The following is a 461,373-nucleotide window of genomic DNA, read 5'->3' as shown; positions in this document are numbered from 1 at the left end:
CGGAGATAAGCCGGACCCCGTTCCGGGCCGCTGTTCCGGTGAAGCAATAGCCGGCGGAGCGGGTGTATCCGGTCTTAAAGCCGTCGCTGCCGTCATAGGCATACGGCTCGCCGGGAAGCATCAGATTGGTCGTGTGCAGCGAGATTCCCTTCTGCGGGATCGAAAGGTCGCGCTTGCTCGTCACCTCCACCACATCGGGATAGTTCTGAAGCAGCCACCTGGCGAGCATGGCTGCATCCCTTGCCGTCATGACCGTCTCGCCTTCGGAGGCCGCTTCGGGAAAGCCGCTCAAATCTTTGGCGGTAAGACCGGATGCATTGGCAAATACCGTCCGTCCTGACAGGCCGATCTCCCTAGCGCGGCGGTTCATGCTATCGACGAATTCGCGCTCGCTTCCGGCTAGATGCTCGGCGATGGCGATGGCGGCATCATTAGCCGAATGAATAATCAGCGCTTCTAACATTTCTCTAAGCGTATAGGTCTCCCCGGACTTCATGCCGACTTGGGAGCCGGGAGCTTTTTCGGCATAACGGCTGACGGCTACCGTCTCGTTCCAATCATGCCGTCCTGAAGAGACGGCATCCATGACCATGAGCTCGGTCATCATCTTGGCCATGCTTGCAGGTGGAAGCGGAAGATCGGCCCGCTGGGCATACAGCACCCTTCCGGTCTCGGCATGGATGAGAATGGCCGAACGGGCCTCGATCGCAGGCGGAATGAAGACTTTTACAATGTAAAAGAAGAGCAGGCTGACGCAAAGACCCAGGAACCACAGAGCCATGCCGGCTTGTCCCTTACGTCTTTCCGCCGGCTTCGACCGACGCGGGGAACGATACGGCAAAGAGTTATCAGCGCTCTGCCTTGAAGAAGAGAAACGCGACTTGGATACCGTTGCCATGACGGATGGATCGTCTCCTTTTTAGCGGATATGTACCGAAAATTGATATAAACCAGTGTAACCGCGCGAGCTAAAGGAATTGTAAATGGATTCTTAAGAAAACATAAAGATTACCAGCAATTGAGTATCTCGATAAGGTTGACCCTGACCAAAATAAGATTTATACTTGATCTAAAAATAAATTAAAAGGGTGAATACCTTGAAATCATTAAATCTAACCACACAGCGCCAAGCGGTATATGATGTGCTGCGGGAGTCGCATGACCATCCGACGGCTGCGGAGATCATGAACCGCCTGGTGGAGAAAGGATATAATCTTGCGTATGGGACGGTCTATAACTCCTTGCGCTATTTGACGGATAAGCAGCTGATCCGGGAGCTGAAGCTTGGCGAAAGCGCAAGCCGGTACGATGCCCGGACGGATGAGCATCAGCATATCATTTGCGAAGTGTGCGGCAAAGTCGACGAGGTCATGACGGAGGTGCCTAAGGATTGGGCGGACACCGTAGCAAGCGAAACCAGCTACGTCATCCATCATGCTCACGTTGTATTCGGGGGGGTGTGTCCAGAATGTCAAACCAAACGGAAGAAATAATGGAGATGGCGACCGTATATTCGTTTCCGGACTGGAAGACGACCAGCCTGTACCAGCATCCGGGAGCGGGTATGGCGATCGGCGATGCTTGTCCTACGACGATGCGCGCGGCGCTGTTAAGCCGGTCACCTGGACGGGTTCATGAAATGTTCATGACGCTGACGGAGAACTGCTTCGAGGTGATGATGTTCCGGAAGTGGGAGCCGCGTCTCCAGACGGCTCTGAACACCGGATTGATCATTGCGGACATGACCGGCTGCAGGGACATGGCTGCCTTCAGCAAAGAACGGGAGCTGCTGCTGCCGGAGCATCCTTCGATCCCGGTCCTCTATCTTGTTGGCGAGGAGCTTATGAGCAATGCCGGCGCTAGTCTGATGAACGAGGAGCTGATGGTCTGGCCGGCTCGCTCCAAGGATACGATGATGTACCAAGTGCAGCGGACGATCCGCCTGTTCGCCCCCGTCTCCGCTCCTGCCGGTGATGAGGAAGCTAAAGGTCTCGTATTTAAGGATCTGACCATTGATCGGGATAAAATGACGGTACATCGCGGGCAAGCTCCGATTCATCTCACCAAGACGGAGTACATGCTGCTTCTGCTGCTAATGGATAGCAAGGGGGCCGTCTGCACCCGCGAGGAGCTGATGAGCAAGATTTGGGACACGGATTTTATGGGCGGCAGCAATGTAGTTGACGTGCATATCAAGAGCTTGCGCAAGAAGCTGAGCGATAATGCGGGAGCACCACGCTATATCGCGACGGTACGTGGAGTAGGTTACCGCTTGGCGGACTAACCTCCTCCTTTTTTTCTGCTCACGGATCATTCATAAGAACTTCATCGAATGAACATGAATGCTCATTGGTCAATCACGCAACGCTCATCGAAGGTTCATGCGACACTCATGACCGGACAAATTCCGGGATGATACAATCATTTCATAGATTTAGATTCAGTCTAAAATCAATTATAGAAATGATGGAGGTTTTCCGCATGGATAGATTGACAACGAACCAAGGAGCTCCCGTAGGAGACAATCAGAATTCGAAGACCGCAGGCCGCCGCGGTCCTACGCTGCTGGAGGATTATCATCTGATTGAAAAGATCGCGCATTTTGACCGTGAACGGATTCCGGAGCGCGTCGTTCACGCCCGCGGAGCCGGGGCGCATGGCATCTTCGTCGTGGAGAATGACATGAAGCCGTACACCAAAGCGGCCTTCCTGCAGGAGATCGGGCAGGAGACGCCGGTCTTCGTTCGATTCTCTACCGTCATTCATGGAACAGGTTCCCCGGAAACGGCACGAGACCCGCGCGGCTTTGCCGTGAAGTTCTATACGGAGGAAGGCAACTACGATATCGTTGGTAATCATATCCCTGTCTTCTTTATCCGGGATGCCATCAAATTCCCTGATATGGTCCATTCCTTGAAGCCGGCTCCGGACAGCAACATTCAAGAGCCCGGACGGTATTGGGATTTCATGACGCTGTCCCCGGAATCCACGCATATGATGACCTGGGTGTTCTCCGATCATGGAACGCCGGCCAACTACCGTGAGCTGGACGGATTCAGCGTGCATGCATTCAAATGGGTCAACAGCGAAGGCAAAGTGACTTATGTGAAATATAAGTGGGAATCGCAGCAAGGGGTACGAACCCTGGATGCGGATGAGCTGGTTGAAGTGCAGGGCAAGGATTTCAACCATGCTACGCGGGATCTGCGCGAGCATATCGAGCAAGGCGACTTTCCGAAATGGCGTCTGGTGGTGCAATTGATGTCGCCGGAGGAGATGGACGATTTGCCTTTTGATCCCCTGGATCCAACGAAGGTATGGCCGGAGGACCGCTTCCCGTTCATTACGGTAGGCACCATGACCTTGAACCGCAATCCGCAAAATTTCTTCGCGGAAGTTGAACAGGCCGCTTTCTCGCCAAGCGCGCTGGTTCCCGGCATTGAGCCGTCGGAGGATAAGCTCCTTCAAGGACGTCTGTTCTCCTATCCGGATACGCAGCGTCACCGGCTTGGCGCCAACTACTTGCAAATTCCGATCAACTGTCCGTATGCACCGGTGCGCAACCATCAGCGCGACGGCCTGATGAACGTCAAGCAGGATCCGTCTCCGGTCAACTACGAGCCGAACAGCTATACGACCGGACCGGTCGAGGATCCATCCGTTCAGGAGAGCGAAGCGCCGCTTAGCGGTCATGTCGTTCGCCAGCGTATCGAGAAGACGGACGATTTCACCCAAGCCGGAGAGCTGTACCGCTCCTTCACCGAGCAGCAGAAAGACAATCTGCTCCGCAACCTGATTGCCGATCTGAGCCAGGTGAAGCAGGACATCCAACTGCGGGCCGTATGCAACTTCTACCGGGCGGATGCCGAATACGGAGCCAGACTGGCCGAGGGACTCGGCGTAGATCTGAGCGGCTTCATTCCGGCAGCAAATAAGCCGGAGTCTGTATAAACCGCGTCTTTAACGAAGGAAGGCATTACGGAATAACTTCTTGGTCGATTGTCCGCCAAAGAGCCAGAGCCTAACGGTCTGCTTCTTCCGCTGTGCAGGCCGTGAAGCCATCATATATAAAGAGGTGCCGATAAGATCATGAGATCTTTGGGGCGCCTCTTTTTTAGTTAAGGGGCGCTAGCGTATCGTTTCGGATCTTGCCGGGAGGATGGCTCCTTCCTTGGGAGGAGAACGCTCTAGCATGAATCGTTTCTCATCTTGCCGTTATCCCAATTTCTTGAGGTCAACCGTGAGCCGCTTCAAACAGGGTGTTTCAAGGACCGCTTCGCTTGTCCGTAACCCGCCGCTCGCACGGAGGACCATGGTCCAACTCAAGTCTCCCAATCTTAATTGTAAATAATTACCACATGTAGGATGTAACGATTCCTTTACCGGATGCCGATAAGTTGAAGGGAAGATTTTAGTTACGAGGGAGCGTTCTCCCTGCGGATTGAAAGGACAGGAACCATATGAAGACAAAGAGAACCAACCGGCTGCGGCGAAACATGATCATCACGTTTCTTGTGGTGCTGCTCGTTCCAAGCTTTGCGATCGGTTATATTACTTATCGCGATGCAAGTCATACCGTGGAGGAGGAAATTTTGCGCAGCGCATCGCGCAGCGTGGAGACGGCGAATGATGTCATCAACCAGACGATCGAAAATAAGATTCATGACCTGAGCTATTTCAGCGGGAAGATCAAAGGGGCCGCGGTCGATCAGGAGCTGGCATCGGGCAGCGAAACAGGACTCGCTGCGGTGCTGCGGCAATATTTGGGGCTGCACCCCGAAACGGTCGATATTTTTGCCGGGACAGCCCGGGGCGGCATTTTGAGAGCCTCTACAGAGGAGCTTCCTGAAGGATTTGACCCGAGACAGAGCGAGTGGTACAAGCTGGCCATCACCGCCAAGGGCGAACCGATTATTACGACGCCGTATGCATCACAGGCCGGATCGATGATCGTTGTGACGATTGCGCAGATGCTTCCAGACGGATCCGGCGTGGTCGGCATTGATTTGAACCTTACCCAGATCCGTGATCTGGTTGAAGTCAAGGTTGCACGCGAAGGCTATACCATGGTGCTGGATCAGGAGCAGCACTATTTATTTCACCCGGAATACGCGGCAGGGACGGATGCATTGGCGCAAGAGGCTTGGATCTCCCGCTTGTATGAGGAGCCGGAAGGGCACTTCCATTATGAGCATAACGGCGAGGACAAGCAATTGAATTACATTACCAATGAACGGACCGGATGGAAGATTGCCGGTACGATGTATTTCTCGGAGGTGGAAGATTCCGTCCGCGGCATCCGGAATACGATGGTATTGGTGATGGCGGTGTCTCTTCTTGGCGCGTTTGCGCTGGCCTTATGGAATATCCGCTCGGTGCTGAAGCCGATCCGCAAGCTGAGCAAGGCGACCGAAGTGATCAGCGACGGAGATTTGACTTATCGTATGAGCGGATTCAAGCGGGACGAAATCGGGGAATTGGCCGATCACTTCCAGGTTATGGTGGATAATCTGCGTGAAATGGTGCATGGCGTTATGGGGATGTCGGAGAATGTGTCCGCCTCGTCGGAGGAGCTGTCGGCTAATGCGATGCAAAACACAGCGGCCGTCCAGCATGTGACCTCCTCGATTCAGGAGGTGGCGGCAGGCAGCGAGAGCCAGCTCTTCGCCGTCGAGGAAATCGTAAAGCGGATGAATCAAGTATCGCAGCATGCCGATTCCATTGCCTCTCTCCTCGAGGTTATGAGAGGGGCCATGAATCAGACGGAAGAGCTGGCCCAGGAAGGGAATACGGCCGTGATCACGGCCGCGGCTACGATGCAGGACATCAACCATTCGATGGAAGAGCTCGGCGGCGTCATCAGCCAGCTGTCCGAGCGGTCGGAGCAGATTCGAGGCATCGTCGGGACGATTGGAGAGATTGCCAAGCAGACAAGCCTGCTTGCGCTTAATGCCTCGATTGAAGCATCGAGAGCGGGAGAACACGGCAGAGGCTTTGCTGTCGTGGCTGCGGAAATTCGCAGTCTGGCGCATCGCTCCGAGGCATCGGCACAGCATATCGCCGAGCTCATCGCCGCCATTTTGCAAGAGGTGAAGCGGACGAATGCGGTAATGGCATCGGCTCAGGAGAACGTTTCCGAAGGCGTCGGCGCGGCTGACCTGACCGGACGCTCCTTCTCCCGCATTAAGAAGGCGGTTCACAAGGTGACCGGGCAAGTAAGCGAAACCGCCGAGGCTGCGCGTCAGCTGGCGGGCGATGCGAATCAAGCGAGAACGGCTATTGATGCGATTCGGAATATCTCGGAGCAGACGTCGGGACGGACGCAATCCATATCAGCCGCTTCCGAGGAGCAGCTTGCCTCGATGGAAGAGGTAAGCGCGTCGGCGACGGATTTGAGCCGGCAGGCGGAGGAGCTTCAGGAGCTGGTCCGGCGTTTCAAGGTTTAGCAGCTATAGGAGGAGCGGGGCGTCTTGCAGCGCTTCGAGCTGAACGTTCAAGCAGCGAAGGGGATGCATTCCCTTCGCTGCTTTTTTATAAGGCTTGCTGCCGAAGTTTAAGACCAAAGTGACTTTCGCTCTGCGGATCGGGCCAGTATACTGGAGTCAAATGGCAGAACCTGCACACTCTAGGAGAGCGAGGCAAAATAATGGCACAGCATATGAAAGATCGGGTTGTGGCCCTGGCCGGCCCCCGCAAAGCGGAGGAAATGGCAAAGCTGGTGGAGAAGATGGGGGGAACCCCGCTGATTCGTCCGGCACAGGGAACGGTTTTTTTGGATGATGAGGTACTGCGTGAATCGATTGAGGATTGGCTTAAAGAGCCCGCACCGCCATGGGCGATATTTACGACGGGCATTGGCCTTGAGGCCATCTATGATATGGCGGAGCAGATGGGCGCTTTGGACCGGTTGAATGCAACGCTTACGCAAACAACCATTGCCGCGCGCGGTTACAAAACGGTGAACGCGTTGAAAAAAAGAGGGCTTACGCCCATCGTAAGAGATGATGACGGCAGCACATCCGGCCTCATTCGGGCGCTTGCGCCGTTTGATCTGGCAGGCCAGCGCGTCATCCTCCAGCTGCATGGCGAATCCGCGCCTAAGCTTGTGGAATGGCTGGAGAGCCGGGGCGCTCAGGTGGAGCCGATCTTGCCGTATAAGCATATACCGCCGCGGGAGGAAGACATCTCGTTGCTGGTGGACGAAATTATCCAGGGCAAGGTGGATGCCGTTGCGTTCACCAGTGCGCCGCAATTCCGGTTTCTGGCTGATTTCGCCAAGGATCACGGCAAGCTCGAAGCGGTGCTGGAGGCATTCCGCGGGCCAGTGATCGCCGTTGCCGTCGGCAAGGTAACGGCGCAGGGGCTGCGCGAGGAAGGGATCACGCGCCTGCTTGTCCCCGAAGATGAGCGCATGGGCAGCATGATGGTCGAGCTCGGTCGATATTTTGCCCAATCAGCGAATTAATGGCATGATAGGGGAGGGAGACGGGCGTGTCTTCCGGATTGATTCTTAGGCTCGTGCATGTAATGGACCATCGCGTGTAATATTGTAAGTAGTAAATAGGAGGATGCCCCATGGATAAAAGAAAAGCACTGCTGCTAGGCAGCTATACCCACCCCAAGTTTCACCCGCTCCAAGGGATCGATAAACAAGTAACACATCTTTTAAACGACATGTTCACGGTGCAATGCACCGAAAATCATAAAATGCTCCACGAGAGCAATCTGTATCCCTATGAGCTGTGCATTGCCTACAGCGACTTGTGGGATGAACGCGTATCTCCCCGGCAGACGGCGGGCCTGCTGTCCTATGTCAGCGGCGGCGGCGGCCTGCTTGTCATTCATAACGGCATTACGCTGGCTAACCGGTATGAGCTGGCCCAGCTCATCGGAGCGCGGTTTGACGGCCATCCGCCGATGGATAAGCTGTATTTCGTTCCCGCCGAGAACGATCTTGATATTACGGAAGGCGTGGAGCCGTTTGTATTGGATGAGGAACCGTATCGCTTCACCTTTAGCCCGTTTACGGAAAAAACGGTGCTGCTGCACTACGAGTATGAAGGTCAGCAGTGGCCGGCCGCTTGGTGCCATACGTACGGAATCGGCCGGGTGGTCTTTGTTATGCCGGGCCATCATGAGCCGAGCTTCCTTCAGCCGCAGCTTCGGAGGCTCATCACGCAGGCCGCCAAATGGGCGGCGCGCGTTCCGGGCTAAATCATACGGAGCATGCCTGTAGGAGGGATTGGATGAACAACGGGAAGATTTTAATCGTCGAAGATGAAGCTAAAATATCCCGTCTGCTGGAAATTGAGCTGGAGAGCGAGGGCTATGAGGTTGCCAAAGCGGATAACGGACTGGATGCGCTGAGCGTATATCGAAGCGGGTCCTTCGATCTGATTCTGTTAGACGTCATGCTGCCGGGCATGAGCGGCATCGAGCTGCTGAGGCGCATCCGGAGCCAGGATACGCACACGGCGGTGCTGCTGCTCACCGCCAAGAGCTCGGTTGAGGATAAGGTGTCGGGTCTTGATCTGGGGGCTAACGATTATATCACGAAGCCGTTTCAGATCGAGGAGCTCCTCGCCAGAATCCGGGCAGCGCTTCGCCTTCAGGGGACGCGCCAGAACGACAATGAGCCGGGAGGAGAATGGCTTTCCGCCGGTGACCTTAAGCTCCATGAAGGAACGCGCGAGGTCGTCAGGGCCGGAACGAAGATCGAGCTGACGCCCCGAGAATTCGATCTGCTCGTTTACCTGCTCAAAAATCAACGGCAGGTGCTGAACCGCGAGCAAATTCTGGCGGCGGTATGGGGATACGATTATTACGGCGATACGAATGTCGTCGATGTGTACATACGTTATGTGCGGAAGAAAATCGATCTTGACGGCCTGCCCGATCTGATTCATACCGTCCGCGGCGTCGGCTATGTGCTGAAGGACAGCCCATGAAGCTGAGCAGCCGAATTCATCTGTATTCATCGGTACTTATGGCGGTCATTCTGATCGTCATGAATATTTTGGTTTACTTTGTATTCAGCCGGATGACGGTGGATAGCCAGCTTAAGCAGACGAAGGCCGAAGCCGTGCAGATCGCCGGTAATATGGTGGAGGCCGCGAAATCCGTCCCGCTCGCCGACTTGCAGCGCAGCTATGTTCCGGCTGGCGCAGGGATCAAGGTGGTCATGCCCGATAACAGCAGCCCCCAGCGGTTGACGACGGCGCCAGGCGTGGAGCTGGACGGCCTTGATGAGCCGTATGATACAAGGGAGCAGGTGCGGCTGATCACGATCCAAGGGGAAACGTACGCATTCGCCTCGATCCCGGTCATTTGGCCGGACGGCTCGGTTAACAATATTCAGCTTGCACGCACGCTTGCTCCAACGATGGATATTCTGAAGGCGCTTCGTGTCGTGCTCGTGGCCGTCACGGCCATCGGCCTGATTCCGATCGTCGTGTCGACCCGCGTGCTGGGCCGCTTGATTATGCAGCCGATAACGGCGCTCACCCGCACGATGAAGGATATCCGCGAGAGCGGACGGTTCCGCCGGATCGAGCTTAAGGAGCAGCCGAAAAACGAGCTGACGGAGATGGGAGCGGCATTCAATGATATGATCACGCTGCTCGAGAGCAATCATGAGAAGCAGGAGCAGTTCGTATCCAACGCCTCGCACGAGCTGAAGACCCCGCTTACGATTATCGAGAGCTATGCCAGTCTGCTGAAGCGCAGAGGACTTGAGCGGCCGGAGCTGTTTCAGGAGTCGGTGGAAGCGATCCATTCGGAAGCGATCCGAATGAAGGAGATGACCGAGCAGCTGCTGCTGCTGGCGAGGAATCAGGATTCATGGAAGATCGAGATGGAATCCGTGGAGCTCTCCGAGCTGGCAAACGGATCGGCGCGTGCGATCCGGGATGCCTACAGTCGGAAGGTTGACGTCCGCGCTGAAGGCGAGGTGCACGCCTGGACGGACAGCCGCAGGCTGAAGCAGCTGCTGTTCATCCTCCTTGATAATGCCCGCAAGTACAGCGATGAGTCGATCGTCATCGAAGTCGGAAGGAAGCCGCCCGGGGTATATATTCGGGTCATTGACCGGGGAATCGGCATATCGAAGGAAGATTTGGAGCATGTGTTTGACCGTTTCTACCGTGTCGATGAAGCTCGCGGCAGGAAGACCGGCGGAGCAGGCCTCGGCTTGTCGCTGGCGAAGGAGATTGCAGAGGCCGTCGGGGCAGAACTGGAGCTCGAAAGCCTGCCGGGAGTCGGCACCACCGCCACGATCCGGCTGCAGCCTTCCGGGACCCGAGGTCAAGGTTAAACGCCCTTTTGTTTCTCATCGATTTCTAACCTTGCTGCGGTATACTTGCGTTAATGAACAGAATCTACCCGAGGTGATTGGGATGCGAAAACAAATGGGGATGCTGACGGGCGGTCTTCTGCTGGTCGTCGTCGTGGTGGCCGGTACGCTGCTGTGGAAGCCGTTCAGTGTTTCGTCCGAGCGTATGAGCGAGGATGAAATTATAGGTAAAGTGGAAACTCTCTACCCAAATGGGACGATAACGGATACAGCGCTGGACGGCGATGTGTACCGGGTTCAGCTGGTGTCCGATCAAGGCAAATATGATTTGGCTGTGGATGCTCGCGAAGGCAGCATTGTGTCGATCGAACAGCTGGAGAAGGGAAAGGGCGGGTCTGGCAATCAGGATCCGACCGGACAGCAGCCCGAGCCTCCTGATCCGGATAACCGCGGGACGGGTCAGAGCGAGGGTCAGGGACAAGGCCAGGGGAGTAAACCACCTTCGGAGCCGAATGGGGAGGGGTCAGGCGGAACCCCGGAGGACTCTGACGATGGCGAAGGCACCGAACCAGAGAATCCGCCGATGCGGATGATCACGAGGGAGCACGCCGAGAAGGTATCGCTTGCTAAGGTTCCCGGGACGATCGAGGATATCGAATACCGCGAGGATGACGGCGTTCGTTATTATCTGGTCGAAATTGAGAAGAGCGATGGGCGGGAAGCCACGATCCAGGTTCATGCCATTACCGGCAAGATTATGACCGTAACGTGGGATGATTAGGGAATGGATCAGACGAGTTACTTCTTGATTTCACTTCGTGATCAAAAGACGATCTTTTGAACAACCTCTTTTATCATTTATCATCGTTTTCTAATCTTTCTCTCTGAATGCTCTCATATTGGAGCGTTATAATGAAATTGTAAAGAGAACGATCGATAAGACATGAGGAGGTTATTACGATGGGAAAGAACAAGATGAAGAAAAAAATACTGTGGGCCGGCGCGCTGTCCGTGGCTATAGCGGCAAGCGGCGTATACGGATATAATGCCGTGCAGGCTGCGGGCTCGAACGGAAGTGCAAGCACCGGTACGACGACTGCAGCGCAAACGGGCAAGCAGCTGATCAGTGTCGAGAAGGCGGAGCAGCTTGCACTGGCTGTCGCCAAAGGAACGGTAAAAGATATCGATCTGGTACACTATAAAGGACAGCTCGCTTATAAGGTGTACATCCAACAAAGTGATCGGGGCACCAAGCTATGGATTGACGCATCAACCGGCAAAACGCTCGGGAAGCGGACTTTCGAATATCACCACCACTATGATGGAGATGATGATTTTGATGATGACCGCGATCGTTATCCCAGCGGCTTGATCGGCGCAGGACAGGCCGCTGCAGCTGCATTGAAGCATGCGGGAGGCGGCACGGTGACTGACGTCGATCTGGATGAGGACGATAACCGCTGGATCTATGACGTTGAAGTGAAGACCTCCAAAGGCAGCATGGAAGTCGAGGTCAACGCCCTGAGCGGGAAAATCGTAAAGTCCGAGTACGATCACGACGATGATGATCATGATGACGATCATGACGATGATCAAGACGACCGTTACGATAATGATCATGACGATAATGATCATGACGACGATGACGATGATCGTTATAACGATTAAGATTGAGTGATCTTATGAAAAGCGTGCAGACCGTGGGGCAATGCCCTGTCGGTCTGTTTTCTTTTCCTCGACTAGGCGTTAACAGATCGGTATCCATGCTCTCATATTTACGGCCGGATCCGGGTAATTCTAAGTATATGAGATTTTGCAACATCCAAAGATCGACTTCCCATCAGCACAGTTATAGAGCGAAACGGCTTTGTTCGTCTCTAGATTTGACCCGGGGAGCGGCTGGAATCTAAATTTTCACAATGCCGGCCTATAAACCGGGAGCGCTCACAGGACATGGGTGCTGAAGCTTTGCGGATAGATGTTTTTACCAGCGCGAACGGTTATAATGGAACCAGACAAGATCGGGAGGGATAAAATCATGAGTGATCTTTTTAAGAAAGCAATCTCGTTAGGATTGGGCCTTACCGTTGTCAGCAAAGAAAAAGTCGAGAAAATCGTGGACGATCTGGTTAAGCGCGGGGAGCTGGCGCCCACAGAATCCAAAGCGCTGGTGAATCGCCTCATCGAACGCGGCGAGGAAGAGCAGTCCCAGATCAAGACGTATATTTATGAACAGGTGCAGCGCGTACTGTCCGAACTGGACGTGCCGAAAGGAACCGATGTCGCGAGCCTGGAACAGCGCATCGCTGTCCTTGAGAGGAAAATCGTGGAATTGGAAGGGCCGCAGCAGGATTAGATGGCGGTCCGAATGAGGCATGCCGGACGCTACCGGGAAATCGCCATGGCGCTAATGCGCCATGGCTTTGGCTATATGGTGGAGGAGATGGGACTGTTCCATGTCCTGTCGATGCCCGTCCGCTGGAGCTCCAGGGAGCAGCCGGAGACCGTTACGCTCGGGGAACGGATTCGGAGGGTGCTGGAGGATCTTGGACCGGCATTCGTGAAGCTGGGCCAATTAGCGAGCACAAGATCGGATCTGCTGCCTGACCATATTATCCAGGAATTGGTCAAGCTGCAGGAGCGGGTTCCTCCGTTCTCTTCCGCCAGCGCGCGGGAGCTGATCGAGCAGGAATGGGGCATGCCGATACATGATGTACTGCAGGAATTTGAAGAGAAGCCGCTTGCCGCCGCTTCAATCGGACAGGTGCATGCCGGCCTGCTGAAGAGCGGTGAGCGTGTAGCGATCAAGGTACAGCGGCCGGGTGTGGCCAGGATGATCGGCCGCGATCTGGAAATCCTGCGGGACATGATCTCGATCGCCGAGCGCCACTGGGATTGGGTGAAGCAGTACCGGGTCGACCGGATTGTGGATGAATTTGCCAGAGCGATGATGGCGGAGCTGGATTACAGTCACGAGGCACGTAACGCTGAGAAGATTTCATCCCGGCTGGATGACCATGAGTATATCCGTATTCCCCGGATATATTGGGAATATACATCCTCGAAAGTGCTGATGATGGAGTTCGCGGAGGGCATTACGCTTAGCCGCCGGCAGGAGCTGGCCGCAAAGAACTATGACCTGAAGGAGATTGCGGAGCATCTTATAGACGGCATGCTTCAACAGATTTTTATCGAAGGCTTTTTCCATGCCGATCCCCATCCGGGCAATTTGCTTGTCGCCGAGGATGGAAAGCTCGTCTTCCTGGACTTTGGACTTGTCGGGCAGTTGAGCGAGGACATGAGGGATCATCTTTCGGGGCTGATCATTGCTTTGATGCGCCGAAATTCGGAAGGGATGATCCGCGCGATCTCCAAGATGGGACTCATACCCGATGATTGCGATATGGACGCCTTGCGGTCGGATATGGATCGGCTGCGGAGCGAATATTATGACGTGCCGTTCTCTCAAGTGCGCTTGGGGAAGGCGCTTACCGACCTGTTCACCGTTGCCCAGCGGCACCGGATTATGCTCCCGCCGGATTTGACGCTGCTCGGCAAATCGCTGCTGACGCTGGAAGGAGTCATCGAAATGCTGGATCCGGAAATCAGCATCATCGACATGGCGGAGCCTTTCGGACGGAAGCTGCTGAAGGAGCGCTATAATTCGCGCAGGATTGGAAGGAAGGTGCTGGACGGATTGGCGGGGCTTGCAGAAAGTCTGCTGGATTTGCCCGGACAGGCCAGGCAGCTGTCGGCCTTGATCAGCAAAGGAAAGCTCCGGGTGGAAATCAGCGTGCCGGAGCTGCAGCAGCTGATGCGGAAGCTGGACCAGATCAGCAACCGGCTCTCATTCAGCATCGTGTTGCTGGCCTTCAGCATCATTATGGTTGGACTTATCATCGGTTCCTCCTTGAGCCGGGAGCCCATGATGCTATGGAATTTCCCGGTGATCGAGGTCGGGTTCATCGTGGCGCTGCTCATGGTGGCATGGCTGCTGTATTCGATCTTTAAATCGGGCCGTTTCTAGCCGTGGGCTTATCAAGGCTGTTTAGCCAGGGGCCGCGGCTTTGGCCCGTTTACGCTGCTGGATCCAAGCCTGAATGCCGATCAGGACCCATTCTATGAGATGATAGAATACGGCGATGATGAGCGCATGGAGCCAGCTGCCGACCGGAACGGCAGGGATCACCGACGCGAGTGCGTAAATCAGGATCGAATCGGTGATCACGGTGACGGTCTGCTTGACGTATACGGAAGCGTCCCGCCGCAGCCATAGGCGCAGCAGGGTGATCATGATCGGGTGCACGAGGCCTTCAAAGATCAGGAACCCGATCAAGAGCAGCAGGGGCAGGCTTAGCAGCACGCCGCCGCTGTTATAGGCAAGCATCTGTCCCGCAGAATCGGTCACCCGGAACAGGAGTGCATACAGGATGGAGAACAGCTCGATCGGCACAATGATAAAGGCTGCGAGAAGCGGAACAAGCCACAGCTTTCTCTTAAGGGGGACGGGCGGCTCCCCGTCCCGTCTTGAAACATAATTCATCATCATGTTAATCAAGGTGAGCAGGATCAGCAGAACGAGTACAGTGACTATGAGCTGGAGCGGATTCATTCGGGACACCTCCTTGCCGTGGTGGGATGAATCTTCTAATATTGACATTACCAAAGACAGGGTCGTTTGTCAGTTTCTTAATACGATTCAATAGCGAAAAATACTTAAATGAGGTGGAACGTTTGCCGAACTTTCAACAGCTGGGCATTGACGAGCAGAGAGTGAGAAAATTGAAGGAGCAGGGAATCGCGGTACCGACGCCGGTGCAGCAGGAGACGATTCCGCTGCTGCTTGAAGGGAAGGATGTCATTGCCCGGGCGCGGACCGGAACCGGCAAAACGCTGGCCTTTATGCTCCCGATTTTGCAGCATATCGATCCGAATCGTCCTTTCCCGCAAGCGCTCATCATCGCGCCAACCCGGGAATTGGCCCTCCAAATCACGGAGGAAGCCCGGAAGCTGACCGCAGGGGAAACGGACGGGATTAAAATATTGGCCGTGTACGGCGGCCAGGATGTCGAGAAGCAACTGCGCAAGCTGGAGGGCGGCCGGCATTTGATTATCGGCACGCCGGGAAGGCTGCTGGATCATCTGCGACGCGGCACACTGGAGCTCGGCGGGGTTAAAATGCTCGTGCTCGATGAAGCGGATCAAATGCTGCATATGGGCTTTTTGGCCGAAGTGGAGGCGCTGATCGATGCCCTTCCATACCGACGCCAGACGATGCTCTTCTCGGCTACGATGCCTGCAGGGGTGAAGCAGCTTGCGGCTCGTTACATGAATAAACCTGAAGATATTGTTATAAAAGGGGCATCCCCCATTCCGTTGGAGCAGATCAAGCAGGTGGTTGTCGAGTGCACCGACCGGTCCAAGCAGGACGCCCTTCGGGCCATGATCGAGCGCTACCGGCCGTTTCTTGCCATCATCTTCTGCCGTACCAAGCGGCGGGCATCGGCTCTAAACGAAGCCCTGCTTGCTGCCGGATACGAATCGGACGAGCTTCACGGTGATCTGTCCCAAGCCAAGCGTGAAGCGGTCATGAAACGGTTTCGGGAAGCCAAGCTTCAGCTCTTGGTCGCCACGGACGTGGCAGCCCGGGGGCTGGATGTGGAAGGGGTTACCCATGTTTTTAACTACGATATGCCCCATGATGTTGAAAGTTACATCCACCGGATCGGCCGGACGGGGCGCGCGGGAGGCAGCGGAATGGCAGTGACCTTTATGGCTGCCAAGGACCGTTCGGACCTGGCGCGGATCGAGGAGGGCATCTCGCTTCGCTTGAAGCGGGTGCGCTATGACGCACACGAGGGGAACGTCCAGGAGGAGCGCGCGAACAATGCGGGTATGGAGTCCGGCCGTCCGAGAAAAGCTAGACATGTCTCTTCGCTTGAGTCTGACCGTGAGCGGGGGCAAGGCGGCGGGCGAAGAGAAGGCGGAACGGGCTCGGCACGCCGCGGCCAGTCGGACCGCAGCTCCCGGGGAGGCGGCGGCAGCGCCGATGGCCGGGGAGGCCGCTCCCAAGCCAAGGGGAGAGCGGAGCAGCCACGCAGGGAAGAGAGCGGCGGGCCCGGGAGACGTGCAGGCGCGGAAGAGCGCAGCCGTGGGCAGAGCAAGAGCCAAGGCGGTGCCGGCCGTGGATCGGCAAGATCCGGCGGCCGCAGCGGCAGCCCCGCCCGTGGCCAGGCCAACCAGGGCGGCAGCCGCGGCTCCGGCAGCCGGGGAGGACGCGGCCGGAGCGGTGGACGGCGCGGCCGTTAACGCCATCCGGTGGTTCATTTGCAGGCCTTGCGGTTAATAACTGATCGTTATCTAATCCAATCACAAGGAGGCGTTATCATGTCTGAACATAATCATGTCGTGAACAAGAACGGTGAGCTCGATGTAAGTAAGGTCGATGACGCGATAGATCGGATTGACGATAAGGAGAAGGAGCGGATCCTGGCTGATTTCGACTCGTTTCAGGCCTATTTGAACAAGCGAATTCAGCTGGCCGAGAGCATCGGATTGAATGAGGAGCAGCTTGCCCAGGCGGCGGAAAAGGTGGCCGGCTATCTGGCTGCAAACGAAGAGCCTAGAAATTCGGAGGAGAAGCTTCTTCAGGAATTGTGGAAGGTGGGCACACCAGAGGAGCAGCACAAGCTGGCTCATCTCCTCGTCAAGCTGGCCCAGAAACGCTAGGCTTAGGCATTTTCAAAGAGCGTCATAGGTCTTCTCCGGCAGGTGATGCCGGGGAAGGCTTTTTTTGATTTACCGCCATCTTTGTCCGATAGATATACATGGAGCTTCCTAAAATAGGGCCTAAATTCATCTCCTCTTGGAAAGGATTTTGCCGTATTATAAAGGTTAGAGCATTTATACATAAAGGATGATATTCAATCGTTGAAGACAAAGGAGTTGCCTGCATGTCGCTGTTGATTCATGAGCAGAAAAAGCCCAAGATGCAGCCCTTTTACTGGGTGCTGACGTTTGAGGCGTATACGATCGGCATACTGATCGGCCTTGGGCTGATCGTCGGCCCGGTAATTCTTCTGCTTCGCTGGCCTTCCGTCTGGACCTGGCTTAGCTTGCTGGCCGTGCCTGTCGGAATGATCATGTTGGTCAAATTGTTGAAAAGCCTGAGAAATCAGGTGTGGGCCAATACGCATCTGGACCGATTCGCGCTGTATGAGGATCGCGTTGAATACGAGCTGTGGGATTCGGCTACGGGAGAATCGGAGCAAGGGAGCGTCTTCCTGACCGATGTGGTGGAGATGTACTATGGCCGTTACGTGCTCCAATACAGCTATGCTTATAAGAAAACCAAAATGATGGAAAAAAGCGCGATGTTCGAATTGATGCCGGTCCTGTACCTGATTGCCCGAAGCGGAATGGGGGAGCGGGCCATCGCCGTTCCGTTCCTGGATCCGATGGACGCGAACCGCTGGCTGGAGGCCATGGGCCGAAGAAATATACCGTTATACCTTACCTCGCTCGTCATCCATGATTTCCGTGATGCATCGGTGCCGCAGCAGCTGCGGAGCGATGAGGATTTGAAGGCAGCGGAATTTGACGGGAATATCGAGCGTGACTTCCGTCCGTACATGGAACAGCTAATCGAAGAGGAGCAGCATCGCGAGTATACGGAAGCCGAATTGGAAGAGCTTGAGCATGAGATGAAGCGTCTGGAATACGAGGAGGAGCTGAGAAAAAGGAAATCCGCCTTTCGCGGGGTCGGCAAGCTGGCTTGGCTCGTATTCCCGGTTCAATTCGCCATCGGCTTTTGGCTGGTAAGATTGGCCGAGAACGGCTCGATTGACCCGAATAATTACGGGTACACGACTGTATTATTCGGGTGCTCGTGCATATTGTTCTTTACCTTAGTGAAATGGATGCGCTGGCTGCAGATGATTATTTTTTCCTTGGCTTCACTTGTTTCATTCTTTTTTGTGGACTTTTCGGATGTCGAAACCGATCCGTCCTACATGATGTCCGGGAATCTCATAGCCATGTCCTTCATGCTTCTGCCCCTATATGGTCTGATCTATCTTGGGGTTCGCCGATTGCGGAAGAACCGCGATGCCAAGAATTTGCCACCGGCGCCTGAACCGTACAGACCAGCCCGGCACACCCCGGAATCGGAGATCGATTTGTCAAAGGGTCAGTAGCTGTAATGCTGAGCGGAAGCAGCTATTCTGTTCCCGTACGCTTCACCAATTGACGGATGGATGATCGCGCAAAATAAACTTCTTTAGTGAGTAGTGAGCATAAAGCTTGTCGGTTGCATGTGTGGTGTTTGACATGATCGCACGTGTCGAGAATACCTGTCGTCGCTGCGCCCCATATGAGATCACAGAAGCGCAGCCCTAGGGCTGCGCTTCGTATTGGATGTAGTAGGTATCCATCGGCTGACTTGTATATGTCGTGTCGAGCTCCTTCTTCTCCCCGGGTGCGAGCGTCACGTGCTCGTAAGTTTTAGCAAATACGTCTTCTTTGTCCTTATCGTAAACGGAAACTTTTATATTGCCGGTGAATGTTTCGCTGCTGTGGTAATTGCCGGCATAGACGAGAATATCGGCACCATCATCATTTTTGTAAGCTCCGACATAAACCATGATATGATCCTGGACGCTCATCAAACTGGATTTCTCCTTCTGTTCCGCGAAACTCTGGTCCAGCTCGGCCAGCATCGTTTCTTGCTTATACAAGGAGTCTTGGGTGATCAGACCCACGGGAATCGTCACGATAAAATAAAATACCAAAGCCGTGAGGCCGGTACTGCGCAGTATGGTTTTCCGGTCGTAACGGCCAATCATAAGTCCTACCCATGCAATTAGGACAAAGAGGAGGACAATGAGATGCCAAGGGGATAAAAACATTTCTGGGTACAATTTCATGCTTCTTCCTCGCTTACATGTGAAATGGCAGCTCCATGCTGCAGCAGGGTACGCCCATCCAATCCCATTCCCGGGAAGGGATAGGACGAAACTGAAGACCTGCACGGACGGCAAAACAGGCTGTGAATGTTCCTCGCCTGCCCATATAAAATTATCATAATACAAATGTTTTCATTTGGGTATCAGTCCGAGGTATGGAAATTTGGTTCACCCCATGATTTCAGGTATGATGAGGAATAGATGGTGCACGCCGGATCAGCGTAATCCAAACAGGGTCGCACTATAGAGGAGGGAATGAATGATGTCAATCTATGATTATCAAGCCGTCGATACACAAGGCAAAGCCATTTCGCTTGAGGATTATAAGGGCAATGTGCTGCTTATTGCGAACACGGCCAGCCAATGCGGGCTGACTCCGCAGTACGGGGAGCTTCAGGAGTTATATGAGCAGTACAAGTCCAGAGGTCTGGAGGTGCTAGGCTTTCCTTGCAACCAGTTCGGAGGACAGGAGCCGGGTTCAAGCGAGGAAGCGGAATCGTTCTGCCAATTGAATTACGGCGTAACGTTCAAGATTTTCGGGAAGATTGATGTAAACGGGGAAGAAGCCCATCCGCTCTTTCAATATTTGAAGTCTCAGCAGCCAGGTCCTGAAGGAAACGGAGAGATTGCCTGGAACTTCACCAAGTTTCTTGTAGATCGGGAGGGTCAAGTCGTGCAGCGGTTTGAGCCGCGGGAGAGCCCTGAATCGATGAGAAGCGCAATTGAATCGCTGCTGGATTAAAGATTTCGAGAGTTTTGCGAATGCGAAGAGCAGGGCTGTAAGTGCCGGGATCTAGCTGGACGATCCGGTCACTGCAGTCCTGTTTTTTGCTGTGCAGCCCCTTTCAAAACATCTGGCTTCGGTGTCAAACGTACCTGGCGGAAACGACCGAATTAGTATGCTCTGAAGCCAGCTCGTTCATTCCCTTTTATCCAGTCTCAAAATCGGAATAACAGTCTGCCGTTTGCGCAATCATAAGAATCAATGGAATGAGTCACAACAAGATTGTGAATTTGTGAACAAAGTGTGGCTATTTCAAAAGCCTATTGAAATGTGAATAAAATCACATTATAATGAAACCATAGTCCAAGTGAATTAATTCACAAACGAGCTTGGGCATCGGATCAAAATGGCATCAACGGTTACCAAGCATGATTCCATGCCAAACAGATCATCTTAAACAAATACAAGCTTTACTTTGGAGGAGGAAAAACCATGAAAGTTGCCGTTATTGGTTGTACCCATGCAGGAACGTCTGCCATTGTAAATACCGCCAAGCTGTATCCAGATGCACAGATTACCGTTTATGAACGCAATGACAATATTTCCTTTTTATCGTGCGGCATTGCACTGTATGTCGGAGGCGTCGTGAAGGATCCGGATGGATTATTCTATTCCTCGCCGGAAAAGCTCGAAGAGCTGGGCGTCGACACCAAGATGCGCCACGAGATCGTATCGGTTGATACCGACCGCAAAACCCTTAAGGTGCGCAATCTGGTCACGTCCGAAACCTTTGACGATACGTACGACAAGCTGATCATTACGACCGGCTCTTGGCCGATCGTTCCGAAACTTGAGGGCATTGACCTGGACAATATCCTGCTCTCGAAGAATTACCGCCATTCCAATACGATTATCGAAAAAGCGCGTCATGCGAAGCATATCACCGTCGTAGGTGCCGGGTATATCGGCGTCGAGCTGGTCGAGGCCTTTCAGCAAAACGGCAAGCAGGTTACGCTGATCGACAGCGCTGACCGCATTCTGAACAAATATTTGGACCGTGAATTCAGTGATCAGATCGAGAATTCTTTCCGGGAAAAAGGAATTGAGCTGGCACTCGGTCAGACGGTAACCTCCTTCCAGGGAGAGGAGGGCAAAGTAAACAAGGTGATTACCGACAAGGGAGAAATCCAAACGGATCTGGTCATCCTCTGCATCGGCTTCCGTCCGAACACAGGGCTGTTTAAAGGACAGGTCGACATGCTCGACAACGGAGCCATCGTTGTGAACTCGTACATGCAGACCAATAAGCCAGATGTCTATGCAGCGGGCGATTGCTGCTCGGTGCTCTATAACCCGACAGGCAAGATGATGTACATTCCGCTGGCGACGAACGCCGTGCGGATGGGGACGCTGGTTGCCCGCAATTTGGTGAAGCACACCACCCCTTATATGGGGACGCAAGGCACCTCGGGCCTCAAAATTTATGAGCATAACATCGCGTCCACTGGGCTGACGGAAGGAGCCGCTAAGGATGAAGGACTTCAGGTCGAAGCCGTAACGATCACCGATCATTACCGTCCGGAATTTATGCCGACGTCTGAATCGGTAACATTGAAGGTCGTATATGAGACGGAAACCCGCCGCGTAATCGGTGCCCAAGTGATTTCCAAGGCAGACTTGACCCAGTCGATCAACACGCTGTCGGTATGCATCCAGAACCGGATGACGATTGACCAGCTGGCCTTTATCGATTTCTTCTTCCAGCCGCATTACAACAAGCCGTGGAACTTCCTGAATACGGCGGGATTGCAGGCGCTGCCTGAAATCCAAACCGAGACACCTGTGCACGTATAACTCATCCCTTCGAAGCCCCCCTTTCCAGGGGGCTTTTTCGTGTTTATGCAGGATTTTGCGAATGCATGGCGAAACTATTTAAGTTCAGGATTAAGGAAAGATTCTAATCAAGCCATGACTGCGATAGGAGGTAATATGAATGAGGATGAATCCGATGATGATAAAAATTTCGGCTGCAATACTGACGATGCTGCTTATTGGAGCCTGCTCGAATGATCAGGCTGCTCCGCCGGCGGAACAGCCCCCTGCCGTAAGCGGAGGCGGCGATTCAGGCAATGCCTCAGGGTCCGCTGAAGACCCTTCAGCCAAGCCCCAAGAGGATCAGACCGCTACGCCGGACGGTGGCAAGAAGCTGAGTGCCGGCGAGACAGGCGTTGTCGGCGATAGGATCGACTATTACGGAATCGTGATTACGCTGAACGGATTGCGGGAATCGGAAGGGGACGATTATAAAAAGCCCCAGGATGGCAATATGTTCAAGGTTGTCGATCTAACCGTTAAAAATAACGGAACCGAGCCGGTGGTCATTTCGTCCGCCTTATCGTTTGCGCTGACAGATGACCAGGAGGTGCACTATACGCCGGCGATCTCCTCGGATGTGCAGACCCTCGATGGAACCATAGCACCCGGGGAGGAGCTGAAGGGTGAAATTTCCTATGAGGTAGCTAAAGATGCCAAAGGTCTGCAGCTGAGCTTCGGGGATCCGATGAAGATGGACAGAGCTGTCTGGAATTTGGAATAAGACGAATCATAGCTAAGAATGTAGGCAGCACGATGACAGGAGGGTTTTCGATAAAACGAAAGCCCTCCTGTTCTAGTTATTCAGGCCTTTCCTTTACATTGCGGGAGGGTTGGGGTATGATGGATGAAATTAAACCGCATAGTCGGTTTTTTTCTGAAATCAACGAATTGGTTTGAACAATGGCGATAAATCGGGCTCTGGTTCCACCCAAGAAGGGCTGCAGGACCTTGTCCGTAACGGCAATTCATTGTAGCAAGGAGTGCTTTTCGATGGCAACAGAGAAAGCTCAACGGAAGCGGGACCTTATTCTGGAGAAAGCGAAGATGCTCTTCATCCAGCGCGGATATGCGGCAACGTCCATGGACGAATTGGTCAAGTTTACCGGTGCCAGCAAGGGCAGCATCTATTACCATTTTGACAGCAAGGAGGATCTCTTTATCCAGCTACTTGCCAAACAGAATCAGGAATGGATGGAAGCATGGCACGAGAAGAAGGCGAAGTACGGAAGCTTTGAAGAGAAGCTGTATGGGATCGCTGATCATATGGTCGATGATTTTCAAAACCCGCTCACGAAGGTTGCAGAGGAATTTTACATCAACCAGCCGAATGACAATACGCTGCTGAATAAATTGCTGGCGATCCTGCAGGGGCCGCGGGCCCTGTACCTGGAAATCCTGGAGGAGGGTGCCGATCAAGGAATCATTTCTCCGGAGGATATCGAGGAAGTATCCGTTATATTCGGATCCCTTCTCGACGGCTTGTCGACCACGTTCTATGAACGGTCACAAGAGGAATTGCGCATGCTGTACCGGAAGGGCGTCAGCATTTTTCTGCAAGGGGTGATGACTGGGCGAGCCGAGGACTGACCGGATGACCAAGCTTCTTTTGATAAAGCATAGGAACATGCGAAGGCATGCTCCGTGCTTTTATGAATATAAATAAACCGACTAGTCGGTTTCAACTAAGGGGGCATGAACAATGAAGCATCTGTTTCGCAACAAAGCATTTGTACTGCTCACGATTTCGGATGTCCTGCAGAACATCGGCATCTGGATCCGCAACATGGCGCTGCTCTACTTCATTATGGAGAAAAGCCATCATAACCCGGTAGCCATATCGCTTCTGACCGTTATTGAATATGCGCCGATCTTTCTGGTTTCGATTATCGGCGGCGTACTAGCCGACCGCTGGCGGCCGAAGCGCACGATGATTTGGGGGGACATCCTGAGTTTCTTATCCGTGCTGCTCATCCTGTTCGTCGTATTTGCAGGATATTGGCAGGCGGCCTTCGCCGTGACGCTGATCTCGGCCGTTGTCTCCCAATTCTCCCAGCCGTCCTCGTTCAAGATCATCAAGCGCTGCTTGCCGGATGAGCATGTCTCGTCGGCGACGGCATTGTCCCAGACGCTCATGTCGCTGTTCATTATTCTAGGGCCGATGATCGGGACGACGATCTATCAAGCCTTCGGCCTCGAAGCGTCACTGATTGGTCTGCTTGTCATATTTGCCGGCTCTGCCGCCGTATTGGCATTCCTCCCCTCGCATGTGGATGAAGCAGCGGATAGGGCCGAATCTGCAAGCTCTTTTACAGAAGAACTGAAGGAGGGCTTCCGCTACATCGGCCGTACCGGATGGCTGAAGGTGCTGTTGGTGGTTTATGTTCTTCTGGCGCTCGGGGCGGGACTTGTCCAGCCGCTCGATATCTTTGTCATCACCGAGCGGTTGATGCTGGATATGACCAGCGTGCAGTGGTTTACCGCGCTTGAGGGTGCAGGGATGCTGATCGGGGGGATTATTGCTGCCGTCATCGCCGGGAGGGTGAAAGGCTCGTATCTTCTGTTTGCTGGCCTTGCCTTCCTGGGGGTGTCCACATGCATCGAAGTACTGTCGAAGTGGCCGCTCCTGACCGGTGCCATGCGTTTTGTTACGGGCGTGCTGATGGCGCTGGCGCAAACCGTCTTGATGGCGCTGATGATGCGGCAGGTTGATGAACAATATATCGGGCGTCTCAATGGCGTCATGACGCCGGTCTTTACCGGCATGCTGCTGATCGGCTCCGGACTGACGGGATGGTATATGGCGGCATCGTCGATCGTTGCGGTATATTTCACGGCAGGAGCCATATTCCTGGTATCCTCGTTCGTCAGCATAAAGCTTCCCGCCGCCAAGGTGCCGGTTGAAGGCATGCCTGCCGGGCCGACGGCTGCCCCTAAAGGCGTGATGGAATCCTAGAGCGCTCAGCTCAACAACTTACTTATAAGAAAAGAGAAGGGACTGTCCCAGGTCAATGGACCTTACGGGAGAGTCCCTTCTTCTCTTCGTTAATGATGAGGTCAAGGCTGGTTTAATCTATGGTAGCGCGCAAGACGTTCACTCGAAGTCAGGATTCGTCTGGTGCTGCGTCTTGGCGCAGCGAGCTGTGCCTGTAACCATACACGGCGTAGATAATGATGCCGAGCCCGATCCAGACGATGAACCCGATCCAGGTGATCCGCTGCAGCGTCGTGAGCAGGTACAAGCAGCTGAGCGTGGCGATTAAAGGCAGCCATGGAACCAGCGGCACGCGAAAGGTCCGCTTCAGGTTAGGGTGCGTCTTGCGCAGGACAATGATGCCTAGCGAAACGGTAATAAAGGCGAACAGCGTGCCGATGCTGGCCAGGTCCGCCAGGTTTCCAAGCGGAACGAAGCCCGACAGCGCCGCGATGCAGATGCCGGATACCCAAGTGCTGAATACGGGCGACTTCGTCTTCGGATTGACCGAGCTCATCCGTTTCGGGAGCAAGCCGTCCCGACCGAGTGCGTACAGCAGCCGGGATTGACCGAACAATACCCCCATGAGGACGGTGGTCAGGCCGGCGAGGGCTCCGAGCGAGATGAAGTAGGACATCCAGTCCTGCTCAATATACAGCAGCGCGAAGGCGACAGGGTCTTTCACGTTCAAGAGATGATACGGTACAAGGCCGGTTAATACCGCCGTAACGGCAATGTATAGGATGGCAACGATAAGCAGAGAGCCTAATATGGCGACTGGCAGGCTTTTCTGAGGCTGCTTCACTTCCTCCGCAGCTGTGGCGATGACGTCGAAGCCGATATATGCGAGGAAGGCGATGGCCGCCCCCGTCATGACCCCTTCGATGCCGAACGGAAGGAACGGCGTCCAGTTGTCCGGCTTCACGTAGAAAACTCCGACACCGATGAACAGAACGATGACGGCTATCTTCAGATATACCATGATGGTGTTGAGCCGGGTCGATTCCTTCGCACCCCGGGATACGATCCATGTAATCAACAGCGCGATGACGATCGCCGGCACATCCACGTATGTGCCCTTCGCAGGATTGAAGGCACTTGTAATGGCAACAGGAAGATGAATATTGAACCCGGACAGAATGCTCTGCACATACCCCGACCAGCTGCTGGATACGAGGGCGCTTGCAAAGCCGTATTCCAGGAGCAAATCCCAGCCCATCAGCCAAGCGAGGCCTTCCCCAAAGGCGGAGTAGCTGTACGTATACGCGCTGCCGGCTACCGGCACGGTGGAGGCGAATTCGGCATAGCATAGTGCGCAGAAGGCGCATACCAGCCCTGCCAGGAGGAATGACAAGATCAGTCCCGGACCGGCATGGGTGGCGGCCGTCACGCCGGTTAATACGAAAATTCCCGTTCCCACGATAGAACCGACGCCAAGGACGATCAAGTCCATGACGCCGAGCTGTTTCTTCAATGCGGAACGCACTTCTCCGCCTGTCAAAGGCGGAATCGGCTTCTTGCGAAGCAGATTGTGTTTCAAGCTCATAAATGGAGTCTCCTAGATGTTTATTTAGATAGATTTCCCCGATGCATGACCCATCCATTCCGACATTATAAAGAAAAATAAGACGCTTTGAAAGCCTAAGGCTGCCTGTCCCCAGAAAAAAGCCTATGTCGAAGGTGTTGGCGGCCATGCGCGTACGCTTTCCTTCGGTAAATTACCAGTCTCTTCCCAATCCATCTCAGAAGAATCAGCATCAGCCGCTTGGGAGCGGATGTGGGAAGCGAACCGGATGCAAAGGCAGAAAAAAGCCCGTCCCCGCCATGGGTCCGGGCTGCAGCTATTTCTTCAAATGATAAGGAACCGTTGTAAGAATAACATCCCGCCGGTAAAGCAGATGAGCGCGAATGAGCAAGCTCGACTGATTGTGCAGGAAGTTGTGCCACCCCTTCTTTGGAATGAACTGTGGAATGACGACCGTCACCTGGTAGTCGGACTCGCTGGCCTTGCGCTGTACCGTGTCGATGAATTTAGTGAGCGGCGAGATGATGCTTCGGTATGGCGAATGCAGCGTCACCAGCCGGACGTCCGGCTGCCACTTCTTCCATTTTTCCTCGAAAGCAATCTGGTCTTCCCGTTCAAAATTCACGTAAACGGCGATGATTTGGTCAGCGGACAGCGATTTGGCATAATTGAGCGAGTTCTCCACCACATGCGTAATGCCGGCTACCGGCACGATAATAATGTTGCCTTCGATCGGCTTTGCCGGCTCGCAGGTCGTAATCCGCAGCTGATCGGCGACCGCTTCATAGTGACTCCGAATCCGGGTGAAAATCCAGATGATAAGCGGCAGAAACAGAAGCACCGACCACACCTGGGCAAATTTCGTGAAGAAAAAGATCAACGTTACCGCAAAGCTGATAACAGCCCCCGTCGTGTTAATGACCAGCTTGGGGATCCAGCCTTGAGGCTTCTCGCGAATCCACTTCACCATCATTCCCGTCTGCGACAAAGTAAACGGAATGAATACGCCGACGGCGTACAACGGGATCAGATGCTCGGTTTTGCCCTCGAAGGCCACGATCAGCACGATGGACAGAAGGCCAAGGATGATGATGCCGTTGGAATACCCCAAGCGGTCCCCCCGGACCGTGAACATTCGCGGGATGAACTTATCCTTTGCCAGGTTGACGGCCAGCAGAGGAAATGCCGAATACCCCGTGTTGGCGGCCAGGATCAGGATTAACGCAGTAGTCCCCTGAATGAAATAATACAGCGCGTTCCGGCCGAAGGTATGCTCGGCGATTTGGGAGACAACCGTCACCTCTTCGCTGGGGCTGACCCCGTAATAATAGGCCAGGAATACGATCCCTGAAAATAACAGGGCGAGCAGGGAGCCCATCGCGGCCAGGGTTTTGGCGGCGTTGTTCGGCGCGGGCTCCTTGAAGTTCGGGATGGCGTTGGATATGGCTTCGACCCCGGTCAGCGCGGAGCTGCCTGAAGCGAACGCCCGCAGGAGCAGAAACAGGCTCAGTCCGGCGACGGGCGTGCCGATCTTGGTGTGCAGGTCCGGCGAAGCGTGGCCGGTTGCAATATCGTAGAGACCGACGCCGATCAGAATAAACAAGGCCAGCACGAACAGGTAGACCGGATAGGCCAGGATCGAGGCGGATTCCGTCACGCCCCGCAAGTTCAGCACAGTAAGAAACAGGACGAACAGCACGGCGATCCCGACGTTATAGGGACGAAGCTCGGGAAAAGCCGACGTAATCGCATCCGTCCCGGCCGATACGCTGACCGCAACGGTTAGGATATAGTCGACGAGCAAGGAGCCTCCGGCAACGAGGCCTGGATACATGCCCAGATTCCGTTTCGACACGACATAGGCTCCACCGCCCTGCGGATAAGAGAAGATGATCTGTCTGTACGATAGGATCAGCGCCAGCAATAAGACGAGAACGCCGATGGCGATCGGGATGGAATACCAATAGGCAGCCGCGCCGACAGTCATCAGCACCAGCAGGATTTGCTCGGGGCCGTAGGCGACGGATGACAGGGCATCGGATGACAAAATCGCCAGGGCCTTGGTTTTATTCAATTTTTGATCGCCTAATTCATTGGATTTGAGCGGTCTTCCGATGAGGAAGCGCTTGATGGAAGATAGCATCGTGTTTCACCACCGATTCGATTTGGATTTTGGGTCGTTCTCCCCAAAAAAGCATAAAGCTATGTGGCTTGGGTGAATGGTCAAGGGCCGGGCATGGGATGCATCTCCATTTCGATTTTTCGATTTTTGGCATAGAAAAAACACAGGTTAGAGCCTGTGTTTTTTGCACAAGTTCACAACCCTCCCATTAACGCCTACGAGGTTAGCTGTCGGATTCGGGCGCGAGAGTCGCCCTACCTGATGCCGCGCGGGACCGGCCGCGGTTATTCAGGATTCACCCCATAGTATGGCTGCCGCATCGGCAGGCATACGCTTCGGTTCCCCCATTTTCCTCTCTGGAAATTCGGCGAATCAACTGTGAGATTATATTGGATTTGAAATCTGAATAGTATATTACGCCTGCGGCATTCGATTGTAAAACGGCCTTTTGCCGCTATTTTCGGCAGTAAGGAACCGAATGATCCATAAGTAAGCGATTACATAGGATACGGACTTTCGCGGGATCATTATTTTGCAGATTTACGCAATAAATCGCTGAATGCGAAGATTTGGAAACTGAAAGCGCGGTAGGGAAAGCAGAAAACGCGGTGAGGGGAAAAGGTAGGCGTGCAGATAAAAGAGGATGCTCCTATCGAAGAAGCAAGCCGAAGAGAGCATTCGCGGCCGCTTCTTGAGCCGGCCGTAATGTAAATTCGCCATGCCGTATCTCGGGGGAGGAGATACATGCATGGCGAATTTTTGGGAGTGGTCCATGATATGGCGAGGAGGAGAAAGGGTCTGGGTTTCTCATCCTTGCTCTTGATAGAAATATACCCGGGAGTTCGAGGGGTGAATCACATCTTTAGAAAAAAATGTATGACTTTACGATAAGGCTGATTTTTTTTAAGATAAGGGGATACGAAAGAGGCTGGAGGACAAGGGGGAGAGGACAAATTGATTCATCAGAAACACGGCGTATTTCCGGCGGTTTGCCCGCTGGATTGTCCGGATACTTGCAGCCTGCTGCTGCATAAAGAGAACGGGAAAATCGTAAAGGTTACAGGCAACCCCGACCATCCGATCACGCAAGGCGCGATCTGCAATAAAGTCCGCAATATGGCTCACCGGGTATACCATCCGGAGCGTGTCCTGTATCCGCTGCGCCGGACCGGCCCGAAAGGGGCCGGCTCATTTGAGCGGATCAGCTGGGACGAGGCGATCCGGGAAATCGCGGACCGGTACAAGGCGCTGATTGCATCGGATGGTCCGGAAAGCATCCTGCCTTACAGCTTCTACGGGAACATGGGCATCTTGAGCGTAGACGGCATGGACCGCCGCTTCTTCAACAGGCTGGGCGCCAGCAAGCTGAAGCAGTCCATTTGCAATTCGGCCGGAAACGAAGGCTGGAAATCGGTCATGGGCTTCAACGGGGGGACGGTCCCTGAAGACACGGTGAACGCCGATGTGATCATCGTCTGGGGCGGCAATATCGTCAGCACGAACATGCATCAGGTGGTGCTCGCCGAAAAAGCCCGCAAGCGGGGTGCGAAGGTCGTCGTCATCGATGTTCATAAAAATCAGACCGGCCAATGGGCGGATTGGTTCATTCCGCTGTATCCCGGTACGGATGCCGCGCTTGCCGTCGGGATCATGCACGTCCTGTTCCGGGACGGGCTGGTGGATGAGGCGTTCATGGAACGTTATACGATCGGCCATGAGGAGCTGAGGGAGCATGTGAAGACGTACACGCCGGAATACGTGTCTTCCGTAACGGGCATTCCGGCCGACGATGTGGCGAAGCTGGCCGAGCTGTACGGCCGTGCCGGCGTGTCTTACATTCACATCGGCAACGGTCTGCAGCATCATGATAACGGCGGCATGACGGTGCGGAGCATTGCGGCCCTGCCGGCGCTGACCGGGCAGTGGCTCAAGCGGGGCGGCGGGGCCGCCAAATCAAACGGGGGTTACAACAGCATGAACAGCGAGGCTTTGGAACGGCCGGATCTGCGGCCGAACCCGGGTGCGCGCACGATTAATATGAACCGGATCGGGGAAGCGCTGGCCATGACCGAGAAGCCGATCCGCTCGGTATTCGTCTATTGCAGCAACCCGCTGGTGGTTGCTCCGGATACGGAGCGCGTGAAAGAGGGTTTTGCACGGGAGGATCTGTTCACGGTCGTTCACGATTTATTCATGACGGACACGGCCAAGTATGCGGATATCGTATTGCCGGCCACCTCCTCCTTTGAAAGCACGGACCTGTACGCCTCGTACTGGCACCAATACGTTCAGCTTCAGGAGCCGGTTATTCCGGCGCAGGGGGAAAGCAAGAGCAATGTTGAGCTGTTCTCCCTGCTCGGCCGGGCAATGGGATTTGAGGAAGAAGCCTTCCGGGAATCGGAAGAAGAGATGATTGCCCGTGCGCTTGATAATCCCGATAATCCGTATTTAAACGGAGTGACCCTGGACAGGCTGAAGGCAGAGCGCCATGTCAAGCTGGACATGACGCCTCTCGAGAGCTTCCTGGACCGGCTTCCGACCCCTTCGGGACGGATCGAGCTGTATTCGGCCAGACTGGCGGAAGCCAAGCTTCCGCCGCTGCCGACCTATGTGCCGCTGAAGGAAGGCTATGACGGGGTGCGGCGCGGACGGGGGAACCGGTATCCGCTGATGTTCATTTCCCCGCCGAACCACAATTTCTTGAACTCGACCTTTGCCAATGTCGAGAAGCATCAGAAGATGGAGAAGGAGCCGACGCTCCAGATCCATCCCGAGGATGCGGAGCAGCGCGGGATTGCCGACGGCGATCCGGTCGTTGTGTTCAACGATCGCGGAACCTACGAGGCTCGCGCCAAAGTGGTGGATAAGATGCTGCCGGGCACCGTGGTCAGCCAAGGCCTCTGGTGGGAAGGCGAGGGCCGGAAGCAGCGGGCCAATGCCCTTACGCCGGACAGGCTGGCAGACATGGGTGAGGGGGCAACCTTCTTCTCGACCGTTGTCGAGATCAAGCGCACATAAGCCGAAGGGGAGGCCTCTCCCCGATATCGGAATATGCGCGAATGCCGTAAGCGGTACGGAGCTAAATGAATGCGCGGGGTGCAGTGCTTCAAATGCGATGGGCAATGCCCTGAAACGATCCATTTAACCGATACAAAAAAAGTAATTGATAAGATCAAGATGCCGTCTATCATTAGGCGGCATCTTTTTTTATGCCGTGGGCAGGCAGACTTTATACTTTTTCAAGCTGTGTCCGTACCGATCATCCGTCAGAAGTATAAAAAATCGCGGGTTTGTTATATAGTTTCACCCCATCGCCAAGGTTAGAATGTCCTTAAGTCCGAAAGACCGCAGCCCTTAGGCTGGCGTTAACGTGTGTCACAAGGATGTTCGCATGCGCCTTGACTATATTTTTCAAGCGGGAGGAACAACATGTCCCAATCTGCACCGAAACAGCGGCCGGCAACGGTTACCCCGGGGCCCCGAATCCACAGCTCCAGCATCTTGCTCCGCTTCATGAAACAATGGGATGTCCAGCTTATGGTCATTCCCGGAGTCATCCTCGTCTTCATATTCTCGTATTTGCCGATGTACGGGGTGATTACCGGATTTATGGATTACAACCTGTTTACGGGCTCGAGAATTTGGGAGAATCCATGGGTCGGTTTCAAGCATTTCGAAGCCTTCTTCAACGCGCCGGAGTTTGAGCGGCTGATCCGCAATACCCTCGTCATCAGTTTGCTAAAGTTCTTTATCGGCTTCCCGGCACCGATTTTGCTGGCGCTTATGCTGAACGAAGTCCGCCATATGTTCTTTAAACGGACGGTCCAGACGCTTACCTATTTGCCTCATTTTCTATCTTGGGTCATCGTGGCCGGTCTGACGATGTCGATGCTGTCCACAGAGAATGGAAGCGTCAACATGCTTCTGAAAAGCGTAGGTTTGATCAACGAGCCGGTTAACTTCCTCGGCATGAAGGAATATTTCTGGTCGATTCTAATCTCGGCGAATGTGTGGAAGGAAATCGGGTTCAACTCCATTGTGTTTATGGCTGCCATCGCAGGGATCGACCCGGCACTGTATGAAGCAGCCGATATCGACGGCGCAAGCAAATTCAAGCAGATTTTCAACATTACGCTGCCTTCCATCATGCCGGTTGTCATTATTTTCATGATTCTTGCCATTGGCAACCTGGTCAATGCGGGATTTGAGGATATCCTGCTTCTCGCAACGAATCCGGTGCTGAGGCCGGTGTCCGATGTTATCGATACGTACGTCTACCGCGTGGGGCTAGGCACACACCGCTATTCCTATGCTGTCGCCATCGGGCTATTCAAAGCCATCGTCAGCGTCACGCTCTTGACGATTGCCAACTACATGGCCCGCCGATCCGGCAACAGTCTGTGGTAAGATTCGCAAGCTTAGGAGGTACAGCATGTTAAAAAGAATCAGCTTCGGAGACAAGGTCATGCTTGCCGTCATATACGTTCTGCTTGGTTTATTGGCCTTCTCAGCGCTCTATCCATTCTGGAACGCGGTGGCGATCTCCTTCAACGTCGGCGTGGATACCTCCAAAGGAGGCATCACGTTCTGGCCGCGTCAATTCACGCTGGAGAATTACCAGGTGATCCTGCAGGATGATCGTCTGATCAACGGGTTTATGATCTCGATCGCCCGGACGGTCGTCGGAACCGCCACCTCGATTCTGATGACGGCTATCGTGGCATACGGAATGACCCGCTCTTATTTGTATGGTAGGAGCTTCTACATGACCTTCTTTATATTCACCCTGTACTTTAGCGGAGGCTTGATCCCGACATACCTCCTGATCCGGTCCCTCGGCCTGATGGATACGTTCCTGGTGTTTATCATTCCTTCTATGGTTAGCGTCTGGAATATGATCATCTTCCGCACGTTCTTTAAAGGGCTGCCGGTCGGCCTGGAAGAGTCTGCGCATATTGACGGGTGCAGCAATTGGGGGACCTTTTTCAGGATCGTTCTTCCGCTCTCGGGACCGGTCATCGCGACCTTGGCGCTGCTCACGGCGGTCGGTCACTGGAACGACTGGTTCCTGCCAAGCATCTATATCACCAACGAGGATTTGCTGCCGATCCAGACGATATTGCGGGAGACCCTGAACGCTAATATCAAAACAGCGCAAAGCTCCGCTATTGACAGCAGCGCGCTTGCGTTGATCGAAAGCTCCAAGAACACCAGCTCGAAATCGCTGACGATGGCGATGATGATCGTGGTCACCGCTCCGATTATCCTCGTGTACCCTTTCGTACAGAAGTATTTTGTCAAGGGCGTGCTCGTAGGCTCGCTGAAAGAGTAATCCTGGCATCGGTTTAAGGCGAACAGCTTTGAACATATATAATTCGAGAATGAGAGGGGTTAAGAGAATGAGCAAGATGAAAAAGCCGCTCCTGGTCATGGCATCGGCGCTGCTGGTGCTCGTTACCGTCATGACGGGATGCACCAAGTCCAACGAAGGCTCGCCGCCGCCAACAAACAATCCACCGAAGACCAATGAACAGCCGAATGAACCGCCTAAAGAAAATACAGAAGATAAGTGGGTGCTGGGAGAGAAGCCGCTCCAGTTCAGCGCATACGCCCATTACCAGGATACCGACTTCCCTAAATGGGAAAGCACGCCGATCGGTAAATATCTCAGCGAGGAGAAGCAGGTCAAGATTGATATGATCAAAGCTGCCGGAGCCCATACGCAAAAGCTGAGCGCCATGATGGCCTCCGATGATCTGCCTGACATGATCTGGACGGACCGGGACCACCCGGATATGGACCGGCTGGAGAAGGCCGGCAAGCTAGTTCCTTATGATGATTATCTGGATAAGTACACGAATCTGAAGACCTGGATGGGAGATGATTTGAACCTGCTCCGTTCGGCAGACGGCAAGCTGTACCGCTTTCCGAACTGGTACTCCTCCCGTCCTTTCGGAAATGCGGGATATGCCGTGAACAAGAAAATCTATGAGGAGCTTGGTTCACCCAAACTGGAAACAACCGACGATCTCTACAACTACCTGGTCAAGGTAAAAGAAAAGTACGGAGACCAAGTGGTTCCGTTCGAGCCGCATCGGGCCCAGGAAAGACAAGGCTTGGGCGTGCTGTACACTGCGTTTGGAGAAGGAGCAAGCTACACGAACCTGAACGCGAATCTGCTGGCGGTTCCGAAAGACGGCAAGCTGACATCGCTGCTAACCGATCCGGTATTCCGCGAAGCCCAGAAATATATTTCCAAGCTGTACCGGGAAAAGCTGATCTCCCAGGATGCGTTCAACCAGACGGAGGATCAGGTTAAGGAGAAGGTCATGACCGGAAGAGTAGCCGTCTATGCTTCGGCGAACCCTACGCTCTTCGCCAGCGAGGCGCACAAGGAATTAACCAAGACGGATCCGAATGCCGGCTACTTCATGATTTGGCCGATCCGGAAGGAAGGCTTGGATAAGAACAAAATTTACCCGGGAACGTATACCAGCTTCGGCTGGAATGCCGCTTATATCACGACGGCTGCCGAAGACCCTGAAGCCATTTTTGCATTCCTTGATTGGTATACCGGACCTGAAGGCATGAATGTCCAGTTCTTCGGTCCGGAAGGGAAGAACTGGAAAGGATTTGATGAAGAAGGCAAGCCGAACTTCACGGAGAACTATGATCCGAAAGAAGTGGCGGAGATTCAAACCAAGAATGATAAAGTGATGTTCGTGGGCAATACCAGCTATATCGACCCTGCCAAATGGAAGTACATGGAGAGCCTTCCGGTTGAGGAGCAGGACTGGGTCGCACGTTATCAGCAGACCATCACCTGGCCGACTCAATTGAATGTGACCGAGTTTACCGGACTGAATCCGCCAACCGATTCCGAGGAAGGCATTATCCGGACTTCGGTGGATGAATTGTTCCTTGAGATCTATGCCAAGTCGTCCATGGCTGCAAGCGACGAGGAAGTCGACAAAATCCTCGACCAGGGCAATAAAGACTTGATGGATCTGGGTTATGACAGGCTCCTGGAATGGCGTACGGTCAAATGGCAAGAAAACCTCGCCAAAATGCAGAAATAATCTAGTTTCTCTTGCTGGACATATTATCCATTCTTATCCCAACGTCCCAAAGAATCCGCGGGTGGATTCTTTGGGATATCTCCGTTTTGATGGAGGATGCTTCAAAAGACAGGGCTTTGTGGTTAGACGTAACTGCCGGTTTCGGCAAGAGAGCGTCACACATCACGGAATTTACAGGCAGAGAGAGATGAGGGAAGAGGGAAGAGCGAGGAGCAGGCGCAGGCAGGAAAGCACAGCGGCTTTCGAAGAAGCGCCGCGGCCTCCTTTTGTGATCGATTTCGAACAGGGGGGATGGCATGTATAAGGTTCTATTGGTCGATGATGAGGAGCTTGATTTGGAGGGAATGAGGAGGTTTATCCCTTGGTCCGACCTGAATATGGTGGTGAGGGGGAGCGTGAACAACGCCTTGTCGGCATGCGACATCATTGAGAAGGAAGACATCGACATCTTTGTCAGTGACGTAAATATGCCTTATATGTCGGGGCTTGAGCTGGCCCGAATCGCGCTTGAACGCAAGCCGAGCATCCGGATCATATTCGTCAGCGGCTATCAGGAGTTCAGTTATGTTCAGCAGGCGTTATCCCTCAAGGCATACAGCTATGTTCTGAAGCCAATGAACGATAGCGAGCTTGTATCCTCTTTATTGAAAGCAAAGCGGGATTTGGATGAAGAGATCAAGCAGCGCGAAGTGGAAACGGCCTATCAGGAAATGATCCCGATTGTCAAAAGCGACATTCTGATAAGGCTGCTGGAACGGGAGGACAGTGATGACAGCGAAGCACTGGCCAAACAGATGGTATCGTACGGGCTTGACCGGATGCATTGGCCGGTGCGGGTAGCGGTCATCGAGCTGGACAATTTGCCGTGGGAGCAGGCGGGAGGGATGTCCTCGCAGCGGGAGACGACCCGCAAGTTTTTGCAGCATGTGCAGGACAGCGTATTGGCCCTCGGGATCGTCACTTGGTGCAAGCTGTCCTCCCAGCGGATCGCGCTGCTGTTGGAGGAAGCCGAGTCCGACGCTATGGTACGGGACTTGGTTGACCGGATCCGGCGGCAATTGCCTGCAACCGTCACCGCTGGAATCGGCGGAACCGCTAAAGGGCCGGATGATCTTCAAGCATCGCACAGGCAGGCCGTGGAGGCGGTGGAGGGCAAAATGTTTTTGGGCAAGGGCACTGTGATCAAGTACGAGGATGTACGGGCCGAGCCGGCCATGCTGGATGCCCGGATGCTGGATGAACGGATGAAGAGCCTGCTTGCTGCTATGGAGGATTACGAGCTGGTCCGGATTTGCGATGAGCTCGATAAATGGTTTGATTCGGTCAAGAGACTGCGTTCCCGATTTACCGTACACAATATGTCCAGCTATATTATCTGGAAGCTTGATCAATATCTAAGCAGCAAAGATGAGGATTTGTTCGAATTGCTCGGCATGGAGATGCAGCACTTGGATATTCTGATGCAGTTTGAGACGGTGAACGATATCCGGGGCTGGCTGGTCCGGCGCATGTTCGAAATATCGGAGAAGCTGTATGAGAAGGCAAACAGCAAGGACAGCAAGTTCATCCGGAGCGTGATCAGCTTTATCAAGGAGCATATGAGCGAAAATATCACCATTCGGGATATCGCCCAGCATTTTTCCTTTTCACCGAGCCATATCGGGTATTTAATCAAGGAAAAATCGGGCCATACGTTCAATGAGCTGCTGGTGCAGCTTCGGATGGAGAAGGCCTGCGAGCTGTTAAAGCAGCCCGGCATGAAAATCTATGAAGTGGCCGATCAGGTGGGGTACCGGTATCTTCCTTATTTCAGCAGGCAGTTTAAGGAAAAATTCGGCATCACACCGCTGGAATACCGAAAGAGAGAAAGCGAATGATCCGCCGATTCCTTCAACCCGGACAACGCAAAGGCAGCGGGACGGGATACATACCGATCGGTTACAAGCTGATGCTGTCGTATCTGGCGTTTATTATCCTTTTGGTTTCCGCGAACTTTTATATATCCCAGACCATGTACGACGAGAGCATGCGGAGGCAGACCCGGAAGAATATTCAGGGGACGCTGGCACAGATCCGGGATAATGTGGCTTACAAGGTCGATGATATCGTTCAAACCTCCGCGACTTTATACAATGACTCGAGCCTGATCCAAAGCGTGAAGCGGATGGACGAGCGGATGGACAATTATAACCGGATGAATAAGGTCATCATCCCGAAATTGGAAAGCGCCTCCAAAGCAATCGGACTGAATCTAAGGCTGTCCGTATACTTCCATAATAAGAGCTTGGACGAAATATACCGGCTGTGGGGAGGACGCGAAGATTACAGTGAACAAACCTACAATGTCTATCATATGGATCGCATTTATAATAAGCGCTGGTATGAAGAGCTTCCTGAAGAGAGCTACAACAAAACCATGCTGTGGCGGCAGGTCGAGGAGGATCAAACGGACGGCAGAATTTCGCTGATCCGGCGGATCGTGGATATGGGGAACCTGCTCGAGATCAAGGAAGTGGGAATCATGCGGTTCAGCGTCCGCCTGTCCGAGTTGTTCGAAAGCGTAGATTACAAGAAGCTGGGAGAAGGCAGCACGCTGACGGTGGTCGATGCCTCCGGGAACGTCCTTTATTCCTCCGGGAGACCGGGCGGGGGCGTTCAAGCCCATGGTCTTAAAACCGGTATGGACCCGCTACCGGCGGCAGACGCCAAGAACAATGCTTTGGTCTTGGAGGAACAGCTTCCCCAGCAGTCCTGGAGGCTCGTTGCGGAGGTCCCGCTTCACATTATCGAGCAGGAGGCCAAGCGCGTACGCACCGTCTTTATTCTTATCTGTTTGGTGTGCGTCATTCTATTCGTCCTGACGGGATTTCTCATGTCCCGGTATCTGTCCATTCGAATTACGAAGATCGTATCCGTGCTGAACGCCTTTCGGGAAGGAAACCTGAACAAGCGGATCAAATACCGGGGACGGGGAGAATTTCCGCAGATCGCCGATGCGCTCAACGCCATGGGGGAAGATATCGAAGCGCTTATCAATAAGGTGTATCTTACCCAGCTTCAGAAGAAGGAGGCGGAGCTGGAGATGCTGCAGGCGCAGATCAATCCGCATTTCTTGTATAACACGCTGTCGTCCATCAATCAGCTGGCCAAGTTCGGCGAGACGGAGAAGCTTCAGCAGATGGTGGTCCAGCTGGCGCAGTTTTACCGGCTGACGCTGAATTCCGGCCGAACGATGATCCCGATCGCCGCGGAGATCGAACAGGCTTCGGCTTATCTGGATATCCAGAAGGTGAAATACGGTAGGCGCATGGAGGTTGCCTTCGACATCGATCCGGACATCTGGCCCTACGAGACCGTCAAGCTGATTTTGCAGCCATTCATCGAAAATACGCTGAAGCATGCTTGGAGCGGAGACCGGATTCATATCCGGGTGCTGGTGAAGAAGGAGGGGGACACGATCCTCTACCGGGTCATCGACGATGGTCTGGGCATGAAGCCGGAACGCATCTGCGGATCCGGGGGATCACAGCCATGTCGGTTTCGCTGCTCGATTAAAGCGTCACTAAATGTGCTTGCGAAATTACATCGCTTTCGGCGATACTAGAGATTGGGCAAGCACAAAGTTACAGGTTATGTAAGCTGCAGCAGAAGCGGGAGTGGCATCCTGCCCATTGCCCTGCGAGTGATACCTATTCAAGCCCGCCAAGGGCTTTTTTATTTGGATAATGATCATGGCATTAACTGCTGAATACTGCTTGCGAGGCTGCTGGGAGATTGAGACGATGAAATGGTTGGAGCAGTACCCTAAGGAAGTAAAAGGTTTTCTTGTGGCAAGTCTCGTGGCCTCGGCCGGCGGCTCGCTCATGTGGCCGCTCACCACGATGTACGTGTTCGACGAATTGGGACGGAGCATGCAGGATGCAGGCTTCGTCATCCTGATTCAATCGCTTGGAGGAATCGCCGGTCAGCTGGTGGGCGGGGGCTTGTATCACAGGGTCGGCGTGAAACGGCTTATCGTGGGCTCTCTCCTCTTGAATGCGCTGGGTTTGTTCACCCTGCCGTTCATTAACGGCTTATGGGGCTTGTTCGTGGCGATGATGGGCTTCATCGGCTTTTGCAATGCCGTATCGATGCCGGCGATCCAGGCGTTTATCGGATTCCGGTTTGCCGATCGGCGCGGGGAGCTCTTTAATGTGATCTATGTAGCGAATAATATCGGCGTTGCCCTGGGCACCGCCATGAGCGGATTTCTGGCGGAAATTTCGTATCACTTGAGCTTTGTGCTGAACGGCGTGACCTCGCTCGGCTTCGCAATCTTCTTCTTGTCCTATCTGACCAAGCTGGATGGCGGCGCCGTGCAGCAGGAAGACCGGCACCCGAAGCTGAGGGCGCCCCTCGCAGCAGGGCCAGGGACATGGGCACTTCTCGGGCACACGCGCATTTACCTCTATATGGGGCTTGGCTCGCTGTTTCTCTGGTTCGGCAACTCCATCTGGAACACGGGCGTGTCGCCCTTCATCATTTCGGAAGGGATGTCCAAGACTGCTTACGGCTATCTGTGGACGCTTAACGGCATTCTGATCTTTGCGGCACAGCCCGTAACCAAGCTGATCAAGCGCTGGTTCGCCCGGACGGAGAGCAGCCAGATGGCCGTCAGCGCCTTATTCTATTTGTCCGCCTACCTTGTCATCGTCGCCATGCACAGCTATCCGGGCATGGTGCTGGCGATGGTGCTGGCGACCCTTGGCGAAATGCTGATCTCGCCGGCGATTCCGGCGTTCATATCGGAGCGGGCCGGCCGGGCGGCTCCGTTCTACATCGGCGTAGCCGGAGGAATGGGGGCAGCCGGGCGGGTGCTTGGCCCGTACGCGATGGGCACGATGTATGACGGCGGCGGATTGACGCCGGTGGCTTGGCTGGCCGCAGCCACGGCGGTGCTGTCATTCGCCTCGTTTGTTGTCCATGCCCGGATCAGCCGCAGCGTCATCCTGGGTGATGACGGCCGTTTACAGGTGGACGGGCAGCGAGGCGTTTCGAAGGAAACCCTGCCGCTATAGGGGATTGCTTCAAGCAAGCCGAATGCTAATAAGGTTGGATAGAGAGAAGGCCGGGTGACCTGCTGAATTTCAAGTCGTCAATGCCTCCGTCGACGCCAAAAGACAAGGAGCTAAGCGAGAATAAATCGCTTAGCTCCTTAATTTCTTTCGAATACCATCCTACTTTATTGCTGTGGGGGTTCCAAATTTTCTTTTGGGACACCCCTCTTTAGATATTTATATCAGTACTGTTAAATTATTTGACGGCGTATCCAACCGATTCGCCTTCGACCAGGGTGACGTAGATGCGTTCATTCTCAACGGTATCCCCAGCGATCAACTTGATCAGCTGCTCGGCTGCAAGGGCCCCCCACTTGCGTTTGGAGTAATCGATGGTTGCCAAGCGCGGCTGCATATAGCGGGTCAGCTCAATATTATCAAAGCCGATTAAATGAATCTGCTCGCCAATGACCAGAGAAGAATTTTCGGTTATCTGGTTGCAAAGCCCGATGGCCATCTCATCATTTAGGCAGAATACGGCTACCGGATCCTTATAGTCCGCTATGATTTGTTTAGCCGCTTTTTCACCGCCGCTTTTCTTGAAATCTCCCTCGATTTCGATCCACTCGATGTGATCTACACGGTCCAGGGCCTGTTTAACGGCCTTCATTCTCTGCATGGAGTCGAAGGATCCCGGCGGACCGGTAACGATATACATCTTCTGGTGCCCGCGTTCGATCAAATATTCCATAGCGAGCGTAGCGCCTGCTTTATTGTCTAGAAGCACCTGATTGATGTTTTTGTGATCGAGCTCGCGGTCTAAAACAACGATTTTGTGATTGCGATCCGCATATTCCAGCAGCTCTTCGCTTTCGAAGGCCTGATCAAGAATAATGGCACCGTCAATCATCCGCTCGGGAAGCATTCGGTGGGACTGCTTGCCGCTGCATACAATCAGATCATAGCCTTGCGTGTTGGCGACTTCCTTCATGCCATCCAGCAGATCTCCGTACACTTCTCCTTTGAAATCCGTCAGAAAGACGCCTATGATTTTGGACTCTCGCTTTTTAAGCGTTCTGGCTGCCGCATTCGGTATATAGTTCAGTTCCTGAGCGATGGCCAAAATTCGAGAGCTCGTCTCATCCGTCACTTTACTGCTGCCGTTGAGGGCATAAGATACGGTCGATATCGAAACACCGGCTTTTTTTGCGATATCCTTAATACTTACCAATTTTGCTCGCTCCTTCGTTCATAAACCAATCCCTGGCGGGATTGCAGACTACATGAAGATTTCAATCCTGTTCCGTCCCTGAGTCATCTGTTCGAATTGCTGTCTGGAAACGCGTAGACCGCCTTCTCGGTAAGGGTTAGTGATACGCTCAGCTGTCAGCTCGGTCCCGTTCATCACAACGCGGCTGATGCTGTTGCCCGTAACGTGGTAGATAAAGGTTACCTTGGTACCGGCGAATTCATAGTCAAAATGAAGTCCGTCCATGCTGACGGGTATAACCGGATCCAATACCAGGTCGCCGCGATCCTGACGGATGCCGAGGGCGTTTGAAATTAACTGGTTCATGTAGATCCCCGGTCCACTGGAATAAATTCGCCAGCCGCCCTTGACCTCCACTTTTCCGCTGCGCAAGTCATCAAAATGCTCTTGAGCCTCGTAGCGGGTATTGAACTTGCCGTCAGAGCTGCTGAAATAAGCATTGCTCTGGCGAATTGCCGCATTCGGTACCACCTCTTGGATACCGACAGGGTTAATCGTTTCAAGCCCTTTCCATACATCCTCTCCATGTCCAAGCTTCGCCATCGCTTCGATGTAACGGATATGGGCATGGACATATTGTAAGCCTACTTCGCGCCCGAAATTGGAAGCCTGTTCCGCCCGCTTAAAATGTGTGCTAACGCCGCCTTTATAAGAGGCTGGACGGTTCATCAGACGCACGCCGTCCGGGAACAGCAATGTGCTCTGAATAAGCTCGTAATGGGAACGGGCTTGCTCCGGTTCGAGGAGTTCGGCAATCATGCTGCGGGTCATGGGGAGCAGCCGGTACTGTATACCGGTGTCCTGGTCCTCAGGGTGTAACATAAGCTTAGGTTGTTCCGGATCCTCGAGGTAGAGGAATCCAGGTATAACATCATTGTTCAGCATGTACCTCTTGAAATCCTGCCCGATATTTGCTGCAATATCAGATATTGTGCCTGCCAGTTCTTGATCAAACGATTGCAGAGCTGCAGAGAGCTGCTTCATCGTTTGATAAGTCAAGGCTACTGTCCAGCTGCTGACCATAAACTGCTTAAGCTGCGCATTGGCAGGCTGGAGGGTATCGTCCCAGTCACCGTCTCCGTAGGAGGATAGATGGGTATCATGCAGAAAATGACTGCGTATATATTCGATTTCTTTTTTGGCATGCTCCAGAATCGACGCTTTATTCTCCGTGAACTGGAAAGAATGCTTCAAAGTATAAGGAACTTGTTCATCCAGGATGCTGAAATCCTGCGTGACCGTTAAATAGTCGCTTAGTACTTTCAGCGGCCATACAATGATGTCGCCGTGGCTCTCTTCCTGCTGTATGGCGAAATACCGGTCAAACATAAACCATTGCGGCCAGTTTCCGCCATCCTCGTATTGATGACAGTATACCATTTTGAGAATATCTCTCACCTGTTCATATTTTTGTGTAGCCATAAAATATTCGACAGGTCCCTGACAGACATCACGTGTTCCCCAGGCTGCGCCTCCGTATTGCTCCAAGCCGTGAGGAGACGAGTAATGGACGAACATATTATGCGTATACCACCAGGCTAGTGCGTTTACTTTGAATAATGAATTTGCATCATCTCCGGGACGCGAGAGATGGAAGCCGTTCATGACGCGGCGATAGTATTCGCGGTAACGAATGATTTCTTCGGATGCGCTGCGCGGCCGGTCTGGAATGGTCTTGCCCTCCAGCAGGCCTTGGATCGTAAGCGTCCAATCGCTTGTGCGATCCAGACGGAGGGTTACCAGGGAAGAGGAGCCCGGTGCCACACCGTCAGCCATCGTCGTTTCATCTCCAACCGTTACCTTTGCACCGTCAACCCAAAGGCGGTATTGCAATTCCGGATAAGCTTTGGCCGATACAGGATTCGTATCGGAGTGGAACGTCAGCACTCCGGCTTCTTCTGTCATGTGTACCGGAGTTTCGTACTCATTAACGTTCATCGTCACATGATTCGTGACTAGATAATTGTACGGGATTCCATTCTCCGATCGGACATGCAGCCGCACTTCGGGGGCATCCAGCACCGTATAGTTCGTAATGATCAGCATGTCGTCTTCCGTTTTATAGTACCAGCGAGCATAGTTAAAGCCGATTTCGAACATAGACGGCATCGTCAGCAGATGATACGTTCCGTCCTTTTCTACATAAATCCGCTGGCCCGACGTTTTTGGCACATTGAGTGCGCTGCGGGAATTGCTCATCATTTTATTCATATTCGTGTTGCCAACCACGACATGGGAGTTGAAGATGCCGTACATGAAAGAGGTAGTTGCCATCACTTCAGCACCGAGCTTCAGGTTGTCGCCGCTCAACAGAATATGCCCATGCGGGCGTTCAACGAGCATTTCTTTTTGCTTCAGAACGATATGTTCATAGGTATCTGTGAAGAAAGCCAGCAGGTTACCCTGATTTCGCTCCTCCTGATGTCTGCTGCCTACTGGAAAACGCGCACTGATTTCTTCTTCGGACAACTCGAGCGCTTGCAGCGGTTCGCCGATGTACGGTTTAAGACGAGTGGCGGGGAGGGGCTCGAGCTTATGCTTGGAAGTCTGATTCTCATAGGACTGCCAAGCTTGCTGAACCTCCGTTAAGTATTCAAGCTCCTCAACAGCAGCCGGGTGATCTCCTTTAAAGAGGCCATAAAATACAAAACGCTCTTCACCGTTCAAGGTCTTCTGTTCAGACTGGAGTCCGGTATAGGCAAATTCATATTGGTACACTTCACAGGCCAGTTTCTCCTGATTCAGGCAGACCGGCGTGTTCGTTTCCTTGTACGAAAGTCCGAAGAATTGAAAGCCGTCCGTTGAATATGCTGAAGCTCCCGAAAGTGAACCTTGCTGGAGATAAGGGAAGGCACCGCCTTGGGGTTGGTTTTGGCGGGAACATACCACATAACCCTGTTCACTGTGCTCAAAGACGCGGTAATCAATATATTGGGACAGATAAGCTTCATTGCTGCGAACCGCTCCAATGTCAGCAATTCCTACATCCTGTCCGTAGATGATGTCAATGACTTGGCCTTGTCCACGGGTCTGAACATCCCAGAACCAGATGCCCTCCGGCTGGAGTACGAACGAAACCTTGTATTCCACGTCTTCCGCTGTACCCTCCCAGACGATCATTCCTTTTCCCGTGCTTACTTTACTGGAGGAATGAATACCGAGCAGGGGATAACTGGTTATGCCCGCTTCATTGTGAATTCGCAAATAGATATTGTTCATGGAGCCGTCCAGCGGACTGGAGATCAGCTGATTGATCATTGTATTTCCGCTTACGGCTTTATATAAGTCACCGCTTTGCCAGAAACTAAAGCAAAGATCGCCCGCCTGAATGTGAATCAGATCCTGTGTAATGGTTGTCATAAAGTAGGTCACTCCTCCTATCCTGGCAGTAACCGCCAAGTCCGGCGGCTATGCCAAGGCAGTTGTGATGTAGTTTAAAAAATCGATATTGTAATAGATTTATACAAGCTTAAAGGAAGCCTGCAGGCAATCCCGGCTGTTAGGACCGACAAACAGTTGGAAGCGGCCCGGATCACTAGTAAAGCTGAGATCACTGTGATGGTAACGGAGCATATCTTCGCTAATGGTGAATTCGGCGATTTTGCTCTCGCCCGGTTGAAGCTTCAGCTGTTGGAACCCTTTCAGCTCGCGCAGTGGCCGAACGACTTCGCCTGTCATATCCCGTATATACAGCTGAACGGTTTCAACACCCGTTCTTGCACCCGTATTGGTCACCCGAATCCGCGCCGTAAGGTGCTGATCTGCTGTGATCTCGCTTCTGGACAATTGAAGCTCACCGAATTCAAAGGTGGTATAAGACAGGCCGTAGCCGAACGGGAGCAGAGGCTCATTAGGACTGTCGATATATTTAGATACATAGCGTTCGCCGGTTTTGGAAGGGTCCATAGGACGGCCTGTGTTAAAGACGTTGTAATAAACCGGAACCTGACCGACGGACTGCGGGAAGGACATGGTGAGCCTTCCGGACGGATTCATGCGGCCGATCAGCAGATCGGCAATGGCTGCACCGCCTTCGCTGCCCGGGAACCAAGCTTCAAGCACGGCATCCGCTTCATCGAAAATACCTTGCAGATCCAGTGGACGACCGTTAAAGATGACAGCAGCAATAGGCTTGTTTAACTGCTTCAGATGTTGAACCAGCTCAAGCTGCGCTTTCGGCAGCGTAATATCCGTGCGTGAACCGCCTTCACCGCTCATTTCGGATTCTTCGCCGAGTGCCAGAACGATGACATCTGCTTCACGGGCAGCGTCCAGTGCCAATTCCAGCTGGTTTGCGTCCATCGAGTCAAAATTGCATCCGGCGGTGATGGTCAGCTTGCCGCTGATGCGTTCTTTCATGGCCGTGCCCAGCTTTACGGCATCTTCTTTGGCGCCGACACAGGACCACCATCCGAGGATGTCCTCCTGGTCTGCAAAAGGGCCGATCAAAGCGACATTGGAATCAGGTTGAAGAGGAAGAACACCGTTATTTTTTAGCAGGACGCTGGACTTCACCGCCAGATCGTAAGCTGTCTGGCGATGCTCGTCACAGAAGAGCAGCTCGCGCTCCCGTTCCGGATCCGCTCCCCGGAACGGATTTTCGAACAATCCCAGCTTGTTTTTCAGTTGCAGAATACGCATGACGGCCTCATCAATCAGCGATTCATCGATGAGCCCGCTCTTGATCAAATTCGGAAGATGATGGACGTAGCAAGGGGTCATCATTTCGATATCGACGCCTGCGCGCATCGCCCGGTAGGCAGCTTCACGGTCATCCTCTGCGGCCCCGTGGGCGATCATTTCCCGAATGGATGCCCAGTCGGATATGAGAATCCCGTCAAATCCCCACTCATCACGCAAAATACCGCGCATCAGCTTCTCATTGCCGGAAGCAGGAATGCCATCAACGGTATTGAAAGAGGCCATTACCATTTCGCAGCCTTCATCCAGCGCGGCCTTATAAGCAGGGAGATAATATTCGCGCAGTTGTCTCTCCGACATGTCCACCGTGTTGTAATCACGGCCGCCCTCCGCAGCCCCGTACGCGGCAAAGTGCTTGACGCAGGCGGCCAGGCGTTCGTTATCCTCCGCCAGCGCGCTTCCCTGGTACCCGCGCACAAAGGCTCTGGCGAACAAGCTGTTCAAATACGGGTCTTCGCCCGTTGTTTCCATGACTCGTCCCCAGCGCGGATCGCGTACCAGGTCAACCATTGGAGCGAACGTGACATGGATGCCGGAGACGGCGGATTCCCGTGCGGCAATTTCTGCACTTTTCTCGGCAAGCTCGAGATCCCAGGAACAGCCGATGGCAAGCGGGATCGGAAAGATGGTCTTAAACCCGTGCACCACATCTGCCATAAACAAGAGCGGAATCCCGAGACGGCTGTTCTTCATATAATTCTGTTGTAATGCTATGATCGAAGCGGCTCCTGACAGACCGAGAACCGAACCGCTGGCACGGACCATGTCTGTGGTGAGCCCCATTTCCTCTATGGGCCCTGTAATTTGACCCTGATCTTCCGTGCCTTCATGGAGATTAGATGTAAGCTGCAGCAACTGTGCTATCTTTTCTTCTAGCGTCATCTTTGTTAAAAGGTCGGTTAACTGCTTCTGGTCCATGTATTTCCCTCCACTTCTTTATATCTACGAGAATAAATAGAATGAGAACGGGTTGACTAATGTCTCTATCTCCTTTCTCAGGAGCATGCACAAAACATGGATAGGCATGTAGTTGTGCAAACTCCTCATTCAGAAGAATGAGCAGGGCAGAAGTCAAGAACCCGGCTGCATTCGAAATCCTGCACACCGGGTTCAAAGGACTTGTACCGCTGGCGAATGCCTCAGGCCAACTCTAGTTTGAAGCTGTTTGTTTTACTTTTTTAAGTTATTGAGTTCATCCAAGACGGGTTGTACAAGAGATTGCTTGCTCTCAACCCATTTCTTCCAATTCGTTTCCAAATCTCCATCTTGGAGAATCAGGTTGGTGTATTCTTCAGCGTAATTGAAGGTTGCCTGGTTTTTAGCCTTGGAATCATACAGCTGGACATCCCAATCGTACAGAGCGAGCGCGCCGCCTTCCTTGCCGAACTTCGCTTTGTTCTGGTAATGCTTGACTGCCGTATCACGGTATTCTTGCTTGATTGCAGGGTTGATCATGCTGAAATCGTCGCCAAGCAGGTAAAGACCTTCAAAGCGTCCAGGATATTTGTCGCCGACGCTCGTTCCTTCGGGAAGGAGGCTGATCAATTCTTTGTTCTCACCGTATTTCCAGTCGGTTCCTTCAAAGCCCATGTTCAGAATCATTTGTCCTTCTTCAGTGACGGAGAAATCAACAAGGTCCATAACACGCTCGAATTTCTCTTTGCTGATATCCGGCGAGAAGATCAGGGCGGACCAGAAGTTAACCTGCTCCAGATTGCGGTACTTGCCGTCTTCGCCAAGGACGATAGCGGTATGAACAACATCATCGCTGTTCAGATTCAGGTTCTTCTTCATGTCTTTGTCCACGTCTTGACGGTAGGAAGCCAGTCCGCCGAGACTCATGACAGCAGCCGTGCCGTTCACACGGAAGTTGTTGCTGGCTTCACTGCTCTTCCAGGTATAGAATTCAGGATTCAGAAGGCCTTCCTTGTATGCTTCCTGAACCAGCTTCAGGCCGGTAAGTGTCTCCGGATCTGCCGGACCCCACTTGTATTTTCCGTCTTCACCTTTATAGAACGCCGATTCCACACGGGAATGTGCGCTGTTCGGCATCATGATGTTCGTCAGGACATCATCAGGCTTGTAGGAAATCGGAACGAGCTTCGATCCCACCTTGCCCGGATCCTTCTCTTTCACCAGACGGGCGTATTCCATGAGTTCGCTCGTTGTGTAAGCATCCTTGAGTTCAAAATTGACTGCTTCTGCCCAGTCCTTGCGAATAGCGATAACGCCAATCTGGTTCGTGAGCTGATCAGCTGGCTTGTTCTCGAAGTATACCGGTCTTGGCAGAATGTAAGTTCCACCAGTCAGCTCTTCCAGCTTATCGCCAAGTCCAGTCAGGCTGTAAGCCTTCGCAACGTTCGGCCAGCGTTCCTTCCAGTCATCAGGGAATTTGTACAAGAGACCCTGATCAATGTAGTTCATCGCATCGCCGTGAACATAATCCCAGACAGCCACATCAGGCAAATCGCCCGAGTTGATCCATAGACGGAGCTTCTCGCCCCAGGAATCCCACTCGACAAAGTTGTAATCCCACTCGATGTTGTACTTGTCCATCCAGTACTTGTGGAACTCGTTGTCCATATCGCCGTCCTTGACCGTAACGGTGCTTGCTACGGAAATTTTCAGCTTATCTTTGTAGTTCCCGTTCTCGTCTTTCCCGCTTTCTCCGCTGCTTGAGGAATCTCCCTTCGAGCATGCGGTCACAAGCACAAGGCTCATGCTCAGCAGCAGCAACAGAATGGATTTAGCCGACAGCCGTTTGTTCGTTTTCATGTTCTACCCCCATGAATGATTAGATTTTTTTGGCTGAAATCTATGCATTAATCAGGTCTTGATAGCCCCTGTTAATACCCCTTTGGCAAAATGCTTTTGAAGCATCGGGAAGAAGCACATAATCGGTACCATACTGACGAATACCGCCGCCATTTTCATACCGGTCGAGAAGTTGGACTTCCCGGCAGCATCCACGCTTGAAGCGTTGGAGGCGTTGGTCTGCGATTCGACGATGATCGTTCGCAGCACGTTCTGGAGCGGGAGCTGATCCGCCTTACGCAGGAAGATCATGGCGTCATACCAGCTGTTCCAAATGGCTACGCCGTAGAACAGCGTAATGGTTGCAATAATCGGGGCGGCCAGCGGCAGGACGACGGAGAAGAGGATTTTCCATTCTCCGGCCCCATCAAGCCGGGCGGATTCCATCAAGGATTCCGGGAGCCCCTGGAAGTAGTTCATCATCAGAATCATGTTGAAGGCGCTGAAGCTGCCTGCGAGAATAACGGACCAGAGCGTTCCGGTCAGGTGCAGAGCCTTCATGATGAGATAGAGCGGAACAATCCCGCCGTTGAAGATCATGGTGAACAGGACCAGCATAAAGATCAGCTTTTTGCCCGGAAACTTGTTCCGGCTGAGCGCATAAGCCATCGTAATGGTTAAGAACAGGCTGAGCGGCAAACCGATAATCAGGAGCTTGAAGGTGTTCCAGTAGCCGGTCAAGATGCTTCCGTCGGCGAACAGCGCTTTATAATTCTCCAGCGTTGGATTAGCAGGCAGCATCATGAGCGGGTTATCGGCGTATTCTTTTGGCGTGGAGAACGAGATCATAATGACATTCCAGAACGGAATCACGATCAGCAGAGCCAGTACGACAAGCACGGCCAGCAAAATATAATCGAGAAGAGTCATCTTCATCTTGTTCTTGCGAATCTTCGTCCTCTTGGGACTTGAAGTAATGGTGCTCATTTCTTTTCGACTCCTTTCTTAACGGAATAAACCGTCTCCGCCCATTTTTTTGGCTACTCTGTCCGCAATAAGCAGAAGCGCCATGTTGACGAGAGACCGGAACAAGCTGACCGCCGTAGAGAACGAGAAGTCCGTTGACGACTGGAACGTAATCCGGTAAATGTAGACGTCCAGCACTTCCGATACGTTCTTGGTCGCGGCATTCGCCAGGTTAAATATTTGATCGAAGCCGGAGGACATCAGTCCGCCTACCGAAAGGATGAACATGATCGTCACGGTTGGCATAATATTAGGCAGCGTAATGCGGAACATCTGCTGCATACGTGTAGCTCCGTCGATTTGAGCCGATTCATACTGGTCTTGATCGATACCGGATATGGCGGCGAGGTAGACGATCGCTCCCCAGCCGGCGGATTTCCAGATATCCGTGAGCAGGATCATCGGAATGAAGTTGCTTTCCGAACCGAGGAAGTTGATGGTCGGCAGACCGAGTATCGCAAGGGTGCTGTTCACCAGGCCGTCATAAGCGAGCACGTTGATGACAATACCGGAGACGATAATCCAGGACAGGAAGTGCGGGAAGGTCAGCACCGTCTGGAAGGCCTTTTTCATCCGGCTCATCCGCAGCTCGTTCAGGATCAGTGCGAGAATGATCGGAACCGGAAACGTGACCGCCAGCTTGATAATGTTAATGTAGAGCGTACGCCAGACGGCATCGATAAAGGTCGGATCCCGGAATACATACTTAAAGTTTTCGAATCCGACCCAAGGGCTCCCCAGGATCCCGAGATTGGCCTTGTAGTCCTTGAATGCGAGGGACAGGCCGCCCATCGGCATGTAGGCGAAGATGATCAGCCAGACAAGCCCCGGAATCAGCAGGGTGTAGGTCATTCGGTTTTTTTTGATTTCAGACGCAAGCTTCTTGAATTTTGAGCGTCCGTGCGGTTTCTTGGTGGGCCCTAAGGCTGCAGGTTTCAAGTGGCATCTCCTCACTCTTCTTGAGTCTTGTCGTTAAAAAGAAAATCAAATGCCGTTTCCAGATGCTGCTCCCAGAATCGCCATTCATGCGCTCCGGGTCCTTCCACGTAGTGGAAGTCGGAACCGCTTTGTCTCAGGTACGCGGCAAATTCGCGGTTCATCTCGATAAAGGGATCTTCCGTTCCGCAGCAGCAGAGGATCGGGGGCAGCTTTCCGGTCTGCGCAAGTGCCGCTTCCGCGAGCTTGTACAGATCCTGATCCGGCTTGATGTCGAGCTCCGGACCGAATACGGCCTGCATTTCCTTGACCATACCGGCAGGCATGTCCATATCGTGAATCCTCTTCCGAATATCGGTTACACCGGATAACGAAACGGCTTTTGCGTATTGTCCGGGATAAGTTAACGCACATTTAAGTGCTCCGTATCCGCCCATGGACAAGCCGGCGATAAAGGTACGGGCCCGGTCCTCATTCAGTTGGAACAATCGGCTGCAAAACTTCGGGAGCTCCTGGGTAATGTAATAAAAATAGTTAAGCCCATACGTCATGTCTGTATAGTAGCTTCGGTTTGCCTCCGGCATAATGACGGTGCAGTTGTATTGATGTGCGTATTGCTCAACGGTAGTCAGGCGCTGCCAAGTACTTGCGTTATCGCCTGCTCCATGAAGAAGATAGAGTGTGTAATCCGGCGGTTTGCCTGATTCCACGGGCGACACGACATGGATGCTTGTCGTCATGCATAAAGTGGGGGAGCCGGTCTCTATCGTAATATGCGCCATAAGTAACCCCTTTCAAGTGTGAACGATCTAGGCAAATAGGCGGAGGGATCTAAGCATCCCCCGATATCCGCAATATCCAAGCGGGACTGCTGAAGATACCTGTCAGTTCCGTTACCGATGTGATGCAAGATATGATCGTTATTTTATGAAAGCGATTTATCGAATCGTTTCGATAACATCATAATTGCACATCAAATCTTTGTCAATATCGTTTTTAAAAATTATAATTTTTCATGAGAAATGATCCAGTTAAGGACTGAAATCTATATTTTTCCCTAAATAGAGTGTATTTTCGCCATAGAAAACGCTTTTATTTTATTGGGGATACAAGGGATTTCTGTAATCGTGTATTGGCAAAAAAATCATCGTTTGTTGAAACGTTTCTATTGGGATTGAAACATGTTATTCTGAGATGAGAGCATGAATCTTGCTGAAGACCCTTTCAGGGGCTGCGGTCTTACGAGACAGAAGCGAATATGCCTAATCGGATAGGAGGTAAATCCATGTCTAATCATTCATTAACCGGCTTTATTGATTACATCGCAGACAGAGGATTGCAGGTTCACTCAGCGCGGGTTCGTCAAAACGGCCGGCTGTGGGGGAAGTACGATTTGACGGAGGACAAACGGCGTGTTCAGCATTCCATTAGCAAATCTTTTACTTGTATGGCCGTCGGCCTGGCCATTGAGGAAGGCAAGCTCGCGCTGAACAGCCGGCTGGGTGAATTTTTTAATAGTAACTCTTCGATAGTTGACAATCTGGAGCCGTCTCTCGATCCCGGCAACATCACACTATACAATTTGCTTCGAATGTCTTCGGGCCATGATTCGCCGCCCTTATGGGCAAACGAAAGAGCATCCTTGAAAGAGAAGGATTGGGCTAAGTACTATATGTCGCTACCGCTTGACCGGACGCCGGGCGACATGTTTACATACAGCAGTGGAGATACGTTTATGATCTCGGCTATGCTCCAGGCGGCGACAGGCGAGACGGTAAGGGACTATCTGACTCCGCGCCTGTTTGAGCCCTTGGGTATAGAAAATGTTCATTGGGAGTCATCCCCGCTGGGTGTGACGCTGGGATGTGCGGGCTTATCTATCAGCAATGAGGAACTCAGCATTTTTGGCCAGCTTCTGCTGCAGCGCGGATTGTGGGAAGGACAACAGATTGTGCCTGAAGCGTGGATACGATTCGCATCCTCCAAACAGATCGATACGCAGGGCAGCCCCGATTGGGCTCAGGGGTATGGCTGCCAATTTTGGATGTGCACTCACGATGCCTATCGTGCAGATGGGGCATCCGGCCAGCTATGCATCATTCTCCCCGGCAAAGATGCGGTCATCGCGGTGAATAGCCGGGAAGATCGAATGCAGGAGATCATGGATGCGATTTGGACAGAAATTTACCCGTTGTTATAGATGAGTACAATGAGATACCGTGTGTAGGGGATTCCGGTTCTGCTTGGACATAGGGTCCCCGCTGCCATTGTTCTCTCGGCCGGATCGAACGATATAGGATAGGCTGTTGCATACCGAGCTTACCCTGCAGCGGTTGCCCCCACCTGTTATAATAAAGAGGTACGCGCTGTTTAAAGTGAGGGGATGCTAGGGTGAAAGCCAGTCAGGAAATCGTCACCATCCGCTTGTCGGAGATGAAGGACGCCGCCCAGCTGATGGAGCTGGACCATCTGGTGTGGAACAGGAATACGGCCCCCGAGCCGCTGCATTGGACCTCGAGGGAGCAGTTTCTGCTGCATTGCCCTCCCGGAAGCCAGCTGGTAGCGGCTTGCGAAGATATATTATGCGGTTATGTCGGCTTTCGCTCTCCCAGCGGGCTGGCAAGCCATCGCCATGTGATGGAGCTGAATATTGCGGTCCATCCGTCCTATCAGCGCCAAGGCATCGGCCTGCAGCTGATCGAGGCGGCCAAGGAGCTGGCGAGTGGAGAGGGTATTGCCAAGCTGAGGCTCCGGGTGCTGTCCTCGAATCTTGCGGCCTTATCCTTCTACCGCGCTTGCGGTTTCCGGGAAGAGGGAAGGCTGGTCCGGGAGTTTTATGTGGATGGCCGGTATGTGGATGATATATGGATGTGCTGCTTTTTATAAAAATATCAGGAATGCTCAGCATCCGGCCCGGCGATGGGCGCGGTTTGGGATGAACGGTCCGGCGCTTGCTGCCGGGCCGTTTGCTGTATCCGGCCGGCCTTATGCAATGTCATATCCGGTATGCGTACAGGCCTTATGCAACGTCATAACCGGTATGCGTGTCGGACTCTGGAGGTTGAGCAAGCGCCGATGTGAATATGCTTCTTAGATTTGCCCCGTGATCAAATGATGACTTTTTGAACAACCTCATATAGTATGATGAAAAGATCAGATAGACGGAGGTAAAGTTGCCATGACGTTGGGAATCGTTTCGCTGAATGTAGGGAAGCCGGTCACGGTGGATTATGAGGGCAAGGCTCTGACAACCGGAATCTATAAGCAGCCTGTGCAAGGACCGGTATTTTTAAGCAATGTGAATTTCGAAGGGGACGGTCAGGCCGATCTCGTGAATCATGGAGGTCCGGACAAGGCGGTGTGCGCTTATCCATACGAGCACTATCCATATTGGCGAAGATCCCTAGGCAAGGATATGCCGTATGCCTCTTTCGGGGAAAATTTAACGCTGCAAGGCCTCCTGGAGGACCAGGTATGCATCGGCGATGTGTTTCGGATTGGCGAAGCAGTCCTGCAGGTCAGCCAGCCCAGATATCCGTGCTTCAAGCTGTCGCACAAGCACGGCGTGAAGGATATGCCGGCCAGGGTGCTGAACACGGGCTACAGCGGGTTTTATTTCCGCGTCCTGGAGGAAGGCGAGGTCAGCGCGGATTCCCCTGTGACCCGTCTGGATCGCCGCAGCTCCGGTGTAACGGTGCGGGAAGTGCTTCGCGTGATGAAGGAAGGCCGCAAGGATGAGGAGGCGCTAAGCCGGATGCTGGAGCTGGAGGAGCTGGCTGCAAGCTTGAAGGGGCAGTTCGCAAAGTCGCTGGAGAAATTAAGGGAATCCTAATTCAGCGAAAGCTTGATCGGCGTTGCACCCTGCAGCTTGCCGACCGCACTCTCAAGCTAGAAGCGGTCCGCGAAGTTTCACTGGATAGGTTTCCAGGCTATGACTTAGGCAGTAAAAGGGGACAGGCGCCTCCATCCATGACCTTGGCGATTCGCCGGATGTCTGGATGCTGCGTCCTGCCCCCGTTCGATAATAAAATAAAATTCCAATCTAGCCTAGCCGCTTCCATTCGCTCTGAATCATGCCGTAGACGGCATGGTTGACGTAGCCCTGGGGCAGCTTCTCCGCCTCGCGGATAACGCCCTCCAGGACGAATCCCAGCCGCTCCGGGATTGCCCGGCTGCGGTGGTTGGCGGTTGCGCAGCGAATCTCCACCCGGTTCAGCCCCATCCGCATGAGCGCATGGTCCGTGAAAGCCCGGCAAGCGCTCGTCATCAGCCCTTGTCCGGTGAATTGCTGATCAAGCCAGTAGCCGAGGCCGACGGAGCGGTTGTTCCAATCGATCTCATGGAAGGAGATCGTTCCCGCCAGCTCTTCCCTCACCCAGATGCCGGCGGAGAAGCCGCCGTTTTCCGCAGCCTGCTTCATGGCTCCTTTTATATAGTTGACGGTATCGTTAACCTCCTGTACGGAATCCACCCAGGGAAGCCACTTCCGCAGCCGGTCCCGTGAACGGTCCGTGATTTCGAACAGCGCCCGCGCATGCTCGATCGCAAGCGGACGCAGCTCGACGTGCTCGTCAAGCGCATATCCAAACATCTCGCATCTCCCTCTTTTGTGTTGATCCTAGTCCGCAGCTTTAGCGGGTTCGCTTCGTGTTCGTGTTTTTTTCCAGCGCGTAAATGTCTTCTTCCAGCGTAATCATCCGCTCATTTACGACTTGCCTGCAATCGCTGAGTGCCTGATTGTAAATGTAAGGTCCCAGGGTTGCCGCAAAATAGTCCAAGATGCCTTCCGCAGCTAGATGGCCGATCATTTCGCCGCGCTCGGTTTCGAAATAATGGCGGACTTCTTCGATCAGCAGATCGCGCTGTTCCTTGGCAAGCTTGATCGGTCTCATGAAGGAATGCCTCCTGTCGGCTGTTTTTGTATCCATGCTACCTCATTCCACAGCACCCCGTCAAAGCATATGTAGTGCCGCGGCAGAAGCTTTGGCTTACTCGCGGATTGCCCGCTTTTTGCTGGCTTGCCCAGCGAAGCTTCACATCCACTGGGCAGCAGGGGCTATAAGGGCTCCCAGCGGATATATCCGGTTTATTTGAAAGGACTGCCTTATCCCTTGGAAGCGCCCGCGTTCCTTGAACAATCGGGATATTACAGGTATATTTAAGGGAAACACGTTTATACAGGAGATAGACGGAAATTACAGGACGAAAGGTTGATCAACGTGGAGAACCACCGGGGCACCCCCTCCAACTTCATAAAAAATATCATCGCCGAAGATCTGAAGTCCGGCAAGGTGAAGGAGATCGTCACCCGCTTCCCGCCGGAGCCGAACGGTTACCTGCATATCGGACATGCCAAGGCGATCTGGATTAATTTTACGCTGGCCGACGAGTTCGGCGGACGGACCCATCTTCGATTCGACGACACGAATCCGGTGAAGGAAGACATCGAGTACGTAAACTCCATTAAGGAGGATGTAAAGTGGCTCGGCTTCGATTGGGAAGAGCTGCGCTTTGCGTCGGACTATTTCGAGGAAATGTACAATCGCGCGGTGCTGCTCATTAAGAAAGGGAAGGCATACGTGGACGATCAAACCGCCGACCAAATTCGGCAGACCCGCGGCACGCTGACGGAGCCGGGTCAAAACAGTCCTTACCGCGACCGCAGCGTGGAAGAGAATCTGGAGCTGTTCGAACGGATGCGCCGGGGCGAATTCGGCAACGGCGAGCGGGTGCTGCGCGCCAAGATCGACATGGCATCGCCGAACATCAATCTGCGCGACCCGGTTATTTACCGCATATCCCACGCGCATCATCACAATACGGGCGACAAGTGGTGCATCTACCCGATGTATGCATTCGCCCATCCGATCGAGGATGCGATTGAAGGAGTTACCCATTCCCTCTGCTCGCTGGAATTTGAGGATCAGCGCCCGTTCTATGATTGGGTGGTCGCCGAATGCGAGATGGAATGCACGCCGCGCCAATATGAGTTCGGACGGCTGAACGTTGCCCAGACCGTAACGAGCAAGCGCAAGCTGAAGCAGCTGGTGGACGAGCAGTATGTGGACGGCTGGGACGATCCGCGCATGCCAACCATTTCCGGCCTTCGCCGGCTTGGCTACACGCCGGAGGCGATTCGGAGCTTCGTCTATGAGACCGGGATCTCCAAGGCTTACGGCACGGTGGACCGTCAAATGCTGGAGCACTTCATCCGGGAGGATCTGAAGCTGAAGGCGCCGCGGACGATGGCGGTGCTGGATCCGCTCAAGGTCGTGATCACCAATTACCCGGAAGGTCAGGTAGAATGGCTGGAGGCGGAGAACAACTCGGAAAATCCGGAAATGGGCTCCCGCCAAATTCCGTTCTCCCGTGAAATATACATCGAACAGGAGGACTTCATGGAGAATCCTCCGAGCAAGTATTTCCGTCTGTTCCCGGGCAACGAGGTCCGTCTGAAGCATGCTTACTTCATCAAGTGCAACGATGTCATCAAGGACGAGAACGGGAAGGTCATCGAAATACACTGCACCTATGATCCGGAGACGAAGAGCGGCACCGGCTTTACCGGCCGTAAAGTCAAAGGGACGATCCATTGGGTCGAAGCGAGCCAGGCCGTGCCTGCCGAATTCCGCCTGTATGAGCCGCTGTTCAAGGACGAGGAGGCTGAAGCCGAGCCGGAACTGACGCAGGAGGCCATCGGTGAAACGGAGGAGAGCACGGAAGCTGCTGCGGAGAAATCCTTCCTTGACGATATTAACCCGAATTCGCTTCAGATCGTGCACGGGTTCGTGGAGCCGAATATGAAGGATGCCAAGCCGCAGGATAAATTTCAGTTCTTCCGTCATGGCTACTTCAATGTCGATACGAAATATTCGCAGCCTGGGCGTCCAGTATTTAACCGGGTCGTCTCGCTGAAGAGCTCGTTCCAGCTCCCGAAAAGCTAAGCACTTCAGGGCACTGTGATGCAGAACGGTTACCACAGCCCCCCTTAACCAACAAGACTCGAAGATTCCGCTGGGCGGCGTCTTCGAGTCTTGTCATATACTGCGGATATTCCAGGGTACATCCCGTGCCAAGGTCAAGCCTTGAGATGAAAGTACACGTGTGAGGATCAGACGGTGGAGTATTCCTCCTCCGCGTCGTCCGGCAGTTCATCGGGCTGCCGCGGCTGGTACCCGTGCTTGTGCAGATTGTACCACATCCAGCCGAAGCCGATGACGCCGATGATCGCGAGCATCATCCCGGTGCGGTACATCGTCTGGGCGCCGAAGTTTTGAAACATCCAGCCGCCGGCGAGACCGCCGACGACGCCGGAAATCCCGCTCCAGCTTAAGGTATAAATCGCTTGTCCGGATGCGCGGTACGGCTTCGGGACGAACAGCATCGTAAGCTGCACGCCGACATAGAAGTAGCCGCCGAAGGTAACGCAGTGAAGCAGCTGGATCAAGGCTACATGAACCGGGCTGCTCGCTTCAGCCATCAGAAGCCAGCGAAGGGCAAAGAGCAGGCTCACGACCGCCAGGCAGCCGACCAGCACATGGATCTTCCGTTTCAAGAACCGGTCCAGGACAAGGAAAATGACAACTTCAAACACCGAAGAAAAGAAGATGGCCAGCCCCACCGTCTGCGTCGTGCCGCCAAGCTCCAAAATATACAGCGACATGAACGTATTGTTGGCCGTATTCGGGATGGATACCAAAATGCCCAAAACGATAAACCAGACAAAATACGAATTCAAAAACAGCTGGCTTAATCCCTTCAGCGTTACGGTAGCTGACCCGGTCGTCTTCTGCACGCCGGGAAGCGTGAAGATGAAGATGGCCGCCACGAACAGCATGATCGAGAAGACGATGGAAATACGTCCGGAGCCAAGCTGATCAATGACAGGGCCGGCTGCGATCGCGGTCAGGGCCCAGCCGAGCGAGCCCCATAGCCGGAAAGAGCCGAATTTGTGCCGGGTTCCGTCGATATAGGTCAATATTAGCGAATTGGTCTGCGAGAACATCGGGGTCTGAAAAAAATAAAACAGAATCATGGCCATATAAATCATGGCATACGTATTCGCTTGGAAGACAAAATGAACCAGGAGCAGCGTGCCGGTCATCATCATCAGAAGCACGCGCTTGATATTCGCTGTCCGGTCGCCCCAGTAACCCCAGAAGGGGTTGGCGAAGATCGACACGAAGGGAGCTATGGCCATCAGACTGCCGATCTCGATTTTGCTCATGCCGATATCTTGCAAATACAGCTGAAAGAAACCGGTGAATATGACCATCGTTCCGTAAATGAAGAAGTTGAACAGCTTGAGCGATGTAAGAGAAGGTTGATCTTTATCCATATTCCGCAAGCAGGTCATTCCTTTCAAACCGAATGCATTATGTTTGCGGCATAACCACACCGCTTACCTTCTCCAATGTATCACGCATTGAAAAGGGATACAAACCATCTTTTGTTAGTTTAACCTTAATTAACTTAATTACCAATTGGAGGATTCTGTAGTCAACTTGTATATCAGAAAGGGGTCAAAACATGATGGAGGTTGGGGAGTGGAGACGCAGCAGTCCGTCCGAGCGGGTGGCAGGCATTATTCTTGCAGGCGGGGCTTCCCGTAGAATGGGGGCAAACAAAGCGCTTTTGTCCTTGAACGGAGAAAGCCTGATTGAGCGAACCGTTCGGTGCCTGGAACAAGTCTGCGGGCGAATCCTCCTATCGGCCAATGATCCGGATTCGTTTCGGCATCTCGGAGTGGAATGCGTGCCGGACGTTTATCCCGGCCAAGGGCCGATGGCAGGGATTCATGCTGCCCTGATGGCGTCCGATCGCCCATGGAATATGGTCGCAGCATGTGACATGCCGTTCATCAGTCCGGCATTGTTAGGTGCGCTGCTCGGTCTCGCTGAAGCTGGGCAAGGCCAAGGGGATCCGGCAGCAGCCGGGCCGGGAGCGGTTATTCCGGTGATCCAAGGGAGAATTCATCCGCTGCTGGCCTTGTACCGGAAGGAAACGGCGGCTGGTCTCGAGCGAAGACTGCAGGAGGGGGAGCTGCGCATGACCGATTGGGTCGAAGAGCTGGATGCCCTGCTCGTGCCGGAGGACCAGCTGGAAGCCTTGATGGGATGCTCCCCACGCAAAGCGGTATTCAACATGAACCGCCCGGAGGATTACGAGGAAGCTTGTCGTATGGATGCAGAGGATTAAAAGCTGCGATGAGCCGCTGAAAGTTCAGGTTCTGGGAAAAGGAAGGGGAAAAGGAAAAGAGGGAAAATGTTCTGGTGCCGGATCAACGAAAAGTCCGTACATGGATCCGAAGGCGGCAGCGCAGATCAGGGGAATCAAAGAAAGCCCGGCTGATTGGATATCAGCCGGGCTTTTTGCAAATGTTGAAAGCTTTGACGTGTCATTGGCTTGCCGTCCAAACGTCGATGCTGAGCATCGTGCGGCAGCCATCGTTGATAAATTTATCGTTCGATATTATCCCCCGATTTGCGACATGCGCCGTACGGTCGGGGTATGGCTTTGCGTTTTTTTCTCGAGCGCGAGCGCCATCTCGTGGTTGAGGGGCTTGGCGCCCAGGGCCTTGCGGAACAGGTCCGCCACCGCGACCGGATCATCGATGACCCGGCGGACGTTGAATTCGTCGGACCAATACAGGCAGGCCTTAATGTTGCCGTCCGCCGTCAGCCTGAGCCGGTTGCATGAATCGCAGAAATGGTCGCTGACGGGATGAATCAGGCCGAAGGTGCCGACGGCGCCGGCCACCTTCATATTGCGGGACGGGCCGTTGCCGGAAGGACCCTTCTCCTCCCGAACCTCCCAGCCCGCCTCGCCGCACACCTCCTTGACCCGGCTAAGCGGCAGGTAGGAGTCCCGCCATTCCTCGGAGGCATGGCCGATCGGCATGTATTCAATAAACCGGACATGCAGCGGGCGATCCAGCGTCATGGCGATAAAGTCGCGGATTTCATCCTCGTTGAAGCCCTTCATCAGCACCATGTTCAATTTGATCGGGTCGAGTCCGGCTTCATAAGCGGCTTCGATGCCTTTCAGCACCTTATGCACACTACCGCCGCGAGTGATTCGGGCGTAGCGCTCCTCCTGAAGCGAATCCAGGCTAATGTTGATGCGGGTCAGTCCCGCTTCCTTCAGAAGCTTGGCTTTGGAGGGCAGTAGCAACCCGTTTGTGGTAAGAGATATATCTTTAATTCCATCAATGCTCGCAATCATATGGACTAAGGCTTCAAGATCTTTCCGCACCAGCGGCTCGCCGCCGGTCAAGCGAACCTTAGATACACCCATGGGGGCTAGCACGCGCAAGACAGCTGCAATTTCTTCATAACTCATAATCTGATCGTGGGGCTGGAATTCCATTCCTTCCTCCGGCATACAATAGACACAACGCAGGTTGCATCGATCGGTGACCGAGATGCGGATATAATCATGGATCCGACCGAAGGAGTCTGTCAGCGGCTCAATCATTGAAATCCCCCTTTAGTTGCATGACATGGTCACATTGTAGCCATTCCCCGAACAGGAGTCAATGAGGGTAAGCCCTGTTTTTAATAGGACAAGCCGGGATCAGATTTCATGAGCCTGTGATCGGTCTCACAGAAAGCGTTTACCATTGCCTGTTATAATGAAGCTGCAGATAACCGCTTTCTCCCCTTGGAAGCAGGAAGTCGCGGCATTCTCATTTTCCGAAAGTTTCCTTAATTTTCCGAAACTTTCGGAAATCATTTCAAATCACTTTCAATAGACAATCATCTAAGCTATACTGTCATGGATATCACATCCAACAAGAGAGGTTACCATTAGGAGGTTCGAAATGGCGATATCACCTGTTCAAACATTGGAGGTACCTGACGTCTGTCACCGGTGGCTGGAAAACCGAGGGACGGTTTATGAGCTTTTGATCGATTTTATGGGCAACTCGCCCAGCTTGTCTATGATTGCGGAATGGAGCCGCGGAAGCGGGATCGGCAAAGCAGCGGAAGGCACCCAAGGGGGAGCCGACCTGGTGAATTATTTATGCGGCCGGTCACCCGAGGAGCTGGTTAAGATCTGCGAGTACGAAGGGGTGGAATACCGCCGTTTGCTCGAGCGGAACAAGCAGCGCCCGCTGTCCGAATCGCAGTATACGAAGAGCGGCTGCGTTCGGGATGTTGCCGAGTGTTATGAGACGGTCGGCGTCGCGTTTAACAAACTGCACGGAGAGGCCGACGATCATTTGGCGATCGAGTTGGAATTCATGACGGTGCTCCACGACCGGATGCTGAATAATTGCTATGGCGAAGACGGCTTGCTGAAGCTGATGGCCGCACAGGAACAATTTTTGGAGGAGCATTTGCTGGCGTGGGTGCCCTCGCTCTGTGAGGATATGAAGGCCTCGACGGATAGCCCGCTTTATCGGGCATTGTTCCGCTTGCTGGAAGAGTTTCTTATGCAGGATTTGCGGATGCTGAAGGTATGGAGGCAATCCCGTGAGGCGGAGCTTGTACATTAACCAAGCGGATAAAATGGAGCGAATGTGAAAGTCTGGATGGCTGCGCTCGGTCCGAAAGCATGCTATAGAATGAACAAAAGGGCATCATTCGAGTCTTAGCAGACCTGAATGGTGCCCTTTTTGTTATAGACGAGCCGTTTTATTCGGCAACTTGTTTCTTGCGGAATTTCATCAAGAACTCATACACGATCGGTACGACGACAAGCGTCAGCAGCGTGGAGCTGATCAAGCCGCCGATTACCGTGATGCCGAGTCCACGCGAGATAATTCCTGCGCTGTTCTCCCATCCGAATACGAGCGGGAGCAGAGCGCCGATGGTCGCGAGTGCGGTCATCAGGATTGGACGAAGACGGGTGACCCCTGCCTCGAGCAGCGCTTCGCGAGTGCTGAGGCCTTCGCGCTCTTTGTGAATCACGCGGTCAATCAGAACGATCGCGTTGGTGACGACAATACCGATCAGCATCAGCACGCCCATCAGCGAGGAAACGTTAAGCGTTTCGCCGGTCACCAGCAAACCGATAATCGCCCCGATGACGATGAACGGCAGCGAGAACAGAATCGCGAACGGAGCGAGCGCGCCCCCGAACGTGACAACGAGAACGAAATACACGATGGCGATCGCGGCCAGCATGGCGAGACCCAGCTGCCCGAACGTTTCATTAATCTGTTCCGTAACTCCGCCGAATTGTACGGAGACGCCGTCCGGAATTTCCAGCTTATCGACTTCAGCTTCCAAGTTGCTGGATGCTGTTCCAACGTCATTGGTCAAAATGTCGGCAGTTACCGTCACAACCATTTTACCGTCGATGCGTGTGATTGTATCAGGAGTCGTTCCTTCCTCGACTTCGGCAACGTCCTTGATCGGCACCTCGATGCCAAGCGGGGATGTTACGGTTTCGTTCTCAATCTCCTTGATGCTCTTGTAAGTGGTCGTATCGGCTTCGATGTAGACATTATAGGTTTTGTCCTCAATGTTTACCTCTGTCAGCACCGGACGTTCGCGTACCGGGCTAAGCTTCATGGCGAGCTGTCCGGCGGTGAGACCGAGCGAGCTCAGCTTCTCTTGATCAGCGACCAGCGTGTACTGCTCAAACGCCTCGGACAAGCTTGTTTCGGCGTTATCGAATGTCGCGGTGTCCTTATTGGCGAGCTCCACAATCTGATCGGCTACCGGCTTGATCTGATCCAGAGAATCGCCGAACACGTTCACCGTCAGCTGGTTGCCGCCAAAGCCGCCGGCCATGTCCATGTTGGCCCAGGTTCCTTCCGGAACGGCCTTCGTCAGGTCTTCAATCAGGGCTGTTTTGACATCCTCAAAGTTCTTGGTGTCCGATTCATACATAATATAGAACAATCCCGAATTAGCAGAGCCCATGCCAAGCGGATTGCTGCCCCCGATGGAATACTGCATTTTCTCTACGCCCGGCTGATCCATGATCAGCTTCTCGGCTTTCAGCGCACGCTGCTCAACATCCTCGAGCAGGACGCCCGGCTCAGGGGAATACGTCACCATTACGTATTTGTCTTCCTGCTCCGGAATGAAGCTGACGCCCAGGAATTTCGTAAGGAACAGGCTGCCGACCAGCAGAGCTACCGCCATCAGGAAGGTAATGGCCTTATGATTCAAGGACCATTTCAGGATGGAGCGATAGCCTTTGGCGATTGCGCCCGGCTTCTCCGCATGGTCATGCTTGTTCTTCAGTCCCTTGCGGAAGAGACTGTGTGCCATGGCCGGCACGAGCGTGATCGCAACGACGAGAGAAGCCAGCAGCGCGAATACCATCGTCAATGCGAATGGCATGAACAGTTCGCCTACCATGCCGCTGACCAGGGTGAGCGGCAGGAATACCGCGATCGTTACGATGGTCGAGGACATAATCGGCACGAACATTTCGCGGGTGGCGGCGCTGATGAGCTCCCTGCCTGAAAGCTTCTCGGTGGAAAGCGACATGCGCCGGTATATGTTTTCAATAACAACGATCGAGTCGTCCACAACCCGTCCGATGGCAACGGTCATCGCGCCGAGGGACATCATATTCAGGGTGATATCCATCTGCTGCAAGCACAGAATCGCAATCAGCAGGGACAGCGGGATCGAGATGATCGAAATAATCGTCGAACGGATATTGCGAAGGAAGATCATAATGATCAGGACCGCGAACAACGCCCCGTACAACGCTTTGAAAAGCATCGTATGCACAGAGTCTTCGATCGGCTTGCCTTGGTCGAGCATAATGGTCAGATCCATGTCCGGATACAATTTGCCGAGTTCTTCGGCCTTATCCTTCACGAGGTTGACCACGTCAACGGTGTTGGCATCATTGGACTTGACGATCTGAATGCCGATCGATTCCTTCCCGTTGGTGCGGGAGATCGATTCCGAGGTGCCGATGACGTTAATATCGGCAATTTCGCTCAGCTTCACGGTAGGGATGCCGGCAGGAGCGCCGGTTTGTCCGCCTGGAGCGCCTTGTCCCTGAGCGCCTGCGGCACCCTGGCTCTGACCTTGGGCACCTGCGGCGCCTTGTCCCTGACCTTGAGCGCCTGCGCCTGTCTGCGTTGCTGCCTGGGCACCCGTGCCGTTCTGTGGAGCTCCTTGGTCGCCTGCCCCTGCTCCGGCCCCTTGACCGGCAGCAGCTCCCGGCTGACCAGCGCCGCCTGCGTTCGGAGCCCCTGCTCCTGCACCGGCTTGCGCGCCTGCACCGCCTGGAATAACGGGGATCGCCAAGTTCTTCAGATCATCAATGGTAATGATCCCGCCGTCGATCGCAACGGCCTTTTGCGATTTATCCATCTCGAACATGCCGAGCGGAACGTACAGCGAGGAAGCTTGGACGATCTGCTTCACGGTATCTTCCGTGAGGCCAAGCTTATCCATTTCGTCCTGCTTGAATTTCAGCTGGACTTCATTGACGTATTGGCCGGCAACCTGGATGGAAGCTACGCCGTCCAGATCCTCGAGAGCAGGCACGATGTCATTCTCGGTAATGCGGGTCAATTCGTCGAGCTTCATGTTATTGCTGTTCGAAATACTCAGCGAGACCACCGGCATCGAGCTCATGCTGAATTTCGAGATGGTCGGCTTCTGGGCCTCATCCGGCAGCTGAACCTCTTGGATGGCTTCGCGAACGGCCGCTGTCGCATTGTCGAGGTCGGTTCCGTAATCGAATTCGACCATGACATTTGCCGCATTCTCCATTGAGGTGGAAGTGACGGTCTTTACGCCATCGATATTCCGGAGACGCGTCTCCAGCGGCTTGGTAACTTCCTCCACAACGCCTTCGGGTGCGGCGCCCGGATAAACAGCGGTTACGCTAAGGAACGGCACGTTAATATCCGGGATTGTTTCCTGTTTCATCGTCACCCCGCTGTATAGTCCGGCGAAGGTTACGATGATGGTTAGCAGCCAGATGGCAAATTTGTTCCGCAGCGAAAAATTAATAATTCCTTTCATGCGTCGGGTTTCTCCCCTCTCCATAACTTATGTCTCTAGCTTTGAACAAATCTTCCTATGTCATTCCGCCAGGTGCTAAGTAGGTTTCCAGTACGGTCGTGATGGTATTCTTCAGCTCTTCATATAAGTCTTCCAGACCTTCGATTCCTTCAAGGTTTCTGAGCATTCCCTTCAGTACCGCCCGGCTCGGCTGGAGGGTGATCAGTTCCTTCTCCATAATCCCGAGGGACTCCAGGGTGTCTTGCCGGAGCTCGTGATCAAGCTTCAGCTGCTTTAGTTCATTCTTCATTGCCTTAATCACGATAAGCGGGTGACGCGGCGACCGCAGGTCGACCTGACACAGATCCTTCTGCCCCAGAACGACCTCCAGCGGAATAAGCGGCTTCGGCCGCCGGCGAAGCATGCTTGCCATCACGTCGTCCATCAGCTGAATAAGGTGTTCGGCTGTTTGTCCCACATTCAGGTGGAAGTCCGGCATGAACAGGAACCGGATGTAGGTGCCCAATATACCGCCCATGAGCATGGCGATCTCCATCGTGTAGGGAGCGGCTTCAGGCCCGTAGATGACTTGAAGTTTATGGTTAAACCACTGCAATGCCTGCACAATTTCCTGCTGGGCGTTATCCTTGTCAAACGGCGGCTTTCCCGGCACTGTCTGATCGTGAAACTGCTTCAGCAGAAATTCGCGAATCTCCATGAAATGGATAAGTAGCACCTCGGCCTGCTTGCGAAGCTGTTCCCTCGGTTCTAGGAGCGGATCGTTATCCACCCGCAAAATCTCATCCTTGATCCGGCCTATGATATGCTCGTAGATGCTCTTTTCCAATTCCTCTTTGGATTTGAAATGTAAATATAGGCTGCCTTTCGACATCCCGCATACTTCGGCGATCTCCTGCATGGAGGTTTCCGAGGCGCCCTTCGCGGAAAACAGCTGCATCGCAGTGATGAGAATTTGCTGCCTTTTATCTGCCGTTTTATCAGCCAAGCCTGATTTCACCTCACTCGGGAACTTGAGAGTTCCGTTATTGACCTCGCGGTCATTTCCGATTATAAAGGAAAAAGAACGGCCGTTTCAACTTTCGTGAAAGGCCGTTCTTTTTAAAGATCTTATACTAGTTATGAATAAGGGCTTACTTCCGCCATACAGGTATCCAAAAGGGACTTGTTTCCGCTGTATAGGGCTATATCGGTCTCACAAGTACTCAAAAGGTACTTGTTTGCGTCGTATGAGGTTATATTTGCCACACAGGTACTCAAAAGGGACTTGTTTCAGTCACATGGGGCTATACTCGCCTCACAAGTCCCGAATAGGGACTTGTTTCCGCTGCATGGGGCTATATCCGCATCACAAGTACTCAAAAGGGACTTGCTTCCGCCACATGGGGCTATATTCGCCACACAAGTACCCATAAGGGACCTGCTTCCGCCGTATGGGGCTATATTCGCATCATAAGTACCCAAAAGGGACTTGTTTCCGCTACATGAGGCTATAATCGCCACACAAGTACTCAAAAGGGACTTATTTTGCAACAATGGAGCTATATTCGCCTCACAAGTACTCAAAAGGGACTTGTTTCCGCTACATGAGGCTATATTCGCCTCACAAGTCCCTAAAAGGGACTTGCTTCCGCCGCATGGGGCTATATTCGCCTCACAAGTCCCTAAAAGGCATGAGCGTTGCATAAAACCTATCACAACTTTTGCTGAAGTTACTATTTCTGTAACTACCTGTATCTTTTTCATGGACAAAACAAAAAAAGGCTCCTAATTTAGAAGACGTAGCACGTTGTCCACGACCTCTAAAAAGGAGTCCAACCATGGATAACGTAACCCAAAACACTGTCGTTCGTCAACTGCTTTCTTTACTGCCTTTGGATGTACACGATCGACTCCTTCATGCCGATCGCTACGCCAAGAAGCTCACCATCAACAAAAGCATTCTCATTTTCATTCTGGCTCAGTTCAACCATTGGCAAAGCTATATCGAGATGGAAGAACAAATTTATGCACACTCTGAAATTCGGTCCATCCTTGATCTGCCCAGCATCAGCGCAGCCCAATTGTCACGGAAACTCAGCGAAATCCCGACGGAAATCTTGCACATGCTTTTTCTCCATAGCGTTGCCCGTGTCCAGAAGCTGACGGCTCACCAGCAGGGCATTTCTTCAACCATTGGACCTCTGGCACTCATTGATTCGTCGAAAATCACACTCCCCTTGGTACTTGGGGATTGGGCCAGAGTTTCGCATACCTCCAGTGGGGTAAAGCTGCATGTGCGGCTCGTAGCCGCTTCACCCGAAGTGGTATATCCGGACGCTGTCATCCCATCGACTTTAAACGTAGGCGACCGAGCCGGGGCGGTCGAACTGGTCACCGAGCAGGCGGCAACTTATGTCATGGACCGTGGTTATGATAGCTACAAAAACATGGATAACTGGATGGAGCGCGGCATTCAATTTGTCATGCGAATGAGAGATCGCACCTCAATCCATGTTGTGGAGGAACGAGAAATCCCTCCGGGAAGTCCGATCACACGAGATGCTCTTGTGAACGTAGGTAGCGGTTGGCGCAAGATGAAGGAACGGGTCCGGCTCGTAGAGTTTTATGATGAGCAGAGGCGCTTTTATCGCCTACTTACCTCTCGACAGGACATAAAGGCCGAAGAAGTAGCTCATATCTACAAATGCCGATGGCTTATTGAACTTTTCTTTAAATGGATAAAGCAGCATCTGCGCCTGAAAAAACTGCACAGCTATAAGCCGCAAGCGATATGGAACCAGATTTACCTTGCGCTGATCGCTTACGTGCTGGCACAGTATATGCAGCTACGTCTAGAAACCAAGAAAAGCGTTTGGCGTGTCCTTGAATTGTTTCGAATTCACATGTATCATCCGTGGTCCCAGTTCTTGAACGCTCTGTTTCGAGCACCTACGCGAACAACTTCTGGAAAGCCACGCGGTGCACCAAGGAAGGTACCTGAATTACGAACGAGCATTGGCATTTTTAAAACAAGCAAAGTGACTTAGGAAACGAAAATCTCGCACAAAATACATTTTATGGGAAAACGTAGCTACATTTAAGAAGTGTTGGATCTTTTAGTGTAATTCTCGAAAAAACAACTGTAAATTAATTGTTCTTATTCAGATTTCATCCAAGTGCTTGCAGATGTAAAGATTTATGCAACGCTCATGCCTAAAAGGGACTTGCTTCCGCCGCATGAGGCTATATTCGCCTCACAAGTCCCGAAAAGTCCGCTGCATGGGGCTATATCCGCCTCATAAGTCCCTAAAAGGGACTAGTTTCCGCCGTATGAGGCTATACTCGCCTCACAAGTCCCTAAAAGGGACTTACTTCCGTCACATGAGGCTATACTCGCCACACAAGAACCCAAAAGGGACTTGTTACCGTCGCATGGGGCTATATCCGCATCATAAGTACCCATAAGGGACTTGCTTCCGCCGCATAAAAGCTACATCCGCTCGCATGCATCAATGAGCTAACCCATGCAACCTCCGCATATTTACAATAAGCAAAGCCGGTCAAGTGATCAGCTTCAATCCGACGGCAGAGCACAGAATCATGGCGATGAACAGGATGCGCCGCCATTCCTTCGGCTCGCCGAACAGGACCATGCCCGTGACGGTGCTGCCGACCGTCCCGATTCCGGTCCAGATGGCATAGGCCGTACCCATGGGGATGCTCTCCATGGCAAACGACAGCAGGGAGAAGCTGATTGCAAACGAAGCGAACATCAGCAGCAGATAGATCCAGCCCTTACGCTGAGACACTCCTTTAATGCCGATCACCCCGCCGATTTCAAGCAATCCTGCACAAATAAGCGCGATCCAGGCCATTATCGGCTCACCTCCCCGTTTTGCTCGGCATTGTCAGCGGTGACCAGCTTTAGTCCGATGACTCCGGCCAGCAGCACCTTAATCAGCTTAAAGGGTTCGCCGAACAGCAGCATTTCAGTGCCGACCGTTCCAGCCGTGCCGATCCCGGTAAAAACCGCATATACCGTCCCCACAGGGAGCCGTTTAGCCGACTCAATGATCAAAAAGAAACTGGCGACAATCGCCAGAGCGGTTCCTAGCCACTCCCACGTATTTGAAGCGTGTTTTAAGCCGATGACCCACAATATTTCGACCAAGCCGGCCAAAAGTACAAAAACCCAATTCCGATTCATGATGATTCCTCTCCTTTTCTTGACTAACACGAAGTGCTCCTTTTGCGCAAATTTTATGGATTGTGCCATTTCGCGCTGGAGCGTCAGGCCGATGTTTGATCGGGAAGTATCGTTATCTTTCTCTCGACACGCCGGACCAATACACGGGCCATGCGGCTTCAAGCCGCCGAGTGGTGCGGGCTTCCCCGCCGTACAGCATCTCGACGGCAATGCCGTCGAGCAAGGTAAGGTAGGCAATGGCGGCCTGCCTAGGGTGCCGAATGATCCCTCCTTGTACCGGACAGCCTGCGGCTAGAAGCCTCGACAGCTTCTGTTCCTGCTCATCCAGGAACGGATAGACGAGATTCATGACATCGTCATACAGAGCGCTTGGCGGGAAAAAAACCATTCTCAGGAAAAACTTTCTCTCCGCATCCCGTTCGTAAATCTGCTGCCAATCCACCACAAATCCTTTCAGCTGCGCTTCAAGCGGAAGGGAGGCGTGCTCCTCGAAATAGTCTTCGATCCGCTGCTTCTGCCGCTCGAATACATCGGCCAGCACCTGCAGGAACAGGTCCTCTTTACTGGAAAAATGAGCATAGATCGATGGCTTCTTTATTCCGCAATCATCGGCAATATGTTTAAGCGAGGCTCCTTCATAGCCGTCTTGGGCGAAGCGGGCCAGAGCGGACTGTTTTATCTCAGCGGCACTCATCGCAATCCTCCTAACTAACGGTCGTTAGTCATATTTTTAGCAAACGGAGCTGCTTCTGTCAATAGTCTTTTTATTGGGCCTAACGAGGATCGGGGCTTTTTAGTTCATGCTTTAGTTCCCGAGACTTATCATGTAGAATATGGGTTGACCAGCATCGTACATACAAAAGAGAGATGAAGCGATGAAGCAAGGGGTAGAAGGATATGAGAAAGGGAATACAGGCCGTACTGATTACCGCGTTATTATTCGCGTTTTATTATTTTGGCATCGATTATTTCGGCAAGACGACAGGAACTATCATCGGGATATTTTCGACCCTGACCGTCGTCTCGATCGGGTTCATGATTTTCATGGAGAACCGGCATCCGACCAGTACAATGGCCTGGATTCTACTGCTTGCACTAGTACCGATCGTAGGGCTAGTTTTTTATTTTCTGTTCGGACAGAACTATTTTAAACGCAGAAAATATGACAAGAAGGCGCAAAAGGACGGCTTGGCCTATACCAGCGAAGTGCTTCGGCGCAGCAACCAAGATATCTCCCGTTTTAAAAGGGAGCACCAGCAGCTCCTGCAGCTGTCCACCCGCCTCGGGCGTGCGCCGGTTTCGTTCTCTTCGGATACCAAGGTGCTCACGAACGGAGAGGAGACGTTCGCGGCACTGCTTCGCGAGCTGGAGCTGGCCAAGCATCATATTCATATGGAATATTACATTTATCGTCCTGACGATATCGGGACCCAAATTCGGGACATTCTGGTGCGAAAGGCCAGGGAAGGGGTTGCCGTCCGGTTCATGGTCGATGCGGTAGGCAGCCTGCAGCTGCCGCCCGCTTTCCTGGAGGAGATGAAAGCCGCGGGGATTAAGGTAGCCGTATTCGGCAGCCCGAAGGCGATATTCTTCACGAGCCGGGTCAATTACCGCAATCACCGGAAAATCGTTGTCATCGACGGTACCGTCGGCTTCATCGGCGGCTTGAATGTCGGGGACGAGTATTTGAGCCGCAGCAAGGTTTTCGGGTTTTGGCGGGACACGCATATGCTGGTCCGGGGCGAGGCCGTCAGGACGCTGCAAATTGTGTTCCTGCAGGACTGGGAATATATGACCGGAGAGCAGCCTACAGACCAGGTGTATTTCTCCCCGGATCTCGTCGATCACTCCTCCGGAGCCGTGCAGATTATTGCCAGCGGACCGGATAATGAGCGCCGGGCGCTCAAGCATATCTTCTTCTCCATGATCGCATCGGCACGTCATTCCGTATGGCTTGCGACGCCTTATTTTATCCCGGATGAAGATATTTTGACGGCGCTGAGGGTCGCGGCTTTGTCCGGCCTTGACGTCCGGATCCTGTTTCCGTCGAAACCGGACAAGTGGCTGCCGTTTCTGGCCTCGCATTCCTATTTCCCGGCTTTGCTGGATGCGGGGGTGCGGGTATTCGAATACGAGAAGGGCTTTATGCATTCCAAGCTGCTCATTGTGGATGGAGAGGTTGCCACGATCGGAACGGCGAATATGGACATGCGCAGCTTTCACCTGAATTTTGAAGTGAACGCTCTTCTCGTTCATACGGACAGCGTCAATCAGCTGGTAGCCGATTTTGAGCAGGATCTGGAGCACGCGGTGCTGTATGACCGAAGCCGCACGAGGAAGAAGCGCATCATGACCCGGCTGCTCGAATCCGCGGCGCGGCTGATGTCGCCGCTGCTGTAGCGTTGCCCGGGTGCAAGGGAATATTTGGGCTGATGTGTAACAGCCGTTTAAGAGAAATATATGGATAACAACATGGGCGGAGCTCGTTAATATGTGATGATTCACGAATAAGCCGGACAGATGCGGCGCAGTATGGACAGGCATTTCGTTCGGTCCGGATTTATCGTTCTGGCTGAGCACCCATCGGTTCGACAAGCCTACAAGCCGCCATAATATCGATCACAAAAATTTTTAAACAGGAGGTGCTATGGAAATGAATGCATGGAAAAAAATAAGGGCCGGAACGATGGAGCCTGCCGCAATTTGTAATCGGGCAGACGGCTTGGAGTCATCCGGCGGCAGGCTGCTTCCGGATGTCCCCACCGGCGAGCGGAAGATTGAGCATGTGCGGCTGTGCCTGGAGGAAGAGGTCGGCTCCGTAGGCATTACTTCAGGCTTTGAGCGCTACCGCTTCCGGCATTGCGCGCTGCCTGAGGTGAGCTTCGAGGACATCAGGCTCGACACCTCCTTTCTTGGCATTCCAACACGGACGCCGTTTCTCATCAGCTCCATGACGGGGGGGAGCCGGACAACCGGGGAAATTAATATGCGGCTTGCGGAAGCGGCGGAGCGCCGGGGCTGGGCGCTTGGCGTCGGCTCCATCCGGGCAGCGGTGGAGAAGGAAGAGCTTGCCCCGACCTTTCGCGTGAGAGAGCGGGCGCCAAGCGTACCGATCATCGCGAACCTTGGGGCGGTTCAGCTCAATTACGGCTTCGGAACGGATGATTGCCGCCGGGCGGTCGACATTGCGGGTGCCGATATGCTGGTGCTGCATCTCAACGCCCTGCAGGAAGTGTTCCAGCCGGAAGGGAATACGCGATTTGGCGGACTTGCCTCCAGGATTGAAGAGCTGTGCAGCAGCCTTGAGGTTCCTGTCGGGGTTAAAGAAGTCGGCTGGGGCATTGACGGGGAAACGGCCCGGACGCTGCAGGAGCTGGGCGTTGCTTTCATCGATGTGGCGGGAGCGGGAGGCACCTCCTGGAGCCAGGTCGAGAAATTCCGGGCGAATGATCCGGTACGTCGCGCCGCAGCGGAGGCCTTTGCCGACTGGGGCAATCCGACGGCGGAATGTATCGTCGAGGTGCGGGAAGCTGTTCCGGATTTTCCGATGATCGGCAGCGGCGGGCTCAACAGCGGCGTGGATGCCGCCAAAGCGATTGCACTGGGCGCTGATCTGGCGGGCTTTGGGCGGGGATTGCTCGGGCCTGCCGTCGATTCCGAGGAAGCGCTGGACCGGCGCCTCGCTCAGACGGAGCTGGAGCTTCGAACCGCGATGCTGGGGATCGGGGCTCCAGATATCGAGTCGTTAAGGTCAACGACTCGCCTGATCCGCAAGCAAGGGTTGTAACGACAAGCAAGGTGGTCTGTACTGAAAGCTCTAACGACCGCAAAGCAAGGTCGATAACGACAGGACTGATCGCCATGCAGGAAACGTTATGGAACACGCGGGAGTATCTGCAGCAATACGTGTTGAACTCTATCGGGTATCTGCTATAATTAATAAGATTGTTTTGGACCTGAGGTTTAAGGGAGCACAAACCCCCACAGCCTCTGAAAGAAAATGCATATAAGTGATAGAGTAACCTGATAAGGAGTTGTCATATAAATGGCTTTAAAAGCAGGGATCGTCGGTTTGCCGAACGTCGGCAAATCCACATTGTTTAATGCGATAACGCAGGCGGGCGCCGAATCGGCGAACTACCCGTTCTGTACGATTGACCCGAACGTCGGCGTCGTTGAGGTGCCGGATGAGCGCCTTGATAAGCTGACCGAGCTGGTGCAGCCGAATAAAACCGTTCCGACCGCTTTCGAATTCGTTGATATCGCGGGACTGGTTCGCGGTGCGAGCAAAGGGGAGGGGCTCGGAAATAAGTTCCTGGCCCATATTCGCGAGGTCGATGCGATCGTGCACGTCGTACGATGCTTTGAGGATGAGAATATCACCCACGTAGACGGCAAGGTCAACCCGGTGAGCGACATCCAGACCATCAACCTGGAGCTGATCCTGGCGGATCTGGACAGCGTCGAGAAGCGGATCGAGCGTACGAAGAAGAACATGAAGGGCGGCAACAAGCAGTACGCCCAGGAAGTAGAGCTGCTGGAGCGTCTGAAGGAAGCCCTGTACAATGATCAGCCGGCACGCAGCGTCGAGCTGTCCGATGAGGAGAAGCTGATCGTCCGCGATCTGCATCTGCTGACGCTCAAGCCGGTGCTGTATGCGGCCAACGTAAGCGAGGATGGCGTGACTGACGCGGACAGCAATCCGTACGTGCAGCAGGTCCGCGAGTTCGCGGCTGCCGAGAATGCTGCCGTCGTTCCGATCAGCGCCAAGGTGGAAGCCGAAATCGCCGAGCTTGAAGGTGAAGACAAGGCCATGTTCCTCGAAGAGCTGGGCCTGGAGGAATCCGGCCTGAACCGCCTCATTAAAGCGGCATACAGCCTGCTCGGCCTGTACACCTACTTTACCGCAGGCGTGCAGGAGGTACGCGCATGGACGATCCGCAAAGGCACGAAGGCTCCTCAGGCGGCCGGCGTCATCCACAGCGATTTCGAGCGCGGCTTTATCCGGGCCGAGGTGGTGTCCTACGATGATCTTGTTGCCGCGGGATCGATGAACGGCGCGAAGGAGCGCGGACAGCTCCGCCTTGAAGGGAAGGACTATGTCGTCAATGACGGCGATGTCATGCACTTCCGCTTCAACGTGTAGCATATTATGATACAAAGACCATGGCTCCATGCCAGATGATGCATGGGATCATGGTCTTTTTGCCAAGCGGATGTTTCATGCAGGGCAGGGAACGCTTCCTGCGTTTCCCGCGCCTATGCCCTTCTAGTCAAATAGGACGTTTCATGCTATAATAAACAGTCGTTTACGCTTCGCATATTCGAGGGAGCGATAGGCGCTAGAATCAGGAATATTACGTAAGAGAGGTGAATTCCTTGTTAGACCGATTGCAATCCCTGGCGGACCGTTACGAGAAGCTGAGCGAGCTGCTGTGCGATCCGGATGTCGCGAATGACTCCAAGAAGCTAAGGGATTATTCCAAAGAACAATCCGATCTGCAGCCTGCTTATGAGGCTTATGTTGAATATAAAAATGTAATGGAAGAGCTTGAAGCTGCAAAAACAATGCAGGGTGAGAAGCTCGATGACGAAATGCGCGAAATGGTGAAAATGGAAATCGAGGAGCTCTCCGCCCGCCAACAGGAGCTGGAGGAGAAAATCCGGATTCTGCTGCTGCCGAAGGACCCGAACGATGACAAGAACGTTATCGTCGAGATTCGCGGTGCAGCCGGCGGAGACGAGGCGGCGCTCTTCGCGTCCGATCTGTACCGGATGTACACCCGTTATGCCGATTCCCAGGGCTGGAAGGTTGAGCTGATGGACGTGAACATGAACGACCTCGGCGGTTTTAAAGAGGTTATCTTCATGATCAATGGCCGCGGTGCTTACAGCAAAATGAAATTCGAGAGCGGCGCGCACCGGGTGCAGCGTATTCCGGCAACGGAATCCGGCGGTCGTATCCATACCTCCACTTCAACAGTGGCGGTCATGCCGGAAGCCGAGGAAGTCGATATCGAGATTTTGGATAAGGATATCCGCGTGGATACGTTCTGCTCCAGCGGTGCGGGCGGTCAGTCCGTTAACACCACGAAGTCGGCGGTTCGCGTAACGCATATCCCGACCGGCATTGTGGCTACGTGCCAGGACGGCAAGTCCCAGAACTCCAATAAGGAGAAGGCGCTGCAGGTGCTTCGCGCGCGCATCTACGACATGATGCGCCAGGAAGAGGAAGCGAAGTACGCCGGCGAGCGCAAGAGCAAGGTCGGCACCGGAGATCGAAGCGAGCGGATCCGCACGTACAATTTCCCGCAAAGCCGGGTGACCGACCATCGGATCGGGCTTACCGTGCATAAGCTGGATCAGGTGATGAACGGCGAAATCGAGGAGATCATTTCCGCCCTGACCATCGCAGAGCAAGCGGAAATGATGGATAAAGGAGTATAACGCTTTGGAGCGAAACAAATTTGCATTGACGCCGGAGCGCAGCATACGGGAAGCCTTTCTGGAGGCTTCTTCTTTTTTAGACGGGGTCGGGGTCCTGGAGCCGCAGCGAAATGCGCAGCTGCTGCTGGAGCATGTGCTGGGGCTGACCGGCACGGCGTATTACGTGGCCCTCGGCGACGGTTTTCCCGAGGACCGGCGCAGCGATTTCGAGGACGTCATCAACCGGAAGGCCGACGGCGTCCCGGCGCAATACATCATCGGGGAGCAGGAGTTCTACGGGCGATCGTTCGAGGTGACGCCGGCCGTTCTGATTCCGCGTCCTGAAACGGAGCTGCTCGTCGAGGCCGTGCTGAAGTACGGAAACCAGCTGGCACCGCAGCCTGGCGAAAGACTGACCGCCGTCGACATCGGCACCGGCAGCGGTGCCATCGCCGTAACGCTGGCGCTGGAGGCGAAAGGGCTGCGCATGCTGGCGAGCGACATTTCGCCGCAGGCGCTGGATGTTGCGCGGCGTAATGCGTCCCGGCTCGGAGCCGACGTGGAGTTCAGGCAGGGCAATCTGCTCGAGCCGTTCGCCGGCTTGGCGCCGGATATGATTGTCTCCAATCCGCCGTATATTCCGGCCAGCGACATTGAAGAGCTTCAGCCCGAGGTGCGGGATCATGAGCCGCGAACCGCGCTGGACGGCGGGCCCGACGGCCTCTATCCGTACCGTGTGATGATGGATCAGCTCCCGCTGCTTGCGACGCCGCCGAGACTGATCGCCTTCGAGCTGGGCATGGGCCAGGCGCAGGATGTAGCGGATATGCTGCGGGCTGCCGGTCATTGGGACGAGATCGTTACGATCCCGGATTTGGCGGGAATCGACAGGCATGTTTTGGGAATTGCCCGTTAAATTGTGTTCGGAGGGAAATTCTTTTACAATATATGATGATCATGGGTTTACTTGCGGAAATCCGCTGCTTCCCGTGCAGGCTTCTCATGCTCATGATCCGTTCGTGCTCATAAGGTTCGTATTCTGTCTTATCGTCCGCCCGCATCCTTGAAAGGCTGTTGGGGCGATGGCTAATGCGCCAGGTATGGGCCGGGAGAGCCCAAACTTTTTATCCGGGCAGATCGTTATATGGCCGGTAAGGCACATCGGAGCGATAAGCTCCGGCACAGGGGGATCAAAGGCATGCTTCAGAAATTTAAAAAAATAGACTTTGTTGTCGTAACCGTCCTTGTCATGCTGATGATCATCAGCATAACTTCCTTGTACAGTGTAACCATCGGATCGGCTGATTGGAACGGGTACCATATTAAGATGCTCATCTTTTACGTTGCGGGCTTTATCGCTTTCTTCGGCATGAGCCTATTGGATTACCGCGTTCTCATTAAACACGCGACCTACATTTATATCGGCGGCCTGCTGCTGCTTGTGTACGTTATGTTTTTCGGGTCAACGCTTAACGGCTCGAAGGGCTGGATTAATCTCGGGTTTACGAGCCTGCAGCCGGCGGAAATGTTTAAGTTGGTCTTGATTATCTTCCTGACTTTTATACTGGTGAAGAAAAATAAATCGCAGCTTTCCTTTATCCGCGATGTCATTCCGGTCGGCTTCCTGGCGTTTATTCCCTTCGTGCTCGTCATGGGCATCAACGACTTGGGGAATGCGCTAAGCTACGTCATCATTTTGATGGGGCTGCTGTGGATTGGTAATGTCAAATTATCGCATGCGCTGATCGGTCTGGTGCTCGTTGCGGGCACCGCTTTCGGCGGAATCCAGGCTTACATTCATTACCATGACGAGATTACAGCCTTCATGAAGGAAGGGAGCCGCTCGCACTGGCTGGACCGGATCGACCCGTGGCTGATGCCCGAGACGACGGACAACGCCGGTGCCGGCTATCACACCCACAATGCCAAGCTGGCGATCGCTTCCGGCGGCATGACCGGGGAAGGCTTTATGCAGGGGACCTCGGTGCAATCGGGACGGGTACCGTATACCTATTCCGACTCCATCTTCGTGCAGATTGCGGAGGAATACGGGTTTATCGGCTCTTCCGTGCTGCTCCTGCTCTATTTCATTCTGATCCATCGGATGATTCTGATATCGCTCGAATCGCGTGAACGTGCCGGTCCGTTTCTCATCATAGGGATCGTGTCCATGTTCTTATACCAAATCTTTGAGAATATCGGGATGTTTATCGGCCTCATGCCGCTGACGGGGATTACATTGCCGTTTATCAGTTACGGGGGAACGTCGCTCGTAATCAGCATGGCGAGCCTCGGGGTAGCCATGAGCGTGAAGCTGCACGGCCGGGAAATCGAGGAGGATATGCCGGATCCGCATGCCCACCGGTCGACGGTGGCGAAGCAGGCCTAAGCCGTAGCCATCGTGCACTGGTGGGGGCTATCCTATTCGAAATGGCCTGTCTTGAACCAGGATACCCGAAATTTCCAAATACATTTATGAAGAGATGTTGTCCATACGGGGCAGCATCTTTTATTTTTTGTAAGGACAAGAAATGAGCCTGTGATTAGCCCTAGGCAAGGAAGTAACCTATTGGAGGGCTGACAGGGTAACGGGGGATATGGTTTGAAAGACCTTGCGACAGGTGTCTCTATCATCTTTTTAAACAAATTGCTAGATTCACGTTTAGATCTTCGGCGGCCGGACATACTGATAGCATCATAGATTATCGGTTGATAGAGAGGCGGTTGTCCAAGATGAACCATTATAGCGAAACCCTCCGTATTATCGTGAAAAAAATGATTTTGCTCTTATCCTGTATGTTTATGGTCATTACCGTGTGGGAAGGTCAGCGAATTGATGCTTCTGTTGTGGGGGGGCCGATTCCTCAGGAATCGATCCGGCTGCGCATCTTGGCCAATTCCGACAGTCCCTCCGATCAGCTTGTGAAGCGGGAAATCCGCGATGCGGTCGTGGAGCAAATGCAGCTATGGGTTCAGCAGCTGGATAACCCGCAGAGCCTCGAGGAAGCTAAGGCGCTGACGAGCCGGCATCTGCCGGAAATTCGCCAGCTGGTCGGTGAAGAGCTGAGAAAACGGGGAATCACCTACAGCTACAATGTGGAACTCGGCGTCGTACCGTTCCCGACAAAGCTGTACGGCGGCACGGTCTATCCGGCAGGCGATTATGATGCGGTGCGCATCACGCTTGGCGAGGGACAGGGACAGAACTGGTGGTGCGTGTTGTTCCCGCCGCTGTGCTTCATCGACGGGGGCAGCGGAGACGCGGCGGCGCAGCCGGCGGATGCCGGCGTCCAGACCGTCTCGGCGCAAGCCGATAAGAGCCAGGCGGATGAGCCAGTCAATGCGGGCGATACCGAGCCTGAAGTCCGGTTTTTCTTATGGGATATGTTTATCGGGATCTGGAATTGGGTGGCAGGATTGTTTGGATAATCTAGCGGATGCATAGGATGATATTCGGAAAGATTGATAGGAAGACATGCAGGCCGTTTGATTTTCAATTCGAGTCGAGTGTGATACACTTTCATTTAGAAGAGTGCTTTCTCTTTAGCGCGACCGGCTGCCCGGGTGGGGACCCGGGACGGGACTGAAGAATCGAAGCGCTTTTTTAAATGTCAAAAAGTATCAACTCTAAAGCCATTGGGATTAGCTCCAGCAAGGCGCGTGCTTGATGGTTAATATACTTCATAAACAGAAAGCTTGGGATAGGGAATGGAACATACTGCAAGCGGCCGCGAGGACAGCCGCCAATTGGAACATAACGAACAGCCTGTTGACCCGAAGTCACAACCGACGAAGGTGTGGCGTATCGGTATTGAATCGATGGAATCCGGCAGCCGAACTCCGGAAGAGGAGCAGGCTCTGCTTGAAGCGGGCCGGGTGCTTGCAGGCGGCGGGCTTGTCGCCTTCCCGACGGAGACGGTCTACGGGTTGGGCGCCGATGCGGGAAGCACGGAAGCGGTTGAACGTATATTTGCGGCGAAGGGAAGGCCTTCGGACAACCCGCTGATCGTGCATATATCGGATTTGTCCCAGCTGGATGACCTGGCGCTTCGGGTAAACGATACCGAGCGTGCGCTGATGAAGGCGTTCTGGCCGGGACCGCTGTCGCTGGTGCTGCCCGTGAAGCCGGGTGCCGTGTCGTCCCGTGTGACGGCGGGGCTGGACACGGTCGCGGTGCGCATGCCTGACCACCCGGCTGCGCTCGCGCTGATTCGCGCGGCCGGCTGCCCGCTGGCCGCGCCGAGCGCGAACCGCTCCGGCCGGCCGAGCCCTACGCTTGCGGGCCATGTGCTGGAGGATTTGGCCGGCGCGATCGACGGCGTGCTTGACGGCGGCCCTGCCGGGGTCGGCGTCGAGTCGACGGTCGTGCAAGCCGGCGAGGACGGTGCCGTGACGGTGCTCCGCCCCGGCGGCGTCACGGCCGAGCAGCTTGCCGCGGTGGCGGCAAGCGTGCGCCTCGACCCGGCGCTAACAAGCGCCGCCGGGGAGGCGGAGAGCCCGGCGCCCCGCTCGCCGGGCATGAAATACACGCACTACGCGCCGAAGGGCGCGATGTGCGTGGTGCAGGGCCGCGACGCCGAAGCGGTAGCGGCCCGCATCGCGGCCGAGCTTGCGGCCGCCGCCCGCCGCGGCGAGGTGACCGGTGTGCTGTCGTTCGACGAGCACATCGGTCGCTACCGCGCGGACGTGGCCGTCCCGCTCGGCCGCCAGGCCGCGCCGGAGGAAGCGGCCCGCCGGCTGTACGCCGGCCTGCGCCGGTTCGATGAGGCCGGCGCCACCTTCATTCTTGCGGAAGCCTGCCCTGAAGAGGGCCTCGGCGCCGCGGTGATGAACCGGCTGCTGAAGGCGGCAGGACATCGCGTTATCGACGTGGATCATTAACCGCAGCCTTTTTTTCCAAAGCCGATCAGGAATCATTTATCCCTTGTCCGCATATGGTGTACAAGACCATGAGACTTGGGGGAATGGGCATGTTGGAGGCGTCTGTCCAATCGGGACAGCTTGCGGCGATTCTGCTCATGGCGGTTGCACTTGGGCTAGACGCGTTTTCGCTTGGCATCGGAGTCGGTTTGCGAGGCGGGCTGCGCCACCGTCATATGCTGGGCATGAGCTTTCTGATCGGCCTGTTTCATATGCTGATGCCCCTGCTGGGGCTGGCTGCCGGCCGTTATGTCGGATTGCTGCTGGGACAGGTTACCGGGCTTGCCGCCGGCGGATTGCTGGTTCTGCTCGGGGGCCATATGATCCATAACGCTTTTCGCGGAGGCGAGGGCAAGCTCGTTCATCCATCCGCACTGCTGGGTATGCTGTTGTTCTCGCTTAGCGTCAGCATCGATTCGTTCTCGGTCGGATTATCGCTGGGCATGTTCGTGCATGATGTAACGCTGATCGTTGTAACCTTCGGGGTTGTCGGCGGCTTGATGTCGATTCTCGGTTTGATGCTGGGCCGTCAGGTCAGCAGCAAGCTGGGCGAGTACGGCGAGATGCTGGGAGGACTTATTTTGGTTGTGTTCGGCGTGATGTTTATTGTCTGATACGGGCGGTAAGGCACACCGGATATGAAATGAGGATGAATGCGGGAATTCGTTGACCGGCAGAGTAGTAACTTTTATGGAATCATTTGTCCGAGTAATATAGAAGTTGCGAAATTTGTGATGAGATTTGATACAATATCCCTAGTGACCTAATACTGACGGGAGGGAGCCTTAAGACTGTGAAAAAGATACTATTTGTCTGCACCGGAAATACCTGCCGCAGTCCGATGGCCGAAGGGATGCTGCGCAAGCTGGCGAAGCAGCGGGGCATTCCGCTGGAGGTGCGATCCGCCGGCGTATCGGCGATAGATGGCATGCCGGTGTCCCATCATGCGGAATCCGTACTGCGGGATCAGGATATCCGGGACGAGCTCGTATCCAAGCCGCTCACCTCAGAGCTGGTGGAATGGGCTGATCTCGTTCTGACTCTAACCCAATCGCATAAGCAATATGCCATTCGGCAGTTTCCTCACGCGGCCGATAAAATGCATACCTTAAAGGAATATGTTGAGAATGACAGCAAGGTGCTTGCAGATTTGCAGGAGCAAGACAGTCTGTACGCATCGATTGAGCTGGCCCGAGCGCTTGGTCAAAATGTCAGCGATAAGGATCGCGAACGGTTGATTGAGCTTCGCCAGCGCATTCCGAGCTTTGATATCTCGGACCCGTTCGGCGGCACGAAGGAAGAGTATGAAGCGACCGCAGCCGAGATTCGGACGGCGCTCTTTCGTTTGTTGGACAAGCTGAATGCGGGCGGGCAGGCGTAATCGCTTGCTGCGGGCGGATGAATTATGACTCTGGCATCAGAGCACGTGAGTGGAAAAGGCACAGCTGCAGGCGTGGCTAAAAAAGCCGCTTGCCTTTCCCGGACGATTGATTTAAGATGTAGGGGAAACAACAATAGATCCGGTGTAACTGGCGACGAAGTGGATGAAACCACGGTGGAGCACCGGAGTATACGGCCGGTCGCCTGGGCAAAGAGCATTGGAGCACTACGTGTGCGCCGACTGCTCTTTTTTCGTCTTTTGCGGGATATTTGGGTTATAATGAAACAAGCTAATCACGCGAAAGCGAACATATGAGGGGGTTTCATCGATGAAAATTGCACTAGGCACGGATCATGCGGGCATTCGCCTGAAAGAGGAGATTATGGAGGTTATTCGAAGCCTTGGACATGAGGTGGAGGATCTCGGCTGCGGCTGCTCCGATTCCGTCGACTATCCGGACTATGCGCTGCCGGTATGCGAGAAGGTCATGTCCGGCGAAGCCGATCGCGGCATTCTGATCTGCGGAACCGGCATCGGCATGAGCATCGCGGCGAACAAGGTGCCGGGAATCCGGTGCGCCCTGACGCATGATGTGTTCTCGGCCAAAGCGACGCGCGAGCATAACGACAGCAATGTGATCGCGCTCGGCGAACGCGTAGTCGGCCCTGGTCTTGCTGCGGAAATCGTCAGCGCCTGGCTGACAACCGAGTTCAGTCACGGCGAGCGTCATGTCGGCCGCGTCAACAAGATCAAGGCGATCGAGGAACGCTACCTAAAGAACGGATAGGACGTTTCTCTCCGAAAAGGTGTTGGGGCTGCATTCAGAGAGTTCCCTTCATGTGAGGGACTTAGGGCATGAAGCGACGTAGAGACTATTAAGGGAGGACTGTGGCATGAGCGATGCTTCCAACATTTCCTTAAACGGGCAGACCGCCCGAATCGTCCGCGAGCTCGCCGAGACGGCGAAGCTTGGACCGGGCAAGGTGCTGGTCGTCGGCGCGAGCACGAGCGAGGTTGCGGGCAAGCGGATCGGGACAGGCGGCGCGTTGGAGACGGCGCAGCAGCTGCTTGACGGCATTGCCGAGGTTCAGGCGGAGTACGGATTCTCGCTTGCCTTCCAATGCTGCGAGCATCTGAACCGAGCGCTGGTCGTTGAGCGCGAGCTGCTCGAGCGGCTTGGCTTGACGGAAGTGGCGGCTGTGCCGATTCCGGGAGCCGGCGGCTCCATGGCAGCCAGCGCCTACCGCAGCATGAAGCAGCCTTGCCTGGCGGAATCCATTCAGGCGCATGCGGGTATCGACATCGGCGAGACGCTGATCGGCATGCATCTGCGCAGCGTGGCGGTTCCCTTTAGGCCGAGTGAGCGGTATATCGGCGAGGCTCGGGTTACGGCCGCCTATACCCGGCCGAAGCTGATCGGCGGAGAGCGGGCCGTTTATCGCCAGGTGCCGGATGCGGATTCCGGATCATGCAATTGATTCGATTGGAACGGCTTGGACATCCTGTTTTGCTTGTTTGTAGGGAGCAACAGCGATTGTAGAAACATTTCACGTACTGCCCCACATCCCATTTGGTAGTTGGCCCTGTGTAATACGGAAACAGAATATTTATAGTAAGATTTTGGATCATAGGAGGATATAAAAATGATGGAACATTTGCGTAAGAACGATCCTGCTGTACTTGAAGCGATGGAGCTGGAGCTGAAGCGCCAGCGCAGCAATATCGAACTGATTGCATCGGAGAATATTGTCAGCGAAGCGGTCATGGAAGCGATGGGCACCGTCCTCACCAATAAATATGCGGAAGGCTACCCTGGCAAACGCTACTACGGCGGATGCGAGCGTGTCGACATTGTCGAGGATATCGCTCGTGACCGTGCGAAGGAACTGTTTGGAGCCGATCATGCCAACGTGCAGCCGCACTCCGGCGCGCAGGCGAATATGGCGGTATACCTTGCAGCGCTCAAGCCTGGCGATACCGTACTTGGCATGAACCTTGCCCATGGCGGTCACCTGACGCACGGAAGCCCGGTCAATGCCTCCGGTCTGCTGTACAATTTCGTGGCTTACGGCGTTCAAGAGGACACGTTCCTCATTGATTATGATGAAGTCCGCAAAGCGGCGTTCAAGCATCGCCCTCGTCTGATCGTTGCCGGTGCCAGCGCCTATCCGCGCATCATTGATTTCGAGAAGCTGGCCGCGATCGCGAGTGATGTCGGCGCGCTGTTTATGGTCGATATGGCTCATATCGCAGGTCTTGTTGCGGCTGGTCTTCACCCGAATCCGGTTCCGCACGCGCATTTCGTGACCACAACGACGCATAAGACGCTCCGCGGGCCGCGCGGCGGCATGATTCTGTGCAAAAAAGCTTGGGCGCAAGCGATCGACAAGGCCGTATTCCCGGGATCGCAGGGCGGACCGCTGATGCATGTCATCGCATCGAAGGCTGTTGCTCTTGGCGAAGCGCTGGATCCGTCCTTCAAGACCTATGCTCAAAATGTCGTGAACAATGCGAAGGTACTGGCCGACACGCTGATTGAGGAAGGCCTGAACATCGTTTCCGGCGGAACGGATAACCATTTGATGCTGGTGGATACGCGCAATCTGGATATCACCGGCAAGGATGCGGAGAAGGTGCTGGATTCGATCGGCATCACCGTCAACAAAAATGCGATTCCGTTCGACCCGACCAGCCCGTTCGTTACCAGCGGCATTCGGATCGGTACGCCGGCGGTTACGTCGCGCGGCATGGATGAGCAGGCCATGGTGACCATCGCGAAGATCATCGCGATGACGCTGAAGGCTCCGAAGGATGAGGCGACGCTCGAGAAAGCAGGCCGTATGGTTGCCGAGCTGACGGATCAGTATCCGCTGTATCCGGACCTCAAGTACTAATCGGGATCGACGGGGTGGGTATTCCTCAGGGTTATGAACCTGCAGGAATACCCTTTTTTTGCATATGGAGGGTTTCGGCTGCGAGAGGCAGGTCGTTTGAATCCTGGAAGGAGCATCTTTGTTGGAAAAAATGGGAACCGTATATAGGGTGGGTGGCGAGGAGCTTTAACGTGCCCTTCGAGTCGAAAGAAACATGACCTATGCGGGTGTCAAATGGCCGGAGGGAATGATATAATAGACAGGATTTATGGAGCTTACCATATTATACGCCCATATTGAAAACATATTTGTATCCAACCGGAGGGACCTGACATGGGAAAATTGGTGATTTGTGATCACCCGTTGATTCAACACAAACTAACATTTATTCGCGATATGCGGACTAACACAAAAGACTTTCGCGAGCTTGTAGATGAGGTCGCGACATTAATGGCTTATGAAATCACGCGGGAGGTTCCGCTTGAAACGATTTCCGTCCAAACCCCGGTCGCCGAAACCGAAGGCAAGGTTATCTCGGGCCGCATGCTCGGGCTGGTGCCGATTCTCCGTGCCGGTTTAGGCATGCTGGACGGGGTGGTCAAGCTTCTGCCGGCAGCAAAGGTCGGGCACGTCGGCTTGTTCCGTGATCCGGAAACGCTGCAGCCCGTGGAATACTACACGAAGCTGCCGACTGATGTGACCGAAAGAGAATTGATCGTAATCGACCCGATGCTCGCAACAGGAGGCTCCGCGATTGCTGCGATCGACGTCTTGAAGAAGCGGGGCTGCACCCAGATTAAAATGATGAATCTCGTAGCCGCGCCGGAAGGCGTTAAGGCGGTCCAGGAAGCGCACCCGGATGTGGACATCTATGTTGCTGCATTGGACGAGGGTCTCAACGACCATGGATACATCGTACCTGGTTTAGGCGATGCGGGAGACCGGCTCTACGGGACGAAATAATAGAATCCGCTGACTGTCCGCTAACCGGCTTGCCTGACCAGGGAGGCCGGCGGGATCGGAAGCAAGGATGATAAGGAGAGGTAATATCAGCCATGTCTAAAGTGAAAGTGATGACCATATTCGGGGTGCGCCCTGAAGCGATCAAGATGGCGCCGCTCATTTTGGAGCTGCAGCGTCACCCAGAGCATATTGAATCCGTGGTGTGCGTTACGGCCCAGCACCGACAGATGCTGGATCAGGTGCTTGAGGTGTTCAAGATTGTTCCTGACTATGATCTGGACGTCATGAAGGAACGCCAGACATTAAATGAAATCACCGTTCGCGTTCTGGAAGGTCTTGAGCCGGTGCTGCGCGAGGCTAAGCCGGATATCGTGCTCGTGCACGGCGACACGCTGACGACGTTCCTGGCGAGCTATGCGGCCTTCCTGCAGCAGATCCAGGTCGGCCACGTCGAAGCCGGCCTTCGGACATGGAACAAGCTGTCTCCGTATCCGGAGGAGATGAATCGGCAGCTGACCGGCGTATTGGCGGATGTCCATTTCGCGCCGACCGAATGGTCCGCGGACAATCTCCGCAGAGAGAACAAGCCGGAGTCGCGCATTTATGTAACGGGCAATACGGCTACGGACGTATTCCAATATACGGTACGTGACGACTATACGCATCCGGTGCTGGATTGGGCCGAGGGCAAACGACTGATCCTGATGACGGCGCACCGCCGGGAATCCCACGGGGAGCCGCATCGTCAAATTTTCGAGGCTGTGAAGCGCATTGCCAATGAGTTCGAGGATATTGCGATCGTCTATCCGGTTCACCCGAGTCCTGCGGTGAAGGAGCCGGCTCACCGGATTCTGGGCGACCATCCGCGCATCAAGCTGATTGATCCGCTGGATGTGGTGGATATGAACAATTTCTACCCGCATACGCACCTCATCATTACCGATTCCGGCGGCATGCAGGAGGAGGCGCCTTCCTTCGGCGTACCGACGCTGGTGCTCCGGGATACGACCGAGCGTCCGGAGGGCATTGAGGCCGGAACGCTGGAGCTGGTAGGGACGGAAGAAGAGAAGGTATATAGTCGGATTAAGGCTCTTCTGACGGATGATGCGCTGTATGAGAAGATGAGCAAGGCAGCGAATCCATATGGCGATGGACAAGCTTCCCAGCGGATTGTCAATGCGATTTTGCACCATTTTGGCATCCTCAAAGAACGCCCTGAAGAATTTCACAGAATGTTCACAAAGGCATAGTTTGCCGCATTCTGATTCGCAAGGGGACAGCATACAGTTGAACTGTACGGTTACCGCGGCGTTTTGCGCAGTTTAGGGAGCCCAAAACGCCCGATTTTACACGGAAAATCAAAAAATCGATTCATTGACAAAGTCTTGTCATATTCAGTAAAATGAGTTGGGATTAGAGGTTTATATGAAAAATCCGAATAGTCAAGACAACCCTTGGTTGATAGCGCTGTATATCAGCGGGGCCGGTGGATTACTGGCCGTGTATATCGTAATCGGTTTTTTGACAGGCAAGTGGCTGGCCGAATGGCTGGACGGGCCCAGATACTGGTTGGCGATTGGAACCGTTTTAGGGCTCTTTATAGGGATTTTGAATATTGCTCTTCTCATTAAAAAGTTTCTGGGGGCACAAAGTGAATGATCTGACTTCCATTGTGAACGCTGTATTTAGAGTATCATTGCTCTTATTGTCTGCCTTGTTTCTGGGATGGGCTCTTTACCCGGAATATCGCCCCGTCATCGTGGGGATGATCATGGGCATGGCGGCGGGATTGTTTAATGTTCGCTTCCTTTCCATGAAAGTGCAGCAGCTGGCACAATTGGCTGTCAATCCTGAACCGAAGAGATACAACTTCGGCTTCATCACGAGACTATGCATCGGCTTTCTGATCGTCGTCTTCGCGGCGAAGCTCGAACAGGTGTCGCTCGGCGGCGCTATCGCCGGTCTGTTCATCCCCCAATTGTTGACCATTCCTGTCAGCATTGTATTCAGTTTGAGAAACAATCATTGATCAGCGCTAACTTGGAAAGGGGTGAAAATAATTCTATGCATGAATCACCGATTATTGATTTAGGTGGATTCCGTCTGGATCTATCCGCTGTCATGATGCTGCTGGTTACAGGGATCATTGTCTTTGTGCTTGTGCGTCTGGCTGTTCGGAATCTATCTGTCGAAAACCCTTCCAAACTGCAGAACTTCATGGAATGGGTAGTGGAATTTGTGCAGGGTGTCGTAGCAAGCGCTATGGATCTGAAGAAGGGGAAGGCGTACATATCGCTGGGCCTGACTCTGATTCTATTCATCTTCGTAGCGAACCTGCTCGGCTTGCCGTTCTCGGTTATCACCGACTTGCCGGCAGATTTCAAAGTCTTCGGTAAGACAATTGAGGCTACGGTTGGTCTCGAGCCGGGACACTACGCTCACGTCTTGTGGTGGAAATCACCAACAGCGGACATTTCCGTTACTGCGGGGCTGGCGCTTGTCGTATTTGTGCTCATGAACTACCTGGGCCTGAAGCTGAACCGCAAGCATTACCTGAAGCACTATATCGAACCATTCCCGATCTTCCTGCCGCTTAACATCATTGAGAACCTGGCGAAGCCAATCGCTCTGGCGATCCGGCTATATGCGAACATTTTCGCAGGGGAAGTTCTGATCACGGTCATTCTGAAAACCGGATTCTTCGGTATTCCGTTCATGGCCGCATGGCAAGGCTTCAGTATCTTCATCGGAGCACTGCAAGCGTTTATCTTTACAATCTTAACCATGGTGTACATTTCGCAAACAACGATTCATGAAGAGCATTGATTCACTCGGACGAATCCGCCGTGACAGCGGTGTTTTTCGAAAGAGATATATTTATAGCACTACCACTCTATTATGAACCAATTTTAAGGAGGATATTTAACAATGGAATTTTTGGCAGCAGCTATTGCAGTAGGTCTTGGCGCTCTTGGCGCAGGTTTGGGTAACGGTATGATCGTAAGCAGAACAGTTGAGTCTATCGCTCGTCAGCCGGAAGCACGCGGTCAATTGCAAACGACGATGTTTATCGGTGTTGGTATCGTCGAGGTTATTCCTTTGGCGGCTACCGTAATCGCGTTCTTGATCATGTTTTCTTAATAACAATACAACGGTTTGGCGGGGAGGGCCGATGCCATCCGCGCCTTCGTTTTGTTAGGCACCGCACTTCGTGTTGATGGAAAGGAGTGACCTCAATGAACATTCTATGGGAAAATATCGTAATCACGATCATTTCGTTTATTGTTCTTTATTTTTTGCTTCAAAAATTTGCGTTCAGCAAATTGTTCGGCATCATGGAGCAGCGTCGTGAGCTGGTTATGAGCCAGATGAACGAAGCGGCACAGACCCGCCAGCAGGCGGCTGCTTACGTAGAAGAGCAGAAGAAGGCACTGGAGCAAGCGCGTCAAGACGCTCACGATATTATCGAGCGTTCCAGACAAACGAGCAACAAGCAGGCTGAGCAAATTCTGGAGCAAGCCAAGGAAGAGGCGGTTCGTCTCAAATCCGAAGCGGTCCGGGATATCGAGAACGAGAAGAAGAAGGCAGTCGAAGAGCTCCGCAGCGAGCTGGGCAGCGTTTCCGTCAAGATTGCATCCAAGCTGATTGAACGGGAAGTTAAGAATGATAAAGCACAGGAAGAACTGGTTGACCAATACCTTAAAGAGGTAGGAGGCAGACCATGAGCCAAAATACAGTAGCAGCCAAGCGGTATGCGCGGGCGCTGTTCGACGTGGCGGCTCAGCAGCAGAAGGGTCTGGAAGTGGAAGCGGAATTGCGCGCCGTCGTATCGGCGATCGAAGGAGACGCGGACATTCAGAAGTTCATCTCCACGCCGAATATTCCGCTGTCCGTAAAAATGGACGTTTTGAAAAGGGCGTTAGCAGGAAAGGTTTCGCAGCCTGTGCTGAATACCATCGAGCTGCTTCTTGAAAGAGGGCGTACGGAAATGTTTGCCGAGCTTCTGAACAGTTACGTGAAGATTCAGGGTGCCAGCCTGGGAATGGCGGATGCCACAGTCTATTCTACCTACCCGCTTAGCGATCAGGAAAAAGAACAAGTAGCCACGGAATTCGGACAGCTGGCTCAGCAGAATATCCGGGTGACCAATGTGGTAGACGAAAGCCTGCTCGGCGGCTTGAAAGTCGTGATCGGCGACAAGCTGTATGACGGAAGCCTTGCCGGCAAGCTGGAGCGTCTCGAAAAGTCTTTTAATAGACGAGCATAGTAGATAGGGGTGAAAACGTTGAGTATCAGACCTGAAGAAATTAGTACTTTAATTAAAAGTCAAATCGAAGAATACAAATCCGATATCACGGTCTCCGAAGTAGGTACGGTTATTCAAGTTAGTGACGGTATTGCTCGCGTATATGGCCTGGAGAATGCAATGTCCGGGGAGCTGCTCGAGTTCCAAAACGGCGTATCCGGTCTTGCACTCAACCTCGAGGAGAGCAACGTCGGTGTCGTTATCCTTGGACCTTACTCCGAGATCAAGGAAGGCGATCAGGTTAAGCGTACAGGACGGATCATGGAGGTTCCTGTCGGTGAAGCGCTGCTTGGACGCGTTGTAAACCCGCTCGGCCAGCCGCTTGACGGCAAAGGACCGATTGAAGCTGCAGCGTTCCGTCCGGTAGAAAGCAACGCGCCGGGCGTTATCGACCGGAAATCGGTACATGAACCGCTTCAAACCGGTATTAAAGCGATTGACGCGATGGTACCGATCGGCCGCGGACAGCGCGAGCTGATCATCGGTGACCGTCAAACAGGTAAAACAACCGTTGCGATCGATACGATCCTGAACCAAAAAGGCAGCGGCGTTAAATGTATTTACGTTGCGATCGGTCAAAAGCAATCGACCGTTGCACAGGTTGTGGAAACGCTCCGCCGCCACGGCGCGCTGGAATACACGATTATCGTGACCGCGTCCGCATCCGAGCCTGCTCCGCTGCAGTATATCGCTCCTTATGCGGGCTGCGCGATGGGCGAATATTTCATGTTCAAAGGCGAGCATGCCCTTATCATCTATGATGACTTGTCGAAACAAGCAGCAGCTTATCGTGAGCTGTCCTTGCTTCTCCGTCGTCCTCCGGGCCGCGAGGCGTATCCGGGTGACGTATTCTATCTGCACTCCCGCTTGCTGGAGCGCGCTGCGAAGCTGAACGACGAGCTCGGAGGCGGTTCTTTGACCGCACTGCCGTTCATCGAGACGCAGGCTTCCGACGTATCCGCATATATCCCAACCAACGTGATTTCGATTACCGACGGACAGATCTTCCTGGAGTCCGACCTGTTCTACGCGGGTCAGCGTCCGGCGATCAACGTAGGTATCTCCGTATCCCGGGTTGGTAGCTCCGCACAAATTAAAGCGATGAAGAAGGTTGCGGGCGGTATGAAACTCGACCTTGCCCAATACCGTGAGCTTCAAGCGTTCTCCCAGTTCGGATCCGATCTGGACAAATCGACGCTCGCTCGTCTGAACCGCGGTTCCAAGCTGATGGAAATCCTGAAGCAGGGCGTCAACCAGCCGCTGTCCGTTGAGCAGCAGGTTGTCAGCCTGTACACCGCTGTTAAAGGATATCTGGATGACATCGAAGTAGCGGATGTCCGCCGTTTCGAGAAGGAATTCCTGGCGTTTATCGAGAGCAACAAGCCGGAAATCCTGAAGTCCATCACGGATACAAAAGACCTGACAGCAGACAACGAGAACGCGCTGAAAGCAGCCATCGATCAATTCAAGAAGGGCTTTGCCGCTTCGGTTTAAGCTCCTGGGTTTGGCATAAGGAGGGGAACCGGGCGGCAATGTCCGGTATCCTCTTTCATCATATGGAATGTAACTTTGGCTAAAGCCAAAGCGAGCTGGATTAACAAGCAACTTTGGTTTCAGCCAAAGTTAAGTTTACGCTTACGAAGTAACTTTGGCTCCTCCAAAGTTAGGTCTACGCTTACGAAGTTAGCTTTGGCTTCGCCAAAGCTAGGTTTATGCTTACGAAGTAACTTTGGCTCTGCCAAAGTTAAGCTTATGCTTTCGAAGTTAGCTTTGGCTTCGCCAAAGCTTGGCTCATGCTTACGAAGTAACTTTGGCTCCGCCAAAGTTTTGAGGTGGTGAAATCATGGCAAGAGGATTACGTGATATTAAACGGCAAATCAAGAGTATCCAAAACACGAAGCAGATCACCAAAGCGATGGAGATGGTTGCCGCCGCCAAGCTCAGAAGAGCCCAGGAGAAAGCAACCGCTGCACTTCCATACTCGGATAAGCTGAAAGAAGTGGTTGGCAGCATTGCCGCCGGCACCCAAGGAATCAGCCACCCGATGCTGGAGAAACGCGAGGTGAAGAAGACCGGTTACCTCGTTATTACGTCCGACCGCGGTCTTGCCGGTGCGTCGAACTCCAACATTTTGCGTAAAGTGTCTAATTTCATTGCGGAGCGTCACCAATCCAAGGACGAATACTGCATTTTCGTCATCGGACGCAAAGGTCGCGACTACTTCCGCCGCAGAGAAATGCCGGTTGTGGAAGAGCTGACCGAATTGTCGGACAGCCCGACCTTCGGCGATATCAAGGCGATTGCGAATGCGGCTGTCGGCCAATACGAGAACGGCAAGATCGATGAGCTGTTCGTATGCTATAACCGCTTCGTTAATGCGTTGACGCAGGATCCGCAGGTCGATCAGCTTCTCCCGATGGAGAACATCGGCGGCGGCGTCTCGGTAGCGAGCTATGAATACGAGCCTTCACCGGAGCGCGTGCTTGAAGTGCTTCTTCCGAAATACGCCGAAACCCTCATTTTCAGCGCGATGTTAAATGCCAAAGCAAGTGAGCTTGGCGCGAAAATGACGGCAATGGGTGCGGCTACGAAGAATGCAAGCAAGCTGATCTCGGAGCTTACCCTGACGTACAACCGTGCCCGCCAGGCAGCGATTACGCAGGAAATCTCGGAGATTGTCGCTGGTGCAAACGCGCAGCAGTAATATCATTGATATTTTATCGGAATCTATCGATCATGAAATATGCGGTTTAAGAAGAGCACTTGCCATAGTGAGTGTGTAGGAGGGAAAATCAAACAATGAAAAAAGGACGCGTTGTCAGCATTCAAGGTGCTGTTGTTGACATTGAATTCGAACGCGGTCATCTTCCCGAGATCTTTAACGCCATCAAAATTGAAGGCGCATTGGAAGGCGGCCGTTCTATAAACCTGACTCTGGAAGTAGCTAACCATCTGGGCGACAATCTGGTACGTTGTATCGCAATGTCCTCCACAGACGGACTGGTACGCGGAATCGAAGCAGTCGACCTGGGTGCTCCGATCACGGTACCTGTTGGTGCCCCAACGCTTGGCCGTGTATTTAACGTACTTGGCGAGCCTATCGACAATGCGGGAGACGTTGTTTCCGAGGTTAACAATCCAATCCACCGCGAAGCTCCTGCTTACGACGAGCTTTCGACGCAAGCGGAGATGCTGGAAACCGGTATTAAAGTTATCGACCTGCTGGCTCCATACCAAAAGGGTGGTAAAATCGGTCTGTTCGGTGGTGCGGGTGTAGGTAAAACGGTTGCCATCCAGGAACTGATCAACAACATCGCGCAGGAGCACGGCGGTATCTCCGTATTCGCAGGTGTTGGTGAACGTACCCGTGAAGGTAACGACCTGTATCATGAAATGAGCGATTCCGGCGTTATCAGCAAAACTGCCATGGTATTCGGACAGATGAACGAGCCGCCGGGCGCACGTCTTCGCGTAGCCTTGACCGGTCTGACGATGGCGGAATATTTCCGTGATCAAGAAGGTAAGGACGTGCTTCTGTTTATCGATAACATCTTCCGCTTCACGCAAGCGGGTTCCGAAGTATCCGCCCTCCTTGGACGGATGCCGTCCGCGGTAGGTTACCAGCCAACGCTGGCAACCGAAATGGGACGTCTGCAAGAGCGGATCACATCAACGAAAAAAGGATCGGTAACGTCCATCCAGGCGATTTACGTACCTGCGGATGACTACACGGACCCGGCTCCTGCAACAACGTTTGCTCACTTGGATGCTACGACAAACCTGGAGCGTAAGATCTCCGAGATGGGTATCTATCCAGCGGTAGATCCGCTCGCTTCCAGCTCCCGGATTCTGACTCCGGAAGTCGTAGGCGAAGAGCATTACAATGTCGCTCAAGGCGTTAAGCAAATTCTTGCCCGCTACAACGAGCTTCAAGATATCATTGCCATCCTCGGTATGGATGAGCTGAGCGAGGAAGACAAGGCGATCGTTGCTCGTGCACGTCGCGTTCAGCGCTTCCTGTCCCAGCCATTCCACGTTGCGGAGCAGTTCAACGGCATGCCGGGTAAATACGTGCCGGTTAAAGAAACGATTCGCAGCTTCAAAGAAATTCTGGAAGGCAAGCACGATCACCTTCCTGAAGCTGCCTTCCTGTTCGTAGGCACGATTGAAGAGGCAGTTGAAAAAGCGAAAACACTGTAAGCCGGACACCTTCGCGGGTGTATCTGACCATATCGGGCTGCAGCCATGCAGCCTGGTATGCGAGTGATTCGCGGATAACGGTGAGGAGGGATGGAAGTGAGCACCTTTTTGTTGGAAATCGTAACACCGGACCGCGTCGTTTATTCCGAGCAAGTGAACAGTGTTACGGTGCGCGGGGTGGAAGGGGAGCTGGGCATTTTGCCTGGGCATATTCCTTTCGTGACGCCTCTTCAGATAGCTCCTGTCTATGTGAAGATCGGTAATGAACGTACCCCGTTTGCGGTACAAGGCGGGTTCGTCGAAGTCCGCAAAGATAAGGTTGTCATCCTGGCTGAAAGCGCCGAGCGAGCGAACGAAATCGATCGGGAGCGTGCAGAAGCCGCGAAAGAGCGCGCGCAAGCCCGCTTGAACGCGAAAGGAAGACAGGACGAAATCGACCATCGCCGTGCAGAGCTCGCTCTGCAAAGAGCGATGAACCGGATTAAGGTAACCCAAGGTTAATCGTACAGACAGCTTGGCTGCAATGCTATTGCGGCGGGCTGTCTTTTTTATTTTGCGCGAAAAACGGAGAAGCTACAGAACGATTAGACCCAAGCTACAATATATCAGCCAACGGATAGGGGGAAATTATGAATCTATGAAAATATGCCGGTATAAGGCACCAAATATCCATAACTTTTGCTAGATTCGTAGCATAAACTGTAGCATTCAATAGGAGAGGAGGTAACTCCAATGGCTATATTGCTTCCGGAACAAATATTTGATTTGGCGCCGCAAGTCGGTAAATCCTATTACGAGAACCTGACAGGAGGCGATCCTGCCACCATAATCGTCAACAACTTTTCTGAAGGAGCGGTGGGGCTCGTCCTAACCCGCGTCAATGAACCGGTAACCACTTATGTTATTCCTGGATTTAACAGTCTTAGTCTCACAGTCGACAACTTGTTGGTGGCCGCGCTTCTGACGGGAACAGTGCCTGCTTTCGGAACGATTCATATTGCCACGGCAGTATAATTGAAAGAAATAAATAGCCGAAATTTCAATGGGAACCTCGAAATGAGGTTCTTTTTAATAAATGAAATCATGTGACCAAAGAATCAAAACAAGGCTTTTTTCATAAAAAAAGAGCTTAAGACAGATTCAATAGAACGCATAGGAGAAGATGAACTGCAGGCATGGGAGAGCAAAACACTTCCAGGAGCTACAGGCAATTTGAGGGAATGCTGCAATGGGAGCTTAAGCATACGGCATCTTTTGTGACGGATAATTACTGTTGCATAGGGAAGAACTTAAAACAATTTTTACTAGTATTTGGAAATCGAATTAATCAGAAAAGGATTATAGTTCCATGATCAAAAGATCAAACAATGGTATATTCTAGGCGAATAGTTGATGTTACAGGCTAAATTGTGAGGAAATACGCATAATATGAATGTTCATAATAGAAACGCCAATACCGGGATTAGACTTCTGCTAATTGCGTTGGACCGAACATTTGATCATCTTGTCGACAATCTTTATTATTTCCGAGGAAATGTCGGATAGAAAGTGCTGGATTCTTCGGTCCGGGCAAAGTATTATAGAATAGTCGAGCCTTATGGGCAGATAATTGAAGAATGGAGGAGGGAACATGAATCAGGATTTATCCAATTCAATTTCCGGTGCTGTAGGGGTTAACGGACTAATGTCCATTATCGTTTCCCTGGCTTGTATTGCGTTGGCATGGTGGGCGTTACAACATCTGAAACTGGATTTGGTCGTCCGACATCCGAAGGGACCGCAGGGGAAGCTTCTGCATCTGCTGCTAGCCATCGTATTAGGACGTTTTGTTGCTGAATTTCTAATTGACTATATTACATGGAGTCAAATGATCCGATATATGCTTTAAAGCAAGAGTGAGCCGCGTATCATCATCAAGCTTAGGGAAAGAAATTTTGAACCGTACATAAGGTTAGGTATTTGTAAATATCTCCCCTGTTTGAATGATTGTGCGAATGGTTATATCTCTGTTAGGTTGCTTGAAGAAGATGTCGAATAAACACATTTTATTATGTGAACACTGAGGTTAAGGATTCGATCGGGCGGACGATATGACTTCCGGACTATCTTGTTCTCCCGGTAATGGTTACACATTGACAATTGCATGTCAGTCGTGGTACCTTTCGATAGGTCCATACTGTGGATAACAGATGCGTCTTGGAAGTGCATCATGAGTTTTTCAGTTCCTGGACTAAACGCCGTATCAGATGTCATAAATAGTTCAAAGATCGCTTGTTTAGCGGAAAATAACAATGATAAGATGAAATTTAGGGAATTAGCAAGGAAATGCACTACAACTATGCTTGAGGAATATTATGGACGCGGAGGGAAACCATGATGAGCAAATTTATCGTCCGCGGTGGCAAAAGACTGACCGGAAGCGTCAAAGTCAGCGGAGCAAAAAATTCAGTTCTTCCGATCATCGCTGCCTCTCTACTAGGGGAAGTTGGGGAAAGTGTTATTATTGACGCTCCTCCTCTTGACGATGTAATTACAATCAGTAAAGTATTGGAGTCGCTTGGTGCAGGCATTACATATCAGGATGAAGTCATTCGTGTGAATGCAGAGCACATAACGACATGTGAAGCACCTTATGAGTGGGTGCGGAAGATGCGGGCGTCTTTTTTGGTCATGGGACCTTTGCTTGCACGCTGCGGACAAACCCGGATCTCTCTTCCGGGGGGCTGCGCGATTGGCACAAGACCGATCGATCAGCATTTAAAAGGATTTGAAGCACTCGGGGCTGAGATCAGCCTCGGACAAGGATATATCGAAGCAAAGAGCAATGGTAAGCTTCGCGGCGCGAAGATATATCTGGACGTCGCAAGCGTAGGCGCAACGGAAAATATTATGATGGCCGCAACCTTGGCTGAAGGTGTCACGGTTATCGAAAATGCGGCGAAAGAGCCGGAAATTGTCGATTTGGCGAATTACTTGAATGCCATGGGCGCTAAAGTTCGCGGTGCCGGAACAGGGATTATCCGGATCGAGGGAGTTGAGCAGCTGCACGGCGTGAAGCATCATGTCATACCGGATCGGATTGAGGCAGGCACATTTATGGCTGCCGCCGCGATTACCGGGGGCGATGTGTACGTCGAGGGTGCAATTGCGGATCATTTGGGGCCAGTGATCTCCAAAATGGAGGAGATGGGCGTTACGATCCTGCCGGATGAGAACGGCATTCGCGTTATTGCGGACAAACCGCTGAAATCGGTAGACGTTAAGACGCTGCCTTATCCTGGCTTCCCGACGGATATGCAGTCTCAGATGATGGCGCTTCTGTTGGTGTCGGAAGGTACAAGTGTCGTGACGGAAACCGTATTTGAGAACCGCTTTATGCATGTGGATGAGTTCCAACTGATGAATGCGGAAATCAAGGTTGAGGGACGTTCTGCCATCGTTACCGGTGGAGCCAAGCTGAAGGGAGCCAAAGTGACCGCTACCGATTTGCGTGCGGGAGCTGCTCTGATCCTGGCCGGTTTGGTATCGGAAGGCACGACGGAGGTTGGCGGCGTTCAGCATATCGACCGCGGCTATGTCAATTTGGCCGAGAAGCTGTCGGGTCTTGGCGCAGACATTTGGAGAATTTCCACGGAGGAGCCGGGCACCGAGAAGGCTTCGAAGAAGCCTGCGGACGACGCGGAAGACAGCAAACTGTTTAATGTTCAGCCTACCTGGGCTTAATGACCTCGTTTTTTGAAGACTCTCTAATTCAAGATTCATGAATTTAATACGGAGTAGCAAATGGCTTTGCCTGAGGGCAAGGCCATTTGTCGTTTATATATCAAAAAATGCGCAAATCGGCAAAGGCACTTGCCCAGGCAGTGATCGCAGCTGCAGGGAAACGCGCAGGGATCTTTCTTTCCGGATGGTTTATGGATCGGAGCTTATGCTCGATTAATCCGGAATCGCGTGGGTCTAGCGGAAACGTTACTGAAGTTCTAGGAGAATTGTTATGTCCAGCGAGCTTTCGTATTCTCCGTCGATCCAGCAAGAACTCTCATCACTGGTAAGGCGTTATGTTTTAGTAATAAAAAAGATAACTGAAGCAAGCGTATGGAGGCCTATGCCATCTAATTTTTCAAGCAGCGTCAATAATGGGGCTCACAAGTAGGAATGGAGCTTCTTATATGACATTGGTTGTTCTTATTTATTGATGGCCCCGTACAAGAATGTGATCTCAGATAGAGGATCTCTCCCCGTTTCTCATACCGACAGCTTTCTCCCCATTTGATTCCCTTTCTTTTCTCTCAGAACAGTTCTAGCAATTCCCTTCGCTTCATACAGATAAAGTAGAGCGTACGAAAGGTAGAAACGAAAGTGCTGGAAGAGCGAAGTCAGGAGGGAAACGCAAATGAAAGATTCCAAGTATCGGATGAATGTCCATCTTTCAGATAAGGAACAAGTTTTGGGTCCGGCGGTGCAAGCGAATGAGGATGATGTTAAGGCGTATCATGAATTCACGGAGGGCGCGGCCGCACCGGTATTGAAGTGGGCGTTCCCGGAAGCCCCTGAGCCGCAGGCCCAGGGGGGCCGCCCTTCGCCCGGCCGGCTCGAGGAGGAACAATACGAGCCGGCACAGGGGCAGCGCGGGCACCGAGGCCCCGGCGGGCCGGACGCCTCCGGCAAGTCCGGCCGGCCCCTTCGGGCGGCGCAGACGCCGCCGCCCGGCAGCCCCGCTGGCGCACGCGCACCGCACGGCGCTGCGCCGGACCCTGGCGGGCCGGCGGCCATGCCGCATGGCCCGCAGCCCGCGGCCGGACCGCCGCGCACTGCGGCGGCGGACGGCCGCGCCCCCGCGGGGGCCGCACGTTCCGTGCGCGGCCCCGGGGGCTGTGGCGCCGCGGCTTTGCCGCGCGGCGCCGCCCGGCGGCCGGAAGACGGCGGGTGCGGGTGCACCCTGCCGTCTGGGCCATAGCCGGGCTCCTGGCCCTGGCGCTTGCGCTGCCGCTGCTGGTCGTTGCCCCCGGCAACGGCCAGCCAGAGCCGCTCCCGCCGGGCCCGGCGCCCGTACCTTCCGCCGAGCCGCAGGCGGCGGAGGAGCCCACGGTGTCCGTCTATCTAACGCGGACGGACACCGTGGAGGAGCTCCCGCTGGAAACCTACCTGGTCGGCGTACTCGCCGCCGAAATGCCGGCGGAATTCCAGCCGGAGGCACTTAAGGCACAGGCAATCGCTGCACGGACCTATATCGTGCAGCGGCTGTTGTCCGGCGACCGCAGCGGTGTACCGGACCCCAAGGCCGTGGTGACGGATACGATTAGCCACCAGGCCTATCTGTCTAAGGATCAGCTGGAGAAGGAATGGAAGCAAGCAGGGAAGGAAGCGGAGCTGGCGAAGCTCAAACGGGCCGTGGACGAGACGAGGGGAATGGTCATGACCTACCAGGGAGAGCCGATTACGGCTTCTTTTTTCTCGACAAGCAACGGCTTTACGGAAAATTCAGAGGATTATTGGAAGAATGAGATTCCCTATCTGCGAAGCGTGGAGAGCCCGTGGGATGTCAAGATTTCACCAAAGTATAAAACGACCGTGACAATGTCCCGAGCGGAGTTCATAGACAAGCTAGGGCTTACGGATGGCGCAGTTCCGGTATCGGCAGGCGGGCAGGGGAGCGGTTCGCCGATCGTGAAGATTCTTTCATATACGGAAGGTCATCGGATCGAGAGACTGAAGGTTGGAGGCAAGACGTTTACAGGGCGTGAAGTGAGAGAGAAGCTTGGGCTGAAATCCAGCCAATTCAGCTTTAAGATGATAGACGGGAAAATCGAGATTACGACCTACGGCAACGGGCATGGGGTTGGCATGAGCCAGTACGGGGCTGAAGGGATGGCCCGGGAAGGCTACAAGGCCCAGGACATCCTGAAGCACTACTATACGGATATTTCGTTTGACCAAACTTCCAATCTTCTGTCTTTAAAAGAGAGTTCAAAAAGTCGGATTTTCAGCACCGAGAAGGTTGAATGAAGCCAGGGACTGAGGAGCAGAGCGTACGTTTTAGGTACGTGAGCACCGGAAGGCCCGGCTGAATTCAAGATTCGATGCCGAGTTACTTCTTGATTCACTTCGTGATCAAAGGACGACTTTTTGAACAACCTCTTAAAAAAATAATAGTGAGATAACGTATAAAAGATTTCCCCCCGGTAACAATAGGTTACTGAGGTGATTGCAAATGAATGAACAAAACAAAAATACTAAACCCCACGAAGAAGCTCCTAAAACTGTGCAGGGAGATTCGTCGGCAACGTCGTCTTCGTGGAAGAAAGCATTATCCAAACGGTGGGTGTTCCCGGCAGCATACTTAGCAGCAGCGGCAATTATACTAACCCTCGTGTGGGTCTACCAGGACGCCAGCCAAAAAACGCTGAAGCCACAAGAGGAAAACAGTACGGTATCCGGATCGGTAGTAGGTTCGGAGACGCCGGCTGCGGAAGGCAAAGACGGAGAAGCTGTTGAAGTGACCGCGAATGCGCAATCGATGATTTGGCCTGTAGCAGATGACGTTGCGGTAAGTGTGGTTAAGCCTTACTTCGATGAGGAGTCCCCGGAAACGCATCAAGAGGCGATGGTGCAATATAACGACACCTTCAGCCCGAACCTGGGGATTGATCTGGCGACCGCCGACGATCAAGCATTTGAAGTCAGAGCCGCGCTTTCCGGTAAAGTGACACGCGTGGAGAATCATCCGCTGAACGGCAACGTGGTGGAAGTTACATCGGGTGACACGAGAACCGTGTACCAGAGCTTGAATGAGGTGAAGGTTTCCGAGGGTGCTGAAGTGAAGCAGGGCGATGCGATTGCTACCGCCGGCCGCAATGAGCTTGAGAAGGACCTCGGTAATCATCTGCACTTCGAGGTGTATGAAGGCGATAAGCTGGTGAACCCGGAGAAGCTGCTCCCGCAAAAATAATTTGAATATTATGCTAACGGCGCCCACCGCGCTCGACACCGGACAGGATTCAGATCCTGTCCTTTTTTTATCTGCTTGAAATGAACCAAGACATATTGAAAGGCAGCAGCAGCTGATGGACAAAGATTCGCCTTCATACCCTGTAGGATCGGTTGATTTTTTACGAATAAGTCCCGAAGGAAAAGCATATGGGGCCGTGGATATCCGGTGAAACATAACGGGGGATCCGGCTGCCCCTCCTAGCGTGCTGTGAAGGCAAGTCCAACCCTTGCTGCGCCTTGCGTTTTCGTGCTTTTGGTCCGGCCTCGTCCCGGCATGTCCAGAAAATAAATGGGTCTGCTTAAGCTTGTCAGCCCGTGAAACCGCGAATATCCCGTCATGCCCCTCATATAATGTACCAAACTATCCACACAGTAGGGAGGCGGGAGCGTGCACGATTACATCAAAGAGCGGACCATTAAAATCGGACGCTGTATCGTGGAAACGAGGCATACGGTTCGAACCATAGCCAAAGAATTTGGCGTGTCCAAAAGCACGGTGCATAAGGACTTAACCGAACGTCTGCCGGAAATTAACCCGGATCTGGCGGATCAGGTGAAGCACATTCTCGAATACCACAAATCCATCCGCCATCTAAGAGGCGGGGAAGCCACGAAGATCAAGTACAAAAAATCCGGCAGCAATCGTGAACCGGTGGCCACGGCAAAATCCTGAGAAATAGTGCTTAGGTCGCTAGAATGACGTTGAATCCCTCCCCTAAAGTATGATATGTTAAATGCTGGTATAGGATCGAATCATGGGACCTGCCTTGCCGTAAATTATCATGGATTGCTGGAAATTGTCGATTGAATATCGGGGCAGTGAATGAGGACTCTTTACCATAAAATAACACTTTGGGGGCTTTTCATGATGTTGAGCAAGGATATAGGAATCGATCTAGGGACGGCAAACGTGCTAATTCACGTTAAGGGGAAGGGGGTAGTGTTAGACGAACCTTCCGTAGTCACGATTGAGACCGACATGAAGAGGGTCCTTGCGGTCGGTGAGGAAGCTCGGCGTATGGTCGGACGCACTCCCGGCAACATTACGGCGATCCGCCCGCTGAGGGACGGGGTCATCGCCGACTTCGACATAACGGAAATGATGCTGAAGTATTTTATTGATCGCGTGGGGGCGCGCAGCTGGCACAGCCGGCCCCGTATCCTGATCTGCGCGCCGACGAATATTACGTCGGTGGAGCAGAAGGCGATTCGGGAAGCGGCTGAGCGCAGCGGCGCCAGAGATGTGTTCCTGGAAGAAGAGCCGAAGGCAGCGGCCATCGGCGCTGGCATGGATATTTTTCAGCCTAGCGGTAACATGGTTGTGGACATTGGGGGCGGCACGACAGATGTGGCCGTCCTGTCCATGGGCGATGTTGTCACCGCTTCTTCGATTAAAGTCGCGGGGGACAAGTTCGACGAAGCGATCACGAAGTACATTAAGCATAAATATAAATTATTGATCGGTGAACGTACGGCGGAAGATCTCAAGGTTGCGATCGGCACCGTTCGTCCGGGGGGACGGCAAGCGGAAATGGACATCCGGGGGCGGGATATGGTATCGGGACTCCCGTTAACCGTAACGGTATCCTCCGAAGAGGTACAGGAGGCGCTATGGGATCCGGTATCCTCGATCGTGCTGGCCGCCAAGTCCGTATTGGAACGCACACCGCCGGAGCTGTCGGCTGACATTATCGACCGCGGCGTCATTTTGACAGGCGGGGGCGCACTGCTTCACGGATTGGACGAGCTGCTTACAGAGGAGCTCCGGGTACCGGTTCTCGTTGCGGAGGATCCGATGCACTGTGTGGTTAAGGGAACGGGCATTATGCTGGATAATTTGGACAAGGTCGTTAAGAAAAAATTCTAACCTTCCGATATAAATATAGGATGTACTAAAGAATGAGATACAGGCAAGGGAGAAAAATGATGATTCCGAAGAAACGGTAGTGGTCGCCTTTGTGACCGGATTTCTACCTTGTTGAATTGATAAGAACAAGAAATCCGGAAGCAACAGCGATTGTAGGAACATTTTACGTGCTTGCCCGATATCCAATTCGTTTGTTCATCTATATTGATGATAGGATGACTGGATCTGGATAAGGACCGGTGTACAAGCAGCGAAGAATATGCCAACTCCATGGCTGGACATCCGGGTTCTTAACATTCGTTAATATGGAAGGAAGTGTCTTCATTGTTAAGAGGACTTTATACCGCAGCTTCAGGGATGATGACCCAGGAGCAGCGCCACAATACCGTGACCCAAAACATTGCGAACCTGAACACGACCGGTTATAAGGCGGTCAATAGCGTACAGCGCTCATTCCCGGAAGTGCTCGTCTCCATGATCGGCGGAAACGATCCCTCCAATTCGAACCGGAAGCTCGGCAAGTTTAACACCGGTGTCTATGCGGAGGAGAGCATCTCCTTATATACCGAGGGAGCGCTACGCGAGACCGGGAAAAGCACGGATTTTGCGCTGGTATCATCCTTCAACGTCCAGAATCCGGCCACGGGGGAGAATTATGAATTCGACGCCTCGGGTCGATATGTGGACGAGAATGGGGACGTTATTTACCGGCCGGAAGGCTTTTTCACCGTTCGGAACGAGAATGGGGATATCCGTTATACCCGTAACGGGAGCTTCCGTGTTGACCCGGATGGCAGCCTGCTGAGCGAGGCCGGTTATCAAGTGCTGGATAACAATAACACTCCGATTGTATTGACAGGCTCGGCCCGTAACTTTACAGTGGATGAGCAAGGGCAAATCATAGACGCGGACGGCAATGGGACAGGCACCTACCTCGGCATTAGCATTGTAAGCGAGCCTCATGGCCTGATCCGGGAAGGAAACGGCGTGTTTCGCATGGCCGATCCTGACGGCGAGGTTCGTTTCATGACGGCTGCGGATAACGGAGAGATCCGCCAAGGCTTCATCGAGGGTTCCAATGTGGATCCGACGCAATCGATGGTGGAATTGAATGCTGCGCTGCGGGCGTATGAAACGAATCAGCGGATCGTGCAATATTACGATAAGACGCTGGAGAAGGCCGTAAATGAGATTGGCCGAGTCTAGTATGGGCTGCAGCTCCAACTGGTCTGACGGCAGATTTCGTTTTAGGATTAGGTAAGCCTACAGGAGGTAAGGAATGAACAACTCCATGATTAGTGCCATGGTCTCGATGAATGCGCTCCAGCAGCGGCTGGATGTAATTGCAGACAATGTGGCGAACGTGAATACAGTCGGATATAAGAAGCGAGAGGCGTCCTTTGAGGATGTCCTGACTCAGGTGCAGCGGCATCATCAGGATTTTGACCGGCCCGGGCGCGCAACGCCGCTAGGCTATACGCTTGGCTACGGGATGAGGTTATCCTCCCTCGGGATGAATATGGATCAAGGGGCTCCGCGGGAAACCGGCAACCCGCTCGATCTGATGATTGAGGGACAAGCCATGTTTGCCGTTCAGGCAGGCGGAACGATCGTCTATACCCGGGAAGGCGCTTTTGATGTTTCGCCGGATCCGAACAACGCCGAGAATGTGCTGCTGGTGAATTCCCAGGGCTATCCGGTGCTGGACGTTAATAATCGTCCGATTTCGCTGCCGGCTAATGGCAAGGTTGCGGTCGATGAGAACGGGCAGATCATCCTGGATACGCCTGCTGGTCGGAGACCTGGGGCTACATTGAAACTGGTCGAGCTGAATCGTCCGGAGGGGCTTGTATCCGTAGGGGATAATCAGTTCGTGCTCGGCAACGGGCTCGCCGAAGGGGATGTGTTCGACCTGACGCCGCGAAATCCGGTTGATCCGGCAAAATCCAAGGTCCTGTCCGGCTATGTAGAGCAATCCAACGTCAACCTGACGGAGGAAATGACCAAAATGATGGAAGTTCAGCGGGCTTATCAGCTGGCTTCGCGGGCACTCAGCTCGAGCGACACTATGATGAACCTTGCCAACACTATGCGAGGGTAGGTGGGCATCATGAGCGAACCGAAAAGCGGGGCGAAACGTGAAACCAAGGCGGAATCCAAGAGTAAGGAAGCAGCGAAGCCGCGCTCCAAAACTTCCGGGTGGAAAATTGCCGTACGGATCATGATCCCGATTTTGCTCATATTGGCATTGTTTGGCGGCATGACGTTCGGTTATGTCGTGCTGGGCAAGCAGGAGCTTAGCGAAGTGTTTAAATGGGACACTTGGAGGCATGTTTTTGACCTGATTTTCGCACCTTAGCCGGTGCAGTACGTGATGGAAATAATGTGTTAATATAAGCTGAAACTCCCAATCCGGGAGTTTTCTTTTTTTAGGGTAAAACGGTATAATGGGATGGGACTTGCACATCGGTTCTTTGATGAGGAAATCACATATGCGTAAAAAGGGCCTTCTCCGCAACGACAAAGCTGTCCTGCGAAAAAAGCCCCTTATGTGAAACCTTCACTTCTGCAGTGGTGAAGGATATCATCATTTTTTCCGCATGCCCGTTTTTTTATGCATACTTGAAAAGAAAAGCTCAACTTAGAGATGAACAATGAAGGTTACCCTAATGCTCGCTGGCAAGAGCATAGCACGAAAGACAGCCGTCAGTTCGAGGCCCGCGTTTTCAAATGCTGTGCTTGGCGGGTACGTACATAAGGAGGATTTTGAAGAATGTTGAATATTAAACAGATTCAAGAGATTATTCCGCATCGCCCCCCGTTTCTGCTTGTTGATAAAATTGTGGAGATCGAGGACGGCAAGCGCGCGGTCGGTATCAAAAACGTAACGATCAACGAGCCGTTCTTTGTCGGCCATTTTCCCGAATATGCCGTGATGCCGGGCGTGCTTATTGTGGAGGCCTTGGCACAAGTCGGTGCGGTCGCTATTCTCAATGTGGAGAGCAACCGCGGAAAGCTGGGATTTCTGGCAGGGATCGACGGCTTCCGGTTCCGCGGTCAAGTCGTGCCGGGGGATACGCTCCGATTGGAAGTTGAAATCATTCGCCTGAAGGGCATGATCGGAAAAGGAAAAGCGACAGCAACGGTCGACGGACGCGTGGTTGCCGAGGGGGAAATTATGTTCGCGCTTGCGGACAAGGAATAGCCCATGCAGTGCGAGTTCAAAAAGTCGGTTTTATCAGTATTACGTCTTCATGTTCACTCCCGTGTGATCAAAAGACGGCTTTTTGAACAGCCTCTTGCAGACAATTCTTGCTTGAAGGGAGACTTTTTTCATGTCAGAGATGAGTCAGAGAACGAAGGATACGGTTCAGCGCTGGTTAAACGACCCTTATGTCGATGAGGAGACAAAACGGGAGCTTCGCGCACTGGAGAATGATACCCGTGAGCTGGAGGAGCGGTTCTACCGCGATCTGGAGTTCGGTACAGGCGGACTTCGCGGCGTGATCGGCGCCGGCAGCAATCGGATGAATAAATATACCGTAGGACGGGCTACGCAAGGCTTCGCCCAATATATTCTCGATACCCATGGTCAAAAGGAAGGGAAGCCTTCGGTGGTCATCGCTCATGATTCGAGGCATTTCTCGCCGGAGTTTGCGCTTGAGGCCGCTCTGGTGCTTGCCGGTAATGGCATTGTAGCCAAGCTGTATCCGTCTTTGCGCTCCACGCCGCAATTATCGTTCAGCGTCCGCCATCTGGGTGCCTCGGCGGGAGTTGTAATCACGGCCAGCCATAATCCTCCGGAGTATAACGGCTACAAGGTATACAATCAGGAGGGAGGCCAGTTGGTGCCGCATGAAGCGGAGAAGGTCATCGCCCTGATCCAGCAGGTGGATTCCTTTGCCGCCGTGAAGAAGCTTTCGAGGGAGGAAGCGGAAGCGCAGGGTCTGCTCGTATGGCTTGGCGAAGCTGAAGATCAAGCCTTTATCGATACGGTTGCCGCTGTTTCCGTGAATCGGGAGGCGATTGCATCCCGGCTTGCCGATGATTTCAAAATCGTGTTTACCCCGCTGCATGGCACGGGTCATGAGCCGGTTAAGCGCGTCCTCGAAACGATCGGATTCAAGCATATTTATGTGGTGCCGGAGCAGCAGCAGCCGGATGCCGATTTCTCCACGGTGAAGTCTCCGAACCCGGAAGAGCGCGAGGCGTTTACGCTGGCCATGAAGCTTGGCGAGGAAGTGGGCGCTGATATTCTGATCGGTACCGATCCCGATGCCGACCGCATGGGGGCCGTCGTTAAGAACCGTCAGGGAGAATATGTCGTGCTGACCGGCAATCAGTCCGGTGCGATCATGATTCATTATCTGATGAGCCAGCTGAAGGATGCGGGCAAGCTGCCGAACAATGGAGCGGTTATCAAGACGATTGTAACCAGCGAAATGGGCGCGGCCATTGCCGAGCATTACGGAGCAGCAGTGCTGAATACGTTGACGGGCTTTAAGTATATCGGCGAGAAAATGACTCAGTTTGAGCAGTCCGGCAGCCACACCTTCTTGTTCGGCTATGAGGAAAGCTACGGCTACCTCGCAGGCAATTATGCCCGCGATAAAGATGCGGTGCTGGCTTCCATGCTGATTTGCGAAGCGGCCGCTTACTATAAAGGACAAGGAAAGACCTTGTATGATGTACTCCAGGAGCTGTACGAGCAGTTCGGTTATTTCCTGGAAAGGCTCGAGTCCCGAACCTTGAAAGGGAAGGATGGCGTAGCGCAAATCGCGGCAAAAATGTCAGATTGGCGCAACGATCCTCCGCAGGAAATCGGCGGCATACGGGTCGAGCAGGTGCTTGATTACGCGAACGGTCTCGACGGCTTGCCGAAAGAAAATGTACTGAAGTATCTGCTCGAGGACGGCTCCTGGTTCTGCTTGAGACCATCGGGCACCGAGCCGAAGATTAAGGTATATTTCGCCGTTCGCGGAGCTTCCATTGCAGATGCGCAGGAGAAAATTCAACAGCTGGTTGAGCGTGTAATGGCTCGCGTCGATGCCTGACGGATTGAAGGAATAGAAACGAATTTAGAGATGGACAAACTTAGGCTAACAGCGAAGCGAGTTGCAGCGTATGCCGATAGACTGTAGGCATCGCTTTTCGCTTCGCTAACCCTGTAGGTTCAATGAGGAGGTACTTTCGTGGTTCAGAAATGGAAACGCTGGAACACGGCAGCCCGGAAGTGGCTGTGGATTCTGGTTGTTCTGGGCGTTGCAGCGTCTCTGCCGGTGGGCTATGACCGGCTGCAGACAGAATCAACATCCAAGAATGTAGAACTGGTATTTGATTACCGTGATTTATTGGATGTGTCGGTATACCAAGCCAAGCCGGAGGATTTCATATCCGAGCAGCTGGATCGCTTGAAGGAAAATGGCGTTATGAGCATGGCGCTCTACGAGAGCACGCTCGACGAGCTGGTGAAATCCCGCCGAATTACCGTCTATGACGCGCAGCAAGCAGCGGATTTAACCGGAACGACGATTTCGCCGAATGAGAACTTTACGTATATTGCGTTTAATAGCGAGGAAAGCGCAGTTCTGATTAAGCCGATCATTGAGGAGACCTATTCGAGACTGGGGATTCCGGTGAGAGCATGGAACTATGAAAAGGCTGTGGACGGTCTTGTTCTTGAAACGCCTCGTTCCAATGCCGTCATTAAACCGATGACGCCGGATCCGATAACGATTGCGATGCTGCGGGACAAGGGCTTTACCATAGTGCCGCGTCTATCCGACAGTCTGCCGTATGACGAGGCTTACGTCGAGCAGCTGATGGCGTATTTCTCCGATATCGGCGTCAAGCGGATTTTGTTTGAAGGTGATGCAGCCAAGGGCTTCAATGATAATGCCGATAAGAAGAGTTTGAACGCCTTCGGTAAACTCCTGAATCAGTACAATATCGGCCTTGTGGCTATCGAAAACATTAAGCGTCCGCAAAAAGGATTTACCCAGCTTGCTTATATGACGGATTATAACGTCACCCGTATTTATTCCCTCAGTGAGCGGGATGCTAATCTTGACCCGGAAACCATCGGGGACCGGTTTGCGCTCGCATCAAAGGACCGGAATATCCGCATGTTTTATTTGAATGCCGAGCCGAGCCGGGACATGACCAAAGCATCGATCACCCATCCGTTGGATAATCTGATCGACGCATTGACGGGTACGGGACAAGCGATTCAGAAGATGGAAGACAACGGATTTACGATGGGGCTTGCAGAGCCGTTTAAAGTCACCGACTCCTCCATGCAGCGTTACTTCAAGCTTGGAGCGGTTATAGGCGCAATCGCCTTGATCACGCTGATGATTTCGTATTACATCCCATTCCTGACGGTACCGGCTTTCTTGCTTGGCTTGGTTGGCAGCGCAGGTCTGTACGTTCTCAAGCCTACCTTGCTCGAGCAGGCACTCGCTTTGTTTGCCGCCATCAGTGCGCCGACCGTTGCCGTCATACTGGCCATTCGGAAGGTCAACGATACGCAGAAGATCATTCCGGACATGAGCGCAGGCCGAAGAGTGTCGCATTCCATTGTTTTGCTGGTGAAAACAACGATCATATCGCTCGCTGCAGTTCCGGTCGTGGTTGCGCTGCTGAACAATGTGACCTATATGCTCGTACTGGATCAGTTCCGCGGCGTAAGCCTTCTGGCGGCGGCACCGATCGCCTTGATTGCCGTTTATGTCGTGTTGTACCGGGGCGGATCTACGTACAGCTCGATTCAGAAGCTGCTTAAGGCACCGATTACGCTCACATGGGTGATCGCGGCCGGCATCGTTGGAATCGTCGGCATGTACTACTTAAGCCGGACCGGCAACGCAGGCGCTGTTTCTCCGATCGAGATGGCCTTCCGCTCGTTCCTGGAGAACACCTTTGGGGTTCGTCCGCGGAACAAGGAATTTTTGCTGGCCCATCCCATGATGGTGCTTGGCGTCTTCCTATCCTTTAAATACCGCCATGCGGTCTACCTGCTTATTATTGGCGTCATGGGGCAGTTGTCGATGGTCGGAACGTTTACGCATATTCATACGCCAATCTATATTTCGGCGATTCGCGTGGTGCTCGGCCTTGGACTCGGCCTGATCATCGGTTTGATTGCGATTGCGGCGTGGCAGATATTAGAAAGGATCTGGAAACGATGGTCACCACTACTTCTAAGACGATAGTCATTTCCGGATATTACGGATTTAAAAACAGCGGCGACGAGGCCGTGCTTAAGTCGATTTTGACCGCGCTCGAGCAGGAAGGTCAGGCTGCCGGCGTGAACATCAACCCGGTCGTCCTTTCAATCGATCCGGAATGGACGGAGGCGATGTACGGCGTGAAATCCGTGCATCGGATGAGGCTGGGCGAGGTCAGGCAAGCGATCAAGGAGAGCGATGGTTTGATCAGCGGGGGAGGCAGCCTTCTGCAGGATGCGACCAGTCCGAAGACGATTCCATATTACCTTGGCATTTTGAAGATTGCCCAGTGGCTGGGCAAGCCGACGTTTATTTACGCACAGGGCGTCGGACCGGTAAACCGAAAGCTTTTCCATCCAATGATCCGCTCGGTGTTCCGAAAATGTTCGTATATCTCTGTTCGCGATACCCAATCGGGCGAGCTCCTTCAGACGATGGGAATTTCGGCAGATGCGATTCAGGTTGTTCCCGATCCGGTCATGGGCCTTCCGCTCCCCGATGACAAGCAGGAGCATAGCCATGGAGTTCTGGATGGAGCGGCTCTGGAAGATACTCAAGGTGAACGACGGATCGCAGCGGATGAAGGACAAGCTGCTCCGCTCGAGGCTCATCCGTCGGCGTCCGGTGCAGGAGCATCCGCTGGTCAGATTGATCAGGGTGACGGCCATCTTCCGACGATTGGAATTTCGGTTCGCCGTTGGCACCCTGAGCTCAAGGAGCTTCAGAGCATCGCGGATGGGCTGAAGGAATTGGCAGCAAGCCGAAGAGTGCATCTCCGCTTCCTTCCGTTCCACAAGCCGGATGATCTGGAAGCCTCCCGGTATATAGCCGAGCTGATCGGCGATGTTAGGTCGAACGGCTCCGAGATCAGCTACTATGTAGAGGAGCAGCAGCCCCAGGATATGCTGAGGGAGGTCAGCCGATGCGATGTGGTGCTCGGTATGCGCCTCCACAGCTTGATCTATGCGGCGAATCGGCGTGTGCCGCTGCTCGGCATCTCCTATGATCCGAAGATTGACCATTTCTTGAAGCGGCTGGGCTGCGAACCTGTCGGAAGCAGCGAGGCTCTGGATCCGGACAGGTTGAAGAGCGAGATTGTGAAGCTGCTTGACGGCGGGCAAGCATGGGTGACGGAGCATGAAGCACCCATCGCTGAGCTGAAGCGGGAGGCTGCTTTGCCGGCCCGCCGCATCGTCGAATATTTACGCCACAGAGGATGATTAGATCATGAACCAGACAAAACCTTTTCCAACCGTTTCCGTGTTCGGGGTTCCATTTTCCAAGATGGACATGAAGGATACCGTGAAATATCTGACGGAGGCCGTAAAGTCCGGGAAACCGCATCAGGTCATTACAGCCAATCCGATTATGGTCATGACCGCAGAGAATAATCCCGAGTATAAAGCCATGATGCAAAGCGCCGAGATCATCGTACCGGATGGAACCGGAATCGTATGGGCTGCCGGAGTAGGGGGCGATCCGCTGGAGGGACGTGTTACGGGTTTCGATCTGTTACATGAATTGCTCCGGGTCGGGGAAACCTACAGATGGAAGTTTTACTTGCTCGGAACCACGGCAGAAGTGATTCAGGAAGCCGCCAATCGGTTACAAATGCAATATCCGGCTGCAATTATATGCGGGTATCGGGACGGATTTTTCGGACCTGAGGAAGATGCCGCCGTCATCGAGGAGATCCGGGCCGCTTCGCCGGACATATTGTTTGTCGCTCGCGGTGCGGACAATCAGGAGCCTTGGATCGCCAAGCATAAGCAGGCGCTGCAGGTTCCTGTCGTTATGGGCGTCGGCGGATCCTTCGATATTATTTCCGGCAAGCTCAAGCGCGCTCCGAAGGTATTTCAGAAGCTGCGCATTGAGTGGTTCTACCGGCTTCTGAAGGAGCCCTCCCGTTACAAAAGAATGCTTGCGCTGCCGAAATTCGTAGTGAAAGTGCTGCGCGAGAGAGAAAACGTAACGAAAACAAGCTAAATCGCTTATTTCTATGGCGAATATCCGGGATTTCACCGGAAATTGGTATTGGATTTCGGACCCGAAGGGAGTATAATTCAACCGGTAGACAATATTGGGGGTCGAATGATTACATGTTAATGATATACATCATCGGGTTTATCGTGGCGCTTGCTTTGGCTCTGGTTCTTACGCCGCTGGTGAAAAAATTCGCGGTCAAGATCGGTGCCGTCGACGTGCCGAATGCCCGTAAAGTTCATACTCGAATCATGCCCCGTCTCGGCGGGCTTGGCATTTATCTGGCTTTTGTGCTCGGACTCATTGCAGTGCTTCCTTTCTTGCCGGATAGCCTTTCGCCGCGGGATGCCAACTTTATGAAGGCTTTTCTGATCGGCGGTTCCATGATCGTACTGATCGGAGCCCTGGATGACCGATTTGAGCTGTCGGCCAAAGTCAAGTTCTTGGCACAGATTGCAGCGGCCTGCGTTGTCGTGTTCGGATTTAATATTACTGTGGATTTTGTAAATATACCGTTTCAGGACCGGTACTCGGCGCTCGAGAGCTGGGTGTCGATTCCGCTCACCATCTTCTGGATTGTCGGGGTGACCAATGCCATCAACCTGATTGACGGCCTCGACGGTCTTGCTGCGGGCGTGTCCGGTATTGCGATCGGGACGATTTCCGTCATGGCGTTCCTGATGGGAAATACGACCGTTGCCCTGCTCTGCCTGCTGCTCTTGGGCGGAATTATCGGATTCCTGTTCTTTAACTTCCATCCCGCCAAGATTTTCATGGGGGATACCGGCTCACTGTTCCTTGGGTTCAGTTTGGCCATGCTGTCCTTGCTCGGCTTCAAGCAGATTGCGATCGTATCGTTCATTACGCCGCTGATTATTATCGGGGTGCCGCTGTCGGATACGTTCTTCGCGATCGTGCGCCGCAAAATTCAGAAGAAGCCGATCTTCGCGCCGGACAAAGGTCATTTGCATCATTGCCTGCGCGAGCTTGGATTCAGCCACCGCCAGACGGTGCTGATCATTTATGTGATTGCCGCTTTCTTCGGCGTTCTGGCCGTCATTCAATCCTCGGCGGCGATGTATGAGGCGAACTGGGTAACCTTCGTCGTCATCTGCGTCATGATGTGCTTCATGCAGATCGGCGCAGAGGTTATCGGGCTTGTAGGCAAGACCAAACGGCCGATCCTGGGCCTGATCAACCGCATGCGGATGAAGGCGAATCCCGAAAGCCGTTCCAAATAAGAACTTATTCTAATTCTTTTTGCATACGATTGGACATGCAGGGCCTCACCCAAAAAGGGGTGAGGCTTTTTTGTGTTTTTTTCTAAAAAATTGAATGTATGGGACCGATATATGAACTATGCGCTAATACCAACTGTCAGAGGGAAAGAGAGGGGAGCAAGTGAAAGATCGAACACCCAAAGCGGACCCGCAGGTCCGAACGAACAAGGAGGAAAAACCGTTGAGACGTCCATTCCATACTATGGCTAGCTTGCTTTTGGCTGTAGCGATGTTTTTTTCATTGATACCGGCACTACCGGCTTCCGCCGCAAACGGGGCTTTATTTTTCCATTTTTCTAATCTGAGCACAGATCCAAATTCGCCAACGCCCGAAAACCGCAGCTCCATCAAGGTGTCGGGTACGTATAACGGCGTTAACCCTAATACGATTTCCTATGAAATTAAGCGTTTTGATGATACGACGACGGGCGGAACGGGTGTTAAGCCGATTCTGGACGAAGCGGCCAACACATTCGAGTTCTTGAACGTTCAGTTGAATCAGGGCGTGAACAAAATTATTGTCTCCGGCATGAGCACGCAAGGGCAGCAAGTAAGCGCAACAGCCTATGTCAAGTTTTCGGATGTTCCGGCTGTTTATGAAGTCGCGCTGAGCGACGGCCGGGTTCTTGAGGAAAACAGCTCGAGACCTGTTGTCGTTACAACCGAAACGATCAGCATCTCCGTTAAGGCTACAAACGGATCCAAAGGCGTGACCGTAAACGGACAGTCGATGTATCCAGGCGGCGATATGTTCTATTCCGCAGGTATTCAATTGAAGAAAGGCGTCAACGATCTGGTCATCGTGGTTAACTCCGAATCCCGAACCCAGACAATCCATCGTCAGGTCGTATATCATCCGACAGGATCCTTGACGGCCAATGACCTAAGAATCGGCGGCACCAGCATTGACGGACAGGCTGTTGTTACAGGAAATGTCAATGGCACAATTACCGGTTATGTCGTTGTGGACGCTCCCACTGCAGGTGCTACTCCGGTTCCGCCGGTGCTTGAAGTAGGGGTATTCCCGGTTGGGTCCACCGTACCGATTGCGAATTTGACAGCTACCGTGGGCCAAGCTTCCATTCTTAACAATACATTGATGTATCCTTTTACGACAAACGGAACAGTAAGCATTACGCAAAGCGGGGAGTACCTGGTCTACATTAAGGACACCGCAACCGGATATGATGTACAAAAGACATTCACGTATCGCGATGCCAATGCGCCGACGATCAAACAGGTCCACCAATTATATGGCGTAACCGAGAGCGGCAGTACGGTGTCTTTTAGCTCGCAATCGATTTTTCCAAGCAGCAACGACACGGTTCTGAATGAACTGCCTCTCTATTTAATGGTGGAACAAGTAAACGCTGGAACCGCCACGATTGAATCCAGTAAAGGCGCAAACATAGCTTCAACCTTTACGTATAACGGAAACACCGTATTTAAAATTACGAATTTGCCTTCCGGACAGCAAAATCTGATCATTAAGGTCAGCAACGGATCCGGCGTATCGGATACGAAGGTCATTCCGGTAACGTTCCTGTCTTCTTCTTATATTGATGTTTATAATCTGTACAACAACCAATTGTTCAAAAACAGCACCGATTTCACTCAAGTGTCCGGCCGTATCGTGAATTACACCGGTACCCAAGGGCTAACTTTGTCCTTGAACGGCAACACGATTGATCTGCCGGTTAGCAGCAATGGCGAATTCAATTACGTTGAGTCCCCTCAAGCTGCAAATCGATTCTTACAACTGATTCCTGGGCCGAACACCCTGGTGGTAGCCGATAAAAGCGGTAAAATCTCGACCAAGCTGACACTGTTGTATTTCAGCGACAACCGCTCTGTTATTAAAAACATGATTCCATTCCCAGTTGGCTCTCCAACTTACTCCGATCCGGATAAATTGTTCATGGAAACCGATAAAAATGCTTTTACCACTTACGAGAAAGAAATGGGTCTTCGGTTCGAAGTCGATAATACGGATGAAGTGACCGTAACGCTAAGTCATCCTTCATCAACGATTTTTGCCGTGTTTACGCCAATTGGTGCTGGACAGTGGGATCTGACCGGCGGATCACTAAAAACACAGCTTGATGCAATTAACCCGTCGGATCGAGATATGTACTTCACCATTGAACAAGGCACGAGCTCTAATAACTTGCGTATTGTACTCAAAGAATTGTCTCTGCCTGAGGTAGGCTTGCAGGCCATTTCAATCGGGTCCCGCATTCAGTCCGTGACGACGACGGATACGATTGAAATCACGCGTGAACGTGCACCATATCAAGTCTTGTCACCGAAGCTGCCGAATGAAGGCGTCTTGAAGCAGAACTTCGTAGAAGTCAGCATTAAGGCAGAAGGAGCTGACTCTGTTACGATTGGCAAAGAGCAAATGGTGAAATCCGAGATCAGCGATATCTTCCGTTTGGAAGTTAAAAACCTGAAGAACGGCAAAAACACCATTAAGTTTACGATCGAACAAGGCAGCAAGAAGACGAATGGCCAAATTGTCGTGCAATATGTGGATGATGCAACAGAAGGCTCCCAATACAAAGCAAATATTTCGAAATCCGGCAAAATAAACGTTTTTAAAGGTGGACTGTCCTTGTCTGTTCCAAAGGGAACGGTTCTCCAACAAGCGAATTCCAACCCGAAAGCCGAAGTGCCGACCATTAACCTACTTGGCGAGCATGACATTTTATTCGGAATTGCGAACCAGATTGATGGACGTACAATCAAGGCATACAATCGCATTGGAGAAATCGAAAACGGAGTAGAGATGGATGGACGTCTATCGTTGATCCCTGGTGACAGCGGCAATGCGTTCCGCTTCACGCCGGCTCCTCATTTCGGATATGCTTCGCCGCTGTACTGGCTGGATGCGGGCTCGCTGAACGCTTACAGCAGCAATGTTGAAGATTTCAACGTGAAGCAAGCTACGCATCCATACGCGAAGGGCCATGAATTCCATCAGCGCCTGATTCCGCAAAACTGGATGGAGCTTTCCCAGAAAGGCACTATTACTCTAAAATATGATTCCGCGTTGGTTAATGCAGCTTCCGGCAACCTGGGTATCTGGTGGTACAACCCGTCCCAGGGTACTTGGACCAACATCGGCGGAAAGGTTGATTCTAAGAAAAAGACAGTCACCGCAACGTTTAAAGGTTTTGGTTACTATGCCGTCAAGTCGCTTCGCTACAGTTATTCCGATGCGATTTCACATAAAACGGCCCGGAACGATATCGAGCTGATGCTGGCAAGAGGATTTATGAAGGCGGCCAAGCAGGACGCATTCGGTGTATATGACCCGATGACCCGCGGTGAGTTTGCAACCATCGTTGTGAAGCTGCTCGATATTCCGCTCGATTATGATGTGCCGGTTAACAACAGCTCGAATAAGCTCACCTTCGATGACATTTACCAGGAGACAATCCCGGCAAATGCCTTGTGGGATTACCGTTATATCGAAACAGCTGCACGGAAAGGGATCATCCGGGGCATTGCTCCTCGAAGCTTTGCGCCAAATATGGAGCTGTCACGGGAAGAAGCGGCGAACATAATTGCCCGTGCGCTCAACCTGAAAATGGGCGAGATCGAGAAAGACAAGGCAACTCTACAGAAGCAGTTTGAGGATGTGGGCAAAATTAAGTCCAACTATTCTTACCCAGCCATTCTTGCCGTTTCAAAAGCAGGCATTTTGACTGGGATTGCCAATAGCCTAAAAGAGGGCGAGAAGAAACCTACGTACAACTTTAACCCGGATGCGGTCATGAATAGAGCAGATACCGCAACAGTGGTGAAACGCATGATGAGCAAATTGAAGCTGTTATAAGCAAGATTTTGCTGATTGAGTTGAACGAGAGCATGCGCCTGAATTTTCCAGGTGCTGCTCTCGTTTTTCATGAACAGCTGTACGCCGTTGAAGTGGACTATGCTAGGACAGACATAAGCATTGAGCCTTCCGATAAGCGGTAAATAGAAGCGGTTACCAAAATCTATTTTTTGTAATTTCGCATGGAATACGCTACAATAGCGAAAGCACATACTATTTTTAGAGGGTGAAGATGAATTTATGAAGCCGATTTTATCCAAAGCGCAGCTCGACTACATGAAGGCGAAGACGAAATTCGAAGATAAAGCCAAAGTAATGGAGAAGAAAATTGAGCTGGCACGTGCCGCTCATAATGAGATAACACAAGAGATTATGGAGGGGCTCGTTCTAGAGACTGGTTTTCATGATTCCTTCAATGAACTTACCGTCGCCGAGAATGCGCTGATCGAATGGTCCCATACAACCATTAAACACGACAAGACATATCGTTCGAATAAAGCGGAGATCGATTTAATGTACAGCAGATTGAACCAGGATCCCGAGATGCGCGCAAAAATTATCCAGCTTGCCATGAAGATTCGATAGAGTTCAACAAGAGACGCCTTAAGGGCGTCTTTTTTTGCTGTCGTAATATGGAAAACTCTTGTTGTTAGAGGAAGTGTAGAAACTTCGAAAAAAAAAATTAAAAAAACTTTGCAACCCCCGCAACTTTTCGGGAAATTAAACGTTTATAATGTAGAACCCAATGAGGCAACCAAGTTTAACCTAAAGAAGAAACTTGTCTATAAATTAGAAAATTGTTCTTTACGGTACTGGGGACTCGTTGTATAATACCTAGGTAGGATTAGGAATCTATTCTAGTATGTAGTGTTCTCTCGCTAACAAGATTCTGTGATCATGTCACAGACATCATTTATGATTCATGCTCAACTCGGGAAAGGAGGTGCACGACATATGAGTGACAAGAGCTATCAAATTAAAGACAACAATCAAGTGATGATTCAAGGAGGAGAAAAAAAGGTTATGAAGAAAATTTTATCCGTAGCACTGTCTACAGCAATGGCATTCTCCATGTTTGCTTCTGTTGCATTCGGTGACGACGCACTTAACACGCAACAAAAGTATGACGTACTTAAAGAAGCTAAGATCTTCTCGGGCTATCCAGACGGAACTGCTGGTCTTGACAAAGAAATGACCCGCGCTGAGTTCGCGAAAGTTCTGGTTGGCATCATGGGTCTTGAGCCAATCCAAGGCAAAGCTTCCTTCAAAGATAAGAACTACAAAGCCAGCAAATGGCCAGCTCCTTATGTAGAAGCAGTTTACGCTGCGGGCATCATGCAAGGCAAGAACACAACGAAAATGATCTTCGACTTCAACGGTAAAATCACCGTTCAAGAAATGGCGAAGGTTCTCGTTGTTGCTCAAAAACTTGAAATCCCAACAGAAACAAACAACAACGCTTCTGACTGGGCTAAAGGTTATGTTCAAGCAGCTATCAACGCTGGTCTGGTAGACGCTAACACTAATCCAAAGGCTAACGCAACCCGTGCTCAACTGGTTGAAGTTGCTTACGACATCTACCTGTCCCAACAAAAGCCTAAAGTAGTTTCCTACGAAGTTACTGAGAGCGGTAAAGTTGTTACCTTCAAACTGGCTAACAACGAAAGTGTGAAGGTTGAGCTGGAAACTCCACTTAAAGCTAACACAGCTACTGAAGTGAAGTTCAAGCACAACAACTACGAGTACACTGAAAGTGTAACTTGGGTTGTGACTTCCGCAACTAAAGTTGAATCCGCGAGCTCCGTTAACCTGAAAGAGGTTGATGTAGTATTTGACGGTAAAGTTGATAAAGTTACCGCTACTGACAAGAACAACTACGTTGTAGATAACAACTCAAAAGGAATCAAATCGATTTCCTTGTTGGCAGATGGTAAAACTGCTCGCATCTTGCTGAACGAATCCAGCAAATTCACGCAAGGAACAACTTACAAAGTGGTTGTTAAAAACGTGAAAAACGATAGTGGCTCTGTATTGCCACAAGGAGAGGTTTCCTTCACTTCTTCCGACAACACGCTGCCTACAGTAACTGAAGTTAAAGCTTTGGGCACGAAGGTTATTAAAGTGACTTTCTCTGAGCCAGTTATTGCTCCATCCAGCAGCAACTTCCAACTGGATGACAAAGCGTTCGCTGGTTCTGTAACTCAAGGTGCAAACCAAAGAGAAGTTATCCTGAGAGACTACACAGGTGGAATTTCTGTCGGTGCTCACAAGTTGACGACTTCCCTTGTTGAAGACTATGCAGGCTTGAAATCTTTGGCTGACACCAAAGAATTTACAGTTGCCGTTGATACAGAAGGTCCGAAGGTTACTGAAATTTCCGCTACTCTTGAAAAAGTAACTGTAACATTCGACGAAGAAATCGATCCTGCTTCTGTAACAGAAGACAGCTTCTACTGGAAGTCTGGTGACAGCAAGAAAAAAGGTAAAGCGACTCAAATCGCCGCAAACGTATATGAAGTGGACTTCACTGCTAACCGTCTGCCAGGATATGAAACTACCCTGTTTGTTGAAGTTAAAGACTATTCCGGCAACGCAAATGCTGTGAAAGAGCATAAAGTTACGGCAAGTGTTGATTTGGTTCAACCTCGTGTAGTTGAAACTACATTTGGTGATGACAGAACAAACACGTTGACTGTTCGTTTTGACAAAGCGGTAGATGCTGCTGACAAAAAGTACTTCACTGTTAAAAAAGGTAACGACACGATTCCTGTGAAAGATGTTGTCGTAGCTGACGCTTCCAACAAAGTCTTCTATGTTAGCTTCTTCAGTACTCTTGAAGGCACTTATGATCTGAAGATTAAAGATGTAAAAGACAGAACAGCGTTGCAGAACACTATGGTTGAGTACAACGGCACATTTGTAGCTGCTGATCTTGCTAACCCAAGTGCTTCTTATGTGGATTACAACAATTCAACTCGTAAAGTTGCATTGCACTTTGGAAGAGAAATGGATATCTCGACTCTTCAAAGCAAAGCTAACTACTACATTGATTTCCAAAAGAACGGTGCTAACACCCAGAGAATTGCAATTCCGAGTGAAGTAAATGTGAATGTAGTTAATGGGGCTAAATCCGTAGTACTTCAGTTCCCAGAGTTCATTGATGGAACTAAAGTTTCGTTTGGAACAAACGGATCTGTTAAAGAAGTTCATGCAATTGGACTTAAATCTAAAACAGGTCAAGCGGTTTCCTGGACTAGCAAACCACTTACAGATGCGAACCAAAGTAAACTCGAATGGACAAAAGCAGTTCAAAAGGATGCTAAAACTTTTGAGCTTGAGTTCAATCAAGTAATTGCTTATGCAAGCATCAGTGATTTCACTGTTAATGGTTCTTACCCATCCGAAGTGAAAGTTGATGGAACCAACAAAGTAACGTTGAAAACAAGCAGTGAGTATCTGAATGGTGCAACAATCACTTTGTTTGCTAACAACTCCATTGAAACTTATTCCAATAACAAGCTGAACCTGAACGGTAATGCTGTGATGACTACTCAAAACACTGTAGCTCCTAAAGCAACTGGTGTTACTAAGAGAGAAGGCGCATCGTTTACTGTTACATTCTCTACTTATGTAGATGCTAAAAACGGTAACGTTGCTGATGTGAGAAATGACCTGATTCTAAGAGATCTTTCGAAGGATAATACTCCTATTATCTCTGCGACTGACTACACCACTTCCTTCTCTAGTAATCCAGAGGGTAACATTGTAGTTACGATTACTAACCCTGAATTGCTTAAAGCAAACCCTCCGATTTCGGTTAAGGTTCGTAAGGATGCTCAGTATATTGTAGCAAGAGGTTCAGATGTTAAAGCCGTGGAATCTGATGAGTTCACAGTTGCTGCTCCAACATCACCAGCTGTTGAGCCAGTTAAGGTAACAACAACAACATATGATGCGGCAACTTCTACATTGACTGTTAACGTGGATAAGACTCTGAAAAACATCGTTAATGGTAAAGTTTCGATTGCTACAAACAAAGGAACAACTTCTTATGATGCAGTATTGGCTGATAATGGAAATTCCTTCAAAGTAGTAGTTGGTAAAGAAGATACCATCAATGGTGGAGTGTTGACTGCTAGTGTTATTCTGGCAGATGGTACAACAGTTGATTTGAAAGGTAATATTAATTACTAAAATCGACTCATTAAAATAAAGCTTAGCTACTAAGCTTTGACACACCGGAGAACATACCGTTCCCCGGTGTGTTTTTTCTATTTACTCGTACACATGATCCTTAGTTTACAGTAAGGCTGTTCAGTACTTTTTTTTTCATTATAGTTATGTAGTATAGAAAACTTTAGGAGGAACAGAGGACATGAAACCTTATACGAAGGTTACCTTAGCTACACTGGCAATTGGGGCAGGGATATTGATTGGTGCCGTTTATAGCAATACGGCTACTGGCGCCAGCACCACGCCCGGCACAGCCGACGACCCTGTCGTAACTAAGAGCTACGTGGATCAACAAATCCAAAAAGCGCTAGGCGGAGGAGGGACAACGACTCCAACAAACCCTACTACCCCAACGAGCCCAACCACTCCAACACAACCTTCCCAAGGCTCGGATGAAGTGAAGAACGTTGCCTTGAAGCCTGGCAAAATTCTGATTGCTGATGCTGGTGCAGAATTTATTGTGCGTTCGGGTAACGCCGTTATCTACACCGAGGATTCCAACGGTGTTGCAGACCTGACCGATGGTAAGGACCTGCTCAATGGACAAGCTGCGCCGAAGAACCATCTGCTCTCCTTCCCGCGTGAAGGTCGTGGCATTCAGGTGAAGGAAGGGCAGAAGAATGGTCTCATTGTCATGGTACGAGGCGGTTATACCATAAAATAAAGCAATCAAGGGATGAAATATCTTGTTCAATTTCATCATGCCAACGTTAAATGTGATAAACCGTCTTCCTATAATTATTGCCAGCAGTGACAAGCTTTAATACGTGTGCGTAACATATATTAAACAAATAATACTTCTGTAATCACATTTACAGGAGGTGTTTCATTATGCCACGCAGCAATCGTAATCGTCAGGTTGTACCGGAAAGCCGTCATATGCTGAATCAGATGAAATATGAAATTGCCGCTGAGTTTGGTTTGAATGTGGGATATGGCAGTTCGAATGGAGCCGATACCGAATTTGGATCAGAACTTGGAGCAATTGGAGGCAGCTCATCAAACCGCCGTCCAGGATGGGGTCATCTCACTTCCCGTGAGAACGGATCCGTTGGCGGAGAAATTACCAAGCGCCTTGTACGAAATGCAGAGCAGAGTCTGTTCGGCAGATTGTAATGGCCTCATAACTTTTAGCTGATGTTTTGAAGGGACCAAGAAACAAATGCAAGCAAGGGAGTAAAATACTTCCGTAAAAGATTTCTAAAAGAAGCTTCATCTGGAACATAAGCCTGTGATCGTTCTTGAACTGTATTAAGATAAGTTGAGCAAAAGAAATACGAGGGTAAAGCAAGAGTGTGAAATGATTCTGAAGAAAAACGACAGTGTTCGCCTTTGTGAGAGGATTTCTACCACAATCGAGTTCAGTTAAATTAAAGAAATCTGCGAACAACAGGGATCGTAAGAACATTTCACACAGCTGCTCTACCTCGTTAAGTTCAACTTATTTATTCTGAGTAAGAAATTTAGGAGCAACAGCGATTGTAGGAACATTTACGGACTTGCCTCGTCTTGAAAACATCCAAGAAAATCCTTGAAAACTGCCGGATAACTGGATTGACACCTGGTAACAAATACGTTAATATGCATGTTGAGGATTGTACATTTCAAACCTTTTCCTGTCGGAAAAGGTTCATTTTTTGTGTAGGACCTCTTGAATATTCACATACTATTTATATGGGAGGTTGATCTCATGTCTTTAACAGGGCGACGTTTATTTACATCAGAGTCCGTAACTGAAGGACATCCGGATAAAATTTGTGACCAGATTTCCGATGCGGTACTCGATGCATTTTTGGCTAACGACCCGAATGCGCGCGTGGCTTGCGAAGTCTCCGTTGCTACAGGTCTGGTACTGGTCATTGGTGAAATTAGTACAAGTTCAGAATACGTGGACATCCCATCCATCGTTCGTAACACCGTGAAGGAAATTGGGTACACGCGTGCAAAATACGGTTTTGATTCCAATACATGCGCGGTGCTGACATCGCTGAATGAGCAATCGGCCGATATTGCACAGGGAGTAAACGCTGCACTGGAGAGTCGTGATCCTTCCCAAGTGGATAAGGAAACCGAAAACATCGGTGCCGGCGACCAAGGCCTTATGTTTGGTTTTGCTACCAACGAGACGCCTGAGCTTATGCCGCTGCCGATCGCATTGTCTCACCGCATCGCTCGTCGCTTGTCCGAGGTACGTAAAGACGGTACGCTTAGCTACCTGCGTCCGGACGGCAAGACGCAAGTTACGATTGAATATGACGGCGATAAGCCGGTTCGTGTAGACACGATTGTCGTATCGACGCAGCATGCAGAGGAAGTTACGCTGGAGCAAATTCAGAAGGATATCAAAGAGCACGTCATTCTTCCGGTCGTTCCAGCTGAACTGCTGGATGCGGAAACCAAATATTTCATTAACCCAACGGGACGTTTTGTAATCGGTGGCCCGCAAGGGGATGCCGGTCTGACCGGACGTAAAATCATCGTCGACACCTACGGCGGCTACGCTCGTCATGGCGGCGGTGCATTCTCCGGCAAGGATCCTACAAAAGTCGACCGTTCCGCGGCTTACGCGGCCCGCTACGTGGCTAAAAACCTCGTTGCTGCCGGCCTGGCCGACAAATGCGAAATCCAGCTTGCTTACGCGATTGGTGTCGCAAATCCGGTATCGATCAGCGTGGATACCTATGGTACCGGTAAAGTCAGCGAAGAGAAGCTCGTTGAGCTTGTCCGCAATAACTTTGACCTGCGTCCGGCTGGCATTATCCGCATGCTGGATCTTCGCCGCCCAATCTACAAGCAAACAGCGGCTTACGGACACTTTGGCCGTACCGATATCGACCTGCCATGGGAGCGCGTAGACAAGGCTGAGGCCCTCAAAGAGCAAGCCCAAGCAAACTAATCTTAATCATTTGTAACGATAGTCATTACAAAAAAGTAACATTTTAAAAAGCTGATGCCTGCTAAGGGTATCAGCTTTTTTGGCTTAATTTATGGTAAAATAGGAAAGGGTTATATGACAAAACTGTCATTTTTACACGAATATATTGTAGAATAGGATAGAGACACCAAGCCTACCAAAAAATCCACCTGTGAAATCAGAAAGAGTTGGTGTAGAATACGCCCAAGCGTTTTTTTATAACAAAATCGTAACTTTTCCTCAAAAATGAAGTCTATTAATTAGAGACTTTACATGTTCGGCATATGTGTTGAACAAAGAGATGGGAGAGTTACGATTACATGGCAAGACAGGGGAAAGCACTGAAGTCAAACCAAACGACAGTAGGTAAAAAATGGTTAATCGTTACGTTGGCAGGGGTCATCTGGGTGAGCCCCGTACTTAGCGGCAGTTTGCCTGTGATAGACAAGCTGTCACCAGCCTCCGTCGCCTATGCGGCAACGACGTCGGTCAAGAAGCTTGGAGAAGAGATTATCACCTCTGGTGCTGTATTGATGAAGTATCAATATACGAGCAGCACCGGCGCGAAATCGCTTGCCAATGTCGTCCGTGTCGACTTAAACAACCCGTATGTGAAGCTGGATGTGATGGCAGGCAAGGGGAACCAGTTTACAACAAGACAGAGCACAGGCGGTATGGCCAAGGAGCATGGGGCGGTTGCCGCGATTAACGGCGACTTCTTCATTACGAATCGCGAAGGGGCTCCAATGGGTCCTCAAGTGTCCAATGGCGATCTCATGTCCTCTCCATCCGCGCTGAAGGGAATGTATGCATTTGCCGTCACAAAGGATGGCAAGCCGATCTTGGATGAGTTTGCTTTTTCAGGAAGCATCACGGCTGAGAATGGAGCAACGTTCCCGCTCGCAGGCATTAACAAAACAGCTTACAACCCGGAGGGTACCGGATCGACCTTCAGTCATGTGAACGCAGCGTATTTGTACACTAGCGCCTGGAAGGCCATTGACCGTCCATTAAATAGCTCGACGACACCAACAGAGGTTATGGTAACGGACGGCGTCATTACGGACATATCTGTTATGGCAGGCTTGCCGACAGCAGTCCCGGAAGGCAGCTATGTTCTTCGTACTCACGGAGCAGCTGCCGAATTCGTGAAAAATAACCTGGAGGTCGGTCAGAAGCTGACGGCGGATTACACCCTAGTATCTAAAAAATCAGGTCAGAAGCTGGATCCTTCCTCACTCCAAATGATGATCGGCGGTCATACGATTCTGGTGGATAACGGCAAAGCCGCTTCGTTCTCCCGCAACGTCAACGACCTCGGCGGCACGCGCGCCCGGACGGCTGTAGGCTACTCGAAGGATGGCCGTTATGCGTATCTGATTGCAACCGAGCGCAATGACGGCAGCACGGGTATGACCCTGCAGCAGCTGCAGGATTTCATGAGCAAAATCGGGGTATGGAAGGGCATGAATCTGGATGGCGGCGGATCCACCACGATGGTCAATCGTCCGCTGGCCGAGATGAGTACGGAGCTGACTTTCCCTACAGAATATGGCACTACACAGCGGAGCGTCGTAAACGCGCTCGGCGTGTTCTCTACAGCTCCCAAGGGCAACTTAAAGGGCTTAAAGGTTAGCGGCAGCAGCACGCTCCTGATCGGCCAGACAGGGTCGTATGAACTGAAGGGCTACGACACCTATTACAACCCGATTGATGCGGGATCCATCAAACCGACCTGGAAATCCAGCAACGGTAATCTGGCGATCAACGGCCAAAGCATTAAGGCAGTGAAGCCGGGCACATCCACACTGACTGCGGTTAGCGGCAGCACGAAGGCAACGATGCAGGTGAACGTACTGGGAGCCGATGATCTGGCAGCGCTGACGACGGCGGTATCCAGTGCGCCGCTTCAGGCAGGAACGAGCGTGTCCGTTCCAGTAACGGCTGTAACGAGATCAGGGCAAAGCCTGGAGGTTCCAAGCAGTGCGCTGAAGTGGGAATTCATCGGGTTTAAGGGCAGCGTCAAAGACGGCCGCCTGACCGTTACATCCGTAAACAGCAACACCAAGGTAGGATATGCGATCGCTAGATATGACGGCTTTAGCACGGTTGTCATTTTGTCCGCGGCCGGTGAGAGCACTTGGGAGAACTTTGAAAATGTAAGCTATCCGATCAAATTCACAACAAATGTGCCTGCCGTAACCGGTACGGCATCCATCGTGAAGGGAAGCGGAAGCCACGCCAACTCCAAGGTGCTGAAGCTGACCTATGATATGACCGGCGGGCTTGGACAGAAGATGTATGCATACGCCGAGTTCAACGGTACAACCGGTAAAACAATTCCGGCACAGGCAACGTCCATGGCGATCGACGTGGAAGGCGACAGCAGCCTGAACTGGCTCCGGGCTGAGCTGAAGGACAACAACGGCAAGACCGTCTATGTTGATTTGGCCAAGGCGATCGACTGGACCGGCTGGAAAACGCTGAATATCGACCTGACCGGTTACAATATTGCATTCCCAGCTCAATTGAAGCGCATGTACGTCGTGAACGTGGATGAGGGACAGGATGAGCGCGCTTTGACAGGCTCGGTATCCTTTGATGATATACGGTTTACGATGCCGGCTGTGGCGGGCAGCGAAGGCCTTCCGACAGGCAAGGCAGTCATGACGATCGGGCAAAAATCACTCGTGCTTAACGGCTCCAAGGTAGCGATTGATTCAGCGCCGATCCTGAAGAACGGAACGACGTATGTACCGATCAAGCATGTGCTGGACGCCTTTGGCGGACAAGCCACCTGGAATCAATCCGCACAGCGGGTAGGCGTATTGAGAGGCGGCATGATGCTGGAGCTGACCGTCGGCAAGAAGGAATTTATTTTGAACGGCAAGCGTCATTCGGCTGCTGTAGCTCCTATGGTTCAAGGGGGGAGGACTTTGGTCCCTCTCCGCCTCGTTTCCGAGCAATTAGGCCTTAAAGTAAAATGGGACAAGAACACGAAGACCGTTACGATCGAATCATGATATGGTATGATATGTATATGAAACGTTAGAAATGGAGTAGAGTGCGTGGATTATCAAGCCGATGCCATCGACCGTGTCATAAAGAATGCCATCAAAGTGATGGAGGACAGCAAATACCAGATGTTCGAAATTTTGGAGGCGTCTCGGCAGGAGCTGGTGTCTCTGAATCAGGAACTAAAGCGGACTTTGAAGGAAACGACGGAAACCTTGGAGAAAGTGGACCAGCTCGAACTGAATTATCGCCGTTCCCGGATCCGGCTGACGGAAGTCAGCCGGGATTTCGTCCGGTATAAGGAAGAGGATATCAAGCAGGCGTACGAGAAGGCGACACAGCTGCAGCTGGATCTCATGATCTACCGGGAGAAGGAAATGTATTTGAAGGCAAGACGGGATGAGTTGCAAAAGCGTGTCCGCAACGTGGAGAACTCCGTCGAGCGAGCCGAATCGATCGGATCCCAGATGGGCGTGGTGCTGGAGTACTTGTCCGGTGAGCTGGGGCAGGTGTCCCGCATTATCGAATCTGCGAAGAACCGGCAGGTCATCGGTCTGAAAATTATCCTGGCCCAGGAAGAAGAACGCAAACGGATATCCCGGGAAATTCACGATGGTCCTGCACAGTTGCTTGCCAATCTGGTTCTTAGGACGGAAATTGTAGAAAGAATGCTAGCTAAGCAGGAATTTAAGATGGTGCAGGACGAAATAGTAGATTTGAAGGGGCAGGTTCGCTCAAGCCTGGAGGAAATGCGAAAGGTAATTTTCAATCTGCGTCCAATGGCACTCGATGATCTAGGATTAATTCCCACGCTGCGTAAATATGTGCATGATTTTGAAGAAAAATCCAAAATCCGCACGATCTTCGAAACACGGGGGAAAGAGCATCGTCTCTCTTCTGCGATGGAGGCGGCCATCTACCGTTTGGTGCAGGAAGCACTTACGAATGCTGCAAAACATGCTTACCCGACTTATGTATTGGTGGAAATTACGTACCAGGCCCAATTGGTCAAGATTGTCGTACAGGACAACGGCCTGGGATTCAATGTCAACTTGCTGGAACAGAAGAGCAAGGACCACTTTGGGTTAATTGGCATGCGGGAGAGGGTAGAGCTGCTCGAAGGGAGAATGGAGATCGAATCTGCCGAGAATCAAGGGACGAAGATCATCATTCATATCCCGACGAACGTAGAAAAGGGAAAGGAGTAATGGGATGGAACACTTAGAAAACGAAAATACACTGATTAAAGTATTATTAGCGGATGACCACCAGTTATTTAGGGAGGGTCTCAAGCGCATTTTAAATATGGAGGATGACATCGACGTCATCGGCGAATGCGGAGACGGCATCCAGGTGCTGGAGTTCTGCAACGAAGTGAAACCCGATATCGTATTGATGGACATCAATATGCCGACCGAGAACGGGGTTCAAGCAACCGAGAAGCTGCGTGAAATGTTCCCGGAGATCAAGGTCATCATTCTTTCCATTCATGACGACGAGAGCTACGTGTTCGAGACGCTTCGCAAAGGAGCTAATGGGTATCTCTTGAAGGATATGGAGGCGGAATCGCTGATCAACGCCATTCGTTCCGTGCATGAAGGGTATGCGTTTATCCATCCGAAGGTGACAGGCAAACTGATTCACCAGCTCCGCCGCATGACCTACGTGAACGAGGCAGGCGCCATGGCTGAGGGCGGTGCGCGCGAGGCCGGCGTTAAGTTTGTGGCAGGGGAGAACAACCCGCTGACACGCCGCGAAGCCGAAGTGCTGAGACTGATGGCCGAGGGCAAGAGCAACAAGATGATTGGTGAATATCTGTTCATTAGCGAAAAAACGGTTAAAAACCACGTCAGCAGCATTTTGCAGAAGATGGAGGTTGACGACCGTACGCAAGCGGTTATCAACTCCATTAAATACGGCTGGGTAACGCTGTAATTTTTCGCTCATTTGGAGCGCATGGACGAGTATAACTTAGGAGGGCTGCCTGGGCGGATTCCTTTCTTATGGAAAGCGAACGCCTTTTGAGTCGCCACGGCAGGTTTCGGTGTGGGCTGTTCGTTACATAACTGTCACCGTCCCTTCCATATCGGCATATAGTGTGGATATGAGAAGGAGGTGAGCCTCATGGTTGCCCATTTGCTGTGGATCCTTGCGGTGTACGGCATCGCTGCCCTTCTGGTTCATGTTATTCACGCTCGCCATCTACGCAGAAACGGAAAAGTCACCAAGCGGCGCATGCATTACGTGCTGATCACGTCCAACCATGAGCGGCAGGTGGAATGGTACTTGAGAGCCCTTTCATTATATGCTCTGATGAGCGGGACGCGGATTCGCGTCACCGTCCTAGATGACCAGTCGCATGACGATACGTTGCGGATTGTGGAACGGTTAACGCCTTTGTCCGGCATTGAGCTGGTGTACGGAACTTGGCGCTCCGGCAATTCGTCCTTACATGACACCAATGGGGAGGCGGAGGACCCCCCGATCATGACGATCGATCTGCGCAACCCGCTCGAGGCGATCCGGATTCCTTATGTCCAAGGATGAACGATGAAGATGCCGACTCGTCCCAAGATGCTTTGGAATAGAATAGGAACAAAAGAGGCGTGAAGCACACTCCGATTCCAGATGGGAAGGAGGGTGCTTTTTTGCGTTGGGGAGAAAATCAGGATGCTGATGCTCTATCCACGCGCCTGCGAACGTGTATCCAATCCACCGGGCGGCAAAGCCAAGCATCATGCACTGCGTGCCTCGCTCGGTACAGCGAAGAACGTGAGAGGCAATTTCCATCCGGTGGAGTAGGCGTGGAATGAAATTGATGACCTCTCATATTGAATCGGTTTTTTTGTTTGCATGGATGATTCCTCGTTGTGGTTTGGATGTATCAGATTCCAACTTTAACCGTGGTAAATGGAGGGTTTGTGGATATGCAGATGATCGTATATGCTGTCCGGACATCGGATGCATGGCGATGCTATCTCTCACTGGATATGCAGGTGGATTTGCATTGGTGGTATGGAGACGGCGAGGGGCAGAAAGGGATCAGCGGCCGTTCGCCTCGCATGGTTATCCTTGCTTCTTCGATCCCGCTGGGGTGGGCAGCCTCAATCCGGGATACGTTCAGACTGCTTCAAGAAATGGATCAGTGGGGTGTCGAGGAGTGGCAGGGCTATGTGGATAAGCAGATCGGAAGCTTTATCAGTGAGGAGCCCGAGCGGAGTCAAGCGAGATGGAGGAACGTCACGCAGGATGTCCGCATGCTCGACGAGCGTGCGGTGCTGTCCGGCTGGACGCCAAGCGGCAGCAAGGAATGGACGGTGCTGATGAGGCAGGCTGAGCAGCTCATCAGCGCCATCGAGGGCCGAGCCTTGCTCGCCGGCGAGGTCGAGGCTCTTCTTGCGGAAGCCGCCGGGGGCACCGGCGGCTGGCGCTCCGCGGCCCAGCTCGGCGTCCTGCTGGGCCGCCTGCGCATGGAAGCGGGGCTGGCGCAGCCCGCCCCGCGGGTGCCGCCCGGCCGGCTGCGCCGCGGCCGGGCCATGGCCCCCGCTGCCGGCGATGCGGCAGCGAGGCCCGAAGCCGCACGGCATGCGCCGCGTGCGGCTCGGCGGCTTGCGCCTATTGCGAGGCCTGCCTCGCGATGGGGCGCAGCCGCGCTTGCACCCTGCTGCTGCATGGCGCAGCAGGGCCGGCCGTGCGGGGCACGGCCGGGGGCCCCCACCGCGGCCCTGGGCCGGTGGGGGCTGAGCGCAGCGCAGAGCGCCGCCGCCGGCGCTGCGCTGCGGTTCTTGGCGGAGCCGCCCGCAGGGGGCTCCGCGGGGCCCGCCCGGTTTCTCATCTGGGCGGTCACCGGAGCCGGAAAGACCGAGATGATCTTTCCGCTCCTACAAGCCGTATTGGACGCGGGTGGCCGCGTCCTGGTGGCGGCCCCTAGACGTGATGTCGTGCTCGAGCTGGCCCCGCGGTTGTCCAAGGCTTTTCCGGACGAGCAGGTCATTACGCTGTATGGCGGCAGCCCCGAGCGATGGAAACGGGGAAGCATCACTCTGGCTACAACGCATCAGCTGTTACGGTTTCGGGAGGCGTTCGATCTCGTGGTTATTGATGAGATCGATGCCTTTCCCTACCATAACGATCCGATGCTGGCTTATGCAGCCCGCAATGCTTGCAAGAAAGAGGGCAAATACATTTACTTGTCGGCGACTCCTCCTGCTCCTCTCCAACGGGAGGCTGCCAGGGGACGATTGCCCCATGCCAAGGTTCCGGCCCGTTTCCACGGACACCCGCTGCCGGTTCCTCGCAAGCTGAAGATCTTTCCGGTGCACCGCTGTTTGCAGCAGCGCCGGCTGCCGGTCCCCTTGGTGCGGAGCTTGAGAGCTTCGTTGTCGCGCGGGGCTCAGGTGTTCCTGTTCGTCTCCCGGATCCGCCATATTGCCCCCTTCCTTGAGCTGCTGCAGCAATCGATGCCGGATATGCCGATGGAAGGAACGTCTTCCGTCGATCCCGCACGTGCGGACAAGGTCATGGCTTTTCGCAACCGGGAGATTCGGCTGCTAGTCACGACGACGATTCTCGAGCGGGGCGTAACGGTACCGAAGAGCGACGTCTATATCATGGATGCGAACAGCGATCTGTTTGACGAGGCCGCGCTCATCCAAATGGCAGGACGGGCAGGGCGATCGAAGGATGATCCGGCAGGGCGGGTGGTTTTCGCGGCACCGCAATGGACCCGGAGCCAGAGCCTGGCCGTACGTCAGATTAAGCAGATGAACCGGATTGCGGGCAAGGGGGGCTACCTGCGGATAGAGCATACATAGGGATTTACAGGGGAGCATTGGTATTTATGTGACGCTTTTGAGTTTTGATTCCATTAATGCCTATAGTTTATGAGATTACCGAAGTAAGACGTGAACGATGTACGAAACAGAGACTTTACAGCGGAAAGCCTTGATAGAACGAAACCATCACGTGCCATCACGTGCAGTCAAGTCTGCGACAAAGATGAAGCGATGAACGAATGCATGGAGTCTTGATTTTATACGGAAGGAGGCCGTTCTTTATGGTTACGCATTACTTGAAACAGATGCTGGACAAGGCCCACAGCTTATTAGGAGCAGCCAGGGAGAACTGTTTTGCCTGCGGGAAAAGCGCTCCATTAAACCGGGAGTTCGCTGGCATATGTGATGCTTGTGCAAGAGTGATTCCATGGATCGTACACCCTCGCTGCCTGGCCTGCGGGAGGGCGATCGGGTGTCCGGATTGCAGCCGCACAGGGCTGAACGAACGGGCTTTTGTCATGAATCGGAGCGCGGTTATGTATAACGGGCTGATGCGCGAATGGCTGGCCCAATACAAATATCGGGGAAATGAACGGTATGCCGGTTTGTTGGCGGGGATGCTGGCTAGGGCTTACGCGCTGATGGAGCGGGAGCTTAGCCCTGAGGGGCGTGCTCGTCATCTACGGGGCGGGCAGGTGAGCGGCTGGCTGTTCCATGCCGTAACTTCGGTTCCGGTTAGTGAAGTCCGGCTTCAGGAACGGGGATTTAATCAGGCAGAGGCAATGGCAACGGGACTCGCCCGGAAGATAAAGGTACCGTATCTTCGCCTGCTTCAGCGGAAAAGGCATACCGATAAACAGAGCTTTAAAACCCGAATGGACCGAATGAGGGATATGCAGGACGCATTCGTTTCGGGCCCGCACGCAATCGAGCTGATGTTCCGGATTTCCGCGGCAGCGGAGAAGCGGATGAACATGGTCCTGGACAGGAGCAATGCGCTGCTTCCGCTTCGCCTTTTATTAATCGATGATATTTATACTACCGGGAGCACGGTCCACGCCTGCGCGGAGGCGCTGCGAAAACATGAAAAAGCCCTAGGTCAACCGATAGAAGTTTATTGCTTAACTTGGGCCCGATCTTAAGAGAATAAGATCAAGCGCCTGGGGAAATCTCGCGATTTCTATATGCGGAAGATAGACGTAAGGCCTGATATCATGTAATCTAGGGGTATTAAAGGTTCTAGATAAGCATGGAGGTCGTTTAGCATGAATCTGGGGAATTGCCCTCGGTGCGGCAGATTGTATGCATTGAATTTTCGGGATATGTGTTCGGAATGCTTGAAAGAGATTGAGAAGGAATATGAGAAATGCGCTACTTACTTGCGGGAGCAGAAAGGCGCGACGATCCATGAAGTATCGGAAGCGACAGAGGTTTCGATCCGCCAGATTACCCGGTTTATCAGGGAAGGCCGGATATCGATTGCCAATGCGCCCAACATGGCTTATCCGTGCGAGGTATGCGGCACGCTGATCCGTGAGAGCAATATGTGCGAGTCTTGTAGGACAAGACTTACACGGGAGCTTCGGCAAGCGGCTGCGGCCGACCAGGAACATCAGCATGGGTCCGGTAAAGAAAAAGAGACTTATCGCGCAGTCGATAAACTGCGTAAATACTAACTTTTGAACTATTAACTATGCTCCATTTCGGACCGATAAACTTAGTAAAGCTTATCGGTTTTTTATTTTAAGTGAGGTGATTGAACGTGAAGATTAACGAATCAGGACGCGTGAACGGCGTCAATTCGTATCAACGGAATATAGAATCTCGGGAGTTGCAGCATATCGATAAGAACAAACGTAAGAAGGATGAAGTATCGATTTCACCGGAGGCGATGGAACTGAGCGCACAAAGCAAGGTACAGGATCCGGAGCGCGCAGAGAAAATCCAGCGCTTGAAGGAAGCCGTCTCTAACGGCACCTATGAAGTGCCGGCAGACCGTCTTGTAGATAAATTGCTCCCATATTTTCAAACCTACAATAAATCGGGTGAATCCAAGTGAGTGCAAGATCGATTATCGATTATATGAAGCGTCAGGACGAGCTGCACCGGCAGCTGATCGAGGCGGGGAATGATAAGAAGCAAGCCATTATAGCGAACGATGTGGAACGCCTGGCAGCAGTCATGAACAGGGAGAACCGCCTGCTGAAGCAGGTGGCGGAAACGGAAGCGCTGCGACAAGGCGCAGCAGAGGATTTTTTGCGCGAGAAGGGCATCCGCTCCCAGCTTCAGCTGACGGTTACTGAAATGACTCGTCTTGTATTTAACCCGGATGAGAAGACGGAGCTGCTGGATGTACAGCGTCAATTAATGGACAGGCTGACGGAGCTTAAGGAATTGAATCAGATCAACCGGGAACTGATTGAACAGTCCCTTGCATTTATAGATTACAGCCTGAATCTGCTGGTCAGCCGTCCGGAAGATGACATGCTGTATCAGAATCCGAACCAGCCAAGTCCGGCAGGTAAAGGCCGAAGCATGTTTGATACCAGGGCATAAGAAGAAAGGAATAGGTACGATGAGATCTACATTTCATTTGCTCGAAATCGGAAAACGGGGCTTGATTGCCCAGCAGGCTGCAATTAACACGGCCGGCCATAACGTAACGAATGCGAATACCCCTGGTTATTCCCGGCAGACTACACGTCTGGTTGCATCTAACCCGATTGCCTTTCCGGGAATGCAGCGCTCGCAGGCAGCCGGCCAGCTCGGCATGGGCGTGGAAGCTGAGAGTATCCGGCGGGTACGCGATTATCTACTGGATATTGAATATCGGAATCAGAACACAAATTTGTCAACATGGAACGTCCAGCAGGAGACGCTTTCGAATATCGAGGGGATTTTCAACGAACCGTCTGAGAGCAGTTTAAGCGCAAGTGTTGCGGAGTTCTGGACAGCATGGCAGACGCTGAGCAAAAATCCGAGCGATACGGATTTATCGGCCCGCATGGCCGTTCAGCAGAAAGCGATCGCGCTGACGGAGACGTTTAACCACATTTACTCCCAGCTGGATACGCTTCGCAACAATTTGACGTCCCGGATCGATACCAAGGTGGAGGAAGCCAACAACTACATCGATCAGATTGCAGAGCTGACGCGAAGCATTAAGCGGATCGAGGGGCTTGGCGACAACGCGAACGATCTAAGGGATAAGCGGGATCTGCTTGTCGACCAGCTCTCCGTCCTCGGTAATGTCAACGTGACCGAAACAGGCGATGTGTATCAGGTGACGTTCGGAAACCAAGTCGTCGTTGATGATATGGCGTCTACCCCGGTTACCGCAGCCATTGCTACTGCGTTAACGGGCGGTGAGATTGCCGGTTACGTGACGTCCCGCGACGTTCATGTGGAATCGTATATCAACCAGCTTAACATTATGGCAAATACGCTCGCGACCGGAAAAGTGGAAGTAACGCTTCCGGCAGGCACGATTCTGCCTCAAGGTGTCTCGATCCCGAATGCGGTGATGGATCCAACCAATCCGCGCAAGCTGGCCCAAGACACGAAGCATACGGTGGATGGCCTCAACGGACTGCATAAGCTGGGTTATACATTGAATGAACCGGCAACCGCCGGGACGGATTTCTTCGTGTCGGCAGACGGCGGACCGATTACAGCGGGGAACATGAGATTAAGCGCCACCATTCAGGCGGATTTGAAGAACATCGCAGCGTCCCTTCGGACCGAGATGAAAACGAACCCGGACGGCAGTACGGCTGAAGTCGTTCTAAAAGGGAATGGCGGCATGGCCTTATTGATTGCCGGGTTGTCGGAACGTACATTCAGCTTTAACCCGAACAACAGTAACGGCGGCGTAACGGATGTTACAAGTTTTGAAGGGTATTTGCAGTCGGTCATTTCCAAATTAGGCACGGACAGCAGTAACGCCAAGAAAATGGTGGAGAACGGGGCGTTGCTGGTGGAGCACGCCGACACGCTCCGCATGTCGATCAGCAGCGTCTCGCTTGATGAAGAAATGTCCGATCTTATTCGCTTCCAGCATGCTTATAGCGCGTCCGCGCGCGTTGTTACGACAATCGACGAGATGCTGGATAAATTAATCAACAGCACCGGCATCGTCGGCAGATAGGAGGAATGAACGATGCGGATAACGCAATCCATGATGACTAGCACCATGATGAGCGGCCTGCAAGGTAACTACAAACGCCTGGATAAATACCAGGAGCAGATGATGACCCAGCGCCGGATCAATCGTCCTTCCGACGATCCGGTCGGCGTTGCCAGCGCTCTGCAATACCGCAGCCAAATTACGGCGACGACGCAGTTTGAGCAAAACGCGGAGGATGCGGACTCGTGGCTGAAATACGGGGACACGGTCATGACCGAGGTTACGCAAATCATTCAGCGTTTATCGGAGTTGGCCGTTCAAGGTGGGACGGACACGGTTCCAAAGGATGCTCGTTTGAATATTGCGGCTGAGGTTGATCAGTTATTTGAACAACTCGTTTCTCTTGGGAACTCTCAGTTTAAAGGGAAATATATCTTTAATGGCGAGAGAACGGATGAGCGGCCGTTTCCTGATAATCCCGTTTTGACGCAGTACAAGCTTGATGATGGGGAAGTAAGGTATCAGGTGGGTGCGGGAATTACCGTTGCTGTTAACACGCTTGGAGAGAAGGTTTTTGGATCTTTCGGGGATGCTTCTAGTATCTTTGCTGTTGTTGATAATTTAAGGCAAGCTTTGCTTACGGATAATACTGTAGGTATACAAAATGCCGTGCCAGCTCTCCAGAAAAATCTAGAAACAACCATTACCGCTCAAGCTGAAATGGGGGGCAAACAGAACCGTTTGGAATTCACGCTCAGCCGGCTTGGCGACTTGAACATTAACTATATGGACCTTCAATCTAAGGTCGAGGACGCTGATATCTCAAAGGTCATTATCGACCTAAAAACGTCGGAGAGCATTTATCAAGCTTCGTTGGATACAATGGCCCGAATTATTCGTCCGAGCTTGATGGACTTTCTAAGATAAGGGGGTGTATGAATGAATATCCCCCGTATTCAGATTCAACAAGGATATTCACAAATTGGGATTGAAACAGTGAGGGCTCAACAAAGCATAGAACAACCCAGACCCTCAATAAATATGGATAAACAGTACGGTTTGCTCGAGATGGAACAGACGATAGCTGGTCTTGAAATTGATTCTAGAAAAGCATGGTCAGCACTTGGTAAAGCACGATTCGAGGAGATTACAGACCGTATCGCGCAGTCTTCTCTTCAGATCTCCATGCATAATATCGCAGAAATTGCCCGTAATGGAGATCGCATGATGGCTGTTCAAGAAGGTGGAAACGTATTTGCGGAAGTTGCGCGGGACAATATATTTAATGACCGACCAAGAGTAGAGTTAGCCGGAGAACCGGGTTACGATAATGTCGACATTATCTTTATTCCGGGGCAAGTGCATACGAATTACAAGCCGGGAGGCGTCACGTTTAACCCGGAAACCTTTAACCCGGTTATAGATTACTATCCAGGCAAGATCAATCCGTATCTGGTTCATCAAAATTTTATATTTATGTCTGCGACGGGCAAACAGCTGGATGCAGTTGTCTGACGACAGGTATACAATAGCTATAATGGACAGATGTCATTATAGCTATTGTTGTTAGAATGGGAGGTTATTAAAAATGATCATTAATACTAAGAGATTCGGACCTATTGAATTCGACGAAAAACAAGTGATTACGTTTGTAGGCCCAATATTAGGGTTCAAAGATTTAGAGAAGTATACATTGATCCAATCTGAGGGAAATCGACATCCTTTTGAATTTTTGCAGTCAGTTGAGGATGAGGATTTAACGTTTATCGTAACAAGTCCATTCGTTTTTTTCAAAGATTATGAGTTTCAATTGGATTCTTATTGGATAGATGCTTTAGAGGTTCAGAGTGATAGGGATCTGACTGTGATGGTGATCGTTACAGTTCGCTCTAAAGAAGAAATAAGCTGCAATTTGAAAGCTCCGATTGTAATGAATCAAACCAAGAATATTGCAGCTCAAATTGTCCTAGAGCAAAGGCGCTATACAACGAAACATCCGCTACTTGGAGGGGTGAAAGGAGAGGGTTCCGATGTTAATCCTGTCTCGAAATAAAGGGCAAAAAATCATGATCAATGATAATATCGTCCTCTCCATTATTGAGATCAATGGTGATCAAGTTCGGATAGGTATCGAAGCGCCTTCGAATGTCGCGATTTATAGAGAAGAAATCTATGAGGCAATTAAACAACAGAATCAATATGCAGTTAAGTTCAATGAAGATGTTCAAGAGATTCTTTATCAGGTTGCGGCTCAGAAAGAGAAATAAAATGTATAAAAAAATTTTCAGACAGCTATAAACAATATGGTTAAAACGCCGATATATATTATAGTCATCGAAAATCATAGCAGTGACGGCCGGATGCTATGTGTTCGATTACAAATGGGTGAAGCATGGATGCGAATCACCAACACATTCCAAGGAGGAATTTTATCATGCGTATTAACCACAATATCAGTTCTTACAACACACAACGTCAATTGTCTATCAATAATGGCGCTCAAAACAAATCTCTGGAGAAGCTTTCCTCCGGATACCGCATTAACAGAGCGGCTGACGATGCAGCTGGCCTTGCGATTTCCGAGAAAATGCGCAACCAAATCCGCGGTTTGGAACAGGCCTCCAAGAATGCCCTTGATGGTATTTCCCTGATTCAAACAGCTGAAGGTGCTTTGAATGAAACTCATGCAATGCTCCAGCGTATGGCTGAGTTGTATACTCAGGCTGCGAACGAAGTGTTGACTACTACTGACACCGCGAAAATCGATTCTGAAATTTCTCAATTGAAGTCTCAAATTAACGATATCGCTAGCCAAACTAAATTTAACACTAAAGATTTGATTAGCAGTAGTGTGAATGGCAATGCACTCGTATTCCAAGTGGGTGCTAACCAAGGTGATACGATTACGTTGACTTTGGCAGCTGCTGACTCTACTTCTTTGGGAATTCAAACTTTGTCATCTCTGACAGATGCGAAAAACACAACTGCCGCCTCTAACCTTAAGGCTGTACAAGCTGCGATCGACTCTGTTTCTGAAATTCGCTCCGATTTGGGTGCTGTTCAGAACCGTCTCGAACATACTATTAACAACTTGGGCACTACTTCGGAAAATCTTCAAGCAGCTGAATCTCGCATCCGTGATGTAGATATGGCTAAAGAAATGAGCGAATTTACGAAGAACAATATTCTGCAGCAGGCTGCAACAGCAATGCTAGCACAAGCGAATCAGCAGCCACAAGGTGTGCTTCAACTCCTTCGTTAATTTTCATGACATGATCAGACGGAGGCCGGCCGGATTATCCGGCCGGCCTTTTTATAAATAATAGGTTTGGGGTGCAGGTGGATGCGAATTGAAACTCATTCACAAAAGTTTTCACCATCCCATGACATAAATTTGTTGACCGAGGGCCCTGAAGCAATCGAACAACATGAGAATTTAATATCCGAAAATGTGCCTTCAATAGGTGAAAAATACTTCACTGAACTAATTGAACGGACAAATAAGTCTTTAAGTAATGCAGACACACATTTGAAACTGTCTGTTCATGGTGAGAGTCGACAAATTATCGTCAAGGTGATCAATACGGAAACGGACGAGATCATTAGGGAAATTCCGCCAGAGAAGTTTATCGACCTGGTATATAATTTATGTAAACAAGTTGGTTTGATCGTTGATGAACGAAGATAAGGAAATGGAGGTGGAATAAATGACAACACCAATTCGATTTGGAGGCATTGCTTCTGGTTTGGACACGGACGCAATTATTAGCAAACTAATGCAAGTTGAGCGCGCTCCTGTTAATAAATTGAGTCAACAGAAACAATTGTTAATGTGGAAGCGTGATGCCTACAGAGAAGTGAATACAATGTTGACATCGTTTAGAATCGTTACTGATAAGCTCAGGTTCAGTGCAGCTTATAGTAAGCAATTGGCATCCAGCAGCAATACTAGTGTTGTGAATACAACCGCTACATCCTCGGCAACTTCGGGGAGTTATACTGTAAGGGTAGAATCATTGGCAACCACTGCTCTTGTGGTTGGAGAAAAAAAAGATGTTAACACTGCCGTTGACAAAATTTCTATAGCCGCAGATGTTAATATTTCGATTAATGGTACCCCTCTTACTATCTCCGCAGGATCAACTTACGATACAGTCATGAAGCAAATCAATTCGTCTGGTGCTGGCGTCAATATTAGCTATGATAGTATTAATAAAAGGTTTATGTTGAGTTCTAAAGCTACCGGATCGGGAGCATCTATCAGCATAAATGACTCAAGTGTCAGCGCAATGACAGAAATATTTAATATTAAGCCTAATAATGCGAATGAAATTACTGATAGCGGCAGTAAGGCAATCGTAACAGTCAATGGGACACAGTTGGAAATGGACAACAACTCTTTTGAGTTTAACGGAGTGAAGTTTGAGTTAAAAGGGGTGTCTACTTCGGATGTATCGGTAACTGTTTCCCGCGATACACAAAATATTGCTTCACAAATTAAAGAGTTTGTAAATCAATATAATAATTTGGTGGACAAAATTAATGCATCCACAACAGCCAAACCTGAGAGATCATATTTACCTCTTACAGATGAGGAAAAGAAAGAAATGACCGAGAAGCAAATTGAGTTATGGGAAGGCAAGGCAAAGACAGGGCTTCTTTATAGAGATACAATTCTTAAAGATGTGCTTTTTACTACTCATAATTCACTCATTGGAAAGGTTAAAGGTCTTCCCGATGAATTAAACACTTTATCTGATATTGGCTTGAACTTTAAGAAGTACTCTAATGGGAATCTATCAGATTTAGGGAAGATTGAAATAGACGAGCAAAAGCTGTTGGATGCCATTAATAATAATCCAGATGGAGTAATGAATCTGTTCACAAAGACTAGTCAACTTGATCCTCAAGCTAAGGGTTACAAAGAAGAAATTGGATTTGCAGAGCGTTTGTATAACGATTTAGATACCCAAATCAAAAAGATTATTAAAAAAATTGGATCCGGTATGATATCGGATGTGATGGATAATAGTCAATTTGGCGAACAGTTAAGAATAATGAATGACAAGATGGATACGTATGAGAGACGAATGCTATTGGTGGAAAATCGTTATTATAAACAATTTAGTGCTATGGAGAAAGCAATTCAGAAGTTAAACAGCCAAGGATCATGGTTGTCTCAACAGTTGGGGACAGGTTCATACTAAGCAACAAATAGAACTTTCGAAATAAGGAGATGTGTTTATGGTTGGATCAAATTATCATCAATACTATCAAAAAACGAAAGTAGGGACAGCTAGCCCAGGTGATCTAACACTCCTATTGTACGAAGAGTTCTGCAAAAAATTAAATATGGCGAGAGTCTGTTTTTTGAAACAAGAAACTGATCAAATGCTCGAAAGAATTCATGGAGCCCGTGCAATTATTTATGAATTTATTGCTACTTTGAATTTCAAGTATGATTTAGCAAATCAATTAAATCAACTGTATCAGTATTATTTAAGCAGGTTAAATGATTTTATTTTGTACAAGCAAATTGAAATTTTGGATGAAGTTATCGAATTTGGGAAGGGATTCACAGAAACTTGGAGGCAAGCTTTGTTAATTGTAAAAAAGGATGCCACCGTATGAGTCGACTTGAAATAATAGGCGAATTGATTTGTCTTTACGAAGAGTGCATTCATTCCAAAATCCCAGATTTGTTTTTTAGCAAGGAAACAGAAATTGACGAACTGTATAACCAGTTGCAAATGCTAGAGGACCAAATTTATTCAGACCAAGAAAGAATACTACTAGGTAGAGCTCTCGAGCTTAATAAAATTTTAACTGACGCCATAAGCAATAAAATGCAAATTATGCAACAGGCCCAACAATTGACCCAAAAGTTTTCGGAGCCTATTCCTTATAATGAATCTTATTTTATTGATAAGAAATTTTAAATGGAGGCGGTAATTAATGAAAAGGTTTAATCCTTTTCTGTTGGTTATATCAATAATTGTTTCCAGCTTCGGATTATCATTTTGTACAACATCTGCAGCCAGTCCAGATTATGTGACCGCTAATAAATCTGTTTCCCCTAGTAGTATTCTCACGGGTGAAGAAGTTGAAGTCACAATAAATATTCAAGGTACTCCCCCGGTGAGTGTAGTTAAGCCTAATGATGTAATTCTAGTAATTGATAAGTCGGGAAGTATGGGCATCGAAAAAATGGAAAATGCTAAGGATGCCGCAAAAGGATTTATAGATCTGATGGATTTTACAAAACATCGAGTAGGAATCGTTGATTACAGCACAACTACTAGTACTTTTGATCTGACGACTGATAAGGCCCAGGCCAAGGACTATATCGGCAGACTTAAAGCTAATGGAAATACAGCAACGGGCGATGCTATCGATAAAGCGAGGGAATTATTGGCCTCTAGTAGATTGGATGCACAGCCTGTCATTGTATTATTGACTGATGGAGAGGCGACAGTAGGCGGTCAAATAGACGGTGTGAATTATAACGCGTATGATTATGCTCTTAAAAAAGCTGAAGAGGCGAAAAATCAAGGGATTGTATTCTATACAATTGCCCTTTTAAATGCAAATGATGATCCAAACCAAAGTGCACCGAACGTATTGTTGAAGAATATGGCTACTACAGCCCACCACCACCATTTCGTGTTAGGATCTCATGGATTGGCCGAAATTTACGCCCGAATTGTTCAGGAAATTGGTCTGGCTAGTGCATACGATATAACGATAACGGATGTAATTAGCAAAGAGTTTGAGATTGTCCCGGGGTCTTATGAACAAAATATCCCGAAACCTGTTGTAAATGGTAACACCCTTGTTTGGAATTTTCTAGAGTTGAAAAACGACACATTAACCTTTAAGTATAAAATCAAACATAAAACGGATGGTAAAGTTGGGAAGCTTCCTGCTTCCACAAATTCTATCATCGATTATAAGGATTATAGCGGGGCGTTGAAATCGTATGTAATTCCAGCTCCGAATATATCAGTTAGTTACCCTGCTCCACTAATTACTTCTCTATCTCCAGAGAAAGGATTGGTTAGTGGGAAAGAGGAGGTAACTATCCTTGGAGAAAATTTTAGAGAAAATGCATTGGTTTCCTTTGGTAATAAATATGCTACTAATGTAACCTTTGTAAGTCCAAATGAACTTAAAGTTATGAATCCTTCAGGTACACAAGGATCTGCATCGGTCAAAGTCGTGAATGATGATGGTCAATATGCAACTGCATCCTTCCAATATTATGCGGACCCAAGTATTACTAGCATAGAGCCCGTGAAAGGCCCATTATCAGGCGGAACCACTGTGTTAATGTATGGGGAATATTTTATGAAAGGCGCAAAAGTGAAATTTGGGGATATTGAGGCGCCAGTAACAACGGTTAATAATAGCGGATATATATTTACCGAAACTCCAGCCGGAATTAATCCTGGACCAGTAGACGTGACTATTGAGAACCCTGATGGTACATCAGCTATTCTGTCTAATGGTTTTACATACAATGAACCTCCTAAAATGGAACTGCTGTCTCTGTCTCCAAACAGTGGGAAAACAACTGGCGGTGAAAATGTCACATTGACTGGCAATTTATTTTCCAAAGGTGCAACCGTATATTTTGGCGATGTTCAAGTTAGTGATATGACTTATGTATCAGGTACAACATTGATAGTTAAATCTCCTGCTTGGGCAAGTGAGGATATAGTTGATGTAAAAGTAGTTAATCCTGATGGTTCTGAGTCAGTACTTGATCAGGCCTATTCGTACATCTTACCTCCACCGCCTCCTGCACCGAAAATTGATCTGATCTCACCAAATAGTGGTCCACAAAAAGGAGGGACCCTTGTTTATATTGATGGAGCTAATTTTGTTCAAGGAGTCAAGGTCATTTTGGGCGAATCTCAAGAAGTTAATGCGGAATTTTTAAGCTCTAAACGACTGAGATTTGTAACACCATCATGGTCTGATCCAACCTTTGTTAAAATTACTGTAATCAATCCGGATAATCAAATGGCGGAAGTAGATCAAGCATTCACGTATCTTGCTCCACCGCCAAAACCTGACCCAAAAGTGAAATCTGTTACGCCTGGGAACGGACCTCTTAAAGGTGGTACATTAATTTACATTGATGGGACTGGATTTGAAAGTGGTGCAAAAGTTTATTTTGTGGCTAATGGAACCGAAACAGAGATTAGCCCTGTGGAGTTTATTAATTCAACTAGACTTAGACTTCTCACGCCTAGGTGGGATCAAGCAGGGCCTGTCGATGTTAAAGTAGTCAATAGTGATAGTAAATCAAGCACTTTGGATGGTGGATTTAGTTATGACGCACCGCCGGTCTATCCGGAACCCATCATAACATCGGTAGCCCCTAATACGGGAAATAAAAGAGGTGGCAACACGGTAGAAATCATCGGACAGAACTTTAGGAAAGGCGCAACAGTTACTTTCGGATCTATAGATACAGCAGCCACCTTTATTGATTCCACCAGGTTGTCAGTCATCGCTCCTGCCTCGGACTCGGCTGTGAGTGTTAATGTGACAGTTACAAATACTGATTCCAAATTCGACACATTATTTAATGCGTATAGTTATGTTGAGGCTAAACCTGAAATTTCTTCTGTCTCTCCTGGTAATGGGCCATTAAGTGGAGGAACGTTAGTATATGTAGATGGGAAGTATTTCGAAAGGGATTTGGTATTTACTTTTAATGGACAGCCATTGAATTATGAGTTTGTAAGTAGTACTCGATTAAGGTTCATTACACCAATGGGGCAAACGGCGGGAGTTGTAACCTTGACTATTACAAATCCTAGCGGTAATAGTGCCACGGGGACGTTCACTTATGACGCACCGCCTGTAGCTCAGCCTCCGGTTATAACTACAATCACGCCAGGAAGCGGACCTATAAAGGGTGGAACACTTATTTATATTGATGGGAATAATTTTAGAAAGAATCCAAAGGTTTTATTTAATGGAGTCTTATATGACGTAGAGTATATTAACTCAAAACGACTTAGAATGATAACTCCTAAAGTCAGTGCTACAGGGCAGGTAGAGGTAAAGGTTATAAATAGTGATAATATGGAGAGTAACGTAATGACTTTTGAGTACAAATAAGTAGTTGAGGTGCCTATATTATTAGGCACCTCTATTACTTGGAAAGAGGAGAGAAATGAAATTCCCCATTTCAGTATGCTTTCTCGTCAAGAATGAGGAAAATTTTATTGTTGAGGCCATACAATCAGTAAGTAATATGGTGGAAGAGATAGTATTAATGGATACAGGCTCAACTGATTCGACAATAAGGTTGGCGCTACAACATAATGCGAAGGTGTTTCACTTCGAGTGGATGGACGACTTTGCAGCAGCTCGGAACGAACTAATTAAATGTGCAACTATGCCATATGTCCTTATGATGGATGCTGATGAAAGATTAAATTCTTCTGAAAAAGATATTGAATCTTATATAATACAGAATGCCGGCTCGGCAGGAAGAGTGAGTTTGGTAAATATAATTAATGAAAATGAGAATGGAATTTCAAGTATAGCAAGGATATTCCCAAATAACGGTAGCTATAAATACAAGGGTAAAATTCATGAGCAATTAACGAATATGAATAGTCCCATGAAAGTAATCGATACTCAAATAATTATTAAACACCTTGGATATCAATCTACAGTTATTAAACAAAGAAATAAAGTAGACAGAAATATCCGATTGCTTAAAAGTCAACTTTTTGAGTCTGGGAATGATCCCTACGTATTATTTCAATTAGGCAGAACTTATCTTCTGGCCGATGACTATAGAAATTCTGAGAAGTATTTGTTGAAGGCGAAGGAATATTGCAATTCTGTCAAAAAGCCTGCTTATTATTCGTCGATAATCTACTATACAGCATTAATGTATTTGAAAAATCGGAATTGGAAAAGTTGTTTAGAAAATTTAGTCGAAGGTATTGGATTATACCCCGATTTTACCGATTTATATTTTATGTATGGTTCGCTATTAATTGAGTCTAGAGACGTTAGTAATTTTGCATTAATTCCGGAGGTTTTCAATACTTGTATTGAATTAGGTGAAGCAGACAGTACAAAGTATGAGACAGTGAGAGGGGTTGGAAGTTTTAAGGCATACAAAAATTTAGGACTTTTCTATGAAATAGTGGGTGATCAAGTTAAATCTAGTACTTATTATCAGAAAAGTGCTGAATGTTTGGAAACAGAGTAGTGAGAATTAGGCAGAGGGAGACTGTGACATGAAGAAACAAACTATTTCACTTTGTATGATTGTGAAAAATGAAGAACGCTGCATTGAAAGGTGTCTAACCAGCGTGAAAGATATCGTGGATGAGATCATAATTGTTGATACAGGATCAAATGATAATACCATTGAAATTGCTAAAAAATTCACAGATCAAATATTTAGTATAGAATGGAACGGTGACTTTGCTGAAGCAAGAAACCATGCTTTAAAATACGCAACGGGGGACTATATATTGTCACTTGATGCAGATGAATGGTTGGATCAAGACTCCCAAACAAAGGCAAGGAATATACAACTAAATGAGGATTATTATTACGTTCGAATTCGAAATATAATTCGGCGGGGAGTTCAAGAGAGTCATTCGTACATTCGATTATTTAGGAATATTGGGTTGGAGTATACAGGTAAAATCCACGAACAAATAGAGTACTGGAATTTTCCTGAATTAAAATCAGGAGAAGCCGACTTTTATATTAATCACGATGGATATAAGGAGGAGGTTGTTGCTTCACAGAATAAGAGTCAAAGAAATCTAGCAATTATACTGAAAGAAATTGAGGAGAAACCGAGTGCGTTCGGATATTTCAATTTAGGAACTCAATATAAATTAATGGGTGAATTAGAGAAGGCTATTGAGGCATACAAGAAATCCTTCTCTATGGGAAGTGACTACGTATTCACACATAAGTTGATTATTTATTTGGTCCAGTGCTTACTTGAACAAAAGAGGTATGTAGAGTCACTGGACATACTAAATGATGTTATTTTAATGTACCCGTTATATACAGATTATCATTTCTATCGTGGTTTGACTTATATGCAGCTAAATTATTATAAGGATGCAGAGAAATCGTTCCTTAAATGTATTAGCTTAGGGGAAGTCACACATTTCGAATGGACTTCCATGCATGGTGTAGGGTCTTTTATTTCGTATACTTCTCTCGCAGAGCTTCAATTTTGTATGGGGAATTTCAACTCGGCGCTTCAATATATTGATAAAGCTATTGCATTGAATCATGTGTATGAGCCAGCAATTAAGATCTTCTTAGATATAATATCTTTGGAATCTGTAGAGCAACAGTTTGAATTAGTAAGACAAAGATGGGATTTCAAAAATTCGGAGGAAGTAAAAGTTCTCCTTGCCGTAATCTATAAAGTTAGAAGTCCATTGATAAAATTATTTTTCAGAACTTTTGATATTAAAGTTACTGATGAGGAAGTTGAGGTGTACCTATTACTTATTGGAGAGGAGTATGAAAAAGCAAAATTAAAAATTAAATCCTTTAAAACGAATCAATGGAGGGATATTGTATATCTTTCCTTTATAACTTCAGATGAACACTTTATAAGTAAACTTGAATTAAATTTTGATAAAACGGATTACAGTCTATTCAGAAAATTGATTGTAAAAGAACAAATATCCGAGGATAGTGAAGTAGGTCAATTCCCTCTTTGGCTAAAGGCATTAACAGAGGATTTGATCATTAATAGACAATTTAATCAATTGGAACTACTTACTAAGTTATGTACAACATCTCTTGGTCGTCTTCAGATTGCAGAAGCCTTGCTTAAATACGGTTACTATGAAGTGGCTTTAGAAATTCTTATAGAACCAACACAAAAAGACATAGTTGCTAGGGATATTTATATGGTAGCAGGGCAAGCATTGTCTCGTTTGGGAAATCATGTTGACAGCCTATTCTATTACTCATTAGCCGATGAGATCATGTCGGATTATAAGTCATTATTTAACTGCTACAGTGAGGCAGTTCAGGTGCGTGATCATGTAGCTACAAAATCAGCTGTACAGAAACTCTTGAAATTAGTGCCACTCTCTAATTGGGCTCTCGAAGAGAGTAGAAAAATCCTGAATTAGGCGTGATGCGAAATGATTGATAACATACGGGATAAACATATTCAAAAAAGATTGCAAAGATTACCTTTCGCGTATGGGCAGATACTACAAGAACGTAAGACTTTAAGAAATTCCAAAAGCCATATTGTATATGTGTTAAACCATGTTGGGGTTTGTGGGGGAGTAAAGATTATATTGGAACAAGCTAATAGACTAGTGGAAAAAGGGTGGCATGTAACTTTGGTCTCCCATGCTGCTCCTCCTACGTGGTTTAAATCATTAGCCGATTATATAAGAGTGCCGTTGACAATTGATCTCGATTCATGCATCCCTACATGTGATGTTATTATTGCAACAGCATGGGATCACATTCAGATTTGTATCGATACAGGGATAGCGCCGGTTATTTACTTTGAACAGGGGGACAAGCATTTATTCGAGCCACAAACTCTTTCTTCGGAGCTATATGAGACTATAAAGAGACAAATCAGTTTACCGGCTAAAATAATGACTGTTTCTATGAACGCTAAAAAGGCATTGGCTGAAAACTATAACAGGCTAGATGCAGAAATTATAAATAATGCAATAGATAATGAATTGTTTAATAACCTAACTAATCAGCGGCAAATCTCAGAAGATAGATATATTCTTATGATGGGTAGCGATCAAATCGCATTTAAAGATATAGATACAATCTTCACTGCCTATAAAATAATCAGAGATAAATATAAGGACATATATTTGTATTGGATTACTCCAATACAGCCCAAAGAAGAAAATATTCATAAGGCAGATCGGATATTTATTAATCCTACCCAATCTGAGATTGCTCACTTATTTAAAGGTGCATTAATGTTTATCTCTGCTTCCAGGTATGAGTCATTCTCTTTACCTGTCTTAGAGGCGATGAGTACGGGGTGCCCTGTGATTTCTACACCTAATGCAGGCGTTCTGGAATATTCTATTGATAATGTAAATATTATTCACACCCCTTTCGGAGACGGTGAAAAAATGGCATATCATATCGAGCGTCTGCTAAATGATCCAGTTCTGAGAGAAAACATTCGGTCAAATGCAGAAGTAACCTCGAAAAGGTATCATTGGAAAGATGTAATGACTAGATTAATAGATGTAATATCCGCTGTTTCCAAACATGAACCTTGTCACAATATTAGCCTAGATGATTGGGAAATATTCATCCATGAACGTTGTTTTCTTTCTTCTGAAGATTATGGGAAATTTATCAAATGTATATGTAGTACTTCTGCAAATGAAATCTATGTACCCGTAAAACGAATATTAATTGATGAACATAAGAGTTGTTTATGGATCTTGGCAGCTAAAAGAAAAGACGGAGTAAAAACATATTCGCAATCTATACTGACTTATGTTAACAATAACGATGGGATCCATCTTGGGCTGGAACTTGTTCGTATTGGGGAATATCAGAAGGCTTATGATGGATTTAAATCAGAATATCTAAGTTCAGAACTTTTGGATAAATCCTTGCATATCAAATGGATGATTATCTGTTTGATTGAGCTTAATCGGGATCAGGAAGCATTGGAGCTTATTCATCTTGGTATTCGACAGTATCCAGATTACACCGATTTATACTACTTATATGTTTTATTTCTTAGTTTGTCAGGGTATTCAAAGTCGGTAGACGATATACTTCCGATTATACAAATATTAGGAGATGCTTGTGGATACCCTGAGTTTTTTACGAATATCTGTACCCTAACATCGGAAAGAATAGGGTCGCTTACAAAAGTCAACGAGGGAGATTATCATGGAAACCACAATGAAGTTTAGAGAACTTAGGGAGCGGATTGATCAATTAATTGAGGAGTATCGATTAGAAGAAGCTCAAAAATATATAGAGAAGTGTAAGATCCTTTTTCCTAACGAAGCACAACTTTACATGCTTGAATCCAAAGTATTGATCTATAAAAAGGAAACCATCAAAGCATTAGATTTGTTATTAGAAGCGGTAGAATCCCACCCTACCAGTTTTCCTATTCTGTTTAATATTGCCCAGCTCTATGACAACTTAAAATTACAAACAAAGGCATTAAGATACTATAAACTCTCCAGGAAATACTGCGTTGATCAAACTTTACTAAAAGATTTAAATCATAAAATAATACAAATTGAGTCAAATGTAGACAAACCTATTATCGAGATTATCACAAGGGGCTACTCAGGTGATAATGCACGTGCTCTCTATAATGCTGTGCCTGAATTTGCAAAAAGAAAATACGACATTCGATTAACAGAAGAAATGCAATTTGATGAATATGAAAACATTTACGAGACGGATGTCGTGATTTGTACTCATACAAACTATCCATTCAATCGATATCAATTTACAGTAGAACTATGGCATGGGTTTCCCTTAAAGGGGATATTCCTTATGACCAACAGTTACACTAGATACATGGAAGAAAAACAAAATATATGGAACAGAGTTAGTATTGTGACTTCATACTCACCAATGTTTAATACAGTTTTTAATGCATGCAGGGGACTGTCAATAAGGAAATATAGAATTACTGGTGCACCTAGGAACGATCTGTTGTTTTTAGATGGTGCAAGAGAAAAATTGCAAAGTGTTCTAAATGTAAACTTACTAAATAAAAAGGTAGTTATTTACATGCCGACATTTAGAAAAGTTTACTATAGTAGCGAATATTCAGATGGTACAAAAAGCTGGGCCAATTTATTTGGGTTTGAGCGTTTCAATGAAGAATCATTTAATCAATTTCTTCATGATGAGAACATAATATTAATTCTTAAGCTGCACCCTTACGAAGAAGAAGTGATCATGCCATCTATCAGTAATTTACCGGATGAAAGGATTCATATATTAAGTAGTCAATTACTTGAAGAGAACAACTGCGATCTATATGAACTCCTTGGTGCGAGTGACATTTTGATGACAGACTATTCTTCCGTATATTTCGATTATCTATTGTTAGATAAACCATTGATTTTTATAAATACTGATCATAAAGAATACGAGGATGCAAGAGGTTTTCTGCTAACACCATATGATGATTGGACACCAGGTCCAAAGGTTACTAGTCAAGGCCAATTGGAGGTAGCACTAAAGGAAGCGATAATGAATCCAGGATTATACAAAAGCGAAAGAGATAAAATAAAAAGAATGGCGCATACTTATACGGATCCTGGCTCTTCATTACGAGTATGGGAACTGATTGATAATGAGATGGGAGGGACAGATGAAATTAGGGCATTATTCAACGAAATTGAAAATGCTGCAAATAAAAACACCTATGTTCCTGATCATATATATAAGTCGTTCAGTACATTATTAGAGGGCGGCTATGTTGAGGAAGTCAAACTAGCAGTAAATTATTTAGAGGAGGTCAAAGGAAGAAATTCCCGGACTGCATCGATAACCGGTATCATCCACTTTATGTTAAATGAACTGCAGGATGCAGAAAAATCTTTGGCAGAAGCCATGAAGCTAGACCCGCAAAATGCCGATATAATTTATAACCTTTCATGTGTTTATAGAAAGATGAACAACCTAGATAAATGTGAGCAGTACTTAAAGTTGGCGAAACAAGTAACATCGGATATCGAGTTGTCCAGTATGATTGATCAAGAATTGATCGCGCTTCAAATGAATTAAAGAGTATAGTGAAAAGTAGGGGGAAAAATGATCGCTGTTATATTAGCTGCCGGGGTTGGTTCAAGATTGCAACCAATTACTTATGATAAACCTAAATGTCTCACAAAAATTGGTGGAATATCTTTATTGGAAAGACAACTTAAGGCTTTTGAGAATAATGGATTTTCAGAAGTTTTCATAGTTATGGGATACCGAAATGATCAAATCAATAGGCATTATTTAAGGAACAAATATAAATATATTAAATTGAATTTTGTGGAAAATCATGATTTTGAGATAACTAACAATATGTATTCTCTATACATATTAAAGGAATTCATCAAAGGGAAATCTTTTATACTTTGTAATGGAGATATTATCTTTGAAGAGCAAATCTTAACTCAAATGATCAATTCTAAAATATCGGATTTGATCGCAGTAGATGAAGGGACTTATAGTCAAGAATCTATGAAAGTTGAGGTTAAAGATACTGTTGTTGATATTTCAAAAGAACTGGAGCGTGATAAAACATATGGTTGTTCTATAGATATTTACAAAATATCTGTAGAGGGTTCATATAAACTGTTTGACGAAATTGAACAAATCATTGAAAAAGAGAAAAGCGTAAAGGAATGGACGGAAGTTGCTCTTCAAAGGCTAATTAAGAAGAACTTGCTCCCAGTTTATCCTCTTAACATCCATGGATTAAAGTGGATGGAGATTGACAACCTTGAAGACTTACAGTTGGCTGATTTAAAGTTCAGTGATTTAACAATCAATTTGGAGGAACTCGTTTTATTTATCGACATTGATGGAACCCTCTTTACTGGAAATGAGCCAATAGAAGGCACAAAAGAGTTTATCACATTTCTTGAAACAAGCGATATACCGTACTATTTATTGACAAACAACTCTTCGTATTCAAAGAGATCACTTAGTGAGAAGTTTGAAGGAATGGGGATTCACATTTCTGATAGCCACATTATTCAATCAACCGACGGGTTATTAGCTCATTTGAAGAAAAATGATATAGTAAATACGTTTGTGTTAGGCACAGAGGCTATGAAATCCGTGTTTGAAGAATCCAGCATCAATCCAAACTCTGAAATCCCTCAGTGTGTTGTTTTGGGGTATGACACAGAGATTACCTACAATGAGATCGTGAAGGCAAGTAAGTATTTGAACCAAGGATTGCCTTTTTATGCAACGCATTGCGATACTAGTTGTCCAACTCCAGAGGGACCTGTCCCAGACATTGGTTCATTTATCAAAATGTTTGAGGTTTCTTTGAACAGATCACCTGATCAGATATTCGGGAAGCCAAATAAAGATATGATAGACTACAAAATTATTGAACATATTAGTGAAGGTAAAAAACAAGTCGTTGTTATTGGTGATAGACTGTACACTGATATGAAAATGGCCAGAAATGTAAATGGACATTTTGTTTGCGTATTGAGCGGAGAAACAGATAGAAAGTCAATTGAAGAGGCAGATGATTTTCCTGACCTGATTATCCACCGCGCATCTGATCTTTTAGGTTACTGGGCCAAATAGCACGAGTAATCTATACTACTGGAGCATTTCGGCTAAATTCAGGGACTTATGTTTCATATTAAATAATTTAGGTTAGATACCTGTTTCACCCCTCTCCCTGCTGGGTAATTATCGATAAAGCATTTTTCCGCAGTACCCACCAGCTCAGTGTTTAAGCCATGTCGACAAGATTAGACGTTTTCTTCAGCAGAAAACCGTCTCCAGGGCGATTGACACTAGTAAGGCCGGGTGCTATAGTCGGAAATGTGGACAATTAGTGTCACACTTTATTTGACAATGAAGGGAATGTTAGGGCATGCAAGGTAAAGTTAAATGGTTCAACGCAGAGAAAGGTTATGGCTTCATTGAGACTGAAGAAGGCGGCGACGTTTTCGTACACTTCTCCGCGATTCAATCCGAAGGCTTTAAGACGCTGGAAGAAGGACAATCCGTTGAATTCGAAATCGTTGAAGGTGCACGTGGCCCGCAAGCAGCTAACGTAATCAAATTATAATCATCCCGGCATAGCCGACCTACATAAACGGTATAGATGGTTAAGAATTGAATTCGCTAGCGAGGAGACCCCGGTTAATCCGGGGTCTTTTTCTGTTTTGCGATTAGCTGCTTGTTCTTCGATGGCTTTAGCAGCGGCTATCCTTTTTGAACCTCGTAACCTAACGTATGGGCCGGTGTTCCATGGTGGTGGTCACCTCGATGTCCCTCTGTTTAAATTACGATGAGAGGATGAGGATATCGTTCCCTAAAGGTCATTGAAACGGTCTTTCTTATCCCAGCAATGGTCTTCACCCGCTACGAGCGAACACTTGTGACGAAATTCACATATTTGTCTTTTTACACAGCGTTAACAAAATGGTATACTAAAGGTGCAAAGGAGGAGTGCCCTATGCAATTCAGTATTCGAGGTCAACAAATTGAAGTGACCGATGCTTTGAAGGACTATGTTGACAAGAAACTCAGCAGGCTTGATAAGTATTTTGAAGCACCCCCCACCTCTGAAGGATACGTTACATTAAGTGTCGTTCGAGGATTGCACACGGTGGAAGTGACCATTCCGCTCACGGGCGTGGTTCTGCGTGCGGAAGACCGAAGCGATGATATGTACGCTTCCATTGACGCTGTTGTGGACAAGTTGGAACGCCAGATTCGCAAGCACAAGACCAAGCTGAACCGGAAGATTAAGCAAGAGGGCGGCTTGAAGACGCTCGTTGCCGGGAACGGCGCAGCTACGGCGACTCAGACGGAAGTCGAGCAGGACGAGTATGAGGATCATTATGAAGTGGTCCGCACGAAGCGCTTCACGATGAAGCCGATGGACGTTGAGGAAGCGATTCTGCAGATGAACATGGTTGGTCATAATTTCTTCGTATTTTCCAACATTGACACACAGGAAGTAAATGTCGTCTACAAGCGAAATGACGGCAAGTACGGATTGATCGAGCGCGAGTAAGGCGACGGCGCGGGTCCCTGGGGCCAGCGGATGTTATCTTACAGCGACCGGAACGAATCTCACTGGAAATGAATGAAACTTTTAAGTTGAAATGAACATGTGCAAGATGAGCCTTCACCCGCGGGTGGGGCTCTTTATTTGGTTGGAGGCCGTTCAGTACTAAATAGGAACTCTCTTTTGTCGATAATATGGGATGACTCTATAATGAAATCCAGCCGCGTTTAACGAATATAATTGTGGTTTAGATACTAAATGGGCAAATGGATGGGTGCGTGGCCTTAAGTATGCTTGGATATAGCTGCAATGCAGGTTCTTTGCCTGTCACTTCGAATTTTCATAATATCCAGAATTCCTGGTTCGTAGGGTCAACGCTAACGCATTACGGATCAAGCGGTACCGGGTCGAGGCCATCTGCCGGGGGCAAAAGGCACTGGGTAAATGCTCCACGCAACTTTTATGCGTGCTGTTTCGTCTTATATAGTAGGGAATCGCGCCGGACGAATGCGGGCAGCAGAAGCAGCAACTTGTTGCGGCATCCCTTACAAACTGTTACAATTTAGGCAAACCCTCATTCTTTGGGACAGGCCGTGAACCCTGCCAGGAATGGGACCATCATAAGGAATCAATGAATCGATTTCATCATTTAACCCTTTGGCATTTAATGAAGTTGATTCTATCACTTGTTTTGCACGAAAGGGGTTAACCATGCTAGGACTTGTCAAAAAGATTTTCGGCGACACCAATGAACGTGATGTCAAACGTCTCATGAAGACGGTCGATGTAATCAACAAAATGGAACCGGAATTTGAGGCGCTCTCAGATGAGCAGCTTAAAGCGAAAACCGAAGAGTTCCGTGCGCGGATCGAGAAAGGTGAGACGCCTGAGGAGTTGCTTCCTGAAGCGTTTGCGACAGTCCGCGAGGCTTCCAAACGGGTGCTCGGCAAGCGTCATTACGACGTGCAGCTGGTCGGCGGGATGGCCCTCCACGAAGGTAAAATTGCAGAAATGAAGACCGGTGAAGGTAAGACCCTTGTAGGTACCTTGCCGGTATACTTGAATGCCCTGCTTGGCAAAGGAGTTCACGTGGTTACCGTCAACGATTATTTGGCCCAGCGTGACAGCGAAGAGATGGGGCAAATATATAATTTCCTGGGCATGACGGTCGGGCTCAACCTGAGCGGCATGGAGCATCCGGAGAAACAGCATGCTTACGCCTGCGACATTACCTACGGAACGAACAATGAGTTCGGTTTCGACTATTTGCGGGACAACATGGTGCTGTATAAGGAACAGATGGTTCAGCGTCCGCTGTACTTCTGTATCATTGACGAAGTGGACTCCATCCTGATCGACGAAGCGCGTACGCCGCTGATCATTTCGGGTCAGGCGCAGAAATCCACCGAGCTGTACTATGCAGCTGACCGGTTCGTGAAGCGTCTCGTTCCGGAAGAGGACTACACCGTGGACATTAAGGTCAAATCCGTATCCCTTACGGAAAAAGGCGTTGCTACCGCAGAGCGTATCTTCGGTATTGACAACCTGTATGACCACAACCATGTTACGTTGAACCATCATATTGTGCAGGCACTGAAGGCCAATGTTATCATGCGTCGTGACGTTGACTACGTCGTGACGGACGATGAAGTGGTTATCGTCGACGAATTTACGGGCCGCCTGATGGCCGGACGCCGTTATAGCGACGGTCTGCATCAGGCGATCGAAGCGAAGGAAGGCATCGAGGTACAGAACGAGAGCATGACCCTCGCGACCATCACCTTCCAGAACTACTTCCGGATGTACCGCAAGCTGGCGGGCATGACCGGTACGGCGAAGACAGAGGAAGAGGAATTCAAGAAGATTTACGGTCTTGAAGTGCTTCAAATTCCGACGAACCGGCCGAACCAGCGGATTGATATGCCGGACGTGGTCTACAAGAGCGAGGAAGGCAAGTTCAGAGCAGTCGTCAACGAGATCGTTGAGCGCCATAAGAAAAATCAGCCGGTGCTAGTGGGTACCGTTTCGATCGAAAACTCCGAGCGTCTGTCTGAAATGCTGAAGCGCAAAGGCGTTCAGCATAAAGTGCTAAACGCGAAATACCATGCGGAGGAAGCCGAGATTATCTCGCGCGCAGGCCAGCCGGGGGCCGTTACGATCGCCACAAACATGGCGGGTCGCGGTACGGATATTTTGCTGGGTGACGGCGTGCAAGAGATCGGCGGTCTGCATATTATCGGTACCGAGCGCCATGAATCGCGCCGGATCGATAACCAGCTGCGCGGTCGTGCCGGCCGTCAGGGCGACCCGGGTTCTACGCAGTTCTATCTGTCCCTGGGCGATGAGCTGATGAAGCGTTTCGGTACGGACAACGTGCTGAACATGATGGAACGCCTTGGCTTTGAAGAAGATCAGCCGATCGAGAGCAAAATGATCACCCGTGCGGTGGAATCCGCGCAGAAGCGGGTAGAAGGCAATAACTTCGACATGCGTAAGGTTGTACTCCAGTATGACGACGTGATGAACCAACAGCGCGAAATCATTTACAAGCAGCGCCGGGAGATTCTGGAGTCCGAGGATATCAAACAGATCGTCGTTGATATGATCAAGCCGGTCATCGAGCGGGTAGTAGAGGCTCACTGCAGCGATGATATTCCGGAGAACTGGGATCTGCAGGACGTTGCCGATTACATCAACAGCAAGCTGCTGGACGAAGGCGCGGTTACCCGCGAAGATCTCTGGGGCAAGGAAGCCCAAGAGATTACCGATTACCTCTTCGAGCGTGTCATGCAGAAGTATGACGAGCGCGAGCAGGCGATCGGTCCGGAAATGGTACGCGAGTTCGAGAAGGTTATCGTGCTCCGCGCGGTAGACAGCAAGTGGATGGATCATATCGACGCGATGGATCAATTGCGTCAGGGTATCCACCTCCGTGCTTACGGCGGTACCGATCCGCTTCGCGAATACCAGTTCGAGGGCTTTGAGATGTTTAACGCCATGATTGCGACGATCCAAGAGGAAGTCGCCACGTATATCATGAAAGCTCAAATCGCCACGAACCAGGAGCGCCAAGCGGTAGTGGACGAGAACAAGGTGTCCACGAACAGCAGCAGCGAGCCTGCCGAGAAGCGTCCGGTTCAGGTCGGTGAACAGATCGGCCGCAACGATCCTTGTCCATGCGGCAGCGGCAAGAAATTCAAGCACTGCCATGGGCAGAACGCGTAACATTCGATATAGGACGAATTAAAGAGCGGGTAGCAGGACAAGGGAGTAAAATGATTTCGAAGAAGCGGCAGCGGTCGCCTTTGTGATCGGATTTCAACCTATGAATTCATTTGATCAAGAAATCCGAGAGCAACAGTGATCGTAGGAACATTTTACGTACTTGTCCCACATCCCGGTATAGTCAATCTTAAAGAATGGTAACCGCATATCATGCCGGTCTTGTCGATGGACCGGCAATCATTGAACTCCCTTAAGAGCTGCTTGGGCAGTCGGGGTGGTGGCTAAGGCCATGACTCCAAAGTCCCGGCAGCGATTAAGGGAGTTTATCTGAACATATCGACATGCCGATTGAGGGCACGGCCATGCTCCCATAACGAGACGGCACATGTTTCCGTAACGAGATAGCTGCTGAACGATTCGAGTGAAAAAGCTTTTGCCTTGTCGTGAAGTTGAGCAAGTGACAGCTAAATTATCCTCCGAATGGAACGATTTCCAAGGCGGAGAGGGTATACTAGAAGAAGATAAGATGCAAAGACAGAAAGGACGAGGATTTATGATCGATCCAAGCGTTAAGCAGGACCTGCGTGAAATCAGCAAGAAACTAACCAATCTTAGGGGGTCTCTTTGACTTAGATCTCAAGCAGGAGTTAATTGAGAATTTTGAGGAGAAGATGGCGGCTCCGGATTTTTGGGACGACAATGAGAAGGCTCAGGGCATTATCTCCGAGATGAATGCGGTCAAATCCGCGGTGGACTCTTATCAGAAGCTGCAGCAGGACTATGACGATGCTGTCGTGATGATTGAGCTGGCGGATGAAGAGGGAGACGATTCCCTGGCCGGCGAGATCGGGGATACCATTAAGGAACTGGTCGGACGCGTGGAGGCGTTTGAGCTCCAGCTGCTGCTGAATCAGCCTTATGACAAAATGAATGCCATCCTCGAGCTGCATCCTGGCGCGGGTGGTACCGAGTCGCAGGACTGGGGACAAATGCTGCACCGGATGTACACCCGGTGGGCCGAGAAACGCGGCTTCAAGGTGGAGACGCTGGACTACCAGCCGGGGGATGAGGCGGGCATCAAGAGCGTAACGCTATTGATTAAAGGCTTTAATGCTTACGGCTATCTAAAGGCGGAAAAAGGCGTGCACCGACTCGTTCGCATCTCGCCATTCGATTCATCGGGACGCCGGCATACGTCATTCGTATCCTGCGATGTCGTACCGGAAATTACCGATGACGTAGAGGTGGAAATCCGGACCGAGGATTTGAAGATCGATACGTACCGCGCAAGCGGCGCGGGCGGTCAGCACATCAACACGACCGATTCGGCCGTGCGGATTACGCATCTTCCGACTGGCGTCGTCGTAACATGCCAGAACGAACGCTCTCAGATCAAAAACCGCGAGCGCGCGATGACGATGCTCCGCTCCAAGCTCTATGAGCGCAAAATCGAGGAGCAGCAAAAGGAGCTGGCTGAAATCCGCGGTGAGCAGTCCGAAATCGCATGGGGCAGCCAGATCCGCTCGTACGTGTTCCATCCATACAGCATGGTGAAGGACCATCGCACCCAGGTGGAGACCGGGAACGTGGGCGCCGTGATGGATGGCGACCTGGATGCTTTTATCGACGGATATTTGCGCAGTCAAATCAAACAGGAAGTCGAATAGGCCGCGAGGAGAGATTTGAAGAACATGGCGCAGTCCGTTCGTAAACCATCCGCCAGCAAGAGAAGGCGGGAACCTATCATTCCGATCAACGGTCCGCTCCGGCAGACCGTCGATACGATCTTTATTATCGCCGGCTCCTTCATTATGGCGCTGGCGTTTAATCTGTTTTTCCTGCCGAACCACATTGCCTCCGGGGGCGTGTCCGGGTTATCCGTCCTTGTCCAAGCTTGGCTTGGCATTGAACCGGCTTTCACGCAGTGGGCGCTCAATATCCCGCTGCTGTTTCTTGCCTTCGGGCTGATCGGCCGCGAATATGGGGTCCGCTCTCTGCTGGGAAGCATGGTGCTGCCGCTATTCGTGTTTTTGACCAAGGATTGGGTGATTCCTCTCTCTAATCCGCTGCTCGCCTCCATCTATGGAGGGATCGGCGTCGGCATCGGCATGGGGCTCGTCTACCGCGGCCGTGGCTCGACAGGGGGGCTCAGCATTGTTGCACAGCTGCTGCATAAATACAGCGGCCTTGCATTTTCCTTATGCATCGTCATTTTGGATGCGATCGTCATTTCTTCGGCAGCCATGGTGCTGTCATTGGAGCAAGCGCTGTATGCCTTAATCGGACTGTATGTGACGGGCAAGGTGATTGATACGATTGAACTCGGCTTCAGTTTCACCAAAGTCGCTTACATTATCTCCGATCATACGGAGCCGATTACGAAGGCGATTTTGGAGGATCTCGACCGGGGCTTGACCAAGCTGACGGCACAAGGCGGCTACACCGGAGAAAACCGGACCGTCCTTATGGTCGTCGTCGGCCAGAGCGAGATTCCCCGGCTGAAGACGGTGGTCCAATCGGTGGACCCGGACGCGTTTGTCATTATCCATAATGCACACGAGGTGCTGGGTGAAGGCTTTCGGAATATTCGGACATAAAGCATATAATCTTACGTAAAGAACGGTGCATAGGCGCCGTTCTTTTTTTATGGACATCGCTTGTTTCCTAGAGCCGGCACGTGTTAGCTGCAGGTTCGATTTATGGTCGTTGCAGGCTAACAATGGCTTGGCTTAACGACAGGGAATTTTTTCTTTCTTTTTCCGGGGAAGCGCCTATAATGGAAACTAATATCTTGGAGGAGGCTACGAAAAATGGGGATGGAACGGATCTATGCAAGCCTGCCCGAACTGGAAACCGATCGTCTGCGCTTGCGGAGAATATCGATGCGGGATGCGGAGGATATGTTCGCCTATGCCTCAAATGATGAGGTGGCTCAATACGTAACATGGGAAACTCATCGCTCGATTGAGGACAGCAAGCGATTTATTCAATACATATTAGCCCAATATGCCAAGCACGACATCGCACCCTGGGGAATAGAACTGAAGGAGAACGGCAGGCTGATTGGCACGGTCGACTTTGTGTGGTGGAGACCTGAGCACCAAAGCGCGGAAATCGGCTATGTGCTTGCTCGGGAATATTGGGGCAGGGGGATCATGACCGAAGCGGCTTCCGCGCTCTTGAAGCTTGGTTTTGGCGAAATGGATCTGATTCGTGTCCAAGCCCGCTGCTTCGAGGAAAATACCGGCTCCCAGCGTGTCATGGAGAAGATCGGCATGCGTTATGAGGGGACACTGCGCAAAGCGATGAAGGTGAAGGACCGGCATTGGAACCTCAAAGTATTTTCAATATTAAAAGAAGAATATGAACGGACGTCCGACTCATAGGGGAGAGATTGACCCATTTCCAGCCAATTTATGAGAATCCATTGTATTTATATGAATACAGTCGTATAATAATACATATTTATGAGACGGATAATGGATTTGGAATCATGGAACCGTGCATAAGACCGCTCGATCAGGACGCTTACGAACAAGCAGGCGCCTAATCCACTTGCGGTCTATCGGATGTTCCGTGGGAGAGGGATGAGGATATGACAGACAACAAGCTGAGAGTTGCCATTGTAGGATCCACCGGTTATGGAGGCGTGGAGCTGATCCGATTGCTGCAGGCGCATCCTTACATCGAGATTACTTCGGTGATTTCATCATCGAGCAGCGGGGTCCCGATATCGGACGGATTCCCGCATTTGACGAATATTGTTGCGAAGAACCTGGATGGCGTTGATCCTGGAGAGATTGCGCAGGCTGCGGATCTTGTGTTCACGGCGACCCCTTCCGGCGTAAGCGCGAAGCTCGTTCCGGAGCTGCTTGCGGCAGGGCTGAAGGTTATCGACCTCTCGGGCGATTTCAGGCTGAAGGACGGTGCAACCTACGAGCAGTGGTATAAGCATCCGGCCCCTTCGTCCGAGCTTCTTGAAAAAGCCGTATACGGCTTGTGCGAGGTATTCGGAGAGGAAGTGAAAGGCGTCGATTTCATTTCGAATCCAGGCTGCTACCCGACCGCTACGCTCCTCGGACTGATTCCGGCAATCAGCGCCGGCTGGATTGATCCGGCCACCTTGATCATCGATGCAAAATCCGGCGTATCCGGGGCGGGACGGGGAACGAGCCTTATGACGCATTTTGCGGAAATCAATGAAAACTTCAAGGCCTACAAGGTCAACAAGCATCAGCATATCCCGGAGATCGAGCAGGTGCTCAGCCAAGTATCGGGCGAGCCCGTTACCGTCACCTTTACGACTCATCTCGTACCGATGACGCGCGGCATTATGAGCACGATGTATGCAACGCTCAAAGGGCCGCATACCGAAGAGGACTTCATCGGTTTGTATCGAGAGTACTATAAAGATCGCTCTTTTGTCCGCATTCGGGATAACGGCGTATGGCCGGCGACCAAAGAAGTTAGCGGCTCCAATTATTGCGACATCGGCTTTGCGGTGGATGCCCGAACGAACCGGTTGACCGTCATAGCGGTCATCGACAATGTCGTGAAAGGCGCTGCCGGGCAGGCAATCCAGAATTTGAACCTGATGATGGGATGGGAGGAAAGCCTCGGTCTTACGTTTACGCCAGTGTATCCGTAACAGACGGGGGAGACGGACATGGGAGATAACTTATTTGCGATTTTGGAGGAAGGCACCATCGTGACGCCGAAAGGCTTCAAGGCTGCCGGTCTCCACTGCGGATTGAAGAAGACCGACCGCCACGATCTGGGCGCCATCGTATGCGAGGTGCCGGCAGTTGCGGCCGCTGTCTATACGACGAATGTATTTCAAGCGGCTCCGTTGAAGGTGACGCGGGAAAGCCTTGAAGACGGCAAGCTCCGCGCAATCGTGGTCAACAGCGGGAATGCCAATGCGTGCACAGGCAAGCAAGGAGAAGAGGATGCATACACGATGCGTGCCCGGGCTGCTTCTGAGTTTGGCGTTAAGGAGAGCGACGTTGCGGTGGCGTCCACAGGCGTCATCGGCGAGCTGCTCAAGATGGACCGCGTGATTGCGGGCATCGAGGGCCTGCCGGGTCGTCTGAGCGGCGCTCGCGAAGGAGCGGAAGCCTTTAACCAAGCGATACTGACAACGGATTTGGTGAAAAAAGAAGCCTGCGTAACCGTTTCGGTCGGCGGGGTGAACGTAACGATAGCCGGTTCGGCGAAAGGCTCCGGCATGATTCATCCGAACATGGCAACCATGCTCGGCTTCGTCACCACCGATGCGGTCATCGGGCAGGAGGCGCTGCAGCAGCTGCTCCGCCAGACGACCGATTTGACCTTTAATATGATTACCGTTGATGGGGACACGAGCACGAACGATATGCTGATTGCCATGTCCAGCGGTCTGGCCGGGCATGATGAGCTGTCGCCGGCGCACCCGGATTGGGAAGCTTTTGCTTCCGGTTTCCATTATGTTTGCCGGATGCTCGCGATGGCGATTGCGCGGGACGGCGAAGGGGCAACGCATTTGATCGAGGTCCATGTTGACGGAGCCGAGACCGACGAGGACGCCCAGGCCATTGCGAAGACGATTATCGGCTCCAGCCTGGTCAAATCGGCGGTGTTCGGCGCCGATGCCAACTGGGGACGTATCATTGCAGCCGTAGGCCGAGCCGGCCGGCCGGTTAATCCCGAGACGGTCGATATTAAGATCGGGCCGATATCAGTGCTGGAGCAGTCGAGGCCGGTGGCTTTTGACGAGGATGCCGCGCTGGCCTATCTTCAGGGAGATACGGTGAATATTGAAGTGAAGCTCCATACTGGCAGTGGATCGGCCACCGCCTGGGGCTGCGACTTAACCTATGACTATGTACGGATCAATGCGGCTTACCGCACATAATATTTCAAGCAGTGACGGGAGGAGACGGATGTGAACAGCACGTTGAACCAGGAGGAGACCATGCCCGGCAATAAGGCGGGCGGGGACATGTTTGTGATGAAGTGCGGCGGAAGTACGCTGGCCGCCTTGCCGGACAGCTTCTTTGAGGATTTGAAGGGACTGCAGGAGAAGGGAGTCCAGCCGGTGATCGTGCATGGCGGCGGGCCTGCGATCTCCGGGAACCTGGAGAAGTTGGGGATCGAGACCGAGTTCGTGAACGGTCTGCGCAAGACGACGGAGGACGTGCTGGATGTGGTGGAAATGGTGCTGGCCGGCACGATCAACAAACAGATTGTCCGCCGGATTCAGAGCGTCGGCGGCTCGGCCCTCGGCCTGTCCGGCTCCGACGGCGGCTTGATTGAGGCCCGGCCGGTTGCGAACAGCGCAGAGGTCGGCTGGGTAGGCGATGTCACGCATGTGAAGTCCTCCATCCTTAACGGCGTGATGGAGATGGGCTATATGCCCGTTGTAGCGCCGATCGGTGTCGATGCGGCAGGGCAGCGCTACAACATTAACGCGGATACGGCGGCGGGCGCTGTCGCCTCTCATCTCGGCGTAGCCCGGATGATCGTCGTAACCGACGTGCCCGGCATCATGAAGAGTGCGGGCGGCGAGAAGCGGGTGCTGCCGACCGTTACGGTGCAGGAGATCGAGGATATGATCGGAACGGGTGAAATCTACGGCGGCATGATTCCGAAGGTCAGGGCAGCCATCGCCTGCATTCACGGCAAAGTGCGCGAGGTTGTCATTGTGGACGGCAGTGAGCCAAATGTACTGAGCCGCGTAGTCGCGGGCGAAGTGCTCGGGACGCGCATTGTTCGGATGTAGCTGGCAAGCAAAGCCATAAGTAAAGGAGTGTAACAGGTCATGGGGAAAGATGCACAAGGAAGCGGAAGTGCAGCGGCTAATGCGGCAGCGGGGGGCCATGAGAGCTCATTGTTTCAGACGTACGCGAGATACCCGCTCAGCCTCGTTAAAGGGGAAGGCAGCTGGTTGTGGGACGATCAAGGCAATAAATATTTGGACTTTATGGCCGGGCTCGCGGTAACCAATCTCGGGCATGCCCCGGTTAAGGTGAAGGAGAAGCTGAAGGCCCAGCTGGATGAGCTGTGGCACGTCTCGAATCTGTTTCATATTTCGGGACAGGAAAAAGCAGCGGCGCTGCTGACCGCAAACACCTGCGCGGATGCCGTCTTCTTCTGCAACAGCGGTGCGGAGGCGAACGAAGCCGCGATCAAGCTGGCTCGCCGCTATCACCAGAAGGTGAAGGGCACCGGCCGTTATGAGATCATTACCTTTACGCAGTCTTTCCACGGCCGGACGCTGGCCACGCTGACCGCTACGGGACAAGACAAGGTGAAGGAAGGCTTCCTTCCGCTCCCTGCCGGCTTCCTGAGCGTTCCGCTGCATGACCTGCCGGCACTGGAAGCGGCGATTAACGACAACACCGCGGCCATCATGATCGAGATGGTGCAGGCCGAAGGCGGCGTGCATCCGGTCGAGCCGGAATTCTTACAGGCCGTCACGGAGCTTTGCAAGCAGCACGGGCTGCTGCTCATCGTTGACGAGGTGCAGACCGGCATGGGCCGGACCGGCAAGCTGTTCGCGCATGAGCATTACGGCATCGAGCCGGATATTTTCACGGTAGCCAAGGGGCTTGGCTCCGGCTTCCCGGTCGGCGCGATGCTCGGGAAGGGCTATCTGCGCGATGCCTTTACGGCAGGCAGCCATGGATCGACCTTTGGCGGGACGCCGCTGGCAAGCGCGGTGGTAGCCGCTACGATCGAGGCGATGCTGGAGGACAACGTGCCTCAGCGCGCAGCGGAAGCGGGCGAATACTTGACAGCCCAGCTGCAAGAGAAGCTTGCGGGAATTCCTTTTGTGAAAAGCATTCGCGGAAAAGGCCTTCTGATCGGCATTGAATGCGCGGAGCCGGTCGGCGAGCTGGTGCTGGAGGGGCAGCGCCGCGGACTGCTGTTCGTAACCGCAGGCCCGAATGTGATCCGCCTCCTTCCGAATTTGCTTGTCACACGGGAGGAAATCGATCAGGCGGTGTCGATCCTTACGGATATCATTCATGCCCATACGGCGGTTAACCAAGCATAGAAAGTCATGATACAATAGAAAAATACAGCAAACAGCAAGGAGGACAAGGGGATGACCGCAAGTGGACAACTACAGGGAATCAGCTTGAAAGGCCGGGATATGATCGAATTGGACGAGTATTCCACCGAGGAGATCCAGTTTTTGCTGGACTCGGCGATCGAGCTAAAGCGTAAGCAGAAGAACGGAGAGGTGTACCAGCCGTTAAAGGGGAAGACGCTCGGACTTATTTTTGAGAAATCCTCGACACGGACCCGGGTCTCCTTCGAGGTCGGCATGTTCCAATTGGGCGGCCATGCGCTCTTCTTGAGCAAGAACGATATTCAGCTCGGACGCGGGGAGCCGATCAGCGATATGGCACAGGTCATGTCCCGTTATCTGGACGGCATCATGATCCGTACCTTCGGGCACGACAATGTCATCAACCTCGCGAAGCATGCATCCATTCCGGTGATCAACGGCTTGAGCGACATGGCGCATCCTTGCCAGGTGCTGGCTGACCTGCAGACGGTGCTGGAGCATAAGGGCAAGCTGAAGGGGCTGAAAATGGCCTTTATCGGGGACGGAAACAATATGGCGCATTCCCTGCTGATCGGCGGAGCAAAGATGGGCATGCATGTGGCGGTAGCGAGCCCTGAGGGTTATATGCCGGATGAAGGCATTGTGAAGCTGAGCGAAGAGATTGCAGCGCAATCCGGTGGGAAAATCACGATCACGCATGATCCGATCGAAGCTGCCAAGGATGCCGATGTCATCTATACCGATGTATGGGCGAGTATGGGCTTTGAAGAGGAGCAAGCCGAACGGGAGGCTGCTTTTGCGGATTTTCAGGTGAACGAGGAGCTGGTCAAGGCGGCGAAGCCGGATTACTTGTTCCTGCACTGTTTGCCGGCGCATCGGGGCGAGGAGGTTTCCGAAGGCGTGATCGACGGCGAGAACTCCGTCATTTTTGATCAGGCCGAGAACCGGCTGCATGCACAAAAAGCGTTAATGGTTGCATTAATGGCATAATAAAGGCTATTCAAAAAGTTATCCTTGGGTCATGAAGTGAGTCAAGGAGCAATTCGGCATCGAATCTTGAAATACGAAGATTGGACCGCTTGTTGGTCTGGCTTTTTAATATCGCAAGAATAGGATTTGTTAGTTACAAGGAGAGGGAGTTTAACCATGGCAAAGCAAAAAATCGTATTGGCGTATTCCGGCGGTCTGGATACGTCCGTTATCCTCAAATGGCTCAAGGAAACGTATGACGCTGAAATCATTGCGTTCACGGCGGACATCGGCCAAAAAGAAGAGCTGGACGGCCTGGAGGAAAAAGCGCTCGCTACCGGCGCCTCCAAAGTATACATCGACGATCTGCGCGACGAGTTCGCTAAAGATTTCATCTTCCCGATGTTCCAAGCAGGAGCGATGTATGAAGGGCAATACCTGCTCGGCACAAGCATCGCGCGTCCGCTTATCGCCAAGCGCATGGTGGAGATTGCACGCGCGGAAGGCGCTACGGCGATCGCTCACGGGGCAACGGGCAAGGGCAATGACCAGGTGCGCTTCGAGCTCGGCGTAGCCGGACTCGCTCCTGACATTGATGTAATTGCGCCATGGCGCCTTGAGGAGTTCCGCAACTCCTTCCCGGGACGCGCCGAGATGATCGCATATGCGGAAGCGCACGGCATTCCGGTCACGGCTTCTGCGGCGAAATCGTATTCGATGGACCGCAACCTGCTTCATATCAGCTACGAGAGCGGCGTGCTGGAAGATCCTTGGTTTGACGCAAGCGCGGAGGCAAGCAAGGACATGTATCTGCTCAGCGTTTCGCCTGAGGATGCGCCGGATGAGGCGGAATATCTGGAGCTGGAATTCAAGCAGGGCAATGTCGTTGCCCTCAACGGTGAGGCGATGAGCCCGCTGCAGGTGATGGAGAAGCTCAACGAGCTTGGCGGCAAGCACGGCATCGGCCGCGTCGACATGGTGGAGAACCGCTTCGTCGGCATGAAGAGCCGCGGCGTTTATGAGACGCCAGGCGGAACGATTCTGTTCACCGCCCATCGCAAAATGGAGTCCATCACCATGGACCGCGAAGTAATGAACCTGCGCGACAGCCTGATCACCCGATACAGCACGCTCGTGTACAACGGCTTCTGGTTTGCGCCGGAGCGTTTGGCGCTGCAGGCGCTGGTAACGGAAAGCCAGAAGAACGTCACCGGCACGGTGCGCGTGAAGCTGTACAAGGGCAATGTGATCGGCGCCGGCGTGAAGAGCCCGGTCAGCTTGTACAATCCGGATATCGCCACGATGGAGGCCGACCCAACGCAAGCCTATGATCAAGGCGATGCTACCGGCTTTATCCGCCTGAACGCGCTGCGGCTGAAAGTGGCGGCAGGTGTAAACCAGAATAAGTAAGCCATCCAGTTCAAAAGTTCATTTTATAAAATGCAAACAAGATAAGCATTGTAAGCCACGCAAAGCTATGCAAGTAATGAAGGGGCTGAAGGCCGTTTTCATGCTTGGGATTCGCGGACAGGAGCAGCCTTTAAGCAGGTGCTCTTGCTGCCATCCCCGGCGGGAAGCGGCCCTCTGCCTTCAAACAGAGAGGGGCAAGTGTTGTGAGCAAGTTATGGGGCGGACGTTTTACGAAGCAGACCAACGCGCTGGTGGAGGAGTACACGGCTTCCATCGGTTTTGACAAGCAGCTGGCGGAGGAGGACATCCAGGGCAGTCTGGCGCATGTATCCATGCTGGGCAAGTGCGGCATCGTGCCGGCCGAGGATGTGGAGACGATCAAAGCGGGCTTGAATAAAGTGCTTGAGCGCATCCGCGAAGGAAGCATCGAGTTCTCGGTTTCGGACGAGGACATTCATATGAATATCGAGAAAAATCTCATTGAGGAAGTCGGGCCGGTCGGGGGGAAACTCCATACCGGACGAAGCCGGAACGACCAGGTAGCGACCGATATGCATCTGTACCTGCGCAACCGTGTCGTTGCGCTGACCGGCATGCTGCATGAGCTGCAGACGGCGCTGATCGGACAGGCCAAGGACAATCTGGATACGATCATTCCGGGATATACGCATCTGCAGCGGGCGCAGCCGATTCTGTTCGCCCATCATCTGATGGCGTACGTGTCGATGTTCCAGCGCGATATCGACCGGTTGATCGACAGCTACAAACGGATCAATATCTTGCCGCTGGGCGCCGGAGCGCTTGCCGGTACGACGTTCCCGATCGACCGCCACTATGTCGCCGAGCAGCTCGGCTTCGACGGCGTGTACGAGAACAGCTTGGATGCGGTCAGCGATCGCGACTTCATTCTCGAATTTTTGGCGGACGCCTCGATCATCATGATGCATCTGTCCCGCCTAAGCGAAGAGCTGGTGCTGTGGAGCAGCACGGAGTTCAATTTCATTGAGCTTGACGATGCATTCTGCACCGGCAGCAGCATCATGCCGCAGAAGAAAAATCCGGACGTGCCGGAGCTGGTTCGCGGCAAAACCGGACGCGTATACGGCAATCTGATGGGCCTGCTTACCGTGCTGAAGTCGCTTCCGCTTGCTTACAACAAGGACATGCAGGAGGACAAGGAAGGCATGTTCGATACGGTAGCCACGCTGGAAGGAGCGCTGCAGCTGTTCGCGCCGATGATTGCCACGATGAAGGTCAACAAGGGGCGCATGCGCGAAGCGGTGAATACGGACTTCTCGAATGCAACGGATATTGCGGATTTCTTGGTCGGCAAGGGACTGCCGTTCCGGCAGGCGCATGAGGTTATCGGCAAAACGGTGCTGTACTGCATCCAGAATAACAAATATTTGCTGGACTTGACGCTGGAGGAATTCCGTCAGTTCTCGGAGCTGTTCGATGACAGCATTTACGGCGTTCTGCAGCCGGAGACGGTGGTTAACGCCCGGAACGTATACGGCGGCACGGCAACCGCTCAGGTGAAGGATGCGATCGAGCGCAGCGTGAAGCTGCTGCAGGCGACCGAGGAGTGGCTTGCCCTTCGGCAAGGCAATGTGGAGTAATCCCATCAGCTGAATACATGCAATAATGAAAAAATGCACTCATGGAGCGAAAGCGCCGGCTGCAGCCGCAGGGGCCCTCGCTTAAGAGTGCATTTTTTTACTTGGGTTTACTTTTTCAGAGGGAGCCACTTTAACACATCTTGAATATGGGTGTCCCAGTAGCCCCAATCATGACCGCCCGGTCCTTCCTGATAGGTGTAGTCCAACGAGGTCTGCTCGCAGACCTGGCGGAAGGACTGGTTATCCTCATACAGGAAGTCCTCGGTTCCGCAGCACTGGTACAGCATCGGCTTCGGTCCATCGCTGGCGTCCACCTTGCGCACCAAATGCAGCAAGTCGTCGTCCGTTCCGGAAATGTCGCGGTCCCCGTAGATGAGCCTGTTGTCATAATGCCGGTCTTCGGCAGGGCCGATCCGGCTCACCATATCAAGCGCACCGGACAGGCTTGCAGCCGCCGCGAACGTTTGCGGGCAGCGCAGTCCGAGCTTGAACGCACCGTAACCGCCCATCGACAGGCCGGCGACAAAATTATCCTCCCTGGCATGGGAGAGCGGGAAGAAGGAGCGGGCGAGAGCCGGCAGCTCCTCGCTGATGAAGGTCCAGTATTTGCCGCCGTGCTCCATGTCGGTATAGAAGCTGCGGTGTACCTGCGGCATGACGACCGCTAATCCCATGGAGGCCACATAGCGCTCAATAGAGGTGCGGCGGAGCCAGATCGAATCGTCATCGGACAAGCCGTGCAGAAGGTACAGCGTTGGATGCAGGCCGCTGCCTGCCGTATTGGTCATGCCGATCTGTGCGGAGGTCTGCTGCGGCAAGATGACGGTCATGGACGTGCTGAGCCCAAGCACTTCGGAGAAGAAATGACATTGAATCAAAGCCATGGTATGTATCCCCTTTCATCATCAGGATCAGAAATAGCTAATGCGTTTACATATGGGATCATATCATAATTTAGCAGGCTGCAGCTGTAAAATTTCCCGACCATTCTTTTTAACGCCTCGGTCTCAAGACCGAGGAAAGATTCAGCCATCAGGCGGTTTAGCGAGGGATGCTGTTGTGATAATCTACTAAGAGAACGGAGCTCACCAGCGTAGAGCTGATGCTCCTTTAGTGATCCGGCAGAGGATTCCGCCGACAAGGGTGGAATTCTTAATGTAACGATAGAATGAGGATACGATTCGACGACTTATAATAACCGACTATAACGACTATATAAGGTGATTTCACCCTATGTAATATATTGGAGGAGGACTACCATGATACCCTATGAAGAGAAGCTGTCCGATCTGAAAATTGCCGGTACCGGGAATGCAACGGGCGGCCGGTACGGCAAAGTTCGCATCGACGGCTCGGGCCAAATCAACGGCGATATCGAATGCGTCGACTTGGTTGCGAACGGGAATATGAGCGTGAACGGATCCTTGATGACGCAGAAGCTTCGCGTGAACGGATCCGGCACCGTCCATGGGGCCGTTGAGGCGGAAAGCCTAAATGTGGCCGGCAACTTGAACCTGAAGGATCAGCTGCGCAGCCGTTTCATCGAGATCGGGGGGCACTGCAGCATTCATGGCGATTCGGAATCCGAACGGCTCACGTTAAGCGGCAATCTCCGCGGACATGGCGATGTTCGGAGCGAATGGGCGGAGCTTAGAGGAAGCTTTAACATCAGCGGCCGGCTGCATCTTGGTAACGGAGATATCCGTCTATTCGGACGCTGCAAGGCCCTGGAGGTCATCGGCGACCGGATAACGGTGCGCCGGAAGGGCAAGCGGCTGTGGGAGATGCTGTCGTTCTCCTTAAGCGGGCCAAGGCTGGAGGCCCGGGTAATTGAGGGAGACGTTCTGGATTTGGAATACGTTGAAGCCGATATGGTTCGCGGTAACCGGGTTATTCTCGGCAAGGGATGCAAGGTGCGGCAGGTCGAGTTCCGGGATGAGCTGAGCCGGGATCCCGAGGCGGAGATCGGGACGGCGCACAGATTTTAAGCCGGCAAGACGGGCATGCTGAAATCATACGCGCTAGGGAACTGCCCCTTAGTAGATTTTTCTACTATGGGCAGTTCTTTTTTCATGTCCATAATCCCCCGCATGTACAGAAGAGTCCCGCATATCGCATGAAGTTAGTCCAGCACGTTAAGGCGCGGCCGTAATTCCGTCCTCCACCACCTCTTCCTTAGGCGTTTCGTTAGGTATAGGCATCCCGCCGTCATGGGTCGGATTGATGGCAACGATGCTGTCTTGCGCTCGGTACGTATCCGTGGATATTTTAACGCGTTCCACAAGCTTGCCGTTCACCTTTTTGGTCCGGTATGTTTCGACCACATAACCGGGCTTGCCCTGCTGAATGACCTGCTTGAAGCCTGGCGGCAGCGCTTTGTTGTGAATGATCTTTTCCGGCGATGGCAGCGTTTCGATCGTGGAGGATTCCAGTTCATAAACGGTATCTTCGGGAAAGGTTCCGAACATTTTGACCGTCAGCGCATCGTCCGATACTTCCGAGAGAATGAGCAGATGCTTCCCGGTGTTATTGCGGAAGCGGAAGTTAATCGCCCCTTCGGCAAAAGTGGCATCCTGCCCCTTAGGCATATAGCTGACCGGCAGAGAGTGATTCCGGCGCTCGGTGATGTCAAGCCCGATCATGAGGGCGGCGTGATACACCGTGCTTGATACTTGGCAGATGCCGCCGCCGATTCCCGGCACGAGCTTGCCGTTTACGATAACAGGCGCTTCCTTGAAGCCGAATTCCTTCTTGGCGGTATCGATGACGTGCGCATAATTGAATTCATCGCCCGGCTTCAAGATCATGCCGTCTACCGCCTTGGCCGCCGCCGTTACGTTATGGACCCTTCCGGGCCCGCTGGCTCCAAGGCTTGTTGAGAACTCGACGATCTTGCGCGCTATGCCTTCCGCCTGAAGCGACTCTAGCGTCACGGGGGGCTTCTCAAGGTTTAAAGGCAATTCCAGGACCAGCTCGGTGCCCGCCTGCTTCCCGGCCGCCGACAGGTCGCTGGGCAGCGCTGCCCCCAGCCGATCATACAACATGGCCCAATCGATGCGGTAAGCCGTCTTCTCCGGCATGTATCTGACGATGTCATCCTCGGAGATGCTCCGCACGGCATTGACGGGCTCTCCGAATCGCTCCTTCTCCCATTCCTCATTAAGCCGCTTCTTCAGCAGGTCCCGGTTCCACGCGGCGGAAATTTCCCATTCTGACGGAAAGTTTCGCCTGAACCACATCTGTTCCCATAAGGTGCCGGAGTTGTCCTGGAGCTTGCTTACAGCCTCCCGGAACGATTCCGCATCATATCGAACTCCAGCCTCCTTCAGCGTAAACGTCTCCGTCTTCCCCTTCAGCATGGCCGCCTGCAGCTTGACCTTCGTGCCGGCCAGGGCAGCCAGCCGCTGATCGAGCTCGGCCAGCACCTCATCGGCGGGCCTGCCGCCGACATCCCATCCGGACACGACAACCCCTTCAGGAAGCTCCTTCTGATTGACGTACAGGGTCAGCATGCCGAATCCTACGGAGAGGACCAGCACCAAACTGCTGACAATGATGAGACCAAGATGAATTTTTTTCATGCAAAACCACCCTCTTAACTTCGTATTGGCCGACGTTCATGCGCTTGTTCATGTATATGTCACGATGGGGATAAACTTTCGGGTACTCAAAAGGTAACAAATTTGTTACAATAGGTGGTGTTGTGAGGATTTTTCAGGAATTTTAAAGGAATTCAATGGAAGCTGTCGAAATTATAAAGGCTAATTATGGATTGGGAAGTGATTCTTAGTGATTGAAATGCAAGACGTTTGGAAGACTTACCCGAACGGCGCTCATGCGCTGCAAGGCGTGTCGGTTAAGATCAACCGGAATGAATTTGTCTATGTCGTCGGACCGTCCGGTGCGGGAAAGTCGACGTTTATGAAGCTTATTTATAGAGAAGAAGTGCCTACCAAGGGGCAAATTTCCGTGAACGGATTCAATATCGGGAAGCTGAAGCAGCGCAAAATCCCCTATGTTCGGCGCAATATCGGGGTGGTTTTCCAGGACTACCGCCTGCTGCCAAAGCTGACAGCTTACGAAAATGTAGCTTTTGCCATGGAAGTCATCGAGGCGCCGCAGCGAATCATCAAGAAACGGGTGATGGAAGTGCTGGAGCTTGTCGGGCTGAAGGCCAAGGCGAACCGCGAGCCTTCCCAGCTATCCGGCGGCGAGCAGCAGCGGATTGCAATCGCGCGGGCGATCGTGAACAATCCGTCGGTCATTATTGCGGACGAGCCTACCGGGAACCTGGATCCGGAGACATCTTGGGAAATCATGCAGCTGCTGGACGAGATCAATTTTCGCGGCACAACGATTGTCATGGCCACCCATAACAAGGAAATCGTCAACACCATGCGCAAACGCGTACTAGCCATCGAGCGCGGACAGATCGTGCGCGACCAGCTGAGAGGAGAATACGGGTATGAGTTTTAGAACCTTCTTGCGGCACCTGCGGGAAGGGGCGAAGAGTATATTTCGCAACGGCTGGATGTCTGTCGCATCGGTAACTTCCATCGTGGTGTCGTTATTTATATTGGGTGTGTTCATGCTGCTTGTAATGAACGTAAACGCGTTAGCCGATAAAGCAGATAGTAATGTGCAGATCAACACCTACTTGAATCTGAATGTCGACGAGGCGCTTCGGGAGAAGATCCGCAGCGAGATCGAGACGATGCCGGAGGTCAGCTCGATTAAATTCGTATCCAAGGAAGACGGGATGAAGGAGCTGGAGGAGAGCCTCGGCTCGGAATGGCTGGAGGGCTTCAGCGAAGAGGACCAGAACCCGCTGCCGGATGCGTTTGAGGTATCCGTCATCGAGCCTACGACCGTCGGCTTCGTCGCCGACAAGATTAGCGCTTTGAACGAGAAGTACGCGGAGGAGCCGATCATGCGCGTCAAGTACGGCGAAGGAACGGTGGAAACGCTGTTCAAAATCACGCGGACGGTCCGGAATATCGGCTTCATATTCGTCGCCGGACTGGGACTGATGTCGATGTTCCTGATTTCGAATACGATCCGTGTTACCATTCTGGCCCGCAGACGTGAGATCGGCATTATGAAGCTGGTCGGTGCGACCAACAGCTTCATTCGCTGGCCGTTTTTCGTCGAGGGGGCATTGATCGGCCTCGTCGGCTCGATTGTCACGGTGACCCTGTTGTTTGTCGGATACGGACGCTTGTATGCGGCCGCTCAGACCGATATGACGCTTGCCAAGAGCCTGATCCCGCTTGGAGACCTGTGGTTGTGGCTCGGCGGAATCATCATTGTGCTCGGCGTTGCGATCGGAGTCTGGGGCAGCACCATGTCGATCCGTAAGTTTTTGAAAGTCTAAACCAGGTAAAGGATGGGGAGCGAACGTTGAAGAAAATCGCCGCTGGAGTAGCAGCCTTATTATTGGCCTCTGTTATGATCCAACCCTCTGACGGACAAGCTGAGAAGAAGACCGCAGCCGACGTCGACCGTGAGCTGAAAGTGCTGCAGGAGCAGGTCCGCGAGGCCAGAGCCCAGAAGAGCAAGGCTGCCGAGGAGAAGAAGGAAGCGCAGCATTATAAGAAAAAGACGACCAAAAACCTGAAATATGTCATGGAACAAATCAGCATCGTCAGCAACGAGCTGATGAAGATATCGATGAAGATCGAGGAAACCGAGGATAATCTGAGAACGACGACGAAGGAGCTTGAAGCGGCCGAGGAGCGCATCGCTTCCCGCGAGAAGCTGCTGGAATCCCGCATTCGTCTGATCTATATGGACGGGCAGCCTTCCTATCTTGATGTGCTGCTCTCCTCCACAAGCTTCAGCGATTTCCTGGAGCGGGCGGATTCTTTAAAGACGATCGTCAATCAGGACCAGGATTTGCTCGTGCAGCATAAACAGGACAAGCTCCTTGTCATCGAGAAGAAGAAACAGCTCGAGACCCAGTATGCGACGGCGAAAGATCTGTACGCACAGATGGAAGACCGCAAGAGCCTCCTGAATGAGAAGGAAAAGGAGAAGCGCGTGCTTCTCGCCCAATATGATCAAGAGATCGAGGACGCGGAGATTTTGACCAAGGAGCAGGACCAGATGCTGGTGGCCTTGGCCAGCAAACGCTCGGATCTGCAGAAAGAGAAGAACAAGCTCGCGGCTGAAGAGGCTGCTCGCAGAGCAGCTGCTGCGAAAGCGGCAGCCGCCGCGGCGGCGAAACGGGCGAAGGCGACCAAGCTTGGCGGAAGCAAGGGAGGCGGATTTACCGGCAACGGAGGTCCGTTTGCGCTTCCGGTATCGGGGGCAAGACTCTCATCGGGCTATGGTCCGCGGGTGCATCCGGTAACGGGCGAGGTCGGCAAAATGCATACCGGCCAAGATTTTGCTGCTCCGCAAGGAACGGAGATCCGGGCAGCCGAGAGCGGCACCGTCATTCTGGCCGAATGGTGGAGCGGTTACGGAAACTGTGTTATTGTTGATCATGGGGGCGGCGTATGGACCTTGTACGGACATATCCGCAACGGCGGCATCATGGTGAGTGAGGGCGACAAGGTGTCCAGAGGCCAGAAGATTGCCGAGGTCGGTTCGACCGGTCAAAGTACCGGACCGCATCTTCACTTCGAAGTACGGGTTAACGGATCGCCTGTTAATCCTGGGCCTTACCTGTAACGGCAGGGCGCATCTGCGCCACACATGCTTCGTACCGCTGTATAAATATTCCCGGTAAGCCTATCATATACTAGGTGGACGGGATTCCCGAAAGAGCAGTTGAAATGTACAAAGGCGGTGAAGTACATGCTGAAAAAACGAACGGTTGTCTTTCTAATGGTTGCCGCTATGCTGTGCGGTGTACTCATAACCATGGCATTGACCCAGCTGCCGGCTGCGCAGCAGGCCGGAAACGGTGAAGGTCTTCTGGCGAGCATTTCGAACCGCAGCGGGCTTGATGACACGGAGGCCAGGAAGCTCGGCACGGCGCTGGACCTGATCGAAGACAATTATTATAAGGACGTCGACCGGTCGAAGCTGGTTGACGGGGCGATTAACGGAATGATGGAAGCCCTTGGCGATCCGTATTCCAACTATATGGGCGAGGAATCCGCGAAGCAATTCACGGAGAGCATCGCAGGATCCTTTAGCGGGATCGGCGCTGAAGTATCCTCGCAGGACGGCAATGTCGTCGTCGTATCGCCGATCAAGGGATCCCCGGCAGATAAAGCAGGCATTCGGGCGAAGGACACCATATTGTCCGTGAACGGCGAATCGCTGCAGGGCCTCGACCTGAACGCGGCGGTAGCCAAAATCCGCGGTCCGAAAGGCTCCAAAGCCGTACTGAAGATTAAGCGCGCAGGCTCCGATGAGCCGATCGAGCTTGTCATTGTTCGGGATGATGTTAGCCTGGAGACGGTGACCGCACGGATGGAGAAGGACGGCATCGGCATTATCGAGATTACCCAATTCTCATCAAATACCGGTGAACGCTTTACGGAGGAGCTTGAGAAGCTGGAGAAGCAGGGCATGAAGGGCCTCGTGATCGATGTGCGGAACAATCCGGGCGGCGTTCTGTCCGAGGTCATCGGGATCACCGAGAATTTTGTGCCGAAAGGCAAGCTGATCGTCCAAGTTGAAGACAAAGACAAGAAACGGGAAAAGCATGTGTCGAACGGGCAGGCGAAGCCTTATCCGATCACCGTTCTGATGAACAAGGGCAGCGCAAGTGCATCTGAAATTTTGGCCGGAGCGCTTCAGGAATCGGCAGGTGCGACCTTGGTCGGCGAGCATTCCTTCGGCAAAGGGACCGTTCAGACCAGCTTCGAGAAGCAGCTTGGCGACGGCAGCCTGTTGAAGGTCACCATTGCGAAGTGGCTCACGCCGAACGGCACCTGGATTCATGAGAAGGGGATTGAACCGGATATTAAAGTAGACCAGCCGGAATACTTTACGGTCGCCCCGATTGACAAGAAGAAGACCTACAAGTATGACGCGAACAGCAGCGACGTCAAGAATGCCCAAATTATGCTGGAGGCGCTCGGCTTTGATCCGGGTCGCACCGACGGATATTTCGACCGGGCGACAGAGAAGGCGGTCAAGAGCTTCCAGAGCAAGCATAAGCTGAAATCCGACGGCGTCCTTAACAGTGCGACGGCGGAAAGCCTGGAGGCAGCACTGATCGAGAAGATTCAGGATCCGAAAGTGGATAATCAACTGAATCGCGGACTTTCCGAAGTTCGGAAGGAAATCGCGGCAAGAGCGTCGAAACCATAAGAAGGCTGCAACTTAGCCTTCTTTTTTCTTTGATTCGAGAAAGGAGCGTGGCTGGCTGTTGGAAACGCTGGTACAACTGCTGATGCGTGGGATGGATGCAGGCTTGCAACTTCTGACGCAGCCCTTTTATTATATTTCGATCCTATTCGTAATGCTGCTCTACCGGAGGCAGGTACTCCTGGAGCGTAAGCTGTTTCATGTACGCTTGCATTCCTGGGGATTGCAAACCTGGCGGACATTTCTCGGCGGATTGCTGGCAGGGCTTGCGGTGTCTGTCGCAGTCGCTTTCCTGGGGGTAAGCCTAAGCCTGGGGGCGATTATCTGCATCTGGGTCACCTCATTGATCTTGATGCTGTTTCATATCCGGTATTTGTGCTTTGCTTATTCCATCGGACTGCTTGGCATCCTCCAGTTCGTGTTGAGCTGGTTTCCGAATCTGGCAGCGGAGGGATGGGGCCATACGGTGCTGTCCACCATCCGCAGCCTGGATATTCCGGCCCTGCTGGCGCTGGCTGCCGTGCTGCATTTCGCCGAAGCCGTTCTGGTCAAGCTGCAGGGGTCAAGCTTTGCGACGCCGCTGTTCCTGGAAGGGAAGCGGGGCAAGCTGGTCGGCGGCTATCATATGCAGAGCTTCTGGCCGCTACCGTTGTTCATGATTGTACCTGCCGCCGGCGGAGGGGCCGTGCTTCCGTGGACGCCGTTCTTTGGCGGGGATGCGTGGAGCGGCGGATTTATGATGATGGCGCTGCCGGTCGTCATCGGCTTCGGCGAGATGACGCAGAGCATGCTGCCCAAGGAGAAGGCGGCGATCACCTCCAAGCGGCTGATCATTTACGCCGCGGTCGTGCTCGCACTGAGCATGCTTGCCGAATGGTGGTCGCCGTTGACCCTGATTGCGGCATTGGCCGCTCTGCTGCTGCATGAAGGCTTGGTATGGTACAGCCGGTATGAAGAGCAGCAGCGCAGTCCCGTATTTGTGCATCCCGTTCGCGGATTACGGGTGCTGGCTGTTCTGCCGGATAGCCCGGCCCATGAGCTCGGCATTCAGCCGGGCGAGACGATTCTGAAGGTGAACGGTACCCTTGTCCACAGCAAGGAGCAGCTTCACGGCGCTCTCCGGCAAAACCCGGCTTTTTGCAAGCTGGAGGTTCAGAACCATCAGGGCGAAAGCAAGTTTTTGCAGCGCGCCATTTATGCCGGGGACCATCATCAGCTGGGAGCGATCGTAGCCCCGGATCCGCGCGATGGCATTGCCGCCCGATTGAAGCCGGTAAGTCTTATTACGCTGCTGGCGAACAAGCTGCATGTCCAAAAGTTTCGCAAGGATCCGGCGGGCGAGAAGGCTCTCCGATCGGAAGAAGCGGGATTTGATTCATAAATGCAAATGACGGTGCTTGTCGAAGAGACAAGCATCGTTTTTTTATTTCATTTCAGGCTGTCCTTCAATTCACTTGCAACCTAATGGAAGTCATGTACGTCTGTATCCACAAATAGCCAGTGATGGCGTAGAGGGGGGAATGAAGTGGCTTCATTATCTAAGGCAGCTGTGATCTGAACCGTTGTCGTCGCAGGGGTGTTATCGATCATTGGATGCGAGTCGGGAGGATCATCTTCCCAGCCGAAGCCGGCGCACGAAGCCCCACAGGGTCCGGCAACGGGGGTTGCCGCGAGCCATGCAGACACGAGAGATTCCGAAACTGCGGCAGGGCCCGAGGAAGCGGTCGTGTATGAAGGGCTGGTAGCCGGAAAAAGTACGATCTTGGGCACGAATAAGATCAAATACCGAGTTCTGATCCTTCGTGAGGTCAATGAACAGACGGCAGTGAACGGCAGGCAGCGCGATCTGGAGCGGCTGGCGGTAGCTTCAAATGGAGCGTGGTATGAGGTAAGCCGGGAGCAGTTTGATCTCATCCGGCGCGGTCAGCGCGTAAAGGCGGTATCGACGAACGAGCAGCTGGATATGCGTCCCCCCGTTCGCCTGGCACAAACCGTGGATATTGTACAGGAACCGGAAGGACGGTTCCATTTTAATTTTCTGGATGATGTCATAACGGGTACGGTGCGTTCACTGGACGTCAATGCAAGGCGGATCGAGCTGGACGTTTCGGCTTGGGTGAACCGGGATAAGAAGGGTGCTATTGATGACATCGGGCACGTGATAGGGATGAGCATTGATGAGGAGACAGAGCTTCTTGACGAGCAGGAGAGAAAGCTGGAGCTGTCCTCCATCAAGACTGGAGATAAACTGAATGTTGTGCCGGCGGGAGGAAGCTACCGGTATGACCGAGATGGCAGCCAACAGCCTTTACGGGCAGATAAGATCACAAGGCTGGAGCAGGCTAGGAAGGAAAAGCTCAGGAGGTTGATTGCCCAAGGGCCGGGCGGAATCCATACGGTTCTGATGGATCAAGCGGGAAGTGACGCAAGCCAGCAATGGGATGAGCTTGCGGCACAAGTGCCTGGAGCTTTATTTGGCGGTTATTCCGCCATCGAATACCGTGAGGGAGATGCTGTCGATTATAAGCTGGAGCTCGGGCTGGATAGATTGCCGGCCTATCTCGTGTTCGACCGTGATGACCTGCTCTTTCGTACCGAATCGGTGAAGGAGCTGCAGCGCTGGTTCAATCTGAGAGCTTCCGAGCAGCGCTGAAGCATAGAGTCGCGTAACCAAACCGTAAATGGAACCCGTAACCCGTAATCGTAACCTCTAACCGTAGCCTGTAACTGTAATCCGCTAACCGCAAACCGTAAACCGTCCGTAAACCCAACCGTATCATAACCAAGGCCTGCAAAGCGCGGCTCTCCATGTGGGGGGACTCCGCTTTGCAGGCCTTATTGACGGTTAAATCGATTATTTGTTAACTCTGAACTTTCTTCAAATAAAAGATCGCAATCTGCGTCCGGTCGCGCAGACTCAGCTTCCCCAAAATATCGGTCACGTAATTCTTGACGGTGCCCTCGCTAAGGAAGAGCCGGCCGGCAATTTCTTTGTTGGACAGGCCATCAGCAATGAGGGTGACGATGTTGCACTCCGCCGGCGTCAGACCGAACGCCTCCAGCTTGGCCGGCGTCTGCGGATCGGGCTGCGCGGCAGGGCGGAGCATGCCGGTCAGCTTGCGGGCGATATCGGGATGAATCAGCATATTGCCGTCATGGACGGTTTTGATGCCCTGGATGATCCGGTCCGGCGGGATGTTCTTGAGCAGATAGCCGCTTGCCCCATTCCGCAAAGCCTCCGCAATATAATCCTCATCATCGAACGTGGTCAGCATCAGCACCCGGATGTCGGGATATTTCTCCCTAATGCGCAAGGTACCTTCCACGCCGTCACATACCGGCATGCGGATGTCCATCAGCACGACGTCGGCCGCAAGCCCGCCTTCCAGCAAGTCGAGCGCTTCCCCGCCGTGAGCCGCCGCCCCGGTTATTTCGATATCCGGATCCATCCCCACGAGCAGCTTCAAGCTCTCCCGAATGAACGGGTCATCATCGACAATCAGTACGGAAATCATGGTAAGCACTACCTTTTCTTTTAATTGGACGCTTGTTCCTTCAGCGATCGATTTATACGATCTCACGCTTTCGGTAAACCGGCAGCCGGGTGATCACGGTAAACGGAGCGCTTTGCTGCACCGTAAGCGTTCCGCCAACGACCTTGGTCCGCTCCAGCATGCCGCTGAAGCCGATGCCCTGCTTGCCTTGGCCCGGGTCCGGCCCATCGGCCGGCTCCGGCACTTTGCCGTTGTTGCTGACCTCCATGCGAACCTCATCTTCCCCATAGTGCAGAAAAATTCGGACATGCGTGGCGCCTCCGTGACGGAGGGCATTCGTGATCGCCTCGCGGGCGTTCTTATATAATACCACCTGCTGGCTCGGATAGAGCGGATAGGGCATTCCTTGCAGCTCAAGGTCGGTTTCGATGCCGGTTTCCTTTCCGGTCTCCGCAAGGAGCCGGTCCAGGGAATAATCATCGGCCATGCGCCGGTGCGGGCTCATCTGCTTAACGGCCGAACGCAGCTGCTCCATGCTGTCGCCCAGCTGGTCCCGGATCTGGTGCAGCAGCTCCATGCCGCGAGCGGAATCGCGGGGGACGGTATGGACGGCCGCCTCCATCATCATTTTGATGCGGATCAGCCGGTGGCCGATATCGTCATGCAGCTGGCGGGAGATCCGGTTCCGTTCCTCGGCTTGCGCCGCCCGTTCCACCTGGTGCGCGAATTGCAGCAGCTGTCTGCCCGCTTCATCCTGCTGGAAATGCAGCCGCTTGAGCTCATCGTACAGCTTGATGTGATCGGCTTGTTTTTCAAACAGTTGATGGATTTGGCCGAAAGCCGCCGCGAAGAACAAAAATACCAAATTGGCCGTTGTCGTCAAGAGCGGATCCCAGCCGGCAATGGCGATGTTCAGCAGCCCGAGGTGAGCGAACGCAAACCACCACCGCCAGGAACGCTCCAGCAGGGGCAGATAGACGCACATCGTCGACACGGACAAGAACACCATCATAAATCCGTATTGATGGCACAGCCAAAAGGATAACGCGATTTCAACCACCGCAGCCGCCTTGGCCGCGGACGGGGTGGGCAGGAAACGGCTCAGCACCGTCACCGCGAGAAACAGGAGGACGAACACCATATATTCCCCGTAGTCATCCAGCTGCTGAAGGAACATATCAGCCGCGGCCGGAAGGAGAATCAAGCCGTAACGAAGATAAGCGAGAGGAGAAGACATGCGCGATCAGCAACCTTTTTTATAAACTTATAGCTCCCGGTCCATCAGTGGCTTCATTATATCACAGGACATTCGAGCGATAGGAGATGACTTTGGTCACCCCATAAGGTGACTTCTTCTACCTGAAAGAAACGACGAACTTGTATACAATGAATGTCAGAAAGCTGAATTAAGGAAACGGGGATGGTACGTATGGCGGTCTTTCTGGAAATGAAGGATGTCGTGAAACGATATGGTAGCAAGCTGTCGGTGGATCACCTGAATCTCGAGGTGCAAGAGGGGGAAATCTTCGGACTGCTCGGCCCGAACGGGGCTGGCAAAAGCACGTCAATCAGCATGATCTGCGGCCTGCTGCCGAAGGATCAAGGGAGCATCAAGGTCGATGGCATATCGATTGAAGATCAGCCGCTTGAGGTGAAGCGAAGAATCGGATTGGTTCCGCAGGATCTCGCCTTGTACGAGCAAATGTCCGCGATGGACAACGTCGCTTTTTTTGCAAAATTGTACGGACTCCGGGGACAGCAGCTGAAGGAACGGGTGGAGGAGGCATTGACGTTCGTCGGACTGCAGGATCGGGCCAAGGACCGGCCGTCGACCTTTTCCGGCGGGATGAAGCGACGGCTGAACATCGCCTGCTCGATTACCCATCGCCCGAAGCTCATCATCATGGATGAACCGACGGTCGGCATCGATCCGCAGTCGCGCAACCATATCCTTGAATCTGTCCGGACGTTGAATGAGATGGGCTCGACGGTCATTTATACCAGCCATTATATGGAGGAGGTTGCCGCGATCAGCGATCGGGTGGCCATTATGGACCAAGGCCATGTCATCGCCTGCGGTACGCAGCAGGAGCTGCGGGCCCGGGTGGCTCAAGAGGAGCGCATTATCCTCACGGCAGATGGGATCACGGAGGAGCTTATCCAGGAGATGAAGCTTCATCCGCGCGTCGGGCGCGTTACGCAACATGATCATCGGCTCGAGATTTATGTTCCATCGGCGCAAGAGGAGCTGCAGGATATTCTGTTCATTTGCGGCAAGCACGGCACGACGCTCCGATCGCTGCAGTGCGAGGAGCCTGACTTGGAGACGCTGTTTCTCAGCCTGACTGGACGGAAGCTGCGGGACTAAACAGGCCGGAGGTCTCCGGATACATGAAGGGAGAAAACAAACCATGAACACTGCGATTATCGCCTGGTTTGAGCTCAAGCGGATGGCTACGAGCCGGACGGTGCTGATCAATCAATTTTTGCTGCCGCTTATACTGATCTTTATATTAGGTAACGCGCTATCCGGCTGGTTCGGAAACGAAAAGGAATTTGAGCAGCCGCCGGTGAATGTGGGCTTCATATTGCCCGAAGCGCAGGGGGAGCTTCCTGCAAGCATGCAGGAACTCGTGAATGCGCCGGAAATTCAGGATATTGTTATCCAGCACATCCTATCGAATCGCGAGGAGGGTGTAGGAAAGCTCCGCCGGGGAGAGCTGGATTATGCGGTGGTGATCCCGGAAGCGTTCGACGAGCGGATGGGACGGGGAGAAGCGGTGAAGCTGGAGCTGCTTCCCGGCAGAGACCATAATCTGAATCTCGTGGCGGATACCGTCTTTACAACGTTTATGGCGGACGCGAATCATAAACAGGCGGAGGCGATCGTGTTCGGCGGCGTGCAGGCGCTGGCAGTACCAGCATCGGCTTCCGATGGGAAACCAGGCGGAGCTAGCGTGGAGGTTGGACAATTGAGCGAAAAGGGCGGGTCTTATTCTGCCGCTCAATACTATGCGGCTTCCATGCTGGTCATGTTTCTGCTGTATTCAGGCCTGATGGCAAGCAGCAGCCTGCTGGGCGAGCGGGAGAGCCGGACCCTGTACCGGCTGCAAAGTGCACCGGTATCCCCCGGCACGATCTTTGCCGGCAAAATCATTGGATGCAGTCTGATCACGTTTGTGAAAGCTGCTGTCATTGTGCTTGGATCGATGTGGCTTTATGGCGTGAAGTGGGGAGGGCATCCGCTCCTGCTGATCACGGTCTGCGTCCTGCTCACCTTGTCCTCCATGACGATTGCGGCGCTCAATACGTTCGTGTCCCGCACGGCGGCCGGAGCCAGGGGCTTGATGCAGGCTCTTATCATCGCCATGACGTTTGTCAGCGGAGGCTTTATGCCGCTGCCGGTGGAGTTTTTTCAGAAGATCGCAGCCTTTACGGTCAACCACTGGGCGATGCAGAGCATGCTGCGGATGATGCTGGACAGCGAGACCGGCCTCGTCCTCTCCTGCATCGGGATGCTGGCGATCATAACGGCCGTGCTGTCGGCCTTTGCCATGATCACGTACCGAAAGGTGGGATACCATGCCTAGCTTGATTATCGCCTGGAATATGGTGAAACGGACGCTTGGGCGGAGACGGGGCTGGATTGTCTTTGTCCTGGTGCCCTGCGTCGTCGTCACGCTGACGGTGTTTCTGCTGGGCAGGACGACGGCAGCCGGTATCATTGTCTCCTATGTGAATGAGGACGAAGGTCCTGCAGGGCAATACTTGATGGAGCAGCTGGAGCACAGCGGACAATATGTGCTGAAGGAGTCGGCTTCCGAGGATGTGCTGCGCGAGGAGCTGCTTCAGAATAAAAGCACGGTCGGCGTTTATGTTCCCCGAAGCTTCAGCGACGGAATCATGGAAGGGGGATCGCCGAGCGTCAAGGTGTATGAAGTATCAACGTCGGAAGCATCGGTCATGATCCGCATGACCGCCGACTCTACGGTTAAGCGCCTGAACGGATCGGTCTCGGCAACCCGGGAAATGTCTGACTCGGGTGAGGGCCGCATGCAAGCGCTGAGCCGGGTGCTGGAGCAATCCGCCAAGAAGCGGGTGGATACGAAGGTGACGGATCTGAATCTGTACGCCAAGCCGGGCTTGTCGAATGTGACGGGATTTACGCTTATGTTCATGATGACCCTGATCTCGAGCGTCGTGGCGATGATCTTGGACGACCGGAGGCAGCGCACGCTGTCGCGGATGTATACGGCACCGGTCCGGGCATACGAGATCGCGCTCGGCAACTTTCTGGGGAGCCTTGTCGTCGGTTCGCTGCAGGTAATCATCGTGCTTCTGCTCAGCCGGTATGTGCTGCGTTACGAGTACGGCATTCCGTTCATGCTGCACTTTCTCATCCTGATGGCCTTCATGCTGGTGTCGCTGGGGCTTGCCAGCACGATCGCGGGACTCATCCGCAACGATCAAAATGCCGCGATGATCAATTCCATGATCGTCACGCCGAGCTGCATGCTGGGCGGCTGCTTCTGGCCCCTGGCCATCATGCCGGAGTTCATGCAGAAGCTCGCCAACTTTATTCCGCAAAAGTGGGCGATTGAAGCGGTGGAGATCGCCGCGACCGGCGGAACGCTCGCTGATATCAGCCTGCCGCTCGCGGTCCTCGGCTTGATGGCCGTCATTTTGCTCGCCGTCGGCTCTGCCGTTCTGCGGCCAAGCGAGAGCGGGACAGGAACCGCCGCTTAGAGCCGGTTAATTGTAATGATTCGTCTGTCGAGCTTCGTTGACGAGTACCGATCGTGATAGCTAAGAAATTCAAAGGCCAGACCGCAACCTGCGGCCTGGCCTTTGATGATGATGTGAAAGGGAGTGCTTTATCGGCAACTCGCAAGATTTGAATGCCGCGCTCACGTTGAGAGTCGGTGCCTGCTACTGGCGAAGCTGTCGCAGCACGGTGATCTCGACCCGGCGGTTTTTCTGTCGGCCTTCAGGAGTGGTATTGTCCGCGGCCGGTCTTGTATCCGCATATCCTGCATACTGGAAGTCCGCTGGATTCAGCCCTTCCTTTTCTAAGAAGAAGCGAAGCACCGACATGGCGCGTGCGCCGGAAAGCTCCCAATTATCCTTGTAGATGGAGCCGCGTCCGATCGGCACATCGTCCGTATGGCCTTCGATGCTGACGGTGGAATCCAAATTTTTGAACAGGCTCGCCAGCTTGCCGAGCACGGGAGCTGCACCCGGCTTCAATTCCGCCCGGCCGACATCGAACAGGAAGCGGTCGCTTAACGTAATGGCGATTCCTTGGGGCTCGTCCGAGATGAAAATATCGTCCTCGAGCTGGTTATCCTTCACATATTGCTGAATGAGTCCCATGAAGCTCGCCAGCTCCTCTTCCTGGGCGCGGAAGGCGAGCTCACGCTCGCTTAACGGCCCGGCGTCTTCGGCATCATCGGCGCTGTCTTCCTCAGCCTTGGAAGGAGGGTTCTTGTGGTTCTCCGTATCGGCCGTGCCGGTTATGCCGGAGCCCATCTCCAGAATACTGTCCCCGCTCTGAAAGGTGGCCTGCAGCGACTCGGTGACCAATTGATATTTTTCCGGATCCAAACGGCTCATCCCATACATGACGACAAAAAATATCAGCAGCAAAGTAATCAGATCCGCATAGGTGATCATCCAGCGGTCGCGCTGATCGCCGCCAGCCTGCGGACGGGAGCGCCGCCTCCGTCTATTCGGTCCACTCATGGGCGAACCCCCTTGATGCCGGTCCATCTAACCTGCCCGCCGATGCGAAGGAGGCCAGCTTCTTGCGGACGATAAGCGGGTGCTCTCCGTTCTGAATGGCTAGAATGCCTTCCAGCAGGAGCTCCATATTTACAATTTCTTCTTCGGAACGTGCTTTAATCTTCGTTGCAATGGGCAAAAAGATAATATTGGCGCTCGCAACACCGTATAAGGTAGCTGTGAACGCGACGGCAATCGAAGGGCCGAGATTCGTGGGCTCCTGCAAACTGCCGAGCACATGGATCAATCCCATGACGGTTCCGATAATCCCCATTGTGGGCGCGTAGCCTCCGGCAGATTCGAAAATTTTAGCGTAGCCTTCGTGCTTCTGCTCGGCGGCCTGGATTTCAAGCTCAAGGATTTGGCGGACCATTTCGGGATCGGTGCCGTCGACGACCATCTGCATCCCTTCTCTCAGAAAAGGATCGGCATGCTCGTCCGAGACGCGCTCCAAGGCCAGAACGCCGTCTCTTCGCGCAATGACCGACATATCGACCAGCGAATCGATAAGCTCGCCCGGTGAACGGACGCTGCGGCCGAAGGCCAGCCGGAGGGCGGCGGGGATGGTTCGGAGACGGGAGAGCGGGAAGCTGATGAGGACAGCGGCCACGGTTCCGCCGAACACGATCAGCGCTGCCGCGCCCTGCATCAGCCCTCCGATATGTCCGCCTTCCCAGAGGAAGCCTCCGATGAGGGCCGCGAGTCCGGCCAGGATGCCGATAATGATTGTTATATCCATAATGCTGTAATCATCTCCTTTATTTATAGTTGAACCATGATTGAACTCACTAGAAACCGTTTAAGGCAATTTAAAACGGACCGAAAAGCGCACGTTTGCCCGCGCTAAATTTACCGGATCGCGGGCTGCTGAATATTCCATGAAATTGTTTGCATCAAAAAAACGTAAAGGGTATAATGAGACGGGAACAGATATTCTTATTCCTGTTAACCGACACCACTAATTTCCCAATATCTATATCATCGGGAAATTTCGACATATCTTTTAGTATGATTTACATTTTAGAGCATAAGGGTGATGATGGACAATGAGCGATTTAGTTGTCAGTACCAAATCCTTTGAGATTGAGTCCGAGTTCCAGCCGCAAGGCGACCAGCCGGCTGCGATCGAGCAGCTGGTTGAAGGGCTGCGCCAGGGGAAGAAGCACCAGACCCTGCTCGGTGCAACAGGAACCGGCAAGACGTTTACGATCGCGCAGACCATCGCCAGAGTCAACCGGCCGACCCTTGTCATTGCGCATAACAAGACGCTTGCCGCACAGCTGGCGAGCGAATTCAAGGAGTTTTTCCCGAACAATTCGGTTGATTACTTTGTCAGCTACTACGATTACTATCAGCCGGAAGCGTACATCCCTTCTTCAGATACGTATATCGAGAAGGATTCCAGCATCAACGAAGAGATCGACAAGCTTCGTCACTCGGCCACGAGCTCGCTGTTCGAGCGGCGGGATGTCATCATCGTTGCGAGCGTATCGTGCATTTACGGCTTGGGATCGCCGAAGGAATACGGGGAATTGCTGCTCTCGCTCCGGGTAGGCATGGAGAAGCCGCGCAATCAGATTCTGGCGCGGCTTGTTGATATTCAGTACCAGCGCAACGATATCAATTTCGTGCGCGGCACGTTCCGCGTCCGCGGAGACGTCATCGAGATATTTCCTGCCTCGAAGGGCGAGCATGCCGTTCGCGTCGAGCTGTTCGGCGACGAGATCGAGCGAATCACGGAGATTGACGTCCTGACGGGAGAGCTGGTCGGAGAGCGCGAGCATATTGCGATCTTCCCGGCGTCCCACTTCGTAACCCGCGAAGAGACGATGCGGGTTGCACTGATCAATATCGAGCGGGAGCTGGAGGAGCGCCTCGAGCAGCTCCGCTCTGAGGGCAAGCTGCTCGAAGCGCAGCGGCTGGAGCAGCGTACGCGTTATGATATCGAGATGATGAAGGAAGTCGGATTCTGCTCCGGCATCGAGAACTATTCGGGGCCGCTGACGTTCCGGGAGCCGGGGGCAACCCCGTATACGCTGCTCGATTATTTCCCGGACGACATGCTGATCGTGATCGACGAATCGCACGTGACGCTGCCGCAGATCCGGGCCATGTACAACGGCGACCGCGCAAGGAAGACAGTGCTCGTGGAGCACGGGTTCCGCCTGCCGTCGGCGCTCGATAACCGTCCGCTGAAGTTCGAGGAGTTCGAGGAGAAGGTCAACCAGATTATCTATGTATCCGCAACGCCGGGGCCTTATGAGCTCGAGCACTGCGATACGATGGTGGAGCAGATCATCCGGCCGACCGGGCTGCTCGATCCGATCATTGACGTGCGGCCGACGGAAGGTCAGATCGACGATCTGATCGGCGAGATCCGGGAACGGGTTGACCGTGACGAACGTGTGCTGATTACGACGCTTACGAAGAAGATGGCGGAAGATTTGACCGATTACCTCAAGGAGATTGGCATCAAGGTCCGCTACATGCACTCCGATATTAAGACGCTAGAGCGGATGCAGATCCTGCGCGACCTGCGCTTGGGGACGTTCCACGTATTGGTCGGAATTAACCTGCTCCGGGAAGGCCTTGACCTGCCGGAGGTGTCCCTGGTAGCGATTCTGGACGCGGATAAGGAAGGCTTCCTCCGCTCCGACCGGTCCCTGATCCAGACGATCGGCCGCGCTGCCCGGAACTCGGACGGCAAGGTCATCATGTACGGAGACAAGATCACCGATTCGATGGATCGGGCGATCAAGGAGACGGAGCGCCGCCGCAGCATTCAGGTTGCCTACAACGAGAAGCACGGCATTACGCCGCAGACGATCCGCAAGAAGGTGCGGGACGTCATTGAAGCGACGAAGGTGGCCGAGGGCAAGGCGGACTATTTGGCCGGCGACAAGCAGAAGATGTCGAAGAAGGAGCGTCAAAGCCTGATTCAGCGTCTGGAAGCCGAAATGAAGGAAGCCGCGAAGAATCTCCAGTTCGAGCGTGCCGCAGAGCTTCGTGATGCGCTGCTGGAGCTTCAAGCCGAGTAAGGAGCTTATCTTATCGGAGCTCCGCATTAGGCGAGTCATGCCCGGCAATTAGCTTCCCGCGGGCATTATGCTGGATTTTGGATTTGGATAACAAGGAGGACGGCCCGGGCGGTCGTTCTTCTTGGTTCATATATACAGGCTTATATTTTTATGCACGGAGTAGGAGATGATATCGTTTGGCAAGTGAGAATATTGTGATAAAAGGCGCCCGCGCACACAATTTGAAGAATATCGACATCACGATCCCGCGCGACAAGTTTGTTGTGCTGACCGGACTTAGCGGCTCGGGCAAATCCTCCCTCGCGTTTGACACCATTTATGCCGAGGGGCAGCGCCGGTATGTAGAGTCGCTCTCCGCATATGCCCGGCAGTTCCTCGGGCAGATGGAGAAGCCGGATGTGGATTCGATCGACGGTCTGTCCCCGGCCATCTCGATCGACCAGAAGACGACCAGCCGCAACCCGCGTTCGACCGTAGGTACGGTCACCGAAATTTATGATTATCTGCGGCTTCTGTTTGCCCGGATCGGGCATCCCCACTGTCCGGAGCACGGCGTGGAGATAACGTCCCAGACGGTAGAGCAGATGGTGGACCGCATTATGCAGTACCCGGAGAAGACAAGGCTGCAAATTTTGGCCCCGGTCGTTTCCGGACGAAAAGGCGAGCATAAGAACCTGTTCACGGACATTGCGAAGCAGGGCTTCGTCCGCGTGCGGGTCGACGGCGAGCTTCGCGACCTGTCCGAGAGCATCGAGCTCGAGAAGAACAAGAAGCATACCATCGAGGTTGTCGTTGACCGCATCGTCGTTAAAGAGGATATCGAGGCGCGCCTGGCAGACTCCATCGAGACCGCGCTTAACCTGTCCGGCGGGCAGCTGCTGGTCGATATTATCGGCCAGGAGGAGCTGCGGTTCAGCTCGAACTTTGCCTGCCCGATCTGCGGATTCAGCATGGAAGAGCTGACGCCGAGAATGTTCTCCTTTAATACCCCGTTCGGCGCGTGTCCGGATTGCGACGGCTTGGGCGTGGAGATGATCGTTGATCCCGAGCTGCTGGTGCCGGACACGAGCAAGAGCATCGAGGAAGGGGCATTTTTGGCCTGGAGCGGCGGCACATCGACGTATTACCCGCAATTCCTGAAATCGGTATGCCAGCATTACGGCATTCCGCAGGATGTGCCTGTGAGCGAATTAAGCCAGGAGCAGATGAATAAGCTGCTGTACGGAACGGGCAACGAGAAGGTGCACTTCCGTTATGAGAATGATTTCGGACAGCGAAAGGAAGCGTACGTCACCTTCGAGGGCATCATCCCGAACCTGGAGCGCCGTTATCGCGATACGAATTCCGAGGGCATTCGCGAATATATCGAAGGCTACATGAGCAGCAAGCCATGCGATGTATGTAAAGGGCACCGCCTCCGCAAGGAGAGCTTGGCCGTTACGATCAATGACCGTAACATGGCTTATGTCACCAGCCTGTCGATCGGAGAGTCGCTGAAGTTTTTCGAATCGCTGGATTTGACCGAGAAAGAGCGGCAGATCGCGAATCTGATCCTGAAGGAAATTCACAGCCGGCTGGGCTTCCTCGTCAATGTGGGTCTGGATTATTTGACCCTCAGCCGTTCGGCAGGGACCCTCTCCGGCGGCGAAGCGCAGCGGATCCGGCTCGCCACGCAGATCGGCTCGAGCTTGATGGGCGTACTCTATATTTTGGACGAGCCCAGCATCGGTCTTCACCAGCGCGATAATGACCGCCTGATTGCCACGCTGGAGCATATGCGGGATCTAGGGAACACGCTCATCGTCGTTGAGCATGACGAGGATACGATGATGGCTGCCGATTATATCATCGATATCGGTCCGGGTGCAGGCATTCATGGCGGGCAGGTTATTGCCCAAGGAACGCCGAAGGAAATTATGGAGGACCCGAATTCTCTGACAGGCCAATACTTGAGCGGCCGCAAGTTCATCCCGGTTAATCTGGAACGCCGGAAGCCGGATGGACGCTGGCTCGAAATCAAGGGAGCGAAGGAGAACAACCTCAAGAACATCAACGTTAAGTTTCCGATTGGCGTCTTTACGGCGGTAACCGGCGTGTCCGGTTCAGGGAAATCGACCTTGGTGAACGAGATTCTGTACAAGACGCTTGCTCGGGATTTGAACAAAGCGAAAGTACGCCCGGGTCAGTATCGTGAGATCAAGGGACTTGAGCATGTCGAGAAAGTGATCGATATCGACCAGTCGCCGATCGGTCGTACGCCGCGCTCGAACCCGGCCACCTATACCGGCGTGTTCGACGATATTCGGGATATCTTCGCCCAGACGAATGAAGCGAAGATACGCGGATACAAGAAAGGCCGCTTCAGCTTCAACGTCAAGGGCGGCCGCTGTGAGGCCTGCCGCGGCGACGGCATCATCAAGATCGAGATGCACTTCCTGCCGGATATTTATGTGCCATGCGAAGTATGCAAGGGTAAACGGTATAACCGGGAGACGCTTGAGGTTAAGTATAAAGGCAAAAATATATCGGAAGTGCTGGAGATGACGGTGGAGAATGCCACCGAGTTCTTCCAGAACATTCCGAAGATCCACCGAAAGATGCAGACGCTGATGGATGTCGGTCTCGGGTATATTACGCTCGGGCAGCCGGCCACGACGCTCTCCGGCGGGGAGGCACAGCGCGTGAAGCTGGCTTCGGAGCTGTATCGCCGGAGTACGGGCAAGACGATGTATATTCTGGATGAGCCGACCACGGGCTTGCATGTGGACGATATCGACCGCCTGCTTACCGTGCTTCACCGGTTAGTCGATTCCGGCGAATCGGTGCTGGTCATTGAGCATAACCTGGATGTCATTAAGACGGCGGATTATATCATTGACCTTGGTCCGGAAGGCGGAAGCGGCGGCGGCACCATCATCGCTACCGGAACGCCGGAGGACATCGTGAAGGTGCCTCAGTCTTACACAGGCAAATATCTGAAGCCGGTATTGGAACGTGACACGAAGCGGACGGCGGAGCTGAATAAGGTAGAGGCTGCCCGTTAAGGAGCTGCCGCTTCTTGAATCCTTGCCGAGCGCCCGATGAATGGATCATCGGGCGCTCTTTTTATTAGGATGCGGAATGGATTCAGAATCCGAACGTTGGCCTGAAGCTAAACGAATAAATGACCGGCATAAGCGGTCATCCTAAGGATGGCAGCTTATGCTGATTTTACCTTCAGGATAGGGCCATTCCTGTTCCAGGATATAACAATGATCGAAGAACAATCCGCCATTGTAGCGGCCTTTGTGTTATGTTACCAAGCCCCAAGAATATGATTATTTTCACGCCAAAAACGAAGTGACTGGTTAAATATGAGAAATTTCTATGACTTTTTTTCATTTTGTGGTCACTGGGACTTGCATCTTGGCGGACTCACGGATAACATAGAAGAAGATATGCAAATTTGCCCGAGAAAGAAACTCACGAGGAGGTACGTCTCATGTTCCTTGCAGCTGTATCGGATGCAACTGCCAAGTTCAAGTATTTCGATATCTTTATGATCCTGTTCACCATTCTCATTTTTGTTGGTGTGGTTCGCTTGTTGATGGCCCGCCAAAAAAATAAATTCGCAATCGCTTTCGGTATCGTCAGCTTGCTCGTGTTCCTGTACTCGGACTACGCGATGGTTACCGGTTGGTTCAAATAGTTAAACCGCGTACGGACGATCGTAATGAATGGTCATGACGAAGGGATAATACATACAAACAAGACGCCGCCTGCATGGAGCAGGGAGAGCGTCTTTTTGTGTTCTGATCGGCTGATATACCGGGCAATGTTTAGAAACTAGATTGAGGGTCCGTGGACGGCTGACGTTTTGCGAGTTGATGCGGGAACAGGAGGGGATGCAACACTACAATCGTATTGGCAGAAATTATTACGCACCTGTCTTGCATTCCGTTCAATAGTGCACATGATATAGGTCTTAAAGTCATGGTTGCATATGGAAAAATATGATAAATTATAGGAGTGACCGTGAAACGGGATCGAGGATGGGACCGGGGAGGAACAGGTGAACAAATGAAGAGACGCGGATACAAAGTATCAACGGCGCTGCTGCTGAGCACTGCGCTCATGCTAGGAAGCCATGGGGCCATTCTGGAAGGGGAGGCTGCAGCGACAGAAAGTTTTATAGTCAAGAGTACATACGAGCCAGAAACGGTACCAAGCGTGATTAGCCGATTATCGCCGTCGGTAGTGGGCATTATCGGTAAAGTGGCCCAGGGAACACCGGGCGAAGTGGATGATCGATATAATCTGGCGCACGGAACGGGCGTCATCTGGAAAGCGGACGGCTGGATCGTAACGAACGCCCATGTAGTGGACGGGCTAAGCGGCATTACCGTCGTTACGTCCGACGGCAAGTCCTATAAGGCAAAGGCTGTTTTTAGCGATCCGAAGAGTGATATCGCACTCGTCAAAATCAACGCCAAGTCCCTCAAGCCAGCCGTGTTCGCGGTAACCGCCCAGGAGGCAGTGGTTGGTGAGACGGTCGTTGCAATCGGTACGCCGATCTCGTTCTCGCTTCGGAACTCCGCCTCGGTCGGGGTGGTCAGCGGGCTGAACCGGAGCGTTGACGGCTCCTACCGATTGATTCAGACGGATACCGCAATCAATCCGGGAAATAGCGGAGGACCGCTTGTCAATTTAAAGGGCGAGGTCATTGGCATCAATAGCAAGAAATTCGCCGCTGTCGGCATCGAAAACATGGGCTTCTCCATTCCGGCGGAAACCGTCCGGTATGTTGTCGATCATCTGCTGAAGTACGGCGAGGTTCGGAGAGCCACGCTTGGGCTGGAGCTGGAGGAAAGCTGGTCCGCCATTGTCGGGCTGCCTTCGGATGACCCGCTGACGGTTACCAAGGTGCTGTCCGCCGAGGCCAAGAAGGCTGGAATAGCGGAGGGAGACGTGCTGTATGGCATCAATGGAAAGCGTGTCTACTCCGTGGTGGATATTAATGAGCGGCTGAAGTCCTACACGCCGGGACAGCAGGTTCGCCTGCTGATGCAGCGGGACGGGGATATTGTAAACGTCAGCCTGAAGCTCAGCCGGGACGGCGCTTCCGCTGTATCGACTGACGATGAGGGAGGCGAAAGCGCATGATCAAGGGAGAGAGAACCGGAATATCGCGCGGGCTGAGAAAGATGGCTGTCGGAGCTTTGTCATCGGCGGTACTGCTGGCAGCATTATCGATTCCGGCATGGGGCGATGCGGCATCGGAGAAGCGGGTGCTGACGATTCAGAGCGGCAGCAGCAAGGCTTCAGTCAACGGCAATGCGTACGAAATCGCGAAGCCGGTTGTGAAGCAAGGCGTGCTGATGGTGCCGCTAAGCGTGTTCAAGAAAGCGTTTGGCACCGAGATTCGGCTTGAAGGAGAGAATCGGGTTCGGCTGCTGCAGGGGCCCCACACGGTCGTGCTTGTGATCGATAACAAGACGGCCTGGATCGACGGCAAGAAGGTGCAGCTGCCGGCTGCCCCGACGATGGTCTCGGGAACGCTCATGGTACCGCTGCGGAATGTGGCCTCAGGGATCGGCGCTAAGGTAACCTCGGCTCAAGGAAAGCTGTCGATCAGCCTGACCGTTACCGATAAGGAAGAGAAGCGCGATGAGGATGCGATCAACACAAGCAACGGCAAGACCCGAATCGGCAACAGCTATTACGGCTGGAGCATCAATTACCCGTCCTGGATGATGGTCGGGCGAGGCTCGGATGATGAGAGCGGGACTGCATTCAATGACACCGCGGGCCGCTATTACCTGGAGGTGCATGTAACCCCGCAAGAGGTGGAGCTGGACACGGATGATCTCCTCGAACAGCTGGTGAAGGAGGTCGAGGCATCCGGCGACATCGTGCTGCACGAGGAGAAGGTCGAAGCCGGAGCGCTGCCATATGCCCGCATTGTGTCCCGCGACGTGGACGGCGTGCTGTGGGAAAGCCGGCAGTATTATGACAACAAAAAGTTGTACGAGCTGTATTTTGCGGATGCGGAGGCGGTCCACTATCGTGATATGGATAAGCATGCAGGGCTGCTCGGTTCGTTCCGTACCTCGTATAACGGATCGGATAAGTCGCTTAAAGATATCTCGACGGTCGTGAACGGGCTGCGCGAGGCCGGCAATGCAGAATACGGCATCCGCCTGATGGTGCCGGCCGGCTGGCAGATCGACAATCGGGAGATGCTGTACGGGGCCGAGAAACAGGGATACTTGTCCGTATCGGTCACATCGGCGCCGGCCGGAGCGAACGGCACGCTGGCAGCCTGGGCGCAGCGGCTTCAGGATTGGTTCGCGGAGTCGTTCGTGAAGGATGCGTACCAGATTATTGGCGTAACGCCTGTCGAAATTTCAGGGGTCCGGGGACAGGTTCAGGAAGTGCGGTATACGTACGGCGACAAGTGGATCACGGAGTATGAAGTGATGGTTCAGAAGAACGGCTACCGCTACTATTTGGAATATGCGGTGCCGGAAGGGCAGGAAGCCACGGCCGCGAGTTGGAAGAAGGTGCTGGAATCGGTGGAAATCGATTATGAGGCGGTGCCGGAGAACTTCGGACGAATCGGTGAAGAAGGCTTCCTCACGGACAAAACGCGGATGAGCGCGAAGAGCTCCCGGACATATCGCTATCATATTGATATTCCAAAGTATTGGGAGCCGGTGCGCGACCAGTTCGAGCAGGAGAATATCGAATATGCATTTGCCGGAGGCCGGTTCGAGCTTGCGGTCCAGCAGGACACAACCGAGGAATACGTGGTTAGCCAGCTGAAGCGTTACTACAATGAAGCCGCATCTGTGCCGGGCGCATCGCTTAAGCTGCTGGGGATCGAGCAGACGAAGGTTGCCGGTGTTCCGGCGGTGTCCTTCAATGTGCATCAGGTCAAAAATGGCATTGAATATACGACCCGGGAGCTGGTATTCGAGAATGGCGGCATCACCTATACGATCATCACCACGCTGAATGATGCCAATGCAACCGAAGCCCAGCAGGCTGCGCTCGACCGGACGCTGTCCTCCTTTGAGTTCGTTAAGTAATGTCCACGCAGGGCTATGGCGCTGGAGTGCCGGGATAATGAGTTAACCTTATGAGGTTCCAAGATGATGAGGAGTTGGATGGAATTAAGGGCGATCTCGGCCCGGGCCGAATCGCCGTCCCCAAGAGCACCATTTGGTGCAGGGACGGCGATTTTTTTTGTACAGGAACAGCGTTTTTTTTTTTGCTATGGAGCTTGTGTTGGGTGAACCGGGAGGATGAGGGGGAGAAAGGGAATGGATTCGGAAATAATCCAATCGAACCGATCGAAGCCATCAAAACGGAATGCGTTCTAAGTGAAAGATGCCTGGGCGCCTGCTGGCAATAGCGATTACGACTGCCGTTACGACAGTTCCTGCCGACTGCCCGCTGTGATACAATAACACCGACTTGCTAGGCACGAATACCGGGTAGAGGAATGAGGGGATCGCATGAACAAAACGATCGGTCTGTTCGCCCATGTGGATGCAGGCAAAACCACGCTGGCGGAGCAGCTTCTATATCTAACACATACCATTCAGGAGCGCGGACGGGTGGATCACCGGAACGCTTATATGGATAACCACGATATTGAAAAAGAGCGGGGCATTACGGTTTTTGCGGATCAGGCGATCATGCCGTTTCAAGGCTCGACCTATTATCTGATCGACACGCCCGGCCATGTCGACTTCTCGCCGGAAATGGAGCGGGCCATTCAAGTCATGGATGCGGCCGTCGTGGTGATCAGTTCTGTGGAAGGCGTGGAAGGCCATACGGAGACGGTATGGCAGCTGCTGCGCAAGTATGAGGTGCCGACCTTCTTTTTCCTGAATAAAATCGATCGGACGGGTGCAGATCCCGAAAGGGTGCTCGAAGAGATCAGGCGGGAGCTTACTGAAGATGTCTGTTTGATTTCCGAGGGAGACAAGCTGCATGAAGGCGGGATGTCGCCCTCTCTGGCAGAGGCCGTTGCCGAGCGGGACGAGAGACTCCTGGAGCAGTATATCGACCAAGGGTTCGATGCGGGCACATGGCTGAGTGCAATGAGAAAGATGATTCACGATGGACGAATCTTCCCGTGCTTTAGCGGCTCGGCTCTGCAAAATATCGGCGTGTCCCACTTTCTGCTCCAGCTGGACAGCCTCCTTCATACCGATTATGACAGGGAGGCGGAGTTCTCCGGCCGGGTGTACAAAATCCGCCATGACGATCAGGGAACCAGGCTGACCTATATAAAAGCTTTGAGCGGCAAGCTGCGTGTACGGGATGAAGTTACCTATCACGGCGGCCCTGCCGGCATGCGGGAGAAGATCACCGGAATTCGCCTGGTTCACGGCAAGAAATTTACCATGGTCGATGAGGTCAGCGCCGGGGACTTGTTCGTGGTGACCGGGCTGTCATCGGCATCGGCCGGGGACGGCTTGGGGGCGCTTGGCGGCAGAACGGTCTATGAGCTCGTGCCTACGCTGAAATCGAAGGTACAGTTCGATTCCTCGGTCCATCCGAAGGACATGCTGCGGATCTTCCGGCTGCTGGATGCTGAGGATCCCTCCCTGTCCGTCCAGTGGGATGAGGCTTCCCAGGGCATCCATCTCCATGTCATGGGGACCATTCAGCTGGAGGTGCTGCAGCGGATCGTGGACGAACGGTTCGGACACCGGATCGGATTCGCCGAGCCGGAGATATTATATAAAGAAACGATCGCCCATCCGAGCATCGGCAGCGGGCATTTCGAGCCGCTCAAGCATTATGCGGAGGTTCATCTGAAGCTGGAGCCGGGAGAGCAGAACAGCGGCATCGTGTTTGCGAACGCATGCCATCCCGACATGCTGCCGGTGAACTACCAGCATCTCGTTGCCCAGCACATCGGCGAGCGGGAGCATCATGGACTGCTCACGGGCTCTCCGCTGACCGACATGAAGATCACGCTGTTAAAAGGACGGGCGCATAACAAGCATACCCATGGCGGGGATTTTCGCGAAGCGACCTTCCGCGCGCTCAGACAAGGGCTGGAGAAAACGACGAGTTTGCTGCTGGAGCCGTACTATCAGTTCAAAATCAAAGTGGAGCTCGAGCACATCGGCCGGCTGCTGTCGGATCTGACACAGGCCAAGGCGACGTTCGAGCCGCCGGACACGACGGGAGACAAAGTGACGGTCACTGGCACCGCCCCGGTCTCTACCCTGATGAATTATGCGATGGAATTGGCGGCCTATACGAAGGGGAGGGGAGCGATCACCCTGACCTACGGCGGTTATGACCGCTGCTATAATGAAGAAGAGGTGATCCGCCGAATCGGGTACGACAAAAATGCCGACCCCGAGTACACCTCATCCTCCATCTTCTGCGCGAAGGGAGCGGGCTATGCGGTACCGTGGGATGAGGCGGACAAGCTTATGCATGTGTAAGAGTGGAAGTGGCCGAGCATTAGCATGTGGAAATCACGGAATGGGTCATTGTAAAAAGAAAGGAGCGGGGCGCATGAAAGACTCCTCGCTCCTTCTCTGTATAATAAAGTTTCCACCTTAGGAAGATGCGGATGTTTTGTTCTTGGCGGGCAGGGGAGACTGTCCAGAATTGCGCATCGTCCAGTACGTGATCACCGTCGTAATCAGCATCAATATGCCGGTCATCATGAATACGGAATGAATGTTGAAGATGCCGCTGACCAGACCGCCGAAGAGCGGACCGGCCATGCCGCCAATTTGGTTTGCCGTCTGGCTCAGGCTGAACGCCCGGCCCCTGAACTCGCTTGGCGTGTTGCGGACAACCAGGCCGTTAAGCGCCGGGAATACGGCACAGAAGAAGGCCCCATAGACAAAGCGGATGGCGGAGAACGCCCAAATATTGCTGAACAGCATCTGTGCCAGAGACCCGATGCCGCTGGCAAGGAGACCGATCAGCAGCACTTTGTGAAAGCCGATTTTGTCGGCCAGGCGCCCCCAGCGTGCGGCAAACAGAATGCTGGCAATACCCACGATCGAAAAGACGAAGCCGGCAATCATGGAGGTATGGCTCGACGAGCCGCCGATCTGCGCGATATACAGCGGCAGCACGGGCTCAATCGTCATGACGGAAAACTGCGTCAGCAGGGTGAGCGCCAGCACGGTCAGCAGCGCTTTGTTATGACCGGCGACTTTAAATGTATTCATTACCGACACCCGCTCCTTGCTCGGCACGAATTTCTCTTCCTTGACCCAGAAAATGACGAGCAGCGTAGCGATAAAGCAGAGCCCCCCGGCTAGTCCGAACGCCATCCGGTTGCTAAAGAGGGAGGCGAGGGTACCGCCGATCATCGGTCCCATAATGCCGCCGGTCGCGGTTGCCGTCGACATCATGGAGAGCGCGTAGCCGACTTTTTTCTCAGGGGTATTCGTGCCGACAATGGCAATGGCCCCCGGGATAAACCCGGACAGCAGCCCCTGAAGCAGGCGCAGGATCAGCACCTGATACTCGTTCGTGACGAACGCCATCAGCACATAGATGACGAAGAGCACCAAGCCCGCCCGAATAATCATCGGTTTACGGCCGTATTTATCGCCGACCGCTCCCCAGAACGGTGAGGAGAGCGCGCCGGCAAAAAAAGCCGAGCTGAACAGCAGGCCCGACCACATTTCCGTATGCTTGGTAACGCCGAGCTCAATCAGAAACAGCGGGAGAAAGGGAATGACCATCGAGAAGCTTGATGAAACGATAAAAGAACCGAACCATAGAATCCATAAATTTTTCTTCCAACTTTCCATGTCTTCTTCATCTCCTGATGTGCATGATTCGTTCATCTTCCTCTGCGGATGCTGAATCCCCCCCTGTCTCCTATGCAAAATGCGGTATGTATGAAAAAGCTCTGGAACTCCTGATAAAAAAAGATTAAAGAAAATGGCAATCGAATTTGCCCCGAACAAGACCCGTACAGCAAAACGCCCCCCAAATTTGGTAAACTGGAATCATCCCAAGCATCCAGGTACCTTCCTCAGCGACAGGCGTCTAATAATTTCATCCTACACCACATGATATGGAATGGGAAGGGCGCCGAGCACGGCGCTTCCGGTCGCAGGGCGTGAGGGATTACGGGCGGGAAGCCGCAGGGCTGGCGCAATTATCGCCCTTTGGATGGAGCGAAAATGGGCAGGAAATGATAGCGAAAATTTTTTTCATAAGGAGATCGACATGCGAGAAACCTTAAAGGATTTATATACAGCGGAATTGCTGCAAGCGGTGGCGGGACGAATCGGAGAGGTATATAACGAGTTCAATGAAGGCCGGTTTCTGGGGCTGATTCATAATGAAGCCTGGGAGCAAGAGGAGTTCAAGCAGCGCGTCCGCCATATTACGGTGGCGCTAACTGAAGTGCTGCCTGGTTCTTATCCGGAGGCGGTTACGATATTGACGCAGGCTGCTCCGTTTTTCCGGGGCGTGGAGTATATTTTCTTCCCGGATTACGTGGAGTTGAACGGGATGGATCAGTGGGATACGTCGATGGAGGCTTTGGCTGTATTCACGCATTATTCGACTGCCGAATTTGCGGTGCGCACTTTCATCATCCGGGACCAGGAGCGAATGCTGGCGCAGATGGCGACGTGGGCGGAGTCGGATGACGAGCATCTGCGGCGGCTTGCGAGCGAAGGCATCAGACCCCGTCTGCCGTGGGCTTCCCAGCTGCCAAGCCTGATCCGCGACCCGCGGCCGGCGCTGCCGATCCTGGAGCGGCTTAAAGAGGATCCGTCGCTGTATGTCAGAAAAAGCGTGGCGAACCATCTGAACGATATATCGAAGGATCACCCGGAGCTGGTGCTGGAGCTGGCCACGAATTGGTACGGCAAGCATCCGCTGACGGACTGGATCGTCCGGCATGCTCTCAGGAGCTTGCTGCGCAAGGGGGATATCCGGGCGCTTGCGATTTTTGGCTATCAGGAGCTTGAGGAGCTGGAGGGCATCGAAGTTCGCGAGCTCAAAATCAAACGCCCGTTGATCGCAGTAGGGGAGGAGCTGGAATTCAGCTTTCAGGTTGTGAACGATACGGGAAGTCCAGTATCCCTGCGGATCGATTATGAGATCGATTATATGAAGGCGAGCGGCAAGCTGGCTCCCAAGCGCTACAAATGCTCGGACAAGCGGTATGCGCCGGGAAGCTGGACGGTGGAGAAGAAGCAGTCGTTTAAGCTGATTTCCACGCGGCGATTCTATTCCGGTGACCATCGGCTTCATATTATCGTTAACGGCAAGCGGCTGGCGAGTATGGATTTTGTCCTGGAGGGGGCAGAGTAAGGGAAAGTCGCGTGCGGATTCTGGCAACACTATTAAAACGGTGGAAATCAAGCAAGCAGGTAGAAGCAAGGCCCGACTTCTGGTACACTAGATAAGTTGAAAAGCTTTCAATGCTTTTACAATAGATCGTATAACGAATCGTCGTATATTCTATGAAAATGAACGGTGTTTGATGAGGGGCAGAATGCAGGGAAGAGACAGGAGACCGTCTTGATTAACTGCTTTCGCCTTTTCGTAGAGCACAAGAAGAAAGTATATATAGCATGCCGGCCTGGCGCCGGTTGATGGAGGATATCGATGGACATAAAAGCGTTGCGAAGAGAAGACGTGGAGCTGCTGGCGCCGGCAGGCGATTGGGATTGCATGCGCGCGGCCGTGGCGAACGGCGCGGATGCGATCTTTTTCGGCGTCGAGAAGTTTAACGCCCGGGCGCGGGCGAACAATTTCCGGATGGACGAGCTGCCGGAGATTATGGCGTTCCTGCACAGCTACGGGGTAAAGGGGTTCCTGACCTTTAATATTCTGGTGTTTGAGAACGAGCTGGAGGATGCCAAGGAGCTGATCGATGCGTGCGTGGACGCTGGCGTGGACGCGGTGATCGTGCAGGATTTGGGGCTCGTGAAGCTGATCCGCGAAATCTCGCCGGATTTCCCGATACATGGTTCGACCCAGATGACGATTACGTCGCCGGAGGCGGTCGAGTTCACGAAGCCGTTCAATATGGAGCGGGTCGTGCTGGGACGGGAGAACAATCTGAAGCAAATTCAAAAAATTGGCGAGCAAGCGAAGCTGCCGATGGAAGTGTTCGTGCATGGCGCGCTGTGCGTGTCGTACTCGGGACAGTGCCTGACCTCCGAAATGTGGGGCGGCCGTTCGGCCAACCGCGGCGAGTGCGCGCAGGCATGCCGCCTGCCGTATGATCTGATCGTGGACGGGGAGCAGAAGCCGATGGGCGATGTGGCATACCTGCTGTCTCCGAAGGATCTGGCGGCGATTGACCTGATGCCGGAGCTGATTGAAGCGGGCGTGACCTCCTTCAAGATTGAGGGCCGTCTGAAGAGCCCTGAATATGTGGCGAACGTCGTGAGCAAGTACCGGAAAGCCATTGACCGTTATTTCGACGGCGAGGATGCGCGTCCGAGCAAGGAAGAGGTCCGCGAGCTGCAGCAGAGCTTCTCGCGCGGCTTCACGCATGGTTTCCTGGAAGGCACGAATAATAAAAAGCTGGTTGAGGGCACATTCCCGAAAAGCCGCGGCGTGTATCTCGGCCGGGTGGAGCAGATCCTGCGCGACGGCGTCGTCTGCAAGCTGGAAGCGCCGCTGAAGCGCGGCGACGGCATCGTATTCGATGCAGGCGACCCGACGAAGAAGGAAGAAGGCGGACGCGTCTATGACGTGCGCCGTAAAGGCGTCAAGCTGGAGGGCGAGGCGCAGGAGGGCTGGATCATCGATATCGTGCCGGGCCGCAGCGATGTGGATCTGCGCAAGGTCCACGTCGGCGACCGGATCTGGAAGACGAGCGATCCGGCGCTGGACAAGCGCCTCCGCCAGACGTTCGAGACGGACAAGCCGTACCGGGTGTTCCCGGTGCATGTGCGGGTGAGCGGACGTCCGGGACAGCCGCTGTCGACCTGGTGGACCGATGTGCAGAAGGGCACGACGGTCCAGGTGGATTCCGAGCTGGAGCTGGAAGTCGCCCAGAAGCGGCCCCTGAATCGGGAGATTCTCGAGGAGCAGCTGGGCCGCCTGGGCGGAACGGTGTTCCAGCTCGAGGAGCTGGACGTCGACCTGTACGGCGACGTCATTGTGCCGATTCGCGAGCTGAACAGCATCCGCCGCCGTGCGGTGGAACAGCTTGCGGGCGAGCGGCCGAAGCCGCCCGTGTACGTGAAGCGGGCGGTGGAGGTTTATGGCGATGCAGCTTCGCCTGCAGCGCCGGTGGCGCGCGGGGAAGCGCAGCTGACCGCGCTGTGCCGCAGCCTGCCGCAGGTGCAGGCTGCGCTCGAAGCCGGCGTCGAGATGATCTACGCCGACTTCGAGTTCATCAAGCAGTTCCCGGCAGCGGTGGAAGCCGTCCGGGCAGCCGGCAAGCAGATTGCGCTGGCTACGCCGCGCATCCACATGCCGGGCGAGAACGGCTACCATAACAACATCCTGCGCCTCCAGCCGGACGCCGTGCTGGTGCGCAACACCGGGGCGCTGTATTTCTACCTGCGCCACCGGATGGAGAACCCGGGGGCGAAGCATCCCCGGCTGATCGGCGACTTCTCCCTGAACATTGCCAACCACAAAACGGTTGACCTGTTCACCGAAGTCGGCTGCGACGTCGTCACGCCTTCCTATGACCTGAACATCCAGCAGATGGTGGATCTTCTCCGCAAGGCGGACACGTCGAAGCTGGAGATCGTCATTCATCAGCATCTGCCGATGTTCCATACCGAGCACTGCGTGTACTGTACCTTCCTTAGCGAAGGCACGGATTACACGAACTGCGGACGTCCGTGCGAGGCGCATCGGGCATCGCTGCAGGACCGGATCGGCATGTCCCATCCGGTGCGCGTGGACGAAGGCTGCCGCAACACGGTATACAACGCCATTGAGCAGTCCGGTGCGGAATACCTCTCGAACTTCATGGAGCTCGGCGTGCCGCGCTACCGGGTGGAATTCCTGGAAGAAACGCCGGAGCAGGTTCATCAGGTCATCGATCTGTACAACCGTGCTCTTCGCGGAGAGATCAGCGGAACCCAGGTGTGGAAAACGCTGAAGGCGACCAACCAGCTCGGCGTAACGCGGGGGCAGCTGGTGAAATAAAGGAAGCTTGTAAGGGTGTGTAAGTAGCTAGCGAGTGAGCGATCCCCTGAACGATAAGAGGACGCGCAGCGTTTGCAGCATAGCGATCCCATAAAGGAAATAAAGCGCGAGGACGCACAACGTTCGAACCAAGCGATCCCAAGCGTGTGAATAAGAAGGAGTGATGCCGGTGCGGGCATCACTCCTTTTTTTAGCGTCCAGATTGTCGTCTGAAGGCAGCAGCTTCATCCAGAGGTCCTTTCACCAGGGACACCCCTCTTTCAGAGAGAGACAAGAACGTGCTACAATATAGCACAAGCATAAGTAAAACGCTTAACCTGGAAGAGAAAGGACTGAACCCTTTGCAGCACAACTGGTATCGCAAGCTGCTTCTCTCCTATTTTCCCATTTTCCTCATTACGATTACGATCATCGTGTTTCTTTCTTTCATTATGTTCAACGAAGCCTCGCGTGAAGAGGCGGCCAAGGCGAACGGGATTTCCACGCGGTTTATTATGGAAGACCTGGACCGCTCTATCAATGCCATTGAAATGGACGTGCTGAACGAAGTGGAGACCAGCTCCCTCTACTCCAGCTATCTGTTCAGCGACCCTTCATCCGATCAGAACCTGATGCACTCGCTGGTGAAGCGCCTGCGCGGACTGCAGACGGGAAGCGGTCTGATAGAATCGGTCTATTTGTACCGCCATTCGGATCAGTCGGTGCTAACCACAAGCGGCCAGAGTCCGCTCCAATCGTTCCCGGACCGGTCGTTCATCGAGCAAGCTCTGAAGGAGCCCGATTACCGGGGCTGGTCGGCCGTGCGCTCCATGACGGGCCTGGGCGAAAGCAAGCCGAAGCAGGTCATCTCCATGCATAAAAATTTGCCGCTCCCCTTCGGCACTCAGGGTCTGCTTGTAATCAACGTCGGCATCTACCGGGTGGAGCAGATGATCAATCCGATGATAAATGACAGCGTTTCCTTTTTGAATATTCTGGACTCCGGCGGAGAGCTGATCTTCGAAGCGTCCCGAATGGGAGGGGATAACCGGGCCAAAGAAGGCAAGGTGCTGACGACGCTGCAATCGGATCAGCTGGGGTGGACGTTTGAAAGCGGCCTCCGGGCGGGCCAGCTCTATGCCTGGGTGTCGGTCGTGTCCTACATCTGGATCGTGATCGGCTTTGTGACCGTGGTGCTCGCCATTATCTACATCGTTTATATTACCAGACGGAACTATCAGCCGATCAAAGCGCTGATGAACCGCGTGGAGTCCATTCAGCTCAGCATGCCGCAGGCGGCCAAGGATGAGCTGTCCATGATCGACAGTGCGCTTGAAAGCCTGATCAGCAGGTCCATGGATTATGACAAAAAGCAGCACGAGAATCTTCAGCTTCAGCGCAGCCAGCTGTTTATGGACCTGATCAGCGGGCAGAAGCCCGAGGAGGAGCTGCAATCCCGGATGGCCGAGCTGGCTCCGATGCAGCTGCCGGCGAAGACGGCCGGTTATGCCATGATGCTTGGCGAAATCAATGATTACAGCGGCTTTCAGGACGTTCATACCGTACGTGACCAGAACGTGCTGAAGTTTGCGCTGATGAACGTGTTCCAGGAAATCTCACGCAACGCCGGCTTCCACAGCTGGCTCGAATGGATTACCGGCAGCCGCGTCGGTATTCTGATCGCATTGCCCGAAGGTGAAGGCGACTACCGCGAGGGTCTGATCCACGCTGCCGAGGAATGCAGGGGCTGGGTTGAGGACAAGCTCCGCATGTCGGTGAGCTTTGGACTGGGCGGCAAGGTTGCCGGCCTCCATGAGATCGGTTCATCGTACCGCTCCGCCTCGGAGGCGCTTGGCCACCGATTGGCGATGGGCGAGCATGCCGTGCTGGTCGGCGACGAGCTGTCCAAAGGCGATTTAAGCCATCTGCTTCCTTATCTGACGGAGATTTCGGAGCTGGTGAAGGACTTCCGCTTAAATAACGAAGGGTGGAGAACCCGGCTGAAGAACATGTTCGTTTCGTTCAAGGAAGAGCGGCTTAAGGATGATATCATCCGCTCTCTGGTCAAAAGCATGCTTCAGCTCCTCTCCCGGGAGGTCGGCGCGTTATCCGACGAGCTGCGCAGCCAGCTGTCGGAAGGCATGGAGCCAGTTCTTGCCGGCGCAGCGACCCTGGATGAGCTGCAGATCAGCATCAGTGACCACTTAACGGAAATATACCGCACTTACGTAGCGCTCAGCGAAACGAAAAGCTATCGTGCCATGATCAGCGAGATGAAGCATTATATCGAGGAGCATTTTGAGGATCCGGATTTATCCCTCAAGCATCTCAGCGACCGTTTCCAGATCTCCGGAAAGTATGCAAGCTATCTGTTTAAAATGGAATACAATATGAAGTTCGTCGATTTTCTGGTGCAACTGCGGATGGAGCGGGCGGAAGAGCTGCTGGCGAATACCGAGCTTTCAACCCAGGAAATTGCGGAGAAAATCGGGTATGCCAACGCCATAACGTTCGGCCGGGTGTTCAAACGGACGGTGGGGATGACGCCGGGGGATTACCGCAAGCTCAAGATGAAGGCCTCGCCGGGTACGGAGCTGGAATCCTAGAAGGCGGTTGGATGAAGAAAACGGTCTGGATTCCTAGAAGGAGGTTGGATGAAGAAAACGGTCTGGATTCCTAGAAGGAGGTTTGGATGACGAAGGGTTCGGATTCCTAGAAAGCGGTTTGGATTACGAAAACGGTTTATCGTATATATGGATCAAGCAACGGGTGCAGAACATTCCAAAGCGGAAGCTGCACCCGTTTCGTATTTTACGAATATCGGGCATATCGTAGCCTGTCAATCACACTGGATCGGGAGTCGCAGCTTGGCAGCAAACGCCGGTGCAGCAGGGTATTCAGCCATCATTAGAAATCGGTTTATTATGCGAAAACAGTCATTCGATATCCGAAAAACCTTGTAACCGCGGGGTTTGTAGCGTTTGGAATTTGGTTTATTGTCATTCGCCGGCCGCTAAGGCATACTGAGGACACCCAAAAGGTTAAGCGCTTACACTGGTGGCAGGCGAGGCTGGATTCCCGGCTGTCCCCGCAGGACATTTTCATTAAAAAAGATCGGCGCGAATCGGCAGGGACATATTTAAACGAAAAGGGGATGTAACTATGGCGGCAAGCAAGAAAACGTGGGGCAAGCTCGCTAAGCTCTCGCTCGTGATGCTGATGGCCGGAACGGTCGTATTATCCGGATGCTCATCAAAATCGGGCGGCAGCACCGATGCCTCAGGCGGAAGCTCCGGATCCAATGATGGTAAGCAGGTCACGCTGAAGGTCGAGATCTTCGACCGCGGCAATACGCCGGAGCCTTACACCATCACCGACAGTTACCTTACGAGATATATCCAGGACAACTTTGGAACCCCTAACAACATTAAGATGGAATTCGTACCGGTACCCCGTTCGGAAGAAATCAAGAAGCTGAATGTTCTCATGGCCAGCGGCGGCGACGTGCCGGATATCGTGTTTACGTATGACACGCCCACCTTCAACCGTTATGCCGAGCAGGGCGGTTTGACGGAGCTGACCGATCTGATCAACGAGCATGGCCCGAACTTGAAGGCGTTTCTCGATGAGGACGCGATGAGCTACGGCCAGTACATGGGCAAGCAGTTCGCCGTTCCCGGAAAACGGGCATTCCTGGGCAAGTATTCTTCCTTTATCCGCACGGACTGGCTGGATAAGCTCGGCATGGATGTTCCTCAAACGACGGAGGAGCTGTACGAGGTGCTGAAGGCTTTTAAAGAAAAGGATCCCGGGGAAACCGGCGGCAAGGTTATTCCTTTCGGCATGACGATCGAACCGGCGCAATATGATCCGCTGATCTGGTCCTTTATCCAGCCGACCACGGAGGAGCAGAAGTACACGTTGATTCAAAAGCTCGGGGCCAACGACTACCCGACTCTGCTGCCGGGCTTCAAGGATGCGCTCCAATTCATGAACAAGCTGTACAATGAGGGGCTGATGAGCCGCGATTTCAGTTTGGACGAGGACAAGAAGCAGCTGACCCAGGATGTGACAAACGGTCTCGTAGGCTTTTTGACAGAGGATTATCCGAACCTGTATTACGCGGACGGCACCTATGATACGCTGCTGAAAAACCAGCCGGATGCCAAGCTGGAGCCGGTGGACCCGTTCACCAACTCCGAAGGCAAGCACGCAAAGCCTGAGTACGCGCCAAACGGCATGTACATCATGATCCCGAAAACAAGCAAGCATGCGGTCGAAGCGATAAAATACCTGAACTGGATGGCCGCCCCTGAGAATCTGCTGGCTCTGCAAAACGGCGTGGAAGGCGAAAACTACGAAATGGTCGACGGCATTCCCGTCATCAAGCCGGACGCCCCTCAGGATGTGATTGACCGTCTGTATAACTCCGGCGATATTGCCATTATTGCCAACGGCAACTTTGTCGGCGACGATGCGCAGAACCGGGAGAAGCTGACCACCAACTTCCCGGAACGATTCCAGGATCTGCACCGCAAGGCAGTGGAAATCGCGGCGACGGATACGTTCAAGCCGGTCAACTTTGACCGTCCGATCGAATCGGAAGCGAAGTACGGCACGAACCTGCAGGCGAAATACGAAGAGATGATCGTCAAGACGGCCATGGCCAAACCGGAAGACTTCGAGAAAACCTTCGAAACCACGATGAAGGATTACATGGTCAGCGGCGGTCAGGCGATCCTCGACGAGCGGACCAAGGCTTATCAGGAAATGCAGTCTAAATAACAAGATAATCCGCAGCGGGATATGGGGAAGGACGGCTGTCAACGTTGAGGCCGTTCCTTCGTTCCCGGCGTCATGAGCAAGGAGAGGATGATTCAGATGAGTGGAACCGTTTATCTGCGCCGGTACTGGCAATTATATGCACTGCTTGTTCTGCCGCTGGTTTATTTCATCATTTTCAAATACGGCCCGATGTGGGGCGTTCAGATCGCGTTTAAGGATTTCAACTTCTTCCAGGGCATTACCGGAAGCGAATGGATCGGGCTGGATGCCTTCCGTGAAGTCTTCCAAACCCAGGATTTTTATAAAACATTGCGCAACACGCTGATGCTTAATCTGTTAGACCTCCTGGTTTCATTTCCGGCGCCTTTGATTCTGGCGATTATGCTGCATGAGCTCCGGATCCGATGGTTTAAACGGTTATCCCAAACGATTTTGTATATTCCCCATTTCATTTCATGGGTTATTATAGGCGGCATTGTGTACCAGGTGTTCGGCACGCAATCCGGCATGATCAACAACGTGCTGATGGCGCTTGGCTTTGAATCGGTGCCTTTCCTGACGGACAAAGACACGTGGCTTATTACTTACCTGGCGACGGGTGTGTGGCAGAGCGCAGGCTGGGGAACCATTCTCTATCTGGCGGCATTGACCGGCATCAATAAGGAGCTGTATGAAGCGGCGGAGGTGGACGGAGCGGGCCGGTTCAAGCGGATACGGCATATCACGCTGCCGGGCCTGAAGACCACGGTCGTCACGCTGCTCATCATCAACCTCGGCAATATGATCGCGATCGGCTTCGACCGTCCGTTCGTCATCGGCAATAAAGCGGTCATGGATTATTCCGACGTGCTCAGCACCTATGTGTACCGGACGGGTCTGGAATCCGGACAGTATACGCTGGCGACGGTGGTCGGCTTGTTCCAGGCGGTGGTCGGTTTGATCTTCCTGCTGGGCGCGAACTATGCATCGAAAAAGCTGACGGACGAATCCATCATTTAACGTTGTACAGAAAGGAGCTTCACTCATGAGCGAGCGTGTGTCGAACCGTGTTTTTGATACCGTAAACATTATCCTGCTTGCGGTGTTCGTTCTTATTTGCCTGGCACCCTTCTTCCATATTATCGCGATATCCTTCAGCTCCAACCGGGCGGTAACGTCGGGGGACGTGACGTTGTTTCCGGTGGAATTCAGCCTTCAGGCTTATCAATCCGTATTCTCCGATTCCAGCATGATCCGGTCTCTTGGCTTTACGGTGATGCTGACGCTGCTGACGACGGTGATGTGCATGATCATGACGATTATTGCCGCTTACCCGCTGACGAAAAAGAAGCTGAAGGGCCGCAAATTTTTCATGTTCATTATCATCGTGACCATGTTCTTCAGCGGGGGCATCATCCCGGAGTACATCCTCGTAAAAGACTTGAACTTGTTGAATACGATCTGGTCATTGGTACTTCCGGGATTGATCAGTCCGTTCTATCTCATCATCCTGATCTCCTTCTTCAACGGTATTCCGGAAAGCCTCGAGGAAGCGGCCGAGATTGACGGCACGAGCCAGATCGGGACGATGCTGCGGATTATCCTGCCGCTATCCTTGCCGGTGATCGCGACGCTAAGCCTGTTCTATGCCGTCGGGCGCTGGAACGGATTTCAGGACACGCTCTTGTATATCACGAAGGAAGAGCTCTATCCGCTGCAGCTGAAGCTGTACCAGCTGGTGCAGAACAATATGATTACGGATTTGACCCGCAACGAGGGACCTTCCGCAGGTATTAGAGCAGCCACGGAAAGCCTGAAAGCGGCGAGCGTCGTGTTTGCCACGGTACCGATTCTGATCGTGTACCCTTGGCTGCAGCGTTACTTTGTCAGCGGCGTTATGCTGGGAGCGGTAAAAGGTTAAGGATGACGGAGATCAGGGGGAGCTTATGATGTATAACAGGGTTTTTGAAGTGAACGACAGCTGGGTTCGGGAGGCGATGGACCGCCAGATCATGGAGCCGGAGCACCGCTGGTACGGCGGGGTCCGCACGATCGAAAGCGGGCTGCCTTCGCCCAACCATAACAGCGGGACGCCGACCGCCATGGCCATTTGGGCCGCCGCGCTTTGCAATCCGGCCTCCGAATATTACCGCAATCACGAGCTGGCCCGTCGATTTGCGCTTGCCGCGCGTTACATGCTTGCGGCTCAGCATAGCGACGGCACGATATCGCCCGGCTGGACGAATTTCCATTCCCCGCCGGATACCGCCTTCGTGGTGGTTGGTTACGCGCAAACCGCGCAGCTGCTTATGGCTGACGGCTGGGAGGACTTGAAGGATGCGGTTGCGGATATGCTCCTGTTCCTGGAACGGACCTTGCCCGCGCTGATTACCGGAGGCTGCCATACGCCGAATCATCGGTGGGTCATCTGCGCGGCGCTGGGCTTCTTGAATGAGCTCTTTGATTCGCCGGACGCCTTGAAGCGGGCCAGGGCGTGGCTCGCGGAAGGCATGGATGCCACGGCGGACGGGGAGTGGACCGAGCGCAGCAACGGGATTTACAACGTCGTCAGCGATGTCATGCTGATTCATGCGGCCAGGCTGCTGAAGCGTCCGGAGCTTCTGGTCCCGGTTCGGGCCAACCTGAAGATGATGTCCTATCTGGTCCACCCGGACGGAGAGATCGTCACCGAATATTCCGGGCGGCAGGATTTCGGCCAAAGCTTCGATATGTCGGGGTATTTTCTGCCGTGTCTTATGATGGCCTCACTGGACCAGGATCCGGTATTTCAAGGCATGGCCGAGCAGTCGCTGGCTTTGCTGAAGCATCCCGGCGGAGCGCCGACGAATGCCGCCGTGCGGCTGCTGCTGGATCCAGGGCTGCAGCGGGAAGATGCGGAAACGAAGCCGATGCCGGAGAACTACCGAATCGTGCTGAACGGTGATTTTCCCAGGGAGCGCTATTTGTCCGGCTTTGCAGACGCCGGCCATCACGGTGTTATCCGCTACAGCCGGATGCACACGGATTTTGGCGCCCCGGTGGCGCGTATCCGTGAGGGCCATACCAGTGTGACGGTAAGCACGGAGATGTCTTCCTTCTTTTCGCTTCGACATGGTGCGGCCCGCCTGCTCGGCGTGCAGTTTGCCTCGTATTTCGAGCCCGGCTTCGTCAAGATGAGCCGGATGGCAGCGCTGGAGCAGGGATACCGGCTATCCGGCGAACAGGAAAAAGGCTACAACGGCCCGGTGCCGGAAGCCGATCTGCCTGCAAGCGCAGGCGAAGACGTCAGCCCTTGGTATTTGCTGCCGCATCACTGCCGCCCGCAGACGCATGTCCAGCGGCACAAGGTGGAGGTGGATGTGGTGGAGACGGGCGAAGGCTGGAGGCTGGTCATTTCCTCGACAGAGCCGGAGGACGTCGTGTCGCAAATCTCGCTTGTTTTTCCGGCTGCCGGAGCCCTTAGCGGCGGTGAGCTTGCTCCTGCGGGCGTGGATGCCCAGTTCTGGATGGGAGGGAGCATCCGGTATGAAGCTGGCGGCGACTGGATGGAAATCAGCGGCGCCGGATTTGAGCATACGGCGGCAGGTGTCCGGGAAGCGGCGTATCCGCTCGGGTTCCGTACGCTGCTGCTGAATGTGGTGACTCCGTTCGTGAAGGAGATCGACATCAAGCTTTCTCCGATGGCAGCGCACGGCCGAACGGAAGGAGGCGAATCTTCATGACAAGCTATATCGAGGCCCGCGAGAGCATCCGGTATTGGCTCGGCGATGATGATGCCGGCATTCTGAAGACGATTGCCGGGCGCTACATCGGGGCGAACCCGGAAATTCCGTTCGCGCTGCGGTCGTTCGCCGATACGGGGATTCTTCAGACCGGGGAAGGGTTCTACGACTTTAACTTTGGCGACCGGTTTCGGGATGCGAAGCAGGGGAATGCTGCCTTTGCGCTTGGTCTGGTGTGGAGCGACGATGAACGGTCGCTGGATGCCGCGATTATGCCGTTCAGCCCGGTCCGCTTCTATTTGAACGAGCAGCTGATGTACCGTTCAGGAGCCGAGGACGAGATGAAGCCCGATGCGAAGATTGCCATTCCGCTGGTGCTGAATCCGGGCTGGAACACGTTGTTGATTGAGGCGCGCAGGACTGAGGCCGGATTCGGCTGCCGCTTTGGCGCCCAGGAGGGAAAGGTCCGAATTCTGCAGGTGCTGTCCCCGTTTGCGGACCGGAAGGGGGCCGCCGGCTGGGCGTATGCCGGGCCGCTGACCGCCGGCATATTCGGCGAAAGAGGCCGCTTTCCGAACGCTCACGGAAGCGAAGACGAGACGGGCGTGAGCTGGCTCCCGGTTACAGGCTGGAGCGAGCAGGAAGCGGTGAAGCCGAATTTTGAGCGAATGTTCGGCTTGCCGGGGGCAGCGGTATCGGGGTATGCCTGGAGCCGATTGAAGGTGCCTGCCGCCGTCGATCCGATTGAGCTTAGGGGCCGTGCTTGGGGCAGGCTGCAGGTCTGGATCGGCGGACATCCTGTACCGGTCCTTGACCTTCAAGAGGGAGGAGATTTCCGCTGTGAGCTGCCTGCCGCGAGCTGCCGAGGGGATTTGCTGGTCCGCTGCTCCAGCGGGCCGTCCGGATGGGGATTTCAGCTTCAGGCCTATCATGCGGGGGAAGAGCTGGAATTTGTGCTCCCGGTTCCGGTACAGGGGGCGCCGTCTCCTTGGTTGTATGCCGGCCCGCTGGCGGCAGCGAAGGAGGAAACGCCGGAGGAGGTGTGCACGGTCAAGAGGCTGTTCCGGCTCGCGGACGGTCGCGGTTTGACCGGATGGTCCCTGGACGCGCCGGGCTGCCGGGTCAGGCCGTTCTATGAGAACGCCATGCTGAGCAACAAATGGACCTCCGGCTCGGCCACCAACTTCGGGCGTTGGGACTATCCGCTGGGCGTGACGATGTACGGTCTGCTGCAGACCGCGCGAGTCTTGGGACGGCCGGATATTGCGGAATATGCCCGGGCACATATCGGCATCTGCACGTCATGGTACGAATACGCGGTTTGGGACCGGGATACGTACGGCTTTCCGTCCATCAATCATCAGCTGGTACTGATTAAGATGCTGGACAACTGCGGTTCTTTCGGCTCCGCGATGTTGGAAGCCTATGCGGAAAGCGGCGGCAGTCCGGAGGATTTGAAGGTCGCGGAGGTCATTGCGGATTTTATGGCGAACCGCCTGGAACGTCGGGAGGACGGGGCTTTTTACCGGCTGTGCGTTTCCGAGTATTCCGCGGATACGATGTGGGCGGATGATCTGTACATGAGCACGCCGTTCTTGTCGCGGTACGCCGGGATTACAGGCGATTCCTCCTATCTGGACGAAGCGGCAAGGCAGTTTCTGAGATACCGGGAGTATCTGTTCATGCCGGAGGAAGGCGTGATGAGCCACGTATTTGATTTCAAATACGGGAAGGCGACCCGGATACCGTGGGGACGCGGAAACGGCTGGAGCCTGTTCTCCCTATCCGAGCTGCTGGAGCGCCTGCCGGACGATCATATGGACCGCCCGGCGCTGCTTGGATTTTTCCGCGAGCTGTGCGCCGGGATCGCATCCTATCAGGGGGAGTCAGGGCTCTGGAGACAGGTCATTACCGATCCGGAGGCTTATGAGGAAGCTTCCTGCACGGCGATGTTCGCTTACGCTTTTGCCAGAGGCGTCAGGTTTGGGTGGCTGGAGAATCCCGGACGGTTTGCCGAGGCCGCCATTCGGGCATGGCAGGGGCTGACCGAGCACGCCATCGATCGCAGCGGCAGCGTGCATGGGGTGTGCAGCGGGTCCCGCTATTCCTTTACGGGGGACTATTACAAGCTTGATCTGCTTACGGTGCTGAACGACAACCACGGGATCGGCATCATGATGCTGTCGTGCGTGGAAATTATGAAATTGAAAGGCATGCAGGGCCTCCAGTAAGGCATACACTTTCGTTAAAGCGCTTAATCCGCCAAAGGATATAAGCGCTTCGGTGCACTAGGTTAAGCGCTTAATTCATAGATGGCTTTCCCGCTATCCCGCTTTCCCGTTTGGATTCAAGAGAAGATGAGCGAAAAGGAGATGAACCGGTTGACAACGACAAGATTAACGATGGCACAGGCGCTGCTGAGGTTCCTGGATGCCCAGTATGTTTCTGTCGACGGAGTGGAGACGAAATTTGTGCACGGGGTGATGGGGATTTTCGGGCACGGCAATGTGACCGGCCTTGGCGAGGCATTGGAACGAAGCGCGGGGGACCTGGTTTATGTGCAGGGCAAAAACGAGCAGGGCATGGTGCACACCGCGGCGGCCTACGCCAAGCAGAAGAATCGCCGGCAGATTTGGGCCTGCACCTCATCCATCGGTCCCGGTGCCTTGAATATGGTTACCGCAGCAGCTACGGCAACGGTGAACCGCATTCCGGTGCTGCTCCTCCCAGGCGACAATTTCGCCTGCCGTCAGCCTGATCCGGTGCTTCAGCAGATCGAGGCCCCGTCGGATTATACCGTTTCGGCGGCCGATGCATTCAAGCCGGTGAGCCGGTACTGGGATCGGATATCCCGGCCGGAGCAGCTGATCGCAGCGGCACGGCAGGCGATCCGCGTGCTGACCGATCCAGCGGAGACGGGGGCGGTGACGCTGGCGCTGCCGCAGGACGTGCAGGCTGAGGCGTATGACTATCCGGATTCGCTGTTCGAGAAAACCGTTCATGTCATCGATCGACGCCCGCCGTCGGCGGAAGGGCTGCAGCGGGCAGCCGCACGGATTGCCGCGAGCAAGCGTCCGCTGATCATCGCCGGAGGCGGCGTGCATTACAGCGATGCAACCGGCGACCTGGCTGCCTTTGCGGAAGCCTTCGGAATTCCGGTCGCCGAAACGCAGGCCGGCAAAAGCGCCCTTCCCTGGAATCACCCCCTGAACCTGGGCGCGATCGGCGTGACCGGCTCGCTGGCGGCGAATCGTACCGCGGCAGAAGCGGATTTGATCATTGGCATCGGCACCCGGTATACGGACTTTACGACGTCCTCCAAATGGGCGTTTCAGCGGGAGGATGTTTCGTTCCTGAACCTGAACGTCAACGCTGCGGACAGCGTTAAGCTTGGCGGCGAAGCGCTGGTGACCGATGTGAAGGAAGGTCTAAAGGCGCTGCATGCTAAGCTGTCGCAGGACGGCTATCAAGCCGCATATGAAGAAGGCGAGCTCGCCGGGCTGAAAGCGGAGTGGGACCGCGAGGTGGATCGGTTGTACGCCGCCGAGCATCCGGATGGCTTGTCGCAGACGAGGGCGCTTGGCGTCATCAATGAGGTCATTCCTCCGTCCTCGGTCATCGTCTGTGCGGCAGGCAGTCTTCCGGGGGACCTGCACCGATTATGGCGAGCTGCCGAAGCGAAGACGTATCACATGGAGTATGGGTTCTCCTGTATGGGGTATGAGGTGAGCGGTGCCCTTGGTGTGGCCATGGCAGAACCGGACCGCGAGGTCTATGCGCTGGTCGGCGACGGCAGTTATCTCATGATGCACTCGGAGCTGGTCACCAGCTTGCAGGAAGGTCGCAAGATTACGATCTTGCTGTTCGACAACCATGGCTTCCAATGCATTCACAATCTGCAGCGGAGCAACGGCAGCGACGGCTTCGGCAACGAGTTCCGCCGCCGCGAGGAGGGCACGGGCCGCCTGACCGGTGAATACCTCCCGATTGATTTCGCCGCGCACGCGCGGGCGCTAGGCGGCAAAGCCTACAAGGCTGGCACACCGGAGGAGCTGCGAGCAGCGCTGCTTCAGGCCCGGCAGGAGCCCGTCACAACCCTGATCGAGATTCCGGTGGTTCCGGGCACGAACACCGACGGCTACGAGTCCTGGTGGCGTGTGGAGGTGCCGGAGGTATCCGTATCGAGCAAGGTGACGAAGGCTCAGCGCGAGATGGCCGCCCGGAGCAAGGAGGCAAGGCTTTACTAGCGGCTGCAGCGGTAAGGAAGCAACTCCCTGCCGACAGCTGGAGCAACAAAGCAAGCGAGACCTTTCTCACCGCCTGAGTAGGGGCAATATGAAACCGAGTCGAGGTAAGAAATGTCCGGGACAAGTGCCGCGCTGTAAGAAGTATGGTCCGATTAAGGGATTTGGAGTGAGGAAACAACTCAATACTGCCAGCTGAAGAAACTAAGCGAGCAAGATCCTAGTAACGGCGCGGCAGAAGCTGTACTAAGCAGCTCTGCGCAAGAGAAGTCCGGGCAAGGAAGGCTTTACAAGTATCTCGGCTGAAGGAAGCCGGTTCGACTAAGAGCCCGGAGTAAGGAAGCAAGGTCCTACTAAGGTCTAAGCGTCTAGAGCAAGGAAGCCACTCTACCAAACAAAGCAAGGGAGCGCTGGATATGAGCAACAGGCTGTTCAAGCTGGGGATCCACCCCATCAACTGGGTCGGCGAGGATGTCAGAGAGCATGGAGATGACACAACGTTTGAAACGATTGTGGATGATATTGCGGCTTTGGGTTTGACAGGCACGGAGATGGGCAGGAAATTTCCGAAGGATCCGGCGGTGCTGAAGCGGGAGCTGGAGTCCCGCGGCATTCAACTGGTCTCGCAGTGGAAGTCCGTGCTGTTCTCCGATCCCGCTTACCGGAAGCAGGAGCTGGAGGACTACCGCCGGCATGCGGAGTTTCTGGCCGGTTTTGGCAGCAAGGTCATCAGCACGGCGGAGGTCGGAGGCTCGCTGCACTTCGATCCCCGCCGGACGCCGAACGAGCGTGTCGTTCTACGCCTGGATGACGCCGGGTGGGAAAGCCTGGCGGAGGGCCTCAACCAGGCCGGCGAAATTGCGGCGAGCTACGGCATGAAGCTGACGTATCATCACCATGGCGGCACGGTCGTGGAGCAGCCGGCCGAAATCGACCGGCTGATGGCGATGACCGACCCTTCGCTCGTGTTTCTCCTTTACGATACCGGCCATGCCTATTACGGGGGAAGCGATCCGCTCGAGCTGCTCCGCAAGCATTATGACCGGATCGCGTATATCCACCTGAAGGATATCCGGCATGAAATCTTGGAGCAGGCACGTCTAGATGGCTGCGATTTCGTGAGCTGTATCCGCAGGGGCGTGTTCACGGTTCCCGGCGATGGCTGCATCGATTTTGCGCCGATTATCGGAGAGCTCATGGAGCGCGGTTATAACGGCTGGGCGATGCTGGAAGGAGAACAGGATCCTGCGCTGCATCCGGCCAAGGCGTATGCTCAGCGGGCGATCGAATACCTGGATCGTCTGGAAGGCCAGCTCAAGCCGCAGGTATGAAGCCGCTCGGTTCGTGAGCCGAAAACTAGGCTGATAGCAATTCGGCAGAGTTCCAAAATGCAGTGAGATTACCAGTTTGCTTATCGGACACCCGGTAATTCCTGAATTTAACTATCTAATATAAGTTGGACTTAAGAAAACGATGCAGGCAAGGGAGTGAAATGATTCCGAAGAAAGTGGAACGGTCGCCTTTGGTTTCGGATTTCTACCGCAATAGGTTCTATAAAATCAATAAATCTGAAAACAACAGCGATTGTAGGAACATTTTACGTACTTGCCCTAACGCACATTCATTTGTTCAACTTACAAGTGATTACGGCCATTGAAGAGCCGAGCCATACATTCCTATGAATGCTCAGCGTGGGCCGATCTGATCAAGGAGGTTCATCCATGAGTGAAATCACGTTTAACGACGAAAAGCCGGTGGATTTTGTCGCCGTGGGGAGATTGTGCATCGACTTGAACGCCAATGAGATTAACCGGCCGATGGAAGAGACGAGCACGTTTACCAAGTATGTGGGCGGATCCCCGGCCAATATCTGTATCGGAATGGCCCGCCTGGGCCTGAATACGGGCTTCATCGGCAAGGTGGCAGACGATCAGATGGGGCGTTTTATTACCAAATACCTGAAGGATAACGGAATTGCGACGCAGGGCGTAACGACCGACCGTACCGGTGCCGTGACGGGGCTGGCTTTTACCGAAATTAAAAGTCCGACCGACTGCAGCATCCTGATGTACCGCGACAACGCTGCGGATTTGCTGCTGGAGACGGGGGATGTGAACGAGGAATTGATTGCTTCCGCCAAAATGGTGCTGATCTCCGGAACCGCGCTTGCGGCCAGCCCTTCCCGGGAAGCGGTGTTCCTGGCTCTGGAATATGCCAAGCGCCACGGCGCCGTAATTGCGTTTGATCTGGATTACCGTCCGTACACTTGGAAATCCCCTCAGGAAACGGCGACCTATTATAATCTGGCGGCTGAAAAATGCGATATCATCCTCGGCACGCGTGAGGAGTTCGACATGATGGAGCAGTTTGGAGGCAACCCGGAGCGGAGCGACCGCATCACGGCGGCCAAGTGGTTTGACTACAGCGCCAGGATCGTCATTATCAAGCACGGCAAGGAGGGCTCCATCGCATATACACCGGACGGCACCAGCCATACGGCTCAAAGCTTTCCGGCAAAGGTCATCAAGACGTTCGGGGCAGGGGATTCGTACGCCGCAGGTTTTCTGTACGGTCTAATGCAGGGCTGGACCATTGAGCGGTCCATGGAATTCGGCAGCGCGGCGGCAAGCATTGTCATCTCCAGCCACAGCTGCTCCGATGCCATGCCGACAAGCGAAGCGGTTCACGATTATATGGAGCGCTGCAAGCGCGGGGAAATCACGGCTAATACCTAGGTACCGTGCATCTGACCATTCATTTACGGTGACTTATATAGCTTGGCGAAGGCTCTCTGATTTTATCGAAGGTCCTGACGGATTCTACTGAATATCCTGAGTGATCTCAACTAATATCCTGACCAATCTCAATAAATATCCTGACTGATCCTAACCAATATCCTAACGGATCCAATCAAAAACGCTAACTGATTCAATCGAAAGGGGCCAACCAGCCATGACGCAAACCCTGAGCAATTATATCGGCGGACAATTTGTGCCATCCCGATCCGAAACAACCGATCCCGTCTACAATCCGGCGACGGAGGAGATTCTCGCTTACGTGCCGCTTTCGACCAAGGAGGAGGTAGACCTGGCGGTGCAGGCAGCAGCCAAAGCGGGGCGCTCCTGGGCGAAGACCGCCGTGCCTCGCCGCGCGCGCATTCTGTTCAAGTATCAACAACTGCTTGTGGAGCACTGGGAGGAGCTGGCCCGCCTCATTACCGCGGAGAACGGCAAAAGCTATGCCGAAGCCTACGGCGAAGTGCAGCGCGGCATCGAGTGCGTGGAATTTGCAGCCGGCGCGCCCACGCTGATGATGGGCAAACAGCTTCCCGACATCGCCACCAATCTGGAGTCCGGGATGTACCGTTATCCGATCGGTGTTGTAGCCGGCATCACGCCGTTCAACTTCCCGATGATGGTGCCGTGCTGGATGTTCCCGCTCGCCATCGCCTGCGGCAATGCGTTCGTGCTGAAGCCGTCGGAGCGCACGCCGCTCTTGGCCCAGCGTCTGGCGGAGCTGTTCGCGGAAGCCGGCCTTCCGGACGGCGTGCTCAACGTTGTTCATGGCGCGCATGACGTGGTCAACGGCATTTTGGAGCATCCGGGTATTGCTGCCGTATCCTTTGTAGGCTCTCAGCCGGTGGCGGAGTACGTGTACAAAACCGCTTCTTCCTACGGCAAGCGCGTCCAGGCCTTGGCCGGAGCCAAAAACCACAGCATCGTGATGCCATCAGCCGACTTGGACGCAGCCGTCACCCAAATCGTCAGCGCGGCCTTCGGTTCGGCCGGTGAGCGCTGTATGGCCTGCTCCGTGGTGGTAGCCGTTGGGGACGTAGCGGAGCCGCTGATCGGGAAGCTGAAGCAAGCGGCCGATGAAATCTCCATCGGCAACGGGGCGGATGAAGGTGTTTTCCTGGGGCCGGTGATCCGGCAAGCCCACAAGGAGCGCACGCTCTCTTACATTGAGGCGGGCGAGCAGGAAGGAGCCAAGCTGGTCCGTGACGGGCGGAAGGATGATGCCACGAACGGTGAGGGGTATTTTGTCGGACCGACGATTTTTGATGAAGTGACCTGCGAGATGAAGATCTGGAGGGACGAAATTTTTGCACCGGTGCTATCCGTCATGCGTGCAGAAACGCTGGAGGAAGCCATTGAAATTTCCAACCGCTCGGACTTCGCCAATGGTGCCTGCCTGTTCACACAGGACGGCAGCGACGTGCGCCAGTTCCGCGAGCATATCGATGCCGGCATGCTGGGCGTCAACCTCGGCGTTCCTGCGCCGATGGCATTCTTCCCGTTCTCCGGCTGGAAAAACTCCTTCTATGGGGACCTGCATGCGAACGGCACCGACGGCGTGGAATTCTATACCCGAAAGAAAATGGTAACGGCACGCTGGTAAGCTCATAAGCGGAGGAGACATTCATATGAAAACCATTAAAATCGGCATTATCGGTGCCGGACGAATCGGCAAAATCCATGCGGATCATCTGCTGCACATGCCGGGCGCAGAAATTGTGGCCGTCAGCGATCTATACGCCGGAGACGAGCTGCGTGCCTGGGCCGCGGAGCGGGGCATTCCCTTGGTTACGAACAACAGTACCGAGATCATGGAGCATCCGGACCTCGATGCCGTTTTCATCTGCTCCTCGACGGATACACATGTCCCGCTGATCAAGCAGGCTGCGGCGAACGGCAAGCATATTTTTTGCGAGAAGCCGGTCAGCATGAGCGTAGAGCAAACCCGCGAGGCGCTCGCGGCCGCGGAGGCTGCCGGCGTGAGTCTGCAGATTGGCTTCAACCGCCGGTTCGACCATAATTTCTGCCGGGTCCGCGAAATTGTGTCCGAGGGGAAAATCGGGGAGCCGCATTTGATCAAGATTACCTCCCGCGATCCGAATCCGCCGCATCCGGATTATATTAAGGTGTCCGGCGGGCTGTTTATGGATATGGCGATTCATGATTTTGACATCGCCCGTTTTCTTTCGGGCAGTGAAGTGGTCGAAGTGTACGCCCAGGGGGCGGTGCTGGTAGATCCTGCGATCGGAGAACAGGGTGATATTGACACGGCCGTTACGACGCTGCGGTTTGCAAACGGGGCGCTCGGCGTCATCGACAACAGCCGCAAGGCGGTTTACGGCTATGATCAGCGGGTCGAGGTATTCGGCTCCGGCGGCAGCGTTTCCGCCGACAATGATTATCCGAGCACCGCTGTCGTCAGCGGCCCGGAGGGCGTCATCCGCGACAAGCCGTTGTACTTCTTCCTGGAGCGGTATAAAGAAGCCTACATCAACGAAACGCGTCAGTTTATTGAGAGTTTGAAAAAGGGCACGCCAGTACCGGTCAGCGGCCATGACGGTCTGCAGGCGGAGCTGATTGCCTTGGCGGCCAAGCGATCCCTGGAGCAGGGCCGCCCGGTGAAGCTTGCCGAGCTAAGCAGCGGCATTTCCGCGGTGAGCTAAGCCTGGAGAGGATGTAATGGAGCGGCATTAGGCCTGCGCCTACGGGATGAACATCGATCCTATGACACGAGCTGTCCGCTCAGGCTCGCTCCATTCATCAACTGAAAAAAGGATATTTTAGAGGGGGGAAAGAATCATGCCGAACCTAATTGTGCCTTCTACGGCTCCGGACGGGGACGGATGCGTGCTGTCCATTACGCCGGAAAGCGCAGGCTGGGAATATGTAGGCTTTGAGGTATACCGTTTAAGCGAAGGACAGACGCTGACCCGGGGGACGAGAGATAAGGAAGCGGCTCTTGTTCTGCTGTCCGGCCGTGCCGACGTGAAGGCTGGAGGAGAGCGCTGGGACAACATTGGCCAGCGGATGAGCGTGTTTGAAAAGACGCCGCCCTATACGGTGTATGTTCCTTCGCAGGAACCGTACGAAGTCACGGCGCTTACCGAGCTGGAGCTGGCGGTCTGTCTTGCCCCGGGGCAAGGCAATCATCAGGCGCGCCTGATCGCGCCGGAGGACGTCGGCGTCGAAAACCGCGGCAGCGGGAGCATGTCGCGCCTGGTGCATAACATTCTTCCGGAGCAAAAGCCGGCGGACAGCCTGCTGGTGGTCGAGGTGTTTACGGACGGAGGAAACTGGTCCAGCTATCCGCCGCACAAGCATGACCGCGATGAGCTGCCGGAGGAATCCCGGCTTGAGGAAACCTATTATTTCCGGGTGCAGCCGGAGCAGGGCTTTGCTGTCCAGCGGGTCTACACTGACGATCGTTCGCTGGATGAAACGATGGCGGTTAAGGACGGCCAGTCGGTTATGGTGCCCGAGGGCTACCACCCCGTTTCGGCGCCTCCCGGATATGACGTGTACTACCTGAACGTCATGGCAGGGCCGAAGCGGATCTGGAAGTTCCGCAACGATCCCGATCATGACTGGCTAATGAAATAAGGGGCAGAAGCTGGTCTATTTTCCCCGTCAGCCGTTCCTCAGTTATGTGTTGTAAAAAAGGATGGCTGCTGCAACGAGGATAATGGAGTCCATGCTTGTACGATAAGCACCGTGAAATGCATTTTAACCTATTGTTTAAGAGACAGGTCCCCAGCAAACGGGATCGACGCTAAAATGGCCTTGCACGAAGCGGGCCGGGAGCGCATAATGATTTAAATGCCAAAATTAAACAAATGGAGCACAAGGGATGATCAAAGCGACTATTTATGACGTTGCGCGCGAAGCCGGCGTCTCCATTGCGACCGTCTCTCATGTCATTAACGGCAAGGGCAAGATCAGCCGCCAACGGCGTGAAGAGATTTTGAATATCATGAAGCGCTTGAATTACCGGCCTAATGCGATTGCCTCTGCCCTCGCCAGCAAAAGAACCTATACCCTCGGCCTGCTCGTTCCCGATATCTCCAACCCGTTTTTTGCCGAGATTGCACGGGCCGTTGAGGATCGCGGGCATCAGCTTGGGTACAGTGTGATTATCTGCAGTACGGATAACAATGAAGAAAAGGTAAAACGCTATGTCAGTCTGCTAAAGCAAAAGCAAGTGGATGGCGTCATTATCGGCACGGGTGTATCCCACGGCGAGCTGCTTAAGCCGCTGCAGGAGCATTCGCTGGCGATCACGCTCATCGCCCGGGACCATCCGGAGCTTGGGGCGAGCTGCGTGCGGGTTCATGATCTCGACGGCGGGCGTCTGGCTGCCGAGCATTTGCTTCGCCTCGGCCACCGCAGGCTGGCGGTGCTTGCGGAGAATGAGCGGGTGACAAGCAGCGGTGAGCGGGTAAGAGGGTTTGTCGAGACTGCAGCCTCGTTCGGCGTGGAACTGCCTCCTGATCATATTGCAGTCTGCGACCACAAGATCGAGGATGGATACCGGAGAGCTAAGGCTATGCTGAAGCTGGCGGAGCACCCGACGGGGCTGTTCTGCTGTAACGATCTGCTGGCAATCGGCGCCCTTCAGGCGATTCGCGAGCTCGGGCTGCGCGTGCCGGAGGATTGCTCGGTCGTCAGCTTTGACGATACCATCCTGGCGCGTGTCACCGATCCGCCGCTCACCGTGATCGCCCAGCCGATCGAGGAGATGGGCCGCCTGGCGGTCGACCTGGTGGTGCAGGAGCTGTCCGGACAAGACGATCCCGCCCGGCGGATGGTGCTTCCCCCGGAGCTGGTGATCCGCGGCTCAACGGCGCCGCTATCATAGAAACTTTTAATACATCTATCCAAGCCTTCCAATACGCATTGCTCTTACCAGCTCGGTGTAGACGATGCATGAATGGGGATTACCCACGTATTGCAGGGCTTTCGGAGGCGACGATCTGCTTGACTCCACGCCTCGACAGAAGAGGCCTTCCCGCAACGCTTGCGTAAAAGCAGCTGCAGGAAGGCCTTTTTTACGTGGGCTGGTGGGGGCTCTGCTGCCACTACCGGATCGGCGTAACACGAGCTCAGGTTATTCGGGTACCCTCGAATCTCACAGTGTGTAGTGGTCAGAGTCATGCCTCATGCTAATTCAGGGTTTTTTAGGGCATTAGTGGAGCTCCCGGCGTGTGGTGGTCGGCGTCATGCTTTATGCTAATATTCCTCTTGTTTAAGGACATTCTTCGGCCGGCGGCGGATCTGTTCCTTGAACAGCGGCTCGACGTTCGGTTCGACGATCCACCCGAAACCGCGTTTGATCCAGGGCGAGGACAGCACCCAGGTCAAAATGATGCCAAGAGGAATCAGCAGCAGTTTACCTCCAGTCGACTGGAAGGTGGCCTCGAGCCACCCGTTATACTGCATTGTTTTGACGATAAATCCGTGCAGCAGAAAAACGTACATGGTATAAAGTCCCCGTTCCGAATAGGGCTGCCTCGTCTCCGGAATGATGGAAAGTAAGCATAGACCCATCAGGGCCGTGAAGGCATAGGTCAGTATTCGGTAAAGTCCGGCGTTCCAAGATTCCAAACCGAATTCCAGATATGGCATGGCACCGTAGAACCAGCTGGCGTTTGTTTGCAGAATGGGTGTCAGGCCATGCAGCAAGGCAAATCCGCCGGTGAGGATGGCAATGGACAGCAGCTGAAATGATCGGGTTTTGAAGGCGTTTAGCCACTCCCTTTTGAAATAATATCCAATGAGAAAAAAAGGCAGGAAATACAGCGTGCGCGAAATGCTCGCGTAATAATCCACGTCGATCGAGTATCCGAGCAGGACCGACAACGCGATGCAGATGATCAGCGGATATTTGAGCATCAGCAGGTATGGCAGAAGCATTTTCCACAGTATCATGCTGAAGAGGAACCACAGAATCCAGTAGGGGTAAAAATAGGTGAAGTCGAGCCGATCCAGTCCCTGCATGTAATAGTCGAACAAGGTGTACAGCGTCTCGAAAATGAAGTACGGCACGACCAATCCCGACAGCAGGCTGATGTAGTATTTGGGGTATTGGATGTGTTTGGAGAAATAACCCGCCGCGAAAATAAACAGCGGCATGTGAAACGAGTAAATGAACTGATAAACCGTTCCTATCCAGGGATCGCCGTTAAACGGCTCTATGAGGTGCCCCACGACCACCAACAGGATCAGTATGAATTTGAGGTTATCAAAATAGACGTCTCTCTCTTTCATCTGGCAACCAGCTCCTTTGGGTTTGACGTTCCAATGAAGTTTCGTTTTAGTATATCGGATGGCAGTGGGGCTTTCCATGGTTGAAGTTGGAAGGGGGCTTGGGTTTAGGGTATTGATCTTGAGCTGTGTTCTAAGCTGTGAAGGTACGAATTAAGCGTGAAGATATCGTTTAAAAGATAATGAAATATTCGCTTGACGGAGACGTCTGTAACTGGGCAAGAGGGGATCAGCCTCGGAATGAAGGTATCTGAAATACCGGATTCCCCTCAGTCGGCTCATCTTCTTTCAGACAGGTGCTTCGTGCCGCTTCTTTGCAGGCGATTGGTGTTACCGTCTTAATAACCAATTTATTGGTTGTTGTAAACGGTGAAATCGATGGCGGGAGCGCTAGTGTAAAACTGGGGTGCATTTGTCATGATGGATAATCAAGTACGGCCGTAAGCTCGATTAGTACTTATATTTAATATGATTTGTACTTTTTCTACAGGGTTAGACGGCCTTTAGGTTGAAGCTCCATTACTTTGACAAAAACCATTTTATTGTCGAACGACTGGTCGGGACATGTTACAATAGATTCATTCGGGAAAATGCGGAAATGGAGACGATAGTTAGAAATGAACATTCGTAAAGCGATCATACCAGCTGCAGGATTAGGTACGCGATTCCTGCCGGCCACGAAAGCGATGCCGAAAGAAATGCTTCCTATTGTGGACAAGCCAACGATTCAATATATTATTGAAGAAGCGGTTGCATCCGGTATTGAAGATATTATTATCGTTACTGGTAAGGGGAAACGGGCAATTGAAGACCATTTCGACTCGTCCTTTGAGCTCGAGCATAATTTGGCGGGGAAAGGAAAATGGGAGCTGCTGGAGGAAGTCCAGAAGCCGTCGAACTTAGCTGACATTCATTATATCCGACAAAAAGAGCCAAAGGGCCTAGGGCACGCAATATGGTGTGCGCGGAAGTTCATAGGGGACGAGCCGTTTGCGGTGCTGCTCGGTGATGATATTGTGGAGTCGGAAGTGCCGTGTCTGAAACAAATGATAAAGGTTTACGATACATATCAATCGGCTGTTGTAGGAGTACAAACCGTTGACTGGGATGAAGTCAATCGCTACGGTATTGTTGATGGCCTTAGAAAATCCGAAAGAATTTATGAAACGACAAGGCTTGTTGAGAAGCCTTCGCGAGAAGAAGCCCCGTCCAACCTAGCAATCATGGGACGCTATATTTTGCCTTCTGTTATTTTTGATATACTGGAGGATCAAGAAGCTGGGAAGAACGGGGAAATTCAGCTAACCGATGCCCTATCGGTATTAGCCCATCGAAGCCCCATCTTAGCTTATAATTTCGCGGGGATTCGTCACGATGTCGGAGAGAAGATGGGGTATATTCAGACCAGCATTCACTATGCACTGCAGCGTGAGGATTTACGTGAAGATTTGCTTGCCTACATGAGTAAAATAATGGAGAAAGTAAGATAGTCTCTACATTCATAACAAAAAAATAGCGGGTACGTTCCAGGTAGATCCTATTAATCTACCGTAACGTACCCGCTATTTGATTTAGAATTGCAGATCCGCCAATTGCTTGATGTTTTGCTCTGCATTCGGATCAACCTGCTTTAACTTCACAAGCAGAGACTCATCACTCTGTCCTTGCTTCTGAAGTGCAGCGAGGTACCATCTAACAATCTCTTGAGCAGATGATTGCGACAGATCGTCCTGAATGCCGATTTTGAGCACATTTACTGCTTGCTCCGGCTGATTCATCATGTAATGCATCTTGCCTGCATGGAGGATCATTTCCGGAGTATTTTCAAACGGATTCCCTTGAAGTTGTCCTTCCGGCAGCGTTTTAAGATGCTGAATGCCTTTCTGGACTTTTGCGAAAGCATCGGTTGCATGTTCGAAGTATTCATCTTTTTTAGCGTGGTCGCCCGTTCCGAGAGCTTTCATGCCAAGTTCATAACCTTGGAGGATAATGTCCTGGTACCATTCGATATCCCAATTGAATTTATGCGCGTTCTGAATCAAGACATCATATGCTAGTTCCGGCTGTTGTTTCATTTCATATGTCTTGATGAGACTCCGAAGAATTGATTTGTTGTATGGCTCGTTTGCTAGTGCCTTGTTCAGCAAATCTACCGACGCATTATAGAAGCTTTCATCCTGGTTCTGCTGGTAGACTGCCTGATATAGCGATGCTAACATCAGTACGGAATCCGGATGGCTTGAGCGGATGCTGAGATCTTTGTCCAGTGGTGCTTTGATCTCTTCGAAAGAATTGCTAACCTGGACAACTCTGTGAGCATCCAGTGCTGCATCGGCGGCTTGCACATAACGAATCGATGTAACCAATACCAATATAGCACCGAGCCCGAAGACTGCACTAAAGACGCTTCTATAAGTAGAATCGTTTACCTTCCATTTGACGAGCGGTTTATGTTCCATGAATGCCGCCATACCGCCGAGCCCCAGGAATACGAGAATCCCCATAAACACATAACTCATGTTAAAGTCCAAAATACTGTGCATCAGAATGGAAAGCACGATAATGAGATACAGGAAGTGGCTGTTACGATCTTCCTCGGTTCCCTTCATGTAGCCGCGAATATATTTATAGAAGATATACAAGATAAATGCCATGAAAATCACAAAGCCGAGAATACCAACCTCGACGAGATACTGCAGGAAGAAGTTATGAGCCTGACGGCTCGTATACGGGTTGTTCTGATACTGCTCGTAAAGCGAGGCCCAGGCACCGCCGCCTGCACCGATAATCGGATAATCCGCAAGAACCTTCATCGCATCTTTATAGAAAGTGAAACGCTCCAGAACACTATGCTGGTTAAAGTTTATGTTCTCCAAGCGGACGCTAATGTTTTGCGGCAAAATATTTTTGAGGCCAGTCCCAATAAACAGGAAGATCAACAGGCCACCAATCACCGTAGATCCAATCGGAATCCATAAGCTGGAGCCTTTTTTAGAGGACCAATTCCCCAAGGCCTTGTCCAGTTTCGGAGCGACAAAGCTCTGAATTGCCCACCCGATCAGTCCTACGACCGCCGATGAACCAATCAGGATTCCCCATCCCTGTAACGCTCCGCTGCCGCTAAACGTTTCATTCAACTGCAGTCCCAGTTCTGTCACGGATTTAGAGATTAAGAGCGATGCGACGCCGGCAATGCCGCAGTATAGGATCCATAGCAGCTGTTGAGCAGGCTTTAGGAACAACAGCAGTAGAACAAATACAACCGGCAGCATGACCAGACCGCCACGGGATAGCGTCAAGAGCAGCGACACAATGATCGGTACGAGCATGAAGCTATGGAACGCCTTACCGTACCACTTTCGTGAAGCAGTAATGCAGAATACAGCTGCAAATAGGAATGCCATCAAAAAGGCAGCGTATGTATTGGCATACTGGAATACGGAAGTAAGACGTAAACCGTTGGAATCTGTCATGACGGCATGAGTGTATGTTCCGTTAAGCACGGTGTTGGAGAACCATTTTGCGATCGCACCGGCTGTCTTGCCCTGGCCGAACCAATTTAGGAGGCCGAAACCAACAATAAGGTAGGCGACCGTCATGATGGTATTTTGGATGATTCGATTTCCCAACTTGTCACGAAGCGTATATAACCCAATGACAAACATCGTTGCGTAAATACAGTTGATGATCACCATGTTCATAGCAAGAACCTGGGATGCAGCGCTAATTAACGAAATTAAGTATGTTAGGGGCAGAAGAAGTACGCCCACAGCTAACCAGTCACGCTGATCTTTCAATTGAATGTTCTTGAAGGAATGAGCGATCCAGAGCAGTAGCAATAGGCAGGATAAAAACGATGCCCAAAAAATAGGCTTTTCAAAAGTTAACTGCTGTCCGTTAAATAATGCCGTTTGGAATGGCGTCCATGCTAGAAAAAGAATGATTCCTACTAATAACACCCAAAATAAAGCTGAACTTTTCTCTCTATTCCTCGACTCAGCGGCTTTTTTGCCGTATACTGGTTTCGACAACGTAATTAGCTCCTTTTCTTGTAGATACGACAATATTCTAGCACAGGTAATACCGTAGGAGCTAGAGATCAGGATATAAGTATAATTTTTCGAACTGATATTAATAGAACATTTTGTTATGTAATAAAAAATTGGTCAGGTGTAATGGAGAATGTGAAATGATGAAGAATTATATTGCGAACTTTCTAAAGTATACGAATTTATTGAAGTTGTTAGTAATCAAAGATGTGAAAATAAAATATAAACGCTCAGTCTTAGGGGTTTTTTGGAGTGTATTAAACCCTTTGTTTACTATGATTATAATTACATTAGTATTTCAAGAATTATTCAAATTTAATGTAGAAAATTTTGCAGCCTATGTTATAAGTGGCCAAGTATTATTTTCTTTTTTCTCAGACTCTACTTCGTTAGCAATGACTTCTATTTACTCTTCTGGGCAAATAATCAAGAAAATATATGTTCCAAAATACATATTCCCATTGTCTAAAGCCATTTATTCACTGGTTAATATGTTGTTTTCTTTTTGTGCAGTACTTATCGTTTGTATAATTACAGGAGTTCATCTCGAATATACAGTCATTTATAGTATCGTGTCTATTTTATATTTGTTTGTATTTAGTGTTGGGGTTGGTTTGATTTTGAGTAGCCTTGTAGTGTTTTTTAGAGATATTGAACATATCTATGGTGTCCTAATTACTGCTTGGATGTACGCAACTCCAATCATTTATCCGATGAACATAATGCCGGATAAATTTATGGTTTTATTATTGAGTAATCCACTGTTCTATTTTATAACACATTTTAGAGAATCATTATTATATGGTCATGTTCCGCCTCTTGAACTTAATGTTCAATGCGCAAGTTACGCCATTGTGACACTGTTCGCTGGTCTTTATTTATTCAAGAGAAAACAAGATAAATTCATATTATATATTTAAGGAGTAACATTGTATGGCTGTAAATGAAGCGATTGTTGACATTCAAAATGTTTCTATGTGTTTTAATATGACTACTGAAAAAATCACCACCTTTAAAGAATATTTGATCAAAAGATTCAAAAATCAAATATCCTACACTGAATTTTGGGCGCTTAGTGATGTGAGCTTTCAAGTACAGAGAGGAGAACTTTTTGGGATATTAGGTTTAAATGGAGCGGGTAAAAGTACACTGTTAAAAATCGTAGCTGGTGTTTTAAAACCAACAAAAGGTCGAGTTAATGTTTTTGGGAAGATGGCCCCACTAATAGAACTAGGAGCAGGTTTTGATACGGAACTGACTGCAAGAGAGAATATATATTTAAATGGTGCAATACTAGGATTCAGTAAGAAAGAGATGGATTCAAGATTTGATGACATAGTTTCTTTCTCTGAATTAGAACAATTTATTGATGTCCCTGTTAAGAATTTTTCATCCGGTATGTATGCAAGATTAGGATTTGCAATTGCCACATCAACAACGCCTGAACTATTGATAGTAGATGAGATATTATCCGTAGGGGATTTTAAATTTCAACAAAAATGCGAAGAAAAAATAAACGAAATGGTTAATAAGGGAACCAGCGTCTTACTTGTATCACACTCAATGGATCAGATACAAAGCTTGTGTACAAGTGGAGTTATATTAGAAAAAGGTCAAGTCATTAGGAGGGGTAATATATCAGACCTTTGTACTTTTTACTATTCTAAATATAGCTAGAATGGACGGAGGATATAAAAATTGTTTCTAGTAACAAGCATTTATTATGCTCTATTGAAATTTTGTATTCGTTTTACAATAAAATATAATCTTTTTTGGGTATTTAAGGAGTTAAGTGTCAATTGGTATAATAAATGGATTGCTGAAAATGAAAAATTGCCTTCTGAACAATCTGAAATTGTTATGGATTATAAACCTATTATATCAATTATTTTGCCTGTATATAATGCAAAACGCGGTCATTTAATTGAATGTATAGAATCAGTAATTAAACAAACTTATCCATACTGGGAGTTATGTATAGCTGATGATTGTTCTACACTCCCTCATGTGAGGGAAGTACTAGAGGAATATAAATCAAGAGATGAAAGAATAAGAGTTGTCTATCGTGAACAAAATGGGCATATTTCTGCCTGTAGTAATAGTGCGTTTGAATTAGCTAATGGTGAATTTATAGCTCTGCTGGATAATGATGATATCTTGTCTCCAATCGCATTATTCGAAGTGGTTTCAGAAATCAATAAATTCCCAAATGTAGATATAATCTATAGTGATGAAGATAAATTATTAGGAAACACTAGGACCCAACCATTTTTCAAAAAAAATTGGAACCCTAAATTACTGTTTTCGCTAAATTATTTTTGTCATTTAGTAGTGTACAGGACAACAATAATTGAAAAATTAGGTGGCTTTAGGGTCGGGTATGAAGGTGTTCAGGACTGGGATCTTGCCATTCGTGCTGTACAGGTTTCCTCTGTAATTAGACACATACCTAAAGTTTTATATCATTGGAGAATCTCACCAACATCTACTGCTGGAGGAGAAAGACGGAAGCCCTACATCAAAAAACAACGAAAAAAAATGCTTTCTGAATATAAATAAATAGAAGGTGATCTATTTGGGCATTAATTTGCTACTTAAAAAGTCAGTATCTACACTTAAATATGAGGGAACTATATCTTTTTTAAAGAAATCTTATGGCTATACTAAAAGAAAACTATTAAGGGCTCAAATGCAATTGAATGATAGGAATCATTTTAAAGATGTCCTTTTTATAAACGGATGTTCTCTTCCACATCCGCCTAGATATAGAATCGATCATCAAATAGAACAATTACATTATAATGGGTATTCGTGCGATAGTGTTTATTATGAGAATCTAACGATTGATATGGTGAATTATTATAGAGCATTTGTGTTTTTTCGGTGTCCGTTCACTGAAACTGTTGGACAATTAATTGAAAAAGCTAAGTATTTTAATAAAAAGATATTTTTTGATATTGATGATTTGGTTATTGATCAGAAGTATGTAAAGACAATTGATCATTTAAAGACGATGAGCAAGGAAGAATATGAGATGTATATGGATGGAGTGATTCGGACTAAAAAAACTCTATCTATGTGTGACTATGCAATTACTACAACAAGTAGACTCTCAAATGAACTTGGAAATTATGTAAGTGAAGTGTTTATAAATAGGAATGTTGCATCTGAAAAGATGGTTAGTATTTCTTTAGATGCATTAAAGAGAAAGGAAATTAGTGGACTAAACACTCGAAACAATGAGAAAATTATTTTAGGTTATTTTAGTGGTAGCATAACTCACAACGAAGATTTTAATTTAATCATTGATCCAATCAAGCGAATGTTTGATAAACATAAAAACTTGTATCTGAAAGTTGTTGGTATTTTAGATATCCCAGAACAACTGAATGATTACTCTGATAGAATTATTTTTGAGAAATTTACAGATTGGACAAATCTACCTGAAATCATATCCAATGTGGATGTTAACTTAGCTCCCTTAGTCTCATCTATATTTAATGAAGCGAAATCCGAAAATAAATGGATGGAGGCGGGGCTTGTTAAAGTACCTACTATTGCAAGCAATGTAGGGGCCTTTAATGAGGTAATAGTACATGAAAGAAACGGAATACTTTGCGATTCAGCTAAAGACTGGCTGTATTATTTAGATAAATTAATAGTTGATAGCAGTTATCGTTCTAGAATCGGTTTGCAGGCCTTTAATGATGTTATGGATGGGTGGACTACATTAGGAAGTGGTTATGGGTTATTTGAATTTATAGAATCTAAATTAAATGATAATATCGCTTTTGTATTACCATCAACACAAATAAGCGGTGGGGTTAATGTTGTAATTAAACATTGCAATATACTACGGAATAACGGAATAGATGTCACAATAATTTCTATGAGCGATGATGATGAAAATATCATAAATAAAGATGGTGAGACTATAGTGATATCCTATCATCGTCACTCTTTTCATGGGCTATTTAGAAAGTGCGTTGCCACATTGTGGTCAACTACCGATTTTTTGTATTCATATTCAAAAATAAAAGAAAAATACTATTTAGTACAGAATTTCGAAACTCGTTTCTATGAACCTGGAAATGAGATGAGAATTTGGGCGAACTTAACCTATAACTCCTTCTCAGATATCAATTATATAACCATCTCTAAATGGTGCGAATCATGGTTGGAAAATAGGTACAAAAAGAAGGTAGAGTATGCACCAAATGGAATTGATTTATCATTGTTCACCTACAAGGAGAGAACGTTTGAAGGCAAGATAAGGATACTTGTGGAAGGTAATTCCAATGATTATTATAAAAACGTTGATGAGAGCTTCAAAATAACAAATAAATTGGATCCTTCAAAATTTGAAATTTGGTACTTATCGTATAGTGGAAAACCCAAGGATTGGTATCGGGTAGACAAGTTCCTAAATAAAATACCTTATGATGAGGTCAGTAAAATATATTCCGAGTGCCATATATTACTTAAATCAAGTCTATTGGAAAGTTTCTCCTATCCACCACTGGAAATGATGGCAACAGGGGGGATAGCAATTGTTGCCCCTAATGAGGGGAATATCGAATATTTAATGCATTCTGAAAATTGCTTGTTATACGAACAAGGAAATATTGACGAAGCATTACATATGATTGAATTGGTTTGTAGTGACCATAATCTTCGTAGTCAAATTATTAAAAACGGAGTTAGAACTGCAGAGCAAAGAAATTGGGTATCTATTGAGCAAGAAATTTTGAAGTTGTATGGTTTTCAAACTACTAAGGGAGAAGATTATGCAAAAATTTAAAAGAATCTTTTTTCTAGTTCTGTTACTGCTATTAATTATCTTTGTGTATGTAGGAAATATAGGCAAGATTGAGTTAAGCATTGATCAATCTCTTAGTAATGATACAGTGGGAGGAATTTCGGATGGTATCGAAATCGAACAGTCCTTTTACTCTTCTGTAAATAATATAAGTGGTTTTTCAATTAAGTTTGGAACATATATGAGGGAAAATTCAGGTGATATAGTAATTGGAATTAAAAGAGCGAAAACGAGGAAGATAATTTATTCTACAACTGTTAAAGCTAAAAGCATTGTTGATAATGCATATTTTGATTATCGTTTCCCTCCAATTACGGTATCTAAAGGAAAAGAGTATATTTTATTTATAAAATCCAACGGCAGCCCAGTGGATAAGTCAATCACTGTTTATAAATCATCTAAAGATCATTATAAAGACGGTAGCCTTTTTCAAAATGGTGTTCGAATGGATGGAGACTTAGTATTTAGAGTTGTTTATAATAAAACATTATTCTAACTAACTAAGTAAGATTTATTTAAAGCTTTACTTAAATGGGGTGCCATTGTGGGAGTTACGAAGGATTCGAGTTTTAAGATTGAAATGTTTTTTTTAAAGGTCATGTTGTTTATTGGTTTATTGTTAGTTTTTATTGTTCCTCCGTTCCAAATGGCTGATGAGGATAGTCATTTTAAAAAAGCTTATCTTGTCTCGCAATTTTCTATTCTGCCTGATAATGTCGACGGAGTTATTGGAAGCTATATACCTAATGAAATATTAGAGTTTGAAGATTCTCATCGTTACATGATTAATGCGCTAGATGAGAAATACAGTTATAGTAAACTTTATGGGTACTTCTCATTAAATACTGAGTATACTGAAAAGTCTTATGTGGGGTACAGTACAGCAAAGACAAATCCCATACTGTATATTCCTCAAGCGGGTGCAATGCTATCTTTCGAGCTATTAATGAAAGTACTTAATCTAGGAGAATCTCAATCAATTTCTCCTTTAATGTATATGTATGCAGGAAGAGTAGGGAATCTCTTGTTTTACATGCTTTGCATATACACATCGATCAAATTAATACCATTTTACAAGAGATTACTATTCTTTCTTTCAATAATGCCTATGTCTGTGGGGCTGGCCGCTTCATTAAGTTACGATTCCATGGTTATTGGTCTCTGTTTCCTTACTTTCAGTGTTATTATGAATATTTGTTACAATAAGGATTATACCGGTTTGGGTAGAAATGATGTCATTCTGCTTTCTATAATTTCTATAGTATTAATAGAATTAAAACAGGTGTACTTTCCGTTATTATTACTTCTTATCATGATTCCGAGTATTAAATTTGGCACTTTGAAAAAAAAATTAACTTCCATTGGAATTGTAATGGCTTCAGGTATTATAGGCCATTTAATATGGATTATAATCTCGAAAAATACAACTGCTGCTCCTGGAGCAGAATCTTTTATGAAGGAACAATTGATTTTTATTATCAATCATCCATTTGAATATGCAGGAATCATTTTAAGAACTATTTCTGAACTAAAGTTTTTTTATTTAAATAGTTTTGTAGGTAATTTAGGCTGGTTGGATACTAACTTCCCTCCTATATTCATTGTGCTATATTTCCTATTGCTTTTATTCATTGCTTTTATAGACACAAATCATGAAATAATTATAAGCTGGAGAAATAAAATCTATGGTTTTTTGGTATTTATTCTAATATTTTTATTAGTTGAGACCTCCCTCTATTTAATATGGACATCGTTACCGGAAATTGGGGGGATTGGCCATGAAATTGTTTCAGGAGTGCAAGGTAGATACTTTATTCCATTTTCACTTTTGGCTTTTATTCTTTTATACTCTAACCATTATTTGAAGGACTGGAAGAGCAGGGCGTGTAATGCACTTGATCAATTAATAGTTCCAATTTCTTATTTTACAACTGCTTTAATGACGTTTATTTTAATTATTCGGTATTGGATACCATAAAAACGGTGGTTATTAGAAATTAGCATTCTGCTAAAGTGAAACAGTTTGTGGCGTGAACTTTTGTATTATAAGATAAGAGGGCTCTTCGCTAAACTCGTGGTTAAAGGTACGTTTGATAGTATAATAGAGCGATTTGACATGGAGCCTCTGCGGGCATGAGTACTCGTGAAAGACGCGAAGCACAAGGAATTCGCGTTGCTAATCAGCTTATCATGTCCGCCTCTCCATATAAAACCGCGGTATTTTTAACCCACTTCGAGTAGCGAGGAAGCAATAAGAAAAGGTGGCTGGGGATATTTACAAGATACAGGAGTTGTTCAGAGAATTCTATTCATCTATAGAGAGAGCAACTCTGGATTTTATTGGGGATTTATTTTAGTCCTCATACTGTGTACACAGTATGAGGCGGGGCTCTTAAGTATAAGTTTTGTAGTATTAACCTAAGGGACCAATTATATTAATAGCAGCTCATACTCTGGTGCAAAGATAGATTGTTGAACTTCTATTTGTGCATGATGATATACTAATTCCGTTTTAAATTCCGGGAAAATTAAGTATGGTGTTAAGAGGATTACATGCGCTTCATCAGTAGCTGTTTACTGCAATCCCTCTAAGTTGCCTATTGATGAGAATTTGTTTGGTTACTCATATTTCTTATTATGGAGTTTCTAAGTATACACCTGAGAATTACATAAAGATTATTTCTTCATTATGTCAGCTAAAATACACTATACTCAGGTATGCTAATGTTTACGCAAAGCGTCAGAGAGAATAAATGGTGAGGCAGGAGTTATCTCATTTATTACTGACAAATTTCTTAATGGTGATGTTCCAATCATATACGGTGATGGTTAGTGACACTAGCATTAAAGAATTCGTAGGTTGGATATCTCTACCAGAAGTTGCGGCCATTTGCTCATAAGTTTCTTTAAACTTAGAGGAACGACAAAATTTAGCGCTTCCAGTTGTATGTTTGGGGTTGTTGTCATCCCATAGCACAAGGTACAGGAGCAATATACGACAGAGATATTTCAGAGAAAATCCAAAAAATAAATAAACCAAATCCAGATGCGAAGTTGATTACTTTTGATAATGCTTTACTAGGACAATATTTATTGGCTTTTGGGTCAAATACATTTAGTGCATATCTATCCTGATCTAAATGTGTAAAGAAAGATTGATCAGATTGGTCTATAAGCAAGTTTTGAATTAACCTCACCAAACTCATTTACGGTTAATCTTAATATCAATGACTTCCGTTAGCAGAAGCCAAGTATATACTGACAAAAACAAGTTTGGATTTAAAAAAATATTGTAGCTATTGACTATGACAATGCAAGTGGATTATTTATTTACAAATTGAAAGTGAGGGGAAATAAAATGAGGATATTGATAATAATACCTGCCTTTAATGAAGCAGGAAATATTGAGACAACCCTTCAAAAAATAAATAGTATATATAAAACTAGTTTAGATATTCTTGTGATTAATGACTGTTCTACTGATAATACATCACAAATATGCAGAAACTATAACGTTAATCTGATTGATCTCCCTTGCAATCTAGGCATTGGTGGTGCAGTACAAACAGGATATAAATTTGCTTTGAATAATGATTATGATATTGCCATTCAACTAGATGGGGATGGCCAACATAATCCGATATACATTGAAAAGCTCATAAATCCAATTCTTAGTGGTGAGGCTAACTTAGTTATTGGCTCAAGATATATTAATAGAAAAGGATTTCAATCTACTGCAATGAGAAGGTTAGGTATTCGTTATTTTTCCAAACTTTTGGAAACACTTACTGGACAACTAATTACTGATCCTACATCTGGATTCAGAGCATGTGATAAGCGGGTTATCAAACTGTTTTCAAATAGATATCCAGTCGATTATCCTGAACCCGAATCTATTATGTTTTTAAAGCGAAACAACTTAAAAATTATGGAGGTTCCCGTAATCATGGAGCCAAGGTTACAAGGTGCTTCATCTATTACTTCTTTAAAATCCATATATTACATGACCAAAGTATCTCTAGCTATAGTTATAGATCGAATGAGAAAGCAAGTTTCGTAAGGAGGAGCTATGATATCATATAAATTACAGGTTATCTTAATAGCTTCTTCGTTGCTATGTGTAGTTATACTAATAAATCTTTTAAGCAGATACAGACTAGAATTAAAATATTCTATTCTTTGGATCGTCGTTGTAGTGCTATTATTCATACTATCCATATTCCCTAAAGTATTCAGCTTCTTCTCGGAATTGTTGGGCATTGAACTCCCTGTTAATGCATTGTTTCTTTTCTCCATTTTTGGCTTGATATGTATTTCCTTTTCCGCAACATTGGAAATCTCTAAGGCAAATAACAAAATTAAAGATCTGACTCAAGAAATTGGAATTATGAAGAGAAATGTAGAGATATTATCAAAACAAATAATGTTGAAGAGCGAGGATAAGGATGTTTAAAAATAGCAATACGATCAGTTACTTTTTGTTAGGATTAAATATAATAATGCTATCTGGAGGGCAAATACTCTTTAAAGTTGGTTTAGAAAGAATGGGGGGAGTAAACCTTAGTCAATCCTGGAAAGCAATTTTTAATCCAATAGTATTCACGGGTCTACTGCTTTATGTTATTGCTACACTAATCTGGTTTGTTGTGTTATCGAGAATTCCTTTAAGTATAGCCTATCCGGCACAATCAATAGCTTATATTCTGGGTATTTTTGCTGCTATATATATATTTAGTGAACCAGTTTCACTGATGAAGTGGATAGGTGCTTCACTAATATTGCTTGGTGTTATTTTCATAGCCACAAAATAAAAAATCACTTAGGAGCTAACTCAAATGAAAGGTATTATTCTAGCTGGCGGTACTGGCTCACGCTTATATCCTTTAACTAAAGTAACTAATAAACATCTACTTCCTGTTGGGAAGTACCCAATGATATTTCACGCTGTACATAAGCTCAAACAGGCAGGTATACAAGATATCCTCATTGTAACAGGCAAGGAACATATGGGTGACGTTGTAAATTTATTGGGAAGCGGTAGTGATATGGGAGTTACATTCACCTATAAAGTTCAAGATGAAGCAGGAGGGATTGCTCAGGCTTTAGATCTTGCAGAAAATTTTGTTGGAATTGACCAGATGATTGTCATCCTGGGTGATAATGTTTTTGAAGAGGATTTGTCCCCATTTATTAGAAATTTTAAAAATCAGCAACATGGAGCCAAAATTTTAATTCGGCAAGTAGAAGACCCTAAACGATTTGGTGTGCCAGAGCTTCACGGTGATAGAATTATTTCAATTGAAGAAAAACCATCTAATCCGAAATCTAATTATGCAGTTACTGGTATCTATATGTTCGATCATCATGTATTTGATATTGTTAAAACACTAAAACCTTCGGCACGTGGTGAACTTGAGATCACCGATGTTAACAACGCATATATTGCAAAAGGTGAGCTCACTTATGATATTCTAAACGGATGGTGGACTGATGCGGGAACACATGCATCATTGGCAAAAGCTAACGAGTTGGCTCATAATGTCTTATTTCCTGAAGAGTTTGGTAAACTCAAAGTATAGGAGGTAGTTATATGAACGTTACCCCTTTATCATTAAACAAAGCTTTACTTATTGAACCTAAAGTCCACGGCGATCACCGTGGCTTCTTTATGGAAAGCTACAACGATTCCCTTTTTAAACAAAATGGCATCAACTACAACTTTATTCAAGATAATCATTCTTTGTCTGCAGAACCTGGTGTTCTTCGGGGGTTGCATTACCAGTTGGACCCGAAAGCCCAAACAAAACTCATTCGAGTGCTGACTGGAGCGATCTATGATGTAATCGTAGATATTCGGAAGAACTCCCCTACATTTGGTCAATGGGTTGGAGTGATTTTGAGCGAGCATAACAAGCGGCAGCTGCTTGTGCCAAAAGGGTTTGCGCACGGCTTTTGCACGCTCGTTCCCAATACCCAAGTCCTCTATAAAGTGGACGAATATTATTCCCCTGAACATGACCGCGGCATATTATGGAATGATCCGGCACTTGGCATCGATTGGCCGACATCCCAGCCGATTTTATCGGAAAAGGACCAGCGGCATCCGCTGTTGAAAGACGCAGAGATGAACTTTGAGTAAGGGAGATACTTATGAAAATCTTGGTTACCGGCGGTGCCGGTTTTATCGGCAGTAATTTCATTTTATATATGATGCGGCAGCACCCACAGGATGAGATCATCAATCTGGATGCTCTTACGTATGCAGGGAATTTGGAAAATCTGAAATCGGTGGAGAATGAACCGAACTATACCTTTGTTCACGGAGATATCGCTGATAAAAGGAAAGTGGATGAAGTCTTCAAGAGTGGTATCGATGTTGTTGTAAACTTTGCGGCTGAATCCCACGTGGATCGCAGCATCCTGGAGCCGGAGGCATTTGTTAATGCCAATGTTCTGGGTACGCAAGTTCTGCTTGATGCCGCGAAGAGATACGGGGTAACGAAGTTTGTGCAGGTTTCTACGGACGAAGTTTACGGGTCTCTTGGGGAGACAGGACTCTTTAGCGAGACGACGCCGCTTGCACCGAACAGCCCATATTCGGCTAGCAAGGCGGGAGGAGATCTGCTCGTAAGAGCTTATCACGAGACGTTCGGATTGCCGGTGAATATTACCCGCTGCTCCAACAACTACGGACCATATCAATTCCCCGAAAAGCTCATTCCGCTCATGATATCCCGCGCATTACAGGATGAGTCGCTGCCGATCTATGGCGATGGATTGAATATTCGGGACTGGCTGTATGTCGAGGACCATTGCAGTGCCATTGATCTGGTCATTCGACAAGGACGCATCGGCGAGGTTTATAACATCGGCGGCAACAACGAGCGTACGAACATTCATATCGTCCAAACCATTTTGAAGGAGCTTGGGAAGCCGGAATCCCTTATCCGCTATGTGGAGGACAGACCTGGTCACGACCGGCGCTATGGCATAGACCCGACAAAGATTACGGAGGAGCTTGGCTGGAAGCCGAAGCATAATTTCGAGACAGGCATCAAGGAAACGATCCAATGGTACTTAAACCATAAGGAATGGTGGACACGGATCCAGTCTGGAGCTTATCGGGATTATATGGCGAAGCAGTACAGTGGTCGGTTAGGTGATAAAGCATGAGAGTTCTGGTAACCGGAGCAAACGGTCAGCTCGGGCAGGACGTTGTACAGTGTTTTCGTGGGTCGGGGCATGAGGTACAGGGGCTCGGCCGTGCCGAGCTGGATATCACGGATTTGGATCAATGCTTTGATGTCATGTCGAAGAGTCGCCCCGAGGCTGTTATTCACTGTGCTGCATATACAGCTGTGGATGCTGCTGAATCGGATGCCGCCGGTGCTTATCTCGTGAATGCGATCGGAACACGAAATATTGCGCTTGCCGCAGAGAGGGTAGGCGCCAAACTGATTTACATTAGCACGGACTATGTATTCAACGGTAATTCGGACCGGCCGTACTCAGAATACGATCCAACGGATCCGAAGACGGTATATGGTCAATCCAAGCTTGCCGGCGAACAGATGGTACGCGATTTTTGCTCCAAATGGTTTATCGTGAGAACTTCCTGGGTTTTTGGCCTAAATGGCGGTAATTTCGTTAAAACGATGCTGCGGCTCGGACAGGAAAAACCTGTTCTGCAGGTTGTCCATGACCAGAAGGGATCTCCGACCTATACGGTGGACTTAGCCCGCTTCCTGCTGCAACTACTGCCAACTGAGAAATACGGCACCTACCATGCTTCCAATAGCGGATCTTGCACATGGTATGAATTTACGGAGGTTATCTTTGAAGAAGCTCGTGAGCAGATTGGATTAAGCATAACCGCCAAACTGGAACCATGCACCACAGCACAATTTCCACGCCCCGCTCCCCGGCCAGCCTTTTCGGTGATGGATCATCTTGCGATTCGGATCAACCAACTGCAGGATTTACCGCATTGGAGAGATGGGCTGAAGCAGTTTATGGTAGATATGAAGAAGGACCCTGATTTATACTTAAGATGAATACAGCGACTGACAAGACCTGATCTGTAGATCAGGTCTTTCGTTTAGCCAGCTATAGTGTGCTTTATCGGAGGTACGGGGATATGGAAAAGGTACAAGTATTACTATCTACATATAATGGAGCAGCTTATGTTGAAGAGCAGATTCATAGTATTCTTCAGCAGCGCTATCCCTCAATCTCCATGCTCATACGGGATGACGGTTCTTCGGATGAAACGCCCGAGCTTCTAAAGAGGCTGCAAGCTGCATATCCTGATCAGATTAGCATAATGCAAGGGAACAATATCGGCGTCGTGGCAAGCTTTTTTGAATTGCTGCGGAGCTCGGATCCGACTGCTGATTACTTTTGCTTCTGTGACCAAGATGATGTGTGGCTGGATCATAAGGTAGAGTCGGCTGTTGCTCGTTTACATTCAGCGATCCATACGGAAGTGCCTGCGATGATCTTTACGCCTGCTTATCTAACGGATGAACATTTGAATCGCCTAGGTGTATGGCCCAAGCCTCCGGCTAGGGAACCATCCTTCTATAATGCCCTATATGAGAACATCGCGATTGGGGCGACCATTACGATGAATGCATCCGCTCGGAATTTGTTTGTGAACAGTAGGAAAGCTGACAGTCACAGCATCCTAATGCATGATTGGTGGTTCTATCTGCTGGTATCCGCGTTTGGAACGGTAATATATGACCACTCGCCTTCAATGCTATACCGCCAGCACAACCATAATGTAGTAGGCGGAAGCAATACATGGTTTGGTAAATTGAAGAGCAAGTGGGCGAGCTTTAAGAGACATACCGGAAGGGGATTGCTCCGAAAGCAGGCCGAGGAGTTTCGGAAGATTTACGGTGCCCGGTTAAACAATGAACAAAAAGAGCAGCTGGACCTGTTTCTCTCACCACGCCGCAGGATGGCAGAGCGAATCCGATATATCAGACGCAGCAAGCTTCATCGTCAATCCCGTGCCGAAAGCCTTCTGTTTAAATTTTTTATCCTGATAGGTTTTATATGAAGCATGCAGGATTTCCTTGTAATTCCGACATTCCCAACAAACTCTGTGCTATAATGTCGATGAATACTCCCGCCACTTACCTTCGCTAACGCTGCGGTTGAGGTGGGGGTTTCTGATGGTTCATCCCTGCAATTTACGAGACGCTTAACATCAGTGGAGTTGACACGTTGACGGACTGGGTACCGTCCAACCCCGCTATCCCATCGGAACAAGCCTTTGGGAATACTTTCCGCAAGATATTCGCTGCACCGTTCACATCGGCATGGATCAGGCCGTTTCGGCTTCGATATAGCCCGCGATGTACTCGCTTGCCAGAGAAGGTTTGTATAACCCCTCCTTCGAACTTGGGCAGCGGATCACGATCAAGGAAGCTTGCTTGGGAGGTATACGCTTCTTCGGTGAGGATGACCTCAATCCCCAAGCTTTCTGCTTTGTATCGAATCATCGAGACGAGCATCTGATGCGGGATGTGGCAGAAAGACTGATTGTTTCGCCGGCCTAGCTCGGACTGGTTCTTCCATCCCTGATTGTACCCGATAACGATAGTGCCAATCTGCTCTTCCTTGGCAAGCTTCACAATATAGTGGCTCGTCTTGTGGAACATGTCCTTGATTCTCTGGTGACGCTTTAGATGCAGTTGCTCCAGACGCTTGGAGGTATGTGAACCTTCCTTAGGATGCTTCCCTTGCCGGAGAATGCCGGTGTAATGTGCCTTGAGTTTGTTGTAATACTGATTGATCGCTTTTAGCGGCTTGCCCTTCACACAAACGGGTCTGTGACCTGTATTGGTGACGATGGTTGCAAGTCGGTTAATACCCAGATCAATCGCTAGCACATTCCCTTTCTTGACATTAGCCTCTTCTGTGGAGCAAGCAAAGACCAGTTCGACCACGTACTTGCTGTATCTGGGAACGATGCGCACCTGCTTTAATTGTCCGTCGGTATAGCCGAGCTTTCCGATGTTTAGCCGATGTTTAGTCTTGGGGAATTTGAGGTACTTGTGGTCCTTAATCTCGCAATCTTGATTTGTGAGGATGACTTCTCTGGTCTTTGTACGGGTATAGCCAGGAATGCGCGGCCTGCCGGTGTATTTGTTAGGATTTGCACGGTAATCTTTCAGGCACGAGTAGAACGACTGCCAAGTAGAGAACACAAGCTTCATCACCCACTGACTGCTCTGCGTCGGTAGTGCTCTGTAATCTGCTTGATTCATCACCTTGAACAAACAATCGAGGAAAAGGAAATCCATATAAGGTGATTCCCTGGTTGGCATTTCGAACAGGTTACAACGAGAACCCTTGCGCTGATTCGGTGGTTTTTGAAGTTGTTTCTGTAATCTTGACTGATAAGCCTGAAGCTGGCGTTCGTTCATCGGGCCAATATTTGTCTGCAGTGTATCCATGACTTCTTGTTGCAAAGGCTCAAGCGGCTTGTCCTGCCTGAGCGCAGTGTATACCTGCCGGATATAAAAGTTCGTTGTGTTATACAAATTCTTCGCGCCCTGACACATCTGTTCTGCATATGAAAACAGTTGATGGCCAGGTTTGATCCATATTTGATATGTTCTGAATACAGGTTCTGCCACACATTCACCTCCTCCTAGGACACAAACGTACGTTCCCTTCTATTTTACCACATTGGTATGGCTTAAGGAGAGGGATATACAAGAAATTATGTTGATATCGGAGATGTCACCGATTAACCACCCCCTTAGCGCATGCACCGCTTGATGAGGGTGTTCTTTCGATGTAATGTCGATAGATTACTATATTTGTCAGGAGCCATGCAGCAATGGATGTTAGCATTTTAATCGTAAACTACAATACCCGTCAGCTGACGTTGGATTGTTTGCGATCGGTATACGCATCGGAGACCGAATTTACATATGAAGTCATCGTCATTGATAACGATTCGAAGGACGATTCCGTGCAGGCGATTCGCCAGGAATTTCCGCTCGTTAGGTTGATTGAAAATACAGAAAACACCGGCTTCGCCAAAGCCAACAACCAGGGGATGGCAGCGGCGCAGGGACGTTATGTGCTGCTTTTAAATTCCGACACCGTGATCCAGCGGGATACGCTTCAAACGATGGTCGCTTTTATGGACCGTAATCCGATAACGGGCGCCTCGGGCTGCAAAATCATTCTGCCGGACGGTTCCCTGGACAAAGCGTGCAAGAGAGGCTTTCCAACGCCATCCGCTTCCTTTTACTATGCTTTCGGCCTGAGCAAGCTGTTTCCGCATCATCCGCGCTTCAATCAGTATCAGCTGGGCTATCTCGATCCCGATCAGGAGTATCCCGTGGACTGCCTGGTGGGCGCGTTCATGCTGGTACGGCGGGAGACGATTGAGCAGGTAGGCGGGTTGGACGAGACATTTTTCATGTATGGAGAAGATATCGATTGGTGCTACCGGATCAAGCAGGCCGGGTGGGGGATCCACTACTATCCTCGTACGACCATCGTGCATTACAAAGGCGGAAGCGCCCGGCGCCGTCCCTTCAAAATTATTTATGAATTCCATCGGGCGATGATTTTGTTCCATCGGAAGCATTACCGGAAGAAGTACAACATATTGGTTAACGGAGCGGTATATGCAGGCGTCGGATTGAAAATGCTTCTGGCCCTGCTCACGAACCGGCTGAAGCCGATTCGGCCGGCATCGATGCCCTCATCTTCCGGCGGAGTGGAGGTGAAATCATGATCCGCAAGAATCAGGGCTTCTTGACTCGAGTCTATATGTTGACCGACTTTGCCTTCATCCAGCTGTCGTTCCTGCTCGCATGGTGGATCAAGTTCGAAAGCGGTTGGTTCCCATATGAAATGCCGCTTCCTATCGAATCGTACGGGATGTGGAGTTTGGTGTACGGCGGGGTTGCCGTCGCGGTCGGCATCATGATTTCGTTGTATTCACCTAAGCGAAAGAAGCGTTTTGCCGACGAGTTCATGAAGATCTTCCAAATGCATTTTATTGGGATGTTCATCCTGCTCAGCTTGATGTTCTTCGTGAAGGAGGTCAATATCTCCCGCTGGTATCTCGCCATCTACATGCTCCTGAACGTAGCGTCGATCATCTTGTATCGCTATTTTCTGAAGAAGACGCTGAAGCATTTCCGGGAAAAAGGCTACAATCGCCAGTTCGTCCTCATCGTGGGTGCTGGAACGCTGGGCAAGCGGTTCTATAAAAATCTGCAGCAGTACCCTGAACTCGGTTACGAGGTGATCGGGTTTCTGGACGATTACCAGCAATGGAGCGAGCTGGAGGAGAGACGCTTCAAGCCGATCCTTGGATCGGTCAGCGACCTGGATAACGTCTTGAACGAAAAGCTTATTGATGAAGTTGTGCTGGCCTTGCCGCTCAATGCCCATCACAAATATCCCGAGATCATTGCAGCCTGCGAGAAGGCGGGCGTGCGTACGCTCATCATCCCGGACTTTTTCGATTATCTTCCGGCCCGGCCGGTATTCGACAACTTTGCGGGCATGCCGATGATCAATGTGCGGGATATTCCCCTGGATCTGGCCGCGAACCGGCTATTTAAGCGGGCGTTCGATATTGTCTTTTCACTGGTGGCGATTATCCTGACGCTCCCGGTCATGGTCGGGATTTTCATCGGCATCAAGCTGACCTCGCCCGGGCCGGCGATCTTTAAGCAGGAGCGGGTAGGGCTTAACCGCCGCACGTTTAACATGTATAAATTCCGTTCCATGAAGCCGCTGCCGCCAGGCGTAGTCGACACCGGATGGACCGTGGAAAATGACCCGCGTCGCACCAAATTCGGTTCGTTCTTGCGCAAGACCAGTCTCGACGAGCTGCCGCAGTTCTTCAATGTGCTGTTTGGGCATATGAGCGTCGTCGGCCCAAGACCGGAGCGTCCGTACTATGTGGAGCAGTTCAAAGAAGAAATTCCGAAATACATGGTGAAGCACCATGTTCGGCCTGGAATTACCGGTTGGGCGCAGAGCAATGGGCTGCGCGGCGATACGTCGATTGAGGAACGGATTAAGCATGATATTTTTTACATTGAAAACTGGTCCATTCTGTTTGATATCAAGATCATTCTGCGCACGATCCGCAATGGCTTCAAGAATGCTTACTAATCATCCCAACAAAAACCCGCAATTTGGCATGCGCCGAATGCGGGTTTTTTCGTTTGGTGCCTCGGCCTGGCGGGTATTAACCTAGCAAACAGACGAATATGCAACTAGACTACGGTGAGGCGGGGATAATATGAGGCGAGTAGCGACGGTTGGTGCATTGTTCTCGGTAATAGTGATACTTATGCTGAGCTATATCCAAGATGGTTCGGAAGAGCGGCAGGGCTTTACGGCCTATCGTCTAATTGCCCATGCAGCGGGGAGTATCGGAGATCAGCCGTATACGAATGCATATGAGGCGATGGTCGCTAATTATAAGCAGGGCACCCGGGTATTCGAGATCGACTTTATGCTGACGGCTGATCGAAAGGTCGTAGCACGGCATGAGTGGACGGCGAGCATGAGCGAACAGCTTGGCCAGCTGGATCAGTTGCCGAAGGAGAAGCAGGGGGCACGTCTGACCCACGAGGAGTTTATGGAGACGCCGATATTGGAGCGATACCAGCCGATGGATGTGGATGCGGTGATGGATTTGATGGCCAGCGTTCCGAATATCTATATCGTGACCGATACGAAAGAACAGAAGGATGAAGACATCCGGCTGCTCTTGACGGAGCTGACAGAGGCTGCCTTGGCTCGGGATCCGGCATTGCTTGATCGGGTGGTGATCCAGATTTACAATGAACCGATGCTGGATATGGTGAGGGAGATCTACCCGTTTTCCTCCATCATTTACACGCTGTATGCGACAACAGACTCGCCGGAGCGGATCATTGCGTTCGTGAAAGCGAATCATATCGACGCCGTAACCATGCCGGAGCACCGGGTAAATCCCAACTTTGTCGCGAAGCTGAAGGAAGCGGGGGCCGTCACGTATGTGCACACCATCAACGACGCCAATACGGTGAACAATTATGAAAAATGGGGTGTGTACGGCGTCTATTCCGACCTGCTAACCGAACCGGAGCTGGAAAAGATCAGCCTGCATTATACACTCCAAAAGTAACCGAACTGCTTGTGCGACTCTTCGTGCTGAGCCTGCTCGCGGCCCTGACGCCTCTCCCCTTACCTTCCGGTCATAGCCCTTCCCGGATTTTAACCTGGACGAAACCTTTGTCCGAAAAATGCCCAGCCGACTAATATTCCATACTTCAGTAAGATTTACATAATATGGATGATTGTGATATTATAACGAAGCAGCAAGCATTGTTTGTTTGTACCGAAAATAAAGTATGTGACTCTATGTTTATTCCTCACTAGCATGAATCTCGACTTACCTTCGCCATGTGCCCACATGCAGCCATCCTGCAAGTTTGATCACACTCTGTACTTCTTGTACTTCCGAACTTCTTGTAATTCCGAACTTCTTGTACTTCCGAACTTCTTGTAATTCCGAACTTCTTGTGCTTCCTGAACTACCTGAACTATCTGAACCACCTGAACCACCTGAACTTCCTGAACTTCCTGAACTTCCTGAACTTTCTGAACTTCCTGTGCTTCCTGTACCTCTTGCTCTTCTAACATTTCAAGCATTTCTAACGTTTCTAGCACTTATTGCACTTTTTGCACTTCTTGCACTTTCTGCACTTCCTAAGAACCCGCTAATCCATGTTTTTGAAAAGGGCCCTTAACATCCAGATGTTACTGGTTACGTTGCAGTACGTTTGTCCAAGCATGAATACTTGAAGGCTTACTATTCATTCCGTATGGGGAGGGAATCCATCCATGGAAAAAATGATTCAAGATTTCATTGAAAGCAGCAAACAGCAATGGGACGAAGAGTATAAAGAGCAGATGTGGGATTACTTATCCGATATCACCGAGTACGCCCGGTATTCCGTCGTGTACGGCTACATTCGAAAGTTTGCCGCGACTGAGGGGATTTTGGATATGGGATGCGGTGCGGGCAATCTGTACGATCTGCTGACGGAGCAGGAAAAGCCGGCATATGTAGGCGTCGATCTGTCGGAGGAAGCGATCAAAATCGCCTCGAGGAAAACGGACAACCCTATTTTCCATTGCGCCGACATCAATCATTACACGCCGCCGAGATCCTTCGACGTCATCGTCTTTAACGAATCGCTGCAGTATGTCCCGAACACGCCGGCCAAGCTGCTGGAATACGCCGAGTTTCTTACGCCGGGCGGAGTTATCGTCACATCAATGTATTCACACAAAAACCAGCAGGATCCCGATTACGCCATGGTGGAACACAAAATTCAAGAGATCGAGACCTGCGGGTCATTTGAGGTAGTGGATAAGGTGAGCTTGTTCAATCATAAAGCCGGTTTAAAATGGTACGTCCACGTACTGAAACCAAACAACACCGCGAAAAAGTAACACAATAACCGGATGCTTGAAGCTTTGCCCAATCTTCTCCCGCTAACGGGAAGGGTTGGGCTTTTTATGCTCATCGCGTCCCATTCCCTGCAACCGCCATGAAACGGTTTGAGCGCACATCCCTCGCTTCCCCGCCATTACCAAAAAAATGTTCGTATTTTATGCGAACATAAATTGACTTGCATACCGTGCTGGCATAGACTTAATTTAGTATAATAGTAACCCGTGAACGTGGAGGTATGACGCTTGAAAGATTTGATACAATCCTGGCGGCATGTGTTTAAGCTGGATCCCGACAAGGAGATCGCCGACGATGCCCTTGATGCGGTATGCATGTCAGGAACCGATGCGATTATGGTAGGAGGCTCGACCGGCGTTACCTATGAAAATACGGTGGATCTCCTGTCCCGTGTTCGCCGCTATGAGCTGCCGTGCGTGCAGGAGGTGTCCGATCTGGAAGCCGTTGTACCCGGATTTGATCTATACATGATTCCCATGGTGCTGAATACCGGGGATCCGACATGGATACTCGGCCGCCATCATGAGGGAATCGAGCGGTATGGTTATATGATTCCGTGGGAGCTGGTCGTGGCGGAGGGCTATATTGTGCTGAATCCGGATGCGGCCGTTGCCGAGCTGACAGGAGCGAATACCGCGCTGGATGCAAGCTCTGCCGCAGCTTACGCCCAAGTGGCAGACAAGCTCATGCAGCTGCCGGTCGTCTATTTGGAATACAGCGGTGCGTTTGGCGATATGGAGACCGTTCGCAAGGTGCATCGATCGCTTGATCAGGCCCGTCTATTTTACGGCGGGGGAATCACGAACGCAGAGCGGGCTGCTGAGGCTGCGGCATGCGCCGATACCATCATCGTCGGCAACATCGTATATGATGACCTGGAGCAGGCACTGGCGACGGTCAATGCGGTGAAAGGCTGACACCTGATACCCGATTCCTATAGGTTTGTTGCACACGAGTATTAGTCCACAGAAGCCAAATTAGACCGCCGAACATTCCTTATACTGACCCCGGATCTTTTGTACAACCCCATTTTTTGAAAAAACGCAACACGACGCCCATTGCTCAAATTTACACCTTAGGAGGCAATCTTTATGCATTCCATTGACATACATGAGGCGATCAAGCGCCTCAATCCCCAGCAGCGGCAGGCCGTGGAGGCCACTGACGGACCGCTGCTCATCATGGCCGGAGCGGGCTCCGGCAAGACGCGGGTGCTGACGCACCGGATCGCGTACTTGATCGCCACGCGCAAGGCAGCGCCTTGGAGCATCTTGGCGATTACCTTTACCAATAAAGCCGCCCGCGAAATGCAGGAGCGGGTCTCGAAGCTCGTTGGCCGGGAAGGACAGGATATCTGGGTATCGACGTTCCACTCGATGTGCGTGCGTATTTTGCGCAGGGATATTGAGCGGCTTGGCTTTACGTCGAATTTCAGCATCCTGGACTCGACCGACCAATTATCCGTGATCCGCAATGTGATGAAGCACCACAATATCGACCCTAAGAAGTTTGAGCCGAAGGCAGTCCAAGCCGCCATTAGCGCGGCAAAGAACGAGCTGATTACTCCGCAGCAATACGAACAGAAAGCGGGAGATTATTTCGAGAGCTTGGTCGCCAAGGTGTACGTGGATTACCAGAAGCGTCTGAAGAGCAACAACTCCCTCGATTTTGACGATCTGATCATGACGACGATCCAGCTGTTCAAGGAAGTGCCGGAAGTGCTCGATTTCTACCAGCGCAAATTCCAGTACATCCATGTGGATGAATACCAGGATACGAACCGGGCGCAGTACATGCTGTGCCGGATGTTGGCCGACAGCCATCACCGGATTTGCGTCGTCGGGGACAGCGACCAGTCCATCTATCGCTGGCGCGGCGCGGATATCACGAACATCCTGAACTTCGAGGAGGATTATCCCGAGGCGCGGACGATTCTGCTGGAGCAGAATTACCGTTCCACGTCGAACATCCTGAATGCCGCCAACAATGTGATCGCCCTCAATACCGGCCGCAAGCCGAAAAACCTGTGGACCGAGCAGGGGGAAGGGCCCAAGATCAAGGTGTTCCGCGGGGATACGGAGCATGACGAGGGATATTTTGTGACTTCGGAGATCAGCAAGAACATCAAGGCCGGCAAAAACTACGCGGACCATGCGATTCTCTACCGGACGAACGCCCAGTCGCGGGTGATCGAGGAAATTCTGATCAAGTCGGACATTCCGTACCAGATCGTCGGGGGCATCAAGTTCTACGACCGCAAAGAGATCAAGGATATGCTGGCCTATCTGCGACTCATTTCCAACCCGGATGACGATATCAGTTTGACGCGAATCATTAACGTACCGAAGCGGAGCATCGGGGATACGACGGTAGCGAAGCTTGCGGCTGCCGCCGCAGAGCGGGGCATCTCGATCTTCCGTGTGCTGGAGGTTGTGGATGATCTCGGCTTCGCCGGGCGGACGCGCAATGCGCTCGTTAATTTCTACGATATGATTGACGCACTGAACAAAATGGTGGAGTACCTGTCCGTGACGGAGCTTACCGAGAAAATGCTCGAGATGTCGGAATACCGGCTTGAGCTGCAAAATGAAAACACGCTCGAATCCCGTTCCCGGCTCGAGAACATCGACGAATTCCTGTCGGTGACCCAGGAGTTCGAGAAGAACAATGAGGATAAATCGCTCGTCTCCTTCCTGACGGATCTCGCCTTGATCGCGGATATCGACACGATGAACGACGACGAGGAAGACAAGAGCGATGCGGTTGTACTGATGACGATGCACAGTGCCAAGGGACTCGAATTCCCGGTTGTTTTCATTATTGGCATGGAGGAGGGCGTATTCCCGCACAGCCGTGCTTTTATGGACAATGAAGAGCTGGAGGAAGAACGCCGACTTGCTTATGTAGGCATTACGCGTGCGGAAAAGCAATTATTCCTGTCCTGTGCCCGCATGCGGACTCTGTTCGGCCGAACCACGGCCAATCCGCCTTCGCGCTTCTTGGATGAGATTCCGGATGAGCTGAAGGAAGACACGCAGATGGCCCATGACCGCTACCGCCGCGGAGGCGGCGGCAATGTCGGCGGCTCGTATGCCGGCCGCGGCTTTGGCGGCGGGGGAGGCAGCAACTTCGGCGCATCCCGCACCAGCGATCTGTCGCTTGGAGGCTCAACCGCATCCGCCCAGACCGCTTCGAAGAGCCGTGTGACGATGGCGACAGGCGGGGCGGCCCGTCAGGCTGCAGCCGGCGGTAGCTCGGATTTCAAAGCCGGCGATAAAGTAGCCCATGGCAAATGGGGCACCGGCACGATCGTCGCGGTCAAAGGCAGCGGCAACGACATGGAGCTGCAGATCGCGTTCCCGGCACCGGTTGGCGTGAAACGGCTGCTGGCCGGCTTCGCTCCGATTACGAAGGTGGAATAACGGCTAGAATTAGAGACGTAAGAGATAGGAAAGCAGGAAGCATTGTAACTGCAAGCATAAGCTCGCAATAACCTGCTTCGACGGTTCGAAGAATGATGCCCGTATTATATTAAAGGAGGATTCCCCCTGCATGGAGTTCAAGGAACAGATGGAGAAGCTCATCGCGGAGCTAAACCGATACAATTACCATTACTACACGCTGGATCAGCCGCTCGTGAGCGACAAGGAATATGATGCCTTATATGACCAGCTGGTAGCACTGGAGAGAGAGACCGGGGTCACGCTTCCGGATTCCCCTACCCAGCGGGTGGGCGGGGAGATTTTGAAGGGATTTACGCCGCATCGCCATTTGGCGCCGCTCTGGAGCTTGGACAAAGCCCAGAACATCGAGCAGCTTCGTACCTGGCATGACCGGGTCGTCCGGCTGGTCAATGACTACAATACGAAGAACCCCGGCAGCCCGCTGCCGACCCCTTGCTATGCACTTGAGCTGAAGTTCGATGGGCTTACGCTGAATTTGACGTACCAGAACGGCAAGCTCATCCAAGCCTCGACGCGGGGGAACGGCGTGGTGGGCGAGGGTATCCTCTCCCAGGTGAAGACAATCAAATCGGTTCCGCTCACGATTCCTTTCACGGAAGGAACGATCGAAGTGCAGGGCGAGGGCATCATGAATCTGTCGGTGCTGGAGGAATACAATAAGACGGCGGTTGAGCCGCTTAAAAATGCACGCAACGCCGCGGCTGGCGCACTGCGCAACCTGAATCCGAAGGTAACGGCCGAGCGCAAGCTGAACGCTTATTTTTACAACATTGGTTACTCGGACGGCGTCGCGTTTAAGGACCACAAGGAAATGATGGACTTCCTGCGGGAGAACCGGTTCAAGGTGAATCCGTATATTTTCTATTTTGAGCAGTTCGATGACGTGATGGAGCAGCTGGCGGACATCGAGAAACGCCGCTCCGAGCTGGACTACCTGATCGACGGGGCCGTCGTGAAGGTGACCGATTTCCGCACTCGCGAGGCCCTAGGATATACGGATAAATTCCCGCGTTGGGCGGTTGCTTACAAATTCGAAGCGGAAGAGACAACAACAGTGCTGCAGTCGGTATCCTGGAACGTGGGCCGCACGGGGAAAATCACCCCGCTTGCGCGCGTCGAGCCAGTCGAGCTGGCAGGCGTTACGGTACAGTACTGCACGCTGAACAATATCGGGGATATTGAGCGCAAAAACCTCAAGTTCGCCCTTGGTACCCGCGTCTTTATCCGCCGTTCGAACGACGTCATCCCGGAAATCCTCGGCAAGGTAACGGAAGAGAATGACGGCGAGGAGATTCTGTATCCGGAGGCATGTCCGTCCTGCGGATTCCCGCTGGAGCAGCGCGGCGCGCACCTGTTCTGCAACAACAAGACGGGGTGCAAGCCGCAGATCGTGGCGCGGATTACGCATTTTGCGTCGCGGGATGCGATGGATATCGAGACGTTCAGCGACAAGACGGCGATCCAGCTGTATGAGGAGCTGGATGTACGGGAGCCGGCCGATCTGTACACGCTGTCCTTCGACAGCTTGGTCAAGCTGGAGCGGTTCGGGGAGAAGAAGGCGCAAAACCTGCTGGATGCGATCGAGAAGAGCAAGGAGCGGGATCTCGCGGCGTTTCTGTTCGCGCTTGGCATCCCGAATACCGGCAAATCCACGACCAAAATGCTTGCGGACCATTACCGGGATCTTCACCGCGTGATGGAGGCAACTGCCGAAGAACTGGTGGAGCTGCCGGACGTTGGCGGCATCGTGGCCGAGAGCATTGCCGGATATTTCGCGGATCCGTTCAACCGGGCGAGCATTGACAAGATGCTGTCGCTCGGCGTGCAGGCCAAAGCACCGGAAGCGCCGAAGCCGGTGAGCACCGACTCGTTCTTCAGCGGCAAGACGGTCGTGCTGACCGGCACGCTGCACTTGCTCACCCGCGAGGAGGCCACCGAGCGCCTGGAGGCGCTGGGAGCCAAAGTGACGGGCAGCGTCTCCAAGAAGACGGACCTGCTGATTGCCGGCGAGAAGGCCGGAAGCAAGCTGGCGAAGGCGCAGCAGCTCGGGATTGATATTTTGGATAATGAAGAAGAGTTTGTGCGGCTTTTGAACGAGGCTTGAGCAAGCTGAATGGATTGAACTCGGCGAGATGAGGCCGCCAAATTCAACAGCTCAATAAAAATTATGAAATAGCGATACGGGATGGACTCCTGTGTCGCTATTTTTTTTGCAGCGATAATCTCTGGAGGACGATTTACGATGGCAACTCCATGCAGCCTTATAGGCATGGAAATGATGCTGGACCCTACTATTCGAGCTTTCGCCAAAACCTCCTATCCTTCCGACAATACTTAACAAATAAATACAGAAAAGGATGAAGGAATATAAAATTTACATCTCGAAGTAATTTACCACGGGTCAGTCTTTCATGGAAAGAGGTGATAAAGAGGCGTTTTTGCTGCTAGTTTCAAGACCCTGTTTCATGGCTTTATACATTATGTTTCGGGGAGGAGCAAAGCTTTGAGTAAAAGATGGTTATCTATTCTATTAAGTTTACTACTGGCACTATCTCTAGTCGTACCTGCAGCTGCGGCTCCTACGGAAGGATCGCAAGAGCTTAGCAGTTCGTTAAGCACCGAAGAAGCATTCCAATTGAAGCAGATGTTAGAGCATCGGGCGAAGCTGGCCGAGTTTCCTGAACTCGATCAGAGTCTAAGGAAATCAACGGGAGGTCCGACCAGAGTCATTGTTGAATTATCGGCCGAGCCTGTTGCGTTAAAGAAGGGAATTTCCGCACTGTCGGGCAGATCTTTTACGTCATCGATGGAAGCACAGGCGGAAGCCCAAGTGGAACAGCAGCAGCAGAAATTTATAGACAACCTTGACTCCAAAAATATCGATCACGACGTTTCAAATCAATATAGCTATGCATTCAACGGTCTTTCCATGGAGATCGAAGGGAGCCAAGTCGAAGCACTGCTTGAGATCCCTGGTGTGCTTGGTGTGTATCCGGATCTGGAAGTAACGGCGGGTCCGAAAGTTGACGAAGTCAAGCCTTACATGAAGGATACGGGTCCTTTTATCGGGGCACCAGACGTGTGGGATTTGGGATACACCGGGAAAGGCATCAAGGTCGGTGTCATTGATACCGGCATTGATTACGAGCATCCGAACTTGAAGGACGCCTATAAGGGGGGATATGACTTCGTTGATAATGACAATGACCCTTATGAAGCAACGCCTCTTGATTGGGAGAACGATCCTACCAATCCGGCTCCGGTAGATGACAATGGAAGCACCTATTGGACTGATCATGGAACACATGTAGCGGGAACGATTGCTGCACGGGAAGCAGGCGAATTCGGTGTTGTGGGAATTGCGCCGGGAGCGAGCATCTATGCTTACCGTGTCCTTGGGCCATATGGCAGCGGTTATTCCAGCTGGGTGGTTGGCGGCATTGACCGCGCCGTTCAGGATGGCATGGATGTCATCAACCTATCCCTGGGTAATTCCCGTAATGATCCGGATTATGTGACATCGGTTGCGGTTAACAATGCCGCCTTGGCCGGCGTAACACCGGTTGTCGCGAGCGGCAATAGCGGTCCTAACCGCTGGACGGCCGGGTCACCGGCCACTTCCGCATTTGCCATAACTGTAGGCAACTCGACGGGACCAAGTGATGAGATTGCAGCCACCGGTTATTTTTACGCGGAAGAGGATCTTGAAATCGATCAGCCGGATAATACGGAACCGAGCGATCCTCCGGCAGAGCTGGGAAATGCAACGCAGCCGGATCAACAGCCAGTTCCGGAAGAAGGAGAGGATGCAGGTGAAGCCGATCTTGGACAAGAACCATCTGCAGGAACGTCAGAACCGGAGGCCGAGAGCCATGGAGAGGCATCGAACCTATCCGGTCATACGGAAGAAGACACAAGCGTACCAGCAACCGGTACATCGACTGAGCAAGACTCGGAACAGGGAACTCCTGTAGACTCCCCGTCAACAGACGAAGGAACCGAGTCGACCGACGGACAACTCCCGCTTGAACAGGAGGGGAACGGTTCTGTTGATGAGCAGAACAGACCGTTGACTGTTGTTGAAGCAACTTATGGAATGGATTTGATGGCCTGGAATTTGGCAGAGGATCCTGAAGTTGTACTTCAAGGAGATTTCGAGTTGGTCTATGCCGGACTTGGTTATCCTGAGGATTTCAAAGGGGTAAACGCTGAAGGTAAAATCGCATTGATTCAAAGAGGCGTCATTCCATTCGTCGACAAGATCGCTAGTGCCAAGGCAGCAGGAGCCATCGGTATTATCATATACAACAATACGGATGACGCTACCAATCCGATAGCGTACCTTGGAGACAGCTTCCAATTCATCCCGACCTTCCGTACTAGCAAGGATGTAGGGGAGCAGATTAAGGCACTTCTCGGTGAACATCCGAACCTTCAAGTCCGGTTCTCCGATTTCAAGCGGACCCAAACCGAAGGGGATGAAATGTACACCTCGAGTTCAAGAGGACCAGCCAAGAAAACGCTGGATATTAAACCGGATGTCGTAGCACCAGGAACGAGCATCCTGTCAACGGTACCGGCATACGGCAAGGATTCGCCAGAGGCGGATTACAGCCAAGCGTATGATCGCTTCACGGGCACGAGCATGGCGTCTCCGCACGTTGCTGGTCTCGCTGCTCTGATCCTGGAAAAGAACAGCCATTGGTCGCCGTTTGATGTTAAGGTCGCGCTCATGAACAATGCGAAGGTTCTGAACACTGAATTGTACGAAGTCAATGATCAGGGGGCAGGCCGCGTACAAGCGCTCCAGACGATTCAAGCGGATACGCTGGTCAAGGTCATCGACAAGACAACTTATCAGGAGAAAGGAACCAGCAAAGAGTATGACAACATTACCGGCAGCATCAGTTTCGGCAACTTTACGGGGACGACAGCTAAAAAGGTCCAGAAGAAAATCCGGGTAGAGCAACTGGGGGCAAACGGGGGAGAATTTAAGGTCGCAGTCAATTCTACTGTTGAGACGCCGGGCGTCTCGGTGACGGTAGATAAAGCCTCCTTCGCGCTGAACGGCCAAGAGGAACTGGTCGTTACCCTGGAAGTGCCGGAGGGCATTACGGGTGTTTCGGAGCAGCAAGGCTATATTACGCTGACAAATGGAACGCGGACGTATTCTGTACCGTATGCAGCGTACTTCAATTTAGAGATTACAGGAATTAAGTACACCAAAGTATTTAACGATACAGAGGTATATATTCCGCATTTCCCATTGGATCAGTACGGAAATCTTGGGAAATTGAATGTTTCATTCGAATTCTATAATCCGATGCAGATCGTCATTGCTGATCTGTACGACAGCCTGAACCCAGGAGCGGGGGTAGAAGGTGATGGAATAATTGGCCAAATTTTCGGGAATCAGGGGTACTTTGATGCTAACACGTCCTTTACAATCGGTTGGAACGGAAAATACGGCGATTATGCAACCGAGCAAGAGGTGGAAGTTCAGGATGGATTATACTCCATTGAACTTTTAGCTTTGGGTACAAATTTGCAAGTAAGTTCCGATTACTCCACCATCCCGTTCTTCGTCAAACGAGCAGCGCCGGTTATCCATACAGAACAAGATGTACAGCTTTCAGGCAAGGATAAGCCTGCCTTAAGCGGTACAATCGAGGATCTCTATGTAACTGCTGCTCCGGCGATGTGGGATGAATGGGCAATCGACTTCGACGTAAGCGAATGGCTCGATGCCAAATACACGATCAAGAGAGCCAACAAATCCGTAGCCAAGGAAGGAAGCTTTGATGTTGAGCAGGATGGGGCATTTACCATTCCGCTTGATGGACTGTCCTCGGGCAACTATACGGTAGAGCTTTCGGTCAAGGACCGTCAAGGTCTGGAAGGAACGGCAACGGTTGATCTGCAGCTGACCGGTGCTCCGGGTCCTGGCAACCCGGATCCGGGTAACCCAGGCGGTGGCTCCGGCGGAGGAGGCGGATCATCGTCCGGTGGCGGTTCTACGACTCCATCCACACCGGCTCCTGAAGTATCGGGCGATGCCAAAGTAACAACGAAGAAAAATACGGATGGCACCGAATCCGCCACCGCTGCATTGTCTGAGGCCGCAGTGAACGCAGGCATTGCCGGAGACGGCAAGGAAGTGAAGCTGGATGTTTCAAAGCTTGACTTCACGAAATACAGCGACGTCGCATTTACTTTAAATAAGGCAACCGTTGATAAGCTAAAAGCCTCCGGCAAGCCGCTGGTCATTCAAGGCAACGGCTTCGCGTTGACGGTGCCTGCTGAAGCGCTGGATGATTTCACGACGGCTAGCGGGTTCAATTTGACGGTGTCGGTAGCTGCCGTCAAGGTAGGAAATCCTGCAAGCTTGAATGTGGTTTCGCCGCTCGTGACGGTGAAGCACGCCGATAAGTTCAAGCATTCGATTTTGCTGACACTAAACTTTGATTCGACCAAGGTGAAGGATGCGCGGAAGGTTGGCGCCTACATGCAGTCGGCAACAGGAGACATGATGTCCGCCGGCTTACTGCATTCTGCCGCGAAAGGCTCCATTACCTTCCGGATCTACGTTCCGGCATCCTACGTTGCCGCCGAGAACAGCGTAACCTTCAATGACATCAGCGGTCATTGGGCCAAGGATGAGATTGAAGTTGCCGCCTCGCAGCACATCACGAACGGCACAGGGGCTGGGCGCTTCTCGCCGAACACCACCATAACCCATGCAGAGTTCGCTACGCTCTTGGACCGCATCTTTGAGACAGGCATTGATTGGGATACCCGCAGCAAGGAAGCGGGAGCGAAGGATCCGCTGACTCGGGTGGAAATGGTCAAGATGATTGCCGACGCATTGAAGGTAGAGTCCGAAGGAGGCCAATTGTCCTTCAGCGATACGAATCAAATACCGGCTGATGCGCGTGCCGCCGTCGCTTTTGCAGTTGAACAAGGTCTCGTCAAGGGGATGAACGGAAACCGCTTTGCACCTGAAGAGACTTCGACCCGGGCGCAAGTATCGGTTATCGTGTACCGCCTGCTGGATCACTTGAACAAGATCTGATCAAAGATTTGATACAACGGCTCGTCATCATATATGAGGGACTCGGCTGACAGCAGCCGAGCCCTTTTTTTATTGACAGTACAATGAATAAATGCTTCAAATAAAGGAAAGACCGAGCATAACGGGAGGCGGACAAAGTTGAAAAGCCAAAAGATCATCATTTATTTTGTTATAGCGATCGTGCCTGTATTCGTATTACTTACCGTGTTGGGTGACGTTGCCGAGGGGACGGAAGGCAATGGGATCCAGCAAAGCATTGAATGGTTGACGACCTATGTTTTGCCGTGGATCTTTCTCTATTGGTTTATTAAGCTGGTCCGTAAAATAAAGTAAACAAGATCGCAGCAAGATCCTGAGACTGTGGTAACCACCGGGGCCTCTTTTCATTAATAGGCCAAGGATTCATCAATCCAAGGATGTTTATCTTCCGAGTCAAAAGCTACAACTTCTAATAAGATAAAAGAAAAAACGCTCATCCGATTCGCAAAAATGCGAGTGGCGAGCGTTTTGGACGTTTGATCAAGCTAATGGCCACCATGTGAACCATGGTTCCGTTATTCGTAGTGAATAAGGATATCGCCAGGAACGGTTACTCCTTCGACCATTGATCGAGTGTTCGGTCACTTGGCAGCAAGAGAGCAAGAAGCCCCAGCAGAGGGAGGAAGCCGACGGCAATCATGACATGGGCAATTCCCCAGACGTCCCCAAGATTTCCGAGTACCAGCGAGCCGATGCCGCCCATGCCGAAGGCAAAGCCGGTAATCAGCCCGGAAACCGTCCCGATATTGCCCGGATGCAGCATTTGGGCGTACACCACGGTCACCGAGAAGCTGGATAGCAGCACGAATCCGCTGATCACAAGCAGCACCCCTGCCCAGAATGAAGACACGAAAGGCAGGATGAGCGCAATCGGCGCTGTCCCAACCATGGAGAAGATGATCAGATTCCGTCGTCCGTAACGATCGGCAAGCGGCCCCCCGAAGAAGGTACCTACGGCTCCCGAAGCCAGGAATAGAAAAATATAAATTTGCGCATTTTCAATGGATATCCGGTAAGCATCCATTAAATAAAAAGCGTAATAGCTGCTGATCGCTGCTCCATACCAAGAGCGGATGAACACGAGGACGACGAGCACGACGGTCGCGTTCCAGATGCTTTTGCGGCGGGCAGGGTCCAGCGTTCTGCCGGCTGTTCTCTTTTTGAAGGTATAGCCTGCTTTCAGCATCCCGTGGTACCACTTGGCAACATAGCTCTGGACAAGGATGCCGGCCCCCGCGACGAAGGTGAAGGCCATCGCTCCGATTTGCCCGTAGGGTACAAAAATAAACTTCGTAAGCAGCGGCGCCAGGGATTGTCCGGCATTGCCCCCAACCTGAAAGATCGATTGAGACAAGCCCTTTCGCATACCGGCCGCCATATGGGCGACCCGCATTCCTTCCGGATGGAAGGTTGCCGAGCCAAGGCCGATGAGTATAACGGCGAGCATGACAAGCAAATAGGTATGCGCGTGCGCAAGAAGGAACACGCCCGCGAACGTAAAGCACATGCCGATCGGCAGAAGAATCGGTGTCGGCCTGCGGTCGGCGGCATAGCCGATAACCGGCTGTATAAGGGAAGAAGTAAAGTTGATGGCAAAGGAAATCCAGCCGATTTGCGTAAAGGTTAGAAATAGATTGTCTTTTAAAATAGGAAAGATCGCAGGGATGACTGATTGAATCGAATCATTAAATAAGTGTACGAAGCTGATCGCAAGCAGTATCCGATATACCGTCGCCTGTTGAGTCCCGCCACGGACGGGGCTTGGGGGGGCAGAGGGTTTCTGGAGAGCTACGCTTCTGTCCGCCATTGAAGGAACTCCTTTCTTCTTATATAGAGTGGTGTTATGTAGTGGGCATAATCATGAACCATGCGCCGTTTCAGTAATGAACTAACATTAAAACCTTTTCGTGTGGAAATCAATGAATTCGAATAACAAAATGCAAATAAATCCGAAGTTCGGAAGGCAAACATGATGGAATAAAAAGGGGATCGATTTTTTTGAGCAAAAGCCTTGATAATTTTTCGCCCAGGTGGTATATTACTAATTGTCGCTTTTGACAAACGCTTTTGCAGGTTGTCGAACGGCGTCGAAAAAAAGTGTTGACATGACGTCGATAACTTGATATGATATAAACCTGCGCTGCTGATTGAACTGATCGGCGCGACAGACGAAACATCAAGTTCCTTGAAAACTGAACAAATGGAACACGTCAATGAAACACAAGCAACGTGAAGACGTTAGCTTCTAAATGAGCTTAATCGCTCTTTCAATTCATCGTCCTTTGGACGATCTTTATTGGAGAGTTTGATCCTGGCTCAGGACGAACGCTGGCGGCGTGCCTAATACATGCAAGTCGAGCGGACTTGATGGAGTGCTTGCATTCCTGAGAGTTAGCGGCGGACGGGTGAGTAACACGTAGGCAACCTGCCCTCAAGACTGGGATAACTACCGGAAACGGTAGCTAATACCGGATAATTAAATTCGCTGCATGGCGGGTTTATGAAAGGCGGAGCAATCTGTCACTTGAGGATGGGCCTGCGGCGCATTAGCTAGTTGGTGAGGTAACGGCTCACCAAGGCGACGATGCGTAGCCGACCTGAGAGGGTGAACGGCCACACTGGGACTGAGACACGGCCCAGACTCCTACGGGAGGCAGCAGTAGGGAATCTTCCGCAATGGGCGAAAGCCTGACGGAGCAACGCCGCGTGAGTGATGAAGGTTTTCGGATCGTAAAGCTCTGTTGCCAGGGAAGAACGTCTCATAGAGTAACTGCTATGAGAGTGACGGTACCTGAGAAGAAAGCCCCGGCTAACTACGTGCCAGCAGCCGCGGTAATACGTAGGGGGCAAGCGTTGTCCGGAATTATTGGGCGTAAAGCGCGCGCAGGCGGTTCTTTAAGTCTGGTGTTTAAACCCGAGGCTCAACTTCGGGACGCACTGGAAACTGGGGAACTTGAGTGCAGAAGAGGAGAGTGGAATTCCACGTGTAGCGGTGAAATGCGTAGATATGTGGAGGAACACCAGTGGCGAAGGCGACTCTCTGGGCTGTAACTGACGCTGAGGCGCGAAAGCGTGGGGAGCGAACAGGATTAGATACCCTGGTAGTCCACGCCGTAAACGATGAATGCTAGGTGTTAGGGGTTTCGATACCCTTGGTGCCGAAGTTAACACATTAAGCATTCCGCCTGGGGAGTACGGTCGCAAGACTGAAACTCAAAGGAATTGACGGGGACCCGCACAAGCAGTGGAGTATGTGGTTTAATTCGAAGCAACGCGAAGAACCTTACCAAGTCTTGACATCCCTCTGAATCCTCTAGAGATAGAGGCGGCCTTCGGGACAGAGGAGACAGGTGGTGCATGGTTGTCGTCAGCTCGTGTCGTGAGATGTTGGGTTAAGTCCCGCAACGAGCGCAACCCTTGATCTTAGTTGCCAGCACTTTGGGTGGGCACTCTAAGGTGACTGCCGGTGACAAACCGGAGGAAGGTGGGGATGACGTCAAATCATCATGCCCCTTATGACTTGGGCTACACACGTACTACAATGGCTGGTACAACGGGAAGCGAAGCCGCGAGGTGGAGCCAATCCTAAAAAGCCAGTCTCAGTTCGGATTGCAGGCTGCAACTCGCCTGCATGAAGTCGGAATTGCTAGTAATCGCGGATCAGCATGCCGCGGTGAATACGTTCCCGGGTCTTGTACACACCGCCCGTCACACCACGAGAGTTTACAACACCCGAAGTCGGTGGGGTAACCCTTACGGGAGCCAGCCGCCGAAGGTGGGGTAGATGATTGGGGTGAAGTCGTAACAAGGTAGCCGTATCGGAAGGTGCGGCTGGATCACCTCCTTTCTATGGAGAATCGTCTTCTGCAACGAAGACATTCAAATATGGCTGGCCGCAAGGTCGCCGATTCCTTTGCGAAAGCAAAGACAATGACGTGCTTTCATTTGTTCAGTTTTGATGGAATTTGAGGGGCTATAGCTCAGCTGGGAGAGCGCCTGCCTTGCACGCAGGAGGTCAGGGGTTCGATCCCCCTTGGCTCCACCAAATCAATTTCATCAATCATTGATCCTTGAAAACTAGATAACGAAACGAATTTGCGTTTTAGAAATATCCTTTTAGCTGCTTGTGTCTTCATTGAAAGACCAAGTAATAAAAGTAGCACGCGAAGGTTTTGGGATCATCGATCCTTTGGAAGTCGGTTTCAACCTCTGAACGAATTTATTCAATCAGGGAAACCGGCGGACAACAGAGCGATGAGCACAAAATCGAAGCACAAGGTTAAGCTACTAAGAGCACACGGAGGATGCCTAGGCGCTAGGAGCCGATGAAGGACGTGGCGAACAACGATACTGCCTCGGGGAGCTGTAAGCAAGCTTCGATCCGGGGATGTCCGAATGGGGAAACCCAGCTGGTGTAATAGCCAGTTACCCGTATCTGAATACATAGGATGCGAGGAGGCATACCCAGGGAACTGAAACATCTAAGTACCTGGAGGAAGAGAAAACAAGAGTGATTCCGTCAGTAGCGGCGAGCGAACGCGGAACAGCCTAAACCAGAGAGCTTGCTCTCTGGGGTTGTGGGACGTCTCACATGGAGTTACAAAGGTTTAGATTAGACGAACAGGTCTGGAAAGGCCGGCCATAGAAGGTAAAAGCCCTGTAATCGAAAATGTGAACCCTCCGAGACGGATCCCGAGTAGTGCGGGGCACGTGAAACCCCGTATGAATCCAGCAGGACCATCTGCTAAGGCTAAATACTCCCTAGCGACCGATAGTGAAGCAGTACCGTGAGGGAAAGGTGAAAAGCACCCCGGAAGGGGAGTGAAATAGAACCTGAAACCGTGTGCTTACAAGAAGTCAGAGCCCATTATAGGGGTGATGGCGTGCCTTTTGTAGAATGAACCGGCGAGTTACGTTCCCATGCAAGGTTAAGGCGAAAAGCCGTAGCCGCAGCGAAAGCGAGTCTGAATAGGGCGATTTTAGTATGTGGACGTAGACCCGAAACCGTGTGATCTACCCCTGTCCAGGGTGAAGGTGCGGTAACACGCACTGGAGGCCCGAACCCACGTACGTTGAAAAGTGCGGGGATGAGGTGGGGGTAGCGGAGAAATTCCAATCGAACTCGGAGATAGCTGGTTCTCCCCGAAATAGCTTTAGGGCTAGCCTCGGAAATTAGAGTCGTGGAGGTAGAGCACTGATTGGGTGCGGGGCCCGCAAGGGTTACCAAGCTCAGTCAAACTCCGAATGCCATAGACTTATATCCGGGAGTCAGACAGTGAGTGCTAAGATCCATTGTCAAAAGGGAAACAGCCCAGACCATCAGCTAAGGTCCCCAAGTGTGTGTTAAGTGGGAAAGGATGTGGAGTTGCACAGACAACCAGGATGTTGGCTTAGAAGCAGCCACCATTTAAAGAGTGCGTAATAGCTCACTGGTCGAGTGACTCTGCGCCGAAAATGTAACGGGGCTAAACACACCACCGAAGCTATGGCTTGAATCGACTTCACTGCTTCTTTGAGGTAGTGAGCCTGAGTTGAACATTTTTGTCAGACTTGAGATGAAATCAAGGATGACCAAATGCTCTCAGGGGTTAAACACACTTCGAAGGCGGAGTGAAGTCGATTCAGGGGTAGGGGAGCGTTGTATGTAGGTTGAAGGTGTACCGTAAGGAGCGCTGGACAGCATACAAGTGAGAATGCCGGTATGAGTAACGAAAAGATCAGTGAGAATCTGATCCGCCGAAAGCCCAAGGTTTCCTGAGGAAGGCTCGTCCGCTCAGGGTAAGTCGGGACCTAAGGCGAGGCCGAAAGGCGTAGTCGAAGGACAACAGGTTGAAATTCCTGTACCACCGTAAACCGTTATGAACGATGGGGTGACGCAGGAGGGTAGTGACGCGGACTGATGGATGTCCGTCCAAGCAGTGAGGCTGATGTGTAGGCAAATCCGCACATCGTTAAGGCTGGGCTGTGATGGGGAGTGAAAATTACAGTAGCGAAGGTCATGATCTCACACTGCCAAGAAAAGCCTCTAGTCAGGTGAAGGTGCCCGTACCGCAAACCGACACAGGTAGGCGAGAAGAGAATTCTAAGGCGCGCGGAAGAACTCTCGTTAAGGAACTCGGCAAAATGACCCCGTAACTTCGGGAGAAGGGGTGCCTCGGTAGGGTGAATAGCCCGAGGGGGCCGCAGTGAAAAGGCCCAAGCGACTGTTTAGCAAAAACACAGGTCTGTGCGAAGCCGCAAGGCGAAGTATACGGGCTGACGCCTGCCCGGTGCTGGAAGGTTAAGGGGAGCGGTTAGGGATTAGTCCCGAAGCTGTGAACCGAAGCCCCAGTAAACGGCGGCCGTAACTATAACGGTCCTAAGGTAGCGAAATTCCTTGTCAGGTAAATTCTGACCCGCACGAATGGCGTAACGACTTGGGCGCTGTCTCAACGAGAGATCCGGTGAAATTTTAATACCTGTGAAGATGCAGGTTACCCGCGACAAGACGGAAAGACCCCATGGAGCTTTACTGCAGCTTGATATTGGATTTGGGTACGATCTGTACAGGATAGGTGGGAGCCTAAGAAGCATGAGCGCCAGCTTGTGTGGAGGCGACGTTGGGATACCACCCTGATCGTATCTAGGTTCTAACCTGGTACCGTGATCCGGTACGGGGACAGTGTCAGGCGGGCAGTTTGACTGGGGCGGTCGCCTCCTAAAGAGTAACGGAGGCGCCCCAAGGTTCCCTCAGAATGGTTGGAAATCATTCGAAGAGTGCAAAGGCATAAGGGAGCTTGACTGCGAGACCTACAAGTCGAGCAGGGACGAAAGTCGGGCTTAGTGATCCGGTGGTACCGCATGGAAGGGCCATCGCTCAACGGATAAAAGCTACCCTGGGGATAACAGGCTTATCTCCCCCAAGAGTCCACATCGACGGGGAGGTTTGGCACCTCGATGTCGGCTCATCGCATCCTGGGGCTGAAGTAGGTCCCAAGGGTTGGGCTGTTCGCCCATTAAAGCGGTACGCGAGCTGGGTTCAGAACGTCGTGAGACAGTTCGGTCCCTATCTGTCGTGGGCGTAGGAAATTTGAGAGGAGCTGTCCTTAGTACGAGAGGACCGGGATGGACGTACCGCTGGTGCACCAGTTGTTCCGCCAGGAGCACGGCTGGGTAGCTATGTGCGGACGGGATAAGCGCTGAAAGCATCTAAGCGTGAAGCCCCCCTCAAGATGAGATTTCCCAGTATGTAAGACCCCTTGAAGACGACGAGGTAGATAGGTTGGAGGTGGAAGTGCAGCAATGCATGGAGCTGACCAATACTAATCGGTCGAGGGCTTATCCTACAAGCTTTACGAAGTAAAGCTCGCTACGGAAGCATAAAGATTTTTCAGTAAGACGCAAAGACGTTTCGTATCTAGTTTTCAGGTGATCAAACCACCTTGAATCGTTTGGTGGCGATGGCGGAAGGGTTCCACGCGTTCCCATACCGAACACGACCGTTAAGCCTTCCAGCGCCGATGGTACTTGGACCGAAGGGTCCCGGGAGAGTAGGACGCCGCCAAGCGAACAACCATAAAGGCCGTTATCGAGCAATCGATGACGGCCTTTTAAATATGTATGTCATTAATATTTTATATAGTAAATCGTTTACCGGCGCCTCTTAAGAAGAACTCAGGGTTGAGCTTTAAGGGGCGTGAAGCTCAACTCGCCCCCGAAAGTATCCTGCAAGGATTAATGTTCCTACTCCGCTCTAGTGAGGATTGCCAACCGGCTTTCGCTGACCGTAGGGGAGTACGGTAAGTGTTGCTTGTTGCTGTTGACCGTCTCTAATAAACGCCAGTGTATTTCTTCGCCAGGCTGCACGGCCGTTACGATTCCCTCTAACTCATCATATTGCCGAATTTGCTTATTATCGGTGCTTATAATGATATCGCCTACCTCAAGAATGCCGTCTGCGGACGCGCCTGGAACGATTTCCACGATCTTGACACCCTTCATGCCATTTGCCTGGGTATGTATAATGTTTCATGCCAATCCAGCTGGTCCAGAAGGTGGACCTGTAAATATCACTCCTGCGGTATCCCACTCCAACTAAAATAGATAGCCTTAAGGTGACACCTATGCCTCCTAGCTTGCTTTCCGCCATTTCGAATTCAATTCTTTTCATTTTTTCTTATCGGGGCTTTACAATACCAATATCTTAGTGTACTATTCAACTATAACACTGATACAAAAGAGGAGTGGAACCATGGTCGGAACGAATACAACTCCCGTTCTATCCGTAAACGGAGTTACCAAGACGATCGGTCGTCGAAATATTGTAGATGGCCTTACCTTTGATATACATCACGGAGAAATCGTAGGCTTGCTCGGTCCTAACGGCGCCGGTAAGACAACAACGATCCGGATGATTGTCGGTCTGATTGAGATGTCCCGCGGGGACGTGCTGGTGCAAGGGCATAGTATTAAGGGAGACTTTGTGAAGGCGATTCGTCATATCGGAGGCATTATCGAGAATCCTGAATTTTATCCGTATATGAGCGGCTATGACAATCTGAGACAATACCAGCGTATGTCTGACGGCGTAAGCATCACAAGAATTATGGAGATCGTCAAGCTGGTCGGGCTTCAGGATGCGATTCACAAGAAGGTCAGTGCCTATTCCCTCGGGATGCGCCAGCGATTAGGCATCGCTCAGGCTCTTCTGCACAACCCCTCGATATTGATTCTGGATGAACCCACAAACGGTCTGGACCCGGCAGGGATCCGCGAAATGCGTGATTATCTGAAGCGAATTGCCCGCGAGGAAGGAATTGCGATTCTTGTATCCAGTCACCTGCTGTCCGAGATGGAACTGATGTGCAGCCGTGTCGTTGTCATTCAGGAGGGGAAACTCGTGACGGAGCGAGCGATCGGCCAGGCCGGGGAGAACGAAGAGCTGTCTACCGTAACGCTTCGCGTCAATGATCTTGAACTCGCCGAACAGACTGCCTCGAGACTGGATGGTCTGACTCGGATCGGTTCGATCCCGGATGAAGGAGCTTTGACTGTTCGATTGAAGGAAGAGGATATTCCCGATCTGATATCCGCACTGTGTAACGCGCGGGTGCGCATTTATCGGGTTGAGGAGCACAAGTCATCGCTCGAGGATGAATTCTTGAAATGGACGGGAGGAAACCGCATTGCGTAGCTTTGGAAACCTAGTATGGAACGAATGGCTCAAAATGTTCAAGAAACGCAGCTTCTTTTTGCCTTATCTGCTGCTGGCAGGCGCTGTCATTCTCGTTGCCGTGATGCTGTATAACTTCTCCGGTGGAGACAACGGCTACGGATTTGCGGAGATGGCCGTCTCCACCAGAGGGATGGGCCAAATGCTGACGCTGCTTGCGGTCGTCGTAACCGCAGGGACGGTGGCGAAGGAGCACAGCATGGGAACGATCAAGCTGCTGCTGATCCGCGCACAAAGCCGGACCAAAATTTTGGCTTCGAAATATACGGCCATTCTGATTTATGTAGTAACCCTTGTAGCGTTTATGCTAGCTGTGTCAGTGCTAACTGGTCAGATTTCCTTCGGCATGGAGAACGGCTCGGCTACGCTTAATGATGTCCTGCAGGGGTCCCTGTACAATCTCGTTTACACGGTTGTCTACGTAACCCTGACGTTTATGGTAGGCATCCTAACCCGGTCGTCGGGAGCTGCCATCGGTATCGGCATGTTTTCGGTCATTGTGGAGAGCATGGTGGTTCAACTGCTCGCACGTTACAGCTGGTCGAAGTATCTGCTGTTCCTGAATGTGGATTTGTCCATGTACAGCGGAGGCGGGTCCTCGCCGGTCCCTGGCATGAGCTTAGCATTTTCCATTACTGTGCTCGTTGCCTATCTTCTCTTGTTTCTCGGAGCAGGCTTTGTTACGTTTAAAAAACGGGATGTCGCTTAATAGAGAAAGCCAAGAAGACCGAGATGAGCGGCGGAAAGGAGTTACCGGACAGTGAGTATTGAATTTGACAATAATCTGCCGATCTATTTGCAAATCATGACCTATCTGAAGAAACAGATCATTATCGGCAATCTTCAGCCTGGAGATAAAATTCCATCAGTGCGGGAGCTCGCAGCCGAGCTCCAGATCAATCCGAACACGGTGCAGCGAACTTTTCAAGAATTGGAGCGTGAGGGTATTGTGGAGACGCGGCGGGGATTGGGCCGGTATGTGACAAGCGAGGAATCGAAAATTATGACCATTAAGAAAGAAATGGCCGGCGAGCTGCTGGAGCGGTTCATTCGCGGCATGCAGGAGCTGGGCTTTAAGGATCAGGACATCGTCAGCATCGTTGAAGATGCCGTGAAAGAACCTTAATGAATACAAGTGAGGTGGAGCGAACATGGAGAATCTGCTGCAAGCCCGAAATATAAGCAAAGTTTATGGCGGAGGGCGTAAGGCGCTGCACGACGTATCCTTAAGCATCGGCAGCGGTAAAATCATCGGACTGCTGGGTACGAACGGAAGCGGAAAGAGCACCTTCATGAAAATCGCCGCTGGCCTGATGCAGCCTTCGAAGGGAACCATGGAAATCGCGGGCATGCCGGTCGGCCTTAAGACGAAAGCGGAGGTCTCCTTTATGCCGGACCGCTCGTTGACCGAAGGCTGGATGAAGGTATCGGATGCGATTGAATACTTCCGGGATTTCTATGCAGACTTTGACCCCGATAAAGCACGCAGCATGCTGGAATTCATGAAGCTGAACCCGGAGGACCGGGTAAGCACCCTCTCCAAGGGGATGAACGAGCGGCTGCAATTGACGCTGGCACTATCCCGAAATGCCAAGCTGTATATGCTTGACGAGCCGATCGGCGGGGTCGACCCCGTAGCCCGAGGCAAAATTTTGGACGCCATCGTCAAATTCTACAATGAGGACAGCAGCATCATCATATCCACGCATTTGGTCAGCGATATCGAGCGGATATTTGATGAAGTCATCTTTATTCGGGACGGAGAGATCGTCATGCATGACGAGGTGGAGAACATCCGAATTAAACATGGCAAGAGCATAGATGAGATGTTTAAAGAGGTGTATGCATAACATGATGAGATTGCTGAAGTACGACTGGAAGAGAAATGCGACGACGCTCCTGGGCGCCCTCGCGGTGCTGCTGATTGTGCAGGTTGTCATCACGGTAACCGGATCGATAAGGCACTGGGAACCGGGGGTGATGATGATCCTAAGTATGCTTGCCTACGGCTCCGCAAGCGTGCTGCTGCTCGTAGTTACCTGCAAGAACTTCGCCAGCAACATTAAAGCATATCACCGCAGACTGCTTCCCGTCCGCTCGGTGTGGAGCATTGCGTCATCCCTGTTCCTGGCGTGCGCAACGCTGCTGGTGCTGTCTATTTTGATGCTTGCCCATGCATGGCTATATTGGAGAATGTCCGGTTTGCCATGGGAAGCTCTCCATCTATCCGAATTGCCGATATGGTATTATGTGGCGAACGCTTTATTGGCTGCATGGCAGTTCATCTTCTTAATGATTACGATCTTCTTCGCGATTACCGTGTCGAGGAGCGTTACGAAAAAAGGCAGCGTCTGGATCGGCATCCTGGTATTCTTCGTGCTGCATTACCTGCTCGGTTTGATGAATCATCTGCTCTTCGGAACGGAGGATCTGTGGATCGGGCCTGCAGCTACGATTCAGTTCGGGAACGAAACCAGCGTGAACATATCGCCAGGGGAGTACCTGTTCGCCTGGGGCGGACTTGCGTTTGAACTCGTCATAGCAGCGTTGATCGTCTATGCAACCGCATATCTGATAGATCGTAAAGTTGAAGTGTAACGAATCATAAAGCTTAACCTTTGGGAAACTGTCGTCACGGCAGTTTCCTCTTTTTTTTGGGGCTGGGGATCAATGTCGGCGCCCAAACTCCGAGGCAGGTGTCGGAGATAGTGGTTAACATACGATTCGTTTCACTTAAATTTCACCTGTTGTTCACCACCATAAAAAATCAAGGAATTGTTTGAGGGACCTCGAATAACCCTTGGTATACAAGCATTTATGCAAGAATACGAACTTAATCAAAAATATATTAAAGCGGTTACAAAAAAATCTTGACGATGTCATTTTTCTCCATTATGATATCGGTAAGTGAAACGTTTCAACTGATAAATATAAGTTTGAGAGAAGAGAAGGAGTTACGTGAATGGCAACTATGAAGGATGTAGCCAAAGCGGCGGGGGTGTCCTTGTCGACTGCATCTTACGCGATCAACGGCAGCAGCAAGATCAGCGAAGCGACAAGAGCGAAGGTTATCGAAGCGGCCAAACAGCTGAATTATCAAAAGAACGGTTTGGCAACTGACCTAAAGCGGAGCAGCACGAAGACGATTGCGCTGATTTTAAGCGACATGTCCGGTCCGTATTATTCGGAGTTGATCCGAGGGGTGCAGGAAGTCGCGCTCGAGAACGGTTACGACCTTATTGCCTGCAGTTCGTTCGGCGGCAACGAATCGACCGCGATTAAATTTCTGAGAGAGAAGCGCGTAGACGGCGTCATCATCTCGGAACACAATCTCCATGACGAAGCGATTTTGCAATCCGCACGCAAAGGCTTCCCGATTGTCGTGCTTGACCGGTACCTCAAGGGCGATTATATCTACAATGTTCTTGTCGATAACGAGAAAGGCGGCTATATGGCGACGGAGCTGCTGATCAAGAACGGCTGCAAGCAAATCGCGTACATCAGCAGTTCAAGCAATTCCTATGATCACAAGCTGCGTTACAAAGGGTATTTGCAAGCTTTAAGCGATTACAATCTCGAATGCACATCCAACTTGAATATCAACGGAAGATTTACGATCGATGGCGGCTATATGGCAACAAAATTGCTGATCGGCCAGCGCCAGCTCCCGGACGCGATTTTTTATGCGAACGACGAGATGGCGGCAGGCGGCATTAAAGCTTTCCAAGAGGCCGGTATCCGGGTTCCCGACGATATTTCGATCGTCGGCTTCGACGATATTTTCCTCGCCGAGCACATGAACCCGCCGCTTACGACAATCCGTCAGCCCAAGTACGAGATCGGCTCGCTAGCTGCCCACCTGATTGTGCAGCTATTGGAAGGGCTCGAGCTTGAGCATGAGTATGTACTGTCGACGGAGCTGGTCGTGCGAAGATCCTGCAAGCTTCGCTACTAGGCCTTCGCAAAATTAAAGTGAAAGCGTTGCCATTATCCAGACCTGGTTTGAGCGCCGTACGCTTTTCACGGAAGGCGATGGAAAATAAACAACAATAATCAAAAGAGAGGGATCAGTATGAAGAAAACCGTTGTATTCGCTCTTATTCTTACGCTGCTGGTCGCACTGTTAAGCGGTTGTTCGTCGAGCAAGACCGACAACGCAACGGAGCCGAACCAAGGGCAGAACCAGGAACAAACGAATAAGCCTGGCGATGATGCAAATGTCGGCTCGGGCGAGAAGATTGTGATCAATTATGTGAATTGGAACCTCGGCACCGAAGCCGAAAACAACATTGAAAGAAAAATGATCGCGGCGTTCGAAGAGGCTCATCCGAACATCGATATCCAGCTGGACGAATCGTTCGACTATTCGAAATACGGCGATTCCCTGGCGGCTGCAGCGGCTGCGGGCAAATTGCCCGACGTCATGATGCTTCCGAACATTCCGTTCGGCTTGACGAACGAATGGCTGCTCAACCTTAACGACATCGCTGCATCCGATCCGGAGTGGGCAAACATTCCGAAAGCGCTCGAGAACGCCACGCATTACGGCAGCGGAATCTACGCAGTTCCTGCGGGGATGTTCTTCCAGGGTTACTTCATCAATCAGGACTTGTTTGAGCAAGCTAACCTGCCGGAGCTGAACTATTCTCCGACTTGGGATGAGTTCCTGAACGCGGTAAAAACGCTGAACAATCCTTCGGAAGACGTTCTTGGATTGTCCGAAGCGGTCCAAATTCCGGACTGGTACCCGGCCTCCGTGAATTCGAAGCTCGGCTGGTTCACATGGGACGGACAGCAGTATCACTTGAACGACCCGGTGTTTATTGAAGGCGTGAACAAGGCGAAGGAGATTATGCAGGGCAAATACACGTTCGACAGCCTGTCCGAAGACGAAAAAGCGAAGTACAATGCCACCTGGCACGGCGACGTGTGGAATCAAGGAAAGGTTGCAGTCCGGTGGGAAGGCACATGGGCAACAAAGGATTTCAGCAATCTGAACTTCAAATCCAAGTTTATCGGCATCCCTGGCGGCAAATTTATTTTGATCGGCGATTTCATCGGTATTTCGAAGAGCACCGAGCACCAACAAGAAGCATACAAATTCGCTAAATATATGACGTTCGGCAAAGATGGCATTTTGAAGCGTATGGAGCTGAACACGGACGGTTCGTATACATCCCTGCCGATGACGACGGACCAAAGCATCCTTGATCAATATTTCGCTAACGGCGGCTATGAGGGATTGAAGGAGGCTTACGATAACATCGACAATGCGATTTTGGAGGGCGTCAAGTTCATTCCGGGCGTTGTTAGATCCAGATGGGAAGCGCCAACCGGCGTCAAAGTCGGCGACAAGGAAAACGCCAACCTCGGCGATTTGATTCTTGACAGCATTAAGGGAGGTACGAAGATCGAAGATTACGCGGAACAAATCAATAAGCTTGCGAACGATGAATACAAGGCAGCAGCCGACGCAATCTCCGCTTTGACGCAGTAACCTACGACCGGTGGCCAGAGGAGGTAGAATCCATGTTAAGGCGTAGAGGAGCCAAGATCACCTTCAGCTTGATCTTGATTGGAATCATCATGATCTCAGGCATCAGCGGCTTTATTAGCAGAGGGAATGGTGATGCCGATTCCAATTCCAATTCCAATATGGTCAATAACCGCAGTTCTGCCTCTCTGGATCAAAGGGAGAAAGAAGGAATGAGTCCGGCCGACGGGGGATCCTTCAGGATCGCCCCATCCCGTTTTATAGCCGATTCCAACTTACCGATTCTTGCCAGAGAGGCTGCCTACGGTTACGATGACGGCGCGATTCACCTGAAGAAGGGCGACTCCTTCGCAGCCGAAATTGAAGTTCCGAAGGAAGGCGAGTATACCCTGTCATTCGATTATTTTATTCTTGCCGAAGGATTGCAATCTACGGAGTACAGCATTCAAGTAAACGGTAAATCCCCTGCTCTGGAAGCCAATCGATTTGTTCTCCCGCCGCTGTGGAAAAGCAACACGGATACTTTTCCGAAGGACCGCTACGGGAACGAAGTGATGCCGACGCAGGTGCGGGCGGACGAGTGGCAGACGATTGAATTCGCGGATCCGAACCGGATGAATCCGGAGCCGATCAAGATCAAGCTGAACAAAGGGAAAAACATCATTAAATTTACATTGATGAACGGAGAATTGTTAAACGGCAGCATTACCGTTTCAGCTCCGGCTGCATTGCCGTCGTATGCGCAATATGCCGCCCAGCACATCGATAAGACAGAAGCGAAGTCGGCAATGATTGTGAAGGAAGCGGAAAAGCCCGATTTCAAAAACGATACGACGATCAACCCGCTGCCAAGCAGAAACTTGGGAGTAAGCCCTTATGCGACGAACCTGCTGCTGCTCAACACGCTTGGCGGAAAAACATGGGATATATCGGGCCAAACGGTTTATTACGACATCCATGTGGAACAGGACGGCCTGTACCAAATCGGCGTTAAATATAAGCAAGAGGACAAACCGAATTCCCGAGTGTTCCGGACCTTTACGATCAACGGGCATATTCCCTTCGAGGAAGCGAAGCATTATCCTTTCGAGTATTCGACTTCATGGAAGACCGAAGTGCTGCAAGGAGCTGAAGGCCCTTATCTGTTTTACTTAAGCAAAGGAACGCATCGAATCGGGATTATGGCGGATGCGAGCCCGTATTACGATGTGATGCAATTGCTGCAGCAATCCATTAAACAGACCAACGATCTGACATTGGAAATCCGCAAATTAGTGGGCAACGACGTGGATCAGAATCGGGAGTGGGAGATTACGGAGCACTTTCCGACTATTCAGGGAGATTTAATTGATATAGCGAAGGCGCTTAGCCAAGAGTATGAGAAGGTGGTCATGCTGAACGGCGGCGTAGACAGCTCCAAGGGCCTGACTGCAATGAAGATGGCGGTGGGCAGCCTGGAGAAGCTGGCGGCCGAGCCGAACCAAATTCCGCGTAAGCTGAATGAGCTGAACGGCGGGGCCGGTTCCGTGACGCAGAACTTGTCGAATGCGATCACCGATTTCGAAATGCAGCCGCTAACGGTAGACCAATTGTACATTTCGAACAAAGGCGCTTCTTATCCGGAGCATAAAGCCTCCTGGATCAACTCCGTATATGAAGGCACAAAGCAGTTCTTCCATACGTTCCGGTCGCCGAAACGGCAGGACAACGACGATGGAATAACGTTGAACGTCTGGATGAACCGGCCTAGAAACTATATGGAGCTCCTGCAGCGGATGGTGGACGAACAGTTTACGCCGAAGACGGGCATCAAGGTGAATTTCTCGACATTGCCTAACGAGCAGCGGCTTACGCTTGCCGCCTCATCCGGCATCGCCCCGGACCTGGCTCTCGGTATCAGCAACAATATCCCATTCGATTTGGGCTTCCGGGGCGCAGCGCTCGATCTAAAGCAATTTGACGACTTCGGCCAAGTGATCGAACCGTTCTCGCCCGGGGCGCTGCTGCCGCTCATCGTGAATGACGAAGTATACGGTGTTCCTGAAACGCAAGATTTTTACGTACTGTTTTATCGGAAGGATATATTGGATTCGCTCAACATTCCTGTGCCGGATACATGGGACGACGTCATCGAAATCATGCCGGAGCTGCAGCGGTATGGCATGAATTTCTATTCGCCGATCGCCGGCGCGACGGGAATGAAGCCGTTCATGGCTACCGCGCCTTTCATTTATCAAGCGGGCGGGGATATATTCGGAAAGGACGCTTTTGAGACGGGAATCGACAGCAAGGAGTCGCTGAAAGGCATAGAGCTGATGACGAATTTGTTCAAGCTGTATGGTTTGCAGATGCAGGTGCCCGTATTCTATGAGCACTTCCGTTCCGGAAAAATGCCTCTGGGCGTCAGCAATTTCGCTACGTATATCCAAATGCAAGTGGCGGCTCCCGAGCTGAAAGGCTCGTGGAAAATCGCTCCGGCGCCGGGGATTACGCGCAACGGGGTGACGGAACGATGGGAGCCGGGCTCGGCGCAAGTGTCGATGATCTTTAAGAGCACCAAGCACCCCGACGAAGCCTGGCAATTATTAAAATGGTGGATTTCAACGGAGACGCAGGTGCACTTTGCTAACCAGCTGCAAACGTTGTACGGCAAAGAATATTTGTGGAATACCGCCAATAACGAAGCCTTCTCCCAGCTGTATTGGCCGGAGGAAGACAAACAGGTCGTTCTGGAGCAGTGGAAATGGCTCAAGGAAGTGCCTAAGTCGCCGAGCGCCTATTTAATCGAACGCGAATTGAGCAATATTTGGACCAAGGTTGTATTCGACGGGGAAAATATCCGTTCGGCCGTGGAAGACGCAGTGAACGAGATCGACAAGGAAACGGCAAGAAAGATGGAAGAGTTCGGATATATGAAACAGGGCAAGGTTGTCGCTCCTTACCGTATCGCAACAATCGAGGATGTAGAAAGTTGGGTGAGAGGAAGAGATGGAAACTAAGTCCGAAACAGCAGCGCTGCCGCGAATCGACGGGACGCCACAAACCCGCAGCAAATTTAAGAAATGGAGAGAAAAGGAAGGCTCCGCCTACCTTTTCCTCGCTCCCTATCTATTGCTTTTTTTTATCTTTATCGTGCTTCCCGTCATATTTGCGGTCGGGCTCTCCTTCACAAGCTTTAACGCGATTCAAATGCCGAAGTTTATGGGGCTCAAAAATTATATTGATCTATTTATGAGAGACAGCGTGTTCATGCAGTACGTCTTGCCGAACACCTTGAAGTTTTCGCTCATCGTCGGCCCGATCTCGTATATTTTATCGTTCCTTCTCGCTTGGATGCTGGCGCAAATTCAGCGCGGTCCGAGAACGGTGCTCGCCTTGCTCATCTATTCGCCTTCCCTTACGATGGGCGTCGCGATGGCGGTCGTATGGAAGACGATATTCAGCGGAGACCCGACGGGCTATATTAACAGCCTGCTGATTCGCAACGGCTTCATCACGCAGCCGATCCAATGGCTTCAATCGCCCGAGTATTTGCTGCCGATCATGATGGTCGTCACGATTTGGAGCAGTATGGGCATCGGGTTTTTGGCGATGCTTGCAGGCGTCTTGAACATCAATTCGGAGATGTATGAAGCAGGATATATCGACGGGATATCGAACCGCTTTCAAGAAATCGTTCATATTACGATTCCGTCCATGAAACCGCAAATGCTATTCGGTGCCGTCATGGCGGTCGTTAACACATTTCAAGCAGGGCTCATCGGGGTTCAGCTGTCGGGTACGAACCCGACGCCGTCATATGCCGGACAGTTGATCGTCAATCACATTGAGGATTACGGCTTCATCCGCTACGAGATGGGTTATGCTTCGGCCATTTCCACCGTTCTTCTCCTGGTTATTTGGCTTTGCTCGAAGTTCGTATGGAAAATGTTCGCCGAGAAAGAGTAGGAGGGAACAAGTATGGCTTCATTTCAAGGAACAAAGATGAATCCGAGCCGATTTCATATCAGTCAGTTGAAGTTCTACCTGATTCTGGCTCCCCTCTCGGTTTTCATGGTGATGCCGATCATTTTTATATTTTCGCATTCGCTTAAACCGATGGACGAATTGTTTGCGTTTCCCCCGAGGTTTTTCGTTCAAAATCCGACGATGGATAACTTTCGGTTCCTGTTGTCGACGTTTACGGTTTCCGGCATTCCGGTCAGCCGCTATATATTCAACAGCGTCGTCATTACGGTCGTGACGGTGTTCGCGACGATTTATATCAGCGCAGCAGCCGGATACGCCTTCTCTAAGAAAAATTTCAAGCTGAAGAACACGCTGTTTTCGATTAATACCCTCGCGCTTATGTTTGTTCCGGTCGCCGTTTCCATTCCGAGGTACTTCCTCGTCGTCAAGCTCGGATTGATCAATGACTTCTCGGTTAATATTCTTCCGCTCTTGGCGATGCCTGTCGGCTTGTTTCTATTGAAGCAGTTCATTGACCAAATTCCGAATGAGCTGATAGAGGCTGCCCAGATTGACGGAGCGAACGACTTTACGATCTTCCGGAAAATCATCATTCCGATGACGATGCCGGCGATCGCCACGATTGCGATCCTGGCGTTCCAGCTCAGCTGGAACAGCATAGAGCCGGCGACGCTGTACGTCAATGACGAGGAATTGAAGAACTTTGCTTATTATATGTCGACCTTTACGGCGACCAACAATGAAGTGGCGGGCCAAGGGATATCCGCGGCGGCCGCGCTCATCATGTTTATCCCGAATTTGCTGATCTTTATCTTTATGCAAAGCCGGGTTATGAATACGATGGCTCATTCCGGTCTGAAATAGGTGTGAAGCAGATGAAAAAGAAGACGGTAGGCAGATGGGTGTTGCTCGTCGTAATTGCAAGCTTTCTGCTCGTTCAATTCTCGGCTCCGGCTATGGCCGCTGCGCCGTATCAAACAGGGACCGAAGGCCCGGGAGGCATGATCGTCGGGACGCAAACCGCATATGAACCGGACGGAATGATTCGGCTTGACGTAAACCAGCCGGCGGATCTGTTCTATGATGAGCCGACCGGAAAGCTGTATATCGCGGATCCCGGAAATGCAAGAATCGTAGTGTATGAAGAGAACAACGCATCGCAAACGATCGGAGAAGACGTCTTATCGAATCCTTCCGGCGTGTATGTGGCCGCCGATCGACTCGTTTACGTCGCGGATTACGGGTTGAAGCAAATTGTCGTGTTCGACGAGCAGGGAAAGCTCGTGAAACAGTTCGGCCGTCCGGAGGAACCGATTTACGGCAAAAAGAATGATTTTGCACCGAAGAAGGTAGCGGTAGATAAACGCGGCAACATCTACGTCATCAGCGAAGGCTCCATCAACGGTGTCGTGCAGTTGAACAACGAGGGGCATTTCCTGGGTTACGTCGGCGCGAACCGAACGAGCCTGTCGATGAAAATGCTCATTCAACGCTTCATTTTTACCGAAGGACAGAAGGCGCAGCTGTTCAAATCGACGCCGCCGTCCCCGACCAGCATTGTGCTTGATTATCAAGGGCTGCTGTACACGGTAACCAATGGAATTAGCAGTGACGGCATCAAGAAGCTGAATATTGTCGGCGATAACATATTGTCCTCAAGCTCTTGGACCAGTGATTCGATGGTGGATATCGACGTGGATGCGGGCGGAAACATCTATACGGTAGACGTCAATGGGCTCATCTGCGTTTACGACAGCTTTGGCAATTTGCTGTTCATGTTTGGCGGAGGGGACGACAAGTATGAGCGCCAGGGGCTGTTTAAAAGCGCCTCGGCCATTGACGTCACCGACTCCGGGCGTACGCTGTACGTCGCCGACAAAGAGCGGAACGTCATTAACCGCTATTCGATCACCCCGTTCGGAACGAAGGTTTATGAGGGCGTCGACCAGTACAAGCAAGGATTATACGTGCAGAGCGAGGACATCTGGAACGAGATCCTCAAGATGAACAGCTATTTTATTTTGTCGTACAAATCGTTGGCTGAATCGTATTTCAAGCAAAACCAGAATAGCAAGGCTCTGGAGAGCTTCAGGATGGCGGAAGACAAGGAGGGTTATTCCGACGCATTCTGGAAAATCCGCAATGATTGGCTTCAACAAAACATTAATGTCGTCGTATATACCGTATTTGCCATCATCGTTGCGGGTTACGTCATCCGAACGCTGCATCGGCGGTATCGCGTGCTGCAGCCGCTTGTACGATTGAGAAACCGCGTGGCGGACATTAAGCTGGTGAAAGAAATCGGGTTCATGTTCTACTTCCTCAAGCATCCGATCGATGCGGTCCAGGAGCTGAAGGAACACAAAAGGGCGACCGTCCGTTCGGCGACGGTTCTGTATGTCTGGATGCTGCTGCTTCAAATCATTCTGGTCTATGCCAAAGGATACTTGTTCGCAAGCGGAGATCCCGACCAAATGGACTTATTGCCGATCATGCTAACTACCGCCGTTCCGCTATTATTCTGGGTCATTATGAACTATATGGTCAGCACGATCAGCGACGGAGAGGGAAAGCTGTCGGAGGTTTATATCGGCACGATTTACGCGCTGTCGCCTTATTTGATATTCGCGCTCCCGATCGCATGGATCAGCAACGTGCTGACGTATAACGAAAAATTCGTCTACGACTATTCGATGATGTTTATCCAAGGCTGGTCGCTGCTTCTCGTTTGCATCATGGTGAAGGAGCTGCATGATTATACGTTCAGGCAGACGGTGCGGAATTTGTTCCTAACGGTGTTCGGCATCGTATTGGCTGCCCTGGTTATTTTCTTGTTAGTGCTCTTATTTAATCAAGAAGTGGAATTCATTCAAACGATCATTCAGGAGATGAGAAACCGTGCTTAACAAAGTGAAACGAATAGCTGCTCTATCGTTAACGTTCCTGCTGTTGGCCGGTTTGATCTCGATCGCGGCGCTCGCGCAGCAGGGAGTGAACCAACCGGAAGCTCCAGGCGCCGGTGCGGACGCATCGGGCGATCGACTCGCATCATACGAGAAAGCTGCTGAAAACGCTCGCTTGGCGCTTTATGTAAATAAGAACACGCTCGGCATCAAAGTCCAAGACAAACAGAATGGTTATGTATGGGACGGCACGCTCGACGAGAAGGACGACAAGCTGAACAAATCGTGGCAATCGCTCTTCGAGTCGGGCTTGAGCGTGGAATACATGGATGTCAAACGGAAAATCAGCACCGCGCCGGTAACCGGAGAGCAAGCAAAGATTGCGGTTGAGCCCATGGAGGACGGCTTCTCGGCGAACGTGAATTACGAGAGGCTGGGAATCTCGCTGAAGCTGGAAGTGAGGTTGACGGAAGACGCGATCGAATTCAAGGTTCCGGAGAATTCGATTCAGGAGACGAATAAGGACAACCGACTGCAGTCGCTCTACGTGTATCCGTTCTTTGGGGCAACCAAGGGAGTTCAGCCGGATAAAGGTTATATGCTCATTCCTGACGGCTCGGGAGCGCTCATCAGCTTGAACGAGCAGACGCTGGCGACGCAGCCCTATATCGGGAGAGTGTTCGGCGACGATCTCGGGATGAAGGGCAGCCCGCAGCTATCAGAAGGAATGGCGACTCCCGTAGAGCAAGTGTATCTGCCGGTGTTCGGCATCGCCCATAAGGAAGGCGGCAACGCTTTCGTTTCCATGATCACGGGCGGCGCCCCTTACGCGGAAATCCGCGCTTATCCGGGCAATGTGACCACGACTTACAATTGGACCACGGCGAAATGGATATACAGAGAAAACTACTTCCAGTCCTTGGACAAAGAGGGCAAAGGCATCACCTTAAACCAGGAAGAGAAGAACCAATTCGACGCTTCCATGAAAGTCATGCTTCTTTCCGGCAAGCAGGCCGATTATTCCGGCATGGCAAACCGGGTGCAGAGCGAGCTTGTGCAGCGGGGGGAGCTGCCCGCCAAGAAGGACGGCGCGGATCCGCTCCCGCTCCGCATCGAATTTTTCGCCGCGGACAACCAAAAGCAATTGATTGGGAGCGAAGTCATCCCCATGACCACCGTGGACCAAATGGACGATATACTGACCGATCTGCGGGCAAATGAAGTGGACCGCATGATGGTTGTTGTCCGCGGCTACACGGAGGGCGGCGCTACCGGAGCATCTCCTACACATTTTCCGTTTGAAGAAAAGGTAGGCAGCGGGGACGATTGGAACGCATTCGTGGAAAAGTATAAAGCAATAGGCATTCCCGTGTACTTTTATACCGACTACGTGATGGCCGGGGCGACGGCGGACGGATACGGCAAGGGGGACATCGCCCAGTCCGTTTCCAAGCAGCTGCTTTCGTTCTACGACACGTCGTACTACCTGCAGCCGGCAGCGTCCGCGAAGCTGTTTGAGAATGAGATTTCTTCATTCCAGAAGCACGGCATCGACCATATCGCGATGGACTCGATAGGTAGCAATCTTTTTTCCGCTTATGGGAAGTCCTCGTCTACGCGCAGCGGGTCGATCGAGACGTATACGTCGATGCTGCCCCGGGATTCCATCAACAGCTACGCATTTTACAAGCCGAATTATTACCTGTGGAGGTTTGCCGACCGGATCATGGATCTGCCGATGAGCACTTCAAGCTTCCTGCTGGAGAGCGAAGAGGTGCCGTTCCTGCAGCTTGTGCTGAAAGGACATGTCGATTATTACGCCCTGGCCTCCAATTTCAACGCGAACCCGCAGAAGGAGCAACTGAAAATGATCGATTACGGCAGCTACCCGTCCTTCATCCTGACCGACGAGGATCCGATCAAGCTGGCTAACACAGAGTCGTCATGGTGGCTGTTCACTTCGCAATATTCGGTGTGGAAGGATCAGGCCGTACATGAATATCGGACGGTTGCGGAAGCCCTGAAGCCTGTTGCGGATGCGACCTTTGACGAACGTGAAAAAGTGCGGGAAGGCGTATTTAGAAACACCTACTCGAACGGCACCGTCATCTATGTCAATTACACCATGAATGAAGTTACGGCGGACGGGAACAAGATTCCGGCGCAAGGGTTCTTGGTCCGGGAAGGAGGCCGTTCATGAAAATCCGTTACCGGCTTAGAGAGGCGCTTATCGGCCTATCGTTTATCTGGATTTGGATCGTTGGTTTTTTGGTCTTCACCTGCTATCCGTTGATCCGCACCTTGCTGTTCAGCTTCAGCCAAGTAAAGATTACCGCAGACGGAGTCAAGACAACGTTCATCGGCTGGGAAAATTACCGGAACGCGCTGTTCCTGAACGTTGAGTTCGGCGATACCTTGGCCACCTATTTTGTTGAGACGCTTGTGATTGTGCCGATCATCGTCGTGTTCGCGTTAATCGTCTCCCTTCTGCTGAACGTGAAAATCCGCGGTAAAGGCATCTTCCGGACGATTTACTTTCTTCCGGTCATTATTACAAGCGGACCTGTCATCAAGCAGCTGATGGATCAAGGAGCCACTACGCTCCCGGGCATCCAGACGATTATCGAAATGAGCAAGCTTCATGAAAGCATGCCGGAGCTGCTCGCCGATCTGATCGTGTTTCTGCTGACGTCGTTTATTACGATTCTCTGGTTCTCCGGCGTGCAGATGCTGATCTTCCTGGCAGGCCTGCAGAAGCTGGATTCCTCGATGTATGAAGCGGCGAGCATCGACGGCGCCTCCAGATGGGAATCGTTCTGGAAGCTGACGCTGCCGGCGCTGAACCCGATGATTATCGTCAATATGGTGTATACCGTCATCATGCAGTCCGTCTTTTCGCTGAATCCGGTCATTACTCAGATCCAGAGCGCGATGTATGATGCGAAATACGGAATGGGCTATTCCGCTGCGATGGCGTGGATCTATTTCCTCGTCATGCTGGTGCTGCTAGGCGTGCTGGTGCTCGTAACAAGGCAGCGGGAAACGAACCGTTAGGAGGTGGGATGGTATGAAAGGGATTGACCGCAGAACGATCGACAAGACGAAGCGGATCCTGTGGGGGTTTACGGGAGAAGGCATTGTCTACAAATTAGCCGTATACTTCTTGCTGTCTCTGATCGGCTTCGTCTATTTGTACCCGTTGTTTTATATGATCACCTACAGCTTCATGAATACGGAAGACCTGATCAATCCGTTAATCACCTATATTCCGTCAGGATTTTATATGGACAATTTCGCCAAGGCAGCCGAGGTCATGGACTTTCTTAATACCTTGTGGCAGAACGTTCTTGCTTCCTTCGTTCCTGCCGTCGTCCAGACCGTTTCGGCGGCCGTTATCGGATACGGCTTTGCCCGCTTCCGGATTCCGGGGAAATCCGTCTTGTTTGCGCTCGTACTGGCAACGTTCATCATACCGCCGCAAATTACGATGATTCCGCAGTTCCTGATGTTTAAAGATCTCGGATTAATCGGGAGCATATTTTCTTATATCATTCCGGCGGCGTTCGGACAGGGGATCAAAAGCGGTCTGTTCATTCTGATTTTTTATCAGTTTTTCCGGTCGATTCCGAAGTCGCTCGAGGAGGCTGCACAAATCGACGGAGCCGGCGCTTACAAAATATTTGCCGTTATTTGCGTGCCGATGGCCGTGCCGGCCTTCATCATTTCCTTCTTGTTCTCGATGGTTTGGTATTGGAACGAAACGCTGCTCGCGGCGCTGTACTTGGGCGATAAGCTGACGACGCTGCCGCTGGAGCTGCAAAACTTCGCCGTAACGTACCAGAAGGTATTCCCGGCCGATCCGAATGCGCAGACCGGACGCAGCTTGAACGAAGCGATCAATATGGCCGGAACGTTTTTGAATATCATCCCGCTGCTGATCGTTTACTTCTTCACGCAGCGCTGGTTCGTAGAGAGCATTGAACGATCAGGCATCACAGGCGAATAGGATCGCTTGAGAAGGGAGTGCACTTGCTTTGCGTCACAGAAGATGGATCGCATGGCTGGCCGGTGCAGTGGTGCTGCTGGCGGCGATGGGATGCTCGCAGGAGCAGCCGGACGAATTGGAACTTGAGGCCAAGGCGTCGTTCGACTATCTATGGGAGCAGACGAACCGCGAGGAAGGCTCCGAAGGCTACGGCTTGACGAGGGACCGGTACCCGGGCAATCCGAAGATCGCCAGCACGGCGGCCACCGGATTCGCGCTTACGGCGATTCCGATCGGCGTGGAGAACGGCTGGATCAGCCGCGAGGAAGGCTATGACAGAGCGGACCGCACGCTCGATACGCTTCTGCGGATGGAGCATGAGCACGGATTTTTTTACCACTTCGTGAACATCGATACCGGCAAGCGGGAGTGGAACAGCGAAATTTCGAGCATCGACACCGGCTTGCTAATGAACGGCGTCTTGACGGCGGGGCAATACTTCGGCGGCGATGTCCAGAAGAAGAGCGAGCAGCTGTATGAGCGCGTCGAGTGGCCCTGGTTCGTAGACAAAGGCAAAAATCAGTTCTATATGGCATATTCCCCGGAAAAAGGGTTTCAAGGCCATTGGGACTTCTATGCCGAGCAGCTGTCCCTTTACGTGCTGGCCGCCGGTTCGCCGACGCATCCGATTGACGTCTACGACGGCTTTACACGCCACAAAGCATCGTATAAGCATTCCGAGCCGTTCATCCATTCCTGGTTCGGTTCCCTGTTCACCCATCAGTTCTCGCATGCCTGGGTCGACTTTCGCGGCTTGGTAGACCGTGACGGGGTTGATTGGTTCAACAACTCGGTCGTCGCCTCCCAGGCGAGCCGGCAGTTCGCCATCGATCTAAGCGAGAAGTTTAAAGGCGTGGGGGAAGAGTCGTGGGGCTTTACCGCATCCGACTCGCCCGCCGGTTATAACGGATTGCTCGGTTCGCCGCCTTCCGGCTATGACAATGCGGCCCATCAAGCGGACGGCACCGTTCCGCCGGCCGGGGCGCTGGGCTCGGTGGTGTTTACACCGGAAGAATCCATAGAGGCATTGAAGTATTTCCTAACGGTTCCGGATCTAAGCGGCGAATATGGGCTGAAGGATGCGTTCAATCTGAATGCCGACTGGGTCGGTCCCGATTATATCGGCATCGATAAAGGGATCACGCTGCTGATGGCCGCCAATTACCGGGACGAGACGGTATGGAACATGTTCATGAAGGTTCCTTACGTGAAGAAAGGGCTTGAAGCCCTGCAATTCAAAAATAAATAGGCTATTTCAGGCGGCGAATGGAGAGAGATTACGATGAAACAAACGACGAATGTTTATGATCAGCTTTCGGAGAAGGTGAAGGCGTTTGTCGATCGCCAGCATAAGGACTCCTGCCGGTTGATCGATGCTTGCCGCAATCCGCGCACAGGCCTTTATGGCGACGCATATTACAGTTTCGCGAGAAATCCGGAGGCCCGCTGCTCGGTCTCTGCGACCGGGGTCGGCTTGATCAGCCTGGTTGTTGCCGATTACGAGGGCTGGGACGACCAGGCGGTTGAGAAGGTCAAGCTTACGCTTAATGCCGTCCTCGGCCATGTGGAAGGCTGCAAGCCGGCTAGAGACGCCGCGACGGGCTTCTTCGCGCACTTCATCGACATGGAGACAGGCGCGAATCTGGGCTCCGAAATTTCGACGATCGATACATCGTTGCTGGTAGCGGGAGCCTTGTTCGCGGGGAAGCATTTTAAGGATAAAATGCCCGAAATCGACGAGATGGCTCATGAATTGTTAGAGCAAATCGACTGGCGTGTTGTTATCGCGGATAAGCATAGAGGCATCATCAACATGATCGTGAAGGACGGCCAAGGAATCGCCCCGCTCCCGGCTTACAACGAATATGTGCTGGTTGCCCACTTGGCGAAAATCGCCCAGCCGGAAGACCCGGACATCCAAGAGTTGTGGGATAACACATTTGCGGAACACAAGATTAATGAATTCCCTATGAAATATTACCGGGACATTCCGGTTATTACCGATACGAACACGAAGGATCCGAGCGATTTGAAGTTCTTGTCTTCGTTTGTGCACCAGTTCCCTTATTTCTTGGTTCCGGATTATGCGAAGAGCGAGATCTACAATCAGTACTATGAGAATGCATGCACGGCTGACCGGCTGAAGTGGAAAGAGCTTACCGATGTGCCTTCCTACGTATGGGGGTATGGAGCCGGCGCCAATGACGGTCTGTACAACACTTATCATGCGGATAAAATCGAGGATTCACCTGGCAACGTCGCTTCCGCCTACATTGTTGCCGGCTTCCTGCCGGTCTACCCTGCGGGCATCCACGACCTTTATGCGTTATATCGGCTGCACATTCCGTACGACACCTATTCCAATCCGAGGGATCGGGATGATGAAGTGAAATATAGAGCGGCTTACAAATACGGATTGCATCGTTACTCCTGGTGGCATCTGGAAGGAAGGGACCGCTGGTACCCCGAGAAAGTGACAGTGGTCGACTGGAGCTCCATGTTGTACGGCATGACGGCCTTTAAACGGGGGATGTCTTTCTTCACGGACCGGTTGAGATAACACCATCTATAAGAGAAGAGGTTGTTCATAAAGTCATTTTTTGATCACGAAGGGAGTCTAGAAGAGACTCGGCATCGAATCTCGTGAAAATCCGACTTTTTGAACACGCACTATAAGTAATTGTTGTCACCGTTTGTCGAAACGTTTCGCCGTTATCATCCGCTAGACCAATTCGAAATGAAAAAAGGCAGGGTTTGAAACGATGATTGAAATCAAAGACAAGCAAATCCTCATCGACGGCAAGCCGCAGATCATCATGTGCGGCGAAATTCACTATTACCGGCTTAAGCCGGAGGATTGGCAGGACCGCATCGACAAGCTGAAGGAAGCGGGCTGCAATGCGGTTGCCAGCTATGTACCGTGGCTCTGTCATGAGCCGGCGGAGGGGGAGTTCGATTTTGACGGTCATACGCACCCGGAGCTTAACCTCATCGGCTTTATCGATCTGTGCAAGGAGAACGAGCTGTACTTTTTCGTTAGACCGGGCCCGTTCATTATGGCGGAAATGAAAAACGAAGGTTTGCCTTACTGGGTGTATACAAAGTATCCGGAAATTATTCCGGTCGGCTGGGACGGAAACCCGGCGACGACGAAGACGGTCGACTACCTCGCCCCCGGATTCCTTGAGGCCAGCAAAAACTGGTATCGGGCGGTGATGGCGGTCGTGGCGCCCCGTCTCTACACGAACGGAGGCAATATTATCGCGGTGCAGCTGGACAATGAGATCGGCATGCTCGCTTGGGTCAGCAATTGTCCGGACCTTACGGACAGCGTGCTGAGCGATTTCGCCGCTTGGCTCAAGCAGCGGTATTCCGCGGAGCAGCTCTCGGCCCGTTATCCATTCTCCTTGGATGACGCCGAAGCGCGCAAGACCGGCATTCGCTCTCCGAAGGAAGGATACGCGCCGGAGCTGACGCACGACTTAGGCTACTATATGCGGAACCGAGCGGCCCGTTATGTTGCTATTCTTCGCTCTTATGCCGAGGAGTTCGGCGTCAAGGACGTTCCGTTCGTCGTTAACATTCACGGGACGGACGGGGGCCGCGGGTTCACGTTCCCGATCGGCATCAGCCAGCTGTATGAAGCATATACGCAGGCGCCGGGATATTTATCGGGCTCCGACATCTATTTCGGGGATCTGGACATGGTGACGTTCCAGGATCTTTATATCATCAACGGATTTATGGACGCGGTGCATACGCCGGACCAGCCGCTCACCTCCGTCGAATTCAACTGCGGCGACAGCAACTTCGGCGAAACGTACGGAGGACGCAACGATCCTTCGGCCGCCGATTTTAAAGCCCGGATGTGCATCGCGCAAGGGAACCGGCTTCTCAATTATTATTTGCTGACCGGCGGCTATAACTATCGGATGGATATGCCGACTAGCGACGGGAACGACCGAATCGCCTTTACCGGCGAACGCCACGGCTTTGCCGCTCCGATTAGTCCGGAAGGCGAGTACAATTATACGTTTCCGCGAATGGCGCGCACGAACAAGACGATATTGGCTGTCGGAGATAAGCTCGCGCGAATGAACGAGGAACGCGACGACGTCAGCTTCGCGTTCATTCCGGATTATTACATGACGGAATACCGTTATCCGGGCAGCGAGCGCGTGAAGGAAATCCTGCAAAATATCGAGGGGAACCGCGCGCACGGCGCTTGGGAGATCATGGGCCGGGCCATGCTGCTTGCCGGCTATCGGTTCGGCGCCACCGATATTCAAAATAAGCTGCTCGATCCTTCGGCCACCCCGGTACTCGCGCTGCCGTCTGCCCGTTACATGCACGGCCATATCCAGCGGAAGCTGGCCGACTACCTGCATGCGGGAGGAAAGCTGCTCGTGTACGGCGAGCTTCCGAGCTTTGATATGGAAGGCAAGCCGTGCACGATTTTGACGGAAGCGTTAGGGGTGAAGCCGCTTGGCTTGCTCCGCGATTCGGGCCATTTCTACCTGTCGATCGTGTCCGAAGGGTGGGCGGCCCCGCGGCCGGAAATGCGCGCATATGTCGCCCAGACGTTCGACGTCGGCGGCCAAACGCCGATTATGCGCGTGTACGGCAGCGGTGAAGTGACCGCGTTCGATGCGAAGGTCGGAGCGGGACGCGCGATCGTATTCGGCAATTCGTATCGGTGTGATATCGATTTGTTCCGGACAGCCTTGGAGCTTCTCGGCGCGAAAGCGGAACTGACGCATGATTGCAAATATCACGGCATCTTTATGACTTCTACGGCAACGAATGAAGGGGAACGATTCGTCCATGTGCTGAATTTGGACGGCTTCGATAAAGAGATCGGCATTCTGGAGAACGGCCAACCGCTGTTCGGCGGACGTAAGCTGCTGCTGCAAAGCAAAGACGGGGTTATGCTGCCGCTCAATGTGACCTTCGGCGAAGTGAAGATTGTGTATTCGACCGCGGAAATTGCCAAGGCGGAGAACGATCGCCTCGAATTCCGGCTGACCCAGCCTGAAGATATCATCGTGCTCGAGACGGACCGCGAAGTGATTCCGAACGAAAGCTTCACAGTCCGTAAGGACGACGGCAGAACATGGATCGTGTCGCGCCAGCACGCCAAAGTAAACGACAGCTTAACACTACATTTCGTGTCATAGGAGGGAACTACAACTTGATGCACACCGATTCAACGATCCATACGAAAGTGGAAGAGCTTCTATCCCAGATGACCCTTGCCGAAAAAATCGGGCAAATGTACCAGACCGACCCGGGAACCGTGCTGCGTTCCTACAATTCAAAAATCGAAGTCTCGACGCCGGTGACCGGTCCGGTATCCGAGCGTACACTCAGCAAGGAACTCATTTCGAATTTGGGCTCGATCCTGAGCGCGACCGATGCCGAAACGGCGTACGAAGTGCAGAAGGTGTTCCTTGAACATAATCGGCTGAAAATCCCGCTGCTCTTCATGTTCGATATTATTCACGGCTTCCGCACGGTGTTTCCGGTACCGCTCGGCCTTGCTTCCAGCTGGGAGCCGAAGCTTGCGGAGGATACCTCCAGGGTTGCCGCAGCGGAAGGCGCCGCCTCCGGCATTAACGTGACCTTCGCGCCGATGGCCGACCTCGTTCGCGATCCGAGATGGGGAAGGGTAATGGAAAGCCCCGGAGAAGACCCGTATTTGAACGGTCTAATGGCCGCAGCGATGGTAAGAGGCTTTCAAGGGGACGATCTGAAGGCGCTCGATACGGTTGCGGCATGCGTGAAGCATTTTGCGGCATACGGCGCGGCGGAGGGCGGACGGGATTACAACACCGTCGATATGTCGGAAGCTGCGCTCCGCAATTACTATTTGCCTGCTTACAAGGCGGGGCTCGACGCAGGCGCCGAATTGATCATGACGTCCTTTAACGTCTACGACGGGGTGCCTGCTACAACCAACTCCTTCCTGCTGAGAAAAGTGCTCAGAGAGGAGTGGGGCTTTGAGGGCGTCGTCATTTCCGACTACACCTCGCTTTGGGAAACGATCTTCCATATGAGCTCCAAAGACGGCGAAGACGCAGCGAAGCAGGGGCTGGAAGCGGGTCTTGACATCGAGATGATATCGACGGAATACATCAGCCACCTTGAGCAATTGGTTGAAAGGGGCGAGGTAGACGTTGCGCTGATCGATGAGGCGGTCAGACGCATCCTCACGTTGAAATTCAAGCTCGGTCTGTTCGACGATCCCTACCGTTATCTCAACATTGAGCGCGAAAAAAAGGGTCACCTGAAGCCTGAATATCGTCAGCTGGCGAGAGAGGCTGCCCAGAAATCGATGGTGCTGTTAAAGAACGACGGCGTTCTGCCCCTGAAAAAGGACATCAAGTCGGTGGCCGTTATCGGACCGTTCGCCGACAACGGCCGGATTTTGGGCGGTTGGAGCGGGCTCGGAAAACCGGAAGAGGCGGTTACCGTAAAACAAGGTCTTATCAATAAATTAGGAAATGACGTGAAAGTCACGGCTGCAGCCGGGTGCGATTACAGCTCGAATGACGTTTCCGGCTTCCAAGCCGCATTGGAAGCGGCCGCCTCGTCAGAGGTCGTCATTCTCGCTATGGGCGAAGAGGACCATATGAGCGGCGAAGCGGGCAGCCGAGCATACTTAACGTTGCCGGGCGTTCAGCCGAAGCTGGTAGAGGAGGTACTGAAGCTCGGCAAGCCTACCGTTCTTGTTCTCTTCAATGGGCGTCCGCTCGAGCTCAAGTGGTACCACGAGCACGTTCCCGCGATTCTGGAAGCGTGGTTCCCGGGAACGGAGGGAGGAAACGCGGTCGCCGACCTGCTGTTCGGGGACGCGAATCCTTCGGCGAAGCTGACGATGAGCTTTCCGTATACCGTCGGGCAAGTGCCGGTATACTACAACTGCTTGAACACCGGCAGACCGAAAGGGCATGAGGATAACGACTTCCGTTTCCTCTCCAAATATCTCGACATTCCGAATGCGCCGTTCTATCCGTTCGGTTACGGACTGAGCTACACCGAATATACGTATTCGGACGCCGCGCTGATCGGCGATACGTTAACGCCGGGCGGCAGCGTGAAGGCGATGGTGACGGTGCAGAATACCGGGGACTACGCCGGCGAAGAAATCGTACAAATGTACGTTCGCGATCTATGGGGCAGCACGTCCAGACCGCTGCTTGAGCTGAAGGGCTTTCATAAAATCCATCTTGCCCCGGGAGAGAAAGCGACGGTGGAGTTTGTAATCGAGCCGGAAATGCTCTCGTATTTCACCGCCAAGAAGCAGTATGAGGTGGAAGAAGGAGATTTCAAGGTATTCGTCGGCAAGAACGCTAGAGATTTGATCGAGTGCGGCACATTTACCTATACCTTATAAACTGAGAATTGGCGGGGCTGTCCCACAAGTCATCCATATGGCTTTGGGAGAGCCTCTGTTTTTTATTTTGCCATACAAAAGGCAGCCTCATCTTAGTAGAATGGAAGATGGAGTAACTATTCGATTAAACATTATAACGTTATATTCACGTATGCGATGATCTGTGCTATGCTATACCTATAAATTGTTTATCGCAAGGCTATTGGCGGATGGATGCCCCAAGAAAAAGCTGAAATTCTGCCAGGTGAAGGGGTGATGAGAATGAAGCAGCGTTTTGTGCTGCGGAATGTAAGAACGGTGCACGAGGAAGAACCCTTCGATATCGTGATTGAGAACGGGTTCATCACCGAGCTTGCCGCGGCCAACACGGCGGCGGGCGAGGACGGATTTGACGGTACGGGGCTGTATGTGTCCAGCGGATGGATTGATATGCATGTTCATGCGGTTGCCAAGCTGGAGCCCTACGGGGATGCCATCGACGAGATCGGCGTCAAGCAGGGCGTAGCCACGATCGTGGACGCAGGAAGCTGCGGAGCGGACGATATCGGCGATTTGGCCGCTGAGGTTGCCCGCTCGAAGACGAATGTGTTCGCGTTTCTGAACATCTCCCGCATCGGCCTGCAGCGGATCGATGAGCTGTCCAGGCTGGAGTGGATCGATCAGGGGAAGGCGGTCAAGGCGGCCCGTTCTTATCCCGATTTTATCGTGGGCCTGAAGGCACGGATCAGCCAAAGCGTTGTAAAGGACAACGGGGTAGAACCGCTTCGGCGTGCCCGGGAATTGTCAGGGCGCACATCGCTGCCGATTATGGTGCATATCGGTTCCGGGCCTCCACCGGTGAACGAGGTGCTGGACCTGCTTCAGGAAGGGGACATCGTCACCCATTATTTGAACGGCAAAAAGAATAATCTGTTCGATCCGGACGGCAAGCCGATTCCGTCCCTGGTCAAGGCCATCGAGCGAGGCGTTCATATGGATGTCGGCCATGGCACAGCGAGCTTCTCGTTCCAGGTAGCGGAATTCGCGAAAGACCATGGGATCGAGCCGGGAACGATCAGCTCCGATATTTACCGGGGGAACCGCATCAATGGCCCCGTATACAGCTTGGCAAGCGTGATGACCAAATTTTTATATCTCGGCTACAGTCTGCAGGAAGTCATCTCTGCCGTCACGGTCAAGGCGGCGGCTTGGCTGAAACGGCCGGAGCTCGGCCGAATTCATGTGGGCGATGCGGCCCACCTCACATTGTTTGCGGTTCGGCAGGGGCCGCAGAGCTTGACCGATTCCGAGGGAGAGACTCGCATTGCCGACCGTTATATCGAACCTAAAGGAGTGGTAGTCAATGGATCATTCACTGCATGCTAAATACGGACTCAAGCGAGTTGTCAATGCCAGCGGCCGCATGAGCATACTCGGAGTGTCGGCACCAACGGATACCGTCATGGAAGCCATGCGGATCGGCGGTCAGAGCTACGTCGAAATAGCGGACCTGGTAGACAAGGCAGGCGATTATATCGCCCGCATTCTCGGCTCCGAAGCCGCCGTCGTCGTGAACTCGGCATCAAGCGGCATCGCCTTGTCGGTAGCGGGCATCGTGACGGAGGGCCAGCGGAGACGGAGCGACAGACTCCATCAAGAGCCGATCGCGAAGAATGAGATCATCATGTTCAAAGGACATAACGTCCAGTACGGAGCACCTGTCGAAACGATGGTTTATCTGGGCGGCGGCAAGGTGGTCGAGGTCGGGTATGCCAATGAAGGACGCAAAGAGCATATCGAGGAAGCGATTAATGAGCGCACCGCGGCGATTTTGTATGTGAAGTCGCACCACTGCGTTCAGAAGAACATGATTTCCGTCGAGGAAGCGGCCGAAGTCGCCAGAGCCCATGGTATCCCGCTTATCGTCGATGCGGCGGCTGAGGAGGATATCCAGAAGTATGTGAAATACGGGGATCTGGCCATCTACAGCGGCTCCAAAGCAATCGAAGGCCCGACCTCCGGCATCGTCGGCGGCAAACGCCAATACGTCGAATGGGTCAAGGCGCAGCTTCATGGTATCGGACGAAGCATGAAGGTCGGCAAGGAGACAACGTTCGGCTTGCTTCAGGCACTTGATGAGTATATGGTGAAGGAAGATAAGAGCGCGCAGGAGAAGGCTGCGCTGGAGGAGCTTAAGACGCTGTCCAGCCTGCCGGGCATCGACGTGGCCATCGTGCAGGATGAGGCCGGCCGAGCGATCTTCCGCGGACGGGTCAAAGTGGATGAGCAGGCAGCGGGCATCAGCGCCAAGGCGATGAATGATCAGCTACGGGAAGGCGAGATCGCCGTATATACCCGGGACTACGGTGTACGTCAGGGATATTTCGATATTGATCCACGCTCGCTCGCCGGCGATGATCTGCAGGTCATCATAACAAGAATTCAGCAGATTGCAGGGGGAAAATAACATGTCGAACATGGAGAAACGATTATATAAAAACCGCACGGCATTGAATGTGCTGGCAGGCAGCATCCAGAATGCCAAAGACGTCTTTGAAGCAGCGGAAGGGCATGTCCTGGTCGGCGTGCTTTCGAAAAATTACCCGAGCGCGCAGGAAGCGGTCATTGCCATGAAGGAGTACGGCGCGGCGATTGAGGATGCCGTGTCGATCGGGCTAGGCGCAGGCGACAACCGCCAGGCGGCCGTCGTGGCGGAAATCGTGAAGAGCTACCCTGGAACTCACATCAATCAGGTGTTCCCGGCAGTCGGCGCGACGCGCGCCAATCTGAACGGTCAGGACGGCTGGATCAACAGCCTTGTTTCCCCGTCCGGCCAAGCAGGCTACGTTAATATTTCGACGGGGCCGGCGAGTGCGGCGGGTACGGACAAAGCGATCGTTCCCGTGAAGGCGGCGATTGCCCTGGTACGCGACATGGGCGGCAATGCGCTTAAATACTTCCCGATGCAAGGCTTGAAGCTGGAAGAGGAATACCGGGCAGTGGCCAAGGCGTGTGCGGAAGAGGATTTCGCCCTCGAGCCGACGGGCGGGATCGACAAAGACAATTTCGAAGCGATCGTCCGGATCGCGCTGGAAGCCGGTGTGAGCCAGGTGATCCCGCATGTATACTCCTCGATCATCGATTCGGCGAGCGGCGATACGATCGTCAGCGATGTGCAGGAGCTTCATCAGACGTTAAAAGCGTTGGTTGATCAATATGCCTAAGGTGATTGCGGCATTCGGCGAGGTCATGATGCGGCTGCAGGTGCCGGGCTATGCCTCCTTGGCGCAAGAGAGCAGCCTGAACTATTCCTTCTCGGGGACCGGCGTTAATATCGCTTCGGCCCTTGGAAGGCTTGGGCATGCCGGGTATTTGGTCAGCACGCTGCCGGATAACCCGCTCGGCGATGCGGCGATTGCGTACCTACGCAAGCTGGGAATCGATACCTCCTTCATTAGCCGCGGCGGCAAGTACGTCGGCATGTATTTTTTGGAGAATGGCTTTGGCGTTCGGCCCGGACGGGTCACTTATACGGACCGGCTGGGAAGCAGCTTTAATACGGCGGACCCTGCGATGTATGATTTTTCGGCGATTGCCCGCAGCATCGATGTGATCCACTTCTGCGGAATCACGCTATCCATGAACGAGAATGTCCGGGGCCAGATGAAGACCCTGGCGCGGGAAGTGAAGGCTAACGGCGGCACGGTGGTGTTCGATTGCAACTACCGGCCATCCCTGTGGGGCGCGGATGGCTATGCTTTTGCCAAGCCGCATTATGAGGAGATGCTGTCCCTTGCGGATATCGTCTTCATGAATGAGAAGGATGCGCTTTATATTCTCGGGATGGAAACGAAGCGGGAAGACCGGGCGGAGCAGCTCGGGGAGCTGATCCCGAAGGTAGCGGGGACGTACGGCATTTCCGCCCTTGCCGGCACCCACCGCCATATTAATGGAGACAATACCCATTCCCTGAAGGGATATTTATATAAGGATGGAATTTTTCATTTTTCGAGAACGTTGACCTTCTCAGTCTATGACCGGATCGGAGCGGGGGATGCTTATGCCAGCGGCGTGATCCATGGCCTGCTGCAGGGATACGATCCTGTACAGACCGTTGAATTCGCGGCAGCGGCAGCCATGCTGGCCCACACGGTACCTGGAGATACGCCGACAGCAGGAGAGCTTGACATTCTGCGAGCAATGGGTGATCATAGGTCGGATGTGGAAAGGTAAGGTGAACGAACGTATGTCGATCACGCGTAAGAACGGTCCGCTGTATCTTCAGATCAAGAAGATCATTAAGGACCGGATCCTGCATGGGGTGTATCCTTTGGGAACCCATATTCCTTCTGAGCCGCAGCTGGAGCAGGAATTCAACGTCAGCAAGATGACCGTGCGCAATGCGATTCAGGAGCTGCACCAGGAGGGCTATGTCGAGAAACGCAGCGGGGTAGGGACGATTGTAACCCGCAATACCTCGTTCTCGAAGCTTTCCAAGGGCAAGCTGTTTACCGAGATTTTGGTCGAGGAAGGGCATCAGATTCAGAAGCGCCATTTGAAGACCGAATGGGTGTTTCACGAGCCGGATAGCGAGATGTATGAAAAATTCGGCGAAAAATGCCTTCGCATCGAGCGGTTGTACCTGCTGGACGGGCAGCCCTACATTCACTATACGCATTATGTTTCGCCGCTTGTCGATATGGGAGGGGATTTCGGGCCTGGCGAGCTCCCTTCCCTTTATGACCGGATTGAAGAAAGCCAGATTACGCTGGAGAATTTCCGCGACCGTTTTCTGGCGGCCGTAGCGGATGAAGAGATGGCGGGTCTGCTTGGCGTCAGTCCGGGTACGCCGCTCCTCAAGCGGCTCAGATCCTCTTACGACGGTGCGGGGACGATTATTGAATACAGCATCGGTTATTACAATACAGAGCTTCAGCATTATTTAATCAGCTACGACGCGTAAAGACAGGGCGCAGCGGGAAGGCTCGAAAGGAATAAAGTCAGGGAAGAGCAGCCTTATGGCCGGGGATGAACTGTGACCCATAAGATGGACACTTTGAAAAAAGTGACTTCTTGTGGGTCATTTGTGTTTTAATCAAGGTATGTGACGAGGAGTGATACGAGAATGGGGAAGTTGAAACGGGTGCTCTTTACCGAGGAGCAAATGAGGAAGCTGGAGGAGAATCCAAACGTACACCATGTGACCGAGGCGGCCATTACATACACACCTGCATTCAAGCTGGAGGCGCTGAAAGCCTACAAGCAGGGGCAGACACCTTCAGAAATCTTTATTCGTGCCGGCTTCGACCTGGACGTTATTGGTCATAAGAAGCCCAAGGACAGCTTAAAACGGTGGCGTGAAACCTTCGAACTGTACGGTGAGGAAGGTTTGGCTACAGAGCGGCGCGGTAAGGGCAGTACAGGGCGCAAGCCAACTGGTCAGTTGTCAGCCGAAGAAGAATTGAAACGGGCTAAGGCCCAGATCAAACTGCTTGAAGCTCAAGTGGACATGCTAAAAAAGCTCGAAGCGCTCGATCGGCAGAAGAAGAAACGCTGACGCCCTCCGAGCGCTATGAGATCATAAATCGCACCATTCGGGCATATGGCCTGAAACGAATGACACGCTATCTATGCGAGCTCGTGGAAGTAAGTCCAAGCGGCTATTACAGGTGGCTGGGGACGGAAGAAGATCGTCAACTTCGTGCTGCCGCCGACGAGCAGGACATCCTTCTCATCAAGCAGCACTTTGACGCGCTCCGCGGCAAAGCAGGTGCGCTTGTGATTAAGATGCGGCTGGAACAGATAAGCGGCGTTGTCATGAACCACAAGAAGATTCGCCGGCTTATGAAAAAGGCAGGCTTGGTAGCCGTAATCCGTCAGGCGAACCCCTACCGCAAGATGGCTAAGGCAACTCAAGAGCACAAGACGTGTCCGAACCTGCTGGAGCGAAAGTTTGACCAAGGCGAACCTGAGAAAGTGTTTCTCACTGACATCACTTATTTGCGCTATGGAAGCGGACACTGGGCATACCTTTCCTGCGTGAAGGACGGGGCGACCAGGCAGATCCTTGCCGACAGCGTGGCAGCAACACTCGAGCTTCCAATTGTCGAGCGGACGCTACAGCGTCTTTTAGAGCGATTAGATGGAAACATTCATCCAGAAGCGATTCTGCACTCCGACCAAGGGATGCACTACACGCATCCTAAAACCCGTCTTCTCATTGCTAAGGCAGGATTTAAGCAGTCGATGTCGCGCAAAGGCAATTGCTGGGACAACGCCCCGATGGAATCATTCTTCGGTCACTTGAAAGACGACGTTGATTTTAGCGATTGCCAAACTATTGATGAAGTGAGGGTGCGAGTGAAGGAGTACATAAGCTACTACAACTCAGAACGATACCAGTGGACATTAAAAAAGATGACCCCCGATGAATTCAGAGGTCATCTGCTTGCTAGCTAAGCTCTAGGCGGTTTATTTCAAACTGTCCACAAATCGGGTCACAGTTCAGGAACCGGGATCAGGCTGCTTTTTTCTATAGCCTCGAGTGCGGGCGCGCGTTGTGGGGATTAAGGGCAGGCTTGGAAGGCGCTCGAAGAGGCAAAATTCCTGCGGGGCTGTGGCTATAAGGGTGAGAAAAAATGGGCAGACTACGAATAACAGACCGGCGCGAAAATTTTGTGGCCCCCCCTTGGCAAATTTTAAAGTTATGCTATAATGAGATTAAAGTCAAAGAAAGTCAAAGTCAACGGGCAGGGTTCGCTGATTTTGATTATGGTTAAAATTTAAAGGTATGACTCTGTGCGGACGTGTAAGATCACAATCCGTCTTATCGTTTCAAACAGTGGAGGATGAACAGACCATGCGTAATATCTCTGATATTATCGAACAATACCTCAAGAGCATTTTGCAGGAAAGCCCGGAGGGAACCGTTGAAATTCAACGGAACGATCTGGCGGAGCAGTTCTCCTGCGTTCCTTCCCAGATCAACTATGTCATCAGCACCAGATTTACGCTGGAGAAGGGCTTTCTCGTCGAGAGCAAGCGCGGAGGCGGCGGTTATATCCGCATCCAGCGGATCGAGCTTCCCCAGCATTCCGCACTCCACCAGCATCTGCATCATACGATCGGCAGCCGGATCGACCAGACGGTCGCGGAAGGGCTGATCTACCAGCTGGAGGAGTCAAGGTTCTTGAACAAACGAGAGGCCAGCTTGATGCGGGCCGCCATTTCGAGGGATTGCCTCAATGTGAAGCTTCCTTACCGGGATGAGCTCCGTGCGAGAATCATGAAGGCCATGCTTATTGCTTTGTTAGGTAAGTGAGTCTGTGTAAGGAGGGCATGGAGTATGATATGCCAGGAATGTGGTAAACGACCAGCGACATTGCATTTTACGAAAATCGTGAATGGCGAGAAGACCGAATTTCATTTTTGTGAATCTTGTGCCCGTGAAAAAGGGGAATTGATCCCCGGGACGTCGAATGGTTTTTCTATACACAGTTTGCTGTCAGGGCTCCTGGATCTGGATCCTTCCGGCAAGGGCCAGAATGCGGGAGCCAAGCCGGCGCAGACACTGCGCTGCGAGGAATGCGGCATGACGTATTCCCAATTCAGCAAGCTTGGCCGTTTCGGCTGCAGCTCGTGTTATAAATATTTCTCGGATCGCCTGGATCCGCTGTTCAAGCGAGTGCATGGCAATACGTCCCATGTCGGCAAGGTGCCGAAGCGGACCGGCGGTGTCATTCAGCTCAAGCGCAAGATTGAGGAGCTGAAGAAGGAGCTTCAGTTCCGGATCGTGCAGGAGGAGTTTGAAACGGCCGCCGAGATTCGGGACCGGATCCGCGAGCTTGAGCGAAATATCGCCCAAGGATGAGGAACTTATGATGATGCACTTTTAGCTAGGAGGAATGCGTGATGTCTAATCACCGGTTTACCGATACGGCGCTGAGCGAATGGATGCGCGGGAATGGTCAGGATTCCGACATTGTCATCAGCACCCGTGTCAGGGTGGCGCGCAATCTGCAGCAGCTTCCTTTCCCGCTGCTGGCGACGAATCAGCAGTCGAGCGAAGTGCTAGAGCGCCTGATCAGCGTCATCAAGGATAGGGAGCGGCTGAACGATTTCGGGGAGCTGCATGTTATCAAATTGAGCGATATTGACGATTTGGATAAACGGGTGCTTGTCGAGAAGCATCTGATCAGTCCCAATCTGGCCAATGAATCCCGAAACGGCGCTGTCATTTTGACAGAGGACGAATCCGTCAGCATCATGATCAATGAAGAGGATCATCTACGCATACAGTGTTTATATCCGGGCTTTCAGGTTAGAGAAGCTTGGGAGCGGGCGACGGCGCTGGACGATATTTTCGAAGCGCATGTCGATTATGCCTTTGATGACAAGCGGGGATACCTGACCAGCTGTCCGACGAACGTCGGAACCGGCCTCCGTGCCTCGGTTATGATGCATCTGCCGGCGCTGGTGATGACCCAGCAGATCAACCGGATTCTCTCGGCCGTGTCTCAGGTGGGCTTGACCGTTCGGGGCATTTACGGCGAGGGCAGCGAAGCTGTGGGCAATCTGTTCCAGATCTCCAACCAGATTACGCTTGGCCAGACCGAAGCCGAGATTATTGAAAATCTTCACAGTGTCGCCCTGCAGATCATTGAGCATGAGAAGAACGCCAGACAGCGTCTTCTTAATGAATCCAAGCTGCGGATCACGGACCGGGTGATGCGCTCCTATGGCATACTGTCCTACGCGGCGGTTATGGATTCCAAGGAAGCGGCGCAGCGGCTGTCCGATGTCCGTCTCGGTGTGGATCTGGGATTGCTCGAAGGTCCGGCCAGCTCGGTGATGAATGAGCTTAATGTGAAGACGCAGCCGGGCTTCCTGCAAAAGACGTTCGGGGAGAGCATGAATCCTTCGGAACGCGATATGTACAGAGCCAAGCTCATCAGGGAAACGCTGGCTGCGAAGCCGTAGATGAACTTTTGATTAAGAGACAGGAATCTAGAGCTTTCAGGAAGAATATTTCTTGACCCGGGATAAAAATGCCAGGGTTCGGTTAATGGAATATAACCGTTGTTTCTTTTAATAGGCGAATCGGGCAGCATCGCGACCCTTCGGGGCGGCGATACACCGAAATTCGTGAGGGTAAATATACATGAAACGTGGAGGTGCAATATTATGATGTTTGGCAGATTTACGGAACGTGCTCAGAAGGTGCTTGCATTGGCTCAAGAAGAAGCCGTGCGTCTGGGACATAACAATATCGGAACAGAGCATATTTTACTCGGACTCATCCGCGAAGGAGACGGCATTGCGGCTAAAGCGCTGATCGGCCTCGGGCTTGGTCTTGAGAAAATCCAAGACGAAGTAGAGACCTTGATCGGACGCGGCCAAGAGCAGCCAACCAATATTGCCTACACGCCGCGGGCGAAGAAGGTTATTGAGCTTTCCATGGATGAAGCCCGCAAGCTGGGGCACACCTACGTTGGAACAGAACATATTTTGCTTGGATTGATTCGCGAGGGCGAAGGCGTGGCAGCACGCGTGCTGAACAATCTGGGCATCAGCCTGAACAAGGCGCGCCAGCAGGTGCTGCAGCTGCTCGGCAGCAGCGAGGCGGTATCGAGCCACCACGGCACGCCGCAAAACGCAAGCACGCCTACGCTGGACAGCTTGGCCCGCGATTTGACCGCGATTGCCAAGGAAGGCAACCTGGATCCGGTCATCGGCCGAAGCAAAGAGATTGAGCGCGTCATTCAGGTGCTGAGCCGCCGCACGAAGAACAACCCGGTTTTGATTGGGGAACCAGGGGTCGGTAAGACGGCCATCGCCGAGGGCTTGGCTCAGCGCATTATCAATAATGAAATTCCGGAAACGCTCCGCGATAAGCGGGTCATGACCCTCGACATGGGCTCGGTCGTGGCCGGCACGAAATACCGCGGCGAGTTTGAAGACCGGCTGAAGAAGATTATGGATGAGATCCGCCAAGCGGGCAACATCATCCTGTTCATCGACGAGCTGCATACGCTGATCGGTGCAGGCGGTGCGGAAGGCGCGATCGACGCTTCCAACATTCTGAAGCCGTCTCTGGCGCGCGGCGAGCTGCAGTGCATCGGGGCGACGACGCTGGATGAATACCGCAAATATATTGAGAAGGATGCTGCCCTTGAACGGCGCTTCCAGCCAATCACGGTGGATCAGCCTTCTCCGGAGGAAGCGATTCAGATCCTCTACGGGCTGCGTGACAGATATGAAGCGCATCACCGCGTGAAGATTACGGATGAGGCGATCGAGCAAGCCGTGAAGCTGTCCGATCGTTACATTACGGACCGGTTCCTGCCGGATAAGGCCATCGACCTGATCGACGAGGCGGGCTCCAAGGTACGCTTGAATACGTACACGATTCCGCCGAATCTGAAAGACCAGGAAGCGCATCTGGAAGACATCCGCAAGGAGAAGGATGCCGCTGTGCAAAGCCAGGAATTCGAGAAGGCCGCTGCACTTCGCGATACCGAGCAGAAGCTGCGCGAAGAGCTCGAAATTACGAAGAATCAGTGGAAGGAAAAGCAGGGCCGCACCGATTCCGAGGTTACGCCTGAGGATATCGCCGATGTCGTGGCGAACTGGACCGGAATTCCGGTGAATAAGCTGAAGGAAGAAGAGACGGAGCGCCTGCTCAATCTCGAAGAGATTCTGCACAGCCGCGTCATCGGTCAGGAAGAAGCCGTTAAGGCTGTCAGCCGTGCGGTACGCCGTGCACGCGCAGGTCTGAAAGATCCGAAGCGTCCGATGGGCTCCTTCATCTTCCTTGGACCTACAGGCGTTGGTAAAACCGAGCTTGCACGCGCGCTTGCCGAAGCGATGTTCGGCGATGAGAATGCGGTCGTTCGGATCGACATGTCCGAGTACATGGAGAAGCATTCCACGGCACGTCTGGTCGGAGCGCCTCCGGGATACGTGGGCTACGAGGAAGGCGGCCAACTGACCGAGAAGGTTCGCCGCAAGCCATACTCCGTCGTCCTGCTGGATGAGATCGAGAAGGCGCATCCTGAAGTGTTCAACATTCTGCTCCAGGTGCTGGAGGACGGACGCTTGACCGATTCCAAGGGCCGCGTCGTCGACTTCCGCAACACGCTGATCATCCTCACGTCGAACGTCGGCGCCGAGGCGATCAAGCGCAATTCGACGCTCGGCTTCACCGCCGTGACCGATGCGGGCCGCGATTATAACAATATGAAGACGAAAGTGATGGATGAGCTGAAGAAGAGCTTCCGTCCGGAGTTCCTGAACCGGATCGATGAGATCATCGTGTTCCACTCGCTCGAAGAGAAGCATATCGCCGAGATCGTGACCTTGATGTCCGACGAGCTGCGCAAGCGGCTGCGCGAATTCGACGTGGAATTCGAGCTTACCGATCAGGCGAAGGCGTTCATCGCGAAAGAAGGCTACGACCCTGCCTTCGGTGCCCGTCCATTGCGCCGGGCCATCCAGAAGCATATCGAGGACCGTCTTTCCGAGGAACTGCTGAAGGGCAATGTCAAGAAAGGCGATGCCCTCATCATCGACGAGGAGAACGGCGAGCTGTCCGTCCGCAAGAAGGATAGCGTTGCTGCCGCATCGTCCGAGACCGAATAAGCGTAGATTCCCCCCCTGCTGGATTATTTCCAGCGGGGGTTTTTGATTTTAGGGTACCAACCTAGCGGAGAGGATGGAATCGTTCCGAAGAAGCGACAGCGCTCGCCTTTAAAAACCGGGAAGCCACCACGATAATCCATTCCAGTTCCCCTTGTTTAACAGCGATCGTAAGAATGATCAGGCAGCGAAGCGGACACACCGCTTGTTCGTAAATGATCATTAAACAAATGCCGATTCTCCTTCGGCTCTTTAAATTTTAGACAAATCCATCCCATCCTGTGTAAAGTTGTGCAATTTGCCTTTACGGTCAATTAGAAGAAATGGTAAACTTTGATTAATGCCTGATTTTGCAGGGTTTTACGGATTCCGACAAAGGAAAAGGCAACATAAAGGAGACTTCCATGGCCAAAACTAAGACGAAATTTTTCTGTACCGAATGCGGCTATGAAGCGCCGAAATGGTTCGGGAAATGTCCGGGCTGTCAATCATGGAATTCCATGGTAGAGGAGACCGAGACGGTAATCAAGACGCAGGGGATGAATTCCCCTCTTTTTCATAGTAAAGAAAAGCCCCTTTCCATCATAAATATAGAGAGCGGAAAGGAACCGAGAATCCAGACGGGGATTGCGGAATTGAACCGTGTGCTCGGCGGCGGGCTCGTTCCCGGATCGCTCGTGCTGGTTGGAGGAGACCCCGGCATCGGGAAATCGACGCTGCTGCTGCAAGCCTCGAACCGTTTGGCGCAAAGCGGCATCCGCGTCCTGTATATATCGGGTGAGGAATCGGTTCGGCAAACGAAGCTTCGGGCCGACCGGCTCGGCGCGCTGTCGCCGGAGCTGTTCGTCCTCTGCGAAACGAACCTGGAATCGATCGAGGAAGCGGTGGAGAGCGTTCAGCCGGGTTTTGTCGTGATCGACTCCATTCAAACGGTATACCTGCCGGAGGTCACGAGTGCGCCGGGAAGCGTATCCCAGGTTCGGGAATGCACCTCCCGATTCATGCGTCTGGCGAAGGTGAAGGGCATTGCCACGGTGCTGGTCGGCCACGTGACCAAGGAAGGGGCCATTGCAGGGCCGCGGATGCTGGAGCATATGGTGGATTGCGTGCTTTACTTTGAAGGAGAGCGGCATCATACGTACCGCCTGCTGCGTGCGGTCAAGAACCGCTTCGGTTCGACAAATGAGATCGGCATATTTGAAATGGGAGAGGACGGTCTGCGTGAAGTGGGTAACCCGTCCGAGCTGTTCCTCTCCGAGCGTCCGCTAGGCGTAGCCGGGTCGACCGTCGTTGCCAGCATGGAGGGAACGCGTCCTGTGCTCGTGGAGCTTCAGGCGCTTATATCCACGACGCATTTTCCGTCACCGAGACGGATGGGCACAGGCGTCGACCATCATCGCATGAACCTGATTATCGCCGTGCTGGAGAAACGGATGGGCATGTTCCTGCAGACGCAGGACGCCTATTTGAATGTGGCCGGCGGCGTCAAGCTGGATGAGCCTGCCGTCGATTTGGCGATCGCTGTCAGCATCGCATCCAGCTTTCGCGATATTCCGACCAAGCCGTATGATGTTATCTTCGGCGAGGTCGGGCTGACCGGCGAGGTTCGCGCCGTTTCCCGGGCGGAGCAAAGGGTGAAGGAAGCCGAGAAGCTCGGCTTCAAACGCGTGATTTTACCAGAGAAGAGCTTGAAGGGGTGGAAGCACCCCAAAGGAATTGAAATTATCGGAGTTAATACCGTTGCAGATGCATTAGCGGTTGCGTTAGATTAGGGGGCATACGAAGGTGAAGGAAACGAGCCAACTGGACAAAATGAATGATTTGCTAAAGCTGGTAGCACCGGGAACGCCGTTTCGCGACGGATTGGAGAACGTGCTGCGGGCGAAGACGGGCGCGCTGATCGTTGTGGGCTACAGCCCCGAGGTGATGGAGGTTGTCGACGGGGGCTTCTCCATCAACTGCGATTTCTCGCCGAACTATTTGTATGAGCTTGCCAAGATGGACGGCGCCATCATCTTGAGCGAAGACTTGAAACGGATACTATATGCCAACACCCAGCTCATCCCCGACTCATCCATTTCTTCCATTGAGACAGGGATACGTCACCGGACGGCGGAGCGGGTGGCGAAGCAGACGGGCAAGCTGGTGGTGTCCATCTCGCAGCGCCGGAATATCATTACATTGTATCAAGGCTCGCTGCGGTATGCGTTAAAGGAAATCGGCGTTATTTTGACCAAAGCCAACCAAGCGATTCAGACGCTGGAGCGGTACAGAGCCGTGCTCAACCAGTCGCTGACCAACCTGTCCGCCTCGGAATTCGAGGAGCTGGTTACGATCCCCGAAGTGGTCAACGTCATCCAGCGCGTAGAGATGGTGCTGCGCATCAAGAAGGAAATCAAGCGATATATTAACGAGCTTGGCAATGAAGGCCGGCTGATCAGCATGCAGATGGATGAGCTGGTAAGCAATATGGAGGAGGAAGCATGGCTCTTGTACGCGGATTATGCGCGCGAATACAGCGAAGAGAAGATCCGCGAGATCATTCTGGCGCTTAAACGTTCGACCGATGAAGAGCTCCTGGACATTCACCATATCGTCAGACTTCTCGGCTATCCAGCTTCCGCCGCCGCTTCCGAAGAAGAGATTCTGCCGCGCGGATACCGGATCCTGAACAAGATCCCGCGTCTGCCGAATGTCATCATCCGTAACCTAGTCGACCGGTTCCAGGATCTGTCCAGCATCATGTCCGCCTCGATCCACGAATTGGACGAAGTCGACGGCATCGGCGAGGTACGGGCACGGAACATCAAGGAAGGATTGAAGAGGCTGCAGGAGCAAGTGTTCATTGACAGACAGATTTAAAAGGCCTACAATCGAACAATCGGTGTTTGGAACGTTCAATTATACGAGGTGAATATAAAATGACGAAATCAATTCCGAACATGTTTACTTTAGGTAATCTGTTTCTCGGAATGATTGGCATCATCTTGGCGACAGAAGGCCGAACAAGTATGGCGGCCATTATGATTATCATCGCCATGCTTCTCGACGGTCTGGACGGCCGGGTGGCCCGGGCGCTGAATGCACAGAGCGAATTCGGCAAGGAACTGGATTCCTTATCGGATGTGATCTCATTTGGTGTAGCACCTGCACTTATTATGTATACAGTTGCTTTTACAGATATCAATTCAGCCTTGGCCTGGACCGTGACCGCGATCTTTCCGATGTGCGGAGCGCTTCGGCTTGCGAGATTCAACGTCCGTCCGGGAATACCGGGATACTTTATCGGCCTGCCGATCCCCGCTGCAGGCGGCGTGCTTGCTACGCTGGCGCTGTTCCATGAAGAGATTACGGCACCTTATATGATTTTTGGCATGTTGCTTCTTTCTTATCTCATGGTCAGTGCCGTCAAGTACCCGAACTTCAAGAAGATCGGCATTCCGAAAACGGCGATCAAATTCACGCCATTGGTCATTATCGGTGCCGTTATGGTGGCCGTGTTCTTTCCGGAGCAGACCTCCATGCTGATCTTTGTCCCGCTCGTGCTGTATGCCGGGTACGGCCTTCAGCAAAATTTCCGCAGACTGACGCGGAGAAAGCGCCGCAAGGATGACAGCCAATCGGATGAAGCCTATCGCTCCTCGGACCGGTAGGTCCGCTATGGCTTCATTAACTTCATTTGCAATCCAAACCGCGCGGGGTATGAAACGTTGGTGCCCGCGCACATTAAATAAAAAGCATTTATTTCCCTGCTCCTTGCAGAGAGATAAATGCTTTTTTGTGTTTATTTTGGAATACCCTAAATACCTGCAATCACTTATCCGGAACATGGCAGCTTTAGGACAGATTGAACAGACCCAGCGTCGAGCATTTCTGCGACTCCTTCACCACCACGTCATCCAGCTGAATATCGAGCAGATTGGCAAGGGCCGACATATAAAAAAGGTTGCGGCCAAGCTCGGAGCTAACCGCTTCGCGGCAGTTCTCGCACAGATGGCCCTGGACATGGGTGCCCACTAATTCCCGGGCGGATTCGAGATCAGCGTTGATATCGAAGGTTTGCTTCGTGGCATGGAGCTCGATGCATCCGCATTCTGTGATGGCTTTGGTAACGGCACGGTTGACTGATGCATTGCTTTGACCATTTTTCGACAGAACATCCAATAGACTGCGGTGACGGAGCAACAATTCGGAAACTTGATCCTGAAAGGCCTGTAAACTAGGAGCGCTCATTTATACATCCACCTCGATATTATGAATTGAGTTCATTATATTCCACTACTTCGGCCAATTTCAACCAGTTTCAGGCGTTTAGAGGGATTCGATTCCAGATTGCGGCCCACGCTGCGGGCCTGGAAATCGCGTGAGTTTCAACAGGGGGAAGGCGTGCGGTATGGGGATCCTGATAAAAAATATGCCCCGTAACGATTAGGTCGGCTGAAATTGGAGCATACTGGAAAATAGAAATAACCATAATTCAGTTTACAATAAGGAGGTGTGCGAAAGCTCATGTTAAAAAAAGCTATTTTAGCATTTACGGTATTATGCGGAGCATGGAGCGGCTATACGTTATATCATACAATCGAACGGTCATTTCCCGAGCTCTCGCCGATGTTTGGTCAAGGCGTGTTTGCGGCGGGGAGCGGTGCCTTCGCGCTGCTGGGAGGTTTATTATTCGGCATGATTGGCGTGCTGTCGGCGGAACGGGTGACCCGAAGCCTGCACAGCCTGATCTCTTCGTTCTCACGCATTCCGATGAATGATCTGGCAGCCGGAACAGCCGGGCTATTAGGCGGTCTTCTGTTATCCTTGCTTCTCTCGCCGGGATTATCCTTGTTAGGACAAGTCGGGCAGCTGCTGCAGGTGGGGATTACCGTGCTGGGCGGGTATCTCGGGCTTCGGATCGGACTGGAGAAGAAGGAAGAACTGGCTTCCTTGTGGATGTCGGGACGATGGAGCCAGGCGGCCGAGCCGGAAAGCCGGCGCGTCGAAGAGCATAAAATTCTGGATACCAGCGTCATTATCGACGGAAGAATTGCCGATATTTGCAAAACCGGGTTCATCGAAGGAACGATTGTCATTCCCGAGTTTGTACTGGAGGAGCTGCAGCACATTGCCGATTCGTCGGATTTGCTCAAGCGCAATCGCGGGCGCCGCGGACTTGATATTTTGAATAAAATCCAGAAAGAGCTGGATGTAAAGGTACTCATCTATGAAGGGGACTTCGAAGAAATCTCCGAGGTGGACAGCAAGCTCGTGAAGCTCGCTAAAGTGCTGCAGGGCAAGGTGGTCACGAACGATTTCAATTTGAACAAGGTATGCGAGCTGCAAGGCGTATCGGTGCTGAACATCAATGATTTGGCCAATGCGGTCAAGCCGGTCGTTCTGCCGGGCGAAGAAATCCTCGTGCAGATTATCAAGGACGGCAAGGAGCATGGCCAAGGCGTCGCCTATTTGGATGACGGCACGATGATCGTCGTTGAAGGCGGGCGCGAATATATCGGCACGATGATGGAAGTGCTCGTCACGAGCGTATTGCAAACCTCGGCGGGCCGGATGATCTTCGCCAAACCGAAACTGTTGGAAAAAGCCCAGTAAACGGAGTATGATGGGGATATACATATCCGCCTGCCGGCCAAGCGGACGGCAGGGGCTAAGACAGGAGTTTGGCGCATGAAGAACAGCTTTGGCGCCGTCATCGTGGCGGCGGGCAAGGGAACGCGAATGGGAACCAGGGAGAGCAAGCAGTATCTGGCTCTGGGCGGCAAGCCGATCATCATCCATACGCTTTCGGTGTTCAACCGGCTGCCGTGGCTGCAAGAGCTGGTGCTCGTCACCGGGGCGGAGGATGTTCCCCGCTGCAAATCCTGGGTGGAGGAATACGGGCTGGACAAGGTGACGGCAGTCATCCCGGGAGGCAGCGAAAGACAGCATTCCGTCTTTCAAGGCATGAAGCAGCTCTCCTCCGAATGGGTCATGATACATGACGGGGTCAGACCGTTTATTACCCCCGAGGAGATTGAAGCTTGCCGCGATGCGGCGATGGAGGTCGGCGCTTCCGTGCTGGGAGTGCCTGTGAAGGATACGATCAAGCAGGTGAACGGCCAGGGGCTGATAACAGGCACCCCGGACCGTCAAAGTCTGTGGGCCGCTGCGACCCCACAGACTTTTCGTCTTTCCGAGCTGCTTCCGGTGCATGAGAAGGCCGCAAGCGAAGGGTTTACCGGAACGGATGACGCGATGCTGATGGAATGGGCAGGCTATCCGGTGAAGGTGGTCGAGGGGAAATACAGCAACATCAAGATCACCACGCCGGAAGACCTGGAATACGCCGCATTTTTACAGAAACGTAAGGGAGAGAGTGTAGAATGATTCGTGTTGGACATGGATTTGATGTGCATCAGCTTGTGGAGGGCAGGCCTTGCATCATTGGCGGAGTTACGATTCCTTATGAAAAAGGGCTGCTCGGGCACTCGGACGCCGACGTGCTGCTGCATGCGATTGCGGATTCGATTCTCGGAGCGCTGGGGCTTGGCGATATCGGGCGCCATTTCCCGGATACCGACCCCGCATTTAAAGATGCGGACAGCCTCAAGCTGCTTGAACAGGTGTGGGTCATGGCTGCCGAGAAAGGGTATAAATTAGGGAACGTCGATGCTACGATCATCGCCCAGAAGCCGAAGATGGCTCCTTATATTCCGCAGATGGTAGAAGTAATCGCGAAGGCGCTGGATGCCGAGGTTGAGCAAGTCAACGTCAAGGCAACCACGACCGAGCAGCTCGGCTTCACCGGCCGCGGGGAAGGCATCGCGGCGCAATCGGTTGTCTGCCTTGTGAAAGGTATGCTATCATCTTGAAGGATGTTTGCAGGAATCATTGAAGAATTAGAAGCGGAGGGGTTGCAAATGACCGGAGAAGTCCGCGTGCGCTATGCACCGAGTCCGACGGGACATTTACATATCGGCAATGCCAGAACGGCATTATTCAATTATTTGTTCGCCCGCAAGAACAACGGGAAATTCATTATCCGGATCGAAGATACGGATGTGAAGCGCAATGTGGAAGGCGGAGAGCAAAGCCAGCTTAAATACCTGAAATGGCTTGGCATGGATTGGGACGAGAGCGTGGATGTCGGGGGCGAATACGGCCCGTACCGTCAAACCGAGCGCCTCGATATTTATAAGCAGTACTGGCAGGATCTTCTGGATCGCGGGCTTGCTTACCGCTGCTACTGCACGGAAGCGGAACTTGAGCAGGAGCGGGAGGAGCAAATGGCCCGCGGGGAGACGCCGCGCTATTCCGGTAAGCACCGGAACCTGACCGAAGAGGAGCGTCTTGCCCTGGAAGCGGAAGGACGCGTGCCGAGCATCCGTTTCCGCGTACCGGATGATCGCGTATACACCTTTGACGATATGGTGAAGGGAACGATCTCGTTTAACAGCAAAGAGACCGGCGACTTCGTCATCGTCAAGAAGGACGGAATTCCGACCTACAATTTCGCCGTGGCTGTAGATGACCATCTGATGAAGATCAGCCACGTGCTGCGCGGAGAGGACCATATCTCCAACACGCCGCGCCAGCTGATGATCTATGAAGCCTTCGGCTGGGAGCCGCCTCGCTTCGGCCATATGACGCTCATCGTCGGCGAGGATCACAAGAAGCTGAGCAAGCGGAATGAATCGATCATCCAGTTCATTGAGCAGTACGATCAGCTCGGTTATTTGCCGGAGGCGATGTTCAACTTTATTTCGCTGCTCGGCTGGTCGCCGGAAGGGGAAGAGGAGATTTTCTCCAAGGAGCAGCTGATCTCGATCTTTGACGAGAACCGGCTGTCCAAGAGCCCGGCCGTCTTCGATGCGAATAAGCTGGCTCACATCAACAACACCTACATCAAGAGCGCCGATCCGGACCGGGTGGCAGCGCTGGCGATCCCGCACTTGCAGAAGGCGAGCCGCCTGCCTGCGGAGCTGACCCCCGAGCAGGAAGCCTGGGCGCGTGCGCTGGTTTCGCTCTATCAAGAACAGATGACGGCCGCTTCGGATATCGTCGATCTGTCGGAGGTCTTCTTCCGCACGCATCTCGAGCTGGATGCGGAAGGCGTTGAGGTCATGAGCGGCGAGCAAGTGCCTGCCGTACTGTCCGCGTTCCTTAACAAAATCGAGCAATCGGACGAGTTCTCCGCAGAGAAAATTGCCGCACTCATTAAGGAAGTCCAGAAGGAGACCGGCTTCAAGGGCAAACAGCTTTTCATGCCGATCCGGGTCGCATTGACCGGGCAGACGCACGGCCGGGACCTGAACCAGACGATTTGGCTGCTCGGCAGAGACCGGGTGCTGGACCGCCTGCGTTCGCAGATCAAGGGCGCGTAAGAATAGGCTTTTCCAGGCAGATAATCCTTCTTGTCAGTTCCGTGTTTCATCAGTTATAATTACACTCAACTATAAGTGGAATATTCTTTGATAAAGGTTCAGATATTAACTCCTTAAGAAGAAGTAGCGCAGTGGACGGAATTGAGCTGTAGAAGCAACGCGTTCGCCTTTGTTTTCGGATTTCACCCTTGAGAAAGTTATTAGTAAGAAATCCGAAAACAACAGCGATCGAAAGCACAATCCGTCAACGGAGCGTCCTTTGGAGGAGGGTGGCTTCACCTATATCAACAAATAAACGTATAATAGCTTGGATCAGGAGAAGTACGCATCAAACAGGCACGCTCCAGAGAGGACAATCGGCAGATCAAGCTGCCGGCTGAGAGTTGTCCCGTTAGCCTGCAGCGGAAATGCACCTGTGAGCTGCATGGTTGAAGCGAACACCATCGTTAGATCATGCCGGTCGTCTGCCGTTAATGACTTGAAGAGGAATTGGCTTATGATCAATGCCCTGTTAAGGGAGGATCAGAAGGCCGATTCTAAGCAGAGTGGAACCGCGGTCGAACGCCTCTGCAGCGATAAGCTGCAGAGGCGTTTTTGTTATAGGGAATAACGATGAGGGACAGATGCATAACGCGATTGGAACAGGGAAAGAGGGAGCGTTCATGTTCAAACAGATGAAATCGGATATTCGGACAGTGTTTGAGAATGACCCGGCTGCCCGGGGGCTTTTTGAAGTGGTATTCACCTACTCGGGGCTTCATGCATTATGGGCCCATCGGGTTGCCCATGCCTTATTCAAGCGGCGCTGGTACACGCTGGCCCGGATCATATCCCAGATCAGCCGGTTTATGACCGGGATCGAGATCCACCCCGGCGCCCGGATCGGGCAAAGGCTGTTTATCGACCATGGCATGGGGGTTGTCATTGGCGAGACCTGTGAAATCGGGGACGATGTCGTCATTTACCAAGGGGTAACGCTCGGCGGTACCGGCAAGGAGAAGGGCAAGCGCCATCCGACGATCGGCAACAACGTTGTCATCGGCTCCGGCGCGAAAGTGCTAGGTTCCTTTGCGATTGGGGATAACTGTAATATCGGCTCCAACGCGGTGGTGCTGCGGCCGGTTCCGCCGAACAGCACCGTGGTCGGCAATCCCGGCAAAGTGGTGAAGCAGAACGGGGAGCGGGTTCGCGACCGTCTGGATCATACAAACCTGCCGGACCCGATCGTCGATACCCTTCGCTCGATGCAGAAAGAGATCGACCAGCTGCGTGCGGAGCTGGAGGAGACGAGACGGGAGCTGAAGAAGTCCGCGCCGGAGGTTATGCTGTCTTCGATTAATAAGGAATAACAAGCGATTGCGAGCGAAAGCATTGAACCGTTTATCAATATCGACGAATTCGATTCCGTTGCGGACGCTGCAAGGAGCGCTCTCCCCGAAAATCGGGGGCTTCTCGCACGCCGGACGCAATCTAGATGAAAGGAATGAGGGGATACAACATGGCGCTGCAAATCTATAACACATTGACCCGTATGAAAGAAACATTCGTTGCCCAGGAGGCAGGCAAGGTTAAGATTTATGTGTGCGGTCCTACCGTGTACGATTACATTCATATCGGAAATGCGCGTCCGATGATCTTTTTCGACGTCGTTCGCGCGTACTTCGAGCAGCAGGGCAATGACGTCAATTATGTCGTGAACTTTACGGATGTCGATGACAAAATGATCCGTAAAGCCGAACAGACCGGGACCACCGTTCCGGAGGTCGCGGATAAGTTTATCAAGGCTTACTATGAGGACCTCGACGGCCTCGGCATCCCGCGGGCGACTCTGAATCCGCGGGTAACGGACAACATGGACAACATCATTGAATTTATTCAGGACCTGGTCGATCGCGGCTTCGCTTATGAGAACGGAGGCGATGTTTTCTTCCGCACCCGCAAATTCGACGGATACGGGAAGCTGTCCCAGCAAAATCTCGATGAGCTGCAGTTCGGCATCCGGATCGAGGTGGATAAGCGCAAGGAAAATCCGGAGGATTTCGTGCTGTGGAAGGCTGCAAAGCCCGGCGAAATATACTGGAGCAGCCCGTGGGGTGACGGCCGTCCGGGATGGCATATCGAGTGCTCGGCCATGGCGCGCCGCTATCTAGGGGATACGCTCGATATCCACGGCGGCGGCCAGGATCTGCAGTTCCCGCACCATGAGTGCGAGGTGGCGCAGTCCGAGGCGCTGACAGGGAAGCCGCTAGCGAACTACTGGATGCATAACGGATACATTCGCATCAACAACGAGAAGATGTCGAAGTCGCTCGGAAACGGCGTATTGGTCAAGGATTTGCGCGAACAATATACGAAGGAAGCGGTACGCTACTTTATGCTGTCCACCCATTACCGCAATCCGCTCAACTTCAGCGAAGAGGTTATGAATCAGGCGCAGAACAGCGTGGAGCGTCTTGCCAATGCCGCCGCAAACGTCAAGCACCGGTTAAGCGCGGCAGTCGGCTCGCCGGATGCTGAAGCCGGCGAGGAGATCCGGAATAAAATGTCGGCGGTTCTTGCCGAATTTCATCAGAAAATGCAGGATGATTTCAATACGCCCGATGCGATAACGGCGATGTTCCAGTGGGCGAGCGAAGCGAACCAGCTGCTGCAGGAGCCTTCGATTCCGGCGGCGGATCTGCGGGAGGTGCTTGATGCCTTTAACGAGATGAACGGCGTGCTGCGGATCGTGAACACGGGCGAGGACGAAATGCTGGATGAGGAGATTGAACGCCTGATTGCCGAGCGTGTGGAGGCCAGAAAGAACAAAAACTGGGGAAGAGCGGACGAGATTCGCGACTTGCTGGCGGCCAAAGGCATCGTGCTGGAGGATACTGCGCAGGGCATGCGCTGGAAGCGCAAATGAGCGGGCCGGACTTTCAGGAGCCGGCCTTCGGCTGGTTCGACTTTCCGCCGTCGAAGCCGGCAAGGCTCATTCCGCCGATAGTGCTGGCCTATATCGGGGATGCGATATATGAGGTCGCCGTGCGGCAGTATTTGATATCCCGGCCGAATCTTCGGCCGAATCACCTGCACCGGACGGCGACGGGACTTGTCTCGGCGAAGGCCCAGAGCCGGATTCTGGCGTACCTGGAGCCGCTCCTCACGGAAGAGGAGCAGGACATCGTTCGCCAGGGGCGCAATGCCAAATCCGGCAGCGTTCCGAAAAATGCGGATGTGCTGGAATATCGCCATGCGACGGCCTTTGAAACCTTGGTAGGGTATTTATATTATACGGGGCGGCAGGACCGGATTCGCGAGCTTGTCGGCAAAAGCATCGAGTACGTGGAACATTCGAAATAAGAGACGGGCTTGGACAGGCTTAGTGTCAGTCAATACATCAATGCATCATGAGAAACGAATCGAGCAGCCGGCTGGCGGCAAATGCCGCTCGTCCAGGCTTATATGCAGGAGGGTACAACATGCAGGAAGAGGAAATTGTCGCAGGCAAGCATTCCGTCACGGAAGCGCTGAGGTCGGGACGAACAATCAATAAAATATGGATCGCTGAAAATGCCCAGAAGCATTTAACCCAGCCGATCATCGCGGAAGCGAAGAAGCTTGGCATCGTCATCTCGCATGTGGACAAGCGCAAGCTGGATCAGATGGCTCCGGGCATTCAGCATCAAGGGGTCGTGGCACAGGTCGCGCCGTATGCGTACGTCGAGGTGGACGATCTGCTGAAAGCAGCCGAAGATAAGGGGGAGCCGCCGTTTCTGCTGCTGCTGGACGAGATCGAGGATCCGCATAATCTGGGATCGATCCTTAGAACGGCGGACTGCACCGGCGCGCACGGCGTTATTTTGCCCAAGCGCAGATCGGCGCAGATTACGGCAACGGTATCCAAGACGTCGGCAGGCGCCGTGGAGTATGTGCCTGTCGCAAGAGTAACCAATCTCGGCCAGACGATCGACCAGCTGAAGGAGATGGGCGTTTGGGTCGTAGGCACCGTGGTTGATGCCGTGCAGGAGCTGTACGACACTGACGTGTTTGAGGGGCCGGTAGCGATCGTCATCGGAAACGAAAATAAAGGGATGGGGCGTCTGATCCGCGAAAAATGCGATGTACTGGTTAAGCTTCCGATGGCCGGAACGATCAATTCGCTGAATGCTTCGGTTGCCGCTGGTGTCGTAATGTACGAAGTGCTTCGCCGTCGTCGCCTTCAGGGTTAGCCGCGATGGCCGATTGGCGGGATGTGCTGCTGGTCGATGGCTATAACATGATCGGCGGCTGGCCGTTTCTTGCCAAGCTTGCAAGCAGCAGCATGGAGGAAGCACGGGATGTGCTGCTTGCGAAGCTGGCGGATTATCAGGCTTATTCGGGACTCCGGGTCATCGCGATTTTTGACGCGTACCGGGTGCCGGGATTGGGCAAATCCTATACGCAGGGCAAGGTTCAGGTATACTTCACGAAGGAGAAGGAAACCGCGGACGAATGCATCGAGCGCCTGGTCGGGGAATTCAGCCATCGCCGGCGCAAAATCTATGTAGCAACCAGTGATCTCATCGAACAGCATATCATCTTTGCCCGCGGCGCTCTCCGCTTATCCGCAAGGGAACTGCTGAACGAAGTCGAGCAGAGCGAACGCGAGGTGAAGCAGAAGATTGCCAAGGAGCAGACCAAAGGCCGAAATACCCTCGACGGCAAGCTTCCGCCCGATATAAAACAGATGTTCGAGCGTTGGCGGAGGGAGTAGTCCTGCAAGCGTATGCTATTGCAAATCTATGAGTAACCTACGAGAAACCATGAAAATCTTACATTTAATGTTAATATCACTCTATATTAGGTAGATCGTGGTTGACGGTCTAGTAGACATCATATATACTTGTCATATATTTCAAGCGAGTGACGGGCTACCGTGCGTTCCGGGCCGGAGGGATTCTATTGAGTGTGGACCTCAAGGAAGTCATGTTGTCAGGGTATGATGTGATAAGTGATGAAGACATTGTCGAGGCGGTCCGTGAAGGTGACAGCGGGGCGCTGGAGTATTTGATCAATAAGTACCGGAATTTTGTACGTGCTAAAGCCCGTTCTTATTTTTTGATAGGAGCCGACCGGGAGGATATCGTCCAGGAAGGCATGATCGGGCTGTACAAGGCAATACGTGATTTTAAAGGGGATAAGCTGTCCTCGTTCAAGGCCTTTGCCGAGCTCTGCATTACCAGGCAAATTATTACGGCGATCAAGACGGCCACGAGACAGAAGCATATTCCGCTCAATTCGTATGTCTCATTGGACAAGCCTATTTATGATGAGGATTCCGACCGTACGCTGCTGGACGTTATTTGCGGCACGGCGGTAAGCGATCCGGAAGAACTGATCATTAATCAAGAGGAGTTCGTCGGTCTGGAGGATAAGATGTCCGAGATTTTGAGCGATCTGGAGCGTAAGGTTCTGATGCTCTATCTGGACGGGCGTTCCTACCAGGAAATCGCGGTAGATTTAAGGCGTCATGTGAAATCGATTGATAATGCTCTCCAGCGTGTCAAGCGCAAGCTTGAACGGTATCTGGAGGTCAGGGATAACTAAAGGCTTGGCAGGCGGTTAAGGGAAGGCTCCAATCAGAGCCTTTTTTTCATTATCTGGACCATAGGGTGCGGTCTGTCGGCTTCCAAGCCTGAAGGATGGTTTTGTCGTTGATATGCTATATGTCCGTCCGGGCGGCATGCATCCCTTAAAAAGTGCCCCATCCGGTGTTTTATCAGCTGGAAGATTGAACATACTGGTATAGACGTAAACGGCTGTTATGTTGAGAACACGCTTCGGCGCAGCTTTGCTGTTCAAGGCAGGATGCCTGCAAGAACTTTACAACCGGTGCCTCGGTTTACTTGCTAATGGCATTTATTGCAGCCCGCGATCAGAGAGAAAAAGGCTTGAAATGGCTCTATCCATATGATAAAGTGTTTTAGGTAGGCCTAAATTCGCGTGTTTTATGAATGGATCGTTGTTACAAGTGCTTGGAACAGCGGTTTTATTCATCTCGCAGAAATAATCAGGCTTCCCCCTAGGAAGCAAGGTTGTTTCTACTAGGATCAATATCGGTTCTTCTGGTGAAGAAGGACGTCTTCGGGAGGTGCACATCATGCGGGTAATTATCACTTTGGCTTGTACAAGCTGCAAACAAAGAAACTACACAACCACCAAAAACAAGCGAAATCACCCCGACCGCATGGAGATGAAGAAATTTTGCAAGTTCTGTAACGAGCAAACTCCTCATCGCGAAACCAGATAGTTTTCATTTGGAGGTGTAGTCGGCGTGAAACGTGGTTTCAAGTCTCTGTTTTCCTTTTTCTCTGAAAGCTGGGCGGAACTTAAAAAGGTTCGCTGGCCCAATCGTAAAGAACTGACGAACTATACTCTAATCGTTCTAGGCACCATTGTGTTTGTCACGATTTATTTTTGGGTTATAGACATCGGCATTTCCGCTGTGATCGAAGCGATTATTTAGAAGGGTCCCAGGTGGCTTGATATGGAAAAAAGATGGTATGTAGTTCATACCTATTCCGGGTATGAGAATAAAGTCAAAGCCAATTTGGAAAAACGTGTCGAGTCCATGGGCATGGAGGACAAAATATTCCGCGTTCTTGTTCCGATGGAAGAAGAAGTGGTAAACAAGGATGGCAAGAAGAAAACGGTCATGCGGAAAGTTTACCCGGGATATGTCTTGGTCGAAATGATTCAAACTGATGATTCTTGGTATGTTGTACGCAACACACCAGGAGTGACCGGGTTTGTCGGTTCGACGGGATCCGGTTCTAAACCGACGCCTTTGCTTCCGGAAGAAGTGGAACAGATTCTGAAGCATATGGGCATGGAGGAACCGAAACCGAAGATCGAATTCGATATCAAAGAATCCGTTCGGATCAAGGTTGGTCCTTTTGCGAATTTTGTGGGCTCCGTGGAAGAGATTTTGGCTGATAAGAGCAAGTTGAAGGTTCACGTCAACATGTTTGGACGGGAAACCCCGCTTGAGCTGGATTACACTCAAGTGGAGAAGATATAGATTTCGTTCTTCGGGTTTCTTGTGGGAGGACGTTTAACTGCGTCCGCTACCACTATTGATGCAAGGAGGTGTCAACCATGGCTAAAAAGGTTATCAAAGTTGTTAAACTGCAAATTCCTGCAGGTAAAGCGAATCCAGCTCCTCCAGTAGGTCCTGCATTGGGTCAAGCGGGTGTCAACATCATGGCATTCTGTAAAGAATTCAACGCGCGTACCGCTGATCAAGCTGGTCTGATCATCCCGGTTGAAATTTCGGTATTCGAGGATCGTTCCTTTACGTTCATCACGAAAACTCCACCGGCTGCTGTTCTGCTTCGCGTGGCTGCTAAGATTGAAAAAGGATCCGGCGAGCCTAACAAGAAGAAAGTCGCTACCGTTAAGCGCGACGCTGTGCGTCAAATCGCTGAAACGAAAATGCCTGACCTGAACGCTGCATCTGTTGAAGCTGCAATGAAGATGGTAGAAGGTACTGCCCGCAGTATGGGTATCACAATCGAGGACTAATCGTTTCTCGAACGTTAAACCGGATGCGTGCATCCGGATCATGTGGGAGGAAATTCCGCTAACACCACAAAGGAGGAAAAAACATTCATGGCTAAACACGGTAAGAAATACGTTGAAGCTGCGAAGCTGATCGACAGCGAAGCAACTTATGAGCCTTTGGAAGCTGTAGAGCTTGTGAAGAAGGCTGCAACGGCTAAATTCGACGAAACTGTCGAAGTGGCTGTGCGTTTGGGTGTAGACCCTCGTAAACAAGACCAGGCTGTTCGCGGTGTTGTTGTACTGCCACACGGTACAGGTAAGACACAACGCGTTCTGGTATTTGCAAAAGGTGAAAAAGCGAAGGAAGCGGAAGCGGCTGGTGCAGATTTTGTTGGCGATCAGGACATGATCAACAAAATCCAACAAGGCTGGTTCGATTTCGATGTCTGCGTAGCTACACCTGATATGATGAGCGAAGTCGGTAAACTTGGCCGTCTGCTCGGTGGTAAAGGCCTGATGCCTAACCCTAAAGCCGGTACGGTTACATTCGAGGTTGCCAAGGCTGTTCAAGAAATCAAAGCTGGTAAAATCGAGTACCGTCTGGACAAAGCAGGTCAAATTCACGCTCCGATCGGTAAAGTGTCCTTCAGTGCAGAACAACTGAATGAGAACCTCAAAGCTCTCATCGATGCATTGAATCGTGCGAAGCCGGCTGCCGCTAAAGGTGTATACCTGAAAGGCATCGCTGTTTCCTCGACCATGGGACCTAGCGCTCGCGTGAGCACAGCTGTTTACAGATAATATTTTTCCATTGACTTTGGTCATGGACATTTGATATTATGTAACAGTTGTGAGTCTTAGAGACTGACCCCTAAAGTTGAATATGCTTACCGTAGACAGTAGGTGCCCTAAGCAGGCTTAATTTCCTACCGAGGTGTTATGATAGAACGTCAGCAGCTTGTCCGGACATTCCGGTCAAATGATGATTCATCAGGCCTTCGTGATTCTACGGAGGCTTTTTTAGTGCCCGTAGGAAGAGCGGGGGGCAAGTGATTTGCTCCTAGCGCTACTAATACAACCAGGAGGTGTAAACATTGGCAAACGCAAAAGTGATTCAAGCGAAACAAGAAGCGGTTGAGGTGATTGCAGCTAAATTGCGCGAGAGCGTGACGACTGTTGTTGCGGACTACCGTGGTTTGAACGTATCGCAAGTTACCGAACTGCGTAAGCAGCTTCGTGAGGCTGGCGTTGAGTTCCAAGTATTGAAGAACTCGTTGCTTCGCCGTGCGACTGCAGCTGCTGAGCTGTCCGAGCTTGACGAAGTATTGACTGGACCTACAGCTGTAGCGTTTGGTACCAATGACGCTGTCGCTCCAGCAAAAATCCTGAATGATTTTGCGAAGAAGAACGAAGCGTTGAAATTGAAAGGCGCAGTAGTAGAAGGCCGTGTGGTTGGAGAGAGCGAAATCAAGGCTCTGGCAGAACTTCCATCCCGCGAAGGTCTCCTCTCCATGCTCCTCAGCGTGCTTCAGGCTCCAGTGCGCAACTTCGCGCTTGCAGTTAAAGCCGTTGCTGAGAAGGAAGAGCAAAGCGCATAAGCTTGGGCTTGCCCGAGCGGTGTAACAACAACTATTAAATCTTAATTATAAATGGAGGTTCAACTTAAATGAGCAAAGAGCAAATCTTGGAAGCAATTAAAGGTATGTCTGTTCTGGAACTGAACGATCTTGTAAAAGCAATCGAAGAAGAATTCGGTGTAACTGCTGCAGCTCCAGTAGCTGTTGTAGGTGGCGCTGGTGCAGCTGAAGCTGCTGAGCAATCCGAATTCGACGTAATCCTGGCAAGCGCTGGCGCTTCCAAGATCAACGTAATCAAAGTGGTTCGCGAAATCACTGGTCTTGGCTTGAAAGAAGCAAAAGAACTGGTTGACAACGCTCCAAAACCATTGAAAGAAAAAGTATCCAAAGACGAAGCTGAAGCTGTTAAAGCTAAGTTGGAAGAAGCAGGCGCTTCCGTAGAAGTGAAGTAATTGCTTCCATAACCGAATCGTCAGCATGAGACAAACCCCTTGAATTTTGGTTCAAGGGGTTTGTTATTGTGGCGGGAAATCTTTTATACTGTTTCTAAAAAAGATAGGACATACTGGTTAATGAAGGGACAGTGCGCCTAGGCCAGTCATGATCTTATGGATCATAATGGAACGACGGTGCTACGATTTACAGGAGGGCAAGAATGCCGAATCAACATTATTACTCGAATCAGCCGGAAACCGCACATGACCGTAAAGAGCTGAAGGCCGAGCTCCGGGGACACTCGCTGAGCTTCATCAGCGATGCCGGGGTGTTCTCCAAGAGCGGCATTGATTATGGCAGCCGGGTGCTGATCGACGCGATGGAATTCGCGCCGGATGCTTCCGTGCTGGATGTGGGCTGCGGGTACGGCCCGATTGGACTGACGGCGGCCAGACTGGCCCCGCAAGGACATGTAACCATGATCGACATTAACAGCCGTGCCGTGGAGCTTGCCCGGGAAAATGCGAGGCATAACGGCATTGCCAATGTGACGATTCTGGAGAGCGATTTGTTTACGGCAGTCAAGGATCAAGCGTTCGACGTGGTGTTGACGAACCCGCCGATCCGTGCCGGGAAGGAAACGGTGCATACGATTTTTGCGGAAGCATGGAATCATTTGCGTCAGGGCGGCCAGCTGTGGGTTGTGATTCAGAAGAAGCAGGGGGCACCGTCCGCGAAGGCCAAGCTGGAAGCGTTGTTTGGGCAGGTGGAGGAAGTGACGAAGGATAAGGGATATCGGATATTCAAAGCAACCAAAGCCTGAACGAAGGATGACGAGATCCACCGAGGATGAAGGCCTTTGATTCCACGGGACTTGTCAGCAAGGTGAAACTTCTGGAGAAGATAGAGTCCTCTGAGAGGCTTAACGGATTTTCATACCGAAGACTCTTGAAATGCAAAATAAAATACAGCATGGGCTGTTGACTTGGGTATTCTGATATGGTATTATTATAAAATGTCAGTATTAGGATGGTCTCTTTGTCTTTAGTTTGCTGAAATGTCAAGCATTATTGTGCGGAAAGATGCATAAAGTATGTCGTCTTGACGTATAATATGTACGTTTTAGGCAAATCTACAAGATATGAGATGATTATCATAACCATGGATAAGCTGCTCTTTTTTCGAAAGGTATTCGATAAGGGCTTTTCTCTATTTATGGGTGTGTGCTCTGTATGTTCCATTATAGTGTTACAAACAGAGGTTCGCAATGAATTTTTAAGTGAGTAGACATGAGGGGTGAGTTTAAGTTGGCAGGACATCTTGTTCAATATGGTCGACGCACTCGGCGCAGTTATTCTCGTATCAACGAGGTACTCGAAGTTCCGAACCTGATTGAAATCCAACAAAAATCTTATGAATGGTTTTTGGAGGAAGGACTCCGCGAAATGTTCCAGGACATCTCGCCGATTCAGGATTTCACGGGGAATTTGGTGCTTGAGTTCATTGACTACAGCCTTGGAGAACCGAAATACACCGTCGATGACGCGAAAGAACGCGACGTTACTTATGCGGCGCCGCTCCGCGTAAAAGTCCGGCTCATTAACAAGGAGACCGGCGAGGTCAAGGAGCAGGAAGTGTTCATGGGTGACTTCCCGTTAATGACGGAAACCGGAACGTTCATTATCAATGGTGCCGAACGGGTTATTGTCAGCCAGTTGGTTCGCTCTCCCAGCGTCTATTTCAGCACAAAAGTGGATAAAAACGGTAAATCGACTTACACAGCAACAGTGATCCCGAATCGCGGAGCATGGCTGGAACTGGAGATGGATGCGAAGGACATCATTTATGTCCGGATCGACCGTACCCGCAAAATCCCGGTAACGGTTCTGCTGCGGGCTCTTGGCTTCGGTACCGATGCCGAGATTCTGGAATTGCTGGGCAATGATGAATATATTCAAAACACGCTGGATAAAGACAACACGGACTCCACCGAGAAAGCGCTCATCGAAATTTATGAACGTCTTCGTCCGGGCGAGCCGCCGACGCTGGAGAATGCGAAGAGCCTCCTGGTCGCTCGTTTCTTTGATCCGAAACGTTATGATCTGGCGAATGTCGGACGCTACAAAATCAACAAGAAGCTTCACATCAAGAACCGTCTCTTCAACCACCGTTTGGCTGAGAGCCTGATCGACGTCGAAACGGGCGAGATTATTGCGGAAGCAGGTCAAACTGTGGATCGTCGTCTTTTGGACGAGATCATGCCTTATCTCGAGAAGAGCGTCGGCTTCAAGAAATACCATGTAACCGGCGGTGTGATGGACAGCGACGATATTACGCTGCAGACGATTGACGTATTCTCTCCGATCGAGGACGGGAAAGTGGTCAAAGTCATTGCAAACGGCAATATCGACAAATCGGTGAAACATATTACGCAAGCCGATATTATCTCTTCCATCAGCTACTTCATCAACCTGCTGCATGGCATTGGCAACACCGATGATATCGACCACCTGGGCAACCGTCGTCTGCGTTCCGTGGGCGAGCTGCTTCAGAACCAGTTCCGTATCGGTTTGTCCCGTATGGAGCGCGTGGTGCGTGAAAGAATGTCGATCCAGGATGCGAACGTGATTACGCCGCAGGCGCTGATCAATATCCGTCCGGTGATCGCCTCGATCAAGGAGTTCTTCGGAAGCTCCCAGCTGTCTCAGTTCATGGACCAGACGAACCCGCTGGCGGAACTGACGCATAAGCGTCGTTTGTCCGCACTCGGGCCGGGCGGTTTGACTCGTGAGCGCGCAGGCTTCGAAGTACGGGACGTTCACCACAGTCACTACGGCCGTATGTGTCCGATCGAGACGCCGGAGGGACCGAACATCGGTCTGATCAACTCCTTGTCAACGTTTGCCCGCATCAACGAGTATGGTTTCATTGAAGCTCCATACCGCTGGGTTGATCCGAAGACCGGGAAAGTCACCGAGCAAATCGATTACCTGACTGCCGACGAAGAAGATAACTACATCGTCGCTCAGGCAAACGCCGAGCTCAATGAAGACGGCACCTTCGCCGATGACATGGTTATCGTTCGTTACAATAAGCAGTCCGATAACATCCTGCCAATGCCGAGCGACCGTGTAGACTACATGGACGTTTCGCCGAAACAGGTTGTGTCGGTTGCGACGGCGCTCATTCCGTTCCTTGAGAACGACGACTCCAACCGTGCGCTGATGGGATCGAACATGCAGCGGCAGGCCGTTCCGCTTCTCGTTCCGAAAGCACCGCTTGTCGGTACCGGGATGGAGCACAAGGCTGCTAAAGATTCCGGTGTATGTATTGTGTCCAAATACGACGGGATTATTGAGCGCTCATCCGCCAACGAAATCTGGCTCCGCCGCGTGGAAACCGTGGATGGACAGGAAGTCAAAGGCGATATAATCAAATATAAATTACACAAATTTATGCGTTCGAACCAAGGAACATGCATCAACCAGCGTCCGATCGTCAAACGCGGAGACGTGGTCAAGAAAGGCGATATCCTCGCTGACGGACCGTCGACCGAACTTGGCGAATTGGCATTGGGCCGCAACGTCGTCGTTGCGTTCATGACTTGGGAAGGCTACAACTACGAGGATGCGATTCTCCTCTCCGAGAAGCTGGTGAAAGAGGATGTATACACTTCGATTCATATCGAGGAATACGAATCCGAAGCCCGCGATACGAAGCTTGGTCCTGAGGAAATCACGCGCGATATCCCGAACGTGGGTGAAGAAGCGCTGAAGAACCTTGACGAGCGCGGTATTATCCGCATCGGTGCCGAGATCAGCGCAGGCGACATTCTGGTCGGTAAAGTAACGCCTAAGGGTGTTACCGAGCTGACAGCAGAAGAGCGCCTCCTGCATGCGATCTTCGGTGAGAAGGCTCGCGAAGTGCGCGACACTTCCTTGCGCGTTCCTCACGGCAGTGACGGAATCATCGTTGACGTGAAGGTGTTCACTCGCGAGAATGGCGACGAGCTGCCGCCGGGCGTCAACCAACTGGTTCGCGTCTACATTGCGCAGAAACGTAAAATTTCCGAAGGTGACAAGATGGCCGGACGTCACGGTAATAAGGGTGTCGTTGCCCGTATTCTCCCTGAGGAAGACATGCCGTTCCTGCCGGATGGCACACCGGTTCAAGTCGTACTGAACCCGCTCGGGGTTCCGTCGCGTATGAACATCGGTCAGGTGCTTGAGGTTCACTTGGGCATGGCTGCCCTTCAGCTCGGCATTCACGTTGCAACGCCGGTATTTGACGGCGCGAACGAATACGACGTGTTTGATACGATGGAAGAGGCCGGCATGCAGCGCAACGGTAAAACCGTGCTTTACGACGGTCGTACCGGTGAACGCTTCGAGCGTGAAGTTACGGTCGGCGTCATGCACATGATCAAGCTCGCGCACATGGTTGACGATAAGATCCATGCCCGTTCCACGGGACCATACTCGCTCGTTACGCAGCAGCCGCTGGGTGGTAAAGCTCAGTTCGGCGGACAGCGCTTCGGTGAGATGGAGGTGTGGGCGCTTGAAGCTTATGGTGCCGCTTATACACTGCAAGAAATTCTTACCGTCAAGTCCGATGACGTGGTCGGCCGGGTGAAAACCTACGAATCCATCGTTAAGGGCGAGAACGTGCCGGAGCCGGGCGTTCCTGAGTCGTTCAAGGTATTGATTAAAGAGCTTCAATCGCTTGGTATGGATGTTAAGATCCTCAGCGAGAATGAAGAGGAAATCGAGATGAAAGAGCTCGATGATGAAGATGATGTTCAAGGTGACAAACTGAGCCTTAACTTGGAAGGCGCTGAAGTCGGAGTGGAATAACGGTCATTTCATCACCGCCGCCCTGCTATGATGCGGCGGCGGTGATCTTGACTGTATAGCACATAAATAGGACTAAGTTGAGGAGGGTTGCTCCTTGTTGGACGTTAACAATTTTGAGTACATGAAGATCGGTCTTGCTTCCCCAGAGAAAATCCGCTCGTGGTCTCGCGGAGAGGTTAAGAAGCCGGAGACGATTAACTACCGTACATTGAAGCCCGAGAAGGAAGGTCTGTTCTGTGAACGGATTTTCGGTCCGCAGAAGGACTGGGAATGTCATTGCGGTAAGTATAAGCGTGTCCGTTATAAAGGCGTAGTCTGTGATCGCTGCGGCGTTGAAGTAACGCGTGCCAAAGTCCGTCGTGAACGGATGGGGCACATCGAGCTGGCTGCACCGGTATCGCATATTTGGTATTTCAAAGGCATTCCGAGCCGGATGGGTCTGGCGCTGGATATGTCCCCAAGATCCCTGGAAGAGATCATTTATTTCGCATCTTATGTCGTTACGGATCCAGGCGACACACCGCTGGAGAAGAAGCAGCTGTTGTCTGAGAAGGAATACCGCAGCTATCGCGAGAAGTACGGCTACGGCTTCCAAGCCGGCATGGGTGCTGAAGCGGTCAAGAAGCTCCTGCAGGATCTTGATATTGAAAAAGAGCTTGAGTTCCTGAAAGAAGAGCTGCGCACGGCTCAAGGGCAGCGCCGTAACCGTGCGATCAAGCGTCTGGAAGTTATCGAGGCTTTCCGTAATTCCGGCAACAATCCGGAATGGATGGTTATGGACGTACTCCCGGTTATTCCGCCGGAACTGCGTCCGATGGTACAGCTCGACGGGGGCCGTTTTGCGACCTCGGACTTGAACGACCTGTACCGCCGTGTCATCAACCGGAACAACCGTCTGAAGAGACTGCTGGATCTCGGAGCGCCGGATATTATCGTACAGAACGAGAAGCGCATGCTGCAGGAAGCTGTTGACGCGCTTATCGATAACGGCCGCCGCGGCCGTCCGGTAACGGGTCCAGGCAACCGTCCGCTTAAATCCCTCAGCCACATGCTGAAAGGTAAGCAGGGCCGTTTCCGTCAGAACTTGCTCGGTAAACGGGTAGACTATTCCGGTCGTTCCGTTATCGTCGTAGGACCTTATCTGAAGATGTACCAGTGCGGTCTTCCTAAGAAGATGGCGCTTGAGCTGTTCAAGCCGTTCGTGATGAAAGAACTGGTCAATAAAGGCCTTGCTCATAATATTAAGAGTGCGAAGCGCAAGGTAGAACGCGTCAGCCCGGAAGTATGGGATGTGCTTGAGGAAGTCATTAAAGAGCATCCGGTTCTCCTGAACCGTGCACCGACGCTTCACAGACTCGGGATCCAAGCGTTTGAACCGATTCTCGTCGAAGGTCATGCCATCCGGCTTCACCCGCTCGTATGTACGGCTTACAACGCCGACTTCGACGGTGACCAAATGGCGGTACACGTTCCGTTGTCGGCTGAAGCCCAAGCGGAAGCGCGTCTCCTGATGCTGGCATCCGGCAACATCCTGAACCCGAAAGACGGTAAGCCGGTCGTAACGCCGTCCCAGGATATGGTTCTTGGTTCCTTCTATCTGACCATGGATAACAAGGAAGAGAAGGGTACCGGCATGATTCTGGGCAGCGTGAACGAAGCGGTATCCGCGTATCAGCGCGGAACTGCGGGCCTCCATGCCCGTGTAGCGATTCCGGTTAAGGCTCTGGGTAAAACCAGCTTTACGGAAGAGCAGCAAAAGGCGATGCTGATTACGACGGTGGGACGGATTATCTTTAACGAAATCTTCCCTGCCAGCTTCCCGTACATCAACGAGGCGACCCGTACCAACCTGCTTCAAGGTACACCTGAGAAGTATTTCGTATACGAAAAGGGTGCCAACCTGCAAGAAGCTATTCAAAGTCTTCCGGTTAGCGGCGCGGTCGGCAAGGAATATCTGGGTCAAATTATCGCCCGCTGCTTCGAGACGTACCATACGACAGAAACCTCTGTCATTCTGGATAAGATCAAGCAGCTCGGCTTCACGTACTCGACTCGCGCAGGGGTTACCGTTGCGGTAGCCGACGTTATCGTCCCTGAGGAGAAGAACGAGATTCTGAGAGAGTCCGACGAGAAGGTTAAAGTGGTAACCAACCAATACCGCCGTGGCTTGATCACGAACGAAGAACGCTATGACCGCGTCATCGACATCTGGTCGAAAGCGAAAGACGATATTACGGACGTCTTGATGAAATCGATGGACCGCTTCAATTCCATCATGCTCATGGTGGACTCCAAAGCGCGGGGTAACAAATCGCAGATCACCCAGCTGGGCGGTATGCGTGGTCTGATGGCGAACCCGTCGGGCCGTATCATCGAGCTCCCGATCAAATCGAACTTCCGTGAAGGCCTGACGGTACTCGAGTACTTCCTGTCCACGCACGGTGCGCGTAAAGGTCTCGCCGATACGGCGCTTCGTACAGCTGACTCGGGTTACCTGACCCGTCGTCTCGTTGACGTTGCGCAGGACGTCATCGTCCGCGAGGATGAGTGCAGCACGGATAAAGGCTTCACTGTAAGCCGGATCCAAGACGGTAAGGAAGTTATCGAGGATCTGTACGATCGGATCGAAGGACGTTACTCCTTTGAAACGGTTCGTCATCCTGAGACAAAAGAGATCATCGTTAACCGCAACGAGCTGATCGATTCGGATAAAGCAGCCGAAATCGTCAAAGCCGGCGTGGAGTCGGTACAAATCCGCTCCATCCTGAGCTGCCGGGCGCGTTATGGCGTCTGCAAGAAGTGTTATGGCCGCAACCTGGCTACCGGCAAGCATGTTGAGATTGGTGAAGCGGTAGGTATTATCGCGGCTCAATCCATCGGTGAACCGGGAACCCAGCTGACGATGCGTACATTCCACACAGGCGGCGTTGCCGGTGACGATATTACGCAAGGTCTTCCGCGTATCCAGGAGCTCTTCGAGGCCCGTAACCCTAAAGGTCAAGCGACCATTAGTGAGATCGACGGCGTCGTGAAAGAGATCCGCGAAACGAAAGACCGTCGTGAAATTGAAATTCAAGGTGAGGCCGAAACGAAGGTCTACTCCGTAACGTATGGCTCCCGTCTGCGCGTTAGCGAAGGCAAGCACATCGAAGCCGGGGATGAACTGACCGACGGTTCGATCGATCCGAAGGAAATGCTTCGCATTAAAGGGATCCGCGGCGTGCAGAACTATATCCTTCAGGAAGTTCAGCGCGTATACCGGAACCAGGGCGTAGAAATCAACGATAAGCACGTTGAGGTTATGATCCGGCAGATGCTGCGCAAAATCCGCATCGTCGACGCTGGAGACACGAATCTTCTGCCTGGCTCCTACGTGGATATCCATGAATACGAAGTGGCTAACAAAGAAGCCATTCTGTCCGGCAAAGAGCCAGCGGTTGCAAAACCGGTTCTGCTCGGTATCACGAAGGCTTCCCTTGAGACAGACTCCTTCTTGTCCGCGGCCTCCTTCCAGGAGACAACCCGCGTCCTGACAGATGCAGCGATCAAAGGTAAAGTCGATCAGCTGCTCGGTCTGAAAGAGAATGTCATCATCGGTAAGCTGATCCCTGCGGGAACAGGCATGAGCCGTTACCGCAACGTGAGATTCGAGGGTCAGAACGATGCGAACGATGAAAGCCAGGAGCTGGAAACCGCTTCTGTAGAATAAAGGAAATGGAGGTGAGAGGAGCCGGGGCTGCTTGATCAAGCCGGCTTTCGGCTCCTTCCCTGCCATTTCTTTTTTTTCACGTTTAATAGCTTGACATCGCCTAGGGCAGATGCTAATATAGCAAAGGTGCGTGAATCGTTGCCTTGTTCCCTGTTCTTTTGGAGGAATGCTTAATGTCTAATGATAAAGGATTACAGGATGCACACGTCAAGATCGGCACCAAACAAACAATGAAGGCCGTTGAAACCGGCCGGGCTACAGAAGTATATGTGGCTGAAGATTGCGACCAGCGTCTGATATCCAAGATCGTATCCCACTGCGAACGATATGGCGTACCTATCAACTATGTACCGACCATGAAGGAGCTTGGGGAAGCATGCGGTATTGAAGTCGGCGCAGCAGCGGCCGCTGTCTTGAAATGATGATTGAGAAATCGTTTTTGCTTTGAGAAGGCAGCTTCTCTATCGGCAAAAACTTTTCATTTGTTCTTTTATGAACCGCCTGGGTCTGTGGACTTAAAATGGTTTGTAACAGGATGATAATTACGGGAAGGGGGTGGCTAACATGCCAACAATCAACCAACTGGTTCGCAAGGGCCGTCAAGCTAAAGTTTACAAGTCGAAATCTCCAGCACTTCAAAAAGGGTTCAACGCTTTGAAACGTGAGGAGACTGATCTGAGCGCTCCGCAAAAACGCGGTGTTTGCACTCGTGTAGGCACAATGACGCCGAAAAAACCGAACTCCGCACTTCGTAAATATGCTCGTGTTCGTTTGACGAACCGCATCGAGGTGACTGCTTACATTCCAGGTATCGGTCATAACTTGCAAGAGCACAGTGTCGTATTGGTTCGCGGTGGACGGGTAAAAGACCTTCCGGGTGTACGTTACCACATCGTTCGCGGCGCGCTTGATACCGCTGGTGTTAACAACCGTATGCAGGCTCGTTCCAAATACGGTACGAAGCGTCCTAAAGCAAAAAGCTAATTGAAGCTCATGTTGGATAAACATGACTCATGACTGAAGAAAGGGGGATATCCATGCCACGCAAAGGTCCAGTTACAAAAAGAGACGTGCTGCCAGATCCGGTGTACAACAGCAAGCTGGTAACTCGTCTGATCAACCGCATCATGTTGGATGGTAAAAGAGGTGTTGCTCAAAGCATCCTTTACAACGCGTTCAACATCATCAAGGAACGTACGGGCAATGATCCGATGGAAGTGTTTGAAGCAGCCATCAAGAACATCATGCCGGTACTGGAGGTAAAAGCTCGTCGTGTCGGCGGTGCGAACTACCAAGTTCCAATCGAAGTTAAGCCAGAGAGACGTACTTCCCTGGGATTACGTTGGCTCGTTAACTACTCCCGCAACCGCGGTGAGAAAACAATGGAAGAGCGTTTGGCAGCAGAGATCATCGATGCTTCCAACAACACAGGCGCTTCCGTTAAGAAACGCGAAGACACGCACAAAATGGCTGAAGCGAACAAAGCGTTTGCTCACTACCGCTGGTAGGATTCAGCAGCTAATAAACTTCAATTTTGAAGGGAGACTATTCGCATGGCAAGAGAGTTCTCCTTGAAAAATACACGTAATATCGGGATCATGGCGCATATTGACGCTGGTAAAACGACCACCACAGAGCGGATCTTGTTCTATACAGGCCGTACGCACAAAATCGGTGAAGTTCACGAGGGTGCTGCTACGATGGACTGGATGGAGCAGGAGCAGGAGCGCGGTATCACGATTACTTCCGCTGCTACGACCGCTCAATGGAAAGGTCATCGCGTTAATATCATCGACACCCCGGGACACGTTGACTTCACAGTAGAAGTTGAACGTTCCCTTCGTGTATTGGATGGGGCAGTAGGTGTATTCAGTGCGAAAGAGGGCGTTGAGCCTCAGTCGGAAACCGTTTGGAGACAGGCTGACAAATACGGGGTTCCTCGGATCGCATACGTAAACAAAATGGACATTATCGGCGCCGACTACTTGAATGTTGTTAAAGACATGAGAGATCGTCTGCAAGCGAACGCGGTTGCTATTCAGCTTCCGATCGGTGCAGAGTCCGACTTCGTCGGCATCATCGATATCATCGAGGAAAAAGCTTATATGTATAAGGATGACCTCGGTCAAAATATCGAAGAAACCGAAGTTCCAGCGGAATTCAAGGATCAAGTTGAAGAGCTCCGCAACGAGCTCATCGAGAAGGTTGCAGAACTTGACGAAGATTTGACAATGAAATACCTTGAAGGTGAAGAAATCACCGTGCCTGAGATTAAAGCGGCTCTGCGTAAAGGTGTTGTCGAAGTTAAAATCTTCCCGGTTATCTGCGGATCTTCTTACCGTAACAAAGGGGTTCAGCTGATGCTGGACGCTGTTATCGATTACTTGCCGGCTCCAACCGACGTACCAAGCATCCAAGGAACTTTGGAAGACGGTACTGAAGTTGAGCGTCACTCTTCCGATGAAGAGCCATTCGCGGCGCTGGCGTTCAAAATCATGACAGACCCTTATGTTGGTAAGCTTACATTCTTCCGCGTTTACTCCGGTATTTTGCAATCCGGCTCTTACGTACTGAATGCAACGAAAGGTAAGCGCGAGCGTATCGGACGTATCCTTCAGATGCATGCGAATAGCCGTCAAGAAATTACCGAAGTTTACTCCGGTGATATTGCGGCTGCCGTAGGTTTGAAAGATACGGGTACAGGTGATACACTGTGTGATGAGAAGCATCCAGTAATCCTGGAATCCATGAACTTCCCTGATCCGGTTATCGAAATCGCGGTTGAGCCTAAGACGAAAGCCGACCAGGACAAAATGGGCGTGGCTCTCGGCAAGCTGACCGAAGAGGATCCGACTCTTCGCGCGCATACTGACGAGGAAACCGGTCAAACGATCCTTGCAGGTATGGGTGAGCTTCACTTGGACATCATCATCGACCGTATGCGTCGTGAGTTCAAAGTGGAAACCAACGTAGGTAAGCCTCAGGTTGCCTATCGTGAAACCTTCCGTGCTCCAGGGCGCGTTGAAGGTAAATTCGTTCGTCAGTCCGGTGGTCGTGGTCAATACGGTCACGTTTGGGTTGAGTTCGAGCCTCTGGAACCAGGTAGCGGTAACCAGTTCGACAGCAAGATCGTCGGCGGTGCTGTACCTAGAGAATACATTGCGCCAGCACAACAAGGTATTGAAGAGCAAATGAAGAACGGCGTACTCGCCGGCTTCCCGATCGTAGACGTTAAAGCAACGATCGTTGACGGTTCTTACCATGATGTCGACTCCAACGAGATGGCGTTTAAGATTGCAGGTTCCATGGCCCTCAAAGCAGCTAAAGACAAGTGTCAACCTGTCCTGCTTGAGCCAATCATGAAAGTGGAAGTTACCGTGCCTGAGGAATACATGGGCGACGTAATGGGTATGCTGAACTCCCGCCGTGGACGTATCGAAGGTATGGATTCACGCGGTGGCGCTCAAATTATCCGTGCGAAAGTGCCTCTGTCCGAAATGTTCGGATATTCCACAACTCTGCGTTCCGGTACACAAGGTCGCGGCGTATTCTCGATGGAACTCTCCCACTACGAAGAAGTTCCTAAGAATATCTCCGAAGAAATCGTGTCCAAGCACAAGGGCGGAGAGTAATAGCACGAGTTCAAAAGTCGTGTAAGGCGATTCTTTGAACAACTTCTAATAACGTTTTACCTGTCGGGGAGGAGAATGGAGCTACCGTTTCATTCCTCCGCAACCGGCCCAAACATATAAATCCCCTTAAGGAGGAATTGTTCAAATGGCAAAGGCTAAATACGAACGTACGAAACCCCATGTTAACATCGGTACTATCGGTCACGTTGACCACGGTAAAACAACTCTGACTGCTGCAATCACAACTGTATTGTCCAAAAGATACGGCGGTGCAGCTATGTCCTTCGACCAAATCGATAAAGCTCCAGAAGAGCGCGAGCGCGGTATCACAATCTCTACTTCCCACGTAGAGTACGAAACTGACGCACGTCACTATGCACACGTTGACTGCCCAGGACACGCTGACTATGTTAAAAACATGATCACTGGTGCAGCTCAAATGGACGGCGCTATCCTGGTTGTATCCGCAGCTGACGGCCCAATGCCGCAAACTCGCGAGCACATCCTGCTGTCCCGCCAAGTAGGCGTACCTTACATCGTTGTATTCCTGAACAAATGCGACATGGTTGAAGACGAAGAGCTTCTGGAACTGGTTGAAATGGAAGTTCGTGATCTCCTGAGCGAATATGACTTCCCAGGCGATGACACTCCAATCACTCGCGGTTCCGCTCGTGAAGCGCTGCAAAACCCAGACGGTCCTTGGGCTGACAAAATCGTTGAGATGTTTAAAACAATCGACGAGTACATCCCATTGCCTGAGCGCGACACTGACAAGCCTTTCTTGATGCCTGTCGAGGACGTGTTCTCCATCACAGGTCGTGGTACAGTTGCTACTGGCCGTGTTGAGCGCGGAACAATCAAAGTCGGCGACGAGATCGAAATCGTTGGTATCGAAGAAGAGACTAAGAAATCCGTTGTTACGGGCGTTGAAATGTTCCGTAAATTGCTGGATTCCGCTCAAGCTGGTGACAACATCGGTGCTCTGCTTCGCGGTATCGACCGTACTCAAATCGAGCGTGGTCAAGTACTTGCTAAGCCAGCTTCCGTTAAGCCACACACTGAGTTCACTGCTCAAGTATACGTACTGAGCAAAGAAGAAGGCGGACGTCATAAGCCTTTCTTCACTGGCTACCGTCCACAGTTCTACTTCCGTACTACGGACGTAACTGGTGTGATCAACCTGCCAGAAGGTTCCGAAATGGTTATGCCTGGTGACAACATCACCGTAACCGTTCAACTGATCGCTCCAATCGCGATCGAAGAAGGAACAAAGTTCTCCATCCGTGAAGGCGGCCGTACCGTAGGTGCTGGTTCCGTAGCTTCCATCATTAAGTAATTTAGGCTTATCGAACAGCCTGAACATATAAAGCAACAGCGTGATGTAACGAGCAACAGTGTGATGTAACGATAACAGAGTCTGATCTTTTACGATCAGGCTCTTTGTTTTTAATACCGCGGGATCCGAAACGTACGAGCAGCGGCATACTTCATATCTATGTCGGGACGTTGTCCACGATGCAGGAATAAGGGGATAAGCACGGCCGGGAAACCTTATTCTATAGTAGAAAAAAAGAGGAAATGCAAGGTATGAATAAATTCTGATTTTATGCTTGCAATGCGCCTATCTTTTCTATATAATAGTGAATGTTGTTCTGCGACGTTGCGATGATGTGAGAGGTTACCGACACACCCGGCCCCTTTGCCATGAGGCAGGTGTTCGGAAAATTTTCACGGAGTATGTCCGATACCAAATTGGGCGATAGAAGGAGGGAATAAAATGGCAAAGCAAAAAATTCGTATTCGCTTGAAAGCATACGACCACAGAATTCTTGATCAATCCGCTGAGAAAATTGTTGAGACAGCAAAACGTTCGGGTGCTGGTGTTTCCGGTCCGATCCCGCTTCCAACTGAAAAGCAAGTAATTACCATTCTCCGTGCGGTGCACAAGTATAAGGATTCTCGGGAACAGTTCGAAATGCGTACTCACAAACGCTTGATCGACATCGTGAACCCGACTCCACAAACTGTGGATGCCTTGATGCGCTTGGACCTGCCGTCCGGTGTAGATATCGAAATCAAACTGTAATAGCATAACGAATTAGTGAAGGGAAAAGAGGTGTCAACATGAAAGGTATCTTAGGTAGAAAACTCGGGATGACTCAAGTATTTACCGCAGAAGGTAATGTAATTCCTGTAACGGTTATCGAAGCAGGTCCTTGTGTTGTTTTGCAGAAAAAAGACCTGGAGAACGACGGATACGAAGCGATCCAGATCGGTTTCTCCGATAAGAAAGAAAACAATGCCAACAAGCCAGAAGCAGGACATGCGAAAAAAGCAAACACTGCACCTAAGCGCTACGTTCGCGAAATTCGCGGTGTTGACCTCGCGAGTGTCGAGGTCGGCCAAGAGCTGAAGGCGGATGTCTTCGCAGAAGGCGAATTTGTTGACGTTACTGGAATTTCCAAGGGTAAAGGTTTCCAAGGCGTAATCAAGCGTTGGGGACAAAGCCGCGGACCAATGTCCCACGGTTCCCGTTATCACCGCGGACCTGGTTCCATGGGTTCGATCCAAGCTAACCGTGTTCCGAAAGGCAAGCGTCTGCCAGGACATATGGGACATGATACGGTAACGATCCAAAAGCTTGAAGTTATCAAGGTTGATGCTGAACGCAACGTTATCCTTGTTAAAGGTTCCGTACCTGGACCGAAAAAAGGCTTTGTGCAAATTAAACAAACGGTGAAGAAATAGTCGCCTAAAGAAAGGAGGAGCAAACAATGCCTAAAGTAGCACTTTATAATGTCAGCGGTAGCCAAGTTGGCGAAGTAGAATTGAACGAAGCAGTATTCGGTATCGAGCCGAACGTGCATGTTATGCACAGCGCAGTATTGCTGCAGCGCGCTTCCCTTCGTCGTGGTACGCATAAAGTAAAAGGACGTTCTGAAGTACGCGGCGGCGGACGTAAGCCTTGGAAACAAAAAGGCACCGGCCGTGCTCGTCAAGGTTCGATCCGCGCACCACAATGGAAAGGCGGCGGAACGGTATTCGGACCAACTCCGCGCAGCTATACATTCAAACTTCCTAAGAAGGTTCGTCGTCTGGCGATCAAATCCGCTTTGTCTTCCAAAGTGAACGACAACGCAATTATCGTATTGGATCAATTGACGCTGAATGCGCCAAAAACGAAAGAGTTTGCTAATATCTTGAGCAATCTTAAGGTAGGACGTAAAGCTCTGATCGTTGCTCCTAGCTACGATGATAATGTTGCCCTTTCCGCTCGTAACATCCCAGGTGTGAAGTTCGTAGCGGCTGATGGCATTAATGTTCTTGACGTACTGTCGTACGATCAACTGATCATTACGAAAGAAGCAGTTCAGAAGGTAGAGGAGGTGCTCGCGTAATGAAAGACCCTCGCGATATAATCAAGCGCCCGGTGATCACGGAACGTACGGCTGACTACATGGCAGAGCTGAAATATGCTTTCGAAGTTGACATTCGTGCGAACAAGACCGAGATCAAGCAAGCTGTTGAATCTATTTTTAAAGTTAAAGTTTCGAGTGTGAATACGATGCGTGTTCCTGCGAAGCCGAAGCGTTATGGCCGTTATTCCGGTTACACAACCGAATGGAAGAAAGCTATTGTAACGCTGACAGCGGACAGCAAGCCGCTCGAGTTCTTTGAATCGGTTGAATAAGAAAACTGCTAAGTAAGGAGGGAAAACACAGTGCCTATTAAAAAGTATAAACCGACATCCCCGGCTCGACGCAACATGTCCGTGTCGACTTTCGAAGAAATCACCACGAACAAGCCGGAGAAATCGCTCTTGGCGCCGCTGAGCAAAACAGCCGGCCGCAACAACCAAGGTAAAATTACGGTTCGTCACCATGGCGGCGGACACAAGCGTAAATACCGTATCATTGACTTCAAACGGAACAAAGACGGCATTCCAGGTCGCGTTGCTACGATTGAATACGACCCGAACCGTACTTCTAATATCGCGCTGATCCACTATGCAGATGGTGAGAAGCGTTATATCCTCGCTCCAAAAGGTCTGAAAGTCGGAGATCAAATCGTATCCGGCGTTGGTGCGGACATCAAAATCGGTAACGCTCTTCCATTGGAGAACATTCCGGTTGGTACCGTTATCCACAACATTGAATTGAAGCCAGGCAAAGGCGGACAATTAGTTCGTGCTGCTGGTACGGAAGCACAGCTTCTCGGTAAAGAAGAAAAGTACGTTACAGTACGTTTGTCTTCCGGTGAAGTTCGTCACATCCTGAAAACTTGCCGTGCAACCATCGGTTCTGTGGGTAACCAAGACCATGAGTTGATCAAGATCGGTAAAGCTGGACGCAGCCGCTGGCTCGGACAACGTCCTGAAGTACGAGGTGTCGTCATGAACCCTAACGATCACCCACACGGTGGTGGTGAAGGCCGCGCTCCAATCGGACGTAAATCGCCTATGTCTCCATGGGGTAAACCAACCCTTGGTGCCAAGACCCGTAAAAAAGGTAAAGCTTCTGACAAATATATCGTTCGCCGCCGCACGAAGTAATGCGCGAGAGTGCATCGCTTCGTGAGAGGCTTTGGATGGTAACGAGACAATTTGGTGAAGGGAGGATTTCTATATGAGCCGTAGTTTGAAAAAAGGACCTTTCGTCGACGGATACCTGCTCAAGAAAGTGGAGGAAATGAACAGCGCAAACAAGAAGGCTGTGATCAAAACTTGGTCCCGCCGCTCCACTATTTTCCCGCAATTTATCGGTCACACGTTCGGTGTATATGATGGCCGCAAGCATGTACCTGTATATGTAACAGAGGACATGGTAGGACACAAGTTGGGTGAGTTTGCTCCAACTCGTACTTACAAAGGTCACGAAGACGATAAGAAAACGAGAAGATAATTATCGAAGCTCTTTGTTTGAGAGGAGGTTAAACAATGGAAGCAAAAGCACATGCAAGAATGGTACGGATTGCTCCTCGTAAAGCTCAACTCGTTGTTGACTTGATTCGCGGCAAGCAAGTCGGTGAAGCCATCGCAATTCTGCGTCACACTCCAAAGGCTGCGTCTCCAGTAGTTGAGAAGCTGCTCAACTCGGCGATCGCGAATGCTGAGCACAACTATTCCTTGGACGTTAACAAGCTGGTGGTAACCGAGGCGTATGTTAACCAAGGACCGACAATGAAACGTTTCCGCCCGCGTGCAATGGGACGTGCAAGCCGGATTAATAAACGCACCAGCCACATTACTTTGGTGGTAGCTGAAAAATAAGGAGGGAAAACGTGTGGGCCAAAAGGTAAATCCAGTAGGACTCCGTATCGGTATTATCCGTGACTGGGAATCCAAATGGTATGCAGGCAAAGATTTCGGTGATCTTTTGCTGGAAGACGTAAAAATCCGTGAATACCTGAAGAATAAATTGAAAGACTCCGCTGTATCCCGTATTGAAATCGAGAGAGCAGCGAATCGTGTGAACGTAACGATCCACACTGCGAAGCCAGGCATGGTTATCGGTAAGGGTGGTTCCGAAGTTGAAGTTCTGCGCGGTCAAGTAACGAAGATCGCCGGCGGCAAAAAAGTTCACATCAACATTTCTGAAATCAAGAACCCTGAACTGGACGCAATTCTTGTTGCTGAAAGCATTGCACAACAGCTGGAACGTCGTGTATCCTTCCGTCGTGCGCTGAAGCAAGCAATTCAAAGAACAATGCGTGCCGGAGCGAAAGGGATTAAAACATCGGTCAGCGGACGTCTTGGCGGAGCCGAGATTGCTCGTACAGAAGGCTACAGTGAAGGAACTGTTCCACTTCATACGCTTCGTGCAGACATCGACTATGGTACAGCAGAAGCGCATACGACTTACGGCCGTATCGGCGTGAAAGTATGGATCTATCGTGGAGAGGTTCTTCCTACGGCTAAGAAACAAGCTGCTCAGGAAGGAGGCAACTAATCATGTTGGTACCAAAACGTGTAAAACACCGCAAACAACAGCGCGGCCATATGAGAGGTCAAGCTAAAGGCGGTACTGAACTGAACTTCGGCGAATTCGGTCTGCAAGCAATGGAGCCAGGCTGGATCACGAACCGTCAGATCGAAGCTGCGCGTATCGCGATGACTCGTTACATTCGCCGCGGCGGTAAAGTATGGATCAAGATTTTCCCAGATAAGCCGATCACTCAAAAGCCTCTCGAGGTCCGGATGGGTAGCGGTAAAGGTAACGTTGAGAAATGGGTTGCCGTAGTTAAACCAGGCAAGATCATGTTTGAACTTGGAGGCGTGTCCGAGGAAATCGCCCGCGAAGCGATGCGTCTCGCCGCTCACAAGCTGCCTGTGAAAACGAAGTTTGTGAAACGAGAAGAAGTGGGTGGTGAAGCAAATGAAAGCTAATGAACTGCGCAACTTAACCACTGCAGAAATCGAGCAAAAAATCGCCGGATTTAAAGAAGAACTCTTTAACCTCCGTTTTCAATTGGCTACGGGCCAGCTTGATAATCCAACTCGGATCCGTGACGTTCGCAAAGAAATAGCTCGTGCTAAAACCGTTATCCGTGAAAGAGAACTTGGGATTAGTTAATGAGACAGGCGAAAGGTCGTCTGTATTCAGGAAGGAGGCTAACAAATGAGCGAAGAACGCAATGCTCGTAAAGTGCAAATCGGTAAAGTTGTCAGCGACAAAATGGATAAGACCATTGTTGTAGCTGTTGAAACTTATAAGAAGCATGACTTGTACCACAAGCGCATTAAATACACGAAAAAATTTAAAGCGCATGATGAGAACAATGAAGCTCAAATCGGAGATACCGTTAAAATCATGGAAACTCGCCCTCTCTCCAAAGACAAGCGCTGGAGACTGGTTGAAGTGGTAGAAAAAGCGGTTATCATCTAAGAAAATGATCAGTTTTCGATGGAAGGAGGACATTTAAATGATTCAACCATTTACTCGTTTGGCTGTTGCTGACAACTCCGGTGCGAAGGAACTGATGTGTATCCGCGTATTGGGTGGTACTGGTCGCCGTACAGCTCAAATCGGTGATTTGATCGTATGCTCCGTCAAACAAGCAACACCAGGCGGCGTTGTCAAAAAAGGTGATGTAGTTAGAGCAGTAGTTGTCCGCACGAAGCGTTCCGTACGCCGTAAAGACGGTTCTTACATCTCTTTTGACGAGAATGCAGCAGTTGTTGTTAAAGACGACAGAAGCCCACGCGGAACTCGTATTTTCGGACCAGTTGCTCGCGAACTTCGCGAAAGAGACTACATGAAAATCGTTTCCTTGGCTCCGGAAGTAATCTAATAACCCGAAAAGCGGTGCTTATCGGCTTAGCGGGTACCCGATAAATCGATGAACTGGCTAGTCATAGGAGGTGTAACGAATGCCTAAAGCAAAAAAGGTTCTGGAATCCCACAACAATAAATTGCACGTGAAAAAAGATGATACGGTTATCGTCATCAGCGGTAAGGATAAAGGCAAAAAAGGCCGTGTTATCGCAGCATATCCTCGTGAAAACCGCGTTCTGGTTGAAGGTGTGAACATGATCAAGAAGCACCAAAAGCCGAACCAAATGAACCCTCAAGGCGGTATCATCGAGAAGGAAGCTCCGATCCATGTATCGAACGTTATGCACGTTGATCCGAAGAGCGGAAAAGTAACCCGTATCGGTTACAAAGTACTGGACAACGGCAAGAAGGTTCGCGTAGCGAAGAGATCCGGAGAAGTTATCGATAAATAAGACGGTTTAGAAAGGAGGTCCTTGAATCATGGCAGCAAGAATGAAAGAACGTTTTTTGAATGAAGTAACTCCTGCTCTGATGCAGAAGTTTAGCTATAAAACAGTAATGCAGGTACCAAAAATCGAGAAGGTTGTCATCAACATGGGTGTAGGTGACGCTGTAGCAAACTCGAAGGTGCTTGATTCCGCTGTAAACGACATGCAGCTGATTGCTGGTCAAAAACCGGTTATCACCCGTGCTAAGAAATCCATCGCGGGCTTCAAACTGCGTGAGAACATGCCGATCGGTGTGAAGGTGACATTGCGCGGTGAGCGTATGTACTACTTCCTCGACAAGCTGTTCAACGTTACACTCCCACGTGTACGTGACTTCCAGGGCGTGTCCACCAAAGCATTTGACGGACGCGGCAACTATACGCTCGGTCTGAAAGAGCAGCTCATTTTCCCTGAAATTGAGTATGACAAAGTGGATAAGGTTCGCGGTATGGATATCGTTATCGTAACGACAGCTAAAACCGATGAAGAGTCCCGTGAATTGCTTGCTCAACTGGGCATGCCATTTGCAAAATAAGACGGTTGTCCTTTTCTCCGAAACTATTTAGGAGGTGTCAGGCTAAGTGGCAAAAACTTCGATGAAAGTTAAACAACAACGCACACCAAAGTTCAAAGTTCGGGCATACACCCGTTGTGAGCGTTGCGGTCGTCCACATTCGGTACTGCAGAAGTTTAAAATTTGCAGAATTTGTTTCCGTGAATTAGCTTATAAAGGCCAGATTCCTGGCGTGAAAAAAGCAAGCTGGTAAGAAGTTTATAACCGGGAAGGAGGTTTATCCTACATGACTATGTCCGATCCAATTGCAGATATGCTTACTCGTATTCGTAACGCGAACACTGTTCGTCACGAAACCGTAGAAATGCCTGCTTCGACGATTAAGAAACAAATCGCTGACATCTTGAAGCGTGAAGGCTTCATCCGTGATGCGGAGTTTGTTGAAGACAATAAACAAGGGATCATTCGTGTATTCCTGAAATATGGCTCCAACAACGAGCGCGTAATCACAGGTCTGAAAAGAATCAGCAAGCCAGGTCTCCGCGTATATACAAAGAGCAACGAAGTACCTCGTGTACTTGGTGGTTTGGGTATCGCGATCATCTCCACATCTAAGGGAGTTATGACCGACAAAGAAGCTCGTCAAGCCAAAGCCGGCGGAGAAGTTCTCTGCTACGTATGGTAATCAACGTCACAAGATAGGAGGTGCAATGAATGTCCCGTATTGGTCGTAAACCAATCGCTATCCCTAGCGGTGTCGAGGTTAAACTCGATAACAATGTAATTACGGTAAAAGGACCGAAAGGTACTTTGACTCGCGAGCTGCATAAAGACATGCAGATCTCTGTAGAAAACAACGAAATCAATGTTGTTCGTCCATCCGACAACAAACTGCATCGTTCTCTTCACGGCACGACCCGCAGCGTTGTCTCGAATATGGTCAACGGCGTAACTGAAGGATTCTCGAAAAACCTTGAGCTCGTCGGCGTCGGATACCGTGCAAGCAAATCCGGTGATAAAATCGTACTGAACGTGGGTTACTCCCACCCAGTTGAAATCACGCCGGAAGCAGGCATCGAGTTCGAAGTGGCTTCCAACACAAAAATTACGGTACGCGGTATCGATAAAGAGCGCGTAGGTGCATACGCTGCTAAGATTCGTTCCGTACGCGAGCCTGAGCCATACAAAGGCAAAGGGATTAAATACGAAGGTGAACGCATTATCCGTAAGGAAGGTAAGGCTGGTAAGAAGAAATAAGGTAGCTTAAGCGTTTGGCGATGGCCAAAGCCGATAGCTAACCTGTTCTTCCTTACTTACCCGATGCGTCTAAAAGTGAAGCTGTTAAGGCAAAACTGAAGGGAGTGAAAGGGAAGCATGATCACGAAACAAGACAAGAACAAAGCTCGCTTGAAGAGACACCTGCGTGTCCGCAAGAAAATTCAAGGAACTGCTGAGCGTCCTCGTCTGAATGTGTTCCGTTCTTCGAAACACATCTACGCTCAACTGATCGACGATGTTGCCGGCGTAACTTTGGCATCGGCTTCTACGCTTGATAAAGAATTGAGCAGCGACATCCAAAACGGCGGTAACGTAGAATCCGCTCGTAAGGTTGGCGAACTCGTTGCAAAACGTGCTGCGGAGAAAGGATACAAGTCTGTTGTATTCGACCGCGGAGGATACTTGTACCATGGACGTATTCAAGCTCTTGCAGAAGCAGCTCGCGAAGCAGGCCTTGAATTCTAAGATAACTTCAAAAGGAGGTAAACGACTTGCGTGTAGATCCTAACACTTTAGAACTGACTGAAAGAGTTGTAAATATTAACCGCGTTGCTAAGGTTGTTAAAGGCGGACGCCGTTTCAGCTTTAGTGCACTGGTAGTTGTCGGTGATGGCAAAGGTTGGGTAGGAGCAGGTATCGGTAAAGCAGGCGAAGTACCGGATGCAATCCGCAAAGGTATCGAAGATGCTAAGAAAAACCTGATCCACGTTCCACTCGTTGGAACTACCATTCCTCACCTTGTGCAAGGTCACTTCGGAGCAGGCAAAGTATTGTTGAAGCCGGCATCCGAAGGTACTGGGGTTATCGCCGGCGGTCCGGTTCGTGCCGTGCTCGAGCTGGCTGGCGTAGGCGACATTTTGACAAAATCTCTAGGTTCTTCGAACTCCATGAACATGGTCAATGCGACTTTGGAGGGCTTGTCCCGCCTGAAGCGTGCTGAAGATGTTGCCAAGCTTCGCGGCAAATCCGTCGAAGAGCTGTTGGGTTAAGGAGGGAATCTCATGGCTAAACTTGAAATCACCCTCGTACGCAGCGTGATTGGACGTCCAGAGGATCAGCGTGCAACCGTGAAGACGCTCGGACTTCGTAAAATCAACCATTCCGTGGTTCAAAACGACAATCCTGCGATTCGCGGAATGATCAAGAAAGTAAATCACCTGGTTTCTGTTAAAGAAATCGAAGGTTAATCCCGGGATAGGGATCCCGGACATATTAAGGAGGTGCAACGAACGATGAAGTTACATGAGCTGAGCCCAGCACCTGGTTCCCGCAAAGAGCGCAAGCGCGTTGGCCGCGGTACGAGCAGCGGTACGGGTAAAACATCAGGTCGCGGTCACAAAGGACAAAACGCTCGTTCCGGCGGTGGTGTGCGTCCAGGCTTTGAAGGCGGACAGAACCCGTTGTATCGTCGTCTTCCAAAGCGTGGTTTCGTAAACCCGACCCGCAAAGAGTACGCGATTGTGAACATCGAAGAGCTTAACAGCTTTGCAGCAGGTACTGAAGTGACTCCAGAAGTTTTGGTTGAGAGCGGTATTGTTAACAATACGAAGAGCGGAATCAAAATTCTTGGCAACGGTGAAGTTACCGTTTCTTTGACTGTAAAAGCTAATAAGTTTTCTCAATCTGCGGTAGAGAAGATCGAGGCTGCCGGCGGTAAAACCGAGGTGATCTAATGGTTAAGACCCTGAAAAATATATGGCGTGTCGAGGACCTAAGGAAACGGATATTGTTCACACTGTTCGTTCTGATCATTTTCCGTCTCGGATCGTTTGTACCGGTACCCGGTGTCAATAAAGAAGTCTTTACGCAGACGAATCAAGCAGGAAACGAATTGTTTGGTCTCCTTAACACGTTCTCGGGGGGCGCACTGTCGCAGTTTTCGATCTTTGCCCTCTCGATATTTCCATATATTACGTCGTCCATTATCGTTCAGCTGTTATCGATGGACGTCATTCCGAAGTTTACGGAATGGAACAAACAAGGGGAACACGGTAAGAAGCAGTTGGCTCAGATTACCCGTTATGGTACGGTAATATTGGGTCTCATTCAGGCCTTCGGGATGTCGATCGGTTTCAACCGTTTATATGGCGCCGAAATGGTTCCTGGAGCAACGTTCGTGGATTATCTCGTCATTGCAATCGTGCTTACCGCGGGTACCGCATTCCTGATGTGGCTCGGTGAGCAGATTACCGAACGGGGAATCGGCAACGGAATTTCGATTATTATCTTTGCAGGTATTGCTGCTGGAATCCCGATGCATATCCGGACTCTGGTCGAATCGAACTTCATTCAGGATAACCAAATCTTCCTGAATACGCTGAAGGGTGTCATCATCCTTCTGATTCTGATTCTGATCATTACGGGTGTTGTATTCATCCAGCAAGGGATCCGCAAGATTCCTGTACAATACGCGAAGCGTGTTGTAGGCAATAAAATGTACGGTGGACAGAACACGCACATTCCATTAAAGATTAACGCTGCAGGGGTTATCCCGGTAATCTTCGCGATGTCGCTGCTCCAGTTCCCGGTCATCCTGGCCAGCTTCTGGGCGCATATGGATTGGGCAAAATGGGTTACCAAGAATCTGGCGTATGACAGCCCGCTTGGAATGGTCCTCTATGTTCTCATGATCATTGGTTTCACTTTCTTCTACACATTCGTGCAGATGAACCCGAACCAAATGGCGGATAACATGAAGAAGAACGGCGGTTACGTGCCAGGCATCCGTCCTGGTAAGGCAACCGAGAAGTATCTGACACGGGTGATGACCCGTCTGACCATGACAGGAGCTCTGTTCCTGGCCGTGATCTCTGTGCTTCCAGTGTTCTTCGGGGCGCTTGCAGGACTTCCGCGTACGGTTCAGATCGGCGGAACCTCCTTGCTCATCGTTGTCGGTGTTGCACTGGATACGATGAAGCAAATCGAGAGCCAGCTGATCAAACGTCATTACAAAGGTTTTATCAATAAATAGGCGATAGGTTCCGGCGAGTAGGCTTTACTGCTTCCCGGCGCCTATTGTGTTGTTCTTGCTACTGGCAAGAGGAGGGAGTGACTTAAGTGAACATTTTATTCATGGGTCCTCCTGGGGCAGGAAAAGGAACGCAAGCAGAGCATATCGTGAATGAATTCGGTATCCCTCATATCTCGACCGGCGATGCATTTCGCCTCGCGATCAAGCAGGGCACTCCGGTTGGAGTGAAAGCGAAGGAGTACATCGATCAAGGCCTGCTGGTGCCTGATGATGTAACGATTGGTATCGTGGAAGAGCGATTGCAGCAGTCCGATTGCGAAAAAGGTTTCTTATTGGACGGTTTTCCAAGAACCCTTTCGCAAGCGGAAGCGCTGGATGACATTCTCTCCCGCATGAACACCAGTCTTGATCATGTCATCAACCTGAAAGTGGATCGGGATAAGCTTCTGGCACGCCTTACAGGCCGCCGGATTTGCAAGTCTTGCGGTTCGACTTATCATGTGATCTTTAATCCTCCTAAACAGGAAGGCATTTGTGATAAATGCGGCGGCGAATTGTATCAGCGCTCCGACGATAACGAAGAGAGCGTCGGCATTCGCTTGGACGAATATATCAACAAAACAGCACCACTCCTCACGTTTTATGAGAACAAAGGTCTTTTGCGTCAAATCGATGGTGATCAGGAAATCGACGCGGTTTCCGCACAAATTGCGTCTTTACTGCGAGGTTAACGATAATGATCATTTGTAAATCCGAAGCGGAACTGAGCTTGATGAGAGAAGCAGGAAGAATTGTGGCGGAATGCCACAAGCTCCTTGCCGCTCATGTAGAACCGGGCATTACGACCGGGGAACTGGACCTTATGGCCGACAAGTTCATTCGAAGCCAAGGCGCTGTGCCATCTTTCAAAGGCTACAACGGATTTCCTTCCAGCATTTGCGCATCAGTCAATGAAGAATTGGTGCATGGATTTCCAGGCAAACGCAAATTAATCGAAGGCGATATCGTAACGTTTGATATCGGTGCGCAGTACGAGGGTTACCATGGTGACTCGGCATGGACCTACGGGGTCGGCGAAATCTCCGAAGACGCCCAGCGTCTGCTGGACGTAACGGAAGGCTCGCTCTATGCCGGACTCGCGCTTGTCAAACCGGATGTCCGCTTGTTTACAATCTCTCACGCCATCCAGCGCTATATCGAGGATGCAGGCTTTTCTGTCGTCCGGGAATACGTCGGTCATGGTGTGGGTACAGAACTGCATGAGGATCCGCAAATTCCGAATTACGGCGTACCCGACCGGGGGCCAAGGCTCAAGCCGGGCATGGTGCTTGCGATTGAACCGATGGTTAACGCCGGAAAACGGCATGTTAAGACGCTGGAAGACAACTGGACGGTAGTAACGGTCGATGGCTCCCTGTGCGCTCACTTCGAGCATACGGTAGCGGTGACGCCGGACGGTATGGAAATTTTGACGAAGCTGCCGGAATAGGTGATGAACTTGAACAAGGAAGTCACGATGCAAGTCGGCCAGATTGTTAAAGTGCTGAAGGGCAGAGATGCCGGACAGTATGCCGTTATCGTTTCGATGGAGGATTCCAGGTTCGCATGGATCGCGGATGGGGACAAACGGAAGTTTGACGGAGCGAAGAAGAAGAATGTTCTTCATCTGGAGCCCCAGCCCTTCATTAGCAGTGAAGTTGTAAACAGTTTGCAAGAAAGCGGTCGGGTCACAAACGGAAAGCTGCGGTTTGCCGTAAGCCGGTTTGTATCCGATAAATCCAAGGCTGATCAGAAAGGAGACTAATTGTGGCTAAAGAAGATGTCATTGAAGTCGAAGGAACGGTTATTGAACCGTTGCCGAATGCTACCTTTAGAGTCGAGCTGGAGAATGGTCATCAAATTCTCGCTCATGTTTCCGGAAAGTTGCGGATGCACTTTATCCGTATTCTTACAGGAGACAAAGTGGTTGTTCAACTCTCGCCGTACGATTTGACCAAAGGTCGCATCACGTACCGTAAATAGATTTTCGGTTCCCCTGGGGAATCAAAGAGCTGCGAAGCGGTTTTACAGATGTAAAACTCAGCAGCGGCTACAAACGTCCGTTTAGTTACGAAGCTGGTTTTACAACGTAAAACTTGGAGGAGGTAATTAGCATGAAGGTAAGACCTTCTGTAAAGCCTATTTGCGAAAAATGCAAAGTCATTCGCCGCAAAGGGAACGTAATGGTTATCTGTGAAAATCCGAAGCACAAACAAAAACAAGGTTAAAGAAGGGGGTGTAGCGTAAAATGGCTCGTATAGCTGGTGTGGATTTGCCACGTGACAAACGCGTTGAGATCGCCTTGACTTACATTTTCGGAATCGGTAAAACGACTTCCCAGAAAGTTCTGAAGGAAACTGGCATCAATCCGGACACTCGTGTTCGTGATTTGACAGAAGATGAAGTCAGCAAATTGCGCGAAACGATCGACAAAATGGTTAAGGTAGAGGGTGACCTGCGTCGTGAAATTTCCTTAAATATTAAACGTCTTACGGAGATTGGCTGCTACCGCGGTATTCGTCACCGTCGCGGCTTGCCTGTTCGTGGACAACGTACAAAAACCAATGCTCGTACACGCAAAGGTCCTCGTCGTACCGTAGCGAACAAGAAGAAATAAGAAAGGGGGATAACAGACAATGGCTAAACCAAAAAAAGTCGTACGTACTAAACGTCGTGACCGCAAAAATATTGAAAGTGGCGTGGCTCATATCCGTTCCACGTTCAACAATACGATCGTAACGATTACGGATCCTCACGGAAACGCGATTTCTTGGGCAAGCTCCGGCGGCCTTGGATTTAAAGGCTCCCGTAAGTCGACCCCGTTCGCTGCGCAAATGGCTGCTGAAACAGCTGCCAAAGCGGCTATGGAGCACGGTATGAAATCGGTGGAAGTAATGGTTAAAGGTCCTGGCGCTGGTCGTGAAGCAGCGATTCGTTCCCTGCAAGCAGCTGGCCTTGAAGTCAACCTGATCAAAGACGTTACACCAATTCCGCATAACGGATGCCGCCCACCAAAACGTCGTCGCGTATAATGAAGTCATCCTGTTAGTGTGGTATAAAACTAGTGCAATCTGCTAAGAATGGTTGTTTAGGCATACTACTACATGGATTACTGGATAAGATGACAGTTTCATATAGGAGCGACGTTTGAAGGAGGGGTACTTGCGTGATTGAAATCGAAAAGCCGAAAATTGAGACCGTTGATGTCAATGAAGAAGGAACCTATGGGAAATTCGTAGTGGAACCGCTGGAGCGCGGTTACGGCACAACGCTGGGGAATTCACTTCGCCGCATTCTGCTGTCCTCGCTCCCGGGCGCTGCGGTTACATCGATTCAAATCGATGGCGTACTGCATGAATTTTCCACGATTCCGGGTGTCATGGAAGACGTGACCGAAATCATTCTGAACCTGAAAGCTTTGTCGCTCAAGATTCATTCCGACGAAGAAAAAGTGTTCGAGATTGATGCGGAGGGTGAAGGGGTTGTTACCGCTGGTGACATTCGCGCGGATAGCGATGTGGAGATTCTGAATCCGGATCTTCATATTGCAACGCTCGGCCCTGGTGCAAGACTTCATATGCGTATTTTTGCTAGTCGCGGTCGTGGCTATGTCCAGGCGGATCGGAACAAACGCGATGACCAGCCTATCGGCGTCATTCCCGTCGATTCGATCTATACTCCGATTAGCCGTGTTAATTACGGCGTGGAAAATACGCGTGTTGGTCAAGTAACCAACTACGACAAATTGACGCTTGAAATCTGGACGGATGGAAGCATTCGGCCGGAGGAGGCTGTAAGCCTCGGCGCCAAAATCTTGACGGAGCATCTGTTCCTCTTCGTGGGTCTGACTGACGAAGCGAAGGACGCAGAGATCATGGTTGAGAAGGAAGAAGACAAGAAAGAAAAAGTGCTTGAAATGACGATCGAGGAGCTGGATCTTTCCGTTCGTTCCTACAACTGCTTGAAGCGTGCCGGCATTAATACGGTACAAGAGCTGACCACGAAAACCGAAGAGGATATGATGAAAGTCCGGAACCTCGGACGCAAATCCTTGGAGGAAGTACAAGAGAAGCTCGAAGAGCTTGGCCTGGGACTTCGTACGGAAGATTAAGCTTTCAATCGGCTTAGCTTAGCAAAGGAGGGAATAACAGATGGCATACCAAAAGTTGGGCCGCGATTCCAGTGCGCGTAAAGCGTTGTTCCGTGACCTGGTAACCGACCTTTTCTTATATGAGCGCATTCAAACGACAGAAGCGAAAGCGAAAGAAGTTCGTTCGATCGCTGAGAAGCTGATCACGCGGGCAAAGAAGGGTGATCTTCATGCTCGTCGTCAAGTAGCTGCATTCGTACGTCGTGAGACGGTGGATGGCGAACAGGACGCAATTCAAAAACTGTTCTCCGAAATCGCACCTCGTTACGCAGAGCGTCCAGGCGGATACACTCGTATCCTGAAGCTGGGTCCTCGTCGTGGTGACGCAGCTCCAATGGTTTACTTGGAACTGGTGGATCGCGCGTAAGATTGTTTTCATGAAGTGACTGTAGTTATGTATGCCCGGCTCTACGCATGTTTATTCGCCCTGCGAATACGGGGTAGAGCCAGCAGGGGACGTGGTACGAGATCTAGTCGAGCATTCGATGGTTCGACTCGTCTCGACTGCCCCATGGGCAATGATAACGGGGACCTTCTAGTCATGCGGCTGACTCGAAGGGTTTTAGCCAAGCATGATGAAAAGGAGCTCCTTTGGGGCTCTTTTTTTGATCATCAAGAACGTCTACACCGCTCTGAAGGGGAATGGATCCGATCGGATGCCGGCACCTTAGCGTAATGGGGATCGTGTAGTAGACGGCAAGCATTACAGGAGGGCAGCATGCGGAATCTTCTGATGAAAGTCAGTTACGACGGTACCGATTATAACGGCTTTCAAACCCAGCCGGGTGGCCACACGATTCAGGATTATTTGGAGGAGGCTATTCACCGCTTATCCGGTGAGCAGTTGAAAATCACAGCATCGGGACGGACGGATGCCGGCGTGCATGCGCGCGGTCAGGTGTTTAATTTTTACACGGCTTCCCCAATCCCGCTGGAGCGTTGGTGCATGGCCTTAAATACCTGGCTGCCGGAAGATATCGTGGTCACGGAAGCGATGGAGGTGCCGGAGGATTTCCATTCCCGCCGCGCAGCCAAGCGTAAAACGTACCGCTATACGATCAATGCGAACCAGTTCCCTGATATTTTTAACCGCAGATACCAGATCCATCATTACGGGAAGCTGGATATCGAAGCCATGCGGCAGGGACTTTCTCATCTGATCGGGACGCATGATTACACGACGTTTGCATCACGCAAGTCGACGAAGCCGTCCCATGTACGTACGATATTCGACGCCTGGATCGAGACGGATACGTCGATGTGCCGACCGGGCACGAAAGATCAAGGAATCATTCATACGTATTTGACCGGCAACGGCTTCCTTCAGCATATGGTCCGGATTATTATGGGGACGCTGATCGAAGTGGGTGAAGGCAGACGCCATCCGGATGATATGCGGGTGATTCTGGAAGCCAAAAACCGGGCAGCAGCCGGGCCTACCGCCATGAGCAAAGGTCTGATGCTGTGGGAAGTGGAATATGATATCCCCTCGATAGCGGAGACTCCATCCATTCAAACGACCTGAACACGCTGTGCTTCAGTTAGTAGACGGGTGGGAGCCGCTGCAAGCGAGGCTCTCATACAGAGTGGCTAGAACGGTTCTTGACGTGTTTGGCGACTTGTTCGAGTAAAGCGGGAAGCATAACCTGGAAAGCCTAAAAAACACTTGCGTAAGCAGGTTGAATCCTGTATTATATTAGTTGTGTTTTCTTAACGGCTCTCCCACAGCCCCGGTTAAGAAGATGCCACAGAATGACGTAACACGAAGCTACAACATGAACATGCATTACACATGAACGAAGATAAATGATGATAATGAAATGATTTTCGGACGAATACAAGGAGGAACTATACATGCGTACCACCTATATGGCGAAGCCAAATGAAGTTGAGCGCAAATGGTACATCGTTGATGCCGAAGGCAAGACGCTTGGCCGTTTGGCAAGTGAAGTTGCGGCTCTGATCCGCGGCAAACATAAGCCTCAATTTACTCCACATGTTGACACAGGGGATTTCGTAATTGTTATCAATTCCGAGAAAATCCGCCTCACTGGCAAGAAGATGGAGAACAAGAAGTACTATCGTCACTCCCTGCATCCAGGTGGATTGAAAGTAACTGCAGCTCAAGACCTGATTGCAAAATTCCCGGAACGCGTGATCGAAAGCGCAGTTCACGGTATGCTTCCTAAAACTCGCATGGGCGAGAAAATGAAGCTGAGACTGAAAGCATATGCAGGCACAGCACATCCACATGAAGCACAAAAACCAGAAGTTTACGAACTTCGCGGTTAATTAAAAAGGAGGACAGTTTCATGGCTCAAGTACAATACTATGGGACAGGTCGTCGTAAGCACTCGGTAGCACGTGTACGCCTCGTACCGGGTGAAGGACGCATTGTCATCAATAAACGTGATATTAATGAATACTTCGGTTTGGAAACCCTCAAACTGATCGTTAAACAACCTTTGAATCTGACAGAAACAGCTGGTAAGTATGACGTGCTCGTTATCGCTCATGGCGGCGGTATTTCCGGTCAAGCCGGCGCGATCCGTCACGGCATCTCCCGTGCTCTTCTGAAAGCAGATCCGGAACTTCGCGGTTCGCTGAAAAAAGCTGGATTCCTGACTCGCGACCCTCGTATGAAAGAACGTAAGAAATACGGTCTTAAAGCAGCTCGTCGCGCACCTCAGTTCTCCAAGCGTTAATTTACAGCATCCAAGAGTCCTTGGCCAATTATGGTCAAGGGCTTTTTTGCGTTTGGGGATAAGTGCCGGCAATGATGGAAACCATAAGCCGTTTATGCACAGCGGATTCAGCGTATCAAGAGAATCAGGAGGAAATTCCGCATCAAATAAAAGGCCCTTATGCACAATATGTGCACAGCCTGTGAAAAAACGCTGGTGTTGTCTATGACAAATGATATAGCCCCACTTGACTCCATATGTAAATAGCGTTATATTATTTATTGTCGTTTAATTAACAACTTAAATAATTAATATTTAATCATTAATTAGATAAGTAATTGGAAAGGAGGATACGGATGGATCGGAACGAAGAGCTTTTTCAGGTGTCGTCCATGTTCCGTGCCCTGCTCAAGAACATTTCGCAGGATTGGAACAAGACGAGTGCGGGGAAATACAATTTAACCTTTCCGCAATTTCAAGTCCTGTACGTATTGAAGATGCGGGGCCCGCAGAAAGTTTCCGAGCTTGCGGAAGCTCTGTCGCTGACGCCGCCGGCGATTACGGGGCTGACGGACAAATTATTCGCCGAAGGGTATGTTCAGAAGGAGCGCGCAGAGGATGACCGCCGAGTCGTCAATATTACGATTCTGGATGCGGGCTTGGAGATGATACAGAAGGTCAAGCGCGACCAGAAAGAAATGATACAGGGCTTCTTCGACGTACTGTCCGAAGAAGATATACAGCATTTGAAACGGATTTTCTCATTAATGCTGTCCAATATAGACCAACACAAGGGGTAGGGGTGGAAAAAGAATATGGAGCACTTAACGCTTAAACGCAAAATATCCATCATGATCGCAATCATGGCCGCGATGTTTTTCGCTGCAATCAACCAGACGATTACAAGCACGGCGATGCCGCGCATTATCGCGATCTTGGATGGAATGGATTATTATACGTGGACGATTAACATCTACTTATTAACCTCCACGATTGCGACCATTCTGGTCGGTAAGCTGTCCGACATGTTCGGACGGAAGCCGTTTATACTTATTGGGATATTGTTTTTCATGCTGGGTGCCTTTTTAACGGGTACCTCGACGGATGTGTACCAATTTATCATTTACCGTGGTATTCAGGGTATCGGTGCAGGCATTATCCAGTCTACGGCATTCACGGCGGTCGGCGACTTGTTCGCACCGCGTGAACGGGGCAAATGGATGGGGCTGATGACGGCTGTATTCGGATTTTCGAGCGTGCTCGGGCCGACGCTAGGCGGTTATCTGGTCGACCATATCGAATGGCGCTGGCTGTTCTGGATTTTCCTCCCGCTGGGCATTGTTGCTTTCATCATGATATTGTCGCTGTTTCCGAAGGTGGATCGCAAGAAGGGGCAGTCGATCGACTATTTGGGCTCCTTGTTCCTGACAACATCGATCGTTCCGCTGCTGCTGGCTTTCTCTTGGGCAGGGACCGAATATCCATGGGGATCGTCGCAGATCATCGGATTAATCGCGGCTTCCATCGTATCGGCTATCATCTTTATCCTTATTGAGATGAAAGTGAAGGAGCCGATCCTTCCGCTTAGCCTGTTTAAGAACAGCGTCGTGACCATTTCCAATCTGATCGGATTCATTATGAACTTCGGTTTGATGGGAGCCATGATTTATATTTCCTTCTATGTGCAAGGCGTGCTGGGGATATCGCCGACCTATGCAGGTTATGTGACCATTCCGATGTCCGTCTTCATGATGGGCATGAGCGCCGTCGTCGGCCAGCTGATCGCCAAGAGCGGCAAGTACAAGCGCTATGCGCTGATCGGTGTGCCGATTATGATCGTCGGTATGGGAATCATGGTAGTTATGGATAACCTCTGGCTGACGGTCATCAGTACGATTATCTTCGGCCTCGGCCTTGGGCTCGGTATGCCGGTCTTCTCCTTGGCAACGCAAAACGCAGTTCCTCACAAGGAGCTTGGCGTGGTGACGGCTTCCTCCCAATTGTTCCGTAACCTGGGGGGGACTATCGGGATCGCGGTTATGGGTACGGTCATGTCCAACAGCTTGACCAAAAACCTGAAGGAGGCGCTGCAATCGCCGCAGGCCCCTGATTTCAGCTCGCTTGATCCGCAGATGGCGCAGCAAATGCTGTCTTTTGCGAATCCGCAGACGCTGATGAACAAACCGTTGATTGAGCAGACGCAAGCGAATCTTCCTGCCGATGTACAGCCGCTCTTCATGCAGATGATCGACAGCATCCGCGATGCGCTGGGCAACACGCTGTCCATGGTATTCCTGACAGGAGCCCTCGTGCTTGTCATTGCGCTCTTGCTGGTGTTCTTCTTGAAGGAAGTGCCGCTGCGTACCAGCAACCAAGGACCTGCTCCTCAGCAGGGCGACAAGCCGTCCGCAGACGGCCTTGGAAAAACGAATATCAAAGCTGCCGAGCCATCTTTGGCAGCGGATTAAGCCGTCACTCTTCGAGCATATGGAACCTCCAAATGTTCAATAAAGACCCGATGAAAATCCTTTCTTGCGTATGCAGGGAAGGATTTTTTTGGCTTCGTGCGGATGATGATTTGAGGTTGACATTTATTAGGAATGTTTTATACTGAAGGTAATTCATATTATTTCAGTAGGAATATCGGGTTTAAATCGGGGGAGGCATCCAAAACATGAATTTGCTGGAGAAAGAAGATTTGATCAAGGTGCAGGCGGAAGAGCTTGAGCACAAGTCCGCCGAGGAAGTTATCGAATATGCGATCCGCACGTTTCCGAACATCACCTTTGCGTGCAGCTTCGGTGCGGAAGACGTCGTATTGGTTGATATGATTCAGAAGATCAGCCCGTCCACGGATATTTTTTATCTGGATACCGATTTTCACTTTAAGGAAACGTACGAGACTCGCGACCGGTTAGCCGAGCGGTACGGCTTGGAATTTGTCCGGGTATCTCCGCTTATTACGCCGGAGGAGCAGGCCGCTCAGCATGGCGAGGCTCTATGGAGCGTGAATCCGAACCAATGCTGCAACATTCGTAAGGTTGAGCCGTTAACCCGCATTTTGTCTCAATATGAAGCCTGGATTACCGGGATCCGCAGAGACCAAGCGCCTACCCGGGCGAATGCCAAGAAGATCGAATACGATACGAAATTCGGACTTGTCAAATTTAATCCGATCGCCGGTTGGACCAGTGAAGACGTATGGAACTATATCCGCGCGAATGATGTGATTTATAACCCGCTGCATGATCAGAACTATCCGAGCATCGGATGCGAATATTGCACGAGACAAGTGATGCCTGGCGAAGATCCGCGTGCAGGACGCTGGTCCGGCCATGAGAAAACTGAGTGCGGACTTCATAAATAATCCGATCCACATACCCAATCGATGGGAGTCACAAGAGGAGGAATCATTCATGACAGCAATACTCCCCCATGGCGGAACGCTGGTGCAGCGGGTCGTCCAAGGAGAAGAACGCGAAGCTTTATTGAAGCAGGCAGGCACTTTTCAAGCAATTCGGGTCAATGCCTGGACGATCTCGGATCTGGATCTGATCGGCGTAGGGGCCTTCTCGCCGTTGCAAGGATTTCTGAATGAGCAGGACTATAACGCTGTCGTTTCTTCCATGCGGCTCTCCGACGGAACCGTATGGAGCATTCCGATTACGCTTGCGGTGAATGAGGAGACGGCAGCCAAGCTTGAGGTTGGCCGGAAGGCAGCGCTGGTCGGAGAAGAAGACGGCGTTATTTACGGCGTTATTGATGTGGAGAGCATTTATCAGGTTGATCAGAAGCTGGAGGCTGTTCAAGTATTTAAGACGGACGATCCGGAGCATCCCGGCGTTAAAAAGCTGTTTGAGCGCCCATCTACCTATGTAGGCGGGCCGATCCAGGTGCTGAATCGTCCGCAGCCGGAGCGTTTTCGCGAGTTTTATTTCGACCCATCCGAGACGAGAAAGGCTTTCCGGGACAAAGGATGGAACACCGTTGTCGGTTTCCAGACACGCAACCCGGTTCACCGCGCGCATGAGTACATTCAGAAGAGCGCTATGGAAATCGTGGATGCCTTATTCCTGAATCCGCTGGTCGGGGAGACCAAATCGGACGATGTGCCGGCTGATGTGCGGATGAAGAGCTATTTAACCTTGCTGAAGCATTACTATCCGGAGGATCGGACCTTCCTTGGGGTATTTCCTGCCGCCATGCGCTATGCGGGCCCAAGGGAAGCGATCTTTCATGCCATGGTTCGGAAAAACTACGGCTGCACGCATTTCATCGTAGGCCGGGATCATGCCGGCGTAGGCGACTATTACGGCACGTATGAGGCCCAGGAAATCTTCAAGAACTTCACGGCGGAGGAGCTCGGCATTACGCCGCTGTTCTTCGAGCACAGCTTCTTCTGCAAGACTTGCGGCAATATGGCTTCGAGCAAAACCTGCCCGCATCCGAAGGAGGACCACTTGACCTTGTCGGGTACGAAGGTTCGCGGTCTGCTGCGGGACGGCGTTTGCCCGCCGCCTGAATTTACGCGTCCAGAGGTTGCTCAGGTGCTGATTGAGGGTATGAAGGAGCGGGTCTCCGTTTAGTCTGAGGTCATAAATAACCACCTTGTCCCATATGATGGAGTTAGTACAACTCATGGGACGAGGTGGTTTTGTTATGTCCAGGCGGAGTTCGGACAAGGTGACGTTGTGGGTATCGTGGAAGAGAATCAAGCAATCGATAATAGGGGCCGGCCTGCTTGCATTAATTTTGATCGTCGTTACGTATGAGGTTCCATCTGCGAACACCTCCAACACCTGGAGTCTGCCGCTGGCGGGCAAAGTGATCGCGCTCGACGCGGGGCACGGCGGGCCTGACGGCGGGGCTGTCAGCCGCCAAGGGGTGATCGAGAAGGATGTAAACTTAGCCATCACGCTGTATTTACGCGATTATTTGCAGCAGGCCGGAGCGCTGGTGGTGATGACGAGGGAAGGAGATTATGATCTTGCCTCGGAATCGACCAAGGGCTATTCCAAGCGGAAGACCGAGGATCTGAAGCAGCGGGTGCGTAAGATCGAGGACAGCCGGGCAGATCTATTCATCAGCCTGCATCTGAACAGCATTCCTTCCAATCGTTGGAGAGGGGCGCAGACCTTCTTCCCTCCGAACAATGAGGAGAGCAGAAAGCTTGCCGAATTGATCCAGAGCGAAATCCGCCACAACCTCCAGAATACACAGCGGCTGGCGAAGACGGAAGACACCATATATCTGCTTAAGGCTCTACAGATGCCGTCTGCCCTGGTCGAGGTGGGATTCTTGTCCCACCCGGAGGAATCCGACTTGCTCCGGGACGAGAAATACCAACGGAAAGTGGCTGCAGCCGTCTATAACGGTATTTTGCGTTATACCGCTGGAGAGTCCCCGTCCGAGTCGTCACAAGCTGCAGAGTAATGGTATAATAGACATGTTATCGAAGCAATGTCTATTCCATTACATAGAGCAGAGGTGCTTATCATGCTGACTAGAGAACAGGTACAGGAGATACTCCAGCCGCTGACCGATCCCGAAACCGGGAAGAGTCTGATGGAGCTTCAGCGTATTCGGGATATCGTGGTCAAAGAACGGACAGTCCGTCTATCCGTAACCTATAGCAGCGAAGATGTACGCGCTTCCTTAGAGGCGCAAATCCGGGAGCTTCTGGAGGCGATGGGGGCGGAGGATATCCATATCCGGATGCGGCCGCTGGAACAAGGCGGGGGCGAAGCGGCCCGAAATCAGGAGCCGAGCGACCAGGAGAAGCTGACGAAGGGCCATGCCGCAGGTATGGAGAACCATGAGTTATTGAGCGAGGAATCGGGCGTTACTTTCATTGCTGTAGCGAGCGGCAAGGGCGGTGTCGGCAAATCGACGGTGACCGTCAACCTGGCTGCGGCGCTGGCGCGCCAAGGCAAAAAGGTCGGGCTCATTGATGCGGACATTTACGGCTTCAGCGTACCGGATATGATGGGCATCGAAATCGGGCCAACCGTTTCCGATGACGGTGTCATTCATCCCGTAGAACGTTTCGGCGTTAAAGTGATGTCCATGGGCTTCTTCATCCGTGAGAACAGCCCCGTGATTTGGCGCGGTCCGATGCTTGGCAAGATGCTGCGCCAGTTTTTCAGCGATGTGGCTTGGGGGGAGCTGGACTACATGCTTCTTGATCTTCCGCCGGGAACGGGGGATATCGCCCTGGACGTGCATCAGATGATCCCGCAGAGCAAGGAGATCATCGTTACGACTCCGCATGCTACGGCGGCATTTGTCGCCGCAAGAGCGGGGGCAATGGCGATCCAGACCGAGCATGAGATATTGGGCGTTGTAGAGAATATGGCGTACTATGCCTGCTCCCATTGCGGCGAGAAGGATTATGTATTCGGGCGCGGCGGCGGCGGGAAGCTTGCCGAGACGCTCCACACAGAGCTGCTGGCGCAGCTGCCGCTCGGCGGGCCGGATAACCATCCGTCCGAGCCTGATTTCTCTCCTTCGGTGTATAAGCCCGGCACCGAGAGTGCCGCGATATATGATGAGGTTGCGGCCAAGATTGTGGATAAGTGCGAGAGCAACCGTTAATAAGCGATAGCGAAACAAAACAAGCTCCCTGATGGGAGCTTGTTTGCGTATGAAGCGGCTAAATGTGCCGTTGGCGTATGAGCAGTTGGAAGTGCCGTGTGGCATATGAGCCAGTTGGAAGTGCCGTGTGGCATATGAGCCAGTTGGAAGGCCGTGTAGCGTATGAGCAGGCTAATGTGCTCTATGGCGTATGAGCAGCTGATTGTGTTGTGAGCGCATGAGTAGGCTAACGTGCCTCCGAGCTGGACGTGCCGTAATGGCGTATGGGCCGGGGAGATGAGCCGTATGCGTTTGATGGGGCACAAGGCCGTTTTGCGTGAGAACTGCATGGGCCGTTATGCGTATGAACTGGCTGTATAGGCTGTTATTGGGATTTACCCAGTTGCAATCGTACGGTTTTTGGCTTCAAGAGGCAGCCAGTTAGTCAAGAACGATAACCGGTGAAAGAGTGTCTTTAACCGGATATGTCGAGAGGGTACCGGCCAGACGGTTAACTTCCGCTGCCGCCCTCTTCACCTTGACCGCCGCCTTCGCCGCCACCTTCACCCTCGCCGCCGCCTTCACCGCCGCCTTGCTCTTGCTTCTGATCCTCTTGCGGCTTCTTCTTCTCCACTTTAGGCTGAAGCTCGTCCTTCACGACGGATTTCAAAAGCTCCAGCACTTCCATGCGGAAGAGGGGATTTTGCATTGCCTCTTGCATGACGGTCATGGATTGCTTGCGGTAATCCGGCGTGTTGGTCAGTTCCAGGAACGACTTCATCACGTCCGGAGATTTCAGCATGTCCTGAATGGCTTTTTGATAAGTAGGGTCTTTAATCAACTGCATATGCAGCTGTTTGCTTTGGGAATTGATCGCTTTGGCGAAATCGCCGGCAAATTTCGGGTCGGTCATAATTTTTTCGATTTCTTTTTTATATTCATCCGATACAAGCGTGTCTTTAACAGCCATCCGGATCTCCTCGCCGGATTGGGCGGTCATCATCCGCATCCCCATCGACCCGGTGCTTCCGGAAGAACCGGACCCGCCTCCGAGCGCTTCTTCCACCGCTTTTTTTCCTTCGTCGGTCTTCAGGATGTCGACCACCATGGATTTGATCTCTTTATATCCAAGCTGAGGGGAAGCGCTCTGTTCCTGGCCGCAAGCGGTAAGCGTTATGGCAGCAACGAAGACGATAATACATAAACGAAATAACGGCCACTTCATTACCGTTTTCCTCCTTTTTTACGGTTCTGTGAATAGTATGCGATGCTTTTGCGGAAATATGTCGCATTCAGAATGGTTTTTTATTGTGAACGTTGGTAAAATAATGATCTGTGGGGGTGGAGGTTCGTTGAGCTTACGGAAGTGGTCCAAATTATTTTTGAAGACGATGCTCGTAGGGGCAGTAGCGGCCTTAATTGTAGGTCTGGGGCTGCAGCTGTTTAATGGCTTTATCGATTTTAAGGGAGTAGCCGATTTTTTAATATACCCACTGATTTTGTTGGGTTCTGGGGCTTTGGTGAGCGTGTATTCCCAGATGGGCTTTTTTGCCTACCTGACGTTAAATTATATGGGAATAGGCATATTCCGCAAAAAAACCTGGCAGTACATTCAGATCGTGCTAGCCGTTCTTGCGCTGCTTGAGCTGATGTTCTTCCGCACCTTCGTTGGCGGATCGACTAGCTTGGGACAAGATGTGGGCTTAGGGATTGCCATTCTGGTCGTTGCAGTCATTGTCGCTTATTTTAAAGTAAAGAGCACAAACGCCAATGCCTGGATACCGACGCTGTTCTTTATGATGGCGGTTTCTATTGTAGAAATCATCGGCGTCCTGCAGATCGGTGTGAGCAATGCCACCATCTTTATGGTCGTACCTCTTTTGATCTGTAATGCATACCAAATTCTGACGCTGCATAAAGTTACGCAGGATGAAAAAAAGAGCTAAACCTTAGCTCTTTTTTTATTACCGGTAGGAAAGCGGGAGGCAGCATCACAGCCCGCCGGCATCCTCAATATTTTTTTGAATCGAAGCATGGTCGCGTACCTCGGTGCCCTTTGTGCTTCCTTGCTGGAGCAAGTCGGTCACGGTGACGAACTCATACCCTTTATTGCGGAGTTCTTGAATAATCTGCGGCAGCGCTTCGTGCGTTTGCTTGACGGAGTCGCTGGCATGCATGAGCACAATATCGCCAGGATGCGCTTTGGAGACGACCCGGTCGACGATTTTATCCACGCCGATGTTCTTCCAATCTCTCGAGTCCGTATCCCACTGGATGACGGTGTAGTTCAGGCTTTCCGCAATGCTTAAGACCCGTTTATCAAAGTCGCCGTTCGGCATCCGGATTAATTTCGGTTCTTGTCCGGTCATTGAGGTTAAAATATCATGAGCCGACATGATCTGCTTCCGAATCTCCTCATCAGACAGGGAGCTGTAGTTCTCGTGCTTGAAGCCGTGGCTGCCGATTTCATAACCGCTTTCCTTGATGGCATTCACGATGTCCGGATGCGTTTTGCTCCATGGTCCGGAGAGGAAGAAGGTGGCTTTCTGGACTCCGTTGTCTTTTAGCGCCTTCAGAATGGGCTCTGCGCGTTTTTCTCCCCAGCTGATATCAAATGTCAAGGCTATCTGCTTCTTGTCTGTAGACACGCTGTAAATGGCCGACGGGCCGGTTTCAGAGAAAACCGAGATATTGTCGCTCTCCACATAAATGACGCCGATTGCAAATACCGCTGCGGCAAGAACAAAGAAAAACCGCTTGATCTTTCTGCCGTTGAATACATAAAAAGAATTCATAATACGATCTGCCCCTCTCCCTTCAGTGTGCAGTAGCTTGTTTACTTCAACATATGCTCGTACTTGTGAGTTATACCAATAAAGGAGGTACCGAATGTTTCGTTTTAGCAATTTTCTTAGAGATTTAACCACGATCCGGAAGGCGCTCATTCTTTCTGCCGTCTTGTTTGCCGGCGGGATTGCGATCGGGTGGGGATCGGATGAATTTGAGCAGCTGCTTATCAGCCAGCTTCAAGGGCTGGGGGAGATGAGTCAGGAGCTGCGGATGTCGGACAACCCGGAATGGAGCTTCTTTGTGTTTATATTTTTGAACAATAGCATCAAGAGTGTGCTGGTCATGTTGTCAGGCATATTGCTCGGGGTTATCCCATTCATATTCCTTCTCGTTAACGGCATGGTGATTGGGTTTTTGCTGAAAATCGTGCAGGCAAGCGGCGAGAGTCTGTTTGATCTCATTGTGAAGGGATTGCTCCCGCACGGGATCATCGAAATTCCGGTCATTGTGATTGCCTGCGGGTATGGTCTTGCTTTCGGCGGGTTAGTCTTCCGAAGCATGCTTGCATCAGGTGAGAAAAGAAGAGGGATCGGCACGGAGTGGCGCGGCTTCTGGCGCAAGCTGGGGACGGCATCGCTATGGGTCGTCGTGCTTCTGCTGGTCGCCGCCATTATCGAAAGTACAATTACATTGTGGCTGATGTCATAATTTTCAAGGAAATTGTGCATACCTAATAAAGCGGATCGAGCGTTGTTCTTCAAGAGTGTTAAGTGAAGCTTACAGCGCTCGCTGTTTTGAAAAACCAGAAATCGCTTATATTCGGTTTAGAGATCCGGCCATATCGGTTAATCAACCTTACATAGGCAAGAGCTGCTTTAACCCGATGAAAGTGAAATTTCATTGTTCGCTAATATATAAGGAGGTCCTATCATGCTGGGAATGCTATTCAATGAGAAAGAATGCAAAGAGCTTGATTATGTACTGCGAAAAGAACTGGATGAAATGCTGCTGGACTTAAGCGACCAACGATTGGACCAGAATATTAGACAGGCGATCGCGAATCGCTATAAGACGGTATTTCGCATGTATGCCCGCTTTGCTCCTCAGAAAGAACTCTCCAAATATGCGCGTAACGGGAAGTTCCCGCAATTCAAACACTAATTCGCAGAAAAAGTGTTGACGAACTCGCCGAGTGTGTGGTAAATTAATTTTCGCTTCCTTTCCGAAGGTGATGCCGCGGGTCGGCGGCCATCAAACTTCACCAAAAACTTCAAAAAACTTTTTTAAAAAAAGTATTGCAAAGTTGCTAGGAAGTATGATATATTATAAAAGTCGCCGCTGAGATGCGGATGACGAAAAGAAACGATGATTGATCTTTGAAAACTGAACAACGAGTGAGTAAAAACGAACCGCTTCGGCGGGGAGTTACAATAGAGAATTGAACAAATTCTCGTCAGTTTTTCTAATGAGCTTAATCGCTCTTTCAAGACTCACCAGATTTGATTCACTCATCCGAGTGGAACCCAAATCCGGCGAGGTCGATCGTCCTTCGGACGATCTTTATTGGAGAGTTTGATCCTGGCTCAGGACGAACGCTGGCGGCGTGCCTAATACATGCAAGTCGAGCGGACTAATGGTTTCCTTCGGGAAACCGTTGGTTAGCGGCGGACGGGTGAGTAACACGTAGGCAACCTGCCCTCAAGACTGGGATAACTACCGGAAACGGTAGCTAATACCGGATAATTAAATCTGCCGCATGGCAGAGTTATGAAAGGCGGAGCAATCTGTCACTTGAGGATGGGCCTGCGGCGCATTAGCTAGTTGGTGAGGTAACGGCTCACCAAGGCGACGATGCGTAGCCGACCTGAGAGGGTGAACGGCCACACTGGGACTGAGACACGGCCCAGACTCCTACGGGAGGCAGCAGTAGGGAATCTTCCGCAATGGGCGAAAGCCTGACGGAGCAACGCCGCGTGAGTGATGAAGGTTTTCGGATCGTAAAGCTCTGTTGCCAGGGAAGAACGTCTCATAGAGTAACTGCTATGAGAGTGACGGTACCTGAGAAGAAAGCCCCGGCTAACTACGTGCCAGCAGCCGCGGTAATACGTAGGGGGCAAGCGTTGTCCGGAATTATTGGGCGTAAAGCGCGCGCAGGCGGTTCTTTAAGTCTGGTGTTTAAACCCGAGGCTCAACTTCGGGACGCACTGGAAACTGGGGAACTTGAGTGCAGAAGAGGAGAGTGGAATTCCACGTGTAGCGGTGAAATGCGTAGATATGTGGAGGAACACCAGTGGCGAAGGCGACTCTCTGGGCTGTAACTGACGCTGAGGCGCGAAAGCGTGGGGAGCGAACAGGATTAGATACCCTGGTAGTCCACGCCGTAAACGATGAATGCTAGGTGTTAGGGGTTTCGATACCCTTGGTGCCGAAGTTAACACATTAAGCATTCCGCCTGGGGAGTACGGTCGCAAGACTGAAACTCAAAGGAATTGACGGGGACCCGCACAAGCAGTGGAGTATGTGGTTTAATTCGAAGCAACGCGAAGAACCTTACCAAGTCTTGACATCCCTCTGAATCCTCTAGAGATAGGGGCGGCCTTCGGGACAGAGGAGACAGGTGGTGCATGGTTGTCGTCAGCTCGTGTCGTGAGATGTTGGGTTAAGTCCCGCAACGAGCGCAACCCTTGATCTTAGTTGCCAGCACTTTGGGTGGGCACTCTAAGGTGACTGCCGGTGACAAACCGGAGGAAGGTGGGGATGACGTCAAATCATCATGCCCCTTATGACTTGGGCTACACACGTACTACAATGGCTGGTACAACGGGAAGCGAAGCCGCGAGGTGGAGCCAATCCTAAAAAGCCAGTCTCAGTTCGGATTGCAGGCTGCAACTCGCCTGCATGAAGTCGGAATTGCTAGTAATCGCGGATCAGCATGCCGCGGTGAATACGTTCCCGGGTCTTGTACACACCGCCCGTCACACCACGAGAGTTTACAACACCCGAAGTCGGTGGGGTAACCCTTACGGGAGCCAGCCGCCGAAGGTGGGGTAGATGATTGGGGTGAAGTCGTAACAAGGTAGCCGTATCGGAAGGTGCGGCTGGATCACCTCCTTTCTATGGAGTACCTCGCTTCCGCAGCGAAGCGGTACAAATACGGTCAGCGCAAGCTGCCGGAATAGACTTTACGAAGTAAAGTCAACCAACTCACTCGTTGGTCAGTTTTGAGAGGTCAATCCTTTCATACATACGTTTGGTGATGATGGCGGAAGGGTTCCACGCGTTCCCATACCGAACACGACCGTTAAGCCTTCCAGCGCCGATGGTACTTGGACCGAAGGGTCCCGGGAGAGTAGGACGTTGCCAAGCGTATGATATGGGCCCTTAGCTCAGCTGGTTAGAGCGCACCCCTGATAAGGGTGAGGTCGGTGGTTCGAGTCCACTAGGGCCCACCATAACAACTTTATATACTTCCTAATATGGGGCTATAGCTCAGCTGGGAGAGCGCCTGCCTTGCACGCAGGAGGTCAGGGGTTCGATCCCCCTTGGCTCCACCATATTCTTAACGCTTCCATAAATTGCAGGTTGTACTGCGATGGAGGTTGTGGTAAGATAATCTTCCGGTCGAAAGACTGGCATTGATCCTTGAAAACTAGATAACGAAACGAATTTGCGTTTTAGAAATATCCTTTTAGCTGAACTTGTGTCAAAACAAGTTTCAATAAAAGTAGCACGCGAAGGTTTTGGGATCATCGATCCTTTGGGAGCTTGTTTCACCATTGAGTGGTTTTATCCAATCAGGAAACAAGCGGACAACAGAGCGATGAGCACAATAACCGGAGCATAAGGTTAAGCTACTAAGAGCACACGGAGGATGCCTAGGCGCTAGGAGCCGATGAAGGACGTGGCGAACAACGATACTGCCTCGGGGAGCTGTAAGCAAGCTTCGATCCGGGGATGTCCGAATGGGGAAACCCGGCTGGTGTAATAGCCAGTCACTTCTGCCTGAATACATAGGGCAGCTAGAGGCATACCCAGGGAACTGAAACATCTAAGTACCTGGAGGAAGAGAAAACAAGAGTGATTCCGTCAGTAGCGGCGAGCGAACGCGGAACAGCCTAAACCAGAGAGCTTGCTCTCTGGGGTTGTGGGACGTCTCACATGGAGTTACAAAGGTTTAGATTAGACGAACAGGTCTGGAAAGGCCGGCCATAGAAGGTAAAAGCCCTGTAATCGAAAATGTGAACCCTCCGAGACGGATCCCGAGTAGTGCGGGGCACGTGAAACCCCGTATGAATCCAGCAGGACCATCTGCTAAGGCTAAATACTCCCTAGCGACCGATAGTGAAGCAGTACCGTGAGGGAAAGGTGAAAAGCACCCCGGAAGGGGAGTGAAATAGAACCTGAAACCGTGTGCTTACAAGAAGTCAGAGCCCGATCGATGGGTGATGGCGTGCCTTTTGTAGAATGAACCGGCGAGTTACGTTCCCATGCAAGGTTAAGGCGAGAAGCCGTAGCCGCAGCGAAAGCGAGTCTGAATAGGGCGACTTAGTATGTGGACGTAGACCCGAAACCGTGTGATCTACCCCTGTCCAGGGTGAAGGTGCGGTAACACGCACTGGAGGCCCGAACCCACGTACGTTGAAAAGTGCGGGGATGAGGTGGGGGTAGCGGAGAAATTCCAATCGAACTCGGAGATAGCTGGTTCTCCCCGAAATAGCTTTAGGGCTAGCCTCGGAAATTAGAGTCGTGGAGGTAGAGCACTGATTGGGTGCGGGGCCCGCAAGGGTTACCAAGCTCAGTCAAACTCCGAATGCCATAGACTTATATCCGGGAGTCAGACAGTGAGTGCTAAGATCCATTGTCAAAAGGGAAACAGCCCAGACCATCAGCTAAGGTCCCCAAGTGTGTGTTAAGTGGGAAAGGATGTGGAGTTGCACAGACAACCAGGATGTTGGCTTAGAAGCAGCCACCATTTAAAGAGTGCGTAATAGCTCACTGGTCGAGTGACTCTGCGCCGAAAATATAACGGGGCTAAACACACCACCGAAGCTATGGCTTGATGCTTGCATCAGGGGTAGGGGAGCGTTGTATGTGGGTTGAAGGTGTACCGTAAGGAGCGCTGGACAGCATACAAGTGAGAATGCCGGTATGAGTAACGAAAAGATCAGTGAGAATCTGATCCGCCGAAAGCCCAAGGTTTCCTGAGGAAGGCTCGTCCGCTCAGGGTAAGTCGGGACCTAAGGCGAGGCCGAAAGGCGTAGTCGAAGGACAACAGGTTGAAATTCCTGTACCACCGTAAACCGTTATGAACGATGGGGTGACGCAGGAGGGTAGTGACGCGGACTGATGGATGTCCGTCCAAGCAGTGAGGCTGATGTGTAGGCAAATCCGCACATCGTAAGGCTGGGCTGTGATGGGGAGTGAAAATTACAGTAGCGAAGGTCATGATCTCACACTGCCAAGAAAAGCCTCTAGTCAGGTGAAGGTGCCCGTACCGCAAACCGACACAGGTAGGCGAGAAGAGAATTCTAAGGCGCGCGGAAGAACTCTCGTTAAGGAACTCGGCAAAATGACCCCGTAACTTCGGGAGAAGGGGTGCCTCGGTAGGGTGAATAGCCCGAGGGGGCCGCAGTGAAAAGGCCCAAGCGACTGTTTAGCAAAAACACAGGTCTGTGCGAAGCCGCAAGGCGAAGTATACGGGCTGACGCCTGCCCGGTGCTGGAAGGTTAAGGGGAGCGGTTAGGGATTAGTCCCGAAGCTGTGAACCGAAGCCCCAGTAAACGGCGGCCGTAACTATAACGGTCCTAAGGTAGCGAAATTCCTTGTCAGGTAAATTCTGACCCGCACGAATGGCGTAACGACTTGGGCGCTGTCTCAACGAGAGATCCGGTGAAATTTTAATACCTGTGAAGATGCAGGTTACCCGCGACAAGACGGAAAGACCCCATGGAGCTTTACTGCAGCTTGATATTGGATTTGGGTACGATCTGTACAGGATAGGTGGGAGCCTAAGAAGCATGAGCGCCAGCTTGTGTGGAGGCGACGTTGGGATACCACCCTGATCGTATCTAGGTTCTAACCTGGTACCGTGATCCGGTACGGGGACAGTGTCAGGCGGGCAGTTTGACTGGGGCGGTCGCCTCCTAAAGAGTAACGGAGGCGCCCCAAGGTTCCCTCAGAATGGTTGGAAATCATTCGAAGAGTGCAAAGGCATAAGGGAGCTTGACTGCGAGACCTACAAGTCGAGCAGGGACGAAAGTCGGGCTTAGTGATCCGGTGGTACCGCATGGAAGGGCCATCGCTCAACGGATAAAAGCTACCCTGGGGATAACAGGCTTATCTCCCCCAAGAGTCCACATCGACGGGGAGGTTTGGCACCTCGATGTCGGCTCATCGCATCCTGGGGCTGAAGTAGGTCCCAAGGGTTGGGCTGTTCGCCCATTAAAGCGGTACGCGAGCTGGGTTCAGAACGTCGTGAGACAGTTCGGTCCCTATCTGTCGTGGGCGTAGGAAATTTGAGAGGAGCTGTCCTTAGTACGAGAGGACCGGGATGGACGTACCGCTGGTGCACCAGTTGTTCCGCCAGGAGCATGGCTGGGTAGCTACGTACGGACGGGATAAGCGCTGAAAGCATCTAAGCGTGAAGCCCCCCTCAAGATGAGATTTCCCAGTATGTAAGACCCCTTGAAGACGACGAGGTAGATAGGTTGGAGGTGGAAGTGCAGTAATGCATGGAGCTGACCAATACTAATCGGTCGAGGGCTTATCCTAAAAGCTTTACGAAGTAAAGCTCGCTACGGAAGCATGAACATAAACCCACCAAAGTGAAGAAGAGCTTCGAAGCTGATTCCGATTACTTTGGCGGGGCCCGGAAAGATCTGAGGATCTGAAGGGACAATGCTACGGATTCTAATCAACGCAAAGACGTTTCGTATCTAGTTTTCAAGGTTCAAAAGATCTTGAAGCGATTTTGAAGCTGCATGCCTTTTCTAAGGCTTGATATTTTGCTGGTGAGCAATCATTGAAGCAAAGCGCAGCGCAAAGAATCACGTTTGGTGGCGATGGCGGAAGGGTTCCACGCGTTCCCATACCGAACACGACCGTTAAGCCTTCCAGCGCCGATGGTACTTGGACCGAAGGGTCCCGGGAGAGTAGGACGCCGCCAAGCGAATACATATTCCCTGATAGCTCAGTTGGTAGAGCACTCGACTGTTAATCGAGTTGTCACAGGTTCGAGTCCTGTTCGGGGAGCCACCTGCTTCCATAGCTCAGTAGGTAGAGTGCATCCATGGTAAGGATGAGGTCACCGGTTCGATCCCGGTTGGAAGCTCCAGATCTTCTTTTAGCAACTTAGAAGCAGCTTAAACATGTGGCCCGTTGGTCAAGGGGTTAAGACACCTCCCTTTCACGGAGGTAACAGGGGTTCGAATCCCCTACGGGTCACCAACATGGAGGCTTAGCTCAGCTGGGAGAGCATCTGCCTTACAAGCAGAGGGTCGGGGGTTCGATCCCCTCAGCCTCCACCATTCATGTTTCAATCTGGAATTGGACATGCTAGTAACATGATAATTATTGGGGATTAGCCAAGCGGTAAGGCAACGGACTTTGACTCCGTCATGCATAGGTTCGAATCCTATATCCCCAGCCATTTTCACCTCAATTAAGGTGAAGAGCAGCTTTGAAGGTGAACCCGAAATCTCGGCGACGCCTTGAATGCGAGCCATTAGCTCAGTTGGTAGAGCACCTGACTTTTAATCAGGGTGTCGAAGGTTCGAGTCCTTCATGGCTCACCAGTGTTTTATCTTGTGCGCGTGTGGCGGAATTGGCAGACGCACTAGACTTAGGATCTAGCGTCTTTGACGTGGGGGTTCAAGTCCCTCCACGCGCACCATATTTGCGGACGTGGCTCAGCGGTAGAGCATCGCCTTGCCAAGGCGAGGGTCGCGGGTTCGATTCCCGTCGTCCGCTCCATTTGCGCCCTTAGCTCAGCTGGATAGAGCGTTTGACTACGAATCAAAAGGTCGGGAGTTCGAATCTCTCAGGGCGTGCCATTTTAAGTTCATATCGGGATGTAGCTCAGCTTGGTAGAGCACCTGGTTTGGGACCAGGGGGTCGCATGTTCGAATCGTGTCATCCCGATTTGCTTAAGAATTCGGTTCCCGCAAAAGTAATCGGCATATGTTTCAAAGCTTAGTCTTTACTTTTGTGGGTTGATATGCGGGTGTAGTTCAATGGTAGAACTCCAGCCTTCCAAGCTGGTAGCGTGGGTTCGATTCCCATCACCCGCTCCATAATATAGCAGGACATCACCATGTGTGATGTTTTTTTACATATCCGCACGATGTTTCTGCGAAGTGTTAATGTATTAAAGAGGAGACTTGCCAATGGCTTCAGGGCTTGTCGTATATGGGATGTTGGCGCTTTTCAAGGGAATGAATTTTGTCGATCTGGCTAATTTTTTCGGTTGAAAAGTGAAGATTTTCGCCCGCATTTATTGTATTATGTTAGGAAGGCGTTATGTTCTAGAGATAAACCGCGTAAAAAGGGCTTTGAGATGGGAGGAGTAGCATGACTGAACTTACAGTAACCGCAAAGAGTAATTCCAACAATCTGCTGCGGCGAGATGTACGGTTCCTTGGCAATATTCTTGGAGAAGTTCTTGTCCACCAAGGAGGCAACGAGCTTTTAGATATAGTTGAGAAAATTCGCGAAACGAGCAAATCGTTGCGATCCGTATTTCTTCCTGAATTGTTCGCAGATTTTAAGAGAATCATCAGCACGCTGGAACCGGACATCCGCCATCAAGTGATCCGCGCATTTGCGATTTACTTCCAATTGGTTAACATCGCCGAGCAGAATCACCGAATCCGCCGGAAACGCGATTATGAGCGCTCCGCTGGTGAAGGCGTTCAGCCGGGATCCATTGAAAGTGCGGTCCAGGATCTGAAAGAACGCAACATTCCTTTTGAAGAAGTTCAAGAAATTCTCGAAAATCTATCCCTTGAGCTGGTCATGACAGCTCACCCTACTGAAGCGATGCGCAGAGCCATTCTCGATATCCATAAACGGATCGCCGAGGATGTGATGCTGCTGGACAACCCAACATTAACATTCCGCGAAAGAGAACAGCTTCGGGAGAAGCTTCTGAATGAAGTGATTACACTGTGGCAAACCGATGAGCTTCGCGACCGTAAGCCGACCGTTCTGGATGAGGTCCGAAACGGAATGTATTATTTCCATGAGACGCTGTTTCACATTCTGCCAGAGGTTTATCAAGAACTGGAGCGTTGCCTGAATAAGTATTATCCGGGCCATCATTGGCATGTTCCGACGTATCTGCGTTTCGGATCGTGGATCGGTGGAGACCGGGACGGTAATCCTTCGGTGACGGCGGACGTGACCTGGAAAACCCTTGAGATGCAGCGTAAATTGGCAATCCGTGAATACCAGCGGATCCTGCGTGATTTCATGAAGTATCTCAGCTTCAGCTCGACCATTGTCAACGTATCCGACGAGTTGATTGCGTCCATTGAGAAGGACCGCCAAAACGTCACGCTGAAGAAGATGGAAATTTGGCACAATGAGAAAGAGCCGTATCGTATTAAGCTCGTTTATATGCTGGCCAAAATCAGTCATATTCTCGAAGACGAAATGACCGGCAGCGAGCGCTACGAGTCACCGGAAGAATTCATTGAGGATTTGAAGATCATTGACCGCAGCCTGCGCTTCCATTTTGCTGACTATGTCGCCGATACGTACATCCAGAAGCTGATTCGCCAGGTCGAGTTGTTTGGCTTCCATACCGCAACCCTGGATATCAGACAGCACAGCAAAGAGCATGAGAATGCGATGGCTGAGATTTTGCACAAAATGAACGTTACCAGTGATTACGTGCAATTAAGCGAAGATGAGAAGATTGCGCTGCTGAACGACCTGCTGAACGACCCGCGTCCGCTGACGACCCCTTATCAGGAGTACAGCGACAGTACGGAGGAATGCTTGGAAGTGTACCGTACCGTATTCCGTGCTCAGAAGGAATTTGGCGTGAAGTGCATTTCGAGCTATCTGATCAGTATGTCGGAGGGTGCAAGCGATATTCTGGAAGTGATGGTGTTTGCGAAAGAAGCCGGATTGTTCCGGAAGGATACGGACGGTACGGTAGTTGCCACCTTGCAGGCAGCACCGTTGTTCGAGACGATCGAGGACCTTCACGCTGCGCCTGAGATCATGCGTAAGCTCTTTAGCCTTCCGATCTACCGCGAAGCCGTAAGCGCAATGAATGACTTGCAGGAGATCATGCTCGGCTACTCTGACAGCAACAAGGATGGCGGAGCCATTACGGCCAACTGGGAGCTTCAAGTAGCGCTTAAGGAAATCACCGCGGTTGCCAACGAATTTGGCATCAAGGTGAAGTATTTCCATGGGCGGGGCGGATCCTTGGGACGCGGCGGCATGCCGCTGAACCGCAGTATTCTGGCACAGCCGGCGTCCACGATTGCCGGCGGCATCAAGATTACGGAGCAGGGCGAGGTCATCTCGTCGCGCTATTCCCTGAAAGGGATTGCTTATCGAAGCCTGGAGCAAGCCACCTCCGCGCTCATTACGGCATCGATCAATGCACGATATCCTGAAACCCAATCTGTCGATAAAGAATGGGAGGAAATCGCCTCCCGGATCTCGGAGGCAGCGCAGAAGAAGTATCAGGACCTGATCTTCCGCGACCCGGATTTCCTTAGCTTTTTCAAAGAATCGACGCCGCTTCCGGAAGTGGGCGAGCTGAATATCGGTTCCCGCCCATCGAAGCGCAAGAACAGCGACCGTTTCGAGGACCTGAGAGCCATTCCTTGGGTGTTTGCATGGACCCAGAGCCGTTACCTCCTCCCGGCATGGTATGCGGCTGGTACGGGCTTACAGAGCTTCTACCAAGGCAAGGAAGAGAATCTGAAGGTGCTCCAGAAGATGTACACGGACTATCCGTTCTTCACGTCGCTGATTGATACCCTTCAGATGGCACTTGCCAAGGCGGATCTTATCATCGCTAAGGAGTACTCCTTAATGACGAAGGACGATACGTCACGCGAGCGCATCTTTGGAATGATCCAGGAAGAGTTCAACCTGACGAAGGACCTCGTCCTCAAAATTACCGGACAGCAGGACATCCTGGATAATCAACCGGTCCTGCAGGAATCGATTCGACTCCGCAATCCTTACGTCGATCCGCTTAGCTACCTGCAGGTACAGTTGCTCAACGAGCTCCGCAGCTTAAGAGAGCAGGGGCAGGATGACGCGGAGCTGCTTCGCGAAGTGCTGCTCACGATTAACGGCATTGCCGCAGGGCTTCGGAATACGGGCTGATGCGGGCCCTGGCTGGGATCGATCGTTATAGCACAGCAAGACAAAGATCTCGATGAACAAGGCGAGGCTCACTCGAGCCTCGCCTTTTTTTATACCGGATGGATCGCTCCTTATTCATCTTGGGGAGAATGGGGCATGATAGACTTTGATCCATTCGAAATTTTCGGTTGGATTTCTAATAGTTGTTGATTTTTAGAAACAGTTGAATTACCATTTGAATGATGCTTTTAAAACGTTACCCATCAGACCATTCTGGGGGAGTTATGGTGGAAAATTTGGATGTAAGACTGGCAAAGCTAGCCCGCAAAGGCGATCAGCGAGCTTTTGCCGAAATTGTGGAACTGTACAAGGATAAGATCTTTCATTTAGCATACCGAATGCTAAGCAACCGCCATGAGGCGGAGGACGTCGTACAGGAGACGTTCTTGCGTGTCTATAAAAACCTGGATCGTTATGACGAAAACCAGAAATTCTCGACCTGGATCTACCGGATCGGGACGAATCTTGGTATAGACCGGCTGCGAAAACGCAAGCCTTCTTTCTCGCTGGATGCGGAACTGAACGACAGTGACGGTATGGACGGTTATTCCCTCATCCCGAGTGACAATCGCACACCGGAGAGTGAAACGCTTCTGTCGGAAACGCAGCGGATCATCCACCAGGCGATCGAGGGGCTTCCGGCCAAGTACAAAACGATCATGATCCTGAGATATATACAGGATTTATCGCTGCAAGAGATTAGCGAGATATTGGACTTGCCTGTAACAACGATCAAAACGCGAGTCCACCGTGGACGTGAGTTCCTTAGGAAAAAGCTGGAGCATAAATTGTAAGAAAAAGCCGGGCCACCGGAGGGTGGTTTTTTCTTGCTGACCTCAAGACGGCGCCTTAGTTGACGTTGTCGCTTATGATGCGGGCCAAGAATCGGTAAGGGCTGATTCCCACGATTCAGCGGACTCTGCAGACAAAATTGTTTTTTATCCGAAAATATTTGAAACATCCGTGACTCCTGCACGTATGAACAATAAGCAAGTCTTATGTCCCCGGTCGGGGAATGGACCCAGCAAAGAGATTGAACGAAAGGATTGGCTCACAAATGGATTGCAAATTAGCCGTCTCTTTGATGCATGATTATCTGGATAATGACTTGTCCGAGCCGAAGCAGCTTGAATTGCAGCAGCATTTGCAGGAATGCTCCGAGTGCCGAGTCAATTTCGAGAAGCTGGAGCATACCGATATGCTTCTATTTTCCTTAACTCATCATGCGACGAAGCCATCAGATGATCTAGCAGACCGCATTATGGGCATGCTGCCTAAGCCGAAGAAGCAGAAGGCATGGGTTACCTGGGTTAGGAATCATCCTGCGCTTACGGCGGCAGCCATGTTTGTCGTGGTCATGCTCTTTAGCACCATCAGCTTCTGGAACCAAGAGAACCAGCTGGTTGTGAAGAGTGATGAATTCGAGAAGCTGGTGATTGAAGGTGACACGGTCATCATTCCTGCCGATCAGGTCATTGCGGGAGATATAACCGTTGAGAATGGGAAGACTAAGGTCTATGGCCAAGTGAATGGCAATCTCACGGTCATTGACGGGGAGTTGTTCCAGGCCTCCACCGCTCATATAGCAGGTCAAGTTAAAGATATTGATAAGGCAATGGATTGGATATGGTACAAAATCTCCAATCTGTTCACAGATGTCGCTTACCGATAAGAATCGCCTGCACCTTACTGAATACAAGCGCCTCTTTTCAGTGAAAAGACGGCGCTTCTTTTATTACAAAAATCTGCAGAAAGCAGGTTATGGACGAGGCATTCGCTTGCATCGGAAAGATTAACGTTATAACCTAGAGAGTGTAGAGTACATACTACATATATAGTCTCAAGCGTTATGCATGAGGACGTTCAAAAAGTTCCCAGTGAGGGGCAGATTTTTTGAACCCGCACTTAATGGAATTGACGGGGGTTGCTGTATGGAGTATTTCACGGATATGACCTGGGGAGAAACCATCAAGGATATAATCGATATTCTTATCGTTACCTATATTATATATCAAATGATTCTGCTCGTTCGGGGCACAAGAGCTGTGCAGCTGTTGAAAGGAATCTTGGTACTGGTCGTTATTTGGGCGCTCAGCACCTGGTTCGATCTGTACACGCTCAAATGGCTGATGAATCAGATCTTCACGTTCGGGGTGCTGGCCATCTTTATTATTTTCCAGCCAGAGCTTAGACGTGGACTGGAGCAGCTTGGCCGCGGTAAGTTCTTCGGACGAACGGCGGACGCCGATGAAGAGACCCATAAATTAATTAGCGAAACCATTAAGGCCGTTAATTATTTGTCGAAGCGAAAAATCGGTGCCCTCATCGTATTTGAGCGGACAACCGGTCTCAATGAGTATGTCGAATCCGGCATTCCGATGCGATCGGTGATCAGCTCGGAATTGTTCATTAACATTTTCATACCGAACACGCCGCTTCATGATGGAGCGGTTATTATCCAGAACGGACAGATTGCCGCGGCGGGCTGTTACTTACCCTTATCGGAGAATCCTTTTATAAGCAAAGAGCTTGGTACCAGACACCGCGCAGCCATAGGAATCAGTGAAGTGGGGGATGCGATCTCGGTGGTCGTATCGGAGGAGACCGGTCAAGTATCGTTAGCATTGAATGGGCAAGTGGTTCGGGATATCAAGGAAGAATCCCTCATCTCCAAGCTGTATGAGGAGATGCGTCCTGCCGCATCCACGAAGGAGAAACGCACGTTCTTCTGGAAACGGAAGGAGGGCCGTAATGGATAAATGGATTAAGAACAATACAGTCAGCAAGCTGATTGCATTGGCTGTCAGCATCTTGTTGTGGGCGATGGTTCATATGGACAGCGGCTCGCCTCCTCCCCCGACAACCTTCTACGATACCCGTGTGATTGAAGGGGTCAAAATTCAAACCTACGGGTTCGATGATGGCGAATATGCTTTAACGGGTATCGACAAAGACCGCGTGACGCTGGAAGTGAGGGGCAAACGGTCCAACATCACCCTGTTTACGGATGAGTACAAAGTAAAGCTTGACCTTAGCAATGTGAAGGAGCCCGGTACCCATACCCTTCCTTTAACTGCTTCCGTGCCGAACGGAGTGGAGGTCGTATCGATGGATCCCAGCATGGTTACGGTGACCGTAGAGAAGCGGGTCTCCAAGTCGGTGACGGTAAGTATTGGCACGAAGGGCGAGCCAGCCAAAGATTACCGGGCCGGGACACCCGTGCTGATCGACCCACGCCAAGTCACGGTGACGCTGCCGGAATCCAGGATGGAGAAGCTCGGTCAGGTGAAGGGGAATATTGAGCTGGACGGAGCCAAGGAGAACATTACGGAGAAACGCGTCAAGCTGACGGCATATGATAAGGAAGGCGTTGTGATGGAGGATGCGGTCATCGAGCCGAGCAGCGTAGCGGCCGAAGTGCCGATTGAGCCTGCCTTTGTGACGGTGCCGCTGGAGCTGAAATATACGGGAAGATTGGCCGAAGGGCTTGTGCTTTCCAAGGTGGATCAAAAGGTCAAGGAAGTCAAGTTGTTCGGGAGCAAAGAGGCGCTTGCAGGAGCAGAGACCTATATCGAAGCGATTGTGGATTTGTCTGAAATTAACAAATCAGGAACAACAGTACTTACGGCCGACTTGACGCCGCCTGAAGGTTTTGAGAAAATCGAGCCGAGCTCTGTCGAAGTTGAGGTTACGGCCGTATCGCATGGCGAACGGGTCATTAGCGGAATCCCGATAACCTTAAAGGGAGTAGCTTCGGGCCTGGAAGCTGTTATCCTTGAGCCCGAGGAGAAGTCGATATCACTTACGCTTACCGGAGCGCCCGACCTGCTGAATAGTCTGACTCCCGAAGATATCGGGGCTCAGGCCAATCTAGCCGGGTTGAAGGCGGGTATGCATGAAATTCCGCTTCAAATTACGCTTCCGGATTTCATTAATCGAGCCGACAGGAATCGACTGGTTGTGAAGATCGAGCTGAAGGACAACTCTACGCCGGTTACAACCAACCCGGGAACCACGCCGAAGGATGACGGCAAGGATAAAGACCAGACCGATCCGCCGAGTACCGGAACAGGCAATGAGCAGGGGAATCAAAGCGTAGCGCCGCCCGTAAATTCGGGAACGGATGCCAGCGGAAACGAAGAGGAACCGGCCCATCCACCGGCAGATGGAAGTGCTGACGATGGGGATACGGGTACAGAAACACCGAATGAGTGAAACATAAAGAAATGTAGATAAAGGGGAAGAGAACACATGGGGAAATATTTTGGAACAGATGGGGTAAGAGGGATTGCCAATCAAGAGCTGACTGCCGAAATGGCTTACAGCATCGGCCGCTGCGGCGGCTATGTACTAACGGGGGATAAGGAGAAGCCGACTGTCGTGATTGGCATGGATACGCGCGTATCCGGAGCTATGCTGGAATCTGCATTGGTGGCAGGACTACTGTCGATCGGTGCGCATGTTATTCGTCTAGGGGTTGTTAGCACCCCTGCGGTAGCGTACATTACAAGATTGTTGAAAGCCGATGCCGGCGTTATGATCTCGGCCTCGCACAATCCGGTTGAAGATAACGGAATTAAGTTCTTTGGCGGAGACGGCTTCAAGCTGTCCGATGAAACGGAGCTCAAGATTGAAGAGCTCATGGATGCGGAGAAGGACGAGCTTCCGCGTCCGATCGGAGCCGAACTGGGCGAGCTTCGCGTAGATAATGAATCGAAATTTAAATACTTGGAGTATTTGAAGACAACTATCAGCAACCGTTTCGACGGCCTGAAAATCGTGCTGGACTGCGCGAACGGCGCAGCTTACGAGCTCGCTCCGAAGCTGTTCCGCGAGCTTGGTGCGGAGATTATTACGATCGGCGCTGAGCCTAACGGTCTAAACATCAATGATGGCTGCGGATCGACACATCCGGAGAAGCTGGTTGAAGCCGTCCTTGCCCACGGCGCGGATCTGGGACTTGCTTTTGACGGAGATGCGGATCGTCTGATCGCCATTGACGGGAAAGGCGAGGAGGTTGATGGCGACTTCATCCTGTGCATCTGCGGAGATGCAATGAATCGTGCTGGCAAGCTGAAAGCAGGAACGATTGTGTCCACGGTCATGAGCAACATCGGCTTCTACAAAGCTTGCGACAGCTTGAAGCTGAAAACGGCCAAGACGGCCGTTGGCGACCGCTACGTGATGGAAGAGATGCGTCGCGGCGGATTTAACCTCGGCGGCGAGCAGTCCGGTCATGTTATTTTCCTGGACTATAACACAACCGGTGACGGAATTCTGACAGGCATTCAGCTGGTGGACACCATCGTAGCTTCCGGCAAACCGCTGCATGAACTGAAGAACAGCATGCGCAAGTATCCTCAAGTGCTTGTTAACGTGCGTGTTGGCGATAAAACGAAGTATCAAGGAAATAAGGCAATCGAGTCTGCGATTTCCGAGGTAGAGCAGATTTTGGGAGATAACGGCCGGGTACTGGTTCGCCCTTCCGGGACGGAATCCCTCATTCGGGTTATGGCCGAAGGTCCGGATAAAGACGAGCTGGATCGCTATGTAACCCAGATTGCCGATGTCGTGAAGCGGGAATTAGCCTAAGGCTAAAGTTGGATTTTTCAAGGGTGGAACACCAGTTTATGTAAGGGCCAGTGAACTAGAACAGCTGATAACTGGCCCGCATATTCCTGGTATGATGCAGCGCATGAAAGCGGAAGCAAGCCTTGCTATGACTGCATATGCTGCAGGTATAGGCTCCGCATTCCTGATGCATGGATTCAAGTAGTCTGGAAGGCCGATTCTTGGTGGAGCTCGAAAGAGAAGGCTAGCCACTAAAGTTGCCAAACCCTATTCGGGTGAATATAATATAGAATGTCATTCAAGAATGGAAAGAGAGGGTTGTGAGGTAGACCATAAGCTTCATAAGCGCCAGAGCTTGAAAAATGCGCGGGGAAATCGTTATGACGAATCGATGTGATAACGAAACGGCACAATCAAGCTGACGAGGTGGAGGTGTTCGGATTGTTCGGCGGGGACCTCCCGGGATTGCACCAGAACCGTAAGCTGAACGCGGAAAAGGAATGGGCGACCGTTCTTACAACGCATCAGCAGGTGCTCATCGTATTTCATAAAAACATGAATGTGCGAATCAAGTGTGCGTACAGCGCGGTGGAAGAAGAGTGCATTCATGATTGTTCAATAGCTTAAGAGAATGCTATCGTTGAACATTGATAATTGAATAGATCATTCTTCTTTCGTAATGCCGCACAGCAGGTGCGCATTCTTCTTTTCGCATAACCATTACTTTTGGAAACCGAACGGAGGAATCATACAATGTGTGGTATTGTCGGATATATTGGAAATCAGAAGACGCAAACGGTGTTGCTGGAAGGACTCAAAAAGCTCGAGTATCGCGGATATGACTCTGCAGGAATCGCAGTGTTTACCAATGAAGGGCTTCGCATAGCCAAGGCACAGGGACGTCTGGCCAATCTTGAGGAACGGCTGGAAACAGCGCCGCTGGTTGGTACGGCCGGGATCGGTCATACCCGCTGGGCTACGCATGGCCGTCCATCGGATGTCAACTCCCATCCGCATACGGACGAGAGCCAGAAGTTCTCGGTCGTACACAACGGGATCGTTGAGAACTACCTGGAGCTGAAGGAAGAGCTGATCCAGCAAGGGCATCACTTTGTGTCCGAGACCGATACGGAAGTGATCTCGCATCTCATCGCCCGTGAATATGACGGAGATATCGTGAAGGCGGTGCAGAAGGCGATCAAGTATATGAGAGGGGCTTTTGCTCTTGGCGTACTAACGGAGTACGAACCGGATAAGCTGGTTGCCGTTCGTCAAGCCAGCCCGCTCATTATCGGCCTTGGTGAAGGCGAGAACTTTATCGGTTCTGATATTCCGGCGATTTTGAAATATACGCGGAACGTATATATTTTGAATGACGGCGAGATGGCGCTGCTCACTGCAGATGCTGTCGAATTGATGACGATCGAAGGGAATTTTATTTCTCGGGAAATGATTCGTGTCGATTGGGATGCCGTCACGGCGGAAAAAGGCGGGTTCGATCACTTTATGCTGAAGGAGATCCACGAGCAGCCGAAGGCCTATCGGGATACGATGCTGGGCCGCGTGGATGAGAGCGGACGGAAAGTCGTCCTCCCTGAGCTGAAGCTGACGAACGAGCAGATCGCGAATATTCGCAATGTCCAAATCATTGCCTGCGGAACGGCTTACCATGCCGGTCTTGTCGGACGCAGCGTGATCGAGGGAATGGTACGTATACCTGTCGAGAACGACGTGGCTTCCGAATATCGTTACCGTTCGCCGATTGTCACGCCTGAGACGCTGGTCATCGTTGTGAGCCAGTCCGGCGAGACGGCAGATACGCTGGCAGCCCTTCGTGAAGCGAAGAGCCACGGCGCCCATGTTCTGGCGATTACGAACGTGGTCGGCAGCTCGATCGCCCGTGAAGCCGACGACGTGCTTGGTACGTTGGCAGGACCTGAAATCGCGGTTGCTTCGACAAAAGCCTACACCTCCCAGCTGATCGCATTCTATCTGCTTGGTCTGTATCTGGCTCAGGTACGCGGCACGATGACGGAGGACGCTGTTGCCGAAGTGATTGCTGCGATGGAAGCTCTGCCGGAGCAGGTGGAAGCGATGCTGGCGAATGCCGAATCGATCAAAGCCTATGCCGAGCAGATCGCCAAGCATGAGCACCTGTTCTTTATCGGCCGCGGCCAAGATTATGCGGTAGCCCAGGAAGGCTCCCTGAAGCTGAAGGAGATCTCCTACATCCATTCCGAGGCCTACGCTGCCGGTGAGCTGAAGCACGGCACGCTCGCTTTAATTGAGGAAGGGATTCCGGTGATTGCTCTTGCAACCCAGGAAGCGGTGCTGGAGAAAACTGTAAGCAACATTAAGGAAGTGAAGGCGCGGGGTGCGGAAGTCATGGCCATTACCTACGAGGAGCATGTGGCTGACCTGCTGAAGTCGGTCGACCAAGCCTTCGCGATTCCAAAGACGCTGCCGGTGCTGACTGCCGCCTTGTCCGTGATCCCGCTGCAGCTGCTTGCTTACTATGCTTCCCTCGCTCGAGGCAATGACGTGGATAAGCCGCGGAACCTGGCGAAGAGCGTGACGGTAGAGTAAGCGTGGGCTTTGCTCGTAATTGTGTGAATGTATTAAATATTCTTTGTAACTGAATAATAAAGCTTGTAACCAATAAAAGAAGTATGCATATGGAAACCATGGATTGTAACTTCTAAACCAAAAGAGTTCAGATTAGTCTGAGCTCTTTTGTTGTTTAATCAAGAAAATCAGAGGGTTTAATATAAAAAAGGCTAACAGCATTCTAGGAATCTTGTTGTACCTTTAGGTTCCCTAGATTAAAACTGGAACATAATAGCAATTGATAAGAAATGCTCGAACCGGGAAAATGATATATTTGTTTCGTAAATCATGAAAGCAAGGAGTGATTGAAGGAATGGGTGACGTGATTTTAACAATGCAGCTTTCGCTGGACGGCGTCGTATCGGATGAAAATCAGTGGATGACATTGAGCGAAGAGATCTTTGAGGATTACTTGGATTATTACAATACTGTCGATACGATTATCGTAGGCAGAAATTCGTACGCTTCGTTAGCCCAGCATTGGCAGCAGGCGGAGCATTCTTCCAATGCGCTGGAACGGGCCATCGCCATTCGCATGAACGAGATCTCCAAAGTGGTCATTTCCAGCTCCAAAGTCGATTTGGTCTGGAGAAACTCGCAGCAGATTGGGAGTGGCAATACTTCGCTCGCTCGCGAGCTGGAAGCACTGAAAAGCCGGGTCAATCGAATTTCCGTCGAAAGCGGAGTAAAGACATGGCAATCTTTCATCCACAGCGGACTTTACGACGAACTGTGGCTGCTCGTTCATCCCGTCATCGCTTCCCGCGGCGAGCGCTTGTTCGCTTTGGCCAACAAGCAGCAGTCCCTCCGGTTGATCCGCTCCAAAACATACAAGAACGGCGTCGTCGGCTTGCATTACCAGCGAAAATAATTTAAGAAAAAAGAGGGGCGAGAACTGATGAACAACGTTATATCCAAAGATGGAACGGCCATCGCCTATGACCAATACGGCAACGGTCCGGCTGTGATCCTGGTAACTGGCGCTCTAGGGTATCGCAAGTTCCCTTCGCAAGAGCAACTGGCAGATTTGCTGGCGAACCATTATACCGTGATCAATTACGACCGACGTGGGCGGGGAGACAGTGACGACACACCGCCCTATGCGGTGGAGCGCGAGATTGAAGATATCGATGCACTAATAGAATCCGTGGGCGGGAGCGCCTATTTGTATGGTGTATCGTCCGGAGCAATTCTCGCCCTGGAGGCCGCTGATCAGTTGTCTGAAAAAATCCCAAAGCTGGCGCTGTATGAACCGCCCCTCATCCTTGACGCAAGCCGTCCGCCTCTTCCCCTGGATTACGTCGAGCAGTTGGACGAGGCTATCTTGTCCCGACAACGCGACAAAGCTTTGGAAATTTTCATGACACAGGCGCTGCTTATTCCGGAAGAATACTTGGCTCCGCAGAAGGAAAGTCCGATATGGAGAGATTTTCTGGCTGTTGCGCATACGCTCGCATATGATGGAAGGATCGCACATGATGTGATGATCGGCAAGCCGCTGCCAACCAGCAAATGGGCTCGAGTAACGTCCTCCACAGTGGTAATTTCCGGCGCAAACAGCGAGCCTTTCTTCCATGAAGCTGCGAAAACATTGGCCCATCATCTCGTAAAGGCGAAGGATCGAGTGCTTGCGGGACAAGATCACAATGTCGATCCTGCGGCTCTCGTTCCTTTACTGGTCGAATTTTTCAACAGTTAAGGATACTTGGGCAAGGGATAAACCAGAGCTTTTATCTCCAAAGATTTAACCAGTTCAATTAAGAGACAAGGTTAGAGAGACTTAATAAAACACAGAAGAAGTGAAGTGTCTGAAAGTTAATTATTCTTTCTAAACTGAATAATATGATAAGCAACACAAGAGCCCCTCAAGTTATTTAACAGAGGGGCTCTTGTTATTGCAGAAATCAAGGACACTTGGGTAGGCCAAGCATTATGTAAAGTCAAAATAGCCGTGAATGATTGAGCCTGGCCAAACCACGGTGACGCATCCATCCTCGACTAAGTCAAAATCCTTCTCAGGCTTACTCTCGTTGAATCGAGTTGGCCGAAATAAAGTAGGGCAGCAGGGGGTTATCGTTCTTCGTATTGAATTCCCCGTTCGTTAAACACTTTCATGACCACAAACATGGCATCCAGCGCTTTGGGAAAGCCTGCGTAAGATACGCAGTGCATGACGGCCTCTACAATCTCATTTGGCGTAAGCCCGGCATTCAAGGCTGCTTCGATATGAAAATCGAGCTGAGCCGCTGCGCCTGAGGCAAGCATAGCCGCTATGGTAAGCAGGCTCCTTTGTTTTAGATCCAGGCCTGGACGGGAATACAGCGAGCCATAAGGGAACTCGACAATCAGCCTGGCCATATCCGGTGAGAATTTTTCCATCTGTTTGACCGTTGCGTTCAGTCGTTCTTCACTTACCATCTGTTGCAAAACTTCGATTCCTTTATTATAGCGATTCGACTCCATAAACGTCCTCCGTAAGCTTTAATCTAGACTAAGCAATCGGGTAAGAATCGGCGGGATTTCTTGCGGATCCACCATGACCTCGATTACCGTAGCCGTATGGGACTGCAAGGCTGACTGAACCGCCCTCGTAATGTCGGCTTCATTTTCGCAGCGGAATGCCATGGCGCCCATGGATTGGGCAAATAAGCTCACATCCAGCGGTCGTTCATAGACAGCGCCTACCGAACGTCCGGTGTTATAAGACATTCCCTTTTCCACCATATCTAAACGGCCGTTATTCAGTACAAAGAAAATAACCGGAATTCCATGGTTCACGGCTGTCGATATCTCGGTGCCGTGCATCATGATGCAGCCGTCGCCGGTCACGCAGACGACAGGGCGATCGGGCATGGCAATTTTCGCTCCGATCGAATAGCCGATCGCTGCCCCCATAGCGATGAACACTTCATCGAAATAGAATGTCCCGGGCTCGATGATCTCGAAGTTTTGTACGGCATGAAAGGAGTGACTCCCTGCATCCCCGAAGAGAACTGCCTCTTTCGGGAGCACGGATCGCAAGCTTCGGAACGCCGTTCCCGCTGACAACACGGATTCCGCTTGGGAGGTCGCTGCTGCCACTTGTGCCCGGGCAATCAGCATCTCATGCTCTTTGGACGATGCCCCGCTTTGCGAGATAAGTTGAGTCAGGTTAGAGCGGATATCGCCAAGAATCAGTTGCGTCGGCGCCTGAATGGTTTTACCTGCGAACTTAAGGTCATACTCAAATTGCAAAACCTTTTCCGGCTCCATATCGGGCGTAAATCCGGACAAGGACATATCGCACAATTTGCTGCCGACGACGATCATCAGGTCAATGCCGGATCTCATATAATCGGTTGCATGCTTGGAACCGCCGAGACCATACCCGCCTAGGTATAAGGGGTGGCTGGTAGGAAATGCTCCTTTCGCACCCGGCGTGGTCATTACAGGAATCCCCCAATGCTCGGCCATAATCCGCAATGGTTCATAGGCATCTGCCATAACGGCGCCTTTGCCCAGAAAGAGGACGGGCTTCTTAGCCTCGCCCAGCATCGATATCGCCTTATCGATATCGGGGGATACAACTGGTGAAATGTGGTCTGGCAAAGGCAGGTAGAAGCTCTCGACTTCCTCCATCAGCACATCAAATGGGATACAAAGATGAACAGGGCCTTTTTCACCCGTGTAGGCTTTTTCCAGGGCATGTTTAAGGTACAAGTAAAGAAGGTCCCCACGTTCGATGCGGGCACTGAACAAGGTAACGGGCTCGAACATCTTAACCAAATCGGCCCCAAACTGGCTTGAATCCTGACTTAAAGCGCGCCCAGTCTCCCGCATCGATGGCTGGCCGGTGATGAACAACACCGGTAACTGGAACTCTTTGGCCTGCCCGGCGGCTGTGATCAGATTCGTTCCTCCCGGGCCGGAAGTACCAATCGCGATCCCCATTGTTTTTTTCGCCAGTGCATAGCCTGACGCTTCAAACCCACAGCCAGCTTCGTGACGACCCAGCACATACTGAATACCGTGGCTTTCAAGCTCCAGCATCAGCGGAGAAATGGACTTTCCGGGAATTCCGAATACGTGAGAAATCCCCCAATTTTTAAAATGCTCGACTAATAGGGTATACACTCTCTTTTTCATCCTATCACCCCTGCAAATTGGTTTTTATTGTCGCCGTTTTGTTCAACAACCGCTCGATTTGTTCTGCGGGTAAAGGTGGGTAATAATAAAACCCTTGCACTTCATGGCAGCTTTGACTGCGCAGGAAATCCAACTGATCCTTGGTTTCTACGCCTTCTGCGATAACATCGATGCCAAGCTTATGAGCCATCGCTATGATCGTAGCCACAATGTCCGCGTCATTCGAATCCGTCATAATATTCCTGACAAAGGATTGATCAATCTTCAGCCGGTCAATCGAAAACAATTTTAAGTAGTAAAGATTGCTATAGCCCGTCCCAAAGTCGTCGATGCAAATTTGTATGCCTAGTTCCTTCAGTTTCCCGAGTACCTCGATCGCAACATCGACATTCATCGTCATCGACTCGGTAATCTCGAGCTCCAGGTATTGGGGATCGATGTGGGTTTCGAGTAAAATCTCTTTGATGGTGTCTACCAAATTATATCTTGAGAATTGGCGAGAAGAGAGATTGACCGATACGCTCATAGGAGGGAACCCCTTATCCTTCCATATTTGATTCTGAAGGCACGCGGTTTTGAGCACCCATTCCCCAAGGGGGACAATGAGTCCTGTTTCCTCGGCGATCGGGATGAACTTAGTTGGAGGGACCAAGCCGAGAGTCGGATGATTCCAACGAACGAGCGCCTCGGTACCGATGATGTTCCCAGTCAGAATATCGATTTGGGGCTGGTAATATACCACGAATTCATCTAGGTCTAACGCTTTACGGATTGAATGCTCCAAGGTAAGTCTTTCAATACCGCTGCTGTTTGGCACAGGTTTGAAAATGTTATAATTGTTCTTCCCGTCGTCTTTCATCCGGTAAAGAGCAATGTCGGCATTCTTCATGAGCACCTCGACATTCGTGCCGTCTTGAGGATAGAAGACAACACCGATACTGGCCGTTATATAGAATTCATAGCCGTCTACCGCAAATGGTTTCTCAAATGCTTTTATAATCTCTTCGGCAACATGAATGGCTTCCGTATGATCCGTAATCTCTTGCAGGAGGATCGTGAATTCATCCCCGCCCATTCTGGAAACCAGTTGATTCGGAGCATGACAGCAAGTTTTCAGACGCTCGGCAACCAGCTTTAACAGCACGTCTCCGTTGTTATGGCCCAGCGTGTCATTAATCTTCTTGAAGCTGTCCAGATCAAGAAACATGACGGCAAAGATACTGTTTTCTTTCACCCCATGCTTCAGGAGCTCATCAATATGCCTGGTGAAGAATCTTCGATTCGGCAAACCGGTTAAATCGTCATGATAGGCTAAATAATTGATTTGCTTTTGCGTATGATAACGCTCCGTGATATCCCGAAACTGTGCAAATGCGCCCATGACCTGCATATTCTCATCACGAATAGGGAAGGCGTCAAACAGGCAGACCAGCTCATCTTGGCCCGTCCGAGGGTGCAGCATGAATTCCATATTTTCGTATTCTTTTCCCGTTTGAAGGACCTCTTTAATGAACTCATTTGTTTTGGCATCCGGAATAGGTTTATTAGTAACATCCTGCTTCTTGGAACCCGTTAAAATTTCAGCAAACTTGTTAAACTCGGTTATGTTCCCATCCCGATCCGTAATGATGATGCCGTTTCTTGTTGTTTCGATAACCACCTGGTTCAATATGTGCAATCGTCTATTTTGCTTTTTCAGCAGGAGCTCTCTTTCGATTGAATCTACGACCGTACTCAGCATCGCCAGCAAAAATGGGTTATGCTGATCGATCGTCGTCATAATCGTAATGGTTCCAAGCAGGTTGGAGATATCTGTATATTGGAAGGGGACGGAATAACACGCGGAGGACCACAAAAACTCATAATAATGCTCGTCCCCGACAAGCTGAATGGGCTGACGATGATCCAAAACCAAATTAATGCTGTTAGTTCCGGCTTCTTGCTCGTTGAACACGAGGCCAATCTGTATGCCCGATTGCTGAACCACACTCTTGATCGCTTCATCCCCGGCCATTTCCAGAATACAGCCATTCTCATCGGAAATCAGGATCAGCAGTGGAATCCCTTTCATGAGCTCCAACATCTTATGTACAAAAAAATTGATTACCGACAATATTTCTTCGTATTCGGCCCGTTTTAGATTCAAATCGCCTTCTGATAAAAAGGTCGAAAAAGAGGGAACCCCCCGTGGATCAATACCTAGCTTCTCACATCTCTTTTTAGACTCCGAGATCAAGGATACTTTCGTCAAAGCAATCCCCATCCCCCTTCGCTCCATGAAAATGCAGTAAAATATACTTAGATCATGAGCAATCCTGTTATATATCACATTAGACGACACTTAAAGTTTTTTGTCAAATTATTTCTGTTAGATTTTGGGTGAAGAAAGTAAATAAATAAAGAGGCGGGGCATTTTGATGATCAATCGAAAATCATTCCGTTGTTATAATAGATTATGAGTTCATATTTTTATGAAAGAAGGCAAGGGGATATGAGGAAATTATTAAGAAAAGTATGCATGGTCGTAATGGGAATATCCATATTAAGCTTATTAGGATGCAGCGAGTTAAATAAAAAAACTGCCAAAATCATCGAGGAAAGGTTATCCGAAAAATACAATGAATCCTTTGAAGTAAAATACATAGGGGAACGATGGGGGACGAAAAGCAATAATACAGTAACTACATATGTTAAAGCATTAGATTCAGACATCATGTTTACTGCCGTAATGGATACCTCGGAAAACATCGTTGAAAATTATCCGGAGATGCGGTTAATGCATAAATTTGCCTCCGTTTTTAATAAGGCGATTGAAAATCAAGGGCTAGATGCATCTTCGTGGGTCAATATCCATCCGAAACAACCTATTGAAGTAACGAAAGATATGACGATTGAAGACTATCTTGAAAAATCGAAAGCAGAGTATATCCATGTTGAAATTGTCATGAGACATGATGAAAGTATTACAGCAGAGAAATTAAAAACGATTGTTCAGCAATCCTATGATCAGTTTAACGGCCCTTCGATTTCCGCAACGTATTGGATATTTAATGATGATGAATATATAAAGGTGAATGAATTTTTAGAGAAAGTAGCAAATATAGATCCTTCTTCTTTAGAAAGTTATAAATATGATCGTACAGTTTTCGTTGAATTAACGGAAAATGGTTTCGTAGATTCGGATGAAGATATTAATAAAAGGCTGGAAGGAGGGGGGGACTATAATAGCCTTCATTGATTACGAAAAAATGACCGATATCGCTAATCAATAAAAAAGGATGCAGCGCTTACTAGGGAAACGCTGCATCCTTTTATTTGGGGACAACGGAGACTTAAGACTTGGTCAGGTTTTAAGATGCTCCCGCATAGAAGACCGTTTAGATGAGCGGTACTAGATCTACCGCTTGACTAAGCCAAAGCACCAGCAAAAGCGCCGAGCGTCTTTTTGCATGCCGAGAAGGATTGCAGCTCAATGCAAATCCGTGGCACCGCATTTCTGTCCGCTTCCTGGTTACGTATAATCCAGACCCCTTCATTAGAAGGAAGTATAAACAAAATATCCTCGATTGCCGTCTGATTTCCGCTGCCAATTCTTATGGTGCTTAGATTGTCCATGGTACGGGCATTTTTTTGAAAATCCTGCTGCCATTTTGCAATCAGCTGCTGCTGGCCGGATGAAAGCTCGTCATTGAGAGGAGAGGCAGGGGATTCACCTGAAGTCAGCCGATTCCACAATTCTTCCGTGATCACAGCCTTGGATTCGGATAAAGTCAGCCCTTCGGCTTTCGAAGGCTTCACTCCATAGAAATGTGCTAGCTCTTCTTCCCAATCCGCCGGCTCTGTCCAGGTAAGAAAATGAAGTGTATGATTGTCAGACAAGTGGTACAAATACCGCTGCTGCAGTTCATGGATCGTGAGTACTTTGCTGGCATTCCGATCGGTAATCCCTCTTAGCATATAATTGCTGTGCAGCAAATGCTGAATCATTTGCGTAATTTCGGAAGTGAAACGAACCTCTCCATTCTCCTCATCCATCGATTCTATAAAACCTTTGGACATCAAGCTATGTGTAGCTGCCTGAAATAGAAGCTCCCATTTGTCTTCAGACAGATCTCCATAGTATGCCTTCATAAGTCCTGCAGCCATTTCCTCCCCTTGATGAACGGCCAAGGCGTATCCCAGCTCTTCTAATGAAAATACAAAGGTATGCTCGCTCATGTAAGCAAATCCTCCAGTACAGATCTATTTCGTTTCCTTTCCGTTACGGCTGATCAGCCCCCGCAGGCGCTTCATGACAGACTGAATTTCGGAATCGGTCAACAAATAATACGTATTCACAGTCCAGGTCTCCCTGTTCTTCAAATGAAAAATCAGCACGGGCAATTTCGGAAGCAGCCACTTTCGAATGGAAGGGCCGCTGTAGCTGATGCTTGTAATCTCCGCCCAGGATACGGTCCGCGTACCGTCCGAAATGGAATGTTGATCGTAGGTGAGCAGCTTCGTGTCTGATTTCAGCGCCTTGGGTAAGCTGACAACCAAATATCCTCCAAAGAACGGAATCCCGATTATAGCTGATGTGATACAAAAAAACTTGCGAATAAAGGAAGTATCCATAAAAAAAGCCGCGTACAGCAGAAACAGGCAGGCCAGCACAAACAGTAAACTGCCAAGGGATTTCCCCCATGCTACGGATTTCCGATAAGTTATTGCGTTCATGATTTAGCGCCTTCCTGAAATTATTTGAACAGTCCGCTAATCCAGCGAACTCCCTTTTCGACCACTTTAGCCGCGCCATCACCGACAAAGGCTCCAACCGTACCGCCTACATAGGAACCGATAGCCGCACCGACCGGACCGCCAATCATTGCACCGACGGCTCCGCCTGCTACAGCGCCGCCATAGGTCGCGGCTGTTTTTACAACAACGTTGGATGCGGCTACAGCTACTTCTTCCCCGTTGAGTTTGCCTTCACGATACTTGCTGACAAGACCGGAAGCCTCGCCGATCACATTAAAGGTTGCGTTAATCGGGAATATCTTTTTGGCGATCATCCCAGGGATTTTCTTGGTCTCGATCCCGTACCTGCCTTTTTCGACACCGGCTATAACCTGTCTGGTCCATTGAGGAAAGTTCTTGGCTTGACTGAAGCCTAGCCCAAAATTGAGACCGAATTTGCTAGCGACTCTATCAAAGCCTTTGATGCCCTTCATAATGAAGCCCGGGTTCACAATCTGGCGATTGATGCCTCTTGCCAGGTTCTTCAAGAATGTATTGTTGCCTTTGCCTTTAACCCATGGCGCATTATGAATTTTTGCGCGGGACGGATTTCGGGGATCTACCCTGAACCGTACCGTATTAGTTAAGACTAAGGAAGCGCCGACAGAGCTGTAAAGGAGAGTTCCCCACTTCTCCAAATTATCTCTCACTTGCAGCGTGTTGTTTAATACGTCCTGCGTTTGATCAATCGGATCGGCGGCCGTCCTTGCCTGTAACGAAGCTTGAGTGGAATCGGCCTCTGTAAAGCGGTTGACAATCGTATGTAATTCCGTGCTGACCGAGCCCACCGCTGCCGTGAAACGATCCATCTGCTGACGGGCCAGCTGGAAGTTTTGATAGAATTGCTGCCTTGTCGTACCTTCCCAACCGCTTTCAAGGATTTGGATCTGCTGGGTAAGGTGGCTGCAAATTTGCACCCCGACTTCTCGAGCCTGTGCAAATTGTCGGGATATCTCCATAAGTCTTTCCGGAGGAACTAATATTTTGCTCACGGCACTCACCTCAACAATGTACAGATTAATGTAATTATTGTAGTAAAGGTCATCCGTCTACACAAAAGGAACAAGTAACAGAATAGTAAAAAAATCGCTAGGTCCTTGGAACCATTTCCCTTTTCGCGGATTATTTATAAGCCAAGCGACAAACAGCCTTATCTTGAGCCAGCGCATAAGCGAGCGTTAATGGACCCAGTCGCCCCGCAGACATCGTGACACTTACAATGACGATATATCCGAGTCCGCAATAACAAAAAGCAAGACAATCGTTATGTTGACGACAGGATCGCCGACAAAGGAAGAGAGACTGTCCGACCAAAAGGAACCGGCGTTGTTGAAGGCAGAGACGGAATGGAAAAGTCCATAATAGAGTGCTTGTACCCAGCCGATCTCATGCCATCGAATGGCGAGGAGAATCGTTCCGAGCGTTTCAAAGGCAAATGAGATCAGCACCTTATACAGGGATAGTTTGACCAGTCCCTGTGACGATGTAGAGTGTGTCGTTTGATGAACATTTCGATTTTGCTGGGAGCGGATCGTTGGGTTGTTGCTTTACTATCCGTAATCCTTCTCATGGCCAAGGGGGGGTGATGCTTGACTTAGGAAAAACGAGGTGTCTACGACTTTCCCTTGACTTACCTTTAAATACTTGAATTCCCGATCGGTTTGTATACGCAACAAACCGGTTTCGAAATCCGTATTCAGTTCCTTGAAGAACAGCCCCTCCGCGACAACGTCGCCTTCGTCTTCACCTTTACGGATCAGATATAGTCCATCTTTGCTGACAACCGCAACCGGAATTCCACGCTCGTGAGTCTCCACGATGTGTTGATCCATTCGCTGCACAGCCACGATGTGCAGATCCGTCTCGCCGATTCGATTGAGCAGCTCATTGACGAATGAACCTTGTGTGATTTCCTGCCACCGTGTTTGGCCGGATTGTCCGATGATCAGCTGCGTTATCTGATAATGCTTGGCGGTCTCGGCGATGATGTCCGAAGCTTTATGACGATTATCATTAGGCTTGGTGATGAACGAAGCTCCATATTCATCACAGATGGTTTGCCAAAGGGCCATAAACTTTTCTTGCTCCAGATCGAGTTCATCCACAGCCGAGGGAATGACGCTCATCACATAGAGGGGACATTGCAGTAGTCTGGCGAGCTCGCCTCCTCTCCGAATCAGCCGTTCGCCGTTCGGCCCGTAGTAAACACACACCATAATTTTTTCATGATGTATCATGAATGCATCTGCTCCTTTCTGATCAAGCGGCTTGAGTCTTCTGAACCCAAGGAAAAAAGCCCGGTAGCAGAGACAATCTGCTTCCAGGCTTTGGACTGTGTTCCGAATAAACAAGTCAAAGTTGCACGGGCGTTATCTCTTGAGACGCTGACGAGGTTAGCTGTCGGATTCGGGTCTGAGAGTCCTCGAAGTGTCATATGAGATTATTGAAACGATGCAGCTTAATCTATACTTAGGTATTCTACGCGGATGGGCAACGAAAGGTTTCTTGCGAATTTTTCTTTTAAGGGAGATGCCTTTTGGAGAGCGGTATATAGGATTTGGAGGGAAGGCATGCATAAGATGGTTACTCGTTGTCCAAAACATAAGGGAACCATTGAACGATTGAGGAGACAAGCGTATGAATGAGCTATGGAATGAGATATGGAAATCCCTTGTTTTAATTATTTTTGGGATGCTGGTGCTCCGAATATCCGGCCGAAAATCGATCTCCCAAATGACCGTACCCACAACCATTACGATGATTTCGATCGGAACGATCATCGTACAACCGATCGCCGAAGAAAATTTAGTTCTGACCTTTGCAGCGGCCCTGGTCTTTATTCTGGTTCTCATCCTGGTCGAATTTATGCAAGTGCGTTGGAGCCGTTTTGAGAGGTGGATAAAGGGACCCGCCATTATCGTGATACAGGATGGTCAGCTTGAATTGCAGAATATGAAGAAGCTGAGGTTAACCGTGGATGCGCTTGAGATGAAATTGCGGCAGCAAGGGATATCCAAACGAAGTGATGTGAAGACCGCAACGATCGAGCCCAACGGACTGCTTGGTTATGAACTGCAGGATTCCGCAAAGCCGGTAACCTTGTCACAGTTGGAGGATTTGCTCTCCCAATACTTTACCGGAGCAGGTACAGGACATCCGGCTGTTGAGCCGAAGCCCTCTGATCCGGAGGTTAATTTGTTTAGTGAAATCAAGATAGGTGACGAGCACGTAAATAAAAAGCGGCTTCAATAAAAGTCATTCCCTACTTGATATGCTCCCCTTACGGTAGACAGGTAAATAATAACCTGTTTTCGAGAGGGGAGCATTTTTTATGTCCAGAATAGAGCGAAGTGCTTCAGAGAAATATGCCATTATTCAAGAAATCAGCTTGAGGAATATTGGGGTTAAAGCTCGTTTGACCGCTTTCGTTTGCCAAGAGGAGAAGAAGCAGGAGGGCCGCAAGAATGGCTTAAGCTTAAGCCTAATGCGGCTCTACTGATTCATTTTGTAAAAACCCATAATAAATAGAGAGAGAGAGGAAGAGCACAATTATTCCAATATTCCTTTCCAGAATACTTTCCATGTTGATTCTAATCTTCTCTCATATTCTTCATAAGAACAATTCATCAAATAGAACAACATTCCATCTAAGAGGCAAATGAATGATGTTGCAATGGTCTCTCTATCAATAAATTTATGATCTTCTGATTTAGCATCTAGAATAGTGTAAATTAATTTTCTGATTTCACTTTCAACCATACTATTATTTTGAAAGATGTGCTCTTTGAATTTTTCAGGCGGGAAAACACCGTACCTTTTAAGAAAAATCCCTCTGTCATTCATATAATAGTACTTATTTAACTTTTCTAGCAAATTATATAACTGATCCTTAATGGAAAGTGACTCCATAGTAGATGCTTGATGTTCAATGAATTTTACATAGTCATCTATAACGAAATCCACTATTTTTTCAAAGAGCTCATCTTTACTTGAAAAATAAGCATAAATGGAAGGGGTCTTAATGTTTACACAAGAAGCTATATCCTTAAGAGAAGTTTCCTCATACCCTTTCGAGGAAAACAACCTTAATCCGTGTTCTAGAATGCTTTGTTTAGTTTCTTCTCCCTTTTTCAATTTCTCACCTCAATTTACGAATGATCAGGACACAAGCTTAAGCCCTACGATACAAACTACAATACCGCCAACTAATGCTAATTTTTTTATACTTTTCGGCTCGTTAAAGATGAACATACCAAGCAACACACTTCCTGATGCCCCAATACCTGTCCACAAGCCATAGCCAATGCTAATAGGAATTTCTTTTAATGATATTGAAAGAAAGAAAAAGCTCAAGCCCATACAGATGATCAAAAATATGGTAGGTTTAAGTTTTGTAAACCCTTCAGTCAATTTAAGGCTAATAATGCCTCCAACTTCAAACAATCCTGCAATTATTATAAATAACCAACCCATATTATTCACCACTTTCTGTTTCGGTTTCATTTGATAGTAGTTTTAAACCGATAATACAGCCTATTAATACTAATACTAAAATAACTTTTGTAACGCTCACGGGATCACCTAACAAGGTCATTCCTACGATAGCTGTCCCAAACGCCCCCAGTCCCGTAAACACAGCGTAAGCAGTCGATACAGGAAGAATCACTAATGTTTTAGCGAAACACCAAAAACTTAATATCAGCAACGCTAGTGTAGGAATTAAAACAGGGATGTTAGTGAAGCCTTCGGAATACTTCAAACCAAGTGCCCAACCCACTTCAAATATTCCTCCGAGAATAAGAAAAAACCATGCCATTAGAATCTCTCCTTCGTCCTCTTTTTATATAGTCCAAACAAAAAAACTAACTAATGTTCATTAGATTTTTGTCGCAAAAAAACTTTTGTTCATGGTAATTAGCTTTATAGGTTTATAAAATCTAACTAATGTTAATTAGATTTTATAGTAAAGAGCTTTAAAATTCAACTTCTAAATAAGAGTTTTCTTTCGTGCGCTTCGCGGCAATACTTATCACACGCTATCTCCTGAATTGGGATGGATTCGCTTCGGCCCTTTCCTGTCTATGCCGGAGCATGGGGGGACGGCAAGATGTGAACAAATCTTATGACGATCAGGATGGCCTTCTTTCTCTTGATACGGATTGAGCCGAAGGCGAAAGCAAGCTATCATGGACATGGGATTGGCAAAGAGACGGAAATAGGGGGAAGACACTTATGGGATACCAACAAGCGCTGGAAGCATACATATCGGCAACGAACACCCATGATTTCGATCAAGTGGTTAAACTGCTGGATGAGAATGCGGTTTACTGGTTCTCGGACCGCAGCTGCGTTACGAAGGACGAGATCCGCGCTTACTTCGAACATGCCTGGGACGTCATTCGGGACGAGGTTTATTACGCTGACGACGTGAAGTGGATTGCCGAGAATTCCGGGACGGCGGTCTGCATCTATACCTACCGCTACGAGGGATATGCTCAAGGCAAGTTTACTACCGGCAAGGGAAGAGCGACCAATGTTTTCGTGCGGAACGGGGAAGGAGTTTGGAAGCTGAAGCATGAGCATCTTAGCCCGCTGAAGTAGAGGAATCGTCTATATAGGTGAAGGGAGCTGTTCCATTAGTAGCGTGTCTGCTTGGGACAGCTTTTTTTTTCTGTTACCAAGACATAACACCGAAAATAGAACGGTTTGTACACGAAGCGTTTGAGTATGAGAATTGCTTCCTTGAGGCTGGATGCTCCTGAGATTTCAATTTATTAACAGAATATAAAATTACAAGATTTTATCCCTGTTCTATGAAAATGTATCCCTTCTCAATTGCTAGGTAAGGTTCCATGATACAAATAGATTTAAAATTAAAAATGTAACCGCTGAAAGCAGGGGAAGGAGGCTGTAGCAGGGCTCGGGGCCAAATTGAAGGTTTGGACATGGAGAAGGGAGATGAGTCTGCCGTACATATTTTTGAGATGAAAAATACGGTAACCGCTTTCAATCATCATGGGATTTCGATCACCTTGCGAAGTCGGACCAGTCATCAAGATGAACGCCTAGCAGAGACGTTTCATGTATGATTAACGGCTTGGGCTGTGACGTCTGCAAGCCGGTTATGCGATGACATCACGGACAGAACAGACATTTATGAAAAATGCTGTATGCAAATCGAAATTTGAGAAATTGAGGTGAAACGGTCATGCCATTCATGATCAAAAGGTTTTCGAAATGGCTCACTGGGGTGCTTGTCCTGCTCCTAGTTCTTACTCCGCTTGCCCCTGCTGTGTCAGTATATGCTGCAGAGGGCGATCTTCCCCCTCCGGCAACGGTTCCTGCTGCGGATTTGTCAGCGGAGCCCATCACGGTAACAAATTCCACGTACGGCAAGAGTCCGACCTCCATGAACGATATAGCAGCTAACCAGGATCCGAAAGCCCCGCAAAATCTAAGATTGGTCAGCGTCTCCCATAATATGGCGATTTTTGAGTGGGATTTCAGACCTAAAGAGGACGATAACAATATTCAGGTGTGGGATGCCGATACAGGCAAATGGCTGACTTGGGGGAACTATTGGACCCGGGCCGTGACAGGCTTATCCCCGGAAACCACCTACCGCATCTATATTACATGGAATGAAGATACGAAACAGGAGCATAAGAGCAATGTGCTGGAGTTCACGACAACGAAGGATGTCACCGAGTATAAAGAAGCTCCGTTAACGCCGCCAAGCGGTCTTAAAATTACGGACGTAACAGAGGATTCCGTGACGCTGGACTGGGGCTCCAGTCCGGGTGCCGCCGCCTATGACATTTACGTCAATGGGGCATGGGCAGGTGGAACCTGGGAGAACACCGCAACCTCATCGACCTACTCCCCTCTTGAAGCAGGGCAGACATATAAATTTATGGTTGGGGCGCAGCGAACGGTGAACGGCGCGCTCGAGACGTCCGCGAACAGCAATACGGTTACGATCACATGGGGCGAGCTGGCTCAGCCTGAGGGGCTGCAAGTTGTAACGGCGACGCGGTCGACGGTATCGCTAGGCTGGGCTCCGGTTCCTGGCGCCACAACCTATCATATTTACCAGGATGGCGTAAAGATCGGCACCAGCGAGCAGAACCGGTATACGGTTGCTGGGCTCGAAGAAGGAAAGACCTATTCCTTCAAGGTGACGGGAGCAAATAGCCTGTGGACCTCTCCTGAGAGCGATGCGGTGACTGTCGTTCCTGGCAGCAATTATAACAATATTACGTATTACACGTCGTGGTCCGCGAGTACCGATTCCAATGCCCGCAACCTGCAGCCTGACGATTTGGACGTGTCCAAGCTGACGCACATCAACTATGCTTTTGCCGACATCTGCTGGAAGAAGTTCGGAAGCGGGGCGCGAGCCTGCGAAGATCCTAACATTCCCGCCCAGAACCGGTACGTGTATGACGGAGAAATCATCATCGGAGATCCGACCTTTGATTTTCAGAACTTCAAGGCATTTGAATCGATTAAAGCAGCGAATCCGCATTTGAAGCTGTTGGTGTCGGTCGGAGGCTGGACGTGGTCCGGCAATTTCTCGAACATCGCACGGACGGAGGAGACGCGCAGGGCATTCGCGAACTCGGCGGTCCATTTCCTGCGGGAATACGGCATTGACGGCCTGGACGTCGACTGGGAATATCCGGTGGAAGGCGGTTTGGAGACCAATTCCCGGGGACCTGAGGATAAGGAAAACTTCACGCTGCTCATGAAAGCAGTCCGTGAGGCGTTGGATGCAGCAGGCAGTGAAGACGGAAAGTACTATCTGCTGACGATCGCGTCGGGGCAAGGCGACAATTTCACGGTGAACGCCGATTTTGAGAATTCCGTGCAGTATCTCGATTTTATTAATATCATGACATACGACTATAGCGGAAAGACCGATACATTAGGACACCATAATGCACCGCTCTTCTATGATAAGGCCCTGCCAACCCGGTCGGCGGCAAGAAATCATGTGCTCGGCGGGCTGATGGGGCATTTGAACGGCGGCGTGCCTCCGCATAAATTGATTGCAGGCGTTCCTTACTATGGCAAGGGCTGGGACGGATGCGGACCGAATGGGCAGTACCAGGCTTGCAAGGGGGGCTCAAGCGTCGGAACATGGGAGAGTGCCCTGTTCGACTTCAGCCATCTTGAGAACGATTATATCGGCAAGAACGGTTACAAGCGATACTGGAACGAGTATGCGAAAGTGCCTTATCTCTATAATGATCAGAACAACGTATTTATCACGTACAATGACAAAACTACAATGATGTACACCGCATCCCTCGTCAAAACGCTTGATATCGCCGGGGTCATGAGCTGGGATATTAGCGGGGACCGGAACTATACGCTGACGAATCAGCTTGTTAAAGACCTGCCGATTAACGGCAAGTCGAATGATGCTGCACTCGGAGCACCTAGCAATCTGAAGGTGTCTGGCGTTACATCCAAATCCGTTCAGCTTGAATGGGATCCGGTTGAAGGAGCTTCCACCTATGAGGTGTATGTGAACCACGCGCTTTCCGGGTTGACTGAGGGCAAAGGCGCTTACACGATTCAGGGTCTTCAGCCGCTGAACAATTACAAGATTCATGTGCTGGCCGTAGACCGCACAGGCGATGAGATTCATCGTGTCTCGAGCGCATCAAAGCAGCTCAGTATCACAACGTCCGGCAGCAGCTCGGGCGGATCGGACAGCTCCGGCGGATCAGGCGGATCAAGCTCAGCTCCATCTCCTGTACCTCAGCCGCCTAAGGAGAAGGATCAGTTGGACGCGCAGGTAGTTCTTTCGGGAGATAAAGCCGTCATTACAATTCAGGTAGCTGCGGCTGTTCAGGCCATTAACGCTTCGGATTCAGTCAATTTCCGAATTGATGCCGGCGACAAGGCAAAGCAAGCAGAGGCAGAAATACCGCAAGAGGTCATTGCAGCCGTTGCGAAAAAAGGACCAAACGCCAGCCTGTCGATCCTTGTTAATGGAACCGAGTACAGGATTCCGGCTGCGCTTATTACGGTTGCCGGCCCGGTGAAGGTATCGGTTACAGCCCCTTCCGAGGCAGACCTCAAGGGAGCCGAAGCGCTTCTGAAAGGGAAAGAGGTGCTAAGTACACCGCTTCTGTTCAAGCTGGAGCAGCTTCATGCCGACCAAACAGCTACGGAACTTAAGCACTACGGAAAATTATACGTAAGTGAATTTATCACGGTAGATGCCAAAGCGATTAACACGAAGCGAGCAACCGGCGTCGTTTATATTCCGGGGCTGAACGAGCTGCGTTCGGTGCCGACGCTGTTTAAGGTGAACGCTGACGGTACCGTGACCGTGGAAATTAAGAAAACCGGCAATGGCATCTACGTGCTGGCACAGCAGGATATGAAGTTCAAGGATGCGATCCCGGCCTGGGCAGCGGAGGATGCAGCACAAGCCGCCGCGAAATGGGTCATATCCGGGGATAATAGCGGTAACTTCGGTGCCAATAAATCCATCACCCGGGCTGAAATTGTGGCGATCATCGTTCGCGCGCTCGGTCTTCTGCCGGATGAAAGCTATACGAATTTTGCAGATGTAGATCCAAAATCCGCCTATGCCGGAGAAATTGCTGCGGCTAAGGCAGCGGGACTGGTGAAGGGCAGAACAGGGGGGACCTTTGATCCGAGCAGTCCGATATCCCGAGAGGAGCTTGCCGTTATCCTAGACAACGTGCTGGCTTATGCCGGCATGACCAAGGATGCAGGTGCCTCCGTGCTCGATGGCTTTAAGGATCGTTCCGCAGTTTCTTCCTATGCGAAGTCGGCCGTTGCAATGGTCGTCAAACACAAGATCATGCATGGCGTATCCACAACAAAATTTGATCCGAAATCCAATGTGACCAAGGCACAGACGGTGGTTACCGTAATGAGGACGCTTCGCACACTTGGATTACTGAACTAGATGACTCACCCATAAGGATTAAGGGTGCTTCTCGAGACAGAGCGAATGGTTCGAGAGGCCCCCTTATTTATAAACATCGCTATGAACCATGGAGGCGACAGGCCAAGTTCGAACATAGCAATTAAAGAGAAATCCTGCTAAGGATCCCATGTTAAGATAGACCTATCAAATGGATGAGGTGATCTGTTATGGCGTTGAAATGTGATAATATCTTTGTTAACTTGCCGGTCAAGGATTTGGACAGAACGAAGGACTTCTTTACGAAGATCGGATTTGAATTCAATCCGCAATTTACGGACAAGAACGCTGCGTGTTTGATGATCGGCGACAACATCTTTGCGATGCTGCTGGTGGAGGACTATTTCAAAACCTTTACCAAAAAAGATCTGTCCAACGCGGCCAATACGACCGAGGTAATCTTGGCGTTGTCGGCCGAGAGCAAGGAGCAGGTTGATGAAATCGTCAACAATGCGCTGGCTGCAGGAGGATCGCCTTCCAATGATCCGGTGGATCATGGCTTTATGTACAGCTGGAGCTTCCAGGATCCGGACGGTCATTTGTGGGAAGTATTGTACATGGATCCAAGCAACGTTCAATAATAACCTTCCATAAGTTTGATGGTTGCTGTATTCTAACGGGACAGCAAAGCATGCATAGGAAGCGGTAGGTACGCCAGACATAATCGGGCGTACCTGCCGCTTTCGTTTTTGAGATACACACATAGAAAAACTTTAAAGAGGCCAGATTACTGGCTTTACTTTTAACTGGAAATCGATTATAGTTGTATGTACAAACAACAAATATAAATCACCAATGATTAATCTCCTCTAGATATCGCTCTTTTCCTTTTTCAGTTCCGGTTTCAGGAGGTGAATCAAGCACGATTGAGATGCTTCGCAAACCGCCGATTGATATGAAGATATATGATGACAGGAGTGTGATTCCTATGGAAAGAGTATTAGTTATCAATGCCCATCCCCTCGTTACGAGCAATCATTCCCTTAGCCTGCAGGTTCTTAACCGCTTTATAAGCAAGTACAGAGAGCTAAACCCCGATCATGAGTTGCAGCAGATTGATCTGTATCGTGAGGAGGTGCCGGCCATTACGGCCGATATGCTGAACGGTTGGGCTAAGCTTGAGACCGGGGAGAGGCTAACGGATGTCGAGGAGAATCTGATGCTCCGCATGTCCGAGATTCTGCGGCAGTTCAAATGGGCGTCCAAATATGTGATTGCCATGCCGCTCCATAATTTCAATATTCCGTCCAAGCTCAAGGACTATATGGATAATATTATCATCCCGAAGGAAACATTCCGTTATACGGAGAACGGGTCGGAAGGACTCCTGACCGATGGCCGGAGCGTCGTAGTTATCCAGGGAAGTGACGGTATATATACGAATGGCGACTGGTACAGCGAGGTTGAATATTCGCATCAATATTTGAAATCGATGTTTGCGTTTCTTGGTATTACGGACTACAGGATTATCCGTGCGCAGGGGCACGCGGTCCTGGATCGGAGTGAAATTTTGGCTGAAGCTTTCCAGGCTGCAGAGTCGGCGGTCTTGCACTGGATTAGGGACGAGGACCTTCGGACAGGGATAACATTCAGGTCATAAAATCATCTTTGAAAATGAGATGGGAGGGTGATTATGGCTTATACGATGATTTTGATCATTCACGTGATATCGGCCATCGCCATGATCGGCCCGGCATTTTATCTGCAGCGGTTTCTTGTTTTCCCGCAGGCTTCCGCAGGAGGTGCCGGTTCGCTGAGATACGCGCACGGGACTGCCCGGAGGCTGGATCGTTTGACGGATACGGGTATGATCCTTCAGCTGGTCACGGGACTGCTGATGGGATGGATGGAGCCGGTTCTATTTCAGATGCTGTGGTACGTTGCGGCCCTTGTGCTGGTGCCCGTCATCGGCCTTTACATGAAATTTGCGGTCAGGCCGCGAATTCGGTCCTTGTATACGCTGGTAGAGTCATCCACCGTATCGCAAGCCGATCTGGAGCGAACCTACCGACGGTTATGGTCGCAGGCATTGCCCCATATCCTCATTGTTCAAGGGGGGATTGTCATTCTGATCTTGCTGATGGTGTTGAAGCCTTAGTATGTATGGGGGGATGAATGATACGCGAGCGGAACACGAACGTATGCATGACGGACCACGAATGGATGCATGCACGTATGCATAACGGACCACGAATGGATGACATGCACGTATGCATAATTGGGGCGCGAACGAATGTAGTACACGTTACATGCTGGGCATGAACGAATGTAGGTGTATGTATGCATCAGCTGGATACGACCAAGTAGTGCACATGTGTATACGGACACACGAACGAGTGCATGCACATATGCATCAGCGGGTATCCCCTATGGATAAAATGAAACAGCCGCCAGTTCTCTGAGGAACTGGCGGCCGCTTTGGTATTACCGATTCAATGGAATGGACCGGCGTTTAGGCCGACGCCTCGGTCGTCACTTGCCATAATACGCCGAATTTATCTTCAATTACGCCGAACAGCGCTCCCCAGAATTGGGGCTTCAGCGGATCGACAACCTTCCCGCCCTCAGACAGCCGGTCAAATGCTTCATGCGCCTCGGCATCGCTGTCAAACGCCAGGGTCAGATGCATTCCGTTCCCTCGATCCAGCGATTGATACATGGAATCGGACATGTAAATGGGAACCCCTCCGGCAACAAGGCTTAAATGCAAAACCTTGTCCTTCATTTCTTCGTTGGAGCCGGGAAGCTCGCCGAAGGTTTTCACGGACAGGATTTCGCCTCCCAGTGCGCTCGTGTAAAACTCAGCCTGCGCTTTAGCATCCTCGGAGAATATGTACGGTGTCAACTTCGCCATAATCAACATCCTTTCGAAAGTAAGATTGGAGCCTTTCCTTGATTCAAGTATATAGGTATCCATACTCCCGAATTTCTTATGGATTGCTAACTTAACCTTCCTCCGATATGAACCCTTAGGCAGTCTATAAAATCGGAGACAGCAGGCGCGAGATCGACTCCTTAAATTTGATCCATCTGGACCGCTTCTCATATTCCTCCAAGGTGAGCAGGCTGGATACGCGCAGATCGTGATGGAAAATCTCCGTCAAACGCCGGGACAGCAGCTCATCATAAAGGAAGGCGTTGACCTCGAAATTCAGCCGGAAGCTTCGGACATCGATGTTGGCCGTGCCGACCGAGGAGATAGTCTCATCGATAATGATGGTCTTGGCATGAATGAACCCGTTATTGTACAAATACACATTCGCCCCGGTTTGCAGCATCTCTCCAATATAAGACCATGTCGCCCAATAGACGAAGGGATGGTCCGGCTTGTCCGGAATCATCAGATGCACCTTGACCCCGGACAACGAAGCGATCCGAAGCGCGTCAAACAGGCTTGCATCAGGAATAAAATAAGGGGTCTGGATATAGATCGATCTTTTAGCCGAAGTGATCATCTTGATATACCCGTTCTTGATGTGCTCATACTCGGAATCCGGACCGCTGGTTACGATCTGAATACCGACGTTACCCGGTGAATTGATCTTGGGGAACAGATTCGGCTCGTAGACAATGTCATGGTGATGCGATGCCTGATTCCAGTCCAGAATGAAGCGGACCTGCATCGCATAGACGGCTTCTCCTTGTATGCGCAGATGCGTATCCCGCCAATAACCAAACCTTGAGTTCAACCCCAGATACTCGTCCCCGACATTAAAACCGCCAACATACCCGATATCGCCGTCAATGATGACCAGCTTCCGGTGATTGCGGTAATTGAGCCGCAGGTTGATGAAGCGGAGCTTGGAAGGGAAGAAGGCCTCGGCCTCTCCGCCCGCTTCCCGAAAAGCCTTAAAGAACCCTTTCGTCAATTTTCGCGAGCCCAGCTGATCATAGAGGACGCGAACCTTGACGCCTTCCCGGGCCTTTTTCGTCAGCAGGGCGATCAGGCGTTTGCCAAGCTGATCCCGCCGGATAATGTAGTACTGAATATGTATGTATTCCTTCGCTTCCTCGATATCCTGAAACAGGCGCTGGAATTTGTCGCGGCCGTCCGTAAAAATCTCGACATTGTTATCGTCCGTAAAAATGGCTTGATTCTCGTTGAGCTGCATATGGATCAGATCCCGGTTGTCCTGTGCGGCCCGATTCGCGAACGAAAAGTCTCCCCGATACATGGAATCCATCTGGGAGAGCAGCACCTTCTCGATTCCGGTCTTCTGAAGATCGTCCCAATGGAACAGTCTCACGCTTTTTAAGTTTTGGGCAAATAAAAGGTACAGCGCAAACCCGAGAATCGGGATGAAGAACAGCACCAGCAGCCACGCCCACGTGGACGCGGCATCGCGTCTCTCCTTGAAAACGACCACGATGGCGAACAAGATATTCAGAACGATGACCAGACCCAAAATAATGGATGTCACATGCATTGCAAAAAATCCTCCTAAACTTCAGCCTCGCCCTTGCAATCCTTCATATTATACGTGAGCTGTTAGGAGAAGTATATAACCGCAGTATGGATTAATCCCTAGATTTTTAGTCAAGTGCCTGTTTCATAAGGTAAGGGAGCGGCGAAACAGCGCGCTCGCCATTTGAATCCCTGCACTCTGTCATGATACGATGAATGAAACTTTGTGGAGATAAGGAGCACCCTATTTGATAAGAATGAACAAATTTTTCAAACTGTGCTTTGCCGTCATTCTGATCCTGGCCATCATATATTTAGGATCGCTCGTCGATTTTATTTTCAAGCCGGTCCTCTCGTTCTTCTCGATTACGCTCGTGCCGTTGATGCTGGCGGGATTCTTCTTTTACCTGCTGCGGCCGCTGGTCGATTTGCTTGAAAGATGGAAGCTGAACCGATCGCTGGCGATCCTGCTGCTGTATGTCGTGTTCGCGGGAATCCTGACCGGCTTTATCCTGTGGGTGTGGCCTTCTCTGAGGGATCAGGTCGTTGCGCTCGTACAGAATGCGCCGGCACTGTTCGCCGCACTGGGCGATCAGCTGCACGAGCTGGAGCAGAGCGGCTTTTTGCAGGATCTGTTTCCCGGAGACGTTACCCCGTTGACGCAGCTGACCGACTACTTGAACCGGGGCTTCTCATTCCTCACCAACTACATCATGAACCTGTTCTCCTTTGTGTCGAATTTCGCGATCGTGCTGTTTACCTTCCCGATTCTTCTGTATTACATGCTGAAGGAGGGGGGCAAATTCGGCAAAATGCTGGTCGGCTTTCTTCCGAACCGCTTCAAGGACGAGGGGGCATCCGTGCTGGATGAGATCAATAACGCCCTGAAAGGGTTTATTGTCGGCCGGGTGCTGGTCAATCTGGCCCTTGGCGTGCTGATGTACATCGGCTTTCTGATCATCGGGCTTCCGTATGCGCTGCTGCTGACGGTGGTGGCCGTCATTGCCAACTTTATTCCGTTTATCGGGGCAATTCTATCCTCGATTCCGATCGTCATTATCGGGTTCATCCAGTCGCCAGGAACCGCGATATGGTCGCTCCTGGTCATTTTGGCCGCCCAGCAGATTCAGGACAATTTGATCGGGCCGTATATTTTCGGCAAGCAGCTGGATATTCATCCGGTTACGATCATCATTTTAATATTGGTAGGACAAGACCTCGGCGGCATTATCGGGATCCTGCTTGTCGTTCCGATCTATATGATCGTGAAGATTATCGTAAAGAGAGTGTACCAATTGTTCTTTAAGGAAAAATGGGAGAAGGCTTAGTCTGCTGATATTCGAATCGGGGCGACTCCTTCTTGACGCAGATGGTAATGGAAAAAGCCCAGCGAGGTTACGCTGTCATGGACATCGTACGGCTGCGGCTTTGCTTTTTTTTGTCTATGTGATTTGGCCCGATGCTGATTCCAGCGCATCCAGGTTATGCTGCAAATCCTGCTTAAGCTCCTGTATTCGCTGCTTCAAATGGTGCAATATTTGAACCCGGATCTCGGCTTCCCGCTCTTTCATGCAAAAAGCGGAGCAGGACAATGCTGCATGCTTGTAATGGCTGCTGTCATTCAGGATGACATGCAGCTTTTCCTTATATAATCTCTTTACAGATCCGCTGCCCGGCTTGATTTCATAATACCGGCTGGTTTCAACGAGCAGCTTCCATTCGCAGGTGTGGAATGTGAAGCGGTCCCGCTCCAGCGTACCGGTTACCTGAATGAACCGTGTACCTTTATCGAACGTATTCAATAGACATTGTGCCCCCCTTATGATGTCATGTTGATGTAGTACTGAATGATTATACAGTCTGTCCATGTTTAGATTCTAATGGAAATAATTAGGTTGTCCCTTCCGTTCATGGGAGGCCCATTTTCGGATGAAAATAGAATAGATATGGGGGATTATGCTCACGCTAGGTTAATACCATTATGTGTGACATAGTCATGCTGTTTGGAGTCGAAAATTTTCAAGCCAAGGAGTGGGACGAACATGAGATTTCAGTCGAAGGTTGTCATTGTAACCGGCGGCGCGAGCGGGATTGGTGAAGCGACGGTCCGGCTGTTCGCAGAAGAAGGGGCAAAGGTGGTTATTGCGGATTTTTCAGATCGTGGACAAACCCTTTCGGATCAATTAAGACAAGACGGGTATGAGGCGCTGTTCGTCAAGACCGATGTGACCAAGGAATCGGAAGTGATCCGCATGGTTGAGCAGACGGTGAACCATTATGGACGCATTGATGTTTTATTCGCCAACGCGGGGATTGCGAAGGATGCACCGGCCGATGTGCTGGAGCTCGACAATTGGCAGCGGACGATCGATATAAATTTAACGGGCGTCTTTCTGTGCGATAAGTACGTGATCAAGCAAATGCTGTCCCAAGGCACCGGCGGCGCGATCGTAAATTGCGGCTCGATCCACAGCCATGTCGGCAAATCCGGGGTAACCGCTTATGCTTCAGCCAAAGGCGGGGTGAAGCTGTTGACGCAATCCATGGGGGCCGATTATGCCTCGAAAGGCATCCGGATTAACGCCGTATGTCCTGGATATATCGACACCCCGCTGATCCAGGGACGGACGGAAGCCATTACGCAGCATCTGGTCAGCCTTCATCCGATGGGGCGCTTGGGACAGCCGGAAGAGGTAGCGAGGGCAGTCTTGTTTCTGGCCAGTGATGATGCATCGTTTATAACAGGGACGACCCTCTTGGTTGATGGAGGATATACAGCGGTTTAAATGCCTGCACAAGAAAGCCCCGAGAGGACTCGGGGCTTTTTGCATATTCCAAGGAAGCTCTATTATATCTAGGGCGAATTATATAATGCTGACACCAGCGCTTCCGTAGCCAGCTACGGCAGTAGCGATCGTGATTCCTGAAGCCGTAGCTGAGAATACCATCAGCAAGCGGGTATTGGCCGCTACTGGAATGGCCAGACCGTCCACAAAACCGTTGCTGACTGTACCAAGGGCAAGAACGCCGGTAAGCGGAGGAGCCAGCGTTACAACCGCACCTGGAATTGGGGTGAAAATATTGCTTGTTGCCGGGGCGCTGTACAGCTGTGCTGTGATCGTAACGGTTGTTCCAACCAAGGAGAGCGCTACCGTAGTGCTGAAGGTTGCCGAGATCGCATCAATGGTGCCTGCTCTCGGCGTGTTGAATGCAAAGTCAAGCAGTGTTCCCCCAGCGCCGGTAAGGTCGACGGTTCCGCCAGCCAAGGTGACCGCTGGTCCGGAATTGCCGAAGCCTACCAGTCCGACCGTTCCAACCAACCCGCCGACAAGCGTTGTCAAGGCAAGCGGGATACCGGAAGCGAACGGAATGATGGCGCCTCCGCCAGGTATCCCCGGTACACCCGCAGGTCCTGCAGGTCCGACAGGTCCGACAGGTCCCGCAGGTCCGACAGGTCCAGCCGGCCCTACCGGTCCAGGGATGCCCTGTGGTCCTGCAGGCCCTGGAATGCCTTGCGGTCCCGCAGGTCCGATCGGCCCAATCGGTCCGACAGGCCCAACCGGTCCAATCCGCCCGCGCGAAACTCTTGGACAGCGGCGCACAAGCACCAGATCCTTTTTACCGTGATCGTGTTTGCCTTTGCCATGATCGTGGCATTTCTTTTTAGCGTGAAGCACTTTTTTCTCTATTTTTTTAGGTGAGCACAATTTCTTTTTTCTAAGAGAACGATCCAAATTCAAGCACCTCCTTTAGATTTGTTCTATACTACGCAACTTTTGCCTTGGGGGCATGGGTTAATAGCGTATTCCTGGTAGAAGGATGCCTATTATTTGCTAGAATGTACGGTTGCCCTATAGTAGGGGGCCCACCGATTCCGTCTGAGACAGGCCCGGCGCGGGCTGAAATGAGCGGGGGATAAAGACAAGCAATAGGATGTCATCCAGCGCACGAAAAAAATTTTTTTTTCGGGGAAGTACGAAGTCTCCTTTGCCACCTTTCGTACCGATCATTAACCGCATGAAAGATCAATGGGATGAACTTCGGGGGCTGGGTGGCGATAATCCTTGCTGTTAAGCGGATTGCACGCTCCGGGCAATATACCGAGATGAGCTGCCGCCCCCCCAATCCTCGGTTAACGGAAGCATGAGGTCACCTTCGTACCGGCATGGAAATGACTCCTGAAAGGGATCAAAAATGCGCGAAACGGGTTTGACTTTTCCTGGGTTTCCTTTTATCATGAACACACGCTTAGTTTCCGGCATGCACATGACGGAAAGCGGGGGAACCAGTTTTATCAGGGGCGAGTCACTTGATTTCAGAGTGTAGGGTACCATCTTACCCGAGTCCGTCAGCTAACCTCGTCAGCAGTGGATGGGTCTTTTATACATAACCGATGTTCATAAACAAAGGCCCTTGATTCTCTATAGGGGCCTTTTTCTCTATGTTGACCCCCTGCTGGCGGAGCTGTGTCCAATTCCCCTGTTCGGAGGTCTTTTTTGCGTGGACTTTGAATGGGATGTGAAAGGAGGATGACAGGCTGTAATGTGTCTTCAACTGAAGTGGTCTAGAAGAGGCGCTGTAGTTAGAGCAACAGGGCGATGCAGGAGTTCGGTCCCTTGAAGCCTGATGATGGTGCGCGGGGACAAGAGCTTCAAAAATCCCCAGTAAATCTATCTATAAACTTTGTTATTTGCGTGTCGTTGATTGTTCAACTGGTTACTTAAGCTCATCGAGTTGATGCCGGGTGTTTAAGAAATTCTTTGGGTCATTATCGAGGATTATAGGAGTTCATGTGATTAACGAAAGGTTGTGGAAGGATTTGAAGAAAGTGATTGTGCTGGTTTGGTGTTTGATTATGGTGGTATCCTTGGCCGCTTGCGGCGAGAAAGGGAGCACGCTGGAGCAGGCGATTGAACGTGGGTATGTCACGGTCGGCTTTGCGAATGAGAAGCCGTACGCTTACAAGGAGGCGAACGGCGAGCTTACCGGCGAGGCGGTCGAAATTGCCCGCGTCATTCTGGAGCGCCTTGGCATCAAGGAAATGAGGGGGGAGCTTACCGAATTCGGGTCGCTTGTAGCGGGGCTGCAAGCCGACCGGTTCGACATGATAACGGCCGGGATGTTCATTAATCCGGAACGCTGCTCGGCAGTCTTGTTCGCCGATCCGGAGTACAGTATCGGGGAAGCGCTGGCGGTAAAGAAGGGGAATCCGCTCGGGCTTGGAAGCTATGCAGATGTTGCCAAGGATGATGATGCCAAGGTCGCCGTCATGACCGGTGCCGTCGAGATCGGATACATGGAGAAGTCGGGCATTCCTTCCGAGCGCATTGTCCAGGTGCCTGATCAGGCTTCGGCAATCAGTGCGCTGCAGGCGGACCGTGTGCAGGCAATCACGATGACGGGACCGTCGCTGCAGGCAATGCTGGATTCCGCAAGCGATGAGAGCATCGAGCGCGTAACCGACTTTGAGCAGCCGGTCATTGACGGTGAAAGCGTGCGCGGGTACGGCGCGACCGCATTTCGGAAAGCGGACACCGAATTTCAGGAAGCCTATAATGCGGAGCTGCAAAAAATGAAAGAATCCGGCGAGCTCCTGGAAATCTTGCAGCAGTTCGGATTTACCGAGGAAGAGCTGCCGGGCGACATGACAGCGGCTGCGCTCTGCGGGAAATAGCATGCCGAACTCCTGGATTGAGTTCCTTCCCACACTGTTGAAGGGCGCGGAAATTACGGTCCTGGTCGCGATATTTTCCGCCATGCTTGCGATTGTTGCAGCCTTTGCGGCAGGACTATCCCGGTTATCCAAGCTGTGGATCCTGCGCACGCTAGCCGCTGTTTATGTGGAGGTCTTTCGGGGTACCTCCCTGCTTGTTCAGCTATTCTGGCTGTACTTCGCCCTTCCGTTCATCGGCATCGAGCTTCCGAAAATGCTGGCGGCTATTTTGGCAATCGGGCTCAACTTCGGTGCGTACGGCTCGGAGATTGTCCGCAGTGCGGTGCTCGCGGTACCCAAAGGTCAATGGGAGGCAGCGGTCGCGCTCAACCTGAAGCCCTGGCAGCGGATGTTGAACGTGATTTTGCCGCAAGCAACGCTTAGGATGCTGCCGCCGTTCGGGAACCAGCTGGTGGAGCTGATTAAGTCAACGTCGCTCGTCTATTTCATCACGATGGCGGATCTGACCTATCAGGCGATGGTGCTCCGCAACAACTATATTGCCTGGACGACGGAAATTCTTGCGCTGCTGCTCCTGTTGTACTTTGTGATCGCTACGCTCGTTGCGGTGGCGGTCCGGCTGCTCGAGCGGAAATTGACGGCGGGGAGGATGTAGCCTATGTGGGATTGGAATTATGCATTTGATATTTTACCGGAGCTGCTGCGGGCGCTCCAAATGACCGTATGGGTAACGCTCTGTGCGTTCGTGGTTGCGCTTATTGTTGGGTTGCTGCTGGCTTTTGCCGCGCGGAGCCGATTTAAGCCACTGTCGCTGATCACCAAAGGAATCATTGAGTTTATCCGAAACACGCCGCTGCTCGTGCAAGTCTTCTTTCTGTATTACAGTCTGCCGCTCCTAATGGGCATCTCGATCCCCGCCTTCTATGCTGGAGTGATCGGACTGGGGCTGCATTACAGCACCTATTTGTCCGAGGTGTACCGATCAGGCATTGAAGCGGTACCGAAGGGGCAGTGGGAGGCGGCAACGGCGCTGAATTATACGAAGGCCCAGACCTGGCGCAGCATCATATTGCCGCAGGCGGTACCGCCGATCATCCCGGTGCTGGGGAACTATTTGATCGTGATGTTTAAGGAAACGCCGATTTTGTGTGCGATTACGCTGGTGGAAATGATGATGACGGCTAAAAATATCGTGTCCCAGTCCTTTCGGGCGTTCGAGCCGTACACGCTGGTCGGAATTTTATTCCTGATCATCAGTTATATCGCGTCGCTGCTGGTTCAAAGGCTGGAAAAGCGCATGAATCTGCAGCGGGGACAATGAGGAGGGAAAGCGATGAATGCAGTTGTGATCGACGAACAGGAGGAGGCCCTGCCGTCCCGGACGGAGGAAAAGCCTTCAACCGGTATGCAGCCGATCGTGAGATATAAAGGGGTCACCAAATCCTTCGGCGAGCTGCAGGTACTCAAAGGCATCGATTTGGAGATCCAGCCCGGAGAGAAGGTGGCCGTGATCGGTCCGAGCGGTTCGGGGAAGACGACGCTGGGCCGGATGCTGATGACGCTCGAGGAGCCGACCGAAGGCACGATCGAGGTCGACGGCGAGCTGCTCTGGCATATGTACCATAAGGGAAAGCTCGTCCTGGCGGACGAAAAGCATCTGCACCGGATGCGATGCAATGTCGGAATGGTGTTCCAGCATTTCAATCTGTTCCCGCACATGAATGTGCTGCGAAACGTTACCGAGGCTCCGCGCAAAGTGCTCGGCTTGTCCAAGGAAGAAGCGGAGGAACGTGCAGTGTCCATGCTGGGCAAGGTAGGCCTTGCCGATAAGCTGAAGATGTATCCGGCGAATCTGTCCGGGGGACAGAAGCAGCGTGTCGCCATAGCAAGAGCGCTCGTTATGCGGCCGAAGGTGATGGTGTTCGACGAGGTGACGTCCGCACTGGACCCCGAGCTGGTGGGCGAGGTGCTTGCCGTGATCCGGGAGATCGCCGAGGAAGGCGAGATGGCGATGCTGCTGATTACGCATGAGATGGATTTCGCTAAAGAGATTGCCGACCGGGTGATCTTCGGCGCCGATGGCCGGATTGTCGAGCAGGGAACGCCGGAGGAGATTTTCGATCATCCGAAGAGCGAACGGCTGCGGAGCTTTTTGCAGCGCTTCCGCTCCGGTCGCGATTAAAACGTGGTGATGAATCAGGAAGGGGGGGGTGATTCCTATGGCAGTTGAGACACGTACCGAAATCATTTACCGAAGACCGGAAGCGCAGGACGGCACCCGGATCTGGGAGCTTGTCCGCGACACGGGTTCACTCGATCTGAACTCCCCGTATTGCTATATCCTGCTGGGCGATTATTTCAACGATACCTGCATGATCGCCGAGCATGAAGGGGAGATTGTCGGATTTATCTCTGCATTTCGTTCGCCACGAAATCCCGAGACGCTGTTTGTATGGCAGGTGGCGGTGGCGAGCTCGCATCGGAGGCAGGGAATCGCCCGGACGATGCTGGAGAGCATTCTGAACCAACCGGCTTGCCGCGGTGTCCGATTTATTGAGGCGACCGTTTCGCCCAGTAATATCGCATCCCGGCGGTTATTTCTCGGCTTTGCCGAAGAGAAGTCGATCCCCAGCACGGTAACCGTCGGTTACGGGGCGGATCTGTTCCCGGATGGAACGATCCATGAGGATGAGCCGCTGTTCGTGATTGGCCCTTTTTTCAATGACATTTAAACAAAATGGAGGGAAATATGGACAACCAAGTCATGGAGATGCCGAAGCTTACGGTGTTTGACAAGCTGGAGTCGGAAGTAAGAAGCTATTGCCGCAGTTTTCAGACTGTTTTTGACAGGGCTAAAAATGCAAGGCTCTGGGATACCCGGGGCAATGCGTATATTGATTTCTTCGCCGGTGCCGGCGCGCTGAATTATGGACATAACAATGAAAGGATCCGCCAAAAGCTGGTGGACTATATGATGCATGACGGAGTTACGCACAGCCTGGACATGGCCACGGACGCGAAGGAGCACTTTCTGATCCGATTTGAGGAAGTCATTCTGAAGCCGAGAGGTTGGAACCACAAAGTGATGTTCCCCGGGCCAACAGGCACCAATGCGGTTGAAGCCGCGTTGAAGATCGCCCGGAAGGTGACCGGACGCTCTACGGTATTGTGCTTCACGAACGCCTTCCACGGCATGTCGCTAGGCTCGCTCGCCGTAACGGGAAATGCCTTCAAACGCCAGGGGGCCGGCGTCGATCTGAGCCATTCGGTATTTATGCCTTATGACGGATACTTTGGCGAAGACGTGGATACGATGGCATATATGGAGAAGCTCCTGGATGATCCCGGAAGCGGGATACCGCTTCCGGCTGCAGTCATCGTGGAGGCGGTTCAGGGGGAAGGCGGGTTGAATGCCGCCAGCAATGAATGGCTGCAGCGTCTTTCCCGTCTGTGCAAGGAAAAAGGCATACTGCTCATTCTGGACGACATCCAGATGGGATGCGGAAGAACCGGAACCTTCTTCAGCTTCGACGATGCCGGCATCGAGCCGGACATTATCTGCCTGTCCAAATCAATTGGAGGATACGGCCTGCCAATGGCCATCACGCTGATGAAACCCGAGATCGACATTTGGCAGCCGGGCGAGCATAACGGCACCTTCCGGGGCAACAACCTTGGCTTTATTGCCGCCGCGGAGGCGCTCGATTATTGGGCGACGGAGGAGTTCAAGCTTGAAATCGGCATCCGGAGCAGCCGGATTCGGGAGACACTGGAGAGCATGACGAGGGAATGTTCTCTGGGCGGTGAGATTCGCGGACGGGGAATGATTCAAGGGATTGCCTTTGATAGACCTGAGCTTGCGGGCAGACTGTCGGAAATCGCCTTCGAGCAGGGCTTGATCATGGAGACATCCGGCCCGCATGGTGAAGTGGCGAAGCTGATGCCGCCGCTGACGATCGAGATGAGCACATTGAACGAGGGGGTGGAAATGTTAGAAACCAGCATGAAGCGTTTATCTATTGAGGAGGGCTAATGATGATTGTGAAGCATTTGGAGGACATTATGGATTCGAAGGACGATATCGATACGGAGACATGGAATTCTAGAAGGCTTCTGCTGGCCAGGGACGGGATGGGCTTCTCTCTGCATGATACGCTGATTAAAGCCGGAACAGAGACCCTGATCTGGTATAAACATCATGTCGAAGCCGTGTACTGCGTCGAAGGCGAGGGCGAAATCGAAGTAGTCGGGGGAGAGACCTACCTGATTGAGCCCGGAATGATGTACGCGCTTGACGGACATGAGAAGCATTACCTCAGAGCCCGTTCCCAGATGCGCATGGTGTGTGTGTTCAACCCGCCGCTTACCGGTGCCGAAGTGCATGACGAAGAAGGCACGTACCCGCTGTTATCCTCTATTACGGACTAAGGAGATGATAAGTGATGAGCTATAGCCAAGAATCGACCCTGCAGGATAAGGAATTGGATCTGTACCCTTCGAGGCAGCATGCGGAGCCTAGAATCTTAGAGCGACAGGACCCGGTTGTTCATTCGGAGTGGACACCTGACGCCGCATTGTCGAAGGAGCAGTCCGATTTCTATGAGCGTAACGGCTATTTGTTCCTGGAGGGGTTCTTCGGTGGACAGGAATTGAGCCATTATCAGAAGGAAGCCCGTGAATTGCAGGTAACAGCGGGGACGTCCGAAGACGAGGAGGTGATCCGGGAGCCCGGCGGAAACGAGGTTCGATCCGTTTTTGCGGTGCATAAGAGCAATCCGGTATTCCAGGAGCTGTCAAGGCACCCGCGTTTGCTGGCGATCGTGGAATATCTGCTGGGAAGCGAGACCTACATCCATCAGTCCCGGATTAACTATAAACCGGGGTTTACCGGGAAGGAGTTCTACTGGCACTCGGATTTCGAAACCTGGCATGTCGAGGACGGCATGCCTAGAATGAGGGCGCTCAGCTGCTCCATAGCCCTTGAGGACAACTATCATTTCAATGGTCCGCTCATGGTCGTTCCGGGCTCCCACAAAGAATTCGTGTCCTGTATCGGAAAGACGCCGGACAATCACTTCAAGGATTCGTTGCGGAAACAGGAATACGGGGTACCGGATCATGACAGTCTGACGCGGATGGTAGAGAAGAGTGGAATTGATACCCCTATCGGGAAAGCGGGCTCTGTCATTCTCTTCGATTGCAACATCATGCACGGCTCGAACAGCAACATCACGCCGATGCCGCGCAGCAACATCTTCATGGTCTACAACAGTGTGGAGAACAAGGTCGTCCAGCCATATTCAGGCCAGAAGCCTAGACCGGAGTATATCGCAACACGTGATCATTTATGATCAGCCTGTCTCTCATAGGCTCGATCATCGGCATCAACGTAGTGTATGTCTCGATTTTTTCGCTGCGCTTGATCCTGATGATCAAAGGCAGAAGAGGGATTGCCTCTCTTCTGGCCATGCTGGAGGTTTTTGTCTATCTGCTTGGTCTGAACCTGGTCCTTCAAAATGTAGACAATCCCTTTAACATGGCAGCGTACTGTCTCGGCTTTGGCCTTGGCGTTTATATCGGAAGCCGGATCGAGGAATATTTAGCTCTTGGCTACCTTGTCGTTCAAGTCATCGTCAACTCCCTGGAGACGGATTTGGCAATGAAGCTGCGAGAGAAGGGCTACGGCGTCACCTCCTGGGAGGCGGACGGCAAGGATGGCAAACGTCTGGTGCTGCAGGTACTTGTGAAGCGAAAGAACGAGCGGCGCTTGATGGAGACGCTGAACAAGCTTTCGCCGCAGGCCTTCATCATTTCCCATGAGCCGAAGAACTTTAAGGGCGGCTTCTGGGTCAGGTTGACCGAGGGACGGAGACCGTAATTCATGAGGTCCGAAGAGAGTATGTGCTTCAAAGCGAAAAGCTCGCTTTCTGGAATCCGAAATTCCAAAAAGCGGGCTTTCTTTCGGGAAGGGCGATAGGGAGCTGCAGCCGGGCGGCAAAAAATCGGTATCCAGCCCTCGGCGTGCTTGCGGGATCGAAGGCGAAATGCCTCGTTGAACGGATTGGCGTTCGTCTCATTCCACTGAAGTCAGCGGTTGACGAACGGCGGGTGAACCGCGGCCTCCTCCTGATACCAGAAAAACGCATAATCCGTCATGGTGGAGGAGCTTCCGAGCTGGCGCAGCATGGCCGCAATATTGCCGCGATGATACGTGCCGTGATTCACTACATGCAGCACGATTTCGGACTGGCGGGTGTCCCGAATGCCGGCATACGGATTATCCAAGGTGATCAGCTGTTCGAGATCCGGATGGCCGCGGAAAAAAGACAGATAACCATCGGACAGCTCGATGAACCGCAGCTGCAGCTCCTCGGCGCCGAGGTCTTCCAGCTCTCCGCCCATCTGATGGGCTTCCGTCAATGCATCCTTCATATCCGAGCCTGTCAAAACCTTCAGCCAGCTGAAGTCGACGGTATAGATATGAATCAATGCGGCGGCTACGGACGGGAAGACGCTGTGGATCTTTTGGTTGTACAGCTCGCCGGGCAGCTCCAGCAGCCGGTTGAAAATCGCTTGGTTCGCCCATGCATGGTATTGATACATTTTTACGGGATATGTCATTTCAATCATCTCTCCTTTAACGCTTGGGTTTCGTTCTTGAATCCAGTGTAAACAAAAAAGTATGACAGCGGACTGTCATACTTTACGAGTAGCGTTGCAGCATTTTTTGCAATTTGGATTTCATCATGCTTCTAAGCTCGGCAGGCTCGATAATCTCAATATCGTCCCCGAAGCTCATTAGGGTTGACCAGAACCACCAGGATTCCGGCTGTTCAACTTTGAACGTCAGGCGGAGCGTACCGTCCTCCAGAAATTCACGGTGCACGTCATAGAATTGATCCATGGCTCTGGCGAGGGCGTTAGGCGATACATGCAGCACGACCTCCCGGGCATCGGGCGATGATTCCCAGGCGCGGCGTTCTTCGTCCCTTGACGAAGCCTGGCGACCCGGTCCCTGCGTGTGTTCCTCCGCATGGTTGCGCTGAAACGGCTCCGCCGAGGAGGTCAGCTCCGACATTCTGGAAATGCGGAACTCCCGATAGTCCTGCCGCGTCCGGCAGTATCCGTACAGGTACCAGGCACCGAATTTATACATGAGGCGCAGAGGCTCCACCTTGCGGTGGATGCGCTCGTTCTTGGCGCTGATGTACTGGAAGGCCACGGTCTGCCGGTTGGTGATGGCGCCGCGAAGGAGCCTCAGCGATTCGTTATGGGTGCGCCAGCTGCCGATGTCCATCGAAAGCCCCTGGGGCCCTGTGTTTCCGGAACGATCGATCGTTTGCAGCCGTTGGATCGTATCCAGCGCACGCTCATCCTCGAACACGGTCGACATGCTGTGCAGGATGGTGATCAGGGCGCTGACGTCATAGGAACCGAGCAGGCTTTTATCCATCTTGTACTGCTCCATGATGCCGTAGCCGCCATTCACGCCTTGGTACGATACGACCGGAATGCCGGCCGCGCAGATGGCGTCAATGTCCCGGTATATGGTCCGCTGGGATACGTTATATTTTTCAGCCAGGGCGGACGCCGATAAAATTTCGTTATTAAGGAGCATGTAGATCATCGATATGAGCCGTTCCAGCTTCATGAGACCATCCTTTCAAGAGAATGCGGATTCATTCTCCATTGATTCCGTATTATATCATAGCAAGGTTGTAAACATGTTGGATGATTCCATTCCGCACGGATTTCACGTACAATAAAGGTGCAAGCAGATAAGACCAAGGAGTGTGAACGCGCATGGCCCGTACCAAGACGCAGAAGGCGCGCCGCAAGGCGGAACGCGCAGGCACATGGAGTGCCGTCATGATGAGAAAGACAAACGAGGATTTCGGCGCACTGTCCCAGCATGTGAGAGTGAAGCCGGGCAAGCAGGAGCAGCTGAATAAGATCAAGCATAAAAAGCGGATCGGAGACGATGGCGCTTTTTTTATTGGGTTACGGGTTGTGGTATAGTACGCTAGAGAGGTTAGCAAGCAGGATGGAGGTTTAGCATGGCAAAGCAAAAATATTACGTGGTCTGGGTCGGCAAAGTTCCCGGCATTTATACAAGCTGGGCCGAGTGCCAGCAGCAGGTGAATCAATATACGGGCGCAAAGTTCAAGGCGTTCGAATCTAGAAGCGAAGCGGAGCAAGCCTTTGCCGCAGGATATAAAAACTACTGGGGACAATCCTCGGCCGGACAGGGAAGCGCGGGATATAAGCGCAGCCGGTCCATGGCGGCGGAGGATCCGGGCGAGATCGACTATGACAGCATCTCGGTTGATGTGGGAACACGGGGTAATCCCGGACCGGTCGAATATAAAGGCGTAGATACCCGAACGGGGGACATCCTCTTCTCCTGCGGGCCGATTGCGAAGGGCACCAATAATCTCGGCGAGTTTCTGGCGATCGTCCACGCCCTGGCCTATCTGAAGAAGATCGGCAGCAGCAAGACGGTGTACAGCGATTCCCTGAACGCGATCAAATGGGTGAAGCAGAAGAAGGTGGTGTCGACGCTGCCGAGGGACGCCTCCACCAAGGAAATCTGGGATCTGGTGGATCGCGCCGAAAGCTGGCTGCGTAACAATACGTATTCCAACAAGCTGCTCAAGTGGCAGACCAAGAGCTGGGGAGAAATTAAAGCCGACTACGGGCGTAAATAGAGACATCAGGAGGAGGCCATACAATGACGTATAAAGCCGTTTTTTTCGACATTGACGGAACACTTGTTAATGAAGAGAAGGAAATTCCGCAGGATACGATCGAGGCGATTGCACAGCTGAAGGAGAGCGGCATCGATGTATTTATTGCAACCGGGCGGGCGCCTTATTATTTTCAGCACTATGCGAAGCCGCTCGGCATCGATTCCTTTGTCAGCTTTAACGGCTCTTATGTCGTGTACAAAGGAAAAGTCGTGCATGAGCACCCGATTCCGGAAAAAACGCTGGAATTGCTGGAAAGCACCGCGCTTGCGAACAACCATCCAATCGTGATGCAGGGGGCCGAAGCAGGGTATGCCAACTACGAGGAGCATCCGTTCGTTGCCGAATCGTTCCATGATCTGCGGGTCGAGGTGCCCGGCTACAGAAGCAGCTACTGGAAGGAAGCGAAGGTGTATCAAGCGCTGCTGTATTGCGAAGCTCACGAGGAATCGCTGTACACGTCGGCCGAAGCTCCGTTCGGTAACCTGAACTTCGTGCGCTGGCATCGGGTGGCGATGGACGTCATTCCGGGAGGCGGCTCGAAAGCGAAGGGGATTGAAGCGGTGCTGAAGCATCTTGGAATTACCCCGGCCGAAGCCGTAGCGTTCGGGGACGGGTTGAACGATAAAGAAATGCTGTCGTACGTCGGGCTCGGCATCGCCATGGGCAATGCGCACGAAGAGGTGAAGCCGCTGGCCGATTTCGTCACCAAGCATGTGAACGAAGGCGGCATTCGCCATGGGCTGCGGCATGCGGGATTAATTTAAGGAAGCCAAGGGCAGGGGATAGCTGTCCTTGGCTTTTTTATATAGATATGCTCATATTCGGGACAGCTGGATCAGATACAAGAGAACTGCCGCATCCCAAGTTTTTGTTTTTCTGCAGCCGTCTCATCGTTCCAACACGGATACTCCATCGGCCCAATGGCCGTCACGGCGTATGATGCGAAAAAATCCATGCCACAGCATGTGGATAAACGTTGCGCCTCGCGGAGAGGAACTTGAATTCCGCTGTGCATAACATCGCTAAAAAGTTCGTTATACACAGAGTTATGAACATCATCCACGGATGCTATGGATATTTGAGCGCCCAGGCGCTTTTGGAGGGGGGAGTTATCCCGGATTTGTGAACAAATGTGGAAAAGTGCAAGGATAACAAAGCGAATGGGCGGCTCGCCCAGAAAGTTATCCCCATCCTCGCTTGTCATTCCGCCTCATGCACCTGCTTGTAATATTGGTTCGGGGAGATCCCTACATATTTTTTGAATACTTTGCTGAAATAGAACGGGTCGTCCAGGCCGGTTAAATATCCGATCTCCCCGAAGCTCAGATGGGTGGCCTCGATCAGTTCCTTAGCATGGTTGATGCGGACCTGGTTCACGTAGCGCATGATCGTATGGCCCGTGAGCTTCGCAAATACTCGGTTCATATAGTCGTAGTTGCATTCAAAACGCTGCTCGATGTCGGCGCTCGTGATTTTCTCGGCGTAGTGCTCATGAATATAATCCAGAAGGGCATGCACTTTCATGTAGGTTTTGGTATACGGACTGTTCTGCTCCAGCTCATCGAACAGGCTGTGGCGCGACAGCTCGATCAGCATCTCCATGAATTTCAAGGCGGTCATGGTGCGGTTAAAATGCTTCCGCCGATAGAGCTGCAGCATTTCTCCCAGCGCGTGAACCATATGATGGAGACTCTTCTTCTGCGTCAAGGAGCAGTTCTTCGGAAAATATAGCTTCCTGCTCCCGTTTCCGCCGCCAGGGGCCTGGCTGTTTGTCATGATCCACTGCTCGGCCAGCAGCGAAAGCGGCTGCTCCGGCACGGCCTCGATGCAGGGATGCTCGAAGTGGATATAGTAGTAATCGCATGTATGCTTCTCGATTCCTTCATGGTCGACATGCGGCTCCAGCACGAGCAAATCGCCTTTTCGCAGGATGTAAGGGATTCCGTTCTCCCGAATATGAAGCTCGCCCTTCTTGATGAAATAAAGGATGTATTCATGCGTGTTCCGTTTGAAATGGATCCAGGGATTTTTGTATGAGACAAAGCCCATCAGCTTGATTCTCGGCACGTAATCGGCATTCATCGCCAGCATGGAAATGCACCCTTTCCAATGACGCGAAGTCGTTTTTGTACAAAAAGAGTAACTTTCACACATTCCCGTTCATTGTAACACAGCCTATACTCATGGTGAATGAAACGAAGGACGTACAGGAGGATGGTTCACCGTGACACTCAGAATAGGCGTGATCGGTTTAGGCGGAATCTCAGGCGCCCATATCGCCGGTATTCTGGCCAGTCCTGATGCCGAAGTGTGGGCGATCTGCGACAGCAGCGAGGAGGCGCTTCAGGCGAAGGGCGACCAGCTCGGCGTGCCGGAGTCGCGCCGGTATCTGCATCATGAAGCGCTGCTGGCCGATCCGAACGTGGATGCCGTTACGATCGGAACGCCGAATCACAATCATTATACGATCGCTTATGCGGCGATCAAGCACCGGAAGCCGTTTGCGCTCGAAAAGCCCGTCGCTTTGGACACCAGGGAAGCGGCGATGCTTAAAGATTTGCTCCTTCAGGACGAACTGCCGCATATGATTTGCTTCTCCTACCGTTATAAGGCTGCCGTCCGCTATGCCAAGTTTCTGATCGAGCAGGGCAAGCTTGGCGCGATCCGCCATGTGTACAGCCAATACTTGCAGAGCTGGGCGATCCCGGAGCAGCTGCCGCTGGTGTGGCGGTTTCGGAAGGCATTTTCCGGATCGGGTGCTTTAGGTGATTTAGGATCGCATATACTCGATATGGAGCGGTTCCTTGTCGGGGATGTGGAGCGGGTGTTCTCCGATGCCGGCACGATCATCCGGCAGAGGGAGCTTCCGGAAGGCGGGGGACAAGGCCTGGTTGACGTCGATGATTACTGCCACGTCCTTGCCCGTATGGAAGGAGGCATCTCCTCGACGATGACGATCTCCAGGTTTGCTTACGGCCGGGGCAATTACCAGCAGCTTGAGATTTATGGCGAGAAGGGAGCGCTGGTCTATAACCTGGAGGAAGCGGACAGCTTATACGTGAATCTGGCGGATGAAGGGGATACCGGCTTCCGGAAGGTCGACATTCCGAGGGAATATCAGGCGGATCAGATGCAGGCATTTTTCAATGTCGTGAACGGGAAGGGAGACGGATTGGACGCGACGATGACGGACGGATACATCAATCAGAGAACGATCGACGCGATCATCCAGTCCTTCACGGAGGAACGGTGGATACCGATAACCAAGGAGGTTTCAGCAATTGGCTAATATCAACGTAACGGTATGGAATGAATTCAGACATGAACGGCATAATGAGGCGATCGCAAGCATTTACCCGAAGGGGATTCATCAGGCGATCGCGGATTTTCTGGAGAAGGACGGTGAGCTGAAGGTGCGCACGGCCGTCCTCGACGATCCCGAGCATGGACTGACGGATGACGTGCTGGCGTCAACGGATGTCCTGCTCTGGTGGGGCCACGTGGCCCATGGGGAAGTGAGCGACGACATTGTGGAGAAGGTGCGCCAGCGCGTCTTGGACGGCATGGGGCTGATCGTCCTTCATTCGGGCCACGCATCGAAGATCTTCCAGCGCCTGCTCGGCACGAATACCGGGGCGCTCAAATGGCGTGATGACGGGGAGAAGGAGCGGCTGTGGGTGATCGACCCGAGCCATCCGATCGTCAGTGGACTTGGAGAATATATCGAAATTCCGAAGGAGGAGATGTACGGCGAGCGCTTTGAAATTCCGGCTCCGGATGAGCTCGTCTTTGTCTCCTGGTTCGAAGGCGGCGAGGTGTTCCGCAGCGGCTGCTGCTATAAACGAGGACGCGGCAAGCTGTTCTATTTCCGGCCGGGTCATGAGGCGTTCCCGACCTACTATCAGCCGGAAATTCAGCAGGTGATCACCAATGCCGTGCATTGGGCGGCGCCGCTGCAAGGGTCGAAAACCTCCTATGGGCGTGTATCGCCGCTGGAATACAGCCATACGACATAACATCCAGCAGCCAAAATCCAATGGATCTAATGGCAATATGCAGAGGCACCTGCTAGGGCGCGTTATTTCTCGGGCATCCCGGTGAATAAGGCCCCCGCCAGGTGCTTTATTCTTGTCCGCAATAGGATCGATCAATGGAACTATCAGGATTTACGTCATTAATCATTCATGCACTTAAGATAAACCGATATCGATATTTGCTCCGGAACGCTGTATAATGTACGAAAATTCGTAAACGACACGAGCAAAGTGGGTTGGAGCATGGAACAGGACAAGCAGCGCCTCAGCATCGAGGCGGCAAGATTATATTATTTATCGGATTACAGCCAGCAGGACATTGCGGCAAGATTGGGCGTCTCCCGTCCGACGGTCTCCAGGCTGCTTCAGCATGCCAAGGAGCAGGGATATGTGCAGATATCGATCGTGGATCCGCAGGAGGATCTGGATGCGCTGGGCGAACGCGTCAAGAAGCGGTACAAGCTGGATCAGGTGCTGGTGAGCTATTCGCCGATCAATGAATATCGGGAGATTCAGAAGCATATCAGCAGGAAAGCCGCCGACTATTTGCATGAAATCGTGAAGGACTCGGACATTATCGGCGTGACCTGGGGAACGACGATGCACGCGGTCGCGCTTCAGCTGCGGGACAAGCCGGTCCGCGGTGTCGAGGTGGTGCAGCTGAAGGGCGGCGTGAGCCATTCGCAGGTCAATACGTATGCCGCCGAGACGGTTCATCTGTTCGCCGAGGCGTATCATACGCTGGCCCGGTATTTACCGCTTCCGGTCATTTTCGACAGCGTGGAGCTGAAGGAAATGGTGGAGAGGGACCGTCATATTCAGCGTATCATTCAGCTTGGCAAACAGGCGAATATCGCGATCTTTACGGTCGGCACCGTCCATGAGGATGCGCTTCTCTTCCGGCTCGGCTATCTTAGCGAGGAGGAGCAGCAGCTGCTTGCGCGCGTCGGCGCCGGGGATATCTGCTCCCGCTTCTTTGATGCGAAGGGCCGGATATGCAGCGAAGAGATCAACAACCGGACGGTGGGGATCGATCTGGAGGCTCTTCGGGACAAGGAGAGATCCATCCTTGTCGCCGGCGGAAGGAAGAAGCTGGCCGCGATTCGGGCGGCGCTGGTCGGAGGCTACGCGAACACGCTCGTCACGGATCAATTTACGGCGCAGGCGCTGCTCGGAACGGATTGAACGATAGGGAAGCTCGTTAAATGAATAGCTCGTAAAGAAAACCTTATGAACGGGGAAGAAGGCTTATGCGGCTAAGCTCCGGTTCATAAGGTTTTTTGCTGCGTCTGGCGCCTTCCATTTGATCAAGCGGGTGGTTAGTCTGATTATGTTTACCCGAACAGGGTATAGAGCATAATAAGCAGACTCCTGTGTAAGAAAATTCCTGAATGGAATGATCATCGAGTGGCGAACAATGATAAAGATCATTGCCATAAATCGGCATGAACATAATTTCATAAGGTGTTTTACATATGTTCAGAGCTGTGATATGATGGTTCCCGTTGATAGGTTTTTGATAGAATGATAGCGCTTTACAGAGGGTTGAAAATGATGACGAAAAGGAGTGTTTTCAGCAATGAATATTGCAGGAATGATTGATCATACGCTGCTCAAGGCGGACGCAACCGAGACAGAGATTCGGAGAATAACGGAAGAGGCCAAGAAGTATGAATTTGCTTCGGTATGCGTCAACCCCGGCTGGGTTAAATTTTGCGCCGAGCAGCTGGCAGGAACGAAGGTAAAGGTATGCACCGTCATCGGATTCCCGCTGGGTGCGACAACTTCGGCCGTCAAGGCTTTTGAAACGAAGGATGCGATTGCCAACGGAGCCACTGAAGTGGACATGGTAATTAACATCGGCGCGCTGAAGGACGGCAATAACGAATTGGTGGAGAGCGACATTCAATCCGTGGTGGATGCGGCGGCAGGCAAGGCGCTGGTCAAGGTCATTATCGAGACAAGCCTGCTCACGGATGAAGAAAAGGTGCGGGCATGCGAGCTGGCGGTTAAAGCCGGCGCGGATTATGTGAAGACCTCGACCGGCTTCTCGACCGGCGGCGCGACACCGGAGGACGTGGCTCTGATGCGGAAAACGGTAGGCGAGAGCACAGGCGTCAAAGCTTCCGGCGGCGTTCGCAGCAGAGAAGACATGGAGCGAATGATTGAAGCGGGCGCAACGCGCATCGGCGCGAGCTCGGGCGTTAAAATTATGGAGGGCGGACAATCGACGTCATCCTATTAGAGGTTGTTCAAAAAGTCTTTAGATCACGAAATGAATCAAGAAGTAACTCGGCATCGAATCTTGAACTCTGCCGGACCTTCCGCTGAAAACTCGACTTATTGAACACGTTCTATTAAGGATCAGCTGCTAGAATTGGTGTTTCAGGCAATCTGTAATGTTCTACAAAAAAATCACCTATGGGGGAACAACGACGATGAAATATTTAATCGCCATATTGGGCTTGCTGGTCGTTTTCGGTCTGGCGTTCATCATAAGCAACGATAAGCGGAACATCCGCTATCGTCCGCTGGCCGTCATGATTCTGCTTCAACTGATTCTCGGATTTATTTTGCTGAATACGGGCGTCGGTGAGTATCTTGTTAGAGGGATCGCCAATACCTTCGAGGCGCTGCTTGGATATGCAGGGGAAGGGATTGAATTCGTGTTCGGCGGGATTGCCAATGAAGGTGCCGGACCTTTCTTCCTCAATGTGCTGCTACCGATCGTGTTTATTTCCGCGTTGATTGGTATACTTCAATATATTAAGGTGCTTCCGTTTATCGTACGATATATCGGTTTGATCTTAAGCAAAGTCAACGGTATGGGAAAGCTGGAATCCTATAATGCGGTAGCGTCAGCGATCCTTGGGCAATCCGAGGTGTTTATTTCGGTCAAGAAGCAGATTGCGCGTATTCCGAAGCATCGGATGTATACGCTTTGCGCATCGGCCATGTCCACCGTGTCGATGTCCATCGTCGGTGCATACATGACGATGATCGAGCCGCGCTACGTCGTAACGGCGATTGTGTTGAACCTGTTTGGCGGATTTATTATTGCATCGATCGTCAACCCTTATAAGGTGGATAAAGATGAAGATATCCTGGAAGTTCAGGAGGAAGAGAAGCAGTCCTTCTTCGAAATGCTGGGCGAGTACATCATGGACGGCTTTAAGGTCGCCATCACGGTTGCGGCGATGCTTCTCGGATTCGTTGCGCTCATCGCCATGATTAACGGGATCTTCAACCTCATCTTCGGGATTACGTTCCAGCAGCTGCTTGGATTTATTTTCGCTCCGATCGCCTTCGTTATGGGCGTGCCTTGGACAGAAGCCGTGGATGCGGGCAGCATCATGGCTACCAAGCTGGTATCCAACGAATTTGTGGCGATGCTTGATCTGGGCAACTTTACGAACCTGTCCGAGCGTACAATCGGTATCGTATCGGTATTCCTCGTTTCCTTCGCGAACTTCTCCTCGATCGGCATTATTGCCGGAGCCGTCAAGGGCTTGAACGAGAAGCAGGGAAATGTGGTTGCGCGCTTCGGCTTGAAGCTGCTGTATGGTGCGACCTTGGTCAGCGTGCTCTCCGCTACCATTGCGGGCCTGTTCCTGTAGGACCGTCACAAACAAAACCATGGGAAGCACCGTAACCGTATGACTTTTGATGGAACATCAATTATGTTAAGGGGGAGCTTGGATATGGAACGTTTCAAACGAATTCACCTGATCGTGCTTGACTCCGTCGGGATCGGCGAAGCGCCGGATGCGGCCGACTTCGATGATGTCGGTTCCGATACGCTTGGTCATATCGCCCGGGAGTGCAAAGGACTGAACATGCCGAATATGGCTTCGCTCGGCCTGTCCAACATTCGTGAGATCGAAGGCATTCCCGCAGCCGATCAGCCGCGGGCATTTTATACCAAGATGCAGGAGGCTTCAAACGGCAAGGATACGATGACCGGCCACTGGGAGATCATGGGCCTGTACATCGATACCCCGTTCCGCGTGTTCCCGGAAGGGTTTCCGGATGAGCTCATTCAGCGCATTGAGCAGAAAACCGGCCGCAAAGTGATCGGCAACAAACCGGCCAGCGGCACCGAAATCATTGCCGAGCTCGGCGAAGAGCATGTCAAGACCGGTGCTTTGATCATTTACACCTCCGCGGATTCCGTGCTCCAAATCGCCGCTCACGAGGACGTCGTTCCGCTTAAAGAGCTGTATGAAATCTGCGAATTTTGCCGCGAGATCACGCTGGAGGATCCTTATATGCTGGGCCGCATTATCGCCCGTCCGTTCGTCGGAGAGGCTGGCAGCTTCAAGCGCACCGCCAATCGTCATGACTATGCCCTTAAGCCGTTCGGCAGAACGACGATGAACGAGCTGAAGGATGCGGGCTTCGATGTGATCGCCCTCGGCAAAATCTCGGATATTTATGATGGCGAAGGCATCACCAAGGCCGTGCGGACGGTGTCCAATATGGACGGAATGGATAAAATGATCCAAACCATGGACGAGGAGTTTACCGGCCTCAGCTTCCTCAATCTGGTCGATTTCGATGCGGTGTACGGTCACCGCCGCGACCCGAAAGGTTACGGCCAGGCTCTGGAGGATTATGACAAGCGGCTTCCTGAAGTGTTCGATAAGATGACGGAGGAGGATCTGCTGATCATTACGGCCGATCACGGCAACGACCCGACCTATAAGGGAACGGACCACACGCGCGAATACGTGCCGCTTCTCGTATATTCGCCGCGCTTTGAACGGGGCGGGGAGCTGCCGCTTCGCCGTACCTTTGCCGATATCGGGGCTACCGTAGCGGACAACTTCGGCGTGAAGCTTCCGGACCACGGCACCAGCTTTTTGAACGAACTGCAAACCAATTGAATGAGTGGAGGAATGGGACATGAGTACACATATTGGAGCGAAACCGGGCGAGATTGCGGAATCCATCCTGCTGCCGGGGGACCCGCTGCGGGCTAAATACATCGCCGACACGTACCTGGAAGATGTGATCTGCTACAACGAAGTACGGGGGATGCTCGGATTTACGGGCACTTATAAAGGCAAACGCGTATCGGTACAAGGCACCGGCATGGGTGTGCCGTCGATTGCTATTTACGTGAACGAGCTGATCCGGGAGTACGGCGTCAAAAATCTGTTTCGGGTCGGTACTTGCGGCGCAATGCAGGAGCATGTCCACGTCCGCGACGTCATTCTCGCCCAGGCGGCGTGCTCGGATTCCGGCATGAACCGCCACCACTTTAACGGCTACGATTATTCGCCGATTGCCAGCTTCCCGCTGCTGCTCGGAGCGTATGAGCGCGGAAAGGAAAAAGGGCTCAATATGCATGTCGGCAATATTTTTACATCGGATGTGTTCTACCGCGAGGACAAATCGGTCGTTGAGAAGCTGATGCAGCATGGCGTGCTTGGCGTGGAGATGGAGACAACGGCGCTGTACACGATTGCCGCAAGATACGGCGTCAATGCCTTGACGATTCTGACGGTAAGCGACCATCTGCTGACTGGGGAAGAGACGTCCTCCGAGGAGCGCCAAACGACGTTTAACGACATGATGGAAGTCGCGCTGGATACGGCGATATCCTTATAAATAAGGCCCGAGGCAAGGGGAAGACAGTTTTAAAGCCAAGGGCGCGCCGTAACGAGGCTGCAGCACGATGATCGCCGCGGATGCCCGGACGGCGCGCCTACGGGTTGGAACGGCACGGTAGCTGGTTGTGCTGCAATGCAGCGAGGCTGACGGATGAAGGAGTTACGATCATCGCATAAGAGTGAGGAGAATGTACGATGAGAATGGTTGATTTGATTGCGAAGAAACGCGACGGCAAGGAACTGACAACTGAAGAGATCAATTTCTTTATCGAAGGATACACGAAGGGAGATATTCCCGATTACCAGGTCAGCGCCATGAATATGGCGATTTATTTCCAAGACATGTCGGATCGGGAACGGGCCGATTTGACGATGGCGATGGTGAACTCCGGAGAAACGATTGATCTGTCCGCAATTGAGGGAATCAAGGTCGACAAGCACTCCACCGGTGGTGTCGGCGATACGACGACGCTTGTCCTGGCACCGCTCGTGGCCGCACTCGATATCCCCGTGGCGAAGATGTCCGGGCGCGGGCTCGGCCATACCGGAGGCACGATTGACAAGCTGGAGTCGATTCCGGGCTTCCATGTGGAGATCAGCAAGGAAGAGTTTGTGAACCTGGTCAATCAGCATAAAATCGCGGTCATCGGGCAGACAGGGAACCTCACTCCGGCCGACAAGAAGCTGTATGCCCTTCGGGATGTCACGGCTACCGTCAATTCCATCCCGCTGATTGCAAGCTCGATCATGAGCAAGAAAATCGCTGCCGGCTCGGACGCCATCGTGCTGGACGTCAAGACCGGCGCAGGCGCCTTCATGAAAACGGTGGAGGATGCGAAGGAGCTTGCGCATGCCATGGTGAGCATCGGCAACAATGTCGGCCGCAAGACGATGGCGGTCATCTCGGACATGAGCCAGCCGCTGGGCGTTGCCATCGGCAATTCGCTGGAGGTGCAGGAGGCGATCTTGGCCCTTCGCGGCGAAGGGCCGAAGGATCTGGAGGAGCTGTGCCTTGCATTAGGCCGACAGATGGTCTATCTCGCCCGTAAGGCGGAGTCGCTGGAAGAGGCGGAGGAGATGCTGAGAGAGGTCATCCGCAACGGCAAAGCGCTGGAGAAGTTCAAGGAATTCATCCAGAACCAGGGCGGTGACCCGTCCGTGGTGGATGATCCGGACCGGCTGCCGAAGGCGAAGTATCTGATCGAGCTTCCGGCTCAGCGGGACGGCGTCGTGGCCGAGCTCGTCGCGGACGAAATCGGCACGGCGGCAATGTGGCTCGGCGCCGGACGCGCGACGAAGGAATCCGAGATCGATCTGGCTGTCGGCCTGATGCTTAACAAGAAGGTCGGCGATACGGTCAAGAAGGGCGAATCGCTCGTGACGATCCACGCGAACCGCGAAGACGTGGAAGACGTGAAGCAGAAGCTGTATGAGAGCATCCGGATTGACGATCATGCCGATGCACCGGTTCTGGTGTACGACATTGTAACGGAATAATCGGGATTGCTCGAGCCGTTCGGGTGCACTGCGCTTGGTAACGACAGCCATTCGGTGATGCCGGGCTAGCGATTACCTTCATTTAACGGAAGAACAAGCAAGCTTATGCCTGTCCCTTGATGCGCAAGAGAAGGGGCGGGCTTTTTGTGCATGAAAAAAGGGTCATATTTCAGCTGATACCCCTCATAGAATGATAATGGGGAAAGGTAAAGCAACGCTTATGGGAGAGGCAGATCGCCGGTCAAGAGCCAACCTTGGATGAGGGAGGCTTGTGCCATGACCATTGATCAGTTGATTGCTTTGCTTGGACTTATCATTATGATCATCGGGCTTGCGGTGAATAAGAAACAATCTTAGTCCGCCGGTCCGAAGGAGCTGTCGCCAGGCAGAGAGTTGCTGCGCTGGCGGCGGCTTTTTTTTCATGTCCCTGTGTCTTGGCACGGAGGAATAACTGCGGCTGGGAAGGGAACCCTACCACAGAAATGAAAAAATTCATTGCATTTTCTTAAGAGAATCTTATGTCGATAGGTTGATAGAGTTGGACGAAAGTCATATACTGAGGTTGCAATGTTCTCCATCATTCATCATTTATTGGGAGGAAATCATGCTATATCTAACAGCGTTTGTCATATCGATGGTGCTGGTTCTCGTGCTGATTCCGCCGTTTCGGAAGCTGGCGATCAAAATTGACTTTGTGGACAAGCCAAGACCTGACTCCGAGCGGAAAATTCACCGCGAACCGATTCCGCTGACTGCGGGAATCGCCATTTTCATCGGATTTTTCATTACGTATTTTGCACTGACCGGTACGATCTCCAGGGAAGCGGTGGGGATTTTTATCGGGAGCGTCCTGATTCTCGGCATCGGGCTTGTCGATGACTGGTACAAATCGCAGGGGAAAGAGCTCGCCTCCCTGCCGAAGCTGATCGTTCAAATCTCCGCCGCCGTCATTGTATACAGCTACGGCATCCAATTCGAGGGCTTCAACAACCCGTTCACCGGCCATTACATCAACCTGCCGGAATGGCTGCAGCTGATTTTGACGATCTTCTGGATCTTCGGCGTTACGACGGTTATTAATTTCTCGGACGGCATTGACGGTCTAGCCGGCGGGCTGTCCGCCATTTCGGGCGGAACGCTGTTTGTTGTCGCCATGACGATGGGACAGAGCGAATCCGCTTTGCTGGCTGTAATTTTGGTGGGCGCCGCGCTCGGATACCTGCGCTATAACAAGCCGCCAGCCCGGGTGTTTATGGGGGATGCGGGCGCTACCTTCCTCGGATTCATCCTCGGCATTATCGCCTTGGACGGGGCATTCAAGGGAGCGACGCTGGCTTCGTTGTTCATCCCGATCTTTGCCCTGGGCGTTCCGATCATCGATAACGTGATCGTCGTTATTCGCAGAATGCTGCAGTCGAAGCCGATCTACCAGGCGGATGCCTCGCAGGCGCACTATCGCCTGCTCGCAACCGGGCTTAACCAGAAGCAGACGCTGGTTTTCCTCTGCCTTCTGAATCTGTGCTTCGGCCTTACGGCGATCATCCTGGCTTTGAATGAAGCCGGTGCCTAGGCGCATAACAGCGACCAAGCATAAGAGCAGCGAATAGGTCATATAACATTCCAAGAATCTCGTCTCCAAAGCTGGCGGCGGGATTTTTTTAGATATCCGAAGGTATAAGCATCGTCGGATCTGCAGCCTGATATAGCAGGAACTACCGTTAAACGCGGTCTGCCTTCTTTGAGAGCGCGTCGATAGACGTTTTTCTTTTACGCTATCAAAGATACGAAGCCAATACGCCCGTCAGAAGCAGATAGCATTGAACGGTACGAAACTAACCTGCTGTTAAGATCAGGCGATCAGGCGATCAGGCCTATTGAACGAAGGAGGGGAACAAGGATGAGCGATATGTCAGGGAAAATAGCGATCATTACGGGGGCCAACTCGGGTATGGGCCTCGCTTCCACGATTGCGCTTGCCCGTATGGGGGCGCATGTGATTATGGCTTGCCGAAGTCAGGCGAGAGGGGAGGCGGCGCTTGAGCAGGCGAAACAGGCATGTAACGGATGCGGTGACATCCGTCTGATGCAGCTTGATTTGGGTTCATTCTCAAGCATCCGGCAGTTCGCATCCGCGTACCAAGCGCAGTATGACCGCCTTGACGTCCTGCTGAATAATGCGGGCGTCGTCACGATCAAACGGGAGACGACGGCCGATGGATATGAAGCGATGCTTGGGGTCAACCATCTGGGCCATTTTCTGCTCACGAACCTGCTTCTCGGTCCGTTGAAACAGGCGCAGCAGGGGAGGATCGTCAACGTATCCTCCGGCGCGCACAAAATCGGAAGAATTCATTGGGAGGATCCGAATCTGTCCAAAGGCTTTCATGTAGCGAAGGGGTATGCCCAGTCCAAGCTGGCTAATATCCTGTTTACGAAAGAGCTGGCGCGCCGCCTGTCCGGGACGGGGGTGACGGCCAATGCGCTTCATCCTGGCGCGGTCAGCACGAGCATCGGCGTAAACAGGGAGACGGGGTTCGGCAAGGCGGTGCATCGGGTGCTCCGGCCGTTCTTCCTTACGCCGGATGAAGGCGCCAAAACCGCAGTATATTTGGCTTCGGCTCCGGAGGTGGAGCAGGTGACGGGCGAATATTTCGTCAAGTGCAAGCCGGTTCGAACGACGGAGAAGGCCGGCGATCCGCAGCTTGCGGCTAGGCTGTGGGAATGGAGCGAGCGTCAGACGGGATTGACGGGACGGGATTCAATCTAAGACGAATAAACGGGGATCCTCAGATCATCATTGATCTGCAGGATCCCCGTTTATCGTTATAGTGGAATAGCTGACGGCTTAGGGCGATGCCCTGACCGGTTGTCAAGAGCCCTTGTGGGCTTTCAGATTGATGGCGCTGCGCACAAAACCGTTCGTGCCCTCGAGCAGCCTTGCTGCCTCTTCGGCATTCACGTTGGCCAGCAGCATGACGATGGCGGTTTTGACATGCGCTCCAGCCTCGAAGTAAGCCTTCTCTACGTCCTCGTCGGATGCGCCGGTAGCTAGCGTGATGATGCGCTTGGCGCGGTGTACAAGCTTGTTGTTGGATGGATTGAGATCGACCATCAGGTTTTTGTACACTTTGCCGATCCGGATCATGGCTGTTGTTGTCAGCATGTTGAGTATCAGCTTTTGCGAAGTGCCGGCTTTCATTCGAGTAGAGCCCATAATCACTTCCGGCCCGACGACGGCTTCAATCACGAAATCGGCATCCTGATGCATCGGCGAGTTATAGTTGTTGCACAGGCCGATCACGACCGCCCCGAGCTTCTTGGCACGCCGCATTGCCCCGAGCACATAGGGAGTGCGGCCGCTGGCCGCGATGCCGATCACGACGTCTTTTTCATTGATGCCGTGCTCATTCATGTCCTGCTCGCCGAGCTCTTCGCTGTCCTCCGCTCCTTCGATCGCTTCCTTCACCGCTCGGAAACCTCCGGCGATAAGACCTTGCACCATCGACGGATCCGTCCCATAGGTTGGCGGGCACTCGGATGCGTCAAGAATACCGATCCGTCCGCTCGTTCCTGCACCGACGTAGAATAAACGGCCGCCGTTCTGAAAGGCTTCTACGATAAGATCAGCCGCCTTGGCGATGGTAGGGATCAGCTCCCGAATCGTGTCGGTGATCAGGCTGTCCTCATTATTAATCAGGGTCATAATTTCCTCTGAGCTCAACTGATCAATGTTCTGCGTATGTTCATGAGGCTGTTCGGTTGTCAATTGACTGAGAATGTTCGTCATGAGAGGTCTCCTTTTTGAAGAATTAAGAAAGCGTGCCGTGTGCGGCTGCTGTATCCAGGCATTTACCGTTTGCCGAACGAATAAACGTCGGGCAGAACCTTATGTAGGTGGTACAGCTGATCAGCTAAGTGGCAAGGGCAGCGGAGCTGCGCCGCCACTTCCTGTGCCACGTACTTTCTTAAGTCTAGAAATATGGACGGGGCCTGATAACGGTTACAACAATTCGCCTGGATCATTAGGCTCCGTCCTGGAATAGCCGGTATGCCAGCATGGCGGCACCGTGCGCCGGTGCTCGGTCGTGCGTTGCTTCCGGGAATTGCAGCCGCGGGTAGCGTTCCCGTATCGCCGTTCGATAAGCTTCCCGGAATACGCGTGAATGCTTGAAGATCGAACCGATGCACACCACATCACTTGCAACGAATTCATGGTGCTGCATGATGAGCGCGGAAGTCGTATCCGCGAGCTCGGCGGCCTGCGAGCGGAGAATGCCAAGAGCGGCGTGGTCCCCGGCTTCCGCAGCTTCAATACAGCAGCGGGCGAAGGAAGCGATGCTCTGCTTCGTTATGGCAGGCTGGTATATATATGATTTAAGATCGGCGATATGGCCCAGCGGATAAGCCTTCAGAATCAAGCTGCTCATCCGAGTTGGCGGCAGAATCCGCTCATGGCTTTTAATGACCGACTTCAAAGTCTGAAGCCCGATCTGATACCCGCTGCCCTCATCGCCGAGAATATGCCCCCAGCCGCCGACACGGTGGATGCTCCCGGATTTCGTAATCCCGTAAGTATTGGAGCCGGTTCCTGAAATGATCAGGATTCCGTATTGGCGCTCCAGTACAGCCATTAACGAAATCTCGGCTTCGGAGCGCATGTAAATACGCGGAGAGAGCTGCCGTTCCAGGAAATGCGATTCTAGAAACTGGTGAACCCGCTGCCGTTCCTCGTCCGAGCTTATACCTGACATACCAAGGCATATTGCCGAACATGAAGCTGACGAAAGATTGAGCGGCTTCATGAGGCCATCGATCACCGTTTGAAGCTCTTTCATCGCCCCGTCAAAGGTAACGATATAAGGATTAGTGGAACCTCCAGTGAAACGGGAAAGGACTTGGCCGCTGGCGTTGATGGCTGTTGCATCAGTCTTTGTGCCACCGCCGTCGACTCCGATAAAAATTTCCATTTTGAACCACTTCGCTTTCTATATTCAGTATAGGAGAAAAAAGAGAGGTTGTAAAACAAAATTTTAAATTATGAATTAAGTATTGAAATATTATTTCACACAATTTATAATGAACTCAATCCGCTGATATTGAAAGCGATACCAGTCATGCTTTCGATCAAATCATGTCATTAAATGTTACATATCTTGTAGATCAGAGGATGAATCGTAAAAGGGGGGCAAAGGATGAACGGCGGATTGGTTCGATTGCGTGAGGTCTTTGAAACATTAAATCCGTCCGAGCGCAAAGTTGCAGCCTTCATTTTGCAGGAGCCGGCAGAGATGATACAGATGTCGGTCGCGGATCTGGCGGTTCGAAGCGGTTCAAGCCAAGCCGCGATTGTAAGGCTGTGCAAAACGATGGGCTTCAAAGGCTATCAGGATCTGAAGCTGAAGGTAGCTGGCGATTTGCAGGAGCCATTAGCCACCGGGTATCAGGATATTCGGCCCAATGACAGCATTTCTGCAATCATACAGAACGTCTCGAACAATAACATTCAATCGATTCGGGATACGATGAAGATTATGGAGGAAGGGAAGGTGGAAGAGGCCGTATCGGCCCTTGATCAGGCGAAGCGCATATTTATGTTTGGCGTAGGTGCTTCCAATCTGATCGGGATGGATGCCCAGCAGAAATTTTTGCGAATCAACAAGGTATGCATTTCGTTCCCGGACCCCCACGTTCAGCTGACATCGGCCGTAATGCTTACGCCCGAGGATGCAGCGGTATGCATATCTTACTCCGGTGAAACGAAAGAAGTGATCCGGGCAGCGAGCATCGCTAAGGAGAACGGATGCAGAACGATCGGCATTACCAAGTACGGGGATTCGACGTTAAGCCGATCGGTGGATATTCCGCTATATACCTCTTCAACGGAGAACGAAATTCGCAGCGGCGCAATGTCCTCTCGTATTACACAGCTTAATCTTATCGATATTTTATATCTTGGTGTCGCCAGCCGGAACTACGAGAGTTCGGTGAAGTATCTGGACCAGAGCCGGCAGGCCATCAAGCGGTTGTAGTTTTTCCGGCTTAACCACAAATATATTTTATGATAAGGGGAGTAGTACATGAAGAAGAAACGTTGGCTCACATTGTTGGCTTCATTAATGCTGGTCTTCACGGCAGCATGCGGAGGAGGGGGAGGAGGGACCAAGACGTCGGACGGCGGAACCTCCACCACGCCGGAAGGTAACGGAGAGGCCGCGCCGAAGCCTGATACGGTCGTCGTCTGGACTTATCCCGTTCACGGCAAATATGAAGAAGAATTGAAACAGCATGTGGCGGACCTGAAGGAGAAGTACCCTCATATTACGGTACAGACCGAAGTGCTGTCCTGGGCAGAGGGGCCGAAGAAATTCGACGTTGCCTTGAACGCCGGAAATCCGCCTGATTTGTACTTCCATGCGGTTGACGGAGCCTACGTGGACACCGGGCTCGCGCTGGAGCTTACCCCTTACATGACCGACGAGATTAAGAACGACTACCTGCCGGGCACATTGGAGCTCGGACAGATCCAAGGCAAGCAGTACGGCCTTCCGCTTTACCAGTCCCTCTGGGCATGGGGCGGCAACAAGAAGATCCTTGAGGAGGCCGGGATCGACTGGCAGTCCATTCAGGAAAACGGCTGGACCTGGAGCGAATTCAAGGAAGCTGCCGGCAAGCTGACAACCAAGCTGCCGAACGGGAATACACGTTATGCATTGGTTACGGATGGAACATCCCTGGACTTCATCGAAATGCTGACCCGCAGCAACGGCATGCCTGACGTTCTGAACGATAAGGGCGAGTTCCAATGGAATGACGAGCGCATTCTGGATACAATGACCTTCGTTTCCGACCTGCTGAAAGCCGGCCATATGCCTGCGGAAACCGCGGCAATTACGCCTGCTAAGCGGATGGACCTGTTCTATGCCGAAGAAGCGGCGATCGTATCCAAGGCGATTCCTTACTATGACGTTATGCTGCAAAACCGCGCGAAGGATATCGACAGCGGCACGGTTCAAGGCGAGAAGATCGAATTCGTTCTGCTGCCGGTGCCTCACAATGACGGTGCAGAGCGCAAGACGTCCATGTTTGGCGAAGGCTATGTAGCTTTCAGACAGAAGAAGGATAAAGGCGAAGAGCACGCGAAGAATACGTTCCTGATCATGGAAGGACTCAGCGGCGCTAAGGCCGGTAATTCTGCCAACGAGCTGGTGTTGCCGTTCGTTCGTAAATCCCAGGCTGAGTATTTCGAGGGTAAAGGGCTGGGCTCCGAGTCGACGATCAAAGCTGCTGAAATCTTTGCGAACTTTAGAGACAATCCGGTAACCTTGAGCCTGAATGCGGAAGATTCCGCGAACCAGAAGAAATTCAAGGAGCAGGTTGTTAAGCCGAACATTCAAGCGCTGTTCTCTGGCGAGAAGACGCCGGAGCAAATCGCACAAGACTTCATTGACAAAGGCAAACAAATTTTAGGACAGTAATTTCAAGTAACCAGGGGGTGTCCCGTTGTCCTTATCAGGAGCGCGGCCACTCCCTTTTTAACCGCGATAGTAACCTTAGGTTCATATCCGGCGCTTTCCGGTAACCGGATGATACAAGCGGTACCCCAAGTATTGCCAAGTCAAAAATGTTCACCTGTGCGGAAGGAGGAAATTACCATGCAGACGGCCCCGGCTCAGTCTCGGCCGCCGCGGACCCCGATGAAGGGGTATATGCGCGAGTACGGTTGGGCGTACTTATTCATCCTGGCCCCGGTTTTACTTTTTTTAATATTCACGCTGTATCCGGTCGCTTCCGCGTTTTTGATGAGCTTCCAGCAGTACAGCGTTATGGGCTCCGAATGGATCGGAACCGATAACTACACCCGAATGGTAAAGGACGAGGTGTTCTGGAAATCGATGTGGAATACGGTGCTGTTCACCGTTGGTACGGTACCGGTCAACATTATCATCACGTATGCCTTATCCTTTTTTATTTTCCAAATGAAGGATAAATGGCAGACGTTCTTTAAAGCGACCATGTATCTTCCTGCCGTCGCTTCCGGCGTGACGATCTCCGTCGTGTGGCTGGCGATTTTCGATCCGACCCATGCCGGCCTGCTGAACCGCTTCATCGGCTTGTTCGGATTCGATCCTGTGATCTGGCTGGGAAAATCGGATACGGCGCTGTTCTCGCTCATCCTGATGAACTGGCTCGGCTCTCATGGCGCAGGCATTATCCTGTACCTTGCCGCCATGGGCGGCATTCCGAAATCGCTGTATGAAGCGGCGGATATCGACCATGCCAGCGGCTGGTCCAAATTCTGGCGCATCACCTGGCCGCTCATGAAGCCGACGACATTATATCTGCTCGTGACGGGCGTGATTACGTCCTTCCAGGTATTTATCTCGGTATATCTCATGACTCAGGGTGGACCGAACTTTGCAACGACGACGATTGCCTACTTGATCTACAACACGGCATTCAACTTCTACGAATTCGGGCTGGCATCCGCGCAATCCTTCGTTCTGGCGGCGCTCATCATCGTCATTTCGGTTATCCAGTTCAAGTATTTCTCATCCGACGTCGAATACTAACGACTTCGCTTATGCTAAAGAGGGGGTGCACCCATGAAATCAAGATCGAGAGTGATTTTGCTCGTCTCAGCCTCGGTCATCCTGGTCGTATGGAGCATTCTGACCATCATTCCGCTGTACTGGATGCTCATCGGATCGGTCCAGGACACCAAGTCGGCTGCTTCGTTTATTCCGCAAATGATTCCAGACGTGCTGTCCGTGGCCCCGTATGAACGTTTCTTCAGCAAAACAAACGTCATGAGATGGTTGTTCAACTCGCTGCTCATCTCCTCCATCCTGACGGTGACGAACGTGTTCCTTGCATCGCTCGCAGGTTATGCGTTCGCGAAGCTGAAGTTTCCGGGGAATAAGGCGGTCTTCTGGATTTTGCTCAGCACCATGATGATTCCGGCTCAGGTTACACTCATTCCGCTCTATATTTTGATGATTGACGTATTTGATCTCGGGAATACATATACGGCGATTCTTCTGCCGAGTATCGTGAGCGTAGGGAACATCTTCTTGATGAAGCAGTACATGTCATCGCTGCCGACCTCGCTTATTCACGCCGCGCGCATCGACGCCTGCGGAGAGTTCGGGATCTTCTGGAAGGTCATTCTGCCGATGGCAAAGCCCGGTCTCGCCGTTCTGGCGATCTTCACATTCGTGGCATCCTGGAACGATTTCTTCTGGCCTTTCCTCGTGACCAACACGACGGAAATGAGAACCATTCAGGTAGGTCTGGCTTCCTTCGTTTACGCGGACACCACGGATTTCGGCGCACTCATGGCTGGAGCAACCGTCGCGGCCTTGCCGATGATGATACTGTTCTTCTCGCTTCAGCGCTATTTCCTGCAAGGCATCACCATTGGAGCCGTTAAAGGCTAGAAGGAGGCAACGTTATGGCACGCGTAGAATTTCGGAACATCCGAAAAGAATTTGTAGACGATAACAAAGGAACCTTCACCGCGGTTGCGGGATCGAACTTTGTCATTGAAGATAAAGAATTCGTTGTATTCGTCGGCCCTTCCGGCTGCGGGAAAACGACCTCGCTGCGCATGATCGCGGGCTTGGAGCGGCAAACGTCCGGCGATATCATCATCGGTGATCGGGTCGTGAACAATTTGCATCCGAAGGATCGCGACATTGCGATGGTATTCCAGGATTATGCGCTGTATCCGCATATGACCATCCGCGAGAATCTGTCGTTCGGCTTGAGGAATTTGAAGAAGCCTAAAGCCTATATCGAGCAAAAGGTTGCCCAGGCCGCTTCGATTCTCGGACTCGAATCCATGATCGATCGCAAGCCGCGCGAGCTGTCCGGCGGACAGCGGCAGCGCGTGGCCGTGGGCCGGGCGATCGTCCGCGATCCGCAGGTGTTCCTGTTCGATGAGCCGTTGTCGAACCTCGACGCTAAGCTTCGCGTGCAGATGCGGGTCGAGCTGTCAGAGCTGCACAAGCGGCTTGAAGCGACGATCGTTTACGTCACGCACGATCAAGTAGAGGCGATGACGCTCGGGGAGCGCATCGTCGTCATGAACAACGGGATCATCCAGCAGATTGCCTCGCCGACGGAGCTGTACGCGAATCCGCAGAACATGTTCGTTGCGGGCTTTATCGGCTCCCCGCCGATGAACTTCATCGATGTGACGAAGGAAGGGAATGTGCTCCGGATGGAGGGCGGCTCGTTTACCATTCCTGACGCGATGGCGCGCGGCTTAAGCAAGTATGAGAACAAGCCTCTGATTCTCGGCGTTCGGCCGGAGCATATATCCGGCGAGGATTTGCCGGGAACGCCGAATCACGAGTACACGTATGCCGGAAAGATACAGGTCGTCGAGCATCTCGGCTCGGAGAATCTGGTATACTTCCGTATCGGCAACCGGACCGTAACGGCGAAGGTGCATCCGGAGACGACGGGTTACCCGGGCATGGACAAAACGTTTATTTTTAATTTCGACAAGGTGCATTTCTTCGATCCGGAGACGGAACAGCGTATCGATTGGTAAACAATCTGGAGGAGGAGAGGGAAGCTTATGCGCAAGCTGAATGATGTGTTAAAGAAGACGGGAGTTGAGGTATACCGCGAGATTACGAGCGTGGCACTGTACAGCATGATCACCTCGCTGGTGCTTGCGGCGGTCGTCATATTCGCTCCGGTGCTTGCGGCGCTGCTGCTGCTTCCGGTGCTGTATATGCCGCTGTTTTTCGGAGTCTGCTATGCCTACCACCGGAAGACGGAAAGAGGCAAGCCGGTGCTGAAGGATGTGTTCGAGGGGGCCGTCAAGGGGTTTCTGCCTGCCGTTGTCATGGGCTTCTTCTTCGTGGTGATGATCCTTATCCTATGGTCCACCTGGTGGTATTACGGAGGCAAAGACGGTATCGGTTACTTAGCGATCGGGGTTTTTCAGACATACTTCGTCATTATGGCCGTGGTCTCCCAATTCTACACGCTTCAGCTTGTCATTCAGGAAAACATGGGGATCTTCAAAGCGATGGCGCACAGCGTGAAGCTGTTTCTGCGTTATCCGGCTTATACGCTTGGGGCTTGCTTTCAGGCTTTATGCGTGGCCGTTCCGCTTCTTCTCACCGTGGTTGGCTTCGGCTTTCTGTTCAACGGCATGTGGGCGATATTTCAGCATAAGGCAGCTTATAATGTCTTGAATCCCGAGGAGGCGAAGCCTGCGGCTGACGGCGCCCTGTCCTCGGAGCCAGGAGGTGTCAGCATATGAGATGTTTAACCGGAATCGACAGGCTGGCGGCGGGGTTGAAGCATAACAGCATCATCGGCCGCCGGCTTGGCGTGATTACGAATCCGACGGGGCTCACGTCGGATTTTCGTTCTTCGATTGAAATCATTGCCGGTTTGCCGGAATCTGAATTGACTGCTTTATTCGCCTGCGAGCATGGGCTCCGCGGAGAGCTGCAGGCCGGCAAGCATGTTGACGATGAAGTCGATCCCATCTTCGGCGTACCGGTATACAGCTTGTATGGCGCAACGCGCAAGCCCGATGCGGCGATGCTGGAGAAGATCGATACCCTCATCTTCGATATTCAGGATCTTGGCGTGCGGTTCTACACGTACATGACGACCTTGTTGTACGCTATGGAGGCGTGCGCGGAGCACGGGAAGAGCCTGATCGTTCTGGACCGTCCGAATCCGCTCGGCGGCAATCGTGTGGAAGGCGGCCTTCTTGAGCCGGGGTATGAATCGATGGTGGGCGGGTGGCAGATCCCGATCAGCACCGGGATGACGATCGGTGAATATGCCCGGATGGCGAATGATCTGAGGGGCACGTGCTGCGACCTGGACGTCATCGGGCTGGAAGGCTGGAGCCGGGCGATGGACTATGCGGATACAGGTCTTCCGTGGATGCTCCCGTCCCCGAACATTCCGACTTTAGATACCGTCCGTTTGTACAGTGGAACCTGCTTCTTCGAAGGAACGAATCTGTCGGAGGGCAGAGGCACGACGCGGCCGTTTGAATGGATTGGCGCGCCATGGATCGACGGCGAGGCGCTGGCCAAGGCGTTTAATGCCTACCGATTGCCCGGTATTCATGCCCATTCCGTCTACATGACACCGACGTTCTCGAAGCATCAAGGCGTGAGCTGCGGGGGCGTCATGCTGTTCGTGACGGACAGCGCGAAGCTGGAGGCGGTCCGTGCAGGCCTTGTGCTGCTGCACCTGGTCAGCCGGATGTATCCGGATTCGTTCCAATGGCTGACGCCGCCCGAGGGGCGAAACCGTTATTTCATTGATCTGCTTACGGGCAGCGATGACGTGCGGAAGCATATTCATGAAGAAGAAGGGCTTCGGCGCATCACGGAGCAGTGGGAGAGCGATGCGGATCGGTGGAGAACGATGAGAGCCCCTTATCTTCTGTACGGGGAGGCATAATCCATGATACTCGCACCTAGGAAGCAGGGGGAGCCGACTGTGGTCGTCGGCCTGATGTCCGGCACATCCCTTGACGGGATCGATGCGGCCATCGTCCGGATTCACGGCAGCGGCCTTACGGCTTCCGCCGAGCTGCTTCATTATTATAGCCGCTCTTATGAGCCGGAGTTTCGCCGGCGGCTGCAGGAGCTGTGCGGCACGGAGCACTCCAGCAGCGCTGCGGTATGCAGTATGAACGCCTACCTCGGATATCGGTTCGGAGAAGCCGTGCTGGAGGCGATAGCGGATGCCGGGATGCGGATCGAGGATGTCGACCTCGTCAGCTCGCACGGGCAGACGATCTGGCATCTTCCCGTAGCGGAGCCGGATGATCCGTATTCAACGCCGTCCACGCTGCAGATCGGCGACATTTCGGTCATCGCGAAGCTTACGGGCCTACCGGTTGTCGGCGATTTCCGCCCGGCGGACATGGCGGTGGGGGGCCAGGGCGCGCCTTTCGCTCCTTACGGCGATTTGATCCTGTTCCGGCATCACGAACGGGGCAGGCTGCTTCAGAACGTCGGCGGCATCGGCAACTGTACGGCGCTTCCTGCGGGAGCGGGCCCGTCCGAAGTTCTGGCGTTTGATACTGGGCCGGGGAATATGGTGATCGACGCGGTTGTCCACGCGCTTTCGGAGGGCCGTCTCTCCTATGACGAGGGCGGAAAGTGGGCTGCTCAGGGGAAGCCGGATCAAGCGCTTTTGGATGAGATGATGTCCCATGCCTATTTCCGGACGCCGCCGCCCAAATCAACGGGCAGGGAGCTTTTCGGCCAGCCGTATGCGGCTTCTTTTCTTAAGGCGGCGAGCGCGCGCGGTCTATCGGATGAAGACATCGTGGCGACGGCCACGGCATTCACGGCGGCTTCCATTGCGGACAGCTATGAACGTTATGTTTTTCCGCGAGTTGCCATCGCTGAGGTGATTGTCACGGGCGGGGGAGCGCATAACCGGACGCTGCTTCATATGCTGAGCGAACGGCTGCCAGGACAAAAGGTAATGACCTCCGCCGAGCTCGGGTGGAATGACGATGCGAAGGAAGCGGTCATTTTTGCCCTGTTAGGCAATGATTTCGTGCACGGCGTGCCGAACAACCTGCCGGCAGCGACGGGAGCGCTTCGCCCGACCGTGATGGGGAAGCTTGCGCTGCCGTAGAAGGAAGGCTGGGTTAATAGCCCAGCGTTTTGTTTTAGCATCCTGCGAGGGATGCTTTTTTTAGGGGAAACGGGATGTTTCCTGTCAAATATCGGGTTCATCAGTCATCTAAGGCATGTCTTGACCTCGGCTCACCGAAGCGCACCGTGTACCGCTCTCCGCGCACCTTGCATCGCCTACCACGCATCATACACCGCTCTCCGCGCACCACACACCATGCACCACACACCATGCACCATACACCATACACCATACCCGTACACCTTGCATCCTAAGGAGATCTACATCCGGTTTTCCCAATAGAGGTTATCCTTCAACTTCTCAATGCGGTATGATGGGTTAGGAAGAGACAAAATACAGATCGATGATGGAAACGAAAGGAGAAACGATGATGAAGGAGAGCTTTGATCCAACCCTTATTGATCGGTTGGAAAGTCCGGAACGTAAGTGGGAGCTTCCGGCAGCCGTGCTGCTGGAGAAGCTCCAGGTGAACGGTGAGGTTGATTTGCTTGATATTGGGGCGGGAACCGGCTATTTTTCCATACCGGCTGCAAGCATGACTGCTGGAACCGTATTTGCCGTAGACTTGGAGCCGGCGATGCTGGAATTCATGGAGAAGCGGGCAGCAGAAGAGGGATTGACCAATGTGCGAGTAGTGAAGGGACAGGTGGAGCAGCTGCCTTTCGAGGATGAGGCGGTCGACCGGATCATCGCGTCCCTGATCCTGCACATTACGGACGAGCTGGAGGCTTCCGTTCGCGAAATCGCAAGGGTTCTCAGGCCGGGTGGGCGCTGCTTATGCCTGGAATGGCAGGAGGATCCGATGGAGCAGCGAGTTCCCCGTCCGAACCGTGTCGATCCCCAAGTGATGCAGAACCTGCTTGAGCAGGCGGGGTTGCGGGTGGAAGGACTCGAGTATCCGACAGAGCGCCACTATCTGATTTTGGCGAGGAAATAACATCGTCTGCCACGAATTCGTGAAATTGCAGGGAGAGCCTGGAACATACTGGATGTTTAAGCCGTCTATATGATCGAGGTGATCTGGTTTGATGGCAAAATCCAAGCCCGTGGTCTTGTTAAGCATTTTGCTGCTGCTGATAAGTATCTATGCCGTGAACCTTCCTAAGGCTTCCGCCTGCTCCTGTGCCGAGCCGCCTACGATTGCAGAAAGCCTGGAGCTTAAGACGGCGATTTTTGCAGGCAGTGACGAGCATATCGACCGCCGCCTTTTCGGCTTTTTTCATCCGGCGCGGATCCGGTTACGGTAACGCTCGAGGTTTCGAAGGTATGGAAGGGAGAGCTGGGCAAGAAAACGACGATTTCCACCGCAATGTCTACTGAGAGCTGCGGCTATGACCGATTTTCGGTCGGCGATGAATATCTGATATTTGCGTATAGGGAGTCCGGGAAATTGGAAACCGGAATATGTGAAGGGACCAAGCTCCTATCCTCGGCTGCCAATGAACTAAAAGAGCTTGGCAGCGGCTACCCGCCCGTAGACGGCCAGTCCCCGGTGATTCCGCCTCCTCACACAGGAGCACGCTCGTTCAGGGAAGTATAGCCGTATTGGTGCTGATCCTGGTTCTGGGCATTTATTTTTACCAAAAGAAGAGGAAGCGACATCTAAATTGAGACAATTGGGTTGTAGAAGGCTATGAGGGTGCTTGGCATCACATCGGGGCGATCAACCGACCAGCATTGCTTTCGGTTAAGTTCACTCGAAAATTCGAAGATACATAATGCACTTCCCAGCATCCGCAAGGGCTTCGATTTCTGTAACCTGAGCCGGTGGCTTGCTTTTGGGCATAATACCTTTATCGCTGTTTTTTGGGCGTAAAGGTTTTTTCTTTTTTTTGTCGTACGAAAAGGTGCCCGAACTTCAACCGCATCCAAGATCCGCTCTCCCACGCCATCATCCGGCCGTTCCAAACCCTGCCTTTTGGGGAAAGCTATTCTCCATGATTGCAGGTCACTAAGTGACGATCCAAGCAGAGAATGATCAAATCATGCCTGGAAGATACCGGTTATACAAAAGGATTGAGGTTTCTGCTCCGCAAGGAGTAGAATAAAGATAGGTAAGGGATGATCGCATTTGTAGAATCATGCATCAGCGAATCATGATCCGAAGGAAAGACGGATACACTTTACGAGAATCAGCCTTATTGGTTGGGGGGAGCATGGATTTTCTGACCCCGGCCAGTTAAGGCTTTTTACTATGTAACGGCTGAAGCCATACACACACAGCATAAGGAGTGGATCGATTGATTATTCTGAAGACACCGGAACAGATTGAGAAGATGAAAAAAGCGGGAGAGATTCTGGCCGATTGCCACCGGCATATCGCAACCATGATCAAGCCCGGCGTGACAACGCTGGAGATTGATCAATTCGTGGAGGGGTTCCTTGCCGAGCGCGGCGCGCATCCGGAGCAGAAGGGATATCACGGGTATCCGTTTGCCACCTGCGCCTCCGTCAATGACGTTATCTGTCATGGGTTCCCGAGCAACGAGCCTCTTAAAGACGGGGATATCGTCACCATTGACATGGTGGTGAAGCTCGACGGATGGCTGGCGGATTCCGCCTGGTCCTATCCGGTCGGGAATATTTCGGAGGAGGCGCAGCATCTGCTGGATGTGACCAAAAAATCGCTGTATCTCGGAATCGAGCAGGCGGTCGTGGGCAATCGGATCGGCGATATCTCGCATGCCATCCAGTCCTATGCCGAATCCGAGAACCTGTCGGTGGTACGGCATTTCGTAGGGCATGCTATCGGCGAGAACATGCATGAGGAGCCGCAGGTGCCGCATTACGGACCTCCGCATCGCGGAACGCGATTGAAGGAAGGCATGGTCATCACCATCGAGCCGATGCTGAACATCGGGACATACAAGTGCAAGATCGACGCCGACGGCTGGACCGCCAGAACGATGGACGGCAAGTGGTCTGCGCAATATGAGCATACGCTGGCGATTACCAAGGACGGCCCTGTTATTCTTACGGAGCAATAAGCGGAGGCACCTGGGAGCGTAAAGCGCCAACTCGAAGCACGGAACTTGCTCCAACGAACAGCTGCCTAACAGCAGGGGCGATGCTCAGCCCCGGATACCTGCAACCCAGCGCCATCCCCAAAGGGCATCAACGGAGCAGGCGGAATCCCTCAGAAGAAGCGAAGCGTGCCCCTTTATTCCCGGATTTCGACATCGGATAATCAGTTCAAGGAAATCCGGGAATAAGAGGGATCGTATGGGGATCCGCATGCGGAGTGCTTGCAGGGTTATCCACGAGCATAGGCCGCTGCATCAGCGCGTTCGCCAAGGATAGACGGAAATCGCAGTTTTTTTTATAATAGAGTAACCATTTCACTAGCGAAGGGAACATGAACCATGACGATACGTAAAGCATTAACGGTAGCTGGCTCGGATACAAGCGGCGGAGCGGGTATCCAAGCGGACCTCAAGACGTTTCAGGAATTTGACGTGTACGGCATGACGGCGCTGACGACGATCGTCTGCATGGAGCCGGCAACCTGGGATCACCAGGTCTTTCCGGTTGAGCTTGGCATCGTGGAGACCCAGTTGAAGACCGTGCTCGAGGGCATCGGCATCGACGCGATGAAGACGGGCATGCTCGGTTCGGTTGATATTATCGAGCTGGTCGCCAAGTATATTGACAAGCATGATCTGAAGCGCATCGTGATCGATCCGGTAATGGTGTGCAAGGGCACGGATGAAGTGCTGCAGCCGGAAAATACGGAGGCCATGCTGGAGTTCCTGCTGCCGCGTGCGGATGTCGTAACCCCGAATTTGTTCGAGGCTTCCCAGCTTGCCAAATCCGGACCGATTACGACCTTGGAGCAAATGCAGGAAGCGGCGGCGATCATTCATGGCCGCGGCGCGAAGCATGTCCTGATTAAGGACCGCGGCAAAATCCGCGAAGGCAAAGCCATGGACCTGCTCTATGACGGAAAAACCTTCGAATGGTTTGAAGCCGATGCGATTCTGACCCAGTATACGCACGGTGCCGGCTGCACCTCATCGGCCTCCATCACGGCAGGGCTCGCTAAAGGCCTCACGGTCCGTGAAGCTGTGCAGCAGGCCAAAGCGTTCATTACCCAAGCGATAAGCAACGGCTTCCCGCTTAATCAATTTGTTGGACCGACCCGGCATTCCGCGCATCGCAGCACAGCGGCGAATTAAAGAAAACACAAATTTCTGCAAGCTTATGCATTTTGGATTCGGCCAGCGGCCGCAGGCTGCTTGAGCATTTTCTTAAACCTTTCTTCCCCGGAAGAAAGGTTTTTTTGTTGTTATATGACTTCGATGCATATACTGGATAGGAGCAAAGGCTTGCACCATTTTCACTCGCGCCGTGCAAAAGTATACAGCAGCCTGGGTCCTTTCCCATATCATTATGTGCTATAATTTATTCAGATCTAAAGAGAAGCAGGAAAAAATGTATAGGGGTTGAGACATGTTTCAGGACATTTTGGAATTTTTAAGGAGTTTTGGTCCTTTAGGGTTGTTTATTCATTCATTTGCGGATGCCGTGATTTTTCCGATTCCCGCCTTTTTTCTACAGGTTTCCTTGAGTATTGTTCACCCGAAAGATGCGCTGTGGCTAGCGACTTACGGCTTTATCGGATGTTTGCTGGGAACGCCGCTGGGGTACGCGATTGGAAAGCTGCTTGGGAAGTCGGTATTATATAAAATTTTGAAAAAGCAATGGATCGACGCGGCAACCAATCTGTTTCAGAAAAACGGCGAGGCTGCGATATTAATCGGTTCGTTTACGCCGATCCCGTTTAAGGTATTTACCATTTTGTCCGGATGTCTGAACTTCCCGCTCTGGAGACTGATGGCCTATGCGGCCTTGGGTAGAGCGACTAAATTTTATGTCGTGGGGACTTTGTTCTACCTGTATGGCAATGCAGCCGAAGGAATGGTGAAGGATGTATCCCTGTACATCGCCCTGATCGCGGTTCCTTTAATATTGATTGGCATTTATTTCAAACGAAGACGTAAGCGTAGAAAAATGCAGCAGCAGGCGGAAGCTGTACCTAGTGCCGATCCGGTAGAAAAGCCGGTTCTGGAGCAAGTAACGGATCAATCGCCGTCTGCGTAATGCTTGATCTTGCAGATATACAAAAGGAGCAGCCGGGGGAGAAACCCGGCTGCTCTTTGTGTCCGTTGCAGAGATCATGAAGCTTTAAGCCAATGGCTGATGACAGGGGACGGAGCCCGCGGTTTAGCCGATACGGAAAATTTTGCTGATGCCTTTGGTGGTAACCGGCGTGTAGGTCGGCGGTGAGGACAGAGGAGAAACCGTGTCCATCGTAAGATACCCGTGCAGCGGCCCCCGGTAGACTTCCGTCAGCTGCGGAGAGTTGGAGAAATCCTCAGGCGTCACCAAATGACATGGCTTGTTCACCGGTCGAAGACCGGCCTGTTCGAAGACCTTCGCGACAAAGTGGGAGCAGAAATACGCATCGTCGCGGTCGATATGAAGCCGAAATAAAATGCCTAGCAGTCCAAGCAGATTATATTTATACCGATCCTGGTTTCGCATCATTTCTTTAACAAGATTGTACATCCTCTGGTAATCCTCATGACTGACACGACAGCGGTAGACGGCACACGCAGAGGAATAGAAGAAGGGGTCGCGGAGATTTTCACGAACGAGGCCGCCATTGAAGGGGTTGTTCGCTTTCTTCCGCCCGAAGCTGTACACTTCGCGTAATTCGGAGTCAAACGCGATGGATGCATGATTTAGCGGGGCTTTCGTGAAATATTGGATCATTCTGCTAAACCAGGTGCCCGTGCCTGTAAGCACAATCCAAATATCTTGTTCCGTGTACATACTTAAATAACTCCTTTGTTAACGTTCCTAACGAATCACACCAAATGAAGTGACTTGCTTTCTTTCACAATAAACGAAAAGGCAAAGCTGTTCAAGTCAAAAATAACCAATTTCTCTCAATTTCACTAGATTAGCTTTGGAATTGTCACCATTTATAGGAAGCCTGATAACAATATATTCGCTCCATGTCCAAATTATCCTTTTCTTGGGGCAATATAAAATTGTTTAAGGGTGTCATTGCACAATTGGCATCGGTACAACGATTAAGTCTTGCTACCGTTCTAGCAATCCACTACATTATAAAAAGGTAAGAAAAACGTCTATCGACGTACATTCAAAGAAGACACGACCGCGTTTAGCGGTAGTTTCTCTTGCGATATCAGAAAGCTGACGCCGCGAAGTTTATACTGTCTGATATCTTAAGAAAGGAGCGGTTTAGCATGAGTAACGGAAGGATGGGGCTGTTAAAGGAGCCGAAGCAGCGTAAGCTCCTGTTCAGCGCCGGCATCAGCTGGATGTTTGACGCCATGGATGTGGGGATGATCTCGTTTGTTGTCGCCGCCCTCGCCGCAGAATGGTCGCTGAGCTCGCAGCAGGTCGGGATATTGACAAGCACGACGTCGATCGGGATGGTATTCGGTGCGGCGATGGCCGGTTTTCTAGCGGATAAATACGGACGCAAAAATATTTTACTCTGGACGCTGCTTATTTTCTCGATCGCGAGCGGTCTTTCGGCACTGGCCACCGGCTTTATCATGCTGTGCTTGCTGCGCTTTATCGCAGGGTTCGGTCTTGGGGGAGAGCTTCCGGTGGCCTCCACCCTCGTTTCGGAAAGCATGCCGGTCCGTGAACGGGGAAGAGCGGTTGTCCTGCTCGAGAGCTTCTGGGCTGCGGGGTGGATCTTATCCGCATTGATTGCGTATTTCGTCATTCCGGACTATGGATGGCGAACGGCCTTTGTCATTGGGGCGCTGCCGGCCATTTACGCGCTGTACCTTCGCCGCGCAATCGAGGATTCGCCGCGGTATATGCGGCAGAAGAGCGCCCGGAGGCTATCGTTTGGAGAGCGCGTAGCCTCGGTTTGGTCGACCGAGCATCGGCGCACGAGCATCATGCTGTGGGTGCTGTGGTTTACGGTGGTCTTCTCCTATTACGGCATGTTCCTGTGGCTCCCGACGGTCATGGTAGACAAGGGCTTCAGTCTGGTCAAAAGCTTCCAGTACGTGCTGATTATGACGCTGGCTCAATTGCCGGGCTATTTTACGGCCGCTTACTTTATCGAAAGGTTCGGGCGGAAATTCGTGCTGGTCACGTATTTGGTCTTTACGGCCATCAGCGCGATCTGGTTCGGTTACGCGAATACCGAGGCTTCGCTTCTGGCTGCGGGCATCTGCCTGTCCTTCTTTAATCTCGGAGCATGGGGCGGATTGTACGCATACAGTCCGGAGCTTTACCCGACGAAGGTTCGTTCGACCGGCGTAGGGCTTGCGACCTCCTTCGGCCGGATTGGCGGCGTTATTGCACCGCTGCTTGTTGGCGTTTTGAAGCAGCAGGGAACCCGTATCGAATTGATTTTTGTCATGTTCTTTGTGACGATTTTGATTGGGGCGCTGGGAGTGCTCCTGCTGGGGAAAGAGACCAAGGGGCTGGAGCTGGCGGATGAGTAAGTGCAGGGACTCTGAAGCCTTCTCCAGCCGGTATGCGATAAAATCGGCAGTTGGCCATTAAACGAGCACAAGGGGCATTCCGATCAGGTCTGAAGACCTTCGGAATGCCCCTTGGTTCGTTTGAGCCGGATGGATGGAATTGTACTCTGGGTCTATATTCTACAATTATACTTCCATTATTGACGGCATAATATATGGGCTTCGTCCCAGCTCCCGTTTGAAATAACGGTTAAGGGCCGTGTTCGTCATCTGCTCCCAGACCGCGCGGTTATATTCACGCTGCTCTCCGGCTTTGTTCAGCTGCTTGCGGAGCATTGCTTCGGCTCGACGCAGCAGCGGCTTGGAGTCCTGCATATACACAAAGCCGCGGGTAATCAGCTCCGGGCCGGACAGGAGCTTCCGTGTTTCCGGATTAATGGTGATCGCAACGATCACAACCCCGTCATGGGCCAGCTGCACCCGTTCCTCAAGCAGCTCCTTCTCATGCTTGCGCAGTTCGCCGTTATTAATGTAGATATCCCCCGAAGGAATGTTGCGCCCTTTCTTTGCATAATTGCGGTAGATCGACAGCGTATTGCCGATATTCAGCAAGTAGACGCTGCTGTCCGGAACCCCAACCTGAGTGGCCAGATGCCGGTGATTCAGCAGCATCCGGTACTCTCCATGGATCGGCACAAAATATTTAGGGCGCAGGCTGCTGATCATCAGCTTCAGATCCTCCCGGCAGCCGTGCCCGGATGTGTGAATGTCAAGAATCGAGCCGTATTTAACCTCCGCGCCGGCACGCATCAACAGATCGATGCTGCGGTTCACGTTCTGGGTATTCCCCGGAATCGGCGAGGACGAGAAGATGACCGTATCGTTCGGATGAATTTGAATGGACCGGTGCGCCCCGGAAGCGATGCGCGTAAGAGCCGCATTGGGTTCGCCTTGGCTTCCGGTGCAGATAATCAGCACCTGGTCGTCACGGTAACGGTTGACTGCCTTGACGTCAATCAGCATGCCTTCAGGCATGCGAATATAACCGAGCTCCTGCCCGATGACGAATACCTTCTCCATGCTGCGTCCGACGATGGCAATTTTCCGTTTGGTTCGGATGGCAGCCTCCACAACTTGCTGCAGCCGGTGGACGTTGGAGGCAAATGTGGCAAACAGGATCCGTCCGGGACACTCATGGAACAGGCGGAGAATGGAGTCGCCTACCGTACGCTCCGAAGGCGTAAAGCCGTCGCGTTCGCTGTTTGTGCTGTCCGCCATCAGCGCGAGTACGCCGCGTGCGCCAAGCTTTAATATTTTATGAAGATCGGCGGGCTTATCCTCCGGCGTGAAATCGAATTTGAAATCCCCGGTATGTACAACAGGACCGTATGGAGTTTCGACAACGATGCCAAAGGCGTCCGGAATGCTGTGGGTTGTCCGGAAGAAATGAACGGACAGATGCTTGAAAGAGATGGTCTCGTCCTCATGGAAGAGCCGCAGATCACTTTGATCCAGCAGTCGATGCTCTTCAAGCTTGGCACGGACCAATCCGATGGTCAAAGGGCCTCCGAATATCGGCATCTGAATTTGACGAAGCACATAAGGGATAGCCCCGATATGGTCCTCATGGCCATGCGTCAGGAACAGACCCTTAATTTTATGCTTGTTTTCAATCAAATACCGGATATCCGGAATAATGTAGTCGACACCGCTCATTTCGGCATCGGGAAATTTCAGGCCGGCATCAATGAGGATGATTTCGTTTTTGAACTCGACGCCATACATATTTTTGCCGATTTCCCCAAGCCCTCCTAGCGCGAACAGTCGAACGGGCGGTGCGGTAGGCCTCGGCTTTTTGGCCGGCTTGGCATTTTGAATCTGATCGTTTAGCAGGGGTTTAGACATAATGTGAAAGAATCCTCTCTATGGTAATTAAGGCGTAAGCCTGGAATGGTAATTTTCTTCTCTACTTAAGATATCAGAAAGTTCAAGCTTCGTGAAACGGTTTTCTAAAATCATGTTAATTTTGGCTGGTACAGTCACCTATTTTTGTTCCCCCCTATATGCTGAAGAAAGGGGAGGGACTGGTAATGAGCACACGGACAACACTGCTGGATACGGATGCCTTGTTTCATCTGCCGGAGGCCTGGCAGCTTGAAGCCGCTGACAGCCTGATAGCGAAAATGACGGATAAGACCGCCAAATTCCCTTGTATTCCGGCCGTTCAGGGCCATGCTTTGAAGCATTTCCGATACGGCTTTCTCAACCTTAGCAGGTATTCAATCGAGGAAGCATCCGGTGAATTAGCTTCACTGCTTCATGAGTATGGGCTCCATTCAAGAGAATACGGAAACTATACATCGCTGGTGGTTATGATCCATACCGGAAAGGATGGGGACGGCCGCAATGGCGTCGAATATTACGAGAGGCTGTTCTGGGCTCTGCTGAGCCGGGCAACAGCGTATGACCCGCAGCCATGGCCCGAGTCCATACCGGATGAGCCGTCACATCACTTATGGGAATTTTGTTATGGCGGCGAGCCGTATTTCGTTTACTGCGGGACGCCGGCGCATGAGAAGCGCAGGAGCCGGCATTTTCCTTGCATGATGCTTGCGTTCACGCCGCGCTGGGTTTTGCGGCAATTCAACGCCAAAGCCCGGCAGGCTCAGCGGACCAAGAAGCTGATCAGGGAACGCCTAGAGGCGTATGATGCCGTGCCGCCGCACCCGGATTTGAATTTGTACGGACAAGAAGACAATTACGAATGGAAGCAATATTTCCTTGACGACAGCGCCGAGTCTCCGATTCGCTGTCCGTTTGTCCGGATCCATAGGGAGGTCCGGCAATAATCGGTCACCAATATATTAGGAACGCTGTTCTAGAGCGAGACTCTCGCTTTAAACGGCGTGTTTTGCTTGTTCGCTGGTTGTTGACCATTTTGTTGTCCTTCGTTGGCGTTATCTGCTGCGATCCCCGCAAAGGATACGAATCTTACGGGAGACTATGTATAACGGTTCCGATCAATATGGGAATGCAGATCCCTAGGGCTCCGAACAGGCGGCCCTGAAGCCGAAGCCGGCGACGAGCACGATATAAATAAGACCCCGAGCAGATGAACAGCCAGAACAATATCGCCACTGCTTATTATAATGTAGAGACGCTGGTGAAATATATTAAGAACGAGGGCAGAGCCAGTACCCCCGAAATTATAAGTTTTTGCGATATTCTGAAGGCGTGCAGTTCATGATTTTGCGGAATACCCGAACAAAATAGCTGATATGCCCGAATCCGACATCGAGTGCGATGTCGGATATTTTATGTTCCGGCTGACGCAGCAGCTCCGCTGCCTGCCGCACCCGATAGGAGTTCATATAATCTACCGGCGTCTGACCGGTCATCGATTTGAAGAAGCGGCAGAATTGACCCTCGCTCATCGGGATCAGGTCGGCCAGCTCGCTGATTCGAATCGGGCGATGGTAGTTGTTTTGAATATAGACGATCACCTTCTTCAGCCGCTCGGTTCTTGATGTATCGGCCGCATCGGAACGGCTGCGGTTCACCAGCCTGCCGGATGCGGCGGCGTGATGGAGCATAAGGTACAGATGGCCTTTGATTGCGGCTTCATAACCGGGCGGCGGCTGTTTGGATAAGGCGATCATGTCCTTGATATGCTGGAGTAGCGCACCATCCGTCTCGGAGGTAATCAGCCTAGGAAAGGTGGCCTTCCGTTCCTGAAAGGGAACGATCATGCCTTCCTGGAGCGCATCGTACTGGGCGCTTGCGAGCATGCCGAAATCGAATACCATGGCACAGAAGCTGCAGCCTTGATCCCCTCGGGCGTGGCCGGTATGGATATCGGAGCCGTCGATAAACAGGGCTTCGCCAGCGCGAACCGGAACATATTCGGTATCGTTGATTTGGAACAACACCTCGCCTTCGATGCAATAGAAGATTTCGGATTCCGTATGCCAGTGGGAGTCTACAACATGAGCCCCCGGGGCAAATTGGTACCAGTAAATCCCGAACGGAAAGCGTTCGCTGCCATGAGCCTTGCTTTCTTTGAGGGACCGGTGCAGCGTTTGATCCAT

392 protein-coding genes, 14 tRNA genes, 7 rRNA genes, 3 riboswitches and 1 other annotated feature (1 of these 417 only partly in view) are annotated in these 461,373 nt (G+C 51.5%); of the genes, 353 read left to right on the top strand and 60 right to left on the bottom strand.

The genetic code is table 11. The features are described 5' to 3' along the window. Positions 1 to 898 carry the 5' portion of a D-alanyl-D-alanine carboxypeptidase family protein gene (locus tag NST08_RS27635; protein ID WP_341342528.1) on the bottom strand. Its footprint begins 113 nt before the window's first position, so only the first 898 of its 1,011 coding nucleotides appear in the window; its start codon is at positions 896 to 898; its stop codon lies beyond the left edge, outside the window. A gap of 199 nt (positions 899 to 1,097) precedes the next feature. On the opposite strand from NST08_RS27635, the gene NST08_RS27630 reads away from it, so the two are divergent. The 12 genes from NST08_RS27630 (at position 1,098) to NST08_RS27575 (ending at position 14,318) form a co-directional block, all read left to right on the top strand. After that, entirely contained in the window at positions 1,098 to 1,493 is a 396-nt protein-coding gene (locus NST08_RS27630; protein WP_007128853.1) for a Fur family transcriptional regulator, read from the top strand. Then, a complete protein-coding gene (locus NST08_RS27625) occupies positions 1,469 to 2,284 on the top strand; it encodes a winged helix family transcriptional regulator (RefSeq protein ID WP_007128852.1) in 816 nt (271 codons plus the stop codon). Before NST08_RS27630 ends, NST08_RS27625 begins: the two co-directional genes overlap by 25 nt. Positions 2,285 to 2,481: 197 nt before the next feature. Further along, positions 2,482 to 3,951: a catalase gene (locus NST08_RS27620; protein WP_210094031.1), complete on the top strand. Its 1,470-nt coding sequence runs from the start codon at positions 2,482 to 2,484 to the stop codon at positions 3,949 to 3,951. 509 nt (positions 3,952 to 4,460) lie between these two features. Continuing rightward, a complete protein-coding gene (locus tag NST08_RS27615) occupies positions 4,461 to 6,446 on the top strand; it encodes a methyl-accepting chemotaxis protein (RefSeq protein WP_210094030.1) in 1,986 nt (661 codons plus the stop codon). 200 nt (positions 6,447 to 6,646) lie between these two features. Then, the gene (locus NST08_RS27610) at positions 6,647 to 7,465 is read left to right on the top strand and encodes a uroporphyrinogen-III synthase (protein WP_210094029.1); all 819 of its coding nucleotides are present in this window, start codon (positions 6,647 to 6,649) and stop codon (positions 7,463 to 7,465) included. A 110-nt stretch (positions 7,466 to 7,575) separates the two neighbouring features. Next, positions 7,576 to 8,214 carry a ThuA domain-containing protein gene (locus tag NST08_RS27605; RefSeq protein WP_210094028.1) on the top strand — a complete coding sequence of 213 codons (639 nt, stop codon included), beginning with the start codon at positions 7,576 to 7,578 and terminating at the stop codon, positions 8,212 to 8,214. Between the two features lie 32 nt (positions 8,215 to 8,246). Continuing rightward, entirely contained in the window at positions 8,247 to 8,948 is a 702-nt protein-coding gene (locus NST08_RS27600; protein WP_341342527.1) for a response regulator transcription factor, read from the top strand. Further along, complete coding sequence (locus tag NST08_RS27595; protein WP_210094026.1) at positions 8,945 to 10,312, top strand: sensor histidine kinase; 1,368 nt, start codon at positions 8,945 to 8,947, stop codon at positions 10,310 to 10,312. The genes NST08_RS27600 and NST08_RS27595 overlap by 4 nt, the downstream gene beginning before the upstream one ends. Positions 10,313 to 10,394: 82 nt before the next feature. Further along, the gene (locus tag NST08_RS27590) at positions 10,395 to 11,072 is read left to right on the top strand and encodes a PepSY domain-containing protein (protein WP_007128845.1); all 678 of its coding nucleotides are present in this window, start codon (positions 10,395 to 10,397) and stop codon (positions 11,070 to 11,072) included. A gap of 179 nt (positions 11,073 to 11,251) precedes the next feature. Next, positions 11,252 to 11,959: a PepSY domain-containing protein gene (locus NST08_RS27585; RefSeq protein ID WP_028404108.1), complete on the top strand. Its 708-nt coding sequence runs from the start codon at positions 11,252 to 11,254 to the stop codon at positions 11,957 to 11,959. 370 nt (positions 11,960 to 12,329) lie between these two features. Continuing rightward, complete coding sequence (locus tag NST08_RS27580) at positions 12,330 to 12,647, top strand: phasin family protein (RefSeq protein ID WP_007128843.1); 318 nt, start codon at positions 12,330 to 12,332, stop codon at positions 12,645 to 12,647. Next, the gene (locus tag NST08_RS27575) at positions 12,648 to 14,318 is read left to right on the top strand and encodes an ABC1 kinase family protein (protein ID WP_341342526.1); all 1,671 of its coding nucleotides are present in this window, start codon (positions 12,648 to 12,650) and stop codon (positions 14,316 to 14,318) included. It abuts the gene before it with no gap. A gap of 21 nt (positions 14,319 to 14,339) precedes the next feature. Here NST08_RS27575 and NST08_RS27570 read toward each other — a convergent pair whose 3' ends face one another. Then, positions 14,340 to 14,903 carry a hypothetical protein gene (locus NST08_RS27570; protein WP_007128841.1) on the bottom strand — a complete coding sequence of 188 codons (564 nt, stop codon included), beginning with the start codon at positions 14,901 to 14,903 and terminating at the stop codon, positions 14,340 to 14,342. Between the two features lie 122 nt (positions 14,904 to 15,025). Between NST08_RS27570 and NST08_RS27565 the strand changes: the two genes are divergently transcribed. From NST08_RS27565 to NST08_RS27555, 3 genes are all read left to right on the top strand, one after another. Next, the gene (locus tag NST08_RS27565) at positions 15,026 to 16,600 is read left to right on the top strand and encodes a DEAD/DEAH box helicase (protein WP_341342525.1); all 1,575 of its coding nucleotides are present in this window, start codon (positions 15,026 to 15,028) and stop codon (positions 16,598 to 16,600) included. 78 nt (positions 16,601 to 16,678) lie between these two features. Continuing rightward, on the top strand, positions 16,679 to 17,020 hold the full coding sequence (locus tag NST08_RS27560) for a DUF3243 domain-containing protein (protein ID WP_007128839.1): 342 nt from the start codon (positions 16,679 to 16,681) through the stop codon (positions 17,018 to 17,020). Between the two features lie 224 nt (positions 17,021 to 17,244). Next, positions 17,245 to 18,486, top strand: a complete 1,242-nt coding sequence (locus NST08_RS27555; RefSeq protein ID WP_341342524.1) for a hypothetical protein — start codon at positions 17,245 to 17,247, stop codon at positions 18,484 to 18,486. Positions 18,487 to 18,684: 198 nt separating this feature from the next. Here NST08_RS27555 and NST08_RS27550 read toward each other — a convergent pair whose 3' ends face one another. Continuing rightward, positions 18,685 to 19,215, bottom strand: coding sequence for a hypothetical protein (locus NST08_RS27550; protein WP_341342523.1), 531 nt, complete (start codon positions 19,213 to 19,215; stop codon positions 18,685 to 18,687). 301 nt (positions 19,216 to 19,516) lie between these two features. Between NST08_RS27550 and NST08_RS27545 the strand changes: the two genes are divergently transcribed. The 5 genes from NST08_RS27545 to NST08_RS27525 all read left to right on the top strand — a co-directional run bounded on the left by NST08_RS27545 (position 19,517) and on the right by NST08_RS27525 (position 24,806). Beyond that, positions 19,517 to 19,996, top strand: coding sequence for a glutathione peroxidase (locus NST08_RS27545; RefSeq protein ID WP_341342660.1), 480 nt, complete (start codon positions 19,517 to 19,519; stop codon positions 19,994 to 19,996). A 474-nt stretch (positions 19,997 to 20,470) separates the two neighbouring features. Further along, the gene (locus NST08_RS27540; RefSeq protein WP_144877944.1) at positions 20,471 to 21,832 is read left to right on the top strand and encodes an FAD-dependent oxidoreductase; all 1,362 of its coding nucleotides are present in this window, start codon (positions 20,471 to 20,473) and stop codon (positions 21,830 to 21,832) included. 139 nt (positions 21,833 to 21,971) lie between these two features. Then, positions 21,972 to 22,574: a DUF4352 domain-containing protein gene (locus NST08_RS27535; protein ID WP_341342522.1), complete on the top strand. Its 603-nt coding sequence runs from the start codon at positions 21,972 to 21,974 to the stop codon at positions 22,572 to 22,574. Between the two features lie 269 nt (positions 22,575 to 22,843). Further along, the gene (locus tag NST08_RS27530) at positions 22,844 to 23,440 is read left to right on the top strand and encodes a TetR/AcrR family transcriptional regulator (protein WP_144877945.1); all 597 of its coding nucleotides are present in this window, start codon (positions 22,844 to 22,846) and stop codon (positions 23,438 to 23,440) included. 112 nt (positions 23,441 to 23,552) lie between these two features. Further along, the gene (locus NST08_RS27525) at positions 23,553 to 24,806 is read left to right on the top strand and encodes an MFS transporter (protein WP_210094020.1); all 1,254 of its coding nucleotides are present in this window, start codon (positions 23,553 to 23,555) and stop codon (positions 24,804 to 24,806) included. A 148-nt stretch (positions 24,807 to 24,954) separates the two neighbouring features. On the opposite strand, the gene NST08_RS27520 is transcribed toward NST08_RS27525, so the two are convergent. Both NST08_RS27520 and NST08_RS27515 read right to left on the bottom strand, forming a co-directional pair. Further along, positions 24,955 to 26,370 (bottom strand): amino acid permease, encoded by a 1,416-nt coding sequence (locus tag NST08_RS27520; RefSeq protein ID WP_144877947.1) that lies wholly within the window; start codon positions 26,368 to 26,370, stop codon positions 24,955 to 24,957. A 295-nt stretch (positions 26,371 to 26,665) separates the two neighbouring features. Beyond that, positions 26,666 to 28,492, bottom strand: a complete 1,827-nt coding sequence (locus NST08_RS27515) for an APC family permease (protein ID WP_210094019.1) — start codon at positions 28,490 to 28,492, stop codon at positions 26,666 to 26,668. A gap of 176 nt (positions 28,493 to 28,668) precedes the next feature. Continuing rightward, a riboswitch (cyclic di-AMP (ydaO/yuaA leader) is annotated at positions 28,669 to 28,851 on the bottom strand. Positions 28,852 to 29,425: 574 nt separating this feature from the next. On the opposite strand from NST08_RS27515, the gene NST08_RS27510 reads away from it, so the two are divergent. The 7 genes from NST08_RS27510 (at position 29,426) to NST08_RS27480 (ending at position 40,607) form a co-directional block, all read left to right on the top strand. Continuing rightward, positions 29,426 to 31,489 carry a molybdopterin-containing oxidoreductase family protein gene (locus NST08_RS27510; RefSeq protein ID WP_341342521.1) on the top strand — a complete coding sequence of 688 codons (2,064 nt, stop codon included), beginning with the start codon at positions 29,426 to 29,428 and terminating at the stop codon, positions 31,487 to 31,489. A gap of 411 nt (positions 31,490 to 31,900) precedes the next feature. Continuing rightward, a complete protein-coding gene (locus NST08_RS27505; RefSeq protein ID WP_341342520.1) occupies positions 31,901 to 32,878 on the top strand; it encodes an ABC transporter permease in 978 nt (325 codons plus the stop codon). 25 nt (positions 32,879 to 32,903) lie between these two features. Then, positions 32,904 to 33,803 carry a carbohydrate ABC transporter permease gene (locus tag NST08_RS27500; protein WP_007128826.1) on the top strand — a complete coding sequence of 300 codons (900 nt, stop codon included), beginning with the start codon at positions 32,904 to 32,906 and terminating at the stop codon, positions 33,801 to 33,803. Between the two features lie 67 nt (positions 33,804 to 33,870). Then, on the top strand, positions 33,871 to 35,550 hold the full coding sequence (locus tag NST08_RS27495) for an extracellular solute-binding protein (RefSeq protein WP_341342519.1): 1,680 nt from the start codon (positions 33,871 to 33,873) through the stop codon (positions 35,548 to 35,550). 296 nt (positions 35,551 to 35,846) lie between these two features. Then, a complete protein-coding gene (locus NST08_RS27490) occupies positions 35,847 to 37,427 on the top strand; it encodes a response regulator transcription factor (RefSeq protein WP_341342518.1) in 1,581 nt (526 codons plus the stop codon). Beyond that, complete coding sequence (locus tag NST08_RS27485) at positions 37,424 to 39,154, top strand: cache domain-containing sensor histidine kinase (RefSeq protein WP_341342517.1); 1,731 nt, start codon at positions 37,424 to 37,426, stop codon at positions 39,152 to 39,154. Before NST08_RS27490 ends, NST08_RS27485 begins: the two co-directional genes overlap by 4 nt. Before the next feature lie 178 nt (positions 39,155 to 39,332). Then, on the top strand, positions 39,333 to 40,607 hold the full coding sequence (locus NST08_RS27480) for an MFS transporter (RefSeq protein ID WP_007128822.1): 1,275 nt from the start codon (positions 39,333 to 39,335) through the stop codon (positions 40,605 to 40,607). A 235-nt stretch (positions 40,608 to 40,842) separates the two neighbouring features. Here NST08_RS27480 and NST08_RS27475 read toward each other — a convergent pair whose 3' ends face one another. From NST08_RS27475 to NST08_RS27445, 7 genes are all read right to left on the bottom strand, one after another. Next, positions 40,843 to 41,817, bottom strand: a complete 975-nt coding sequence (locus tag NST08_RS27475) for a LacI family DNA-binding transcriptional regulator (protein WP_007128821.1) — start codon at positions 41,815 to 41,817, stop codon at positions 40,843 to 40,845. 48 nt (positions 41,818 to 41,865) lie between these two features. Further along, on the bottom strand, positions 41,866 to 45,216 hold the full coding sequence (locus NST08_RS27470; protein ID WP_341342516.1) for a GH36-type glycosyl hydrolase domain-containing protein: 3,351 nt from the start codon (positions 45,214 to 45,216) through the stop codon (positions 41,866 to 41,868). Between the two features lie 99 nt (positions 45,217 to 45,315). Beyond that, positions 45,316 to 47,475: a glycoside hydrolase family 3 N-terminal domain-containing protein gene (locus NST08_RS27465; RefSeq protein ID WP_341342515.1), complete on the bottom strand. Its 2,160-nt coding sequence runs from the start codon at positions 47,473 to 47,475 to the stop codon at positions 45,316 to 45,318. 252 nt (positions 47,476 to 47,727) lie between these two features. After that, entirely contained in the window at positions 47,728 to 49,332 is a 1,605-nt protein-coding gene (locus tag NST08_RS27460) for an extracellular solute-binding protein (protein WP_341342514.1), read from the bottom strand. A gap of 51 nt (positions 49,333 to 49,383) precedes the next feature. Then, entirely contained in the window at positions 49,384 to 50,298 is a 915-nt protein-coding gene (locus NST08_RS27455; RefSeq protein ID WP_007128817.1) for a carbohydrate ABC transporter permease, read from the bottom strand. A gap of 18 nt (positions 50,299 to 50,316) precedes the next feature. After that, positions 50,317 to 51,276 (bottom strand): ABC transporter permease, encoded by a 960-nt coding sequence (locus NST08_RS27450; protein WP_007128816.1) that lies wholly within the window; start codon positions 51,274 to 51,276, stop codon positions 50,317 to 50,319. Between the two features lie 11 nt (positions 51,277 to 51,287). Then, the gene (locus NST08_RS27445) at positions 51,288 to 52,055 is read right to left on the bottom strand and encodes an alpha/beta hydrolase (protein ID WP_007128815.1); all 768 of its coding nucleotides are present in this window, start codon (positions 52,053 to 52,055) and stop codon (positions 51,288 to 51,290) included. A 503-nt stretch (positions 52,056 to 52,558) separates the two neighbouring features. Between NST08_RS27445 and NST08_RS27440 the strand changes: the two genes are divergently transcribed. The 3 genes from NST08_RS27440 (at position 52,559) to NST08_RS27430 (ending at position 55,105) form a co-directional block, all read left to right on the top strand. After that, complete coding sequence (locus NST08_RS27440; RefSeq protein WP_210094014.1) at positions 52,559 to 53,473, top strand: serine hydrolase domain-containing protein; 915 nt, start codon at positions 52,559 to 52,561, stop codon at positions 53,471 to 53,473. A gap of 191 nt (positions 53,474 to 53,664) precedes the next feature. Then, a complete protein-coding gene (locus NST08_RS27435) occupies positions 53,665 to 54,159 on the top strand; it encodes a GNAT family N-acetyltransferase (protein WP_007128813.1) in 495 nt (164 codons plus the stop codon). A gap of 292 nt (positions 54,160 to 54,451) precedes the next feature. Next, positions 54,452 to 55,105: an MOSC domain-containing protein gene (locus NST08_RS27430; protein ID WP_007128812.1), complete on the top strand. Its 654-nt coding sequence runs from the start codon at positions 54,452 to 54,454 to the stop codon at positions 55,103 to 55,105. Between the two features lie 210 nt (positions 55,106 to 55,315). Here the strand turns inward: NST08_RS27430 and NST08_RS27425 are convergent, their stop codons facing one another. Continuing rightward, complete coding sequence (locus NST08_RS27425) at positions 55,316 to 55,864, bottom strand: GNAT family N-acetyltransferase (protein WP_007128811.1); 549 nt, start codon at positions 55,862 to 55,864, stop codon at positions 55,316 to 55,318. 40 nt (positions 55,865 to 55,904) lie between these two features. Then, positions 55,905 to 56,165: a DUF2164 domain-containing protein gene (locus tag NST08_RS27420; RefSeq protein WP_007128810.1), complete on the bottom strand. Its 261-nt coding sequence runs from the start codon at positions 56,163 to 56,165 to the stop codon at positions 55,905 to 55,907. Between the two features lie 318 nt (positions 56,166 to 56,483). Between NST08_RS27420 and NST08_RS27415 the strand changes: the two genes are divergently transcribed. After that, positions 56,484 to 58,217 carry a glutamine--tRNA ligase/YqeY domain fusion protein gene (locus NST08_RS27415; RefSeq protein WP_251535779.1) on the top strand — a complete coding sequence of 578 codons (1,734 nt, stop codon included), beginning with the start codon at positions 56,484 to 56,486 and terminating at the stop codon, positions 58,215 to 58,217. 167 nt (positions 58,218 to 58,384) lie between these two features. Here the strand turns inward: NST08_RS27415 and NST08_RS27410 are convergent, their stop codons facing one another. Further along, positions 58,385 to 59,620, bottom strand: coding sequence for an MFS transporter (locus NST08_RS27410; protein ID WP_034274253.1), 1,236 nt, complete (start codon positions 59,618 to 59,620; stop codon positions 58,385 to 58,387). Between the two features lie 182 nt (positions 59,621 to 59,802). On the opposite strand from NST08_RS27410, the gene mobA reads away from it, so the two are divergent. Continuing rightward, positions 59,803 to 60,471, top strand: a complete 669-nt coding sequence (gene mobA, locus NST08_RS27405) for a molybdenum cofactor guanylyltransferase (RefSeq protein ID WP_210094009.1) — start codon at positions 59,803 to 59,805, stop codon at positions 60,469 to 60,471. Positions 60,472 to 60,744: 273 nt separating this feature from the next. On the opposite strand, the gene moaA is transcribed toward mobA, so the two are convergent. Then, positions 60,745 to 61,749, bottom strand: a complete 1,005-nt coding sequence (gene moaA, locus NST08_RS27400) for a GTP 3',8-cyclase MoaA (protein WP_341342513.1) — start codon at positions 61,747 to 61,749, stop codon at positions 60,745 to 60,747. A 346-nt stretch (positions 61,750 to 62,095) separates the two neighbouring features. On the opposite strand from moaA, the gene NST08_RS27395 reads away from it, so the two are divergent. Beyond that, the gene (locus NST08_RS27395; RefSeq protein ID WP_210094008.1) at positions 62,096 to 62,773 is read left to right on the top strand and encodes a TorD/DmsD family molecular chaperone; all 678 of its coding nucleotides are present in this window, start codon (positions 62,096 to 62,098) and stop codon (positions 62,771 to 62,773) included. 139 nt (positions 62,774 to 62,912) lie between these two features. Here the strand turns inward: NST08_RS27395 and NST08_RS27390 are convergent, their stop codons facing one another. Then, entirely contained in the window at positions 62,913 to 66,227 is a 3,315-nt protein-coding gene (locus tag NST08_RS27390; protein ID WP_210094007.1) for an efflux RND transporter permease subunit, read from the bottom strand. 55 nt (positions 66,228 to 66,282) lie between these two features. Next, a complete protein-coding gene (locus NST08_RS27385; RefSeq protein ID WP_007128803.1) occupies positions 66,283 to 67,212 on the bottom strand; it encodes a TetR/AcrR family transcriptional regulator in 930 nt (309 codons plus the stop codon). 832 nt (positions 67,213 to 68,044) lie between these two features. Here NST08_RS27385 and NST08_RS27380 point away from each other — a divergent pair. Then, positions 68,045 to 69,253 (top strand): IS4 family transposase, encoded by a 1,209-nt coding sequence (locus NST08_RS27380; RefSeq protein WP_251538007.1) that lies wholly within the window; start codon positions 68,045 to 68,047, stop codon positions 69,251 to 69,253. 513 nt (positions 69,254 to 69,766) lie between these two features. Here the strand turns inward: NST08_RS27380 and NST08_RS27375 are convergent. From NST08_RS27375 to NST08_RS27365, 3 genes are all read right to left on the bottom strand, one after another. Next, positions 69,767 to 70,081 (bottom strand): DMT family transporter, encoded by a 315-nt coding sequence (locus NST08_RS27375; RefSeq protein ID WP_007128801.1) that lies wholly within the window; start codon positions 70,079 to 70,081, stop codon positions 69,767 to 69,769. Further along, positions 70,081 to 70,413, bottom strand: a complete 333-nt coding sequence (locus NST08_RS27370; protein WP_341342512.1) for a DMT family transporter — start codon at positions 70,411 to 70,413, stop codon at positions 70,081 to 70,083. The genes NST08_RS27375 and NST08_RS27370 overlap by 1 nt, the downstream gene beginning before the upstream one ends. Before the next feature lie 112 nt (positions 70,414 to 70,525). Continuing rightward, positions 70,526 to 71,107: a TetR/AcrR family transcriptional regulator gene (locus NST08_RS27365; RefSeq protein WP_341342511.1), complete on the bottom strand. Its 582-nt coding sequence runs from the start codon at positions 71,105 to 71,107 to the stop codon at positions 70,526 to 70,528. 203 nt (positions 71,108 to 71,310) lie between these two features. Between NST08_RS27365 and cls (NST08_RS27360) the strand changes: the two genes are divergently transcribed. From cls (NST08_RS27360) to argH, 86 genes are all read left to right on the top strand, one after another. Then, entirely contained in the window at positions 71,311 to 72,813 is a 1,503-nt protein-coding gene (gene cls, locus NST08_RS27360; RefSeq protein ID WP_007128798.1) for a cardiolipin synthase, read from the top strand. Positions 72,814 to 73,099: 286 nt separating this feature from the next. Further along, positions 73,100 to 74,200 carry a type 2 isopentenyl-diphosphate Delta-isomerase gene (fni, locus tag NST08_RS27355; RefSeq protein ID WP_432806741.1) on the top strand — a complete coding sequence of 367 codons (1,101 nt, stop codon included), beginning with the start codon at positions 73,100 to 73,102 and terminating at the stop codon, positions 74,198 to 74,200. Positions 74,201 to 74,458: 258 nt separating this feature from the next. Beyond that, positions 74,459 to 75,559: a redox-regulated ATPase YchF gene (ychF, locus tag NST08_RS27350; RefSeq protein ID WP_007128796.1), complete on the top strand. Its 1,101-nt coding sequence runs from the start codon at positions 74,459 to 74,461 to the stop codon at positions 75,557 to 75,559. A gap of 233 nt (positions 75,560 to 75,792) precedes the next feature. Continuing rightward, on the top strand, positions 75,793 to 76,860 hold the full coding sequence (gene prfA, locus NST08_RS27345) for a peptide chain release factor 1 (RefSeq protein ID WP_007128795.1): 1,068 nt from the start codon (positions 75,793 to 75,795) through the stop codon (positions 76,858 to 76,860). A gap of 4 nt (positions 76,861 to 76,864) precedes the next feature. After that, entirely contained in the window at positions 76,865 to 77,755 is an 891-nt protein-coding gene (gene prmC, locus NST08_RS27340; protein ID WP_341342510.1) for a peptide chain release factor N(5)-glutamine methyltransferase, read from the top strand. Positions 77,756 to 78,037: 282 nt separating this feature from the next. After that, positions 78,038 to 79,228, top strand: coding sequence for an FtsW/RodA/SpoVE family cell cycle protein (locus NST08_RS27335; RefSeq protein WP_341342509.1), 1,191 nt, complete (start codon positions 78,038 to 78,040; stop codon positions 79,226 to 79,228). Positions 79,229 to 79,572: 344 nt separating this feature from the next. Then, the gene (gene spoIIR, locus NST08_RS27330) at positions 79,573 to 80,268 is read left to right on the top strand and encodes a stage II sporulation protein R (RefSeq protein WP_144877966.1); all 696 of its coding nucleotides are present in this window, start codon (positions 79,573 to 79,575) and stop codon (positions 80,266 to 80,268) included. 390 nt (positions 80,269 to 80,658) lie between these two features. Next, complete coding sequence (locus NST08_RS27325) at positions 80,659 to 81,720, top strand: L-threonylcarbamoyladenylate synthase (protein ID WP_341342659.1); 1,062 nt, start codon at positions 80,659 to 80,661, stop codon at positions 81,718 to 81,720. Positions 81,721 to 81,809: 89 nt separating this feature from the next. Beyond that, the gene (locus tag NST08_RS27320; protein WP_007128790.1) at positions 81,810 to 82,373 is read left to right on the top strand and encodes a manganese efflux pump MntP; all 564 of its coding nucleotides are present in this window, start codon (positions 81,810 to 81,812) and stop codon (positions 82,371 to 82,373) included. Between the two features lie 179 nt (positions 82,374 to 82,552). Next, a complete protein-coding gene (locus NST08_RS27315) occupies positions 82,553 to 83,140 on the top strand; it encodes a low molecular weight protein arginine phosphatase (protein ID WP_341342508.1) in 588 nt (195 codons plus the stop codon). A gap of 134 nt (positions 83,141 to 83,274) precedes the next feature. Beyond that, positions 83,275 to 83,356: riboswitch (ZMP/ZTP riboswitch) on the top strand. Positions 83,357 to 83,468: 112 nt separating this feature from the next. Continuing rightward, positions 83,469 to 83,927 carry a ribose 5-phosphate isomerase B gene (rpiB, locus tag NST08_RS27310; RefSeq protein ID WP_341342507.1) on the top strand — a complete coding sequence of 153 codons (459 nt, stop codon included), beginning with the start codon at positions 83,469 to 83,471 and terminating at the stop codon, positions 83,925 to 83,927. Positions 83,928 to 84,033: 106 nt separating this feature from the next. Continuing rightward, complete coding sequence (locus tag NST08_RS27305; protein ID WP_028405644.1) at positions 84,034 to 84,618, top strand: TIGR01440 family protein; 585 nt, start codon at positions 84,034 to 84,036, stop codon at positions 84,616 to 84,618. A gap of 165 nt (positions 84,619 to 84,783) precedes the next feature. Next, positions 84,784 to 86,034 (top strand): serine hydroxymethyltransferase, encoded by a 1,251-nt coding sequence (gene glyA / locus NST08_RS27300; protein ID WP_007128786.1) that lies wholly within the window; start codon positions 84,784 to 84,786, stop codon positions 86,032 to 86,034. A 312-nt stretch (positions 86,035 to 86,346) separates the two neighbouring features. Next, the gene (gene upp, locus NST08_RS27295) at positions 86,347 to 86,976 is read left to right on the top strand and encodes a uracil phosphoribosyltransferase (RefSeq protein ID WP_007128785.1); all 630 of its coding nucleotides are present in this window, start codon (positions 86,347 to 86,349) and stop codon (positions 86,974 to 86,976) included. 92 nt (positions 86,977 to 87,068) lie between these two features. After that, positions 87,069 to 88,226, top strand: a complete 1,158-nt coding sequence (gene wecB / locus NST08_RS27290) for a non-hydrolyzing UDP-N-acetylglucosamine 2-epimerase (protein WP_028405643.1) — start codon at positions 87,069 to 87,071, stop codon at positions 88,224 to 88,226. Between the two features lie 175 nt (positions 88,227 to 88,401). Continuing rightward, on the top strand, positions 88,402 to 88,635 hold the full coding sequence (locus tag NST08_RS27285) for an AtpZ/AtpI family protein (RefSeq protein ID WP_007128783.1): 234 nt from the start codon (positions 88,402 to 88,404) through the stop codon (positions 88,633 to 88,635). After that, positions 88,628 to 89,005 carry an ATP synthase subunit I gene (locus NST08_RS27280; RefSeq protein ID WP_007128782.1) on the top strand — a complete coding sequence of 126 codons (378 nt, stop codon included), beginning with the start codon at positions 88,628 to 88,630 and terminating at the stop codon, positions 89,003 to 89,005. The genes NST08_RS27285 and NST08_RS27280 overlap by 8 nt, the downstream gene beginning before the upstream one ends. Before the next feature lie 35 nt (positions 89,006 to 89,040). Then, on the top strand, positions 89,041 to 89,802 hold the full coding sequence (gene atpB / locus NST08_RS27275; RefSeq protein ID WP_007128781.1) for a F0F1 ATP synthase subunit A: 762 nt from the start codon (positions 89,041 to 89,043) through the stop codon (positions 89,800 to 89,802). Between the two features lie 102 nt (positions 89,803 to 89,904). Continuing rightward, positions 89,905 to 90,117: a F0F1 ATP synthase subunit C gene (gene atpE / locus NST08_RS27270; protein ID WP_007128780.1), complete on the top strand. Its 213-nt coding sequence runs from the start codon at positions 89,905 to 89,907 to the stop codon at positions 90,115 to 90,117. A gap of 95 nt (positions 90,118 to 90,212) precedes the next feature. Beyond that, the gene (atpF, locus tag NST08_RS27265) at positions 90,213 to 90,701 is read left to right on the top strand and encodes a F0F1 ATP synthase subunit B (protein WP_007128779.1); all 489 of its coding nucleotides are present in this window, start codon (positions 90,213 to 90,215) and stop codon (positions 90,699 to 90,701) included. Further along, complete coding sequence (locus NST08_RS27260) at positions 90,698 to 91,243, top strand: F0F1 ATP synthase subunit delta (RefSeq protein ID WP_007128778.1); 546 nt, start codon at positions 90,698 to 90,700, stop codon at positions 91,241 to 91,243. Before atpF ends, NST08_RS27260 begins: the two co-directional genes overlap by 4 nt. Positions 91,244 to 91,261: 18 nt before the next feature. Then, positions 91,262 to 92,776 carry a F0F1 ATP synthase subunit alpha gene (gene atpA / locus NST08_RS27255; protein WP_007128777.1) on the top strand — a complete coding sequence of 505 codons (1,515 nt, stop codon included), beginning with the start codon at positions 91,262 to 91,264 and terminating at the stop codon, positions 92,774 to 92,776. A 349-nt stretch (positions 92,777 to 93,125) separates the two neighbouring features. Continuing rightward, positions 93,126 to 93,986: an ATP synthase F1 subunit gamma gene (atpG, locus tag NST08_RS27250; RefSeq protein WP_007128776.1), complete on the top strand. Its 861-nt coding sequence runs from the start codon at positions 93,126 to 93,128 to the stop codon at positions 93,984 to 93,986. A 95-nt stretch (positions 93,987 to 94,081) separates the two neighbouring features. Continuing rightward, the gene (gene atpD / locus NST08_RS27245; protein ID WP_007128775.1) at positions 94,082 to 95,482 is read left to right on the top strand and encodes a F0F1 ATP synthase subunit beta; all 1,401 of its coding nucleotides are present in this window, start codon (positions 94,082 to 94,084) and stop codon (positions 95,480 to 95,482) included. A gap of 96 nt (positions 95,483 to 95,578) precedes the next feature. Further along, the gene (locus NST08_RS27240; protein WP_007128774.1) at positions 95,579 to 95,983 is read left to right on the top strand and encodes a F0F1 ATP synthase subunit epsilon; all 405 of its coding nucleotides are present in this window, start codon (positions 95,579 to 95,581) and stop codon (positions 95,981 to 95,983) included. 231 nt (positions 95,984 to 96,214) lie between these two features. Next, the gene (locus NST08_RS27235) at positions 96,215 to 96,496 is read left to right on the top strand and encodes a hypothetical protein (RefSeq protein ID WP_007128773.1); all 282 of its coding nucleotides are present in this window, start codon (positions 96,215 to 96,217) and stop codon (positions 96,494 to 96,496) included. A gap of 616 nt (positions 96,497 to 97,112) precedes the next feature. Further along, positions 97,113 to 97,370, top strand: coding sequence for a DUF1146 family protein (locus tag NST08_RS27230; RefSeq protein ID WP_007128772.1), 258 nt, complete (start codon positions 97,113 to 97,115; stop codon positions 97,368 to 97,370). A 488-nt stretch (positions 97,371 to 97,858) separates the two neighbouring features. After that, positions 97,859 to 99,205 (top strand): UDP-N-acetylglucosamine 1-carboxyvinyltransferase, encoded by a 1,347-nt coding sequence (murA, locus tag NST08_RS27225; RefSeq protein WP_028405641.1) that lies wholly within the window; start codon positions 97,859 to 97,861, stop codon positions 99,203 to 99,205. Between the two features lie 1,203 nt (positions 99,206 to 100,408). Continuing rightward, positions 100,409 to 101,488, top strand: a complete 1,080-nt coding sequence (spoIID, locus tag NST08_RS27220) for a stage II sporulation protein D (protein ID WP_050954106.1) — start codon at positions 100,409 to 100,411, stop codon at positions 101,486 to 101,488. Between the two features lie 205 nt (positions 101,489 to 101,693). Then, positions 101,694 to 102,431 (top strand): M23 family metallopeptidase, encoded by a 738-nt coding sequence (locus NST08_RS27215; RefSeq protein ID WP_028405639.1) that lies wholly within the window; start codon positions 101,694 to 101,696, stop codon positions 102,429 to 102,431. A gap of 429 nt (positions 102,432 to 102,860) precedes the next feature. Beyond that, positions 102,861 to 103,145, top strand: a complete 285-nt coding sequence (gene spoIIID / locus NST08_RS27210; protein WP_007133275.1) for a sporulation transcriptional regulator SpoIIID — start codon at positions 102,861 to 102,863, stop codon at positions 103,143 to 103,145. A gap of 195 nt (positions 103,146 to 103,340) precedes the next feature. Further along, on the top strand, positions 103,341 to 104,339 hold the full coding sequence (locus tag NST08_RS27205; protein ID WP_028405638.1) for a rod shape-determining protein: 999 nt from the start codon (positions 103,341 to 103,343) through the stop codon (positions 104,337 to 104,339). Positions 104,340 to 104,663: 324 nt separating this feature from the next. Next, positions 104,664 to 105,545 (top strand): flagellar hook-basal body protein, encoded by an 882-nt coding sequence (locus tag NST08_RS27200; protein WP_007133273.1) that lies wholly within the window; start codon positions 104,664 to 104,666, stop codon positions 105,543 to 105,545. A gap of 73 nt (positions 105,546 to 105,618) precedes the next feature. After that, the gene (locus NST08_RS27195) at positions 105,619 to 106,440 is read left to right on the top strand and encodes a flagellar hook-basal body protein (protein WP_007133272.1); all 822 of its coding nucleotides are present in this window, start codon (positions 105,619 to 105,621) and stop codon (positions 106,438 to 106,440) included. A gap of 9 nt (positions 106,441 to 106,449) precedes the next feature. Next, positions 106,450 to 106,698 carry a DNA-directed RNA polymerase subunit beta gene (locus tag NST08_RS27190; RefSeq protein WP_007133271.1) on the top strand — a complete coding sequence of 83 codons (249 nt, stop codon included), beginning with the start codon at positions 106,450 to 106,452 and terminating at the stop codon, positions 106,696 to 106,698. Between the two features lie 414 nt (positions 106,699 to 107,112). Continuing rightward, on the top strand, positions 107,113 to 107,544 hold the full coding sequence (gene fabZ, locus NST08_RS27185; protein WP_007133270.1) for a 3-hydroxyacyl-ACP dehydratase FabZ: 432 nt from the start codon (positions 107,113 to 107,115) through the stop codon (positions 107,542 to 107,544). 130 nt (positions 107,545 to 107,674) lie between these two features. Next, positions 107,675 to 109,393: a phospho-sugar mutase gene (locus NST08_RS27180; RefSeq protein WP_028405635.1), complete on the top strand. Its 1,719-nt coding sequence runs from the start codon at positions 107,675 to 107,677 to the stop codon at positions 109,391 to 109,393. Positions 109,394 to 109,531: 138 nt separating this feature from the next. Further along, entirely contained in the window at positions 109,532 to 111,553 is a 2,022-nt protein-coding gene (locus NST08_RS27175; RefSeq protein ID WP_144868384.1) for a DUF5693 family protein, read from the top strand. Beyond that, positions 111,526 to 112,788: a polysaccharide pyruvyl transferase CsaB gene (gene csaB / locus NST08_RS27170; RefSeq protein ID WP_340898662.1), complete on the top strand. Its 1,263-nt coding sequence runs from the start codon at positions 111,526 to 111,528 to the stop codon at positions 112,786 to 112,788. The genes NST08_RS27175 and csaB overlap by 28 nt, the downstream gene beginning before the upstream one ends. Before the next feature lie 7 nt (positions 112,789 to 112,795). Beyond that, on the top strand, positions 112,796 to 113,554 hold the full coding sequence (locus NST08_RS27165) for a WecB/TagA/CpsF family glycosyltransferase (protein WP_341342506.1): 759 nt from the start codon (positions 112,796 to 112,798) through the stop codon (positions 113,552 to 113,554). A 113-nt stretch (positions 113,555 to 113,667) separates the two neighbouring features. Next, on the top strand, positions 113,668 to 114,792 hold the full coding sequence (locus tag NST08_RS27160) for a glycosyltransferase family 4 protein (RefSeq protein WP_007133265.1): 1,125 nt from the start codon (positions 113,668 to 113,670) through the stop codon (positions 114,790 to 114,792). A 220-nt stretch (positions 114,793 to 115,012) separates the two neighbouring features. Beyond that, positions 115,013 to 118,672 carry an S-layer homology domain-containing protein gene (locus NST08_RS27155; RefSeq protein ID WP_341342505.1) on the top strand — a complete coding sequence of 1,220 codons (3,660 nt, stop codon included), beginning with the start codon at positions 115,013 to 115,015 and terminating at the stop codon, positions 118,670 to 118,672. Positions 118,673 to 118,912: 240 nt separating this feature from the next. After that, complete coding sequence (locus tag NST08_RS27150) at positions 118,913 to 119,257, top strand: hypothetical protein (RefSeq protein ID WP_007133263.1); 345 nt, start codon at positions 118,913 to 118,915, stop codon at positions 119,255 to 119,257. A 369-nt stretch (positions 119,258 to 119,626) separates the two neighbouring features. Then, positions 119,627 to 122,866 carry an S-layer homology domain-containing protein gene (locus tag NST08_RS27145; protein WP_341034776.1) on the top strand — a complete coding sequence of 1,080 codons (3,240 nt, stop codon included), beginning with the start codon at positions 119,627 to 119,629 and terminating at the stop codon, positions 122,864 to 122,866. A gap of 181 nt (positions 122,867 to 123,047) precedes the next feature. Then, a complete protein-coding gene (locus NST08_RS27140) occupies positions 123,048 to 123,569 on the top strand; it encodes a hypothetical protein (RefSeq protein ID WP_341342504.1) in 522 nt (173 codons plus the stop codon). Between the two features lie 167 nt (positions 123,570 to 123,736). Further along, positions 123,737 to 124,021, top strand: a complete 285-nt coding sequence (locus tag NST08_RS27135) for an alpha/beta-type small acid-soluble spore protein (protein ID WP_213615923.1) — start codon at positions 123,737 to 123,739, stop codon at positions 124,019 to 124,021. 574 nt (positions 124,022 to 124,595) lie between these two features. After that, a complete protein-coding gene (metK, locus tag NST08_RS27130; RefSeq protein WP_341342503.1) occupies positions 124,596 to 125,801 on the top strand; it encodes a methionine adenosyltransferase in 1,206 nt (401 codons plus the stop codon). Positions 125,802 to 126,139: 338 nt separating this feature from the next. Continuing rightward, positions 126,140 to 128,842: a stalk domain-containing protein gene (locus NST08_RS27125; protein WP_341342502.1), complete on the top strand. Its 2,703-nt coding sequence runs from the start codon at positions 126,140 to 126,142 to the stop codon at positions 128,840 to 128,842. A gap of 45 nt (positions 128,843 to 128,887) precedes the next feature. Then, positions 128,888 to 130,042: a histidine kinase gene (locus NST08_RS27120; RefSeq protein ID WP_028405625.1), complete on the top strand. Its 1,155-nt coding sequence runs from the start codon at positions 128,888 to 128,890 to the stop codon at positions 130,040 to 130,042. 4 nt (positions 130,043 to 130,046) lie between these two features. Beyond that, a complete protein-coding gene (locus NST08_RS27115; protein WP_251535763.1) occupies positions 130,047 to 130,769 on the top strand; it encodes a response regulator in 723 nt (240 codons plus the stop codon). Between the two features lie 189 nt (positions 130,770 to 130,958). Beyond that, on the top strand, positions 130,959 to 131,381 hold the full coding sequence (locus NST08_RS27110; protein WP_144877987.1) for a hypothetical protein: 423 nt from the start codon (positions 130,959 to 130,961) through the stop codon (positions 131,379 to 131,381). 129 nt (positions 131,382 to 131,510) lie between these two features. Beyond that, on the top strand, positions 131,511 to 131,636 hold the full coding sequence (locus NST08_RS27105; protein ID WP_260985763.1) for a hypothetical protein: 126 nt from the start codon (positions 131,511 to 131,513) through the stop codon (positions 131,634 to 131,636). Between the two features lie 125 nt (positions 131,637 to 131,761). Next, the gene (locus tag NST08_RS27100) at positions 131,762 to 133,648 is read left to right on the top strand and encodes a DEAD/DEAH box helicase (protein ID WP_341342501.1); all 1,887 of its coding nucleotides are present in this window, start codon (positions 131,762 to 131,764) and stop codon (positions 133,646 to 133,648) included. Between the two features lie 242 nt (positions 133,649 to 133,890). Then, complete coding sequence (locus NST08_RS27095) at positions 133,891 to 134,751, top strand: ComF family protein (protein ID WP_251535761.1); 861 nt, start codon at positions 133,891 to 133,893, stop codon at positions 134,749 to 134,751. 123 nt (positions 134,752 to 134,874) lie between these two features. Then, positions 134,875 to 135,285: a TIGR03826 family flagellar region protein gene (locus NST08_RS27090; protein ID WP_144877991.1), complete on the top strand. Its 411-nt coding sequence runs from the start codon at positions 134,875 to 134,877 to the stop codon at positions 135,283 to 135,285. A gap of 86 nt (positions 135,286 to 135,371) precedes the next feature. After that, positions 135,372 to 135,668 (top strand): flagellar biosynthesis anti-sigma factor FlgM, encoded by a 297-nt coding sequence (flgM, locus tag NST08_RS27085; RefSeq protein WP_251535760.1) that lies wholly within the window; start codon positions 135,372 to 135,374, stop codon positions 135,666 to 135,668. Further along, positions 135,665 to 136,165 (top strand): flagellar protein FlgN, encoded by a 501-nt coding sequence (locus tag NST08_RS27080; RefSeq protein WP_251535759.1) that lies wholly within the window; start codon positions 135,665 to 135,667, stop codon positions 136,163 to 136,165. Before flgM ends, NST08_RS27080 begins: the two co-directional genes overlap by 4 nt. A 19-nt stretch (positions 136,166 to 136,184) precedes the next feature. Then, positions 136,185 to 137,756, top strand: coding sequence for a flagellar hook-associated protein FlgK (flgK, locus tag NST08_RS27075; protein WP_251535758.1), 1,572 nt, complete (start codon positions 136,185 to 136,187; stop codon positions 137,754 to 137,756). Between the two features lie 12 nt (positions 137,757 to 137,768). Continuing rightward, positions 137,769 to 138,662: a flagellar hook-associated protein FlgL gene (flgL, locus tag NST08_RS27070; RefSeq protein ID WP_251535757.1), complete on the top strand. Its 894-nt coding sequence runs from the start codon at positions 137,769 to 137,771 to the stop codon at positions 138,660 to 138,662. A gap of 12 nt (positions 138,663 to 138,674) precedes the next feature. Continuing rightward, entirely contained in the window at positions 138,675 to 139,250 is a 576-nt protein-coding gene (locus NST08_RS27065; protein ID WP_251535756.1) for a DUF6470 family protein, read from the top strand. 73 nt (positions 139,251 to 139,323) lie between these two features. After that, positions 139,324 to 139,788 (top strand): flagellar assembly protein FliW, encoded by a 465-nt coding sequence (gene fliW / locus NST08_RS27060; RefSeq protein ID WP_251535755.1) that lies wholly within the window; start codon positions 139,324 to 139,326, stop codon positions 139,786 to 139,788. Beyond that, on the top strand, positions 139,766 to 140,002 hold the full coding sequence (csrA, locus tag NST08_RS27055; RefSeq protein WP_251535754.1) for a carbon storage regulator CsrA: 237 nt from the start codon (positions 139,766 to 139,768) through the stop codon (positions 140,000 to 140,002). Before fliW ends, csrA begins: the two co-directional genes overlap by 23 nt. A 167-nt stretch (positions 140,003 to 140,169) precedes the next feature. Continuing rightward, positions 140,170 to 140,997, top strand: coding sequence for a flagellin N-terminal helical domain-containing protein (locus NST08_RS27050; RefSeq protein ID WP_251535753.1), 828 nt, complete (start codon positions 140,170 to 140,172; stop codon positions 140,995 to 140,997). Positions 140,998 to 141,078: 81 nt separating this feature from the next. Beyond that, positions 141,079 to 141,423, top strand: a complete 345-nt coding sequence (locus tag NST08_RS27045) for a flagellar protein FlaG (RefSeq protein WP_251535752.1) — start codon at positions 141,079 to 141,081, stop codon at positions 141,421 to 141,423. Between the two features lie 19 nt (positions 141,424 to 141,442). Next, entirely contained in the window at positions 141,443 to 142,942 is a 1,500-nt protein-coding gene (gene fliD, locus NST08_RS27040) for a flagellar filament capping protein FliD (RefSeq protein ID WP_251535751.1), read from the top strand. A gap of 37 nt (positions 142,943 to 142,979) precedes the next feature. Next, complete coding sequence (gene fliS / locus NST08_RS27035) at positions 142,980 to 143,366, top strand: flagellar export chaperone FliS (RefSeq protein ID WP_251535750.1); 387 nt, start codon at positions 142,980 to 142,982, stop codon at positions 143,364 to 143,366. Beyond that, a complete protein-coding gene (locus NST08_RS27030) occupies positions 143,363 to 143,674 on the top strand; it encodes a hypothetical protein (RefSeq protein WP_251535749.1) in 312 nt (103 codons plus the stop codon). The genes fliS and NST08_RS27030 overlap by 4 nt, the downstream gene beginning before the upstream one ends. 16 nt (positions 143,675 to 143,690) lie before the next feature. Continuing rightward, positions 143,691 to 146,870, top strand: a complete 3,180-nt coding sequence (locus tag NST08_RS27025; protein ID WP_251535748.1) for an IPT/TIG domain-containing protein — start codon at positions 143,691 to 143,693, stop codon at positions 146,868 to 146,870. Between the two features lie 55 nt (positions 146,871 to 146,925). Continuing rightward, positions 146,926 to 147,981, top strand: a complete 1,056-nt coding sequence (locus NST08_RS27020; RefSeq protein ID WP_251535747.1) for a tetratricopeptide repeat-containing glycosyltransferase family 2 protein — start codon at positions 146,926 to 146,928, stop codon at positions 147,979 to 147,981. Positions 147,982 to 148,009: 28 nt separating this feature from the next. Beyond that, on the top strand, positions 148,010 to 149,893 hold the full coding sequence (locus NST08_RS27015; RefSeq protein ID WP_341342500.1) for a glycosyltransferase: 1,884 nt from the start codon (positions 148,010 to 148,012) through the stop codon (positions 149,891 to 149,893). Between the two features lie 12 nt (positions 149,894 to 149,905). Beyond that, positions 149,906 to 151,687, top strand: coding sequence for a glycosyltransferase family 4 protein (locus NST08_RS27010; RefSeq protein ID WP_341342499.1), 1,782 nt, complete (start codon positions 149,906 to 149,908; stop codon positions 151,685 to 151,687). After that, the gene (locus NST08_RS27005) at positions 151,665 to 153,533 is read left to right on the top strand and encodes a CDP-glycerol glycerophosphotransferase family protein (RefSeq protein WP_341342498.1); all 1,869 of its coding nucleotides are present in this window, start codon (positions 151,665 to 151,667) and stop codon (positions 153,531 to 153,533) included. Before NST08_RS27010 ends, NST08_RS27005 begins: the two co-directional genes overlap by 23 nt. Before the next feature lie 27 nt (positions 153,534 to 153,560). Then, the gene (locus NST08_RS27000) at positions 153,561 to 155,069 is read left to right on the top strand and encodes an HAD-IIA family hydrolase (RefSeq protein WP_251535743.1); all 1,509 of its coding nucleotides are present in this window, start codon (positions 153,561 to 153,563) and stop codon (positions 155,067 to 155,069) included. A 295-nt stretch (positions 155,070 to 155,364) separates the two neighbouring features. Continuing rightward, complete coding sequence (locus NST08_RS26995; protein ID WP_007132290.1) at positions 155,365 to 155,562, top strand: cold-shock protein; 198 nt, start codon at positions 155,365 to 155,367, stop codon at positions 155,560 to 155,562. Between the two features lie 390 nt (positions 155,563 to 155,952). Beyond that, positions 155,953 to 156,516, top strand: coding sequence for a ribosome hibernation-promoting factor, HPF/YfiA family (gene hpf, locus NST08_RS26990; protein ID WP_341342497.1), 564 nt, complete (start codon positions 155,953 to 155,955; stop codon positions 156,514 to 156,516). Between the two features lie 705 nt (positions 156,517 to 157,221). Then, the gene (gene secA, locus NST08_RS26985) at positions 157,222 to 159,735 is read left to right on the top strand and encodes a preprotein translocase subunit SecA (RefSeq protein ID WP_028406883.1); all 2,514 of its coding nucleotides are present in this window, start codon (positions 157,222 to 157,224) and stop codon (positions 159,733 to 159,735) included. 553 nt (positions 159,736 to 160,288) lie between these two features. Continuing rightward, positions 160,289 to 161,402 (top strand): peptide chain release factor 2 gene (gene prfB / locus NST08_RS26980; protein ID WP_341342658.1). Its coding sequence is split into 2 segments (ribosomal slippage): positions 160,289 to 160,360 and positions 160,362 to 161,402, totalling 1,113 coding nucleotides; the frame shifts between segments, so codons are not numbered across the junction. Positions 161,403 to 161,426: 24 nt separating this feature from the next. Beyond that, positions 161,427 to 162,332 (top strand): YitT family protein, encoded by a 906-nt coding sequence (locus tag NST08_RS26975; RefSeq protein WP_341342496.1) that lies wholly within the window; start codon positions 161,427 to 161,429, stop codon positions 162,330 to 162,332. A 213-nt stretch (positions 162,333 to 162,545) separates the two neighbouring features. Further along, positions 162,546 to 163,121: a GNAT family N-acetyltransferase gene (locus NST08_RS26970; protein WP_341342495.1), complete on the top strand. Its 576-nt coding sequence runs from the start codon at positions 162,546 to 162,548 to the stop codon at positions 163,119 to 163,121. A 209-nt stretch (positions 163,122 to 163,330) separates the two neighbouring features. Then, positions 163,331 to 164,383: an N-acetyl-gamma-glutamyl-phosphate reductase gene (gene argC / locus NST08_RS26965; protein ID WP_341342494.1), complete on the top strand. Its 1,053-nt coding sequence runs from the start codon at positions 163,331 to 163,333 to the stop codon at positions 164,381 to 164,383. Positions 164,384 to 164,401: 18 nt separating this feature from the next. After that, positions 164,402 to 165,628 (top strand): bifunctional glutamate N-acetyltransferase/amino-acid acetyltransferase ArgJ, encoded by a 1,227-nt coding sequence (argJ, locus tag NST08_RS26960; protein ID WP_341342493.1) that lies wholly within the window; start codon positions 164,402 to 164,404, stop codon positions 165,626 to 165,628. 60 nt (positions 165,629 to 165,688) lie between these two features. Next, positions 165,689 to 166,495 carry an acetylglutamate kinase gene (gene argB, locus NST08_RS26955; RefSeq protein WP_341342657.1) on the top strand — a complete coding sequence of 269 codons (807 nt, stop codon included), beginning with the start codon at positions 165,689 to 165,691 and terminating at the stop codon, positions 166,493 to 166,495. A gap of 39 nt (positions 166,496 to 166,534) precedes the next feature. After that, the gene (locus NST08_RS26950) at positions 166,535 to 167,773 is read left to right on the top strand and encodes an acetylornithine transaminase (RefSeq protein ID WP_341342492.1); all 1,239 of its coding nucleotides are present in this window, start codon (positions 166,535 to 166,537) and stop codon (positions 167,771 to 167,773) included. Positions 167,774 to 167,824: 51 nt separating this feature from the next. Further along, positions 167,825 to 168,781 (top strand): ornithine carbamoyltransferase, encoded by a 957-nt coding sequence (gene argF, locus NST08_RS26945; RefSeq protein ID WP_341342491.1) that lies wholly within the window; start codon positions 167,825 to 167,827, stop codon positions 168,779 to 168,781. Positions 168,782 to 168,937: 156 nt separating this feature from the next. After that, a complete protein-coding gene (locus NST08_RS26940) occupies positions 168,938 to 170,170 on the top strand; it encodes an argininosuccinate synthase (protein ID WP_028406893.1) in 1,233 nt (410 codons plus the stop codon). 203 nt (positions 170,171 to 170,373) lie between these two features. Then, the gene (gene argH, locus NST08_RS26935; protein ID WP_144868625.1) at positions 170,374 to 171,789 is read left to right on the top strand and encodes an argininosuccinate lyase; all 1,416 of its coding nucleotides are present in this window, start codon (positions 170,374 to 170,376) and stop codon (positions 171,787 to 171,789) included. A gap of 107 nt (positions 171,790 to 171,896) precedes the next feature. Here the strand turns inward: argH and NST08_RS26930 are convergent, their stop codons facing one another. Then, the gene (locus NST08_RS26930) at positions 171,897 to 172,673 is read right to left on the bottom strand and encodes an alpha/beta hydrolase (RefSeq protein WP_028406895.1); all 777 of its coding nucleotides are present in this window, start codon (positions 172,671 to 172,673) and stop codon (positions 171,897 to 171,899) included. A 375-nt stretch (positions 172,674 to 173,048) separates the two neighbouring features. On the opposite strand from NST08_RS26930, the gene NST08_RS26925 reads away from it, so the two are divergent. Next, positions 173,049 to 173,777: a polymer-forming cytoskeletal protein gene (locus tag NST08_RS26925; protein ID WP_028406896.1), complete on the top strand. Its 729-nt coding sequence runs from the start codon at positions 173,049 to 173,051 to the stop codon at positions 173,775 to 173,777. Positions 173,778 to 173,924: 147 nt separating this feature from the next. Here NST08_RS26925 and NST08_RS26920 read toward each other — a convergent pair whose 3' ends face one another. Further along, positions 173,925 to 175,370, bottom strand: a complete 1,446-nt coding sequence (locus NST08_RS26920; protein WP_341342490.1) for a VanW family protein — start codon at positions 175,368 to 175,370, stop codon at positions 173,925 to 173,927. A 208-nt stretch (positions 175,371 to 175,578) separates the two neighbouring features. Here NST08_RS26920 and ftsE point away from each other — a divergent pair, with 208 nt between their 5' ends. From ftsE to NST08_RS26890, 6 genes are all read left to right on the top strand, one after another. Then, the gene (gene ftsE, locus NST08_RS26915) at positions 175,579 to 176,265 is read left to right on the top strand and encodes a cell division ATP-binding protein FtsE (protein ID WP_007132274.1); all 687 of its coding nucleotides are present in this window, start codon (positions 175,579 to 175,581) and stop codon (positions 176,263 to 176,265) included. Beyond that, the gene (ftsX, locus tag NST08_RS26910) at positions 176,255 to 177,163 is read left to right on the top strand and encodes a permease-like cell division protein FtsX (protein ID WP_007132273.1); all 909 of its coding nucleotides are present in this window, start codon (positions 176,255 to 176,257) and stop codon (positions 177,161 to 177,163) included. The genes ftsE and ftsX overlap by 11 nt, the downstream gene beginning before the upstream one ends. A 26-nt stretch (positions 177,164 to 177,189) precedes the next feature. Continuing rightward, complete coding sequence (locus NST08_RS26905) at positions 177,190 to 178,464, top strand: murein hydrolase activator EnvC family protein (protein WP_028405454.1); 1,275 nt, start codon at positions 177,190 to 177,192, stop codon at positions 178,462 to 178,464. Positions 178,465 to 178,590: 126 nt separating this feature from the next. Next, positions 178,591 to 180,060, top strand: coding sequence for a S41 family peptidase (locus tag NST08_RS26900; protein WP_341342489.1), 1,470 nt, complete (start codon positions 178,591 to 178,593; stop codon positions 180,058 to 180,060). A 58-nt stretch (positions 180,061 to 180,118) separates the two neighbouring features. Further along, entirely contained in the window at positions 180,119 to 181,438 is a 1,320-nt protein-coding gene (locus NST08_RS26895; protein ID WP_341342488.1) for a PDZ domain-containing protein, read from the top strand. A gap of 195 nt (positions 181,439 to 181,633) precedes the next feature. Beyond that, positions 181,634 to 182,710 carry a hypothetical protein gene (locus NST08_RS26890; protein WP_157462176.1) on the top strand — a complete coding sequence of 359 codons (1,077 nt, stop codon included), beginning with the start codon at positions 181,634 to 181,636 and terminating at the stop codon, positions 182,708 to 182,710. Between the two features lie 208 nt (positions 182,711 to 182,918). Here the strand turns inward: NST08_RS26890 and NST08_RS26885 are convergent, their stop codons facing one another. Then, positions 182,919 to 183,572: a response regulator transcription factor gene (locus NST08_RS26885; protein WP_341342487.1), complete on the bottom strand. Its 654-nt coding sequence runs from the start codon at positions 183,570 to 183,572 to the stop codon at positions 182,919 to 182,921. Positions 183,573 to 183,624: 52 nt separating this feature from the next. Beyond that, entirely contained in the window at positions 183,625 to 184,788 is a 1,164-nt protein-coding gene (locus NST08_RS26880; protein WP_007132266.1) for a sensor histidine kinase, read from the bottom strand. A gap of 183 nt (positions 184,789 to 184,971) precedes the next feature. Between NST08_RS26880 and NST08_RS26875 the strand changes: the two genes are divergently transcribed. From NST08_RS26875 to NST08_RS26865, 3 genes are read left to right on the top strand one after another with little or no spacing between them, the layout of a single operon-like run. After that, a complete protein-coding gene (locus tag NST08_RS26875) occupies positions 184,972 to 185,919 on the top strand; it encodes an ABC transporter ATP-binding protein (protein ID WP_007132265.1) in 948 nt (315 codons plus the stop codon). Between the two features lie 43 nt (positions 185,920 to 185,962). After that, positions 185,963 to 187,141, top strand: a complete 1,179-nt coding sequence (locus NST08_RS26870) for an ABC transporter permease (RefSeq protein WP_341342486.1) — start codon at positions 185,963 to 185,965, stop codon at positions 187,139 to 187,141. Continuing rightward, positions 187,134 to 188,297 (top strand): ABC transporter permease, encoded by a 1,164-nt coding sequence (locus NST08_RS26865; RefSeq protein ID WP_341342485.1) that lies wholly within the window; start codon positions 187,134 to 187,136, stop codon positions 188,295 to 188,297. The genes NST08_RS26870 and NST08_RS26865 overlap by 8 nt, the downstream gene beginning before the upstream one ends. A 183-nt stretch (positions 188,298 to 188,480) precedes the next feature. Here the strand turns inward: NST08_RS26865 and NST08_RS26860 are convergent, their stop codons facing one another. Further along, complete coding sequence (locus tag NST08_RS26860) at positions 188,481 to 189,293, bottom strand: flagellar motor protein MotB (RefSeq protein WP_341342484.1); 813 nt, start codon at positions 189,291 to 189,293, stop codon at positions 188,481 to 188,483. Continuing rightward, positions 189,277 to 190,071 carry a flagellar motor protein gene (locus tag NST08_RS26855; RefSeq protein WP_144868663.1) on the bottom strand — a complete coding sequence of 265 codons (795 nt, stop codon included), beginning with the start codon at positions 190,069 to 190,071 and terminating at the stop codon, positions 189,277 to 189,279. Before NST08_RS26855 ends, NST08_RS26860 begins: the two co-directional genes overlap by 17 nt. A 307-nt stretch (positions 190,072 to 190,378) precedes the next feature. Here NST08_RS26855 and uvrB point away from each other — a divergent pair, with 307 nt between their 5' ends. The 6 genes from uvrB to NST08_RS26825 all read left to right on the top strand — a co-directional run bounded on the left by uvrB (position 190,379) and on the right by NST08_RS26825 (position 201,825). Further along, complete coding sequence (gene uvrB / locus NST08_RS26850; RefSeq protein ID WP_007132260.1) at positions 190,379 to 192,370, top strand: excinuclease ABC subunit UvrB; 1,992 nt, start codon at positions 190,379 to 190,381, stop codon at positions 192,368 to 192,370. A gap of 176 nt (positions 192,371 to 192,546) precedes the next feature. Beyond that, positions 192,547 to 195,414 (top strand): excinuclease ABC subunit UvrA, encoded by a 2,868-nt coding sequence (gene uvrA, locus NST08_RS26845; RefSeq protein WP_007132259.1) that lies wholly within the window; start codon positions 192,547 to 192,549, stop codon positions 195,412 to 195,414. A gap of 437 nt (positions 195,415 to 195,851) precedes the next feature. After that, positions 195,852 to 196,058: a hypothetical protein gene (locus NST08_RS26840; RefSeq protein WP_007132258.1), complete on the top strand. Its 207-nt coding sequence runs from the start codon at positions 195,852 to 195,854 to the stop codon at positions 196,056 to 196,058. Between the two features lie 425 nt (positions 196,059 to 196,483). Continuing rightward, positions 196,484 to 197,512: a S1C family serine protease gene (locus tag NST08_RS26835; protein WP_373872053.1), complete on the top strand. Its 1,029-nt coding sequence runs from the start codon at positions 196,484 to 196,486 to the stop codon at positions 197,510 to 197,512. After that, entirely contained in the window at positions 197,509 to 199,440 is a 1,932-nt protein-coding gene (locus tag NST08_RS26830; RefSeq protein ID WP_341342483.1) for a copper amine oxidase N-terminal domain-containing protein, read from the top strand. Before NST08_RS26835 ends, NST08_RS26830 begins: the two co-directional genes overlap by 4 nt. 429 nt (positions 199,441 to 199,869) lie before the next feature. After that, positions 199,870 to 201,825 (top strand): translation factor GTPase family protein, encoded by a 1,956-nt coding sequence (locus NST08_RS26825; RefSeq protein WP_341342482.1) that lies wholly within the window; start codon positions 199,870 to 199,872, stop codon positions 201,823 to 201,825. A 117-nt stretch (positions 201,826 to 201,942) separates the two neighbouring features. On the opposite strand, the gene NST08_RS26820 is transcribed toward NST08_RS26825, so the two are convergent. Next, a complete protein-coding gene (locus tag NST08_RS26820; protein ID WP_007132254.1) occupies positions 201,943 to 203,160 on the bottom strand; it encodes an MFS transporter in 1,218 nt (405 codons plus the stop codon). A 424-nt stretch (positions 203,161 to 203,584) separates the two neighbouring features. On the opposite strand from NST08_RS26820, the gene NST08_RS26815 reads away from it, so the two are divergent. The 15 genes from NST08_RS26815 (at position 203,585) to NST08_RS26745 (ending at position 227,852) form a co-directional block, all read left to right on the top strand. Next, the gene (locus NST08_RS26815) at positions 203,585 to 204,682 is read left to right on the top strand and encodes a DNA alkylation repair protein (protein WP_341342481.1); all 1,098 of its coding nucleotides are present in this window, start codon (positions 203,585 to 203,587) and stop codon (positions 204,680 to 204,682) included. A gap of 297 nt (positions 204,683 to 204,979) precedes the next feature. Next, positions 204,980 to 207,493 carry a DUF3656 domain-containing U32 family peptidase gene (locus NST08_RS26810; RefSeq protein WP_144868672.1) on the top strand — a complete coding sequence of 838 codons (2,514 nt, stop codon included), beginning with the start codon at positions 204,980 to 204,982 and terminating at the stop codon, positions 207,491 to 207,493. A 278-nt stretch (positions 207,494 to 207,771) separates the two neighbouring features. After that, on the top strand, positions 207,772 to 210,078 hold the full coding sequence (locus NST08_RS26805) for an AraC family transcriptional regulator (protein WP_341342480.1): 2,307 nt from the start codon (positions 207,772 to 207,774) through the stop codon (positions 210,076 to 210,078). A gap of 556 nt (positions 210,079 to 210,634) precedes the next feature. After that, positions 210,635 to 212,257, top strand: coding sequence for an extracellular solute-binding protein (locus tag NST08_RS26800; protein ID WP_341342479.1), 1,623 nt, complete (start codon positions 210,635 to 210,637; stop codon positions 212,255 to 212,257). Between the two features lie 96 nt (positions 212,258 to 212,353). Beyond that, positions 212,354 to 213,256 carry an ABC transporter permease gene (locus NST08_RS26795; protein ID WP_007132249.1) on the top strand — a complete coding sequence of 301 codons (903 nt, stop codon included), beginning with the start codon at positions 212,354 to 212,356 and terminating at the stop codon, positions 213,254 to 213,256. A 25-nt stretch (positions 213,257 to 213,281) separates the two neighbouring features. After that, positions 213,282 to 214,157, top strand: a complete 876-nt coding sequence (locus NST08_RS26790; protein ID WP_007132248.1) for a carbohydrate ABC transporter permease — start codon at positions 213,282 to 213,284, stop codon at positions 214,155 to 214,157. Between the two features lie 25 nt (positions 214,158 to 214,182). Next, complete coding sequence (locus NST08_RS26785; protein WP_341342478.1) at positions 214,183 to 215,958, top strand: hypothetical protein; 1,776 nt, start codon at positions 214,183 to 214,185, stop codon at positions 215,956 to 215,958. After that, a complete protein-coding gene (locus tag NST08_RS26780) occupies positions 215,955 to 218,189 on the top strand; it encodes a glycoside hydrolase family 88/105 protein (protein ID WP_341342477.1) in 2,235 nt (744 codons plus the stop codon). Before NST08_RS26785 ends, NST08_RS26780 begins: the two co-directional genes overlap by 4 nt. Before the next feature lie 150 nt (positions 218,190 to 218,339). After that, entirely contained in the window at positions 218,340 to 220,205 is a 1,866-nt protein-coding gene (iolD, locus tag NST08_RS26775; RefSeq protein ID WP_341342476.1) for a 3D-(3,5/4)-trihydroxycyclohexane-1,2-dione acylhydrolase (decyclizing), read from the top strand. Positions 220,206 to 220,618: 413 nt separating this feature from the next. Continuing rightward, on the top strand, positions 220,619 to 221,533 hold the full coding sequence (gene iolE, locus NST08_RS26770; RefSeq protein WP_341342475.1) for a myo-inosose-2 dehydratase: 915 nt from the start codon (positions 220,619 to 220,621) through the stop codon (positions 221,531 to 221,533). Between the two features lie 390 nt (positions 221,534 to 221,923). After that, the gene (gene iolC, locus NST08_RS26765; protein ID WP_341342474.1) at positions 221,924 to 222,937 is read left to right on the top strand and encodes a 5-dehydro-2-deoxygluconokinase; all 1,014 of its coding nucleotides are present in this window, start codon (positions 221,924 to 221,926) and stop codon (positions 222,935 to 222,937) included. A 217-nt stretch (positions 222,938 to 223,154) separates the two neighbouring features. After that, a complete protein-coding gene (locus tag NST08_RS26760) occupies positions 223,155 to 224,600 on the top strand; it encodes a CoA-acylating methylmalonate-semialdehyde dehydrogenase (protein WP_341342473.1) in 1,446 nt (481 codons plus the stop codon). Between the two features lie 25 nt (positions 224,601 to 224,625). After that, positions 224,626 to 225,660, top strand: coding sequence for an inositol 2-dehydrogenase (gene iolG, locus NST08_RS26755; protein WP_341342472.1), 1,035 nt, complete (start codon positions 224,626 to 224,628; stop codon positions 225,658 to 225,660). Positions 225,661 to 225,796: 136 nt separating this feature from the next. Next, positions 225,797 to 226,597 (top strand): 5-deoxy-glucuronate isomerase, encoded by an 801-nt coding sequence (gene iolB, locus NST08_RS26750; RefSeq protein ID WP_341342471.1) that lies wholly within the window; start codon positions 225,797 to 225,799, stop codon positions 226,595 to 226,597. A 247-nt stretch (positions 226,598 to 226,844) separates the two neighbouring features. Beyond that, positions 226,845 to 227,852, top strand: coding sequence for a LacI family DNA-binding transcriptional regulator (locus tag NST08_RS26745; protein ID WP_341342470.1), 1,008 nt, complete (start codon positions 226,845 to 226,847; stop codon positions 227,850 to 227,852). Positions 227,853 to 228,223: 371 nt separating this feature from the next. Here NST08_RS26745 and NST08_RS26740 read toward each other — a convergent pair whose 3' ends face one another. Further along, on the bottom strand, positions 228,224 to 229,261 hold the full coding sequence (locus NST08_RS26740; protein WP_341342469.1) for an acyltransferase family protein: 1,038 nt from the start codon (positions 229,259 to 229,261) through the stop codon (positions 228,224 to 228,226). A 614-nt stretch (positions 229,262 to 229,875) separates the two neighbouring features. Between NST08_RS26740 and galU the strand changes: the two genes are divergently transcribed. Next, positions 229,876 to 230,748 carry a UTP--glucose-1-phosphate uridylyltransferase GalU gene (gene galU / locus NST08_RS26735; RefSeq protein ID WP_341342468.1) on the top strand — a complete coding sequence of 291 codons (873 nt, stop codon included), beginning with the start codon at positions 229,876 to 229,878 and terminating at the stop codon, positions 230,746 to 230,748. Between the two features lie 81 nt (positions 230,749 to 230,829). Here the strand turns inward: galU and NST08_RS26730 are convergent, their stop codons facing one another. Next, positions 230,830 to 233,289 (bottom strand): O-antigen ligase family protein, encoded by a 2,460-nt coding sequence (locus NST08_RS26730; RefSeq protein ID WP_341342467.1) that lies wholly within the window; start codon positions 233,287 to 233,289, stop codon positions 230,830 to 230,832. A 158-nt stretch (positions 233,290 to 233,447) separates the two neighbouring features. On the opposite strand from NST08_RS26730, the gene NST08_RS26725 reads away from it, so the two are divergent. The 14 genes from NST08_RS26725 (at position 233,448) to NST08_RS26660 (ending at position 247,193) form a co-directional block, all read left to right on the top strand. Beyond that, a complete protein-coding gene (locus NST08_RS26725) occupies positions 233,448 to 234,227 on the top strand; it encodes an ABC transporter permease (RefSeq protein ID WP_341342466.1) in 780 nt (259 codons plus the stop codon). A gap of 13 nt (positions 234,228 to 234,240) precedes the next feature. Continuing rightward, complete coding sequence (locus NST08_RS26720) at positions 234,241 to 234,984, top strand: ABC transporter ATP-binding protein (protein ID WP_341342465.1); 744 nt, start codon at positions 234,241 to 234,243, stop codon at positions 234,982 to 234,984. A 21-nt stretch (positions 234,985 to 235,005) separates the two neighbouring features. Next, positions 235,006 to 235,866, top strand: a complete 861-nt coding sequence (locus NST08_RS26715) for a glycosyltransferase family 2 protein (protein WP_341342464.1) — start codon at positions 235,006 to 235,008, stop codon at positions 235,864 to 235,866. A 16-nt stretch (positions 235,867 to 235,882) separates the two neighbouring features. Beyond that, positions 235,883 to 238,108 carry a glycosyltransferase gene (locus tag NST08_RS26710; protein WP_341342463.1) on the top strand — a complete coding sequence of 742 codons (2,226 nt, stop codon included), beginning with the start codon at positions 235,883 to 235,885 and terminating at the stop codon, positions 238,106 to 238,108. Next, on the top strand, positions 238,095 to 238,622 hold the full coding sequence (locus NST08_RS26705; protein ID WP_341342462.1) for a hypothetical protein: 528 nt from the start codon (positions 238,095 to 238,097) through the stop codon (positions 238,620 to 238,622). Before NST08_RS26710 ends, NST08_RS26705 begins: the two co-directional genes overlap by 14 nt. A gap of 48 nt (positions 238,623 to 238,670) precedes the next feature. Next, positions 238,671 to 240,104, top strand: coding sequence for a DUF2142 domain-containing protein (locus tag NST08_RS26700; protein WP_341342461.1), 1,434 nt, complete (start codon positions 238,671 to 238,673; stop codon positions 240,102 to 240,104). A gap of 1,380 nt (positions 240,105 to 241,484) precedes the next feature. Further along, positions 241,485 to 242,186, top strand: a complete 702-nt coding sequence (locus tag NST08_RS26695) for a glycosyltransferase family 2 protein (protein ID WP_341342460.1) — start codon at positions 241,485 to 241,487, stop codon at positions 242,184 to 242,186. A gap of 9 nt (positions 242,187 to 242,195) precedes the next feature. Beyond that, positions 242,196 to 242,579, top strand: coding sequence for a DUF2304 domain-containing protein (locus NST08_RS26690; RefSeq protein WP_341342459.1), 384 nt, complete (start codon positions 242,196 to 242,198; stop codon positions 242,577 to 242,579). Next, on the top strand, positions 242,572 to 242,937 hold the full coding sequence (locus tag NST08_RS26685; protein WP_341342458.1) for an EamA family transporter: 366 nt from the start codon (positions 242,572 to 242,574) through the stop codon (positions 242,935 to 242,937). The genes NST08_RS26690 and NST08_RS26685 overlap by 8 nt, the downstream gene beginning before the upstream one ends. Before the next feature lie 24 nt (positions 242,938 to 242,961). After that, entirely contained in the window at positions 242,962 to 243,705 is a 744-nt protein-coding gene (locus NST08_RS26680; protein WP_341342457.1) for a sugar phosphate nucleotidyltransferase, read from the top strand. Between the two features lie 11 nt (positions 243,706 to 243,716). Then, on the top strand, positions 243,717 to 244,265 hold the full coding sequence (gene rfbC / locus NST08_RS26675; RefSeq protein ID WP_341342456.1) for a dTDP-4-dehydrorhamnose 3,5-epimerase: 549 nt from the start codon (positions 243,717 to 243,719) through the stop codon (positions 244,263 to 244,265). An 11-nt stretch (positions 244,266 to 244,276) separates the two neighbouring features. Next, complete coding sequence (gene rfbB / locus NST08_RS26670) at positions 244,277 to 245,299, top strand: dTDP-glucose 4,6-dehydratase (RefSeq protein ID WP_341342455.1); 1,023 nt, start codon at positions 244,277 to 244,279, stop codon at positions 245,297 to 245,299. Next, positions 245,296 to 246,180, top strand: a complete 885-nt coding sequence (gene rfbD / locus NST08_RS26665) for a dTDP-4-dehydrorhamnose reductase (RefSeq protein ID WP_341342454.1) — start codon at positions 245,296 to 245,298, stop codon at positions 246,178 to 246,180. The genes rfbB and rfbD overlap by 4 nt, the downstream gene beginning before the upstream one ends. A gap of 83 nt (positions 246,181 to 246,263) precedes the next feature. Continuing rightward, complete coding sequence (locus NST08_RS26660; RefSeq protein ID WP_341342453.1) at positions 246,264 to 247,193, top strand: glycosyltransferase family 2 protein; 930 nt, start codon at positions 246,264 to 246,266, stop codon at positions 247,191 to 247,193. A gap of 133 nt (positions 247,194 to 247,326) precedes the next feature. Here NST08_RS26660 and NST08_RS26655 read toward each other — a convergent pair whose 3' ends face one another. After that, a complete protein-coding gene (locus NST08_RS26655) occupies positions 247,327 to 248,778 on the bottom strand; it encodes an RNA-guided endonuclease InsQ/TnpB family protein (RefSeq protein ID WP_028405489.1) in 1,452 nt (483 codons plus the stop codon). Positions 248,779 to 248,984: 206 nt separating this feature from the next. On the opposite strand from NST08_RS26655, the gene NST08_RS26650 reads away from it, so the two are divergent. The 3 genes from NST08_RS26650 (at position 248,985) to NST08_RS26640 (ending at position 252,296) form a co-directional block, all read left to right on the top strand. Beyond that, entirely contained in the window at positions 248,985 to 249,896 is a 912-nt protein-coding gene (locus NST08_RS26650) for a glycosyltransferase family 2 protein (protein WP_341342452.1), read from the top strand. Further along, a complete protein-coding gene (locus tag NST08_RS26645) occupies positions 249,893 to 251,293 on the top strand; it encodes an undecaprenyl-phosphate glucose phosphotransferase (protein ID WP_341342451.1) in 1,401 nt (466 codons plus the stop codon). The genes NST08_RS26650 and NST08_RS26645 overlap by 4 nt, the downstream gene beginning before the upstream one ends. Before the next feature lie 130 nt (positions 251,294 to 251,423). Beyond that, positions 251,424 to 252,296, top strand: a complete 873-nt coding sequence (locus NST08_RS26640) for a phosphatidylinositol-specific phospholipase C/glycerophosphodiester phosphodiesterase family protein (RefSeq protein ID WP_341342450.1) — start codon at positions 251,424 to 251,426, stop codon at positions 252,294 to 252,296. 311 nt (positions 252,297 to 252,607) lie between these two features. Here NST08_RS26640 and NST08_RS26635 read toward each other — a convergent pair whose 3' ends face one another. Further along, on the bottom strand, positions 252,608 to 252,823 hold the full coding sequence (locus tag NST08_RS26635; RefSeq protein ID WP_341342449.1) for a hypothetical protein: 216 nt from the start codon (positions 252,821 to 252,823) through the stop codon (positions 252,608 to 252,610). 192 nt (positions 252,824 to 253,015) lie between these two features. Here NST08_RS26635 and NST08_RS26630 point away from each other — a divergent pair, with 192 nt between their 5' ends. The 6 genes from NST08_RS26630 (at position 253,016) to NST08_RS26605 (ending at position 264,518) form a co-directional block, all read left to right on the top strand. Beyond that, positions 253,016 to 253,630: a class I SAM-dependent methyltransferase gene (locus tag NST08_RS26630; protein ID WP_341342448.1), complete on the top strand. Its 615-nt coding sequence runs from the start codon at positions 253,016 to 253,018 to the stop codon at positions 253,628 to 253,630. A gap of 246 nt (positions 253,631 to 253,876) precedes the next feature. Next, entirely contained in the window at positions 253,877 to 254,566 is a 690-nt protein-coding gene (locus NST08_RS26625; protein ID WP_341342447.1) for a heptaprenylglyceryl phosphate synthase, read from the top strand. A 174-nt stretch (positions 254,567 to 254,740) separates the two neighbouring features. Next, on the top strand, positions 254,741 to 257,071 hold the full coding sequence (gene pcrA, locus NST08_RS26620) for a DNA helicase PcrA (protein WP_341034828.1): 2,331 nt from the start codon (positions 254,741 to 254,743) through the stop codon (positions 257,069 to 257,071). Between the two features lie 130 nt (positions 257,072 to 257,201). Beyond that, entirely contained in the window at positions 257,202 to 259,217 is a 2,016-nt protein-coding gene (gene ligA / locus NST08_RS26615) for an NAD-dependent DNA ligase LigA (protein WP_341342446.1), read from the top strand. Positions 259,218 to 259,616: 399 nt separating this feature from the next. Next, on the top strand, positions 259,617 to 264,185 hold the full coding sequence (locus NST08_RS26610; protein ID WP_341342445.1) for a S8 family serine peptidase: 4,569 nt from the start codon (positions 259,617 to 259,619) through the stop codon (positions 264,183 to 264,185). A 138-nt stretch (positions 264,186 to 264,323) separates the two neighbouring features. Next, on the top strand, positions 264,324 to 264,518 hold the full coding sequence (locus NST08_RS26605; protein WP_028405498.1) for a hypothetical protein: 195 nt from the start codon (positions 264,324 to 264,326) through the stop codon (positions 264,516 to 264,518). Between the two features lie 256 nt (positions 264,519 to 264,774). On the opposite strand, the gene NST08_RS26600 is transcribed toward NST08_RS26605, so the two are convergent. Further along, entirely contained in the window at positions 264,775 to 266,031 is a 1,257-nt protein-coding gene (locus tag NST08_RS26600; RefSeq protein ID WP_028405499.1) for an MFS transporter, read from the bottom strand. 486 nt (positions 266,032 to 266,517) lie between these two features. Here NST08_RS26600 and NST08_RS26595 point away from each other — a divergent pair. From NST08_RS26595 to rrf (NST08_RS26580), 4 genes are all read left to right on the top strand, one after another. After that, positions 266,518 to 268,071 (top strand): 16S ribosomal RNA (locus NST08_RS26595). A 122-nt stretch (positions 268,072 to 268,193) separates the two neighbouring features. After that, positions 268,194 to 268,269 (top strand) — tRNA-Ala (locus NST08_RS26590). 232 nt (positions 268,270 to 268,501) lie between these two features. Continuing rightward, positions 268,502 to 271,549: ribosomal RNA gene (locus NST08_RS26585) — 23S ribosomal RNA — on the top strand. 104 nt (positions 271,550 to 271,653) lie between these two features. After that, positions 271,654 to 271,770: ribosomal RNA gene (gene rrf, locus NST08_RS26580) — 5S ribosomal RNA — on the top strand. Together the 16S, 23S and 5S rRNA genes with 1 tRNA gene alongside form the textbook arrangement of a ribosomal RNA operon. A 176-nt stretch (positions 271,771 to 271,946) precedes the next feature. Here rrf (NST08_RS26580) and NST08_RS26575 read toward each other — a convergent pair. Then, complete coding sequence (locus NST08_RS26575) at positions 271,947 to 272,186, bottom strand: hypothetical protein (protein WP_007132623.1); 240 nt, start codon at positions 272,184 to 272,186, stop codon at positions 271,947 to 271,949. Positions 272,187 to 272,454: 268 nt separating this feature from the next. Here NST08_RS26575 and NST08_RS26570 point away from each other — a divergent pair, with 268 nt between their 5' ends. The 32 genes from NST08_RS26570 (at position 272,455) to pssA (ending at position 312,511) form a co-directional block, all read left to right on the top strand. Next, positions 272,455 to 273,396: an ABC transporter ATP-binding protein gene (locus NST08_RS26570; protein WP_341342444.1), complete on the top strand. Its 942-nt coding sequence runs from the start codon at positions 272,455 to 272,457 to the stop codon at positions 273,394 to 273,396. After that, a complete protein-coding gene (locus NST08_RS26565; RefSeq protein ID WP_341342443.1) occupies positions 273,389 to 274,144 on the top strand; it encodes an ABC transporter permease in 756 nt (251 codons plus the stop codon). The genes NST08_RS26570 and NST08_RS26565 overlap by 8 nt, the downstream gene beginning before the upstream one ends. Positions 274,145 to 274,195: 51 nt before the next feature. Further along, positions 274,196 to 274,561 carry a GntR family transcriptional regulator gene (locus NST08_RS26560; protein ID WP_007132620.1) on the top strand — a complete coding sequence of 122 codons (366 nt, stop codon included), beginning with the start codon at positions 274,196 to 274,198 and terminating at the stop codon, positions 274,559 to 274,561. 25 nt (positions 274,562 to 274,586) lie between these two features. Then, entirely contained in the window at positions 274,587 to 275,285 is a 699-nt protein-coding gene (locus NST08_RS26555) for an ATP-binding cassette domain-containing protein (protein WP_144872420.1), read from the top strand. 1 nt (position 275,286) lies between these two features. Continuing rightward, entirely contained in the window at positions 275,287 to 276,033 is a 747-nt protein-coding gene (locus NST08_RS26550) for a hypothetical protein (RefSeq protein WP_144872417.1), read from the top strand. A gap of 364 nt (positions 276,034 to 276,397) precedes the next feature. Continuing rightward, positions 276,398 to 277,390, top strand: a complete 993-nt coding sequence (locus NST08_RS26545) for a LacI family DNA-binding transcriptional regulator (RefSeq protein ID WP_144872414.1) — start codon at positions 276,398 to 276,400, stop codon at positions 277,388 to 277,390. A 117-nt stretch (positions 277,391 to 277,507) separates the two neighbouring features. After that, entirely contained in the window at positions 277,508 to 278,932 is a 1,425-nt protein-coding gene (locus NST08_RS26540; protein ID WP_341342442.1) for an extracellular solute-binding protein, read from the top strand. A 32-nt stretch (positions 278,933 to 278,964) separates the two neighbouring features. Next, positions 278,965 to 281,928, top strand: a complete 2,964-nt coding sequence (locus tag NST08_RS26535) for an extracellular solute-binding protein (protein WP_144872411.1) — start codon at positions 278,965 to 278,967, stop codon at positions 281,926 to 281,928. Next, entirely contained in the window at positions 281,918 to 282,877 is a 960-nt protein-coding gene (locus tag NST08_RS26530) for a carbohydrate ABC transporter permease (protein ID WP_034274210.1), read from the top strand. Before NST08_RS26535 ends, NST08_RS26530 begins: the two co-directional genes overlap by 11 nt. Positions 282,878 to 282,889: 12 nt before the next feature. Then, complete coding sequence (locus tag NST08_RS26525) at positions 282,890 to 283,762, top strand: carbohydrate ABC transporter permease (RefSeq protein WP_007132613.1); 873 nt, start codon at positions 282,890 to 282,892, stop codon at positions 283,760 to 283,762. Between the two features lie 11 nt (positions 283,763 to 283,773). Continuing rightward, positions 283,774 to 285,804: a YIP1 family protein gene (locus tag NST08_RS26520; protein WP_341342441.1), complete on the top strand. Its 2,031-nt coding sequence runs from the start codon at positions 283,774 to 283,776 to the stop codon at positions 285,802 to 285,804. Then, a complete protein-coding gene (locus NST08_RS26515; protein ID WP_341342440.1) occupies positions 285,797 to 288,001 on the top strand; it encodes a DUF5696 domain-containing protein in 2,205 nt (734 codons plus the stop codon). Before NST08_RS26520 ends, NST08_RS26515 begins: the two co-directional genes overlap by 8 nt. Then, entirely contained in the window at positions 287,998 to 288,855 is an 858-nt protein-coding gene (locus NST08_RS26510; RefSeq protein WP_028406627.1) for a carbohydrate ABC transporter permease, read from the top strand. Before NST08_RS26515 ends, NST08_RS26510 begins: the two co-directional genes overlap by 4 nt. Before the next feature lie 13 nt (positions 288,856 to 288,868). Next, positions 288,869 to 289,807, top strand: a complete 939-nt coding sequence (locus NST08_RS26505; RefSeq protein WP_028406626.1) for an ABC transporter permease subunit — start codon at positions 288,869 to 288,871, stop codon at positions 289,805 to 289,807. A 28-nt stretch (positions 289,808 to 289,835) separates the two neighbouring features. Then, a complete protein-coding gene (locus tag NST08_RS26500) occupies positions 289,836 to 291,095 on the top strand; it encodes a glucoamylase family protein (protein ID WP_144872402.1) in 1,260 nt (419 codons plus the stop codon). A 33-nt stretch (positions 291,096 to 291,128) separates the two neighbouring features. After that, complete coding sequence (locus NST08_RS26495; protein ID WP_341342439.1) at positions 291,129 to 292,406, top strand: hypothetical protein; 1,278 nt, start codon at positions 291,129 to 291,131, stop codon at positions 292,404 to 292,406. A gap of 202 nt (positions 292,407 to 292,608) precedes the next feature. Then, complete coding sequence (locus tag NST08_RS26490; RefSeq protein ID WP_341342438.1) at positions 292,609 to 295,023, top strand: beta-galactosidase; 2,415 nt, start codon at positions 292,609 to 292,611, stop codon at positions 295,021 to 295,023. 17 nt (positions 295,024 to 295,040) lie between these two features. Next, a complete protein-coding gene (gene bglX, locus NST08_RS26485) occupies positions 295,041 to 297,242 on the top strand; it encodes a beta-glucosidase BglX (RefSeq protein ID WP_341342656.1) in 2,202 nt (733 codons plus the stop codon). Positions 297,243 to 297,503: 261 nt separating this feature from the next. After that, on the top strand, positions 297,504 to 298,607 hold the full coding sequence (locus tag NST08_RS26480) for an amidohydrolase/deacetylase family metallohydrolase (RefSeq protein ID WP_040740236.1): 1,104 nt from the start codon (positions 297,504 to 297,506) through the stop codon (positions 298,605 to 298,607). Beyond that, a complete protein-coding gene (locus NST08_RS26475; RefSeq protein ID WP_007132603.1) occupies positions 298,585 to 299,688 on the top strand; it encodes a DgaE family pyridoxal phosphate-dependent ammonia lyase in 1,104 nt (367 codons plus the stop codon). The genes NST08_RS26480 and NST08_RS26475 overlap by 23 nt, the downstream gene beginning before the upstream one ends. 1 nt (position 299,689) lies before the next feature. Further along, on the top strand, positions 299,690 to 300,445 hold the full coding sequence (dagF, locus tag NST08_RS26470) for a 2-dehydro-3-deoxy-phosphogluconate aldolase (protein WP_340898805.1): 756 nt from the start codon (positions 299,690 to 299,692) through the stop codon (positions 300,443 to 300,445). Continuing rightward, on the top strand, positions 300,438 to 301,454 hold the full coding sequence (locus NST08_RS26465; RefSeq protein WP_340898807.1) for a sugar kinase: 1,017 nt from the start codon (positions 300,438 to 300,440) through the stop codon (positions 301,452 to 301,454). Before dagF ends, NST08_RS26465 begins: the two co-directional genes overlap by 8 nt. Before the next feature lie 13 nt (positions 301,455 to 301,467). Beyond that, entirely contained in the window at positions 301,468 to 302,184 is a 717-nt protein-coding gene (locus tag NST08_RS26460; RefSeq protein WP_040740231.1) for a GntR family transcriptional regulator, read from the top strand. A 162-nt stretch (positions 302,185 to 302,346) separates the two neighbouring features. Then, a complete protein-coding gene (locus NST08_RS26455) occupies positions 302,347 to 302,778 on the top strand; it encodes an HTH domain-containing protein (RefSeq protein WP_007127449.1) in 432 nt (143 codons plus the stop codon). Then, positions 302,775 to 303,680 (top strand): IS3 family transposase, encoded by a 906-nt coding sequence (locus NST08_RS26450; RefSeq protein WP_341035036.1) that lies wholly within the window; start codon positions 302,775 to 302,777, stop codon positions 303,678 to 303,680. Before NST08_RS26455 ends, NST08_RS26450 begins: the two co-directional genes overlap by 4 nt. Before the next feature lie 400 nt (positions 303,681 to 304,080). Beyond that, on the top strand, positions 304,081 to 304,542 hold the full coding sequence (locus NST08_RS26445) for a CtsR family transcriptional regulator (protein WP_007132599.1): 462 nt from the start codon (positions 304,081 to 304,083) through the stop codon (positions 304,540 to 304,542). A 24-nt stretch (positions 304,543 to 304,566) separates the two neighbouring features. After that, on the top strand, positions 304,567 to 305,091 hold the full coding sequence (locus NST08_RS26440; RefSeq protein ID WP_007132598.1) for a UvrB/UvrC motif-containing protein: 525 nt from the start codon (positions 304,567 to 304,569) through the stop codon (positions 305,089 to 305,091). Positions 305,092 to 305,132: 41 nt separating this feature from the next. Then, the gene (locus NST08_RS26435; RefSeq protein ID WP_144873031.1) at positions 305,133 to 306,200 is read left to right on the top strand and encodes a protein arginine kinase; all 1,068 of its coding nucleotides are present in this window, start codon (positions 305,133 to 305,135) and stop codon (positions 306,198 to 306,200) included. 204 nt (positions 306,201 to 306,404) lie between these two features. Then, entirely contained in the window at positions 306,405 to 308,861 is a 2,457-nt protein-coding gene (gene clpC / locus NST08_RS26430; RefSeq protein WP_341342437.1) for an ATP-dependent protease ATP-binding subunit ClpC, read from the top strand. Between the two features lie 401 nt (positions 308,862 to 309,262). Further along, positions 309,263 to 310,630 carry a DNA repair protein RadA gene (gene radA / locus NST08_RS26425; protein WP_007132595.1) on the top strand — a complete coding sequence of 456 codons (1,368 nt, stop codon included), beginning with the start codon at positions 309,263 to 309,265 and terminating at the stop codon, positions 310,628 to 310,630. A 13-nt stretch (positions 310,631 to 310,643) separates the two neighbouring features. After that, on the top strand, positions 310,644 to 311,720 hold the full coding sequence (gene disA / locus NST08_RS26420) for a DNA integrity scanning diadenylate cyclase DisA (protein WP_007132594.1): 1,077 nt from the start codon (positions 310,644 to 310,646) through the stop codon (positions 311,718 to 311,720). 59 nt (positions 311,721 to 311,779) lie between these two features. Beyond that, the gene (gene pssA, locus NST08_RS26415) at positions 311,780 to 312,511 is read left to right on the top strand and encodes a CDP-diacylglycerol--serine O-phosphatidyltransferase (RefSeq protein WP_007132593.1); all 732 of its coding nucleotides are present in this window, start codon (positions 311,780 to 311,782) and stop codon (positions 312,509 to 312,511) included. 184 nt (positions 312,512 to 312,695) lie between these two features. Here the strand turns inward: pssA and NST08_RS26410 are convergent, their stop codons facing one another. Next, positions 312,696 to 313,091 carry a hypothetical protein gene (locus tag NST08_RS26410; protein WP_007132592.1) on the bottom strand — a complete coding sequence of 132 codons (396 nt, stop codon included), beginning with the start codon at positions 313,089 to 313,091 and terminating at the stop codon, positions 312,696 to 312,698. A gap of 276 nt (positions 313,092 to 313,367) precedes the next feature. Here NST08_RS26410 and NST08_RS26405 point away from each other — a divergent pair, with 276 nt between their 5' ends. From NST08_RS26405 to NST08_RS26085, 65 genes are all read left to right on the top strand, one after another. After that, entirely contained in the window at positions 313,368 to 314,456 is a 1,089-nt protein-coding gene (locus NST08_RS26405) for a PIN/TRAM domain-containing protein (protein ID WP_007132591.1), read from the top strand. Positions 314,457 to 314,531: 75 nt separating this feature from the next. Further along, the gene (gene ispD, locus NST08_RS26400; RefSeq protein ID WP_144870422.1) at positions 314,532 to 315,230 is read left to right on the top strand and encodes a 2-C-methyl-D-erythritol 4-phosphate cytidylyltransferase; all 699 of its coding nucleotides are present in this window, start codon (positions 314,532 to 314,534) and stop codon (positions 315,228 to 315,230) included. Then, on the top strand, positions 315,227 to 315,715 hold the full coding sequence (ispF, locus tag NST08_RS26395; RefSeq protein WP_340898822.1) for a 2-C-methyl-D-erythritol 2,4-cyclodiphosphate synthase: 489 nt from the start codon (positions 315,227 to 315,229) through the stop codon (positions 315,713 to 315,715). The genes ispD and ispF overlap by 4 nt, the downstream gene beginning before the upstream one ends. A gap of 48 nt (positions 315,716 to 315,763) precedes the next feature. After that, complete coding sequence (gltX, locus tag NST08_RS26390; RefSeq protein ID WP_341342436.1) at positions 315,764 to 317,227, top strand: glutamate--tRNA ligase; 1,464 nt, start codon at positions 315,764 to 315,766, stop codon at positions 317,225 to 317,227. A gap of 662 nt (positions 317,228 to 317,889) precedes the next feature. After that, the gene (gene cysE, locus NST08_RS26385; protein ID WP_040740229.1) at positions 317,890 to 318,576 is read left to right on the top strand and encodes a serine O-acetyltransferase; all 687 of its coding nucleotides are present in this window, start codon (positions 317,890 to 317,892) and stop codon (positions 318,574 to 318,576) included. A 149-nt stretch (positions 318,577 to 318,725) separates the two neighbouring features. Then, positions 318,726 to 320,132 (top strand): cysteine--tRNA ligase, encoded by a 1,407-nt coding sequence (gene cysS / locus NST08_RS26380; RefSeq protein WP_007132586.1) that lies wholly within the window; start codon positions 318,726 to 318,728, stop codon positions 320,130 to 320,132. Next, positions 320,129 to 320,569, top strand: coding sequence for a Mini-ribonuclease 3 (locus NST08_RS26375; protein ID WP_007132585.1), 441 nt, complete (start codon positions 320,129 to 320,131; stop codon positions 320,567 to 320,569). Before cysS ends, NST08_RS26375 begins: the two co-directional genes overlap by 4 nt. A gap of 119 nt (positions 320,570 to 320,688) precedes the next feature. Beyond that, positions 320,689 to 321,438, top strand: a complete 750-nt coding sequence (rlmB, locus tag NST08_RS26370) for a 23S rRNA (guanosine(2251)-2'-O)-methyltransferase RlmB (RefSeq protein WP_007132584.1) — start codon at positions 320,689 to 320,691, stop codon at positions 321,436 to 321,438. A 5-nt stretch (positions 321,439 to 321,443) separates the two neighbouring features. Continuing rightward, positions 321,444 to 321,962 carry an NYN domain-containing protein gene (locus NST08_RS26365; RefSeq protein ID WP_007132583.1) on the top strand — a complete coding sequence of 173 codons (519 nt, stop codon included), beginning with the start codon at positions 321,444 to 321,446 and terminating at the stop codon, positions 321,960 to 321,962. A gap of 188 nt (positions 321,963 to 322,150) precedes the next feature. Continuing rightward, entirely contained in the window at positions 322,151 to 322,795 is a 645-nt protein-coding gene (sigH, locus tag NST08_RS26360; protein ID WP_006212942.1) for an RNA polymerase sporulation sigma factor SigH, read from the top strand. A gap of 553 nt (positions 322,796 to 323,348) precedes the next feature. Beyond that, the gene (gene rpmG / locus NST08_RS26355) at positions 323,349 to 323,498 is read left to right on the top strand and encodes a 50S ribosomal protein L33 (protein ID WP_006212941.1); all 150 of its coding nucleotides are present in this window, start codon (positions 323,349 to 323,351) and stop codon (positions 323,496 to 323,498) included. Between the two features lie 24 nt (positions 323,499 to 323,522). Continuing rightward, a complete protein-coding gene (gene secE, locus NST08_RS26350) occupies positions 323,523 to 323,714 on the top strand; it encodes a preprotein translocase subunit SecE (RefSeq protein ID WP_007132582.1) in 192 nt (63 codons plus the stop codon). A gap of 21 nt (positions 323,715 to 323,735) precedes the next feature. Further along, a complete protein-coding gene (nusG, locus tag NST08_RS26345) occupies positions 323,736 to 324,269 on the top strand; it encodes a transcription termination/antitermination protein NusG (protein WP_007132581.1) in 534 nt (177 codons plus the stop codon). Between the two features lie 77 nt (positions 324,270 to 324,346). Then, complete coding sequence (rplK, locus tag NST08_RS26340; RefSeq protein ID WP_007132580.1) at positions 324,347 to 324,772, top strand: 50S ribosomal protein L11; 426 nt, start codon at positions 324,347 to 324,349, stop codon at positions 324,770 to 324,772. A gap of 87 nt (positions 324,773 to 324,859) precedes the next feature. Continuing rightward, positions 324,860 to 325,552 (top strand): 50S ribosomal protein L1, encoded by a 693-nt coding sequence (gene rplA / locus NST08_RS26335; RefSeq protein ID WP_007132579.1) that lies wholly within the window; start codon positions 324,860 to 324,862, stop codon positions 325,550 to 325,552. Between the two features lie 71 nt (positions 325,553 to 325,623). After that, positions 325,624 to 325,782 (top strand) — a sequence feature (ribosomal protein L10 leader region). Positions 325,783 to 325,845: 63 nt separating this feature from the next. Beyond that, positions 325,846 to 326,349, top strand: coding sequence for a 50S ribosomal protein L10 (gene rplJ, locus NST08_RS26330; protein ID WP_007132578.1), 504 nt, complete (start codon positions 325,846 to 325,848; stop codon positions 326,347 to 326,349). A gap of 68 nt (positions 326,350 to 326,417) precedes the next feature. Beyond that, positions 326,418 to 326,780 (top strand): 50S ribosomal protein L7/L12, encoded by a 363-nt coding sequence (gene rplL / locus NST08_RS26325; protein WP_007132577.1) that lies wholly within the window; start codon positions 326,418 to 326,420, stop codon positions 326,778 to 326,780. A gap of 203 nt (positions 326,781 to 326,983) precedes the next feature. Then, entirely contained in the window at positions 326,984 to 327,586 is a 603-nt protein-coding gene (locus NST08_RS26320; RefSeq protein ID WP_007132576.1) for a class I SAM-dependent methyltransferase, read from the top strand. A gap of 484 nt (positions 327,587 to 328,070) precedes the next feature. Then, positions 328,071 to 331,616: a DNA-directed RNA polymerase subunit beta gene (rpoB, locus tag NST08_RS26315; protein WP_028406470.1), complete on the top strand. Its 3,546-nt coding sequence runs from the start codon at positions 328,071 to 328,073 to the stop codon at positions 331,614 to 331,616. A gap of 94 nt (positions 331,617 to 331,710) precedes the next feature. Then, positions 331,711 to 335,325, top strand: a complete 3,615-nt coding sequence (gene rpoC, locus NST08_RS26310) for a DNA-directed RNA polymerase subunit beta' (protein ID WP_007132574.1) — start codon at positions 331,711 to 331,713, stop codon at positions 335,323 to 335,325. Positions 335,326 to 335,498: 173 nt separating this feature from the next. Then, the gene (locus NST08_RS26305) at positions 335,499 to 335,747 is read left to right on the top strand and encodes a ribosomal L7Ae/L30e/S12e/Gadd45 family protein (RefSeq protein ID WP_007132573.1); all 249 of its coding nucleotides are present in this window, start codon (positions 335,499 to 335,501) and stop codon (positions 335,745 to 335,747) included. Positions 335,748 to 335,889: 142 nt separating this feature from the next. Next, on the top strand, positions 335,890 to 336,309 hold the full coding sequence (gene rpsL, locus NST08_RS26300; protein WP_006212930.1) for a 30S ribosomal protein S12: 420 nt from the start codon (positions 335,890 to 335,892) through the stop codon (positions 336,307 to 336,309). A gap of 53 nt (positions 336,310 to 336,362) precedes the next feature. After that, a complete protein-coding gene (rpsG, locus tag NST08_RS26295) occupies positions 336,363 to 336,833 on the top strand; it encodes a 30S ribosomal protein S7 (protein WP_007132572.1) in 471 nt (156 codons plus the stop codon). Between the two features lie 45 nt (positions 336,834 to 336,878). Then, positions 336,879 to 338,957 (top strand): elongation factor G, encoded by a 2,079-nt coding sequence (gene fusA / locus NST08_RS26290; RefSeq protein WP_007132571.1) that lies wholly within the window; start codon positions 336,879 to 336,881, stop codon positions 338,955 to 338,957. A gap of 145 nt (positions 338,958 to 339,102) precedes the next feature. After that, positions 339,103 to 340,293, top strand: a complete 1,191-nt coding sequence (gene tuf / locus NST08_RS26285; protein ID WP_007132570.1) for an elongation factor Tu — start codon at positions 339,103 to 339,105, stop codon at positions 340,291 to 340,293. A gap of 441 nt (positions 340,294 to 340,734) precedes the next feature. Continuing rightward, the gene (rpsJ, locus tag NST08_RS26280) at positions 340,735 to 341,043 is read left to right on the top strand and encodes a 30S ribosomal protein S10 (protein WP_006676490.1); all 309 of its coding nucleotides are present in this window, start codon (positions 340,735 to 340,737) and stop codon (positions 341,041 to 341,043) included. 38 nt (positions 341,044 to 341,081) lie between these two features. Next, the gene (gene rplC / locus NST08_RS26275) at positions 341,082 to 341,705 is read left to right on the top strand and encodes a 50S ribosomal protein L3 (protein ID WP_007132569.1); all 624 of its coding nucleotides are present in this window, start codon (positions 341,082 to 341,084) and stop codon (positions 341,703 to 341,705) included. Between the two features lie 26 nt (positions 341,706 to 341,731). Further along, positions 341,732 to 342,355 (top strand): 50S ribosomal protein L4, encoded by a 624-nt coding sequence (rplD, locus tag NST08_RS26270; RefSeq protein WP_007132568.1) that lies wholly within the window; start codon positions 341,732 to 341,734, stop codon positions 342,353 to 342,355. Further along, positions 342,355 to 342,648, top strand: coding sequence for a 50S ribosomal protein L23 (rplW, locus tag NST08_RS26265; RefSeq protein WP_007132567.1), 294 nt, complete (start codon positions 342,355 to 342,357; stop codon positions 342,646 to 342,648). The genes rplD and rplW overlap by 1 nt, the downstream gene beginning before the upstream one ends. Positions 342,649 to 342,678: 30 nt before the next feature. Continuing rightward, on the top strand, positions 342,679 to 343,509 hold the full coding sequence (gene rplB, locus NST08_RS26260; protein ID WP_007132566.1) for a 50S ribosomal protein L2: 831 nt from the start codon (positions 342,679 to 342,681) through the stop codon (positions 343,507 to 343,509). Positions 343,510 to 343,582: 73 nt separating this feature from the next. Then, positions 343,583 to 343,858, top strand: coding sequence for a 30S ribosomal protein S19 (gene rpsS, locus NST08_RS26255; protein ID WP_007132565.1), 276 nt, complete (start codon positions 343,583 to 343,585; stop codon positions 343,856 to 343,858). 35 nt (positions 343,859 to 343,893) lie between these two features. Next, positions 343,894 to 344,226 carry a 50S ribosomal protein L22 gene (rplV, locus tag NST08_RS26250; protein ID WP_007132564.1) on the top strand — a complete coding sequence of 111 codons (333 nt, stop codon included), beginning with the start codon at positions 343,894 to 343,896 and terminating at the stop codon, positions 344,224 to 344,226. A gap of 13 nt (positions 344,227 to 344,239) precedes the next feature. Next, a complete protein-coding gene (gene rpsC / locus NST08_RS26245) occupies positions 344,240 to 344,905 on the top strand; it encodes a 30S ribosomal protein S3 (protein ID WP_007132563.1) in 666 nt (221 codons plus the stop codon). 2 nt (positions 344,906 to 344,907) lie between these two features. Further along, a complete protein-coding gene (gene rplP, locus NST08_RS26240) occupies positions 344,908 to 345,342 on the top strand; it encodes a 50S ribosomal protein L16 (protein WP_007132562.1) in 435 nt (144 codons plus the stop codon). Then, positions 345,332 to 345,529, top strand: a complete 198-nt coding sequence (gene rpmC, locus NST08_RS26235) for a 50S ribosomal protein L29 (RefSeq protein WP_007132561.1) — start codon at positions 345,332 to 345,334, stop codon at positions 345,527 to 345,529. The genes rplP and rpmC overlap by 11 nt, the downstream gene beginning before the upstream one ends. Positions 345,530 to 345,574: 45 nt before the next feature. Further along, positions 345,575 to 345,841: a 30S ribosomal protein S17 gene (gene rpsQ / locus NST08_RS26230; protein ID WP_007132560.1), complete on the top strand. Its 267-nt coding sequence runs from the start codon at positions 345,575 to 345,577 to the stop codon at positions 345,839 to 345,841. A gap of 37 nt (positions 345,842 to 345,878) precedes the next feature. Further along, a complete protein-coding gene (gene rplN, locus NST08_RS26225; protein WP_006212911.1) occupies positions 345,879 to 346,247 on the top strand; it encodes a 50S ribosomal protein L14 in 369 nt (122 codons plus the stop codon). Between the two features lie 79 nt (positions 346,248 to 346,326). Beyond that, positions 346,327 to 346,683 carry a 50S ribosomal protein L24 gene (gene rplX, locus NST08_RS26220; protein ID WP_007132559.1) on the top strand — a complete coding sequence of 119 codons (357 nt, stop codon included), beginning with the start codon at positions 346,327 to 346,329 and terminating at the stop codon, positions 346,681 to 346,683. Between the two features lie 28 nt (positions 346,684 to 346,711). Then, complete coding sequence (gene rplE / locus NST08_RS26215; protein WP_007132558.1) at positions 346,712 to 347,254, top strand: 50S ribosomal protein L5; 543 nt, start codon at positions 346,712 to 346,714, stop codon at positions 347,252 to 347,254. Positions 347,255 to 347,300: 46 nt separating this feature from the next. After that, positions 347,301 to 347,486, top strand: a complete 186-nt coding sequence (locus NST08_RS26210) for a type Z 30S ribosomal protein S14 (protein WP_013312154.1) — start codon at positions 347,301 to 347,303, stop codon at positions 347,484 to 347,486. 33 nt (positions 347,487 to 347,519) lie between these two features. Then, positions 347,520 to 347,918 (top strand): 30S ribosomal protein S8, encoded by a 399-nt coding sequence (gene rpsH / locus NST08_RS26205; protein WP_007132557.1) that lies wholly within the window; start codon positions 347,520 to 347,522, stop codon positions 347,916 to 347,918. Between the two features lie 29 nt (positions 347,919 to 347,947). Further along, positions 347,948 to 348,490, top strand: a complete 543-nt coding sequence (gene rplF / locus NST08_RS26200) for a 50S ribosomal protein L6 (protein WP_007132556.1) — start codon at positions 347,948 to 347,950, stop codon at positions 348,488 to 348,490. Positions 348,491 to 348,607: 117 nt separating this feature from the next. Continuing rightward, on the top strand, positions 348,608 to 348,976 hold the full coding sequence (gene rplR / locus NST08_RS26195; protein ID WP_007132555.1) for a 50S ribosomal protein L18: 369 nt from the start codon (positions 348,608 to 348,610) through the stop codon (positions 348,974 to 348,976). A gap of 26 nt (positions 348,977 to 349,002) precedes the next feature. Beyond that, complete coding sequence (rpsE, locus tag NST08_RS26190) at positions 349,003 to 349,500, top strand: 30S ribosomal protein S5 (RefSeq protein WP_007132554.1); 498 nt, start codon at positions 349,003 to 349,005, stop codon at positions 349,498 to 349,500. A 12-nt stretch (positions 349,501 to 349,512) separates the two neighbouring features. Then, a complete protein-coding gene (gene rpmD / locus NST08_RS26185; protein ID WP_007132553.1) occupies positions 349,513 to 349,698 on the top strand; it encodes a 50S ribosomal protein L30 in 186 nt (61 codons plus the stop codon). A 45-nt stretch (positions 349,699 to 349,743) separates the two neighbouring features. Then, positions 349,744 to 350,184, top strand: a complete 441-nt coding sequence (gene rplO, locus NST08_RS26180) for a 50S ribosomal protein L15 (protein WP_007132552.1) — start codon at positions 349,744 to 349,746, stop codon at positions 350,182 to 350,184. Beyond that, positions 350,184 to 351,482 (top strand): preprotein translocase subunit SecY, encoded by a 1,299-nt coding sequence (gene secY / locus NST08_RS26175; RefSeq protein ID WP_007132551.1) that lies wholly within the window; start codon positions 350,184 to 350,186, stop codon positions 351,480 to 351,482. Before rplO ends, secY begins: the two co-directional genes overlap by 1 nt. A gap of 86 nt (positions 351,483 to 351,568) precedes the next feature. Further along, a complete protein-coding gene (locus NST08_RS26170; RefSeq protein WP_007132550.1) occupies positions 351,569 to 352,213 on the top strand; it encodes an adenylate kinase in 645 nt (214 codons plus the stop codon). 5 nt (positions 352,214 to 352,218) lie between these two features. After that, positions 352,219 to 352,971 (top strand): type I methionyl aminopeptidase, encoded by a 753-nt coding sequence (gene map / locus NST08_RS26165; RefSeq protein ID WP_007132549.1) that lies wholly within the window; start codon positions 352,219 to 352,221, stop codon positions 352,969 to 352,971. Between the two features lie 9 nt (positions 352,972 to 352,980). After that, positions 352,981 to 353,286, top strand: coding sequence for a KOW domain-containing RNA-binding protein (locus NST08_RS26160; protein ID WP_028406460.1), 306 nt, complete (start codon positions 352,981 to 352,983; stop codon positions 353,284 to 353,286). A gap of 2 nt (positions 353,287 to 353,288) precedes the next feature. Beyond that, positions 353,289 to 353,504, top strand: coding sequence for a translation initiation factor IF-1 (gene infA, locus NST08_RS26155; RefSeq protein ID WP_007132547.1), 216 nt, complete (start codon positions 353,289 to 353,291; stop codon positions 353,502 to 353,504). A 131-nt stretch (positions 353,505 to 353,635) separates the two neighbouring features. Next, a complete protein-coding gene (gene rpmJ / locus NST08_RS26150; RefSeq protein ID WP_003333770.1) occupies positions 353,636 to 353,749 on the top strand; it encodes a 50S ribosomal protein L36 in 114 nt (37 codons plus the stop codon). 20 nt (positions 353,750 to 353,769) lie between these two features. Further along, entirely contained in the window at positions 353,770 to 354,138 is a 369-nt protein-coding gene (gene rpsM / locus NST08_RS26145) for a 30S ribosomal protein S13 (RefSeq protein ID WP_007132546.1), read from the top strand. 19 nt (positions 354,139 to 354,157) lie between these two features. Then, entirely contained in the window at positions 354,158 to 354,553 is a 396-nt protein-coding gene (rpsK, locus tag NST08_RS26140; protein WP_007132545.1) for a 30S ribosomal protein S11, read from the top strand. 134 nt (positions 354,554 to 354,687) lie between these two features. Then, positions 354,688 to 355,632, top strand: a complete 945-nt coding sequence (locus tag NST08_RS26135) for a DNA-directed RNA polymerase subunit alpha (RefSeq protein ID WP_007132544.1) — start codon at positions 354,688 to 354,690, stop codon at positions 355,630 to 355,632. A gap of 40 nt (positions 355,633 to 355,672) precedes the next feature. Further along, positions 355,673 to 356,038: a 50S ribosomal protein L17 gene (gene rplQ, locus NST08_RS26130; protein WP_007132543.1), complete on the top strand. Its 366-nt coding sequence runs from the start codon at positions 355,673 to 355,675 to the stop codon at positions 356,036 to 356,038. A gap of 351 nt (positions 356,039 to 356,389) precedes the next feature. Continuing rightward, on the top strand, positions 356,390 to 357,196 hold the full coding sequence (gene truA / locus NST08_RS26125; RefSeq protein ID WP_007132542.1) for a tRNA pseudouridine(38-40) synthase TruA: 807 nt from the start codon (positions 356,390 to 356,392) through the stop codon (positions 357,194 to 357,196). A gap of 329 nt (positions 357,197 to 357,525) precedes the next feature. Next, positions 357,526 to 357,963, top strand: a complete 438-nt coding sequence (gene rplM, locus NST08_RS26120) for a 50S ribosomal protein L13 (protein ID WP_007132541.1) — start codon at positions 357,526 to 357,528, stop codon at positions 357,961 to 357,963. 20 nt (positions 357,964 to 357,983) lie between these two features. Continuing rightward, complete coding sequence (gene rpsI, locus NST08_RS26115; RefSeq protein WP_007132540.1) at positions 357,984 to 358,376, top strand: 30S ribosomal protein S9; 393 nt, start codon at positions 357,984 to 357,986, stop codon at positions 358,374 to 358,376. A 335-nt stretch (positions 358,377 to 358,711) separates the two neighbouring features. Beyond that, on the top strand, positions 358,712 to 359,155 hold the full coding sequence (locus tag NST08_RS26110; protein ID WP_144870398.1) for a MarR family winged helix-turn-helix transcriptional regulator: 444 nt from the start codon (positions 358,712 to 358,714) through the stop codon (positions 359,153 to 359,155). Positions 359,156 to 359,170: 15 nt separating this feature from the next. Further along, the gene (locus NST08_RS26105) at positions 359,171 to 360,823 is read left to right on the top strand and encodes an MDR family MFS transporter (RefSeq protein WP_007132538.1); all 1,653 of its coding nucleotides are present in this window, start codon (positions 359,171 to 359,173) and stop codon (positions 360,821 to 360,823) included. 206 nt (positions 360,824 to 361,029) lie between these two features. Then, positions 361,030 to 361,722: a phosphoadenylyl-sulfate reductase gene (locus tag NST08_RS26100; protein WP_007132537.1), complete on the top strand. Its 693-nt coding sequence runs from the start codon at positions 361,030 to 361,032 to the stop codon at positions 361,720 to 361,722. 49 nt (positions 361,723 to 361,771) lie between these two features. After that, a complete protein-coding gene (gene sat, locus NST08_RS26095) occupies positions 361,772 to 362,941 on the top strand; it encodes a sulfate adenylyltransferase (RefSeq protein ID WP_007132536.1) in 1,170 nt (389 codons plus the stop codon). Positions 362,942 to 363,014: 73 nt separating this feature from the next. Beyond that, on the top strand, positions 363,015 to 363,788 hold the full coding sequence (gene cwlD / locus NST08_RS26090) for an N-acetylmuramoyl-L-alanine amidase CwlD (protein ID WP_007132535.1): 774 nt from the start codon (positions 363,015 to 363,017) through the stop codon (positions 363,786 to 363,788). 63 nt (positions 363,789 to 363,851) lie between these two features. Then, positions 363,852 to 364,949: an Mrp/NBP35 family ATP-binding protein gene (locus tag NST08_RS26085; RefSeq protein WP_007132534.1), complete on the top strand. Its 1,098-nt coding sequence runs from the start codon at positions 363,852 to 363,854 to the stop codon at positions 364,947 to 364,949. Positions 364,950 to 365,439: 490 nt separating this feature from the next. Here NST08_RS26085 and gerD read toward each other — a convergent pair whose 3' ends face one another. Beyond that, positions 365,440 to 366,153 (bottom strand): spore germination lipoprotein GerD, encoded by a 714-nt coding sequence (gene gerD, locus NST08_RS26080; RefSeq protein WP_007132533.1) that lies wholly within the window; start codon positions 366,151 to 366,153, stop codon positions 365,440 to 365,442. A 127-nt stretch (positions 366,154 to 366,280) separates the two neighbouring features. Here gerD and NST08_RS26075 point away from each other — a divergent pair, with 127 nt between their 5' ends. Further along, positions 366,281 to 366,874, top strand: coding sequence for a KinB-signaling pathway activation protein (locus NST08_RS26075; RefSeq protein ID WP_007132532.1), 594 nt, complete (start codon positions 366,281 to 366,283; stop codon positions 366,872 to 366,874). 45 nt (positions 366,875 to 366,919) lie between these two features. On the opposite strand, the gene pdaB is transcribed toward NST08_RS26075, so the two are convergent. After that, positions 366,920 to 367,723, bottom strand: coding sequence for a polysaccharide deacetylase family sporulation protein PdaB (pdaB, locus tag NST08_RS26070; protein ID WP_007132531.1), 804 nt, complete (start codon positions 367,721 to 367,723; stop codon positions 366,920 to 366,922). Between the two features lie 94 nt (positions 367,724 to 367,817). Here pdaB and NST08_RS26065 point away from each other — a divergent pair, with 94 nt between their 5' ends. The 29 genes from NST08_RS26065 (at position 367,818) to NST08_RS25925 (ending at position 388,989) form a co-directional block, all read left to right on the top strand. Beyond that, a complete protein-coding gene (locus tag NST08_RS26065; protein WP_007132530.1) occupies positions 367,818 to 368,426 on the top strand; it encodes a stage II sporulation protein M in 609 nt (202 codons plus the stop codon). 222 nt (positions 368,427 to 368,648) lie between these two features. Then, positions 368,649 to 368,879: a hypothetical protein gene (locus NST08_RS26060; RefSeq protein WP_007132529.1), complete on the top strand. Its 231-nt coding sequence runs from the start codon at positions 368,649 to 368,651 to the stop codon at positions 368,877 to 368,879. A 399-nt stretch (positions 368,880 to 369,278) separates the two neighbouring features. Further along, a 16S ribosomal RNA gene (locus tag NST08_RS26055) occupies positions 369,279 to 370,832 on the top strand. A gap of 135 nt (positions 370,833 to 370,967) precedes the next feature. Beyond that, positions 370,968 to 371,084, top strand: a 5S ribosomal RNA gene (rrf, locus tag NST08_RS26050). Positions 371,085 to 371,093: 9 nt separating this feature from the next. After that, positions 371,094 to 371,170, top strand: a tRNA-Ile gene (locus NST08_RS26045). A 26-nt stretch (positions 371,171 to 371,196) separates the two neighbouring features. Then, positions 371,197 to 371,272 (top strand) — tRNA-Ala (locus tag NST08_RS26040). 290 nt (positions 371,273 to 371,562) lie between these two features. Next, positions 371,563 to 374,489: ribosomal RNA gene (locus NST08_RS26035) — 23S ribosomal RNA — on the top strand. Positions 374,490 to 374,769: 280 nt separating this feature from the next. Next, positions 374,770 to 374,886, top strand: a 5S ribosomal RNA gene (gene rrf / locus NST08_RS26030). A gap of 10 nt (positions 374,887 to 374,896) precedes the next feature. Continuing rightward, positions 374,897 to 374,972, top strand: a tRNA-Asn gene (locus tag NST08_RS26025). Positions 374,973 to 374,975: 3 nt separating this feature from the next. After that, positions 374,976 to 375,051 (top strand) — tRNA-Thr (locus NST08_RS26020). Between the two features lie 38 nt (positions 375,052 to 375,089). Next, positions 375,090 to 375,164, top strand: a tRNA-Glu gene (locus NST08_RS26015). Between the two features lie 4 nt (positions 375,165 to 375,168). Beyond that, positions 375,169 to 375,244 (top strand) — tRNA-Val (locus tag NST08_RS26010). Between the two features lie 47 nt (positions 375,245 to 375,291). Further along, positions 375,292 to 375,366 (top strand) — tRNA-Gln (locus NST08_RS26005). 69 nt (positions 375,367 to 375,435) lie between these two features. After that, positions 375,436 to 375,511: transfer RNA gene (locus tag NST08_RS26000), tRNA-Lys, on the top strand. Positions 375,512 to 375,525: 14 nt separating this feature from the next. Continuing rightward, positions 375,526 to 375,609: transfer RNA gene (locus NST08_RS25995), tRNA-Leu, on the top strand. A 5-nt stretch (positions 375,610 to 375,614) separates the two neighbouring features. Next, positions 375,615 to 375,689: transfer RNA gene (locus NST08_RS25990), tRNA-Gly, on the top strand. 3 nt (positions 375,690 to 375,692) lie between these two features. Continuing rightward, a tRNA-Arg gene (locus tag NST08_RS25985) sits at positions 375,693 to 375,769 on the top strand. A gap of 14 nt (positions 375,770 to 375,783) precedes the next feature. After that, a tRNA-Pro gene (locus NST08_RS25980) sits at positions 375,784 to 375,857 on the top strand. A 78-nt stretch (positions 375,858 to 375,935) separates the two neighbouring features. After that, positions 375,936 to 376,009 (top strand) — tRNA-Gly (locus NST08_RS25975). A 277-nt stretch (positions 376,010 to 376,286) separates the two neighbouring features. Continuing rightward, on the top strand, positions 376,287 to 379,073 hold the full coding sequence (gene ppc / locus NST08_RS25970; RefSeq protein ID WP_007133194.1) for a phosphoenolpyruvate carboxylase: 2,787 nt from the start codon (positions 376,287 to 376,289) through the stop codon (positions 379,071 to 379,073). A gap of 263 nt (positions 379,074 to 379,336) precedes the next feature. Continuing rightward, entirely contained in the window at positions 379,337 to 379,906 is a 570-nt protein-coding gene (gene sigW / locus NST08_RS25965) for an RNA polymerase sigma factor SigW (protein WP_034274467.1), read from the top strand. A gap of 263 nt (positions 379,907 to 380,169) precedes the next feature. Continuing rightward, a complete protein-coding gene (locus tag NST08_RS25960) occupies positions 380,170 to 380,784 on the top strand; it encodes a zf-HC2 domain-containing protein (RefSeq protein WP_007133196.1) in 615 nt (204 codons plus the stop codon). 259 nt (positions 380,785 to 381,043) lie between these two features. Continuing rightward, positions 381,044 to 381,871 carry a diadenylate cyclase CdaA gene (cdaA, locus tag NST08_RS25955; protein WP_007133197.1) on the top strand — a complete coding sequence of 276 codons (828 nt, stop codon included), beginning with the start codon at positions 381,044 to 381,046 and terminating at the stop codon, positions 381,869 to 381,871. Next, complete coding sequence (locus NST08_RS25950; protein WP_007133198.1) at positions 381,864 to 383,327, top strand: CdaR family protein; 1,464 nt, start codon at positions 381,864 to 381,866, stop codon at positions 383,325 to 383,327. Before cdaA ends, NST08_RS25950 begins: the two co-directional genes overlap by 8 nt. Positions 383,328 to 383,363: 36 nt before the next feature. Next, positions 383,364 to 384,704: a phosphoglucosamine mutase gene (gene glmM, locus NST08_RS25945; protein WP_007133199.1), complete on the top strand. Its 1,341-nt coding sequence runs from the start codon at positions 383,364 to 383,366 to the stop codon at positions 384,702 to 384,704. 372 nt (positions 384,705 to 385,076) lie between these two features. Next, the gene (locus NST08_RS25940; protein ID WP_138919369.1) at positions 385,077 to 385,310 is read left to right on the top strand and encodes a hypothetical protein; all 234 of its coding nucleotides are present in this window, start codon (positions 385,077 to 385,079) and stop codon (positions 385,308 to 385,310) included. Between the two features lie 126 nt (positions 385,311 to 385,436). Further along, the gene (glmS, locus tag NST08_RS25935) at positions 385,437 to 387,269 is read left to right on the top strand and encodes a glutamine--fructose-6-phosphate transaminase (isomerizing) (protein WP_007133201.1); all 1,833 of its coding nucleotides are present in this window, start codon (positions 385,437 to 385,439) and stop codon (positions 387,267 to 387,269) included. A gap of 334 nt (positions 387,270 to 387,603) precedes the next feature. Next, entirely contained in the window at positions 387,604 to 388,161 is a 558-nt protein-coding gene (locus NST08_RS25930) for a dihydrofolate reductase family protein (RefSeq protein ID WP_007133202.1), read from the top strand. 27 nt (positions 388,162 to 388,188) lie between these two features. After that, positions 388,189 to 388,989 (top strand): alpha/beta fold hydrolase, encoded by an 801-nt coding sequence (locus tag NST08_RS25925; protein WP_007133203.1) that lies wholly within the window; start codon positions 388,189 to 388,191, stop codon positions 388,987 to 388,989. Between the two features lie 371 nt (positions 388,990 to 389,360). On the opposite strand, the gene NST08_RS25920 is transcribed toward NST08_RS25925, so the two are convergent. From NST08_RS25920 to NST08_RS25910, 3 genes are read right to left on the bottom strand one after another with little or no spacing between them, the layout of a single operon-like run. Next, on the bottom strand, positions 389,361 to 389,753 hold the full coding sequence (locus NST08_RS25920) for a carboxymuconolactone decarboxylase family protein (protein WP_007133204.1): 393 nt from the start codon (positions 389,751 to 389,753) through the stop codon (positions 389,361 to 389,363). Positions 389,754 to 389,771: 18 nt separating this feature from the next. Beyond that, the gene (locus NST08_RS25915) at positions 389,772 to 391,415 is read right to left on the bottom strand and encodes a thiamine pyrophosphate-binding protein (RefSeq protein WP_341342435.1); all 1,644 of its coding nucleotides are present in this window, start codon (positions 391,413 to 391,415) and stop codon (positions 389,772 to 389,774) included. A 4-nt stretch (positions 391,416 to 391,419) separates the two neighbouring features. Then, positions 391,420 to 393,486: a putative bifunctional diguanylate cyclase/phosphodiesterase gene (locus NST08_RS25910; protein WP_341342434.1), complete on the bottom strand. Its 2,067-nt coding sequence runs from the start codon at positions 393,484 to 393,486 to the stop codon at positions 391,420 to 391,422. Positions 393,487 to 393,906: 420 nt separating this feature from the next. Between NST08_RS25910 and NST08_RS25905 the strand changes: the two genes are divergently transcribed. Beyond that, positions 393,907 to 394,653 (top strand): hypothetical protein, encoded by a 747-nt coding sequence (locus NST08_RS25905; protein WP_007133207.1) that lies wholly within the window; start codon positions 393,907 to 393,909, stop codon positions 394,651 to 394,653. Positions 394,654 to 394,823: 170 nt separating this feature from the next. Here NST08_RS25905 and NST08_RS25900 read toward each other — a convergent pair whose 3' ends face one another. The 4 genes from NST08_RS25900 to NST08_RS25885 form a co-directional block, all read right to left on the bottom strand. Continuing rightward, on the bottom strand, positions 394,824 to 395,633 hold the full coding sequence (locus NST08_RS25900) for a hypothetical protein (RefSeq protein WP_007133208.1): 810 nt from the start codon (positions 395,631 to 395,633) through the stop codon (positions 394,824 to 394,826). A gap of 24 nt (positions 395,634 to 395,657) precedes the next feature. Further along, positions 395,658 to 396,131, bottom strand: coding sequence for a DUF5381 family protein (locus NST08_RS25895; RefSeq protein WP_007133209.1), 474 nt, complete (start codon positions 396,129 to 396,131; stop codon positions 395,658 to 395,660). A gap of 20 nt (positions 396,132 to 396,151) precedes the next feature. After that, the gene (locus tag NST08_RS25890) at positions 396,152 to 397,183 is read right to left on the bottom strand and encodes a WXG100 family type VII secretion target (RefSeq protein WP_341342433.1); all 1,032 of its coding nucleotides are present in this window, start codon (positions 397,181 to 397,183) and stop codon (positions 396,152 to 396,154) included. A gap of 558 nt (positions 397,184 to 397,741) precedes the next feature. Next, positions 397,742 to 398,428 (bottom strand): hypothetical protein, encoded by a 687-nt coding sequence (locus NST08_RS25885; RefSeq protein ID WP_007133211.1) that lies wholly within the window; start codon positions 398,426 to 398,428, stop codon positions 397,742 to 397,744. Between the two features lie 400 nt (positions 398,429 to 398,828). On the opposite strand from NST08_RS25885, the gene NST08_RS25880 reads away from it, so the two are divergent. Beyond that, entirely contained in the window at positions 398,829 to 399,443 is a 615-nt protein-coding gene (locus NST08_RS25880) for a DUF421 domain-containing protein (RefSeq protein ID WP_007133212.1), read from the top strand. Positions 399,444 to 399,740: 297 nt separating this feature from the next. Here the strand turns inward: NST08_RS25880 and NST08_RS25875 are convergent, their stop codons facing one another. The 3 genes from NST08_RS25875 to NST08_RS25865 are packed head-to-tail and all read right to left on the bottom strand — an operon-like array spanning position 399,741 to position 401,007. After that, the gene (locus NST08_RS25875; RefSeq protein WP_007133213.1) at positions 399,741 to 400,325 is read right to left on the bottom strand and encodes a TetR/AcrR family transcriptional regulator; all 585 of its coding nucleotides are present in this window, start codon (positions 400,323 to 400,325) and stop codon (positions 399,741 to 399,743) included. 24 nt (positions 400,326 to 400,349) lie between these two features. After that, the gene (locus NST08_RS25870; RefSeq protein WP_040740412.1) at positions 400,350 to 400,664 is read right to left on the bottom strand and encodes a DMT family transporter; all 315 of its coding nucleotides are present in this window, start codon (positions 400,662 to 400,664) and stop codon (positions 400,350 to 400,352) included. 1 nt (position 400,665) lies between these two features. Beyond that, positions 400,666 to 401,007, bottom strand: a complete 342-nt coding sequence (locus tag NST08_RS25865) for a DMT family transporter (protein WP_007133214.1) — start codon at positions 401,005 to 401,007, stop codon at positions 400,666 to 400,668. A gap of 416 nt (positions 401,008 to 401,423) precedes the next feature. On the opposite strand from NST08_RS25865, the gene NST08_RS25860 reads away from it, so the two are divergent. The 5 genes from NST08_RS25860 to NST08_RS25840 all read left to right on the top strand — a co-directional run bounded on the left by NST08_RS25860 (position 401,424) and on the right by NST08_RS25840 (position 408,262). Next, positions 401,424 to 401,792 (top strand): YybH family protein, encoded by a 369-nt coding sequence (locus NST08_RS25860; RefSeq protein WP_341342432.1) that lies wholly within the window; start codon positions 401,424 to 401,426, stop codon positions 401,790 to 401,792. 607 nt (positions 401,793 to 402,399) lie between these two features. After that, a complete protein-coding gene (locus NST08_RS25855) occupies positions 402,400 to 406,146 on the top strand; it encodes a glycosyl hydrolase family 18 protein (protein WP_341342431.1) in 3,747 nt (1,248 codons plus the stop codon). Between the two features lie 188 nt (positions 406,147 to 406,334). Then, positions 406,335 to 406,745, top strand: coding sequence for a VOC family protein (locus NST08_RS25850; RefSeq protein ID WP_007133217.1), 411 nt, complete (start codon positions 406,335 to 406,337; stop codon positions 406,743 to 406,745). A 347-nt stretch (positions 406,746 to 407,092) separates the two neighbouring features. Then, complete coding sequence (locus tag NST08_RS25845) at positions 407,093 to 407,764, top strand: FMN-dependent NADH-azoreductase (RefSeq protein WP_210095556.1); 672 nt, start codon at positions 407,093 to 407,095, stop codon at positions 407,762 to 407,764. A 33-nt stretch (positions 407,765 to 407,797) separates the two neighbouring features. Further along, a complete protein-coding gene (locus NST08_RS25840) occupies positions 407,798 to 408,262 on the top strand; it encodes a DUF2269 family protein (protein WP_051425118.1) in 465 nt (154 codons plus the stop codon). A gap of 354 nt (positions 408,263 to 408,616) precedes the next feature. On the opposite strand, the gene NST08_RS25835 is transcribed toward NST08_RS25840, so the two are convergent. Together NST08_RS25835 and cls (NST08_RS25830) are read right to left on the bottom strand one after the other, a co-directional pair. After that, positions 408,617 to 409,018 (bottom strand): VOC family protein, encoded by a 402-nt coding sequence (locus NST08_RS25835; RefSeq protein ID WP_028405075.1) that lies wholly within the window; start codon positions 409,016 to 409,018, stop codon positions 408,617 to 408,619. Between the two features lie 124 nt (positions 409,019 to 409,142). Next, positions 409,143 to 410,591, bottom strand: a complete 1,449-nt coding sequence (cls, locus tag NST08_RS25830; RefSeq protein ID WP_007133222.1) for a cardiolipin synthase — start codon at positions 410,589 to 410,591, stop codon at positions 409,143 to 409,145. A gap of 226 nt (positions 410,592 to 410,817) precedes the next feature. Here cls (NST08_RS25830) and NST08_RS25825 point away from each other — a divergent pair, with 226 nt between their 5' ends. Further along, a complete protein-coding gene (locus tag NST08_RS25825) occupies positions 410,818 to 411,897 on the top strand; it encodes an AI-2E family transporter (protein ID WP_007133223.1) in 1,080 nt (359 codons plus the stop codon). A 114-nt stretch (positions 411,898 to 412,011) separates the two neighbouring features. Here the strand turns inward: NST08_RS25825 and NST08_RS25820 are convergent, their stop codons facing one another. Next, positions 412,012 to 412,371, bottom strand: coding sequence for a hypothetical protein (locus NST08_RS25820; RefSeq protein ID WP_034273107.1), 360 nt, complete (start codon positions 412,369 to 412,371; stop codon positions 412,012 to 412,014). A 240-nt stretch (positions 412,372 to 412,611) separates the two neighbouring features. On the opposite strand from NST08_RS25820, the gene NST08_RS25815 reads away from it, so the two are divergent. Beyond that, the gene (locus NST08_RS25815) at positions 412,612 to 413,355 is read left to right on the top strand and encodes an SDR family NAD(P)-dependent oxidoreductase (RefSeq protein WP_028405074.1); all 744 of its coding nucleotides are present in this window, start codon (positions 412,612 to 412,614) and stop codon (positions 413,353 to 413,355) included. A gap of 78 nt (positions 413,356 to 413,433) precedes the next feature. Here the strand turns inward: NST08_RS25815 and NST08_RS25810 are convergent, their stop codons facing one another. After that, positions 413,434 to 414,246: an exosporium glycoprotein BclB-related protein gene (locus tag NST08_RS25810; RefSeq protein ID WP_341342430.1), complete on the bottom strand. Its 813-nt coding sequence runs from the start codon at positions 414,244 to 414,246 to the stop codon at positions 413,434 to 413,436. A 558-nt stretch (positions 414,247 to 414,804) separates the two neighbouring features. Further along, positions 414,805 to 414,951: riboswitch (cyclic di-AMP (ydaO/yuaA leader) on the top strand. A 473-nt stretch (positions 414,952 to 415,424) separates the two neighbouring features. Between NST08_RS25810 and ehuB the strand changes: the two genes are divergently transcribed. Genes ehuB through NST08_RS25765 form a run of 9 tightly spaced genes read left to right on the top strand, consistent with a single transcriptional unit; the run spans position 415,425 to position 422,121 of the window. Beyond that, on the top strand, positions 415,425 to 416,243 hold the full coding sequence (gene ehuB, locus NST08_RS25805) for an ectoine/hydroxyectoine ABC transporter substrate-binding protein EhuB (protein WP_083832658.1): 819 nt from the start codon (positions 415,425 to 415,427) through the stop codon (positions 416,241 to 416,243). Between the two features lies 1 nt (position 416,244). Next, positions 416,245 to 416,898, top strand: a complete 654-nt coding sequence (gene ehuC, locus NST08_RS25800; RefSeq protein WP_007131786.1) for an ectoine/hydroxyectoine ABC transporter permease subunit EhuC — start codon at positions 416,245 to 416,247, stop codon at positions 416,896 to 416,898. 3 nt (positions 416,899 to 416,901) lie between these two features. Next, positions 416,902 to 417,564, top strand: a complete 663-nt coding sequence (gene ehuD / locus NST08_RS25795; protein WP_007131785.1) for an ectoine/hydroxyectoine ABC transporter permease subunit EhuD — start codon at positions 416,902 to 416,904, stop codon at positions 417,562 to 417,564. 12 nt (positions 417,565 to 417,576) lie between these two features. Beyond that, positions 417,577 to 418,425 (top strand): ectoine/hydroxyectoine ABC transporter ATP-binding protein EhuA, encoded by an 849-nt coding sequence (gene ehuA / locus NST08_RS25790; protein WP_340898951.1) that lies wholly within the window; start codon positions 417,577 to 417,579, stop codon positions 418,423 to 418,425. Between the two features lie 37 nt (positions 418,426 to 418,462). Next, entirely contained in the window at positions 418,463 to 418,975 is a 513-nt protein-coding gene (gene ectA, locus NST08_RS25785; RefSeq protein ID WP_007131783.1) for a diaminobutyrate acetyltransferase, read from the top strand. A 17-nt stretch (positions 418,976 to 418,992) separates the two neighbouring features. Further along, positions 418,993 to 420,276 (top strand): diaminobutyrate--2-oxoglutarate transaminase, encoded by a 1,284-nt coding sequence (gene ectB / locus NST08_RS25780; protein WP_341342429.1) that lies wholly within the window; start codon positions 418,993 to 418,995, stop codon positions 420,274 to 420,276. 2 nt (positions 420,277 to 420,278) lie between these two features. Further along, positions 420,279 to 420,671, top strand: coding sequence for an ectoine synthase (locus tag NST08_RS25775; RefSeq protein WP_007131781.1), 393 nt, complete (start codon positions 420,279 to 420,281; stop codon positions 420,669 to 420,671). Between the two features lie 14 nt (positions 420,672 to 420,685). Beyond that, positions 420,686 to 421,594: an ectoine hydroxylase gene (gene thpD, locus NST08_RS25770; RefSeq protein WP_007131780.1), complete on the top strand. Its 909-nt coding sequence runs from the start codon at positions 420,686 to 420,688 to the stop codon at positions 421,592 to 421,594. Further along, a complete protein-coding gene (locus NST08_RS25765; protein WP_340898954.1) occupies positions 421,591 to 422,121 on the top strand; it encodes a DUF2179 domain-containing protein in 531 nt (176 codons plus the stop codon). The genes thpD and NST08_RS25765 overlap by 4 nt, the downstream gene beginning before the upstream one ends. Positions 422,122 to 422,330: 209 nt before the next feature. Here NST08_RS25765 and NST08_RS25760 read toward each other — a convergent pair whose 3' ends face one another. Both NST08_RS25760 and NST08_RS25755 read right to left on the bottom strand, forming a co-directional pair. Then, complete coding sequence (locus tag NST08_RS25760; RefSeq protein WP_340898956.1) at positions 422,331 to 422,864, bottom strand: DinB family protein; 534 nt, start codon at positions 422,862 to 422,864, stop codon at positions 422,331 to 422,333. A gap of 82 nt (positions 422,865 to 422,946) precedes the next feature. Next, the gene (locus NST08_RS25755; protein WP_028405070.1) at positions 422,947 to 423,894 is read right to left on the bottom strand and encodes a helix-turn-helix transcriptional regulator; all 948 of its coding nucleotides are present in this window, start codon (positions 423,892 to 423,894) and stop codon (positions 422,947 to 422,949) included. Between the two features lie 152 nt (positions 423,895 to 424,046). Between NST08_RS25755 and NST08_RS25750 the strand changes: the two genes are divergently transcribed. From NST08_RS25750 to NST08_RS25740, 3 genes are read left to right on the top strand one after another with little or no spacing between them, the layout of a single operon-like run. Next, entirely contained in the window at positions 424,047 to 424,262 is a 216-nt protein-coding gene (locus NST08_RS25750; protein WP_340898961.1) for a hypothetical protein, read from the top strand. Positions 424,263 to 424,300: 38 nt separating this feature from the next. Next, positions 424,301 to 424,951 (top strand): ribonuclease H, encoded by a 651-nt coding sequence (gene rnhA / locus NST08_RS25745; protein ID WP_340898963.1) that lies wholly within the window; start codon positions 424,301 to 424,303, stop codon positions 424,949 to 424,951. A gap of 23 nt (positions 424,952 to 424,974) precedes the next feature. Beyond that, positions 424,975 to 425,757, top strand: a complete 783-nt coding sequence (locus NST08_RS25740; protein WP_340898965.1) for a Cof-type HAD-IIB family hydrolase — start codon at positions 424,975 to 424,977, stop codon at positions 425,755 to 425,757. 71 nt (positions 425,758 to 425,828) lie between these two features. Here NST08_RS25740 and NST08_RS25735 read toward each other — a convergent pair whose 3' ends face one another. Both NST08_RS25735 and NST08_RS25730 read right to left on the bottom strand, forming a co-directional pair. Further along, a complete protein-coding gene (locus NST08_RS25735; RefSeq protein WP_340898966.1) occupies positions 425,829 to 426,197 on the bottom strand; it encodes a hypothetical protein in 369 nt (122 codons plus the stop codon). Further along, positions 426,194 to 427,084, bottom strand: coding sequence for an AraC family transcriptional regulator (locus tag NST08_RS25730; protein ID WP_007131772.1), 891 nt, complete (start codon positions 427,082 to 427,084; stop codon positions 426,194 to 426,196). Before NST08_RS25730 ends, NST08_RS25735 begins: the two co-directional genes overlap by 4 nt. Before the next feature lie 133 nt (positions 427,085 to 427,217). On the opposite strand from NST08_RS25730, the gene NST08_RS25725 reads away from it, so the two are divergent. The 10 genes from NST08_RS25725 (at position 427,218) to NST08_RS25680 (ending at position 438,906) form a co-directional block, all read left to right on the top strand. Next, positions 427,218 to 428,282, top strand: a complete 1,065-nt coding sequence (locus NST08_RS25725; RefSeq protein ID WP_341342428.1) for a Gfo/Idh/MocA family protein — start codon at positions 427,218 to 427,220, stop codon at positions 428,280 to 428,282. Beyond that, positions 428,275 to 429,009 carry a ThuA domain-containing protein gene (locus NST08_RS25720; RefSeq protein ID WP_007131770.1) on the top strand — a complete coding sequence of 245 codons (735 nt, stop codon included), beginning with the start codon at positions 428,275 to 428,277 and terminating at the stop codon, positions 429,007 to 429,009. The genes NST08_RS25725 and NST08_RS25720 overlap by 8 nt, the downstream gene beginning before the upstream one ends. A gap of 261 nt (positions 429,010 to 429,270) precedes the next feature. Further along, positions 429,271 to 430,212 (top strand): sugar-binding transcriptional regulator, encoded by a 942-nt coding sequence (locus NST08_RS25715; protein ID WP_007131769.1) that lies wholly within the window; start codon positions 429,271 to 429,273, stop codon positions 430,210 to 430,212. 394 nt (positions 430,213 to 430,606) lie between these two features. Then, positions 430,607 to 431,272 carry a deoxyribose-phosphate aldolase gene (deoC, locus tag NST08_RS25710; protein ID WP_213617023.1) on the top strand — a complete coding sequence of 222 codons (666 nt, stop codon included), beginning with the start codon at positions 430,607 to 430,609 and terminating at the stop codon, positions 431,270 to 431,272. Positions 431,273 to 431,465: 193 nt separating this feature from the next. Continuing rightward, positions 431,466 to 432,644: a NupC/NupG family nucleoside CNT transporter gene (locus NST08_RS25705; RefSeq protein ID WP_028405061.1), complete on the top strand. Its 1,179-nt coding sequence runs from the start codon at positions 431,466 to 431,468 to the stop codon at positions 432,642 to 432,644. Between the two features lie 84 nt (positions 432,645 to 432,728). Beyond that, positions 432,729 to 433,913, top strand: coding sequence for a phosphopentomutase (deoB, locus tag NST08_RS25700; RefSeq protein ID WP_007131766.1), 1,185 nt, complete (start codon positions 432,729 to 432,731; stop codon positions 433,911 to 433,913). A 19-nt stretch (positions 433,914 to 433,932) separates the two neighbouring features. Beyond that, a complete protein-coding gene (gene deoD / locus NST08_RS25695) occupies positions 433,933 to 434,640 on the top strand; it encodes a purine-nucleoside phosphorylase (protein ID WP_007131765.1) in 708 nt (235 codons plus the stop codon). A 197-nt stretch (positions 434,641 to 434,837) separates the two neighbouring features. Then, complete coding sequence (locus NST08_RS25690; protein ID WP_007131764.1) at positions 434,838 to 436,139, top strand: pyrimidine-nucleoside phosphorylase; 1,302 nt, start codon at positions 434,838 to 434,840, stop codon at positions 436,137 to 436,139. Between the two features lie 604 nt (positions 436,140 to 436,743). After that, positions 436,744 to 437,709 (top strand): MraY family glycosyltransferase, encoded by a 966-nt coding sequence (locus NST08_RS25685; RefSeq protein WP_028405059.1) that lies wholly within the window; start codon positions 436,744 to 436,746, stop codon positions 437,707 to 437,709. Positions 437,710 to 438,036: 327 nt separating this feature from the next. Next, positions 438,037 to 438,906 carry an SDR family oxidoreductase gene (locus NST08_RS25680; RefSeq protein WP_341342427.1) on the top strand — a complete coding sequence of 290 codons (870 nt, stop codon included), beginning with the start codon at positions 438,037 to 438,039 and terminating at the stop codon, positions 438,904 to 438,906. A gap of 102 nt (positions 438,907 to 439,008) precedes the next feature. Here the strand turns inward: NST08_RS25680 and murQ are convergent, their stop codons facing one another. Both murQ and NST08_RS25670 read right to left on the bottom strand, forming a co-directional pair. Then, complete coding sequence (murQ, locus tag NST08_RS25675; RefSeq protein WP_007131761.1) at positions 439,009 to 439,926, bottom strand: N-acetylmuramic acid 6-phosphate etherase; 918 nt, start codon at positions 439,924 to 439,926, stop codon at positions 439,009 to 439,011. A 235-nt stretch (positions 439,927 to 440,161) separates the two neighbouring features. After that, positions 440,162 to 441,106 (bottom strand): BadF/BadG/BcrA/BcrD ATPase family protein, encoded by a 945-nt coding sequence (locus tag NST08_RS25670; protein WP_007131759.1) that lies wholly within the window; start codon positions 441,104 to 441,106, stop codon positions 440,162 to 440,164. 225 nt (positions 441,107 to 441,331) lie between these two features. Here NST08_RS25670 and NST08_RS25665 point away from each other — a divergent pair, with 225 nt between their 5' ends. From NST08_RS25665 to NST08_RS25600, 14 genes are all read left to right on the top strand, one after another. After that, positions 441,332 to 442,168, top strand: a complete 837-nt coding sequence (locus tag NST08_RS25665; protein ID WP_007131758.1) for a MurR/RpiR family transcriptional regulator — start codon at positions 441,332 to 441,334, stop codon at positions 442,166 to 442,168. A gap of 48 nt (positions 442,169 to 442,216) precedes the next feature. Continuing rightward, the gene (locus tag NST08_RS25660) at positions 442,217 to 443,614 is read left to right on the top strand and encodes an ABC transporter substrate-binding protein (protein WP_007131757.1); all 1,398 of its coding nucleotides are present in this window, start codon (positions 442,217 to 442,219) and stop codon (positions 443,612 to 443,614) included. 177 nt (positions 443,615 to 443,791) lie between these two features. Continuing rightward, on the top strand, positions 443,792 to 444,709 hold the full coding sequence (locus NST08_RS25655) for a carbohydrate ABC transporter permease (RefSeq protein ID WP_007131756.1): 918 nt from the start codon (positions 443,792 to 443,794) through the stop codon (positions 444,707 to 444,709). Positions 444,710 to 444,742: 33 nt separating this feature from the next. Beyond that, the gene (locus NST08_RS25650; RefSeq protein WP_007131755.1) at positions 444,743 to 445,576 is read left to right on the top strand and encodes a carbohydrate ABC transporter permease; all 834 of its coding nucleotides are present in this window, start codon (positions 444,743 to 444,745) and stop codon (positions 445,574 to 445,576) included. Between the two features lie 14 nt (positions 445,577 to 445,590). Then, positions 445,591 to 446,697, top strand: coding sequence for an ABC transporter ATP-binding protein (locus tag NST08_RS25645; RefSeq protein WP_007131754.1), 1,107 nt, complete (start codon positions 445,591 to 445,593; stop codon positions 446,695 to 446,697). A gap of 27 nt (positions 446,698 to 446,724) precedes the next feature. Continuing rightward, the gene (locus tag NST08_RS25640) at positions 446,725 to 447,420 is read left to right on the top strand and encodes a hypothetical protein (RefSeq protein WP_007131753.1); all 696 of its coding nucleotides are present in this window, start codon (positions 446,725 to 446,727) and stop codon (positions 447,418 to 447,420) included. Next, complete coding sequence (locus NST08_RS25635) at positions 447,417 to 448,589, top strand: DUF1343 domain-containing protein (RefSeq protein ID WP_341342426.1); 1,173 nt, start codon at positions 447,417 to 447,419, stop codon at positions 448,587 to 448,589. The genes NST08_RS25640 and NST08_RS25635 overlap by 4 nt, the downstream gene beginning before the upstream one ends. A 3-nt stretch (positions 448,590 to 448,592) precedes the next feature. Then, a complete protein-coding gene (locus NST08_RS25630; protein WP_007131751.1) occupies positions 448,593 to 449,783 on the top strand; it encodes an anhydro-N-acetylmuramic acid kinase in 1,191 nt (396 codons plus the stop codon). 364 nt (positions 449,784 to 450,147) lie between these two features. Continuing rightward, the gene (locus NST08_RS25625; RefSeq protein WP_244152767.1) at positions 450,148 to 450,741 is read left to right on the top strand and encodes a class I SAM-dependent methyltransferase; all 594 of its coding nucleotides are present in this window, start codon (positions 450,148 to 450,150) and stop codon (positions 450,739 to 450,741) included. Positions 450,742 to 450,832: 91 nt separating this feature from the next. Then, entirely contained in the window at positions 450,833 to 451,051 is a 219-nt protein-coding gene (locus tag NST08_RS25620) for a hypothetical protein (protein WP_007131749.1), read from the top strand. Between the two features lie 143 nt (positions 451,052 to 451,194). After that, entirely contained in the window at positions 451,195 to 451,344 is a 150-nt protein-coding gene (locus NST08_RS25615; RefSeq protein WP_245256202.1) for a hypothetical protein, read from the top strand. A gap of 700 nt (positions 451,345 to 452,044) precedes the next feature. Then, positions 452,045 to 452,791 (top strand): type I methionyl aminopeptidase, encoded by a 747-nt coding sequence (gene map / locus NST08_RS25610; RefSeq protein WP_007131748.1) that lies wholly within the window; start codon positions 452,045 to 452,047, stop codon positions 452,789 to 452,791. Between the two features lie 375 nt (positions 452,792 to 453,166). Next, positions 453,167 to 453,979 carry a pyridoxine/pyridoxal/pyridoxamine kinase gene (pdxK, locus tag NST08_RS25605; protein ID WP_007131747.1) on the top strand — a complete coding sequence of 271 codons (813 nt, stop codon included), beginning with the start codon at positions 453,167 to 453,169 and terminating at the stop codon, positions 453,977 to 453,979. A 274-nt stretch (positions 453,980 to 454,253) separates the two neighbouring features. Then, positions 454,254 to 454,904, top strand: coding sequence for a YqaA family protein (locus NST08_RS25600; protein ID WP_007131746.1), 651 nt, complete (start codon positions 454,254 to 454,256; stop codon positions 454,902 to 454,904). Between the two features lie 123 nt (positions 454,905 to 455,027). Here the strand turns inward: NST08_RS25600 and NST08_RS25595 are convergent, their stop codons facing one another. Further along, positions 455,028 to 455,639 (bottom strand): hypothetical protein, encoded by a 612-nt coding sequence (locus NST08_RS25595; RefSeq protein ID WP_028405053.1) that lies wholly within the window; start codon positions 455,637 to 455,639, stop codon positions 455,028 to 455,030. 440 nt (positions 455,640 to 456,079) lie between these two features. Between NST08_RS25595 and NST08_RS25590 the strand changes: the two genes are divergently transcribed. Beyond that, positions 456,080 to 457,306 carry an MFS transporter gene (locus NST08_RS25590; protein ID WP_144869808.1) on the top strand — a complete coding sequence of 409 codons (1,227 nt, stop codon included), beginning with the start codon at positions 456,080 to 456,082 and terminating at the stop codon, positions 457,304 to 457,306. Between the two features lie 165 nt (positions 457,307 to 457,471). On the opposite strand, the gene rnjA is transcribed toward NST08_RS25590, so the two are convergent. Then, complete coding sequence (gene rnjA, locus NST08_RS25585) at positions 457,472 to 459,190, bottom strand: ribonuclease J1 (RefSeq protein ID WP_007131743.1); 1,719 nt, start codon at positions 459,188 to 459,190, stop codon at positions 457,472 to 457,474. Between the two features lie 185 nt (positions 459,191 to 459,375). Between rnjA and NST08_RS25580 the strand changes: the two genes are divergently transcribed. Then, complete coding sequence (locus NST08_RS25580) at positions 459,376 to 460,134, top strand: YqcI/YcgG family protein (protein WP_007131742.1); 759 nt, start codon at positions 459,376 to 459,378, stop codon at positions 460,132 to 460,134. A gap of 357 nt (positions 460,135 to 460,491) precedes the next feature. Here NST08_RS25580 and NST08_RS25575 read toward each other — a convergent pair whose 3' ends face one another. Continuing rightward, on the bottom strand, positions 460,492 to 461,373 hold the full coding sequence (locus NST08_RS25575; protein WP_007131741.1) for an AraC family transcriptional regulator: 882 nt from the start codon (positions 461,371 to 461,373) through the stop codon (positions 460,492 to 460,494).

Origin of the sequence: Paenibacillus sp. FSL K6-1566, assembly GCF_038050475.1 — a bacterium.
GTDB classification, from domain to species: domain Bacteria; phylum Bacillota; class Bacilli; order Paenibacillales; family Paenibacillaceae; genus Paenibacillus_AQ; species Paenibacillus_AQ lactis.
This window is presented reverse-complemented; position numbering and strand designations above follow the sequence as displayed.

Bases quoted from the DNA above. Each gene is read 5' to 3' on its own strand.
- NST08_RS27625 (WP_007128852.1), top strand. From the start codon at position 1,469: ATGTCAAACCAAACGGAAGAAATAATGGAGATGGCGACCGTATATTCG.
- NST08_RS27620 (WP_210094031.1), top strand. From the start codon at position 2,482: ATGGATAGATTGACAACGAACCAAGGAGCTCCCGTAGGAGACAATCAG.
- NST08_RS27615 (WP_210094030.1), top strand. From the start codon at position 4,461: ATGAAGACAAAGAGAACCAACCGGCTGCGGCGAAACATGATCATCACG.
- NST08_RS27610 (WP_210094029.1), top strand. From the start codon at position 6,647: ATGGCACAGCATATGAAAGATCGGGTTGTGGCCCTGGCCGGCCCCCGC.
- NST08_RS27605 (WP_210094028.1), top strand. From the start codon at position 7,576: ATGGATAAAAGAAAAGCACTGCTGCTAGGCAGCTATACCCACCCCAAG.
- NST08_RS27600 (WP_341342527.1), top strand. From the start codon at position 8,247: ATGAACAACGGGAAGATTTTAATCGTCGAAGATGAAGCTAAAATATCC.
- NST08_RS27595 (WP_210094026.1), top strand. From the start codon at position 8,945: ATGAAGCTGAGCAGCCGAATTCATCTGTATTCATCGGTACTTATGGCG.
- NST08_RS27590 (WP_007128845.1), top strand. From the start codon at position 10,395: ATGCGAAAACAAATGGGGATGCTGACGGGCGGTCTTCTGCTGGTCGTC.
- NST08_RS27585 (WP_028404108.1), top strand. From the start codon at position 11,252: ATGGGAAAGAACAAGATGAAGAAAAAAATACTGTGGGCCGGCGCGCTG.
- NST08_RS27580 (WP_007128843.1), top strand. From the start codon at position 12,330: ATGAGTGATCTTTTTAAGAAAGCAATCTCGTTAGGATTGGGCCTTACC.
- NST08_RS27575 (WP_341342526.1), top strand. From the start codon at position 12,648: ATGGCGGTCCGAATGAGGCATGCCGGACGCTACCGGGAAATCGCCATG.
- NST08_RS27570 (WP_007128841.1), bottom strand. From the start codon at position 14,903: ATGAATCCGCTCCAGCTCATAGTCACTGTACTCGTTCTGCTGATCCTG.
- NST08_RS27560 (WP_007128839.1), top strand. From the start codon at position 16,679: ATGTCTGAACATAATCATGTCGTGAACAAGAACGGTGAGCTCGATGTA.
- NST08_RS27555 (WP_341342524.1), top strand. From the start codon at position 17,245: ATGTCGCTGTTGATTCATGAGCAGAAAAAGCCCAAGATGCAGCCCTTT.
- NST08_RS27550 (WP_341342523.1), bottom strand. From the start codon at position 19,215: ATGAAATTGTACCCAGAAATGTTTTTATCCCCTTGGCATCTCATTGTC.
- NST08_RS27545 (WP_341342660.1), top strand. From the start codon at position 19,517: ATGTCAATCTATGATTATCAAGCCGTCGATACACAAGGCAAAGCCATT.
- NST08_RS27540 (WP_144877944.1), top strand. From the start codon at position 20,471: ATGAAAGTTGCCGTTATTGGTTGTACCCATGCAGGAACGTCTGCCATT.
- NST08_RS27535 (WP_341342522.1), top strand. From the start codon at position 21,972: ATGAGGATGAATCCGATGATGATAAAAATTTCGGCTGCAATACTGACG.
- NST08_RS27530 (WP_144877945.1), top strand. From the start codon at position 22,844: ATGGCAACAGAGAAAGCTCAACGGAAGCGGGACCTTATTCTGGAGAAA.
- NST08_RS27525 (WP_210094020.1), top strand. From the start codon at position 23,553: ATGAAGCATCTGTTTCGCAACAAAGCATTTGTACTGCTCACGATTTCG.
- NST08_RS27520 (WP_144877947.1), bottom strand. From the start codon at position 26,370: ATGAGCTTGAAACACAATCTGCTTCGCAAGAAGCCGATTCCGCCTTTG.
- NST08_RS27515 (WP_210094019.1), bottom strand. From the start codon at position 28,492: ATGCTATCTTCCATCAAGCGCTTCCTCATCGGAAGACCGCTCAAATCC.
- NST08_RS27505 (WP_341342520.1), top strand. From the start codon at position 31,901: ATGTCCCAATCTGCACCGAAACAGCGGCCGGCAACGGTTACCCCGGGG.
- NST08_RS27500 (WP_007128826.1), top strand. From the start codon at position 32,904: ATGTTAAAAAGAATCAGCTTCGGAGACAAGGTCATGCTTGCCGTCATA.
- NST08_RS27495 (WP_341342519.1), top strand. From the start codon at position 33,871: ATGAGCAAGATGAAAAAGCCGCTCCTGGTCATGGCATCGGCGCTGCTG.
- NST08_RS27490 (WP_341342518.1), top strand. From the start codon at position 35,847: ATGTATAAGGTTCTATTGGTCGATGATGAGGAGCTTGATTTGGAGGGA.
- NST08_RS27485 (WP_341342517.1), top strand. From the start codon at position 37,424: ATGATCCGCCGATTCCTTCAACCCGGACAACGCAAAGGCAGCGGGACG.
- NST08_RS27480 (WP_007128822.1), top strand. From the start codon at position 39,333: ATGAAATGGTTGGAGCAGTACCCTAAGGAAGTAAAAGGTTTTCTTGTG.
- NST08_RS27470 (WP_341342516.1), bottom strand. From the start codon at position 45,216: ATGACAACCATTACACAGGATCTGATTCACATTCAGGCGGGCGATCTT.
- NST08_RS27465 (WP_341342515.1), bottom strand. From the start codon at position 47,475: ATGGACCAGAAGCAGTTAACCGACCTTTTAACAAAGATGACGCTAGAA.
- NST08_RS27460 (WP_341342514.1), bottom strand. From the start codon at position 49,332: ATGAAAACGAACAAACGGCTGTCGGCTAAATCCATTCTGTTGCTGCTG.
- NST08_RS27455 (WP_007128817.1), bottom strand. From the start codon at position 50,298: ATGAGCACCATTACTTCAAGTCCCAAGAGGACGAAGATTCGCAAGAAC.
- NST08_RS27445 (WP_007128815.1), bottom strand. From the start codon at position 52,055: ATGGCGCATATTACGATAGAGACCGGCTCCCCCACTTTATGCATGACG.
- NST08_RS27440 (WP_210094014.1), top strand. From the start codon at position 52,559: ATGTCTAATCATTCATTAACCGGCTTTATTGATTACATCGCAGACAGA.
- NST08_RS27430 (WP_007128812.1), top strand. From the start codon at position 54,452: ATGACGTTGGGAATCGTTTCGCTGAATGTAGGGAAGCCGGTCACGGTG.
- NST08_RS27425 (WP_007128811.1), bottom strand. From the start codon at position 55,864: ATGTTTGGATATGCGCTTGACGAGCACGTCGAGCTGCGTCCGCTTGCG.
- NST08_RS27420 (WP_007128810.1), bottom strand. From the start codon at position 56,165: ATGAGACCGATCAAGCTTGCCAAGGAACAGCGCGATCTGCTGATCGAA.
- mobA (WP_210094009.1), top strand. From the start codon at position 59,803: ATGATGGAGGTTGGGGAGTGGAGACGCAGCAGTCCGTCCGAGCGGGTG.
- moaA (WP_341342513.1), bottom strand. From the start codon at position 61,749: ATGATTGAGCCGCTGACAGACTCCTTCGGTCGGATCCATGATTATATC.
- NST08_RS27395 (WP_210094008.1), top strand. From the start codon at position 62,096: ATGGCGATATCACCTGTTCAAACATTGGAGGTACCTGACGTCTGTCAC.
- NST08_RS27390 (WP_210094007.1), bottom strand. From the start codon at position 66,227: ATGAAAGGAATTATTAATTTTTCGCTGCGGAACAAATTTGCCATCTGG.
- NST08_RS27380 (WP_251538007.1), top strand. From the start codon at position 68,045: ATGGATAACGTAACCCAAAACACTGTCGTTCGTCAACTGCTTTCTTTA.
- NST08_RS27375 (WP_007128801.1), bottom strand. From the start codon at position 70,081: ATGGCCTGGATCGCGCTTATTTGTGCAGGATTGCTTGAAATCGGCGGG.
- NST08_RS27370 (WP_341342512.1), bottom strand. From the start codon at position 70,413: ATGAATCGGAATTGGGTTTTTGTACTTTTGGCCGGCTTGGTCGAAATA.
- NST08_RS27365 (WP_341342511.1), bottom strand. From the start codon at position 71,107: ATGAGTGCCGCTGAGATAAAACAGTCCGCTCTGGCCCGCTTCGCCCAA.
- cls (WP_007128798.1), top strand. From the start codon at position 71,311: ATGAGAAAGGGAATACAGGCCGTACTGATTACCGCGTTATTATTCGCG.
- fni (WP_432806741.1), top strand. From the start codon at position 73,100: ATGGAGCCTGCCGCAATTTGTAATCGGGCAGACGGCTTGGAGTCATCC.
- ychF (WP_007128796.1), top strand. From the start codon at position 74,459: ATGGCTTTAAAAGCAGGGATCGTCGGTTTGCCGAACGTCGGCAAATCC.
- NST08_RS27335 (WP_341342509.1), top strand. From the start codon at position 78,038: ATGCTTCAGAAATTTAAAAAAATAGACTTTGTTGTCGTAACCGTCCTT.
- spoIIR (WP_144877966.1), top strand. From the start codon at position 79,573: ATGAACCATTATAGCGAAACCCTCCGTATTATCGTGAAAAAAATGATT.
- NST08_RS27325 (WP_341342659.1), top strand. From the start codon at position 80,659: ATGGAATCCGGCAGCCGAACTCCGGAAGAGGAGCAGGCTCTGCTTGAA.
- NST08_RS27320 (WP_007128790.1), top strand. From the start codon at position 81,810: ATGTTGGAGGCGTCTGTCCAATCGGGACAGCTTGCGGCGATTCTGCTC.
- rpiB (WP_341342507.1), top strand. From the start codon at position 83,469: ATGAAAATTGCACTAGGCACGGATCATGCGGGCATTCGCCTGAAAGAG.
- NST08_RS27305 (WP_028405644.1), top strand. From the start codon at position 84,034: ATGAGCGATGCTTCCAACATTTCCTTAAACGGGCAGACCGCCCGAATC.
- glyA (WP_007128786.1), top strand. From the start codon at position 84,784: ATGATGGAACATTTGCGTAAGAACGATCCTGCTGTACTTGAAGCGATG.
- upp (WP_007128785.1), top strand. From the start codon at position 86,347: ATGGGAAAATTGGTGATTTGTGATCACCCGTTGATTCAACACAAACTA.
- wecB (WP_028405643.1), top strand. From the start codon at position 87,069: ATGTCTAAAGTGAAAGTGATGACCATATTCGGGGTGCGCCCTGAAGCG.
- NST08_RS27285 (WP_007128783.1), top strand. From the start codon at position 88,402: ATGAAAAATCCGAATAGTCAAGACAACCCTTGGTTGATAGCGCTGTAT.
- atpB (WP_007128781.1), top strand. From the start codon at position 89,041: ATGCATGAATCACCGATTATTGATTTAGGTGGATTCCGTCTGGATCTA.
- atpE (WP_007128780.1), top strand. From the start codon at position 89,905: ATGGAATTTTTGGCAGCAGCTATTGCAGTAGGTCTTGGCGCTCTTGGC.
- atpF (WP_007128779.1), top strand. From the start codon at position 90,213: ATGAACATTCTATGGGAAAATATCGTAATCACGATCATTTCGTTTATT.
- NST08_RS27260 (WP_007128778.1), top strand. From the start codon at position 90,698: ATGAGCCAAAATACAGTAGCAGCCAAGCGGTATGCGCGGGCGCTGTTC.
- atpG (WP_007128776.1), top strand. From the start codon at position 93,126: ATGGCAAGAGGATTACGTGATATTAAACGGCAAATCAAGAGTATCCAA.
- atpD (WP_007128775.1), top strand. From the start codon at position 94,082: ATGAAAAAAGGACGCGTTGTCAGCATTCAAGGTGCTGTTGTTGACATT.
- NST08_RS27235 (WP_007128773.1), top strand. From the start codon at position 96,215: ATGGCTATATTGCTTCCGGAACAAATATTTGATTTGGCGCCGCAAGTC.
- NST08_RS27230 (WP_007128772.1), top strand. From the start codon at position 97,113: ATGAATCAGGATTTATCCAATTCAATTTCCGGTGCTGTAGGGGTTAAC.
- murA (WP_028405641.1), top strand. From the start codon at position 97,859: ATGAGCAAATTTATCGTCCGCGGTGGCAAAAGACTGACCGGAAGCGTC.
- NST08_RS27215 (WP_028405639.1), top strand. From the start codon at position 101,694: ATGAATGAACAAAACAAAAATACTAAACCCCACGAAGAAGCTCCTAAA.
- NST08_RS27205 (WP_028405638.1), top strand. From the start codon at position 103,341: ATGTTGAGCAAGGATATAGGAATCGATCTAGGGACGGCAAACGTGCTA.
- NST08_RS27195 (WP_007133272.1), top strand. From the start codon at position 105,619: ATGAACAACTCCATGATTAGTGCCATGGTCTCGATGAATGCGCTCCAG.
- NST08_RS27190 (WP_007133271.1), top strand. From the start codon at position 106,450: ATGAGCGAACCGAAAAGCGGGGCGAAACGTGAAACCAAGGCGGAATCC.
- fabZ (WP_007133270.1), top strand. From the start codon at position 107,113: ATGTTGAATATTAAACAGATTCAAGAGATTATTCCGCATCGCCCCCCG.
- NST08_RS27180 (WP_028405635.1), top strand. From the start codon at position 107,675: ATGTCAGAGATGAGTCAGAGAACGAAGGATACGGTTCAGCGCTGGTTA.
- csaB (WP_340898662.1), top strand. From the start codon at position 111,526: ATGGTCACCACTACTTCTAAGACGATAGTCATTTCCGGATATTACGGA.
- NST08_RS27165 (WP_341342506.1), top strand. From the start codon at position 112,796: ATGAACCAGACAAAACCTTTTCCAACCGTTTCCGTGTTCGGGGTTCCA.
- NST08_RS27160 (WP_007133265.1), top strand. From the start codon at position 113,668: ATGTTAATGATATACATCATCGGGTTTATCGTGGCGCTTGCTTTGGCT.
- NST08_RS27150 (WP_007133263.1), top strand. From the start codon at position 118,913: ATGAAGCCGATTTTATCCAAAGCGCAGCTCGACTACATGAAGGCGAAG.
- NST08_RS27145 (WP_341034776.1), top strand. From the start codon at position 119,627: ATGAGTGACAAGAGCTATCAAATTAAAGACAACAATCAAGTGATGATT.
- NST08_RS27140 (WP_341342504.1), top strand. From the start codon at position 123,048: ATGAAACCTTATACGAAGGTTACCTTAGCTACACTGGCAATTGGGGCA.
- NST08_RS27135 (WP_213615923.1), top strand. From the start codon at position 123,737: ATGCCACGCAGCAATCGTAATCGTCAGGTTGTACCGGAAAGCCGTCAT.
- metK (WP_341342503.1), top strand. From the start codon at position 124,596: ATGTCTTTAACAGGGCGACGTTTATTTACATCAGAGTCCGTAACTGAA.
- NST08_RS27125 (WP_341342502.1), top strand. From the start codon at position 126,140: ATGGCAAGACAGGGGAAAGCACTGAAGTCAAACCAAACGACAGTAGGT.
- NST08_RS27115 (WP_251535763.1), top strand. From the start codon at position 130,047: ATGGAACACTTAGAAAACGAAAATACACTGATTAAAGTATTATTAGCG.
- NST08_RS27110 (WP_144877987.1), top strand. From the start codon at position 130,959: ATGGTTGCCCATTTGCTGTGGATCCTTGCGGTGTACGGCATCGCTGCC.
- NST08_RS27105 (WP_260985763.1), top strand. From the start codon at position 131,511: ATGCTCTATCCACGCGCCTGCGAACGTGTATCCAATCCACCGGGCGGC.
- NST08_RS27100 (WP_341342501.1), top strand. From the start codon at position 131,762: ATGCAGATGATCGTATATGCTGTCCGGACATCGGATGCATGGCGATGC.
- NST08_RS27095 (WP_251535761.1), top strand. From the start codon at position 133,891: ATGGTTACGCATTACTTGAAACAGATGCTGGACAAGGCCCACAGCTTA.
- NST08_RS27090 (WP_144877991.1), top strand. From the start codon at position 134,875: ATGAATCTGGGGAATTGCCCTCGGTGCGGCAGATTGTATGCATTGAAT.
- flgK (WP_251535758.1), top strand. From the start codon at position 136,185: ATGAGATCTACATTTCATTTGCTCGAAATCGGAAAACGGGGCTTGATT.
- flgL (WP_251535757.1), top strand. From the start codon at position 137,769: ATGCGGATAACGCAATCCATGATGACTAGCACCATGATGAGCGGCCTG.
- NST08_RS27065 (WP_251535756.1), top strand. From the start codon at position 138,675: ATGAATATCCCCCGTATTCAGATTCAACAAGGATATTCACAAATTGGG.
- fliW (WP_251535755.1), top strand. From the start codon at position 139,324: ATGATCATTAATACTAAGAGATTCGGACCTATTGAATTCGACGAAAAA.
- csrA (WP_251535754.1), top strand. From the start codon at position 139,766: ATGTTAATCCTGTCTCGAAATAAAGGGCAAAAAATCATGATCAATGAT.
- NST08_RS27050 (WP_251535753.1), top strand. From the start codon at position 140,170: ATGCGTATTAACCACAATATCAGTTCTTACAACACACAACGTCAATTG.
- NST08_RS27045 (WP_251535752.1), top strand. From the start codon at position 141,079: ATGCGAATTGAAACTCATTCACAAAAGTTTTCACCATCCCATGACATA.
- fliD (WP_251535751.1), top strand. From the start codon at position 141,443: ATGACAACACCAATTCGATTTGGAGGCATTGCTTCTGGTTTGGACACG.
- fliS (WP_251535750.1), top strand. From the start codon at position 142,980: ATGGTTGGATCAAATTATCATCAATACTATCAAAAAACGAAAGTAGGG.
- NST08_RS27030 (WP_251535749.1), top strand. From the start codon at position 143,363: ATGAGTCGACTTGAAATAATAGGCGAATTGATTTGTCTTTACGAAGAG.
- NST08_RS27025 (WP_251535748.1), top strand. From the start codon at position 143,691: ATGAAAAGGTTTAATCCTTTTCTGTTGGTTATATCAATAATTGTTTCC.
- NST08_RS27020 (WP_251535747.1), top strand. From the start codon at position 146,926: ATGAAATTCCCCATTTCAGTATGCTTTCTCGTCAAGAATGAGGAAAAT.
- NST08_RS27015 (WP_341342500.1), top strand. From the start codon at position 148,010: ATGAAGAAACAAACTATTTCACTTTGTATGATTGTGAAAAATGAAGAA.
- NST08_RS27010 (WP_341342499.1), top strand. From the start codon at position 149,906: ATGATTGATAACATACGGGATAAACATATTCAAAAAAGATTGCAAAGA.
- NST08_RS27005 (WP_341342498.1), top strand. From the start codon at position 151,665: ATGGAAACCACAATGAAGTTTAGAGAACTTAGGGAGCGGATTGATCAA.
- NST08_RS27000 (WP_251535743.1), top strand. From the start codon at position 153,561: ATGATCGCTGTTATATTAGCTGCCGGGGTTGGTTCAAGATTGCAACCA.
- NST08_RS26995 (WP_007132290.1), top strand. From the start codon at position 155,365: ATGCAAGGTAAAGTTAAATGGTTCAACGCAGAGAAAGGTTATGGCTTC.
- hpf (WP_341342497.1), top strand. From the start codon at position 155,953: ATGCAATTCAGTATTCGAGGTCAACAAATTGAAGTGACCGATGCTTTG.
- secA (WP_028406883.1), top strand. From the start codon at position 157,222: ATGCTAGGACTTGTCAAAAAGATTTTCGGCGACACCAATGAACGTGAT.
- NST08_RS26975 (WP_341342496.1), top strand. From the start codon at position 161,427: ATGGCGCAGTCCGTTCGTAAACCATCCGCCAGCAAGAGAAGGCGGGAA.
- NST08_RS26970 (WP_341342495.1), top strand. From the start codon at position 162,546: ATGGGGATGGAACGGATCTATGCAAGCCTGCCCGAACTGGAAACCGAT.
- argC (WP_341342494.1), top strand. From the start codon at position 163,331: ATGACAGACAACAAGCTGAGAGTTGCCATTGTAGGATCCACCGGTTAT.
- argJ (WP_341342493.1), top strand. From the start codon at position 164,402: ATGGGAGATAACTTATTTGCGATTTTGGAGGAAGGCACCATCGTGACG.
- argB (WP_341342657.1), top strand. From the start codon at position 165,689: ATGCCCGGCAATAAGGCGGGCGGGGACATGTTTGTGATGAAGTGCGGC.
- NST08_RS26950 (WP_341342492.1), top strand. From the start codon at position 166,535: ATGGGGAAAGATGCACAAGGAAGCGGAAGTGCAGCGGCTAATGCGGCA.
- argF (WP_341342491.1), top strand. From the start codon at position 167,825: ATGACCGCAAGTGGACAACTACAGGGAATCAGCTTGAAAGGCCGGGAT.
- NST08_RS26940 (WP_028406893.1), top strand. From the start codon at position 168,938: ATGGCAAAGCAAAAAATCGTATTGGCGTATTCCGGCGGTCTGGATACG.
- NST08_RS26930 (WP_028406895.1), bottom strand. From the start codon at position 172,673: ATGGCTTTGATTCAATGTCATTTCTTCTCCGAAGTGCTTGGGCTCAGC.
- NST08_RS26925 (WP_028406896.1), top strand. From the start codon at position 173,049: ATGATACCCTATGAAGAGAAGCTGTCCGATCTGAAAATTGCCGGTACC.
- NST08_RS26920 (WP_341342490.1), bottom strand. From the start codon at position 175,370: ATGAAAAAAATTCATCTTGGTCTCATCATTGTCAGCAGTTTGGTGCTG.
- ftsX (WP_007132273.1), top strand. From the start codon at position 176,255: ATGAGTTTTAGAACCTTCTTGCGGCACCTGCGGGAAGGGGCGAAGAGT.
- NST08_RS26900 (WP_341342489.1), top strand. From the start codon at position 178,591: ATGCTGAAAAAACGAACGGTTGTCTTTCTAATGGTTGCCGCTATGCTG.
- NST08_RS26885 (WP_341342487.1), bottom strand. From the start codon at position 183,572: ATGATTTCCGTACTGATTGTCGATGATGACCCGTTCATTCGGGAGAGC.
- NST08_RS26880 (WP_007132266.1), bottom strand. From the start codon at position 184,788: ATGTCTTCTCCTCTCGCTTATCTTCGTTACGGCTTGATTCTCCTTCCG.
- NST08_RS26875 (WP_007132265.1), top strand. From the start codon at position 184,972: ATGGTACGTATGGCGGTCTTTCTGGAAATGAAGGATGTCGTGAAACGA.
- NST08_RS26870 (WP_341342486.1), top strand. From the start codon at position 185,963: ATGAACACTGCGATTATCGCCTGGTTTGAGCTCAAGCGGATGGCTACG.
- NST08_RS26865 (WP_341342485.1), top strand. From the start codon at position 187,134: ATGCCTAGCTTGATTATCGCCTGGAATATGGTGAAACGGACGCTTGGG.
- NST08_RS26860 (WP_341342484.1), bottom strand. From the start codon at position 189,293: ATGAGTGGACCGAATAGACGGAGGCGGCGCTCCCGTCCGCAGGCTGGC.
- NST08_RS26855 (WP_144868663.1), bottom strand. From the start codon at position 190,071: ATGGATATAACAATCATTATCGGCATCCTGGCCGGACTCGCGGCCCTC.
- uvrB (WP_007132260.1), top strand. From the start codon at position 190,379: ATGAGCGATTTAGTTGTCAGTACCAAATCCTTTGAGATTGAGTCCGAG.
- NST08_RS26840 (WP_007132258.1), top strand. From the start codon at position 195,852: ATGTTCCTTGCAGCTGTATCGGATGCAACTGCCAAGTTCAAGTATTTC.
- NST08_RS26835 (WP_373872053.1), top strand. From the start codon at position 196,484: ATGCTAGGAAGCCATGGGGCCATTCTGGAAGGGGAGGCTGCAGCGACA.
- NST08_RS26830 (WP_341342483.1), top strand. From the start codon at position 197,509: ATGATCAAGGGAGAGAGAACCGGAATATCGCGCGGGCTGAGAAAGATG.
- NST08_RS26825 (WP_341342482.1), top strand. From the start codon at position 199,870: ATGAACAAAACGATCGGTCTGTTCGCCCATGTGGATGCAGGCAAAACC.
- NST08_RS26820 (WP_007132254.1), bottom strand. From the start codon at position 203,160: ATGGAAAGTTGGAAGAAAAATTTATGGATTCTATGGTTCGGTTCTTTT.
- NST08_RS26815 (WP_341342481.1), top strand. From the start codon at position 203,585: ATGCGAGAAACCTTAAAGGATTTATATACAGCGGAATTGCTGCAAGCG.
- NST08_RS26810 (WP_144868672.1), top strand. From the start codon at position 204,980: ATGGACATAAAAGCGTTGCGAAGAGAAGACGTGGAGCTGCTGGCGCCG.
- NST08_RS26800 (WP_341342479.1), top strand. From the start codon at position 210,635: ATGGCGGCAAGCAAGAAAACGTGGGGCAAGCTCGCTAAGCTCTCGCTC.
- NST08_RS26795 (WP_007132249.1), top strand. From the start codon at position 212,354: ATGAGTGGAACCGTTTATCTGCGCCGGTACTGGCAATTATATGCACTG.
- NST08_RS26790 (WP_007132248.1), top strand. From the start codon at position 213,282: ATGAGCGAGCGTGTGTCGAACCGTGTTTTTGATACCGTAAACATTATC.
- NST08_RS26785 (WP_341342478.1), top strand. From the start codon at position 214,183: ATGATGTATAACAGGGTTTTTGAAGTGAACGACAGCTGGGTTCGGGAG.
- NST08_RS26780 (WP_341342477.1), top strand. From the start codon at position 215,955: ATGACAAGCTATATCGAGGCCCGCGAGAGCATCCGGTATTGGCTCGGC.
- iolE (WP_341342475.1), top strand. From the start codon at position 220,619: ATGAGCAACAGGCTGTTCAAGCTGGGGATCCACCCCATCAACTGGGTC.
- iolC (WP_341342474.1), top strand. From the start codon at position 221,924: ATGAGTGAAATCACGTTTAACGACGAAAAGCCGGTGGATTTTGTCGCC.
- NST08_RS26760 (WP_341342473.1), top strand. From the start codon at position 223,155: ATGACGCAAACCCTGAGCAATTATATCGGCGGACAATTTGTGCCATCC.
- iolG (WP_341342472.1), top strand. From the start codon at position 224,626: ATGAAAACCATTAAAATCGGCATTATCGGTGCCGGACGAATCGGCAAA.
- iolB (WP_341342471.1), top strand. From the start codon at position 225,797: ATGCCGAACCTAATTGTGCCTTCTACGGCTCCGGACGGGGACGGATGC.
- NST08_RS26745 (WP_341342470.1), top strand. From the start codon at position 226,845: ATGATCAAAGCGACTATTTATGACGTTGCGCGCGAAGCCGGCGTCTCC.
- NST08_RS26740 (WP_341342469.1), bottom strand. From the start codon at position 229,261: ATGAAAGAGAGAGACGTCTATTTTGATAACCTCAAATTCATACTGATC.
- galU (WP_341342468.1), top strand. From the start codon at position 229,876: ATGAACATTCGTAAAGCGATCATACCAGCTGCAGGATTAGGTACGCGA.
- NST08_RS26725 (WP_341342466.1), top strand. From the start codon at position 233,448: ATGATGAAGAATTATATTGCGAACTTTCTAAAGTATACGAATTTATTG.
- NST08_RS26720 (WP_341342465.1), top strand. From the start codon at position 234,241: ATGGCTGTAAATGAAGCGATTGTTGACATTCAAAATGTTTCTATGTGT.
- NST08_RS26705 (WP_341342462.1), top strand. From the start codon at position 238,095: ATGCAAAAATTTAAAAGAATCTTTTTTCTAGTTCTGTTACTGCTATTA.
- NST08_RS26695 (WP_341342460.1), top strand. From the start codon at position 241,485: ATGAGGATATTGATAATAATACCTGCCTTTAATGAAGCAGGAAATATT.
- NST08_RS26690 (WP_341342459.1), top strand. From the start codon at position 242,196: ATGATATCATATAAATTACAGGTTATCTTAATAGCTTCTTCGTTGCTA.
- NST08_RS26685 (WP_341342458.1), top strand. From the start codon at position 242,572: ATGTTTAAAAATAGCAATACGATCAGTTACTTTTTGTTAGGATTAAAT.
- NST08_RS26680 (WP_341342457.1), top strand. From the start codon at position 242,962: ATGAAAGGTATTATTCTAGCTGGCGGTACTGGCTCACGCTTATATCCT.
- rfbC (WP_341342456.1), top strand. From the start codon at position 243,717: ATGAACGTTACCCCTTTATCATTAAACAAAGCTTTACTTATTGAACCT.
- rfbB (WP_341342455.1), top strand. From the start codon at position 244,277: ATGAAAATCTTGGTTACCGGCGGTGCCGGTTTTATCGGCAGTAATTTC.
- rfbD (WP_341342454.1), top strand. From the start codon at position 245,296: ATGAGAGTTCTGGTAACCGGAGCAAACGGTCAGCTCGGGCAGGACGTT.
- NST08_RS26660 (WP_341342453.1), top strand. From the start codon at position 246,264: ATGGAAAAGGTACAAGTATTACTATCTACATATAATGGAGCAGCTTAT.
- NST08_RS26650 (WP_341342452.1), top strand. From the start codon at position 248,985: ATGGATGTTAGCATTTTAATCGTAAACTACAATACCCGTCAGCTGACG.
- NST08_RS26645 (WP_341342451.1), top strand. From the start codon at position 249,893: ATGATCCGCAAGAATCAGGGCTTCTTGACTCGAGTCTATATGTTGACC.
- NST08_RS26640 (WP_341342450.1), top strand. From the start codon at position 251,424: ATGAGGCGAGTAGCGACGGTTGGTGCATTGTTCTCGGTAATAGTGATA.
- NST08_RS26635 (WP_341342449.1), bottom strand. From the start codon at position 252,823: ATGCTTGAAATGTTAGAAGAGCAAGAGGTACAGGAAGCACAGGAAGTT.
- NST08_RS26630 (WP_341342448.1), top strand. From the start codon at position 253,016: ATGGAAAAAATGATTCAAGATTTCATTGAAAGCAGCAAACAGCAATGG.
- pcrA (WP_341034828.1), top strand. From the start codon at position 254,741: ATGCATTCCATTGACATACATGAGGCGATCAAGCGCCTCAATCCCCAG.
- ligA (WP_341342446.1), top strand. From the start codon at position 257,202: ATGGAGTTCAAGGAACAGATGGAGAAGCTCATCGCGGAGCTAAACCGA.
- NST08_RS26600 (WP_028405499.1), bottom strand. From the start codon at position 266,031: ATGGCGGACAGAAGCGTAGCTCTCCAGAAACCCTCTGCCCCCCCAAGC.
- NST08_RS26570 (WP_341342444.1), top strand. From the start codon at position 272,455: ATGGTCGGAACGAATACAACTCCCGTTCTATCCGTAAACGGAGTTACC.
- NST08_RS26555 (WP_144872420.1), top strand. From the start codon at position 274,587: ATGGAGAATCTGCTGCAAGCCCGAAATATAAGCAAAGTTTATGGCGGA.
- NST08_RS26550 (WP_144872417.1), top strand. From the start codon at position 275,287: ATGATGAGATTGCTGAAGTACGACTGGAAGAGAAATGCGACGACGCTC.
- NST08_RS26545 (WP_144872414.1), top strand. From the start codon at position 276,398: ATGGCAACTATGAAGGATGTAGCCAAAGCGGCGGGGGTGTCCTTGTCG.
- NST08_RS26540 (WP_341342442.1), top strand. From the start codon at position 277,508: ATGAAGAAAACCGTTGTATTCGCTCTTATTCTTACGCTGCTGGTCGCA.
- NST08_RS26535 (WP_144872411.1), top strand. From the start codon at position 278,965: ATGTTAAGGCGTAGAGGAGCCAAGATCACCTTCAGCTTGATCTTGATT.
- NST08_RS26530 (WP_034274210.1), top strand. From the start codon at position 281,918: ATGGAAACTAAGTCCGAAACAGCAGCGCTGCCGCGAATCGACGGGACG.
- NST08_RS26525 (WP_007132613.1), top strand. From the start codon at position 282,890: ATGGCTTCATTTCAAGGAACAAAGATGAATCCGAGCCGATTTCATATC.
- NST08_RS26520 (WP_341342441.1), top strand. From the start codon at position 283,774: ATGAAAAAGAAGACGGTAGGCAGATGGGTGTTGCTCGTCGTAATTGCA.
- NST08_RS26510 (WP_028406627.1), top strand. From the start codon at position 287,998: ATGAAAATCCGTTACCGGCTTAGAGAGGCGCTTATCGGCCTATCGTTT.
- NST08_RS26505 (WP_028406626.1), top strand. From the start codon at position 288,869: ATGAAAGGGATTGACCGCAGAACGATCGACAAGACGAAGCGGATCCTG.
- NST08_RS26495 (WP_341342439.1), top strand. From the start codon at position 291,129: ATGAAACAAACGACGAATGTTTATGATCAGCTTTCGGAGAAGGTGAAG.
- NST08_RS26490 (WP_341342438.1), top strand. From the start codon at position 292,609: ATGATTGAAATCAAAGACAAGCAAATCCTCATCGACGGCAAGCCGCAG.
- bglX (WP_341342656.1), top strand. From the start codon at position 295,041: ATGCACACCGATTCAACGATCCATACGAAAGTGGAAGAGCTTCTATCC.
- NST08_RS26480 (WP_040740236.1), top strand. From the start codon at position 297,504: ATGAAGCAGCGTTTTGTGCTGCGGAATGTAAGAACGGTGCACGAGGAA.
- NST08_RS26475 (WP_007132603.1), top strand. From the start codon at position 298,585: ATGGATCATTCACTGCATGCTAAATACGGACTCAAGCGAGTTGTCAAT.
- dagF (WP_340898805.1), top strand. From the start codon at position 299,690: ATGTCGAACATGGAGAAACGATTATATAAAAACCGCACGGCATTGAAT.
- NST08_RS26465 (WP_340898807.1), top strand. From the start codon at position 300,438: ATGCCTAAGGTGATTGCGGCATTCGGCGAGGTCATGATGCGGCTGCAG.
- NST08_RS26460 (WP_040740231.1), top strand. From the start codon at position 301,468: ATGTCGATCACGCGTAAGAACGGTCCGCTGTATCTTCAGATCAAGAAG.
- NST08_RS26455 (WP_007127449.1), top strand. From the start codon at position 302,347: ATGGGGAAGTTGAAACGGGTGCTCTTTACCGAGGAGCAAATGAGGAAG.
- NST08_RS26445 (WP_007132599.1), top strand. From the start codon at position 304,081: ATGCGTAATATCTCTGATATTATCGAACAATACCTCAAGAGCATTTTG.
- NST08_RS26440 (WP_007132598.1), top strand. From the start codon at position 304,567: ATGATATGCCAGGAATGTGGTAAACGACCAGCGACATTGCATTTTACG.
- NST08_RS26435 (WP_144873031.1), top strand. From the start codon at position 305,133: ATGTCTAATCACCGGTTTACCGATACGGCGCTGAGCGAATGGATGCGC.
- clpC (WP_341342437.1), top strand. From the start codon at position 306,405: ATGATGTTTGGCAGATTTACGGAACGTGCTCAGAAGGTGCTTGCATTG.
- radA (WP_007132595.1), top strand. From the start codon at position 309,263: ATGGCCAAAACTAAGACGAAATTTTTCTGTACCGAATGCGGCTATGAA.
- pssA (WP_007132593.1), top strand. From the start codon at position 311,780: ATGACGAAATCAATTCCGAACATGTTTACTTTAGGTAATCTGTTTCTC.
- NST08_RS26410 (WP_007132592.1), bottom strand. From the start codon at position 313,091: ATGAGCGCTCCTAGTTTACAGGCCTTTCAGGATCAAGTTTCCGAATTG.
- NST08_RS26405 (WP_007132591.1), top strand. From the start codon at position 313,368: ATGTTAAAAAAAGCTATTTTAGCATTTACGGTATTATGCGGAGCATGG.
- ispD (WP_144870422.1), top strand. From the start codon at position 314,532: ATGAAGAACAGCTTTGGCGCCGTCATCGTGGCGGCGGGCAAGGGAACG.
- ispF (WP_340898822.1), top strand. From the start codon at position 315,227: ATGATTCGTGTTGGACATGGATTTGATGTGCATCAGCTTGTGGAGGGC.
- gltX (WP_341342436.1), top strand. From the start codon at position 315,764: ATGACCGGAGAAGTCCGCGTGCGCTATGCACCGAGTCCGACGGGACAT.
- cysE (WP_040740229.1), top strand. From the start codon at position 317,890: ATGTTCAAACAGATGAAATCGGATATTCGGACAGTGTTTGAGAATGAC.
- cysS (WP_007132586.1), top strand. From the start codon at position 318,726: ATGGCGCTGCAAATCTATAACACATTGACCCGTATGAAAGAAACATTC.
- NST08_RS26375 (WP_007132585.1), top strand. From the start codon at position 320,129: ATGAGCGGGCCGGACTTTCAGGAGCCGGCCTTCGGCTGGTTCGACTTT.
- rlmB (WP_007132584.1), top strand. From the start codon at position 320,689: ATGCAGGAAGAGGAAATTGTCGCAGGCAAGCATTCCGTCACGGAAGCG.
- NST08_RS26365 (WP_007132583.1), top strand. From the start codon at position 321,444: ATGGCCGATTGGCGGGATGTGCTGCTGGTCGATGGCTATAACATGATC.
- rpmG (WP_006212941.1), top strand. From the start codon at position 323,349: ATGCGGGTAATTATCACTTTGGCTTGTACAAGCTGCAAACAAAGAAAC.
- nusG (WP_007132581.1), top strand. From the start codon at position 323,736: ATGGAAAAAAGATGGTATGTAGTTCATACCTATTCCGGGTATGAGAAT.
- rplK (WP_007132580.1), top strand. From the start codon at position 324,347: ATGGCTAAAAAGGTTATCAAAGTTGTTAAACTGCAAATTCCTGCAGGT.
- rplA (WP_007132579.1), top strand. From the start codon at position 324,860: ATGGCTAAACACGGTAAGAAATACGTTGAAGCTGCGAAGCTGATCGAC.
- rplL (WP_007132577.1), top strand. From the start codon at position 326,418: ATGAGCAAAGAGCAAATCTTGGAAGCAATTAAAGGTATGTCTGTTCTG.
- NST08_RS26320 (WP_007132576.1), top strand. From the start codon at position 326,984: ATGCCGAATCAACATTATTACTCGAATCAGCCGGAAACCGCACATGAC.
- NST08_RS26305 (WP_007132573.1), top strand. From the start codon at position 335,499: ATGTCTAATGATAAAGGATTACAGGATGCACACGTCAAGATCGGCACC.
- rpsL (WP_006212930.1), top strand. From the start codon at position 335,890: ATGCCAACAATCAACCAACTGGTTCGCAAGGGCCGTCAAGCTAAAGTT.
- rpsG (WP_007132572.1), top strand. From the start codon at position 336,363: ATGCCACGCAAAGGTCCAGTTACAAAAAGAGACGTGCTGCCAGATCCG.
- fusA (WP_007132571.1), top strand. From the start codon at position 336,879: ATGGCAAGAGAGTTCTCCTTGAAAAATACACGTAATATCGGGATCATG.
- tuf (WP_007132570.1), top strand. From the start codon at position 339,103: ATGGCAAAGGCTAAATACGAACGTACGAAACCCCATGTTAACATCGGT.
- rpsJ (WP_006676490.1), top strand. From the start codon at position 340,735: ATGGCAAAGCAAAAAATTCGTATTCGCTTGAAAGCATACGACCACAGA.
- rplC (WP_007132569.1), top strand. From the start codon at position 341,082: ATGAAAGGTATCTTAGGTAGAAAACTCGGGATGACTCAAGTATTTACC.
- rplD (WP_007132568.1), top strand. From the start codon at position 341,732: ATGCCTAAAGTAGCACTTTATAATGTCAGCGGTAGCCAAGTTGGCGAA.
- rplW (WP_007132567.1), top strand. From the start codon at position 342,355: ATGAAAGACCCTCGCGATATAATCAAGCGCCCGGTGATCACGGAACGT.
- rpsS (WP_007132565.1), top strand. From the start codon at position 343,583: ATGAGCCGTAGTTTGAAAAAAGGACCTTTCGTCGACGGATACCTGCTC.
- rplV (WP_007132564.1), top strand. From the start codon at position 343,894: ATGGAAGCAAAAGCACATGCAAGAATGGTACGGATTGCTCCTCGTAAA.
- rplP (WP_007132562.1), top strand. From the start codon at position 344,908: ATGTTGGTACCAAAACGTGTAAAACACCGCAAACAACAGCGCGGCCAT.
- rpmC (WP_007132561.1), top strand. From the start codon at position 345,332: ATGAAAGCTAATGAACTGCGCAACTTAACCACTGCAGAAATCGAGCAA.
- rpsQ (WP_007132560.1), top strand. From the start codon at position 345,575: ATGAGCGAAGAACGCAATGCTCGTAAAGTGCAAATCGGTAAAGTTGTC.
- rplN (WP_006212911.1), top strand. From the start codon at position 345,879: ATGATTCAACCATTTACTCGTTTGGCTGTTGCTGACAACTCCGGTGCG.
- rplX (WP_007132559.1), top strand. From the start codon at position 346,327: ATGCCTAAAGCAAAAAAGGTTCTGGAATCCCACAACAATAAATTGCAC.
- rplE (WP_007132558.1), top strand. From the start codon at position 346,712: ATGGCAGCAAGAATGAAAGAACGTTTTTTGAATGAAGTAACTCCTGCT.
- rpsH (WP_007132557.1), top strand. From the start codon at position 347,520: ATGACTATGTCCGATCCAATTGCAGATATGCTTACTCGTATTCGTAAC.
- rplF (WP_007132556.1), top strand. From the start codon at position 347,948: ATGTCCCGTATTGGTCGTAAACCAATCGCTATCCCTAGCGGTGTCGAG.
- rplR (WP_007132555.1), top strand. From the start codon at position 348,608: ATGATCACGAAACAAGACAAGAACAAAGCTCGCTTGAAGAGACACCTG.
- rpmD (WP_007132553.1), top strand. From the start codon at position 349,513: ATGGCTAAACTTGAAATCACCCTCGTACGCAGCGTGATTGGACGTCCA.
- rplO (WP_007132552.1), top strand. From the start codon at position 349,744: ATGAAGTTACATGAGCTGAGCCCAGCACCTGGTTCCCGCAAAGAGCGC.
- secY (WP_007132551.1), top strand. From the start codon at position 350,184: ATGGTTAAGACCCTGAAAAATATATGGCGTGTCGAGGACCTAAGGAAA.
- map (WP_007132549.1), top strand. From the start codon at position 352,219: ATGATCATTTGTAAATCCGAAGCGGAACTGAGCTTGATGAGAGAAGCA.
- rpmJ (WP_003333770.1), top strand. From the start codon at position 353,636: ATGAAGGTAAGACCTTCTGTAAAGCCTATTTGCGAAAAATGCAAAGTC.
- rpsM (WP_007132546.1), top strand. From the start codon at position 353,770: ATGGCTCGTATAGCTGGTGTGGATTTGCCACGTGACAAACGCGTTGAG.
- rpsK (WP_007132545.1), top strand. From the start codon at position 354,158: ATGGCTAAACCAAAAAAAGTCGTACGTACTAAACGTCGTGACCGCAAA.
- rplQ (WP_007132543.1), top strand. From the start codon at position 355,673: ATGGCATACCAAAAGTTGGGCCGCGATTCCAGTGCGCGTAAAGCGTTG.
- truA (WP_007132542.1), top strand. From the start codon at position 356,390: ATGCGGAATCTTCTGATGAAAGTCAGTTACGACGGTACCGATTATAAC.
- rplM (WP_007132541.1), top strand. From the start codon at position 357,526: ATGCGTACCACCTATATGGCGAAGCCAAATGAAGTTGAGCGCAAATGG.
- rpsI (WP_007132540.1), top strand. From the start codon at position 357,984: ATGGCTCAAGTACAATACTATGGGACAGGTCGTCGTAAGCACTCGGTA.
- NST08_RS26110 (WP_144870398.1), top strand. From the start codon at position 358,712: ATGGATCGGAACGAAGAGCTTTTTCAGGTGTCGTCCATGTTCCGTGCC.
- NST08_RS26105 (WP_007132538.1), top strand. From the start codon at position 359,171: ATGGAGCACTTAACGCTTAAACGCAAAATATCCATCATGATCGCAATC.
- NST08_RS26100 (WP_007132537.1), top strand. From the start codon at position 361,030: ATGAATTTGCTGGAGAAAGAAGATTTGATCAAGGTGCAGGCGGAAGAG.
- sat (WP_007132536.1), top strand. From the start codon at position 361,772: ATGACAGCAATACTCCCCCATGGCGGAACGCTGGTGCAGCGGGTCGTC.
- cwlD (WP_007132535.1), top strand. From the start codon at position 363,015: ATGTCCAGGCGGAGTTCGGACAAGGTGACGTTGTGGGTATCGTGGAAG.
- NST08_RS26085 (WP_007132534.1), top strand. From the start codon at position 363,852: ATGCTGACTAGAGAACAGGTACAGGAGATACTCCAGCCGCTGACCGAT.
- gerD (WP_007132533.1), bottom strand. From the start codon at position 366,153: ATGAAGTGGCCGTTATTTCGTTTATGTATTATCGTCTTCGTTGCTGCC.
- pdaB (WP_007132531.1), bottom strand. From the start codon at position 367,723: ATGAATTCTTTTTATGTATTCAACGGCAGAAAGATCAAGCGGTTTTTC.
- NST08_RS26065 (WP_007132530.1), top strand. From the start codon at position 367,818: ATGTTTCGTTTTAGCAATTTTCTTAGAGATTTAACCACGATCCGGAAG.
- NST08_RS26060 (WP_007132529.1), top strand. From the start codon at position 368,649: ATGCTGGGAATGCTATTCAATGAGAAAGAATGCAAAGAGCTTGATTAT.
- ppc (WP_007133194.1), top strand. From the start codon at position 376,287: ATGACTGAACTTACAGTAACCGCAAAGAGTAATTCCAACAATCTGCTG.
- sigW (WP_034274467.1), top strand. From the start codon at position 379,337: ATGGTGGAAAATTTGGATGTAAGACTGGCAAAGCTAGCCCGCAAAGGC.
- NST08_RS25960 (WP_007133196.1), top strand. From the start codon at position 380,170: ATGGATTGCAAATTAGCCGTCTCTTTGATGCATGATTATCTGGATAAT.
- cdaA (WP_007133197.1), top strand. From the start codon at position 381,044: ATGGAGTATTTCACGGATATGACCTGGGGAGAAACCATCAAGGATATA.
- NST08_RS25950 (WP_007133198.1), top strand. From the start codon at position 381,864: ATGGATAAATGGATTAAGAACAATACAGTCAGCAAGCTGATTGCATTG.
- glmM (WP_007133199.1), top strand. From the start codon at position 383,364: ATGGGGAAATATTTTGGAACAGATGGGGTAAGAGGGATTGCCAATCAA.
- glmS (WP_007133201.1), top strand. From the start codon at position 385,437: ATGTGTGGTATTGTCGGATATATTGGAAATCAGAAGACGCAAACGGTG.
- NST08_RS25930 (WP_007133202.1), top strand. From the start codon at position 387,604: ATGGGTGACGTGATTTTAACAATGCAGCTTTCGCTGGACGGCGTCGTA.
- NST08_RS25925 (WP_007133203.1), top strand. From the start codon at position 388,189: ATGAACAACGTTATATCCAAAGATGGAACGGCCATCGCCTATGACCAA.
- NST08_RS25920 (WP_007133204.1), bottom strand. From the start codon at position 389,753: ATGGAGTCGAATCGCTATAATAAAGGAATCGAAGTTTTGCAACAGATG.
- NST08_RS25915 (WP_341342435.1), bottom strand. From the start codon at position 391,415: ATGAAAAAGAGAGTGTATACCCTATTAGTCGAGCATTTTAAAAATTGG.
- NST08_RS25910 (WP_341342434.1), bottom strand. From the start codon at position 393,486: ATGAAAGGGATTCCACTGCTGATCCTGATTTCCGATGAGAATGGCTGT.
- NST08_RS25905 (WP_007133207.1), top strand. From the start codon at position 393,907: ATGAGGAAATTATTAAGAAAAGTATGCATGGTCGTAATGGGAATATCC.
- NST08_RS25900 (WP_007133208.1), bottom strand. From the start codon at position 395,633: ATGAGCGAGCATACCTTTGTATTTTCATTAGAAGAGCTGGGATACGCC.
- NST08_RS25895 (WP_007133209.1), bottom strand. From the start codon at position 396,131: ATGAACGCAATAACTTATCGGAAATCCGTAGCATGGGGGAAATCCCTT.
- NST08_RS25885 (WP_007133211.1), bottom strand. From the start codon at position 398,428: ATGATACATCATGAAAAAATTATGGTGTGTGTTTACTACGGGCCGAAC.
- NST08_RS25880 (WP_007133212.1), top strand. From the start codon at position 398,829: ATGAATGAGCTATGGAATGAGATATGGAAATCCCTTGTTTTAATTATT.
- NST08_RS25870 (WP_040740412.1), bottom strand. From the start codon at position 400,664: ATGGGTTGGTTATTTATAATAATTGCAGGATTGTTTGAAGTTGGAGGC.
- NST08_RS25865 (WP_007133214.1), bottom strand. From the start codon at position 401,007: ATGGCATGGTTTTTTCTTATTCTCGGAGGAATATTTGAAGTGGGTTGG.
- NST08_RS25860 (WP_341342432.1), top strand. From the start codon at position 401,424: ATGGGATACCAACAAGCGCTGGAAGCATACATATCGGCAACGAACACC.
- NST08_RS25855 (WP_341342431.1), top strand. From the start codon at position 402,400: ATGCCATTCATGATCAAAAGGTTTTCGAAATGGCTCACTGGGGTGCTT.
- NST08_RS25850 (WP_007133217.1), top strand. From the start codon at position 406,335: ATGGCGTTGAAATGTGATAATATCTTTGTTAACTTGCCGGTCAAGGAT.
- NST08_RS25845 (WP_210095556.1), top strand. From the start codon at position 407,093: ATGGAAAGAGTATTAGTTATCAATGCCCATCCCCTCGTTACGAGCAAT.
- NST08_RS25840 (WP_051425118.1), top strand. From the start codon at position 407,798: ATGGCTTATACGATGATTTTGATCATTCACGTGATATCGGCCATCGCC.
- NST08_RS25835 (WP_028405075.1), bottom strand. From the start codon at position 409,018: ATGGCGAAGTTGACACCGTACATATTCTCCGAGGATGCTAAAGCGCAG.
- cls (WP_007133222.1), bottom strand. From the start codon at position 410,591: ATGCATGTGACATCCATTATTTTGGGTCTGGTCATCGTTCTGAATATC.
- NST08_RS25815 (WP_028405074.1), top strand. From the start codon at position 412,612: ATGAGATTTCAGTCGAAGGTTGTCATTGTAACCGGCGGCGCGAGCGGG.
- ehuB (WP_083832658.1), top strand. From the start codon at position 415,425: ATGGTGGTATCCTTGGCCGCTTGCGGCGAGAAAGGGAGCACGCTGGAG.
- ehuC (WP_007131786.1), top strand. From the start codon at position 416,245: ATGCCGAACTCCTGGATTGAGTTCCTTCCCACACTGTTGAAGGGCGCG.
- ehuD (WP_007131785.1), top strand. From the start codon at position 416,902: ATGTGGGATTGGAATTATGCATTTGATATTTTACCGGAGCTGCTGCGG.
- ehuA (WP_340898951.1), top strand. From the start codon at position 417,577: ATGAATGCAGTTGTGATCGACGAACAGGAGGAGGCCCTGCCGTCCCGG.
- ectA (WP_007131783.1), top strand. From the start codon at position 418,463: ATGGCAGTTGAGACACGTACCGAAATCATTTACCGAAGACCGGAAGCG.
- ectB (WP_341342429.1), top strand. From the start codon at position 418,993: ATGGACAACCAAGTCATGGAGATGCCGAAGCTTACGGTGTTTGACAAG.
- NST08_RS25775 (WP_007131781.1), top strand. From the start codon at position 420,279: ATGATTGTGAAGCATTTGGAGGACATTATGGATTCGAAGGACGATATC.
- thpD (WP_007131780.1), top strand. From the start codon at position 420,686: ATGAGCTATAGCCAAGAATCGACCCTGCAGGATAAGGAATTGGATCTG.
- NST08_RS25765 (WP_340898954.1), top strand. From the start codon at position 421,591: ATGATCAGCCTGTCTCTCATAGGCTCGATCATCGGCATCAACGTAGTG.
- NST08_RS25760 (WP_340898956.1), bottom strand. From the start codon at position 422,864: ATGACATATCCCGTAAAAATGTATCAATACCATGCATGGGCGAACCAA.
- NST08_RS25755 (WP_028405070.1), bottom strand. From the start codon at position 423,894: ATGAAGCTGGAACGGCTCATATCGATGATCTACATGCTCCTTAATAAC.
- NST08_RS25750 (WP_340898961.1), top strand. From the start codon at position 424,047: ATGGCCCGTACCAAGACGCAGAAGGCGCGCCGCAAGGCGGAACGCGCA.
- rnhA (WP_340898963.1), top strand. From the start codon at position 424,301: ATGGCAAAGCAAAAATATTACGTGGTCTGGGTCGGCAAAGTTCCCGGC.
- NST08_RS25740 (WP_340898965.1), top strand. From the start codon at position 424,975: ATGACGTATAAAGCCGTTTTTTTCGACATTGACGGAACACTTGTTAAT.
- NST08_RS25735 (WP_340898966.1), bottom strand. From the start codon at position 426,197: ATGACAAGCGAGGATGGGGATAACTTTCTGGGCGAGCCGCCCATTCGC.
- NST08_RS25730 (WP_007131772.1), bottom strand. From the start codon at position 427,084: ATGCTGGCGATGAATGCCGATTACGTGCCGAGAATCAAGCTGATGGGC.
- NST08_RS25715 (WP_007131769.1), top strand. From the start codon at position 429,271: ATGGAACAGGACAAGCAGCGCCTCAGCATCGAGGCGGCAAGATTATAT.
- deoC (WP_213617023.1), top strand. From the start codon at position 430,607: ATGAATATTGCAGGAATGATTGATCATACGCTGCTCAAGGCGGACGCA.
- NST08_RS25705 (WP_028405061.1), top strand. From the start codon at position 431,466: ATGAAATATTTAATCGCCATATTGGGCTTGCTGGTCGTTTTCGGTCTG.
- deoB (WP_007131766.1), top strand. From the start codon at position 432,729: ATGGAACGTTTCAAACGAATTCACCTGATCGTGCTTGACTCCGTCGGG.
- deoD (WP_007131765.1), top strand. From the start codon at position 433,933: ATGAGTACACATATTGGAGCGAAACCGGGCGAGATTGCGGAATCCATC.
- NST08_RS25690 (WP_007131764.1), top strand. From the start codon at position 434,838: ATGAGAATGGTTGATTTGATTGCGAAGAAACGCGACGGCAAGGAACTG.
- NST08_RS25685 (WP_028405059.1), top strand. From the start codon at position 436,744: ATGCTATATCTAACAGCGTTTGTCATATCGATGGTGCTGGTTCTCGTG.
- NST08_RS25680 (WP_341342427.1), top strand. From the start codon at position 438,037: ATGAGCGATATGTCAGGGAAAATAGCGATCATTACGGGGGCCAACTCG.
- murQ (WP_007131761.1), bottom strand. From the start codon at position 439,926: ATGACGAACATTCTCAGTCAATTGACAACCGAACAGCCTCATGAACAT.
- NST08_RS25670 (WP_007131759.1), bottom strand. From the start codon at position 441,106: ATGGAAATTTTTATCGGAGTCGACGGCGGTGGCACAAAGACTGATGCA.
- NST08_RS25665 (WP_007131758.1), top strand. From the start codon at position 441,332: ATGAACGGCGGATTGGTTCGATTGCGTGAGGTCTTTGAAACATTAAAT.
- NST08_RS25660 (WP_007131757.1), top strand. From the start codon at position 442,217: ATGAAGAAGAAACGTTGGCTCACATTGTTGGCTTCATTAATGCTGGTC.
- NST08_RS25655 (WP_007131756.1), top strand. From the start codon at position 443,792: ATGCAGACGGCCCCGGCTCAGTCTCGGCCGCCGCGGACCCCGATGAAG.
- NST08_RS25650 (WP_007131755.1), top strand. From the start codon at position 444,743: ATGAAATCAAGATCGAGAGTGATTTTGCTCGTCTCAGCCTCGGTCATC.
- NST08_RS25645 (WP_007131754.1), top strand. From the start codon at position 445,591: ATGGCACGCGTAGAATTTCGGAACATCCGAAAAGAATTTGTAGACGAT.
- NST08_RS25640 (WP_007131753.1), top strand. From the start codon at position 446,725: ATGCGCAAGCTGAATGATGTGTTAAAGAAGACGGGAGTTGAGGTATAC.
- NST08_RS25635 (WP_341342426.1), top strand. From the start codon at position 447,417: ATGAGATGTTTAACCGGAATCGACAGGCTGGCGGCGGGGTTGAAGCAT.
- NST08_RS25630 (WP_007131751.1), top strand. From the start codon at position 448,593: ATGATACTCGCACCTAGGAAGCAGGGGGAGCCGACTGTGGTCGTCGGC.
- NST08_RS25625 (WP_244152767.1), top strand. From the start codon at position 450,148: ATGATGGAAACGAAAGGAGAAACGATGATGAAGGAGAGCTTTGATCCA.
- NST08_RS25620 (WP_007131749.1), top strand. From the start codon at position 450,833: ATGGCAAAATCCAAGCCCGTGGTCTTGTTAAGCATTTTGCTGCTGCTG.
- pdxK (WP_007131747.1), top strand. From the start codon at position 453,167: ATGACGATACGTAAAGCATTAACGGTAGCTGGCTCGGATACAAGCGGC.
- NST08_RS25600 (WP_007131746.1), top strand. From the start codon at position 454,254: ATGTTTCAGGACATTTTGGAATTTTTAAGGAGTTTTGGTCCTTTAGGG.
- NST08_RS25595 (WP_028405053.1), bottom strand. From the start codon at position 455,639: ATGTACACGGAACAAGATATTTGGATTGTGCTTACAGGCACGGGCACC.
- NST08_RS25590 (WP_144869808.1), top strand. From the start codon at position 456,080: ATGAGTAACGGAAGGATGGGGCTGTTAAAGGAGCCGAAGCAGCGTAAG.
- rnjA (WP_007131743.1), bottom strand. From the start codon at position 459,190: ATGTCTAAACCCCTGCTAAACGATCAGATTCAAAATGCCAAGCCGGCC.
- NST08_RS25580 (WP_007131742.1), top strand. From the start codon at position 459,376: ATGAGCACACGGACAACACTGCTGGATACGGATGCCTTGTTTCATCTG.
- NST08_RS25575 (WP_007131741.1), bottom strand. From the start codon at position 461,373: ATGGATCAAACGCTGCACCGGTCCCTCAAAGAAAGCAAGGCTCATGGC.